385 protein-coding genes, 6 tRNA genes, 1 other RNA gene, 3 pseudogenes and 1 riboswitch (2 of these 396 only partly in view) are annotated in these 461373 nt (G+C 66.1%); of the genes and pseudogenes, 215 read left to right on the top strand and 180 right to left on the bottom strand.

What is annotated here, in order from left to right:
- The 4 genes in view from NCW75_09190 to NCW75_09175 are tightly spaced (at most 60 nt apart) and all read right to left on the bottom strand, a layout consistent with a single transcriptional unit that may run on beyond the window.
- On the bottom strand, positions 1-3165 hold the 5' portion of the coding sequence (locus NCW75_09190) for an amidohydrolase family protein (GenBank protein ID UYV11474.1). The gene continues 69 nt to the left of window position 1, outside the view; only the first 3165 of its 3234 coding nucleotides appear in the window; the start codon lies at positions 3163-3165; its stop codon lies off the left edge, out of view.
- Between the two features lie 60 nt (positions 3166-3225).
- Positions 3226-4617 (bottom strand): MFS transporter, encoded by a 1392-nt coding sequence (locus NCW75_09185; protein UYV11473.1) that lies wholly within the window; start codon positions 4615-4617, stop codon positions 3226-3228.
- A gap of 53 nt (positions 4618-4670) precedes the next feature.
- Positions 4671-5507, bottom strand: coding sequence for an alpha/beta fold hydrolase (locus NCW75_09180; protein ID UYV11472.1), 837 nt, complete (start codon positions 5505-5507; stop codon positions 4671-4673).
- Positions 5507-6943, bottom strand: coding sequence for a UDPGP type 1 family protein (locus NCW75_09175; GenBank protein UYV11471.1), 1437 nt, complete (start codon positions 6941-6943; stop codon positions 5507-5509). Before NCW75_09175 ends, NCW75_09180 begins: the two co-directional genes overlap by 1 nt.
- An 82-nt stretch (positions 6944-7025) precedes the next feature.
- Here NCW75_09175 and NCW75_09170 point away from each other — a divergent pair, with 82 nt between their 5' ends.
- From NCW75_09170 to NCW75_09130, 9 genes are all read left to right on the top strand, one after another.
- Positions 7026-7733, top strand: a complete 708-nt coding sequence (locus NCW75_09170; protein ID UYV11470.1) for a ribulose-phosphate 3-epimerase — start codon at positions 7026-7028, stop codon at positions 7731-7733.
- Positions 7734-7961: 228 nt separating this feature from the next.
- Entirely contained in the window at positions 7962-8570 is a 609-nt protein-coding gene (locus NCW75_09165) for a histidine phosphatase family protein (GenBank protein ID UYV11469.1), read from the top strand.
- Between the two features lie 82 nt (positions 8571-8652).
- Positions 8653-9507 carry an acetyl-CoA carboxylase, carboxyltransferase subunit beta gene (gene accD / locus NCW75_09160; GenBank protein ID UYV11468.1) on the top strand — a complete coding sequence of 285 codons (855 nt, stop codon included), beginning with the start codon at positions 8653-8655 and terminating at the stop codon, positions 9505-9507.
- Complete coding sequence (lnt, locus tag NCW75_09155; protein UYV11467.1) at positions 9504-11270, top strand: apolipoprotein N-acyltransferase; 1767 nt, start codon at positions 9504-9506, stop codon at positions 11268-11270. The genes accD and lnt overlap by 4 nt, the downstream gene beginning before the upstream one ends.
- 71 nt (positions 11271-11341) lie before the next feature.
- Positions 11342-12385: a HEAT repeat domain-containing protein gene (locus tag NCW75_09150; GenBank protein UYV11466.1), complete on the top strand. Its 1044-nt coding sequence runs from the start codon at positions 11342-11344 to the stop codon at positions 12383-12385.
- Between the two features lie 416 nt (positions 12386-12801).
- The gene (locus tag NCW75_09145; protein UYV11465.1) at positions 12802-13644 is read left to right on the top strand and encodes a hypothetical protein; all 843 of its coding nucleotides are present in this window, start codon (positions 12802-12804) and stop codon (positions 13642-13644) included.
- 26 nt (positions 13645-13670) lie between these two features.
- On the top strand, positions 13671-13880 hold the full coding sequence (locus tag NCW75_09140; protein ID UYV11464.1) for a hypothetical protein: 210 nt from the start codon (positions 13671-13673) through the stop codon (positions 13878-13880).
- Between the two features lie 124 nt (positions 13881-14004).
- Positions 14005-14078: transfer RNA gene (locus NCW75_09135), tRNA-Asp, on the top strand.
- A gap of 68 nt (positions 14079-14146) precedes the next feature.
- Positions 14147-14731 carry an exopolysaccharide biosynthesis protein gene (locus NCW75_09130; GenBank protein ID UYV11463.1) on the top strand — a complete coding sequence of 195 codons (585 nt, stop codon included), beginning with the start codon at positions 14147-14149 and terminating at the stop codon, positions 14729-14731.
- Here NCW75_09130 and aspS read toward each other — a convergent pair.
- From aspS to NCW75_09115, 3 genes are all read right to left on the bottom strand, one after another.
- Positions 14728-16593: an aspartate--tRNA ligase gene (gene aspS, locus NCW75_09125; protein UYV11462.1), complete on the bottom strand. Its 1866-nt coding sequence runs from the start codon at positions 16591-16593 to the stop codon at positions 14728-14730. The genes NCW75_09130 and aspS overlap by 4 nt on opposite strands.
- 501 nt (positions 16594-17094) lie before the next feature.
- Positions 17095-17379 carry a hypothetical protein gene (locus NCW75_09120; GenBank protein ID UYV11461.1) on the bottom strand — a complete coding sequence of 95 codons (285 nt, stop codon included), beginning with the start codon at positions 17377-17379 and terminating at the stop codon, positions 17095-17097.
- Between the two features lie 6 nt (positions 17380-17385).
- A complete protein-coding gene (locus NCW75_09115; GenBank protein ID UYV11460.1) occupies positions 17386-18384 on the bottom strand; it encodes a hypothetical protein in 999 nt (332 codons plus the stop codon).
- A 135-nt stretch (positions 18385-18519) separates the two neighbouring features.
- On the opposite strand from NCW75_09115, the gene NCW75_09110 reads away from it, so the two are divergent.
- From NCW75_09110 to NCW75_09100, 3 genes are all read left to right on the top strand, one after another.
- Positions 18520-19674, top strand: coding sequence for a cobalamin-dependent protein (locus tag NCW75_09110; GenBank protein UYV11459.1), 1155 nt, complete (start codon positions 18520-18522; stop codon positions 19672-19674).
- Between the two features lie 106 nt (positions 19675-19780).
- Positions 19781-21340, top strand: coding sequence for a CRTAC1 family protein (locus tag NCW75_09105; protein ID UYV11458.1), 1560 nt, complete (start codon positions 19781-19783; stop codon positions 21338-21340).
- Entirely contained in the window at positions 21341-21643 is a 303-nt protein-coding gene (locus NCW75_09100) for a DUF1294 domain-containing protein (GenBank protein ID UYV11457.1), read from the top strand.
- Here the strand turns inward: NCW75_09100 and NCW75_09095 are convergent.
- From NCW75_09095 to NCW75_09080, 4 genes are read right to left on the bottom strand one after another with little or no spacing between them, the layout of a single operon-like run.
- Entirely contained in the window at positions 21640-23319 is a 1680-nt protein-coding gene (locus tag NCW75_09095) for a TolC family protein (GenBank protein UYV11456.1), read from the bottom strand. The two genes, NCW75_09100 and NCW75_09095, sit on opposite strands and share 4 nt — an antisense overlap.
- Positions 23320-23342: 23 nt before the next feature.
- Entirely contained in the window at positions 23343-24584 is a 1242-nt protein-coding gene (locus NCW75_09090) for an ABC transporter permease (protein UYV11455.1), read from the bottom strand.
- Positions 24581-25390 (bottom strand): ABC transporter ATP-binding protein, encoded by an 810-nt coding sequence (locus NCW75_09085; protein UYV11454.1) that lies wholly within the window; start codon positions 25388-25390, stop codon positions 24581-24583. Before NCW75_09085 ends, NCW75_09090 begins: the two co-directional genes overlap by 4 nt.
- Complete coding sequence (locus NCW75_09080) at positions 25368-26678, bottom strand: efflux RND transporter periplasmic adaptor subunit (GenBank protein UYV11453.1); 1311 nt, start codon at positions 26676-26678, stop codon at positions 25368-25370. Before NCW75_09080 ends, NCW75_09085 begins: the two co-directional genes overlap by 23 nt.
- A 165-nt stretch (positions 26679-26843) precedes the next feature.
- Between NCW75_09080 and NCW75_09075 the strand changes: the two genes are divergently transcribed.
- The 7 genes from NCW75_09075 (at position 26844) to NCW75_09045 (ending at position 36745) form a co-directional block, all read left to right on the top strand.
- Positions 26844-27569 carry a hypothetical protein gene (locus tag NCW75_09075; protein ID UYV11452.1) on the top strand — a complete coding sequence of 242 codons (726 nt, stop codon included), beginning with the start codon at positions 26844-26846 and terminating at the stop codon, positions 27567-27569.
- A gap of 170 nt (positions 27570-27739) precedes the next feature.
- Positions 27740-28351 (top strand): superoxide dismutase, encoded by a 612-nt coding sequence (locus tag NCW75_09070; protein UYV11451.1) that lies wholly within the window; start codon positions 27740-27742, stop codon positions 28349-28351.
- 791 nt (positions 28352-29142) lie between these two features.
- A complete protein-coding gene (locus NCW75_09065) occupies positions 29143-30204 on the top strand; it encodes a sigma-70 family RNA polymerase sigma factor (GenBank protein UYV11450.1) in 1062 nt (353 codons plus the stop codon).
- 384 nt (positions 30205-30588) lie between these two features.
- Positions 30589-31776, top strand: a complete 1188-nt coding sequence (locus NCW75_09060) for a PilT/PilU family type 4a pilus ATPase (protein ID UYV11449.1) — start codon at positions 30589-30591, stop codon at positions 31774-31776.
- A 77-nt stretch (positions 31777-31853) separates the two neighbouring features.
- Positions 31854-33581 carry a Flp pilus assembly complex ATPase component TadA gene (tadA, locus tag NCW75_09055; protein ID UYV11448.1) on the top strand — a complete coding sequence of 576 codons (1728 nt, stop codon included), beginning with the start codon at positions 31854-31856 and terminating at the stop codon, positions 33579-33581.
- A gap of 26 nt (positions 33582-33607) precedes the next feature.
- Positions 33608-35428: a CvpA family protein gene (locus NCW75_09050; GenBank protein UYV11447.1), complete on the top strand. Its 1821-nt coding sequence runs from the start codon at positions 33608-33610 to the stop codon at positions 35426-35428.
- 90 nt (positions 35429-35518) lie between these two features.
- Positions 35519-36745, top strand: coding sequence for a hypothetical protein (locus NCW75_09045; protein ID UYV11446.1), 1227 nt, complete (start codon positions 35519-35521; stop codon positions 36743-36745).
- A gap of 20 nt (positions 36746-36765) precedes the next feature.
- On the opposite strand, the gene NCW75_09040 is transcribed toward NCW75_09045, so the two are convergent.
- The 4 genes from NCW75_09040 to NCW75_09025 are packed head-to-tail and all read right to left on the bottom strand — an operon-like array spanning position 36766 to position 38877.
- Positions 36766-37485: a hypothetical protein gene (locus NCW75_09040; protein ID UYV11445.1), complete on the bottom strand. Its 720-nt coding sequence runs from the start codon at positions 37483-37485 to the stop codon at positions 36766-36768.
- Complete coding sequence (locus tag NCW75_09035) at positions 37482-38528, bottom strand: ferric reductase-like transmembrane domain-containing protein (protein UYV11444.1); 1047 nt, start codon at positions 38526-38528, stop codon at positions 37482-37484. The genes NCW75_09040 and NCW75_09035 overlap by 4 nt, the downstream gene beginning before the upstream one ends.
- Positions 38525-38677, bottom strand: a complete 153-nt coding sequence (locus tag NCW75_09030) for a hypothetical protein (GenBank protein UYV11443.1) — start codon at positions 38675-38677, stop codon at positions 38525-38527. Before NCW75_09030 ends, NCW75_09035 begins: the two co-directional genes overlap by 4 nt.
- Positions 38674-38877 carry a hypothetical protein gene (locus NCW75_09025; GenBank protein ID UYV11442.1) on the bottom strand — a complete coding sequence of 68 codons (204 nt, stop codon included), beginning with the start codon at positions 38875-38877 and terminating at the stop codon, positions 38674-38676. Before NCW75_09025 ends, NCW75_09030 begins: the two co-directional genes overlap by 4 nt.
- A gap of 44 nt (positions 38878-38921) precedes the next feature.
- Here NCW75_09025 and NCW75_09020 point away from each other — a divergent pair, with 44 nt between their 5' ends.
- Positions 38922-40064 carry a N(4)-(beta-N-acetylglucosaminyl)-L-asparaginase gene (locus tag NCW75_09020; GenBank protein ID UYV11441.1) on the top strand — a complete coding sequence of 381 codons (1143 nt, stop codon included), beginning with the start codon at positions 38922-38924 and terminating at the stop codon, positions 40062-40064.
- 9 nt (positions 40065-40073) lie between these two features.
- Here NCW75_09020 and NCW75_09015 read toward each other — a convergent pair whose 3' ends face one another.
- The 3 genes from NCW75_09015 to hrpA form a co-directional block, all read right to left on the bottom strand.
- The gene (locus NCW75_09015) at positions 40074-40565 is read right to left on the bottom strand and encodes a hypothetical protein (GenBank protein ID UYV11440.1); all 492 of its coding nucleotides are present in this window, start codon (positions 40563-40565) and stop codon (positions 40074-40076) included.
- Between the two features lie 55 nt (positions 40566-40620).
- A complete protein-coding gene (locus NCW75_09010) occupies positions 40621-40983 on the bottom strand; it encodes a hypothetical protein (protein ID UYV11439.1) in 363 nt (120 codons plus the stop codon).
- Between the two features lie 162 nt (positions 40984-41145).
- On the bottom strand, positions 41146-45132 hold the full coding sequence (gene hrpA, locus NCW75_09005; GenBank protein UYV11438.1) for an ATP-dependent RNA helicase HrpA: 3987 nt from the start codon (positions 45130-45132) through the stop codon (positions 41146-41148).
- 166 nt (positions 45133-45298) lie between these two features.
- Between hrpA and NCW75_09000 the strand changes: the two genes are divergently transcribed.
- Positions 45299-46096 carry a hypothetical protein gene (locus NCW75_09000; GenBank protein ID UYV11437.1) on the top strand — a complete coding sequence of 266 codons (798 nt, stop codon included), beginning with the start codon at positions 45299-45301 and terminating at the stop codon, positions 46094-46096.
- Between the two features lie 25 nt (positions 46097-46121).
- On the opposite strand, the gene NCW75_08995 is transcribed toward NCW75_09000, so the two are convergent.
- On the bottom strand, positions 46122-47366 hold the full coding sequence (locus NCW75_08995; protein UYV11436.1) for a hypothetical protein: 1245 nt from the start codon (positions 47364-47366) through the stop codon (positions 46122-46124).
- 236 nt (positions 47367-47602) lie between these two features.
- Between NCW75_08995 and ffs the strand changes: the two genes are divergently transcribed.
- The 3 genes from ffs to NCW75_08980 all read left to right on the top strand — a co-directional run bounded on the left by ffs (position 47603) and on the right by NCW75_08980 (position 50144).
- Positions 47603-47702: signal recognition particle sRNA small type (gene ffs, locus NCW75_08990), an RNA gene on the top strand.
- A 574-nt stretch (positions 47703-48276) separates the two neighbouring features.
- Positions 48277-49971, top strand: coding sequence for an integrin alpha (locus tag NCW75_08985; GenBank protein UYV11435.1), 1695 nt, complete (start codon positions 48277-48279; stop codon positions 49969-49971).
- On the top strand, positions 49956-50144 hold the full coding sequence (locus NCW75_08980) for a hypothetical protein (GenBank protein ID UYV11434.1): 189 nt from the start codon (positions 49956-49958) through the stop codon (positions 50142-50144). Before NCW75_08985 ends, NCW75_08980 begins: the two co-directional genes overlap by 16 nt.
- Before the next feature lie 75 nt (positions 50145-50219).
- Here the strand turns inward: NCW75_08980 and NCW75_08975 are convergent, their stop codons facing one another.
- From NCW75_08975 to NCW75_08965, 3 genes are read right to left on the bottom strand one after another with little or no spacing between them, the layout of a single operon-like run.
- Complete coding sequence (locus NCW75_08975) at positions 50220-51206, bottom strand: hypothetical protein (GenBank protein ID UYV11433.1); 987 nt, start codon at positions 51204-51206, stop codon at positions 50220-50222.
- Positions 51207-51210: 4 nt separating this feature from the next.
- Positions 51211-51891, bottom strand: coding sequence for a YceI family protein (locus tag NCW75_08970; protein UYV11432.1), 681 nt, complete (start codon positions 51889-51891; stop codon positions 51211-51213).
- A 56-nt stretch (positions 51892-51947) separates the two neighbouring features.
- Positions 51948-52541, bottom strand: coding sequence for a thioredoxin family protein (locus tag NCW75_08965; GenBank protein ID UYV11431.1), 594 nt, complete (start codon positions 52539-52541; stop codon positions 51948-51950).
- A 355-nt stretch (positions 52542-52896) separates the two neighbouring features.
- On the opposite strand from NCW75_08965, the gene rpsB reads away from it, so the two are divergent.
- From rpsB to NCW75_08950, 3 genes are all read left to right on the top strand, one after another.
- The gene (rpsB, locus tag NCW75_08960) at positions 52897-53763 is read left to right on the top strand and encodes a 30S ribosomal protein S2 (protein ID UYV11430.1); all 867 of its coding nucleotides are present in this window, start codon (positions 52897-52899) and stop codon (positions 53761-53763) included.
- 95 nt (positions 53764-53858) lie between these two features.
- A complete protein-coding gene (gene tsf, locus NCW75_08955; GenBank protein UYV11429.1) occupies positions 53859-54671 on the top strand; it encodes a translation elongation factor Ts in 813 nt (270 codons plus the stop codon).
- Positions 54672-54699: 28 nt separating this feature from the next.
- Positions 54700-55284, top strand: a complete 585-nt coding sequence (locus NCW75_08950) for a hypothetical protein (protein ID UYV11428.1) — start codon at positions 54700-54702, stop codon at positions 55282-55284.
- Positions 55285-55290: 6 nt separating this feature from the next.
- Here the strand turns inward: NCW75_08950 and mnmG are convergent, their stop codons facing one another.
- Genes mnmG through NCW75_08935 form a run of 3 tightly spaced genes read right to left on the bottom strand, consistent with a single transcriptional unit; the run spans position 55291 to position 59380 of the window.
- Entirely contained in the window at positions 55291-57219 is a 1929-nt protein-coding gene (mnmG, locus tag NCW75_08945) for a tRNA uridine-5-carboxymethylaminomethyl(34) synthesis enzyme MnmG (protein UYV11427.1), read from the bottom strand.
- A gap of 20 nt (positions 57220-57239) precedes the next feature.
- Positions 57240-57920, bottom strand: coding sequence for a response regulator transcription factor (locus tag NCW75_08940; protein ID UYV11426.1), 681 nt, complete (start codon positions 57918-57920; stop codon positions 57240-57242).
- The gene (locus NCW75_08935; protein UYV11425.1) at positions 57917-59380 is read right to left on the bottom strand and encodes an ATP-binding protein; all 1464 of its coding nucleotides are present in this window, start codon (positions 59378-59380) and stop codon (positions 57917-57919) included. Before NCW75_08935 ends, NCW75_08940 begins: the two co-directional genes overlap by 4 nt.
- Positions 59381-59923: 543 nt before the next feature.
- Here NCW75_08935 and NCW75_08930 point away from each other — a divergent pair.
- Positions 59924-62137, top strand: coding sequence for a hypothetical protein (locus tag NCW75_08930; GenBank protein ID UYV11424.1), 2214 nt, complete (start codon positions 59924-59926; stop codon positions 62135-62137).
- A gap of 86 nt (positions 62138-62223) precedes the next feature.
- The gene (locus NCW75_08925) at positions 62224-62853 is read left to right on the top strand and encodes a hypothetical protein (GenBank protein ID UYV11423.1); all 630 of its coding nucleotides are present in this window, start codon (positions 62224-62226) and stop codon (positions 62851-62853) included.
- Between the two features lie 122 nt (positions 62854-62975).
- Here NCW75_08925 and NCW75_08920 read toward each other — a convergent pair whose 3' ends face one another.
- The 6 genes and pseudogenes from NCW75_08920 to crtI (NCW75_08895) form a co-directional block, all read right to left on the bottom strand.
- Positions 62976-66011: a VWA domain-containing protein gene (locus NCW75_08920; GenBank protein ID UYV11422.1), complete on the bottom strand. Its 3036-nt coding sequence runs from the start codon at positions 66009-66011 to the stop codon at positions 62976-62978.
- Complete coding sequence (locus tag NCW75_08915) at positions 66008-68248, bottom strand: hypothetical protein (GenBank protein ID UYV11421.1); 2241 nt, start codon at positions 68246-68248, stop codon at positions 66008-66010. Before NCW75_08915 ends, NCW75_08920 begins: the two co-directional genes overlap by 4 nt.
- 297 nt (positions 68249-68545) lie before the next feature.
- Entirely contained in the window at positions 68546-68773 is a 228-nt protein-coding gene (locus NCW75_08910) for a hypothetical protein (GenBank protein ID UYV11420.1), read from the bottom strand.
- Positions 68774-68887: 114 nt separating this feature from the next.
- Positions 68888-68959 (bottom strand) — tRNA-Gly (locus NCW75_08905).
- A 134-nt stretch (positions 68960-69093) separates the two neighbouring features.
- Positions 69094-70038: a squalene/phytoene synthase family protein gene (locus NCW75_08900; GenBank protein ID UYV11419.1), complete on the bottom strand. Its 945-nt coding sequence runs from the start codon at positions 70036-70038 to the stop codon at positions 69094-69096.
- Positions 70035-71579: pseudogene (gene crtI / locus NCW75_08895) on the bottom strand (phytoene desaturase family protein). The gene NCW75_08900 and the pseudogene crtI (NCW75_08895) overlap by 4 nt, the downstream one beginning before the upstream one ends.
- 240 nt (positions 71580-71819) lie before the next feature.
- On the opposite strand from crtI (NCW75_08895), the gene NCW75_08890 reads away from it, so the two are divergent.
- The 4 genes from NCW75_08890 to idi all read left to right on the top strand — a co-directional run bounded on the left by NCW75_08890 (position 71820) and on the right by idi (position 77111).
- Positions 71820-73013, top strand: a complete 1194-nt coding sequence (locus NCW75_08890) for an aldehyde dehydrogenase family protein (protein ID UYV11418.1) — start codon at positions 71820-71822, stop codon at positions 73011-73013.
- 17 nt (positions 73014-73030) lie between these two features.
- Positions 73031-74638 (top strand): phytoene desaturase family protein, encoded by a 1608-nt coding sequence (gene crtI, locus NCW75_08885; protein UYV11417.1) that lies wholly within the window; start codon positions 73031-73033, stop codon positions 74636-74638.
- Between the two features lie 119 nt (positions 74639-74757).
- A complete protein-coding gene (locus NCW75_08880; protein UYV11416.1) occupies positions 74758-75426 on the top strand; it encodes a hypothetical protein in 669 nt (222 codons plus the stop codon).
- On the top strand, positions 75423-77111 hold the full coding sequence (gene idi, locus NCW75_08875; protein UYV11415.1) for an isopentenyl-diphosphate Delta-isomerase: 1689 nt from the start codon (positions 75423-75425) through the stop codon (positions 77109-77111). The genes NCW75_08880 and idi overlap by 4 nt, the downstream gene beginning before the upstream one ends.
- Here idi and NCW75_08870 read toward each other — a convergent pair.
- From NCW75_08870 to NCW75_08860, 3 genes are all read right to left on the bottom strand, one after another.
- Entirely contained in the window at positions 77074-77829 is a 756-nt protein-coding gene (locus NCW75_08870; protein UYV11414.1) for a hypothetical protein, read from the bottom strand. The genes idi and NCW75_08870 overlap by 38 nt on opposite strands.
- Positions 77830-77989: 160 nt before the next feature.
- Positions 77990-79030: a Holliday junction branch migration DNA helicase RuvB gene (gene ruvB, locus NCW75_08865; protein UYV11413.1), complete on the bottom strand. Its 1041-nt coding sequence runs from the start codon at positions 79028-79030 to the stop codon at positions 77990-77992.
- Positions 79031-79078: 48 nt separating this feature from the next.
- On the bottom strand, positions 79079-80548 hold the full coding sequence (locus tag NCW75_08860; protein UYV11412.1) for a hypothetical protein: 1470 nt from the start codon (positions 80546-80548) through the stop codon (positions 79079-79081).
- Between the two features lie 241 nt (positions 80549-80789).
- On the opposite strand from NCW75_08860, the gene rpsJ reads away from it, so the two are divergent.
- The 29 genes from rpsJ to NCW75_08715 all read left to right on the top strand — a co-directional run bounded on the left by rpsJ (position 80790) and on the right by NCW75_08715 (position 99390).
- Positions 80790-81098, top strand: a complete 309-nt coding sequence (gene rpsJ, locus NCW75_08855) for a 30S ribosomal protein S10 (GenBank protein UYV11411.1) — start codon at positions 80790-80792, stop codon at positions 81096-81098.
- Positions 81099-81202: 104 nt separating this feature from the next.
- Positions 81203-81901 (top strand): 50S ribosomal protein L3, encoded by a 699-nt coding sequence (gene rplC / locus NCW75_08850; protein UYV11410.1) that lies wholly within the window; start codon positions 81203-81205, stop codon positions 81899-81901.
- A 281-nt stretch (positions 81902-82182) separates the two neighbouring features.
- Positions 82183-82881, top strand: a complete 699-nt coding sequence (rplD, locus tag NCW75_08845; GenBank protein ID UYV11409.1) for a 50S ribosomal protein L4 — start codon at positions 82183-82185, stop codon at positions 82879-82881.
- On the top strand, positions 82881-83159 hold the full coding sequence (gene rplW, locus NCW75_08840; protein ID UYV11408.1) for a 50S ribosomal protein L23: 279 nt from the start codon (positions 82881-82883) through the stop codon (positions 83157-83159). Before rplD ends, rplW begins: the two co-directional genes overlap by 1 nt.
- Before the next feature lie 87 nt (positions 83160-83246).
- Entirely contained in the window at positions 83247-84107 is an 861-nt protein-coding gene (rplB, locus tag NCW75_08835; protein ID UYV11407.1) for a 50S ribosomal protein L2, read from the top strand.
- A 45-nt stretch (positions 84108-84152) separates the two neighbouring features.
- Positions 84153-84437 carry a 30S ribosomal protein S19 gene (rpsS, locus tag NCW75_08830; protein ID UYV11406.1) on the top strand — a complete coding sequence of 95 codons (285 nt, stop codon included), beginning with the start codon at positions 84153-84155 and terminating at the stop codon, positions 84435-84437.
- A gap of 293 nt (positions 84438-84730) precedes the next feature.
- Complete coding sequence (rplV, locus tag NCW75_08825; protein ID UYV14187.1) at positions 84731-85066, top strand: 50S ribosomal protein L22; 336 nt, start codon at positions 84731-84733, stop codon at positions 85064-85066.
- On the top strand, positions 85066-85773 hold the full coding sequence (rpsC, locus tag NCW75_08820; GenBank protein ID UYV11405.1) for a 30S ribosomal protein S3: 708 nt from the start codon (positions 85066-85068) through the stop codon (positions 85771-85773). The genes rplV and rpsC overlap by 1 nt, the downstream gene beginning before the upstream one ends.
- Before the next feature lie 60 nt (positions 85774-85833).
- Positions 85834-86262, top strand: a complete 429-nt coding sequence (gene rplP, locus NCW75_08815; protein UYV11404.1) for a 50S ribosomal protein L16 — start codon at positions 85834-85836, stop codon at positions 86260-86262.
- Positions 86263-86333: 71 nt separating this feature from the next.
- A complete protein-coding gene (gene rpmC / locus NCW75_08810; protein ID UYV11403.1) occupies positions 86334-86537 on the top strand; it encodes a 50S ribosomal protein L29 in 204 nt (67 codons plus the stop codon).
- Positions 86538-86596: 59 nt separating this feature from the next.
- Positions 86597-86893 carry a 30S ribosomal protein S17 gene (gene rpsQ, locus NCW75_08805; GenBank protein UYV11402.1) on the top strand — a complete coding sequence of 99 codons (297 nt, stop codon included), beginning with the start codon at positions 86597-86599 and terminating at the stop codon, positions 86891-86893.
- 99 nt (positions 86894-86992) lie between these two features.
- Positions 86993-87379: a 50S ribosomal protein L14 gene (gene rplN, locus NCW75_08800; protein UYV11401.1), complete on the top strand. Its 387-nt coding sequence runs from the start codon at positions 86993-86995 to the stop codon at positions 87377-87379.
- On the top strand, positions 87379-87738 hold the full coding sequence (gene rplX, locus NCW75_08795) for a 50S ribosomal protein L24 (GenBank protein UYV11400.1): 360 nt from the start codon (positions 87379-87381) through the stop codon (positions 87736-87738). Before rplN ends, rplX begins: the two co-directional genes overlap by 1 nt.
- A gap of 74 nt (positions 87739-87812) precedes the next feature.
- Entirely contained in the window at positions 87813-88457 is a 645-nt protein-coding gene (gene rplE, locus NCW75_08790; protein UYV11399.1) for a 50S ribosomal protein L5, read from the top strand.
- Between the two features lie 50 nt (positions 88458-88507).
- Positions 88508-88693 (top strand): type Z 30S ribosomal protein S14, encoded by a 186-nt coding sequence (locus tag NCW75_08785; protein UYV11398.1) that lies wholly within the window; start codon positions 88508-88510, stop codon positions 88691-88693.
- A gap of 94 nt (positions 88694-88787) precedes the next feature.
- The gene (rpsH, locus tag NCW75_08780) at positions 88788-89186 is read left to right on the top strand and encodes a 30S ribosomal protein S8 (GenBank protein UYV11397.1); all 399 of its coding nucleotides are present in this window, start codon (positions 88788-88790) and stop codon (positions 89184-89186) included.
- 56 nt (positions 89187-89242) lie between these two features.
- Complete coding sequence (gene rplF / locus NCW75_08775; protein ID UYV11396.1) at positions 89243-89794, top strand: 50S ribosomal protein L6; 552 nt, start codon at positions 89243-89245, stop codon at positions 89792-89794.
- A 75-nt stretch (positions 89795-89869) separates the two neighbouring features.
- Positions 89870-90232 (top strand): 50S ribosomal protein L18, encoded by a 363-nt coding sequence (rplR, locus tag NCW75_08770; GenBank protein ID UYV11395.1) that lies wholly within the window; start codon positions 89870-89872, stop codon positions 90230-90232.
- Between the two features lie 58 nt (positions 90233-90290).
- Positions 90291-90893 carry a 30S ribosomal protein S5 gene (rpsE, locus tag NCW75_08765; protein ID UYV11394.1) on the top strand — a complete coding sequence of 201 codons (603 nt, stop codon included), beginning with the start codon at positions 90291-90293 and terminating at the stop codon, positions 90891-90893.
- Between the two features lie 49 nt (positions 90894-90942).
- Positions 90943-91527, top strand: a complete 585-nt coding sequence (gene rplO, locus NCW75_08760; GenBank protein ID UYV11393.1) for a 50S ribosomal protein L15 — start codon at positions 90943-90945, stop codon at positions 91525-91527.
- 78 nt (positions 91528-91605) lie between these two features.
- Positions 91606-93012, top strand: coding sequence for a preprotein translocase subunit SecY (secY, locus tag NCW75_08755; protein UYV11392.1), 1407 nt, complete (start codon positions 91606-91608; stop codon positions 93010-93012).
- Positions 93012-93794 carry a methionyl aminopeptidase gene (locus NCW75_08750; GenBank protein UYV11391.1) on the top strand — a complete coding sequence of 261 codons (783 nt, stop codon included), beginning with the start codon at positions 93012-93014 and terminating at the stop codon, positions 93792-93794. The genes secY and NCW75_08750 overlap by 1 nt, the downstream gene beginning before the upstream one ends.
- Before the next feature lie 92 nt (positions 93795-93886).
- Positions 93887-94003: a type B 50S ribosomal protein L36 gene (gene ykgO, locus NCW75_08745; protein ID UYV11390.1), complete on the top strand. Its 117-nt coding sequence runs from the start codon at positions 93887-93889 to the stop codon at positions 94001-94003.
- A gap of 38 nt (positions 94004-94041) precedes the next feature.
- Positions 94042-94419 (top strand): 30S ribosomal protein S13, encoded by a 378-nt coding sequence (gene rpsM, locus NCW75_08740; protein ID UYV11389.1) that lies wholly within the window; start codon positions 94042-94044, stop codon positions 94417-94419.
- Between the two features lie 125 nt (positions 94420-94544).
- Positions 94545-94922: a 30S ribosomal protein S11 gene (gene rpsK, locus NCW75_08735; GenBank protein ID UYV11388.1), complete on the top strand. Its 378-nt coding sequence runs from the start codon at positions 94545-94547 to the stop codon at positions 94920-94922.
- 201 nt (positions 94923-95123) lie between these two features.
- The gene (locus NCW75_08730; GenBank protein ID UYV11387.1) at positions 95124-96134 is read left to right on the top strand and encodes a DNA-directed RNA polymerase subunit alpha; all 1011 of its coding nucleotides are present in this window, start codon (positions 95124-95126) and stop codon (positions 96132-96134) included.
- 147 nt (positions 96135-96281) lie between these two features.
- The gene (gene rplQ / locus NCW75_08725) at positions 96282-96971 is read left to right on the top strand and encodes a 50S ribosomal protein L17 (GenBank protein ID UYV11386.1); all 690 of its coding nucleotides are present in this window, start codon (positions 96282-96284) and stop codon (positions 96969-96971) included.
- A 327-nt stretch (positions 96972-97298) separates the two neighbouring features.
- Positions 97299-98195: a DUF2806 domain-containing protein gene (locus NCW75_08720; protein ID UYV11385.1), complete on the top strand. Its 897-nt coding sequence runs from the start codon at positions 97299-97301 to the stop codon at positions 98193-98195.
- 511 nt (positions 98196-98706) lie between these two features.
- Positions 98707-99390: a hypothetical protein gene (locus NCW75_08715; GenBank protein ID UYV11384.1), complete on the top strand. Its 684-nt coding sequence runs from the start codon at positions 98707-98709 to the stop codon at positions 99388-99390.
- Between the two features lie 239 nt (positions 99391-99629).
- Here NCW75_08715 and folE2 read toward each other — a convergent pair whose 3' ends face one another.
- Positions 99630-100439, bottom strand: a complete 810-nt coding sequence (gene folE2 / locus NCW75_08710; GenBank protein UYV11383.1) for a GTP cyclohydrolase FolE2 — start codon at positions 100437-100439, stop codon at positions 99630-99632.
- Positions 100440-100493: 54 nt separating this feature from the next.
- Positions 100494-101345: a hypothetical protein gene (locus NCW75_08705; protein ID UYV11382.1), complete on the bottom strand. Its 852-nt coding sequence runs from the start codon at positions 101343-101345 to the stop codon at positions 100494-100496.
- A gap of 151 nt (positions 101346-101496) precedes the next feature.
- On the opposite strand from NCW75_08705, the gene NCW75_08700 reads away from it, so the two are divergent.
- Both NCW75_08700 and NCW75_08695 read left to right on the top strand, forming a co-directional pair.
- Complete coding sequence (locus NCW75_08700) at positions 101497-102474, top strand: hypothetical protein (GenBank protein ID UYV11381.1); 978 nt, start codon at positions 101497-101499, stop codon at positions 102472-102474.
- A 212-nt stretch (positions 102475-102686) separates the two neighbouring features.
- Positions 102687-104429 carry a hypothetical protein gene (locus tag NCW75_08695; protein ID UYV11380.1) on the top strand — a complete coding sequence of 581 codons (1743 nt, stop codon included), beginning with the start codon at positions 102687-102689 and terminating at the stop codon, positions 104427-104429.
- Positions 104430-104445: 16 nt separating this feature from the next.
- Here the strand turns inward: NCW75_08695 and NCW75_08690 are convergent, their stop codons facing one another.
- Positions 104446-105375 (bottom strand): hypothetical protein, encoded by a 930-nt coding sequence (locus NCW75_08690; GenBank protein UYV11379.1) that lies wholly within the window; start codon positions 105373-105375, stop codon positions 104446-104448.
- A 47-nt stretch (positions 105376-105422) separates the two neighbouring features.
- Entirely contained in the window at positions 105423-106880 is a 1458-nt protein-coding gene (locus NCW75_08685; protein UYV11378.1) for a hypothetical protein, read from the bottom strand.
- A gap of 214 nt (positions 106881-107094) precedes the next feature.
- On the opposite strand from NCW75_08685, the gene NCW75_08680 reads away from it, so the two are divergent.
- The 13 genes from NCW75_08680 to NCW75_08620 all read left to right on the top strand — a co-directional run bounded on the left by NCW75_08680 (position 107095) and on the right by NCW75_08620 (position 125268).
- On the top strand, positions 107095-108969 hold the full coding sequence (locus tag NCW75_08680; protein ID UYV11377.1) for an ABC transporter ATP-binding protein/permease: 1875 nt from the start codon (positions 107095-107097) through the stop codon (positions 108967-108969).
- Between the two features lie 100 nt (positions 108970-109069).
- A tRNA-Thr gene (locus NCW75_08675) sits at positions 109070-109141 on the top strand.
- 252 nt (positions 109142-109393) lie between these two features.
- Entirely contained in the window at positions 109394-110596 is a 1203-nt protein-coding gene (gene tuf, locus NCW75_08670) for an elongation factor Tu (protein ID UYV11376.1), read from the top strand.
- Between the two features lie 36 nt (positions 110597-110632).
- Positions 110633-110815 (top strand): 50S ribosomal protein L33, encoded by a 183-nt coding sequence (gene rpmG / locus NCW75_08665; GenBank protein UYV11375.1) that lies wholly within the window; start codon positions 110633-110635, stop codon positions 110813-110815.
- 223 nt (positions 110816-111038) lie between these two features.
- On the top strand, positions 111039-111239 hold the full coding sequence (locus NCW75_08660; GenBank protein UYV11374.1) for a hypothetical protein: 201 nt from the start codon (positions 111039-111041) through the stop codon (positions 111237-111239).
- A 23-nt stretch (positions 111240-111262) separates the two neighbouring features.
- Positions 111263-112441 carry an FAD-binding oxidoreductase gene (locus tag NCW75_08655; GenBank protein UYV11373.1) on the top strand — a complete coding sequence of 393 codons (1179 nt, stop codon included), beginning with the start codon at positions 111263-111265 and terminating at the stop codon, positions 112439-112441.
- Between the two features lie 138 nt (positions 112442-112579).
- Positions 112580-114745, top strand: a complete 2166-nt coding sequence (locus NCW75_08650) for a hypothetical protein (GenBank protein ID UYV11372.1) — start codon at positions 112580-112582, stop codon at positions 114743-114745.
- A 59-nt stretch (positions 114746-114804) separates the two neighbouring features.
- The gene (locus tag NCW75_08645) at positions 114805-116991 is read left to right on the top strand and encodes a hypothetical protein (protein ID UYV11371.1); all 2187 of its coding nucleotides are present in this window, start codon (positions 114805-114807) and stop codon (positions 116989-116991) included.
- Positions 116992-117016: 25 nt separating this feature from the next.
- Positions 117017-117706: an ATP-binding cassette domain-containing protein gene (locus NCW75_08640; GenBank protein ID UYV11370.1), complete on the top strand. Its 690-nt coding sequence runs from the start codon at positions 117017-117019 to the stop codon at positions 117704-117706.
- Complete coding sequence (locus NCW75_08635) at positions 117706-119004, top strand: ABC transporter permease (GenBank protein ID UYV11369.1); 1299 nt, start codon at positions 117706-117708, stop codon at positions 119002-119004. Before NCW75_08640 ends, NCW75_08635 begins: the two co-directional genes overlap by 1 nt.
- A gap of 10 nt (positions 119005-119014) precedes the next feature.
- A complete protein-coding gene (locus NCW75_08630; protein ID UYV11368.1) occupies positions 119015-120445 on the top strand; it encodes a serine protease in 1431 nt (476 codons plus the stop codon).
- Positions 120445-121635, top strand: coding sequence for an efflux RND transporter periplasmic adaptor subunit (locus NCW75_08625; protein ID UYV11367.1), 1191 nt, complete (start codon positions 120445-120447; stop codon positions 121633-121635). The genes NCW75_08630 and NCW75_08625 overlap by 1 nt, the downstream gene beginning before the upstream one ends.
- Before the next feature lie 3 nt (positions 121636-121638).
- A complete protein-coding gene (locus tag NCW75_08620) occupies positions 121639-125268 on the top strand; it encodes an efflux RND transporter permease subunit (GenBank protein UYV11366.1) in 3630 nt (1209 codons plus the stop codon).
- Between the two features lie 1097 nt (positions 125269-126365).
- Here the strand turns inward: NCW75_08620 and NCW75_08615 are convergent.
- Positions 126366-128246 carry a hypothetical protein gene (locus NCW75_08615; GenBank protein ID UYV11365.1) on the bottom strand — a complete coding sequence of 627 codons (1881 nt, stop codon included), beginning with the start codon at positions 128244-128246 and terminating at the stop codon, positions 126366-126368.
- A gap of 334 nt (positions 128247-128580) precedes the next feature.
- Between NCW75_08615 and NCW75_08610 the strand changes: the two genes are divergently transcribed.
- The 3 genes from NCW75_08610 to NCW75_08600 all read left to right on the top strand — a co-directional run bounded on the left by NCW75_08610 (position 128581) and on the right by NCW75_08600 (position 132141).
- Complete coding sequence (locus NCW75_08610) at positions 128581-129807, top strand: FG-GAP repeat protein (GenBank protein UYV11364.1); 1227 nt, start codon at positions 128581-128583, stop codon at positions 129805-129807.
- The gene (locus NCW75_08605) at positions 129798-131150 is read left to right on the top strand and encodes a hypothetical protein (protein UYV11363.1); all 1353 of its coding nucleotides are present in this window, start codon (positions 129798-129800) and stop codon (positions 131148-131150) included. The genes NCW75_08610 and NCW75_08605 overlap by 10 nt, the downstream gene beginning before the upstream one ends.
- Before the next feature lie 307 nt (positions 131151-131457).
- Positions 131458-132141: a hypothetical protein gene (locus NCW75_08600; protein ID UYV11362.1), complete on the top strand. Its 684-nt coding sequence runs from the start codon at positions 131458-131460 to the stop codon at positions 132139-132141.
- A 27-nt stretch (positions 132142-132168) separates the two neighbouring features.
- Here NCW75_08600 and NCW75_08595 read toward each other — a convergent pair whose 3' ends face one another.
- From NCW75_08595 to NCW75_08585, 3 genes are read right to left on the bottom strand one after another with little or no spacing between them, the layout of a single operon-like run.
- Entirely contained in the window at positions 132169-132714 is a 546-nt protein-coding gene (locus tag NCW75_08595; protein ID UYV11361.1) for a peptide chain release factor-like protein, read from the bottom strand.
- Positions 132711-133787, bottom strand: coding sequence for a tRNA (adenosine(37)-N6)-threonylcarbamoyltransferase complex transferase subunit TsaD (gene tsaD / locus NCW75_08590; GenBank protein ID UYV11360.1), 1077 nt, complete (start codon positions 133785-133787; stop codon positions 132711-132713). Before tsaD ends, NCW75_08595 begins: the two co-directional genes overlap by 4 nt.
- A 16-nt stretch (positions 133788-133803) precedes the next feature.
- Entirely contained in the window at positions 133804-135387 is a 1584-nt protein-coding gene (locus tag NCW75_08585; protein ID UYV11359.1) for a S41 family peptidase, read from the bottom strand.
- Positions 135388-135432: 45 nt separating this feature from the next.
- On the opposite strand from NCW75_08585, the gene hflX reads away from it, so the two are divergent.
- The 5 genes from hflX to NCW75_08560 all read left to right on the top strand — a co-directional run bounded on the left by hflX (position 135433) and on the right by NCW75_08560 (position 140807).
- Positions 135433-136821: a GTPase HflX gene (gene hflX, locus NCW75_08580; GenBank protein UYV11358.1), complete on the top strand. Its 1389-nt coding sequence runs from the start codon at positions 135433-135435 to the stop codon at positions 136819-136821.
- 83 nt (positions 136822-136904) lie between these two features.
- A riboswitch (cobalamin riboswitch) is annotated at positions 136905-137129 on the top strand.
- A 179-nt stretch (positions 137130-137308) separates the two neighbouring features.
- The gene (locus tag NCW75_08575) at positions 137309-138205 is read left to right on the top strand and encodes a hypothetical protein (GenBank protein UYV11357.1); all 897 of its coding nucleotides are present in this window, start codon (positions 137309-137311) and stop codon (positions 138203-138205) included.
- Positions 138198-139628 (top strand): PQQ-binding-like beta-propeller repeat protein, encoded by a 1431-nt coding sequence (locus NCW75_08570; GenBank protein ID UYV11356.1) that lies wholly within the window; start codon positions 138198-138200, stop codon positions 139626-139628. The genes NCW75_08575 and NCW75_08570 overlap by 8 nt, the downstream gene beginning before the upstream one ends.
- Complete coding sequence (locus NCW75_08565) at positions 139628-140461, top strand: DUF1559 domain-containing protein (protein ID UYV11355.1); 834 nt, start codon at positions 139628-139630, stop codon at positions 140459-140461. Before NCW75_08570 ends, NCW75_08565 begins: the two co-directional genes overlap by 1 nt.
- A 31-nt stretch (positions 140462-140492) precedes the next feature.
- Positions 140493-140807, top strand: coding sequence for a hypothetical protein (locus NCW75_08560; GenBank protein ID UYV11354.1), 315 nt, complete (start codon positions 140493-140495; stop codon positions 140805-140807).
- 190 nt (positions 140808-140997) lie between these two features.
- Here NCW75_08560 and ispH read toward each other — a convergent pair whose 3' ends face one another.
- Entirely contained in the window at positions 140998-142047 is a 1050-nt protein-coding gene (ispH, locus tag NCW75_08555; protein ID UYV11353.1) for a 4-hydroxy-3-methylbut-2-enyl diphosphate reductase, read from the bottom strand.
- A 249-nt stretch (positions 142048-142296) separates the two neighbouring features.
- Between ispH and NCW75_08550 the strand changes: the two genes are divergently transcribed.
- From NCW75_08550 to NCW75_08540, 3 genes are all read left to right on the top strand, one after another.
- Positions 142297-143382 (top strand): prepilin-type N-terminal cleavage/methylation domain-containing protein, encoded by a 1086-nt coding sequence (locus NCW75_08550; protein ID UYV11352.1) that lies wholly within the window; start codon positions 142297-142299, stop codon positions 143380-143382.
- A 39-nt stretch (positions 143383-143421) separates the two neighbouring features.
- Entirely contained in the window at positions 143422-143934 is a 513-nt protein-coding gene (locus NCW75_08545; GenBank protein ID UYV11351.1) for a hypothetical protein, read from the top strand.
- 84 nt (positions 143935-144018) lie between these two features.
- Complete coding sequence (locus tag NCW75_08540; protein ID UYV11350.1) at positions 144019-145449, top strand: M20/M25/M40 family metallo-hydrolase; 1431 nt, start codon at positions 144019-144021, stop codon at positions 145447-145449.
- Position 145450: 1 nt separating this feature from the next.
- Here the strand turns inward: NCW75_08540 and NCW75_08535 are convergent, their stop codons facing one another.
- Complete coding sequence (locus NCW75_08535; GenBank protein UYV11349.1) at positions 145451-145744, bottom strand: hypothetical protein; 294 nt, start codon at positions 145742-145744, stop codon at positions 145451-145453.
- On the opposite strand from NCW75_08535, the gene NCW75_08530 reads away from it, so the two are divergent.
- The 3 genes from NCW75_08530 (at position 145743) to NCW75_08520 (ending at position 150329) form a co-directional block, all read left to right on the top strand.
- Positions 145743-148244, top strand: coding sequence for a hypothetical protein (locus tag NCW75_08530; protein UYV11348.1), 2502 nt, complete (start codon positions 145743-145745; stop codon positions 148242-148244). The genes NCW75_08535 and NCW75_08530 overlap by 2 nt on opposite strands.
- A 46-nt stretch (positions 148245-148290) precedes the next feature.
- Positions 148291-149238 carry an ABC transporter ATP-binding protein gene (locus NCW75_08525; protein ID UYV11347.1) on the top strand — a complete coding sequence of 316 codons (948 nt, stop codon included), beginning with the start codon at positions 148291-148293 and terminating at the stop codon, positions 149236-149238.
- 65 nt (positions 149239-149303) lie between these two features.
- Positions 149304-150329, top strand: coding sequence for a hypothetical protein (locus NCW75_08520; GenBank protein UYV11346.1), 1026 nt, complete (start codon positions 149304-149306; stop codon positions 150327-150329).
- A 40-nt stretch (positions 150330-150369) separates the two neighbouring features.
- Here NCW75_08520 and NCW75_08515 read toward each other — a convergent pair whose 3' ends face one another.
- Positions 150370-151329, bottom strand: coding sequence for a hypothetical protein (locus NCW75_08515; GenBank protein UYV11345.1), 960 nt, complete (start codon positions 151327-151329; stop codon positions 150370-150372).
- Positions 151330-151533: 204 nt separating this feature from the next.
- Between NCW75_08515 and NCW75_08510 the strand changes: the two genes are divergently transcribed.
- A tRNA-Val gene (locus tag NCW75_08510) sits at positions 151534-151607 on the top strand.
- Positions 151608-151662: 55 nt separating this feature from the next.
- Here NCW75_08510 and NCW75_08505 read toward each other — a convergent pair.
- Positions 151663-152541: a TerC family protein gene (locus NCW75_08505; protein UYV11344.1), complete on the bottom strand. Its 879-nt coding sequence runs from the start codon at positions 152539-152541 to the stop codon at positions 151663-151665.
- Positions 152542-152674: 133 nt separating this feature from the next.
- On the opposite strand from NCW75_08505, the gene NCW75_08500 reads away from it, so the two are divergent.
- On the top strand, positions 152675-153523 hold the full coding sequence (locus NCW75_08500; protein ID UYV11343.1) for a hypothetical protein: 849 nt from the start codon (positions 152675-152677) through the stop codon (positions 153521-153523).
- Positions 153524-153526: 3 nt separating this feature from the next.
- Here the strand turns inward: NCW75_08500 and gap are convergent, their stop codons facing one another.
- A complete protein-coding gene (gene gap / locus NCW75_08495) occupies positions 153527-154558 on the bottom strand; it encodes a type I glyceraldehyde-3-phosphate dehydrogenase (GenBank protein UYV11342.1) in 1032 nt (343 codons plus the stop codon).
- Positions 154559-154734: 176 nt separating this feature from the next.
- Here gap and NCW75_08490 point away from each other — a divergent pair, with 176 nt between their 5' ends.
- Together NCW75_08490 and acs are read left to right on the top strand one after the other, a co-directional pair.
- Positions 154735-155529 carry a hypothetical protein gene (locus NCW75_08490; protein ID UYV11341.1) on the top strand — a complete coding sequence of 265 codons (795 nt, stop codon included), beginning with the start codon at positions 154735-154737 and terminating at the stop codon, positions 155527-155529.
- Positions 155530-155695: 166 nt separating this feature from the next.
- A complete protein-coding gene (gene acs, locus NCW75_08485; GenBank protein UYV11340.1) occupies positions 155696-157723 on the top strand; it encodes an acetate--CoA ligase in 2028 nt (675 codons plus the stop codon).
- 29 nt (positions 157724-157752) lie between these two features.
- On the opposite strand, the gene NCW75_08480 is transcribed toward acs, so the two are convergent.
- Positions 157753-158445 (bottom strand): formate/nitrite transporter family protein, encoded by a 693-nt coding sequence (locus NCW75_08480; GenBank protein ID UYV14186.1) that lies wholly within the window; start codon positions 158443-158445, stop codon positions 157753-157755.
- Between the two features lie 72 nt (positions 158446-158517).
- Between NCW75_08480 and NCW75_08475 the strand changes: the two genes are divergently transcribed.
- A complete protein-coding gene (locus NCW75_08475) occupies positions 158518-158694 on the top strand; it encodes a hypothetical protein (GenBank protein UYV11339.1) in 177 nt (58 codons plus the stop codon).
- 142 nt (positions 158695-158836) lie between these two features.
- On the top strand, positions 158837-159514 hold the full coding sequence (locus NCW75_08470; protein ID UYV11338.1) for an SDR family oxidoreductase: 678 nt from the start codon (positions 158837-158839) through the stop codon (positions 159512-159514).
- A gap of 7 nt (positions 159515-159521) precedes the next feature.
- On the opposite strand, the gene NCW75_08465 is transcribed toward NCW75_08470, so the two are convergent.
- The 8 genes from NCW75_08465 to NCW75_08430 all read right to left on the bottom strand — a co-directional run bounded on the left by NCW75_08465 (position 159522) and on the right by NCW75_08430 (position 167479).
- Positions 159522-159932 (bottom strand): VOC family protein, encoded by a 411-nt coding sequence (locus tag NCW75_08465; protein UYV11337.1) that lies wholly within the window; start codon positions 159930-159932, stop codon positions 159522-159524.
- 68 nt (positions 159933-160000) lie between these two features.
- Positions 160001-160717, bottom strand: a complete 717-nt coding sequence (locus NCW75_08460; GenBank protein UYV11336.1) for a hypothetical protein — start codon at positions 160715-160717, stop codon at positions 160001-160003.
- A gap of 317 nt (positions 160718-161034) precedes the next feature.
- The gene (locus NCW75_08455) at positions 161035-163710 is read right to left on the bottom strand and encodes a right-handed parallel beta-helix repeat-containing protein (GenBank protein UYV11335.1); all 2676 of its coding nucleotides are present in this window, start codon (positions 163708-163710) and stop codon (positions 161035-161037) included.
- Positions 163711-164249: 539 nt separating this feature from the next.
- Entirely contained in the window at positions 164250-165035 is a 786-nt protein-coding gene (locus NCW75_08450; GenBank protein ID UYV11334.1) for an SDR family oxidoreductase, read from the bottom strand.
- Positions 165022-165312, bottom strand: a complete 291-nt coding sequence (locus tag NCW75_08445; protein ID UYV11333.1) for a hypothetical protein — start codon at positions 165310-165312, stop codon at positions 165022-165024. The genes NCW75_08450 and NCW75_08445 overlap by 14 nt, the downstream gene beginning before the upstream one ends.
- A 107-nt stretch (positions 165313-165419) precedes the next feature.
- On the bottom strand, positions 165420-165968 hold the full coding sequence (locus NCW75_08440) for a hypothetical protein (GenBank protein UYV11332.1): 549 nt from the start codon (positions 165966-165968) through the stop codon (positions 165420-165422).
- Positions 165958-166560 (bottom strand): sigma-70 family RNA polymerase sigma factor, encoded by a 603-nt coding sequence (locus NCW75_08435; protein ID UYV11331.1) that lies wholly within the window; start codon positions 166558-166560, stop codon positions 165958-165960. The genes NCW75_08440 and NCW75_08435 overlap by 11 nt, the downstream gene beginning before the upstream one ends.
- A gap of 7 nt (positions 166561-166567) precedes the next feature.
- Positions 166568-167479 (bottom strand): hypothetical protein, encoded by a 912-nt coding sequence (locus NCW75_08430; protein UYV11330.1) that lies wholly within the window; start codon positions 167477-167479, stop codon positions 166568-166570.
- 278 nt (positions 167480-167757) lie between these two features.
- On the opposite strand from NCW75_08430, the gene prfB reads away from it, so the two are divergent.
- A complete protein-coding gene (prfB, locus tag NCW75_08425) occupies positions 167758-168744 on the top strand; it encodes a peptide chain release factor 2 (GenBank protein ID UYV11329.1) in 987 nt (328 codons plus the stop codon).
- 3 nt (positions 168745-168747) lie between these two features.
- Here the strand turns inward: prfB and rfbB are convergent, their stop codons facing one another.
- Genes rfbB through NCW75_08405 form a run of 4 tightly spaced genes read right to left on the bottom strand, consistent with a single transcriptional unit; the run spans position 168748 to position 171962 of the window.
- On the bottom strand, positions 168748-169806 hold the full coding sequence (gene rfbB / locus NCW75_08420; protein UYV11328.1) for a dTDP-glucose 4,6-dehydratase: 1059 nt from the start codon (positions 169804-169806) through the stop codon (positions 168748-168750).
- Positions 169799-170662 (bottom strand): dTDP-4-dehydrorhamnose reductase, encoded by an 864-nt coding sequence (gene rfbD / locus NCW75_08415; protein UYV11327.1) that lies wholly within the window; start codon positions 170660-170662, stop codon positions 169799-169801. The genes rfbB and rfbD overlap by 8 nt, the downstream gene beginning before the upstream one ends.
- Positions 170659-171195: a hypothetical protein gene (locus tag NCW75_08410; GenBank protein UYV11326.1), complete on the bottom strand. Its 537-nt coding sequence runs from the start codon at positions 171193-171195 to the stop codon at positions 170659-170661. Before NCW75_08410 ends, rfbD begins: the two co-directional genes overlap by 4 nt.
- Positions 171192-171962, bottom strand: a complete 771-nt coding sequence (locus NCW75_08405) for a sugar phosphate nucleotidyltransferase (protein UYV11325.1) — start codon at positions 171960-171962, stop codon at positions 171192-171194. The genes NCW75_08410 and NCW75_08405 overlap by 4 nt, the downstream gene beginning before the upstream one ends.
- 273 nt (positions 171963-172235) lie before the next feature.
- Here NCW75_08405 and NCW75_08400 point away from each other — a divergent pair, with 273 nt between their 5' ends.
- The 19 genes from NCW75_08400 (at position 172236) to NCW75_08310 (ending at position 196645) form a co-directional block, all read left to right on the top strand.
- Positions 172236-173993, top strand: a complete 1758-nt coding sequence (locus tag NCW75_08400; protein ID UYV11324.1) for an ABC transporter substrate-binding protein — start codon at positions 172236-172238, stop codon at positions 173991-173993.
- A gap of 35 nt (positions 173994-174028) precedes the next feature.
- Positions 174029-175618, top strand: coding sequence for an ABC transporter permease subunit (locus tag NCW75_08395; GenBank protein ID UYV11323.1), 1590 nt, complete (start codon positions 174029-174031; stop codon positions 175616-175618).
- 13 nt (positions 175619-175631) lie between these two features.
- Positions 175632-177071 (top strand): ABC transporter permease subunit, encoded by a 1440-nt coding sequence (locus NCW75_08390; GenBank protein ID UYV11322.1) that lies wholly within the window; start codon positions 175632-175634, stop codon positions 177069-177071.
- Between the two features lie 269 nt (positions 177072-177340).
- Entirely contained in the window at positions 177341-179923 is a 2583-nt protein-coding gene (locus NCW75_08385; protein UYV11321.1) for a hypothetical protein, read from the top strand.
- A 97-nt stretch (positions 179924-180020) separates the two neighbouring features.
- Entirely contained in the window at positions 180021-181820 is a 1800-nt protein-coding gene (locus NCW75_08380; protein ID UYV11320.1) for an SLC13 family permease, read from the top strand.
- 42 nt (positions 181821-181862) lie between these two features.
- A complete protein-coding gene (locus tag NCW75_08375; protein ID UYV11319.1) occupies positions 181863-182744 on the top strand; it encodes a sulfotransferase domain-containing protein in 882 nt (293 codons plus the stop codon).
- Positions 182745-182907: 163 nt separating this feature from the next.
- On the top strand, positions 182908-183957 hold the full coding sequence (locus NCW75_08370; GenBank protein ID UYV11318.1) for an NAD-dependent epimerase/dehydratase family protein: 1050 nt from the start codon (positions 182908-182910) through the stop codon (positions 183955-183957).
- A 5-nt stretch (positions 183958-183962) separates the two neighbouring features.
- Positions 183963-185027, top strand: a complete 1065-nt coding sequence (locus tag NCW75_08365; GenBank protein UYV11317.1) for a hypothetical protein — start codon at positions 183963-183965, stop codon at positions 185025-185027.
- A gap of 116 nt (positions 185028-185143) precedes the next feature.
- Positions 185144-186235, top strand: coding sequence for a hypothetical protein (locus NCW75_08360; protein ID UYV11316.1), 1092 nt, complete (start codon positions 185144-185146; stop codon positions 186233-186235).
- 37 nt (positions 186236-186272) lie between these two features.
- The gene (locus tag NCW75_08355) at positions 186273-187205 is read left to right on the top strand and encodes a class I SAM-dependent methyltransferase (protein UYV11315.1); all 933 of its coding nucleotides are present in this window, start codon (positions 186273-186275) and stop codon (positions 187203-187205) included.
- 9 nt (positions 187206-187214) lie between these two features.
- Entirely contained in the window at positions 187215-188504 is a 1290-nt protein-coding gene (locus NCW75_08350) for a glycosyltransferase family 4 protein (GenBank protein ID UYV11314.1), read from the top strand.
- 143 nt (positions 188505-188647) lie between these two features.
- Complete coding sequence (locus tag NCW75_08345; GenBank protein ID UYV11313.1) at positions 188648-190600, top strand: HAD-IIIC family phosphatase; 1953 nt, start codon at positions 188648-188650, stop codon at positions 190598-190600.
- 24 nt (positions 190601-190624) lie between these two features.
- Positions 190625-190855, top strand: a complete 231-nt coding sequence (locus tag NCW75_08340; GenBank protein UYV11312.1) for an acyl carrier protein — start codon at positions 190625-190627, stop codon at positions 190853-190855.
- A 92-nt stretch (positions 190856-190947) separates the two neighbouring features.
- A complete protein-coding gene (locus NCW75_08335; protein UYV11311.1) occupies positions 190948-191955 on the top strand; it encodes a hypothetical protein in 1008 nt (335 codons plus the stop codon).
- 8 nt (positions 191956-191963) lie between these two features.
- A complete protein-coding gene (locus NCW75_08330; protein ID UYV11310.1) occupies positions 191964-192893 on the top strand; it encodes a polysaccharide deacetylase family protein in 930 nt (309 codons plus the stop codon).
- Entirely contained in the window at positions 192890-193969 is a 1080-nt protein-coding gene (locus NCW75_08325) for a glycosyltransferase family 2 protein (protein ID UYV11309.1), read from the top strand. Before NCW75_08330 ends, NCW75_08325 begins: the two co-directional genes overlap by 4 nt.
- On the top strand, positions 193966-194583 hold the full coding sequence (locus NCW75_08320) for a hypothetical protein (protein UYV11308.1): 618 nt from the start codon (positions 193966-193968) through the stop codon (positions 194581-194583). Before NCW75_08325 ends, NCW75_08320 begins: the two co-directional genes overlap by 4 nt.
- Complete coding sequence (locus NCW75_08315; GenBank protein ID UYV11307.1) at positions 194580-195752, top strand: glycosyltransferase; 1173 nt, start codon at positions 194580-194582, stop codon at positions 195750-195752. The genes NCW75_08320 and NCW75_08315 overlap by 4 nt, the downstream gene beginning before the upstream one ends.
- Positions 195753-195763: 11 nt before the next feature.
- Complete coding sequence (locus tag NCW75_08310; GenBank protein ID UYV11306.1) at positions 195764-196645, top strand: sulfotransferase domain-containing protein; 882 nt, start codon at positions 195764-195766, stop codon at positions 196643-196645.
- Positions 196646-196652: 7 nt separating this feature from the next.
- Here NCW75_08310 and NCW75_08305 read toward each other — a convergent pair whose 3' ends face one another.
- Entirely contained in the window at positions 196653-197618 is a 966-nt protein-coding gene (locus NCW75_08305) for a hypothetical protein (protein ID UYV11305.1), read from the bottom strand.
- A 564-nt stretch (positions 197619-198182) separates the two neighbouring features.
- Between NCW75_08305 and NCW75_08300 the strand changes: the two genes are divergently transcribed.
- Positions 198183-199433 (top strand): hyaluronidase, encoded by a 1251-nt coding sequence (locus NCW75_08300; protein ID UYV11304.1) that lies wholly within the window; start codon positions 198183-198185, stop codon positions 199431-199433.
- Positions 199434-199781: 348 nt separating this feature from the next.
- On the opposite strand, the gene NCW75_08295 is transcribed toward NCW75_08300, so the two are convergent.
- Positions 199782-200834, bottom strand: coding sequence for a hypothetical protein (locus NCW75_08295; protein ID UYV11303.1), 1053 nt, complete (start codon positions 200832-200834; stop codon positions 199782-199784).
- A gap of 190 nt (positions 200835-201024) precedes the next feature.
- Between NCW75_08295 and NCW75_08290 the strand changes: the two genes are divergently transcribed.
- Positions 201025-202230: an Mrp/NBP35 family ATP-binding protein gene (locus NCW75_08290; protein ID UYV11302.1), complete on the top strand. Its 1206-nt coding sequence runs from the start codon at positions 201025-201027 to the stop codon at positions 202228-202230.
- 95 nt (positions 202231-202325) lie between these two features.
- Here the strand turns inward: NCW75_08290 and NCW75_08285 are convergent, their stop codons facing one another.
- From NCW75_08285 to NCW75_08270, 4 genes are all read right to left on the bottom strand, one after another.
- The gene (locus NCW75_08285) at positions 202326-203147 is read right to left on the bottom strand and encodes a hypothetical protein (protein UYV11301.1); all 822 of its coding nucleotides are present in this window, start codon (positions 203145-203147) and stop codon (positions 202326-202328) included.
- Between the two features lie 299 nt (positions 203148-203446).
- Positions 203447-204307 carry a hypothetical protein gene (locus NCW75_08280; protein ID UYV11300.1) on the bottom strand — a complete coding sequence of 287 codons (861 nt, stop codon included), beginning with the start codon at positions 204305-204307 and terminating at the stop codon, positions 203447-203449.
- 276 nt (positions 204308-204583) lie between these two features.
- Positions 204584-205321, bottom strand: coding sequence for a hypothetical protein (locus tag NCW75_08275; protein UYV11299.1), 738 nt, complete (start codon positions 205319-205321; stop codon positions 204584-204586).
- Between the two features lie 164 nt (positions 205322-205485).
- Positions 205486-207084, bottom strand: a complete 1599-nt coding sequence (locus tag NCW75_08270; GenBank protein ID UYV11298.1) for a hypothetical protein — start codon at positions 207082-207084, stop codon at positions 205486-205488.
- Between the two features lie 261 nt (positions 207085-207345).
- Here NCW75_08270 and NCW75_08265 point away from each other — a divergent pair, with 261 nt between their 5' ends.
- Genes NCW75_08265 through NCW75_08255 form a run of 3 tightly spaced genes read left to right on the top strand, consistent with a single transcriptional unit; the run spans position 207346 to position 210556 of the window.
- A complete protein-coding gene (locus NCW75_08265) occupies positions 207346-207939 on the top strand; it encodes an NAD(P)H-dependent oxidoreductase (protein UYV11297.1) in 594 nt (197 codons plus the stop codon).
- Positions 207940-207967: 28 nt separating this feature from the next.
- Entirely contained in the window at positions 207968-209305 is a 1338-nt protein-coding gene (locus NCW75_08260; GenBank protein UYV11296.1) for a hypothetical protein, read from the top strand.
- A 21-nt stretch (positions 209306-209326) separates the two neighbouring features.
- Positions 209327-210556 (top strand): NAD-dependent epimerase/dehydratase family protein, encoded by a 1230-nt coding sequence (locus tag NCW75_08255; protein ID UYV11295.1) that lies wholly within the window; start codon positions 209327-209329, stop codon positions 210554-210556.
- On the opposite strand, the gene NCW75_08250 is transcribed toward NCW75_08255, so the two are convergent.
- Complete coding sequence (locus NCW75_08250; protein ID UYV11294.1) at positions 210553-211710, bottom strand: cystathionine gamma-synthase; 1158 nt, start codon at positions 211708-211710, stop codon at positions 210553-210555. The two genes, NCW75_08255 and NCW75_08250, sit on opposite strands and share 4 nt — an antisense overlap.
- Before the next feature lie 196 nt (positions 211711-211906).
- Between NCW75_08250 and NCW75_08245 the strand changes: the two genes are divergently transcribed.
- Positions 211907-213754, top strand: coding sequence for a SulP family inorganic anion transporter (locus NCW75_08245; protein UYV11293.1), 1848 nt, complete (start codon positions 211907-211909; stop codon positions 213752-213754).
- A gap of 104 nt (positions 213755-213858) precedes the next feature.
- Here the strand turns inward: NCW75_08245 and NCW75_08240 are convergent, their stop codons facing one another.
- The 8 genes from NCW75_08240 to NCW75_08205 form a co-directional block, all read right to left on the bottom strand.
- Entirely contained in the window at positions 213859-214545 is a 687-nt protein-coding gene (locus NCW75_08240; GenBank protein UYV11292.1) for a hypothetical protein, read from the bottom strand.
- 567 nt (positions 214546-215112) lie between these two features.
- Complete coding sequence (locus NCW75_08235; GenBank protein UYV11291.1) at positions 215113-218454, bottom strand: KAP family NTPase; 3342 nt, start codon at positions 218452-218454, stop codon at positions 215113-215115.
- Between the two features lie 369 nt (positions 218455-218823).
- A complete protein-coding gene (locus NCW75_08230) occupies positions 218824-219399 on the bottom strand; it encodes a hypothetical protein (protein UYV11290.1) in 576 nt (191 codons plus the stop codon).
- 69 nt (positions 219400-219468) lie between these two features.
- Entirely contained in the window at positions 219469-220800 is a 1332-nt protein-coding gene (locus NCW75_08225; GenBank protein UYV11289.1) for a hypothetical protein, read from the bottom strand.
- Between the two features lie 96 nt (positions 220801-220896).
- Positions 220897-222405, bottom strand: coding sequence for a sulfotransferase (locus tag NCW75_08220; protein ID UYV11288.1), 1509 nt, complete (start codon positions 222403-222405; stop codon positions 220897-220899).
- A gap of 99 nt (positions 222406-222504) precedes the next feature.
- A complete protein-coding gene (locus NCW75_08215) occupies positions 222505-222981 on the bottom strand; it encodes a hypothetical protein (protein ID UYV11287.1) in 477 nt (158 codons plus the stop codon).
- A gap of 3 nt (positions 222982-222984) precedes the next feature.
- Positions 222985-223548, bottom strand: coding sequence for a hypothetical protein (locus NCW75_08210; protein UYV11286.1), 564 nt, complete (start codon positions 223546-223548; stop codon positions 222985-222987).
- 18 nt (positions 223549-223566) lie between these two features.
- A complete protein-coding gene (locus tag NCW75_08205) occupies positions 223567-224973 on the bottom strand; it encodes a pyridoxal-phosphate dependent enzyme (GenBank protein ID UYV11285.1) in 1407 nt (468 codons plus the stop codon).
- 208 nt (positions 224974-225181) lie between these two features.
- On the opposite strand from NCW75_08205, the gene NCW75_08200 reads away from it, so the two are divergent.
- The 3 genes from NCW75_08200 (at position 225182) to NCW75_08190 (ending at position 227426) form a co-directional block, all read left to right on the top strand.
- Positions 225182-225787, top strand: coding sequence for a hypothetical protein (locus NCW75_08200; protein UYV11284.1), 606 nt, complete (start codon positions 225182-225184; stop codon positions 225785-225787).
- A 416-nt stretch (positions 225788-226203) separates the two neighbouring features.
- Positions 226204-227226 carry a 1-phosphofructokinase family hexose kinase gene (locus NCW75_08195; protein ID UYV11283.1) on the top strand — a complete coding sequence of 341 codons (1023 nt, stop codon included), beginning with the start codon at positions 226204-226206 and terminating at the stop codon, positions 227224-227226.
- Positions 227223-227426, top strand: a complete 204-nt coding sequence (locus NCW75_08190; GenBank protein UYV11282.1) for a hypothetical protein — start codon at positions 227223-227225, stop codon at positions 227424-227426. The genes NCW75_08195 and NCW75_08190 overlap by 4 nt, the downstream gene beginning before the upstream one ends.
- On the opposite strand, the gene NCW75_08185 is transcribed toward NCW75_08190, so the two are convergent.
- The 6 genes from NCW75_08185 to NCW75_08160 all read right to left on the bottom strand — a co-directional run bounded on the left by NCW75_08185 (position 227423) and on the right by NCW75_08160 (position 235655).
- Positions 227423-228952: a carboxypeptidase M32 gene (locus NCW75_08185; protein UYV11281.1), complete on the bottom strand. Its 1530-nt coding sequence runs from the start codon at positions 228950-228952 to the stop codon at positions 227423-227425. The genes NCW75_08190 and NCW75_08185 overlap by 4 nt on opposite strands.
- A 38-nt stretch (positions 228953-228990) precedes the next feature.
- The gene (locus NCW75_08180) at positions 228991-230739 is read right to left on the bottom strand and encodes a M3 family oligoendopeptidase (protein UYV11280.1); all 1749 of its coding nucleotides are present in this window, start codon (positions 230737-230739) and stop codon (positions 228991-228993) included.
- Positions 230740-230924: 185 nt separating this feature from the next.
- On the bottom strand, positions 230925-232238 hold the full coding sequence (locus NCW75_08175) for a hypothetical protein (GenBank protein UYV11279.1): 1314 nt from the start codon (positions 232236-232238) through the stop codon (positions 230925-230927).
- Positions 232239-232265: 27 nt separating this feature from the next.
- Positions 232266-233423: a hypothetical protein gene (locus NCW75_08170; protein ID UYV11278.1), complete on the bottom strand. Its 1158-nt coding sequence runs from the start codon at positions 233421-233423 to the stop codon at positions 232266-232268.
- A 96-nt stretch (positions 233424-233519) separates the two neighbouring features.
- The gene (locus NCW75_08165; GenBank protein ID UYV11277.1) at positions 233520-234872 is read right to left on the bottom strand and encodes a CCA tRNA nucleotidyltransferase; all 1353 of its coding nucleotides are present in this window, start codon (positions 234870-234872) and stop codon (positions 233520-233522) included.
- A gap of 6 nt (positions 234873-234878) precedes the next feature.
- Positions 234879-235655, bottom strand: a complete 777-nt coding sequence (locus NCW75_08160; protein ID UYV11276.1) for a UvrB/UvrC motif-containing protein — start codon at positions 235653-235655, stop codon at positions 234879-234881.
- Positions 235656-235986: 331 nt separating this feature from the next.
- Between NCW75_08160 and NCW75_08155 the strand changes: the two genes are divergently transcribed.
- Entirely contained in the window at positions 235987-236946 is a 960-nt protein-coding gene (locus NCW75_08155) for a sigma-70 family RNA polymerase sigma factor (protein UYV11275.1), read from the top strand.
- A 105-nt stretch (positions 236947-237051) separates the two neighbouring features.
- Here NCW75_08155 and NCW75_08150 read toward each other — a convergent pair whose 3' ends face one another.
- Positions 237052-237384, bottom strand: coding sequence for a hypothetical protein (locus NCW75_08150; GenBank protein UYV11274.1), 333 nt, complete (start codon positions 237382-237384; stop codon positions 237052-237054).
- Positions 237385-237497: 113 nt separating this feature from the next.
- On the opposite strand from NCW75_08150, the gene rpsL reads away from it, so the two are divergent.
- The 3 genes from rpsL to NCW75_08135 all read left to right on the top strand — a co-directional run bounded on the left by rpsL (position 237498) and on the right by NCW75_08135 (position 239686).
- On the top strand, positions 237498-237869 hold the full coding sequence (gene rpsL / locus NCW75_08145; protein ID UYV11273.1) for a 30S ribosomal protein S12: 372 nt from the start codon (positions 237498-237500) through the stop codon (positions 237867-237869).
- Between the two features lie 136 nt (positions 237870-238005).
- Positions 238006-238497: a 30S ribosomal protein S7 gene (gene rpsG, locus NCW75_08140; protein UYV11272.1), complete on the top strand. Its 492-nt coding sequence runs from the start codon at positions 238006-238008 to the stop codon at positions 238495-238497.
- Between the two features lie 133 nt (positions 238498-238630).
- A complete protein-coding gene (locus NCW75_08135) occupies positions 238631-239686 on the top strand; it encodes a ThiF family adenylyltransferase (GenBank protein ID UYV11271.1) in 1056 nt (351 codons plus the stop codon).
- A 3-nt stretch (positions 239687-239689) separates the two neighbouring features.
- Here the strand turns inward: NCW75_08135 and NCW75_08130 are convergent, their stop codons facing one another.
- From NCW75_08130 to NCW75_08120, 3 genes are all read right to left on the bottom strand, one after another.
- Positions 239690-240436 carry an SDR family oxidoreductase gene (locus NCW75_08130; GenBank protein ID UYV11270.1) on the bottom strand — a complete coding sequence of 249 codons (747 nt, stop codon included), beginning with the start codon at positions 240434-240436 and terminating at the stop codon, positions 239690-239692.
- Between the two features lie 70 nt (positions 240437-240506).
- Positions 240507-241139: a hypothetical protein gene (locus tag NCW75_08125; protein UYV11269.1), complete on the bottom strand. Its 633-nt coding sequence runs from the start codon at positions 241137-241139 to the stop codon at positions 240507-240509.
- A gap of 14 nt (positions 241140-241153) precedes the next feature.
- Positions 241154-242293, bottom strand: a complete 1140-nt coding sequence (locus NCW75_08120) for a rhomboid family intramembrane serine protease (GenBank protein UYV11268.1) — start codon at positions 242291-242293, stop codon at positions 241154-241156.
- Positions 242294-242484: 191 nt separating this feature from the next.
- Here NCW75_08120 and NCW75_08115 point away from each other — a divergent pair, with 191 nt between their 5' ends.
- The 3 genes from NCW75_08115 (at position 242485) to NCW75_08105 (ending at position 245854) form a co-directional block, all read left to right on the top strand.
- Entirely contained in the window at positions 242485-243615 is a 1131-nt protein-coding gene (locus NCW75_08115; protein ID UYV11267.1) for a citrate synthase, read from the top strand.
- Positions 243616-243676: 61 nt separating this feature from the next.
- Positions 243677-245212, top strand: a complete 1536-nt coding sequence (locus NCW75_08110) for a hypothetical protein (GenBank protein UYV11266.1) — start codon at positions 243677-243679, stop codon at positions 245210-245212.
- 66 nt (positions 245213-245278) lie between these two features.
- The gene (locus NCW75_08105) at positions 245279-245854 is read left to right on the top strand and encodes a DUF5698 domain-containing protein (GenBank protein ID UYV11265.1); all 576 of its coding nucleotides are present in this window, start codon (positions 245279-245281) and stop codon (positions 245852-245854) included.
- 89 nt (positions 245855-245943) lie between these two features.
- Here the strand turns inward: NCW75_08105 and fahA are convergent, their stop codons facing one another.
- On the bottom strand, positions 245944-247374 hold the full coding sequence (gene fahA, locus NCW75_08100) for a fumarylacetoacetase (GenBank protein UYV11264.1): 1431 nt from the start codon (positions 247372-247374) through the stop codon (positions 245944-245946).
- 316 nt (positions 247375-247690) lie between these two features.
- Positions 247691-249364 (bottom strand): right-handed parallel beta-helix repeat-containing protein, encoded by a 1674-nt coding sequence (locus tag NCW75_08095; protein ID UYV11263.1) that lies wholly within the window; start codon positions 249362-249364, stop codon positions 247691-247693.
- A gap of 142 nt (positions 249365-249506) precedes the next feature.
- Here NCW75_08095 and NCW75_08090 point away from each other — a divergent pair, with 142 nt between their 5' ends.
- A complete protein-coding gene (locus NCW75_08090) occupies positions 249507-251402 on the top strand; it encodes a chloride channel protein (protein UYV11262.1) in 1896 nt (631 codons plus the stop codon).
- 66 nt (positions 251403-251468) lie between these two features.
- On the opposite strand, the gene NCW75_08085 is transcribed toward NCW75_08090, so the two are convergent.
- The 3 genes from NCW75_08085 to NCW75_08075 form a co-directional block, all read right to left on the bottom strand.
- Complete coding sequence (locus NCW75_08085) at positions 251469-251927, bottom strand: ester cyclase (protein ID UYV11261.1); 459 nt, start codon at positions 251925-251927, stop codon at positions 251469-251471.
- 187 nt (positions 251928-252114) lie between these two features.
- Positions 252115-253140 carry a hypothetical protein gene (locus tag NCW75_08080; GenBank protein UYV11260.1) on the bottom strand — a complete coding sequence of 342 codons (1026 nt, stop codon included), beginning with the start codon at positions 253138-253140 and terminating at the stop codon, positions 252115-252117.
- Positions 253141-253310: 170 nt separating this feature from the next.
- Positions 253311-255542: a glutamine synthetase III gene (locus NCW75_08075; protein UYV11259.1), complete on the bottom strand. Its 2232-nt coding sequence runs from the start codon at positions 255540-255542 to the stop codon at positions 253311-253313.
- Between the two features lie 291 nt (positions 255543-255833).
- Here NCW75_08075 and NCW75_08070 point away from each other — a divergent pair, with 291 nt between their 5' ends.
- Entirely contained in the window at positions 255834-256619 is a 786-nt protein-coding gene (locus NCW75_08070; GenBank protein ID UYV11258.1) for an exodeoxyribonuclease III, read from the top strand.
- A 121-nt stretch (positions 256620-256740) separates the two neighbouring features.
- Positions 256741-257415 (top strand): HAD hydrolase-like protein, encoded by a 675-nt coding sequence (locus NCW75_08065; protein ID UYV11257.1) that lies wholly within the window; start codon positions 256741-256743, stop codon positions 257413-257415.
- On the opposite strand, the gene NCW75_08060 is transcribed toward NCW75_08065, so the two are convergent.
- Positions 257412-257759 carry a translation initiation factor gene (locus tag NCW75_08060; protein ID UYV11256.1) on the bottom strand — a complete coding sequence of 116 codons (348 nt, stop codon included), beginning with the start codon at positions 257757-257759 and terminating at the stop codon, positions 257412-257414. The two genes, NCW75_08065 and NCW75_08060, sit on opposite strands and share 4 nt — an antisense overlap.
- Before the next feature lie 78 nt (positions 257760-257837).
- Between NCW75_08060 and NCW75_08055 the strand changes: the two genes are divergently transcribed.
- From NCW75_08055 to NCW75_08020, 8 genes are all read left to right on the top strand, one after another.
- Positions 257838-259196, top strand: a complete 1359-nt coding sequence (locus NCW75_08055; GenBank protein ID UYV11255.1) for a hypothetical protein — start codon at positions 257838-257840, stop codon at positions 259194-259196.
- A 364-nt stretch (positions 259197-259560) separates the two neighbouring features.
- Complete coding sequence (locus tag NCW75_08050) at positions 259561-262806, top strand: hypothetical protein (protein ID UYV11254.1); 3246 nt, start codon at positions 259561-259563, stop codon at positions 262804-262806.
- Positions 262807-262941: 135 nt separating this feature from the next.
- The gene (locus tag NCW75_08045) at positions 262942-263301 is read left to right on the top strand and encodes an STAS domain-containing protein (GenBank protein UYV11253.1); all 360 of its coding nucleotides are present in this window, start codon (positions 262942-262944) and stop codon (positions 263299-263301) included.
- Positions 263302-263329: 28 nt separating this feature from the next.
- Positions 263330-263773 carry an ATP-binding protein gene (locus NCW75_08040; GenBank protein UYV11252.1) on the top strand — a complete coding sequence of 148 codons (444 nt, stop codon included), beginning with the start codon at positions 263330-263332 and terminating at the stop codon, positions 263771-263773.
- Positions 263774-263972: 199 nt separating this feature from the next.
- Positions 263973-265211 (top strand): IscS subfamily cysteine desulfurase, encoded by a 1239-nt coding sequence (locus NCW75_08035; protein ID UYV11251.1) that lies wholly within the window; start codon positions 263973-263975, stop codon positions 265209-265211.
- Positions 265212-265251: 40 nt separating this feature from the next.
- Entirely contained in the window at positions 265252-265674 is a 423-nt protein-coding gene (iscU, locus tag NCW75_08030; GenBank protein ID UYV11250.1) for a Fe-S cluster assembly scaffold IscU, read from the top strand.
- Positions 265675-265791: 117 nt separating this feature from the next.
- Positions 265792-266163, top strand: coding sequence for an iron-sulfur cluster assembly accessory protein (locus tag NCW75_08025; protein UYV11249.1), 372 nt, complete (start codon positions 265792-265794; stop codon positions 266161-266163).
- A 186-nt stretch (positions 266164-266349) separates the two neighbouring features.
- Complete coding sequence (locus NCW75_08020) at positions 266350-266829, top strand: hypothetical protein (protein ID UYV11248.1); 480 nt, start codon at positions 266350-266352, stop codon at positions 266827-266829.
- Positions 266830-266833: 4 nt separating this feature from the next.
- Here NCW75_08020 and NCW75_08015 read toward each other — a convergent pair whose 3' ends face one another.
- Together NCW75_08015 and ald are read right to left on the bottom strand one after the other, a co-directional pair.
- Positions 266834-267253, bottom strand: coding sequence for a hypothetical protein (locus NCW75_08015; GenBank protein UYV11247.1), 420 nt, complete (start codon positions 267251-267253; stop codon positions 266834-266836).
- 69 nt (positions 267254-267322) lie between these two features.
- Positions 267323-268435, bottom strand: coding sequence for an alanine dehydrogenase (ald, locus tag NCW75_08010; GenBank protein UYV11246.1), 1113 nt, complete (start codon positions 268433-268435; stop codon positions 267323-267325).
- A gap of 341 nt (positions 268436-268776) precedes the next feature.
- Here ald and NCW75_08005 point away from each other — a divergent pair, with 341 nt between their 5' ends.
- From NCW75_08005 to NCW75_07995, 3 genes are all read left to right on the top strand, one after another.
- A complete protein-coding gene (locus tag NCW75_08005; protein ID UYV11245.1) occupies positions 268777-270393 on the top strand; it encodes a hypothetical protein in 1617 nt (538 codons plus the stop codon).
- A gap of 97 nt (positions 270394-270490) precedes the next feature.
- Positions 270491-271513, top strand: a complete 1023-nt coding sequence (locus NCW75_08000; protein UYV11244.1) for an FAD-dependent oxidoreductase — start codon at positions 270491-270493, stop codon at positions 271511-271513.
- A 3-nt stretch (positions 271514-271516) separates the two neighbouring features.
- Positions 271517-272203 (top strand): phytanoyl-CoA dioxygenase family protein, encoded by a 687-nt coding sequence (locus NCW75_07995; GenBank protein UYV11243.1) that lies wholly within the window; start codon positions 271517-271519, stop codon positions 272201-272203.
- Here the strand turns inward: NCW75_07995 and NCW75_07990 are convergent.
- Both NCW75_07990 and NCW75_07985 read right to left on the bottom strand, forming a co-directional pair.
- Positions 272182-273222 (bottom strand): hypothetical protein, encoded by a 1041-nt coding sequence (locus tag NCW75_07990; GenBank protein UYV11242.1) that lies wholly within the window; start codon positions 273220-273222, stop codon positions 272182-272184. The two genes, NCW75_07995 and NCW75_07990, sit on opposite strands and share 22 nt — an antisense overlap.
- A 36-nt stretch (positions 273223-273258) precedes the next feature.
- Positions 273259-275034: a response regulator gene (locus tag NCW75_07985; GenBank protein ID UYV11241.1), complete on the bottom strand. Its 1776-nt coding sequence runs from the start codon at positions 275032-275034 to the stop codon at positions 273259-273261.
- Positions 275035-275268: 234 nt separating this feature from the next.
- Here NCW75_07985 and NCW75_07980 point away from each other — a divergent pair, with 234 nt between their 5' ends.
- The 3 genes from NCW75_07980 to NCW75_07970 are packed head-to-tail and all read left to right on the top strand — an operon-like array spanning position 275269 to position 279085.
- Positions 275269-276249 (top strand): ABC transporter ATP-binding protein, encoded by a 981-nt coding sequence (locus tag NCW75_07980; GenBank protein UYV11240.1) that lies wholly within the window; start codon positions 275269-275271, stop codon positions 276247-276249.
- Positions 276246-276977, top strand: a complete 732-nt coding sequence (locus tag NCW75_07975) for an ABC transporter permease (GenBank protein UYV11239.1) — start codon at positions 276246-276248, stop codon at positions 276975-276977. The genes NCW75_07980 and NCW75_07975 overlap by 4 nt, the downstream gene beginning before the upstream one ends.
- On the top strand, positions 276974-279085 hold the full coding sequence (locus tag NCW75_07970; GenBank protein UYV11238.1) for a hypothetical protein: 2112 nt from the start codon (positions 276974-276976) through the stop codon (positions 279083-279085). The genes NCW75_07975 and NCW75_07970 overlap by 4 nt, the downstream gene beginning before the upstream one ends.
- On the opposite strand, the gene NCW75_07965 is transcribed toward NCW75_07970, so the two are convergent.
- The 6 genes from NCW75_07965 to coaE all read right to left on the bottom strand — a co-directional run bounded on the left by NCW75_07965 (position 279002) and on the right by coaE (position 286015).
- A complete protein-coding gene (locus NCW75_07965) occupies positions 279002-279559 on the bottom strand; it encodes a hypothetical protein (GenBank protein UYV11237.1) in 558 nt (185 codons plus the stop codon). The genes NCW75_07970 and NCW75_07965 overlap by 84 nt on opposite strands.
- Positions 279560-279608: 49 nt before the next feature.
- Positions 279609-280616 (bottom strand): hypothetical protein, encoded by a 1008-nt coding sequence (locus NCW75_07960; GenBank protein ID UYV11236.1) that lies wholly within the window; start codon positions 280614-280616, stop codon positions 279609-279611.
- On the bottom strand, positions 280613-283189 hold the full coding sequence (locus tag NCW75_07955; GenBank protein UYV11235.1) for a hypothetical protein: 2577 nt from the start codon (positions 283187-283189) through the stop codon (positions 280613-280615). Before NCW75_07955 ends, NCW75_07960 begins: the two co-directional genes overlap by 4 nt.
- A complete protein-coding gene (locus tag NCW75_07950) occupies positions 283186-283545 on the bottom strand; it encodes a hypothetical protein (GenBank protein ID UYV11234.1) in 360 nt (119 codons plus the stop codon). Before NCW75_07950 ends, NCW75_07955 begins: the two co-directional genes overlap by 4 nt.
- Before the next feature lie 35 nt (positions 283546-283580).
- A complete protein-coding gene (gene rho, locus NCW75_07945; GenBank protein ID UYV14185.1) occupies positions 283581-284837 on the bottom strand; it encodes a transcription termination factor Rho in 1257 nt (418 codons plus the stop codon).
- 560 nt (positions 284838-285397) lie between these two features.
- Positions 285398-286015 (bottom strand): dephospho-CoA kinase, encoded by a 618-nt coding sequence (gene coaE / locus NCW75_07940; protein ID UYV11233.1) that lies wholly within the window; start codon positions 286013-286015, stop codon positions 285398-285400.
- Between the two features lie 303 nt (positions 286016-286318).
- On the opposite strand from coaE, the gene NCW75_07935 reads away from it, so the two are divergent.
- Both NCW75_07935 and NCW75_07930 read left to right on the top strand, forming a co-directional pair.
- The gene (locus tag NCW75_07935) at positions 286319-286825 is read left to right on the top strand and encodes a hypothetical protein (protein UYV11232.1); all 507 of its coding nucleotides are present in this window, start codon (positions 286319-286321) and stop codon (positions 286823-286825) included.
- Positions 286826-286921: 96 nt separating this feature from the next.
- A complete protein-coding gene (locus tag NCW75_07930; GenBank protein ID UYV11231.1) occupies positions 286922-287398 on the top strand; it encodes a thioredoxin domain-containing protein in 477 nt (158 codons plus the stop codon).
- 400 nt (positions 287399-287798) lie between these two features.
- Here the strand turns inward: NCW75_07930 and NCW75_07925 are convergent, their stop codons facing one another.
- The gene (locus tag NCW75_07925; GenBank protein UYV11230.1) at positions 287799-288473 is read right to left on the bottom strand and encodes a hypothetical protein; all 675 of its coding nucleotides are present in this window, start codon (positions 288471-288473) and stop codon (positions 287799-287801) included.
- A gap of 699 nt (positions 288474-289172) precedes the next feature.
- On the opposite strand from NCW75_07925, the gene NCW75_07920 reads away from it, so the two are divergent.
- Positions 289173-289868 carry a hypothetical protein gene (locus NCW75_07920; GenBank protein UYV11229.1) on the top strand — a complete coding sequence of 232 codons (696 nt, stop codon included), beginning with the start codon at positions 289173-289175 and terminating at the stop codon, positions 289866-289868.
- Positions 289869-290366: 498 nt separating this feature from the next.
- Here the strand turns inward: NCW75_07920 and NCW75_07915 are convergent, their stop codons facing one another.
- The 7 genes from NCW75_07915 to NCW75_07885 all read right to left on the bottom strand — a co-directional run bounded on the left by NCW75_07915 (position 290367) and on the right by NCW75_07885 (position 300360).
- Entirely contained in the window at positions 290367-291935 is a 1569-nt protein-coding gene (locus NCW75_07915; GenBank protein UYV11228.1) for a 2-oxo acid dehydrogenase subunit E2, read from the bottom strand.
- 111 nt (positions 291936-292046) lie between these two features.
- A complete protein-coding gene (locus NCW75_07910) occupies positions 292047-293021 on the bottom strand; it encodes an alpha-ketoacid dehydrogenase subunit beta (GenBank protein UYV11227.1) in 975 nt (324 codons plus the stop codon).
- Positions 293022-293045: 24 nt separating this feature from the next.
- Positions 293046-294167, bottom strand: a complete 1122-nt coding sequence (gene pdhA / locus NCW75_07905; GenBank protein ID UYV11226.1) for a pyruvate dehydrogenase (acetyl-transferring) E1 component subunit alpha — start codon at positions 294165-294167, stop codon at positions 293046-293048.
- 185 nt (positions 294168-294352) lie between these two features.
- The gene (locus tag NCW75_07900; GenBank protein UYV11225.1) at positions 294353-296344 is read right to left on the bottom strand and encodes an acyl-CoA dehydrogenase family protein; all 1992 of its coding nucleotides are present in this window, start codon (positions 296342-296344) and stop codon (positions 294353-294355) included.
- A 257-nt stretch (positions 296345-296601) separates the two neighbouring features.
- Positions 296602-297600, bottom strand: coding sequence for an NHL repeat-containing protein (locus NCW75_07895; protein UYV11224.1), 999 nt, complete (start codon positions 297598-297600; stop codon positions 296602-296604).
- 426 nt (positions 297601-298026) lie between these two features.
- The gene (locus tag NCW75_07890) at positions 298027-298896 is read right to left on the bottom strand and encodes an enoyl-CoA hydratase-related protein (GenBank protein UYV11223.1); all 870 of its coding nucleotides are present in this window, start codon (positions 298894-298896) and stop codon (positions 298027-298029) included.
- Positions 298897-299478: 582 nt separating this feature from the next.
- Positions 299479-300360 carry an OmpA family protein gene (locus NCW75_07885; protein UYV11222.1) on the bottom strand — a complete coding sequence of 294 codons (882 nt, stop codon included), beginning with the start codon at positions 300358-300360 and terminating at the stop codon, positions 299479-299481.
- A 223-nt stretch (positions 300361-300583) separates the two neighbouring features.
- On the opposite strand from NCW75_07885, the gene NCW75_07880 reads away from it, so the two are divergent.
- The 3 genes from NCW75_07880 (at position 300584) to ccsA (ending at position 306147) form a co-directional block, all read left to right on the top strand.
- The gene (locus tag NCW75_07880) at positions 300584-301819 is read left to right on the top strand and encodes an amidohydrolase family protein (protein ID UYV11221.1); all 1236 of its coding nucleotides are present in this window, start codon (positions 300584-300586) and stop codon (positions 301817-301819) included.
- A gap of 75 nt (positions 301820-301894) precedes the next feature.
- Entirely contained in the window at positions 301895-304372 is a 2478-nt protein-coding gene (locus tag NCW75_07875) for a hypothetical protein (protein ID UYV11220.1), read from the top strand.
- Positions 304369-306147, top strand: a complete 1779-nt coding sequence (gene ccsA / locus NCW75_07870) for a cytochrome c biogenesis protein CcsA (GenBank protein UYV11219.1) — start codon at positions 304369-304371, stop codon at positions 306145-306147. Before NCW75_07875 ends, ccsA begins: the two co-directional genes overlap by 4 nt.
- A 663-nt stretch (positions 306148-306810) precedes the next feature.
- On the opposite strand, the gene NCW75_07865 is transcribed toward ccsA, so the two are convergent.
- The gene (locus tag NCW75_07865) at positions 306811-308643 is read right to left on the bottom strand and encodes a hypothetical protein (protein UYV11218.1); all 1833 of its coding nucleotides are present in this window, start codon (positions 308641-308643) and stop codon (positions 306811-306813) included.
- Between the two features lie 266 nt (positions 308644-308909).
- On the opposite strand from NCW75_07865, the gene NCW75_07860 reads away from it, so the two are divergent.
- Both NCW75_07860 and NCW75_07855 read left to right on the top strand, forming a co-directional pair.
- Positions 308910-310274: a hypothetical protein gene (locus NCW75_07860; protein ID UYV11217.1), complete on the top strand. Its 1365-nt coding sequence runs from the start codon at positions 308910-308912 to the stop codon at positions 310272-310274.
- 340 nt (positions 310275-310614) lie between these two features.
- A complete protein-coding gene (locus NCW75_07855) occupies positions 310615-311289 on the top strand; it encodes a hypothetical protein (protein ID UYV11216.1) in 675 nt (224 codons plus the stop codon).
- 109 nt (positions 311290-311398) lie between these two features.
- Here the strand turns inward: NCW75_07855 and NCW75_07850 are convergent, their stop codons facing one another.
- From NCW75_07850 to NCW75_07835, 4 genes are all read right to left on the bottom strand, one after another.
- Complete coding sequence (locus NCW75_07850; GenBank protein ID UYV11215.1) at positions 311399-311794, bottom strand: S26 family signal peptidase; 396 nt, start codon at positions 311792-311794, stop codon at positions 311399-311401.
- 121 nt (positions 311795-311915) lie between these two features.
- Positions 311916-312407: a ribose 5-phosphate isomerase B gene (rpiB, locus tag NCW75_07845; protein ID UYV11214.1), complete on the bottom strand. Its 492-nt coding sequence runs from the start codon at positions 312405-312407 to the stop codon at positions 311916-311918.
- Positions 312404-313522: a Sua5/YciO/YrdC/YwlC family protein gene (locus NCW75_07840; GenBank protein ID UYV11213.1), complete on the bottom strand. Its 1119-nt coding sequence runs from the start codon at positions 313520-313522 to the stop codon at positions 312404-312406. Before NCW75_07840 ends, rpiB begins: the two co-directional genes overlap by 4 nt.
- Before the next feature lie 80 nt (positions 313523-313602).
- Positions 313603-313686, bottom strand: a tRNA-Leu gene (locus tag NCW75_07835).
- 52 nt (positions 313687-313738) lie between these two features.
- Here NCW75_07835 and NCW75_07830 point away from each other — a divergent pair.
- Positions 313739-315715, top strand: a complete 1977-nt coding sequence (locus NCW75_07830; GenBank protein UYV11212.1) for a hypothetical protein — start codon at positions 313739-313741, stop codon at positions 315713-315715.
- Positions 315716-316243: 528 nt separating this feature from the next.
- Here the strand turns inward: NCW75_07830 and NCW75_07825 are convergent.
- Entirely contained in the window at positions 316244-316924 is a 681-nt protein-coding gene (locus tag NCW75_07825; protein UYV11211.1) for a hypothetical protein, read from the bottom strand.
- A gap of 341 nt (positions 316925-317265) precedes the next feature.
- Positions 317266-317424 carry a hypothetical protein gene (locus tag NCW75_07820; protein UYV11210.1) on the bottom strand — a complete coding sequence of 53 codons (159 nt, stop codon included), beginning with the start codon at positions 317422-317424 and terminating at the stop codon, positions 317266-317268.
- Between the two features lie 173 nt (positions 317425-317597).
- Between NCW75_07820 and NCW75_07815 the strand changes: the two genes are divergently transcribed.
- Positions 317598-318755, top strand: coding sequence for a formylglycine-generating enzyme family protein (locus NCW75_07815; GenBank protein UYV11209.1), 1158 nt, complete (start codon positions 317598-317600; stop codon positions 318753-318755).
- 309 nt (positions 318756-319064) lie between these two features.
- On the opposite strand, the gene gmk is transcribed toward NCW75_07815, so the two are convergent.
- The 4 genes from gmk to NCW75_07795 are packed head-to-tail and all read right to left on the bottom strand — an operon-like array spanning position 319065 to position 322544.
- Positions 319065-319706, bottom strand: coding sequence for a guanylate kinase (gene gmk / locus NCW75_07810; protein ID UYV11208.1), 642 nt, complete (start codon positions 319704-319706; stop codon positions 319065-319067).
- A gap of 24 nt (positions 319707-319730) precedes the next feature.
- Entirely contained in the window at positions 319731-320051 is a 321-nt protein-coding gene (gatC, locus tag NCW75_07805; protein UYV11207.1) for an Asp-tRNA(Asn)/Glu-tRNA(Gln) amidotransferase subunit GatC, read from the bottom strand.
- Positions 320051-321130, bottom strand: a complete 1080-nt coding sequence (locus tag NCW75_07800; protein ID UYV11206.1) for a lysophospholipid acyltransferase family protein — start codon at positions 321128-321130, stop codon at positions 320051-320053. The genes gatC and NCW75_07800 overlap by 1 nt, the downstream gene beginning before the upstream one ends.
- 40 nt (positions 321131-321170) lie before the next feature.
- Entirely contained in the window at positions 321171-322544 is a 1374-nt protein-coding gene (locus NCW75_07795) for a hypothetical protein (protein ID UYV11205.1), read from the bottom strand.
- A gap of 320 nt (positions 322545-322864) precedes the next feature.
- On the opposite strand from NCW75_07795, the gene NCW75_07790 reads away from it, so the two are divergent.
- Both NCW75_07790 and NCW75_07785 read left to right on the top strand, forming a co-directional pair.
- On the top strand, positions 322865-323917 hold the full coding sequence (locus NCW75_07790; GenBank protein UYV11204.1) for an EF-hand domain-containing protein: 1053 nt from the start codon (positions 322865-322867) through the stop codon (positions 323915-323917).
- Between the two features lie 100 nt (positions 323918-324017).
- Entirely contained in the window at positions 324018-324509 is a 492-nt protein-coding gene (locus NCW75_07785; GenBank protein ID UYV14182.1) for a DUF4190 domain-containing protein, read from the top strand.
- A 35-nt stretch (positions 324510-324544) separates the two neighbouring features.
- Here the strand turns inward: NCW75_07785 and NCW75_07780 are convergent, their stop codons facing one another.
- The 4 genes from NCW75_07780 to lipA all read right to left on the bottom strand — a co-directional run bounded on the left by NCW75_07780 (position 324545) and on the right by lipA (position 327805).
- The gene (locus NCW75_07780; GenBank protein ID UYV14181.1) at positions 324545-325669 is read right to left on the bottom strand and encodes a DMT family transporter; all 1125 of its coding nucleotides are present in this window, start codon (positions 325667-325669) and stop codon (positions 324545-324547) included.
- 9 nt (positions 325670-325678) lie between these two features.
- Positions 325679-326209: a hypothetical protein gene (locus NCW75_07775; protein ID UYV14180.1), complete on the bottom strand. Its 531-nt coding sequence runs from the start codon at positions 326207-326209 to the stop codon at positions 325679-325681.
- 75 nt (positions 326210-326284) lie between these two features.
- Complete coding sequence (locus NCW75_07770) at positions 326285-326707, bottom strand: hypothetical protein (protein ID UYV14179.1); 423 nt, start codon at positions 326705-326707, stop codon at positions 326285-326287.
- A gap of 9 nt (positions 326708-326716) precedes the next feature.
- A complete protein-coding gene (lipA, locus tag NCW75_07765; protein UYV14178.1) occupies positions 326717-327805 on the bottom strand; it encodes a lipoyl synthase in 1089 nt (362 codons plus the stop codon).
- Between the two features lie 271 nt (positions 327806-328076).
- Between lipA and NCW75_07760 the strand changes: the two genes are divergently transcribed.
- From NCW75_07760 to NCW75_07705, 12 genes are all read left to right on the top strand, one after another.
- Positions 328077-329594 (top strand): polysaccharide biosynthesis/export family protein, encoded by a 1518-nt coding sequence (locus tag NCW75_07760; GenBank protein UYV14177.1) that lies wholly within the window; start codon positions 328077-328079, stop codon positions 329592-329594.
- Between the two features lie 100 nt (positions 329595-329694).
- Positions 329695-330657: an exosortase/archaeosortase family protein gene (locus NCW75_07755; protein UYV14176.1), complete on the top strand. Its 963-nt coding sequence runs from the start codon at positions 329695-329697 to the stop codon at positions 330655-330657.
- A complete protein-coding gene (locus NCW75_07750) occupies positions 330654-331532 on the top strand; it encodes an EpsI family protein (GenBank protein ID UYV14175.1) in 879 nt (292 codons plus the stop codon). The genes NCW75_07755 and NCW75_07750 overlap by 4 nt, the downstream gene beginning before the upstream one ends.
- Positions 331533-331600: 68 nt before the next feature.
- On the top strand, positions 331601-336208 hold the full coding sequence (locus NCW75_07745; GenBank protein UYV14174.1) for a tetratricopeptide repeat protein: 4608 nt from the start codon (positions 331601-331603) through the stop codon (positions 336206-336208).
- A gap of 156 nt (positions 336209-336364) precedes the next feature.
- Positions 336365-338578 carry a hypothetical protein gene (locus NCW75_07740; protein UYV14173.1) on the top strand — a complete coding sequence of 738 codons (2214 nt, stop codon included), beginning with the start codon at positions 336365-336367 and terminating at the stop codon, positions 338576-338578.
- Positions 338579-338628: 50 nt separating this feature from the next.
- Complete coding sequence (locus NCW75_07735) at positions 338629-339645, top strand: NAD-dependent epimerase/dehydratase family protein (protein UYV14172.1); 1017 nt, start codon at positions 338629-338631, stop codon at positions 339643-339645.
- Positions 339642-340991, top strand: coding sequence for an undecaprenyl/decaprenyl-phosphate alpha-N-acetylglucosaminyl 1-phosphate transferase (locus tag NCW75_07730; GenBank protein ID UYV14171.1), 1350 nt, complete (start codon positions 339642-339644; stop codon positions 340989-340991). The genes NCW75_07735 and NCW75_07730 overlap by 4 nt, the downstream gene beginning before the upstream one ends.
- Positions 340992-341132: 141 nt before the next feature.
- Positions 341133-342065, top strand: a complete 933-nt coding sequence (locus NCW75_07725; GenBank protein ID UYV14184.1) for an AAA family ATPase — start codon at positions 341133-341135, stop codon at positions 342063-342065.
- The gene (locus NCW75_07720) at positions 342062-342457 is read left to right on the top strand and encodes a VanZ family protein (protein ID UYV14170.1); all 396 of its coding nucleotides are present in this window, start codon (positions 342062-342064) and stop codon (positions 342455-342457) included. The genes NCW75_07725 and NCW75_07720 overlap by 4 nt, the downstream gene beginning before the upstream one ends.
- Complete coding sequence (gene murJ / locus NCW75_07715) at positions 342454-344037, top strand: murein biosynthesis integral membrane protein MurJ (GenBank protein UYV14169.1); 1584 nt, start codon at positions 342454-342456, stop codon at positions 344035-344037. Before NCW75_07720 ends, murJ begins: the two co-directional genes overlap by 4 nt.
- Positions 344027-344851 (top strand): SDR family NAD(P)-dependent oxidoreductase, encoded by an 825-nt coding sequence (locus tag NCW75_07710; protein UYV14168.1) that lies wholly within the window; start codon positions 344027-344029, stop codon positions 344849-344851. The genes murJ and NCW75_07710 overlap by 11 nt, the downstream gene beginning before the upstream one ends.
- A 140-nt stretch (positions 344852-344991) precedes the next feature.
- Complete coding sequence (locus tag NCW75_07705) at positions 344992-345864, top strand: hypothetical protein (protein UYV14167.1); 873 nt, start codon at positions 344992-344994, stop codon at positions 345862-345864.
- A 98-nt stretch (positions 345865-345962) separates the two neighbouring features.
- Here NCW75_07705 and NCW75_07700 read toward each other — a convergent pair whose 3' ends face one another.
- Complete coding sequence (locus NCW75_07700; GenBank protein ID UYV14166.1) at positions 345963-348701, bottom strand: zinc-dependent metalloprotease; 2739 nt, start codon at positions 348699-348701, stop codon at positions 345963-345965.
- A 222-nt stretch (positions 348702-348923) separates the two neighbouring features.
- Positions 348924-350063, bottom strand: coding sequence for a UbiA family prenyltransferase (locus NCW75_07695; GenBank protein ID UYV14165.1), 1140 nt, complete (start codon positions 350061-350063; stop codon positions 348924-348926).
- Positions 350064-350176: 113 nt separating this feature from the next.
- Here NCW75_07695 and NCW75_07690 point away from each other — a divergent pair, with 113 nt between their 5' ends.
- The gene (locus NCW75_07690) at positions 350177-351694 is read left to right on the top strand and encodes a hypothetical protein (protein UYV14164.1); all 1518 of its coding nucleotides are present in this window, start codon (positions 350177-350179) and stop codon (positions 351692-351694) included.
- Here NCW75_07690 and NCW75_07685 read toward each other — a convergent pair.
- A complete protein-coding gene (locus NCW75_07685; GenBank protein UYV14163.1) occupies positions 351627-352745 on the bottom strand; it encodes a hypothetical protein in 1119 nt (372 codons plus the stop codon). The two genes, NCW75_07690 and NCW75_07685, sit on opposite strands and share 68 nt — an antisense overlap.
- Before the next feature lie 180 nt (positions 352746-352925).
- On the opposite strand from NCW75_07685, the gene NCW75_07680 reads away from it, so the two are divergent.
- Genes NCW75_07680 through NCW75_07670 form a run of 3 tightly spaced genes read left to right on the top strand, consistent with a single transcriptional unit; the run spans position 352926 to position 355469 of the window.
- The gene (locus NCW75_07680) at positions 352926-353906 is read left to right on the top strand and encodes a hypothetical protein (GenBank protein ID UYV14162.1); all 981 of its coding nucleotides are present in this window, start codon (positions 352926-352928) and stop codon (positions 353904-353906) included.
- The gene (locus tag NCW75_07675) at positions 353903-354793 is read left to right on the top strand and encodes a hypothetical protein (GenBank protein ID UYV14161.1); all 891 of its coding nucleotides are present in this window, start codon (positions 353903-353905) and stop codon (positions 354791-354793) included. The genes NCW75_07680 and NCW75_07675 overlap by 4 nt, the downstream gene beginning before the upstream one ends.
- A complete protein-coding gene (locus tag NCW75_07670) occupies positions 354786-355469 on the top strand; it encodes a hypothetical protein (GenBank protein UYV14160.1) in 684 nt (227 codons plus the stop codon). The genes NCW75_07675 and NCW75_07670 overlap by 8 nt, the downstream gene beginning before the upstream one ends.
- Positions 355470-355472: 3 nt before the next feature.
- On the opposite strand, the gene pyrE is transcribed toward NCW75_07670, so the two are convergent.
- Complete coding sequence (gene pyrE / locus NCW75_07665) at positions 355473-356057, bottom strand: orotate phosphoribosyltransferase (GenBank protein UYV14159.1); 585 nt, start codon at positions 356055-356057, stop codon at positions 355473-355475.
- 226 nt (positions 356058-356283) lie between these two features.
- On the opposite strand from pyrE, the gene NCW75_07660 reads away from it, so the two are divergent.
- The 4 genes from NCW75_07660 to NCW75_07645 all read left to right on the top strand — a co-directional run bounded on the left by NCW75_07660 (position 356284) and on the right by NCW75_07645 (position 361341).
- Positions 356284-358155 carry a hypothetical protein gene (locus NCW75_07660; GenBank protein ID UYV14158.1) on the top strand — a complete coding sequence of 624 codons (1872 nt, stop codon included), beginning with the start codon at positions 356284-356286 and terminating at the stop codon, positions 358153-358155.
- Positions 358156-358263: 108 nt separating this feature from the next.
- Positions 358264-359145: a hypothetical protein gene (locus NCW75_07655; GenBank protein UYV14157.1), complete on the top strand. Its 882-nt coding sequence runs from the start codon at positions 358264-358266 to the stop codon at positions 359143-359145.
- Between the two features lie 43 nt (positions 359146-359188).
- Entirely contained in the window at positions 359189-360784 is a 1596-nt protein-coding gene (gene metG / locus NCW75_07650; GenBank protein ID UYV14156.1) for a methionine--tRNA ligase, read from the top strand.
- A 14-nt stretch (positions 360785-360798) separates the two neighbouring features.
- Positions 360799-361341, top strand: coding sequence for a hypothetical protein (locus NCW75_07645; protein UYV14155.1), 543 nt, complete (start codon positions 360799-360801; stop codon positions 361339-361341).
- Between the two features lie 4 nt (positions 361342-361345).
- On the opposite strand, the gene NCW75_07640 is transcribed toward NCW75_07645, so the two are convergent.
- A complete protein-coding gene (locus NCW75_07640) occupies positions 361346-361849 on the bottom strand; it encodes a histidine phosphatase family protein (GenBank protein UYV14154.1) in 504 nt (167 codons plus the stop codon).
- A gap of 284 nt (positions 361850-362133) precedes the next feature.
- Here NCW75_07640 and NCW75_07635 point away from each other — a divergent pair, with 284 nt between their 5' ends.
- Complete coding sequence (locus NCW75_07635; protein UYV14153.1) at positions 362134-364227, top strand: hypothetical protein; 2094 nt, start codon at positions 362134-362136, stop codon at positions 364225-364227.
- A gap of 186 nt (positions 364228-364413) precedes the next feature.
- The gene (locus tag NCW75_07630; protein UYV14152.1) at positions 364414-365868 is read left to right on the top strand and encodes a PQQ-dependent sugar dehydrogenase; all 1455 of its coding nucleotides are present in this window, start codon (positions 364414-364416) and stop codon (positions 365866-365868) included.
- A gap of 6 nt (positions 365869-365874) precedes the next feature.
- Here the strand turns inward: NCW75_07630 and NCW75_07625 are convergent, their stop codons facing one another.
- The 5 genes from NCW75_07625 to NCW75_07605 all read right to left on the bottom strand — a co-directional run bounded on the left by NCW75_07625 (position 365875) and on the right by NCW75_07605 (position 372270).
- Positions 365875-367488, bottom strand: a complete 1614-nt coding sequence (locus NCW75_07625) for a hypothetical protein (protein ID UYV14151.1) — start codon at positions 367486-367488, stop codon at positions 365875-365877.
- A gap of 14 nt (positions 367489-367502) precedes the next feature.
- The gene (locus NCW75_07620; GenBank protein ID UYV14150.1) at positions 367503-368216 is read right to left on the bottom strand and encodes an MBL fold metallo-hydrolase; all 714 of its coding nucleotides are present in this window, start codon (positions 368214-368216) and stop codon (positions 367503-367505) included.
- 19 nt (positions 368217-368235) lie between these two features.
- Positions 368236-368790, bottom strand: a complete 555-nt coding sequence (locus NCW75_07615) for a hypothetical protein (protein UYV14149.1) — start codon at positions 368788-368790, stop codon at positions 368236-368238.
- Positions 368791-369041: 251 nt separating this feature from the next.
- Positions 369042-370241: a glycosyltransferase family 4 protein gene (locus NCW75_07610; GenBank protein ID UYV14148.1), complete on the bottom strand. Its 1200-nt coding sequence runs from the start codon at positions 370239-370241 to the stop codon at positions 369042-369044.
- Between the two features lie 634 nt (positions 370242-370875).
- Positions 370876-372270: an ATP phosphoribosyltransferase regulatory subunit gene (locus tag NCW75_07605; protein ID UYV14147.1), complete on the bottom strand. Its 1395-nt coding sequence runs from the start codon at positions 372268-372270 to the stop codon at positions 370876-370878.
- 169 nt (positions 372271-372439) lie between these two features.
- On the opposite strand from NCW75_07605, the gene NCW75_07600 reads away from it, so the two are divergent.
- Positions 372440-373015, top strand: coding sequence for a hypothetical protein (locus NCW75_07600; protein UYV14146.1), 576 nt, complete (start codon positions 372440-372442; stop codon positions 373013-373015).
- A 325-nt stretch (positions 373016-373340) separates the two neighbouring features.
- A complete protein-coding gene (locus tag NCW75_07595) occupies positions 373341-375104 on the top strand; it encodes a molybdopterin-dependent oxidoreductase (protein ID UYV14145.1) in 1764 nt (587 codons plus the stop codon).
- A 71-nt stretch (positions 375105-375175) separates the two neighbouring features.
- Here the strand turns inward: NCW75_07595 and nusG are convergent, their stop codons facing one another.
- From nusG to NCW75_07580, 3 genes are all read right to left on the bottom strand, one after another.
- Positions 375176-375958 carry a transcription termination/antitermination protein NusG gene (gene nusG / locus NCW75_07590; protein UYV14144.1) on the bottom strand — a complete coding sequence of 261 codons (783 nt, stop codon included), beginning with the start codon at positions 375956-375958 and terminating at the stop codon, positions 375176-375178.
- 155 nt (positions 375959-376113) lie between these two features.
- Positions 376114-376785, bottom strand: coding sequence for a preprotein translocase subunit SecE (gene secE / locus NCW75_07585; protein ID UYV14143.1), 672 nt, complete (start codon positions 376783-376785; stop codon positions 376114-376116).
- 46 nt (positions 376786-376831) lie between these two features.
- A tRNA-Trp gene (locus tag NCW75_07580) sits at positions 376832-376904 on the bottom strand.
- 133 nt (positions 376905-377037) lie between these two features.
- Here NCW75_07580 and NCW75_07575 point away from each other — a divergent pair.
- Complete coding sequence (locus tag NCW75_07575) at positions 377038-377829, top strand: ABC transporter ATP-binding protein (protein ID UYV14142.1); 792 nt, start codon at positions 377038-377040, stop codon at positions 377827-377829.
- On the opposite strand, the gene NCW75_07570 is transcribed toward NCW75_07575, so the two are convergent.
- The gene (locus NCW75_07570) at positions 377826-378737 is read right to left on the bottom strand and encodes a HEAT repeat domain-containing protein (GenBank protein ID UYV14141.1); all 912 of its coding nucleotides are present in this window, start codon (positions 378735-378737) and stop codon (positions 377826-377828) included. The genes NCW75_07575 and NCW75_07570 overlap by 4 nt on opposite strands.
- Before the next feature lie 134 nt (positions 378738-378871).
- Between NCW75_07570 and NCW75_07565 the strand changes: the two genes are divergently transcribed.
- The 4 genes from NCW75_07565 to NCW75_07550 all read left to right on the top strand — a co-directional run bounded on the left by NCW75_07565 (position 378872) and on the right by NCW75_07550 (position 382280).
- A complete protein-coding gene (locus NCW75_07565; GenBank protein ID UYV14140.1) occupies positions 378872-380023 on the top strand; it encodes an endonuclease/exonuclease/phosphatase family protein in 1152 nt (383 codons plus the stop codon).
- Between the two features lie 17 nt (positions 380024-380040).
- Positions 380041-380610, top strand: coding sequence for a hypothetical protein (locus tag NCW75_07560; protein UYV14139.1), 570 nt, complete (start codon positions 380041-380043; stop codon positions 380608-380610).
- A 199-nt stretch (positions 380611-380809) separates the two neighbouring features.
- Positions 380810-381493: a hypothetical protein gene (locus NCW75_07555; protein UYV14138.1), complete on the top strand. Its 684-nt coding sequence runs from the start codon at positions 380810-380812 to the stop codon at positions 381491-381493.
- Between the two features lie 322 nt (positions 381494-381815).
- Positions 381816-382280, top strand: a complete 465-nt coding sequence (locus tag NCW75_07550) for a transcriptional repressor (protein UYV14137.1) — start codon at positions 381816-381818, stop codon at positions 382278-382280.
- Positions 382281-382380: 100 nt separating this feature from the next.
- Here NCW75_07550 and NCW75_07545 read toward each other — a convergent pair whose 3' ends face one another.
- Entirely contained in the window at positions 382381-383304 is a 924-nt protein-coding gene (locus NCW75_07545) for an MBL fold metallo-hydrolase (protein UYV14136.1), read from the bottom strand.
- Between the two features lie 48 nt (positions 383305-383352).
- Between NCW75_07545 and cysS the strand changes: the two genes are divergently transcribed.
- Complete coding sequence (gene cysS, locus NCW75_07540; GenBank protein ID UYV14135.1) at positions 383353-384954, top strand: cysteine--tRNA ligase; 1602 nt, start codon at positions 383353-383355, stop codon at positions 384952-384954.
- A gap of 4 nt (positions 384955-384958) precedes the next feature.
- On the opposite strand, the gene NCW75_07535 is transcribed toward cysS, so the two are convergent.
- Genes NCW75_07535 through NCW75_07520 form a run of 4 tightly spaced genes read right to left on the bottom strand, consistent with a single transcriptional unit; the run spans position 384959 to position 390590 of the window.
- Positions 384959-387424: a tetratricopeptide repeat protein gene (locus NCW75_07535; GenBank protein ID UYV14134.1), complete on the bottom strand. Its 2466-nt coding sequence runs from the start codon at positions 387422-387424 to the stop codon at positions 384959-384961.
- Between the two features lie 21 nt (positions 387425-387445).
- Positions 387446-389125, bottom strand: coding sequence for an RDD family protein (locus tag NCW75_07530; protein ID UYV14133.1), 1680 nt, complete (start codon positions 389123-389125; stop codon positions 387446-387448).
- Positions 389122-390030: a hypothetical protein gene (locus tag NCW75_07525; protein ID UYV14132.1), complete on the bottom strand. Its 909-nt coding sequence runs from the start codon at positions 390028-390030 to the stop codon at positions 389122-389124. Before NCW75_07525 ends, NCW75_07530 begins: the two co-directional genes overlap by 4 nt.
- Positions 390027-390590 (bottom strand): hypothetical protein, encoded by a 564-nt coding sequence (locus NCW75_07520; GenBank protein UYV14131.1) that lies wholly within the window; start codon positions 390588-390590, stop codon positions 390027-390029. Before NCW75_07520 ends, NCW75_07525 begins: the two co-directional genes overlap by 4 nt.
- A gap of 424 nt (positions 390591-391014) precedes the next feature.
- Between NCW75_07520 and lpxI the strand changes: the two genes are divergently transcribed.
- Both lpxI and NCW75_07510 read left to right on the top strand, forming a co-directional pair.
- Positions 391015-391899, top strand: a complete 885-nt coding sequence (gene lpxI, locus NCW75_07515; protein ID UYV14130.1) for a UDP-2,3-diacylglucosamine diphosphatase LpxI — start codon at positions 391015-391017, stop codon at positions 391897-391899.
- 1 nt (position 391900) lies between these two features.
- Positions 391901-392539: a hypothetical protein gene (locus tag NCW75_07510; protein ID UYV14129.1), complete on the top strand. Its 639-nt coding sequence runs from the start codon at positions 391901-391903 to the stop codon at positions 392537-392539.
- Here NCW75_07510 and obgE read toward each other — a convergent pair.
- Both obgE and NCW75_07500 read right to left on the bottom strand, forming a co-directional pair.
- Positions 392509-393552 carry a GTPase ObgE gene (gene obgE / locus NCW75_07505; protein ID UYV14128.1) on the bottom strand — a complete coding sequence of 348 codons (1044 nt, stop codon included), beginning with the start codon at positions 393550-393552 and terminating at the stop codon, positions 392509-392511. The genes NCW75_07510 and obgE overlap by 31 nt on opposite strands.
- An 87-nt stretch (positions 393553-393639) precedes the next feature.
- Positions 393640-394083: a PilZ domain-containing protein gene (locus tag NCW75_07500; GenBank protein ID UYV14127.1), complete on the bottom strand. Its 444-nt coding sequence runs from the start codon at positions 394081-394083 to the stop codon at positions 393640-393642.
- A gap of 188 nt (positions 394084-394271) precedes the next feature.
- Between NCW75_07500 and NCW75_07495 the strand changes: the two genes are divergently transcribed.
- The gene (locus NCW75_07495; GenBank protein ID UYV14126.1) at positions 394272-395084 is read left to right on the top strand and encodes a hypothetical protein; all 813 of its coding nucleotides are present in this window, start codon (positions 394272-394274) and stop codon (positions 395082-395084) included.
- 78 nt (positions 395085-395162) lie between these two features.
- On the top strand, positions 395163-399386 hold the full coding sequence (locus NCW75_07490) for a hypothetical protein (GenBank protein UYV14125.1): 4224 nt from the start codon (positions 395163-395165) through the stop codon (positions 399384-399386).
- On the opposite strand, the gene NCW75_07485 is transcribed toward NCW75_07490, so the two are convergent.
- The 11 genes from NCW75_07485 to NCW75_07435 all read right to left on the bottom strand — a co-directional run bounded on the left by NCW75_07485 (position 399387) and on the right by NCW75_07435 (position 410404).
- Positions 399387-400085, bottom strand: a complete 699-nt coding sequence (locus NCW75_07485) for a hypothetical protein (protein UYV14124.1) — start codon at positions 400083-400085, stop codon at positions 399387-399389.
- Positions 400082-400471: a YbaB/EbfC family nucleoid-associated protein gene (locus NCW75_07480; GenBank protein UYV14123.1), complete on the bottom strand. Its 390-nt coding sequence runs from the start codon at positions 400469-400471 to the stop codon at positions 400082-400084. Before NCW75_07480 ends, NCW75_07485 begins: the two co-directional genes overlap by 4 nt.
- Positions 400472-400495: 24 nt before the next feature.
- Positions 400496-400855 (bottom strand): hypothetical protein, encoded by a 360-nt coding sequence (locus tag NCW75_07475; protein UYV14122.1) that lies wholly within the window; start codon positions 400853-400855, stop codon positions 400496-400498.
- A 285-nt stretch (positions 400856-401140) separates the two neighbouring features.
- Positions 401141-402277: a DNA polymerase III subunit gamma/tau gene (gene dnaX / locus NCW75_07470; GenBank protein ID UYV14121.1), complete on the bottom strand. Its 1137-nt coding sequence runs from the start codon at positions 402275-402277 to the stop codon at positions 401141-401143.
- 80 nt (positions 402278-402357) lie between these two features.
- Positions 402358-402999, bottom strand: coding sequence for a prepilin-type N-terminal cleavage/methylation domain-containing protein (locus NCW75_07465; GenBank protein ID UYV14120.1), 642 nt, complete (start codon positions 402997-402999; stop codon positions 402358-402360).
- Positions 402996-405905 carry a hypothetical protein gene (locus NCW75_07460; GenBank protein ID UYV14119.1) on the bottom strand — a complete coding sequence of 970 codons (2910 nt, stop codon included), beginning with the start codon at positions 405903-405905 and terminating at the stop codon, positions 402996-402998. The genes NCW75_07465 and NCW75_07460 overlap by 4 nt, the downstream gene beginning before the upstream one ends.
- 27 nt (positions 405906-405932) lie before the next feature.
- Positions 405933-406625: a prepilin-type N-terminal cleavage/methylation domain-containing protein gene (locus tag NCW75_07455; protein ID UYV14118.1), complete on the bottom strand. Its 693-nt coding sequence runs from the start codon at positions 406623-406625 to the stop codon at positions 405933-405935.
- A 71-nt stretch (positions 406626-406696) separates the two neighbouring features.
- Entirely contained in the window at positions 406697-407923 is a 1227-nt protein-coding gene (locus NCW75_07450; protein UYV14117.1) for a type II secretion system F family protein, read from the bottom strand.
- Positions 407924-407986: 63 nt separating this feature from the next.
- On the bottom strand, positions 407987-409084 hold the full coding sequence (locus NCW75_07445) for a PilT/PilU family type 4a pilus ATPase (GenBank protein UYV14116.1): 1098 nt from the start codon (positions 409082-409084) through the stop codon (positions 407987-407989).
- Positions 409085-409218: 134 nt separating this feature from the next.
- On the bottom strand, positions 409219-409677 hold the full coding sequence (gene rnhA, locus NCW75_07440) for a ribonuclease HI (protein ID UYV14115.1): 459 nt from the start codon (positions 409675-409677) through the stop codon (positions 409219-409221).
- 58 nt (positions 409678-409735) lie between these two features.
- A complete protein-coding gene (locus NCW75_07435; protein ID UYV14114.1) occupies positions 409736-410404 on the bottom strand; it encodes a hypothetical protein in 669 nt (222 codons plus the stop codon).
- A gap of 314 nt (positions 410405-410718) precedes the next feature.
- Between NCW75_07435 and NCW75_07430 the strand changes: the two genes are divergently transcribed.
- Positions 410719-413607 carry a phosphoribosylformylglycinamidine synthase subunit PurS gene (locus NCW75_07430; GenBank protein UYV14113.1) on the top strand — a complete coding sequence of 963 codons (2889 nt, stop codon included), beginning with the start codon at positions 410719-410721 and terminating at the stop codon, positions 413605-413607.
- 54 nt (positions 413608-413661) lie between these two features.
- Here NCW75_07430 and NCW75_07425 read toward each other — a convergent pair whose 3' ends face one another.
- Positions 413662-413928, bottom strand: coding sequence for a hypothetical protein (locus NCW75_07425; GenBank protein UYV14112.1), 267 nt, complete (start codon positions 413926-413928; stop codon positions 413662-413664).
- A gap of 699 nt (positions 413929-414627) precedes the next feature.
- Here NCW75_07425 and NCW75_07420 point away from each other — a divergent pair.
- Positions 414628-415242, top strand: a complete 615-nt coding sequence (locus tag NCW75_07420) for an XRE family transcriptional regulator (protein UYV14111.1) — start codon at positions 414628-414630, stop codon at positions 415240-415242.
- On the opposite strand, the gene NCW75_07415 is transcribed toward NCW75_07420, so the two are convergent.
- Genes NCW75_07415 through NCW75_07405 form a run of 3 tightly spaced genes read right to left on the bottom strand, consistent with a single transcriptional unit; the run spans position 415239 to position 417868 of the window.
- Positions 415239-416702: a sigma-54 dependent transcriptional regulator gene (locus NCW75_07415; GenBank protein ID UYV14110.1), complete on the bottom strand. Its 1464-nt coding sequence runs from the start codon at positions 416700-416702 to the stop codon at positions 415239-415241. The genes NCW75_07420 and NCW75_07415 overlap by 4 nt on opposite strands.
- 6 nt (positions 416703-416708) lie before the next feature.
- Positions 416709-417212 (bottom strand): crossover junction endodeoxyribonuclease RuvC, encoded by a 504-nt coding sequence (locus NCW75_07410; GenBank protein UYV14109.1) that lies wholly within the window; start codon positions 417210-417212, stop codon positions 416709-416711.
- Entirely contained in the window at positions 417209-417868 is a 660-nt protein-coding gene (locus NCW75_07405; protein UYV14108.1) for a riboflavin synthase, read from the bottom strand. Before NCW75_07405 ends, NCW75_07410 begins: the two co-directional genes overlap by 4 nt.
- A 243-nt stretch (positions 417869-418111) precedes the next feature.
- On the opposite strand from NCW75_07405, the gene NCW75_07400 reads away from it, so the two are divergent.
- From NCW75_07400 to NCW75_07390, 3 genes are all read left to right on the top strand, one after another.
- Positions 418112-419290 (top strand): PQQ-binding-like beta-propeller repeat protein, encoded by a 1179-nt coding sequence (locus tag NCW75_07400; protein UYV14107.1) that lies wholly within the window; start codon positions 418112-418114, stop codon positions 419288-419290.
- A gap of 48 nt (positions 419291-419338) precedes the next feature.
- On the top strand, positions 419339-420892 hold the full coding sequence (gene purH / locus NCW75_07395; protein UYV14106.1) for a bifunctional phosphoribosylaminoimidazolecarboxamide formyltransferase/IMP cyclohydrolase: 1554 nt from the start codon (positions 419339-419341) through the stop codon (positions 420890-420892).
- Between the two features lie 120 nt (positions 420893-421012).
- Positions 421013-421759 carry an HNH endonuclease gene (locus tag NCW75_07390; protein ID UYV14105.1) on the top strand — a complete coding sequence of 249 codons (747 nt, stop codon included), beginning with the start codon at positions 421013-421015 and terminating at the stop codon, positions 421757-421759.
- Between the two features lie 123 nt (positions 421760-421882).
- On the opposite strand, the gene NCW75_07385 is transcribed toward NCW75_07390, so the two are convergent.
- From NCW75_07385 to NCW75_07345, 9 genes and pseudogenes are all read right to left on the bottom strand, one after another.
- Complete coding sequence (locus NCW75_07385; protein UYV14104.1) at positions 421883-422698, bottom strand: Bax inhibitor-1/YccA family protein; 816 nt, start codon at positions 422696-422698, stop codon at positions 421883-421885.
- Between the two features lie 50 nt (positions 422699-422748).
- Positions 422749-423291 (bottom strand): hypothetical protein, encoded by a 543-nt coding sequence (locus tag NCW75_07380; protein ID UYV14103.1) that lies wholly within the window; start codon positions 423289-423291, stop codon positions 422749-422751.
- A gap of 30 nt (positions 423292-423321) precedes the next feature.
- Positions 423322-424923: an IMP dehydrogenase gene (guaB, locus tag NCW75_07375; GenBank protein ID UYV14102.1), complete on the bottom strand. Its 1602-nt coding sequence runs from the start codon at positions 424921-424923 to the stop codon at positions 423322-423324.
- 42 nt (positions 424924-424965) lie between these two features.
- A complete protein-coding gene (locus tag NCW75_07370; protein UYV14101.1) occupies positions 424966-425283 on the bottom strand; it encodes a hypothetical protein in 318 nt (105 codons plus the stop codon).
- 800 nt (positions 425284-426083) lie between these two features.
- A pseudogene (locus NCW75_07365) lies at positions 426084-426467 on the bottom strand (hypothetical protein).
- A gap of 1614 nt (positions 426468-428081) precedes the next feature.
- Positions 428082-429035, bottom strand: coding sequence for a hypothetical protein (locus tag NCW75_07360; GenBank protein UYV14100.1), 954 nt, complete (start codon positions 429033-429035; stop codon positions 428082-428084).
- A gap of 18 nt (positions 429036-429053) precedes the next feature.
- On the bottom strand, positions 429054-429554 hold the full coding sequence (gene ruvX / locus NCW75_07355) for a Holliday junction resolvase RuvX (protein UYV14099.1): 501 nt from the start codon (positions 429552-429554) through the stop codon (positions 429054-429056).
- Positions 429554-430699, bottom strand: a complete 1146-nt coding sequence (locus NCW75_07350; GenBank protein UYV14098.1) for a mannose-1-phosphate guanylyltransferase — start codon at positions 430697-430699, stop codon at positions 429554-429556. Before NCW75_07350 ends, ruvX begins: the two co-directional genes overlap by 1 nt.
- Positions 430700-430837: 138 nt before the next feature.
- Entirely contained in the window at positions 430838-431776 is a 939-nt protein-coding gene (locus NCW75_07345) for a hypothetical protein (GenBank protein ID UYV14097.1), read from the bottom strand.
- 55 nt (positions 431777-431831) lie between these two features.
- Between NCW75_07345 and NCW75_07340 the strand changes: the two genes are divergently transcribed.
- The gene (locus NCW75_07340) at positions 431832-432311 is read left to right on the top strand and encodes a carboxymuconolactone decarboxylase family protein (protein UYV14096.1); all 480 of its coding nucleotides are present in this window, start codon (positions 431832-431834) and stop codon (positions 432309-432311) included.
- Positions 432312-432325: 14 nt separating this feature from the next.
- Here NCW75_07340 and NCW75_07335 read toward each other — a convergent pair whose 3' ends face one another.
- Genes NCW75_07335 through NCW75_07325 form a run of 3 tightly spaced genes read right to left on the bottom strand, consistent with a single transcriptional unit; the run spans position 432326 to position 436165 of the window.
- Positions 432326-432886: a hypothetical protein gene (locus tag NCW75_07335; GenBank protein UYV14095.1), complete on the bottom strand. Its 561-nt coding sequence runs from the start codon at positions 432884-432886 to the stop codon at positions 432326-432328.
- Between the two features lie 12 nt (positions 432887-432898).
- Positions 432899-434620 (bottom strand): urocanate hydratase, encoded by a 1722-nt coding sequence (hutU, locus tag NCW75_07330; GenBank protein UYV14094.1) that lies wholly within the window; start codon positions 434618-434620, stop codon positions 432899-432901.
- A gap of 6 nt (positions 434621-434626) precedes the next feature.
- Entirely contained in the window at positions 434627-436165 is a 1539-nt protein-coding gene (locus NCW75_07325; protein UYV14093.1) for a histidine ammonia-lyase, read from the bottom strand.
- 100 nt (positions 436166-436265) lie between these two features.
- On the opposite strand from NCW75_07325, the gene NCW75_07320 reads away from it, so the two are divergent.
- The 3 genes from NCW75_07320 to NCW75_07310 all read left to right on the top strand — a co-directional run bounded on the left by NCW75_07320 (position 436266) and on the right by NCW75_07310 (position 441932).
- Positions 436266-439037, top strand: coding sequence for a DUF2339 domain-containing protein (locus tag NCW75_07320; GenBank protein ID UYV14092.1), 2772 nt, complete (start codon positions 436266-436268; stop codon positions 439035-439037).
- Between the two features lie 299 nt (positions 439038-439336).
- Positions 439337-441016, top strand: a complete 1680-nt coding sequence (locus NCW75_07315) for a hypothetical protein (protein ID UYV14091.1) — start codon at positions 439337-439339, stop codon at positions 441014-441016.
- A gap of 118 nt (positions 441017-441134) precedes the next feature.
- Positions 441135-441932, top strand: a complete 798-nt coding sequence (locus tag NCW75_07310) for an alpha/beta hydrolase (GenBank protein ID UYV14090.1) — start codon at positions 441135-441137, stop codon at positions 441930-441932.
- A 62-nt stretch (positions 441933-441994) separates the two neighbouring features.
- On the opposite strand, the gene NCW75_07305 is transcribed toward NCW75_07310, so the two are convergent.
- Positions 441995-442933: an NAD(+)/NADH kinase gene (locus tag NCW75_07305; protein UYV14089.1), complete on the bottom strand. Its 939-nt coding sequence runs from the start codon at positions 442931-442933 to the stop codon at positions 441995-441997.
- Positions 442934-442980: 47 nt separating this feature from the next.
- On the opposite strand from NCW75_07305, the gene NCW75_07300 reads away from it, so the two are divergent.
- Positions 442981-443370 carry a hypothetical protein gene (locus NCW75_07300; protein UYV14088.1) on the top strand — a complete coding sequence of 130 codons (390 nt, stop codon included), beginning with the start codon at positions 442981-442983 and terminating at the stop codon, positions 443368-443370.
- Here the strand turns inward: NCW75_07300 and NCW75_07295 are convergent.
- The 5 genes from NCW75_07295 to NCW75_07275 all read right to left on the bottom strand — a co-directional run bounded on the left by NCW75_07295 (position 443367) and on the right by NCW75_07275 (position 447379).
- Complete coding sequence (locus NCW75_07295) at positions 443367-443705, bottom strand: hypothetical protein (protein ID UYV14087.1); 339 nt, start codon at positions 443703-443705, stop codon at positions 443367-443369. The two genes, NCW75_07300 and NCW75_07295, sit on opposite strands and share 4 nt — an antisense overlap.
- Before the next feature lie 32 nt (positions 443706-443737).
- Positions 443738-443908 (bottom strand): YqaE/Pmp3 family membrane protein, encoded by a 171-nt coding sequence (locus NCW75_07290; GenBank protein ID UYV14086.1) that lies wholly within the window; start codon positions 443906-443908, stop codon positions 443738-443740.
- A 279-nt stretch (positions 443909-444187) separates the two neighbouring features.
- A complete protein-coding gene (locus tag NCW75_07285; GenBank protein UYV14085.1) occupies positions 444188-445648 on the bottom strand; it encodes a HAMP domain-containing histidine kinase in 1461 nt (486 codons plus the stop codon).
- A complete protein-coding gene (locus tag NCW75_07280) occupies positions 445629-446318 on the bottom strand; it encodes a response regulator transcription factor (protein ID UYV14084.1) in 690 nt (229 codons plus the stop codon). Before NCW75_07280 ends, NCW75_07285 begins: the two co-directional genes overlap by 20 nt.
- A gap of 59 nt (positions 446319-446377) precedes the next feature.
- Positions 446378-447379: a deoxyhypusine synthase family protein gene (locus NCW75_07275; protein UYV14083.1), complete on the bottom strand. Its 1002-nt coding sequence runs from the start codon at positions 447377-447379 to the stop codon at positions 446378-446380.
- A 604-nt stretch (positions 447380-447983) separates the two neighbouring features.
- Between NCW75_07275 and NCW75_07270 the strand changes: the two are divergent.
- Both NCW75_07270 and NCW75_07265 read left to right on the top strand, forming a co-directional pair.
- Positions 447984-448916: pseudogene (locus NCW75_07270) on the top strand (S8 family serine peptidase).
- Between the two features lie 248 nt (positions 448917-449164).
- On the top strand, positions 449165-449887 hold the full coding sequence (locus NCW75_07265) for a hypothetical protein (GenBank protein UYV14082.1): 723 nt from the start codon (positions 449165-449167) through the stop codon (positions 449885-449887).
- 23 nt (positions 449888-449910) lie between these two features.
- Here NCW75_07265 and NCW75_07260 read toward each other — a convergent pair whose 3' ends face one another.
- Positions 449911-451626, bottom strand: a complete 1716-nt coding sequence (locus tag NCW75_07260) for a pseudouridine synthase (GenBank protein UYV14081.1) — start codon at positions 451624-451626, stop codon at positions 449911-449913.
- Positions 451623-452372, bottom strand: coding sequence for a hypothetical protein (locus tag NCW75_07255; protein UYV14080.1), 750 nt, complete (start codon positions 452370-452372; stop codon positions 451623-451625). Before NCW75_07255 ends, NCW75_07260 begins: the two co-directional genes overlap by 4 nt.
- Before the next feature lie 202 nt (positions 452373-452574).
- On the opposite strand from NCW75_07255, the gene tadA (NCW75_07250) reads away from it, so the two are divergent.
- From tadA (NCW75_07250) to NCW75_07220, 7 genes are all read left to right on the top strand, one after another.
- Positions 452575-454296 (top strand): Flp pilus assembly complex ATPase component TadA, encoded by a 1722-nt coding sequence (gene tadA / locus NCW75_07250; protein UYV14079.1) that lies wholly within the window; start codon positions 452575-452577, stop codon positions 454294-454296.
- 55 nt (positions 454297-454351) lie between these two features.
- A complete protein-coding gene (locus tag NCW75_07245; GenBank protein ID UYV14078.1) occupies positions 454352-455506 on the top strand; it encodes a type IV pilus twitching motility protein PilT in 1155 nt (384 codons plus the stop codon).
- A 197-nt stretch (positions 455507-455703) separates the two neighbouring features.
- Positions 455704-457434 (top strand): Flp pilus assembly complex ATPase component TadA, encoded by a 1731-nt coding sequence (tadA, locus tag NCW75_07240; protein UYV14077.1) that lies wholly within the window; start codon positions 455704-455706, stop codon positions 457432-457434.
- Between the two features lie 74 nt (positions 457435-457508).
- Positions 457509-458789 (top strand): type II secretion system F family protein, encoded by a 1281-nt coding sequence (locus NCW75_07235; GenBank protein ID UYV14076.1) that lies wholly within the window; start codon positions 457509-457511, stop codon positions 458787-458789.
- 169 nt (positions 458790-458958) lie between these two features.
- Entirely contained in the window at positions 458959-459822 is an 864-nt protein-coding gene (locus NCW75_07230) for a prepilin-type N-terminal cleavage/methylation domain-containing protein (protein UYV14075.1), read from the top strand.
- A complete protein-coding gene (locus NCW75_07225; protein ID UYV14074.1) occupies positions 459819-460943 on the top strand; it encodes a prepilin-type N-terminal cleavage/methylation domain-containing protein in 1125 nt (374 codons plus the stop codon). Before NCW75_07230 ends, NCW75_07225 begins: the two co-directional genes overlap by 4 nt.
- Before the next feature lie 23 nt (positions 460944-460966).
- Positions 460967-461373, top strand: partial view of a hypothetical protein gene (locus tag NCW75_07220; GenBank protein UYV14073.1) — the start only. Its footprint extends 796 nt past the window's final position; only the first 407 of its 1203 coding nucleotides appear in the window; the start codon lies at positions 460967-460969; its stop codon lies off the right edge, out of view.

The following is a 461373-nucleotide window of genomic DNA, read 5'->3' as shown; positions in this document are numbered from 1 at the left end:
CGCGCCTGCGCCTTCCTGGCCGTCGTGCCCATAGAACCACGCGTACACACCGCGACGGCCTGGATCGTCGGCTTCCTCGGTGTCGTCACCCTCGTCAGTGTCTTCTGGGTCGTCCTTCTTCTCGGGCAGCTTGGCCTGCTCACGCATGAGCTTCTGGATCAGCCGCTCACGCTCGCTGGCGATGCGCTCGCGGTGGGCCCTGTCCCGTTCGAGACTGAAGTACTCGCGCCCATCCACGAACACCCGCTCGGCCCGGCTCATGGTCGACAGCGGATCACCGCTCCAGATCACGACGTCCGCATCCTTGCCCGCTTCCAATGAACCAACCCGTTCCTCGATCGCGAGCTGGATCGCCGGGTTGATCGTGACGAACTTGATGGCCTCTCCGGGAGTGAGCCCGCCGTACTTCACGGCCTTAGCCGCCTCCACGTTCATGCGACGTGCGAGTTCGTCGCTGTCGCTGTTGAAGCTCACGTTCACGCCCGCCTCGTGCAGGATCGGCCCGGCGTACGGGATCGCGTCCTGCACCTCCACCTTGTACGCCCACCAGTCGGTGAAGATGCTCGCGCCGATCGCGTTCTCCTTCACCGCCTCGGCCACCTTGTAGCACTCCAAGCCGTGCTGGAATGTGCCGATCTTGAAGCCGAACTCCTCGGCCACGCGGCACAGCATCAGGATCTCGTCCTGCCGGTAGCTGTGGCAGTGGATCAGCCGATCGCCGGCGAGGATCTCGGCCAGCGCCTCGAGCTCGGTGTCCGTGCGGCCGTTCTCGGTCTTCATGCCGTTGTCGGCATACTCCCTTGCGGCCACGAACCGATCGCGGATCAGCGTCTCCACGCCCATGCGCGTCTGCGGGTAGCGGCCGGTGAAGTTGCTGCCCCAGTTGCTCTGCTTCACGTTCTCGCCCAGGGCGAACTTGATGCCGGGCTTGGCACCCTCCAGGTGCATGTCGGTCGGATGCACCGCACCCCAGCGGACCTTCTGGATCACGTTCTGCCCGCCGATGGGGTTGGCCGAGCCGTGCAGCGTGTTGACCGTTGTCACCCCGCCGGCGAGCTGGCGGTACCAGTTCACCGGGTTGGGGTCGGTCGTGTCGCCCATGCGCACCTCGGCGGTCACGGCCTGCCCGCTCTCGTTGGTGCCCGCGGTCCAGGTGCCGGTGTGGCTGTGGGCATCGATCAAGCCCGGGGTCACGTGCTTGCCCCTGGCGTCGATCACCGTCGCGCCCCGGCGATTCGGCACCATCCCTTGCCCGATCGCATCGATCTTGCCGCCGCTGAACGCGATCCACCCATTCTCGATGATGCCACGATCGCTCGCCGTCCAGATCGTCGCGTTCGTGATGACCACGCCGCCCTGCTCGGGAATCTCGGCCACCGAGTACGCGCCAAACGGATACCCACCCAGATCTTCGGGCGGGAGCTGTTCGTCGTTGTCCTCGTTCTTCTTGTCGTCGTCGGCTTCTTCGGCCTCGTCACGTTCCAGGCGTTGGCCCGCAAACTCGAACGCCACGCCATCGGGCCGCGCACCCGCGCCGACGATCTCGTCGCCGCTCACCGTGCCGGTCAGCGTGAAGACACCCTCCATGCCGAACGGCTCGTGGTCGAACAGCACCGTCAGCGTGTCCAGTGACCGCTCCACCGTGGCCTTCGCGCTGGGCGGCTCCTCGCCCTCGGCAGCTCCTTCCGCCTCTTCACCCTCGGCCGGCTCGACCGCTTCGAAGGCCGGGTCGGTGATCGTGCCCTTGCCCTTGTCGTCGATGGTCAGGTCCAGCCGGAATTGCCCCGCCAGGGTCAGTTCCCACGTGCCCTCAAGGCTCTCGGCCTTCGGCTGGTTGATCTCGTACCGCTTGCCCTCGACCCACACGTCGAGGATCTTGCTCTTCTCGTCGAAGATCGGCTCGGTCGCCACGATGAGGTTGCCCAGCTTGTCGGGCTCGATCGTGCCGACATGGTCCGAGACGCCCAGCAACTCAGCCGGCCGCGTCGTGAGCGCCGCCAGCGCGTCACCTTCGCTCAGCCCGTGCTCGATCGCCTTGCGCAGCAGCTTATAGAAGCCCCCCCGCCCGCCGATGCCGCTCGGAACTTTGCTGCTGGTCAGCACGATGTCCAAGCCAGCCTCCTGCAACCGCCGTGGATTTGTCGGGGCCTGCTCCCACTCCATCAGCGTGTTCAGGTCGATCGCCTCGGTGTCGGCCAGCGACTTCACACGCGGGGCCTTGGGGAACCGCAGCGGCACGACCAGCGTCAGCTCGCCATCCTCGGCGTCTTGCTTGAACGCATCCAGCCGCTGATACTCGGTACCACTGCCCACGATCACAACGGATCGGTCGAACTCCCGCGCCATCGAGATGCCCCGCAGCGCCTCAAGCTCACCCGGCACATCGAACCACAATGCCACGTCACCGTCTTCGAGCGGGGTCAACGCGTTGGGCGTCGTGCCATCTTGATCCGCCTGCCACCGCGCATCGAGCAGTGTCTGCCGAACGAGCGCGATCGAGCCCATCTGGCTCGTCGGATAGGCTCGACTCCCCCAACCGCTGCTCTCGAAGGCGAGCACCTGCCCGACGTTGTCCCGCAGCACCATCGGCCGATGCCCGCTCGCGTCGCCCTCGGGCTCCGAGAGCGAGATCACCGCGTTCGACCCGCGAAGGATGCCGCTGCCCGGCGAGATGCCAACCGCACCGAAGCCCAGCTTTCGAAGCCCCTCACGCGAGCCCGAATCCAGCCACTCGGCATCCAACGCCGAACGCTGCGGCGTCACCAGCGAGCTCCAATGCACGCCCGGAGACCCTGGCGTGCCGGGCGACGGCGTGTCGACCTCGTAGTACGCCTCGACAAATCCCGGATACACGTGCAGCCCGCTCGCGTCGATGATCGCGAACCCCGCCGGCGGCTCGCCGCCCGCGCGATCCACCAGCGTGATCCGCCCATGCTCGATGTACACCGTGCCCTCGAACGCATCCTCGCCCGGCTTGGCATGGATCATGCCGCCAACGACCGCGAAGCGATCCGGCTGGGCATGCCTCGGACCATTGGGCCGGTCCGCGAGCGGCGAGTCGCTGGTGGACTGGCTGGAAGGCTGGGCCAGGGCCGAAGTGCCGGCCACCAGGGCCACGCCGACCAAAACCAAGCGACGAACGGCAGAACGCAGGGATCTGTTCATGCCGCCAGCATAGCAAGACGACCCACGCCAGGGTCTGCACGATTTCCCGACTAACGCCCGCTAACTCGTGCTTAGCGGTGCCACGGCCAACTCACGCGCAAGCCTCCGCTCTGCCTTCCGGGCTTGCCGAACACCCTTCGTCTCGCCCACCCGCAGCACCAGCAGCAGCCCGCCGGCGAAGAACCCCGCCAGCAGCAGCAGCGAGGCTGTCTCGCCCGCAAACCGGGCAACAGCCCCGAACCCCAGCACGCCAATCGCCCCGGCGAACTTGTACACCATGCCCCAGAGCCCGAAGAACTCCGCCGTCCGGTGGCTCGGCGTCAATCGGCCCACCATCGACCGCGAGGCCGTCCCGATGCCGCCCAGCCCGAAGCCCAGCCCGTTGCCCACCACCCACACGGGCCACTGCGGCCCGCCGTGCGGCCAGACGATGCTCATCGCCACCATCGCCAGGCAACTGGCCACCCACACGCCAAGGTACACCAGCACGGTCACCTTCGCGCCCACGCGATCCTGGAACGTGCTGGTCACCACTGCCGCGACACCTGCCGTCACCGTGAGCTGCGCCGTAAACGCCACCAGCAGCACGTCGGTAAACCCAAAATCGCCCGCGATGATCGCCGCGAACGCGATGAACGTCTGCACGCCGAACCCATATACCAGGAACGCGACCAGGAACTGCCGCAACTCGCCAAACTCCGCAGCCCCGGCCAGCGACTTCCGCACACGCCGTACCGCCTCGCGCAGCGGGTCGAGCGACTCGACCGCCGGCCGCTGGTCGCGCCGCAGGATCACCCCCGGCGCGATGATGCCCAGCAAGAACCACACGCCCGCGAACACGAAGAACACCCGCCAGTGGGCGGCGTCCTTGAGCCCGAACAGCAGCATGAGCGTGACGACGATAACCAGCAGCAGCAGCGCGCCGATATAGCCCATCGTCCAGCCGATGGCACTGACCCGCCCAATGGTCCGCCGACTCGACACGTCCGGTAGGAACGACGCCAAAAAGTTTTCGCCCACCTGATAGCAGATATTCGCCGGGATGTAAAGCGCCGCCGCCAGGATCACCATGCCCGGCCCGACAAACCCCAGCATGCACGTCAGCACGCCGCACGCGATGCCCGTGGACATCAGGATCAGCTTGCGTTTGCCGCGGATATCGCCCCACGCCCCGATGAACGGGCTGATCGCTACCACGACCAGCAGCGACGAGCCTTGCAAGATCGACCACACGAACTTGCCCTTGGCCTGGGCCGCTTCGACCTTGTCGTACGCGTCCTGCACGTCCTGCGATGCGTCGGCCTTGGCCAGCTTGTTGTCGTTGATGAGTTTGATCTGTTCCTCGACCGCCGGATCGAGCACCGGCTGCGGCACGACCACCCGCGTGACGTACAGGCTGAACAGCAGCGTGATGATCAGCAGCGTGAAGCTCTGGTTGGCGAAGTCAAACATGCCCCACGCCCACACCTCCCTGGGGTTGGGCAGGCCATGGAACGGATTAAGCCTCACTTGCCCGCGCCCACCAGGTGCGTCTTGAAGAAGTCGACCTGCATGTTCTTGGCCTCATGCGCGTGACGCCCGAACCCGAGATGCTCCTGCGGAGCGCCGGTTTCTGGCCACGTCACCAGTTCGATCATGCCCGGCCTGTCACCTCTGGCCTCGTAATGCTCAAGCAACCTCTCGATGAACTTCGCTTGCACCGAGAACGGCACCAATTCGTCCGCCTCGCTATGCATCGCCATCAACGGCAACGGCTCGAACCCATCCAGGTGCGCCATCGGGTCGATCGCTTCGACGGCTTCGCGTGCGTGGTCCACGGGCCAGCGATGCGGGCCACCGTCCTCTGGGAAGTACAACCCCTCAAGCCACCCAGTCGTCGCTTCGACCGCCGCGCACGAGAATCCGTGCGGCTCGCACAGCCGCCGCAGTGCCACCATGCCGCCCGCCGAGATGCCGCCGATGCCGAGGCGTTTGCCATCGAATACCGACGCATGCGGCCCCTGCAGCAGCGCCTCGATCGCAACATCCACCTCGGGCAGCGCCCGCGTGAGCACCTCCACCGTGCCGCTGGCGGTCTGGAGCGATTCGTCAGCCCGATCCCCATGCCCCGGCAGGTCGATCGCGCACACGGCTATGCCAGCCCGGATCAGCCGCAGGTACCGCCCCGAATCGATCTCCTTGCGGCTCGTCCGTCCGTGCATCCACAGCACCAGCGGCGCGGGCGTCTCCCAGTCGGGGTGTGCGATGAGCGCGGGTATAGCCCCCGCCAGCGTCTCGCGTTTCGTGCGCTCCTCGAGCGCGCTCGCCAGCTTCAGGGCGGCCCCGGGGTACGAGCCGGCCATCAGAGCACCACGCCCTGCCCGGCCTCGGGGGTCGCGGTGGGGGTGTACTCCAGACCGGCGACATCGGCCCAAGCCGCCGCGCCCGAGAGCTCGAGCGTGCAGCCCGCCGGCACCTTAAACCCGCGCTCTTGCAGCCACGCCTCGGCCCGCTGGCTCTGCATGTGCCGCGCGCTCTCAACGCTATCGACACCCGTCGGGTTCTTCGTGGGCGCAAACTCACGCTCGCGTGCGACGCGCAGCACCAGCGATTGGTCGGCAACCGGGATCGCATCGAACACAAACCGCTCCAGCTTGACGGCGTTGGGCTCGCCCGGCTCCATCAGCGTGCCCTTCATCACGTCCACATGCGGCACCTTCTTGAACGCCCGGTGGAACGGCAATGCCGCTTCGCCCGCTTCGTCGATCGATCGCAAGAACGCCACCGAGGCCGCATGGATCGCCACCGATCCGGCCTCGAATTTCAACTTCCCAGTGTCGTCCGTCGCGTTCGAGAGCGCCTCGGGCATGTCCGAATACTCGACCACCCGCGTCTTCCCATCGCACCGCGCGAACACGCCAACCTTCTCCGAGGCCGCCGCCTTCGCCACCATCTTGCTCGAGAACTGCCCCGAGCTGGCCGCGCCGCCCGCACCAGCGTGCGCGCCCAAAAACACGGGGTCCAATGGCGGCACCAGCGGGTTGTCGACCTGGAAGTAGCTCAGGTGCTCCACGCCCTCGCCCTCCAGGCGATCGAGCTCGCCGCTCTTCGACAACGCGCGAACGACGCCGCCATGCCCGTCCGGGTTCGTCGCCAGGTGCCCCTTACCCGCCAGCAGCAGGCGTCCCGTTTCCGGGCAGAAACTCGGCATCACCCCCTGCTGGAAGAACCGCAACTGCTCGCGATCGAGCCCAAGCCACTCCCGTTCCTCGAAGAACGCCAGAGTCTGCCCATGATTCTGCGGGCTGGTCATGATCAGCCACGGGATCGGCCGCCGCGCCCAATCGCCGGCGGCCCTGATCTGGTCGGCGAACACCTCGAACAGCGTCCGCCCGCTCGTCGGCCCGATCGGCAGCGTGCCCTTAGGGCCGTCGAACCCCAGCCGCGTGCCCTGCCCGCCGGCCACCGTGAGCGCGGCAACCTTGCCACCCTTGATCATCTCCAAGCCAGCATCCCGCGCAGCATCACCATCAATCGAGTGGTCGCCCGCCGTGCCTTTGACGCAGCACACCACCGGCGGCTCGAACTCGCCGTACGACTCGGCCGCGCCAGCCTTGCGGAACCGCTTAATGACGCTGGGGATCGTCGGCCAGTCGACCGCCGCCAACTCGCGCGCAAAGGAGGCCTTTTCCTGGGCAGACAGCGAATCGGCGAACGACAATAGATGCCCCTGCCCGGAGGCCTTGACGGCCGGCGCAATGTCATCGAGCGTGCCCACGGCGGCTTGGGAGGTCGTCATGAAGCTGGTCATCCTCTCTCGAAGGCGGTAAAACGAGTCAGCCCGCGATGGTAGAGCCCCGCGAGGGGTTTACGATCCCGCCATGCCAACCCAAGCCCAGTCGGAGACGGCCCTGACCAACCCCATCACCCATCCCGTTCGCCTGCCCCTGGTGGCCCCCTCCATCCTGGCGGCCAACTACGCGAAGCTCGGCGAGGAGTGCCGCAGCGCCCTTGATGCCGGCGGCGACCTTCTGCACTACGACGTGATGGACGGCCACCTCGTGCCCAATCTGGCCCTGGGCGTCGACATGCTGGCCTCGCTCAAGGCCGACCTGCCCGACGCCTTCTTCGACGTCCACCTCATGATCGAGCGGCCCGATCTCTTCGCGGAGCCCTTCGCCCAGGCCGGTGCCGGCCACCTGACCTTCCACATCGAGGCACTCGATGGCGACGATGCGAGGGCCCTGTTCGACAAGGTCCGAGGTTTGGGCATGTCCGTCGGCATCGCCATCGACGGCCCCACGCCCATCGAGAAGGCGGACGCCTTACTGCCCCATGTCGATCTGGTGCTGGTCATGGCCATCCGGGCCGGTTTCGCCGGCCAGGCCTTCGACCCCGCCGCCCTCGACAAGATCCGGCACGTCCGCCGGGTCGTGCCCGAGACCCGCATCGAGGTCGACGGCGGCGTGGGGCCCAGGCAAGCCCCAGATTTGCTCGAGGCCGGGGCGGACGTCCTCGCTGCGGCCTCGGCTGTGTTCAAGGTTTCCCCGAACGAGCGAGCGTCGGTGATCACCCGAATGCGTGGCTGAGTATGTGGCGAAATGGGCGGTCCATAGGGATCAAAACGGGACCACCGACGGTTATCCGGTCGTAGGTAGCGCTTTCCGCGATCAGGATTCGCCAGGAATGCGATGCTTTCATGCCGAGCCGGGCGTATTGACCCGGTACAGTTTGCGTTCCGGTTGTTGCGACCGGGACCAATCGGCGGGCGGGGAGGGCTGGTGCCCGATCCCGTCCACCGGCGTTGCGAGGAATGCATGGCTACGCCATCCGAAGTTGAACTGCTGCTGGTCCGGGGCTCCCGGACCGAGTGGGACGAGACCGCCCGCTTGGGCGGCGACTGCGACCTGCCCGCGTGCAAGGCCTGGGGCGAGGAACTCACCGCGGCCCTGCGGGATCACGACCTGTCCGCCATCACCGGAATCCTGACCAGCCCCGACGAGGCTTCGACCCAGACCGCCCATCACATCGGCAAGCTAGCCGACAAGAAGGTCCGCACCATCGACGACCTCCGCGAGATCGACCTTGGCCTCTGGGAAGGCCAGCGGATGGAGCAACTCGTCGAGCGGTTCCCCGCAGCCTTCAAGCAGTGGAAGGAAGACCCCACCTCGGTGGTCTCACCCGAGGGCGAGTCCTTCGCCGACGCCGAGACGCGGCTGCTGAACGCACTCGCGAAGGGGCTCGACAAGCTCAATGGCAAGGGCCGGCATGTGGCCGTGGTGCTCCGGCCGATGGCCTTTCACGTGCTCCGCAACCGCCTCCAGGGCCTGGACCTCGTCGACGGCTGGGACGCCGCGGCAGTGGGGCCCAAGCTCGTGCCCATGCGGGTGAGGCGCGACGAGATCGTGCCGGCCAAGGCCGTCTAATTGGCGGGCTCAGCGGCAGGCACCAGCAACGTCCGAAAACAAAAACTGAATCCCAGGGGTCCCGATGGCCAACAATCGGTCCATGGCAGCATCCACGACCGCCAAGTCACCGCGTAGCTGGTCGGACATCCGGCCCGAGCGACGCAGCCAGGTGCCCGAGGGCCTGTGGCTGCGCTGCCCCGGCTGCGAGCAGCTCATCTACCGCAAGCAGATGGAGGCCAACCTCCACGTTTGCCCTGAGTGCGGGCACCACTACCGCATCCAGGCGGGCGAGCGCATCAACCAGCTCGCCGACCAGGGCAGCTTCGAGGCGATGTTCGAGGACCTGCGCCCCGAAGACCCGTTGAAGTTCGAGGACCTCAAGCCCTATGCCGGCCGGTTGCAGGCCGAGCAGAAGCGCACGGGCCGCCCCGACGCGGTCGTCGCCGGGGTCGGTTTCATCAAGGGCCGCCAGGCGGTGCTGTGCTCGCTCGACCTGGGGTTCATGATGGGCTCGATGGGCAGCGTGGTGGGCGAGACCGTCACGCGGTCGATCGAGCTTGCCACCGAGCGCAAATTGCCGGTCATCGTCGTGAGCTGCTCGGGCGGGGCTCGCATGCAAGAGAGCACGCTGAGCCTGATGCAGATGGCCAAGAGCAGCGCCGCCCTGGCGCGCCATGACCGGGCCGGGGGGCTGTTCATCAGCGTGCTGGCCGATCCGACCACGGGCGGCGTGACCGCCTCGTTCGCGATGCTTGGCGACGTGATCGTGGCCGAGCCCAAGGCCCTGATCGGCTTCGCCGGCCCACGCGTGATTCGCCAGACGATCCGGCAGGAGCTGCCCGAGGGCTTCCAGCGGTCGGAGTTCTGCCTCGACCACGGGCTGATCGACAAGATCGTGCACCGCGCCGAACTGCGGAACGAACTCGCACGCCTCATCGATTACGCCGGCCTGTGAGTCCCCAGACCCGCAACGCGTCCCTGGTGCGCCCATCGAAGTGGTTGCACTGGGCCCTGTTCGGCGTGGCTGCCGGAATGGCGTACGCCATCCTGGGGTTGCTCGCGAGCGAGCCCATTGCGTGGTGGCCCCTGGCGCTGCTCGCGCCGGTTCCGCTCATGGCGATGGCCCTGTTCGTGTCGAGATCCGGCCGCCGGGCCGTGTGGCGCGCGGCGGCTGGGGCATGGGTCGGGTCGTTGCCCCTGTGGGTCATCACCCACGCCTGGATCTTCAAGGTCTCGCCCGTGGGCTTTTTCCCGGGCATGCTGCTGCAAGGCTCGTACGCCGGGCTGTTCGTGCTGCTCGCGGCCATCGCCGTCCGCGGGCGCGGCGGGCTGGCGGCTACGGCGTTCGCCCTCGCGATCACCTGGTCGTTCGTCGAGGTCTTCCGCGGCAGCGTCCTCTTCGGCGGGTACGCATGGCTGCTGATTGGCCACCCGCTGATCGATGCGCCATACGTGTTCAAGAGCGGCGCCGTGCTGGGGGCGTATGGCGTGGGATTGGCGATCGCGATGAGCGCCGCGGGGCTCGTGCTGCTCGCCCATTCACGGGACGACGTGTGGCGCAGGGGCGCGGTGGTCGTTGTTCCCTGGCTGGCGTTGGGCCTGCTCGGCCTGCTCGCGCCACCGGCCGGCCAGCCGACCGGCGCTCGCGCCGCCATCATCCAGACCAACGTGCCCCAGGACAACCGCCTGTCGTGGTCGATGGGCGACCAGGTGCGGCTCTACGAGACATTCGCCGGCATGACCGAAACGGCGCGCGGCACGGCGGACTTCGTGGTGTGGCCGGAAACCATGCTGCCCGGCCCGCCCATCAGCCCCCAGGCGCTCGAAGAGATGCGCCGGTTCGGGCTGGTGTACGCCACCGAGATCCCAGGGTTGGAACAACTACCCGCGACGATCTTCGCCGACGAGGCGGCCTTGCTGCAGCAGGACATTGGCGTGCCGATGATCGTCGGTGCCGCCGGCATTGATGGGCTGCGGCTCTCGAGCACGCCCGATGGCGAGGTGACCCAGGACCAGGCCGGGCTGTACAACAGCGCCCACCTCTTCGTCGGCGGCCAGCTCTCGGCCGTTCGGTACGACAAGCTGAAGCTCACCATCTTCGGCGAGGTGCTGCCGCTGGTATCGCGGTGGGAGTGGCTCGAAAGGCAACTGCTGGCAATCGGCGCGGGCGGCATGAGCTTTGATCTGGACGCGGGCAGGCGGCCGTTGTGGTTTGACGTGCCGCTGGTGGACGGCGGCGAGATCCGTGTGGGCACGCCCATCTGCTTCGAGGTGGCCTACGCCGGAGTGAGCCGCCGATTGGCGCGCGGCGGGGGCGATCGCGTTGATGCGCTGGTCAATCTCACCAACGACGGCTGGTTCTCGACGAGTGATTCCGGTCGGGCCATGCACCTCAAGCTCGCCCGCTGGCGGGCGCTCGAGAACGGGGTGCCCATCGTGCGGGCCGCCAACACCGGCATCTCGACCATCATCGATTCGCAAGGCCGCATCGCGACCACGCAGACGACCCACCCGGAAGGGCCGGGCGATCACGCGGTGACCACGGCCGGCCAGGAGTTCGCCACGCGTACGCCCCAGGTGGTCGTAGGGGACGTGCCGGGCCGGACGACCAAGGCCACGCCATTCTCGAGGCTGGGGCATCTGACGCCGTGGCTGGTGTTCTTTGCGGGGCTGGTGGTGCTGGTGCGGGGGTTGGGCTCGGGCCGGCGGCCGGCCTGACCGGGTGAACACCGGGTGTCTGGGGTCGTACGGTCGGGTCCGGAGCTCTGGATGCGAGCCTGCTCGAAGGGATGGTGAACGCGATGCGGCGGATAGGGACACTGGCGGCGTGCGTGTGTGTGGGGGTCTCGATCGGGCTGGCCTCGTGCTCGGGCGGTTCGAGATCGACGGTCGCAACGGGCCAGCCGGTCGACGCGATCGAGATCTCTCGCGCCCGCGAGCGGGCGATCGAGTCGCTCGAGGGCCTTGCCACCCATGCCGATCCGCAGATTAGGGCGAACGCGATCGAGGGGCTGCTGGAGGCCCCCGGCCGGGCGAGCGAGTGGCTCGCGCGTGGCATGGCCGACGCGGATCCGGGCGTGCGCGCCGTCGCGCTGATGGGCGTCGGCCGGGCCCATCGGGGCGAGCTGGCCTTGCAAGCCAAGCCGTTGCTGCGCGACCGTTCGCCTTGGGTGCGGCTGGGCGCGGCGTATGCGATGGCGGCCAACGGCGATCACAGCGGCTCCCACGAGATCGTTCGGGCGCTGCTGGAATCGGACAATCCCCGGCTGCGGGCACAGGCGGCGTTGGTGCTGGGCGAGTTGGGAAACCAGTCGGCACTGCCGCTCTTGCGTGAAGCCCTTGCCAGGCCGATGCCCATGGCCCCGCCCGGCCAGTTCAGGCTCATGAGCCTCCAGATGGGGGAGGCGATGGTCAAGCTGGGGGAACCCGACCAGATCCAGCCCATCCGGGCCGCCCTGTACCCGGCTCGGGCCGAGGATCTGGAAGCTACCGCCCTGGCGGCTCGCATTCTGGGCGAGGTCGGCGATCACGCTTCCGAGAACCAGCTCGCCCTGCTGACCGCCCGGCTGGATGGGCGGGGCAACATGATGCCGCCCGAGGTCAGGCTGTCGGCGGTGTACGCGATGGCCCAGCTCGGCCGCACCCAGGGCGATGCGTTCGCGCTGGCCTATGTCGACGATCCGATGCCGGCCGTCAGGGGGCTATCCGCGCTGGCCCTTGGGGAGATCGGAAAGGCCGAACACCTGGGCACCCTCGAAATGATGATGGGCGACCCCGACCCCTCGGTTCGTGTTCATGCCGCCGCCGCTGTTGTCCGGCTGACACGACCGTGATAACCTGTCCCCTTGCCGGGCGGATCATGGGATTGCCCTTGGGCTCTCGGCGGGGCAGGATCGAGCGAGTTGGCCTGTTCGGACGGAGCCGCAGGCAACCTATTGGACCCCAGGGGCGTATCGACGCCCACCCGGGGCCCGTCCGCGGGGGCTATGGCTGCCCGCTCGGGCCGCCCGCAGGGGTTTCTCGGTTGGTTTAGCGGGCTCTTGCCTTTGATGGTTTCGGAATCGAAGGTTTGAGAACATGAAGCGGCGGACCGGGGCGTGCCCGGCATGACGCGGGTCGGCAAGCGGTTGTACGAACGGAAACGGTCTCCGGGCCAGGGACGTAGCGAGCCAGCACCAGGTCGAAGCCACGAACCGGTATTCGACTCTCACACGGGCCTCCTTACGGCCAATACACGGGTTTTCACACGATGCACACGATTACGAAGTTCCTTGTCGTCCTGGCCGCGGCCGCGGGCATCGCGCTGTCCTCGCTCACCATCGCGTTTGCGGTGAACAACCGGAGCGTGCTGACCGACTATGCCGAGCTGAGGTCGGCCAACCAGGTGCTGCAGGCCAGCGCTCAGGAGTCGTCGGCCACCGCTCAGGCCGAGGCCGATCGCCTCCGCCGCGAGCAGGACGCCCTCCGCCAGCAGATCAGCGCCAGCGCCGCGGAGTTGCTCCGCTTGCAAGGCGAGACGGCCGAGCTTCGCCGCGACAAGCTCACCGCGACCCAGCTGGTGACCACGCTGCAGAACCAGATCTCGCAGAGCAACGAGACCACGCGCATGCTCACCGAGCTGAGCGATCGCTTCGCGGCCGAGGTCACCGAGCTTCGCTCGACCGAGCTGAACCTCCGCCAGAACGAGATCGATCTGCTCGATCGCATCGCCGACCTGCAGAGCAACAACGAGTCGCTGACCGCCACCGTCCGCGGATTGCGTGAGCAGATCGCCCGCATGGACGACGACCAGGGCGGCGAGACCGGGACCGGCAGCACCGACGTGACCGCGTTCGTCACCGGCCAGATCATGGAGACCGAGCGCGATGCCTCCGGTGTCACGCTGGCCCGTGTCGATCTGGGGTCGCAGGACGGTCTGACCCGCGGCAAGCGGCTCTTCGTCATCCGCAACGACGGCGGTACGCGCCGCCTCGTCGGTCACTTCAACGTGCGGTCGGCGGACCTGCAGTTTGCCGAGGGCGTCGTCGATACCCTGGGCCTCGAACTCACCCCCCGTCGCGGCGACATCGTCGTCTCGGACATCCGCCGATAAACCCGGGCTAGACAGGGAGCACTCTCATGAGTCAATACGGAATGCAGATGCCCGGCGGGCGTTCGTCCCGCGGCCCGAGTGTTGGATTGATCGATGCGCTGCTGCTTTTGTCTCTTGTGGCGATGGTTGCCGCCTGCGCGTACATGTGGCCCGCGACCGCGGCGGTGAGCCCGGATGGCAAGCCCTGGGTGATGCACGACGACGACCCCAACACGCCGATCAAGCTGCCCGAGTGATCGCTGGCGGCCGGGTTGGTCCGAGGATTGGATCGCCCTAGCATCTTGACCGCGAATCCGTGGCGGCTACGCTTGTCACGCTCGTGAGAGCCGCGGGAAGCCGCGACATCTTGTTGGAAAACTCGGGGCGGTAGCTCAATTGGTTAGAGCATCGGACTGTCGATCCGAAGGTTGCGAGTTCGAGTCTCGTCCGCCTCGCTTAGAACGCCCCCGAACGCTGCAAAGCGTACCGGGGGCGTTTGTCATGAGCCGATCGGGATAGCGCCATGCCCGAAGCACCGAAGAAGCTCACCGACCTCATCAACGACCTCGATGAGCAGATCGATGGCGATGCGTCGCTGGCCGTCAGCGACATCCTCGACGCCTTCGGCAGCCGTTCGTTCGGGCCCTTGCTGGCGTTGCCCGGGCTCATCGGCCTGACCCCGCTCGGGGCCGTGCCCGGCGCGCCCGCCATCATCGCCGCCTTTGTCATCCTGGTGGCCGGCCAGCACCTGTTCGGCCGCGACCATCCCTGGCTGCCGCAGAAGCTGACCGGGCGGTCGGTCTCGAAGGAAAGGTGGGACAAGGCTCGCGACAAGGCCAGGCCCTGGGCCCGCCGGGTGGACATCCTGCTCAAGCCCCGGTTGCGGTGGCTGACCGGATCGATCATGGAGCGGGTGATCAGCCTGGTTTCGATCGCCCTTGCGGTTTCGATGTTCCCGCTGGGGTTCATCCCCTTCGCCGTGGCGGCGCCCGCCGGGGCGATCCTGTTCTTCGGGTTGGCGCTGTCGGCGCGCGACGGCGTGGCCGTCGTGGTCGCGCTCCTGGCCACCGGCGGCACCGCGTACATGCTCTGGACGATGGTCCTCTAGGTCGGGTTGGCGCTCAGCTTCCTGGCCTCCACCGCCTTCGGGTCGGCATCGACGACCCGGATGTGCAGATCCTTCAACTGCGCGTCGTCCACGCCCGAGGGCGCCTCGGTCATCAAATCAGCCCCCGTCTGCGTCTTGGGGAAGGCGATGGCGTCGCGGATGTTCTCGGTGCCGGCCAGGTGCATGACCAACCTATCCAACCCGAACGCGACGCCGCCGTGGGGCGGGGCGCCGAAGCGCAGGGCGTCGAGCAGGAATCCGAACTTGGCCTTGGCCTCCTCGTCGTCGAGGCCCAGCAGCCCGAAGACCTTCTGCTGCACGTCGCGGCGGTGGATGCGGATGGAGCCGCCGCCGACCTCGCTGCCGTTGCAGACCATGTCGTACCCATCGCTGAGCACGCCCAGCAGGGTCTGCTTGTCCTCCGCCTTGGCACCCAGCAAGGTCTCGGCCTGGTCGGCGCGGGGCGCGGTGAAGGGGTGGTGCAGGGCGTAGTAGCGTTTCGTCTCGTCGTCGTACTCGAACATCGGGAAGTCGACGACCCAGAGGAACGCCCACTTGCCCTCGTCGATGAGCCCGAGGTCCTTCGCGACCTTCATGCGCAGCTCGCCGAGCGCCTTGGAGCACGTGTTGTAGCCGTCGGCGCCGAAGACGACCGAGTCGCCGGGCTCCAGGCCCATGCGGTCCTTGAGCTCGGCGGTGATCGGCTCGATGAAGCGGGCGATGCCGGTCTCGAAGCCGGTGGCGGTGACCTTGGTCACCGGCGCGCCGCCGGCCCCGAACTGCTTCACGAACTCGGCGTAGCCGTCGGTCAGCTTGCGGGTGAGCTTCTCGGCCCCGCCGGGAATGCGGAACGCTTTCACCACCCCGCCATCGCGCGTCGACGGATGGCCCGTGCCGGTGTTCTTGTCGAGCGCCTGCTGGAAGACCTTGAAGTCGGTCTTCGCCGCCAGGTCGCTGATGTCCACCAATTGCAGACCATATCTGAGATCGGGCCGGTCGCTGCCGTAGGTGTCCATCGCCTCCTGCCAGGTCATGCGCGGGAAGCCCGGCACCTCGACGCCCAGGACCTCCTTCCACAGCGTGCGGGCGAAGGCCTCCATCGTCTCGAGCACCTGCTCGCGATCGACGAAGGCCATCTCCAGATCGATCTGCGTGAACTCGGCCTGCCGGTCGGCCCGCGGGTCCTCGTCCCGGAAGCACCGGCAGATCTGCAGGTACCGGTCGGCCCCGGCGACCATCAGGATCTGCTTGAAGAGCTGCGGGCTCTGTGGGAGCGCGTAGAACTCGCCGGGCTGCTGGCGGCTGGGCACCAGGAAGTCGCGGGCGCCCTCGGGCGTCGACCGGCACAAATTGGGCGTCTCGACCTCGATGAACCCCAGCGCGTCGAAGAAGTCGCGGGTGATCTTGGTGACCTTGTGCCGCGTGCGCAGGATGTGCTGCATGCGTGGGCGGCGCAGGTCGAGGTAGCGGTAGCGCAGGCGGGTTTCTTCGCCTGGTAAATTGCTCTCGTCGCCGGGCTGGAAGGGCGGCGTGTCGGCCTTGGCCAGGACTTCCAGTTCTTCGACGACCAGCTCGATGGCGCCGGTGGGCAGCTTGGGGTTGGGCCCGCCCTCGCGCTCGCGGACGGCGCCCCTCACGGCGATCACGTCCTCGCCCCGCAGTTTATCCGCCGCCTCGACGATGCCCGCCGGGGCGTCTTCTTTATCAAACACGAGCTGCGTGAGCCCGGTGTGGTCGCGCAGGTCGATGAAGACCAGGCCCGTGCCGTGGTCGCGGTAGTTATTCACCCACCCGGCCAGGGTCGCGGGCGTGCCGGCGTGGTCGATCCGAAGCTCGCCGCAGGCGGCGGTGCGCTGAAGCATTGTCTGACTCCCTCGTTGGAATGCCCCGGCCGACGTGTCCTGATCCCCGGCTCGGGCGGCAACTGTAGGGATCGAACCAACGGGGCCCCGGCGCACGCCCGCTCGCTTCGCGGAGGGATCGAACGCGAAGCGAGCGGGGGCCTCGAAGGGGGAGGGGGAAAAGAGGCCCGAACGCGGAGGTCGCAGAGGGCCCGGAGGGGGAGGGCAGTGGGGGCGGTGGGGGTAGTTGGGGACGCGCCCGGGCGGCCCGATTGCCCCGCCGGATCGCCCGGGCGTGCGATCGGGCAGCCCGAGCGCGTGATTGGGGAGCCCGGCGGGGCGATCGGAGAGCCCGAGCGCGTGATCGGGGAGCCCGGCCACGCGATTATCCGGACCGGCGAAGCCGAGAAACGCCGCTCCGGGGCCGGTTTTCGCCCCGGCGGGCCGATCGAGGAGCCGAAGAGACCGATAATCTGGATTGGCGGCCCCGGCCCGGCCGCCTCACTCGAAGCCGAGTTCAGTTCAAACCTCGTCGATGGGGCGGTGCCGCTCGGCCTGGAGCCAGTACTCGATCGGGCCGCGGCGCTCGATGCCCCACTCGGGCAGGAGGGCGGCGGTCAGGCCGGGGCGGTGGCCCACGAAGCGCAGGGCTTCGCAGCGTTGGTCGTCCGAGCCCTCGATCGTGAAGGCGGGCGCCCGGCAGGCCTCGACCTGCTCGTCGCCGTGCATGGTCGCGAGCAGGCCCAGCGCCACGGTCGCCAGGCCGACGATGAAGATGCCCATGCCGAGCAGGCCCGCGAGGGTCATGGGGCCCTACCCGCCCGCCATCGCCGGCTTCGCCCGCGCCACGGGCTCCTTCGCCGCTGGCATGATCAGCGGCAGCGCGCTGGGCACCGTCTCGATCACCATCGCGCCCTGCGCGTCGCACGCCACGCGTTCGATCTCGCCGTCGATCTGGAGGGCTTCCATCGTCTCGGCGGCGGGATCGTGGTCGTGCATCGTGAGCTCGATCCGCGTGCCCTGGGCGTAGCGGGCCTGGGGGTGGCGCACGTGCAGCCCGAGCCGGGCCATGCCCGCCCAGCCCAGCAGGCTCGCCGTGTTGGACGCGGGCAGGAACAGGGCGTCGAGCAGGCCGTCGGTCCGGCTGGCCTTGCGAGCGAGGTCGAGCTTCAGCGGGTAGCGCGGGCCGACGGCGACGATGAGGCAGCCGCGGCGGTGGTCGGCCAGTGGCTGGCCGTCGACGGTCACGCTCAGGCGGCCGACCCTCGGCCGCAGGGCCCGGGTGACGGTGGGCACGACGTAGTCCAGCTTGCTGGTCGTGCCCACGCGGGCCCGGGCGACGCTGTGGAGCACGGCGGCGTCTGGGCCGGTCGTGAGCATGAGGGCGAACAGCGTCGGGTCGGCGCCGCTGGGATGATGGACCACGCCCAGGTCGCTCCGCACGGTGTGCGTGTTGTCGGCGAAGGCCTCGAGCGACGCCAAGACCGTGCTCACCCGGGGCTTGAGGCCCAGCTCCTTGGCAACCACGTTCTCGGTGCCCAGCGGCGCGATGAGCGTGGGCACGCCGCGGCCGTGCTTGGCCCGTGTGAGGGCCGTCAGGGCGTGATGGACGGTGCCGTCGCCGCCGATGATGACCACCGCGTCCAAGGCGTCTAAGGCACCGTCGCAGAGCGCGAGATCGAGCGGCAGGTCGATCAGGTCGAGCCACCCGAGCGGCTCGGCCCGGGCGCGGAGCCGCGACACGAAGTCGGGCCCCCGGCCCTTGCCCGAGAAGCGGTTGTGGACCAGGCCGACGCGCAGTGGAGCTGGCATAGCAGCCACGATAGGGCCCGGCGGCTGTGGCCCGCGACGCATACCCTGTCGATCTCCCCGGTGGCGGCGGGCCGATCGGGAGTTGTTCGTGCGGCCCACGCCCGCCAGGTCCTTGCGCACCCTCCAGGAGCTTCCATGGCCCAGCCACTCGGCGCTGCCACCACCGAATTCGAGAAGGCCGACCGCTGCGGCGAGCTCGACCACCGCCCCCGCGTGCTGCTGGGCAAGATGGGGCTGGACGGCCACGACCGCGGCGTGAAGGTCATCGCGCGCGCGATGCGCGATTCGGGCGTGCACGTGATCTACTCGGGGCTCTGGCAGACGCCCAAGAGCCTGGCCATCAGCGCCCGGGACGAGGACGTGGACGTCATCGCCGCCAGCATGATGAGCAATAGCCACATGACGCTGGGGCCCAACCTGCTCAAGGCGCTCGACGGCGTCGGACGCAAGGACGTACCCGTCCACATGGGCGGCATCCTTCCGCAGGAAGACCTGCCCGCCCTCAAGGAGGCCGGCATCGCCCGGTGCTTCACGACCGGCGTCGGGCTGATGGACATCGTGGACGCGGCGGCCTCGACGGTGGCGGCGTACCCGCAAGAAGTGCCCGGCGGGCACGCGACGGCCCAGCTCGCCCGCGATATCTCGCTGGCCCACCTCGAGCGGCCCGTGCGCAAGAACGCGGTTCGCCGCCGGCCCAAGCGCGTCATCGGTATCACGGGTTCCCCCGGTGCGGGCAAGAGCACGCTGGTGGCGCAGCTCGTGGCCGAGCACGCGCGTCGGGCCGAGGAGAACGCGAGCCTCGGCCGCTGCGCCGTCGTGGCGTTCGACCCGATGAGCCCGATCACCGGCGGCGCGTTGCTGGGCGATCGGCTGCGTGTGGACTTCAACCGGCTGGGCGAGGCGGCCTACTACCGCTCGTTGGCGATTCGGGGCGAGGACTACCACGCGCTCGAGGACGTGACCGACCTCATCGGTGGCGCGTGTGAGGGTAATGACGCGTACGACACGCTGTTCATCGAGACCGTCGGTGCCGGCCAGAACGAGACCCGCATCCGCGACCACGTCGACAAGACGATCGTCGTGCTGACCCCGGGCATGGGCGACGCCGTGCAGATGGACAAGGCGGGTATCCTGGAGATCGCCGACCTGTTCGTGTGCAACAAGGCCGATCACCCGGGCGAGAACGAGCTGGTGCGCGACCTGCGGGACATTGCAGGCCGTCGGCCGATCCTGGAGACCGTGGCGACCCACGGCCAGGGCATCGCCGAGTTGCTCGACGCGCTGGCGTGAGGCGGATCGAGCTCAAGCGGGCCTCTCCATATCCCGATAACCCCGAGTGTGCCTGGCAAAACGCTGGGCTGTTGGCGTGCGTATAGCCTCTGCGAGGAGGGAATCGATGATGAGCAAGGTCAGGATGTTGATCGGGGCTGCCGGCGCGGCGTGTGCTTCGGGTGCGGTCGCACAGGGCGTGCATTACGCCGATATGACCGACACCTGCGGCATCGACTTCACCCACCAGCAGGCCGCCTGGCCCGTGCCGCCGCTGTTCCCCGGGCAGAACGAGCGTTTCGGCGTGGGCGCTGCCATCGGCGACTTCGACAACGACGGGTTCTACGACGCCTACATTCCCAACTCAGCCGGCTTTGCCAACCACCTGTACCACAACAACGGCGATGGCACCTTTACCGAGGTGGGCGCGGCCGCGGGCGTGGATCACATCGACGGGTTCAGCAAGCAAGCGCTCTGGCTGGATCTCAACAACGACGGCTTCGACGACCTGGTCGTGTTCAACGACTCCTCGTTCTTCGACGACAGCTTCCCGACCAGCCGCGTGTATCGCAACGACGGTGACGGTACCTTCACCGACATGACCGCGGCCAGCGGGCTCGAGTACCACGAGGCGACCCACGGCGGCGCGACGGCAGGCGACATCGACGGCGACGGCGACCTGGACATCTTCATCGGCGGCTGGTACGAGGCCAGCACGCTCCTGTATCGCAACGACGGCAGCTTCCGGTTCACCGAGATTGCTCAGGACGTTGGCGGTTTCCCGCCGGACGAGCGCTTCCACTGGCAGCCGGTGATGCTCGACCTCAACGACGACGGGCTGCTGGACATCTATGCGGCGATCGATTTCCACGAGGACTACGCCCTGCGCAACAACGGCGACGGCACGTTCACCGATGTCAGCCACGCGTGGGGCCTCATCCACGTGGCCAACGACATGGGTGTGGCCGTGGGCGATGTCGACGGCAACGGCGCGCTGGACATGTACACGACCAACATGGGCTTCAGCCCCTTCAACACCAACGACGAGCCGGGGCCCAACGCGCTCTACATGAACGACGGCTCGGGCGTGTTCGAGCAACTGGCCACCGAAGGCGGTGTCGACAAGACGCACTTCAGTTGGGGCACGTGGCTGTGGGACGCGGACCTGGACGGCCACCTCGACCTCATGGCCGTTAACGGCTGGATCCAGCCCGAGTGGCACACGAGGGCGGTCTTCTTCCGGGGCCTTGGCGACGGGCGATTCCAGGACGCCGGCCTGGGCAGCGGGCTCGACCATCGCGGCGACACACGCGGCCTCGCACCGGTCGACCTCGACAACGACGGCGACGTCGACTTCATCCTGACCGACGTGTATGGCCCGGCCGTGGTGCTCCGCAACGATACCGATCGCTCCGGCAACGCCTGGCTCCGCGTCAAGGCCCAGGGCACCGTGAGCAATCGCAACGGCGTCGGCAGCAAGGTCTGGGTGACCGTGGGCGACAGGACGTGGCGGAGCGATATCTTCGTTGGCGGCAGCTTCTACAACGCCCCGCCGCTCGAGGCCCACTTCGGCCTCGGTGCGACCGCGACCATCGACGAGCTGCGTGTGCGCTTCCCCAGCGGCCGCGAGGTCGTGATGGAAGACGTCGACGCGAACCAGCTTCTCACGGTCGTCGAGCCGCGATAGGTGCCCGACAATCCGAGGCTGATCCTGCTCTTTGCCGCCCTCATGTGGTATCTCGTCGCGGGCGCTTCCGCTTGCCTGGTCTATGCCCGCGATAAGCGCGCCGCCCAGCGCGGCCATCACCGCTTTCCAGAAGCCAAGCTCCGCCGCATCGAACTGCTGGGTGGTGCGTTCGGGGCCGTTGTCGCTCAGAGAGTGCTTCGCCACAAGACGAGCAAGCCAGGCTTTCGCGCGTTAACGCTGCTCATCGCGGCGGTGCACGGGGCGATCCTGTGCGGCATCGGCTGGTGGGTGTTCGCGCGTTAGCGGATGTCCGCCTGGGGCCGGTAGCGGAAGCCGTCCAACTCCACCTTGGGCGCGTGCTCGATGTGCACCTTGGCCTGCCCGAGCAGCGTGCCCGTCGAGACGGCCAGGTTCACCTGCGCGAGCTGGTAGTCGACGATCGCCGAGAGCTCGCTGAGCTGGGCGTCGGCCAGGCGGGCGCTGGCGTCGAGCACGTCGGTGGAGGTCGTTCGGCCGACATTGAACTGGCGTTCCTCGGCCCGCAGTGTGCGCGTGGCCAGCCGGACACGCTCGCGGGCGGCGATGACACGCTGCCAGCTCGTGCCCATGTCGTCGAGCGCGTTGAGCACGTCCTGGCGGATGGTCTGCTCGCGGAGTTGCCGTGTCGCGATGCGCTGCAGGCGACTGAGCACGAGCTGGCGGAGTCGGGACACCGCGGCCTCGTTGCCGATGGGGATCGACGCGGTGAGCCCGATGCGCCAGTCCTCGAACTCGTTCTCGACGAGCACCTCGGTGGCCCCGCCGTGGTTGCCGCCCAGGCCGTTGATGCGATAGAGGGCGTCGAGGTTGAGCTCGGGCAACGCCTGGTTCTCGGCCAGGTCGATCCGCACGAGGTCCTGGGCGAGCTGCAGTTCGACTTCCAGGAGCTCCATGCGAGACGCCAGAGCGCTGTCGATGAGCGTGTCGCTGTTGGCCTCGTAGAGCGCCGGGTCGGGCACGCTGGCCAGGCCGATCGCCGCCTCGCTCTGCACAGGGAGCTCGGGCAGGTTGAGCAGCCGCTTCAGCTCCCGCTGCCGGGACGATGCGTTGTTCTGGGCGACGATGATCGCTTCGGCCCGGTCCGCCACACCGCTCTCGGCCCGGAGTACCTCGATCTCGGCGATGCGCTGGGCTTCCAGTTGGCGCTGGGCCCGCTCGAGCTGGGCGATCGCGAGGTCGCGCTGCTGGATGCGCACCTCGATCTCTTGGCGGGCCGAGTAGAGCTGCCAGTACGCGCGATCGACGGCCGCGAGCTGGGCGATGACCTCCAGCTTCGTGCGCGTCGCGGCCAGCGAGCGATCGAACGCGGCGATGCGGAGGGCCGACGTGGTCGCCCGCCGGCCGGCCCCGCGCAGCAGCGGCTGGCTCAGGCTGAACTCCAGATCCTGGGTGAAGGCGGGGTCGACCGTGGCGAAGGGGTTGTTGGTCTGATTCCGCGAGAACGGGGCCGAGATCGTGAAGTTGCCGCCCACGCGCGTGGGGATGATCAGCGATGGGTTGAGCGACTGGAACTCCTGCTGGGCGTCCTGGAGCGTGCTGAATGTTGGCGTGTCGGTCTGCTGGGCGACGGCCGAGACGCGGAACACCGCCTCGAACGCGGCCTCTTCCTCAGAGACGCGTTCTGCGGCGATGGTGGGGGAGATGAGCGAGACGCGAACGTCCAGGTTGTTCTCGAGCGCTGCCGCTCGGGCGGCCTCGATGGTCAGCGGGACGACGCCCGCGCCGGTGTCGATCACGACCGCCCGCGGCAGTTCTGGGGCTGGCTCCACGTCGCCGGCGATCACGGCGGTCCTTGGCAGCTCCAGCGGCTTGATGTGCTTGAGCCGGCCATTCCGTCCGAGCAACGCCTCGTCCGCCGGTGCGCGATCGAACGGCATCGCGCACCCGGCGACCAGCAGCAGCGGGAGGGCAATGGCAGCACGGCGATCCAGTCGGAACATCGAGAACTCCAGAAGTCTGCCATTCAGTCGTGACGCAACGCCACGATCGGGTCGAGCCGTGCGGCCTTGATGGCCGGGAACACACCAAAGACGACGCCGGTGATCGCGCAGAAGCCCACGGCCAGCACGATGGCCCACACGGGCATGTTGGCGTGTTCGAGCGGCGCGTCGGGGATCTGCTTGAGCAGCAGGATGATGCCCTGCCCGATGACAATGCCCACGGCGCCGCCCATGAGGCACAGCACGACGGCCTCGGTGAGGAACTGGATGAGCACGACCAGTGGCCGGGCGCCCACGGCCTTGCGCAACCCGATCTCGCGCGTTCGTTCGGAGACCGACACCAGCATGATGTTCATGATCCCGATGCCGCCCACGAGCAGGCTGATGCCCACGATGCCCGTCGCCCCGGCGATGAGCCCGGCCGAGAGTGATTTGAATTGCTCGACGTACTCTTGCGCGATCTCGATGTCGAAGGTCGCCTCGTCGTCGGGTTCCAGGCCGCGCATGGTTCGGAGCACGAAGTCGATCTCGGCGCGGGTCTCGTCGGCCAGCTCGGGGCTCTCCATGGTTGCCGTCGCATAGTTGAGCCAGCCGCTCGGGTTGAGGATCACCGCCGTCGAGAAGGGGACCAGGAACTCGGCGCGGCTGTCCCCGCCACCAAACATGCCGGATAAATCGAGCGTCTCGACCACGCCCACGATGAGGAACCGCCGACCGCCCACGAGGAGGAAGCTGCCCACGGGCGTCTTGGGCAGGTTCAATTCCTCGATCGCCTGCTCATTGACGAGGATCACGTAGCGCCGCTGCTCCTCGTCCACCCTGTTGAACGGCCGCCCCATGGTGACCTGCCGGTTCTCGACATCGTGCCACTGAGGCCGGATCCCGATGATGGGTGCCGAGTCGAGCACGACGTTCTCATAATCGACGCGGGCCGAGGCGCGCCACTGCGGGCTGATATTGGTGATCGACGGGGCATGCTCGAGGATGCCGTCGACCTCCTCGATCTTGAGCTGCACCTCACGCCAGGAGATCCTGCCCCTCCAGCTCTGCGGCAGGCTGCCGTCGATGAAGACCTTGTTGGTCCCGAATGTCTCGAACTCATTGAGCACGAAGCCCCGCAGGCCCTGGATTGCCGCGACCGTCGCGACGACGGCGGCCACGCCGATGACAATGCCCAGGGTTGTGAGCAGCGAGCGCACCTTGTTGGCCCAGATCTGGCCCAGGGCCAGCACGACGGTCTGCATGACCAAGCGGACAAGGATCATGCTGGAGCCCCTTCTTCGGTCGACACGTGGGCCCGCCGGGCGGCGGTGCTGGCGATGGATTGCAGATACGCCGTGTGCAGCGGGTCTTCGTCGGTGGGCATGTCGCTGAACACCTTCCCGTCGCGGAGCCGCACGATGCGATCGGCGTAGCCGGCGACCTCCTCCTCGTGCGTCACGATGACGATGGTTTGGCCCTCGTCGTGCAACTCGGTGAAGAGCCTGATAATCTCGGTCGTGGTGTGCGAGTCAAGGTTGCCGGTGGGCTCATCGGCGAGCAATATCGCCGGCTCGTTCACCAGCGCCCTGGCGACCGCGACACGCTGGCGTTGCCCGCCCGAGAGCTGGTTGGGCCGGTGCCTCATCCGGTCTCCCAGTCCGACCCGTCGCAGTGCCGACTTCGCACGCTTGCGCGCGCCAAACAGGTGCTTCTTGCTATAGATCATGGGGAGCATGACGTTCTGGATCGCCGACGCCCGGGGCAGCAGCTCGAAGGTCTGGAAGATAAACCCGATGCGCTCGTTGCGGACCTTGGCCAGCCGCGTGGGGCTCATCTTGCGTGTGGGGATGCCCGCCAGCTCGTACTCGCCGGCGCTCGGGCGGTCGAGGCAGCCCAGCATGTTCATGAGCGTGCTCTTGCCCGATCCGGAAGCGCCCATGATGGCAACAAACTCGCCCGCGTTGATCTGCAGGTCGACACCGTCGAGCGCGCGCACCCGCTCCATGCCCATCTTGTAGACCTTCTCGAGCCCCGAAACTCGGATGGCTGGCGCGTCGGCGCCAGCATCAGCCCGGCGTCTGCCCAGCATCGCCGGCTCCTTCGGCGGGTGCGTCGCCGGTGTTTTCGGTATCGTCGTCCGTGGTGTCGTCGGCCTCGACTTCGTTGCCGTCCTCGAGGTCGCGGAGCACACGGAACGGCCCGACGATGACCTGGGCGCCTTCCTCGATGCCTTCGAGGATGATCGTGTCGGTGAGGTCGCTCACGCCCGTGCGCACCGGGCGGGCCCGGGCCTTGCCACCCTCGAGCACATACACCACGCTGGTGAACGTGCGCAGGCGATCGACCAGGGGCGAGGTGCGAATGCCATCGGGTAGATTCTCCACGCGACGATCCAGCACGGCCTGGCTGGGCACCACGATCGCATCGCGCACGGTCTCGACGTGGACGTCGGCGTTCGATGTCAGCCCGGTCCGCAGCAAGTCGTCCTCGCTCTGCTCGAGCAGGATCTCGGCCTGCACGTAGCTCGTGCCGTCAGTAAAGACACGCCGCTGCAGCCCGACACGCTCGACCACGCCCTCGAAGACGCGATCACCGTACGACAGCAACCGCACGTCGGCCGATTGCCCCTCGCGCACCAAGCCCACGCTCGACTCGTCGATGCGGGCCTGCATGACCATCTTGCCCAGGTCGGCGATCTCCATGATCAGCGACCCTTGGTTATTGAACGTGCCAAGCACGGTCTCGCCCACTTCCATGGGCAGGTTGACGATGCGCCCGTTGATCGGGCTCACGATGACCGCGTTTTCGAGGTCGCGCTTGGCCGCCCGCACGTCGGCCCGGGCGGCCTCGATGCCCGCCTCGATCACCGACATGCTGCTCCGCGCCTGCAACGCTCGCGTGTTGGCCGCGTCGAACTCGGTCTTGGCGATGTCCTTGGTGTCCAGAAGTTCTTGCGCCCGCCCGAGTTCGAGTTGGGCGAGTTCCAACTCGGCCCGGGCGCCTTCCAGTTGTGACTCCTGCGACCGCACCCGAGACTCGGCCGCGTCCAGCCGGGCCTGCAGGTCGACCGAATCCAGCCGGCAGACCACGTCGCCCTCCCGCACGGCGTCTCCCTCGACGAACGGCAGCGCCATGATCCGGGCACTCACTTCCGCCGAGATTTGCACCATCTGTTTGGGCTCGATGGCCCCGGGGGCATTGATCGTCCGGCGGAGGTCGCTCAGGCGGGCGTCCTCCACGACCACCCGGGTCGTCTCAGCCTCTGGTGTGAATCGCTCACGGATGCCCTCGGGGCCGCCCATCTGCATCACGCCGATAGCCCCCCCGACACCCAGGGTTATCAGGACTATCGCGAGCACGATCAGGGTCTTGATCATCGATGTCTCCGAGGGTTGCACGCTATCGGGCGTGGTTGTAGGACTATTTTGGGATGTCGCACCCGCGGATTTCCCGTGAGGCCGCAATTTGGGATTGAAGTACCCGAGGGTTCGTCAGTACAATTAGCGTCCGTATCGTTTCAATCTCGAGAAGAGGGGTACATCATGATCCATCGTATCACAAGTGTTGTGGCGCTGGCTGGCGTGGCCGCCGCCGCCCAGGCCCAGTTCACCGCGTACGCCGACCGCGGCGCCTGGGAGGGCGACCCGCTGGTGGGCGGCGACTTCCTGACCGAAGACTTCGACAGCTTTGCTATCGATTCGCTCCAGCCTTCGCTGGGCGAGATTCCCTTTGATTTTGGTTCGTTGATCGTGGAAGGTATCGATGGCACGATCGGCTCTCCCGCTATCGATGGCGGCGAGTTCCAGGGCTCGATCTTCCCGGCAAGCGCCCACGTCGCATACGTGTTCACCTTCGATGATTCGGTCCAGGCTTTCGGCTGGGATACCTTCGGCGCCGCCACGGGTATCGGCATCGCCATCGAGACCACCGAGGGTGTCGTCGACGTCTTCGACCTGGGCCTGAGCGGCGACTTCTTCCTTGGCTTCACCAGCAGTGAGCCGATTACCGAGGTCCGCATCATCGCGGCGCCCAGCTACGGCGGCACTGCCGTTGGCGAGATATTTGACGCCGACAACTTGGTCTACGCCGGCGGCCAGCCCTGCCGGGCAGATTTCGATGGCGACGGCCAGCTCACCATCTTCGACTTCCTGGCCTTCCAGAACGCCTTCGACGCGGGCGACCTGCTGGCCGACTTCGATGGTGATGGCGCTCTCACCATCTTCGATTTCCTGGCCTTCCAGAACGAGTTCGACGCCGGCTGCGAGTAAGCCGTTCGACTCAACCAGCACTTTTCGAGAGCCCCCCGTGCGATACGGGGGGTTCTTTCGTTGGCGGGTGAGGACAATCGGCACGTCCCGCCCGCGAACACTCCGCACCCGGTATCATGCGGTGTTACGCCTCCGACACCAATTGGCCCGGAGATGAAGGAGAATTTACCATGGCATTCACACTGCCCGATCTGCCCTACGCCAAGGACGCCCTCGAGCCGCATATCGATGCGAAGACGATGGAGATCCACCACGGCAAGCACCACCAGGGCTATGTCGACAAGCTCAACGCTGCCCTCGAAGGCTCGCCGATGGCCAACAAGTCGGTCGAGGAGGTCCTCAAGAACATCAACGACGTGCCGCAAGATAAACGGCAGGCCGTAATCAACAACGGCGGCGGCCACGCCAACCACAGCCTGTTCTGGCAGGTCATGGGCCCCAAGGGCGGCGGGAGCCCCGACGGCGACCTGGCCAAGGCCATCGACGCCGACCTGGGCGGCATGGACAAGTTTAAGGACGATTTTGCCGCGGCCGCGGCCGGCCGCTTCGGCTCGGGCTGGGCCTGGCTGGTCGTCGATGGCGGCGGCAAGCTCCAGGTCACCAGCACGCCCAACCAGGACAGCCCGCTCATGGACGGCCACACCCCCATCCTGGGCGTCGACGTCTGGGAGCACGCGTACTACCTGAACTACCAGAACCGCCGCCCGGACTACGTGAAGTCGTGGTGGAACGTGGTAAATTGGGCCAAGGTGGCCGAGCTTTACGGCAAGGCCAAGGGCTGATCGCCCGGGCCTGCCGACCGGGGCCGGTCGAGTTCCGATTGGTAGGCCGCAGCCAGTAGCCAGAACAAGAGAGCCAGAATCGCGATCGGCGACAGGAGCACCCCTGTCACGATCGCGTTCTTTTTCCACCCATTTCGTCGGGACCGTTTGGCCATGGGCAATAGTAGGGAGCGGTCGTTGTTAGGGATAACCTATGGGGAAAACTGGATAATTTTGGATGGACAGGAGGGGCATTTGCCGTTATGTTGACGGCTGTGCTCGCGTGAGTCGTCGCAGGGATGGCGATGGATCGACTCGCTGACGAGGTTCGTGGGGTTCTTAGGGTTTACGCCATTCTGGCAATGTTGCCCCCTTGTCCGTTGGAAAGGGGAAACTTTTGTCTGGTGCGCGTCGTATGATGATTGTGCGTCTCCAAGGCAGGCGAGCCTACACGAAAGCAAAGGCCGCTGCCAGAGCCGAGGGCGACAAAGCCGAGGGATTCCCTGGGAGCCGATCCCGCGAAGATCCCCGGCGTCTTAGTCCACGGCGGCACGGAGGTCCGCGACGAGATTGGTGTGTTCGAGCTCCTCGTGGTGGGGAGAGTTTGGGCAGTGTCGGGTTGGTGCGGCCGCTCGGGTTTTGGTATCGCTCGGGCGAACAAGGTCGTACCACCAAGTGTTGGGTTATACGTGCGGGCCGGTGAGCCGGTCCGGGCGTCAGGCAGCATGGCGTGTGGCAAGGCAAGGCTCACCACGAGCCGCCACAGGGCCCCGAGCGATGCGGGCCACGCCGAGTGCGAAGGGAAGTGACCGATGAGGCAGAATCGAGGCCAGGGACCAAGCCCGCTTGAGCAGGCTCGCCGCCGGCAGCACGCCGGTATTGCGGGTCAGGGCACCGTGGCGCGCGGAGCGCGGCGCCGTCTGAGCCCCGACGATGAGCGGCTGCTGGACCAGATCATGGCCCAGGAGATGGACTACATCGACAGCCCGGCGTTCTACGAGGACGCCGCCGACACGAAGATCTACGACGAGGCTCCTGATGTTCAGAAGCCCGATACCGCGTGGTATCACCCAGTCATGGACGACCTGTCGGCCACCCGCACCCGGACCGTGAAGAGCAGCCAGCAGGTCATCCTGACGGCCGCCGAGGAAAAGGTGCTGTTCCACCAGTTCAACTACGCGCGACACCGGGTGTGGATGCTCCAGCAGGAAGTCTGGGAAAACCCGAATCGCAAGCCGAATCCCGAGCAGGCCGAGAAGATCCTGTGGTGGTATCGGCGTGCCGACCTGATCCGCGAGCAGATCGCCGAGACCAACCTCGCGCTGGTGCTGGCTATGGCCAAACGCACCCGCATGAGCGAGGTGGACTTTGCCGACCTGGTGAGCGAGGGCAACATGGCCCTGCTCCGTGCGGTTGACAAGTTCGACGCCGGTCGTGGGTACAAGTTCAGTACCTACGCCTGCCGGGCCATCCTGAAGGCCTTCAGCCGCCAGGGCATGAAGCTGAGCAAGTACCGCCAGCGCTTCCCGACCGATTTCGACCCCAAGCTCGAGAAGTCCAACTTCCTCGAGACCAAGCGGGCCGACTTCGAGCGTGACGCGGCCGAGGAGGTCAAGCGGATTGTCAATGACAACCGTGCCGAACTCACCGACGTGGAGCGCACCGTCATCGAGCACCGCTTCGGGCTCGAGAGCGGCGAGGAGAAGCCCATGACCCTTGAGCAGGTCGGGCAGATCATCGGCGTGACCAAGGAGCGTGTCCGCCAGATCCAGAACAAGGCCATGGAAAAGCTGCGTCTGGAACTGGAGGCCAACTTCCTTGGGCTGAGGCAAGAGGAAGAAGAGCAGGCCGAGGCCGAGGCCGCTCCGGCCTGATCTCAAGAACCAACCGACAGTGGGGGCCCGGAAGGGCCCCTTGTCATGCGCGGAAATCGAAATGCGGTGCTTGCGGAACCTGCGTCTGAGCGCCTACGAACAGGGCCCAAGCCTGGCCTGGGTCTTCTCGGACGATGTGCCACCGGAACAATTTTGTGGTGTATAAGCAAAGATTGGGCCATTGCTGGTAACGGTCGGGGGGGGCAACGGCGCTACATTTAGGGCTCGACCCTCCGCTTTCGGGCGGGTTCGGGCTGATCGGGTTTGGCTCGGTAGCGTGCGTCTGGGCCGGTGTTGAGGGCCGGCCTCGAACAGCCCCGGGTCGGGCCAATCGGATGATCCTCGGAATGCGTCGCCGCGAGCGGCGGCGGGAGTTGGCAGAGCATGAGCAGCGGAAACACGGCGGTCCACAGCGAAGAGTCGGCCACGGGGCACACCGCCCCGATTTCGGACTTCATGGGCGTGAAGCGGGATCCCCACGCCACCAGGCTGGGCGAGTTCCTGAAGACCTGTATCAAGTTCGGGGCATCGGACCTGATCATCAAGACCGACCAGCCCCCGAAGCTGCGTGTGCGTGGTGCCCTCAAGCCGCTGGACACGGCCCCCGTGACCAGCGCCGACTGGGTAGAGATCATCAAGGCCACCCTGGACGAGCAGCAACTCGAGGATCTGGCCCACTTCGGCAGCGTGGATTTCGCGTACGACTACGACGACAGCGCCCGTTTCCGCATGAACCTGTTCAAGGCCCGAGGCCGCATCTCGCTGGCGGCCCGCTTGATCACGAGCAACATCCTTCCCTTCGAGAAGTTGCACCTGCCCGAGGCGATGGGCAAGATCGCGTTGCAGCCCCAGGGCGTGGTGCTGCTGAGCGGTGTGACCGGGTCGGGCAAGTCGACGACGATCGCGTCAATGATCGATTATGTAAACCAGCGCAAACCGATCCACATCGTGACGATCGAGGATCCGATCGAGTACATCTTCAACGACAAGAAGGCGACGATTAACCAGCGCGAGATCGGCATCGACGTGCTGGACTTCAACATCGCGCTGAAGGCCCTGGTGCGTGAGAATCCCGACCTCGTGCTGATCGGTGAGATGCGCGATAAGTCGACCTTCGAGGCCGCGCTGAACGCGGCCGAGACGGGCCACCTTGTGTATGGGACCATCCACGCGTCGAGTACGACTCAAACGTTCAGTCGTATCTACGGCTTGTTTGAGACCGACGAGGTCGAGGGCATCCGCCGGATGCTCGCCTACCAGATGCGGGCGTTCGTGTACCAGAAGCTGCTGCCGACGCTGCACGAGCACATCCCGCGTATCCCGGCCATCGAGATCCTGATCAACGACACGGTCGTGCAGAAGCACATCCTCGAGGAACGCGAGGGCGAGCTTCGTGAGTACCTGAACTCCATCGAGGCCCAGCAGCAGGGCATGGTGGACTTCAACGCGTGGCTCGTGAAGCTGATCGAGGAAGAGTACATCCACCAGCGCATCGCGATGGAGAGCAGCCCCAACAAGGATGATCTCCAGATGCGCCTGAAGAAGTTTGGCGGCGCCTCGCAGAAGCGCTGAATTCGTTCGGAACGCCGCCGCGAGCCCGTTGGGCCTCGCAGCCGAATGGCCCTTGAGATGATAAAGGAACGCCACTCGTGGATCTGACCCAGCCCTTGCTCACCTCTACGCCCTCGGTCATGCTGGCCGAAGCGTTCGTGCTCGCTTCCTGGTGGAAGGCGATTCTCTTCGTGGCTATGTTCGCCGGTTGGGGATGGTTCGTCTCCAGCGTGGCGGACAAGCACGCGGCCCGGTTCTACCTCCCTCGTGAGAAGTGGAACATGGTGTACATGGCGACCGCGTTGCTGGCGATCGTGGTGATCGTGGTCAACCCGCTCTCGGGCATCGTGGCGTTCCTGGTCGCCTTTCCCGTTGTGGCGTTGCTGCTGGCAGTTCCGCCGCTCATGTACGTGCAGATGGCCAATAAGGACGAGCGGGTGCCCGAGGAGCACCACCTGACGATGAATATCGCCAGTTGGATGGAAGCACGCAAGACCGCGAAGGAAGCCAAGAAGTCCGCGCGTGTCCAGCTTGCCATCGTCAAGCCCGATGGCATTACGATGGAAGCGCCCGAAGACGGCACCGCCGAGATGATCGTGCGTGCGGCTGCCGAGAAGTTGTACATCGATGGTGTTGCCGGGCGGGCTCACAAGATCGAACTGCTCCCCGCCGGCGAGCAGGGCTACGCGGTTGCCCATACCGTGGATGGGCTCCGTACCGTGGTAGGCGAGCCGCTGGCGCCGCAGGACGCGATGCGGGTGATCGCGTTCTGGCAGACCGCCTCGGGCCTGGAGGCCGGCGAGCGCCGCCGCCAGGTGGGCGAGCCGGACGTATCCAAGGGCGGCGAGCGTCACCACTTGCGAGTGATCTCCAGCGGCGGCCAGCAGGGCCTCAAGCTTACGATCGTGGTTGACCCGTCCAAGTCGGTCCGCCGCAAGGGCGACAACCTTGGGCTGTTGCCGCAGCAACGCGAGGTGTTACAGAAACTCGTCGATGATGGCACGGGTGTTGTGCTGCTGGCGGCCCCCAAGGGCATGGGCCGCACGACGATGCTGTACACCTTGCTGAAGATGCACGACGCGTACACGTCGAACATCCAGAGCATCGAACTCGAGCAGCAGGACACACTCGAGGGTATCCGCCAGAACGTGTGGAGCCCGACGGGCAAGGGGCCCGACCATGCCACCCTGCTGCGGTCGATCCTGCGTCGCGACCCGAGCGTCGTGGGTGTGGCCGAGGTGGTCGACGAGGCGACGGCTCTGGAGTCGGCCAAGGGCGATCTTGACCACACGCGTGTGTACCTGTCGGTGCCCGCGGAGAACGCGTTGCAGGCGGTCGAGATGTACCGCCGGGCGCTGCACGACAATGGGTTGGCGGCCCAGGCACTGAAGGGTGTGGTCGCGGGCAAGCTGGTGCGGGCCCTGGCCGAATCCAGCCGCGAGGCCTACGTGCCGAGTCCGGACATGCTCAAGAAGCTGGGCCTGTCTCCCGACAAGGTCAAGACGCTGTACCGCCACCGCACGCACATCGAGGTCAACAAGAAGATGGTGCCCTGCCCCGAGAGCGGCGGCACCGGATTTGTCGGCCAGATCGGTGTGTTCGAGTTGTACACCATCGGTGCCGACGAGAAGGCCGCCATCGAGCAGGGTGACATGAACGCTCTGGCGACGGCCTTCCGCAAGCAGGGCGTGCCCAGCATCCAGCAGGCCGCCATCGTGCGTGCCGTCGAGGGCGCGACCAGCGTGGACGAGGTGATCCGCGTCACGGTGGGTTCGTCCAAGAGCAAGTCGACTTCGTCTCCCAAGCCTGCCACCGCCAGCACCTGAACGGGTCCGTACGCAAGGAGTTCTCGATGATATTTACAATCTTCGCTCTGGCCGGCGTTCTCATCTTTACCTGGGTGTGGGTCATCCGCGGCTTCTTCAGCGCCTTCTTGCACATGCTGTGCGTGCTTGCGGCTGGTGCGGTGGCCTTTGCCGTCTACGAGCCGATCACGATGCTGTTGCTCAGCCAGGCTCCCGATCGTGGCTTTGGCACCATCCTTCGCGACACTGCCCACGGCATCTCGCTTGGGATGTCCTTTGCGCTGTCGCTGGTCATCTTGCGGCTGGCTGTCGACAAAGCCGTGCCCAACAACCTCAAGTTCAACGACAACGTCGAGTACGTCGGCGCTGGCGTGTGCGGTCTGGCCACCGGCATCGTGACCGTTGGTTTTCTTCTCATGTCGCTTGGGATGATGCGGTTTGGCCCGGACAAGCCCGTCCAGGGGCTGGTCTTTACCGATGAGGGCGGCGGCGCTCGCGGTAGCGTGGTGCGCAATTCCTCACCGTTCCGGCCTTACGTCGACGAGTGGACCGCGAAGGCGTATTTGTGGATGTCGCGCGGGACGCTGGCGACGGGCGAGCCGCTCGCGAAGTGGCATCCAAACTTCCACGAGCAGGGTTCGGCCATGCGGACCACGTTCGCCGGGCAGTCTCGCAACTCCTCGAAGCCCGAGGAATTCAAGCTCATCCAGTGGTACGCGCTTGGCGACATCGAGCGCGGCGGTAGCATGGGCGAGTTGATGCGTGATCGCTGGCAGCCCGGCATTCCCCAGCGTGTGATCGGGCTTGATGGTGAGGAGATTACCAACGGGTATGTTGCCGGAGTCGTGCTCGAACTCGACGCGCAGGCGCGTGAACTCGGTGGTGGTGCGAAGATCGTTCTTGGCAACGCCCAGATCCGGATGGTGGCCGAGCAGGACGGTACGGGCTTCACCCGGGCCTTCCACCCATCGGCGGTCATCAGCCAGGCGGACGCCCAGGAGCCCACACTGGCACGCTTCCGCTTCGATGCCAAGGAATCGTTCATCGCCTCGGTGGGTGGCGGTGCGAAGGCGATCATGGCGTTCGAGTTTGCCCTGCCCCGCGCGTACCGGCCGATCGCGGTCTACGTGCGCGGTGCTCGCATCCAACTGGACAAGGAGCCGGACTCGACCTTCAGCACCACGACCGCCCGCGACGATGCCGTCACGACCCTTGAATACGGCGGTGTCGATCTTGCGGACATGGATTATTCGCAGGCTGTGGAACTGAGGACCATGAACGGTCGACAGGAATTGGAGCCTTCGGAGTACCACCTGTACCTCCAGGCCAATCTGCCCGGTCGCATGCTCATCAAGAAGGGCACCGAGCGCGGGCTCGAGGTGTTCAAGGGCGAGAACGATCGGTATTACACCATTGTGGGTGGTGTCGAGCAGTTTACTTCGGCCCAACTTCGTGGGCAGTTCATCGAGCCTTCGTTGCGTGTTGGTGCCTTCGCCGAGCCGCGGGATATCCGCATTGTGCAGGCCGATGTCGGGCGCGATTCGCCGCTGGCTCTCAACGGTTCTGTGTTCCAAAGCCTGAGCGGCAACCAGGCCCCCATGCTCGTCGATGAGCAAGGTCAGCTCTACCCGCCGGTGGGGTACATCTGCGTCGAGGATGCCAACTCGTACATCGGGTTTACGCCCGGCCAGCCGATCACCGACCTGAGCAAGCTGCCGTTTACGGTCAGCCAGAGCCGGGCCGAGCAGGACACGTATCTGATCTATCGCGTGAGCGGTGGCGTGAAGGTCGTGGCGATGGTCGCCGACGACAAGGTCATCGCGACGTGGGATCCGGAGCTCGACGTTCCTGTCAAGAACCGCCGCTAGATCACCGGCCCGCGGGCCGTTCATTCGAGGTCAGGTGTTGCCCGCCGGCGCTCTTTTGGGGCGTCGGCGGTTTGCTTGCTACCCTGCGGTATGGCTACTCCCGAATCTCCCACGCTGTCACCAGAGGCTCGCCGGACGCACCACCGCTGGCTCGGCGAGATCACGAGCCTTCCCACGGTTGCGGGCCGAGAGGGGCGCGTGGTCGCGTGGGTCACCGCGTGGGTGCGTGAACGGCCGGAGCTGACCCTGTCGGCCGACGAGCATGGCAATCTGACGATCCGTCGGACCGAGCCGTTCGCTCCGGGAGAGCCGGTGTACATCACCGCACACCTGGACCATCCCGGCTTCGCGGTTGAGGCGATCGAGGGTGGAACCGAGTTGGTGCTGGCGTTCCGTGGTGGCGTGATGGAAGACTACTTCAAGGGCGCGCGCGTGCAGGTGCATCCGGTGAGCGGTGATGCGCGGCTGGCGACCATCGTCGAGCGGATCGAGCCCGCGGAGGACGAGCAGGAGATGTTCAAGCGGTATCGTGCTCGCCTCGATGAGGGGCAGACGACCGACGGCCTGACAACGGAGGACATCGCCACCTGGCTGCTGCCCGAGTCGTCGATCACCGGCGGCATCTTGAGCGCCCCCGTGTGCGACGACCTGGCGGCGGCGGCGGCGGCTCTCTCGGCCTTTGACGAGTTGCTGAAGCTCAAGGCGGCTGGCGAGGCGGTGGGGCGTGACGTGCGGGTGTTCTTCACGCGGGCCGAGGAGATCGGCTTCGTGGGTGCGCTCGGCGCGTGCCGGAGCAAGACAATTCCCGAGAATGCGCCGGTGATCGCGCTGGAGAACAGCCGGGCGTTCGATGACTCGCCAATCGGTGGCGGGCCGATCGTTCGCGTGGGCGATCGGCTGACGGTGTTCACGCCGCGTCTGACCGCAGCCGTCGCAGCGCGGGCGGAGGCAGTCGCGGGCGGGCCGGCGTCGCCGACGGCCTCGCAGAAGCAGAGCGAGTTGCCAACGTGGCGCTGGCAGCGCAAGCTCATGGCCGGCGGCGCGTGCGAGGCGACGGTGTTCTGCGCCGCGGGATATGAGGCGACCTGCGTGTGCCTGCCGCTGGGCAACTACCACAACATGGCCGACCTGGCCGCCGTGCAGGCGGGCACGAACACGACGCCCCCGGCGATCGGCAGCGAGCAGATCGCGATCAGTGATTTCGATGGGCTGGTCGACCTGCTGATCGCCTGCGGCCAGGAACTGCAGCCGGGCGGGGGGATTGATGCGCGGCTAAAGAAGATCTGGGACGAGCGGGGGTTTGTGTTAGAGGAGTAGGCCAGTCGGGATCACGAGGCTCAGTGCGCTACGTTGGTGATCGCCATCCATAGCCAGCCATCGCGGGAGGTCAGGCGGCCCTCGATTTTCACCGGTTCGGCGATGAGGCCGTGGTATTGCTCGGGCATGGGCGAGCCGTCGGGGGCGGTGAGCAGGGCGTAGTGGTTCTTGCCGGTGTCGTCGGTCCAGGCGATCATGGGCGGGACGCCGCCGGCGACGCAGAGGATGGCGCAGGCCTTGTGGCCCTGGCCGTCGCCGGGCTTCATCGCGCCCAGATAGCACTTGGTGTCGAGGATCTCGGCGGCGATGGCGTGGGTGCCATGGTCGACCGGTGCGGCGCGGTTCGGGAGTGGTAGGCTGAGTTCGGTTGGCGGGCTGTCGACCTCGAGCACGCGCATGCCGTCGCGTTCGAGTATGTAGCCGGTGGCCTCGACGGTCTGCCCGGCCATCGAGAGGACGCTCTGAGGCGGGCCGCCCTTGCCCACGCCCATGAGGATGACGCCCGGCGAGCCGTCGGCGGGCAGCAGCATCGGGTACGGGTCGGCGACGATGATGCCGGTGAGGGTGGCGGTGTTGCTGGTGTCCCAGACGGCCGGGCCGGGATCGCGTTGGGCGAGCGCGGTGGCGGCGGCTGTGCCCGCGAGCAGACCGGCCAGTGCTCCAACCGCCGCGAGCACGAGCGTGAGCAGCGTGGCGGGCAGCGGGCGGTAGAGAACGTAGATGGGCTCGCGCTCGCTCATGTGTTGGTGCCCTCGGGGATCGTCACGGGCGTTGTCGGTGTGCCGGGCGCGTTGGCGCTGGGGTTGACCTCGACACGCCCGCCGCGGACGCGGAGTTCGTAGGTGGGGATCTTTTCGGTGAAGGGTGGGGGGCTCTGGCCGTTGTGGGTTTCGTACTGGTAGCCGTGCCAGGGACAAGTCGCGCAGCCGTCCATGATCTCGCCCTCGCCGAGCGGGCCGCCCTGGTGGGCGCAGACGTTGCTGAGGGCCGAGAGTGCCGCGCCGTCACGGAATATAGCGACGCGCTCGCCGTTGCCGAGGCACACCACGCGGGCTCGCTTGTCGGGGATGTCTGATGCATCGCCAATGTCGACCCAGCCGTCGTCGGCGGTGGTGGGGGTGGTCGCGTCGCGGCGCCGCTCGCGGATGCCAGCGGTCAGGTGCAGCGCGCCGAGCGTGACAGCGCCGAATGCGAGGAGTGCAGGATACAGGAGCGACTTCTCGTCCTTGAGCACGCCCATCACCACGTGCGCGATGACCAGCACGTAGGCGACGTACACGGTCATGTGCATCGCCTTCCACACGCGGTGGCCCAGGAAGGCGAGCCAGAAGTCGTGGCTGGTGGCGGCCATCATCAGCAGGATGAGCAGCGCGAGGAAGCCCAGAAACTCGAAGCCAACGCCGCCATCGGGGCGGACGAGCACGGCGAGGATGGGATTCTGCACGCCGAAACCGCCGTAGAAGCCGTAGACGATGAGGGCGTGCAAGCCAGCGACAAGGAACAACGTGACGCCCAAGTGCCGGCGGTTGGCCAGCAGGAAGGTCGTGCGAGGCCAGAGCCGGGCGATGGGGCCGATGGCCAGGACGACGTGCAGCAGCACGATGGCCAGCGTGCCCAGGGCGCGCAGGATGAGGATGGGTGGGGAGATGTCGTTGGGCGGTTGGTTGACGACGAAACTCACACCCACGAACACCGCGACGAACAGCACGCACAGCGAGCCGAGCACGAGGTCGTACCTGACCTTGTGGGGCATCCAGCTCACGGCGCGGTAGCGGGCACTCATGGCGTTGGTTCCGTGGTGCGCTCGTCGATATTCGGCCCGGTCGGTCGTGGGCCGCGGCGGAGCAGTGCGCCAAGCACGATGAGCGTCAGCGCAACAACCAGCACCAGCACCCAGATCACGACATGCAAGCGGCGTTGGGTGGGATTCATGATCGGCCCGCCTTTGCCCACCGGATAAGGACCAACGGCCACAGCACCATCACGCCTGGGATGGCGAGCAGACGGAAGCCCCAGGTGCCGTCGGCGGCGGCGGGGTCGAGCCGGTTGACGCCTCGCAGCACCATCGGGATGGCCACGAGCGTGCCGAGGGCACCGTATGCGAAGATTGCGGCGATGATCCCCACGGCCATGCCCGATGATACCCCCCGCCGCGGCAGCCGAGCTATGCTGCGCCATGGCACTTTCCCGACGCGACGTGCTCTCGGCCGGCCTTGCGACTTCCGTTGGCCTGGCTCTTTCACCTGCGGCCCTTGCTCGAGCAAGGCCTAGACCAATGCGAGGCGATGGGCACGCCGGCCCGGTGGCTATCGCGAGTGCGAACGGATTGCCGGCGACCGAGCGGGCGTACCGGCTTATCTCACAGGGCACCGACCCGGTCGACGCGATCGTGGCGGGAGTGACGATCGTCGAGAACGACGCCGATGATTTGAGCGTGGGGTATGGCGGGCTGCCGAACGAGGAGGGCGTGATCCAGCTCGACGCGTCGGTGATGCACGGGCCGACGCACAAGAGCGGGGCGGTGGCGTGCATCGAGGGCATCAAGAATCCGGCAGCCGTGGCGCTGCTGGTGCTCAAGCGCACCGATCACTGCCTCATCGTGGGCGAGGGCGCGAAGCGGTTCGCGCTGGCCAACGGGTTCAAGGAAGAGGACCTGATGACCGATCGCACGCGGCGGCTGTGGTTGCGGTGGAAGGGGAATCTGAACGACCGCGACGACTGGCTGGATGACGACCAGCTCGACTGGGACCCGCGCGATGAGAGGAACCGCGGGCGTGGGCCAATCGGCAAGAACGAGATTGGTGACGAGATGTCGCGGCTGGCCGCCGACCACGATGTGCAGTGGAAGGACGGCGTGCCGTACACGACGGGCACGATCAACTGCTGTGCGGTCGACGGCAAAGGCAACCTGGCCAGTTGCACGACGACCAGCGGACTGAGCTGGAAGATCCCCGGTCGCGTGGGCGACTCGCCGATCACCGGAGCGGGGATGTATTGCGACAACGAGGTCGGGGCCGCCGGTGCGACGGGGCGCGGCGAGGCGGTGATCCTGAACTGCGGCGGCTTCGCGATCGTGCGCGCGATGGAACGGGGATTGACGCCCACCGAGGCGTGCCTCGAAGTTGCCGGCGACATCGCCCGCCGCACGAAGGAGAAGCGGCTGCGCGGGGAAGATGGCCGCGTGAACTTCGACGTGAAGCTGTACGCCGTGCGGAAGGATGGGGCGTACGGGGCGGCATCGATCAGGCCCGGCGGGCGTTTTGCGATATGTGATGCCGCAGGGGCTCGGATCGAACAGTGCGATTCCGTATACGAGTAGCGTGCCCCCTCAGGGGGACACTACGAACATCAGCGTTGCGATGTACACGATCGGGCAGGCCGCGATGGGGCCAAAGGCCAGACACCAGAATCCTGCGGGAGTCCTGCGGCCGCGACGCTGTTGCCAGAGGCGAAGACCGAGCGTGGTGGCACCCAGCGGCCAGGCGGCAAACCAGAGCAGGAACGTGTAGAGCGCAAGAGCGCCGGCGACTTTCGCGACACGATCGAGCCCCGGGTACCGGCCCGAGGCGGAGGCAACCGTCTCGCTCGGGTCGATTCCATACATCCCGTAGGCAAGGACGGCGCACAGGAACGCGACCGGCAACGCGAGCCACACTGGAATCCACAGGCACACATAGATCCATGTGAGAATTTTGAGCTGGCGGTCAGGTGTACGCGTAGGATCGTTGCGATCACCCGGATCCATGCTACACTCGGGGCAGGCGTAGTCGTCCGGGATGCCGGACAGGTCGTACTGGCAGAACGGGCACCGCACGAACATGCTACATCGGGTGCTGCGCGGTTGTTCGCGCAACGGTTCTCAGAGCTGCTTTCGATCAGTCCGGAAAGATCATGAGATGCATCACAACCCAGATCACGCACGGTAACGCCAGCGGGAGTAGCAGCCAGAGCGACCACGGTGTGGTCCGCAGTTGCCGCTCGGTCCACTGGCCCCACGCGATGCATGCAAGCAAAAGGACCATGAACGGCCAGAGCAGCGCCGAGCCCATCAGGCCCAGCATCGTTAGGACCATCGTGATGTCGAGGATGGGGAATTCGCCGGTTTCAACATGCCTCCAGCCGGGACCGTTGGGCCACGACCACAGGAAGACCATGGCCGCGACGATGTTGATGGCGGCCGTCATCAGCGGCAGGCTCGCAACGAATGCGATGGCCCAGTAGGCCTGAAGCCATCCCATTCGAGACTAGCAACGCTTTCGTCTTAGTTGCAATCGGCTGGTGGCGTCGGTGCCGCACTCGGGGCAGGTGGCGCGGCGATCTAACCCGGTGAGCTGGTACCCGCAGCGCGGGCAGCGTGCCTGCCGAGCGAGCTTTCGCAGTCCGAGGCCCATGGGAAGATCTTACGCGACGGTGGCGAGTTCCGGCGCCACGCCCATTGCGTCTTCGAGCACGCGCCGCCAGAGGGCTTCGAGCTTGGCATCGCTGACGGGCACGGCGACGCCGAGTTCCTGGGCGTAGGTCGACACGCGGAGTTCCTCGCACATCCAGCGATACTCCGCAAGCGCGGGGCAGCGGTCCATGGCCTCCTGGGCGGCGTCGGCACCCAGTCCGAGTACGCGGCGGCGACGCTGCTCGTGGTGGGCGATGGCGGCCATCGCGCGGTGGTCGCGATCGATGGCGGTGCCGCGGAGCTTGTCGAGGCGGAGGCGGTTGGCGTCGAGATAACGCGGCAGGCGCGCGAGCCATTGCGGTGGCGTGCATGAGAGGAAGCCGGCCGGCGTGAGGGCATACACGTGCTCGGCGATGTCGGCTGCGGCGGGCTGTTGGGGCGGTGGTAGATTGCCCTCGGTGCGCGCGCGGAGGCGGACGGCACGGGCGAGGATCTCGTCGGCCAGTTTGACCGCTCGATCGGCGGCCTGGCCGAGGTCGCCGAGACCGTCCTCGATCGCCGCGTCCATTTCATCCTTCGTGCGAGGCAGGGGCTTGCCCTCCATGAACGCCATTTCGGCGACGAGGGCGAGCAGATCGTCCTTGAGTTGCGACGACGTGCCGAGCACGGCGTAGGTTGCGAGCAACCCGTCCATCGCGGGGAGCTTCTCGACCTGCTGCTTGAGGGTGCGGCGGGCGGCGAGCATCATCAGCCGGCGCACACCCCGACGGTTGACCGCTTCCGCGGCTTCGGGGCGCTCGAGCATCGCGGTTCGGACGCTCTCGCCCATATCGACGATGGCGGGATAGGCGACCACATGCACGCCGGGGCGGCGGATCTCGAGTTGTTCGGGGAGCTTGTCGAAGTCCCACGCGGTAATGTGCCGGCGATCTGGCCAGCGCCGGTCGGCCTTGAGAAGCGCGTCGCGCAGGCGACCCGACAGGCGAGCTTTCAAGCCCATCAGGTCTCGGCTCTCGGCAAGTTGCTGGCCCTTGCCATCGATGATTCGAATGTTGGGCCGCGTGTGCTCGGGCACCGGGGCCGATGCGAGCTCGTTCGCGTCGGTGTCGACGCCGGTGAGCTTCGAGACGTGCAACGCGAGCGCCTCGGCCAGCATGGGCGGGTCGGTGTCGTTCTTGGTTTCCGAGTGCGCTTCGGCGAACTCTTGGGCGACAACCTTCGCGTCAATATTACGACGCACGGCCTTGGGCAGGGCGCGGAGCATGGCCTGAGCACGTTCGGCGAGCAAGCCCGGCACCATCCAATCGAGGTCGCTCGTGCGCAGGCGGCCGAGGGCCTCGATAGGAACGTTGACCGTCACGCCGTCGTCGGCCTCGCCGGGCTCGAAGCGATACGTGAGCGGCAGTCGCGTGCCCGAGACTTCGGCCTTGTCGGGATACTTCTCTGGCGTGATGGCCGAGGCGTCGCTGAGCAGCAGGTCGCCGGTGGTCATCGCCAGGCGGCCGGGTTCTTCCTTCTCCATTTGCCGTCGCCAGGTCTCGAATCGCTCGGCGGTCCAGACGTCTTCGGGCAGGCGCTTCTCGTAGAACGCGAAGCGGCGTTGGATGTCGGCGACCAGGTCACGCCGACGGGCCTTGTCTTCGAGCGTGCGGAGATCGTCCTGGAGTTGCTTGTTGGCCTCGAGTGCGGGGGCGTCGGTCTTGAGCTGGCCGTCGACCAGGCCATGATGGATGAAGAGCTCGCGGGCCTCGGCGGGGTTTACACGGCCGTAGTCGACGCGGCGGCGGCCGATGATCTCCAAGCCGAACAGCGAGACACGCTCGAAGGCGTAGACCTTGCCCGCTCCGGCGCGGAAATGGGGGTTGTCGTAGGTGCGCTTGCACAGGTCGCCGGCGACCTGCTCGATCCATGTGGGCCGCACGCGTGCGCAGGTGCGGGCGAAGAGCTTGGTCGTGCGTACGAGCTCGGCCGACACGATCCAGTCGAGAGCCGGGGCGTCCTTGCGTTTGGCACCTTCGAGGATCGCGCTGCTGGGGTGGATGACGAAGCTCTGGCCGACGCCCTGAAACTCCTTCTTCTCGCCCTTCTTGCCGATGCTGCCGAGGAAGCCGGCCAGGATGGCCTTGTGGATCTCGCTGAACGTTGCGGGCTTGCTGTTCACGTGGTAGCCCATCTCGACCATCAGCCCGCGGAGCTGCTTCTGCGTGTCGATCCACTCGCGCATGCGCGTAAAGCTCAGCATCCGGCTCCGGCACAGGTTGCCCAGGCGGCCGGTGGTGATGTTCCGGCGTCCGCCGTGGGCGATCTCCCAGAGGTTCCAGTACGCCAGGAAGTCGCTCTCGGGGTGGTCGTACTCGGCGTGCAAGGCGTCGGCCTTGTCGCGCTGGTCGAAGGGACGCTCGCGCGGGTCTTGCACGCTCAGCGCGCTGGCGATGACCAGCACCTCGTTGAGGCAGTCTTCGCGCGCGGCGGCGATGAGGATGCGGCCGATGCGCGGATCGATGGGGAGCCTCGCTAGTTCACGCCCAATCTTCGTGAGCTTCTGCTCCTCGTCGATGGCGCTCAGTTCGCGGAGGGTCTGCAGCCCGTCCTGCACGGCCCGGCGATCGGGCCGCTCCAGCAGCGGGAAGTCCTCGATGTCGCCCAGCTTCAGGGCCTTCATCTGCAGGATCACGCCGGCCAGATTGGTGCGGACGATCTCCGGGTCGGTAAATCGCGGGCGGCTCTCGTAGCTGTTCTCGTCGTAGAGACGCACGCAGATGCCCGGGCCCACGCGGCCGCAGCGGCCCGCCCGCTGGTCGGCCGAGGCGCGGCTGATGTTCTCGATGGGCAGGCGCTGCACACGCGTGCGCGGGCTGTAGCGGTTGAGCCGCGCCAGCCCGGGGTCGACGACGAAGCGGATGCCCGGCACGGTGATGCTTGTTTCGGCAACATTGGTGGCCAGAACGATGCGGCGGCCCGCACCCGGGCGGAACACGCGGTTCTGCTCCTCGGCCGAGAGCCGCGAGTACAAGGGCAGCACGCTGCGATTCTGGTGGCGGCCCTTCTCCAAGTTCTTGGCGACCTCGCGGATCTCGCGCTCGCCGGGCAGGAACACGAGCACGTCGCCCTGGCCCTCGTGGCAGACATTATTTACCGCGTCGACAGTCGCGTTCACCAACTCGCGCGTGTCAGTGAGGTCGACGCCGGGTGGCTCGTAGCGCATCTCGACGGGGTAGGTACGGCCCGACACCTCAAGGATCGGCGCGTCGTCGAAGTGCCGGCTGAAGCGCTCGGGATCGATGGTTGCGCTGGTGACGATGATGCGCAGGTCGGGGCGGCGGGGCATCAGCCGCTTGAGGTAGCCCAGCAGGAAGTCGATGTTCAGGCTGCGCTCGTGCGCTTCGTCCACGATGATGGTGTCGTACTTGTCCAGCCAGCGGTCGCGCTGGGTCTCGGCCAGCAGCACGCCGTCGGTCATGACCTTGACGGCCGTGTCCTCGCCGTGGCGTTCGTCGAAGCGGACCTGATACCCCACGAGGCCCCCGAGTTCAACGCCCAATTCGTCGGCGATGCGTGCCGACACGCTTCGGGCCGCGATGCGCCGGGGCTGGGTGTGCCCGATGAGCCCACCCGCGCCGCGACCCAACCCAAGACAGATCTTGGGGAGCTGGGTGGTCTTGCCCGAGCCGGTCTCGCCGCAGACGACGACGACCTGGTTGTCGCGGACGGCTTCTTCGATCTCGGCTCGGGCGGCGAGCACCGGGAGGTCGAGGTCGAAGCTGGGCGTGGGCATGTTCGCTAACCGTTTGCTACGGCGTTCGGCGGACATCTCGATGCGATTGCGAATCTGCGCAAGCCGAGAATCGGCGTTGGCTCCGTGCTGGCCGTGCGAGAACTGGTCTCGGAGCGTGCGCAGCTCACGCCGAAGCCGTCGCCGATCGGCGAGCATGACACCATCGAGCTCACGCGATAGGCGTCGGGCTTGGTCCAGGATGTTCGTAGAGTGTCCGCCCATCAGGACGCGAATGGTAGATGGCTCACGCCCCGCCATGGCGAGTATTTCTTCACACTCTCCGAGCAAAATGTTCGTCGTCCAGGCGCGATAATCGGAGGCGGGGGAGCCGTGAGGTGGTTAGAGTTCTGCGTTCCGTTCCCTCGGACTCTCAGTGGAGGTACTCATCATGACCGTGACCATGGCTGTTCGGCTGGCCGCAGTCTCGCTTTTCGCGTCGTGCCAAACGCTTCTGGCTCAGGAACCCATCAACCCCGTGGATCGCGCGGCCTCGATCTCGGCGTTCGCGGATGGCGATCAGAGCGTCAGGTTCGAGCGCTTGTACCGCGTTTTCGAGAACGAAGTTATCCAGGGATCCCCGCCCGCGAGTGTGGCCCAGGCCAGCATCCTGGCCGGTCCGATGGGGGAGTTTGCTTTCGGTGTTTCGACTCGCCTCGAAGTGACCGCAACCGATGCCGGCCGTGCTACCGCGTTCTGCACCGATAGCCTCGTATTCGATGTCGTGGTCGAGACGCCCTTCAGCCTGTCTTCCCGTTATGACGCGGACACGCCCGTCGGGGCAGCCGCAACGGGCGGCACGGTGGGTGTGGCGGTCGAGGGAGAGGGCGTCATCACGCTCTCGGACGGTCGGGTTGTTTCTGCGGTTGAGCTGCGAGCTTCGGACCGGCCCGACGGCGCGGCTGTTGGCGGCAGGCTCTCGCCCGGGCGTTATCGCATGAGTGTCGAGTTTTCGGCCAACTCGGCCGCTGTCGGCGGCGACGCGATGACCGGTCTCAACGCCGAGGCCCTATTCACGACTTCGTGCCGGGTCGATCTGAACGCCGATGGGCGGGTCGATATCTTCGACTTCCTCCAGTACCAGACCCTGTTCGACGACCGGGATCCTCGCGCCGACTTTAACGGCGACGGCGTGTTCGATATCTTCGACTTCCTCGGCTACCTCGACGCGTTCGACGACCCTTGCTGAGGCCCGTGCTGAGACTGGGCTAGAGCTAGCGTCGCGGATTGCGGCCCGTCCGCGGCCGCGCGGGGGCTCGCGCTGGCGGGCTCGCGCGCAGTGTCGGTGGCTGGGCTTCGGGCGCGGTGTCGGCCTCGGAGACTTCCTCGTGCTGCCCGTTGGGCGCTGCCGGGGTTTCTGTACCTTCGGTCGATGCCGAACTCTCCTCGTTCGCCCTCGCGAAGACCAATCGTCCGGCCGAGGTTTGCAGGGTCGACCGCACGGTGAGCATCACCCGCTCGCCGATCATCGAGCCGCCGTCTTCGGCCACGATCATCGTGCCGTCGTCGAGGTAGCCCACGGCCTGGCCCTGCTGCTCTCCCGCGCGAAGCAGGTTCACCTCGATGCGCTCGCCCGGCATCACGGTCGATCGCATCGACTGGGCGATGGTGTGCAGGTTCAGCACGCGCACGCCGTGGATGTTGGCGGCCCGCTCGAGCCCGCTGTCGGTGGTGATGATCGTCGCGGGCGTGCGGCCGCCCATCTCGATGAGGGCCTGGTCGACCTCGGCGGCGTGCTGGGTGACGGCCTCGACGCTCACCTCGATGGCGCTCGAACGCTGCAAGCGGCGCACGGCATCGAGCCCGGCCCGGCCGCGGCTGCGCTTCATCTTGTCGTGGCTGTCGCTCAGGCGTTGCAATTCGTCGAGCACGAACTGCGCCACGATCAGCCGGCTCTGGAAGAGCCCCGTCTCGGCCATCGCCACCACGCGGCCGTCGATGAGTGCGCTGCTGTCCAGCAGCCAGGGCTGCGGCCCGCGGATCTGCCGGCTGAACTCGACGTAGGGGATGACCAAGCGCAGGTCGTCCTGGGTCTGCAGCACGGTGACGATGGCCAGGTACGCCAGGCCGATGCCCAGCAGGATCTTGCCCATGGCCATCAGCTCGCGCGCCTCGATGCCCCAGGCCTGGATGACCACGTCGATCACGGTCCACAAGATGAGCGTGGCCGCCGTGGCCAGCACGAGGCCCACGAAGATGCTCACGAGGGTGGCGATCTTCTTGCGCGGGGTCAAGAGGTCGATCGAGATCGCGACGGCCCCGATGATGGCGGCGCCGATCATGATCATCCACCAGTAGCTGGCGAGGTTGTCGCTCCCGCGCTCGGTGGGCAGCGGAGGGCGCAAGATGAACAGCGTGGCCACCGTCAGGAACAGCGCAAAAAAGCCCACCCGGACAATGGTGACCAGCAGGTGCCGCTGGCGATGCTGGCTCTCGATGGCGTCCAGGTTCGTCGGCATGGCGAGGCGTGGGCTCCGGGTGTGAAATCGGCGTTGGGGTCGGGGCGTTCCCCTTCCATCGACCATACGTCCCCCGGCGGCCCCGTGTTGCCCTCGGGCGGAGGGTCCGGTATCATCCGCCCCGCTCCGCGGAGGTTCTTGGCCCTGGTGCCGCCGGCCGACTACGGCCGCCCGACAGCACCCGGGCCCATACCCCCTACGGAGTAGCCCCCACGGAGTGGGGGCCCTTGGTTGGTGGCCGGGCCCGGTGCGTGGGTGGCCTCGCGAATCGGGTCAGGGCCTGACCGCAGCAGCCCTAAGCGGCGGTTGCCCGGCGCCGCCGGTGTCCTGGCCACCAACCGAGGGCCTCTGAAGGGGCCCTTTCCGGTTGGCTTATGGGTCGCCTCGCCGGCGGGGCCATGCGCGGGCTTCGCCCGACGCGGGTTGTGTCGATCGTGGGTTCCTGTTCCTTGGCCGCTCGGCGGAGCCGAGGACGGCTGCGCCAGAGCGTCGAGCGTTCGAGAACGCCCCAACAACACGAACCCAATGAACAAGGAGCCCGGCCAACGCCGAACCCCTCGCAGAACTTATCAACAAGAACGGGGCCAAACGCCCGGATAACGCGCCGTTTCGTCTCACGAAACGGGTGTCGAGCGCGATAAAACAGTTGCCTCGCGGCGCACGACAGCCCGTGCCCGCCACGCGGCAGCCGTCGCGGCTCGCGCCGCGGGTGCTTGCCGCCATGCCACGGGCGGGGCATGGCGGCAAGCACGGGCGCGGTCCCGCGTGGCGAGTGCGATCCCGAGGGCTGCGCGCGGGACGGATGGTGCAACAGGCGTGCCGCAGCGCCGATGCCGGGCGCTGCGCCTCAGACCAATGGCCTTGCATCGCCGGGGCGTTTGTGGTATTCTGGTTGAAGAAGGAGCCCGCGATGCCCACCAGCCCATCCGCGTCGATCCCGGTTCGCGTTCCCATCCTGCTGGCCGCCGCCGGGCTGGCCCTGGCCGCGGCCGGAGCGTTCGGGCAGGGCGACCCGCTGGGCGAGCCGTTCCCGGCGGTGCTGGAGTTGGCGGATCTGGACGGCCGGATCGGCTTCCGGCTCGACGGTGCCGGCGCCGAGGACCGCAGCGGCCGAGCGGTGGCGTTTGTGGGCGACGTCAACGGCGACGGCCTGGATGACCTGATCGTCGGTGCCGACTTGGCAGACGGCGGTCGATTCGATGCCGGATCCGCCTACGTCGTCCTCGGACGCGACGCGACAATGGGCTTCGGATTCCCGGCCATGATCCCACTGGCCGGCTTGGACGGATCGGATGGCTTCCGCCTGGACGGAGTTGTTCGGGACGATCGATGCGGGCGCACTGTGGCCTCGGCGGGCGACGTGAACGGCGATGGCGTCGCGGACATTTTTGTCTCGGCGTACCAGGCCGATCCCGGGGGGCTGAGTTCGGCCGGCTCGAGCTACGTCGTATTCGGACGCGATGCGGCGACGGGTGGGGCCTTCGCGGCGGCGATCGACCTGGAAGGGCTCGACGGGAGCACCGGCTTCCGCATCGACGGCGTGGCCAGGTGGGACGGCAGCGGCGATTCCATCGCTCGTGCCGGAGACGTCAACAACGACGGCATCGATGATCTGGTGATCGGCGCATCCCGTGCCGACCCGTCGCTCGTGGACACCGGCTCGACGTACGTCGTGTTCGGACGCGATGCGTCGTTGGGTGACGCGTTCCCGCCCGTCATGGCCCTGGATGAGCTCGACGGCTCGAACGGCTTCCGCCTGGACGGCGTTGGCTTGATGGACCTGAGCGGCGCCAGCGTCGCCTCGGCGGGGGATGTGAATGCCGATGGCATCGATGACGTGGTCATCGGCGCACCACACGCCTTCGCCGGTAGCCTCCAGTACGCCGGCAGGAGCTACGTTGTCTTCGGCCGCGACTCAGTATCGGGTCCGGCCTTCCCGGCAACCATTTCGCTGGCCAGCCTGAATGGGACCAACGGCTTCGAGGTCATCGGCGCCGTCGATCGGGGCTTCAGCGGGAAGGTGGTGGCTCCGGCCGGCGATGTCAACAACGATGGCGCGGACGACATCATCATCGGGGCCTACCGGACCAGCCCGGGCGGACGAGCGTTCGCCGGCTCGAGCTACGTCGTCTTCGGGCGGGACGTGACATCGAGCGGGGCGTTCCCGGCCGTGATCGAGCTCTCCGGGCTGGATGGACGCAGCGGGTTCCGGATCGACGGCGCTACCCCGGACGATCGGAGCGGGCGGGCCGTCGCGTCGGCCGGCGACGTGAATGGCGACGGGATCAGCGACGTAATCATCGGTGCCCCCTGGGCCAGCCCGGGGGGGGGCGCTCCCGCGCGGGCTCGAGTTACGTCGTGTTCGGTCGCGATGCGACACTTGGCCGCACGTTTCCGACCGTGCTCGATCTCGTTGATCTCGATGGGCGCAATGGCCTGCGGCTGGACGGCATCTCGGCGGAAGACTTCAGCGGCAGTGTTGTCGCGGGCGCGGGCGACATCAATGGCGACGGCGTCGATGACGTCCTCATTGGAGCCCTCTACGCCAATGCGGGAGGCCGAGAGGGTTCTGGTCAGAGCTATGTCGTCTTGGGACGAAGCTTAGTAATCTGCCCAGCCGACCTCGACGGCGACGGCGCCCTCACCATCTTCGACTTCCTCGCCTTCCAGAACCTCTTCGACCTGATGGACCCCGCCGCCGACTTCGACGGCGATGGCGACTTCACGATTTTCGATTTCCTGGCGTTCCAGAACGCGTTCGATCTGGGGTGCGGCTGATCGGCGCGGCCGGGCGTGGTTCCCAACGCGGACGCTCGGCCCTTCGCGTGGTGTCTGGGGCCCGCCTTCGTGCATTCAATAGCCGTAGTCGGCCGGCGAACCGCCCGAGTCGTCGCCCGCGGTGGCGGCCTGGTGCTGCACGAACGCCGCGGCCCCCACCGGCGCGCCCACGAGCGCGAGCGTGAGCAACGCGGGCGCCCACCAGCGTTTGAGCCTCGGCATGAAGAACGCGGCGACGCCCGAGCCGGCGGCCGCGAGCAGCAGGAGCACGACCGCGGGGGTCGTCAGGTTCGGCGAGCCCAGCGTCCGGCCCACCAGCAGCCACACGCCGATGGCCATGGCTACCAGCACGCCCACGCCGCGGAGCGCGACGCGGCCGCCGGGGTTGTCGAAGATGGCCAGCACGATCGCGGCCGATACGAGCACCGCCGGCACCACGCCGAACTGCCGGGCCGAAACGCTGCTCCCCGAATGGAAGATGGCCAAGGCGGCGGGGCCCAGCGCGATGGTGAGCGCGACGATGGGTAGGGGCCTGGCCAGCCTGCCCCGATCGCCGTCGCTCGCACGATCAAGAAGTGAATGGATCAGAAAGGCGGGCAGCCCGATCGCCAGCGCGTCGAGCGCGATGGCCAGCGGCAGGTTCCCGGTGGCCGGCAGCGGCTCGCGCACGCCGTAGCTGATGGCACCCGCACCAACAAGGCACACCGGCAACGCGAACCACCACCGCCGCGGCCCGGCCGCGATGATCGCCGCCGCGATGGCACCGAAGCCGACCATCGCGGGGGTTCGATTGTTGATGCCCAACGGCCACCAGCCCGGGTATGGCTCGAGCGTTCGCATCGAAAGGACGACGCCGGCCCCCGCGAGCAGCGTGGCGAGAAGCACGAGCCCGCGTTCGAGCCATCCGCTGGGGCACACGGGCTCGGGCTTGCCGGCCGGTGTGAGCGTGCTTGGACGGCGGCCGCGCCGAAGGGCGATAGCCAAACCCGCGAAGAAGAGGGCGAGCGTAGCGATCGCGCCCGGCAGCACGCCGCCGATCAGGGCTTCTCGTATGGGGATCATCTGCCTATTGCTCGATGCCTTCGATGAACACCGTCAGTTGCACCTCGTCGCCCAGCACGCCTTCCTCGACGTACTTGGTCATGCCGAAGTCGCTGCGCTTGAAGCTCAGCTTGGCCTCGAAGCCCGCGCGCTGGCCTCGGAACTCTCCTTCGCCCGTGGGTGTAACGGTTGCCGTCACGGGCAGGCTCTTGCCGAGCAGGGTGAGTTCGCCTTTGACGGTCATCGCGCCATTGCCGGCGGATTCTGCTCCGGTGGCCTTGAATGTGCACGTCGGGAATTGGCCCGAGTTGAAGAAGTCGACGCTGCGCAGGTGGTCGTCGCGGCTGTTGTTTCCCGTCGAGACCTTGGTGGTATCGATGGTCACGTCGATCGACGTGGCCGCGGGGTTGTTGGCATCGACAGTGATCGTGCCCGAGGTGCCGTGGAACATGCCGTAGAACGGCGCGGCCCCGGCGTGCATGATTCGGAAGACCACGCCCGAATGCACACCATCGATCTCGTAGTTCTTGGCGTCTTCCGAGACCGACGCAGCGGGCTCGGCGAGGAACGACACGGGGGTGATCGCGGCGTCCTGAATGGCTTGGTATGTGGCTGGGGTACCGGGCACGAGGGCGGACACCGCCCACGCGCCAGCGGCCCCCGCGACGACCAAGCCGCTCGCCGACAGAATCTTGTTGATCTTCATGTTTGGAATCCTTGTGGTTGAGTGTGACGGATCGGTGGATTCACGGAACCCGTGCTCTATCGGGCGTATTCCGGCTCGTTGCCGGGCTTCCATTTGATCGAGCAGCCGATGCTGGGCTTCTGGTTGGTCTCTATCTCCTGCCCGGTCATGACCGCCTCGATGGCCATCCGCAGGTCGCGACCGGTCACCGGCTCGTCGGTGCCCGGGCGGCTGTCGTCGAGCTGGCCTCGATATGCCAGCTCGAAGTTGGCGTCGAACACGTAGAAATCGGGCGTGCAGGCGGCCCGATACGCCTTGGCCACCGATTGGTCGGCGTCGTAGATGTACGGGAACTCAAAGCCGTGCTTCTTGGCGACCTCGGCCATCTTCTCGGGGGCGTCGTCGGGGTGGGTGTCCACGTCATTGGGCATGATGGCGACGAAGGCCACGCCCTTGCGGGTGCAGTCGTGCCCCAGGCGGGCCAGCTCGTCCATGATGTGCTTGACGAAGGGGCAGTGGTTGCAGATGAAGGCCACCACCAGCACCTTGGCGCCTTGGAAGCTCTCGAGGTCGATGACCGTGCCGGGGGCGCTGACGCCCGAGTAGTCCAGCAGGGAGAAGTTCGGTGCCGGTGAGCCCAGGGGCAGCATGGTCGATTCGACGGGGGGCATGGGTTGGTCTCCGGAGGGGCGTGGCGGGCGAGCCGGGTACGAACGGGCCGCTCGGGAGCATATGGCCCAACCCCGAGACGTCTATAGAAGGCAGGACGGCTTCGGGCCGATGGCTATACTTCGCCTCGGCACGGTGGTCCGAAGGTGCCGACGCGGGCAAACCCGAATCCAAGAGCCCCCTGTTCGTTCTGGGGAGTGTTGGTGGTTTGGGGGCCGGCGATTCTTGATTCTGGTGCGGCCAATTCCGGCCGCCCCCATAAGCGCCCTGGGCGGGGCATCTCGTTGGCGGCATGTGCCGCTGGCGGGGTTCGGGCCACGCTTCCCGCCGGTGTCGCTGCACGAAAGGCTCCCTCCAATGGCCGAGACAACCGAGAACTCCCTCGTCAAGGACCTCATCGAAGCGGGCATCCACTTCGGGCAGCGCAGCAGCGCCTGGAACCCGAAGATGAACCGCTACATCTACGACCGCCGCAACGGGCTGCACGTCATCGACATCAAGGAGACCGTCAAGGGCCTGCTGCTGGCCAAGCGGTTCCTTGCCAAGACGGTGTCCGAGGGCAAGGACGTGTGCTTCGTGGGCACCAAGCGCCAAGCCAAGGACATCCTGGAGGAGCGTGCCAAAGACGTGGGCATGCACTGCGTGACCGAGCGATGGCTCGGCGGCATGCTCACCAACTTCCGCACCATCCGCACGCGGCTGAAGCGGCTCGAAGAGCTCGAGGCGATCGAGCAGGACGACAACTTCGCCAGCTACTCCAAGAAGATGGAGAGCCAGCTCCGCCGCGAGATGACCAAGATCCGCCGCAACCTCGACGGCGTCCGCGCGATGGACAAGCTGCCGGGCGCCCTGATGGTCGTCGACGTGAAGCGCGAGATGACCGCCATCCGCGAGGCCCGCAAGTTGGGCATCCCCACGATCGCCCTGATCGACACCGACGGCGACCCCGACGTGGTCGACATCCCCATCCCTGGCAACGACGACAGCATGCGATCGATCGACGTGATCATCCGCGAGCTGTGCAAGGCCATCGCCGAGGGCAAGCAGGGCCGCGGCGTGAGCGAGGCGGCCACCGAGAAGGATGAGGCCGCTGGCGAGCAGCCCCGCCGCCGCAGCCGCCGGTCGCAGTACTCGGCCGACGCCCCCGCGCCGGCGCCCGAGGCAGCCCCAGCGCCAGCCGAAGGCAAGGCCGACCAGCCCGCCGCCGCGTCGTCCGAGAGCTAATTACCCGTCCAGGCCGCACGCGGCCCGACCGCCAACCACACGATTTTCACCGGCACCGACAAGGTGCTGGCCCAAAGAGCCGGAGAAGACAGAGCATGGCACAAGTCGAAGTCAGCGCCAAAGACGTCATGAAGCTGCGTCAAAAGACGGGCCTCTCCATGATGGAGTGCAAGAAGGCCCTCACCGAGGCCGGTGGCAGCCAGGAGGCCGCCGAGGAACTCCTGCGCAAGAAGCTCAAGGGCAAGATGGAGACCCGCACCGACCGCGCGGCGGGCGAGGGCCGCATCGGCATCGCCATCGACGGCGACAAGGCCGCCATCGTCGAACTGCGTTCCGAGACGGACTTCACCGCCAAGAACGAAAAGTTCGTGCAGATCATCAGCGACATCGCCGGTACCGTGAAGGACGAGCCCGCGGGAGACGTCGCGCTGCCAGAATCGGCTAGCGGCGACATCGACGAGATCCGCATCACCACGGGCGAGAACATCAGCTATGCCCGCGGCAAGGCCCTCAAGGGCGGCACGTTCGCCTCGTACGTCCACCATGACGGCAAGACCGGCGTGCTGCTGCAGGCCGAGGGCGACATCGATGCGTCCGTCCTCAAGGACATTTGCATGCACATCGTCGCCGCCGTGCCGGTGCCCCAGGGTGTGAACCCCGAGGACGTGCCCCAGGAACTGGTCGAAAAGGAGCGCAAGTTCCGCCTCGAGCAGGCCATGGAGAGCGGCAAGAACGCCGAGATCGCCGAGATGATGGTCGAGGGCGGCATGCGCAAGTTCTTCGAGACCATCGCTCTGGTCGAGCAGCCCTTTGTCAAGGACCCCAGCACCAAGATCAAGGACCTGATCGGCTCCAAGGGCAAGCTGGTCCACTTCGAGCGTTGGGTTGTCGGCGAGACCGCCGAGTAACTCGATCCCGTCCTAATATCCTGGCCTCATGGCCAACCATCCAACCGAGCAGTACACCATCCGGGCCAAGGTCTTCGACCTTGTCCCGCAGTTTTTTATTACCGACCACCAGGGCCAGATGGTCGGCTACTGCCGCCAGAAGCTCTTCAAGTTCAAGGAAGAGATCGTCGTCTTCACCGATCGATCCCGCGAGACCGAACTGCTGCGCATCAAGGCCCGCCAGGTCATTGACTTCGGGGCCACCTACGACATGAGACTGCCCAACGGCCAGTCGATCGGCTCGCTCCGCCGGAAGGGCCTCAAGAGCACGTTCGTTCGCGATGAGTACCTCGTGTTCGATGAGAGCGACACGCCGCTCGGCATGCTCCAGGAGGATTCGGTGTTCCGCGCCCTGTTGCGCCGGGGCATCGACGCCGCGGCCGCGTTCATGCCCCAGAAGTATCACCTGCGCGACACCGGTGGCCGGGAGATCGCGACCTTCCGGCAGCACTTCAACCCGTTCGTCTTCAAGCTGGGGATCGCGGTGCTCGACGACCACGAGCAACTCGACGACCTCATGCTCATCGGCATCGGCGTGCTCACCGCGGTGATCGAGGGCCGCCAGAAGAGCTAGCGGCGCTCAGCCCTGCCGCGACACCAACACGGTGAGCAGCGTGAGATCCGCCGGTGTGACTCCCTCGAGCCGTGAGGCCTGGCCAAACGTCGCGGGCCTGAAGCGATCGAGCGACTGGCGGGCCTCGGTTCGCAGGCTCGTCATCGTGAGATAGTCGACGTGCGTTGGGATGCGTTTTTGTTCCATCTCACGCTGCCGCTTCACGTCGCCCGCCTGGCGTTGGATGTAGGGCTCGTAACGGATCTCGGCCGACACCATCCGAAGCACGCGCGGGTCAAACGTGCGGTTCGCCTGGGTCGACACGTCACGTTGGAATTGGGCATCGTCGTATTGCGGCCAGCGCAGGGCGTGGGCCATCGGGTGCCCGTCAACCCTTGCCGATGCCACCGCCGCGCGCAACGCCTCAGTTTCCCGCTGGCGTTCGTTGAACGAATCGATCCGTTGCCTCCCGAGTTGCGTGGTCGAGAGCATTCCAAGCTCAGCGGCCCTGGGCGTGAGTCGCTCCGTGGCATTGTCGCTCCGCAGCAGCAACCGGTACTCCGCACGGCTGGTGAACATGCGGTAGGGTTCTACTGGCGTGCGCGTCACCAGGTCGTCCATCAGGACCCCGATGTAGGCCTCGTCGCGCCCAAGCACGAAGCTCGGCTCGCGGCCGGTTGCCAGCAGCGCCGCGTTCACGCCGGCGACCAGCCCCTGGGCCGCCGCTTCCTCGTAGCCGCTGGTGCCGTTGATCTGCCCCGCCAGGAAAAGCCCGTCGTAGCGTTTCGTGCGCCCGGTCGCCTCGATCTGGTGCGGTCGCACCATGTCGTACTCGACGGCGTACCCCCACTGATACACTTGAGCGTTCGCACACCCCGGCAAGGTGCGCACCACCACCTCCTGCACGTCGACGGGCAGGCTCGTGGCGATGCCGTTGCAATAGACCGAGTCGCACTCGAGGCTCTCGGGCTCGAGGAACACGGTGTGCGACGTGCGCTCCGCGAAACGATGCACCTTGTCCTCGATGCTCGGGCAATAACGCGGGCCCGCCGCGAGGTCTCCACGGAACATGGGCGCGCGGTGCAGATTCTGCCGCACGAACTCGTGGGCTTCGGGCGTGGTGCAGGTCTTCTTGCAAGGCGTTGGCGTGAGCACTGGGAATCGGGGCGCTCGAACATCATCAACAGACCAGCCCGGCCCATCGGAACCCGACAATGGCGTCAAAGCGCTGAATGGCTCGGGCATCTCGTCGGGCGGCTGATCTTCCAGGCGGTCCCACTCGATGGTCGACTTCTTGAGCCGCGGTGGCGTTCCCGTGCGGAGGCGGCCGAGCTCGAAGCCCAACCGTGTCAGCTCGGCGGAGATGCCAACGGCGGGCCCCTCGCCGTGTCGACCGCCGGCGGTCTTCTGTTCACCAGTGTGCATCAACCCGCGCATGAAGGTGCCGGTCGTGAGCACGACCGCGCTGGCGCGCAGCTCGCTGGGAAAGTCGTGGTTCTCGCCGGTGCCCGGGCCGAGTCGCACGCCCACAACACGGTCGCCATCCAGAACGAAGTTCTCGACGGCCGCCTCATAGATCACGATTTCGGGGCGGGAGGCGACCATCGACCGGATCGCCCGCGCGTACGCGTGCTTGTCGCTCTGGGTACGCGGGCCACGCACCGCCGGCCCGCGGCTGCGGTTGAGCAGCGCGAAATTGATGCCGGTGGCGTCGGCCGCCAGGCCCATGAGCCCGCCGAGGGCGTCGATCTCGTTGACCAGTTGGCCCTTGGCCAGCCCGCCGATGGCCGGGTTGCAACTCATTGCGCCGATGGTGTCGGCGCGCAGGGTCACCAGGGCCACCGATCGCTCGCGGCCCAACAGATTGGCGGCGGCCCACGCGGCCTCGACGCCCGCGTGCCCGCCGCCGATGACGACAACCGCGAATTCTGGAGTGTGATCGGGACGCTCGCTCATGGGCCCAAGTCTATGAGCGATCAGACCGTGCTGGTGTCCTGCTCGGCGCAATCGGTGGCCTCGGCCACGCCCACGGCGACGGCCATCTTGACCAGGCACGGCAGGGTCCGGGCCTTCATCTTGCTCATGACGCGCGAGCGGTGGACCTCGATGGTCTTCTCGCTCAGGCCCAGCTTGGCGGCCACCTGCTTATTGGCATAACCCGCGACGACGAGCTCCATGACCTCGCGCTCGCGCGGCGTCAGCTTCTCGAGGCGGGAGTGGATGCCCGCAACGCTGGCGGCCTTCTTGCGCCGGTCCTCGTCGACGTCGATCGCCCGGGCGATCTGCTCGAGCAGCTCCTGGTCGCGGAACGGCTTCTCGAGGAAGTCGATGGCGCCCCGCTTGAGCGCCTGAACGGCCATCGGCACGTCACCATGACCGCTGATCATGATGATGGGAAGTTCGACGCCGCGGCTCTTGAGCATGTCGAGCAACTCCATGCCGCTGGTGCCGGGCATGCGCACGTCGAGGACGAGGCAGCCGGGCTCGTCGCCCGAGAACTGCTCGAGGAACGCGTCGGCGTTGGCGAATGGCTCGACCTTCAGGCCGACCGATTCGATCAGCCAACGCATCGAGTCACGCATCGAAGGGTCGTCGTCGACTACGAATACCGTTGCGGCTTTCGTGGTGGTGGGGTCGTCGGTATGGACTTGGCTCATAGTGCGCCTCCTTGGCTCTTGGATCGGATGTTGGTGGGAGCGATCGTCCCGCTCCGGCACGCCGCGGACTCGTCGGACAGGCCCGCCGGCCGCTTGAGCGGCGGCAGTCTGAGCTCGAACACGGCGCCACCATCGGGCACGTTGCGGGCAGTTAAACGTCCGCCATGCACCTCGGCGATGGTCTTGCTGATGGATAGGCCGAGGCCCATCCCCTTCGTCTTGGTTGAGAAAAATGGCTCGAACAATCGATTCTCGACTCCATTGGGCAGCCCCCGCCCATTGTCGGCCACCGCCAGGCACACCATGCCCTCGCCATCGAGGAACGTGGTGACTTGCACCCGAGCCGGTGCGCAGCCGCACTCACGGACCGAATCACTGGCGTTGCGCACCAGATTGAGTGCGACCTGCTGGATCTGCACCTCATCGGCCCGCACTCGCGGAAGATCGCGTGCCAATTCGATACTGAGCCGCACCTTGCCACTCTCCGGCCCGGCTTTGAAGAATTGCATCGCTTTAGCGATCGTGTCGTTAAAGGAAATGGGTTGGTACTGGCACTTGTTATGCGAGGCAAACCCGCGCATCCGCTTGATAATTCCGCCGGCAAACTCCGCGAGTTCGGCGCACTCGCGTGCGGTCTTAATGAGTTGCTCGCGATCGATCGTGCCGGCTTCCAGGCGGCGGAGGCAACCGTTCATGTAGTTTGTGATCGCACCCAATGGCTGGTTTAATTCATGCGCGATGCCGCTGGCCAATTCGCCGAGCGAGCTCATCTGCCACTGGTGGGCCATCTCGTCGAGTTGCTCTCGATGCCGTTGCTCTGTACGCTTCGATTCGGTGAGCGACTCGTGCGAGACGACAGCGTAGCGGCGGCCTTCCCAATCGAATCCCGAGGCGCGCACCTGGAACCAACGCTGCTCGTCGGGGCTGTCGCACGGGTACTCCACGTATGTCGCCGACTGTTGTCCAGACAGCACCGAGCGGAGTCCAGACGCGATGGTGTGGGCTTCGGTCTCCGCCGTTCCCTCGGCACCATCACAGATGGCAAGGTAATTCGTGCCAACCCCGGCGTCTTCGCTTTCAAAGCCGTTGAGCCGGGCGAAGTCCCGCCACGCACGATTGACGGCAACGATGCGTCCCGAGGCGTCGAGCAGCGCCACCTCGGCCGACAACGCGTCGAGGGCTCGCACCAAGAGATCCATGGTGTCGGCCGCCGGCTGGATGTCGAGCAGGTTGAGTCCATAACCAACAGCTGGGTTCTGCCGGCGGACGATGAGGGCAAAGTGCCCATCGCCGGCGAGATGATCGGGAAGAACTTCAACGCTCTCTGCGGCACGAGAGCTGTTTGGCGAGCGATTGCTGGGTTGGGAGCGAAAACTCGTGTTGTTCTCGATCGCATCCCGGGCCCCCAACCGCGTCTGCTCATCCACTTGGAATATCTCGAGGGCGGCGTCGAGATCCATGTCATCATCAAGGGTGAGAGTGGGGAGGTCTCGACGGGCCGCTGCGTTGAGCCAGGTTAAGGTAGCTCTCCCGGAATCTGAACGAATACCGAACACGGCGTCGGTGTTTCCGGCCGACAGCCGCTCGAACGAGTCGCTCGCAGCGTTCACTGATGTTGACTCAAGTTGTCGGTTGTTCGTTGCCATTATGCTGTACTCGGAATCCTGACCCGATCATGCGTATTCAATCAGCACCCATTCGGCCCCGCTGGGGTTCTAGGGTTATCCCATATGATTAATAGTATCCCGTAAGGGTATTAATGTATTTTTATTCCCAGATTAATGTGCCCATCCTGCACTCCAGACGAGGGTAACGGAGCCCGCTCGTGCTTTGTACAAAGTGTGAGAGGGCGATGGATAGGCTGCGGGCTGTTTGGTCCCAGAACCTTTCCAATTCCTCAAAACCAACGTTTTTCCCTCCCATTTGGAGGGGTTGCTGGTACACTGAACGTGCGGATACGGTACTGAGAGATCCGAGAGCACCAATCACAGAGGAGAGCACCTATGCCGATGCAATTCCGTCGCGCGGCCATCTTGGCCGCAGCGGCTGGCCTGGTTTTCGCTGGAGCAGCGAACGCCCAGGGCACATGCCGAGCTGACCTTGACGGGGACGGCGAGTTGACCGTCTTCGACTTCCTTGAGTTCCAGAACCTGTTCGGCGCGGGCGACCTGCGGGCCGACTTCGACGGCAACGGCCGCCTGGACATTTTCGACTTCCTCGCGTTCCAGAACGAGTTCGTGCTGGGCTGCCCCTCGGGCGACGTCATCTCGGCCGAGCTGGCCGCCGAGTCGCTGAGCGAGTATCCCTTCGCTGACTACGTCAAGGCGTTCAGCGAGGGTCGTACGTTCACCGTCGCCATCGACCCGGGCGTGACCACTCCCCCCGCCGGTTCGGTCGACATTTATATCGTCGACCACAAGACGGCTGCCGAGTGGGACGCCGATCCGTCGCTGGTCGACGCTCGCGGCCTTCCCCAGCCGGGCACCTTCAGCGGTGGCCCCTCGACCGATGACAACAAGGTTGACATCGGCGGCGTGGCCTTCCTGAACGCCGACGCGGGCGAGAACCTCGGCGTGCCCTACGACGTCGTGATCGACGTCGACGGCAACGGTGAGTTGAGCGGCGGTGACATCATCGATGGTCTGGACGGCCCCGGAATGTGGCTGTTCAAGGACCTGACCACGCTGGGCCCGGCCGCCCGCACCCGCGTGGACACCTACACCGCGAGCTTCCCGGGCATCCCCGGGTCGCGCAACCAGCAGCGCCTGACCTACCCGAGCGACATCGCCAGCCGGACCGACGTGCCCGTGGTGATCATCGCTCACGGCAACGGCCAGGACTACCGCTGGTATGACTACATGCACGACCACTTCGCCAGCCATGGCTGGGTCGTCATGAGCCACCAGAACGACACCGTCCCCGGCATCGAGACGGCCAGCGAGACCATCCTGCGCCACACCGATTACTTCTGGGGCAACCTGGGCACCATCGCCGGCGGCGTGCTCAACGGCCGCCTGGACAAGAGCAACACCTCCTGGATCGGCCACAGCCGTGGTGGCGAAGGCGTCGCCCGCGCGTACGACAAGATCCTCGACGGTGCGTACAACCCGGTCAACTACGCCCTGAGCGACATCAACCTGGTGTCGAGCATCGCGCCGACCGACTTCCTGCTGACCAGCCGCTCGAACCCGCACGGTTCGAACCACCACCACATCGCCGGCTCGGGCGACGGCGACGTGAACGGCGGGCCGACCACGCCCATCGTGCAGTACTTTGCCATCTACGAGCGTGCGAACAACGACGTCGGTGACAACCAGCGCACCAACACGTATGTGCTGGGTGCTGATCACAACGACTTCAACTGCTGCGGCTTCAACGATTACACCGGTCCGGCCGCGTTGCAGATCGGTCGCGCCGAGGCGCAGCAGGTCGCCAAGATTGCCTGGCTCGTGCTGATCCAGGACGCGGTCCGTGGCAACGACGTTGCGATGGAGTTTGTCCAGCGCGAGAAGGAGTCGACCCGACCCCTGGGCGTTCGTGAGTCCACCAACGTGGTCAACGAGTACAAGGCGGCGTTCGACCTGTCGCAGAAGACCATCATCGATGACTTCCAGAGCCAGACGTCCTCGACGATCGCCAGCTCTGGCGCAACGGTGAGCTTCAATGTCGGCAGCTTGACCGAAGGACGCCTGGACGACAACAACACGTCGTTCACGGCCGTGGCCAGTGACCCGATGAACGGCATGACCCGCGCTGACAACAGCCAGGATCAGCACCGCGGCATCGTGTTCGATTACACCAGCGATCGCTTCCTCGAGTGGGACCTGCTGGGCACCGCTCAGTTCAGCGATTGGACGCAGTACGGCATCCTGAGCTTCCGTGCATGCCAGGGCACCCGTGACCCGGACACGATCGCTATTACCGCCAACCAGACCTTCACGGTCACCGTGCGCGACGGCGACGGCAACACCAGCTCGATCAACATCGGTGCCTACGGTGGCGCCGGCCTGAACGAGCCGTTCCCCCGCACGGGCGCTGGCTCGGGCGTGGGTTGGGCCAACGAGTTCGAGACGTACCGCATCAACATCCAGGACTTCCTGCGTGATGGCGTGACCCTCGACCTGACCAACATCGATGCCGTTCGCTTCGAGTTCGGGCCGTCCTTCGGCACGTCTCGCGGCCGTATTGGCTTCGATGACCTGGAGTTGCTCCGCTAATCACGTCGCATCGTGTCGGGTTTCACGCCGAGTCATGGCGTGAACGAAACTGAACCATCACCGATCAACATCGGAGTTTGAAGACCATGAAGTTTCTGAACACAACTCTCGCGGCGTCCGCCCTGGCTGCCGCCGTCGTCATCGCCGCTCCCCCGCAGGTGCCCGCCACTCCGGCGGCCGTGCAGGACATCGTCTTCGCCCAGCCCTTCACCCTTGACCGGGGTGAGGTCAGCACGTGGCGAGCCGAGCGTCCTGTCGTGGACAGCGGCTACATCCTCGTCCTGAAGGTCAACCCCGATCTGGTGTACCCGCGCCAGAGCGCCGAGCCCGTGCTCTACGTCGGTGACACCACCGCCGAGCGCATGAACGTCGGCTACCGCTCGGGCTATGTTGTCGCCGTCGTCGGCGCTGACATCACCGGCGAGAAGGCCATGGATCTGAGCAAGGTCAAGATCTGGTTCGGCACGCCCGAGCTGCCCGAGCGCGTCGATGCCAATCGCATCGCGCAGGAGTCGGCCCTGGCCGACGCCGCGGGCATCAAGGCGTTCGACGCCGACAAGATCAGCACCCTGCTGGCCCAGAACGAGACGCTGAGCGAGCAGACCAAGGCCGGCATCCTCGACGAGGTCGCCGCCCAGATCCGTCGCTTCAGCCCGCAGGAAGAAGAAGTTGCCGTCGCTCTCGACGCCAGCTCGGGTCAGGTCTCGGGCAACTAACGCCTGTTACTGCCCCGCGATCCCTGATCGTGGGACCCCATGATTCGTCTATCACGCCCCGTGGTCGAGAGGCCACGGGGCGTCTTTATTCGGCGTGTGCGAACCGTATAGGGCTCTGCTGGTCAGTCTTCGAAACGCTGGCGGGCCCGGCGTTTGGCGGCCAGCAACCCGCTCTCGTTCGATGTGTCATCGGTCGGCTTGGTTGCGGGGTCGACGTCGGGCTTGGCGGTGTCGTGCGGTTGCGGTGGGGGCGCGGCTTGGGTTGCCATCCTCTCGGCGCGGGCACGCAAGATGCGTTGCTGGGCTTCGTGGGCCGACCGCTGTGCATCCGACTCTGTCGCGGAGACGTCAACGTCGCCGCCTCGCGCTCGCCTGACGCGTTGGTCACCCTTCGCGCCGCCGCTCTCCCGGAGCGTGCCGACGGCGGTGGCCGCGCCCTTGCCCTGCTTGCCGAGTACGGCGGTTGCGCGGAGCCACTCGGCCCCGAAGGCGCTGCTGACCAGCCGGTCCCAGGCTACGCGTCGAGTGCCGATGTCGAGCACGAGCACGGCGAGCGCCCATGCCAACAACAGCCGCCACAGCGGGCTTCGGGCCTCGCTGGGGCCGATGTCCCCGCGATCGAACACCCGGCTCGCCTCTGCGAAGCTCAGCACCCGCCCGCCGGTTGCCCGGGCGATCGCTTCGAGCCGGTCCACATCCGAGGCCAGCATGCGATACTCCTGCCCACCCGAAACCGATACGCCGGCGAGCATCGGTGGCAGCCCCCGACCGTCGCGTGTCGGGCGCACCACCACGACATACGAGCCGGGGTCATCCGCGGTCGCGGTCGCTTCATAGGTCCCGGGGCCGACCTGCGTGAAGCTGGTTTCGACGCTCCGGCCCTGTGGGTCGTACACGGTTGCCAACGCGGAGATCGCGTCCCCGGTCGCGCCGGTGTCGTCGATGGCTTCGACCTCGAGCCGGATGCGACCGTCTTCCTGCTGCACACGCATCGTCAGGCCCGAGTCTTCGGTGCTCCGGCTCATAGAGCGGACCAACTGTCCCCAGAATTGCTCGTAGCCGGGCCAATCGATCCACCGCTTGGCCCATTGCTGGGAGTCGGAAGTGAACGCGGCGACCTGACCAACGCCGGCGTTCCAATGGGCGAGCAGCGGCTCGCCCTGGCGGGTGGCCATGGCCAGCGTGATGGTTGGTTCCTGCTTGGCGCGTGTGAGGTTGATTCCCGTGAGCGGTGGGGGTGTGGGCAGCCCGGCCGTGGCCGGTGATGGGGTCGGGAGCACAACTGGCGTGATGTCCCCTTCGCGTACCAGCGGCGTTCGGGTAACCTGTACCTCGCTCAGGAACACCTGGGGCAGCACGTTCGGGTTCACGACATTGTAGAACGTGCCGTCGGCGGCTTCGGCGACCTTCTTCATCGATTCGGTGTCGGCGCTGTCGCCCACGGCGATGGTGCTGATGGTGATGTCCTGCCCGCGAATCTGCTTTGCGAGGCTGGGGAGCACGTCGGCATCCATCGAGAGCCCGTCGGTGAGCACGATGATGTGGCGGCTCTTGGCGTCGACGCTGCCAAGCTGTTCGGCGGCCATTCGCAACGCCGGACCGACGCGCGTGCCGCCACCCGAGGGGATCGATCGGATCGTCTGGGCGGTCTTGCGCGGGTTGGCATTGGGCGCAATCGGCACGACCAGCCTGGTCGAGCTGTTGAATGAGATCACGCACACCTGGTCGGACGCGTGCAGGTTCAGCACGGCGATCGCCGCTGCCTCGTTGGCGATCTGCTGCTGCGACCTGGACGACCCGAGCACGCTGCGGTTCATGCTCCCGGAATTGTCGAGCACGATGGCGATGGCGACTTCGGGGGTTTGCACGAGCTGTGGCAGGTCGAGGTGGACCGGCAGGATGGGTTCGATCGGCGAGCCGCGCCAGCCGCCCGACCCAAAGGAGCGTTGCCCGCCCATCATGACCAGCCCGCCGCCGAGTTGGGTGACAAAACTCGCGATCGCTGCTTGCGCGTCGGTTGGTACCTCGTCGGCGCCGACGCCAGCCAGGATGATCAGGTCGTACGCTTCCAGTCCGACGAGATCGGTCGGCACCCCCAGCGGGGGGCGCTGCTCGATGGCCAGGTCCAATCCCTCAAGCGTGCTCGCCAGCGTGTCGCTCTCGGTGCTTCCGGGTCGGTGGACGATGAGCACCGAGCCGTCGCCGGGCGAGATCGTGAACGCCTCTCCGCTGTTGTTGGCGAGCGTGGTGTCGGCGACCAGCCCTTCCTGCTCTTCGGGCTCGAACACGGCCTCGAATCGGTGGATCCGTCCCTCGGGCAGCGGCACCTCGAACACCTCGGCGCTGCGGCCCGCGTCGAGCAGGACGCGCCGCTGCACGCCGATGTCCCGGCCGTCCATCAGCAACCGCAATGTCCCGGCCGCGGGCGATGTCGAGCGCAGCCCGATGCGGATGGGCACCGTGCTGCCTCGCGCGGCTCGCGGCGGCGCGTCAACGAACTCGACCAGGACCTCTCGCTGCACGCGGTAGTCGATCGCCACGGTGTCGATCGGGAGCCCGCCCCGGGCACCCTCGCCCAGCGCCCGAGCGCGTGCGAGTCGATCGGCCGCTTCGAGCGCGTTCCCGACCGTCTGGTTGCCATCGGAGATCAGCACGATCCGGCCGGCGGCATCGGGTGGGATCATCGCCGCCGCCGCGTTGAGCGCCGCGGCGATGTTCGTCCCACCATCGGGTAGTTCGGGCAACGCTCGGTCGGCGACCGGGCCGGCCGTTGGCGAGAACACGGGCAGCGGGTCGTCGGCAAAGGCGACCACGCCCAGCAGGTCTTCGCTGCCGCGGGCCTGGCCCGAGGCCTCGATGAATCGGCGCATCGCGAGTGTGGGCGCGCCTTCCTGGCCCTCGGCCGCGGGCCCGTATCGCAGCACCGATCCCGACACGTCGGCCACGACCACGACGGCCATGCGATCGCTCTGGCGGATGCCGCTGGCTCCTGCCAGTGCGAGCGCGAGGAGCGAGAACAGCACCACGCGAGCGATTGCGGCGCTCCCCCGCCGGGTCCGGCTCATCGTTCGGAAGGCAGCCAGGGCCATCACTCCAAGCGGGACCGCCGCGATGGCCACCATCAACCACCAGTGGTTGTCGAAGGCGATCTGCCTCACGAGCCATCACCACCCTGAGTGGGCTTTTCGCGGGCGAACTGCTCGGCGTACCGCTCAAAGACACGGCGGATGAACTCGCTGCGTCGCTGCGGGACACGCTCACGCTCGATGGCCTCTTGCGCTCCGCGCGCGGCTTGCCGCACGTCGTCGGAGACGGTGCGGCCCTGCCCGCCCGGTGCGTCACGGCCATCGCCGAACCACTCCGCGACGGTGCGCATGCCGTCCTGGCCGGCCCCGTCCTCTTGCGGGGGCAGGTCCATCAGCTCCCGCTGCCAGGGATCGGTCGATTGGGGCTGGTCGCCACTGGCCTCGCCCTCGCCCTCGCCGACGCCCTGTGGTGAGGGGTTGCCGTCCCCTTCGATCGAGGGCGATAAACCGGCGCCATCCTCGCCCTCGGGCTGGCCGCCTTGTTGCTGCTCGCGCAGCTGTTCGAGCAGGTCTTGCTGCTCTTGGGGGGACATGCGTTCGAACACTTCACGGGCCCGCTCGCGGAGTTCCTGGGCTTGCTCCTGCTGCCGCTGGGCGTCACCGGGGCGGTCGGCCAATTCGCGCAGCCGCTCGGCCAGGCCTTGTTCGCTGGTTTGCTCTTGCTGGCCCTGTTGTTCGCCGGGTTGTTCTGCGGATTGATCGCCGGGCCGCTCACCACCGGGCCGCTCGCTCTGCTCCTGGCCTTGCTCCCGGGTTTGCTCCTGGGTTTGATCTGCCCCCGGCTGGGGCTCTTTCCCTTGCTCCTGGCTTGGCTCCTCGCCCTGCTGTTGGCCTTGCTGTTGTCCTGGTTCTTGGCCCTGTTGCTCGCGCTGTTCTTGCCCGCTTTGCTCTTGTCCTGACTGCTCCTGCCCAGGCTGTTCTCCAGATTCGCCCTCGCGTTGCTCTTGCGGCTGGCCCCCACGCGACTGCTGATCTTGCTCCTGCTGTTGCTCTGGGCCGCGTTCGACCTCGTCGGCGGCCTCGCGCACCGACTCGCCCAACTCGCGCTGTTGTTCCTGGGCATCGCGTTGGGCCCGCTCGCGCTGCTGGGCCTCTCGTTCGCGGCGTTGTTCTTCGGGGTTGTCTTGGGCCCCGTTGTCCTGGGTTTCAGCCGACGCGGGATCGCTGGCGGGAGGCTCTTCTTGGTTCTGCTGCTCGCTCTGTTCGTCGCGAGTCTCGGTCTGTGATGGTGGAGGGATTTGCTGGTCTTGGTCTTCGGGTTGGGTTGATGCGCCCCCCGTGGGCTCGCCGGGCGTCGGTGGCTCTTGCTCGCCTTGTTCGGTTTGCTCGGCTTGTCCGGTTTGGGGTTGTGCTTCGGTGGGTGCTTGTGGATCGAGCTTCTCGGCCAGTTCGCGCAGCCGCTCCGCGGCCTCACGGCGTTCCTGCTCGCCGGCCTGTGGATCCTGCGATCGCTGCCTCAACTCCTCGGCCGCTTCCGCCGCACGTTCGAGGTCGCCGCGCTCCAACGCTTCGGCGAGTCGCTCGGCGGCGCCACGCAGCGAGTCCTCGTCCAGTTGTTCACGGTCACCGGTCGGGTCAAGGTTGGCGAGCGCATCACGCAGCGCCTCGTCGGCCAGTTCCCGCTCGCGGGCGGCTTCTTCGAGCGCCTCGGCCGCCTCGGTAGCCGCGGCCGTTGCCTCGGTCACGGCTTCTTCGGGCTTGCGCTGGCCCGCGGTTAGTTCTTCCTCGATCTCTCGCAAACGCTCGAGTTGTCGTTCGAGCCGCTCGTCCTGGTCTTGGCTTCCCTGGCCGTCCATTTCCGCGGTTTGCTGTTCGAGAGCGGTTGCCAGATCCTCGATGCCCTGTCGGGCACGCTCGGCCTGCTCTTCGTCGACCAGGGCAACGCTGGCCTCCTCGGTCGTTGGCTGGTATCCCCAGGGTGGGACGAACACCGCGGCGGTGCACGCGAGGGCCACGAGGGCCGGCCACACGAGCCACGCCCTGCCCAGCCGCACGGGCACGACCTCGGTGGGCTTGACATCCGGCGCGACCGACTCGGCTCGGGCGATGGCCAGCGCGGAAAAACCCGGGTCTTCGTCATCCGCCCTGCTGCTCAGCAGCAAGGCACTGACCAACACGTCCTTGAGTTTCGCGTGCCGATCCGCGGCTGCGGCTGCGGCTCGCAAGGAAGGCCGGCGTGAGAGGGCCCACCCCGCTGCCAGCACGCCCGCCGCCAGGGCGAGGGCGATGACGGCCCAGATGGCCCACGTCGCAGGCCCGAGCCCTCGCGCCGACAGCACCAAGACCAGACCCGCCGCCCCGGCACCCACCAGACATTTTCCCAATAGTGAGAGCGTGCCGGCCAATCGCCAGCGTCGAGCAATCGCGGATGCCAGCCGCCGCGTTCGCGGTGCTTCAGAACCGGGTTGTTGATCTGATGGGTTCATGGCCATGCCCTGGGCTTGGGCCCATACTCACGAAGAGCTATACGGCGGATCCCACCGCCAGGTGCGTCCGACGGTAACAACCCTATCGGGCCACGGACACCATGGCCGCCCAACGCAACACGGCCGGGCAAACCCGGCTCGATCGCTGGTTCTGAAGCAGCCGGCTCGAAGCCGCCTCGCTCAGTCGTCCTCGTCTTTTGGAGCGGCCCGCATCAGCTTCTCGCCCTGCTCGGGGGTCATCGAGCCCTCTGCGATGTAGGCCGCGATCTCGCGGCGGGTCTTCTCGCGGGCGACCGACTTGACGGTGCTGCCCAGGATGCTGAAGACGATGGCCACAATCGCGATCGTGCCGCCGACGATCCAGAACACCCCGCCGTTATCGATGATCTGCTCGATGATCGTTTCCATGCCGATAACCTCCAGCGGCGGCCCGAACCCGGACCCTGCCGGTCATGTTATTAGGGGGAGGTAACCATGGGTTTCAGCCCATTTCCGGGACAATTTTCCCATAGGTTGACTAAAAGCGGGTGAACGGGATCGAACCGTCGACATTCAGCTTGGGAAGCTGACGTTCTACCACTGAACTACACCCGCGAAACGCCGCAAGTCGTTGTGGCGCAATTATTTGCACCGCTTGTCGACTGGCAGGAAGAGGCTAAAGCATGCCGCTCCGGTTGTCTCTGCGTTTGATTCTAGCGAGTCTCTAGGCCAGCGTCGCGCCTTACTGGTCAACTGGGACCCGGTGTTGCCCTCACATGGGCCGCATTGGCGATCGGCTCGGCCACCGCGAGGGAGGCGAGCGGGGTCCCAGTCCGGACGCGATTCTGGATTGCCTCATTCAACTCTATGACGCGCTCTCTCGAAACTTTGGCACCGACCCCATCCTGTTCGACGGCACGCAGCGTTTGGTGGGCCAGGGCCGCGTTGAAGGTGTTGAATGCCACGATGCCAGGGTGTGCGGAGGCGCGTTCGAGAGTTTCGACGTACGCCGCGGCGGTCTCCAGGTCTTCGCGGGCCAGGGCAATGAGCTCGTTGCGATCGACGCACTTCGGTAGATAGCACCGGCCGGCGTGGAGATCGTCGTCAGCATCTCGGATGATGTTGACGAGTTGCAGGCCCTCGCCGAACGCCGCGGAACTGTTCTTCAGCGGTGCGCGTACGGCTGCGAGTTCTGGCTGGTAAGCGACGAACAGTGCCGAGCACATCTCTCCGACGATGCCCGCCACGATGTAGCAGTACCCTCGGAGATCATCAACCCCCGCTTCCGACAGATCACGGTCGAGGAATCGGGCCATGCCTCGGGCCGTTCTCGACAGGTGTTCGGCGATGATCTTCTGGTGGGCAGCGTCGAGACGACCATACTCGTCAAGCACCACACGGGTGTTGCTCAGAAGGGTGGCGTAGCCGCTGTCCTGGATGGGGGGCTGGTCGCTGAGCAGGTCGCCGATTGTCTCGGACAAGACATCGCTCGATGCCGCGAAGCGATCGGCGATTGCTCCGAGTGCCAAGGCACGCTCCTGGGTTGATCCCCGGAACTCATCCTCGACGGTGTCGGCGATTCGGAAGAGCAGATACGCCACGGTAACCGATCGCTGCAACTCCGCCGGCAGGAACGGGATCGACAGGGCGAACGTCCGGCTTGTTTGTCCAAGGAGTTCGTTGATGGGTTTCATACCGCAGTCTCCGCCAACGCTCGTTCGGTGGCCCGCCGTCCAGGCTGGGACCGGACACCGAGATCCTTGAGCACGAGATTCGAGGTAATCTGGGCCGAGAGGAAGATCACGGGCAGGCCCGAGCCCGGATGGGTGCCGCCGCCGACGAGCCAGGCTCCATCGGCGAACGGGACGCGATGCTGCGGTCGCTTGTGGAGCATCTGGTCGAGAGAGTGGGAGAGATTGAACGTGGCGCCGAAGTTGATGTTGTGGCTCGCCCAATCATCGGGTGTCAGGGTGCGTTCTTCGTGGATTCGATCGGTGAGATCGACGCCGAGCAGCGTACGCATGCGTTCGAGGAGCCGACCACGGCAGACAGGAGCCTCGGCCTTCCAATCAATCGCGGCTCGCGTGTTTGGTGTTGGCATAAGTATATAGAGCGAGCTATGGCCAGCCGGTGCGAGCGTCGGATCGGTGACGCTGGGGTTGCATACGTAGAAACTCGGGTCTTGGGTCAGTGACCCGCCGGTCCCTTCGCGGCGGCCGATGTCTTCCAGGTTGCCCCTGTAGTCCGGTGCCGTGCGGATGGTGTGGTGTGGAAGGTCGACGCTGCCCTCGACGCCCAGGTACATCATGTATGTCGAACACGAGTACTTCTTGCGGTCGAGCGAGGCATCGGTCGTCTTGCCGCGGATCGACTCGGGGAAGAGGTTCTTGAGAGCCCATGTCGCGTCAGCGTTGATCACCGCATGGTCGTAGTGCACGACGCGATCACCCAAGTCGAGGCCGGTGACGCGGCCGCGCTCGACGCGAACGCCGTCGACGGGCGTGTTGGTGCGGATGGTGCCGCCGAGTTCCGTGAAAACCTGCGCCAGGGCTTTCATGAGCGCGTGGCACCCACCGATGGGGTGCCAGACGCCGTACTCGTACTCGATGAAGGGCAGGATGGTGAACAGGCTGGGGCAGTCGTACGGGCTCATGCCCAGGTACTTGCTCTGGAAGCCGACGGCGATCTTGGATGCGGGGTGCTTGAAGTACTTCGAACTCAGCGAATCGACGGTCTCGGTTGGCTTCAAGACCGGCAAGACCCGGGCGGCGTCGGCCCGGATGAGGTCCCGGAACGAGCGGATTGGGCGGCGGAGGATCGGCTCGGCGGCGTTCAGCTTTCGGCGGTTGTGAACAACAAACGACTCGAAGGCCAGGCCGTCGTCCGGATGGAGGACGCCAAGTTGGGCCGCCATGCGCCCGGTGTCCTGCGTGGCGTCGATCGTGATGTCTGGGCCATCCTGCTGCCCGATCAAGAGCCGGTACATCGGATCGAGACGCCGCAGGTCAACGTAGTCGTTTAAATCTTTGCCGACGGCAGTGAAAATCTCCTGCAAGACGTACGGCATCAAGAAGAAAGTTGGGCCGAGGTCGAACGCGAAGTCGCCTGTCGTGACGCGTCCGGTGCGTCCGCCAATGTCGGGCTGGGACTCGTAGATCGTGACATCCAGGCCCTGCCCCGCGAGCAGGACGGCTGTGGCCAGACCGCCGGGGCCGGCACCAATGACGGCGATCTTTGGTGTTTTCATCGTTTAAGGTCCCTAGCGCTCAATCGTACGCTGCTCTCTTCGAGAGCGATTCTTTAAGTCTCGGCCACTAGAATCTGCCCGCTCGTGAACCACGACAGCTTCGAGAAGACGCCGTCACGATATGACATCGCCTGGATTCGGCGATGGAGGCGATCCATTGTCGGGGAAGTACCAAGACTCGTTCGGGAGTGTACGGAAGAACTCGACCGTCCAGGCTTCGAAGTCCTCATGTCGGACATCGTACCGCTGCTGGACGCCTGCGTGTGGCATGAGAGGCGGACAAAGCGCATCTTGAGAACCAAGCGTATCGGCCACGGTGGGGTCTGGCGTTTCGGACAACGCGTGACCGTCCGAAGGGCACCGCTCGGTCATGTCGCGATCATCGCAACCTGGAATTATCCGTATCAGCTCCTGGGCATCCAGCTTGTGCAGGCGATCGCCGCGGGAAACAACGTGACCGTCAAGCCCAGCGAGCGATCCCCTCGCTGCCAGCTCGCGCTGCTCGAACTCGCTCGGGATGCGGGGCTCGACGCGTCGCGGCTCGACTGGACCGACGCCACCCGCGAAGCGGGACGGGAAATGCTGGAGCGGGGCACGTTCGACCACGTTGTCTTTACCGGGTCGACGGCCATCGGGCGCGACATCGCCGGAGCGCTGGCCGGCTCGCTGACGCCAAGCACGCTGGAGCTCTCGGGCTCGGATTCGGCGATCGTGCTCGGCGATGCAGACGCCGGGCTTGCCGCCGACTCGATCTACTTCGCGTTGGCGCTCAACTCGGGACAGAGCTGCATGGCACCGAGGCGGGTGATCGTCGAGGATGGGGCGTACAAACAGTTCATCGACGCATTCACAAAGAAGTTCGAACAGCAGGCCCGGTGCCGGCTTGTTCGTGGCTCCGAAGCCCAGCATTGCAGATCGCTCGTCGAGCAGGGGCGAGCGATGGGGGCCGGGGTCGTTTCCAGCGACCTGGATTCAAGCACTGGATTCGCACCGACGGCGATCCTGGATTGTCCGGCCGATGCCGATGTTGCTTCGAGCGACCATTTTGGGCCCGCGATCGCGGTGCTGCGATCGGGGAGCCGTTCCGAGACGCTCTCGCTTGCCGGGCTCTCGAACAAGGCCCTGGCAACGTCGATCTTTACCAATTCACCGGCCGAAGCGCAGACAATCGCCCGGGAGATCGGCTCGGGATTTATCACGATCAACGATTGCATGGTCCCGACGGCCCACCCCGGTGCCAGCCTGGCGGGCCGGGGGCCCAGCGGCTGGGGGGTCTCCAGGGGAGAGCTAGGGTTGCTGGCAATGACAAGGCCCCAGTTCGTCTCTAAGACGAGCCGGAAGCTACGACTCCCCACCGAGGAGCCGAGCCAGCGGGTGCAGCGGAACATCGAGCGATTCGTGCGTTGGCGGTATAGCAGGTGAGTCGCAGGAGCGTGCCCATGGAAGGCGGGAGTAGTCCAAAACATGTGGTCGTTGTTGGTGGCGGGCTCGCGGGCCTTGCGGCAGCGGTCGAGCTCCGTGGGCGGGGTACGCAGGTCACCCTCGTCGAAGCCAACGACCACCTCGGCGGCAAGATGAACGTGCTCACCGAGAAGGGCTATACCTTCGACATGGGGCCCACGATCCTGACCCTGCCCGAGGTCCTCTGCGGCATCATCCGGCGCGCGGAGCGGCGGGTGCCCGACCTGATCGACCTCGTCCGCCTCGACCCGCAGTGGCGTTGCTTCTTCGAGGACGGGATCAGCATTGATTTATGCGAGAGCGTTGATGCCATGGCGCGCGAGCTCGAGGCCAAGGTCCCCGGAACTGGTGCCGGAGCCGGTTGGCGGAAGCTGATCGAGTACAGCCGCCGGATGAACCGGCTCAGCCGCAACGTGTTCTTCTACAAGGACGTCGGCGGCATCCGTGACGTGATGCGACAGTCGCCCGCGATGGACAAGCAGGTCATGGGCGACGCCCTGGCGATGCGGCTGCACTCGACGGTGGCCGCCACGATCCAGAAGCACCTGCGCGAGCCGCACGCGAGGCAGATCGCCGAGCACTTCTTGCAATATGTCGGGTCGAGCCCGTTCCTGGCACCGGCCATCCTCACGATGATCGCCTCGGCCCAGGTGGATCAGGGCTGCTGGTACGCCATGGGCGGCACGCGCAAGGTTGCGCAAACACTCGAACGGCTTGCGACGGATCTTGGTGTCGAGGTTCTTGTCGGGGTGTCCGTCGAGGAGATCCTCACCGAGGGTGGGCGAGCCACCGGCATCCGGCTGGCCGACGGAAGGACCATCGCGGCCGACGCCGTGGTCTCGAACTGCGACGTGCAGCGGACCTATCGCGACCTCATCAAGACCGACCAAGCCCGGAATGTGCAACACCAGATCGCTCGCACGCACACGCCCGCGTGCAGCGGCGTCGTGCTGTACCTTGGCCTCGACCGCCAGTACGAGCACCTCGCACACCACAACTTCCTCTTCAGCAAGGACTCCCACGAGGAGTTTGACGATATCTACACGCGGGGCGTGCCGGCCCGCGACCCGACGCTGTACATCGCCGCGCCATCGCGGACCGACCCCGACCAGGCCCCGCCCGGGGGCGAAGCGCTCTACATCCTCATCCACACTCCCTATCTGCGTCCGGGCCACGAGTGGAACGAGCCGGGCGGGATGCTCGAGCACTACCGGCCCGTGGTCATGGACAAACTGGCCCGCTTCCAGATGGAGGACATCCAGGAGCACATCGTCGTCGAACGCTCGCTCACTCCGACCGGCATCGAACGGATGTACAACGCCGAGGGTGGGGCGATCTACGGCCTGGCCTCGCACGGCCGGCTCGCGGGCGGGTTCAAGCCCCGCAATTCGTCGAAGATCCCGGGCTTGTTCCTGGCCGGCGGCAGCACCAACCCCGGGCCGGGTGTCCCCATGGTGCTGATGAGCGGCGTGACGGCGGCGAAGTCAGCAGCCGAGTTTCTTGGTTTGCCCGCGACCGACATCGAGGGCACGAGCCACGGGCCCACACCCGAAGAGGTCGCGGCACCGACGCCGGCCATGGCATGACCGCTCCCATCGCCCCAGCTCGTGCGTCGCCGCGCTTCGTGCGATTCTTCGGGAGCTACGCGTGCCGAATGTTGCGCAAGCGATTCGCAAGTGTCCATCTACAGCAAGAGAGCGAACGAGTGCTGCGCGATGCCGCCGCGCATCATGGCCCGCTGGTGGTCGCGTTCAACCACCCCAGCTGGTGGGATCCGATCATCGGCGTCGCCATCAAGCACATCTACATGCCCGACCGCCCGGCGATCGCGCCCATCGAGATGGCGATGTTCGATCGATTCCGGTTCATGCGAAAGCTCGGCATGTTCGGGATCGATACCGAGCACCCAGAGGCCTCCCAGGCCATGGTGCAGTACGTGCGCGAGTGCTACGAGCAAGACCCTCGCACCGCGCTCTTCATGACGCCCCAGGGCGGGTTCGCCGATGTCCGGACGCCCATCGTCGTACGCCCCGGCGCGGGCGCCGTCGCGTCGGGCATGGACGATGTCCGCGTGCTGGCGATCCTCTCGGAACTCGTGTTTTGGGAGGACAAGCGCCCCGAGCTCTTGCTGTTGGCTCGGGCGTGTTCCCAGCCCGCACGGCCAACCACCGCGGGCTGGACGCGAGCCATTCGCGACGGCATGCAGGGCGGTGCCGATCGTCTGGCGGAACTCGCGATCGCTCGCAGCGCCGAACCGTTCGTGCCCATCCTGGCGAGGAGCGGATCGGACGTGAACCCGGCCTATGACCTGTGGCAACGGCTACGGGGCCGGCGATCGCACGTTACGCCAAAGCAACGCGGGGCGCACCCATGACCGTGCTCGTGTGGTACCTGGCCTTGTGCGTTCTGGTCTCGCTGTTCACGTTCGCGCTGACCCTGCGCAACCTGCGGGCGTTCGGCCCGCCACCGGCAGCGGATGGCTCGGATGAAGCGCTCGTCAGCGTCTGCATTCCGTGCCGGAACGAGGCGCATAACGTCGAGGCGGTCGTCGAGTCCGTGCTCGCATCGCACCACGGGGCGCTCGAGGTGCTTGTCTACGACGACGACTCGACGGACGGCACCGGCGAGATCCTGGCCCGGCTTGTCGAGCGTTACGATCGCCTGAACGTTGTAGAGTCGCAGACGCTGCCGCCGGGATGGGTGGGCAAGCAGCACGCCTGCCACCGCTTGTCGCAGGTTGCCCGGGGCGAGTGGATGCTGTTCATCGATGCGGACGTGCGGCTCGAGCCCGACGCGATCGGCAGGGCTCTCGCGTTCGCCCGAACGTCGCAATCGTCGCTGGTGTCCACGTTCCCCCGCCAGATCACCGGCACGCTGGGCGAGGCGTTGGTCGTCCCGATGATGTTCTTCCTGCTGATCGGGTATCTGCCCTTCTCACGGATGCGCCGCACGCGCTCGCCGTCGGCCAGCGCCGCTTGTGGCCAGTTCCTGATGATCGAACGAGCCGCGTACGAGGCCTCCGGCGGGCATGCGGCGATCAAAGATTCCATGCACGACGGGGTCAAGCTCCCCCGCCTGTGTCGCAAGGCGGGATATGGGACTGATCTGTTCGATGGCACCCAATTGTGCCACGTTCGGATGTACGCGGGTTTCGCCCAGACCTGGCACGGGTTTGCGAAGAACGCGTTCGAGGGCCTCGGCTCACTCGGGCTGCTCACATTCTTGACAACGCTGCACGTGATGATCCACGTCGTGCCGTGGGTTGCCTTGCCATTGATCCTCATCACGGGTGGATCGGCTTTGGCGGTCACGCTTGCTGCTGGAGCCATCGTGCTGCAGGTAGCGCAGCGGCTCGTGCTTACTCGTCGATTCGATCACGCACCAGGCCTTGCGATGTTGCATCCGATCTCGGTCTGGATGCTTACGTTGATCCAGTGGCATTCTTATGTGCTGCACCGGGCGTCTGGACGGACTTGGAAGGGGCGCACGTTGTCGCAACCTGTTGAAGAGCAAGTCGTCCTCGTCGACGCCGACGATCGCGAACTAGGAACGATGGACAAGCAGGCCGCCCATCTCGACGGGGGCAGGCTCCATCGCGCGTTTTCCGTTTTTGTCTTCGATGACCAGGGCAGGGTCCTGCTGCAGAAGCGAGCGTCGGGGAAGTATCACTTCGGCGGGCTGTGGACCAATACCTGTTGCAGCCATCCAAGGCCCGGGGAAGCGCCCGTCGATGGAGCACGCCGGCGGCTGTACGAGGAGATGGGCATCAACATCCCGCTCGAGCCGCAGGGCTGGTTCGTGTACAAGGCACACGATGAGGCTAGCGGCCTGACCGAGCACGAACTCGATCACGTGTTTGTTGGGCATTTTTCGGGGGAGCCTGCTCTTAACGAGGATGAGGCCGAAGACTGGCGCTGGATCGAGCTATCTGAACTGCGTGAGTCGCTCGAACGTCAGCCAGGCCTGTATACGCCCTGGCTCCCGCTCGCGTTGGCACGAGTGTTCGAGGGCGGCGACTCGCTCACTCGTCTTCAATCATCTCTTGGGCCAGCACGCTGACACGCTTCTCGTTGTGCGCCGGGATGCCGAACACCCTGACGAGTTCGCGGCCCTCCTCGGCCACGACCCCGACACCATTGCGATTGATCGCGAACCAGGCTCGCTGGGTGAGCACGATGCGCGCGGGCCCGATGGCGAACGAGAGTTCTGACTCGACCACGAACGCCTCGTAGAGCCCCGCGGGCACCTCGACGAGCTGAATTCCGATGCCCCTGATGGTCGAAGTGCCCTCGCCCGATCCCGAGCTGAACAGATTGCCCTCAGATTGCACCCGGATCGGGCGGACAAACTCTTCTCCAGCGCTGAGCATGGCTGGCAGGAAGAGTGCTCTGGGCTCGAAGGTGCTCTCGATGTTGTTGGCCAGGTTCGAATCGATTAGCAGATCGCCGGTCTCGTCCAGGACGAGCACGGAGCGACCGGACGCCGCGGAGGTGGAACCGGTGGCCAGCACGATGGTCAGCGAGCCGTCCGCCGCGGGCGTGATCGATCGGAGCACCGTCTCTGGTTCATCGGATCCCGACGTGAACCTGAGAAAGCGGTCCGTCCGCGCACGATCGACCAAGAGCTGGCCCGCGTGCAGCGATCCAGACTCGTCCAACTCGCCAACCCTCAGCCCGCTGTCACGAGTGGTGAGTCTGATCGGGGAGCCTGTTTGGATCTCGTAGTACGCGATCGCTCGGTTGCGGCACGCGTGGATCGTGAGCGAAGTGCCGATCAAGGCAGCGCAGAATAGGAATCGTGCCGTTGTCCTACGGGGCCTTCGTAGCATTCGTGTCCTCGGGGCAATCACAATGTATCAAAGAGCAACTGTGCGATCGGGCGATGATCCCCGCCGGACCACCTACTAGTCCGCAGCCAGTCCACCCACGATGGCCCATTCAGTCGTCGAAGAGCGCGATGTCGTCGCGGCCCGGCCGCGGGGCGGTGGTTACCCCGACATGGTCCGCGCCCGCTTCGGTGAGCTCGCGTCCACGCCGGTGCCTGGCCACGAAACCTAATTTCAGGAGGAAGGGCTCGACCATATCCTCGAGCGTGCCCGAGTCCTCGTTCATGGTTGCCGCGAGGGCTTCGAGGCCGACGGGCCCGCCGCCGTAGGTCGTGCCGATGGTCCGCAGGTAGGTCCGATCGAGCTCGTCGAGGCCGAATGAGTCAACCCCCTCGAGGGCGAGCGCCTCGTCCACCGTGCCCGCCGTCGCGCGGCCGTCCGAACGCACCGACGAGAAGTCTCGAACGCGCCGCAGCAAACGGTTGGCGATACGCGGCGTGCCCCGGCTGCGTTTAGCGATGGCGTCGATGGCCGGTGCCTCGATCGCGAGTTCCAGCAGCCCGGCGCTGCGTTCCACGATCGAGGCCAGCTCGGCAACCTCGTAGAACCGAAGGTGGTGGATGAGCCCGAAGCGGCTGCGCAGCGGCGCGCTGAGCAGGCCCGCCCGCGTCGTGGCCCCAATGAGCGTGAACGGCTTGCACTTGATCTGCACGGTTCGAGCGTTCAGCCCCGCGTCGAGCGTCACGTCCACGCGGAAGTCTTCCATGGCGGGGTAGACGAACTCCTCGACCGCCGCCGGCGTGCGGTGGATCTCGTCGATGAACAGCACGTCACCCGCTTCGAGCCGCGTGAGCGCCGCGACCAGGTCGGTCCCACGTGAGAGCGCCGGCCCGCTGGTGACGTGCACCTTCGTGCCCATCTCGGCGGCGATGACGTGGGCCAGCGTCGTCTTCCCCAGGCCCGGCGGCCCGTGCAGCAGGACGTGATCCAGGGCCTCGCCGCGCCCCCGGGCGGCCTGCACCGCGATGGCCAGCCGCTCGAGCGTGTCGCGCTGGCCCACGTACTCGGCCAGCCGCTGCGGGCGTAAGGCCCAGCCGGCGTGCTCTTCGGCGGTGTCGGTAGCGGTGGGGGCGATCACCCGATCCAGGGCCATGGGGCGGTTCCTTCCGTAGAAGTTATAGGTTCGTTCGGAAGGCTGCGCTCACCTGGCGCTGGTGGGCAGGCCCTTTCGCCGCCACAGGTCGAGCAGATCGGCTCTCGTCGTGTGCGTCCATCGCGAATCGTCTCCCCGCTCGCTGCCCAGGAAATCGCCCTTGGCGTCGAAGAGCGAGATTGATTTGGCCTCATCGCCCAATTCCGTGCTCAGTTGCCAGGACGCCCGCCCCTGCTTGGCCTCGAGTTCGAATTGGCGGTACCGCACGTTGGTGTCGCCGCCCGCGTAGGCGTACACGCCGTACGCCGCCTCAGCTCCTCGGCCGATCAGCAACTGCGGCAGCAGGTAGAACTCCACCTGGTTGAGGTATCCGCGCGGCGGTACGGCCGGCTTGAGCGTGTTGGACGTGCTGCCCCTCCGGGCGATGTTCATCACCTTCCCGTCTCGCACGCCGAACTCGGTATTGACCACTGGCGGCTGGTCGCCCTGGCGGAAGGTCGTCGAGGCCGTCCACGCTTCGTGCAGGCGATCCGGTGTCATGAAGCAGATGATCCTGGTGTCGATCAGCGTCCACTGGTCGCGTCGCCATCGCTGGATCATGCGGCCATCCAGGCGCACGAGGTAGCCCTCGGCGTGGTCCTCCTCGCTCCAGCTTTCCTGGCTGCGTTCGGGGTCGATCTCGCCCCGCTGGCCCTTCCACGCTCGGATCCACCGGTACCCGCGCTCGGTGTCGTCCATCGTCAGCCCCGTGCCCGCCGGCTCGCTCAGCCGATCCCACCGGTCGTTCGCCTGGGCGAGGGCCCGCTCATAATCGGTCGCCGTCAGCGTCTCGAGCATCGCCTCGGTGGTTTCGATGGCAAAAGCCCGGGCAGCGGCGACCTTGGTGTTTCCAGAAAACTGGGCGCTGGCCAGCACCGAGAGGTACGCCAAGCGGGCTTCCCGCTCGTCCTCGGGCTCACAAAACAGGTCGAATCTCACCATCTGTCCCGCACCGGCGTCCACCAGCGTGTACATGCGGATGCGTTCGCGATCATCCTCGGGATACGCCACGTAGAACCGCGATGCCGGCCGTCCGGCCACGACCAGGCCGGTCTCACGCAGCAATACGCGGGCTCGGCTCTCGATGGCCTCGGTCCCGGCCCGATCGTCGCGGTAGCTGCCGAGCAGGTTTTCGAGGATCCGGTCGGTCAGGTGATCAACGGGCAGCTTGCCGCCCACCTGGGTCTGCACGTCGATGGCTTGCTGCTGGGGCGCCTGGATCATCATGAACCAGTGCCCGAGCATCGGGCTGATCTCTAAGGTCGGGACATCCCCACGATCGGCCCGGAAGCCGTTCGATTCTTCGGGGATCTGGACTTCCAGGCCCACCGGAGCGAGGACCAGCGGCTCCTCGGCCATGACCACGCTCGAGGCACCGCTGCCCTGGGCCCGAGCGGCATCGGCAGCCCCCAGCACCGCCCCGAGGGACAGTGCGGCGGCGGCAAAGGGAACAATCGCGGGAGTTTTCGTGGGCTTCATGTACCCCTCCGTGGGTCGATCTTGTGGGTCAATGTGCGAGCCGTAAGACAGGATAGGTCGGCGGCCCGGTTGTCCCGATCTTCACATTCCTTGCGTCCGGCGGTTGACGGGGGTTCGGATCGATCTATCCTTCTCTCCGCGCTTGTGGCGGGGGCTGCGGCCCCCAGGGCGTGGGTCAGTACCGGCCGGGCTCACCGGGCGGTTGACGCAGAACTTGGCAGGTCAGGAGGTTGGCGGGCCCATGCAAGGTGGTCGCATTCGAATTCGGATGGAAGCGTATGACCACATCGCCCTCGATGCTTCGGCTCGAGAGATCGTGGACCACGCCAAGCGGACCAACGCCCGAGTGGCCGGTCCGGTCCCTCTGCCGACGCGGATCGAGCGGTACACGGTCCTCCGTGGACCGTTCATCGACAAGAAGAGCCGCGAGCAGTTCGAGATCCGCACGCACAAGCGGATCATCGATATCCACGAGCCCAACGCCCGCACCGTCGAGGCGTTGAACCGGCTGGTGGTGCCCGCGGGCGTGTTCGTAAAGATCAAGGCCTGACCGCCCCTCTACTCGCTAGATAGACGGCGTCAGCACAACAGGAACGATTCGCTTCCTCTGGCCCGGGCAACCCCCGAGAGCCACGAAGCAAGGTGGAACAGAGCATGGCAGGCGGAAACGACAAACTGGGACTCATCGGTCGCAAGATCGGCATGACCCGCGTCTACCAGGACGGCGTATCGATCCCCGTGACGGCGATCGAGGTCGCTCCGGCGGTGGTCACCCAGGTCCGCTCGCCCGAGCGTGACGGCTACTCGGCCGTCCAGATCGGCGGCGAGGACGCCCGCCCGCGCCGCTCCACCTTCCAGATCATGGGCCACGACGCCAAGGCGGGCACGGGCCCCAAAGCCGTCCACGTCGAGTATCGCATGGACGAGGCCGAGGCGGGCGAGTTCGAGCTGGGCCAGACCCTCTCGGTCGAGCATTTCCAGAACGTCAAGTACGTTGACGTCGCAGGCACCAGCAAGGGCAAGGGCTTCGCCGGTACCATGAAGCGGCACAACTTCAAGGGCCTGCGCGCCACCCACGGCGTGGAGCGCAAGCACCGTTCGCCCGGTTCGATCGGCGGTCACGCGAACAACGCGGGTAAGGCCGGTCGGATCAAGAAGGGCAAGAAGATGAACGGCCAGATGGGCAACGTGCGCGTCACCGTTCGCAATCTCGATGTTGTTCGGGTCGAGCCGGAGCGTAACCTCCTGCTGGTCAAGGGCCCCGTGCCCGGGGCCAACGGCGGCGTGGTTCACATCCGCCCCTCGATCCGTTTGCGGCCCACCAAGGCCGCCGCCCAGAAGGCCGCTGGCTGACCGGGTAACGCAGTATGTAGGACGCCCTCTCGTCGAACAGTTCGGCGGTGGGGCGGCCCGGAGGGTCGCTCAGGCGAAACCACCGGGTCAGGACAAACAGGTTTGGGGTCCCTGCTTCTTCGGCGGGATCCCAGGAACAGACAGCCGAGTCTGATCCGAGTCCGCTCCCGCCAGGCGCGTCGCCTGGTGGGGAACAGATCCGAGAGGGTCTGAGCCCGATAGGGGCGGTCCGGTGCGGCAGGCGACCCGACAAGGTCGCACAGGCGTCAGGAGCGAGCACGATGGATGTGCCGGTCTACAACATGAAGGGCGATTCGGTCGGCTCGATGTCGATCGACGAGGCCATTCTCGGCGGGTCGCTGAACCCGCAACTGATCAAGCAGGCCTACGTCTGCTACCACGCCAATCTGCGCCAGGGCAGCGCCCGGACCAAGGGCCGCGGCGAGATCCACGGCTCAACCCGCAAGATCTACAAGCAGAAGGGCACCGGCCGCGCCCGCCACGGCAACAATAAGGCCCCCCAGTTCCGCAAGGGCGGCCATGCCCACGAGAAGCGTCGCACCCGCGTCGACTACCACATGTCGATGCCCAAGAAGATGCGTCGCAAGGCGAACCTCAACGCCCTGCTGGCCAAGCTCATCGACAACGAGGTCAAGATTGTCGACAGCGTCAAGTTCGACAAGCCCTCGACCAAGGGCATGAACAGCCTGCTGAGCGCCCTTGGCATCAACCGCACGGTGCTGCTGGCCCTCCCCGAGGGTGCCGTTGACGCCCGGCTGAGCGCCCGCAACATCGACGACATCAGCTTGTGCCGAAGCGATCAGCTCACGGCCTGGAACCTGCTCAACAACCGCTTTGTCATCATCGAGAAGGCCGAACTGGAGGCCTTCCTGGCCGGCCCGCACACGCAGACCGGCAAGGACGCCAAGACCGAACCGCGTGGCCGCCAGGCCGCAACTACCGACGGGGAGGCCGCCTGATGCACCCGAGCACCGTCATCAAGAAGCCCATCGTCACCGAGCGCAGCACGGCGACCATGGCCGACGACAACCGCTACACCTTCCTGGTCGACCGCCGGGCCGACAAGACGTCCATCAAGCACGCCGTCGAGACGCTCTACGGCGTCAGCGTGCTGGCGGTCACCACACAGCTGCGCAAGAGCCGCGAGCGTCGGCTGAAGTACGGCTACGTCCAGGCCCCACCGACCAAGAAGGCCATCGTGCGCCTGGCCGAGGGCCAGACCATCGACCTGTTCTGATTCGGGCGAGATTGATTCGGGTAAGCAAGATAGTTTCGAGCGAGTTTCTTCACGGGATTTGAGTCGCAGAGCTTCGGAGATTCATCAATGGCCATCCGCGTCTACAAACCAACCTCGCCCGGGCGTCGCAACGCCTCGGTCAACCTCCACGTCGAGGTCGACAAGAAGCGCCCCGAGAAGGCCCTGCTGAGCCCCTTGAACAAGAAGGGCGGCCGCAACCACACGGGCGTGATCACGGTGCGGGGTCGTGGCGGCGGCGCGAAGCGCATGTACCGCCAGATCGACTTCCGCCGCAAAGACCGCGACGGCATCGAGGGCAAGGTCATCGGCATCGAGTACGATCCCAACCGCTCGAGCCACATCGCCTTGGTCGAATACACCGACGGCGTCAAACGCTACGTCATCTGCCCCAAAGGCCTGAAGACGGGCATGACCGTCCTGACCTCGAGCGATTCGGCCATCGAGCCCAACGTGGGCAACTGCATGCCGCTGCGGTTCATCCCCTCGGGCATGGAAGTCCATTGCATCGAGCTGGCCGTGGGTAAGGGTGCCCAGATCTGCCGCTCGGCAGGGTCGTACGCCCGCCTGACCAACCGCGAGGGCAAGTACGCCACGCTGGTCCTGCCCTCGGGCGAGACCCGCCGCGTGAGCCTGGACTGCCGCGCCGTGGTGGGGGCCGTGGGCAACAGCGACCACCAGCGTCGCCGCCTGGGCAAGGCCGGCCTGACGCGCCACCTCGGCCGCCGGCCGATCACCCGCGGTGTGGCCAAGAGCCACCACGCCCACCCGCTGGGTGGTGGTGAGGGACGCAGTAAGGGCAACCGCACGCCGGTGAGCCCCAGCGGTGTGGACGCCAAGGGCGGCGGCACCCGCAACAAGAAGCAGTACAGCACCCAGCTGATCATCCGTCGCCGCCGCAGCAAGCGGTACGGGCAGCTGGCCAAATGATTCGAGTGATTCGCGGTGTCGCAAGCACGAGCAGGAGCGTGAAGCATGGGTCGTAGCCTCAAGAAGGGTCCGTACGTCGACGAGAAGCTGTACACGAAGGTGATGAAGCAGCAGGAGTCGGGCGAGCGCGAGCCCATCAAGACCTGGGCCCGCCGGTGCACGATCGTGCCCGAGTTCGTGGGCCACACGTTCCAGGTGCATAACGGCCGTGCATTCTTGGAGGTGTTCGTGACCGAGGACATGGTGGGCCACAAGCTCGGCGAGTTCTCGATGACGCGGACCTTCCGGGGTCACACGAACAAGAAGGAAGGCATCAAGTCGGGCAAGTAAGCCCAGCCTGAGCCAGAAGCAGGAATCAGACTCGTTTTGTCAGTGACAGGGATTCGGGAACGGACGACTTCGGAGATCTATCGGTGAGACTGCGTAGCGACCAACTCAAGAAGTTTGCCGACGAGGCCGGCGCCAAGGTCGAGGACCTGGCCGAGGCCGTCCGTCCGCTTGGCCTGCCCGGTGACAAAGCCGAGAGCGCGGTGCGCAACTGGCTGGCGGGGCGTCCGAGGCCCACGTGCAAGGCCGCCCACATCCAGGCCCTGGCCCGGGTGGTGAATGCCGAGCCGCGCGACATTGCCCGGTTCGTCAGCGAGGTGCGGTTCCACCGAGGCAGCACGCAGAAGGCGCGGCTGGTGGCCGACCTCATCCGCGGCAAGACCGTGGACGAGGCGCTCAACCTGCTGAACTTCAGCCAGAAGCGTGCCTCGGACAACATGTCCAAGGCCCTCAACGCGGCCATCGCCGACGCCGAGCTGGCCGACGCGGACGTCACCGAGTTGTTCGTGGTCGAGAGCCGCGTGGACGAGGGCCCGCACATCAAGCGGTTCCGCCCCAAGGATCGTGGCCGGGCCCATCCGATCATCAAGCAGACCAGCCACATCACCGTGGGTGTCCAGGAGCGAGCGTAATGGGACAAAAGATCCACCCCTTCGGCTTCCGATTGGGAGTCACCGAAGCCCACCGCAGCCGGTGGTACGCCCCCAAGGCCATCTACGGCGAATTGCTCGTTGAGGATCAGAAGATCCGCGAGTACCTCGACAAGCGCCTGAACCGCAACCCGGGCCGCCCCCACGCGGCGGTGGCCAGCGTCGAGATCGAGCGCACCCGCGAGGAGCTGGTCGTGCTCATCCGCACGGCCCGCCCGGGCGTGGTCATCGGCCCCAAGGGTGCCGAGGTCGAGCGCATGACCGAAGAGCTGATGCTCATGACCGGCCGCAAGGTGTCGATCAAGATCCTCGAGATCAAGAACCCCGACATGAGCGCCCAGTTGGTGGCCGCTAACGTGGCCGAGCAGCTCAGTCGTCGCTCCAGCTTCCGCCGCGTCGTGAAGATGCGTGCCGAGGGCGTGATGCAGAACGGCGCCAAGGGCGTGAAGATCCAGATCTCGGGCCGCCTGGGTGGTGCCGAGATGAGCCGCCGCCTGGACGTCCGCCTGGGCGCATTGCCCCTGTCGACGCTGCAGGCCAACATCGACTACGGCTTCGAGGAGGCCCGCACGACCGCGGGTCGCCTGGGCGTGAAGGTGTGGATCTACAAGGGCGAGTACGAGGCCCAGGACGAAGAGACGACCTCGAAGGCCGCCGGCGCACGCGTCGCCAGCCGGGGACGCAGGTAAGCGAGATCAGGAATCCGGCGCTTCCCTCCGTTGGGAAGGCCGTCAGGAAGGGTTTGAACGATGCCACCGTATAAGATCCCAAAGCGAGTGAAGTTCCGCAAGGAGTTCCGCCGCGTTCGCGATCGCAAGGCGACCAAGGGCAACTACGTGGCCTTCGGCGACTTTGGGCTGCAGGCTCTGGAAGGCTGCTGGCTCAAGAGCAACCAGATCGAGGCGGGGCGCATCGCGTCGACGCACTATCTCAAGCGTCAGGGCAAGCTGTTCATCCGCGTGTTTCCCGACAAGCCGGTGAGCAAGAAGCCCCTCGAGCAGCGCATGGGTAAGGGCAAGGCCGACGTGGATTACTGGGCGGCGCGGGTTCGCCCGGGCACCATGATCTACGAGCTGGCCGGCGTGCCCGAAGAGATGGCTCGCGAGGCGATGAAGCGCATGGCCATGAAGATGCCCATCCGCTGCCGATTCGTTAAGCGCCGGACAACGGTGGGTTAAAAGGGGCTTTCAAAGAAAGCACCACGGAACGAACAGTGGCCCGCCAGTGGGTGGGTGTTGGAGAAGGCGATATGACCGGCGAAGAAGTTCGCAAGCTCGACAACAACGAGATCCAGGCGGAACTCGTCCGCCTGCGCAAGCACCTGTTCCAGTTGCGCGTGCAGGCCTCCACCGAGAAGGTCGAGGACAACAGCGAGTTCTCCAAGACCCGCAAGGACATCGCCCGCCTGATGACCGAGCGGTCGTCCAGGCAGATCGCCAGGCAGGCCGGCTGAACGCCACGGGATTCCAGAGTCCGGTACGGACACACCGTCACAGAAGAGAACGAAAGCGTATGAGCGACAACACCGCCACCACGACACAGAGCACCACCGGTCAGAAGGCCAAGGGCGCCCGCACGGGCGAGGTGGCCACGGCCGACCGCGACAAGACCATCAAGGTCGTCGTGAGCTACGTGGCCAAGCACCCCAAGTACGGCAAGTACGTCCGCCGCCGCACGGTGCTCCACGCCCACGACGAGGGCAACCAGGCCCAGGTGGGCGACCGCGTCGAGGTGGTGCCGTGCAAGCCCATGAGCAAGACCAAGTCATGGACGCTGTCGCGGGTCCTCGAGAAGCACCAGGGCGACTGAGCCCGAACCGATCGGTCAGGGTCTGGCCTCGAACGCCCGACCGTCAAGAAGAAGTCTCGCACGCCCGTTCGTCACAGGGCACGTAGGAAGTAGCAAGCCATGCTTCAGCAAGAATCACGATGCGAAGTCGCGGACAACTCGGGGGCGAAGATCGCCTACGTCATCCGCGTCTACGGCAAGACCAGCGCGAGCGGTAACAACACCCGCCCCTGGGCCGGCGTGGGCGACCGCGTGCTGATCTCGGTCAAGAAGGCCCTGCCCGGTGCCGACATCAAGCCGGGGGACATGTCCAAGGCCGTGGTTGTGCGGACCGCCCGGAACACGCGCCGCGCCGATGGCTCGTACGTGAAGTTTGACAGCAACGCCGTGGTGCTGCTGAACGCCGACGGCAACCCCCGCGGCACGCGCATCTTTGGCCCTGTTGCCCGCGAGCTTCGCGAGAAGAACTACATGAAGATCGTTTCGCTCGCTCCGGAGGTGGTGTGATGGCCGCGCATATTCGCAAGGGTGATAACGTGATGGTGACCGCCGGCGACCACAAGGGCCGCACGGGCGAGGTGATGCGTATCGATGTCGCCAAGGATCGGGTCTACATCAAGGGCCTGAACCTGCGGACTCGCAACGTCAAGCCCACGCGCGTCAACCCCCAGGGCGGCCGCGTGACCAAGGAAGCCCCGTTCCACATGTCCAACGTCAGCCCCGTGGCCGACGGCAAGCCCACCCGCGTGCGGTTCACCGTGGGCGACGACGGCAAGAAGCAACGCATCGCGGTGCGGGGCGGCAAGGTCCTGGCCGTCGAGGCCCGGCGCAAGGGCGGAGAGTCGGCGAGCAAGGACACCCTCTGAGATCCAGATGGGTGCCCCGATGGGAAGCAGCACGGCGGCCTCAAACCGCACGGTTCGTTGGAAGGATTTGACCGATGGCTAAGAACAAGCCCGACAAAGACGATCCCGCCATCCAGGCGGCCGCCGCGAAGCGCGAGGGACCCCAACGACTGCGCCAGCAGTACATGGACCAGGCGCGCCCCGAGGTGACCAAGCAGTTCGGCGTGGCCAACCCCATGGCCATGCCGGTGCTCGATCGCATCGTGCTGAACGTGAACATGGGACGCTTCCTGGACGGCCCCAAGCTGCCGCCCAACATCCGCGCCACGGTCATCGACACGCTCACCCAGATCACCGGCCAGAAGCCCGTCGTGGTCAAGGCCAAGAAGAGCGTCTCGAACTTCAAGGTCCGCGAGGGCATGGAGACCGCGGCGATGGTCACCCTGCGGGGCGACCGGATGTGGGACTTCCTGGACCGGTTCATCAACCTAGCCACCCCCCGTATCAAGGACTTTCGCGGCCTCTCGGAGACCTCGTTCGACAAGGCGGGCAACTACTCGCTGGGCCTCAACGAGCAGGGCGTGTTCCCCGAGATCAACATGGCCAACGTGAACTTCACGCACGGCATGAACATCAACTTCGTCTTCCGCAACTCCGACAAGGCCAAGAGCCGAGCCGTGCTGGAGAGCCTGGGCATGCCGTTCCGCAAGCCCACGCCCCCCAAGAAGAAGGCGAGCTGAGAGAAGAAATACCAAGATGGCCGCCGGGCCGTCGGGAGTGAATCAGAAGTATGGCAACCAAGGCACAGGTCGCAAAGAGCAATAAGACACCCAAGTTCTCGACTCGGAAGGTTCGCCGTTGCGAGCTCACGGGCCGGTCTCGCGGGGTGTACCGCAAGTTTCGCATCAGCCGCATCATGCTGAGGAAGCTGGCCCACGAGGGCAAGATCCCCGGCATGCGCAAGGCCAGTTGGTGAATCGAGTCCAGAACGCAGGCTGATACGCCGCAGCAGACGGCGAGCAGGGAAGAAGGCTCGGGCCCAACGGCCCGGCAGGAGGTCATCGGAAACGATGTCAGTGAACGATCCGATCTCGGACATGCTCACGCGAATCCGCAATGGGTTGCGCAATCGCTCCCGTCGTGTGGACTGCCTGAACAGTAAGGTGTGCCGCGGTGTCGCCCAGGTCCTCCAGGACGAGGGCTACGTCGAAGGCTTCGAAGTCGTCGAGGATGGCCGCCAGGGCCTGCTCCGCGTGTCGTTGCGATACGGCGCCGCCGGCGAGCCCCTGATCGCCTCGCTCACCCGGGTGAGCAAGCCGGGCCGCCGCGTCTACAGCAGCGTCGAGAAGCTGCCCCGACCGCTGCAGGGCATGGGCATCGCCGTGGTGTCCACGAGCCGTGGCGTCATGAGCGATCGCAAGTGCCGCAACGAGCGCGTGGGCGGCGAATTGCTGGCGGTGGTGCAGTAAGAAGGCAAGTGCCAACGGCGGCCAGACGGCTGGCCGACCGAGGAGGTTGATTCGAAATGTCACGCATCGGCAAGAAGCCCATTTCCGTGCCCAAGGGCGTCAAGGTTGGCGTCAGCGGCCAGACCGTGCGCGTCGAGGGCTCCAAGGGCACGCTCTCCCATGACGTCCACCCCATGGTGAGCATCGCGTGGGATGAGGACGCCCAGACGCTGTCCTTCGCCGTGCCCGAGGGCAAGGAGGGCGACCGCCAGGCCAAGAGCCTCTGGGGCACCTCCCGCTCGATCGTCGAGAACAACATCGTGGGTGTCACCACCGGCTACACCAAGGTGCTCGAGGTCAACGGCGTGGGCTACACCGCCGCGGTCGAGGGCAACCGCCTGAAGCTGATCGTGGGCTTTGCCAACCCGATCTTCAAGGACATCCCCCAGGGCGTGGACGTGAAGGTCGAGAAGCAGAGCGTCACGGTCTCGGGCCACGACAAGCAGGCCGTGGGCCAGTTTGCCGCCGAGGTTCGCGCCGTTCGCAAGCCCGAGCCGTACAATGGCAAGGGCATCAAGTACAGCGACGAGACGATCATCCGCAAGGAGGGCAAGACCGCCGGCGCGTGATGCCGGCTGGTTCGTCTCCCGTGGGCCCTTTTTGGGCTCGAAAGTTGTCCCGGTTCTCTTTGAGGTTCTGACGCAATGGACAGGCAGAAAGCCAAGCAAACCCGCCGGACCCGCCGTCGCACCGGCATCCGCAAGCGTGTCTCGGGCACGGGCACCGTCCCACGCCTGTGCATCTATCGCTCGCTGCGGCACGTCTACGCCCAGGTGGTCAACGACCTGGACGGTACGACGCTGTGCGCCGCCTCGACGATGGACAAGGGCTACAGCGGCGACGGCACCGGGAACACCGAGGCCGCCAAGTCCGTTGGCAAGCTCATCGCCGAGCGGGCCAAGGCCAAGGGCATCGAGAAGGTGGTCTTCGACCGTGGCGGCTTCCGCTACCACGGCCGGGTCCGGGCGCTAGCCGACGCGGCTCGCGAGGGCGGATTGAAATTCTGACGCAATCCGGGCCGGCCCGCTCAAGGCCGACCCGCAGTTTTGGAAACGAGGGCTCTGAATGCCTGAGATGATCGACGAATCCGGACAGATCGAATCGACCACGGTCAACATCTATCGCACCGCCGCGACGGTGAAGGGTGGCCGCCGCTTCAGCTTTGGAGCGCTCGTGGTCGTGGGCGATCGCCAGGGCAAGGTGGGCTACGGCTACGCCAAGAGCACCGAGGTGCCGGTGGCCATCGAGAAGGCCCAGCGCAAGGCCCGCCGCGGCATGGTGAGCGTCAAGCGGCTGGGCACCACCGTGCCCCACGAGGTCGAGAGCAAGTTCTCGGCTTCCAAGATCCGCCTGATCCCCGCCACGCCGGGTACGGGCATCGTCGCGGGCGCCACCGTCCGCGCCGTGCTCGAGATGGCCGGCTACAACGATTGCATCACCAAGAGCCTGGGCTCGAGCAACAAGCTCAACGTGGTCAAGGCGACCATCGACGGCCTGGCCCGGCTGCGTCTGGTCTCCGACGTGGCCGAACGCCGCGGCGTGGAACTCGACGATTCGGTGATCGAGCAGCGTATCGAGCGTGCCCGCTCGCTCACCGGTGCGGGCATCGGCACGTCTTCGGAGACGGCCGAGGCCGCCACCGAAGGCGACCAGGACAACAGCAACTGATTGATCTCGAAGGGCCGACGCCACGGGCGGGCCACGGAGTATTGCAGCCATGATGATTCACGAGATCACCGCCCAAGCCGGACGCTACAAGCAGCGCAAGCGCGTCGGTCGCGGCCCCGCCAGCGGCGGCAAGCGCGCCGGTCGCGGCCAGAAGGGTGCCGGCAGCCGTCGCGGCCACTCGACCCTCCACCAGTTCGAGGGCGGGCAGATGCCCATGTTCCGCACGATGCCCAAGTTCGGCTTCACGAACGTCAAGTTCAAGACGCTGTTCTGGATCGTCAACATCAAGGACATCGTCGAGCACGAGGACTTCAAGAACGGCGGCACCGTCGACGCCGAGGCCCTCATCAAGGCCGGCCTCATCCGCGACACCAGTCGGGACGTCAAGATCCTGGGCAACGTGCCCGAGGGCGGCCTGAAGACCGAGCTCACGTTCAACGTCAGCCGAGTCAGCGGGCAGGCCCGCAAGCTGATCGAGGACGCTGGAGGCAGCGTGACCGAGACCGGCACACGCCGCGATCGCGTCCGTGGCATCGATCGCAACAGCGACGACAAGACCCCCAAGAACCTCACGAAGAAGCTGCGTCGCCCGAATCTCGAGCGTCGCCAGGCGGCGAACAGCAAGAAGAAGTAACGCCTCGGGCCGTCCCCTCTGGCCGGCCGCGCGGCCGGCTTCGGACGGGGCCGGCTGCCGAGTGTCGGCGGAGGATCGATGATCCAGGCCCTGTTCAACGTGTTCCGCATCCCCGAGCTGCGCACCAAGGTGCTCTTCACCCTGGGCATGCTCGCGGTCTATCGCATCGGGATGTGGATCCCGCTGCCGGGCGTCAACCAGTCCGCGTTGGCGTCGTATTTCCAGCTCCAGCAAGACGAAGGCGGTGCGGCCGGCCGCCTCATGAACTACGTCTCGGTGTTCAGCGGCGGGCAGATGTCCCAGTCGACCATCTTCGGCCTGGGCATCATGCCGTACATCTCGGCGGCCATCATCTTCCAGCTCCTGGGCTCGGTCGTCCCTGCCCTCAAGGCCCTGAAGGATGAGGGGCCCACGGGCCAGCAGAAGATCCAGGAATGGACCCGCTACGCCACCGTCGGCCTGTGCATCGTTCAGGCCATCGGCTGGTTGTACTACATCTCTCGCCAGCCCGGCGGCGGTGGAGAGATGATGGTCTACGCCCAATGGCGGGTCAGCCCGCTGTGGTGGGTCATGGGCGTCACGGTGCTCACCGCGGGCACGGTCTTCCTGATGTGGCTCGGCGAGCAGATCGACCGCTTTGGCATCGGCAACGGCATGTCCATGATCATCATGGGCGGCATCCTGGCCGGCATGCCCACGGCGGTCACCTGGGTGTACCAGAACTTCGATCCATCCAAGCCCGATGGCCTGAACTGGATGAGCGTGATCCTGCTGGTGGCGGGCTTCGTGGCCGTCGTTGCGGGCTCGGTGCTCATGACCGTCGCCCAGCGACGCATCCCGATCCAGCAAGCCAAGCACACGCGCGGCCGGCGCACCTACGGCGGGCAGCGCAGCTACCTGCCCCTGCGCGTGAACCACGGCGGCGTGATGCCCATCATCTTCGCCAGCTCGCTGATGATCTTCCCCTCGGTCATCTTCAGCGGCATCTCCGAGGCCACCCAGCAGCAGGGCGGCATCCTGTTCACGCTGTCCAACTGGTTCGGCGATGCGCTCAATTACGGCCAGTTCCCCTACATCATGTTGCACGTCATCATGGTGTACTTCTTCAGCTACTTCTGGATCACCATCCAGTTCAACCCCGAAGAGATCAGCAAGCAGATGCGCGACCACGGCTCGTTCATCCCCGGGCTGCGCCCCGGGCCGAGAACCGCCGAGTACCTCGAAGCGGTGATGGAACGCCTGACGTACGTCGGTGGTGCCTTCCTCGCGGTCATCGCGGTGCTGCCGATGCTGGTGAGCGTGGGCATGGGCGTCCCCTTCCACGTCACCCAGTTCCTGGGCGGCACGGGTTTGCTCATCGTTGTCGCGGTGATCCTGGACTTCGTCCAACGCATCGAGGCCAACCTGCTGATGCGCAACTACGCCGGGTTCCTCGGCGGGCAGGACGGCACGGGCAAGGGGCCCAAGCTCCGCGGGCCCAGGTAATGCCCCCGGCCGCGCGAAAGCTCCGCGGGCCGCAGCTCTACTCCGATTCCGATATCGCCGCGCTCTCGGGCGCGGCGTTTCTTGCGCGCTTGGTGCTCGACGAACTACTCGCCCAAGCTCGGTCGGGTGTTCTGCCGCTCGAACTGGCTTCGGTGTGCCTGGAGCGCATCGAGTTGGCTGGTGCCAAGCCCGTCATGGTCGATGTGATCGGCGACCAAGGCCAGCCATTTGGTCACGCCTGCGCGGTCAGCACCGACGACACCATCGCCCACGCCCTTCCCGACGAGCAGCCGCTCCGAACCGGCCAACTCGCCACCATCGACCTCATGCTCTCGCTCGACGGCTGGCATGCCGACGTGGCCGACACGGTCGTCGTCGGTGGTGGGGGGCATCCGCTGCTGGACGCCCTCGACGCCGTCTGGCAGGCCGGCCTGAAGGCCATCGCGCCCGGTGTGGCCTGGAGCGATGTTGCCGCCGCGATGGCCGGTGCCGCGGAGGCCCACGATGTAAGGCTTGTCCAAGGACTCGCCGGTCACGGCATCGGTCTGGCTCCCCATGAACTGCCTGCGCTGCCGCTTGTACCCAAGCCATCGGACCCGCCGGTGATTCTCAGGCCGGGCATGGTCTTTACGCTCGAGCCGGCCATCACCTCGGGGTCTGGCGGGACAGTCGATTCGGAGGATGGTTGGGCCATCCGAACGGCAGACGGATCGCCTGCGGTGGCCCGCGAAGCCATGATCGTCGTGGAAAACGAACAAACTCGCGTGCTCGGGGCTTCATGATTTGGTGACTCTGCGACCGCAGCGGGGTACAATCCCCTTCGCACCGGGCTGGGTCCGGGCGAGTGATAGTATTGACTTGAGCGAGGTGGCCGATGAAGGTGAAAGCAAGCGTCAAGAGGCGGTCGAAGGACTGCCAGATCGTCCGCCGTCGCGGCCGGGTCTACATCATCAACAAGAAGAACCCCCGCTTCAAGCAGCGCCAGGGCTGATTGTCGGCTGAATTGGCCAAGGGCCAGGGAGCACACACGTGCCGCGTATTGCAGGTATTGACATCCCCGATCGCAAGAAGATCTACTACGCCCTGCAGTACGTGCATGGCATCGGCCCGAAGTTCGCGATGGACGTGCTGGGCGAGGCCCAGATCGATCCCAACCGTCGCGCCAACGACCTGACCGAGCAGGAGGTCGCCCAGATCGGTGCGATCATCGACGGTAACTACATCGTCGAGGGTGCCCTGCGTCGCCAGGTCGGCCAGAACATCCAACGCCTTAAGGACACCCGGGCCTACCGCGGCGAGCGTCACCGCCGCGGCCTACCGAGCCGAGGCCAGCGCACGCGCTGCAACGCTCGCACCCGCAAGGGTCGCAAGAAGACCGTGGCCGGCAAGAAGGGCGTCAAGGGCTAAGCGGCGTGCGCCGCAGGCATTGGGGATCAGGCATCAGGCACTAGTTCAGAACCGACACCATTCGCGAGCTTCCAGCCCGGTCTTCACTGGGAACCCAAAGTGGAAGCAACTGGAGCGATGACTCGATGGCGAAGAAGACCAAGAAGATTCGGAAGAACGTCGTCCGTGGGATCATCCACGTCAAGGCGACCAACAACAACACGATGATCACCATCACCGATACCAACGGCGAGACCCTCGCCTGGGATTCGGCCGGCACCATCGGCTTCAAGGGCGCCCGCAAGGCCACGCCCTTCGCCGCCACCCGCGCGGGCGAGAGCGTGGGCCAGAAGGTCCGCAAGATGGGCATGAGCGAGGCCGAGGTCCGCATCCGCGGCACCGGCGGCGGGCGCGAGGCCGCCGTCAACGGCGTGGTCTCCACCGGCGTCCGCGTGACCGCCATCGAGGACCACACCCCCGTGCCCCACAACGGCTGCCGGCCCCCCAAGAAGCGTCGCGTCTAAGACCAATTCGCGTCGCGTCTAACGCCGCTTCGCCGACTCGAACTTCCGGCCGCGTTCCCTAACAGGATCGCGACCGCTTCCAAGGCCCTCGAACAGAAGGAACCACCCGGCCCATTGCTGGCGGCGCCGGTGAGCGTTCCGTGAATCGAGCAGGCTTGCCCCCGTTCCGGCACGTGCCGCCAGCACAAAAGAGGTAGACCTATGCGCGTTCGCTGGCGTGGCCTGGAACTCCCCAATCGCGTTGTCTCTGATCCCAAGTTCAACAACACCACCTTTGGTCGCTTCAGTGTCGAGCCCTTCGAGCGCGGCTTCGGCACGACCATCGGCAACAGCCTCCGCCGCATCCTGCTGAGCTCCATCGAGGGCGCGGCCGTCACCGCCGTCAAGATCAAGGGTGCCAGCCACGAGTTCGAGACGCTACCCGGCGTGCTCGAGGACGTGACCGATCTGGTCCTGAACATCAAGAATCTTGTCTTGAAGCTCGAGGGCGACGAGCCCCGCGTCATGCACCTGGCCGCCCAGGGCCCGGGCGAGGTGACCGCCGACCTCATCGAGGCCGACACCAACGTCACCATCGTTAACAAGGACCTGGTGCTCTGCACGCTCACCAGCGAGATCGACTTCGAGATGGAGCTGCACGTCTCCAAGGGCCGCGGCTACGTGCCCGCTAACGAGCACCTCGCCCGCCGCGACGAGCAGGACATCGGCCTGATCGCCGTCGACTCGATCTTCAGCCCCGTCCACCGCGTGCGCTACCACGTCGAGGACACCCGCGTCGGCCAGCGGACCAACTACGACAAGCTGTCCATGGACATCTGGACCGACGGCACGCTGACGCCCGAGATGGCCCTGGTCGAGGCCGGCAAGATCCTACGCAAGCACCTGAACCCCTTCGTCCAGTACTTCGAGCTGGGCCAGGAGCGTGTCAGCGAGGAGGCCGCCGCGGCCGCGGGCGTCGACGAGGGTCTCATCCGCAAGCTCAACCAGCCCATCAGCGAGCTCGAGCTCAGCGTCCGGGCCAGCAACTGCCTGGAGAGCGCCAAGCTCTACACCGTGGGCTCGGTCATCATGCAGACCGAGAGCGAGCTGCTCAAGCTCCGCAGCTTCGGCCGCACGAGCCTCCGCGAGGTCAAGAAGAAGCTCACCGAGATGGGCCTGGAGCTCGGCATGGACCTGCCCGAGGGCTACGCCCCAGAGGTGGTTCAGCTCTGAGCGCTCCGTAGAGCCCTCCGGGCTCACACTCGCTTTGTCCTGATGGGCAGGGTGGGCTAGAATCTCGACCCGTTCGGCAGCGGTGATCGCTCCCGTCGGCTGTTTGGTTCCCCCCGGGTCTTCCCGGCTCCGTGAAGGACTCCCGTCATGCGCCACCGTAAAGCAGGCTTCAAGCTCGGCCGCACCCGCACGCACCGCCAGGCGATGCTGCGCAACATGGCCGCCTCGCTCTTCGAGCATGGGCAGATCGTCACCAGCGTGCCCAAGGCCAAGGCCCTGCAGCCGATGGTCGAGAAGATCATCACCAAGGCCAAGAAGGGCGACCTCCACAGCCGCCGGCAGGTCATCGCCATCCTCGGCCGGGACCGCAAGGCCTTCGACTGGCTCTACACGCCCAAGAACGCCGACGAGGCCGCCAAGCAGCGCGTGGCCGACCAGCGCGAGCGCACCGAGAAGTTCTTCGACATCCCAAGCGACGACCAGGTCGAGCGCAACCGCTACGGCGAGCTTCGCAAGGCCCCCAAGCTGGTCCGCCACATCTTCGAGAACGTGGCCCCCCGCTTCGAGGACCGCCAGGGCGGTTACACCCGCATCGTCCGCATCGGCTACCACCGCCTGGGCGACGCCACCGAGATGTGCGTGATCCAGTTCGTCGGCGCCGAGGAGGGCCCCGAGATCGGCGGCAACCCCAGCCGCCGCCGCCGCCAGGCCGACAAGCGTTCGGCGTACAACGCGAAGCTCCGCAAGGAGCGTGGTGGGGACAAGGCCGCCGCGACGGCGACGGCCGAGCCGAAGTCCGAGGAGTCCGAGGGCTCGGGCGAGTCGTCCGAGTCCTGAAGGGACTCAGCTTCGCTGGAATGGAACGAGCCCACGTCGTTTTGGCGTGGGTTTTCTTTTGCCCGGATTTGGCAATGGGCAATAGGCAATGGGTCGGAGCCGGACTTCCTGACGAGCCGCTGGCGTGAGCCAGCGGACAGGACGCGCCGGAGTCTGTCGTGCTGTCTTGTCCGCTGGCTCACGCCAGCGGCTCGTAAAGAAAAGCGTGCCGCCTCCGACCCGCTCCCCCGCTCCCAGTGGGGGAGCTGCCGAGTCTCCGAAGCTGGGGGGGGTCCTCAAGCAGTTGTCGACGGCCGATGATCGTATATTGATGGCTAGCATCGAGCTATGAGTGACGACAACTCCATCTCAGCCGTCAACCTCAGCGGTCTGTCAAAGCCCATCAATACTTTGATTGAGAAGATCTCTGGTGCGATAGAAGGCGGATGCAAGCCTTGGCAGATCAAGAGGGTCGCCAAAGCCGAGGCCGCGGCGGAACTGATTCACGCAGAGAACGAGATTGCTATCTCGGAACTTGAACTACGCGCGATGCGACGGTTTGTTAGCGAAGAAGCCAAGAAGCAAGCGAACATGGAATCGATTGCAGAGAAAGCATTTCCAAAACTACAAGCGGACACGGACGCTAACAAGATGGATGACGATTGGGTGGTTAACTTCTTTGAGAAATGCAGAGTTGTCTCGAGTGAACAGATGCAAGAGCTGTGGGCCAAAATTCTTGCTGGTGAAGCAAACTCACCTGGTTCAGTGTCTAAACGGGCTATCAATCTTCTCAGTGACATGGACCAATCGGAAGCCGAGACCTTTCAAACGCTGTGCCGTTTTGCTGTGCTCATCGACGAAAATGTTGTTCCGTTTGTAGACGAAGACGAGGGCATCTACGAGAATACAGGCCTGTACTTCGAGGATTTGGCTCACTTGGATAGTATTGGTCTCTTGCACTACGACGCTTTTGCCGGTTTCAATCAAAGGAATGTGCCAGAATCATTTGTGCTAGAATACTTTGGGACTGTGATTCAGTGTACTTTGTACAGTTCTGACGATTACAAGTACGTCACATCAACTGATCACAAGCAGAGCATTCCTATTGGCTATGCTATATTCACAGCTCCTGCAATCGAGTTGATGAAATTCTGTACGCCGACGCCGGTCGATGGCTTTGTTGAGTACCTTGTACATCGATGGAAAAACCATTCGCCCGTTGTGGTGAACCCGGATCAGAAGTGAGATCAACCGTGAAGCTGCTCGGACTTTCGACTCAACCCTGCGGTACCTATCCAAACTCTTTGCGAAGCTCCTCAAGGCGCCCTCAAATAATTTGGAAGCCTTCCCAAGTAATCTCGAAGGCCCGCGAAACTCTTTCGAAGGCCTCCCAAACGATTTCGAAGGCCCGCGAAATTACTTCGAAGGTCTCTCAAACGGTTTCGAAGGCCCCTCAAACAGTTTCGAAGGCCTTCGAAATCATTTCGAACAAGGGTTATGCGGACGGCCGAAACGCGATTGTGCCGTGAAATGGCCGGTTTGTAGGGTCGTGGGCTTTGTTTGGGTGATCTGGCGGCCGTGCCGGTTGTGATGATTTTGACGAATTTTGGGAATCGGACCAAAGTCGGGTTCCAGGACCGCCGAAACCTGGAACAGCGGTGGCGATGGGTCGCCGCGTGCTCAGGCCAACGAAGGGGAACGCGACTCACCGAGTCCCCCGACCGCGGTGAAACCACGATTCGAAAGGAATCGAGTCATGTCGGTACTCCCGACGAAACGTTCTGAACTGATCCAGTTCTTCACCCAGCGCCTGTCCTCGTGGCAGGCTGATCCGACCGCGATAGGCCTCTCGGTTGAAGCCGTCACGGAGCTGGCTGGAAAAACAGCCAGTGCATCTTCGCTGTATCAGACGGCTTTAACGAGCCGCCAGAGCAGCAAGGATGCGACTTTAGAGTACTACACCGGCACCGATGAGCTCCGCGACCTCGGCGCCGCCCTCGTGGCGACGATCAAGGCCTACGCCGAGACCACCGGGGACCCGGGCGTGTACGCCACGGCCAGCATCCCCGAGCCCGCCGACCCCAGCCCCAGCGCACCGCCGGCCGTGCCGACGAACATCGAGTTGTCGATGCGCACCAGCGGCGCGGTGGACATCCGGTGGGAGGGCTCGGTGGCCCAGGGCACGTTCTATGAGGTCCAGCGCAGCCTCACCGACGGGGTGAGCTGGACCACAATCACGAGCGTGCCCGCCCGCGAGACGTTGGACGCCGGCGTGCCCAGCGGCACGCCCAGGGCCTACTACCGCATCCGCGGGGTGAAGGGCGCCGCCGGCGCCGGCAGCCCCGACCGCCAGCCGCGCTACAGCGCGTGGACGGCGCCGCAAGTTGTGTTCCTGGGCGTGCCGGGCAACCAGCAGGAGGGCGCGACCCTCGCGGCCTGAGTTGTGTTCTTCGAAATCTCCGAGTCCGGTGGCGGCCGGGGGCGATGCTCCCGGCCGTTGCCGTGCGCGGATCTTGCAACACTCCCCGAGCGCAGCGCCTTGCTTTGCTCTCTGCGCCCTTTGCGACCTCTGCGTTCAAGATCTTCAACGCAGAGGTCGCAAAGGGCGCAGAGGGGGGAGTTGGGGGTCACGTGAGGGCGTTTGTCCGCGTGCTCACGCCCGCGGCTCGGGAGAAGGGATCACCCCTTCCTCCGCTCCAGCTCCGCATACGCGTTATGGCTATGGATGCTCTCAAAGTTCTCACTACTGATCGCGTACCACCGCACGCGATCATCCGCGTCCAACGCGATCGCCAGATCCCGCACGATGTCCTCGACGAACTTTGGGTTATCGAAGGCGTGCTCGGTCACGTACTTCTCGTCGGGCCGCTTGAGCAGGGCGAAGACTTCCAGTGAACTGGCACCCTCGCAGATCTCGACCAGATCCTCGATCCACATGGCGCCGGTGAAGCGGACGCTGGCCTTGATCTCGCAGCGCTGGTTGTGGGCGCCGTAGGCGGAGATCTCCTTGCTGCACGGGCAGAGGCTCGTGGCGGGTGCGGCGACGGTCATCACGAAATCGTCGTCACCATTGGCGGTACACTCGAAGGTCACCTCGTAGTCCATCAGGCTCTCGATGCCGGTGACCGGGGCCTTCTTCTTCATAAAGTAGGTGAAGCTGGCCGAGATGTGGGCCTCCTGCGCGTTCAGCCGATCGCGGATGGCGCGCGCGATGCCGGGGAACATCTCGGGCGTCAGCGGCTCGCACGCGTGGGCCTCGAGCACCTCGATGAAGCGGCTCATGTGCGTGCCCTTCTGGGTGTGGGGCAGGGCGACGTACATGCCGACCTTAGCGATCGAGCCCTGCTCGCCGCCGTCGCGGGTCCGCAGCTTGATGGGGTACACCACCTCACGCACGCCCACGCGGTCGATGGCGATCTCACGCGGGTCGGCGCTCGACTGCATGTCGGGCATGGACGAGTTGGAGGGCGTGTCTGAGGTGGGGGTCATGGTCAAAGGGGAACCTCTCGGATCGGGCAAGTATGCCGGGAAAGAACGCGGCCCTTAGCTCTCGGCCCGCTTGACGATCGACGCCGCCCACGCCAGGCCAATCGGCGTGCCCAGCAGCGTGCCGGCGGCCCAGTCGAGCGGGGTCAATCGAACAATGCCGGGCAGCGCCTGGGCGTACGCGGCCGCGAGGGCGGTGTCGGTGGGCACGGTCGCCATGGCGTAGGCGGGGCCGGCGATGGCCAGCAGCGCCGCCGCCGCGAGCGCGCCCAGCGCGGGGGTCTTGAGATCGACCAGCTTGACGACCACCGCGATGGCGATTGCCGCCAGCGCCGCGGCGGCGATGACCTGGCCCTTGAGGTCGGTGACCGCGAGCACCCAGGCCGCGGCACCACCGGCCGCGACGGCGATCACGACCGCCGCCACCGACCGACCCGAGAAGCTGAGCGAGTGCTCGGTCTCCATCGCTTCGGCCGATTGGGGCGTGATGTGCTCGCCCGGCTGGGGCGTGTGCCGCTGGGCGGCCAGAGCAACGGCGATACCGATGCCCACCAGGCACACGGCGACCAGCACGCCCTCGACCACGAACGCACCCCAGGGACCATCGCCGGTCGACGAGACGGCCGAAGCGGTGCTGGCCGACATCCCGGCCATCCAGCACATGACGATGCCAGCGCACGTGAGCCCGGGCCGCAGCCCGCACCGCCAGGCCGCGAGAGCGCCGATGCCCGCAGCCAGGATCGAGCCGAGCATCAGGGATATCACACCGATGATCGGGCTGGTCGAGACCACGGCCGTGCCCGCCGAGCCATCGGGCCCATCGGTGAGGCCCATGAGCAGGCCCGCGACGGGGCCGATCAGGACCAGCGCCACGATGTAGAGGATCCAGCGGACGGTTGCGTCGATCATGGTCGCTCCGGTCGGCCCCACGCCCCGACCACGAAGCCGGTAGGGCGGAAACCGATGCCCAACAGACGATTGTTGCCGCCCCGGCGGCCACTTCGACCCCCGGCAGGCCAAGGATCGGAGCATCCAGATCGTTTGGAGGGGATCACCCACGATGACCAGCCGTCCGCCGGAGTACGACCAGAGCGACCGAACCGCCCACCCGTGGACGGTCGCCGAGCCCGGCTCGTGGACGGAACTGGCCGAATCGACCGCGTTCGTGTTCCGAGCGGGCGGGCTGGCCTTCCATCCCGTGACGATCGCGTTGGCGGGGTTGGCCGCTCTTGCCGCCTCGTGGACGCTGCCGATCTCGGCCGAAGAACTCCTGCCATGGATGGGCGTTCAGGGCTTCTGGGGCACCGTCTGGGCCTGGGCCAAGCTCACCTGGCTCGTCCTGATCGTGTGCGTGTGCGGCACCGCCATCGCCCGGACGATCGCAGCCCGTCCGACGCGGGCGGAGGTCTGGGGGCGTTTCCCGACGATGCTCGCGAGCTGCGGTCTGTGCGTATCGACCTACGTCTCCGCGCTGGTCGGCATCATGCTGGCCACCTGGCTCGCCATCGCGGTGGGGGGCTGGATTGGCGGCTCCTTCGGCGGCGGGCTGGCGACCCTTCTTGGTTTTGCGGCGATGCTGAGCGTGGCACTCGCAACGATCCTCCTGCTGCTGGCCATCCCGGCAATCGCCACCAACGACGCCGACGCCCCGGACGCCATCCAGCGAGCCGCCGCCAACCTGATCGCCCGGCCGGGCCTCACCTTGGCGCTGATCGCGATTGTCTCGGCCTCGCTGGGCCTACTGGCGTTCGCGGCGACCACTTTGTTCGGAGTGGCCTACGCCCACGCCTTGGACGGGTGGGACGACGCGCCCGATCTGGTGTGGCTCCCCAGCACCCTGGTGCTGTTCGTCGTGCTCGCCTTCGGATGGGCCGCCTACACGCAGGTCTTGCTCACCCTCCGAGAGGTCGTGGATCGCGAGGATCGCGCGAGCTGCTGGGATCCCAGGCCCCAGGCCGAGGCCATCCACCAGGCGGTCGAGGCACGCGCCACCGTCTCCCGCGGTGGGACTTCTCCAGACCCAGAACCTGAGATCTAACCAACCTTTCTGAACCGAGATAAGCCTCCCGCGTGCAGGCCCGGGCCAATCTTGGCCGATGGAAGTCGCGTGCCGGTCGCCGATCGGCCGCATTTCTTGTGGCGGCAAGGCCTTACGAGCGTGGCAATTCCGGGGTGCGGGCGTATGCTGACATGATGCCGAATGGGTCGACTTGGGGACGGGCGTCCCGTCTGCGATCGCGGGCGGGGTTGGTGCCAGCCGTGCTGGTCGTGTTGTGCTGCGCCCCAACCACCCACGCCGCCCTCCAGCCCGTTGGCGAATCCCGGGGCAAGAGCAACAGCGAAATCGCCACGCCCGCGTCCGATCCGATTGCCGTTCTGGCATCGGCCGCCGACGAACCGGCCCGCCTCCAGGCCGCGCGCGAGGTGCTCAAGCGGTTCGCGACCGATTCCGGCCTCTCGGTCGCCAGGTCCTGGTTCGCCGAGGAGCCCGCCGCTTCGCTCCGCTTGCTCGACGCGACAGCCGAGGAGCAGTCCGACGCCGAAGCGCTGGCCGGCGCGCTCGTGCGCACCCTCCGCGTCGATGGTGAGAACGGCGATGCCCGCTGGAGCTTCGATGGCATCTCGAGCGATGCCCGCTCGGCGTGCCAACGGATCCTCTCGCGTTCGCTCGAGCCCGCATCGTGCGAGGCCCTGATCGCCTGGCTCGAGGCCTCGACCAACGGCCAGCGGCGTGCGGTCGCGCAAGCACTCATGGCCATGACCGGCCGGGAAGACCTCGCCGCCTCACCCGAGGCCTGGCGTCAGTGGTTCGCGCGCCACCAGCACCTGCCGCCGCTGGCCTGGCGGACGATGCTGGCCGATGGCGTGCGCGCTCGCGCGGAGCGTTTGGCCGAGCGCGAGCGCGAACTGCTGGCCAGACTCACCGACTCTTCGCGCCGGCTGTACGCCGCTCTCCCAGCCTCCGAGCGTCCCGCGGTGCTCGCGTCCATGCTCGCCGACGCCGAGCCCGCCGTCCGTCTCCTCGCGACGGATTTGTTGCTCCGCGATCTCGAGCGTGGCGTGCTGCCGAGCCCCGAGGTTGCTGCGGCCCTCATCGCCTTGCTCGAGGATCCGCAGGCCCAGATTCGCCAGGCCGCCGCGGTGCTCGTTGATCGCATCGTGCCCGCGGGTTCGGCGCCTCGCCTGAGCGTTGCCCTGCGCAAGGAAACCGAGCCCGAGGTCGCCGCCGTCATGCTGCGCGCCTTCCGCCGCTCGCCAGACGCGGCGGCGATCGACGCTGTCCTGCGCTGGCTGGAACACGGCGAGCCCACGCGCACCGGTGCCATGCGCGCCGTGCAGAGCCTGGTGAACACCGGATTCACACCCACGCCCGACCAGACCGAGCGCATCCTGGCAATCGCCAACGCCGACGAATCCACGGCGTGGGTCCCGTCGGGTGTCGCCGTGCTCGCACAACTCGGCAAAGAGCAGGGGCGTACCACCGTGCGGTCGCTGTTGTTCTCAGATCGTGCCGAGATCCGGCGTGCCGCCGCGGACGCCCTGGCCGCCCTGCCCCAGCACGTCGAAGACCTGCTCGTCGCGGCAGAGGCCGACCCTGCTCTTCTGCAATACGCCGCCGATGCCATCGCCCGTCACAAGCCCTGGGCCCCGCTCCTTCGCCGTGTTGCGCTGCTCGAACTCAGCACGCCAACGGATGGAACGGCCCTTGAACCCCTGCCAATCACGAGCGCACTCGCACGCTTTATGCCCGTGGGCGAGCGGCTGGCAGCGGCACAAGAACTCGCCCGCCGCCCGCTCGCCGTGCGAGCCATCCTGGGCCAGCCGACACGGAAGATGTTCGTCGAGGGCCCCGCTGGCGATCGTGCATTCGCCCAGGCCCGCTCACTCCTTGGCCTGCCCGAGCCCAAGTCCGAGCCGACTCCAGAAACGGCCGCGCCTCCAGAATCGAGCCAGCCCGCCGAACAACCAGCCGAGATCCCGCCAGGCGGCTGAGCAGGTCCGGGTGCGGTCAACCCCTGGGCTTGAGCCCTTCGAGCGGCTGCACGAAGTGCATCGTGATGAGGACGTACGGCTGGCGGCCGTATCGATACACGGTCCCGCTCACTTCGAAGGCGACCTGGTCGCCATAGCGGTTGACCGATTGCTCCATCGCTCGCAGCGAGCTGTTCGGCAGCACCAACAGTGGCGACTCCAAACCCGCGCCGTCGGCGTCCTGGTCGAACCGCAGCGTCCACAGACCGCGCTGCCGTTCGAGCCGGACCCGGCGCCGGATCAGCCGATCACCCTCCTGGAACGCGTCGCGTTCGACCGCCTCACCCTGGGGCCGCGCCTCACCGTTGGTCGCCTCTCGTACCGCTGGGGGTGATACCACTGGGGCTTCCAATGAGCGAGCCCGCGTACGCCCCGACTCGAGTTCTTCGGCGATCTTCCGCAACTCCGGGTCGATCCGCGAGAGCGGATCGACGCCCTGCCCGTCCGCATCTTGCTCGGCATCGGCCGGTGCGACCACGGGCGCGGTGATGACCGCGTAGTTCGTCGGCAAGAGGTAGTTCACGCGGTCGTATACCGTCAGGGCACCGGTCAGCCGCACCGCGGGCGATTCGAGCTCGCCCACCGATTCCACCAGTCGTTCGAGCTGGCGGCACGGCAGCAGCACCATCGCCTTGGCCTGCCCGTCGTCGCCCATGAACACGAACGCCCACTCGCCGTAGGGTGTCCGCCGGATCAGCCCGGGCCGCTCGGGCAGCACCGTGCCCTCGATGGCCAGCATGCCCGTACCACCGGAGCCCGGCTCGTTCGCACCGAGGAGGAGCTTGCGGATGGCCTCGGGAAGCGCAGCGGTCTCTTCCGGTTCTGCATCCTCCTGCGCGCAGGTAGGGCTGGTCGTGAGGCCGGCCAGGAACACCAACATGACAACACTCGGGCGATGGCTGTTCATCACCCAAGCGTATCGGTCCCATGGCCCGCGAGCCTGAACCGGGCCGATCAGAACACCGCGATACCGACCAGATCCAGCACCGTGCCGGTTGGCACGCCATGGCTCGTGGCCGGCGACGCCCGATCGATCGGATCCCAGTGCTCGAGCATCGCCACCAGCGGCCCGGTGCTCTCGATGGAGATCGTGAAGGCCAGCCCGCCGATGGGCAGGCCGAACAGGTCGTCGATCCGCCCGTCCACGTCCTCGACCTCCAGCGAATCCAGGCTCTTGGTCTCGACGATCCGCGTGCCATCGGCGAAGGTGAAGGTGATGGTCACGTCCTGCGAGATGGCCGTCGGGTTGAATAGGTACACGTCCTCGGTGCGGATCTCATCGCTACGGAGCCGCTCGATGAGGCCCTGATCGAAGAACCACGACTCGCTCGCCCGCGTCTCGGGCTGGGTGAAGATCAGGTTGCTCCGCCGCTCGGTCACGACGCTGACCGAGATCGCCGCGTCCGCCTCGTACACGATCGAGAAGTCGTCGTCCCCGCCGTTGAAGCCGACATCCCGCAGCGACACGCTGGCCGTGTCATTGGCGCCGACCGTTGCAGTGAATGTCGCCGGGCCGCTGATGGGGCCGTCGTCACGCTGGATCGTCGTGAACCGGATCTCGACCGTCTCGTCCGAGGGGTTGGCAATGAAGAACGTGGTGTCCTCGTCGGGGCCGCCGCCACCGTCGAATTCGGCGCTCAGCAGCGCGCCGGCCGCGGCCAGCGTCCGGTTGGGCAGCTCGATGGTCGCCACGTCACGCTCCAGGGCGTACCGCGTGCCCGCGAGCACGAGCATGTTGTCACTGGTCACTCGCGCGGTAAACACGCCCCGTGGCAGGTTCTCCATCTGCTGCAGGTTCCAGCCGCCGCGCCGGTCGCTCAGCACGGTCTGCTGGAACACGAACGTGCGGCCGCGGTTGTCTTCCAACTCCAACCGCACGGTTGTGCTGTCGTCGCCGGTGTTGTGGAAGACGACGAAGTCGCGCGAGGCCGCGTCGTCGCGGCGCAGGCCGGTGATTACGAAGTCGTCATCGCCAACCTCGACGAAGTGCTGGGCAGTTTGGGCATCGAAGTCGCTGTGCCGCAGCAACGCGGTCATGTCGTCGTCGCTCGTGCGCAGCACCAAGCTGTAGGGCTCGTCGGCCCTTACCAGGCTCGCGCCGTCGCCCCACACGGCGACCGAATCGGTGTCGCCCGCGTTCAGCGTGCCCTGGGCGATGCGGGTGATCTCGTCGCCCGCGCCATCACGCTCGTAGTGCGCCCACAGCTCCCAGTCGGCGCTACCGCTGTCGTCGGCGTAGGCCAGTTCGACCACCTCCACCACGCTGGGGGCGCTAAAGCCCTCGGGCATGTACAGGGCGTGGTCGAGCCCGGTGGTGTGGCTCAGCAGCTTGCGGGGCTCCAAGGTGTCGAATTCGATCCCGCCAGATTCGCGGTGAGCCGGGCGGTCGGTCGGGTTGGGCTTCGAGAACATCAGCATCTCCTCCGGATTGGCCCCAAGTCACGGGGCGGTACCGATTGTGCATGCAAAGGCCGCGCCACCCTGTCGCTTCTTCGTCAGGGCCCCCTATCCCAGCGGCCAAGGCCCGTGGTGGCCCCTTCAGGGTGCCATGCGTGGCCAGCAGGAGCCTATTCGCACTAAACCCCAACATTGCTCCAGCGGTGGGGGTAGGCAATACTCCCAGCCCATGCCGGCCTTCTGGCGACTCGCCAAGCTCATGCTCATCTTCAAGGGGCGTATCGCCCTGGCGCTGCTGTGCGCCGTGCTCTCGGGCGGTAGCCTGGCGATCGGCCTCTTGACCTCCTCGCCCATCGTCGACGGCCTGTTCAAAGAGCAACAGGGCCTCCAGAAGCTGGCCCTCGACCACAACGCCAAGGGCTCCTGGCAGTTCCCAGCCTGGCTGGTCGACAGCCTGCCCCAGGATGCTTGGCCCAGCATCGTCTTCCTGGTCATCCTCATCGCCGTGCTGGCGGTGTTTGCCGGGGTGTTCCAGTTCACCCACTCGTTCCTGGCCCTCACCGTGGTGCATCGCACGGTCATGCGCGTCCGCCGGCAGGCGTTCCGGGCCCTGCTCTTTATGCCCCTGCTGGCCGCCCAGCGCGGTTCGAGCGACGGCCAGGCCGACGCTTCTGCCGGCAGCGTTGGTGGCAGCGATGCCGTCAGCCGCCTCATCGCCGACGCGGACCAGCTCGCCTACGGCTTCGAGGCCCTGCTCAGCAAGGCCGTCACGCAGGTCACCAAGGGCCTTGGTGCCCTCGTTTTCGCGTTCATCATCGACTGGAAGCTCTCGCTGCTGGCCCTGATCATCGCGCCGGCGGTCTGGGGCGTCATTCGCTACTTTGGGCGTCGCATCAAGAAGGCATCGAAGGCTGCCATGGGTCATCGCGCCCAATTGCTCAGCATCGCCACCGAGGCCGCCCAGGCCCTGCGGGTGGTCAAGGCCTACACCGCCGAACGCCGCGAGACCCACCGCTTCAGCCTGGCCAATCGCCGTGTGTACCACCAGATGCTCAAGGCCCGCACAGCCCGGGCCTTGTCCAAGCCGTTCGTCGAGGTGCTCACGGTCCTCATCCTGGTGGTCCTCGTGCTTGTGGCGTTCTGGGCGATTACCAACGGTCGCCTCGAAGTGCCCGATTTTGTGAAGGTCCTCGCCGGCCTGGCCTTGGGCGGTGCCGCCCTCAAGCCCCTCACCGGCCTGCTCAACGACATGCAGACCTCCGCCGGCGCGGCCGAACGCCTCGAAGAACTCCTCAACGCCAGCACCGAGCCCGGCCACGAGGCCGGGCTCGAACGCCTGCCACGCCACAGCCGGGTCATCGAACTCAAGAACGTCTCGGTCCGCTACCCCGGCGCGCGCACGCCGGCGGTCGACGGCGTCTCGCTCTCGATCGAGCACGGCGAGCGCGTCGCCATCGTCGGCCCCAACGGCTCGGGCAAGACCACGCTGCTCGGCTTGCTCTACCGCCTCTACGACCCCGAGCAAGGGGCGGTCCTCGTCGACGGCCACGACCTTACGAAGGTCTCGGTCCGCTCCCTGCGTAAGCAGATCGGCGTGGTGAGCCAGGAGACCGTGCTGTTCGAGGGCAGCGTGCGGGACAACGTCGCCTATGGCAAGCCCACCGCCTCCGATGCCGAGGTGCAGGCCGCCCTCGACCGGGCCCGCGCCACCGAGTTTGTCGAGCAGATGCCAGGGGGCATGAAGGCCGCCATCGCCGAGCGGGGTACCTCGCTCTCGGGCGGGCAGCGGCAGCGGCTGGCGATCGCCCGGTCGATCTTGCGAGATCCGGCCATCCTGATCCTCGACGAGGCCACCAGCATGATCGACGCGGGCTCGGAGGCCCGCATCAACGAGGCCATGGACGAATTCAGCCAGGGCCGCACCACCGTGGTGGTCGCCCACCGCCTGAGCACGGTCCGCCGGGCCGATCGCATCGTTGTCCTTGCGGCCGGCAAGATCGTCGACATCGGCACCCACGACCAGCTCATGGCCCGCTGCGAGTTGTACCAGGACCTGGCCCGCACCCAGCTCCTGGGCGGCGAAGACACCGAGAACGACCGGTAAACCGAAGTCCAGCCGGGTTGACGCCGATAGCCCACCGGGTACCATGTTGGCTCGCCGTTGGGTGAGCACTCTTCCCGCCCGTCGGGGGGAAGCCCTCGGTGCCGCTGTAGCTCAGTGGTAGAGCGCACCCTTGGTAAGGGTGAGGTCGTGAGTTCAAATCTCACCAGCGGCTTTGGCAGCCTTCCGTACCGGCCCTTTGGGCCCATCTGAAGGCCGCCGCGTCCGGCCCCACGTCGGGTCTAACGAGTCTATAGTTCCCTCCGCCGATTTGCGGCGGGTGACGGGCTCGGGCAGACCACCCGGGCAACATGCAGACATCGCCGGTTCCGCGTGGATTCCGGCTTTGATTCATCAGGAAACCGGTCGGCCAGACGCCCTTTCAGCGGGGCGGCCGACGCGAAGGCAATGCTGGAGGTAGACGGCGATGGCAAAAGAGGTCTTCGAGCGGACCAAGCCGCACGTAAACGTTGGCACGATCGGCCACATCGATCACGGCAAGAGCACCCTGACCGCCGCCATGGCGGCCAGGTCGGCCGTCAAGCGCGGTGGCAAGGCCAAGACCTATGCCGAAATCACCAAGGGTGGTACCGTCCGTGACGCGTCCAAGACCGTGACGATCCACTCGTCGCACGTCGAGTACGAGACCGACAACCGCCACTACGCGCACGTCGATTGCCCGGGCCACGCCGATTACGTGAAGAACATGATCACCGGTGCCGCCCAGATGGACGGCGCCATCCTCGTGGTCTCGGCCGCCGACGGCCCCATGCCCCAGACGCGTGAGCACGTGCTGCTCGCCCGCCAGGTGGGCGTGCCCTACATCGTCGTCGCCCTGAACAAGGTCGACCTCGTCGACGATCCCGAGCTCCTCGAGCTCGTCGAGATGGAAGTCCGCGACCTGCTGAGCAAGTACGACTTCCCCGGCGACGACACCCCGATCGTCCACATCACCGCCAAGGCTGCCATCGAAGCGCCCAACGACGACGCCGCCAACAAGGGCGTCGACGAGCTCTTCGATGCCCTGGACTCCTACATCCCCGAGCCGCCCCGCGAGTCGGACAAGCCCTTCCTGATGGCCGTCGAGGACGTGTTCAGCATCAAGGGCCGCGGTACCGTGGCTACCGGCCGCATCGAGCGTGGCGTCGTCAAGGTCGGCGATGCCGCCGAGGTTGTCGGCCTGCGTCCCGAGCCGCTCAAGACCACCATCACCGGTGTTGAGATGTTCAACAAGGAGATGACCGAGGGCATGGCCGGCGACAACTGCGGCATCCTGCTCCGCGGCGTCGAGAAGAAGGAAATCCAGCGCGGCCAGGTCATCGTGAAGCCCGGCAGCATCAACACCCACCGCAAGTTCAAGGGTGAGGTCTACGTGCTGACCAAGGAGGAGGGCGGCCGCCACACCCCGTTCTTCTCGGGCTACAAACCCCAGTTCTACATGCGGACCACCGACGTGACCGGCCAGGTCAACCTCGTCGGCGGGGCCGAGATGTGCATGCCCGGCGATAACGTCGAGGTCGAGGTCGACCTCGAGGGCAAGCCCGTTGCCATGGAAGCCGGCCTCCGGTTCGCCGTCCGCGAGGGTGGCCGCACCATCGGTTCGGGCGTCGTCACCGAGATCATCGAGTAAGCACCTTTTCCTGTACGCCCAAAGAGGACGTGACCCATGGCTAAGAAAAAGGGCGCTGCCCGCGAATACGTCTGGCTCCAGTGCAGCGAGACCGGCGACCTCAACTACCGCACCTCGGTCAACGTTCGTGGTGGGCTGCCCGAGGGCATGAAAGAGGGCATCAACAAGTACTGCCCCCGCCTGCGCAAGCACACGATCCACAAGATCAAGCGCAAGTAAGGCCCCCAAGCCCACAGGGCGACATCTCGAACCAATCCACCGCGGCGGGCCACACAGCCCGCCGCGGTGTCGTTTTGATGCCATTGTGATGCACGCGGTTCAGGTCCGAGCCGCATCTGGCCGATTCTCTCCTTATCGAGTCTTGAAACTCGATTCTCGATGAGGTACACTCTGCTTATCGCCCCCGGCATCGCTTGCTGGAGCACCACACTCGGAGACGCACATGCACGTTTGCTCGACCCACGGTTGCCACGCCTCGCACGCCCACGCCGGCTTCTGCGCCGACTGCATGGCCGTCCATGCCGGTGGCCTGTCGATCTCGGTGCCCGCCGTCCTTGTGGTGGCTCTGGGCATTGGCTTGCTGGCCTACGCCGGCCGCCGTCTGCTGCGTGCCTCGCGTGCCACCGGCCTCGCCGCCGCCTGAGGGCCGCCGCTGGCTGACGCCAGATGACCGTTCCCTACTGGCAGAGATCCTCCAAACCCCAGACCATCGACGTCGACGCCGCCGTGGTCGGTGCGGGTGTCTGCGGCCTGTCCGCGGCGCTCCACCTGATCCGCCGCGGCCTTTCTGTCGTCGTGCTCGAACGCCACGCGCCCGGCTCGGGCGCGAGCTCCCGCAACGCCGGCTACCTCATGCGTGGGCTCGCCGAGAACTACCGCTCAGCACGCGACACGCTGGGGATTGAGACCGCCCAGCACGTCTGGCGCTGGAGCGAGGAAAACCTCCGCGGGCTCCAGTCCGAGGGCATCTCGGAGCTGCCGTCTTACAAGCACACTCCGAGTTGTTTGCTCGCTCTCGACCAGAACGAGGCCGACGAGCTCATCGAATCGGCGTCGCTCCTGCAAGCCGACGGTTTCGGCGTGCTGTTGAGTGAATCGGGCACGGACAGCGCTTGGGCCAGCGGTCTGCCCATCACCGGGCTGGTGAATCCCGGGGACGCGACGGTCAACCCTGCCGAACTCGTGGGTCTGCTCGCGAGCAAGCTCGGCACGGCGGTTCTCGCCGGGCAGGAAACCCACGCCATCGAGCCCGCGAGCACGCACGATGGCCATTGTGTCGTGCGGACCGCCGGCGCGACCGTGCACGCCCGGCGTGTGCTGGTGTGTACCAACGCGTACGCCGGCTCGCTGCTGCCGAATCTCGCGCCGATTGTGAGGCCCAACCGCGGGCAGATGCTCGCCCTGACCGCCGAGGGCGCGCGCCTGGACTACGCCTATTACGCCAATCGCGGGCACGAGTACATCCGCCAGACGCCCGACGGCACGATCGTCGTGGGCGGCTGCCGGAATCGCTTCACGCAAAACGAGCAGACCCTCGACGACCAATCGACCCCGCCGGTGCAGGAGGCCATCGAGAGCTTCGCGCGCATGCTGCTCGATCGCCCGATCAAAGTTGTGGCGCGGTGGGCGGGCACGATGGGCTTCTCGCCCGACGGCATGCCCCTGGTCGGCCCGGTGAGCGAGGACGACTCGGTCTGGTACTGCGGCGGGTTTACGGGCCACGGGATGTCGCTGGCTTATCGGACAGCCGCGGGTGCTGTTGCCGCCATGCTCGACGGCTCGGACGCCGATCCGCTGGCTGCCTCGTTCGCCCTTGGGCGTGTGGGGGCTCTGGAACGGGCCTGACGCTGCTCGCGCGCCGCAATATGGCGGTTGTGGGCCACTTTTTCACCATTTTCCGTCGCGGTCGGCCCCCGAGTGCTGTAATCTGTGCATCTGGGGCGGCCTTCTTCCACATGCCGCCTCGTGTAGGGGAATCCTCCGATGCGTAGAACCGTGCTTGCTGCCCTGCTGTCCGTCGTTGGTCTCACTGTCACCGCCCAGGCCTGCCCGGCTGACCTCGACGGCGATGGTGACCTGACCATCTTCGACTTCCTCGAGTTCCAGAACCTGTTCAGCTCGGGCGATCCGCTGGCCGACTTCGACGGCGACGGCGACCTGACCATCTTCGACTTCCTGGCGTTCCAGAACGCCTTCGACGCGGGGTGCCCGGCCGATATCACCGGCCTCGACCTGGCCGGCCGTTCGCTGGCCGCGTTCCCGCATATCGAGATCGTCGACACGTTCGTGTTCGGCCAGACCGCCGCCGTCGCGTTGGATCCAACGAAGCATCCCGGCCTGATGGGTGTTCCCGTGGACGTCTACGTCGTGCCGGCGCGCACCGAGGCGGAGTGGGATGCCGACCCCATGCTCGTTGATGCCCGGTCGACCGGGGAGCAGTCCGTGACCTTCCCCGGCGGTTCTCTGTCGGCCAACGTGTTCTCGCTGAACGCGACCGCGTTGCTCTCACCGGCCGAGACCGATCCCCGCGTGGCCGCGGGCTACGACATCGTGATCGACGCCGATCGCGATGGGATGATGTCCGAGGGCGATCTGGTCGACGGCCTCGGCGACGCCACGGGCATGTGGTACGCCAAGGACCTCACCCGCCTTGGCCCATACGATCGCGCCGACCCGCTCGACTACGCCGTGAGCTGGCCCGGCCTGCCGTCGCACCGCGTGCGTGAGCTGCTGGTGTACCCCGATGATCCGAGCCTGACGGACATGCCGCTGGTGATCATCGCGCACGGCAACGGGCACGACTACCGCTGGTACGACTACGTGCAGCAGCACCTGGCCAGCCACGGCTACGTGGTCATGAGCCACCAGAACGACACGATCCCCGGCATCGAGGCTGCCAGCGACAGCATGCTGCGGCACGCCGACGCGTTCATCAGTGGATACGCCTCGTTTGCGCCCGAACTGGCCGGCCGGATCGACACGTCGCGCATCATGTGGATCGGCCACAGCCGCGGCGGCGAGGGCGTGGTGCGCGCCACGAGCAAGATCGTCGACGGCGTGTACGTGCCGCAGAGCTACGGGCTGAGCGACTTCAAGGTCACAAGCAGCATCGCGCCGACGGTGTGGCGCGCGACGCTCAGCCAGATTCACGATCAGAACTACCACCTGCTGTTCGGCGCGGCCGACGGCGACGTGTGCGGTTGCCCGCACCGCGACGACCGCCAGAGCTACCAGCTCTACGAGCGTGGCACGGGATCGAAGCAGGTGACCTACGTGCATGGCGCCGACCACAACGACTTCAACTGCTGCGGGTTCAACGACTTCACCGGGCCTCCCGGCACGGCGATCGGCCGGCCCGAGGGCCAGCGCATCGCCAATGCGGCGTGGCTCGCGCTGGCCGAGCGATACCTGAAGGACAACATGTGGGCTGACGAGTTCGTCTGGCGCCACCAGCGGTCGCTCCAGTCGCCCAGCATCGCCCAGAGCTCGACCATCATCCGCGAGCAGAACCCCGGCCCGGCCGCGGGATACGTGATCGATGACTACCAGAGCGCACCCTCGACGACGGCGGCCAGCAGCGGCGCGACCGTGGGCTTCGACGTGGCGAGCCTGACCGAGGGGCGGCTCGAAGACAACGACTCGGCGTTCTCGACCAGCGGCACCGACCCGATGAACGGCATGACGCGCGCCAGCGCGAGCGCCAGCGATGATTCGGCCGGCGTGGTGTTCCAATGGGATAATGCTGATGGGGCGTACGAGTTTGGCTTGCCCGCCGGGCAGCGTGACCTGACCGGTTATGGCTCCATTAGCATGCGCGTCGCCCAATCGACGCGGCATCCGCTCACGACGGCGTCCATGGCCGGGCTCTTCTTTACGATCGAACTGGTCGACGGCGACGGCAACGCCAGCGCGGTGTCGACCGGGACGTACGCGACGCTCGTGCGAGATCCGTACCAACGCACGAGCTACGGCTCGGGGGCGGGCTGGCAGAACGAGTTCGAGACCATCCGGCTGCGGCTGATCGACTTCACCCGCGATGGCAGCGCCCTGGACCTTGGCGATATCGAGACTGTCCGGTTGCGCTTCGGTCCGAGCCATGGCTCGGACGAGGGGCGCATCGGTTTGGACGACGTGCGGCTGCTGCCCTAAGCCGCGCACAACCACGAGAGAAACACACACGCGAGCTCGGGGGAGCAGAGGAGCAGATGATGCGGAACACGACACGAACCGGCGCGATGCTGGCCGTCGCGGCTGGGTTGGCTTTTGGATCGGCGGCGTACGCCCAGGCCGATTGCCCGGCCGACCTCGACGGTGACGGCTCGCTGACGGTCTTTGACTTTCTCGAATTCCAGAACCTGTTCTCCGCTGGAGATCTGAGGGCGGACTTCGACGGCAACGGCCGGCTGGATATCTTCGATTTCCTCGAGTTCCAGAACCAGTTCGTGATGGGGTGCCCCTCGGGCGACATCGTGAGCCTCCAACTCGCCGCGGTGGAACTCGGCGGGTTCCCGCACGCGGATTACGTGCGGACGTTCAGCACGGGCGAGGTCATCTCCGTCGCGATCGACCCCGCCCAGGCGAGCGTGCCCGGTGGGCCGGTTGACGTGTACCTGGTGGCCGACAAGTCAGCCGCGGAGTGGGACGCCGATCCAACCCTGGTGGACGCTCGCGGGCTGCCGCAGCCGGCGAGCTTTAGCGGCGGTGGATCGACAGCCGACAACATCGCGGCGATGGGTGGCACTGCCTTCTTGAACGCCGACGCAGGTGAGAGTATCGGCGTGCCGTACGATGTCGTGATCGATGTCGATGGCGATGGTGAGCTTGGGGCGGGCGACCTCATCGACGGGCTCGAGAGCGTCGGCTTCTGGCTCTTCAAGGACCTCACGACCCTTGGCCCGGTGGCTCGCACGCGTGTGTCGACGTACACCGCCACGTTCCCAGGCATCCCCAGTACGCGTGATCAGCAGCGGTTGACCTATCCCAGCGACATCGCCAGCCGGAGCGACGTGCCGGTGGTGATCATCAGCCACGGCAACGGGCAGCAGTATGTGTGGTACGACTACATGCACGATCACTTCGCCAGCCACGGCTGGGTGGTGATGAGCCACGAGAACAACACCGGCCCGGGCATCGAGACGGCCAGCGACACCACGCTGCGGCACACCGACTACTTCTTCGGGAACCTCGCGACCATTGCTGGTGGCGCGTTGAACGGGCGGCTCGATCAGAGCCGTACCGTGTGGATCGGCCACAGCCGCGGCGGCGAAGGCGTGGCCCGGGCGTACGACCGCATCGTGACGGGCAGCTACACCCCGGTGAACTATTCGCTGGACGACATCCTTGTGGTATCGAGCATCGCGCCGACCGACTTCGGCATCCGTGCGTTGCCGGGTGATTCCAATTTCCACCTGGTCTACGGCTCGTCTGACGGCGACGTGCGCGGCAGCGTGGCGGGTGGCAGCAAGCCGTTCGCAATCTATGAGCGCGGCACGGGCGACAAGCAGGTGACGTACATCCAGGGCGCCGACCACAACGATTTCAACTGCTGCGGGTTCAACGATTTCAGCGGGCCTCCGGGCACGGAGATCGGCCGGCCCGAGGTGCAGCGCGTGGCGCTCATTGATTGGTTGGCGTTGATCCAGCACTACGTGCGCGGCAACGAGCCGGCCCGCGACGTGCTGGAGCGGCAGTGGGAGAGCCTGGATTATCCGGCAATCTCAGACTCGACGGTCGTGGACAACGAGTATCGCCCCGCGCGTGGCGGTGCTGATTTCGTGGTCGATGATTTCCAGAGCCAGAGCTCGACGACGCTGGCCAGCAGCGGCGCGTCGATCTCGGTGGGGGTGTCGGGCGTGTTCGAGGGCCTGATGCGAGACCTTGACAGCTCGTATACGTGGGTTCCCTCGCAACCGATGAACGGCATGAGCCGCGCGCGACCCGGTTCGCCCGACAACACCAACGGCGTGACGTTCGCTTGGAACGGTTCGCCGGCCTCGTTCGTGTACAACCTCCTTCCGATCCATCGTGACGTGAGCGGGTTCGTGTCACTGAGCTTCCGGGCGTGCCAGATCAGCCGCGCTCCCGAAACGGCCGCCCAGCTTGGTGATCTGGACTTCACCGTGACGCTGGTGGACGGCTCGGGCGGCAGTAGCTCGATCAATATCGGCGCGTACGGCGGCGGTGTCGAGGAGCCCTACCAGCGCACGGGTACCGGCACGGGAGCGGGGTGGTCGAACGAGTTCGAGACCATCACGATCAACCTTGGGGACTTCCTGCGTGATGGCACGAGCCTGGACCTGAGCGACGTCGAGCAGGTGCGCTTCGAGTTCGGGCCGGGCTCGGGATCGTCGCAGGGGCGGATCGGCCTTGACGACGTCGAGTTCCGGGTCGAGTAATTTGGTTGGTGCGTACGCTTGGCCCATGGCCGTAGCGTTGCGTATTGAAGATTTGAGCTTTCGCTACGACCGGGGGGCGGTGGACGCCCCGCCGGTCGTTCGCGTTGGTCACTTCGAGCTAGCTCGCGGCGAGGTGGCACTGCTGCGGGGGCATTCGGGTAGCGGCAAGACGACGCTGCTGGGGCTTGTTGCGGGGCTGCTCGAGCCGACGCTGGGGCGGGTTGAGATCGCCGGGCAGGACTTGCACGCGCTGCGTGGGGGCGCGAGGGATCGTTTTCGGGGGCGGCACCTTGGGTTGGTGTTCCAGACGTTCAATCTGCTGCACGGCTTCAGCGCGATGGAGAACGTGCTGGCGGGGATGATGTTCTCGGAGATCCCGCGCAGTGAGCATAACGGGCGGGCGAGGATGTTGCTGGAGCGATTGGGCATCGAGCGTATGGATGCGCGGCCTGAAGAGTTGAGCGTGGGGCAGCAGCAACGGGTGGCCGTCGCGCGAGCGGTTGCTGCCAAACCCGCGCTCGTATTGGCTGACGAGCCAACGGCGAGCCTGGACCCCGAGAACGCCGACGTGGCGATCGAACTCATCAAGGGCGCGTGCGTCGAGGCCGGGGCAGCGCTGCTGTGCGTGAGCCATGATCCGGCGGCCTCTAAGCACTTCGAGCGGGTTGAGGATCTGGAAACGCTGGCGGAACCTGCGATCGTGGAGCGTGGCTGATGGCGCTCAGCGGGACTCGGGTGGTGCTGCGGTCGCTGCTGGCGCGGCGGTTCCAGACGGTGACGACGACGATCACCGTGGCGATCGCGGTAGGCCTGCTGCTCACGATCTTGAGCATGCGCAACGCGACGCGGGAGACGCTCGAGCGCGGCGCGGGCAACATGCACCTGGTGGTGTCGGCCGAGCCCTCGGCGCTCGTGAGCGTGCTCAACTCGGTGTTCCACGCGGGCACGCCCAGCCGGGCGATGACGTGGTTGCAGGTGCAGCAGTTGCAACGCGACCCGCGGGTGGCGTACGCGCTGCCGATCCAGCAGGGGGACTCGTTCGAGGACTATCCGGTGACGGCCGTCGAGCCGAGGTTCTTTGAGCAATTCAGCCCCGATGCGGGGTACGACCCCGAACGCGATGGCGAGGACGGTCGCTGGAGTGTTGCGAACGGGCGGGCGATCGAGGGCCGATTCGAGGCGGTCCTAGGAGCGCGCGTGGCGCAGGAAACCGGGCTCGGAATCGGAGATGAACTGTTCCTGACGTGCGGGCTTGCCGGCGGTGGGTTCGTGCATGGCGGGTTCAGCTACACCATTGTTGGTGTTCTGGAGTTGAGCGGCACGCCGCACGATCGCGTGGTGTTTGCCGATCTTGCGTCGGGGTGGGTCATCCATGCGCAGGATAAGCGGGATCGGCAAGCGGGGGGCGAGGCCGACCGCGTGACCGAGGGCGACCTGTCGGCGGCGGATCGGTTGGTTACCGGTGTGTACGTGCGCGGTGTCGTTCGTGAAGGGCGACAGGCGTCGGCGGCGGTGGCCGACCTAGCCAGCGACTTGCGGCGGAATCCGTCGCTGATGGTGGCGTCGCCCGCGAGCGAGATCGATGCGCTCTTCCGGATCGTGAGCCGGGTGGATCGGCTGCTGATCGCGATGGCGTTCGTGGTGCTGGTCTCCGGGGCGGTGTCGATCATGCTGGCGCTGTACACGGCGGGGCAGATGCGGCGGCGGGAGGTTGCAACGTTCCGCGTGCTGGGGGCCAGCCGGGGGCGGCTGGTGCTGTGGGTGCTGGCCGAGGCGGTAATGCTGGGAGCCGCCGGGGCGGTGGTTGGTGTGGTGATGAGCGTGCTCGGCGGGCTGGCGGTGTCTTGGGGGCTCAAGGCTCAACTCGGGCTCGTGGTCGAGCCGGCGGTTTCCCCGGTGGCGTTCGGGGTGGTCGGTATGGCGGCCGTCGTGCTGGCGGCGCTGGCGGGGGTGGCCCCGGCGGTGCTGGCGTATCGGACCCCCGTTGCGGCCCACCTCCGGCCCCTGGGCTAGCCTTGCACTCATGATAGATGCGATAAATCAACGAAAGGTGCCGCCTGTGGTCTTCATTGGGGGCGTTGTAGCGCTCGTAGTGTGCGTGGTTGCCGGCGTGGCGGTGTTCGAGGCCAACTCGGGCGGTGCGTCCGGTGGCACGGCGCCCCTGCCCGAGGCCGTGGTGCCAGTGTCGCGTGTGGAGGCCGGGACCGAGACCGGTTCCATCCGCGATCAGGTCGCGCAGGCGGCCCAGCACCAGGACATCGGGCTGCTGGCGATGGCGCCGTTGTACAGCCCGGCGGTGGTTGGGGTCGAGCTCTTCGCTGTCGATGCCCAAGAACCGGCATCGACGGCAACAGGGTTCTTTGTCGGGCCGGGCCGCCTGGCGGTGCCTCGATCGGCGGTCGAGGGCGCGGTGCGCGGTGAGGTCGTGCTCGACATCGGTCGGCGCTTCGACGTGCAGCGGATTGTCGCCGACGTGCCGCAGGTCGATCTGGTGCTGTTGCAGGTGGACTTGCCAAGCGAGCTGATGCGCGGGTTGCAGGTGGCGGTCTTGGAGCCCTTTCCCGAGGAAACGCTGCTGATGATCGGTGCCGCTGCCGAGCCGGGTGAGGAGGACCCAGGGCATCCCGTGGCCGTGCTCGAAGTCTCTCGCGTGCGGGTGGTCGAGCAGGTTGTCAGGATTGTGATGGCTTCGCCGCTGCCCGAGTCGGTGCTGGGATCGCCCTTGTTGACCGATCAGGGCAAGCTTGCTGGCTATGTCGGCCGGGACGCGCAGGGCGAGCAATTGGTGTACGGTGCCGAGCGATTGCTGCGACTCGAACCGTTGCCCGGGCTGACACTGGCCGAGTGGACCGGTGGCACGAGCGTGGAATCGACCCGGCCGCCGCCCGAGACCGAGGACTTGTGGGCCGAGATCCGGGCGTTGCCAAGGCCCGAAGGGTTCGAGACGGCACCGCTTGAGTTCCAAGGCTTTGACGTGAGGCCGGCGAAGATCGAGAAGGTCGACGGGGACCTGCGATTGGATGACCGCTTCACGGTGACGGGCTCGGGTACCAAAGCCGATCCGTACGTGTTGCCTTGGACGCTGATGATGTCGGCGAGCGAGACGTTCAACCCCGCACGCGCCAAATTGGTGCTGCCCGAGCGGGTGACGATGTTTGACGGCCGGTGGGTGCGCTTCGAGGGCAATCTGGCGATCCCCTTCGCCGAGCGTTTTGTCAGCGAGTTGCTCCTGATGCAGCATCCGTGGGACGGGTGCTGTCTGGGTGTGCCGCCGACGCCGTATGATGCGATAGAGATCGCGTTGGCGGCCCCGATCGAGAGCCGCCCCCAGTTTGGGGTACTCACCGGGAAGCTCAAGGTGGATCCGTTCGTTCGTGGGAAGTGGTTGTATGGCATGTACCTGATGGAAGAGGCGGGGCTCTCGAGATCGGCGGAGGCCCTGGAGGACAACTGATGCGAGCGAATATGGCCGTCCTTGGGGCGGCTTTCGGGGCGGTGGTCCTGATGCCATTGGTGGCCCTGGCCCAAGCCCCGGCGACGAGCGTGCGGATCGATGAAGCCCGGAGCGAGCCGCTGGAGACGTGGCGCGAATCGACCGGGCAGATCCGGGCGGCGCGACGGTCGGTACTTGCTGCCGAAGAAGAAGGCCTGGTAGCCGAGGTCGTCGTGCGCGAGGGCGACAAGGTCGAGGCCGGCCAGGTGATCGCAAGGCTGGACGACACGCGCGCCGCGCTTGAGCTTCGTCGTGCAGAAGCCGTGCTGCTCAGCGCCCGGGCGTCGGTGGCCGAGCGCGAGGCGCTGGTTGAGAATGCCCGGCGGGATCTCGAGCGCGTGCAGCAGACCTACGACCGCGGCGGGGGGAACGAGCGCGAGATCGATCAGGCCCGCACCGACCTGCAAGCCGCCGAGGCGCGGCTTGAGGCGGCCCGGGCCGATGTCGTGCTCAACGAGGTTTTGGTTGATCTCGCCAAGACGCGGCTCGAGGACATGGTTGTGAAGGCGCCGTTCACGGGGCGGATCGTGCGACGCAACGCCGAGGCGGGGCAGTGGCTGGGCGGCGGCGACCCCGTGGCGGAGATCGTGTCGCTCAAGACCGTCGAGGCGTGGATCGACGTGCCCGAGCGATTGGTGGCGAGGCTCTCGCAAGAGGGCAGCCAGGTCCGCGTGCGCATCCCGGCGACGGGCGACGAGGTCGAGGCGTCGAGCTTCACGATCGTGCCCGATGCCGATCCGAGGAGCCGATTGTTCCCGGTGCGCATCGTGCTCGAGAATGCCGAGGAGCGGTTTCGTCCGGGCATGAGCGCGATGGGTCTGACGCCGACTGGCGTGACCGAGCCGATGCTGACCGTGCATAAGGACGCGATGCTGCGCGACGACGCGGGCGAGTTCGTGTACTTCGCGGTGCCCGGGCAGGACGGGGGCTTTGCCGCCGCGCCGGCGCGTGTGACGCGGATGTTCGCGGCGGGCGATCGCGTGGCGATCCGGGCCGGCGCGTTGCCGCCCGGAGCGATGGTGGTCGTTGAGGGGAACGAGCGGATGTTCCCGATGCAGCCGTTGAACATCTTGAATCTTCCCGAGGACGACTCGCAGGGGCAACGTGCTGGTGGCGCCGATGATGGTGGTTCGCCGGCCGGAGGGGCTTGATCCGTGGACTTGGTGCGACTTGCGATCCAGCGCCCGGTGGGCGTTGTGGTGGCCGTACTGATCGTGGTGATGTTCGGGCTGATCGGTGTCGGTGCCATCCCGATCCAGCTCACGCCCACGGTCGATCGGCCGATCATCACGGTGACAACGAACTGGCCGGGCCGCAGCCCGCAGGAGGTGGTCGACGAGATCACCAAGGAGCAGGAGGAGCGGCTCAAGAACGTGTCGAATCTCAAGTCGATGCGTTCGCTGAGCAGCGAGGGGTCGGCGTCGATCACGCTCGAATACTACATCGGCTCGGACATCGACCGCGCGTCGCAGGAGGTGTCGGACGCGCTGCGGCAGGTTCCCGAGTACCCCGATGAGGTCGACGAACCGAACATCGCCGATACCAGCGGCGGGCCCGAGAACGCGATCGCGTGGATCATCCTGGACATCGATCCGGACTATCTCGACGAGTTCGAGGACTTCGACATTTCCACGTTGTTCGATCAGGTAGATCGCGAGATCCGGCCGTTCCTGGAGCGCGTTGGCGGGGTGGCCGAGGTCAACGTGTACGGCGGGCGCGAGCGCGAGGTGCGTGTGCTGCTCGACCCCTCCGCGATGGCATTGCGCGGGCTGAACCATGTGGACGTTTTCGACGCCTTGCGCGGCGAGAACCGCAACGTGTCGGCCGGGACGATCGCCGAGGGCAAGCGTGATTACCGCGTGCGCGTCGTCGGGCAGTTCAGCGAGCCCGAGCAGGTGCTGGGCACGATCGTGGCGTACCGCGACGGCAAGCCGGTGTACCTCCGCGACATCGGGACTGTGGAGCTGAGCTACCAGAAGTCGCGCGGCTTCGTGCGTTCGCTGGGCCAGCCGTGCCTGGCGATCAATGTCTTGCGCCAGACCGACGCCAACGTCGTGGAGGTCATGGCTGGCGTCAATGAGCAGATCGAGCAGGTGCGGCTGGACATCCTGCCCAACCTGGACGATCGGGTGGGCCCGCACCTGCGCCTGCGGCAGGTGTACGACGAGACGACGTACATCAGCTCGGCGATCGACCTGGTGCTGCAGAACCTCTGGATCGGCGGCATCCTGGCGGGCGTGGTGCTGCTCGTGTTCCTGCGCAGCGTGCCGGCGACGCTGGTGATCGCGCTGGCGATCCCGATCTCGGTCATCGGCACGTTCCTGGTGCTGCTGGGCCTGGGACGGACGCTGAACGTGATCTCGCTGGCCGGGCTCGCGTTCGCGGTGGGCATGGTGGTCGACAACGCCATCGTCGTGCTCGAGAACATCGACCGCCACCGGGCGATGGGCAAGACGCCCGCGACGGCCGCGTACGACGGCGCCAAGGAGGTCTGGGGCGCGGTGCTCGCGTCGACGCTGACGACGGCCGTGGTGTTCATCCCGATCCTGACGATCCAGGAAGAGGCCGGGCAGTTGTTCCGCGACATCTCGCTGGCCATCGTGGGCGCGGTGTCGCTGTCGCTCATCGTGTCGCTGACGGTGATCCCGTCGGCCAGCGCGAGCTGGCTGGGCGAGGTGCGTGAACCCAAATCGGGATTCGGCCGCGCGGTTCGCAGCCTGGGTGGGCTGGCGACACTGGGCACGATGCTCTGCGAGACCTTCGGCAGGGTTATCCGGTGGATGATGGGCTCGTGGCGTGGGTTCACGCTTCGCCCGCTTGCGATCGTCGTGCTGACGGCCGCGAGCCTGCTGTTGTCGTGGGTGCTGATGCCACCGCTGGACTACCTGCCCGCGGGCAACCGGAACCTCGTGTTTGGGGGCCTGTTGTTGCCTCCCGGCCAGAGCGTCGAGGCGCGCACCGAGCTGGCCGAGCGGATGGAAGCGATGGTGGGGCCGTACACGCTGCAAGAGCTGGGCGAGGACGGCAAGCTGTCGGACCTGCCCAAGATCCCCTACGGCTACGCGCCCGATCCGGAGACCGGCGAGATGCCGGCGTACGAGCCGGTGGCGATCGAGAACTTCTTCATCGGCGCGTTCGGCACGCAGATGTTCGCCGGCGCCACGAGCGCCGACGAGCGCGTCGTGATCCCCATCGGGCAGGTGCTGACCAACACGTTCAACCAGCTCAACGGCGACATCTTCGGCGGCGCGAGCCAGGCGTCGCTGTTCGGCATGGGCGCGACCGGCGGCGGCACGATCGATATCGAGATCAGCGGGCCCAACCTCGAGAAGGTCAAGGCCGTGGCCGGCCAGGTGTTCGGCACGGCCGCGGGCATATACGGGTACGGGCGTGTCCAGCCCAACCCAGCGAACTTCAGCCTCGGGCAGCCCGAGATGCGGGCCGAGGTGAACTCGGTCGGGCGCGACCTGGGCCTGACCACCGAGGGCGTGGGGCTGGCGGTGCGCGGGCTGTTCGACGGCGTGTTCGTGGGCGACTACCAGCTCGACGGCGAGCAGGTCGACCTGGTCATGCTGCCCCTCGGCGGGCGGCTGGAGTACATCGAGAAGATGCTGAGCGTCCCCATCGCCACGCCGGCCGGGCCGGTGGTGCCGGTGGACAGCGTGGTGGACATCACCCGCAGCATCGCGCCCCAGGAGATCAGCCGCGTCGAGGAACTGCCCAGCGTGACCATCAACGTGCGGCCGCCCGAGGGCGAGCCCGTGGGCGAGGTGATCGCGAAGATCCGCAACGAGATCATCGCGCCCCTGCGCGAGAGCGGGCAGATCGATTCGACCATGCGTATCCGGATGGAGGGCACCGCCGCCAAGCTCGACGAGGTGCAGGTGGCGATGTTCGGCATGAGCGCCGATGGACCGAGGACCGCCGGCGGGGCGGGATCGAGGGTGCTGTGGGCGGCCGGCGGCGTTGCCCAGTTTGGCGGGTTGGCCCTCGCGATCGTGACACTCGTGATCTCGATACGGCGGAACCAGCCGTGGTACGCCTACGGCGCGGTGGGGCTCGTGCTCCTTGGCGGCATCTTCCTGCTGCTGTTCGGCGGTTTGGCGGCGAGCCCCGCGCTCCTGACGGCTCGGTTCGTGTGGGCGCTGGCCGTGGTGTACTTGCTGATGTGCGCCCTGTTCGAGAGCTTCTTATATCCCCTGGTCATCATGTTCACGGTGCCCCTGGCGATCGTCGGCGGGTTCGCGGCGCTGGCGTGGGTGCACGCCGTGTCGGCGGCCGACCCGACGATCGCGCCGCAGAACCTGGACGTGCTGACGATCCTGGGCTTCGTGATCCTGGTTGGCATCGTGGTGAACAACTCCATCCTGATCGTGCACCAGAGCCTGGGGTTCATGGATCGAAACCCGATGGAGGACGCCAGCGCCGATGTTGGCGAGGCCCACGAGGCGATCGCCAGGGCCACGACCACGCGCATCCGCCCGATCTTCATGGGCACGCTGACCAGCGTGGGCGGCATGCTGCCGCTCGTCCTCTTCCCCGGGGCGGGCTCGGAGATGTACCGCGGGCTGGGCTCGGTGGTCGTGGGTGGGCTGCTGGTGAGCACGTTCTTCACGCTGCTGCTCACGCCGCTCTTGTTCAGCCTGGTCATCGACATGCGCGTGGCGGCCAAGCGCGCGCTGACGCGGCGGAGCGATGCGGCGAGCGCGCCTGCGCCCCCGGAGCGGCGGCAGGCGCGCGACGAAGCCGTGATCGGCGACGGGGTGGCCCAGCCGGCGGTGTGATGGGGCGGGGTTTCTTTTGTCGCTTCGCCAGCGGGGCCGCGCCCTTTCGGGCTTGTTCGTCTTGTCGCCTCGCCAGCGGGGCCGCGCCCTTTCGGGCTTGTTCGTCTTGTCGCTTCGCCAGCGAAGCCGCGCCCTTTCGGGCTTGTTCGTCTTGTCGCCTCGCCGGCGGGGCCGCGCCCTGCACTCCACGAGCCCCTCGCGTGAGAGGCTCTTGCATCAACGCCGACTCGACAGTGCAATCCCGGGCGCCTTTCCCCTTGCTCTGAGCCCTCTGTGCCCTCCGCGTTCAAGATCTTCAACGCGGAGGTCTCGGAGGTCACAGAGGGAGGCGTGTGGGGCTCCGGTTTGCGAGCGTCAACGGGCTTCTGAGGGCGAGTTTGGTGCAAGAGCCTCGCGAGCGAGGGGGCCCACGCCCGAGAACGGGCACGCCTCGATGCGCCCCGCCGCCGCTGGCAACGCCCCGACCGGCCCATCGGCCGCCGGGGCCGGAACGATCCCCCTTCCGGATGGGGCTATCCGCGCCGGGGATGGAGCACCCGTCGCCCCGGACGGGACCTTCCTGGCTATGGACGGAGCGATCGACGCGGGGGATGGAGTTTTCCTTGCGCCGGATGGAGCAATCGGCGCAAGGGATGGAGCAATCCCCGCGAGGGAAACTCCATCCGGGGGGCCGAAACCGCCCCGGCGGGCCGCGAGAGCGGTTCCTCTATCCGGACCTGCTCCGCAGGGGGCTTTGCTCCGCGGAGGGCTTTGCTCCGCGGGGGGTACTCCGTACGGGGTTCTGTCGTTCCCACTCCACGAGCCCCCGCCGTGAGGCGGGGTGGCCACTCCGTGGGGGGCTTATCCCTCCTTCCGAGCCGCGAGCGTGAGCCCACTCCGTGGGGGGGGCTTCCCCCCCGTCCGAGCCGCGCGGCGTGTGTTACGCGGCCTTCTTCCTGTTCGCCTCGCCGGCGGGGCCCTGCGCCGGGACATGCGCTCGAAGACGAGCGGATGCCCCGTCGCGGCACGGTGAACGCGGGGCCGCGGAGGGCTCGGAGGGGCATGAGAAAAGGCCCGCGTTGGCGGGCCCGTGGGGTGATTCGAGATGTCCGATCCGCCTACGGCCCGGTCGCCTTGTCGTACTCGTCGGCGTAGATCGCCGCGTCGGTGGCGTCGGTCGTGCCGTCGGTGTTCATGTCCACCCGGCGGGCGCCGGTGGAGTAGAGGCTGTTGAACATGGCCATGTCGTAGAGATCAGTGCCGCCGTCGAAGTTCAGGTTCGAGTTGCCGCAGTTGAACACGCTCTGGAACAGCCACACGTCGCGTTTGTCGTTGATGGTGATGTCGTTCTGATGCACCAGCGTGTGCGTCGACCAGAACGCGCACCCTGTCACAGGGTCGGCCTGCATGTCGGCGAAGTCGGCCCAGCGGGCGCCGTCATACTCGTTGAGCGGCCCTGCTTGGACAGTGGTCTCGCTGCCGGACACGATGGCGGTGTAACTGCTGTTGAGCGTGGCCCGACGGACCTCGGGCCAGACCGTCGTGCTCGAATACGTGTACTCGATGTAGGCCACACCCTGCTCGGTCACGCCGATGACCGGGTGGTAGCGTTCGCCGGCGGTATCCAGGCGGCCGGTAGTCTCAACGGTTGGCTTCCAGGCTGTCGAGGGCGTGGAACCCGAAACAGGATCGACCGACCGGAAGTTCGCGAGGTCGGGATCGATCACGTACCACTGGATGATCCACTGGTTGAGGGCCACATCCGACGAATCGACCGGGCGCACGTGATGGACGGCGAAGATGCGCCAGTCGTTGTTGTTGATCTTCACCAGCACGGCGCTGGGGAAGAATGTGGTGGCGGCGGCCGCGGCGGGACGAAATCCGGAATCGGGTGTCATCGGTTGGTACGTCCCGCCGCCGAGGATTGATCCCCCGCGAAACTCGTAGGCGTTGGCGAAGTTCATATCGTCTATCTCGAGAACGGTGGTCGAGCCGGTCTCGAACTTGACGCGCTGGGAGTACTCCCAGCGCGGGCTCTCCGGTGAGGGCGGCGAGTCGTTGAACCACAGCCCGGCGAGACGGATCGAATCCGTGGGGTCACCGATCTCGCCAGCAGGATTCAGGCTGAGGATGAACTGGGCATTGTCCACCTGCTCGAAGGGTTCCTGGACGGTGTAATGCCGCTGATGGTTGTCGGGCACCGGCCGAAGATCAGGATTGCGAAGGAACACCATGTCGCCAGATGACGGCTTGTCACCATCGAGGATCGAGAGCGGGTTGCTTGTCGTGCCGTGAGTGGTTGGGATGATGGCGATGGCGTTGAAGTTGCCTCCGCCGATCAAGGCGTTGCCATTCATCGTCACATAAGCGGCCTGCTCGTCGACCGCGAAGTGCGGCTTGTCGAGCAGCCCCAGGCCCGCGCCCCCAAACGGATCATGTAGTCCTTGCACGTTGCGGTATTTGGTCATCGTGTCCTGTAAGTTGAAGATTGGCCGGGCACCACTCGTGCCCGTGTAGTACCACCAGTCCTCGGCGTCGAATGTGTCGAGCGTGTCCGAGCCCGTCATCGCTTTCGAGACGGCGATGTGCAGCGGCGAGATGTCGTTCTGGCCGGAGCCGGTCGCGGTGTTTTCTTCGCTGTAGAGCATCCAGAGGCGGCCGGATTGTGGGTGGTAGACCGTCTGCGGATCGAAGAACCGGCTGGGGCCCATCGTGGTCAGCGGATCGGCGCGGGTGAACGGCCACGGGTTGGGGTTGGTGCCGCCCACCTGCCGTGAGTTAAGCAGCGATCCGTTCCGGCTGAACAGGGACACACGCATGTTGGAGGTCGTCAGCACGGCCTGGGCGTTGACGCTCACGCCCGCGTCGGTACTGTTCGCGCCGAACGGATCGTCGTCATAGGTCGTGTAGGCGACGGTCTGGACCTGGGCCAGGGCGGTCGAGAGGCCCAAGCCAGCGACGAGGGCGATGCACGAAACGGTCGAACGGGACAGCGCCATGGTGCGCTCCTTTGGGGTTCGGGGATACCGATCCGGGAACGGCCGCGCACACAGGCCACAGTGCGTCAAGCTACCCAATTGTGATCCGCTTCGCAAGCCCATTTTTGTTTGAGAGCATGGAATTCACGATGTGTTTGGGGGGGGGGTCGGGTGTTGAAGCCAATATTCACTTGCATCCTGGTGTCGGATCGGTCACAATGGAGCAATGCACACCCAATACACCGCTGCCACGACTGCCCTTCTCATGTTGGCGGCAAACACGCAAGGCCAGTGCCCCCCCCAGCGCCTGACTTCGCCGTCGGACCTTGCGGCAGACTTTGGTGCTGCCGTTCAAATGAACGATCGCCACCTGCTGGTCGGGGATGCCACCGACTATACGCTTTGCGGCGATCCGTTCTGCCCAAACGGCTACGCCTACGCCTACGAGCGTGACGCCGACGGAGAGTGGGTGTTCACCCAGCGCATTGAGCCGAGCGACCTGGGCTGGAACTATGGCTTCGGCCGGGCCATCGCTTTGGATGGCGACCGGGCCATCATCACCCGCACGTTCGGCCCGGACTGTGGCGGCGTGCCCTACCTCTTTGAGTACGACGGCGAGCGATGGGTCGAAACGGGCCAGCTATGCCCGCCCCCGCTCAGCGGCGTCGACGGCTCCGGAGTAGAGCTTCGGGGGAACATGGCCGTTGTCCGGACCCTGAGCGGTGTGCTCGTGTACCAGCAGGATCCCGAGGATTGGACGCTCACCCACACACTCTTCAATCCCGACGGGACCGGAGAAGCATCTTCTTTCGGCATCGACTTCGACTTCAACGATGACTGGCTCGTCATTGGCGCGTCTTACGAGCGGATCACCGCGATCTTCGGCGGCGCGGCCTACGTCTACCGACGCCTGCCCGACGGCGAACTAGAACTGGCCCAGAAGCTTGTGGCGCCGGATATCCTCACGGGCCCGCAGTTCGGTAACTCGGTCGCCCTCGAAGGCGACACGCTCATCATCGGCGGCAACATCTCGGATAGGAGCTTTGTCGAACAGGGTGCCTTGTATGTGCATCGGTTGGTCGACGGCCAGTGGGTTCTCGAACAAGAGCTCACCCATTCCGATCCGGCGGCACGCGACCGCTTTGGCGTGAGCCTCGCCCTCGACGGTGATCTGCTACTGGTGGGCGCTGGCAGCAAGCCCACCCCGCTAACGATCGGCGCTGCATACCTGTTCCGTCGAGGTGGCGATGGCCATTGGCGAGAGGTCGGCCCGGTGCTGCCCGATGAGCCGGCGTACCAGTACGGCTTCTGGCTTGCGCTGGCCGACGGCATGGCGGCCATCGGTGCCCGCGACACGGTGGTCGCCGGTGAATTCACAGGCTCGGTCGACATCTTCGACATCTCCTGCTTCCTCTGCGCTCCCGACCTCGACGCCGACGGCGCGCTCACCATCTTCGACTTCCTGCTCTTCTTCAACCTCTTCCAGGATGGCGACTCCATCGCAGACTTCGACGGCGATGGCGAGCTGACCATCTTCGACTTCCTGGCGTTCCAGACGGCGTTCGATGCGGGGTGCGAGTGAGACTCATCGCCACCATCCTCGCCCTGCTGGGGATCGCGGTAACCACGCCGGCCCAGTGCCCGCCCCAGCGGCTGACCTCGCCCTCGGATTTTGCGGCAGACTTTGGCCAGCGCCTGGCGATGAACGACCGGCATCTCCTGGTGGCAGATGGTACAGATTACACGCAATGCGGCGATCCGTTCTGCGCAAACGGATATGCCTACGCGTACCAGCGCGACGCCGACGGTGAGTGGGTGTTCACGCAACGGATCGAACCGGCTGGGCTCGGCTGGTCCTGGGGCTTTGGTCGCGCGATCGCCCTCGACGGTGATCGGGCCCTCATCACACGCGCGCTCGGCCTGGACTGCAACATGGTGTTCGAGTTCCAGTTCGATGGCGAGCGGTGGGTCGAGGTCGGGCCGATCTGCGTGCCGCCGCTTACCGGCGTGACCGGGTCGGGCGTCCTGCTGCGCGATGGCGTCGCCATCGTGCAGACGATAAGCGGTGTGCTGGTGTATCGGGAGATCGATGGCGACTGGATCTTCGTGGAGCAGTTGGCCAATCCCAGCGGCACATCCGTGTCGTCGGCGTTCGGCGTCTCGTTCGATCTCAACGACGACTGGCTGGTCATCGGTGCGAGTACGGAGCGATTCACCGCTCCTTTTGGCGGAGCCGCCTATGCCTACCGACGATTGCCCGGCGGCGAACTTGAGCTTCCGCAGAAACTTGTAGCGCCGGACATCCTCAATGGACCGCAGTTCGGCATTGCGCTCGCGCTCGATGGCGACACGCTCGTTGTCGGAGGCCACATCTCCGATCGCCAGTTCGACGAGCAGGGCGCGGTCTATGTGTATCGCCTGGTTGATGGTATCTGGGAGCTGGAGCAAGAGCTGACCCATGCCGAACCGGCACTGCGCGACCGCTTCGGCGTGGGCCTTGCGCTCGAAGGCGACACGCTCCTCGTCGGGGCATCGAGCGGCGATTCACCCACCAGCGACGGGACGGTCTACCTGTTCCGACGCGGCGCTGATGGGCTCTGGCGGGAGACCGCCGCCCTCGTCCCGGAGTTGCAGGCATGGCGGTACGGCTTTCGAACACAACTCGTCGGCAACCTCGCAGCCGTCGGTGCCCGAGACTCGCTTGTCGGTGGCGTTCCGACCGGCTCGGTCGATGTCTTCGACCTCTCCTGCTACCTCTGCCCCCCCGACCTCGACGCCGATGGCACCCTCACCATCTTCGACTTCCTCACATTCCTCAACCTCTTCCAGGACGGCGACCCCCAAGCCGACTTCGACGGCGACGGCGAGCTCACGATCTTCGACTTCCTGGCGTTCCAGAACGAGTTCGACGCGGGGTGTGAGTAGGAGAAGAGGGCACGGCAATGGGCAATAGGCAATTGGGAAGAAGAAGATAAGAACGAAGGCCGCGTGGTGACCCACGCGGCTCGGCAAGAGCGGCGACCCATAAGAACGCACCGCCCAGCCCCTCCGGGCCGTTCTCGCCCGTTCCCGGACCCGACATCCTACTTTTCGCCACAACCATCACGATCCGACTGGATCACCCCCGCGGACCACTCGATACACCAGGCATGGGCGGCACGACCGGCGGCGAGCCGGGGCACGGCCCGAGCGAACCTGGCCGCGAGTCGGCCGCATGAACCGGAGCATCGCGATGGCACGAGTCCCAGACACCGATCAGGCCTTCCTCGACTACGCACGCCTGCACGCCGACGTGTGGGCCGGGGGCCAGGGCAGCCCGCCGGTAATCGGGCTCACACCCACGCAGATCGCCGACACCGACGCGGCCACCACCGCGGCCGAGGCGGCGTACACGGCCGCGCTCAACGCCCGCAGCGCCTCCAAGGCGGCCACCGTCGCCAAGCTCAACGCCTTCGCGACGCTCGAAGCCATCCTCGGTGCCGACATCGACACCATCGACGCCTTCGCCAAGGCGACCAGCGACCCCGACGTCTACAGCCTGGCCCAGATCGACCCGCCCAAGACCCCCAGCGAACGCCCCGCGCCGCCGCAGCCCGTCCTCGAGACCCCCGAGCACCTGAGCGGCGGCATCATCCGCGTGGCCTTCCGCGTCACCAGCGGCGGCGGCGCGCAATACCAGGTCGAGCGGCGCGACACGCCCCTGGGCGGCACGCCCGGGCCGTGGACCCGCCAGAACACCGTCACCGAGAAGTTCTACGACGACCAGGCCGTCCCCTTCGGCCTGCTCGAGACCCAGTACCGCGTGCGGGCCCAGATCAGCAGCGGCCCGGCCAGCGAGTGGAGCGAGCCGGCGACCTTCAGCTTCGGCACCCAGGGCAGCAGCGGCGGGCCGATGGCCGCCGCCGACGCGGCCTGATCCGAGCCCACCGCCAGCTTAGACGACTCATGGATGCAGCGGACGGAGCTTGCGCTCCGTCCGCTGCTCGTTCATCTCGGCCAGCGCCGCCGGGTGCTTGGCGATCAGTCGGACGAGCTGGGTCGCGCTGATGCCCAGGCGCGTGGCGGCCCTCCTGACATCCATGCGCGCGGCCCAGAGCATGTCCATCGCCTCGGCCAGCATCGTGGGAAAGTCGCGGTGGCTGGGGTTGACGGCCACCTTGCCGCCGCGTGTGCGCTGGATCCACAGGTCGCTGCGGACGTCGCCGTCGGGCACGGGCAGGCGGACGTGCGTGGCCAGGGCGAGGCGCAGGCGGCGTAGGGCCATGCGCTCGTTGTCCTTGGGGCTGCGGCGCTCGGCGGCCTGGGCGCTTAGGCCGGTGGGGGTGTGCGTGAGCGTGACGGCGGTCTCGACCTTGTTGCGGTGCTGGCCGCCGGGCCCGCCCACGCGGCCGCGGTCGAGCGTGCAGTGGGTCAGGATGTCGGCGTCGGCCTCGCCGGCGGGGTGGAGCGGGCGGGTGACGCGTGCGGGTTGGTCGAAAGGGTCGGTCATAGCGCTGTGAAGGCGGGGATGTCGCTCGAGGGGTGGGCCCGCAACGTAAGATCGTCGTGCAGGCCGGCCATGAGGCGGCGGCCGCCGAGCGCGGCGATCATGGCGGCGTTGTCGAGGCAGTATTCCATCTTGGGCAGTCGGAGTTCCAAGTTCCGTTCGTCGGCCAGTGACGTGAGTTCCTTGCGTAATCGGCTGTTGGCCGTGACCCCGCCGCCGGCGAGGATGCTCCTGCACTCGATGCCGCTGTCGGCGAGCGCTTCGAGGGCGCGACCCATCTTGAGCATGATGGCGTGGCACGCGGCACGCTGGAAGCTGGCGGCGAGGTCACGCACGCGCTCTTCGGTGAGCGGTGGCGGTGGTGGCGGCCCGGGCCGGCCCTTGCGCACGGGCACGCCCTTGACGGCGTAGAGCATGGCCGTCTTCAGGCCGCTGAAGGAGAAGTCGAGCGAGCCGTCTTCGAGCTTGCTCACTGGGAGCTGGACGGCGTGGGCATCGGCCGTGGGATCTTGGGCGAGGGCGTCGAGGCGTGGGCCACCGGGGTACTGCAGGCCCAGGATGGTGGCGGCCTTGTCGTAGGCCTCGCCCACGGCGTCGTCGCGCGTGGAGCCGAGGCGCTGGGCCTCGATGAGGCTGGGCATGTGGTACATCGCGGTGTGCCCGCCGCTGACGACCAGGCCGAGCGCGGGCATGGGCGGGTCGGCTTCGGTGTCGAGCGTGCCGGCAACGAGGTGGGCCTGCACATGGTCGACGCCCATGAGCGGGACGTCCAGCGCGAGGGCCGCGGCCTTGGCGGCGCTCACGCCCACGAGAAGGCTGCCGATGAGCCCCGGGCGATGGCCGACGGCGATGGCGTCGATGTCCTTGAGCGACACGCCCGCGTCGGCGACGGCCCTGCGCATGACGGGGATGATGCGTTCGACGTGGGCGCGCCCCGCGATCTCGGGCACGACGCCGCCGTAGCCCTCGTGCAGTTCGGTCTGGGTGGCGATGGCGTTGCTGAGCACGGTGCGGCCGTCCCGCACGATGGCGCAGGCCGTCTCGTCGCACGAGGTCTCGAAGCCGAGCGTCAGCATGGAGAAGCCCAGCGCATCAGGAATCACTTGGGATGGGCGGTTCGATTTCGGACTCGAGCTCGCGGATCTCGTCGAGCATGCGGGTCCGCTCGGCGTCCATGCGCTCGATGGTGCGTTCGAGTTGCTCGATGCGCAGAGCGCGTTCGCCGGTGATGGGGTCGCCGCCCACGCGGGGCCAGTCGCCCGAGGCGAGTACGCCAGCGAGGGCTTGATGCGCCGCGGCGAGTTGGGGGTCGTTGATTGCTGCCAACAGGGCATCGGCCGATTCCCATGTTCCGGCGGGGATGTCGCCGTTTCCGTCCTCACCACCAACGGTGTCGAGCCTCGCGAACAGTTCGGTCAGACGGAGGTCGTCTCCGTCGCCGAGCGCGACGTGCATGCCCGGGCTCGGGTCCACGCCCCACTCGCTGGATCCGGGCACGCGTTGGAGGTTGCGGCCGCTGGGCAGCAGGTAGTGGGCCTCGGTGAGCTTCAGCGTGCCGCCGTCGGGCAGGCCGTAGACGGTTTGGACGCTCGCCTTGCCGAAGGTTCGCGTGCCGAGCGCTTTGGCATTGTCCAATTGCTCGACCATCGCGCCCGCGACAATCTCCGAACCCGAGGCGCTCACGCCGTCGATGAGCACGACGATGGGGCCCTCGAAGGCCACGCCCTCCGCGGCGTCGAGGGTGGCCGAGTCTCCCGCGCGGTTCTCGGTGCGCACGACCGGGCCGCCGGGGATGAACAGGTCGGCCACGCCCACGGCCTCGCCGATGATGCCGCCGGGGTTGGATCGCAGATCGAGGACGAGCGCGTCCATGCCACCCAGTTGTTCCTTGGCGCGCTCGATGGCCTCGAACGTATGTATCGCCGAGCCGCCGACGAACTGGGTAATGCGGATGTAGCCGATGCCCAGCTCCGAGTCGAGCGCGTGGTTCCAGGTTCCCTCGGTGTCCAGGCGCCGAAGCCCCTTGACCGATTCGGCCCGGATGTCGCCGCGGACGATCTCGAAGTCGATCTCTTCGCCGTCGCGCTCGATGGTGAGCGCGACGCTGCCGCCCTTGGGTCCGGCGATCAGCGTTGTGACCTCCTCGGTGTCGAGTTCACGGGTGTCGACGCCGTCGACGGCGACAATTCGATCGCCCGGCATGACACCCGCGCGGGCGGCGGGTGTGCCGGCCATGGGCGTGGTGACGGTCACGAGCCCGTCGCGGCGTTGCACTTGCACGCCGATGCCGACGAAGTCTGACCCCATGACCATGCGGTTGAATTGTTCGGCGACGGCGGGGGGCACGTAGATGCTGTTGGGGTCGCCCAGATGGTTCAGCATGCCCGCGATGGCGGCCTGGCCCAACTCGTCGGCGTCGGTCTCCTGGACGTACTCGTCCTGGATGATCTGGAGGACCGCGGCGGCCTGGGCGAAGCGGCCGAGGCCCAGCAGCCGCTCACGCAGCACCAGCAACGAGGCCGAGACGGCTACCAGCAGGGCGACGACCAGCAGGAAGCGGCCCGGGCCCCAGAGCGGCCCGCCCGACTTGGTGTCGTCGGGCTTCTCTTTCGCAACTATCGCCATGCGGCGGCCCCGCTGGCCTTGTCGGTGCTCGTAGACTTCATGCACCGTCACGATACGCCCGCCGCCAGCCCACCGCCAGACAGAATCCGAGCCCGCATGCCTCCAAGCAAAGAACGAACCTCCATCGAAGTCCGCGCCGAGCGTGCGGTGCTGGCCGCCGCGCGATTGCCCGAGTCGACCTACGACCCGGCCGACCCGTTCGGCGAGCTTCGCGCCCTGGCCGAGCAGGCTGGTGCGGTCGTCGTGGGCGAGCTCGAGCAGCGGATGCAGCGACCGCAATCGGGAACGTACTTAGGCAAGGGCAAGGTTGAGGAGCTGAAGGACCTGTGCGAGGCGCTCGGCGCAACCACGATCATCTTCGATCACGACCTGAGCCCCGCGCAGATCTCGGCCATCGAGCGGACCACCGAACGCAAGGTGCTCGATCGTTCGGAGTTGATCCTGGACATCTTCGCCAGTCGCGCGACGACGCACGAGGCCAAGCTGCAGGTCGAACTGGCCCAGTTGGAGTACACCTACCCGCGCCTGCGCGCGATGTGGGACCACCTGGAGCGCATTGTCGGCAGCGGAGGAATCGGCGGCGTCGGCACGCGCGGGCCGGGCGAGCAGCAGCTGGAGATCGACCGCCGATTGGTGCAGCGGCGCAGGCTCGAACTGGAGCGAGAACTGGAGCGCGTGCAGGGCCGCAAGCGCCGTGCGGTCCGCCAGCGTAATGCCGAGCGGTTCACCGTGGGGTTGGTGGGCTATACCAACGCCGGCAAGAGCACGTTGTTCAATACGCTCACCGAGGGCGGGGCCTACGCCGACGATCGCGTGTTCGCCACGCTCATGACGCGCACCCGCGCGTGGGACCTGGGCGGCGGGCTGGAGATCATGCTGAGCGATACGGTCGGCTTCGTGCGCGATCTGCCCCACCGGCTGATCGCGTCGTTCCGGGCCACGCTCGAAGAAGCGACGCACGCGGACGTGCTGATCGTCGTGCTGGACGTGGCCGACCCCGCGTGCGAGTTGCAGTACCAGACCGTCATGAAGACGCTCGACGATCTCGATGTTGAGACCGCCAAGGCCGAAGAGGGCGAGAGCTGGTCGCCGCCCGCGCGTGTGATCGTGCTGAACAAGATCGATCGCTTGCAGGATAACCGCGAACTGCTCGTGTGGCAGCAGCGGTTGCCCGACGCGATCGCGTTATGCTCGCTACCTCCGAAAGAAGGCCAGGACCGTCCGGGCCAGGAGAAGCTGGCGCGACGCATCCAGCGGCTGGCCGAGGGCGACGTGCGCAATCTAACGCTGCGCGTGGAGCTGAGTAATCCCAAAGCGATCAACCTGATCGAGACGCAGGCCACGGTCCATGATCGCGAGTATGAGGACGGCACGCTGGTGGTGAAGGCCGAGATGAGCGATCGGCTGCTCAGGCAGTTGCGGTCGCTGGGCGTGGATACGCCCGAACTTGGCCAGGTCCAGCGGGCGGGGTGGAAGGGCGTTTAAGACCACCCGCCTACCCGATCACCCCCTTCCAAGCCCCCTGCGATCTTCGGGTTCATCACTCTTGATCCCTTCCGAAAACCGGAGTAGGCTCATGGGCTAGTGGTTCTCCCACCATCGGGTGGGAGTGAAAAGGGAAGTGTGGTGTAAAGCCACCGCGGACGCGCCGCCGTAACGGGCATGTTCCGACCTCGGCCCCCAGAAGCTATCTGGGGAGCACGCCACTGCGGGGAGTTTTTGACTCCTTCGCGGGAAGGCCGCCGAGACTCGGGCCCGGAGCCGGAAGACCTGCCACGAGCCTGCGTTGTCGCCCTCGCGAATGGGGTGGCACGGTGCGAGCCCGTGTGCCCCGGGCGTGTGCGCAGCCGTGCTACGGATACCCAAGCGAGAAGCGATCTATGGACCCACCCCTTTTGGGTGAACAGTCCGGGGCCGTCCCGCGCGAATCGGGACGCACGCCGGTGACAAGCCGGCACGGAAGGGGTGCGCGATGCGCACGGTTGCTTTGTCTGTTGTTCTGTCCATTTCCGCCGTTGCGAGTGCCCAGGGCCTACTCGACCCGTGGGCAGCCGAGGTGGTCGAGTACACGCCAGGTGCCGACGTGCCGATCGGGTTTGATGACCCCTCGGGCGCTCTTGGTAAGCCAACGCGGTACACGGGCGTGGGCTCGTTCCCCGGCGTTGTCACGCCGTTCAACCCGCCGTTCCTGTCCAGCGAGGTCGTCACCATCGGCGCGGGTGGGAGTTTGACGCTGCGCTTGGGCACGCCCGCGTTCGACGCGGCGTTCAACCCATTCGGCATCGACCTGATCCTCTTCCACAACGGCGGCTACATCGACTCGGCCTTCCCCGCGGGCGTCGTGGGCGGCACGTTCTTCGACGGGGGCTCGATCGAGGTCTCGCAGGATGGCGTCGAGTTTTTTGCCGTTGCGGCCGCCGCCGAAGATCATTATCCGACGCTTGGCTATCTCGACCTGGCAACCCCCTTCACCGAGGAGCGCGGCGATGTCCCGAGCGACTTTCGGCTGCCTGTGAATCCCGGTTTCGACCCGGACGGTGCGAACTGGGATGAGCTGCTTGCGGCGTACAACGGCTCGGGTGGCGGCGTTGGCATCGACATCGGCGCGGCCGGGCTGCTGGAGGCCAACTTCGTGCGCATCACGGCCGGCGACGGACAGTCGCCCGACATCGATGCGCTGGCGGTCGTGCGTTCGTTGTGCGAGGCCGATGTCGATGGCAACGGCGAGGTCGACGTGTTCGACTTCCTCGCGTTCCAGAGCCTGTTCGCCACTGGCGACGGCCGGGCTGACTTCGATGAGAATGGCTCGCTCGATATCTTCGACTACCTGACCTTCACCAACCTGTTCGTGGACGGCTGCGATGCGTAGTGCTGCCGTCATTCTCGTGACCGCGATGCGGGCGATCGCGCAGGACGCCTGGACGCACGCCGCCGCCACGCCCCATCGCGTGTCGATTGCCGATACTGCGGTACTTCCTGAGCTCAGCACGGAGGCATGGCTTTACGACGCCGGCGGCGTATTCGAAGCGATCCCGCAGGTGTCGCCGGTGATCTCGAGTGACGGCGTGGTCGTGGTGCTGGGCTTGCTGGATGGGCACGCCAACGCGATCGCGCTCGAAGCTGGCACCGGCGAAGAACTGTGGCGTGCCCCGGTTGATGCTCCGGTGCTGCTCTCGTGGTCGAGCCCGGCCCTCGAAGGCGTGCGTGGTGGCGGATTCGTCATCGTCACCACGGGCTCTTCGGCTGTGGCACTCGACCTGGGCAACGGCGCAGAACTGTGGCGAGCTGCGCTGGGCCAGCCGGTGGTCAACGCGTCGCCGGCTATCGACGCCGACAATGGTGTCGTACGGTTGACCACGTACGATCCGTTCGGCGGCGGGGCAAGGCTGCTGATGCTCGACGCGGCCGATGGCGAGGTGATCGACGAGGTGACGATCGGGTCGGCATCCGGTGCCACGCCCGCCGTGGACGGCCCGCGCGTGTTCGTGGCGCTGGCCGACGGCTCGATCAAGGCCTTCGAGCACGACACCGAGGCGTGGACGGCCAGCAACCCGATCGGCTTCTTCGGCGGGATCGCGTACGAGGGCGGCTCGCTGTTCGCGGCCAGCTACGCCTTCAGCGGTGGGCGCGACAATAGCAACATGGTCAAGCTCGACGCGGCGACCGGCGACGAGTTGTGGGCGATCGCCTGCGAGCGCACCGATGCCACGCCGATTCCACTGGGCGATGGCCGGGTTGTGCTGTCCGCGGGACTGGAGGGGTTCGGTTCGCTGCCCACGATCCAGCTCTTCAACGATCGGGCCACTACCGCCGAGCGGGTTTGGGACCTGGCCACGGAGACCTGGGACGACCTCAACGCCGATGGCCGCATCGATCCCGGCGAGTATCTCGCGCTGGGTGGCTGGGACCACCAGCCCGCGGCGATCCGCACACCCGATGGGGTCGCGCTGCTCGTGGGCGCGCCCGACGGCGGGCTCGCACTCGTTGATCTCGACGCCCACCCGGCCGGCGCCGAGTTCGTTCACGCGCGGACGGACCTCGGAGGAGGTTCGCCCGCGATCGCCCAGGGTATCGCGGTCAGCATGTGGGGCGACCATGTCGTGGCCTTCGCTCTCGACCCGACTTGCTTCGCCGATTTTGATGGCGACGGCTCGCTGACGATCTTCGATTTCCTGGCGTTCCAGAACGCGTTCGATGCCGGCGATCTTGCGGCGGACTGTGATGGCGACGGGACACCGACGATCTTCGATTTCCTGTGCTTCCAGAACGCCTTCGACGCGGGGTGTGCTTGATGGCCCGCCGCGCGTTCACGCTCATTGAGGTGCTGGTGATCACCGCAATCGTGGGCACGCTCGTCGGCGTGTTACTGCCGGCGCTCTCGGGCGCGCGCGACGCGGCCCGTGGGGCGGTGTGCTCGAGCAACGTGCGCCAGTTCGGCGTCGCATGGACGATGTACGCCGGCGACCATGACGGGCTGGCGATGCCGCTGGCGTATACCGACCCAGCCGACACCGGTGGGGGCGACAGCGTCTACTGGTGGGGTGCCGACGGGTCGGCCAGCGGCTCGCTCGATCATTCTCGCGGGTTGTTGTCGTCCTATCTCGACGCCAAGCCGGGAGAGATCGGCCCGTTCGCCTGCCCCGCGCAACGGCCGGGCACGTACGCCCACCAGGGTGCGACCCAAGCCCCAACCAGCACCTACGGCTACAACGGTTATTACCTCAGCCCCGCGTACACGCCCGGCTGGTCGTACGAGATTGGCCACCGGCCGCACCAGCGGCTGAGCGGCATCGCCGATCCGGCGAGCCTGCTCGTGTTTGCCGACACGCTCATCAGCCGCGGGCCCATGGTCCTGCCCGCCAGCAACGCCCTGCTCGATCCGCCGATGCTCTACGCGGGGGCGGGGCCAGATGGTGCCCGCTGGCGACGCAACGGCTTTCCCACCACCTGCTTTCGGCACGGCGGGCTGGGGGCTGGAGCCAGTTGCATGGCCGTCCACGCCGACGGCAGCGCACGAGGCTATCGGGCCGAGGCGGGCTGGCTCACGCAGCCGGCGCGGGGGATCGGATCGGTCGGCATCCACAATGGCCCTCGCTATATACCCGACTGGCGGGTATGGAGGTGAGAAACCGCTCGCGGCCGGCCGATAGTGTGTCGTGAGTATGGGCCAAGAGACCGCCAAACCCGCCACCATCGCCGACCTCGACGCGTCCACGTCGCGGGTTCGCGTCGAGCGGTGCGTGTGCTACGACCAGCCCTTTGAGAAGCTGCTGAAGATGGCCCGCGAGGAGGGCCTGACCCAGGACCAACTCAGCGAACGCACCGGCTGCTGCACGGGCTGCGGCATGTGCAAGCCCTACGTACGCGTCGTGCTGAGCACGGGTCGCACGAGCATCCCGCTGATGAATGGGAAGGCGCTCAAGGCGATCGCGGACGAGGCCGAGGCGGTAGAAGACAAAGGCACTGGCTGAGGCCTGAACACCGGCTGTTGCAGGGGCCGTCTGGAACACCTCAAAACCAAAAATGACGGGCGATCCGTCGCATTGATGTGCATGCGGCAGCTGCTCGGGCCAGTGAGATTGGTACCGGCGACGGTCATGTCCTGTCCTTCATGTGCCGGATGGCCACCGAATCTCCGGATCCTCAAATCGGCCCGTCCAGTTACGCGATGCCTCCGGGCGCGCTGATGGTCAGCGCAACACTGCCGTATTCCGACTCGGTGACCTCCGGCTTGGTCACGCGAATCGCCCGGCTCTTGGGGTCGATGCCCCGCTCGCGCATCATTTGCTTGAGGCCGGCGGGGGGCGCGAAGTAGACGTCTTCTTCGAACACGTCGCAGGCGTGGATCTCGCCGCCGTAGCGTTCCAGCAGCGTCCGGCAGACCTCAGACACAAGGTCCTCGGGCGCGCTCGCGCCGGCGGTGATCAGAACCGTGTCATCGGGTGACGCGAACCACGCGTGGTCGATGTGGCTCGCGTCGTCGATGAGCTTGCCGGGCGTGCCGGCGGTCGCGCTGATCTCGGTCAGGCGTTTGCTGTTGCTGCTGTTGGTCGAGCCCACGACCAGCGTGAGATCGCACGTGGGCGCGAGCGTGCGCACGGCGTGCTGGCGGTTGGTGGTGGCGTAGCAGATGTCCTCGCTGGGCGGGGCCTTGATGTCGGGAAAGGCCGCCTTGAGCGCGTCGATGATGACGGCCGCGTCGTCGGTGCTCAGCGTGGTCTGGGTCAGGTAGACCAACTTGGTAGGGTCTTCGATGCGGAGGTGGGGGATGTCCTCAGGCATCTCGACGACCTGGGTGGCGCCCGGGGCCTCGCCGCTGGTGCCGATGATCTCCTGGTGGTTCTTGTGGCCCACGAGCAGGATCTGGTAGCCCAGGCGGGCATACCGGATAGCCTCGTTGTGGACCTTGGTGACCAGCGGGCACGTGGCGTCGATAACCCGCAGGCCGCGATCGAGGGCCTTCTGGCGGACCCGCGGGGGGATGCCGTGGGCGCTGAAGACCACGATGGCGCCGTCGGGCACCAGATCGACGTCCTCGATGAATCGGACACCCCGGGCCTTGAAGCGACCCACGACGTGGGTGTTGTGGACGATGTCGTGGTAGACGTAGACGGGCTGGCCCGGGCACAGGTCGAGCACCTGGTCGACGACGTCGATGGCCATGCTGACGCCCGCGCAGAAGCCACGGGGGTTCGGGAGGATGAGCTTCACGAGTCATGATAGGTTGGCGGCGATTGGAGGGTTCGTGAGATATGGCCGCCCAATGGCCCCAGCATGGGCGTGGCGAGGCACTCGTGGCGCGATAAGCGACAGGATGTCGGTTAGCAAAGCGCTAAGAACCCCTAGAACCCCAATCCAGCCCCCTCCGGGGCCGAAGTCGGTGGCGATGGGAGCTAGACTTGGGCCTCTCAATACGAGACCCATGGATGTAAGATGGCCGAGTTCCGGAGGGATAAGGGCATGCTTCGAAGGCAAGGCGGGCGGTCGGGCTTCACACTGATTGAGCTGCTGGTGGTCATCGCCATCATCGCGTTGCTCATCGGCATTCTGCTGCCCGCGCTGGGCCAGGCCCGCGGCGTGGCGCGGCAGGTGAAGGGCGCGAGCAACCTGCGTTCGATCGTCCAGAGCATCAATGTCTACGCCAACGAGTACAAGGACGCCATCGTCGGCAGCCCCGACACGAGCGGCTACGACGCCAGCTTCGGCATCTACAACGGCATCGCCATGCAGACCTGGGACTGGATGGGCCCGCTGGCGCACATGAACGGCCGCAATGGGCCCGGCGAGGGGGTCCGCATCGAGGGGCGCACGCGCGAGGGCGAGCAGTACCGCTCCGAGCGGTTCGATTGGTACCGCCAAAACGTGGACGAGTACATCTGCCCGGCAAACCGATTCCAGTCCACGCCGTTCGGAGGTTCCTCGCTCTGGACCACCGGTCGGATGATCGGCTACAACATGAGCACGCAGTTCACGACGACCACCAAGCCGCCGCGCGAGGGCGGCACGTCGCCGCGGTTGAACGATCGCGGGAACTACAAGCCGTACATCTACAACGTTGGCACGCTGTTCCAGAAGGTCGCCGTGTTCGAGGGACACCGGTACGCCTCCGGACGCACCAAGCCCGACTTCGATTATGCGATCGGCGAGCGCGACGGCAGTGGCGGCTGGTACGGCGGCGCGTTCGGGGGCACGGGCGCGTGGTTCAACGAGAACCGCGAGCTCGATCGCTCGGCTGCACCCGGTGAGAGTGGGAGGCGTCTGCATGTGCGGGATCCGAATACGTATCCCGACCTGCGCCGCGTTGCCTTCCGGCATGGCACGCAGACCGACCCAGAGCGTGTGGCCGCCACGCAGGTGCTGGGGCATCTGGCGTTCTTCGACGGCCACGTGAAGCTTATGACCGACGGCGAGGCCACCAACCCCGACTTCTGGTTCCCCACCGGCACGAAGGTCGGCGACCCCACCAGCTTCTGGGAGTACGCGAAAGAAAAGTGGCCCAGCAAGGCGCAGGACGTGTCGCGCCGGAATCCCTACATTGTGCCCTGATCCGGTCCGTTCGAGATCACGGGATTGCGTGGAGCAGCGATGGTGCAGGCCCAATCAGAGAATCTCGGCAGCCTGATCGACGATTTTGATCGCCAGCAGCCGAACTCCGCTAAGCGAGGCGATGACGGCGGATCGGGCGGGCTCCCGCCGAAGAACGTCATCCTGGCCGTGGTCATCCTCGGATGCCTCATCGGCGTTGCGGTGATCGCGGCGCGCTCGCTGCAAAGCGAGGTGGGCTCGCTGGAGCGGTGGACGCAGGAGATCACGCTGATCGACGTGGAGACCGGCGAGGTGTTCGAGGACTACCGCCTGGCTGAGGACGTGGGGTTCCCCGTCCGTAACCCGAACACCGATGCTGATACGCTCATGCCGGCAGAGGCGTGCCACTGGACCAGCGACGGCGAGGCGAAGTGGGATCCGACCTGGGTGTACGTGCCCGCCGGCGGCTCGGCGACCTGCCCCGATTGCGGTCGGCAGGTGGTGGGCCACAACCCCGCTCCGCCGGACGACCTCATGCTCGAAGCCCTCGACCGAGAGGAAGCCGGGGGCTGATTCGGGGCGGCTGCTCAAGAAGTCCGGGGTCGAGGCTGCAACGATGCCCCTTCGACGGCGTACAAATGCCGCGTAGGAGCATGCATGATCGACCAGGTTCTCCAGAAGCTCGAGCAGACCGAACCGCAGGCCGTCGATCGGCTGTGCGAGTGGCTCCGCATCGCCAGCATCAGCGCCGACCCCGAGTTCGCCTACCAATGCAAAGACGCGGCCCGCTGGGCGGCCGAGCGGCTGGAAGAGGCCGGGCTGACCGCCCGCGTGCTGCCCACGGGCACCAAGGACGAGCCGGGGCACCCGTGCGTGCTGGCCAAGACGCCCAACGCCGACAGCGGCACCGGGCCTCATGTTTTGTTTTATGGCCACTACGACGTGCAGCCGCCCGACCCGCTGGACCTGTGGGAGAGCGGGCCGTTCGACCCGGTGGTGAAGAAGGCCGACGCGAAGACGCCGGCCGATCACATCGTGGCGCGCGGGGCGAGCGACGACAAGGGCCAGGTGGCGATGTACCTCGAAGCGCTGCGCGCGTGGAAGGAAGAGAGCGGCGAAGCCGCCGGCGGGCTGCGCGTGACGGTGCTGCTCGAGGGGGAAGAAGAATCGGGTTCGGAGAACCTCGAGAAGTTCCTGAAGGAGTATGAGGGCGAGCTCAAGGGCTGCGACTTCTGCCTCATTAGCGACACCGGGATGATCTCGCGAACCAGGCCGGCCATTACCTACGGCGTTCGCGGGCTGGCGTACACGCAGATCCGCCTGCACGGGCCCGACAAGGACGTGCACAGCGGCTTCTGGGGCGGGCGCATGCCCAACCCGCTGAACGAGCTATCCAAGGTGCTCGCGCAGATGTGGGACGAGAACCGCCATGTGACGATCGACGGGTTTTACGACGATCTCATCGAGGCGACCGACGAGGAGCGGGCCCAGTGGGCGTCGCTCAACATCGACATCCCCGACATGCTCAGCCATATCGGGCTCTCGCCCGAGGCCGACATCGGCGAGGCCGGGTTCACCAGCATCGAGCGTGAGTGGTCGCGGCCGACGGCCGAGATCAACGGCATGTGGGGCGGGTACATGGGCGCGGGTGCCAAGACGGTGATCCCCGCGTACGCGACGGCCAAGGTGAGTTTTCGTCTGGTGGCGAACCAGGACCCCGACGACATCGTCAAGAAGTTCTTCACGTGGTTGGAAGACAAGACCCCGCCGGGCTGCCGGTGGGAGCTGGAAGACATGCACGGCGGGCACCCGTCGAGCGTAGACCCGACCTCGAAGTGGCTTGCCAAGGCCCGTCAGGCGATGGAGCAATCGACCGGCATGGAAGTGGCGCTCATCAAGACCGGCGGCTCGATCCCCGTCGCGGGCATGCTCAAGGACAGCCTGGGGCTCGACACTGTGTTTATGGGCTTCGGGCTCGACGACGACCGGGTGCACTCGCCCAATGAGAAGTTCGAGCTGCCGTGCTTCCGCATGGGAGCGCGGTCGCACGCGGTGCTGATCGATCTGCTCCGGGGTGGCGGGGCGTGAGTCAGGCCGCCATGCGTTCGGGCTGGGCGGGCTCGTCCTCGTCGACGGGGATGGCCTGGATGGCCTCTTCGTCGTCGACTACGTCGACCTCGATGATCTCGCCCTCGTCTGGCTCGATCATGCCGCGTTCGATCAGCAACTGGCGCTGCTGGGCGCGTAGCGCCTTGACGCGTGCTTCGAGTTCGATGAAGCTAACCCCATGGCGGATGGCGGCGGCCATGGACAGCAGCATGGCACCGATGCCCAGGGCGGCGATGCCCACCAGCACGAACCCGGCCTCGCTAGGGACGTTCATGGAATTGGTATCGGTTGTTCTCGGGCCCATCTTAACCCCGATTCGCTCGGGCCTGATTGGTGTCGTTCTTGCCGTTGGGCTGCTCGCGGGCCCCGCGGTGCTGGCCCAGGATGCCGACCCCGATGATCCCGCGGCGGCCCTTGGCATCGGGCAGGGTGAGGTGGCGATCGACGCGGTCGAATTCGGGCTCGGCGACGTCGTTCGTCCGGGCTCGTGGACCGGGCTGCGGCTGGCGATCACCGACCGGGGCGTGAGGCAGCGTGAGTTGCTGGTGCGGATCGAGGTCAAGGACGCCGACGGGGACACCACCGAATACGAGCGCGGGCTCGCGTCGAACCCGGGCCAGCGGCAGGAGATCTGGACGTACCTGCGCATGCCGTTCCGTTTCAGGACGGGCGACCGCCTGCTGGCGCGGGTGTACGAGGCCGAGCAGACCGACACCGCCTCGCCCCGGGCGGGGAGGATGGTGGGCGAGGCGTACCTGAGCCCGAGAGGATTGGTCAGCGCCGAAACGGGGATGATCGGGGTTGTCGGCTCGCGTACCGCCGGGCTCACGGCGTACGGCGATGGGCAGGACAAGCCCTACGACACGCGGCTGCACGAGCCGATAGCTGTCGCCACGCGGCTGAACCCGGCGACCATGCCCGACGCGTGGGCGGGGCTAAGCCAGTACGACGTGTTCGTGTGGACGCAGGACGAGCCCGTGACGCTGGGGGCCGAGCGGGCCGACACGCTGCGGCGGTGGGTCAAGCAGGGCGGTCACTTGGTGGTCGTGATGCCCCAGGTCGGGAGCACGTGGCTGTCGGGCGAACTGAACAACCCGCTGTTCGACATCATGCCCCGCGTGACGGCCACGCGCGACGCCGATTATCCGACCGGGCCGATCCGCCCGCTGCTGACGCTACGCAACGACATCGTGCTGCCCAACACCATCGTCGCGCACACGTTCGAGCCTCGCGCCGATGCCGACGACGAGGACGCGTTCGTGGTGCTGAGCGACCCGCAGGATCGCGCGATCGTGGTGCGACGGCAGGTCGGGCTCGGGCAGGTCTCGCTGGTGGGCATCGACGTGGGCGACGACTCGTTATTGCGCGTGGGCGTGCCATCGGCGGGCAGCTTCTGGCACCGCGTGCTGGGGCGTCGCGGGGATCTGCGGCCCTGGAGCATGCGCGGCCCGGCCGGCGGTGTGCAGCTCAGGCCGCCCGACCGCAAGGTGCGCCACTACGACCACGCCATCGATGCGGCCATCGCACAGACGGGCAGCCCGGCGGCTGGCGTGCTATTGGGCTTCGTGGTGTTCATCACGTACTGGCTCATCGCCGGTCCGGTGGGCTTCGCGGTGCTCAAGAAGACCGGCCGGGCCAAGCACGCGTGGGTAGCCTTCGTGGGCGTGACGGCGGTGTTCACCGGCATCGCCTGGGGCGGCGCGGTGCTGCTCAGCCCCGCGTCGATCCGCGGCGCGCACCTCACGGTGATCGATCACGTGTACGGGCAGACCGAGCAGCGCACGCGCACCTGGGCCGGGCTCATCGTGCCGTGGTATGGGCAGGCGACCGTGCGCGTGGGCGACGAGGACGCGGGCTCGACCATCGCGACGATGAGCCCGTGGATGAGCCCGGAGATCAACGCGACCGTCGGCACGTTCCCCGACAACCGCGGCTACCCCGTGCTGGCGGCCCGGCCGAGCGGCATGAGCTTCCCCGTGCGTTCGACGATGAAGGAGCTGAGCGTGCAGTGGGCCGGGCCCATCGTGTGGGGCATGCCCACGCCGGTGGACGCGAACGGTGCGCCCGGCGTGCTGCGGGCAACGCCACGCCCGACTGGCATCCCCGCGTCGCAACGTACGAGTGAGGCCACCGGATGGCTGCTGCACGACCTGCCCGGCAACCTGCACGACGTGGTCATCATCGTGAACCACGGCATGTACGACGTGCGGCCGGGCGTGGACCCGAATCGCCCGATCATGAACGCGTCGGCGTTCGGGCTGAACAGCGTTTGGCCATCGGGAACCATGTTGGATCTGGCCGCGAATACGAGCTATCTTGGAACTTACGATCCATCGCTGCGCAAGCTTCTCGACGGCCGTGGCGTGCCGCAGCTCAACACGTTTTCAACGAGCGACGACTTGCCCGGTGACGCTAGCAGCGTGAGCGAGCAGCTCGTCATCGCCAGCTTTATTAACCAGATCGGCGCGCCACCGACCAGCCGGACCGGGGCCCAGGGCCAGTACGGTGCGGCCACGCGACGGGTGCTGCACGGCATGGACATGAGCGTGTGGATGACGCGGCCTTGCATCATCGTGCTAGGGCACATGGGCGTGGGCAACGCCGAGCGTGGTGCGCCTTGTCCGACGCCCATAACCATCGAGGGCCGAGACCCGAACCTGCGCGGGCGGACGTTCGTGCGCTGGGTGTACCCGCTGGATGGCCAGCCGCCCGAGATCCTGGCGACGCCCGATCCGGATGCTGCCGACGAGGACGAAGAGGGCCCGGGCTTCTAACCGCCGGCCGAGGAGCCCCGGCAAGGGGCGAGCAAGGGAGTGTCGCGTGCCGATCATCGAGACCATCAACCTGACCAAACGTTACGGCGAACTCGTCGCGCTGGACAATCTCAATCTGGCGATCGACGAGGGCGATTGCTTCGGCTTCATCGGCCCCAATGGCGCGGGCAAGACGACGACCATCAAGGTGCTGGCCACGCTGCTGAAGCCGAGCAGCGGGCAGGCCCAGGTGGCCGGGCACACCATCGGCTACCAGAACCGGATGATCCGACCGCTCATCGGCTACGTGCCCGACTTCATGGGCGCGTACGAGGACATGGTCGTCACCGAGTACCTCGAGTTCTTCGCGGCGGCGTATGACATCCACGGCAAGCAACGCAAGACCGTCGTGAGCGACGTGCTCGAGCTGACCGACCTGACGTACAAGGCGACCGCCGAGGTGAACAGCCTGAGCCGCGGCATGCAGCAGCGGCTGAGCGTGGCGCGGGTGTTGCTGCACGACCCGAAGGTGCTGCTGATGGACGAACCCGCATCGGGCCTCGACCCGCGGGCTCGCATCGAGATCAGGGAGCTCTTGAAGGAACTCAAGCGGATGGGCAAGACCATCCTGATCTCGAGCCACATTTTGCACGAGCTGGCCGAGCTGTGCAACGTCGTTGGCATCATCGAGCGCGGCAAGCTGCTCTACACCGGCACCGTCCGCGAGGCGCTGAACCGGGCGAGGGTGGGCCACGTGCTGCATTTGCAGGTGGTCGAGCGTTCGCCCGACGCGGCCGAGGTGCTGGCCAAGCTGCCCGGCGTGAAGAAGGCCGACCTGGTCGACGGCGACGACGGCGTGGAGATCCACCTCACGCTCGACCAGGAGGGCTCGGTGGCCATCGCCGACGTGCCCAGCATCCTCATCAACCACGGGTTCCGTCTGAAGCACTTCACCGAAGAAGCGGTGAACCTGGAGACGGCGTTCATGCGGTTGACGAAGGGGTTGGTGCAATAGGTTCTAGGCACCGGAAGCGGTTGAGAATTCGGTTGGCCGATGACTGTCCCAAGGGAGATGAGTGAATGGCGGTCTACCCTCAGGTCCGGCTCGACGCGTGTTTGGGCGAGGGCTCGCAAGTCTTCGCGAACCGGCCGTGGCTTGATGACCACATCCTCTGCATTGTGGATGGTGACGAGCAGGGCTGGAGATATCTTACCGACGTAGACCTGCAAGAACATGGCGGTTTCGATGCAGCCATGGTGCAGGCTCGACAGAATCTTGCCGAAATCGCACAGCGGCCGGGCGTTGTGCAAGCGTTCAGGGGTCCGGCCGGTCAGGTAACGCTCATTGTCATAGAGGGCACGGCGTTTGTTTCCGGATTATTCGTCGAGCCAAGTTTTGTCACGTTTTGCCAAACGCATCTTGGTGATGAGTTCGGCTTGTGCGTCCCAGCCGTTGACGAGTTGGTTGCCTTTCGGCTGCCGGACACCAATAACACGGCCGCAACATCGCTCGAACGCTTTATGGTTGCTGAACATCCCGTGTCTCCGCACATATATACATCTGATGGCGATCAATCTTTCCGTGTGCGCATGCGACGAGACTACGACTCGAAGCGCCTCGCAATCACCAACACCAAGGTTCTAATTTCGCCAACGGGATCTATTGCTGAGAGGAAGCCCGATACGGCCTGGTGGGAGGGGCAGCGGAGTGAACCCTTGACGGTCGAGGTCGTGGCGCAACTTGAGGTGTGGCGTAACGCGGGCACGGCGCTAATCCGCCAATATGGCACCGCGCCAGACGGGCAACTCTCGCCGCCGGTGCTCGATGCGACGCTTGAGGCGTGGCGCAAAGACAGTAGTGCCCAGCGATGCGACGCGGTCACTCTCACAACCGGTCTCGGCACCCTGCTTGGCAATTTCTATTGTGGTCTGCTGCCTGGCGAGTGGGTCATGCACTACGACGACGCCGGCCCCGCCCCTGCGGTTAGAGCTCAATCTGGCACTGTCGCTTCGCCCATCGACTCGATCACCAAGCGACTCGATGCGCCTGCGGGGTCCATCACAGAACTGTGTCGCAAGATCCTTGAAGCAGAGAAAGCGTCATAGCGAAAAGGGGCAACCTGATGCTCTTCTGCTTGGTCCAAGCCTACTTCCGCCCTGCATACTCCGGCAAAAACTCCTTCGTGTACCACTGCCGCCACTTGGGCACGTCCCAGCCCAGGTAGCTCGTGTCGCGGCCGCTCAGGTCGCTGGTGAGGCGGACCAGGGCGTCGTGGACCTCGACGCGGTAGGTGACCACGACGGCGTCCATCACGCGGAGCACCACGCCCTCGGTCACGACGCTCAGGGTCGGGTCGAACGCGACGGCGCTGTCGCCGACCACTGGTTCGAGGTCGCTCACGAAGGCCTGCTGCTGGCCGATGAGGATGTACGCCAGGCTGCCGCCGCCCGAGCCGTTGCCCCGGCCGACGACCTGGCTGGCGATCATGGCGGGGATGGCGTCGGCCATCTTGAGCGTGGCGGCCAGGCCCGCGGCGTTGGCCACGTGCGGGTCGTGGGCGCGGCGGAGCCCATCGGCGACGACGCTCTTGACGGCGCGCGGCGCATCCTTCCCGTCGAGTGTGTCGGCCAGCGTGTCGGTGGCCATCGCGCGGCGGCGCGCGTGGCTGTCGAAGACGGCCGTCCACGCGACGGTCGCCAGCGCCTCGGGAGTTTCCAGCGAGGCCAGGTGGTCGATGATGAACTCGACCACGTCGTCGCCCGCCCGGCTGAAGATCTCGATCATCGACTCGAAGATGGCCGGGTCGTTGTACGCCTTGAGTTTCTCGAAACCGGCGGCGCGCAGGTCTTGGGCCCGTGGGTTGCGGAAGTAGCGGTGGCGGATGCGGCGCAGCTCGACCTCGAGGTGCTCGCGGCGGAGGTGGTGGGCCTTGAGGGCGTCCTTGAGTTCTTCTTGGGTCTCCAGTTCCTGCCCGATGGCGGCCGGGTCGTCGACCGTGGGCAGCGACGACGGCGCGGGCGTGGCCGGGGCGTCCTGGGCGAGGGATGCTGCGGGCAGCGTGCCAACGAGCGTGAGAGCGAGCAGGGCCGAACGGGTGGGGCGCATGGTGGCCTCCTGTGTGCCCGGGCGGTTGGGGGGGGAGGGGCCCGGGGCTGGGCCGCTGGCTGGCGGGGGCCGACCCGGCCGCCTCGGTGGCGGGGGGTGGCTTCGTGGCGACCTGAAGATTGTACGGGCTGTCGCCTGATGGGTTGCGGGCCGATATACTCCGGGCCCTCCTGGCTGCCAGGCGCGGTAGGGGGGCGACCATGCGGGCGATTAGCGCAGTTGGCTAGCGCGCCTCGTTGACATCGAGGAGGTCACAGGTTCAAGTCCTGTATCGCCCACTTGTTCGGACGAAGGACGGGTCCCTCTGGGGCCCGTCTTTCTCATTGGTCCTGGTTATGAGGCTGAATCGCCCTCGGGCGGCGTGGGCGTCGCGCCCGCGCCCTTGGCGCCCAGCTTGCGCCGGTGCCCCGCCTTCATGTTCACGATCTCGACGATCAGCGCGAAGGCCATCGCGAAGTAGATGTAGCCCCTGGGCAGGTGCTGGCCTGCGCCCTCGGCCACCAGCAAGACGCCGATGAGCACCAGGAACGCCAAGGCGAGCGTCTTCATCGTCGGGTGCTTCTGCACGAAGCGGGCGATCGGCCCGGCGAAGGCGATCATCACGGCGATGGAGATGACCACCGCGGTCGCCATGATCCAGTAGTTGCTGGTCATGCCCACGGCGGTGATGACCGAGTCGAGCGAGAATACCAGGTCGAGCATGAGGATCTGGAACAGGACCGCGCCGAAGCTGGCGGCCGCCTTGCCCATGCCCGGGCGGGCGTCGGGGTCGTCCTTGTGGGCCCCGCCGTCCTCGACCATGTGGTGGATCTCCATCGTCGCCTTGGCGATGAGGAACAGCCCGCCGCCCAGCAAAATGAGGCTCTTGCCCGACAGCGGGATGTCGACCCAGGGGATCGTGTAGAACGGCTCGTTGAGCTGGATGATGAGGAACGCGAGAGCCAGGAGGATCAGCCGCATCACCATCGCCAGCAGCAGCCCGATGGTGCGGGCCCTGGCCTGCTTCTCCTTGGGCAACCGGTTGGCCAGGATGGCGATGAACACCACGTTGTCGATGCCCAGGACGATCTCGAGGGTCGTCAGCGTGAGCAGGGCGATGAGCCCCGCGGCGGTGAAGAAGCCAACATGCTCGGGCGATGGCGCGACGGCGTCGTCGGCCAGGAAGGCGAGCATGGGCGTGATGGTTTCAAGGCATGCGAGGCATTCGATCATGGGGTGAGTTTAGCCGGTATCCGTCAAAAACGAGCCCCTCGCGCGAGCGAGGGGCTCGTTCATCTCCTGGATGAACGCACACCCACACCGCCCTATCGTGCCAGCGGGAGACAAACGCCGCGGGAGGTGCTCGATGCGAACCTGGCAAGCGATGATCGTGGCAGCGTTGGGCCTGGGCCTTGCGGGGTGCCAGAACAATGCACCCGATTGGGGCGCCGACATGAGCGGCCCGTCGCGGACCCTGGCCGCCCTTGAGACGATGGATCCAGACGCCCGGGCCGTGGCTCAACGCGTGGTCGCATTCGTGGGTGGTGCCGCGGCGCTCGACAACGTCCGCACGCTGGAGGTCCGCTTCGAGGGCCAGAGCGATGGCAATCCGCTCGTATTCCATCTCGCGTGGTCGCGCTCGGGTGCCGCGTGGTACGGCATGCGGATGGGGCCCACCGAAGGGCGATCGGGCACCCAGGGTGACAGGTATTGGCGAGAGTGGGAAGGTCAGGAAGTCGAGATGTTCGAGGTCGACCCGGACATGGAGTACGGCCGGAACGAGATGGTCGATCAGGTCGTCGACTTCGCGTCGTTCCCGCTGACGGTCATCAATCCGACGCACAGCCACTTCGAGAACCGAAACCCGCTCGAGTCACGCGGCCAGGGCGAATTCAAGAGCACGCAAGCGGACGTGCTCTCGCCCAAAGGGGAACCAGATCCGGGAGAGCCGCCGCTGGCACAGTACTACTACGACCCGCAGACCGGTCGCCCCATCGGCATCACGCAGGGCCCGCCCAGCGAGCCCGTCTACATGGCCTTCAGCGACTGGCGCGAGGTCGAGGGCGGCAAGGGCCTGAAGATGTTCCACCGCGTCACCGTCGACGGCTTCTGGCTGGGCGACGCGGTGTTCGACCTCAAAGCCAAGTTCGTTCGCGTCAACACGCTCAAGGAAGCCGGCTTCGCGCCGCCGGCCGACGCGGTGCTGCAGCAGTAACGCCTACTCCCGGCTCATCACATACCGCGCCATATCAACACATCGATTCGCGTACCCCGCCTCGTTGTCGTACCAGCTCACGACTTTGAAGAACTTGTCGTTCAATTCGATGCCGGCCTCGGCGTCGTAGATGCTGCTGTGCGGGTCGCCGATGAAGTCGCTCGACACCACCGGCTCCTCGGTGTAGCCCAGCACGCCCTGCATGGGCCCGCTCGCCGCGGCCTTCATGGCTTCGTTGATGGCCTTCAGGCTGGTGGACTTGCTGGTCTTAAAAGTAAGATCGACGCAACTCACATCGGCCGTTGGCACGCGGAAGCTCATGCCCGTCAGCTTGCCCTTGAGCTGGGGCAGGCACAGCGTGACCGCCTTGGCCGCCCCGGTGCTGGCGGGGATGATGTTCATGTAGCCATTCCGCCCGCCACGCAGGTCCTTCTTGCTCGGGCCGTCCTGGGTGGGCTGGGTCGCGGTGACGGCGTGGATGGTGGCCATGAGCCCCTCGGCCAGCCCGAAGTTGTCGTCGATGACCTTCGAGATCGGCGCGAGGCAGTTGGTCGTGCAGCTTGCGTTGGACACCACCTTGTGCTTACTCGGGTCGTACTGCTCGTGGTTCACCTTGTAGCACAGCGTGGGCACCGTGTCGGTGGTCTTGGTCGGGGCGCTGATGATGACGCGCTTCGCGCCGCCCCCATCGATGTGCTTCTGCGCATCTGGTCCGGCCGTGAAGAAACCGGTGCTCTCGATGACGACGTCAACGCCCAGGTCGCCCCACTTCAGGTTGGCCGGGTCGCGCTCCTCGAACACATTGGTCTGCTCGCCGTTGACGGTGAAGCCCGCGTCGTTCACCTGCACGTCGGCCAGTTCGCCGCCGATGCGGAAGCGGCCGTGCATCGTGTCGTGCTTGAGCAGGTACGCCAGATTATCGGCGGGCACCAGGTCGTTGACGCCCACGACGGTCACGTCGGGGCTCTGGGCCGCGATGCGATAGACGAGGCGGCCGATGCGTCCAAAACCGTTGATGCCCAAGCGGATGGCCATAGCGTGAAAGTCTCCCAAAAAGAGTGCCGCGGCCCAGTTTTAGCCGCCAGCCCGTGCAACCCAGAAACGAGCGGCATGGTAGGGGGGTATGTGTGGGGGTGGGTTGCTATACCGGCCACTGCTATGCTCGGGCAGGCAGTGGGGTGGCCCCCGCAGCGATCAGGGGGACCCAATTCATGACAGCCGAGAAGATCTGCATCATCTGCGGGGACGACTGCGCCGCACGCCCGCGCCTGAAGGACTCCAAGGGGCAGTACGCGTGCCAGGCCTGCGTCGAAGCCAAGAAGCGCTCCAAGCAAGCACCGACGCCCAAACCGCCGACGGCTCCGGTGGCCGTTGCCCAGGACGATGCCCCGGCCGCCGGTGCCGACATCGGCTTCAGCATGGACGACTACCTCGGCGACGCCCAGGCCCCCGAATCGAGTTCGACCTCCCACTGCCCCAACTGTGGCAGCCCGAAGGCGGCCGGGACCGTCGTGTGCATGCAATGCGGGTTCGACTCGGCCTCGGGCAAGGCGATGAGCACGAAGGTGCGCAAGGCCAAGCCGCAGAAGGATCGCCGGGCGCCGCGCCTTTCGCGCGGGGCCGTGTTCCTGATCGTCATCGCGGCGATGCTCGTCCTGCTTCCGGGGTTGGCGTTCGCGTCGAAAGAGGCGGCGATGCCCGCCCTCCTGTTAGGCGTCATCTGGTACTTCGTGGCGTACTTCATGATGGTCAGTTCGGCCTTCTACGACGAGGATAAGTTCTGGGGCTGGCTGGGGATCTTGTTCTGGATCCCCATCGCCGGGACTTTTTGCTGGCTGGCGTTCGTGTTGTACTACTGCACCATCGGCGGCCAACGGGGTACCTGGAAGTTGAACTTCTGGGCTGCCGTCTTGGCCACAATCGCCGTCGCCGCCGTCATCGGAACGATCCACCCGAGCCTGATCGAGGACGTCTCGTCCTCCAGCACCCTGACCGATCCACCTTGACCGACCCGCCCTGACCGAATCACGAACGCCGACAACGGGGCTGAGGCGTAAGCAGCGTCATCTTGTCTGCCTACGCGCCCCGATCCCCTCTCATCCTTTCTCCGTGCCTCTGTGCTTCTGTGGTGATCCGCTCTTCTCTCCTTCCCAGACGGCCATATCCTCGATCATGGCCAATCCCGACACCAACCAGGACATCCAGAGCAGCCTGCACGAGGACCGCCTCTTCCCGCCGCCCACGGCCGAGACGCTGGGCCACCACGGGGCCGCCGCCTGGCACGTGGGCTCGATGGCCGCCTACGAGGCCGAGCACCGCCGGTCGGTGCAAGACCCCAACGACTACTGGCGCGAGGTCGCGTCCCGCCTGCGCTGGTCGGCCCCGTTCAAGCACGTGCTCACCGGCGGCTTCCCCGAGCCCAAGTGGTTCGAGGGCGGCACGCTCAACGCATGCGACAACTGCGTCGACCGATTCGTCGACGAGGGCCACGGCGACGAGACGGCCATCATCTGGGAGGGCGAGCCGGTCGATGGTGGTGCCCCCGAGATCCGCCGCCTGACCTACCGCGACCTGCAAGAGCAGACCGCCCGCCTGGGCAACGCCCTCAAGAAGCAGGGCGCACACAAGGGCGACGTCATCACCATCTACATGGGCATGGTGCCCGAGCTCGCCATCGCCATGCTCGCCTGCGCCCGCATCGGCTGCCCGCACTCGGTCATCTTCGGCGGGTTCAGCAGCCAGGCTATCGCCGACCGCGTGACCGACGCCAAGAGCAAGATCATCCTCACCTGCGATGGCGGCTGGCGTCGTGGCAAGGTCGTGCCGCTGAAGGACAACGTCGACCAGGCTATCCAGAAGATGGGCGACGCCAGCCCGGTGACTTCGGTATTCGTCTTGCGCCGCTGCCACAACGAGGTCGCCGTGCATCATGGTCGCGACCACGACTGGGAAACGATGGTCGAGGCCGAGAGCCCCAAGTGCCAGTGCGAGCCGATGGATAGCGAGGACATGCTGTTCCTGCTGTATACCAGCGGCTCGACGGGCAAGCCCAAGGGCATCGTCCACACCACCGCGGGCTACCTGCTCTACACGGCCCACACCGCCCGGCAGGTCTTCAACCTCACCCCCGACGCCCACCAGGTCTACTGGTGTACCGCCGACTGCGGCTGGATCACCGGGCACAGTTACATCGTGTACGGCATCCTGCCCAATCGCGTGCCCACGCTCATGTACGAGGGTGCGCCGAACGAGCCGGCCGAAGACCGCTTCTGGGACGTCGTGCACCGCCACAAGGTCACGCACTTCTACACCGCGCCCACCGCCATCCGCGCGTTCATGAAGTGGGGCGACGAGCACCCCGCTAAACACGACCTGAACTCGCTGCAGGTGCTCGGCACCGTGGGCGAGCCCATCAACCCCGCCGCGTGGATGTGGTACCGCGAGAAGATCGGCAGCGGCAAGTGCCCGATCGTGGACACCTACTGGCAGACCGAGACCGGCGGCCACGTGATCACGCCCCTGCCCGGCGCGACGCCCACGCCCCCCGGCTCATGCACGCGCCCGTTCTTTGGCGTTGATGCCGCGGTCACCAAGCCCGACGGCACCGAGTGCGAGGCCGACCACGGCGGGCTCATGGTCATCCGCAAGCCCTGGCCCGGCATGCTCCGGGGCGTCTACGGCGACCGCGACCGCTTCATCGAGACGTACTTCTCGACGGTCAAGATCAACGGCGAGCCCGTCTACACCGCCGGCGACGGCGCGCGGCGCGATAAGGACGGCAACTTCTGGATCATGGGCCGCATCGACGACGTCATCAATGTCTCGGGTCATCGTTTGGGAACCATGGAAGTCGAGAGCGCGCTGGTGAGCCACGACGCGGTCGTCGAGGCGGCGGTTGTGGGTGTGCCCCACGAGATCAAGGGCACCGGCATCGCCGCGTTCGTCACGCTCGCGGGCGGCGTCGAGCCCAGCGACGATCTGAAGAAGCAACTGGGTGCGCACGTGGCCGACGCCATCGGTGCCATCGCCCGCCCCGACCAGGTGCGCTTCGCCGAGGCCCTGCCCAAGACCCGCAGCGGCAAGATCATGCGCCGGCTGCTCCGCGCGATCGCCGCGGGTGAGGAAGACACCGGCCAGGACACGTCCACGCTCGAAGACTTCACCGTGCTGGCGAAGCTGCGCGAGAGCGAGGAGGGGTAGCTCGGTCGGCCACGGCAGAGGTCCTTCGATCAGGACTCGTCCTTGCGCGTGTGCCGGATCGAGCCGTAGTTCAGCAGGGCAACGAAGATCGAGCCACCGAAGAGGTTGCCGGTGATGGCGGCACCGAGTGCGATGGCTACAGGGCCGGCGGGCAGGTCGGCACCGGTGAAGCGGGCCACCAACAGCTCGGCCGTGCCGGCGATCGAGTGGTGCAGCCCGCCCAGGCCGATGAGGAAGGTGACCAAGTAGATCAGCAGCACTGAGGCGGAGCCCGCCGGCGTAGCCAGCACCAGCCATCCGCCCAGGGCCATCAGCCACCCAGCCAGCACGGCGCTCGCCAGTATGGCCCAGAGATCGGGCTCGATGAAGTGCTCGGCGAGCGTCGCGTACCCGTCTGCCGCGCCCACCACTTCTTCGGCCGCGGCCAGCAGCGCCGCGCCAAGCAGGCAGCCCAGCATGTTGCCCAGCCACACCGTGCCCCAGAGGCGACCCAGGGACCGAGCCGGCAGCCGGCGGTCGAGCACGGGATACACCGCGAGCGCGGTGTGCTCGGTGAACAGTTGCGTGCCGCTCATGAGGCACAGCACGAAGCCCAACGGGTACACCGACGCCACCAGCACCCGGCGAACCATGTCATGGGCGATCGGTTCGACGGCGACCGACATCGAGCCGACCGCCAGGGCGGTAAAGGCCATCGTGCCGCCAGCGCCGATCGAGGACAGGAGCAGCGACAGCCAGCGCCGGTCGTTCTGTTCGACGCCCTCCTCGATGGCCAGTTGTAGCGTGTCGTCGGGATGACGCAGGGCGATGTCGGTGCGCTTCAGAATGACAGGCTGATACGCCTCGTCCTCGGTGTCGCGCTCGTTCTGGCGATCGGTGGTCTCGGCATCCGGCCGCCCGCGTGCCCGCCCGATCGTTTCCTGGTTTTCGGGTTCGTGGGAATGTTCGATGCCGCACCTCCGACGAAATAAAAGGCGCTGTCGCGACGCCAGGACCTATCCGGACCGCATACCCGCATGAAAAAAAATTTCGTATCCGCCCCGGCGGTCCCTCGGCGCTACGACCCCAACAAGGCTGGGGCGCTCGGGCCCCTCCACACGAAGGAGCCAGACCATGCGAGCGTTAATCATCGGGGCGAATGGGGACACCGGTTTCAAGGTCGTCCAGCAACTGAAGGGCTCGGATCACACGCCGGTGGCGATGATCCGCAAAGAAGACCAGAAGGCCCGCTTCGCCGACATCGGCGTCGAGACGGTGATGGGCGACCTGCTGCACCCCATCGACGACGCGCTGGAGGCCGGCGGGGGCTGCGACGCCGTGGTCTTCGCGGCGGGATCGGGCGGCAAGACGGGTGAGGACATGACCGTGCTCATCGATCACCTCGGGCCCATCCGTTCGGCCGTCGCGGCGCTCAATGCCGGTGCCAAGCGCTTCGTGCTGCTCAGCGGGCTGAACACCGATCGCGACGCCACCGACGATCCCATCCCGCACTGGCGCCGCGCCAAGGGCCGGGCCGATGACTTCGTGCGCACCATGCCCGACGCGCTGGGCAAGGGCCTGGATTACACGATCGTGTGCCCGGGCGCGCTGCATGACGACGACGACGGGCCCACCGGCGTCGAGCTCATCGCGCCAGACGGTAAGGGCCACGCCAAACCGTCCACCAGCCGCGCGAACACCGCGGCCGTGCTGGCCGCGTGCCTGGACCAGCCCGCGTCGGTGGGCCAGACCATCGGCGTGATCGACGGCGGCACCGACGCGGCCGCCGCGCTTGCCGCGTGGCGCGCGTAGTCGGGCGTTAGCCCGCCGGCGTCTGGTAGATCATGACCAGATTCCCGCACGTGTCGTCGAGCGTGGCCATCACCGTCCCGGCCATCTCGGCGGGCTCGCCCTTGAACTCGACGCCCAGGCCTTTCAAGCGCTCGTACTCGGTCCGGCAGTCGTCGACCTCGAAGGCGGTGATGGGGATGCCCTCGGCGACGAGCGCTGCTTTGTAGGTCTTGGTCGCCGGGTGCTCGCCGGCGGGCTCGAGCATCAGCTCGGTGCCATCGGGATCGTCGGGCGAGACGACCGTGAGGAAGCGGTGGTTCTTGTCTTCTGGGCCACCCATCGCGATGTCCTGCTTCTTCACGAAGCCCAGCTTCTCGGTATAGAACGCCAGGGCGTGGGCCTGGTCGGACACGGGCACGCTCTCGAGCTTGATACGCATATGAAAAACTCCCCAGCGCGGGCAAACGGTCGCGCGGGGGAGTCTACGGCCTCGGGCGTCGTTTCGACTCAGCCGGCGGCCCTGTGGTCCCCGGCGGTCACCGGCACGATGCTGCCGGCAGTGATCGGGCTCTCGGGGCTGCCCTGGCTGCCGAAGTTGAAGCCCACCTCGTTGCTCCACGGGCTGGCCATGCCGGTGCTCAGCTGGGCCCGCACGCGGTACTCGACCTTCAAGAGGCCCACGGGCACGCCCTGGTCCTCGAAGGTCTTGTCGGCCAGCACGCCCACGACCGTCCACGCGCCGGTGGTGCCGCCCAGGGCGGTGTCGCGGCGCTGGAGCTGGTACTGGGCCCCGCCGCCGCTGACGACGGTGAAGGTGCCGCGGATGAAGCCGCTGCCGGTCTGGAGCAGCTCGCCGAAGACCGGGGCCGGCGGCGCGGTGCGCTCGCTGGGCTCCTTGGGCGCGGGGATCTGGGCGAGCACCCAGACGTTGGGGTCCTTGGTGGCCTTGGCGAAGGCGTCGATGGTGTCGATGTCGCCGCCGATGACCGCCTGCAGGGCCGCCATGGCGTTGTCCTTGGCCTCGGTGGCCGCCTTGGATGCGTCACGCGCCGCCAGGACCGCGGCGTAGGCCGCCTCGGCGGCGTCGGTCGCATCGCTCGTCTCTTGCAACTGGAGCGACGACAACCCGATCGCGGGGGGCCCGGCCTGTCCGCCGCTCCAGATGGTGTAGTGCTGGCGGGCGAAGGCGATGTAGGCCTGTTCGGTCGTGGGGGTCCGTGACATCTCGATGCTCCCAGAGGCGGTCAATGGCTCGCGAACTGGCCACCGGCCCCGTGCCGATTGTGCCGTCCGTATGGCATGTATCGAGTGGATGGGAGGGGGGCTTGAGTCCGCTTGTGTCATTTTCGAAGAAGAGAGTATTCCGGCCGTCCGGAAACTGTTTCAATGGCCTAACAGGTCGTGCTGAGGGCGCCCGAGCTGTTCAATGGATCGCCGAACGAGCACGTACTCGCAATGTCAGTGTTCACAAAGCATGCAACACCCATTGGCACGCGATCTGCGTGCCAATGGGTGCGAGGTGTTGCTGACGCTGATAAGGCTTAGGGATCTGGCGGTGTGCGATCGAGTGCCGGTGGATTGGTTGGGTGGATGAGGTCTAAGTACGTAGTGTAAAGGTGCGCCTGGTCGGACGTCGACGGTCCAGCACCATCAACAATCAATGACGCCGCCGGTGATCGAGCCGCTGGATCGTGGAGAAGAGAATCATAGGTAATCCTGGTGAAGGTCAGGTCGAATGGAATATACGGAGTACATTGGTCATACCCGTTGCCGCAATCAAAGGTGGCAAGAACTGGCAACCAGCCGGGAGGGTTGTCGCAACGGGGGTGGGAGAACATAGACGCGGCGTCGCAGGTGGTAACATAGCAAGACCTGCATTTGAGCTCCGGTTTGATAAGATTTGTATAGTTATTACTCCACATATTGTCTTGCGGGCATGTAACTGTGGTATTCATGTTAAACGGGATGACATAACCCCACACGCAGTTATCGGCGATGGTCCATCCCGACTGGCCCGGTCCCTGGGAGACTCCAGGATCGGCAAACATGCTGTTTCCATCGGTGTAGAGGCCTCTCTTCGTCGTGGTGGTCCAGGGTGGATCCTGAAACACGACGTTTTCGCTAACCTCGCTGTCGTCCCCGTCTCGCATCATGACGATGCCAGCCATGTCGTCCATCAACTGGGCCGGGTTGCGTACGATGTTATAGCGGACCATAACACCACGAGTCTGCGGCCTCGCTTTGCTGTCACTGGTCTGATTCCCGAGAAAGACACCATCGGCGGGAAGCTCGTTCATGTAGTTGTAGTCGACGAATCCTCCATCGTCGGCGCCAACAGGGTCCATTGGGTGATACCGAGCGGTCCATCCGATGTGGATGGCCGGGCTCGACAAGTACGTTTGCCCAATCTCATAGATGTAGTTCGACGTGATCGTGAAGTCATCCGGCACGACCTGGATGCCCTCAGTCATCCACCGATGCGTAGCACGGTTCAGCCTGACCACAATAACACCCGATGCGCCCGTATCGAAGACCTCATTGCCTGAAACCGTGTGGCCACTGCCGTTCTCGATGATGACGCCTGCACCACCCAAGTGGGCGAGTCGCGATCGACGGACGACGCAGTCCTCGCCGTTGACGATCCGGACTGCGGCTCCGTGCGTGATCCGGACATCATCGTCTTCGACAAGTGGATCGGCCGACTGGGGAGAGTGTCCCTGGAAGAACTTCAAGGCCCGGCCGCGGTCAAACCATCCGAGTCGTGGGTAATCGAGACGTAGGTCGAGGTCGACGGGAATGGTGGGATCAGAACTGAGTCCGTCAACCTCAAACTTCCGATACTTCGGTGTGCCCTCACCACTGCGCTCGTAGGTGTCGGTTGGGCCACCGCCTGGCATCGCCTCCCGGACTGGAACGAACTGGCCGTTGTGAATCTGGTCATAACCGACTGGTCTCGGTAGCTCCTGTCGTGTGTGCGCGAAGTTCAGGCCCTCGAACTCGACGTGCGAACAGTTGACCAACTTGAACAACTCTCGTGCGTACGCAACAATGATCTTCGTGTCAGGCGTCTCAGGGCAGCTGGGACACGGATCCGTGCCGACGTAACCGGGCCCATGGGGCACTCGGTCGTCGGGCAGGACGATCCAGAGAAAGTTGTCGTTCCATGCCGGCGCCGCGGTGCCGGGTGGGTTGAAGAACCACTCGAACGGCTCGTCCATGAACTCGTGCGCGTTCTCCAGATACACCTGCGTGAGACTGCGACAACTCATCGAGTCCGCCTCGATGACGTACTCAGCCTGCATCTCCGGCACGCCAAGCATGTCGTGCAGGCGAACCCGGGTCTGGCCGGGCATGGGTGTCTCCGGATCGGGTGTTCCGGGAATAAACTCCCGCACGTACTGGCGGTGCGAGATCCACGCGCCGCTGTTGCGCATGACAACCTCGGTGCCCCGCATCTCGTCATAAGCGCGAGGCGTGGTCGATGCGATGGGAAAGACGTGATTTATATCGATGGTATAAGTGTTCGACAATTTGTCATCATCATCCACTTGTGGACCCATCTCCACAATGGTGTAGTTCGCCGTCTCCACGTCGGCAAATCCGTCGGTCGATGGCGAGTCGACGACATCCGGCTCGCGAGCCCGGACGGCCCGGGTGTTGTCGACGTACAGGTCCCGAGGGACATATTCGTCCTTGAAATCTACGGGCCCCCACGGCAGTTCCTGCGTCCACCAGCGGGTCGAAGAGACCCCGGGCGGCTTCTGGGTGGTCCAGTCGGTCAGCTCGACCCCGCCGCTGATGAGCACGGGCTCGTACGTCGCGCCGCCGTCGGTCGTGTACGCGCTGTAGATGATCGGAAAGCCCGGCGCTCCGCTATCTTGGTTGTCGAACTCGAGCGCGACCGGCAGCGGAACGCTTCCGGCGGTAAGGTCTAACTCTGGCGCGTACGTGCCGGCTCTGATGTACACCTTGATGTAGTAGTCGAGCGCATTGAGATCGCCGCAGTTGGCGCGCATGTCGAAGACGAGCTGCTTGGCGGTCGCGATGTCCTTGACCGGCAGATCGATCCGGTCGCGGTGAACATACCACGGGCCCGCCGCGCCCGTCGCATCGTCGTCTACGTAGAAGACCACGGTGCTGCCGGGCTGGGGACACTGCAGGTTCTCGGTGGTCTCGGCCGGTGCCGCAAAGACCGCAAGCAGAATTGGCGTTGACACGGCCAAGATTCGTATGGCTCTCATCTTGTGATCTCCATTACACGTTTCGGTTTGAGTTGCCGCTCTATGTTGACATAAAACACCGGATCCACTGCCCCAGATTACCCAGTGTAACGTATGGATCTGGATATAGGAATAAGTGTTTGCCCTTATTGAAGCGTCCTGCTTCATGCATAGCTTTGGCACTGCACGGATGGGTGTGTGTCAGCTTCTCATCCCACGTCCGATAGAGAAACCGGCCTGGCGCCCCCAAGAAGAGTTCCTGGCGTGCCAGGAGCTCTTCCGGACGCGTCAGGAACTCCTCCCGACGCGCCGAGAGCTCCTCCCGGCGGGCCCCGAAGACCTTCCGGCGGGCCGGGCGTTCCTGCGAGTGGACCCCGAACCGCTCCCGGCACGCCCGGAGCCGCTCCGTGGACGCTCGCGGCCACGCCGTGTACGCCATCGGCCACCCCCGGCGTGCCGGTTGTGTTCGGCCGCACGGTGGGGCCGCGAGCTCACGCTCGCGGCTCGGTTCAGAATCCCATTGCCCATTGCCGCTTCTAAGCGAGCCACCGCCCCCCATCAAGCCGCACAATCTCGCCGTTCACGTACGTGTGGTCGAGGGCGAGGGCGGCGACGAGTTTTGCGGCGTCTTGGGGTGTGCCGGCGCGTTGGAGGGGGACGCGCCGCAGGTAGGCCTCTTGCGACGCGGCATCGGACTCGTAGCCCGACTCGGGCCAGGCGACGACGCCGGGGGCGACGGCGTTGGCACGTGCGCCCGGTTTTCCGTCTTGGGGGGCCAGCTCGCGGGCGAGGGTCCGGACGAGTTCGGCCAGCGCGGCCTTCGACATGCTGTAGGCGCTGAAGCGCTTACGCGGGCGGCCGAGCGCGTGGATGTCGGCCATGGCGACGACGGCGCCGCCGCCGGGCATGGTCGAGGTTGTCAGCATCGGCGCGAGGGCGGCGGTGATGAGCAGGGGGCTGGCGGCGTTGATGGCGTAGAGGTCTCGGACGTGCTTCCAGTCCAACTCATCGAGCGGCGTGGGGTGGTAGGCCGAGGCGTTGTGGACGAGCACGTCCAGGCGGCCGGCTTCGCGAGCGGCTTCGAGGCACGTGCGCGCGGCGGCGTCTGGGTCGGCAAGGTCACACGCGACCGCCCACGTGCGCACGCCGTTCTCCTCGCGCAGGGAACGCGCGTGCGCGTCGGCCTCGTCCTTGCTCGTGTTGTACGTGATGATGGTGTCGAGCCCGCGCTTCGCGAGTTCTTCGGCGATGGCCGCGCCCACGCGCTTGGCGCCGCCGGTGACGAGCGCGACGGGTGTGGGGGGGCGGTCACTCGTCGTCATCGCCGTCCCCGTCTCCGTCCAGGATGTCGCTGGCGCTCGGGGCGGCGGGGGCGCGCTTGCCGGCCTCGGCCCAGGCGTCGACGTGCGGGGTCCTGGTCGGCACCTTGCCCCGGCTCGTACGCCGCAGGCTGGTGACCACCAGCAGCCCAACCACCAGCACGATGGCGGCGATGGCCAGGCCCAGCAGGGCGACCCAGCCGCGGGCGAGCTGCGCGTTGCCGCTTCCCGGGGCGGTCTGGACGGCCTGGGCCAGGAGTTGGGCGAGCGTGTCGGGCACGCCCGACGGTATCACCGTGCGGGCCGGGGGATGGCAATTGGCGATTGGCAATGGGAAGATGGAGAGGGAAGGTTCGCGTGGCTTGGATCCGGCCCAATGCCCAATGCCTATTGCCAATCGCCCATTGCCACGGCGTGGCGAGCCAGCACCCACGCCGGTTCGATCGCCGGAGCCCGGCTGCTGGGCCCGTCCGCAGGCTCCCGATCGTGGTACACCAGCGTCACGCGGCCCTCGACCCGGATGAGCCCCGCGGGCGTGCCCGCCTCGCGCAGCAGGGCCAGGGCCTCTCGATCGCCGATGCGCTCGACGGGCACCGGCGTGCTCACGCGCTGGACCCTCGTTGCGGGCCCGCTGACCCGTGAGATGCCCGTGATGTCGGGCGCGGCCTCGAGCGATTCGGCGAGGCCGGCCGAGGTGGCGACACGCTGGATGGCGACGCCCGTGGGCGCGGGTGCGTCGTCGTGGGCGATCGGGCCCTCGGGGTGGATCGGCGTGGGCGCAAGCGTGACGGCCAGCACCGTCGCGCCGGCGGCCAGCGCGACCATGACCACGGCGTGGCGGCGGGCGCGGCGTCGCGCCCCGCGCTGGGCGACGGCCTCCTGCCCGAGTCGCAAGATATCGGCCTTACGTTCATGGATGGTTGGATCAGGCGTCATTGGAATCTCCCTTCCCCGGAGCGGCTCCCCCCGAATTCCCATTGGATAGGTTTGCCACCCCTCGGCGCACCAGTCCATGCACGGCGTGGCGGCTGAGGCTCATGGCCCGGCCGACGGCCGACAGCGGCAGCCCGCCACCGATGTGCAGACGCACGGCGTGCCACTGGCGGTCGTCGAGCTGGGTTTGCAAGCGGTCGAGCAGATCTTGCAGGCGCTCACCGTGCTCGGTCGCGTTCGTCGTCGTGTCGCGTGGCATGGATTCGCGCTTCGCACGGGCGGTGTCCGAGCGGATGCGATCGACCGCGCTGCTAGCGATGGCCGTTCGAAGCCACGTGCGGCACGCGCCCCACGAGTCGATCGCTGGCAGCCTCTTCGCAGCCCGGAGATACGCGTCCTGCACCGCGTCGAGGCAGAAGCTCTCGTCCTTTCCCGTGAGACGATGGGCGTCGGCCACGGCGTTGTCGAATGTCGCTTCGTAGAACACGGCGAATGCCTCCTGATCGCCCCTCGCGAGGCGCGCGGTGATGGCCCGGGCGTCGGGGAGTCGAGCGCCCGGGCCGGTCACCTTCTCTCTCGGGGCCTCGGGCGGCACGGCGGGCTCAGTCGCGGTCCTCGCCGTCCCCGTCGCGTCGGCGGTCGAGTTCGCCCTGCAGGTTGATGATGTGGGTCTGAAGCTCCGCGATGGTTTGCTGGAGCTCGAGCACGCGGCCACGCAAGCCGTCGGCCGAACGCACACGCGTGACCAGTTCGTCGACGCTGCGCGTGCCCGTCATCTGGTAGATGGTCTCCGCCTCTGACTTCGAATCGCTGCGTTGGCGGGCATGCTGGGAGCGTTCCAAGTTCATCAGCGTGAGCTCGATCACGCTTCCCTGGTCGGGTGTGACGCGGGCGAAGATCAGCCCGGTCTCCTCGTGGTAGCGGATCTTGGTCTCGTCGTCGGGACCCTCGATGGCCAGGGCCGCCTGGATGGCGCTGAGCACGTCGTCGGCGGACATGGCGCCGCTGCCGGTGGTGAGCTCGGTGATGGAGTGAACGGCGGTGTGGAGCTCTGCAGCAGGCACGATGGCTCCGCTTCTGTGCGTGCGCATCTGTTGCTGCTGTCTGGCATCATAGACCTCGATCGAGTACACCGGAGCGCCGTTCCCGGCAATGCGGCCGATATCCAACGCGATCGAGCGGCGGTCTTCGCCGAGCATGGGCGTGACCTTCATCAACTCCGAAACACTCCGCAGGGCCGTGTAGGTATCGACCTGCTGCAGGGTGATGGGGGCCACCGGCAGGCTCGCAGCCTCGGGGCTGAACACGATGTTCATCGGGTTGTCGCTAGCGGCTTTGCGCAGGGCCTTCACGAATGATTCCAACGATCCACCGCCAAACTCGAGTTTGACGATGATCGGATCCCGGTTGAGGACGCGCGGGCTGCCCGGATCTTCCTGGGCGATCGAGGGCGCGGCGACGGCCAGAACGGCCAGGGCCACTGTGGCGGCTCTCAGAACGGTCGTGATTCGCATGGGGTTCTCCTGTGGCTTTGGTTCGGGACTCTTGTGTCTCCCACAAGGATGAACGGAGCCAACTCCCCCGCGCGGCGCGGACGAAACAGATTTTTCGGCCCGGCCCGCTACCATCACCCTCACCGAATCCAGACATGCCATTATTCCAGGACCAAGCCCCATGCACTTTGACGCCCACCAGCCGGTCATCGATGACCTCGAGGCGCGGATCTTGACCATCCGCGACTCTCTTTAACTACGACAGCAAGCACGAACAGCTCACCCAGCTCGAAACCCAGATGGGCGAGCCCAGCTTCTGGGACGACCCCGACGCCGCCCAGAAGACCGTGGGCGAGTTGAAGGTCATTAAGGCCCAGCTCGGCCCGCTCGACAAGGTCGTTGAGGCCTTCGAGGAGGCGCAGGTCGCCTACGAGATGGCCCGCGAGGGCGAGGACAAGGAACTGCTGGCCGAGGCCGACCAGGCGCTCTTTGACCTCCAGACCAACATGGACAAGGTCGAGATGCAGAGCCTGCTGAGCGGCAAGCACGACCACCGCAACGCCTACTTCACCATCCACGCCGGCGACGGCGGCACCGAGGCCAACGACTGGGCCGAGATGCTCTTCCGCATGTACCTCTACTACTTCGAGAACATGGGCTGGAAGGTTGAGGAGGTGTCTAAGGGCTTCGGTGTCGAGACCGGCATCGACCACATCACCCTGCACATCAAGGGTGCGTTCGCGTTCGGCTACCTCAACTGCGAGCGCGGCACGCACCGCCTGGCCCGCGTGAGCCCCTTCAACGCCCAGGGCAAGCGGCAGACCAGCTTCGCGACCGTTGACGTCACGCCCGAGTTCGAGGACATGGACGTGCAGATCCCCGAGAAGGACCTGGACATCACGTTCTTCGCGCGCTCCAGCGGGCCCGGCGGGCAGAACGTGAACAAGGTCGCCAGCGCCTGCCGTATCGTGCATAAGCCCACGGGCATCATGTTCGTGGCGAGCACGCACCGCGAGCAGCCGCAGAACAAGCACCAGGCCCTCACGCTGCTGCAGGCCAAGCTCGAGCAGATCGAAGAAGAGAAGCGCAGCGCCGAGATCAAGGAAGCCGCTGGCGGCGACCTCAACCGCGGCTGGGGCACACAGATCCGCAGCTACGTGCTCTACGACAACCGCGTGAAGGACCACCGCACCAACGTCGAGGGCAACCCCACGGATGTGCTCAACGGCAAGATCGAGAAGTTCATCGACGCCGAACTCCAGCGGCGGCGTTCGGAGAAGGGCTAAGGGCTATCGGGCGGTCGCGCCGTACATCTTCTCGTAGTAGTCGCGATACGCCCCGCTGCGCACGCGCTGCCACCATTCGGTATTGTCCTGGTACCAGCGGATGGTGTCTTCCAGGCCGTTGGGCCAGGCGCTGCGCGTGGGCTCCCAGCCCAGTTCATTGCGCATCTTGCTGGCATCGATGGCGTAGCGACGGTCGTGGCCCAGCCGGTCGGCCACGGGGCGGATCATGTCTTTGCCCTGGCCCATGACGTCAAGGATGGCGTGCGTGAGTTCCAGATTGCTGCGCTCGTTGTTGCCGCCGATGTTGTAGACCTCGCCCACGCGGCCGCCTTCCAAGACGGAGAGGATGGCCTCGCAGTGGTCGACCACATGCAGCCAGTCGCGCACGTTCTTGCCATCGCCATACAGCGGCACCTGCTCGCCCTGCATCAGGTTGGTCACAAACAGCGGGATGACCTTCTCGGGGAACTGGTAGGGCCCGTAGTTGTTGCTGCACCGCGTGACGAGCACGTCCATGCCGAAGGTGCGGTGGAAGGCCATCGCGAGCATGTCGGCGGCGGCTTTCGAAGCCGAGTACGGGCTCGATGGATCGAGCGGCGTGGTCTCGGTGAAGAGTTCCTCGGGCTTGTCGATGGGAAGCGAGCCGTACACCTCGTCGGTGCCGACTTGCAAGAAGCGGCCGGCCTTGCCCTCGTCGCCCCAGGTATTGCGACACGCCTGCAGCAGCACCTGCGCGCCCAGCACGTTGCTGGTGATGAAGGGCGAGGCGTCCTGGATCGAGCGATCGACGTGGCTCTCGGCGGCGAAATTCACGACGCCGTCGCACTCGGCCAGCAGCCCGGCTACCAGTTCGCCGTCGGCGATGTCGCCCTTGACGAACGTGTAATTCGGGTTGTCTTCGATGCCCGTGAGATTTTCGAGGTTGCCCGAATACGTCAGCACATCGAGATTTGTGATGCGCACTTCAGGCCGGGCTTCGAGCAGATAACGCACGAAGTTCGATCCAATAAAGCCACAGCCACCCGTCACGAGCAAGTGCTTGAACGTTCTCGTCTCAGGCATTGGTGATCCCTTCCGGCACGCGACGCAGCACGTCGGCCAGGTTGTCCTTCCAGTGGGGCATCGGGCCCAGCTCGGCCTCGGTCTTGCTGATGTCCAGCACGCTGTACGCCGGGCGCTTGGCGGGGCGTGGGAATTCGTCGCTCGTGCAGGGTTCGATGTCTGCCGTTGCGCCGGTAAGGCGCTTGATTTCCTGAGCGAACTCGTACCAGGTGCATTCGCCGCCATCGGTGGCGTGCCAGTGGCCGCGATTCTCGTTCAGCGCAAGATCGATCGCGCAGCGTGCCAGGTGCTCGGCAGATGTTGGTCGGCCACGTTGATCGTCGACGACTGAGAGCGAGGGCTTTTCGGCTAGCAGCTTGCGCATGGTGAGCACGAAGTTCTTGCCCCAGGGCGCGTACAGCCAACTCGTACGCAGGTGCAGCCAGCGATCCTCGTTGGCGGCTTCCATTGCTTCCTCGCCCACAGCCTTGGACCGGCCGTAAGCGTTCACGGGTGAGCGAGTGTGGTCAACCGGATAGGGCTCAACGCCTGAACCGTCGAAAACATAGTCCGAGCCGAAGGTGACCAGCAATTCGGCCTTGCCCGCCCCAAGAATTTGCTCGATCGCGTGGCCGTTGGCCCTTGTTGCCTCGGGTTCGTGCGCTTCGGTACCGTCCACATCGGTCCACGCCGCACAGTTGAACAGGACATCACACGGCTGCATACTGGCAATCGTGTCGGGCTCTGCCAGATCGATCTCATCGCGCGAGAGCGTGGTGAACTGGATCTCTCGGGCCGAGAGTTCGGCCATCAGCGCACGGCCAAGCATGCCGGTGCCACCAAGCACAAGAACCGATTTGCCAGCGAACTCGCTCATCCGTGCTGCACGCCCCACGGGAACGCCTCGACCGCGTCATGCCCCATGCGGAACTCGTCGGGCGTACTCGGGTCGTACTGGTGTGTCACGTAGTACAACAACCCCGCCGGCTCGTGGCCCACGGTCGCGCAGCCGTGCCACAGCGGTGGGGGGATGATCACCACCCCCGGCCGGCGTTCGCCGACGACGGCCATCCAGCGGCGGCCGTCGCTCTCGCGGAAGATCCCGGTCTTGACGTGCCCGTTGATGCACAGCCAGAAGTCGGTCTGCTTGGTGTGGCGGTGCCAGGCCTTGATGACGCTGGGGTACATGACCGAGTAGTTGATCTGGCCGGCCGGCCCCAGCACGCCCTGCATCAGGTTCATGACCGACCAGCCGCGGTCGTCGGCGAAGATCGACGCGGGGATCAGCAGCGGCTCGAGCTCCTCCTTGGCCATCTCGAACGCTTCGGCCGGCGAGAGCTGGACCGTGCGGATGGGCTCGGGCTTGCGCGCTTCGGCGGCGGTGGGCATGTCCGTCACGGCGCTGCTCATGCGTGGGCTCCTGCGGCTGCTGGCATCTGGGTGTGGTTGGCTCCACCCTCCCGCACCATGGTCGAGGCGCGGTGCAGGCTCTCGAACGTGCCCGCGTCGGTCCACCAGCCCTCGAGCGTGTCGTACGTCAGGTCGCCACGCTTCAGGTAGTAGTTGTTCACGTCGGTGATCTCGAGCTCACCACGGGCGCTGGGCTCGAGGCCCTCGCACATGTCGAACACGTCCGAGTCGTAGAAGTAGATGCCCGTCACCGCGCTATTGCTGGGCGGGTCCTGCGGCTTCTCGATGATCTCGGCGATCTTCGCATCGGGTCCATCGCCGTCGAAGCGCACCACACCAAATCGCTCGGGGTCGTCCACGGTCTTGAGCAGCAGTTTGGCGCCGCTCTTCTGCGTGAAGAACTCGCCGGCGGCCTTCTTGAGGTTGCCCTCGATGATGTTGTCGCCCAGCACGACGCAGATCTTCTCGCCGTCGGCGAAGTCCTTGGCCAGGCGGAGCGCGTCGGCGATGCCGCCCTCGCCCTCCTGGTAGGCGTACGCCAGCCGCTTCACGCCCAGGTCCTGCCCGTTCTTAAGAAGCTTGAGGAAGTCGCCCGCGTGCTCGCCGCCGGTGACGATGAGGATCTCGCTGATGCCAGCATTCATGAGGCACTCGATGGGGTAATAGATCATGGGCCGATCGAACACCGGTAATAGGTGTTTGTTCGTAACCAATGTCAGCGGCCGTAGCCGTGTGCCGAGCCCGCCTGCCAGTATTACGCCCTTCACAGCCCACCTCCTGGGGTTGGTCCCACCCCGTTATCGACCAATGGGTAGGCCAACTCGCGTCGGCCCGGGTGGGGAAATGTTCCATGCCGCCCGGGTCCCCTCTCGACGGTATTGTTGCCCAGGGACCAGCGCGAACCTGTTTGCGACCAAGAAGTTGGCGCAGACGGGGCGACCCGGTACCCTGCATCCTCAGGGATATGGATCAAGCCCAGGTGGGCCCGACCGAAAAGGAGGCCAGCGGTGACTGCAAACAGATATCGAACAATTTTGGCGATGGCTCTGGCCACCCTGGCCGTGCTGGCCAGCCTGGCTCCGGCCCAGGAGACCGTACTCCGCCTGCCGATGCGCACCGTGGGCCCAAACACGCTCGACCCCGCCCAAGGCTCGACAACCTACGACAACATGGCCTGCACGCAGGTATACGAGACGCTGCTGCAGCCCAAGTACACCAATCCCAATGAGATCGAGCCGCTGCTGCTGGCCGAGATGCCCACCAGCTACACCGACGACCAGGGCCGTAAGGTCTGGAAGTTCAAGCTTCGCGAGGACGCGAAGTTCCACGACAACGAGTGCTTCCCCAATGGCAAGGGCCGGGCGGTCAAGAGCGACGACTTCTTCTACTCGCTGAAGCGTCTGGCCGACCAGCGTGCGAGCGAGGGCAAGAACTGGTGGCTGCTGGCCGACACCATCGTGGGCTTCGATGAGTACAAGGCCCGCCAGGACCAGGCCCCGCAGTTCGACTATGACGCGCCCGTGGAGGGCTTCCGGAAGCTCAGCGACACCGAGTTCGAGGTCGTGCTCAAGGAGCCCATCTACCGCTTCATCTGGGTGCTCCAGATGTTCCAGACCTCCATCGTGCCGCGTGAGGCGGTCGAGTACTACAACGCCAACGGCGAGAACGCCTTCTCGGCCAATCCCGTGGGCACCGGCCCGTTCATGTTCCGCGAGTGGCGTCCCAAGCAGTCCTTCACCGTCGTCAAGAACCCCAACTACCGCGAAGCCTACTACCCCAGCGAGGGCTGGTCGTCGGCCGACATCGAACGCGGCTTGGACAAGGCCGCCGGCCAACGCATCCCGATGGTCGATCGCCTCGAGTTCTCGATGTACGTCGAGGACAACCCGCTGTGGCTCGACTTCGAGAACGGCAAGCTCGGCTTCATCGAGCTGCCCTTCGACTTCTTCGAGAAGGCCTTCAATCCCCGCACCAAGCGCATGGATCGCGGCCTGCGTCGCAACGGCGTTGAGTACGTTGTCGAGCCGCAGCTCGACTTCATCTTCCGCACGTTCAACATGGAAGACGAGCTGGTCGGCGGGTACACCCCCGAGAAGATCGCCCTGCGGCGCGCCATCAGCCTGGCGGCCGACCTCAACGAGATCAACGAGTCCTACTACGCCGGGCTATGCACCATCTACGACGGTCCGATCCCCCCTGGCCTGGACGCCCACCCCGAGGGCCACCGGGTCGAAGAGAGCTGGATGGGGCCGAACCTGGAAGCCGCACGCGAGCAGCTCGCGCTGGCCGGCTATCCCAACGGAGAGGGTTTGCCGCCCATCGAGTACGTCACCAGCCGCGGCGGCAAGAACAAGGAAATGACCGACATGCTGGTCCGCCAGCTCGCCGAGGTCGGCGTCCGCCTCGAACCCGTGCTGGTCGACTTCCCAGACCTGATCGCGCGTGTCAACCGCCGCGAGGTGCCGTTCTTTGGCTTCGCCTGGGCCAGCGACTACCCCGACGCCGAGAATAACCTGGCGCTCTTCTACTCGCCCAACGCCGCGCCGGGCAGCAACCACGGCAACTACAACCGCCCCGAGTTCGATGAGATGTACGAGACGGCCCGTCTCATGGAGCCTGGCCCCGAGCGGACCGCGCTGTACACGAAGATGCGTGACATGATCATCGCCGACGCGCCGTACGTCGGTGCCCTGGCGCGCAACCGTTACTTCATGATCAACGACCACATGGAAAACGCCAAGCCCACGCAGCGATTCTGGTCGTGGTTCAAGTACTGCGACACCAACCAGACCCGCTGAGCCGGTCACCAGTCACGAAAGGCGGCTAAACCGGCATGTGGGCGTACGTCCTCCGACGCATCTTGTACAACATCCCCGTGTACATGGGGGTGATCCTCTTCCTGATGATTCTGCTGCGCCTCACCGATCCGGTGACGGCGTATCTGGGCAAGTATCCGACGTACGACCAGTACAGCACCAAACGCACCGACTTCGGGCTCGACAAGCCGCTGCTGGGTGACTGGCAGATCGGCGGACGCACCTGGCAGGTGCGCGAGGGCGGCGTCGGTGGTGATTACCTCGAGAAGGGCCGTGGCACGGGCAAGGGCTACGTCCAGTGGACCTTCGACCTGCCCGCCGGCACGTACAAGGTGCAGACAACCTGGCCCTCGATCGAGGACGAGGAAGGAAACCCTGAATCCGTCGGCGAGGCCGGGCTTGTGTGGGTCCGCCTGATCGAGGGCGACATCGCGCTGCGAACGGTCTCGATGGACCAGACCCGCCCGGCGCGGTCCGTCGAGATCGACGGCGTGGGCTGGAACGACCTGGGCAGCGTCGACCTATCCAAGGGCGAATCGTTCACCGTCCGCGTTCTCGATGATTCGAGCAAGGGTGCGGTGATCGACGCGATCCGCGTCGAGCCGGTGCGTGTGAACGAGGGCGAGTTGCCAGAGCCGTTCGTGGTCGACGCCGACCCCGACCTGGCCAACGTCGAGGTCGTCGACGATCCGTGGACGATCGGGCAGTTCGGCCGCAGCCTCTGGGATAACCAGTATTTTGCGGCGCTGAAACGGATCGTGACGCTGCGTTTCGATCAGAAGAGCTGGTCGGTCGAGAGCCAGAGTGTCGGCGAAATCATCTCGACATCGATCGTACCGAGCTTGTCGGTCACGCTGCCGGTGCTCATCCTCACCACGCTCATTTCCACAAGTCTGGGCCTGCTCGCGTCATTCAATCGCGGCCGGCCGCTCGATCGCGGCGTGATGTTCCTTGCCGTGCTGGGCATGAGCATCAGCTATCTGGTGTACGTTATCGTGGGTCAATATTTTGGGGCCCAATGGCCCAGGCTCGCATTCGATCTGGAGATTTTCGCCGTCTCGGGGTACGAACCCGTGCTGCCATTGTGGTCGGACGTGCAGATGCAATTGCAGGACAAGGGCATCGAGAACCCCGGCTTCTTCCGCACGCTGTGGGGTTGGATCGCCGGCGTGCCCAAGGCATTGAGCGGCTGGCCGTATTACTGCCTGCTGCCCGTAATCATCGGCGTCATCGTGGCGATGGGCTATGACACACGCTTCTACCGTGCCGTGATGGTCGAAGAGTGCAACAAGGATTACATCCGCACCGCACGCGCCAAGGGTGCCAGCAACCGGCGGGTGATGTACCGCCACATGCTGCGAAACGCGCTCATCCCCATCATCACCCGGGTGATGATCTCACTGCCGTTCATCATCATGGGCTCGCTGCTTGTCGAGATCTACTTCCGTATCCCGGGCATGGGCCAGCAGTTATTTACGGCTATCACGAACAAGGATTTTCCAGTCGTCGAGGCCATCACGGCCCTGCTCGCGGCCATCTTCATCTTCACCATTATCCTCACCGACGTGCTGTACGCCGTCGTCGATCCACGGGTGACACTCAAGTGAGAGGGGCTGCACGTTGAGCGGATCACTGTTGGATCGCAAGATCGAGGGCGAGCTGGCCCAGGGCAAGCAGGGGTGGTTCAAGGCCTTCCGCCGCTCGCGCGCGTTCCGCACCTTCGTGCGCGATCGTGCGGCCGTCGTCGCCCTTGGTGTTATCTCTGTCTACATCTCCATCGCCGTGCTCATCATCGGCGCGCAGCTGGTTAACGCCATCTCGGGCGACCGCCTGGCCGACACGTTCATCGTCAAGGAGCTCTCGATGGCCCGGGCGACCGAGCGTGTCGGGCCCGACAGCCTGCCGGGGTTCTTCGAGCAGGCAGATGCGGACACGCGGCTCCAGCACGCCGACTACATGCTCTCACAGGTCGAGCGCGAGCTCGATCGTGAAGATCCCGAAGCCGCCTTGCGCGACGTCAACTTTGCCGAGTTACGAGTGGTCGATGCCCCGATCGAAGAGATCGATACGCTTGTCATGGCCGCGTACGACCAGTTAGACGAGGTCGACATTATCTACGAGGACTACGAGAACCTCCTGGATGACTTGGCCGACGCTCGGGAGGAAGTTCGTACCGCAGTCAGCGAAGCAGATGCGCAGGCTGCACAACAGCGTATCGATACACTGAAGCAGGATACTGACGAAGCATACACGGAATTGCTCACCGCTCTCGACGTGCTCGACGAGCGTGTTGATGCTGTGCTGCCCGATCCTGCTGGCTTCGGTGGGTTCATGTACAACATGCGTCTCTTGCTGGGCACCGACTCGCAGGGCCGGTCCATCATGTGGCGCGCGGTCTACTCCATCCGGGTGGCCACGCAGGTCGGCCTGGTGTCGGCGATCATCGCGGTTGTGGTGGGGGCGTTCCTCGGCGCGATGGCCGGCTTCTTCGGCGGCTGGGTCGACCACGCCATCGTCTGGCTCTACTCGACGCTCTCGAGCGTCCCCTACATCGTGCTGCTCACGGTCGTGGCATTCGTCTTCGGTTCCATGGAAGTCACGGTGCCGTTCACCGACGGCGTGAAGGTCCACCAGACCCTCATCCCGATGTACGTGGCCTTCGGCGTCACATTCTGGATCGCCCCGTGCCGGCAGATCCGCGGCGAGGCGCTCAAGATCCGCTCGCTCGATTACGTGCAGAGCGCCACGGCGCTGGGAGCGGGCCGGTTCTACATCATGCGCAAGCACATCATCCCCAACGTGCTCTTCCTGGTGTTCATCAACTTCTCGCTCATCTTCATCGGTGCCATCAAGAGCGAGGTCATCCTCAGCTTCCTGGGCATCGGCGTGCAGGGCCAGCCGAGTTGGGGCGTGATGATCAGCGAGTCGCGCGGCGAGGTACTCAAGCAGTTCTTCTGGCAGATCGGCTCGGCCACCGCGTTCATGTTCGGCTTGGTGCTGGCCTTCAACGTCTTCAGCGACGCGCTGCAAGACGCGTTCGATCCCAAGCACGCCCGCTAGGGCAGCCGGGCCACACCCCATCAAACACAAAACCCACGGATGGCATTCGTGGGCAGAGCTGCACGCGTTGGCGCACAAAAAAAACACGATGTCCGGCAGCAACCAGGCATCGTGTTTAGGAGGAGAGAGACAAGACATTTCAAATATGCGCTCATTTTTGTGGCACGCCAGCCATTTGTGAAAGAAAATGTGTTGGGGGCAGGGCCGTGCAAGTCGCAACGGCCAGGGAGAGGGGCCGCATGTCCAATTCGAGGGTTATCAGGTATAGCATGGCATTGATTGCCGTATTATGTACGGTATATTCTGCCGATGCAGGGGTGAGAATCAGCCATCCGACCGCCAGGATCAAGATCGCGCCCGAGACCCTCCCCGACGCGCTCGCACGCGGCCAGTGGTCGATCTTGGTCTGGATCTATGCGCCCGAGGCGGTCACCGAACCGAGTTCACTGATCTCGATCGGTGGTCGCCTCATGGTGGAGGTCGATGTTCATGGTTTGTCAGTCAAGGCCCGGCACGCCCACCAAGGGGCCGTTTTAAGGATCGATAGCCCGCTCCGTGGGGGCCGATGGCACCTCCTCGCAATCTCCATGGATCATCGCGGCGATACCGCCCGGGCGTGGCTCGCCACCCAGCCCGATGGCTCGGCCGAGGGCGACATCCCGTCCGATTCGTGTCGTCTCGAACCCGTTGGTAGCGGCCGGTCGCTGATGCGTGCGGCCAGGCCCGCAGGTGATCCGGCCGTTGGTCCGAGCATGCCCGTCGGGCCCGTTTCTCTCTCTCGCGCGACGCCTGTGGTACATGATACTGAATTCCTGCCAGACACCGCAGGCCTGGTGATCGGCTCATTGCATCCCGATGTGCCGGCAGCCATGCTGCAGTACGAAGCCCTGGTCATTCGTGATCATCCGCTCAACGGCGTTGATCTCGATGCAGTTTGGCGCAGCCGAGACTATTACGGCCCGTACCGACTCGATACCCAAGTTGACGGTGGGTTGATGAACGGTTGGCGTGGTGGGCAGTTGCTGGCCTTCCATGGGATGTGTTCGAGGCCCAACGGCCCGGGTGGCGAACTAGCGAAGGCGTCCTGGCCGGGTGCCGAGGTCAACACCAGCAACATCTTCATGCTGACGCAGCCCACGCTCGTCGATCCGAGGTTTAGTTTTGCGTTCCGTGCCGTGTTGCCGGTGGAGCAGGCCAGTGGCGCGGTGCATCGCAGCCGTCTCGAGCCCGGCCTCGGGGGCTTCTTCCAGATTGAGTCAGCACCCTTCGATGCACCCACCGAGCCGATCGGCGAGCTTGGGCCTATGGCTCGCATGCTGGCAACCGAGCCCAGCGGTCTCGTCCGCGTGATGGTGAGCGCGAACAGCCGGGGCACGCGGGGCTCCCTCACGCCGCAGCCTTGGCCAGAGAATTTCGCGCACGGGTTTGTCCAAACGCTATTACCTCAGACCGCGGGCGTGCTGATGCGTCCCTCGACGCTGCTCGACGCGCGCGGGGGGTGGTTTGGCCTGGATACCGGCTTAACCAGTCCCCTGACGGTGCTGGTCCGGTCATTCCACTCTCGCACCGACGGTTGGGCCGACTTTACCCGCTTTGGGTCTGGTACGCTGCCGAGCGTCAGCCGCGGCCCCGGACCGGTGTCCAATATCTCTCCGGGCGGTGAGTACCACCTGCGGTGCGGTCCGGTCTCCGACAGCCTGTTGGTCGCCGATGCTCCGCTTGTCGTTCGGTCAACGCTGTTGGCCTTCCCCGGTTCGAGCGAACTCCAGTGGTATCCCGAGCGGGGCGTGATGCAGGATGGTGAGGGAATCGTGCTCGGCGATGTCGAACATCTCGCCCTTGATACGACTCGGGTGGTCCGGGAACTCAGCGGCGATGATATCTTCCTTAGCGATACCGAGTTGACTTTGAACGATCGGGTCGACGTACGGGTAGGCGACGCCGTCGTCATCACGAGCGGTCCGGGGCGTGGCGCTGTCTCGGTTGTCGTGGGCGTTATCGCTGGCATCGAAACGACGACCGCGCAATTCTCTCATCCCTTCGGCGTACGCCCCGAGGCGGGCGCGGATATGCGTATTGGCCCGTGGCGATTCGTATCGGTCGAGCATCGCTTCGACGCGGTTCCAGAGTCTGACGACCAGAATTGGCGCGGCCAGGTCCTCAGGGCGGCCGCCGACGACAACATGGGCGTCATGGTGTGCGGCATCAGCGCCTGGCGCCCGGACGTGGACGGCTACATCTTCGGCACCGCCGGCCAAGGCGGTCAGGGCTACACCCCACAACTGGAAAACTCGTTCCCCGGGGCACCCGCGGCCTGGGCCCGAGAGACTCAAGCCGATGTCTGGATCCAGGGCATCGCGGGCCAGAGCTCGATGCCGGCCACGATGCTTGACTATCTCGACGCGCTCCGAGATGGCCTCGGCGCGGACGCCGAGATCATCTGGGCATCCGACGCGGTACATGCCCATTCATCGCACGAACGATGGCACAATTTCCTCCGGGATCAGGCAGATGCAGCAGGCGTGCCCGCCGTTTTTGCGGTCGGCCATCCGCGGGTTGGGACATACTTCGAACAAGCTGCCAGTGGGATGCGCACGGACGACGCGCACTTCTCGAGCTTTGGCAATCGCGTGATCGCCGAAGCCTGGCTCGATCAACTCCGGATTCTTGCCGGGGATGATCAATGCGACACGGCCGACTACAACCAGGACGGCTCGATCAACGTCTTTGATCTCATCTCGTTCCAGGTCGATTGGGAGGCCAGTGACCCCCGGGCCGACCTCGACGGCGACGGCCGATTCTCGATCATTGACTATCTCCTGCTCCTTACCGCAATGGACCGTTGCGTCTGAACATGGTCCGCCCCTCTGGCATATATGCTTACCCCCAGCCATGTGCCGATGATGCCCCCGGGTATTACGGCCGGCGTTGGTGGGAGTACATGGGTCCATGGGCATCGAAGCGGTCATCGTGCTGGGCGTTATCGGGGCCGTGCTGGCCGCGCTCATGCTCACGCGCATCGCCGCAGACGCGATCCTGGTCTCGGCCCTCACGCTCCTGCTCGTGGTCCCGGTGCCAAAGAGCGGTGGCATCACGCTGGGCGTCCTGACACCAAAAGAGGCCATCGGCGGATTCGCCAGCACCGGCTTGGCGACCGTGGCCGTCCTCTTCGTGGTCGTCACGGGCCTGAAAGAGACCGGCGGCATCGATTGGATCTCGACCCGCTTGCTCGGCCGGCCCCGGACCCTGCGCTCGGGCATGGTCCGTATGGCCGCCCCAGTCGCGGGCATGAGCGCCTTCCTGAACAACACGCCCGTCGTGGCCCTCATGATCCCGGCAGTCGGCGATTGGTGCAAACGCACCGGCCTGTCGCCGTCGAAGGTCATGATCCCCCTTAGCTACGCCGCGATCTTGGGCGGCACGTGCTCGCTCATCGGCACGAGTACCAACCTGGTCGTCGCGGGCATGGTCATGGACCAGACCGAACTTGACGACATCGGTATGTTCGACATCACCTGGATCGGCGTGCCCTGCGTCGTGGTGGGGCTGACGTTCCTGCTGTTGCTTGGGCCGAAGCTGCTGCCCAACCGTGGCTCGCCAGCGAGCGTCATGGCCGACCCGCGAGAATACACCCTCGAGATGATCGTGCCCGAGGGCAGCGCCCTGGCGGGCAAGACCGTCGAGGCCGCGGGCCTGCGAAACCTGCCGGGATGCTTCCTGGTCGAGGTCGAGCGCGAGGGCGGCGTGATGGCGGCGGTGGGGCCCGACTCGGTGCTGCGAGCGGGCGATCGTCTCGTCTTTGCCGGTGTTGTCGAGGCCATCAAGGACCTGCAAGCCCTGCGAGGCCTGACGCCCGCGACCGATCAGGTGTTCAAGCTCGACTCGCCCCGGTATCGGCGACGCTTGTTCGAGGCCGTAGTCTCGCGCACGAGCCCCGCGGCCGGCCGCACGATCCGCGAGGGACGGTTCCGCAATACCTATGACGCCGTAGTCATCGCCGTAGCACGCGAGGGTGAGCGACTCAAGGGCAAGCTCGGCGACATCGAACTCAAGCCGGGCGACACCGTGCTGCTCGAAGCCGACCCTGGGTTTGCCGAGCGGCATCGCAACTCCCGCGACTTCCTGCTGGTGAGCGCGCTCGAAGATTCCACACCCCGCCGTCACGCGCGGGCACCGCTGGCGATCGTGTTCCTGGCGGGCATGGTCGCGCTCGCGGCTCTGGGTGTGCTCGAGATGCTGGCGGCCGCGCTGCTGGCAGCGGGTCTTATGGTGTTCTCGCGATGCTGCACCATCACCGAGGCGCGCCGCAGCATCGATTGGTCGGTGCTCATCGTGATCGGGGCCGCACTCGGCTTGGGCGAGGCACTGCGGGTCTCGGGAGCCTCGTCGGATATCGCCCTTGCCATCTTGAATGTTGTGGGCACGCATCCCTGGTTGGTGCTGATCGCGATCTACGTCATCACGAGCCTGGCGACCGAGGTCATCACCAATAACGCGGCCGTGGTGCTGGTGTTTCCCATCGCGGTCGATGCCGTGAATCGCCTTGACGTGAGCCTGATGCCCTTTGTCATCGCCATCATGATCGGTGGGTCGGCGAGTTTCGCCACGCCGCTGGGATACCAGACCAACCTGATGGTCTACGGCCCGGGCGGCTACCGCTTCGCCGACTTCCTCCGCATTGGCGTACCGATGAACATAATTATCGGAATTACGACCGTAGTGCTAACGCCCCTGATTTTTCCGTTCTGAGAGAGCTGCGCCACCACCCTTGCTTTGTGCTAGGCTCGATCTATGGCAAGCCAGCCCGGCCACATCGCCGACGCGGGAGCAAACCTGATCCCATCGGGCGTCAAGCCGGTGGTGGTTGCCTCGCACCGCCGTTCTGGCACGCATCTCATGCTCGACCTGCTCCGCCGACACTTTGCGGCTTGCCGGCCGCCTTTCCGGTTTGGTGTGAATCCTCATCGCTATTTGTACTTCGTACTCGATCGCCTGCGCCCATCGCATCCCCATCACGCCGATGTAGAGGCCTGCCTCCGCGTGATGCGGACGATGGAGATGCCCACGCTCAAGACGCACAACACGCCCGATTTTCCGGACATCCCCGCTGAGAACGCGAAGTTGTGCCACGAGGCCCTGAGTGATGGCGTCGTGCTCTACTGCGTGCGTGATGTGCGGGCCGTACTGGCGAGCCTGCAGGCGTTTGATGCGAGTAACAACCCCAAAGCGAGGGTCTCGTTATCGAACTACATCCGACAAGAAGTTGACGGCAAGTCGCGGCCCCAAATCTGGGCCGAGCACGTCCTTTCCTGGCTCGATCACGACCCGGCACCCAACATGATCCGCTTCGAGGACGTGATGGCCGAGCCCAAGGCCATGGTCGAGAAACTGGCGGGGCTGCTCGGCAAGGAGCCGTTGTTGGTCGATCCAGTACTTCCGCCGAAGATGCGGCATCGCCGCCAGCGGTGGCTGGCGATGGTGACAGGTGTGCCAGCGAGCACAAACATTATAGGACGCAAACGTGCCGCCGAGTTGCTCGACTGGCGCACGGGCTACACCGCCGATGACATCGAGTTTCTCGAAGAGCACACCGGGGACCTGATGCGGCGGCTGGGCTACCTCCAGGGCGAAGATTGGTCGCTGAGCGCCCAGAGACACCCTTCGGGTGGGTGAACACAGCCGTGCCCTACAGCGAAGCAGTGTCGGCGGCTGGGGTCACGCTGGCTGGGTTGCCGGCCCCGAGCGCTATACCATCACCCCTCGCCCGCGGCACGGCCTGACGCGGTGGGCACTTCACGGATGGATCGACACGGTGCAGGCCCAATGAGGAGCGGACATGGCGGGCGACTTGGTTGTTGTTGCGGGCGGTGGTGGTTTCATCGGTGGTCACCTGGCGGCGGACCTGATGCGTCAGGGTTTCCGCGTGCGTTCGGTCGATCGCAAGCCGCTGGACGAGTGGTACCAGGTCCATAACGACGCCGAGAACCTCGTGGCCGACCTGAACGGCATCGATGCGTGCCGGCAGGCGTGCCAGGGTGCCGATCAGGTCTACCAGCTTGCCGCCGACATGGGCGGCATGGGCTTCATCGAGACGCACAAGGCCGAATGCATGCTCAGCGTGCTCATCAACACCCACATGCTGATGGCTGCCAAGGACGCGGGCATCAAAAAATTCTTTTACAGCTCCTCGGCGTGCGTCTACAACGGCGACAAGCAGACCGACGAGGACGTCGTCGCTCTGAAGGAAGAGGACGCGTACCCCGCCCTGCCCGAGGATGGCTACGGGTGGGAGAAGCTGTTCAGCGAGCGCATGTGTCGCCACTTCCGCGAGGACTTCGGCATGTACGCCCGTGTGGCCCGCTACCACAACGTGTACGGCCCCTTCGGCACCTGGGAAGGCGGCCGCGAGAAGGCGCCCGCCGCGATGTGCCGCAAGGTGATCGAGGCCAAGCTCAGCGGTGACCACGGCATCGAGATCTGGGGCGACGGCAAGCAGACCCGCTCGTTCATGTACATCGATGACTGCGTCGAGGGCAGCCAGCGCATCCTCAACTCCGACTGCATCGAGCCGCTCAACCTGGGCAGCAACGAGCTGGTCACGATCAACGGCCTGGTCGACATCGTCGAGGACATCGCCGGCATCAAGTTGGATCGGAAGTACAATCTGGATGCGCCCAAGGGCGTCAACGGACGCAACAGCGATAATGACATGATCGAGCGTGAGATCGGCTGGTCGCCTTCCATCCGCCTCCGTGATGGCATGGAGCGGACCTACAAGTGGATCTACGACGAGCACATGAAGAAGTACCAGGGCAAGGTGCCCCAACGCGAAGCCGCACCCAAGGGTGCCCACGTGGGCAAGCAGCCCGCTGGCACCGCTCGATAGGCGATGTGAGGATCACAGTGATGGAATTCAGAGCGGCAACGAGCATCCTGCTGGTCGTCTTCGCGTGGTCTATGTCCGCCGTTGCTGCTCAAACCCGGGGGATCGACGCGCAAGAGGCCCCAGGGGCACAAGCGGACATCGCGACCCCATCGCACGACGAAGTGGCGGCTCGGGCCATCAAAGCGCTCGGTGGCCAGGACGCGATTGACCGTATCCAGAGCGTGTACATGAAGATTGCTATGTCGGCCCCCGATCCCAAGGGCACCCGCGAAATCTTCTGGTCGCGCGACAATGGGCTCGTCGTGAAGCTCAGTATCCAAGGCTTCGAAGCTGAGCAAGGCATTGTCGGCTCGACTGGATGGCAGCTCGACCCGTCGGGGCGCACCGCCTTGCTACCCGAGGCAGTTCTAAAGGAATCTCGCCGGAGCACCACGCAGTACCTCTTTGCACTTGGTATTGAGAAGTTCGCCGACTTCGGGTACACACGGCTCGACGCAGACCACGAGGTGGCCGGCCAGATCAATGGCAAGCCCACCCACAAGTTGGTGTACGGAGACGGGAAGAGCGGGCAGACGACGATCCACCACGACGCCGAGTCCGGGTTGCCGATCGCCATCGAGCACGTCCGAACACGAGATTCATTGACGGTCACGACCACATTCGATGGCTGGGAAGAGATTGATGGCGTGCTATTTTTTCGCAGCGGGATCGTCAACGCGAAGCCGCCCGAAGGCGAGCTGCCGCCACCAACGAAACTCGATTTTGAAACGATCGAAGTGAATCGGGTCGATCCTGACCGATTTGCGTTGCCCGAAGAAGTGAAAGCACTCCTGACAAACCAGGATCAAGATCTCGAGGTTGAGGGCGAAATCGCGTTCGAAGATCTTTCCCCCGAATCTCAGAAAGAAGCGACCGAGCGTATCGAAGCATTAAAGGCTGAGGGGCCAGAGAGCGTCAGGGCATTCATCGAGCAGAACATGCCGATGGTTGATGAATTGGCCGATGGCCCACAGAAAGACATGCTCCGGTACATCCTCCAAGAGCTCCGTAAGGAGATCCAGGGAGGCTGACGCTCCACAGGATCGCGACAGCACCGAAATTAACGCGGCGCCAAGTACGTGTGCCGTTCAAGACTCAGACCCGAGTTTCAATACACACACATCTTGCCTTGAGGGAGACTGCTTCCATGTCCAAGAAGATCACAAGCAACATGTCGCGGGCACGCTGGGCCGGCCCGGTTACCGCGGGTCTCATGCTGGCTCTTGCCGGCGCTCCAGTATTTGCCCAGAACAACAACGGTAACTCGGAAACCAAGCCCGCCACGCAGGCCAGCCAGGAAGGGTTGCCCAGTGTCGATAAGCTCGCCGAAATGACCGTGGAGGCCGTTGGCGGTCGCGAAAACATTGAGAAGGTCAAGACGCTCCACACGGTGATGAGCATGAGCGTGCAGGGCATGGCGATCACTGTTGAAAGCAAGTGGTCCCGTGATGGTGGCCGTTTCACCAAGAGCGGGAGCCCATTCAGCAATGAAATGAGAGGCACTGATGGCACAACAGCATGGATGAAGGTTGGCCAGGGCAGCTACATGCTTATCGATGGTGCCCAGGCCGAGCAACTCCATGATCAGGCCTCGCTGCACATCGAGATGCTGAACCCGAAGAAGCTCAGCGATCGCATGGAGAGCTCAGAGGTCGTTGCCCGGGAAGAATTCAACGGTCGCATGTGCTACAAGGTGCGATTCGATTCCGAGGATACCGAGGGTGAGCGCCACGTGTTCTTCGATGCAAGCAACGGCATGCCGATGGGCATGTCCGAGACCGAGCAGACCCCGATGGGCAAGCAGTCGGCGAAGTTCACTCTTGGCGACTGGAAGACGATCGATGGCGTGAAGTTCTTTCACACGATGACGATCGAAACCCCGCAGCTTCCCGACGGTTCGGCAGAGATGAAGTTGACCACCCTCGAGGTGAACACGCTCGACAAGGACACCTTCGCCCTGCCCGCGGAAGTGAAGGAACTCGTCGCCAATGCCGATAAACCCGCCGAGGAGGATACGGGGGGGAACGAGGTTGCGAGCGGTGACGAGATCAAGCTCGAGGACCTGCCCGAGGCGTACCGCGAGCGGACCAAGATGATGCTCGAGCAGGTGAAGCAGGCCGGCAAGGAGTCCATCGAGGTTGCCCTGCAGCAGTACGAGCAGGTGCTGCCCAATATCCCCGAGGGGAACGACAAGCTCACGCTCCAGTACATCATCCAGGAGTTGAAGAAGGTCAAGTGACTCGTAGCCGGGTGGAATGGAAGCTGAAGGAGCGGGCATGATCGGACGTATCAAGGCGGCCCTGCCCGCTCTTCTCGTGAAATTCAATAAGCTGTCACAGCGCTTTGGCGTCACGGTGCTGCCCAACCATTTCTATTCCGAGATTCCCGACTTCAACGAGTTAGCCCGGACCACCGGATGGCGCAAGCCGATGTCGATGCACGGCATCGACTCTGCGGCCGAGGCGACCCAACTCGCGACGCTGGCCTCGTGGATAGCTGCGGGCAAGGCGGCTGGTGACGTGGTTGGCGTGCACGATCGTGCGTGCGAGGCCAACGGCGAAGGCGGGTTCGGGCCCATGGAGGCCCAGGCCCTCTACGCGTTTGTTGCACGCGAAAAGCCCGCGAAGATCGTGCAGGTCGGCTGCGGTGTTTCGACGGCCATCATCCTTGAGGCCGCTAGGGATGTGGGTTACAAGCCCGAACTGGTCTGCGTCGAGCCGTACCCGACCGACGTGCTCAAGCGGTTCGCGAGCGAGGGCAAGCTGACGCTCCACAGCGCGAAGGCCCAGGACGTGCCCTCCGACGAGCTCGCCGCGATGGCCGATGGTGGGTTCCTGTTCGTCGATTCCACCCACACGCTCCGGCCGGGCAGCGAGGTCATCGTGCTGGTCAGCGAGATCCTGCCTCGGCTCTCTGCCGGAACGTGGGCGCACTTCCACGATATCTACTTTCCGTACGATTACGGCCCGGCATTGCTGGACGAGGGCGTATTCCAGTTCCGAGAAAATACGCTGCTGTATAGCTATCTCGTGGACAACGCCCGGTGGCGGATCGAGGTGTGCATGTCCATGCTGCACCACATGCAGCGCGAAGGGTTGGCTGGCACGCTCACGGGCTACGAGCCCATGCCAATGACCGAAGGCCTCCGCGCGGGCGAGGGACACTTCCCGGCCTCGATCTACATCCGAGCTGTTGGCGAGCCGATATAAGTGTCAACGATGCCGACCGACAAGCCCGCCATCATCATGATCAGCCAGGTGTACGTGCCCGATCCGGCGAGCGTGGGCCAGCACATGCACGACGCGGCCGCCGAACTCGTCCGACGCGGCTGGCGGGTCGTTGTGTATGCCTCGGCAGGTGGGTACGAGGACTCGTCGGTTCGGTACCCGAAGCGTGAAGTGCTCGACGGCGTCGAAGTCAGGCGCCTCGGGCTCTCGAGCTTTGGCAAGAAGGCCTTGCCCATCCGCGTGCTGGCGGGCGTGCTGTTCTTGATCCAGGCGATCGCCCGGGGGATGTTCGTCAAGAACACCAAGGGCGTGTTCGTGAGCACCAGCCCGCCGTTCACGGGCGCGTTCGGCACACTGCTGGCCAAGCTCAAGCGGGCCGCGCTGTTTTTCTGGGTGATGGACCTGAATCCCGATCAGCTCATCCAGATCGGTGCCATCGGCCCGAAGCACCCGGCGGCGATCATCTTTGATGCGGGCAACCGTATCACGCTCCGACGGAGCGATGGCGTCGTCGCGCTCGATCGCTTCATGGCCGAGCGGGTGAATCGGAAGGTTGACGTGGGCGATCGGATGGCCATCCTGCCGCCGTGGCCGCACGAGGACCACGTCGAACCGGTGGAACACGCCGACAACGACTTCCGCAAGCAGCACGGCTTGGATGGCAAGTTCGTGGTCATGTACTCGGGCAACCACGGCATGACCACACCCGTGACCACCGTGCTCGACGCGGCCCTGAAGCTGCAGCACCGCGACGACCTCGTGTTCATGTTCATCGGTGGTGGCGTGGGCAAGGCCGATGTCCGCCGCGTGATCGAAGAGCACAGCCCCACGAACATCATCGACCTGCCCTACCAGCCGTTCGATCGCTTGCGATTCTCGCTCTCGGCGGCCGACCTGCACGTCGTGACCATGGTCGATCCCGCGGTGGGCTGCATCCATCCGTGCAAGGTGTATGGTGCGATGGCGGTGGGGCGGCCCATCCTGTTCGTCGGACCGCGGCCGAGCCACGTGACCGACCTGCTCGACGGGCAGGACGTGGGCTGGCACGCGGCACAGGGCGACGGTGACGCGTGCGCCGAACAGATCGAGGCCATCACGGCCCTAGCACCCGAGCGGCTGCGGGAGATGGGCGACAAGGCCCGCGCCTACGTCGACGAGCGGTACACCCAGGCCCGGCTGCTCGGCGAGTTCTGCGACGTTGTGGAACGATCGATCCAGCGCAGGCATCCGGCCGTCGAGGCCTCTCCGCCCACGGCCCAGGCTTCCCAAACTCGGACCTGAATCTGGCCGATCCTTTCCCATGCCGCGGCCGTAGATAGGCCGGCTGCTGGGGGTTGTCGTGGGCCTCGGCATATAGTCTAACAGGCCGCTTTGCGCCGTTTGTTTGGTTGATAGCAGGGTATTTGACGACTCGGAGAGCGCCGTTGGGTCAGGAGGGTTCAAGCCAGATCGATCCGCCATCGCGCGACGCCGTGGATGCCGCGATCGGTGCCGCGCTGGCCGTTGCCGATGAGGCCTCCCGCCTGGCCGAATCCCGCCGGGCGGCCCACATGCTGGCCGCCCACTGGCGGGCCGCCCCGTCGAGCGCGGCTTGGATCGCCGGTCGGTTCCAGAAGCTCGCGCCAGCGCTCGCGGCTCCGACCTGCGACCTGCTCGTGCTCCGCAGCTTCACCCTCGAGCCCGTGGTCCCCCTCGCGCGTGCGTGCATGGCCGAGTACGGCGTCGACCTGCGCGTTCGCTTGGGCGAGTTCAACGCTTGGACGCAGGAGCTCCTGTCGCCCGCCTCGGCGGTGTACCAGGACCCCAGCCCGGACGCCATCGTGCTCGCCGTGCAGACCAGGGACACTTCCCCGGCGTTGTGGTTCGAGTCGGCAACGCTCGATGGATCGGCCTTGGCCGACGAGGCGGACCGCGTCGCCGAGGCGATCCTCGGCCCGCTGCGCGCCCTTCGGGAGCGAAGCCAGGCCCACGTGATCGTGCACGCCTTAGAGAAGCCCGCGGCGCCAGCTACCGGAATTCTTGAATCGTCGGGCGGCCAGGCTGTGACCCAATCGGCGGCGATCGATCGCGTCAACGCGAAGCTGCGCGAAGCCGCCGCCTCGATGCCGGGCGTGTACGTGCTCGATTACGACGGCCTGATCGCCCGATTCGGCCGTGATCGCTGGTACGACGAGGACAAATTCCTGACCGTGCGCCTGCCGATGGTCGCCGAGGCCCTGCTGCCGCTGGCCCGGGAGTGGTCGAAGCATCTCTTGCCCGCGCTGGGCCGCCAGGCAAAGTGCCTGGTGCTCGATCTGGACAACACGCTGTGGGGCGGGGTTGTGGGCGAGGACGGCCCGACAGGCATCCGTCTGGGTGTCGAGCACCCCGGTGCCCACTACATGGCGATCCAACGCGCCGCCCTCGACCTCTACCACCGCGGCATCCTGCTCGCCCTGTGCAGCAAGAACAACCCGGACGACGCGATGGAGGTGATCGAGAAGCACCCACACATGGTGCTCGGGCCCGAGCACTTCGCGGCCGTGCGCGTCAACTGGACCGACAAGGCCCAGAACCTCCGCGAGATCGCGGCCGATCTCAATATCGGCGTCGATTCGCTGGTGTTTCTCGACGACAACCCCGTTGAACGCGAGCTCGTGCGCAGCCTGACCCCCGAAGCCACCGTGCTCGAACCCGCGAGCGACCACCCACGCGACATGCTCGCGGCGGTACGCAACTGCCCGCTCTTCGAACGCCTCGCGCTCAGCGGCGACGATCGCAAGCGCGGCCAGATGTACGCCCAGCAGCGCCAGCGGGCCGAACTCGAGAGCAGCGCCGGCTCACTCGCGGACTACCTCCGATCGCTGGAGATGGAAGCCGACGTCGGCTTGCTGGATGCCTCAAGCGATGGGGCGATCATCGAACGCGTGGCCCAGCTTACCCAGAAAACCAATCAACTGAACACGACCACCAAGCGGTACACGGTCCAGCAGATTCGGTCGATGGCCGGCGATCCCGCTTGGCGCATCTACTGGGTAGGCGTGCGCGACCGCTTCGGCGACAACGGCATCGTGGGTGTCATGATCGCCAATACGAACAGCAAGGCATGGGAACTCGACAGCTTCCTCATGTCGTGCCGTGTCATCGGTCGAACCGTCGAGACGTGCATGCTCGCCACGCTCGCCGAGCACGCTCGTCAGGCCGGGGCGCCGGCGCTGCGGGGATGGTTCCTGCCGACGAAGAAGAATCCACCGGCCGAGGCGATCTACCGTGAGCACGGATTTGCCGAACTCGAGCGTACCGACGAGGGCGTGCTCTGGGGTTTGGATATCGTTGCCGATGCACCCGAGCAGCCACAGTGGATCACCCGTCAAGTCTTCCTGCCCACGCCCGCTTGAATCCCTCTTCACGGAGCCCAGCGCATGCCCGAATCGGTGTTAGACACGACCTGCGAGATCATCGGCGACGCTCTGGGCCTGCCGCCGGTGCCGCAAGACGCCTCTCCCGAATCGATCGAATCGTGGGACAGCATCGCCCATCTGAACATCGTGATGGCCCTCGAGGGCGCGTTCGGCGTGACGTTCGATCCCGACGAGATCCCCGAACTGGTTTCGCCGTCCGCGATCGCCCAACGCGTGGAGGCCAAGCGCTGACCACCACGGCCGCCCGGACCAACCTGCGCCGCGCGACGGCCGATGATCTATCCGGTATCGCCGGCCTGCTGTCGCAGCGTGATGGTTGCGAATTGAGTGTACACCATGTCGACCGGGCGTTGTGCGGGCTCGATGAGCAGCACGCTGCGATGTGGCTTGCCACGGTCGAGGACCAACCCGCCGCAAGCACAGCGATGTATCTGCGTTCGCTCCGGGTTCCCGATCGGGATGAGCCGCTGCAGATTGGCTACTGGGCGCACCTGTTCGTGCTGCCCGAGCATCGCAAGCTGATGCTCTATCCCCAGCTCGTGTTCACGATGCGCAAGGCGATGGCCGAACTCGGCATCGAGGCGATCCTGACCGCGATGCGACGGCCCGAGGTGACCAAGGGCCACCTCAAGCTGGGGTTCAAGGTCGTTTGTTCGTGGCCGGTGCTCGTCAAGCCGCTCAAGCCGTTCGCCTTACTGGGCAAACACAAGGGCATCAGGCTCGCGTCTGCCGTCGCTCCGATCGGAGACGGGCTTTGGCGTGCCGGTCAATCGATGCTGGTTCGCAGAGGCGATCCGGGCCTGACCGTGGAGTCTTTCGACGCCGAGCGTGTACGAGGCGAATCGCGAATGCTGCAGGAGATCTGCACGCTGCTCGCAGATTCGGCGCACGATCGTGCCGCGACGATTTGGAAATCCAACCTCCTGGAGGCCCGGCTCGGTGGTGGGGTGGACGGCGAGCCCTACTCGGTGCTCATGGTCCGTCGCGATGCCAAACTAGAGGGCGTGGCGATCTGCCGCCTGGCCACGCGAGGCAACGACATTCGCACCGGCGTGATCCTCGAATTGGCAGCCGATGAAGAAAACAATAGTGCTCTGCGTACTCTCGCAATCGCCTGCGAGCGTGAGCTTGCCGATAGGGGCGCCGAGGCCATGCTCTGGCTCGACGGGGCGGGCCGGCAGACGTCCGACATGCTGCGGGGTATCGGCTACCGAACCGCTGCCGACGAGACGTACCGCCTCATCGCTTTTACCCAGGCGGACGCCGAGCCCGTGCTCCCCAGCGATGCGGACGCGTGGCGGTTCACTTTTCTTGATCATGACGCGTTCTGAGTTATTCCATGCCTAGGTCCACCGAAATCACGCACGCCATGTCCTTCGATATCGAGGACTGGTTCCACATCGTGCAGGTGCAAGGGCTCGAAGCCGAGCACTGGGACGACCTGACCAAGCAGCAAACGCTGGTCGAGCGGTACACCGACCAGATCCTGCAAACCTGCGCGGATGCGGACACCCGGGCCACGTTCTTCGTGCTGGGATGGGTCGCCGAGCGGTACCCGGCGCTCATTAGGCGCATCGCCGAGGCGGGCCACGAGCTGGCCAGCCACGGGCATATGCACGACCCCGTGGGCGAGCTGGGCCGCGATCGATTTGCTGAGGATCTCGAGCGATCAATCGACGCCATCGGCGAGGCCAGCGGTGTCCGTGTCCGGGGCTATCGGGCACCATCGTTCTCGATCGTGCCCGGCTGCGAGTGGGCGTTCGACGTGCTCGCCGACGCGGGCATCCAGTGGGATTCGAGCCTGTTCCCCGCACCGCGAGGCCACGGCGGATATCCGTGCCCGCGCGAGCCGCACCTGGTGACCGCGCCCAATGGTGCCAAGATCCGAGAATTACCGGTGTCGGTGTGGTCGCCCCTGCCAGCCATATCGTTGCGCATGGGATTCTCGGGCGGTGGTTACCTGCGGCTGCTGCCGTACTCGCAACTCAAGGCTGCGATCACCAGCGAGGCGAAGAACGGCCGACCCACGGTTGCGTACCTGCATCCGCGCGACTTCGCGACCGATTGCCCGCGTTGGCCCATGCCACCGCACCGGCGGTTCAAGTGCTACGTTGGGTTGGGCTCGACCCAACGCAAGCTCGAACGGTTGTTGGCCGATAATGCATGGGAACCCTGCAATTCGGTCTTGTCCCGATTTCTTGGCTCTGCCGTGCAGGACGAGCCGGGCATCGCAGAATCCAAAACCCCCAGCCAGACCGCCGCACCATGACGACCGTCGTAACGACGCAACCCAAAACACCGGCTAAGGCCGAGCATCCGCACCAAGCCGATGCCGTGCCGATGCCATTGCGTGACGGCCTGGAGCTCCACCGCACCGAGCTGACGCAGCTGCCGCCCGTCGAGGGCTACCCGGCACCGGGCAGCGTCCCGGTCGCCGTGCTGGTGCCCGTGAAGAACGAGCAGATCAACATCGCCTCGTGCCTCCGCCGCCTCGCGTGGGCCGAGCAGGTCGCGGTGATCGACAGCCAATCGACCGATGACACGATCGCGCTCTCCCAAGCGAGCGACGCGGAGGTCTACCAATTCGAGTACGACCGCTCGACCGGCTGGCCCAAGAAGAAGAATTGGGCGCTCGAGCACGTCCCCTGGCGGCACGAATGGGTCCTGATCGTGGATGCCGATGAGCACATCACCCCCGAACTGGCCAAAGAGATCGAGGATATTGTCACCGGTAAGAACAAGTCCGAGGGCAATGCCAGCGGCGATGGCTATTGGCTGAACCGCAAGTTCATGTTCCTGGGGCGATGGCTCAAGGGTGGAGGGTGGTATCCGAGCTGGAACCTGCGCCTGTTCAAGCATCGCATCGGTCGCTACGAACGCATCGGCGACTTGGGAGACACCGGTTCGGGTGACAACGAGGTACACGAGCACCCCGTGCTGCTCACGGGCGAGGCGGGGTACCTGGAGCACGATATGCTGCACTACGCGTATCGTGACCTGAGTACCTGGATCGAGAAGCACAACCGCTATACGACCTGGGAGGCCCACGCCTGGGGGGCCCACGCCCGAGGGGTGATGGACACCAGTGGTGTGAAGGCAAAACTCTTCGGCACCACGATCGAACGGCATCGCTGGCTCAAGAAGCACACCCGGAATCTGCCCGCAAGGCCGCTGCTCCGGTTTTGTTTTGATTACTTCATTCGTCGTGGGATACGCGATGGCTATCCCGGCCTGGTGATGGCCACCAACATGGCCTGGTACGAGTTCATGTCGGTCGCCAAACGGCGCGAGATGGAGATCATCAAGAAATTGGACCAGAAGTACAGCGGGGGGCCGCCGGCATGACCGAACAACAAACACACATGCGCGCCCGTGACTACGTCGACGAGGGTGCCGATCTAAACAACCGGAGCAAGAGCCCCTATTCGCTCAAGGCCAAGGTCGCGCGGGTGCTGTGGGGTATCGTTCAGGCCACGCTCTTCAGATGCTCGTTCCATAATTGGTACCGGCTTCGCAGAGAGTTGCTCACGCTGTTTGGCGCCAAGATCCACCCGAGCGTGCGTTTACGCCGAACCGTGCATATCGAGATCCCCTGGAACCTCACGATCGGCGAGGGCAGCTCCGTCGGCGATCACGCCATCCTGTATTGCCTCGGCCCGGTCACGGTGGGCAAGGGCGTGGTGATCAGCCAGAACGCGCACCTGTGCGCGGGTTCGCACGATTACACGCTCCGGGCGCTCCCGCTCCTGCGCCCCCCCGTCATCATCGAGGACGAGGTCTGGATCGCCGCCGACGCGTTCGTCGGGCCGGCGGTACGGGTCGGTGAGGGCGTGATTCTCAGCTCGCGTGGTTGCACGATGAAGGACCTCGAACCGTGGTCGATCTACGCCGGCAACCCGGCCGTGCTCATCAAACCCCGGCCCCCATTCCGCGACGAACCCGTGTCGAGCGACGCATGAGCGGGCTCCGCGTCGTCCATGCCATCGGCGACCTCGACCCCGCTGGCGGCGGTCCGCCGGTCGTCGCCGCATGCCTGGCCGCGGCCCAGGCCCACCTCGGCTGCGACGTCACCATCTTGTCGTACCGCACACCCGAGGGCGGCCCGCGAGGCGACGCCCTGATGGCCGAGACGCCGCACGGCGACCTCGTGAACCTCGTCTCGATCGAGTCGCCAGGCCGGTACGAGCGGCTCACGGGAAGTGGGGCGGCAAGGGCGTTCGCCCACCTCGCCGACGACGGCGTCGACGTCCTCCACACGCACGGCATGTGGGAGCCCATGATGCCCGCATGTTGCGCGGTCGCCCGGAAGCGTGGCAGTGCCTACGTCGTCACCCCGCACGGCATGCTCGATCCCTACACGCTCTCGGTGAAGCCCACCAAGAAGCGCATCGCTCTGGCGACCACGCACAAGGCGTTCTTGCGCAAGGCCTCGTTCGTCCACATGCTCAATGCCGACGAGGCCACGCTCGCCGAGCCCGTGCTCCACGGGGCACCAACGCGGGTCATACCCAACGGCATCTTCCTCGAAGAACTCGAGCACAGGCCCCCGGCCGGCACGTTCCGGTCCAAGCATCCCGAATTGGCCGAACGGCCATATATTTTGTTCCTTTCGAGGCTGGCGCACAAGAAGGGCCTGGACTACCTCGCGGACGCGTTCGCGCAATTCCACCAGCGGATGCCCGATGTTGATCTCGTCGTCGCGGGTCCAGACGGCGGCGAACAGGCACCCTTCGAGGCCAGCATCGCGAAGCACGGCGTCGGCCATCGCGTGCACGTCGTTGGCCCGCTCTACGGTGCCGACAAGCTCGCGGCTCTTGGTGATGCCGCCGTCTTCTGCCTGCCCAGCCGACAGGAGGGCTTCTCGATCGCGATCACCGAAGCGCTCGCGATGGGCATCCCGGTCGTGGTGACCCGGGCGTGCCACTACCCCGAGATCACCGAAGTCGGGGCGGGCATCGAGACCGACCTCGACGCTGGCGATGTCGCCGATGGCCTGGAGCGCGTGCTGTCGGATCGGGATGCGGCCAGCCAGATGGGGCAGGCCGGAAGGGCACTCGTCCGCGAGCGATTCACGTGGCCCAGCGTGGCACGCCTTACCATCGAGTGCTACAAAGACGTCCTGTCCTGAGCGAGACACCGATGCTTCCAACGTTCCTCATCATTGGTGCTCAGAAGAGCGGCACCACCACGCTCTACCGCGACCTGCTGACGCAGCCGGGTGTGTACTTTCCTTTCCACAAGGAGCCGACCGCTCTGGCGCACGATAAGGTACTGACGCCCGAAGGGCTGGCAGAGTACGAGAGCCTCTTTGCCAATGCCAAGGCGACCGATGCTCGCGGCGATGCGTCGACGGGCTACGCCAAGATTCCACGATTCACGAATGTCCCCGAGCGAGCCCACAAGGTGCTCGGCCCCGACATCACGCTCCTCTACATCTTGCGCGAGCCGGTGAGCCGGATCGTGAGCCATCATCACCATGAGATCACGAACAAGCCCGGTCCTGCCACGGTCGACGAGTTCATCGATGCCGACCATACGGCGATCCCCTTCAGTCGATACGCCTTCCAGGCAAAGGCATGGCTCGAGTACTATCCGGTTGGCCGCCTGAACGTGCTGCTCTTGGAAGAATACGTGAAGGACCGCCGGGCCGCAATCCAGCTGCTCGCGCCGAAGCTCGGTTTTGCGTCCGAGCCAGACAGGGTCGACCCACAATCGAAGTTCAACACGGCCCGGGGGCGCTCTTCGGACCGCGGTCTAGCGATGCGTATCCGCCGGACTCGGCCCTACCAACGGCTGCGACCGATGCTGCCCGTCGCAACGCGCGACCGACTACGCCGGATGCTCACTCCCAAGGCTCCGCCCCCTCCGCCCCCGCCGTCTGAAGCTTGCGTCGACAGGCTTCTGGGCGAACTCGAAGATGACCAGCGCGAGCTGGCCGACATCCTTGGACGGCCATACCCACTGTGGGATCCGGACGGGGTTCGTGACCGCTACGAGAAGCTGAGGCTGGCGTCCCAGTGACGAGGCTTCACGCCGGCTGCATCTGACGCCGGGCGAGAATGGCCGCCATGCCCGGGTTATTGCGCCGGAATCGCATCAACTCGCTCGCCCACGTCAGGAACAACACCGAGAGCAAAAGGTGCAGGAACCCCCAGGTGTTCGTGCCCAGGTAGATCATGTGGTTGACCATGCCCTGTGCGTACACCATGGCCATGAACGCGGCCAATGTGCTGATGAGCAGTGGGTCGACATCCATGAGCGTTCGATATCGCCAAACATAGAATGTGGCACCGAGGCTGATCGCCGCGAGCACGAGGTACGGTCCGGCCAGCGCAAGGCCTCCAATGTAGGCTTGCTTGAGATACGCGTTGTGTGCGTGAAAGCCCAGGCTTTCATCGGCTTCGGCTTGCAACCCACTGGTACCCAAGAGGCCGGTGAGCGGGCGCTGCGAGATAGACTCTCGGATGTACTCCACAGCTTGCGAGCCCCGGGCCGATTCGAGCGATTTGTATCGGGCAAAGGGGTTGCTGTCCACACGGCTGAGCACGACCGCGATCCCTACGAGAAGGATGCCAATCATTGGGACGGCGAGCACCGGTTTGCGGAGCATCGTCAAGCCAAGCGGAACACACACGCCCATGATGGTGATGATCACCGATCGACTGCCCGAGAGCAACGCCATGCCGGAGGCCGCGGCGGCTGTTCCGGTCCACACCAGCCGCATCGGGATGACCCGGTCGCGTAGGGCAAGATACAACGTGAAGCCAACGGTCATGGTAAACACCATGCCGATTTGCAACGATGACGCACCATACGGCTCGAAACGGGAGTGGCCGCTGTGCGTCCATCTGCCCAGGACGATGGCGCTCATCAGGATTGGCGTGTTAATCACGAACCCGATCGCGAGGTACTTGAGGAGCCGGACCAGCGACGCAGCGTCGACGACCGTCTTGGCGACCTCAAGCACCGCGAAGACCATGCAGATCCACTGCACGGCTCGGAGCAAAGGGAACAGATTGTCCTCTGTAGTGATCAGAAATATCGGGCCAACCAAAGCGAGCGGCACATACGCATAGCACATTATGGAAAGCTTGCGTTTGGGTCCCGGAGACAAGAACGCCGCAGCGGCAACCGCCAAGAGCATGGCAAAGCCCAAGGCCTTGGCCCCCAGGGCCGGAGCCCCCAAGAGGGGTAGCCGACCGACCATCAGAAACGGCGGCATGATGATGAGAGCGGCCGGCAGCCTCAACCGTGCAGGGCACAGCAAGAAAACTAGCCCGATAATGACCGGTGCCAGTATCAGCACCGGCAACGGGATGACATCGGTGTACTGCTCGAAGCTGAACAAAAACCTATCTCCGTCGCCGTACTCCGGCCCGCTGAATCACTTATCTCCCCTAACGCCATCGCCGGCCATCGGGTTCGGGCCCCCCGCAACGCACAGGCCCTACGTTCCTTTCGGCTCGCCAGACTCGTGACTTGTTCCACTTCGGCCCGAGCCCGGTGGCAGCCGATCCCAAACCGGCGGGCATCGTACCGTGTTGGTGCAGCAACACGATTGCGATACCTTGGTCATGGCCCGGGAGGCACGAATTTGATCGGAAAACGTTTGGCATTGACTCCCGCCTGTGTGTTGCGGTGCGCTCTTGCTGCGTCGGTTGGGCTGGCAACACTCGCGATCGCCAGCGCGTCCGGTCCTGTCGTCACGCTCAATGGGAAGGCGAAGGCCCCCCTTGCCGCAGGCGAGTCTCCAGACTTCCAGTTCCGCCTTGCGGCGTTCGCCACCGACAGCGTTGACGATCAATACGGCGGCATCGATCCGGTGCACAACACGGACCTCACTGGCACTCCGTACAACCAAGAGGTCATCGATATTCCCGGGTGGAAGCTCGGGCGGTACCGTCGCCAGGGGCCACACCTGATTGCAATGCAGACTCCGAACCTCAGCTTGCACTTGACCAGGCTGGAAGAGCACGTTCCCCAACTCGTGCCAATTGATTTCACTGGGGTTGTCGTGATCGACTACGAACCCTGGTGGGCACTCTGGGAGAGAACGAACAACAAGCCATCAAGTGAAGAGTTCGATGCCCTCGACAGCGACTACAAGGACGATTGGCGCGATTATGTACGTTCGCAGCGGGCCTATCTGCTCGACGGCTTGAGCCCAGAGTGGGAAGAGCACGTGTACAAGCGGACGTATGAGGCGTTCGTCCGCACATTCCTTCTCGCGACATACTACAAGTGCAAGCAACTCAGGCCGCGAGCACAGTGGGGTTTTTACAACTACCCACAGGTGATCATCAACAGCGATCTCACCGCGAGCGGCGTGAAGGGCTACGGCGATCTTTCTCACGAGGCCAGTCGATTGAACGACGACATCCAGTGGTTCTTCGATGCCGTCGATTTTGTGGTCCCCCGCATCTATCCCGCGCTGAGGGTTCCCGAGCAGTGGCCGCCAGTGGAGCGACAACCTGGTGAGATCAGTCCAACGGTCCACGAAGCCTGGCTCAGTTCGATGGTTCGTGAGAGTGTTCGCCTTGCAAAAGGCAAGCCCGTGTACCCTATCCACTCCCCGGTTTTCTATACCGCACACGCGTTCAAGCAGGAACCGGTCAGCCGCTACCAGCACGAAGAGGTTTACCGTATCCTCGCCGAAAACGGGGCCGCCGGTGTCATCATCTGGCACGGCGTGGGCGACCGTGAGGGCGTGGACGCCTGGCACCAATTATGGGAAAACGAGCTCAAACCTGCCGGCATCAACGCCGACCGGGCGATCAACGGCCCGGGTGCTGGATCACCAGGGTCGTGACCTGGGGGCGTGACGACTGACCGATATCCAAACAAAAACTAAAAGCGGGGTACCATCGTTTGACGGCACCCCGCTGGAGGAGAGAGAGAGATATCTAATACTAACCTGTTTATCGGGCTGATTCACCAGTCTTCTATCGCATCTTTCTAGTTTGCTAGGGTAAACAGGCACTAAACGACAGAGAGTTCCGATCGTATTTTGTTCGCATGCAAACTAACTGCGCTCAGTCGCTATGCCATTTTCATGCCTGCCAGGCCGGTTTTCTGGAACACGTCCGGCGATCGCAGAATTGCAAAGACCACCCAAACTGGGTGGTCTTGTGTTTGTCAAGGTAGAAATTTATTTTTGCTACTGAGGGCGACGCCGCGGCGATTCACGCTCTTCGCTCTGCAAGAGCCGCCGCACCAGTTGCGTGCGTTGTTCGGGAGACATCTCGATTGCCCGGGCGATGACCGCTTCGCGTCGCTCGGCCGGTATCGATTCCAAACGCTCGGTCATCCGCTGTCGCACGTCTTGGGGGAGTTGAGAGAACCACTGTCGCAATTCCGTCGCACTCTTGTCGGTGTCTGCGACTCCCCCTTGGCCGCTTCGTTCGGGCCGTTGGGGGCGCCGGTCATCCATCTCTTCGAACCGAGCCCCGATCTCGCGGCGGTAGCGTTCACGCATCTGGCCCATGCGCGACTCTGCGGCTTGCGCCCTTGACGCCTCGATCGCTTTTCCGACATGGGCCTGCTGGGCCGCGCTCAACTCGGCCCAGATGCGCGTTTGCAAACCGGCCAATGCGCGCGCCCCACCACCCCGTGAGGTGTTGCGATCACCACGCTTGCGTGCCTCTTGCTGGCCCTCTCCCAGCTTGGGGCGTTGCTGCCGGTCGCTCTGGCGCCGGTCCATCGAGCGTTCATCGGCACGGGGGCGATCCGATTGTGGACGATCGATCTGCGGTCGATTCCGGTCCTGCCGGCGATCGGATTCTGGCTCTCGGCCGTCCGTGGGGCGAACTACGGCATCACGTTGCTGGCCGGAGCGCTGGTCACGATGGGTACGAAACTCTCGCTCGAACGCGCGCACATGCGTGGAGATGCGCTCGCGCTGCTCGGGCGAGAGTCGGATAGCCAGTGGGGCATCCTCTGACATCAATTCGCCGAGGGCCTTGCGAAACACCTGCGGTGGTACCGGCTGTGCGGTCCTACGGGTTGCGGTGTCGGTGCCGGCCGAGAATCCCGACTCGGTGCCGGGCACACGTTGCTCTCGAACACGGGGACCGGATAGCGTGGGACGCTCGGCTTGCTGGGCTTCGCGAGTCGGCCGCTTGCCTTCTTGGGCGATCGTCGGTGTGGCCAGCGTGGCCAGTCCGGCGACCGCGATCAGCATGAAGGGAGCCTTGAGTCGGCGATTCGTCATTCGGTGCCTCCTTGGTTGATCGCCCGGTCGAGATTAGTGATGGCCTCGGGGCATGGTACCGTTGGTTGCGCTGCCAGCCTCGGCCGGCGACACCCGGTGAACGCTCGACCTGCGGGACCGATTGCATCTCTGGTTCTACGATTCCAAGATCGAACCGTCCGCTACTGCTGGGCCACCGAGCCGAGGAATTATGCCGATATCCGAAGAACAGGTCCGTCGCTGGTTATCCGCTGTATCACCCGCCGGCGAAGAAGCCGACCTTGTGTCGGCCCGCCGGCTCGAGTGGGTTTCACTGCTCGAAGACGGTCTGTCCATCAAGCTCCACCTACCCGATATCGCGTCCGATGCGCGCGCGATGGAGGCGGTGGCCGGGGCGTGCCTCGAAGCGGTGCGGCAGGGTGCCGTACGCGCCGGCGAGCGTGTACGAGCAATGCGTGTGCAATTCGTCGATCGTGATGGTGAAGTCATCCGCGAGACCGCCTTTGCGGCGTCGCCCAAGGGGGCGCTCCGTCCCGCTGGCGAGTCGCCATCGGCCAGGCCGGCCCAGCCCGAGACGAAGCCAGAAGCAGAGCCAGCGTCCACGCTCGCGAACGTGGGCCACACCATCGCGGTGGGGGCCGGCAAGGGTGGCGTGGGCAAGAGCACGGTGGCCGTAAATATCGCCGTGGGATTGGCGCGTCGTGGCAAGGCGGTGGGTTTGCTGGACGGCGACATCTACGGACCCAGCCTTCCGACATTGATGGGTCTCGGGGCGATGGAGCCGAACGTCCTCGATGGTCGGTTCCAGCCGTTCATGACTCATGGGGTGAAGTCCATGACCGTCGGGAAGCTGGTTGAATCGGATAAGCCGCTCATCTGGCGTGGTCCGATGGCCCATGGCGCGTTCAAGCAACTCACCGAAAAGACGGACTGGGGGGAGCTCGATCAACTGGTGATCGACCTGCCGCCGGGCACCGGTGATGTGCCCCTCACGATGGCCCAGAATCTGTCACTTGCGGGTGCCGTGATCGTGTGTACGCCCCAGCGTGTGGCCCAGGACGATGCCGTCCGCGCCATCAAGATGTTCGAGCAACTCGGCATCGACATCCTGGGTGTGGTCGAAAACATGAGTGTATTCGTGGCGCCCGATGGTTCCGAATATGACATCTTCGGCTGCGGTGGGGCCCAGCAGATGGCCCAAAGGTTGGGTCTGCCCTTCCTGGGAGCCCTACCGATGACCATGGACTTGCGTGCCAATAGCGATGCCGGGGAGCCGACCGCGAACTTCGAGGGCGACAGCGTACCCGCGCAGCGTCTGAGGAAGGCCATGGATGGGCTGCTCAACAACCTGGAAAGCCAACTCGCGTTGGCTTCGGTGCGGCAGGCGAAGTCCACTCCGACGTTGACGATCACGTAGCATGGATATCGGATAGCTGAGGCACAAATTGACAACCCCCGCGACTCGCATCGCGGGGGTTGTTGTTCGATCTCAATCGAAGCTAGCAGCGCGGATTACGGGCAGCCGGCATCGAACTGGTTCTGGAACTCGAGGAAGTCGAAGATGGTGAGCACGCCGTCACCGTCGAAGTCGGCTTCGAGGTCGCCGGCATCGAAGAGGTTCTGGAAGGCCAGGAAGTCGAAGATGGTCAGGACGCCGTCACCATCGATGTCGGCGGGGCAGCCGCCGCCGCCACCAACTTCGCCTTCGGCGATGATGATGAAGTGGGCGTCCGGGAAGCCGAAGTCGGCGACGTCGGCCGGATCGACGATGCCGCAACCGATGGGCGAAGCAACGTAGCTGGGGGCGGTCTGGCCGAAGCTGTTACCACCGATGAAGAAGACGTCGCCGAACTGGCCGCCGGCCAGGGTCAGGAAGTCTTCGGAAACGACCTCGACCATCAGGGCGCTGCCGGCGTCGACGCTGCCGTCGACGTCCATGGTGACGACCTCGAGGGCGCGGTCACCGCTGGTCATGCTGGCGCTGCCAACGAGGGTGGCGCCGGCCAGGGGCGGGCTGCCCGCGGGCACCTGGTACAGGTTGACGGTGATCTCGGACTCGATCAGCGTCGGCATGAGCAGGTTCTCGACGCCGAACTCAACGGTCGAAACCGTGAAGCCCTCGGTGACGCCGAAGTCGGCCAGGGTGAACGAGCGCGACCACTGGTTGTCGGTGGTCGTCTGCGGGCCAGCGGTGCCAGCCGGAGCAGCGCAAGCGATGCCGGCACCGGCCGTCACGAGGAACTCCTCGAGGTTGTGCGAGAGGCGAGTCTGGGCGCTGGCAGCGGTGGCCAGGCCAGCAACGGCGATCGTGGCGAAAGCAAACTTCTTCTGCATGGTATTCCTCCCCAGGGATAACACTAACAAAGTTCTGACAGAACTGAGGCGAACTGCCTCGGGAAATACGCCCGACAACTGCAGGCGCTCAGCATAATGTACTCCAAAACCAAGCAAAATGAAAGCAAATCTGGACAGATTCCTGCTAAAAAATCGTCCTATAACCACATATACTAGCCGGATCATGCAAATTGGGGGTTATTGCCCGCAGGATTTCCATAGTCGGCCGCTCGTTATCCGCATGGATCAGTACCCGGATTTCGATATCCAAATCCCAACTACCGATCAAGTGAAGGAAATCAGCAGCCCAGGTCGAACTCGTTCTGGAAGGCCAGGAAATCGAAGATCGTCAGGGCGCCATCGCCGTCGAAGTCGGCTGTCAGGTCGCCGGCATCGAACAGGTTCTGGAACTGGAGGAAATCGAAGATGGTCAGGCTGCCATCGCCGTCGAGGTCGGCCCGGCAGCCGGTGCCGCCATCGCCCTCAGCGGTGATAAACAGCTTGGGCCCCTCACGGCCCTCAAAGGGCTCCTGGCCGCGGTAGGTGGCCGAGACGTTGGGGTCCATGTCATCGACGAAGACCAGGGTGAGCAGATCCTCATTTTCGATATCGGACTTGACGCCGTCGATCAATTCGAGGGCCTCGCTGCCTCCGCCCGGGCCGCCGGCTTGGTCGTAGCGGTCGATGGTGCCCGAAGCTTCTTGAAAGAAGAGGTAATTCAGGAATGGGTCCGGGTCGCCCAATTCGAGCTGGGGCGCGCCCAGATCAAAGAAAGGGAAGAACAAGCCGCTCGCATCGGTCTTGATGTCGGCCGTGTCGTCGGTTGCGTAGTAGACAGCAACGAATCCATCAGCGGTGAAGCCGGCGTTGTCCTGGGTCAATTCCAGGGCGAGGCCCGTGACCTCCCAGCCGCCAGGGAAGAGGGTGTCAAATTCGGCGCGAACGGCCGAGAGATCCCAGCGGGCCACGCCGTATGAGTCGAAGGAGCCCCCGCCGCTGGTCGTGCCCTGGATGTTGAAGAAACGATCGCCGCCCGAGCCCCCGCGTGGACCGTCTGGACGGATGGTCCCGGTTTCGGTGGCTACGGCCGAGAGGGTCTCTTGGGCCAGGGCAGTCGTGGCGAAGGTCACGCCGCAGAGCGCAATGAGGGTACGGTTCATGTCAGTATCTCCCTAGTTCGTCCGATGGGTCTGGCTGGGCTGGGGCATGGGCCACTTCAGAGGCGCATCTTGTCTCCCGGAGCCATTCGAGGCGGAATGCTATATGGGATAGGTGCTCGATTGGTTGGAGGCGTATTAGGAGTTGTTGAATTCCGTGGCGGATTCTGCCTGTTTTCGGGCGTCAAACTGGGCAATGTGCGCATCAATACACGAAAGCAGCCGCTGGTCCTACGCCAGCGGCCGGTCGGTCTTGCACGTGATTTCGATCGCTTTGGCTTACTCGCAGCCGGCGTCGAACTCGTTCTGGAAGGCGAGGAAGTCGAAGATGGTGAGGTCACCGTCGCCGTCGAAGTCGGCCACTGGATCGCCCGCGTCGAAGAGGTTCTGGTACGCGAGGAAGTCGAAGATGGTCAGCTCACCGTCGCCGTCGAGATCGGCGCGGCAGCCCGTGTCGGGGTTGCCCTCGATGACGATGCCAACGGTGGCACCGGTGCCGCCGGGTTGCCACTCGCCCGTGGCAAAGTGGGTGGTCGAGGTGTAGCCGGTGACGCCGGTTGCCCAGTTCCACACGGGGTTCTCTGCCGCGCCGTAGTCGCTCTCGGCGACGATCCAGTACGCCTGGCCCGCGTTGAGCACGGTGTCGCCCGAGGCGATCGCGGTGTCGAGTTGCGGATCCCAACCGATGGCGGTGATGAGCAGATCCATCGCCTCAAGCTCTTCGCCCGAGGGGATGAACGCGTCACCAACGGCCTGGTCGGTCTGGACGGTGACCCGTACCGGTCGGTCGAGCGGATTCGCGAAGTCGTTGCTCATGAACCAGGCCGACACGCTGGTGAGGCGGTAGTCCTCGTCGGGCACGAATCTGACAGCCACGGACTGCTGGGTGAAGACGTCGAAGCCGATGAGGCCGAAGGGGCTGCCGAAGGGGTCGTTGGTCTCGAAGATGACGTCGGCACTGGCGATGGGAGCCACGGCGGCGAGGGCCAGCGTCGCGAGGGTGACGAAACGGGGCATATCGGTTCTCCTTGGACTGGGGAAGGTTGGGTTGGGAGGGTTCCCCTGGTCGAGCGCACTGTTCGCGTGCCGGATCGGGAGGGTTCCGAATGGGGTACGCCCGGGCGTGCCGGTCTCGTGGCACGCCCGGGCGTGGGTATGGGAAGGGGTACTGGGCGGTTTGGTTACGGGCAGCCGGCCCCAAACAGGTTCGAGAACGCGAGGAAGTCGAAGATGTCAAGCACGCCGTTGCCGTCGAGGTCGGCCTCGCAGCCGGCGTTCACCGAGACCATGTCGCTGGCGGCGTTGCCGCTGGGGGCGACGCAGCCGACGCGTGCTTTATCGCCTGCGCGGAGGCGGAGCGTGTAGGCGCAGCGGTCGATCTTGGTGGTGTCCCAGATGGCGATCGTGTCGCCGGCGGGGATGTTCCCGGTGCCGCTGGCGATGTGGGTCCAGCCTCGGCTGCTTCCACCGGTGTACTCGAGCACCCACGAGGCGATGTTCGTATCGAACACCTCTCCCTTGACGTCGACGAGGCCGTTGACCCACTCGCAGGGCAAGACCGAGGTGATCTCGGCGATTGGCGCGGTGTTATCGACCTCGTAGATGTTCGTGGTGTTGGCCGCGCGGCCGCAGACGTCGGACACGCGGACGCGGACCTCGTACTTGCCGTCGGCGACGGTCCGGGTGTCCCAGTTGGCGAACGGGTCGTTCGTCACGCTCCGGGTGTAGACCGGGGTGGTTCCGTCGACGGGCAGGAACGGGCCGCCGGTGGTGGGGCGGTAGTCGACGGTGTAGCTGGTGAAGCACGAGCCGCCGACGCTGCCGTCAAGGCAGATGGTGCCGCCGATGATGGTGTCGGTCTCTGGCGTGCGGATGACGGCGGGGTTGGCCGCGGTGTCGAGGCGGACCTCGATGGCGGCGCTGGCGGTCAGGCCAACCTGATTGATCGCCTCGACCAGGATGATGTAGTCGCCGCCGGGCAGGCCCGTGGTGTTCCACGTGGTCAGGCTGCTCGCCGAGCAGCGCTCGGAGCTGGAGCCGCCGATGAACATCCAGCCCGTGCCGCCGGCGTCGCCCGAGCGACGTGCGCGGACGGTATACACAAGGTCGCTCTCAGGGTCGCAGGCCAACCCCCGGATGTCGACCATGCCCGGGCAGACGCACGACTCGGGGCTGGGACTGGTAATGCTGACGTTTGGGGGTGTGGTGTCGATGACCGGCGCGGCCACGACGATGGTGGTGCTGCGGCCGTCTTCGAGGATGAGGGTCATCCGGCCACCGGTGGTGGTGAACTGGTCGGCGTCGGTCTTGGCAAAGAAGTGCTTCGAGGACTGGCCGCCAAAGACCGGGGCGAACGCGAAGCTATAGTCGAGGTTGTCGCCGTCGCCGCTGCGTAAGCAGTTCGTTGGTGCGGCGGTGCCCACGCCCGACGGATCGTAATCTACGTCGGTGAAGAACCCGGCCATGCCCTCGCGGACGACCCGGATGATGCCTGCGCCCGAACTGCCACCCACGTCCCGGATGCGCGGCTGGAACGCCAGCGTGCCATCGGCTCGGCGGACGACACGGTCCTGGACGAATCCGGTTCGGGTGAGGCCGAACCGATCGATGATCGTGAACGGCACGAGCGTGTCGCGGACGACCGTGCCCGGCGAGAAATCACCCGACAGTGAGACCGAGCCGCCCGGTGCGAGCGGCACGGCTAACGCCTGGCCGGCGATACTCGCCAGTGCGAGAGCGGCGAGCGGGGCGAACAATGACCTGGATCGAGTCAACAGCATGGCGTGTACTCCTTGTGTGGCAACCTGGGGAAGTGCCTGTGTGCAAAGAGCGGGAGCCGGGTCGTACTCTCACGCGGAATTTGAGAATTATTCGGGTCGGGGTCTCGTAGATGGTCGAGGATGTTCCGTATTGCGTGCGGCCAGAGGGGCGCTTCCCAACTCGCGGGGTTTGGCCTCGCACCCGCCTCGTTGCAATCGACTTTGCCTATGCTGCCGCTTCTTAAGATTGGATCGAGATGATACCTGCGAGGGAGACTACCGATGACCGAAACAACCCCCAAGATCCTCGTCTTCGCCGGCAGCTTGCGAACCGACTCGTGGAACCACAAACTCGCGGTCGCCGCGTCGAAGGGAGCCGAGGCGGCCGGGGCGGTGGTGACCGTCATCCGGCTGCGCGAGTTCCAGTTACCGCTGTATGACCAGGAAATCGAGGACCACCAGGGCCTGCCGGAGAACTGCCTGAAGCTCAAGGAACTCTTCAAGGCGCACCACGGCCTGCTCATCGGCTGCCCGGAATACAACAGTTCCATCAGTGGCGTGCTGAAGAACACGATCGACTGGGTCAGTCGTCCGAGCGATGGCGAGACGCCGCTGGAGTGTTTTGAGCGCAAGATCGTGGGGCTGACCGCCGCGTCGCCCGGCGGGCTTGGTGGTATCCGGGGTTTGCCGGTCGAGCGGATGTTGCTTGGGCACATCAAGGCGATCGTGCTGCCCGATCAGTACGCTCTGGCGAGCTGCCACGAGGCGTTCGACGATGAGGGCAACCTCAAGAACGACAAGCAGCGGCAGATGGCCGAGGGCGTGGGCAAGGCGGTGGCGGATGTCGCGGCGAAGGTGGGAAAAGTGACGGCCTGAGAGTCACTGCGCATCCCCGATAGCCACGATGATCCGACGCACGGTCGAGCGAGTGGTCGCGTTCGAGGCTGGGGAGTTCGCTCCGGCCGTGCTGTCGGCGTTGTACTTCTATTGCCTGCTGTTTGGCTATTTCATGCTGCGGCCGCTCCGAGACACGATGGGCTTGGAGGGCGGGGTCGACTCGCTCCGGCTGTTGTTTCTGGGCACGCTGGCTGTCATGATCCTGGCCAATCTTGCCTTTGCGGCCGTGGCGTCGAGGGTCGCGCGACGGGTGTTCGTGCCGTTGGTCTACGGCTTCGGGGTGGCGTGCCTGTTGTGCTTCCTGGTCGCGTTCCTCATGCTCGGGCCGGGCGGGTCGGAGGTCGTTGGCAGGGTCTTTTATGTCTGGCTCAGCGTGTTTAACCTGATGGCCACGGCCGTGTTCTGGGGCTTCATGGCCGATATCTTTACGCGCGAGCAGGGCAAGCGGCTCTTCGGTTTCATCGCGGTGGGGGGGACGGCCGGGGCCATTAGCGGTTCGGCCTGGACGGCGGGGTTTGCCAAGGCCTTGGGAGACGTTGGCCTGTTTGCAGGCGCGTCTGCGCTCATCCTGGCCGCGGGCGTGCTAGCGGTGGTGCTCGATCGTGTGGCGAGCCGGCGCTCCATGGGTTCGAGCGATCGCGCGCTGGCGGATGGCCCCTCATTGGGCGGGACGAGTTGGCAGGGCGTGATCGCTGTGATTCGGTCGCCGTACTTATTGGCGATCGCCGCGACGGTCGGGCTCTTTGCGATCGCCTCGACGCTGCTGTACTTCGAGAAGAACAGGATCATCGAGGCCTACACCGGCGATGCGGCCGTTCGTACGCAACTCTTTGCCGTCATCGAACTGGGCGGGCAGATCCTCACGATCCTGCTCCAGGTGTTCATTACGGGCCGCCTCATGCGCCGTGTCGGTGTTGGGTGGCTGCTCGCGATCGTGCCCGCGGTCACCATTGCCGGTTTCGTTGCGCTGGCCTTGGCGCCATTCGTGCTCGTCGTCGGGATGTTCGAGGGTGTGCGTCGCGCATCGCACTATGCGCTCAGCAAGCCCGCCCGCGAGACGCTGTTTACTGTCGTTCCCAGAGCCGACAAGTACAAGGCCAAGGGCCTGATCGACACGTTCGTGTATCGCGGCGGTGATAGCGTGGGCGCGTTGGCCGACATGGCGCTCGCGGGCATTGGGCTCGTCGCCGCGTGGCTGGCCGTGCCGGTTGGTGCCGCCTCGCTCGGGATCGCGATCTGGCTAGGCCGTCAGGAGTCGAGCACCACTGTTCAGCACTTGCCGATCGAAGACCTTCCAACCCCCGGCTCTGGGCCGCTAGCATCGCCCGCGAGCCCGCAACCGTAAGTTTAGAATGAGGACCGTACCATGAACCAGACCCGGAGAGACTTCATGAAGACCGCCTCGGCCACCAGTGCCGCCGCGCTGCTCGGGCTCGGGCCGTGGAGCCAGCACACGTTTGCCGGGATGCGGGCGGCCAAGGGCCTCAAGATCCTGTTCCTGGGTGGCACGGGCATGCTCGGGCCGCACGTGGTCCGTATCCTGGTCGATCGCGGCCACGAGGTCACGCTGTTCAACCGCGGCAACCGCGACGAGATGTTTCCCGATCTGGAGTTCATCCAGGGCAACCGCATCATCGATGTCGAGCCGGGGCTGAAGCCCTTGCAAGACGAGATCGACACCGGCCGCACGTGGGACGCCGTCATTGATACCGCCAGCGTGCACACCTGGGTCGAGAACAGCGCGAAGCTACTCCAGGAAGCGACCAAGCATTACACGTACATCTCGTCGCTGTCGGTGTACGCCGACAACGGCAAGGTCGGGCTCGACGAGAACGACACCGTCGCGGCGATGCCCGACGACGTGGCCGATGAGATCACCACACCGCAGTACAACATGATGTACTACGGCGCGGTGAAGGCTCGGAGCGAGGCGGCCGCCCGCAAGTACTTCCCGGGCAAGGCTCTCATCCATCGCCCGGGCCTGCTCGTGGGCCCGCGAGACTTCACGCACCGCTTCACCTATTGGCCCGCCCGCGTGCGCCGGGGTGGTGAGGTGCTCGCGCCGGGCGAGCCTGATCACAAGATCCAGTTCATCGACGTGCGAGACCTGGCGGCCTTCATGGTGCTGGGCATCGAGAAATCGCTCACGGGCACGTACAACGTCAATGGCCCGGTCGGCGGCGGCATGACTATCGGCAAGCTGCTGGACGCCTGCAAGAAGACCACCGGCAGTGACGCGACGTTCACCTGGGCCGGCGCCGACTGGCTGACGGTTCAGGGTGTGAACGCCTGGGCCCAGATGCCGGTATGGATCCCACCGGCCGAGGGCATGGCCGGCTTCCACACACGGGACCTCTCGAAGGCGGCCAAGGCCGGGCTCACGACGCGGCCGCTAGAGACGACCATTGCCGACACGCTCACGTGGCTCGACGAGGAGTACATGCCCATGTGGAAGGAGGCGATGGCCGACCGCGGCACGCCCGACGCCGAGTTCGACTTCGGCGGCAGCCGCCCCGGCATTACACGCGAACGCGAGGCCGAGTTGCTCGAGTTGTGGAAGGCCCGTGACAAGGGCGAGACCAACAAGGGGCGTTAGCCGATCGCCCGGTCGAGGTCCGCGATCAGGTCGCCGACATCCTCGATGCCCACACTCAGACGCACGAGGTTGTCGGCGATGCCCAGCTTGGCGCGCTGGTCGGCCGGCACGCTGGCGTGCGTCATGATGCCCGGGTGCTCGATCAGGCTCTCGACCCCGCCCAGGCTCTCGGCCAGGGCGAAGATCTTGACTGTCTCGAGCATTTTCTTGCTCTCGGCCACGCCGCCCTTGAGGTAGATCGTGAGCATGCCGCCGAAGCCGCGCATCTGCTTCTTGGCGATGGCGTGCTGCGGGTGGCTCTCGAGGCCCGGGTAGATCACCCGCTCGACCTTGGCGTGGCTCTCCAAGTGGCGGGCAACCTTGGCGGCGTTGTCACAGTGGCGGTCCATCCGCACGTGCAGGGTCTTGGTCGATCGCAGGAACAGGAAGCACTCCTGGATGCCCGGCACCGCGCCCTCGGAGAGCTGGAGGAACTTGAGCTTCTTGTGGATCTCGTCGTCGTTGACGATGAGCGCCCCGCCGATGGCGTCGCTGTGCCCGCCGATGTACTTGGTCAGCGAGTGGCACACGATGTCGGCCCCGAGCGCGAGAGGGTTCTGCAAGTACGGGCTGCAGAATGTGTTGTCGACGCACACCATCGCGCCGGCGGCCTTGCCCATTTCGGCCAGCACGGCGATGTCGACGATCTTGAGCGTCGGATTCGTGGGCGTCTCGATCCAGATGAGCTTCGTATTCTTGCGGATCGCGCCCTTGGCCGCGTCGTGGTCGGTCATGTCGACCAGCGTGATCTCGATGCCGAGCTGGGCGAAAACCTTGTGGAACAGCCGATTGGTCCCGCCATATACGTCATCGCAGAGCACCACATGGTCGCCGGTTTTGAGAAGGTGCAGCACGGCACCCGTCGCCGCCACACCACTCGAGTACACCAGCCCATGCTTGCCGCCTTCCAATGAAGCCAGGTTCGCCTCGAGAGCTGTACGTGTCGGGTTGGCCGCCCGGCTGTAGTCGTACTCGCCGATGATCTCCCCGGGCGATTTCTGCACGAAGGTCGAGGTCTGGTAGATGGGCATGCAGATGGCCCCGGTGCTGGGGTCGGGGCTCTGGCCGGCGTGGATGGCCTTGGTGCCGAAGCGGGCGGAGTCGTCGATGTGCATGGAAGGGCCTCGATTGCGTTGGCGCGTGCGCGGGGGTCGTGGGCGAGAGCCGGAGGGTAGGGGCCGCAGCGAGATCGGGCCTCCGCCTATGATCGCCGCTCGCCGCGGGCCGATCGGCCCGTGCGTCACGCAACTCAATTTCCAGCCGACGATGCGCGCGGTGCCGCCGCCGCGCTGTGTCCTTGTTTGAGGCCCCATGCCACCGAAGCCAGAGATCACCATCCGCCTACCCGGGTTCGCCAACGGCAAGCCCCGCGTGTTCGACCTGCGATCGACCCTGAGCGGTTCCCCGAAGGCCGAGGTCCTTGCCGGCCTCACGGTCGCGCTGGCCCTGGTTCCCGAGTCGGTCGCCTTCGCGTTCGTCGCGGGCGTGCCGCCATTGGTCGGCTTGTACGCCGCGTTCATCGTTTGCTTGCTGACCGCCATCTTCGGCGGGCGGCCGGGCATGATCTCGGGCGCCACCGGCGCGATGGCTGTCGTCGTGGTTGCGCTGGTGGCGGATCACGGCATCGGCTACCTCTTCCCCGCGGTCGTGTTGTGCGGGTTGATCCAGGTCGCCGCGGGCTTACTCAGGCTCGGCAAGTTCATCCGCATCGTGCCCCACCCGGTGATGCTGGGGTTCGTCAACGGCCTGGCGATCGTGATCCTGCTCGCGCAGGCCGACAGCTTCAAGACGCTCACCGCGGATGGCGCGATGGCGTTCCTCCAGGGCACCCGCCTGTGGCTCATGATCGGCCTCGTGGCCGCGACGGTGGGCATCATCGCATTCCTGCCCAGGCTCACCCGCGCCGTTCCGGCGTCGCTGGTGGCCATCATCACGATCTCCATCGCCGCGATCGCCATCAACGCCGTGAGTCCGGGCACGGCCACCGAGCGCCCCGTGCGCACGGTGGGGGATCTTGTGCTCGACAACACCAAGGCCGCCGCCGTGCGCCAGGCCCAATCTACTAAGGATACCGCTGCGCTCGCCGCCGCCTCGGCCGAGCTGCCCGAGCGCGTGCGCGACTCGGTCGTCGTGACCAACGAGACCCACGCTCCTCTGGCCCCGCTGACGAGCAAAGAAACCACTGCCGCCCTGGCCTCGGTCGACGAATCGGGGGCCGGCATCTCGGGCGGCCTGCCGCGGCCCGCGTGGCTGGACTTCGATCTGCCGCCGTTCACGTTCGAGACCTTGCTCATTATCTTGCCCTTTTCTGTTATTCTCGCCGGCGTCGGGCTCATCGAGAGCCTGATGACCATGACGCTCGTCGACGAGCTCACGCAGACCCGCGGCAATGGCAACCGCGAGTGCCTGGGGCAGGGCGTGGCGAATATTGCTTGCGGCTTCTTCGGCGGCATGGGCGGCTGCGCGATGATCGGCCAGAGCCTGATCAACGTGAAGGCGGGAGGCCGCCGCCGGCTCTCGGGCATCACCGCCGCGCTCAGCCTGCTGGCGTTCATCCTGTTCCTGGCCCCGCTCATCGAGGCCGTGCCCATCGCCGCGCTCGTGGGTGTTATGTTGATGGTCGTCGTGGGCACGTTCGAGTGGACGACCTTACAAACCTGGCGCAAGATCCCGAAAGCGGAAGTCCTGGTCATGCTCGTCGTCGCGGGCTACACGGTCTTCATGCACGACCTGGCGACGGCGGTCCTTCTGGGCGTCATCATCTCGGCCCTCATCTTCGCGTGGAACAAGAGCAAGCACTTCTACGCCGACCTGCAGTTGAATGAGCAAGGCAGCCGGATCTACCAGCTCCACGGCGGCCTGTTCTTCGGCAGCGTGTCGAGGTTTCGGGAACTCTTCGACCCGGCGAACGACCCCGACGACGTAGTCATCGACTTCTACTTCAGCCGCGTGTACGACCAGAGCGGCCTCGAGGCCATCAACGCCCTGGCCGAGCGGTACACGGCCCTGGGCAAGCGGCTGCACCTGCGGCACCTGAGCGAGGACTGCCGGCGCTTGCTCGACAAGGCCGGCGACCTGGTCGAGGTCAACATCAGCGAGGACCCGCACTACCACGTGGCGACGGATCGGACGACGTGGCACGACGATCCGGCGCGGTAGGCCCCGATTGCAATCCGTGCGACACAACAGATAACCCGCCCGAGCCCCATGAGAGCTCGGACGGGTTCCACGACACCTTCTGGTTGCCGTTCTCGGCCTCTTGCTTACGCGGCCTTCTCGCCGGTTCCCGTGCCGCCGGCCTTGATCTGCAGCTGCCCGTTGCCGCCGCTGGCGAAGGGCACGTAGATGTTCTCGCAGGTGGCGCTGGAGAGCTCGCCCCGCTTGGCGGTAATGTTGTACACCGCGCTGGCGGTCCCGGCCTCGATCCCGGTGTCAACAAAACTCTTGGTGCCTGTCGAGCCCACGAGCGTGAAGCCCGATTGGCCATTGAGCTGGCGGCGGACCTCGAAGAAGGTGCCGGTGTGGCTCTGGGCGTTGTCGGCCTTGAAGGCGAGCACCACGTTGCCGTTGTTGTCGATGCTGGCGTCGATGTCGTAGGGCATGCCGGGCGCGGGGGCCGGGGTCGGGTCGGCCGGCGCGGGGATCTGGGCGATCGTGTACACGCTGGGGTCGCCGGTCGCCTTGGCGTAGGCCTTGATGGTGGCCAGGTTGCCCGCGCCGAAGCTGCGCAGCGCCTTGGCGGCGTCGTTGGCGGCGGCGGTCGCCGCTTCCTTCTCGGCGTCCTTGGCGGCCTGCGTCGACACGGCGTCCTGGGCGCTCGTGAGCAGTCCTTCAAGCGTCGTGATCGATTCCACGCTGAGGCCGATGGCCGCGGCGTTGTCGGCCCACACGGGCACGTGGGTGGCATAGAAGCTGATCATCGCGTCCTTGGAATCGGGAACGATCGGCATGGCTGCATCTCCCTGGGTGGCCCGCGTCGGGGCGTGTTCGCTTGCGGCCGAGGGCGACGGTGCCCGCGTGGCCGTTGCATTTTGCATCGGCGCGGCCGCATCGAAACTTTCGTTCGCCGATCAAGAAAATGCAACATGCGAACGCGATCGCGGCTCTCGGTCCGGGAGGGCGGTCTTTATCGGAAAGATAACATCGCGTTGCGACGCGATCGTGCGCTGAGCGGGTGCGGAGGCTGCCGGGTGTGGGGAGGGATCGGCGGTGGCGGGCGGGTGTGTTGAGAAGGACGCCGCCGGGGTGGCCGCTGGCAATGGGCCATTGGCAATGGGCCATGGGGGAGAGGGGGAGGAATGCCGGAAAATGGCCGGAAACCGGCGATCTGTGCCCGCGTGGAGCTTCTTACTCCCTCCCCAGCCCCCGGCGGGGCCGCTCCGCGGGGGCTCTCGATCAGTGCCGAGGTCTTCCGAGGCGGAGGGGGGCTTTGCCAGTTGCAATGGGCGATTGGCGCGGTAAGCTCGCAGAGACATGGGGGAGTCGAGAAACGACGATCGGCTAGAGAATTTGTTGGCTTACCCCGCCCCTTGATCTTTGTCCGCTGCCTCGAGCACCTCTGTCCAAGCCTCGGCTTCGCTGCCTGTTGCGGCCTCGACCATCCGTGTTGCCAATGCGTGAACTTCACGTGTCGAGCCCGTGGTGTTCACGATTGCAAGTGCCACCGATGCTGAATTCGGCAACTCCGGCCGCCGGAGTATGACCTCGGAGAGACGACGAGGCTTACTGCTGTCCTCGGGCTCCAGGGCTTTCAAGACCGCTCGACGCACGACACGGAGATGGTTGTCGTTGGTTGCGTATTTGTGCCAGTTGGCGATAAACTCTTCAGGTGTAAAAACTTGCCGTACTCGATCCGGCGTCATGCCCACGACGATTGCATCAAGCAGGTTCAGGCCGTCTTGGCCATCGATGCGCCTTTGGATGAACTTTCGAAGCGCAACCAATGGAGCTTGTATGATATAGTCGACATACTTGCTGATGCTTGTGGTCTCATCCACGAGAGTGGTCAGTTCGCGTTTGTTGGGCAGTTGGCTAGTTCGTTGCCGAACTGAGAAATCAAGGCTCCTTACAGCGCCCAAGCCGAGAACAATTGCGCCAACCGCGCCGTGTGCGTTCTGGTTGAACACTGCAATTAATCTTTCGTACAACAAGCCACTGTCACACAGGCTCACCATCATTGTGCGAAAGTGCTTGATGCCGTCGTTGATTTCGTTCGTGTATGGTACATCAGTGTAGAGTTCATCAAGGCAGTCGCATCGCAGTAATGCCAAGGCCGAAGAGATTGCGTCCGCATCTTTACCGGTAGAGTCTTTGAGATATTTGGCGATGTCTTTCGCTACCGCATCCCATGCGACACCAAGCTTCGGAGCGTGCATTGCAACGCAGGTGGCCCGGCTCAAATCTTGGAGTGAAACCTCCTTGTTTTGTGTGGGGTATAGCGATTCCTGAGTGTCCTTTGGCGAAGCGCTCCAGAGGCGTTTCCACCATGAGGTGGTGTCTGGCCAGTTGCCGTAAAGCGTATTGAGACATGAGACGAACCCCAAGCGTTCTTTCGGAACTTGGATCTCAGTAAGCGACGGTATGCCATCAATCGTTAGGTAGTTGTACTTAAGCTCGGGCTGGATGGTGGACCAAAGCGAGCCCCATGCATCGCCAAGGTGACGCCCAGCCTCCGCCGTACTTGTGTTTTGTGCTAGTTGTTGGATCTGCATGGCGAGGACTTGGATGGTCTTACGCCGTGGGCAAAGTTGTACGGCCTGATTACACAAGTCTTGAGAATCGGCGCGAAGAGTCCACCCCGTTGCGTTTGTGATGAGGAGTTCAACGAGATCAGCGATCGACTCTCTGCTGTGTGTGGGATGTGCTATGCTGAGGGCGGCGAGGCTAGTGATAGCAGTGGTGACGACGGGTATGCCGTTGGAGACAATCGATGATGCGATGGTGTTCTGTGATTGATGTAGTGTGGCCCAAAACAACGCGTCGTCATCGGGTGAGTGAAACTCGAGGTCTTGTCTCGACACAAGGGAATGAACGATACGGCCTGCCATCAAGAACTCATCCGCGTCTGAGCGACTCCACGTGTTCAATACAAGGCAAGCGAGCATCTGCTGGCGATCGGAAGTGAGCCAGCCCATCGGCAACTCCCGGATCGAATGCATCTCTTGGTTCAGAAGCTTGCTTCGAATTACCTCGCTGGTATAGCCCTCTCTCCGGAGGAGTTCGTATGCGGCCAGGGATTCAATGGAGAACTCCATGTCCGCTGGCATCGGCCACCTGGGTGCGAACGTCAGCCTTGGGGCGTGCTGCAGTTGTCGGGCGCGCAGGTCGTTGGCAAAGAGTTTGATCTGCCTGAGAGTTGGCGGACGTCCCCACAAGATCGTCAGGTGGGTAAACAGGCGTTCGATCTCACTAAGCGCCTTTGGCGTGCCCATGATTCCAAGCGAGTGGCAAAGCGCCAGGCGAAGCTGCTCTTGCCATTGAAGAACGCGAAGGGGTGGGACATCCAGTCGCACTGCAAAGGTCTTATCAAGAAACGAGCTATCTCTGCCAGAGCCTCGCGTGCCAGTATCGTCGGCGTGCTGGCTGTCGATCGGCCAGAGCGTCTCCATGTGTGTTCGGTCGTACGGGACCAGTAGCCATACTTGTTTGACCAGCGCACGCTGTGATTCATCTAATAACGTTGAAGGCGAGTCCAGTTCCAGAAACGCACGGAGTGTCCTCCAGACGGCGAGGGCTTCCTGGGCTTCGAGTCGGTCCAGGTTGTCTAGCACGAGGACGAGTCGACGGTGTGGATGCTGTGTCTCTGTTTCGGTCTTTGTCCCGATGCATCGTTTGAGCAAAGTGACGAATCTGGACTCAAATTCCTCGACGCCGAGCGATCGACTGCCACGGATCTCAGTCTCGACCTCGTGCGGCTGGCGCCGCAGCAGGTGTTCAACGAACGAAGGCCGTTGGATGCCGCGGGCAATTTCAATCCCCGAACGCCAAGGCGGGTACTTCTGCTTAGACCGTGTGGGATCCCAGGACGAGGTGTCGCGGAGCCACAGTTGAGTCGCACCGGCCAGTGCGAGCGTCCCGGATGCAATGACCCAAACCCAAGCGAGCGTAAGGTGGCCGTGTGTGGCGAGCACAAAGGTGCCAAAAGCGAGCATAGAGAGCCCCGCAACAACCTCAAGTGTCGGACAGATCATCCAATGCTGTTTTGGATCCGTGAGCATTAAGAAAAAGGAAGCGATGGACCGTTGTACCCATGCCGCCGCTACGACGACGATGATCGCTACCAGCAACCAATATGCGGGAGCTTGCTTGAGAAGCGCCCGGACGTCGTCCACGGAGCGAACCCCGGCAACACGATCGCTGAGCAGCAATGGCACGATGACGAAAACAATCGCGATTAGCAGCAGGTCGCGTGCTCTGAAGAGCGCCCGCTCCGTTCGTTTCTCGATATGCAACTTGCCGCGAAGCTGATCAAAGACCCGTTCGGCCTTCCGATGGGCGGTGCGCTTGAGCCACCGCTTCTTTCGCAGCGCCCTGGCGAGACCGCTCAGGAACGCGACTCGCAATGGATCGCCCTCGTGCTTCCACGCATCGAACGTGTAGACCAAGACCGAGTCGCCGCACTTCTCTTGAAGGAGATTGACGATCGTTGACTTGCCAGAGCCCCACGAGCCTTCCAACGCGATGGCCTTGCCGCCGTTCTTCCCCTTAACAATGTCGGCAATCGCTCTTGCGACGCGATCATGCCCGCCACCGGCCAGGTCCACATCGGAGGGCTCGTCATCCAACAGTTCGACCACCGGCACGACGGGAGTGGTCTCCCCTACCGGATCCGCTTCGCCGTTCTGCTGTTGTTCAGTCATACGGGAGAACTCTACCCAATCTCCCGGCATCGGGCCTGTCAGGTCTGCCCTCTTGGAGCGTGAATGCGTTGAGCCCCGCGCAATCCCCCCTCACGGCCTCCCAGCCCCGATCCGCCCCCCATTCCCGGACCCCGCCCGCCCATCGGCGGCCACCATCGGTCCCACGGCGGTCACTCCCGTTCCCACGGCGGCCGCCGCCGTTCCCGCGATGGCCGCTCCCGTTCCCACGCGGGCCACGCTCGTGTCCATGAGGATGGCCGCCGTTCCGACCCCGATGGCCCCCGTTCCCACCAGGGCCGCCGCCGCTCCCGCGATGGTCGTGGTCGGTCGGGCGATGCCCGCCGCCGGCCCCGCGCCGGTGGCCGGGGCTCACTCCGGGGGTTCGGCTCCCGCGCTCGCCGCGCTCAGCGTCGCGCACTCGGGGCAGATCGCCAGCGGCCCGGCCGTCGCGGGCACCGAACTCATGTCGTACCCGCAGCCCGGGCAGCCCCCCTCGTTACCGATCTTCCAGGCGGCTTCGCACTTCGGGCAGGGCGTCAGGCCGTCGGCATCCCGACCCGCACCCAGCATCCACGCGCCGCACGCGGGGCACTGGCCGCGTGCGGCCAGCAGGGCCGCGCTCGCGGCGCGTCCGTCGGACGCCCATCTCGATCGGGCAGAGCGCCGCACGATGGCGGACGCAACGAACGCCCCGAGGATGCTCGCGATCGCCGGGCCCATGACGATCCGGAACGCGAACCACCCCATGCCGCCCGCGGCGAACATGGCCAGCTTGGCCAGGGCGGACATCTGGATCACGGCCGCGAGCCACAGCCAGAAGGCGATCCGGAGCTTGCGGAGCGTGTCCGCGTCGAGGGGAACATCGGCCCGGCGGAACGGGAGCATCGCCGGCGCATCACGCAGGTCGGGGATGATCCCACACCGCGCGATACGGTGGTCCAACATCGATTGGAGATCCGGCGGTCGGTCGGCCATCCCCGACCATTGCCCGCTCGGGCTGGGACGCGGCAGCACTCAGGGGCAGCCCATCACGAACGCGTTCTGGTACTCGAGGAAGTCCAGGATCGTCAGGTCGCCGTCGCCGTCCAGGTCGGCACGGGCGTCGCCGGTGGCGAAGAGGTTGCTGAACTCCAGGAAATCGAAGATGTTGAGCGCGCCGTCGCACGTCAGGTCGGCCGGACAGGGATTCACGCAGATGCCCATCGGGTTATTCAGGGCGCTTTGCAGGTTCGAGAACGTGATGGCCGTGCCGCCGTTGGCGCCGCCGCCGGCCGAGCAGCCGCCGTGGGTGTGGATGCCGATGGCCTGGCCGCTGGCCTCGTCGATGACCGGTGACCCGCTGTTGCCGCTCGACGTGTCCATCGCGTAGCGCAAGCGGGACCCGTCGAACTCTACGAAGGGGCCCGTGTGCGTTTTTTGGGCGCGGAACCACGTCGGATCGACCGAAGCGCCCGTGACGCCGTGGCCGGTGACGCGGATGTCCTGCCCGGTGACCGGCGGGATGGCGGTCGCGAGATCGAACGCGTCGCCCTGGGCCTCGTGGGGCCGCATCCCCGTGTTGGGGTTGGCGAACGCGCCGGCGTAGTACCAGTCCTGGCCCAGGCCGCTGGCTTGCTCCTGCGTGCTGCTCGCGTCGATGGCGTACTGGTGGTCCGGATGGGGCATCACCGGCACGCCGCCGGGCGTCGACAGCGGGTTGTTGAAGTGGACCTGCACGAAGTTGCAATGCCCGGCCGCCAGCACGCACCTCATGCAGTCGCTGATGATCCAGGCCGTGCAGTTGGCGCTGCCGCTGGCGCTCCAGCCACGCGCGACGCGCGGGTCGCTGGAGAGCTGGCGGTCGTCGGTATCGCCGCAGATCGAGTCGGGTTCGCCCGGCGACGCGATCGGCTGGAACGAGCCGGGCTGCACGAGCACGCGATCGATCGTGATGGCGCTCACGTTGGCGTCGGGAACGCTCAGCACCTCGACCCGCACGGCGTCGCCGTTGAAGAAGGCTGACATGTTCCGCCATTGCTCGACGTGCGTCGACTCAAGCCGCTGCACGGCCCCGTCCCTGAGCGACGTAAGCCGGATGATGGTGGGGGGCGTGCCCGCCGGGGCCCCGCCAAGGTCGACCGACCCGAAGTCCACCCGCATCCACGCGGCCCCGGGCACCGAGACGGTGTGCTCGTAGATCGTGACGCGGCCCAGGTCGTCGGCGATGGGCGCCGCGGGGTCGTCGCCCACGATCGGCCCGCTCGACACGCCCACCGGCACGAACACCGGGTCGATGGGGTCGGCCAGCGTGATCGAGGCGGTCAGGGCGGCGCAGGCGAGGACGGCAAGGGGCGTGGTGGGACGCATCGGGATCTCCTCTCGGGGTCGATCGGTTCCTCGGACTCGGCTATTCTCGCCGAAACCGGACCCCGATGCAAGGCGATTTTCGCGGCTCGGCCGGACTTATGGGTATTCTGGGAACTCGATGTCGGCAAACTGCTCGGCGTAATTCGCGTGCCGGCCGGCCGAACTCGTGTAGAGCGGCCGGTTCACCTGGTCGTAGCTCAGCGTGCGGAGGGTGCGCTTGGTCTTGTAGAACTCGCGGCAGGCGTCGTCCCACGGCAATCCAAGGAACTCGATGACACGCGGCAACTGCGTCTGCGGATCGGCGACCAGATCCTCGTAGCGCACCTCGAGGATCGGCACGCCCAGCGTCTCCTTCCAATGCGCCATCAATCGCTCGGATTGCTCATACGCCTTGGCGACCCAGTCGAGCCTGGTCGTCCACGGCATCGCGTCGTTGTTGAACGCGCCCATGTAGCACGAGATCGCCACGTCGCGCGGGTCTCGGCGGATGTGGATGATGCGCGTCCTGGGGAACAGCCGCGCGATGAGCCCCGCGATGCGCGTGTTGCCGATGGCCTTGTTGGCGATGCGCTCGGCACCCGGGGCCATCTTCGTGATCTCACGCACGTAGTCGTCGGCGGCCCGGTTCCACTTGAAGCGGTTCAGGCTTCCGAACTGTTTGCCCTCGGGCGCATCGGGCTTGTACGCCGCCATGGCCTGTGCGAAGAACCGCTCCAGCGTGTCGAGCTCGCCCACGCCCGCGCCCTGGGGGTGCGAGTGGATGATCTGGTCCAGCAAGCTCGTGCCCGAGCGCGGCATGCCCGCGATGAACACCGGCACCTCGCTCTCGCACGAGCTCTCTGGGAAGCCGGCCATGTTCTCCTTCGACCACATCTCGATGATCGCGGCGGTCTGTTGTTCGTACGCGTCGGGGTCAAACGGTTTCGTCTCGAGTTCGTTGCCCTGGGTTGCCGCGTCGAACGCATCCGAATACCGACCCGCACGATCCAACGCCTTGGCCCGCAGGTGCCACGCGGCGCTGCGCAGCTCGTGGGGCGTGTCGACCGCCCCGCTGAGTTCATCGATGATCTCGATCGCCCCGTCGTAGTCCTTGTCCTGCACGCGCAGCTTGGCCTGCTCGTATCGCAGGTGGGGGGGCACTGGCTGGTTCTTCGCGTCCAACTCGGCCGCCATCGCGTCGACGACTTCCCTCGCCTCCTCCGTCCGCCCCGCTTCTTCAAGACATCCCGCGCGATGGATCCGCAGCGGCACGTCGCCCGGCACGAGTTCGAGCGCCTGGTCGCATAAATCCAACGCCAGCTCGGTATTCGCCGCCCGCCGCTCGAGCCGGCTGAGCACCGCGAACGCCCCGGCGTTTGGCCCCTGCCCGAGCGCCTTACGCCCGTGGTGGCGGACCTGCTCGACATCGCCCGTCCGCTCGGCGATGGCCGCCAGGAAGAGGTGCAGCTGCGCATCGCCGGGCATCTTCTTGAGCCCCGCCATCGCCAGCTTGTGCGCCTCGGCGAGCTGCCCGCCCTCGAACGCCCGCTGCACCGGGTCGACCACCTTGCGCCGCCGCTGGACCTGCTGGGGCGAAAGCCGCATCTTTGTATAGCCACTGCTCATCGCGGGGATGGTATGGGCTGCTTACGTGTCGGACCCCAGGTTTCGGAGCATTCCGGGCACGTGGTCACACCCTCGATAGTTGCCGGCACGCCCCGCAGGTCATACTCGCACCGCGGGCACTCCACCGGCACGCCCACCTTCCAGGCCGAAGAGCACTTGGGGCAGGTCGTGAACCCGTCGGCCTCGGCAATCGCCCCGCCGATGTCGGTCTCGCACACGGGGCACACGCCCCCGGACGCGATGATCCTCGCGCTCATCCGCCGCCCCCGGCGTCGCCAATGCAAGGAACGCGAGCACTCCGATTGTCCACGCTGGGACCAACGCGGTCATGAGAACAGCCGTGAACGGCACGCCGTGCTTCTTCATGACGGCGTGGTCCCACATCCACATGAACGCAAACGCGACGAGCAAGCACACCACGCACGCGATCGTGTACGACCGCTGCAACCGCTCAGTTGCCGCACCGACCTTGACACGGCCTCTCTTCCACGGCCACATCGGCAGCTTGTGCAGCCGTTCGACCACCTGTACGCGTCGGCCACGTTCGTCTTCGATGATGGGGTTTCGCGATGCCATCACTCAGAGTCGTTCCTTGGAGGACCACTCCCACGAACACTCGGGGCACACCATCACGCCCCGTTCGTCGTGCGGCGTCCCGATCATGTCATACCCACAATTCCCACACGCGGCGATCGCCCCAACATGCCAGGCACCGGAGCACGCGGGGCATGTTGCGAGGCCATTGTGCCCAGGCTTAACGCCGGCGATGCCGTAGCCGCAGCTCGGGCACGTACCGTCGGCGGCCATCGCTCTGGCGGCGAACTGGCGACCCGGGCCAGTCCAGATCCAGTGGTGGATCTGATTGAGCACGAGCCACAGACCGACGCACACGAGCATCATGGCCATCAAGATCAATGCCCCGGTCCGGTTCTGGACCGCGACGGCGATCAACGCGCACAAGACGGCGAGGCCAAGGCCAATGAGCCCGATCAACCCCTCGCACACCATCCAGCGCCGCACGCTCGGGCTCAGGATGCGAGCACTCGGGATGTTCCAAGGCCAGCGTGGTGCGGAGGACAACTCGGGCACGACCGGAACTCGCCGCCCGTTCTCATCGTCCACCTTGGCGCTGGTGATGGCCATCGCGGCGTCTCCGACAATTCAGACTCCAGCCGGCTGCATCCCGCTGGCCACACTACTCCCACCCGCCTTCGCCAGATGCTCGATCAGGTCGATCTCGCTCAGCACGCCCACGATCTTGCCCTCGCTCACCACGATGGCCGCCTGCTGCTCGCCGAACACGCCGTAGAGCTCTTCCACCCTGGCCGAGGGGCTCAGCAGCCCGCCGATCTGGGTCTCGATGGTGCGCACGGGCGAGTCGATGTTGACCTCGTCGCGTTGCAGCCCGCGCAGGATGTCGATCTCGTGGACCATGCCCAGCGGCTTGCCATCGTCGTCGGTCAGGGGCACCTGGCTGATGCCGTGGCGGCGCATCAGGTCGATCACCTCGCGCAGCGGCCGGTCCTGGTTCGCGGTGATGACGGTGGTCGATTCGTCGATGAGGTCGCCCACGACCCCCAGCCCGCGCGGCTTCTCGAGCATCCCGTGCATCTTCATCCAATCGTCCTTGAGGTACTTGGTGATGTAGCGGCCGGCCGAGTCGGGGCAGATGGCGATGACGGTCTTGCCCGCACCAAGCCGCTTGGCCACCTCGATGGCGATGTGCGCCATGCCGCCCGATGACCCGCCGCAATACAAACCCTCCTCGCGGATCAACCGACGCGCCATCGTGAAGCACTCGTAGTCGCTCACCTGGTGCATCTCGTCGACGACCGATGGGTCGAACGCCCGGCAGATGATGTCCTCGCCCAGGCCCTCGACCTTGTACACGTACGGCGTGCTAGGCTCGCCCGTCTTGAACATGCTGTAATGCACGCTGCCCAGCGGGTCGACGCCCACGATCAGCGTCTTGGCGTTCTGCTTCTTGAAGTACCGCCCGATGCCCGAGATCGTGCCGCCCGTGCCGGTGCCCACGACGATCGCGTCGACCTGCCCGCCATCGGTTTGTTCGTAGAGCTCGGGCCCCGTGCTCGTCTCGTGGGCCTCGATATTCCACTGGCTGTGGTACTGGTCCATGTAGAACGCCCCGGGCGTATCGGCGGCGACCTTCTTGGCGCGATTCACGTAGTGCTCTGGGCTGTCGCCGGGAACGTCGGTGGGCGTGATGATGACCTCGGCCCCGAACGCCCGCAGCGCGTCGATCTTCTCCTGGCTCATCTTGTCGGGCATGGTGAACACCGCGTGATACCCGCGCGCCGCCGCGGCCATCGCCGCCCCGGCCCCGGTGTTGCCGCTGGTGTTCTCGACGATGGTCCCGCCCGGCTTGAGCAGTCCCTCCTCCTCGGCCCGGCGGATGATGTGCCAGGCCATGCGGTCCTTGATCGACCCCGCCGGGTTCATGAACTCGCACTTGGCGTACACCGTCGCCGCGCCGGGGGGCACGACAGTATTGAGCCTCACGAGGGGGGTGCTGCCGATGGCGTCGAGGATGGTGTCGTAGGCGTGCATGTCGTTATTCCCACTAGACTTCGATTCGGGTGTGAGCCGGGCTTCCGTGCCAGGCCCGGATGCTGACCGGGGTCACACCCACAGGGTAGGGGAACCGGGCCCGGGCGTGTTGCGGAGAGTCACCTGATGGGGGTGGTGGGTTTCACCCCGGGGCTCTCGTCCCCGATGCCGCCACCGTGGGGTTCGCGATACCAGGGGAGAAACGTATATGGGCCCGCGAGTGATCGGTCTCTTCGTCGGAGGGTTCCTGGCCGCGACGGCTACGGCCCAGGTCATCCCCGATGTCGGTATCGTGATGACGGCGGACAATCCCGAACTGCGGCCAGGCGAAAGCACCTTGGTCACGCTCTCTGCGGCCTGGCTCGGCGCATCCACGCGGACCTACGACATCGCCGTGGTCGAGACGAACCTAGTGAGTTCGGCCGGCAGCATGGGCCTGAGCGACCCGATGCTCATCGACGGCATGGCGGGCCCGGGCACGATGGCCGGCGAGATCTCACCCACCGGCGTCGACGGCATCCTCGCCGGCAAGCTCAACTGGCCCTTCCCGATCTTCCCGCCACCGCCCTACCCGCTCCCCTTCTGGCAGGCCACCTACACCGCCCCAGCGGACGTCGCGGCTCCCTTCGACGTCGAACTCTCGACGCTCACCACCCGTTTCGACGCCTACATCGAGATGAGCAGTTCCGAGACCGTGTCGCTGATCGACGAGATCGTCGAGGGCCGCGCCACCATCCGCGTCGTCCCCGCGCCCGCCGGAACAATGGTGTTGGGCCTCGCCGTCTTCGGATTCGGCCGCCCTCGCCGCCGCTGAAGTCTCCGGGAGTTGAGGCAAGCTACCGGGGTTCATTCCCAACTACTCAACATGGCCGAGACGCCCAGCTTCAATAAGGCACTCGGGTGGACCGTCATACCCATCGCCCTTGGGTATGCAGGAATGGTCGTATTGGCAATGTTCGTCGAGCAATCTGGCAAGATGGAGATGCAGTCCGTCATGTGGGTGTTCTTGCCGGCGACGCTGTTCGCGTTTCTCGCCGGTCTGGCCGTGTTCCTTCCCGCGATCATCGCCGGCCCCGACCGCGGCCGCCAATTCGGCCTGTGGGTGGCCCACGTAACCCTCTCGATACTCGTGAGCATCGTCATGATGGTCATCAGCGTGACCGTCGTGCTGTTAGTGGGTAGGCAGCCAGCGCCTCGCCCTCGGCCCCGAATCTGCCGATACCATCCCCCATGTCCACCCCCCCTTCCGACACCCCCGCCCGCATCTTCACCCTCACCCTCAACCCATGCATCGACATGGGCGTCCAGGTCGACACCGTCGAGCCCGAGCACAAGCTCCGCTGCGGCCAGCCCAAGCGCGAGCCCGGCGGCGGGGGGCTCAACGTCACCCGGGCCATCGCCGAGCTGGGAGGCAAGTCGACGGCCGTGTTCCCCGCGGGCGGCAAGGTGGGCGACCTGCTGAAATTCCTGGTGGGCCTCTATTGCACCGGTAAGTTGTGCGACCAGCGGGGCGTGCCCGTGATGGCACCCACGCGCGAGAACGTCATCGTCAACGAGACCAGCACCGGCAACCAGTTCCGCTTCAACATGCCCGGGGCCGAGCTGAGCGACGACGAGGCCGAGGCGTGCCTGGCCGCGCTCGTCGACGGCGTTGGGAGTGTGGAAGGCGGGGGGCTCGCGGTCATCAGCGGCAGCCTGCCCCCGGGCGTCGAGCCACCCTTCGTGCGCACCATCATCGACAGGGTGCGCGCTGTCGGCGGGCGCGTCGTCGTTGATAGTTCTGGACCCGCGCTCCGAGAGGCCCTGGGCGCGGGCGTGTGCATGGTCAAACCGAATCGTCGCGAGCTGGCCGACACGATTGGAAACATGAACCCCGACGAGTCCGATCCCGCCGTCGTGGGCGCCGCCGCCATCGAACTGGCCCAAACGCACAACATCACCTACGTGCTGGTTAGCATGGGCGGCGACGGTGCCGTCTTGGCTATGAAGGACGGCTACGCCTTCTGCCAAGCCCCGAAGGTCGACGTGCATAGCGCCACCGGCGCGGGCGACAGCATGGTCGCCGCCGCGGTCCTGGCCATCGAACGCGGCAGTTTACCGGAAGAGATCCTGCGTGACGGTGTCGCCGCCGGAGCCGCCGCCGCCATCACCCCGGGCACGGAACTCTTGAAATGCCCCGACTTCGAGCGTCTCCGCGACTCGATGCCCCTGCCCAGGATGGTGCGTTCCACCCCCGCGAAGGCCAAGGCATGACCGGAGACAAGCACAAGCCGGGACTCATGCGATCACTGGGATCGTTCGTGGGCGAGATCGTCAAGGCGGTCAAGACCGATCCCGACAAGTACGATCGAGATCGAGCGCCAAGAGAGCTGTCCGACGACGACGAGGTCATCCTCCGCCGCACGACAACGACGATCGACGAGGTCCGCGTGCGCAAGGACAAGCTGGGTTAGATCTTGTAGACCTCGCGGAGCTTCCCGCCAAGATACTCCATCAGCGGCTGCGATTCCAACGGCCGTCCCGTCACCTTCTCGCACAGCTCGCCCGCCCCATACCGACGGCCGTGCGCGTGGACGTTCTCGTTCAGCCATTGCTTGAGCCGCCCAAAGTCGCCCTTGGCGAAGTCGTTGTCGAGCCCGGGCACCTGCTGGCTGATCGTCTGCCAGAGCTGGGCCGCGTACAGGTTGCCCAGCGTGTACGTCGGGAAATAGCCGAACAGCCCGAAGCTCCAATGGACGTCCTGCAGGCACCCGTTCGTGTCGTCGGGCACGTCGAGCCCGAGCATGTCCTTGAATCGTTCGTTCCAAGCGCCCGGCAGGTCGTTCACCGACAGGTCCCCCGAGATCAACGCCCGCTCGATGCCGAAACGCAGCATCACGTGCAGGTTGTACGTGCCCTCGTCTGCCTCGACGCGGATGTACGTCGGCCGCACGATGTTGACCGCGCGGTACACCTCTTCCTGGTCGAACTTGCCAAGCTCGGCGAACTGGTCGCACGCCTCTTGGTAGATCCATTTCCAGAACGGCCGGCTGCGCCCGACCATGTTCTCCCACATGCGGCTCTGGCTCTCGTGGATGCCCAGCGAGATGTCGTCGGCCAACGGCGTGCCGAAACTCTGGATGGCCTCGCCGCCCGGGCCTTCGTGCGTGCCGCTCTTGGGCAGCCCCTGCTCGTACATGCCGTGCCCGGCTTCGTGCATAGTGCCGTACAGCGCACCGGGGAAGTACTCTTCGTCGTAGCGCGTGGTCAGCCGCGTGTCGCCCGGGGCGAGCCCCTCGCAGAAGGGGTGCGTCGTGATGTCTAGCCGGCCCGCGTTGAGATCGAAGCCGATGGCCTTGAGCACGTGCAACCCGAGCGCGTGCTGGCGATCGCTCGGCGCATGGATCTTCGTCGGCGCATCATTGGGCGCCTTGCCCGAGTCCTGCAACTCCTTCACCAGCGCCGAGAGCTGCTCGCCCAGCGGCGTGAATACCGTCTCGACTTCCTTGGCCGTTGCGTTGTGCTCGTACTCATCCAGCAACGCGTCGTACAACTCGCCGCCTTCCGCGTAGCCGAACGCCTTGGCCTTCTCCCGCGAGAGTTCGACCATGCTGCTCAAGAGCGGCGCAAAAGACTTGAAGTCGTTGTTCTTGCGTGCTTCTTTCCACAGATCCTGGGCCTTGCTGCCCGTGCGAGCCAGTTCTTCGACCAGCGGCTTATCCAGCTTCATCTGCTTGTCGTAGTCTCGTCGGAATTCCCGCACGCACGCCCACTGCTGGGCATCAAGATCCTCGTCCTCACAACCGGCGATCAGGTTGCCAAGTTCTTCCGACGTGCCGCGTTCGTGCATCATGCCCGCCATGAGCGCCATCTGCTCGGCCCGCGCATCACCGCCACCACGCGGCATGTAGGTCTCCTGGTCCCACCCCAGCAGGGCCGCGATGGATTTGAGCGTGGCACCCCGGCGCCCGTAGGCGCACAATTCGGCGTACTTCGACATGCGTCGTCTTCCTTTCAGAATCTCGTAGGATGAATAGGTTACTCGGGCAGCTTTGCCAGCTCCGCTTCGACACGTTCGGCAAGACGAGCGATCGTCTCGACCGAGAAATCAAGCTTGATGCCCGCCGCCTCGAACAATTCGGGTAGCGGCCGCGAGCCGCCGAGCGACAACGCGTGCAGGTACGCATCGATCGCGACCGCTTCGCCCTCGTCGAGCGAGCGCATCCAGAGCTGGAGAGAGCCGAGCTGGGCGATGCCGTACTCGATGTAATAGAACGGGTGGCTGAACAGGTGCAACTGGCGCTGCCACTGCGTCTCACGCTCGCGCTGCAGGCCGTCCCACGACACTTCGCTGCCAAATCGGTCGTCCAGCTCGAGCCACTGCTCCGTGCGCTGCTCGTGCGTGTGCTCTGGATTGCTATAGATAAAGTGCTGGAACGCGTCGATCGTCGCGATCCACGCCAGCATCGAGATGCTGCCCTCGAGCTGCTCACGCATGGCCCGGGCATGATTGGCCTTGTCGCTGTAGAAGCCGTTGGGCCCGCCCCAGTGCGGCATGCTGAGCAGTTCCATCGACATGCTCGCCACCTCGGCGAACTCGATCGGGCTATGCCGGTAGTGCAGCAGCGGCTCGTCGTTGCACATCATGCTGTGGAACGCATGGCCTGCCTCGTGCACCATCGTCTCCACGTCGCGATGCAGCCCCGCGGCATTCATGAAGATGAACGGCTCGCGCACGCGATCACGCATGTATTGGTACCCGCCCGGGCCCTTGCCCTTGCGGCTGTCCAGGTCCATGAGCGCACCGTCGGCAGGCCCGTTGCTGTTGCTGCCGTCGCCCAGGGTGGCGAACATCTTTGCCAGCCTGGGGTCGATCGCCTCGAACGCGGCCTTCGACTTGGCCACCATGTCCACGCCGCCCTTGAACGGCTTGAGCGGGTCGCGTCCCAACGGATCAACGGCCAGATCCCATGGCCGCAGCGGATCAACGCCCATCTTCTCACGACGCTGCGCGTCGAGCTTACGCTTGAACGGCACGACGACCTTCTCCACGGCGTCATGGAAGTCCTTGCAATCCGCCGGTGTGTAATCGAACCGGTGCATCGCGGCGAACGAGTAGCCCACGAAGTCCTTGTGCCCGGCGTTCTGGGCCATCTGGTGGCGAAGCTCGATCAGCCGGTCGTAGATGCCGTTGATCTTGGTCGCATCCTGGAGCCGCCGGTCGGCGATGCCGCGCCACGCCTTCTCGCGGACGTCCCGATCGGTCTCCTGGAGATACACCCCCATCTGCGGCAGCGTCTTCTCTTCCCCATCGAACTCGACGGTCATCGCGCCCACCGTCTCGGTGTACGTCTGCTCGACCTTGTCGACCTCGGTCTGGATCGGCACGTTCTCGTCGCGGAACAGCTCCACGTCGGCCTTCACGTCGCGGGCCAGCACCTCGTACCGCTCGCCGCCCAGGCCGAACTTCTCGGCCAACTCCACCTGCCGCTGGTCGAGCTGAAAGCCAGCGGGCTTGAGCTTTGGCGCAACGTTCTCCAGGAAGTTCGTGTAGGCCTTCCGCTTCTCATCGCTCGCGGTATCGCACGTCATCGCGATATACAGGTTTGCCTGCGCCTCACTGCACGCGGCCTCGAGCTCGCTACGGTCGACCAGCCATTGCTCGAGTTCGGCCTTGCCAGCGACCTCGCGGTCAGCCAGCTCGTCGAACAGTGGGCGCAGGTTGTCCCAGTTCGTGGCGTCGATGTCTTCGGGCACCAGGCCGGTCGGAGTGGCGGCGGTAGTCATGGCAGGGGCCTCCTTGGTCTGCGTCTTCAAGGCGCCGCCGGGAGGGCCTTCCTACCGGCGGTGAGGGGCATGGTAGACCGCCAACCAATTCGGCTTGCTTTGATCCACCAAAGAACACGGGGCCGCCCCTTCGCAGAGACGGCCCCGATCTGGATCGGACGAGATGTCGGCCGGTGTCCGGCGGCTTATTTGGCCAGATCTCGCAACAACTGCTCCTGCTCACGCACCCACTTGCGGAAGTCCTCTTCCGACGAGTTCAGGATGAACAGTGCAAGGTTCGGGTTGTTATCAACCATGCGGACGATCGAGTTCAGGCTGCGCCGGGCGAAGCCGATGAACTTGCCGCGGTTTTCCGGCTGGGCCCCCTGAGCGAGCGCGATCGAGACGTTGTAGCCGTCGAAGTACTCGTTGATGCTCTGCTCGTCCCGGGCGGTCTGATCGCGGAAGCGGCGTAGGTGCTTGTCGGCCTTGCTCACGGGCCACGGGCTGCCCTTGACCTCTTCGCCAACCCACTCAACCTCGGTGAGTCCCATGGCCGTCGCGAGCTCGTCAAGCGTGTCGGCAATACCCGTCGCGAAACCGATCTTGGTCGCCGTCTCGCTGGTCATGCACAGCACACGCTCGGGCTTGTTGACGACCACCTCGCCCTCGGTGTTCTGGTACATGGCCGTCACGCGGCCGTTGTCGTCCAGGTCGACCGACAGCGGCTCCATGATCTGCATGGCCCGCATGATGCGCGGGTCGTGCCCCCCACGCTCGCTAATGAGTTCCATCAGGTAGAGCACCTCTTCGAGGTCCCGACCAGCCACGGCCGTCAGGTTGCCGAACCAGCCGGTCGACGCCCCATACGCGCCGCGACGCATGAAGTATTGCTCGGGTAGCGCGTGCGGTGTCATCGCCGCAGCCGAGATGGCGTAGTCGATCCATGCGACCGTGCGGAACTTCGGCTTGTACTCGTTCTCGAGCAGATCGCTGATCCGCTTGATCTCAAGGATGGCACCACCGCCAGAGTTGACACGAAGCACGACGATGTCGACGTTCTCTTCTTCGAGCATCGGGATGCACTCGCGGAGCGAGGCTGCGGTCAGATACGTTCCCACCATGTCCTTGCCGCTGTCGGCATCGCCGAAGCTCAGGACCGCGGCCCGGGGAGCACCGGCCGAAACGGCTCGTTTCTCGGGCTTGGGAGCCATCGACTCCGCCTCACCGGGCGTTGGATCGGTAACCGTCGGGCTGGAAGGCGCTTCCTCGCTCTCGGTGTTGACATCGCGTTCGATACGCAACACGTCCGAGGACGAATAAAACTGGGTCTGGCCGTCGGCGGTCTTCACCCACACCGAGCCGTTCAATTCACGGGCGATCTCGCCCTCGACGACACGGCCGTCGTTGAGGGTCACGCGGTCAATCGCGATGGCGAAGTGCGTGCACACCAGGACGGCAATAACGCAGGCCACGCCGCGGGCCAGCCTGGCAATTGTGTTTTGGGTAGTCTTCATCATGGTCATTCTCCACTGGGGCCCGGGCGCTTAGCGCTCGTCGGCCAATTGCTCGAGCTCCAGACGCTGGAGGCGGATGCGGAAGTCGGCGATCAACTGGGCGGCGTTGCGGAAGTTACGGAACACGTCGATGTGGTACGGAACGATGGCTTCCTCGTACCGCTCGAGCAGCCCGATCATCTGCTGCAGCTTGGCGCGTTGCTGGCCGCGGGCTCGGCGACGCTCGTTCCAGTCGCCTTCGACCTCGATGTCATTCCAATCACGCCACAGGCGACCAAGCGATTCCTCGGTCCGCTTGATGCTCTTGGACCAGTCGTCCATGATCTTCTCGCCCTTGCCAACCATCTCGTAGTTGCGGGCGATGCCAAGCTCGAACAGCAGATCGTCCATGTTCTCGACCGTGCCCTTGGACACGTCCAGGACTTGCGCAACATCGGCCTTGAGCGTCAGCCAGTTCACGCCCTCGCCGCGAGCGAGTGCCTGGATGGAATCGCCGTTGCCATCGACCAAGGCATCGTTGGTCAGCAGGAATTCGTCGGTTGCTCGCGGTTCGCGCTCGAGATATACCGGGCGGCCACCCTCGAGGCGATACGACAACTCGTAGTCGCCGCGAGTCAACGCTTCGATCAGCTTGGGCTCGTACCCATTCTGGATGGCGATGCCCTGGGCGGTCGTCAGGCGGAGGGCCACTTGCTTCTCGATCACCACACGGTCGCCGGTGGTGAACTGCACGAAGATGCCGCGAATGCCGCCGATGCGGCCTTCGGGGTGGAAATACATGGTTTCGGCCAAGAACGGGATGAACGCCGCCCCGCCCATGGCCTGCTTCACCCAGAAGACGACCTTGGGTTCCTTGTCCCAGACCAGCATCTTCTCTTGGAAGAGTGGGGCCATCGCCTTGGTCCGGAAGAACTGATCGAATCCGCCGATGACGTCCTCATCAAGATCGCTCTTGAGCGGATCACCGTACTGGTGCCAGTCCGTATCTACGGTGATGATGATGTAGTCGGCCTTCTCCTGGCGGGCGTCCTCGAGGGCTTCGGCGATGGGCGTCTCGGAGACGTCCTTGCCGAACCAGCCATCGAGCGTGAACGTGTACACCCGGGCGGGCTCTTGCTGGGCCACCGCCGGGCTGGCGACAAAGGCCAGTGCCAGCATCGCGGCCAGACCACCGACCAAACCAGTCATCGCGTGGCGTAGGCGGCCGACCCGACCCCGCCTTCCCCTGTCGTAAACGTTCATGCGTTCGAGCCTCCATCTGCGCGGCCCCCGAGGCGGCTTGCCTCAGCCGGGGCCGATCCGGTTCTCGTTTGGGTCGGCACCATCGGTGCGGGCCGATCCTTCTTGTTCGACGCTCAGCCTAGCCAGATGTTCCAGCAATGCCGCGCGATCGGCCACCTCTCCCCCCAATTGGAGATTGTAGAGGTCTTCCAATATCCGAGCAAAAACCGGACTTGGCTGCCATCCCAGGTCCAGCAGGTCGCTCCCCGACACCCATCGGTCCGGAGCGAGCCCGCCCGGTTCGGCTGCCAAGGCGGAAACCCGGCTGGCGATCTCCCGGGCAAGATCCGGAGATTCGGCGTCCACGATCCCAAGAGCGAGCTCGAATCCCGCCGAGGCCGCGAGCCGTTTCTGCCCGGCTTTGTCCAATCCGACAAACTCTTCGAGGATGGACAGCCTGCGGTTCAGGCAGTGAGTGATCGCCGCATGTTCTTCGTTGCTCAAGCACAACGCCGCCCGCACTTGCGCAGCCAAGGAGGGGACTTCCGCACCCACCAGCCCATGACCACGATCCAGCATCCAGGCAGCTAACGCAGCAGTGAAATCGGCGTCGCCGGGCAGATGCGACAAGCGGGGATGCCCCAGGCCGGCTCCGCGAGGCTCCTGCTCGAATGCTGGCGCATCGAGCCCCAGCATCTCGGTAAGACTCGCTGCCTTCGTCCGGGTCGGGTGGCCCAGCATCTGCCGCATCTCGCCGCCGATGCGTTCGCGGCTGATGCCCACGAGTTGTCCGGCTCGTTCCGCGATCGCGTGCGCGGTGTCCGGCTCGATCTCAAATCCCAATCGCGCGGCGAATCGCACGGCTCGCAATGCCCGAAGGTGGTCTTCCGCAAGACGGCGGTGGGGGGGGCCGACCGCGCGGAGCACACCTGCCTTCAAGTCCGCCAGCCCGCCCACAAGATCGATCACGCGCCCGTGAACGGGTTGTCCGTTGGGCCGGAGCGTCCAGTCGCCGCGGTCGGCGAGTGGATCAAGGAACAACGCGTTGATCGTAAAATCGCGTCGTTCGGCGTCCGACTGCGGCGTGCTGAACGTGACCGTGTCGGGCCGACGGCTGTCCGAGTACGAGCCATCGCTGCGGAAGGTCGCAACCTCGGTCCACACGCCCAGCCTGCGCACCTGCACCACGCCAAACTTCGCACCGACAAGCCGAGCGCCGCGGAACAGGGCCGCCAACCGATCGGGCGTGGCATCCGTGGCCACGTCGTAGTCGCCCGGTGTGAGGCCCAGCAACTCGTCACGCACACAGCCGCCGGCGAAGCACGCCTCGTGCCCCTGCCCGCGCAAATGGGTCACGACCGCCATTGCGGCCTGGCGCGCCAACGGAGTGGTGTGATCTTGATCCCAGTCGGCCATGTCAGGTCAGGCCTTCGGTGGCCGGTCTCGCAACGACTTGATCTCGTCGCGCAGGATAGCCGCGAGCTCGTAGTTTTCGGCTTCGAGCGCTCGCTCGAGGCGAGACTCCAACTCGGCCGACTGGCTCGGCATGAGCTTGGGGTGGATCGCCTCGCGCATGCCAACGAGCGTGCGCCGCTCGGCCGACGCTTCGAACGCCTCTGGTTCCCCCGTTTCGGCGAACGCCTGCTGCAACCCATCCAGCCCCTCGTCGATCATCGCGACGGCGGCCTTGGTCTCGTTCGAGCGGATCATCTGCCCGGCCAGAGCGCGGGTGCGCACGGTGATAATGAACGGCCGGTAGTGGATCATCGACCGCTGATCGCTGTCCTCACGCGCGTGCTTCTGGAGGAACTCGATCAGCCGCAGGTTCCGCCCCGTGTCGCGGATGACCCCATCGAAGTCGTTGAGCACAAGCAGAGCCACGTAGCGGTGGTAGTACTGGGCGGCCTCCTCACGCAGCAGCTTGCAGTCGTCGGGCGAAAGCTCGAACTCGCCCGAGCCCTCCCCCTCCTCGGCCATCATCTCGGTGTCGTCGACCAAGCTCTCGTAGTATTCGAGCAGACTCCGATAACCATGCGGCGATCGCCCGTCGGGCCGGCCGTCCACGTACATCTGTAGCAGCCCTAAGTCCAGCCGTACCTGGAGCAAAGGCTCGCCGTCGTCCCCCTGGATCAGGCGGATGTTCGGCCGAGTGCGGTCGAAGGGCCAGTCTTCCAGTATGTCCGATATATCGCGGTTCATGGAAATTTTTGGAGTTTCGTGGCTCATTTGCTCTTGCGTGGGGCCCCTGGGTCCGTGTAGCATAGTGCCTGAGGAAGTCTCACCCGCGTTCGCTGATGTCGTAAACCCGCGCCACTTTGAGGAGAGAGGCAAGCTGGGCTTCGGCACAGGCGGATTATTTTCGCCTGTTGGGTGAATCCAACCTCGTCGGAGTCCGTACGTCCGCTCGGAGTCGAGCCACTTGCGCGAAGGCTCGATGAATCCGTTGCGGCTGGCGGACGAATACGTGGTAGGAGGACGGTGTGCTCCAGGTTGTATTTCGTGGGGGCACATCGCGAAAGGTGGGATGCAGATGAGTGCAATGGCCGGTAATCAGAGTTTGGGTTCGGGGGTCCGCTCCGAGCTCCAACTGTACTTAGACGAAATCAAACGAACGCCGCTGCTCACGGCTGAGGAGGAGCGCGAGCTGGGTTATCGGATCCAGCGCCAGAGCTGCCCCGAGGCACGCGAGCGCATGATCCGGGCCAACCTTCGGCTGGTCGTGGCGATCGCCAAGAACTTTGCCAACCGCGGCCTGGTCCTCTCGGACCTGATCGAGGAGGGCAACATCGGGCTGATGCGCGCTGTCGAGGGTTTCGACCCAGACCAGGGCGCCCGCTTCAGCACGTACGCCTCGTGGTGGATCAAGCAGGCCATCAAGCGTGCCCTGATCAACGCCTCGCGGCCGATCCACGTTCCGGCCTACATGGTCGAGCTGATCTCCCGCATGCGTCAGGTCTCCCGTGATCTCGAGGGCGAGACGGGCTTTGCCCCCTCCATCGAGCAGGTCGCCGACGCCATGGAATTGCCCGTCAAGAAGGTCCGCGCCATCCGCCGCGCCATCCGGGCCACCCGCGCCCAGACCCAATCGGTCACCGGCGACGAGAACACGCCCGGCCTTTCGGACGTGGTCGCCGACGATCGCTACGGCCCGCCGGCCGAGACGCCGCTCCAGGCCGACGAGATGGCCACGCTCCGCCGTCTGATGGAGACCATCGACGATCGGGAGGCGGCCATCCTGAACGCCCGCTTCGGCCTCGACGGCCGCGACCCGCTGACCCTGAAGCAGGTCGCCGAGCGTGTTGGTCTCAGCCGCGAGCGTGTGCGTCAGATCGTCGACGAGGCGATCACGCGGCTGAACTCGCAGCTCACCGACGAGCGGCCAAGCAGGTTCTTCCGCGAGAACCGCACCCGCACCGGCGAGGCCGTAAGCCCCGAGCGTGCCCGTGCCCGCGCGATGGCCGCCGCCGCTCGCTCCCGCAGCGCCGGCTGAGGCGGGACCATCCATGACCAAACAAGGCCCGGGCGCGAGCCCGGGCGTTTTTTGTGGGTGCTTGACGGCAGAAGAGCCCAGGTGTGCGCCAGAGGGCCTCGTTTACTAGTGCTTGACGCCCTCGACGCGCCCGGGATCGGTGTACTTGCCCACTGCTTGTGAGAGGTCGACGCCGGCGATGTTGGCCAGCGTGCTCAGCCAGGCAAGCACGTCGGCGAACTCTTCTTCGAGGTTGTCGAGCTGGGCCTGGCTCGGGTTTCGGTCGGGAGCGCAGTCCTGAAGGGCGGTGGCCAGCTCGCCCACCTCCTCGATGAGCCACATGAAGGTGCCCGGCACGCCCCTGGCGCTGTCGGTGGCGTGGTAGCGGTCGCGGATGAGACGCTGGAAGTCCCGCAGGCTGATATCCGGAGCGTGGCTGGGAGTCTGGCTGCTGGTCATGCGTCCACGGTAGACCGGAGATGGCCTTGGGCGCTATACTCGTGGCCCTGTCGAGAGGTCTCGGCGGGTGTTTCATGTGGATCAAAGACCCTTAGCAGGATACTGGCGCGCCTATGCCGACGATCAATCAACTCTGCCGCAAGCCCCGCCGGACGCCCAAGGTGAAGTCCAAGGTGCGTGACATCGAGGGCTGCCCCCAGCGTCGCGGCGTGTGCCTGAGCGTGAAGACGATGACGCCCAAGAAGCCCAACTCGGCGCTTCGCAAGGTGGCCCGTGTTCGCCTGAGCAACGGCCGCGAGGTCACGGCCTACATCGGTGGCGAGGGCCACAACCTCCAGGAACACTCCATCGTGCTCGTGCGCGGCGGACGCGTGCCCGACCTGCCCGGCGTGCGCTACCACGTCGTGCGCGGTGCGCAGGACAGCCTGGGTGTCGACGGTCGCAAGCAGGGCCGCTCGAAGTACGGCACCAAGAAGGGCAAGTAAGCAACCCGGGCACTGGGCGTCGTGCCGAAGTGCCTTTTCTGATTTCATGGCAAGTAATCCCGTCTGCACTCTGTGCATGGCGGGGTGAACAACGGTCGGCCCCGAACGGTCGACGGATGAGCCAAAGGAGATTCGCATGGCCGGTCGGATTACCGCTTCCGAGGACCAACTGCGTCCCGATCCCCGTTACAACGACATCACCCTGGCGAAGTTCATCAACTGCGTGATGCGCGATGGCAAGAAGACCCGCGCCACCAGGGTCATCTACGACGCGATGGACCTGATCGACGCCCGCCTGAAGAAGGAGAGCAACCCGGACGCCCCCGAGGACGCCCTGACGCTCTTTCTGATGGCCATCGATAACGTCAAGCCCTACGTCGAGGTGCGCTCGAAGCGCATCGGTGGTGCCAACTACCAGGTGCCCCAGCCCGTGAAGGGCCGCCGCCAGCAGAGCCTCGCGTTCCGCTGGATCATTACGAGCGCTCGGGGTGAGAAGGGCCGCCCGATGGCCGGCCGCATCGCCGACGAGCTCTACAACGCCGCCCGCGGCGAGGGCAAGGCGATGACCACTCGCGATCAGGTCCACCGCATGGCCGACGCGAACAAGGCGTTCGCTCACTTCGCGTAAGGCGAGCCAGAGTCGATTGCACAACCAACGAGCCCCTCGCGCGAGCGAGGGGTTTTGCGTGTATCAGCATCCATTCCCCTCGCTCGCGCGAGGGGCTCGTATTTCGTATTGTGCGATCGCGTAGCCTTTCTTTATGGATATGCCGGTCGATCGCTACCACCGCCAGAAGCTGCTGCCAGAGATCGGTGACGCCGGGCAGGTGCGGTTGGCTGGTTGCTCGGTGCTCATCGTTGGATGCGGTGCGCTCGGGTGTGCGCAGGCTGATCTGCTCGTGCGAGCGGGCGTCGGGCACATTCGTATCGTCGATCGTGACGTGGTCGAGCCCACGAACCTGCAACGACAGACGTTGTACGCCGAGGCCGATGTTGGGAACGCCAAGGCCATCGCCGCCGCAGCGCGGCTGCGCGCGATCAATTCGACCATCACGATCGAACCGGTCACTGCTGACGTGACAAGCGAGAACGCCGAACGGCTGGCGGAGGAGTGCGATGCCATCCTCGACGGTACCGACAACTTCGAGACGAGGTTCCTGCTCAACGACGTGTCGGTGAAGCTGGGCGTGCCCTACGTCTACGGCGGGGTGATCGCCAGCCGAGGAATGGCGGCGACGTTCGTGCCGGGGAATGGCGATCACTCGACGCCTTGCTTGCGGTGCGTGCTGCCCGAGCCGCCGCCCTCGGGCAGCGTGCCGACGTGCGACACCGCGGGCGTACTCGGACCCTCGGTCGCGATCGTGGCCGCCCAGCAGGCCGCCGACGCGATGAAGGTGCTGCTGGGCAGGCTCGACCTGCTGAGCGGCACGATGCTCGATTTCGATCTGTTCAAGAGCACGCGTCGTCGGCTGCGGCTGGTAGACCTTGCGGGTGATCGCTCGGCGTGTCGGTGTTGCGGGCGTGGTCTGTTCGACTACCTGGATGGCTCGTCGGGCAGCGAAGCCGTGGCACTGTGCGGGCGAGGCGCGGTGCAGGTCACGCCCTCGAACCAAGCGGTCGTGGCGCTAGGTGGGCTTGCGGAGCGCCTCGCCGCCCACGGCCCATGCAAGCGCGTTGGCCCGTTGCTGAAGGCCGAAACGAGTCAGGGCAACAAGCGATACGGCCTGACGATCTTCCCCGACGGCCGCGCGATCATCTCGGGGACTGAAGACCCTGCCGAAGCGCGGTCGATCTACGCGCGGCTCATCGGGGCGTAGGGCTCAGGCCTCGGCCATCTCGGCCTCCACGACGTTCTGGGCGAAGCTCTGGTAGGCGTCGCCAATCTGCTTGGCCATACTGTCGGGCCAGATGTGAAACTCCCCGGTCTTGAACGCCTTGAGGATCGCGTTGGCGACCAGGCTTGGCGGCTCGGCCACGTCGTCGAGGCCGGCCTGGCTGCCCATGTCGGTGGCGATGGGGCCCGGGTGTACGCTGAACACGGCGGTGCCCTGCTCGCCGAGCTGCGCCCGCAGCGCCTGGGTGATGGCGTACGAGGCGGCCTTTGAGGCGCAGTACGTGGCCATGTCGGGGAACGTCTTGACCGATACGACCGAGTTGAGCTGCACGAGGGCGCCGCCGCCGTTGGCCTTGAGCACCGGGGCGAACGCTCGGGCAATGCGCATGAGCCCGTACACATTGCTGTTCATCTCGAACTCGATCGAGTCGATCGCGTCGTCGTCCAGGGCGCTGGACGTGCGGAGCACGCCGGCGTTGGCGATGACGATCTGCGTATCCGACGCGGTGCCCGCGGCGGCCTTGATGCTCGCTTCGTCGGTCAGGTCAAATCTGATGGCCTCGACTTGATCGCCGTATTTGTCGATGAGCGGTTGGGCGCTCTCGGGCTTGCGCACGGCGGCGTAGACCTTGGATACCCCGTTCTCGAGGAGGGTCTCTGTGATGGCCTTGCCGATGCCGCGATTGGCGCCGGTGACCAGGGCAACCTTGCCGTTGATGTCGATGGTGCTCATGGCGGTCTCCAGTGGGGGTGTTGGGAACAGGTGAGCCGTGCGAATGCCGGCACAACCGCCGAGTATTCCCTCAACGCGCCACATCGGCGGAGCGAACGGCCTGGCAGAACGCGCGGCACTTGCTGGCCTCCTTCACGCCCGGTCCGGCCTCAACGCCTGCTGAAACGCTGACGCCCCAGGGCTTCGTTGCCTTCACGATGCCTTCGACGTTCTCGGGTGTGAGCCCACCGGCAAGGAGAACCCGCGCTGGAGTAAGGGCAATCGCCCGAGCAACTTTCGGAGCGAGCGCGTCCCAATCGGCCTCGGCGGGAGCCTCGACCAGAATGGCGCACACTTCCTCGATGCCGTGCCAGTGCCGCAGGTCGGCGTCGAGGTTCGCCGGGTCCAGCTTGATGGACTTGATGGCGTCCGGGCCGATGCGACGGACGAGGTTGTCCTTCTCGTGGCCGTGGAGTTGGGTGTAGGGGGCGGGGCAGATCGCCTCGGCGTCGAGGAAGTCGTCGAGCGTCGGGTCGGCATAGACGGCCACCGCGGTGGTGAAGGGCGGCAGGGAGGACAGGATGTCGGCCGCCAGATGCGGGTCGACGTGGCAGCGGGCATCGGGGCGGAAGTCCAGGCCGATGGCGTCGGCACCGGCGTCGGCGGCCAGCTCGGCGGTCTTGATATCGCCCACGCCACAGATCTTGATGCGGGTTCGTGGCATCGGCGTGCCTCCTTCTAGAGCGCGTCCAGGTCGGCTTGGGCCAGCTCGCGCAGCTGGGGATCGCGCAGTTCGAGCAACGCCTGGCGCAGCAGATCCTTGGCGCGGCCCGCGTCGTCCAGGTGATCGGCCAGCACTCGGGCTAGCAGCACGCGGACCATGGGGGCCTCGTCGTCGTCGCCCTCGGCCTTCAGGAAGCCCTCGTACGCCCGGGCGGCCAGCTCGTGCTGCTTGCGTTGGTACAGCGTGTTGGCCAGGTCGAGTTGCACGTCACGGGAAAGCCTCGACTCGGCATTCTCGTGGTTCTCGATCAGGCGGCGGTACATGGTGGCGGCCGAGCCGGGGCGGCGGTCCTTCAGCGCGTTCTCGATGCCACGGCGCAGCTCGGCGGCGGCGTCGGCGGGGGATGGAGGCTTCTCTCGGCGCGGGGGCTTGGCGGCCATGGGTTGGTCGAGCCCGGCGCTGCGGACCGCGCTGCGGATCTGGTTGCGCCGCCGCTTCTGGTTGATGACCATGAACAGGTCGTACGGCTCGCGCGGCACCACCCGGAAGGCAAGCAGGGTGAACGCGATCGCGAAGCCGTAGGCGTATCCGCCGAAGTGAGCCCACACGGCAACGCCCATACCGCCGCGGGCCCAGGTGAGGACGTCCCAACTGATGGCCAGCGCGATGAACACCCACGCCGGCCACAGTGTCACGCCCACGAACAGCAGCAACAGCACCCTGACGTTGGCCCGCGGGAACATCACCAGGTACGCCCCCGTGCAGCACGCGACGGCGCCGGACGCGCCCACGACGGCGTGCTCGCTGAAGAGCGCGTGCGCTCCACCGGTAGCCACCGCCCCGACCAGGTAGAACGCTGAGAAGCCGATGCGGCCGAAGCGGTCCTCGACGGCCTGGGCAAAGACCCAGAGGAAGACCATGTTGCCCAGCAGGTGCAGGGGGCTGCCGTGGAGGAAGGCGTATGTCACCCAGGTCCACCAGCCGCTGACCCCGGGGACGAGGACCGCGTTCCAGACGATCGCCGCGACCGGGCTGAGTGGGTCCTTCGTCAGGGCGGATTGGACCATATATGCCACGACGTTCAGCGCCAGCAGCGCATAGGTCACCACCGGGGTTCGGCGGAGCGGTCGGTCGGTGCCCAGGGGGATCAGCACGGCCGATGGTACCGCAATCAGCCGCCGCAGGCCCCGGCAGCGGGGGTTGGGTGTGAAAGGCTCGTCAGGGGCCCTCGCCCGGCCCTCGCCCGGCCCTCCCCGGACCACCAGCCCGACTAGACTGCGACCCAAAACTACCCCCGCGAGCCGATCGGCCCGCCCATTTTGCACCAGCAGGAGGATCGCAGAAGATGCCCGAGTTCAGCAAAGGCCTGGAAGGCGTTGTCGCCGCCGAGACCGAAATGTCCTTCATCGACGGGCAGCAGGGGGTGTTGGAGTACGTCGGCATCGCTATCGGCGACCTGGCCAGTTCCTCGACCTTCGAGGAGACGGTCTATCTGCTTTGGAACAAGAAGCTGCCCACCCAGGCCGAGCTCGACGCCTTCACCAAGGGCCTTCGGGCCAACTACGACCCGCCCGAGGGCGTGCTGGAGATGGTCAAGGGCATGCCCAAGGACGCCCAGCCGATGCACGTGCTGCGGACGCTGGTGAGCGCCCTGGCGCTCTTCGACGCCAATCCGAACGCCAACGACGTGCCCAGCGCTCGGGAGAAGTCGCTGCGGATCCTGGCCGCCACGCCCGCGATCGTCGCCGCGTTCGACCGCCACCGCCGCGGCGAGGCGTTCGTGCCCGCGGATAAGTCCCTGGGCTTCAGCGAGAACTTCATGTACATGCTCAATGGCGAGAAGCCCACCGCCGCGATGGCGAGGGCCTTCGACATCTGCATGATCACCCACGCCGACCACGGGCTCAACAACTCGACCTTCACCGCCCGCGTGGTCATCTCGACGCTGAGCGACCTGTACAGCGCGATGTCGGCGGCCATCGGTAGCCTCCGCGGCCCGCTGCACGGCGGCGCCAACGAGGGCGTGATGGTCATGCTCAACGAGCTGAAGTCCACTGATGAGGCCGAGACCTACGTCACGAACAAGCTCAAGAACAAAGACAAGATCATGGGCTTCGGCCATCGCGTCTACAAGTCCAAGGACCCCCGCGCCAGCGAGCTCCAGACCCTGGCCAAGCAACTGGCCGAAGACACGGGCAACATGGACCTGTACGAGAAGAGCCACGCCATCGAGGTGGTCATGGAGCGTGAGGTCGCCAGCAAGGGCATCTACCCCAACGTCGATTTCTACAGCGCCACCACGTACCACTGCATCGGCCTCAAGCTCGACCTGTTCACCCCCATGTTCGCCCTCAGCCGCCTGGCGGGCTGGGCCGGCCACGTCATCGAGCAGCTCGAGGACAACCGTCTGTACCGGCCGACGACGAACTACGTCGGGCCGCACAAGGTGGCATACACGCCGATCGAGAAGCGGTAAGGGCTTCCCAATTCGTCGATAACGAGCCCCTCGCGCGGTGCGCGGGGTCATATCATCGTCCATGAAGTACCTTGCCCTTCTCGTCGCGATGATCCTGTCTTCCCATGCCGGGCTCGCCCAGGAGCCCGAACCCCAAGAGCCCACCCCCAAGGCCACCTTCCAGCGCTACCCCGACGCCCCCAGCGTCACGCGCCACAGCGTCGAGATCAACGGCCAGACGATCCACTACGAGGCCACCGCCGACACGATCACCCTCGTCAACGAAAAGGACGAGCCGACAGCCAGCCTGTTCTACATGGCTTATCGCAAGATTGACGGCGGGGCGGACAGCGCACAGTTCCCCGACGCCGCCGAGCGCCCCATCACCTTCAGCTTCAACGGCGGCCCGGGCTCCAGCAGCGTCTGGCTGCACCTGGGCATCTTCGGCCCCATGCGCGTTGCGTACGCCGACGAGGTGGGCAACCCGGGCCCCCCGCCCTACAGCGTGATTCCCAACGCCCATAGCCTGCTCGACAAGAGCGACTTCGTGTTCATCGATCCGGTGTCGACCGGATTCTCGCGGGCCGAGGGCGAGACCAGCGAGAAGCAGTTCCACGGGCTCGAGAGCGACCTGGACTCGGTCGCCGACTTCATCCGCATGTACCTCACCCGCGAGCAGCGGTGGAGGAGCACGAAGATCATCGCCGGCGAGAGCTATGGTACCACGCGGGCGGCGGGCCTCATCCAGCGGCTGCACTCGCGCCACGGCATCGCCACGTCCGGCGTCATCCTCGTCAGCCCGGTGCTCGAGTTCCAGACCATCCGCTTCGGCGAGGGCAACGACCTGCCCTTCGTGATGTTCCTGCCCAGCTACGCCGCGACGGCCCACTACCACGAGGCCCTGCCCCAGAAGTGGCAGGAGCGGCCCGTCGAGGACGTGATCGCCGAGGCCCGGCGGTTCGCCCTGGACGATTACCTGCCCGCCCTGCTCCGCGGCGCGAGCCTCGACGAAGCCGAACGGAACCGCGTACGAACCACCATGTCCGAGCTCACGGGCCTCAGCCCGCAGTACCTCGAAGACGCCGACCTCCGCGTTAGCCTGCCCCGCTTTGCCAAGGAACTGCTCCGGCATCGTGGCAAGACGGTCGGCCGCCTCGACGCCCGCTTTAAGGGCATCGATGGCGACCATGTCGGTGACAGTTACTCGTACGACTCGTCGTACGAGGCTATCCGCAGCAATTACACCGAGGCCCTGAACGCATACGTGCGGGGCGAACTCGAGTACGAGAGCGACCTGCCCTACGAGATCCTCACCGGCGTGTGGCCCTGGGACTACGGCGGGGCCGGTCGAGACCGCTACGTCAGCGTGGCCGACCGGCTGCGTGATGCCATGCACCGCCAGCCGCACACGCGGGTGTTCGTGGCGATGGGCCACCACGACCTGGCCACGCCCTTCTTCGCGGCCGAGACGACCCTGAACCGCATGAAGCTCGACCCCGAGTACCGCGACCGAATCGACCTGGGCTACTACCCGGCCGGGCACATGATGTATGTGCACCAGCCCTCGCTCGAGCAGCTCAAGGCCGACCTGGATGAGTTCTACGACAGCCTGCCCTAGCTAGGCAAGTCGCTTGATCGCGGGCATGGATGATGGGAAGATTCGGGCTTCCCGGAGACCCCACCCATGCCCGAATGGTACGTCCTGCTGCTTATCTTCAGCGCCCGCCTGCTCGACGTGCCCATCGGCACGGTCCGCATGATCATGGTGATGAACGGGCACCGCTACGCGTCGGCCATCCTGGGCTTCTTCGAGGTCATGATCTGGATGGTGGCCGTGGGCAAAGCCATCCAGCACATCGACAGCGTCGTCGCCCTGGTCGCCTACGGCGCGGGCTTCGCCGTGGGCACGCTCATCGGCATGGAGATCGAGCAACGCCTTGCCATTGGCTGGCGTGTGATCCGGGTCATCAACCCACGCCCCGAATTGCTTCTGGCCGAACGCCTGCGGCGCAAGGGCTATCACACCACCCGCGTCGACGGCGAGGGCGGCGGTGGCGGCTTCACGCGCGAGGGCCCGGTCGAGATGGTCTTCCTGGCCGTGCGGCGGAAGATCGTGCCCGATGTCATGGAAAAGGTCGCGCGTATCGCTCCGGACGCGATCGTGTCGGTCGAGCGGGCCGAGAAGGTCTCGGGGTTCGCTGGCGTGCCAAGCGTGCGGGCGGCGGAGAAGCCATGGCGGTTTGGGCAGCTGCGTAAATAACGAGCCCCTTGCGCGAGCGAGGGGAATAGACGCTCGAACATCCATTCCCCTCGCTCGCGCAAGGGGCTCGTGAAGTGCAAGACGCGCTCTTACACGCTCCTCGCCGGCGTGATGATCCCCCGGCACTCGCCGAAGCCGATGCGGCGGAAGCCCTCGCGTTCGCAGTAGCCCTTGATGATGACTTCGTCGCCGTCGGCCAGGAACTTGCGTTCTTCGCCGGTGGGCAGGGTGATGGGCGTGCGGTCGGTGCCCGGCACGAGCATGGGGGGATTGGCGAAGGCGTCGCCGTTCCAGGTGAGTTCCAAGAGGCAGCCGCGGCTGTTGCGCGTCTTACCCGAGACTGTTCCCGACGCGAGCAGGTCGCCGGGCTGCATGTTGCAGCCGTTGGAGCTGTGGTGGGTGAGCATCTGGGCGAGGGTCCAGTACATGTCCTTGAAGTTGCCGCTACTCAGCTTGATGGGGTCCATGTTCTTGGCTCGCATCTGCTCGCTGGCGAGGTACACCTCGAGCGTGATATCAAAACCACCCGCGGTGCTGTTGCTCTCGCTCGAAAGATACGGCAGCGGCGACGGATCGCCCGCGTCCCTCTCGAAGGCGGGCACGCGGAACGGCGCGAGCGCCTCCATCGTCACGATGTAGGGGCTCACCGTCGTCGCGAAGCTCTTGGCCAGGAACGGGCCCAGCGGCTGGTACTCCCACTTCTGCAGGTCGCGGGCCGACCAGTCGTTGACCAGGCACAGGCCGAGCATGTGCTGCTCGGCGTCGGCGATGTCGATCGTCTCGCCCAGCTCGTTGCCTCGCCCGACGACCACGCCCATCTCCAATTCGTAGTCGAGCAGCTTACAAGGCCCGAAGCTTGGGCTGCCGCCGTCCTCGGCGGGCGCCTGCTGGCCGACGGGCCGACGCACCTCGGTGCCGCTGGGCACGATGCTCGACGCCCGGCCGTGGTAGCCGATGGGGATGTGCTTGTAGTTGGGCAGGATGGGGTTGTCGGGCCGGAACATGCTGCCGACGCTGGTGGCGTGGTAGAGCGAGGCGTAGAAGTCGGTGTAGTCGTGGATGGTCGCCGGAGGATCGAACTCGCACTCCTTTACGTCGTGCAGGTGCGATTCGAGCTTCTTGCGGGTCTCGGCGTCGATCGATGTGCCGAGGATCTCTTGGACGCGCTTGCGAATCCTGCGACCGAATGGTCCCGACCACTCGGCGAAGAGCTGCGATTCGTTCTCGCCGTCGTAGATCTCCGCTTCGGCTTGCCCGCCCGAGTCCGAGTGGATTGCGACCTGATTGGCGACCTCCGACAAGTCGAGAATGCTGTCTCCGATCCTGACGCCAAGATGGTCGCACAGGCCCCACTCGCCGGGCGGTGCGAAGCGGCACAGCGGCAGATTCTGGATCGGAAAGTCCGTCCCCGGGTCGTTGGCGCTCTCGACCCAGCTCTCCAGCTTGGGGTTGTGGGTCTCGTCGATGGGGTAGTGGGGGTAGTGGGGGTTGGTGGGGGGCGTGTTGGTCGGGCTGGCCATGGATCCTCCGGCGGGGCTCGGGACGGGTGGGGGGCAGTGTAGAGCCGGGGGCCCGGGTGTCTCGCCCGGGCCCCCGGTGGTCGTGTCCGGGGCCCCGGTGGCCATGTCCGGGGCCCCGGTGGCCATGACCGGGCCCCCGGTGGTCGTGTCCGGGGCCCCGGTGGTCGTGTCCGGGGCCCCGGTGGTCACGTCCGGGGCCCCGGTGGTCATGTCCGGGCAGGCCGGCGGTCGTGTCCGGCCCGGGCTGGGAGCCCGTGGGGGCCGATTTGCCTTCTAGAACCCGATCATCGCTGGCGGCCGTGTCCGATTGGTCCGATCACTCGCAGCCCGCGTCGAAGGCGTTCTGGAACACGAGGAAGTCGAAGATGGTCAGCTCGCCATCACCGTCCAGGTCGGCCCGAAACTCGCCCGCGTCGAACGCGTTCTGGAACGCGAGGAAGTCGAAGAGGGTGAGCTGGCCGTCGCCGTCGAAGTCGGCCAGGCACGGGGTGGCGGCCAGCTCGTAGGCCCCCATGTCGGGGATCGGCGCGGGCCCGGCGCCGGTGTCGGGCGTGGCCGGGTCGTCCGCCTGGCGCGGCCCGCCGTCGAGGTCCAGCGGCAGAGGCTCAAAGAAGACGCCGTCGCCGTCCAGGTCGAACGCGTCGCCGGGGATCAGGGCGACCGCGCCCGCGTCCACGCCCGGCGAGCCGCTGGCGAGCCGCAGGCCGTCGGCGTAGGCGGGCTCGGCGTCGATGTTGCCCTCGCCGGGCAGCCCGCCGGTGACGTTGCTGTAGAGCGCGTCGATGACCGCCGCGTCGATGTCGCCGCGGACGATGGCGTTGCGCAGGGCCAGCGATCCGCCGTCGCCGACCGCGACGTCGCCGCCCTGGCAGTCGGAGGTGTTGCCCGTGATGGTGGCGTGGGCCAGTTCGGCCGCCGCGCCGATGAACAGCCCGCCGCCGGCGGCGAAGGACTCCCAGACCGGGTCGTCGCACGGCAGGTCGATGGCCACGGCGTTGCCGGTGACCGCCAGGTTGGCCGCCGTGAGCGGGCCGGTGGCCAGCAGCCCGCCGCCGGTTGAGCCCCACTCGCTCGTGGCGGTGTTGCCCTCGATGGTCACGCCGACCAGGGCGGCGCTGGTGCGGGCGGCGATGCCCCCGCCCGCGGCGCTGGCGAAGTCATCGCCCGACCCACTGGCCTCGTTGCCGCGGACGACGCCGCCGATGATGGCCAGCGTGCCGCCGCGCACCTCGAGCGCCCCGCCACCGACGAAGACCCCGCGGACGCGGTTGCCCACCAGCGTGCAGCCGGTCAGCGTGACGATCGCGTCCTGGGCGTGGATCGCCCCGCCGGTGCCCGAGAGGTTCGCCGAGACCGAGTTGTCCTCGAACCGGCTGTCGAGAATCGTGAGCGCCCCGCCGTCGATGTGGATGGCCCCGCCCCGGGCGTCGCCCGTGCCCGCGCAGCCGGGGTGCGCGGCGCCGTTGCCGGTGAACGTGCTGGCGGTGACTACCAGCGAGCCGCCGCCGTGCACCGCGATCGCGCCGCCCAGGCGGGTCTGGCACCCGAACTCGTCGCCCGTGCGATTGCCATCGAACACGCAGCGCTCGACGGTGAGGTCGGCCCCTTCGACGAGGATGGCCCCGCCCACGTCGCCCCAGAAGCGGTTGAAGGTGACGTCCTCGATCGTGACCGACGCGTTGATGGTGAACGCCCGATCGGTCGGAAACGGGAACATGCCCTCGGGCCCGCGCAGCACGACGGCGCTCGCGTCGCCCGAGGCCGAGCGGATGGTGATGGGCACGCCAATGGTGATGTTGCGGTCGGCGGTGGTCTCGTACACACCGTCCAGCAGCACGACCTCGTCGCCCGCGCTGGCGGCCGCGACAGCCGCGGCGATATCGCGATAGTCCGGACTGGGCACGATGAGCTCGTCGGCGGCCGCGCCGCCCGCGACGGCGAACGCGCCCACGACGCCCACCACAAATCGAGTCTGGCTCAATTGCTGCATGATGTGTTCCCCTCAAGGTCGGGCTTCGGGCCCACGAGGCCCCCTCACCCGACCGGGGAGGCTAGCGGACCCCGGGGCTCGCCACGCAGCGGGACCGCTCGGCACGAATCCGACCCGAGAACCCGCTATATTGACGGTTCCCATGGCCGACCCCAAGCAGAGCATTGCCGCGATCCTCACCAAGCGGCTGAGGCTGCGCAAGGAGTGGTACGTCGTGTGCCTCGGGGCCGTGGTGGGCACGCTCACGGGCCTGGGAACCCTGGGCTTCGCGTGGACCCTGCACTACGCCGAGGCCCAGGTCCGCCATTCCCAGATCGCCATGCCCCTGTGGCTGTTGTTTGTTTGGCCCGTCATCGGCCTGACGCTCACGGGCATCCTCGTTCGGCTGTTCGCCGGCGACGCCAAGGGCCACGGCGTGCCGCAGGTCATGCGGGCCCTGATCGAGAAGGGCGGGCACATCCCCGCCAGGGTTGGCCTGACCAAGGTCGCCGCCAGCATCGCCACGGTTGCCAGCGGCGGGTCGGCCGGTACCGAAGGCCCCATCGTGCAGATCGGGGCGACGGCCGGCTCGGTCGTGGGCCAGCGCATCGGCGTCGACCGCGAGCAGATGATGACGCTCGTGGGCTGCGGCGCGGCGGCGGGCATCGCGGCCATCTTCAACGCGCCCATCGCCGGCGTCTTCTTCGCCCTCGAGATCCTCCTTCGCGACTTCTCGCTCAAGACGTTCACGCCCATCGTGGTGTCGGCCGTGTTCGCGGCGGCCGTCACGCACATGGCCCAGGGGCAGAACGAAGCGATCTTCACCGTCCGGGCCCTGGGCGACCTGAACTTCACCGCGCTCGAGTTTCCCAATTACATCGTGCTGGGGCTCTTGTGCGGCCTGCTGGCCATCGGCTTCAACCGAGCTTTGCACGCCTGCGAGGATCTGTACGCCCGCCTGAAGCTGCACTGGTTCGTCGCGCCCATCACCGGTGCCCTGGTGCTGGGTGCGATGGGCATCGGCTGGATCCTGATGGTGCGGGCCGCGGGTGGAGATGCTTCCAGCGAGGCCACCGACATCCCCAGCTTCTTCGGTAACGGCTACGAGACCATCCGCTGGCTGCTCGACCCGGGCAGCTATCAGACAGCCGTGGTCGCGGCCGATGCCGTGGCGCATGGTGACGCCGGAGGGCACGGTGCCCACGGGTCGGCGGCGTTGCCACTCGCTGTATGGCTTATCGCGTTGCTCGTGCTGTTCAAGGGTGCGGCGACCAGCGTGACGCTCGCCAGCGGCGGCTCGGGCGGCGTGTTCGCGCCCAGCCTGTTCATCGGCGCCGCCGGCGGCGCGGCCCTGGGCGTCGCGCTCGACCGCATCGGCTTGTTGCCCGAGCAGAGCAGCCCGGCGGCCTACGCGCTCGTGGGCATGGCCGCCGTCGTGGCGGGTAGCACGCACGGTCCGTTGACGGCGATCCTGATGCTCTTTGAGTTGACGCGAGACCCCTACGTGCTGCTGCCGATCATGCTGGCGGCCGTGGTCGCCACGCTCATGAGCCAGGCCATCGACCGGGACAACATCTACACGCACCCGCTCCGCCGTGCGGGCCTGCGCATCGGCCGCACGGGCGACCTGGCCATCCTCCGCAAGATCGCGGTGACCAGCGTGCCGGTCATCCCGCTGCCGGGCGAGCCGGTGTATGCCAGTGATCCGCTCAGCAAGCTCATCACCCTGCACGCCCACAGCCGAGTGCCCGACTTTGTGGTGGTCGACGCCCAGGGTGACGCCATCGGCATGGTGACCGGCAAGGACATGCGCACGGCCCTGATCGACCGCGAGGCCATCCCGCTGTTGCTCGTTGCCGAGCTCATGCGCGACGACCTGCCGGCGGTGCTCACCAGCGACACGCTCGACGTAGTTCTGGAGCGCTTCGAGGACGACGACATTGCCAGCCTGCCGCTGCTGGGCCCGCCAAACCTGACCGGCCACCGCCGGCCGCTGGGGTTGATTACCAGGGCCGCCGTGCTGGAACGCTACCGTCGGGCGCTCGAGGAAGAGCTCTAGCCATCGGGAAGCGCATCGAAAAACCCACGTCTTGCAACGTGGGCTCGTTCTCCCTCTCCCGCGTTCTCAGCAGTCCATCGCGTAATGGAACCGGCTCTCGACGATCTTGCCATCCTTGACCTTGTAGAGGCAGGCCTCCTTCATGTCCATGCGCTGCCCGGCCATTGGGCCGACCTTAGGCGTGCAGTCGATGCGCATGAAGCAGGCGAACTCGTCGCCCAGTGGGTACGGGCCGGTGACCTCTCCGCCGTGGATCTCGTGGTTCTCGAAGAACCAATCGGAACTTTCGAGCAGTTGGGCTTTGTCGGTGGTGCCCGTGCAGTGGGCCTTCTTGGCATCGTCGGGCAACTGGTCGTAACCAGGCATGTCGGTCGGGCTCATCGCCTCAACGACGTTGACGGTGTCGGCGTAGAGCTCCTCGATGGCCTTGCGGTTCTCGCCCTGCTGGCAGAGCTCGACAAGCCGCTTGCCCACCTTCAGGGTCTCGGCGGTCTTGCTCGGGTCGACGGTGCTGTTGGCGCTCATGGTCCTTCTCCTGAATTGGCCCGGCCACCACGGGCGGGCGTGTGGGGTGGGTGCGGGTTTCTCCGGTGCCCGCTGCGGAATGCTACCCCGATGGACCGACCAAGTCGAACGTATGTTTGGATTTTACAAGGATAAACGGCCGCCCACGAATGAGCGGCCGTTTGAGGCTGTTCCGGGCCGGTTGGGACTAATCGCAGCCGGCGTCGAAGGCGTTCTGGAAGCACAGGAAGTCGAATATCGTGAGGCTGCCGTCTTCGTCGCAGTCGGCCAGCAGGTCGCCGCCATCGAACGCGTTCTGGAAGGCCAGGAAGTCGAAGATGGTTAACTGGCCGTCCTCGTCGAAGTCGGGGTAGCAGCCTTCGATCTCACCGAGAAGGAGGATGAACTGGCCGTTGCCGTCGAGCACGTTCGTCGTCGCGCCCGAGACCGGGTCGCTCACGTTGACGCCGTCGCCGTTGGTCCACAGGATGTTCCCATCGCCGAGTTCCCGGCCGGCTCGTGCGCCGGAGTCCGCCGTGCCCGCGACAACGTCAAGGAGCCCGCCGCCGGAGTCGATCTCCCAAACGCCCGAGGGCGAGCTGAACGCGCCCACGAGCACGGTGCCCGCACTGGTCTCGCTCATCTGTTGGAGGAAGTTCAGGCTTCCCGAGGGCAGGAACGTGCCGAGGAACGCGCCGGTGTCGTCCACGCGATCGATGCGGGAATCGCCGCTAAAGCTGAGCAGATTCTCGCCGTTGTAGGGCAGCGCGAACCAGGGATCGGCGTCGACTGGGATGTTGCCCACGATGCTGGCCGTGCTGGGATCGATGCGGACGAAAGCATCGCCCGGTGCGTCGTTGTTGGTGCCCGAGTTGGCCACCCAGACCTCGTCGCCGATGACCATGACGCCGCGGATATTGTCGAGCCCGCCGCCGGGCACCTGCCCGCCGATGGAATCGATGAAGTCGCCGTCGAGCGTGAAGCGGTCGATGCGATCGCGGATCTGGTCGCTCACCCAGATCTCATCGCCGACCTGAGCGATGCCCTTCGGTGTGCCGGCGTCAAGGGGCACAAGATCGATAAACACGGGGTCGACCAGGCTGCCATCGGATGGATCGAAAGCTGCGATGGTGTCGTTTCCGGAATCCGCCACCAGCAGTAACGCGTCCTGGGCCATGCACGCTGCGGACATCGCTGATGCAGCCAAGCCCACCACGAGAATTCGAGTCTCCATAATCTCGGCCTCCAAAAATTAGTTCGGATTGGGGTCAACCCACTAGATTAACCGAATTCGCCGACAAGCACAAGGCCATTTTGCTGGTCAATTCGTGCCAAGAAGACAGAGCATGAAATGGCCCGGACGCTTGCCCGGGCCACGAGACTTAATCAGGGGTGTGCGCCGAATCAGGCCTGCATGACCAGCAACTCGTTGTAGTCGGCTACCGGCCACAGGTCCTTGGCCACGACCTTCTCGATCGCGTCTACCTGAGTGCGGACCGCCTCGATCGTAGGGATGAGGTGCTTCTCGGTGTGGTCGGCCGCGTCAAGGGGATACTCGGGCTCGCCGCCTTCGAGCACCGAGTCGAGGGCCGTGAGGTTCCGCCGGAGTTCGCCTACCAAGCCCGCCAGTTCCTCGAGCGCCGTGCGGTTCTCCGCAGGGTCGATGTCGGCGGCCATGAGCGAGGCGACCGCACTGCCGATTTCGGTGAGCTGGCGGAGCGCCGCGGGAAGCACGAGCGTCTTGGTCATGTTGCGTAGCGTTAGGCCCTCGATGCGCACCTGCGTGGCGTACTTCTCGGCGAAGATGTTCGCCCGGCTCTGGGTTTCCAGCGGGCTGAGCACGTCCAGGCTGTTGAAGAGCGTGCGGTTCTTGTCATTGGTCAGGGCTCGAAACGCCTTGGCCGACGATCGGATGTGCGGCAGGCCGCGTTTTTCGGCTTCTTCCACCCACTGCTCGGAGTAGTTGTCGCCGTTGAAGATCACCCGCTTGTGCTCGGTCGACACACGCTGGATGATCGAGCTGAGAGCCTCTTGCGTGTCCTCGGCCTTCTCGAGCTCGTCGGCAAAACTCGCGAGCGCCTCGGCCACGATCGTGTTGAGCACCGTGACCGGGAAGGCGACCGCCGCCGAAGAGCCGACGGCGCGGAACTCGAACTTGTTGCCAGTAAAAGCGAACGGGCTGGTGCGGTTGCGGTCGCCCGCATCGCGCACGAACTCGGGGAGCGTCTGCGCTCCCAGGTCCATCGTGGAGCCCTGGCGTGAGCTGCTGGCCGTGCCGCCACTCGCAAACTGCTCGATCAGGTCGGTGAGCATGTCACCGAGGAAGATGCTAATAATCGATGGTGGAGCCTCGTTAGCGCCCAATCGGTGGTTGTTGCCCGCACTCGAAATGCTCGCGCGGAGCAGGTCGGCGTGCAGGTCGACGGCGCGGATGACCGCCACCAGGAACGCGTGGAACGTGCGGTTGGTGTGCGGCTCGCTCTTGGGGCTCAGCAGGTTGCGGCCCGTGTCGGTCGAGAGCGACCAATTCACGTGCTTGCCGCTGCCGTTGATGCCCGCGAAGGGCTTCTCATGCAGCGTACACAAAAATCCATGTCGGGGAGCCACGCGGCGGAGCGTCTCCATCACCAGCATCTGGTGGTCGCACGCGACATTGGCCGGCTCGAAGTGGGCGGCTAGTTCGAACTGCCCGGGGGCCACCTCGTTGTGCCGCGTGGCGATGGGCACGCCCTTGCGATTCAGGATGAGCTCGACCTCGCTCATGAAGCTGAGCACACGCTCGGGGATCGAGCCGAAGTAATGGTCGTCGAGCTTCTGGCCCTTGATGGGCGTGTCACCGAAGACCGTGCGGCCGCAGATGGTCAGGTCTTCACGCGTCTCGGCAAGACGGGCGTCGACCAGGAAGTACTCCTGCTCGGCCCCGACAGTAGAAAACACGCGCGTCGCGCCATCGGTCTCGCCAAGCGCGGTGAGCACGCGCATGGCCTGCGTGTTGATCGCGTCCATCGATCGCAGCAGCGGCGTCTTCTTGTCCAGCGCCTCGCCCGTCCAACTCACGAAAGCGGTGGGGATGCACAGCGTAACCGTGTCGCCGTACCGGCTCAGGAACACCGGGCTGGTCGCGTCCCAGGCGGTGTAGCCGCGGGCCTCGAAGGTGGTGCGCAGGCCGCCGCTGGGGAAGCTCGAGGCGTCGGGTTCGCCCTGCACCAGCGCCTGGCCGGTGAACTCGCTGATGGCCCCGCCGTGCCCATCGGGCTTGACGAACGTGTCGTGCTTCTCGGCGGTCAGCCCCGTGAGCGGCTGGAACCAGTGGGTGTAGTGCGTCGCACCGTTGGCCACCGCCCAGTCCTTGATGGCCACCGCAACAGCGTCGGCGATGCCCGCGTCGAGCGATTCGCCATGGCGGATGGTCTGCTGGAGCTTGCGGTACGTCTCGGCGGGCAGCCTTCGCCGCATCTGGGCGTCGGTGAAGACGTCCTTAGCAAAGGACTCCTCGGCCATGGCCCAGCCGGCCTCTGGCGCGTGCTGGCCTTCGGGTTGGTTGTTCTGGTTCTGGCGGGCCTGCTGCCCGGCTCGGGCCGAGCCTCCATGGTTCGTTGAGGCGGGTTCCTGCTCCATGGTCATTCCGTTGCGCACGGCGAGTGCATCCTTCCGGTTTTTTGGGACGGGCCGATTCGGTCGGCCAATACCCCAAGGGCGCTCGGGCCTTGCCGGCGTACGTGCCGGCTCGTGACCCAAGCAAGTTCCAGTATCAATCACATCGGACAGGAAAGGTCTATGCGCCCCGATTCCCGGGGCCAAGCCCATCGGACATAAAAACCGTCTAATACCCGTACAAATCTCACCCCACGGCCCCGATCCGCCACATGGGCAGACTTAGGCGAACCATGATATGCCCGATCTCAACTTCCACCTAGCATCGGCCACATGCGCGTCATCACCTGGAACGTCAACTCCGTGAAGGTCCGCCAGGAACGCCTCGCCGGCGTCCTCGAACGCCACGAGCCCGACGTGGTCTGCCTCCAGGAACTCAAGAGCCCCGAGCTGCCCGGCCCGGTCGCCGACGACCTCGAACGCCTGGGCTACCACGCGGCGGTGTATGGCCAGAAGACCTATAACGGCGTGGCAATTCTGTCGAAAACCCAACCCACAGAGGTGGTCCGGGGCTTCGAGGGCGACAACGGCCCCGAGGACGACCACGCCCGCCTCATCTCGGCCATGGTCGCCGGCGTCCGCGTCTACAGCGCGTACTTCCCCAACGGCGGCGAGGTCGGCAGCGACAAGTTTGTCTACAAGCTCGCCTGGATGCAACGCCTCCGCGCCCTGCTCGACGCGCGGCACAAGAACAGCGAGCCGATCATCCTGGCCGGCGACATGAACGTGGCCCCCTTCGATTCCGACGTCGCCAAGCTGGAGAAGTGGGAGGGCACCACCCACTGCGTGCCCGAGGCCCGCGACGGCCTCAAGCACGTCGAAGGCTTCGGCTTCGTCGACACCCACCACGCCAGGCACCCCGAGGGCAACATCTATAGCTGGTGGGACTACCGCCAGCTCGCCTTCCCCAAGGGCGACGGCCTGCGCATCGACATCATCTACGCGACCAAGGATCTGGCGGGCACCTGCATCGACGCCCGCATCGACCGCGACGAGCGCAAGGGCAAGCAGCCCAGCGACCACGCCCCGGTGATTGCCGATTTCGAGTGGCCGGCATGAAGGAGTGGCAATTGGCAATGGGCAATAGGCAATCGGGTTCGCCTGCGGCGAAGGCTTCGCTCCTCGCGTCCGTTCCATCTTGCCAATTGCCAACTGCCAATCGCAAATTGCTATCCCCGCCATGATGACCACCTTCCTGCTCGACATCTCCGGCACCGTCGTCCGCTCGGGCGGCTTCGAGGCGGTCTTCCATCGCGTCTACTGCGAGTTGCTCAACGTCGAGGTGGGCGCCGACGAGATCCGCGTGAACACCGGTCGCAAGAAGGCCCACCTCTTCGCCGAGGTGCTTGATGCCCACGCGCCAGATCGCGTGGATGAGCCCGGCCTGATCGACCGCATGACCGACGCCTTCGACGCGTTCATGCTCCAGGCCATCAAGCAGCACCCACCCCCCGTGCTCGACGGCGTGCGCGAGGCGATGGAGCTGCTCGCGTCCAAGGACATCACCGTCGGCTACGTCACGGGCTTCGCCCGCCAGCCCGCCGAGCGGTTGCTAGAGGTCTCAAAGCTGGATTCCGCCGTGCTGGTGGGGAGCGACGAGGTCGAGCACGGCCGCCCCGCCCCCGACCTCATCCACGAGGCGATGCGCCGGCTAGGCCTGGCCGACCCGTCAGCGCTCGCCTATGCCGGCGATACACCCGTCGATATCCAGAGCGGGTTGGCAGCGGGATGCGGCAGGGTCTTTGGCCTCACCTGCGGCGCGCACGACCGAGCCGAGCTCGAATCGGCTGCGCGCGGCACACCGGCCACAGTGCTGGATTCGCTCCTGGAAGCCGTCCACGACGCGACCGCCTAGCCGCCGGCCGCCTTGGCCTTGTACCCCGCGGCCTTCAACCGCTCGACGACGGCCTCGCGATGGTCGCCCTGCAGCACGATCTCCACGCCTTGGGGCGTGTCGCCCAAGCCACCGCCAGTACCCATGGCCGTGCGCAGGTCTTTCAGCAAGGCCTTGGCGTCGTCCTTCGGCAGCCCCAGCTCGCCGACGATCGTGTTCCACTTGCCCCGCCGCTTCTCGCGCCGCACGCGCGGGCTGGTGGCCCTGGGGTCAACCTTCGGGCACGCGCAGCCATCGACCGCCTTGCCGCACCGCTCGCACGTCACGGGTTGCTCGAGCGCGGTGCCATCGAAGAGTCCGGCCATGGGGGAGGGTAGTGAGGGAAGGGAATTGGCAATTGCCACGCCAGCCGGTGCGCGGCCGGTTCCCCCTACCATCCCCCAATGCACCGATGCCTGCTCAACCCCGCCCTCGAACGTGTCCGGGTCAACGGCTTTGCCTTCCCCCTGGGTGTCTACCCCGTCGAGCCCATCGCGCCCAAGAGCGGCTACACCGCCGACTTCGAGCCCGCCGACGGCGACGAGGAGTGGGAGGAGTGGCCCGACCGCTACGTCTACGAGGTCCTGGTCTCGGCCGAGCGGCTCAAGCCCCTGTGCTCGGCCCTGCTGAGCCTGCTGCCCGGGCGGGTGTACCCAATCCTGGACGTGCTTGGCAACGACGCGTTCCGGGAGATCGACCCCTACATCGCCTACGAACTGGTGGGCGTCGAGTCGCTCTACGACGGCATCCGCTGGTACGAGCCCTTCCTCTTTGAAGATGGATTATGCGGCTTCGGCGCCATGAGCGAGGAGCCATTCATGTACTTCTTCCTCGACGAGCACAAGGTGCTGACCGTCCGCGTCGAGACCAATGAAAAGGAACGGGTCGATCGGCTGCTGACCGCCTTTGAGCTGCCCAACCTGGGCAGCGGGGCGGAGAACGGGACAGGCGGCGGGCGTGCCCGCAAGCCCGACGGGCGGCCGCCCCAAGCCAAACAGGTCGAGGTGATGGCGGCCGACGCGGTCAGCCACGAGCACCGCAGCGTGCTGCTGACCCCCGACGATCGCCCCGAGTTGCCCGGCCCCGAGGAGGTCTCCGAAGCGCTGGTCGACCTGTGGGGCATGACGCTCAATATCGATGTGGAGCGGAACCTGGACGACGATGGCCGGGATCTGGGTGTCACCGGCTGGCGCTGCTTGATCCGTGTCGAGCCGCAGCCGGCGGATGAAGAGCCCGCGCAGATCAAGGAAACAAGGCCCGAATCAAAACCTGAAACGAGGCCCGAGACCGAGCGCGAGTCCGTTGTGGAGCCAAAGAAGAACGACGCCCGTCCACGCGACCGCTACGCCGAGGCCGTGCTCGCCGCTGGTTGCTGGCGTGAGGCCGAGGATCTGGCGCTCCAGGCTGTCGCGAAGCTGCCCGGCGGGCCCAGCGGCGTGTCGCTGACCGACGAGTTCGGACCGCGTTTGATCTCCGCGGACCGCCTCTGGCGCCACGAATTGGTAACCATTCTCGCGGGGAGCACGACGCCGACAGCATCGCAGCCGGCGTCCACGCCCGGCCGGCCCGAGTCCCACGCTGCGCGAGCACAGGAGCCGCCGGCCTCACCCGTGCTCATCACGCCACCGGCCAATCCCCCAGCAAATCCCGACGATTTTGACGATCCCCATCCTCCCGAGCCCCCCGAAATCGCGAAGCTCCTCGACGAAGCGCTCAGCAATGATGCGCCCGGGCGGATCCTCGGCAGCCGATGGCTCGAATAGCCCGCCACCAGATCCACGGATCGGCCAGATTCGAGATGGCCAGAACACGGAAATGGTCGGTTGCTCTGGCAGGGGGTGGTGATTATCCTCCCCCCGCTCGGTTCCGAGCCATTTTGGCCCCGATCGTGCATCCCGCGGCGCGTGCCTCGGGTATCAAGTAGAAGACCCACCCCGCCCCGGGCCGCCGCTCGGGGCCGATGCCGGCTCGAACAACTCCCGACCCCATCCTTCCTTGGAGGATCGGTGCCCGGCAGTTGCCAATGATGGCCCACGAGCTACGAGCCGCGCATATGCGTACACGTCCCCACACCGACCCCAGCCCCCGCGCCCACACCCGTCCTGACGCACAACTTTGGAGCTTGGCATGAGCACCAGCCGCACCCCCCGTCGTCTCCTCGCCCTGGCCCTGGCCACCTCGCTGGCCACCTCGTTCACGGCGATGGCCAACGACACGAGCTTTGAGACCCTGGCCCAGGCCCGGACCCAGGCCGACCAGTTGATGGCCCAGGGCCAGTTCGTGCGGGCCCAGGCCACGCTGATGGAGGCCCTGAGCGACGCGACGGGCAACAGCGACGAGCGTGCCGAGGCGTTGGTGGCCCTCCAGAACATCCGCCGCAAGATGGCCGGTGCCGATCGCCAGGAGATCGCCCTGCAGCAGGCCGACATGGCCATCAGCGAGGGCAAGCTGGCCTTCGCCGCCACCCGCGTCGGTGCCGTGCTCGAGTCGGCCGACGAGGGCTCGGCCCTGTGGACCCGCGCGACCCAGGCCCAGGCCGAAATCGCCCGCCGCCAGCAGGCCCTGCGCCCGATGGTGGAAGACGCGCTGGCCCAGGCCGGTGACGATCTGGACGCGGGCCGCTATGCCCAGGCCAAGGCCCAACTCTCGGTGGTGCGCCGCGCGGGGCTCGAACTCGACCGCAAGCAGGGCGACAAGCTCACCCGCATGGAACTCCGCGTCGCCGACGCCGAGCGCCAGGCCGGCACGACCTTTGACGCCAAGGCCACCGCCGCCGCGGGCGTGCAGGCCGGCGTCGTCCGCGGCCGCCAGGACGGCCAGCCGGGCGATCCGGGAGCGCTCTGGCGCGAGGCCCTCGAGCAGGAGACCCGGGCCAACCTTTCCCAGGCCGATGCCGCGTTCGAGGCCGGCCGCCTGGCCGAGGCTCGCCGCCTGTACGTTCTGGTGCGTGCCAACCAAGACCGCCTGACCCCCGAGGAGCGTGAGCACGTCGCCACCCGCATCGACGAGATCGACGTGCGGTTGTCCGGTGCTCCCAGCGGCCAGCCCGGGCAAGAGCTGGGCCGGGACTTGGACATCATCCGCCAGAACGCTCTGGCCCAGTTCAACGTGGGTGTCCGTGAGGTCGAGCGGCAACTCGGCCAGGGCAACCTGAGGGCGGCCCGTGCCCAGGTCTCGCGCACGAAATTCGACTTCCAGCGCAACCGCGACGTGTTTAGCCAGCCCGAGTTCGAGGGCAAGATCAACGAGCTCGAGAATCTTGAAGCCCGTATCGATCGGGCGGAACTCGAACGAGGGGAGGCCACCGCCGATCAGATCGCCGAGGCCGCCCGGAGGGCCACCGAAGAGCGGGCCCAATCCGAAAGGAACGAGCGCGAGCGCACGATCAGCCTCCTTCTCGACCAGGCTCGCGAGTTCCAGTTCAACATGCGGTACCGCGAGGCGCTCGACACCATCGAGCAGCTCCTGCTGATCGACCCGATTAACCCGTCGGGCCTGCTGCTCAAGAACGCCTACGAGAACATCCTGATTTATGTCGAGTACAACCAGATCAGGAAGGAACGCGACAAGAAGCTGACCGGGCTTCGTGTCGAGGCCGAGCGGGCCCTGATCCCCGACCTGAACATCGTGAACTATCCCGAGAACTGGCCGGCCATCAGCCAGAGCCGCGACGCCCAGGCCGAGTTCGTCGATTCCGCCGCGAACCGCCGCGTGCTGGCCCAACTCGAGTCCAGCCGCGTCCAGATGGACCTCCAGAACAACCCCCTCGAGAACGCCCTGGCGTACATCGCCAACCAGGCCGAGGTCGACATGGACATCGATTGGGAGGCCCTCGATACCAAGAGCATCGACCGCAACACGCCGGTCACCCTCCGCCTGGCGGGCAGCGTCAACGCGATCACGGCCATCGAACGCCTGCTGGACAAGGTCAGCTTCGACGAATTCAGCAAGGCTGATTGGGCCATCGTCGACGGCTTGCTGACGATCTCGACGGCCGAGAAGCTGGTCAATGAGACCGATGTGGGCATGTACGACATCAACGACCTGCTGCACGAGATCCCCGACTATCCGGATGTTCCCGAGATCGACCTCCAGCAAGCCCTGCAGAGCAGCCAGGGTGGCGGCGGCCAGAGCCCCTTCCAGGACCAGGGCAACAACGAGCTCGAGGAGACCCCCCTTGAGGACCGCATCAACGAGATCATCGATATCGTCGAGAACAACATCGACGACGACCAGGGCTTCATCGAGGGCACTTGGTCCATCACGCCCTTCCGCGGCGTGCTGATCGTGCGCGCCACGCCCCGGGCCCACCGCCAGATCGGCGGCCTGCTCGACCAGCTCCGCGCCCAGCAGGCCCTCCAGCTCAACGTCGAAACGCGATTCCTGCTGGTCAACCAGGACTACTTCGAGCAGATCGGCTTCGATCTGGACATCTACTTCAACGCCAAGGCCGACCAGTTCCAGACCCTGGCAGGCAACGATCCGACCGTGCTGCCCAGCGACCTGTTCGACTTCGCGGGCCCCAACGGCCGCCGCCGCACCGTCGTCGGTGGTGGCAACGCCGCCCAGCAGGTCACCCAGCCCGTCAACGCACCGACCAACACCAGCGTCATCGGTGCCGGCCAGAACTCGCTGGGCCTCGCCGGCGCTCTGGCACCCACCGAGGGCCTGGCTAGCACCATCCTCGGTGCCGCTCCGGCCCTGGGCGTTGCGGGCCAGTTCCTTGATGACGTGCAGGTCGACTTCCTGGTGCGGGCCACGCAGGCCGACCGCCGATCGACCCAGCTCACCGCGCCCCGCCTGACCCTGACCAACGGCCAGCTCGCCAACATCTACGTGGCGACCCAGGTCGCGTACGTGGGCGATCTCGAGCCGGTGGTCAGCGACAGCGCCGTCGGCTTCGACCCCACGGTCGAAGTCGCGACCGAGGGCGTGACCCTGCTCGTCCGCGGCACGATCTCCAGCGATCGCCGCTACGTGACCATTAACGTCGATGCGGGTCTGGCCCAGATCGACGGGTTCGCCAGCGAGCAGGTCACGGCGGTGGCCGGCGGCACGCTGGTGAGCTCCGCCGACACCCAGTCGTTCATCCAGCTCCCGACCGTGACGGTTACCCGCGTCCGCACGACGGTCACCGTGCCCGATGAGGGCACCCTGCTGCTGGGCGGCCAGCGCCTGGTGAGCGAGTTCGAGGTTGAGACGGGCGTGCCGCTGCTGAGCAAGCTGCCCGTGCTGAACCGCTTCTTCACCAACCGCATCCAGAGCAAGGAAGAGCAGACCCTGCTCATCCTCATGAAGCCCACCGTGCTCATCCAGAGCGAGCAGGAAGCCCGCAACTTCCCGGCCATGGGCGGCGGGCTGGGCTTCAACTAAGCCTCAAACACGGCTGAGGGCCCCCGAACCACCAGAAACGCCCGCCCCGGGACAGCCCGGGGCGGGCGTTGTTGCTACGCTTGCGCCCCGGCGTGTCGACGGCTCGACCCGCCCAGCCCACTCGGAGAGCCCAGCATGCCTGCCGAAGAGACACGTTTGCGCATCACCAACCAGGACGGGGTGACGCGGGTTGAGTTCCTCGACCGCAATATCCTCGACGAGGCCAGCATCCAACGCATCGGCGAAGAGATCACCGAGATCATCGACGCCGCCAGCGAACCGAAGATGCTCATCAGCTTCACGAACGTGGACCACATGTCCTCGGCCGCCCTGGGCACCCTGATCACCATCCACCACAAGATCCGCAATCGATCGGGCGAGCTCCGCTTGGCCGACATCGATCCGCAGATCCAGGAGGTGTTCAGCATCACCAAGCTCGACCGCATCTTCACGATCCACGAGGATTCCGAGAGCGCGATGAAGAGCTTCGGCTGATCGACCCCTTCCTTCCAGGGCAGACCGGATGGCACAGCGAGACGAGCAAGCCAGCGTGAGCGACTCGGCCAGGATCACCAACGATCGGCAGCGCATCGACCAGCTCTGGCTGGCGATCGAGGCGGCGATGCAGGACCAGGGCTATCCGAAGGCTTCGATGTTCGCCGTCCGCCTCGCGCTCGAAGAGGCCATGACCAACGCCTTCCGCCATGGCCTCAAAGACCTGCCCGACGACACGCCCATCACCGTCGATTACGGCATCGATGCGCAGCGCGTCCGCATCGCCGTCGAGGATCCGGGGCCGGGCTTCGATCCGACCGACGTGCCCGACCCCACTTCGGAAGAGAATCTCACCCGACCGGGTGGCCGGGGCATCTTGCTCATCCGCTCGTACATGACGCGAGCAGACTTCAAGAACCATGGCAGGCGGCTCGAGATGGTCTACGATCGACCTCCCGAGGCCGAAAATTGAGACGCGGACTCATCGGGATTTCCCGATTGACTCCAATCTCTCTTGCGACCGCAGCCGAGTACCACTAAACTAGAACGGTTCTAAACGGATGGCCAAGCGGGCCTTCCGATGCCGATGACGAGGGCACCCGAGCCTACCCTGACGGGTAGCGAACGCTCGACCGCCCAAGCCTCGGTCCATTCCGCCATACGGAGACACCATGGCCGTTGACCTCCCAATCTATCTCGATAACGCCGCCACGACTCGCACCGACCCGCGGGTGGTCGAGGCGATGCTGCCCTACTTCACCGAGACCTTCGGCAACCCGGGCAGCCGCAACCACAGCTTCGGCTGGGCGTCGGAGAAGGGCATCGATACCGCCCGCCAGCAGGTGGCCGACCTGATCGGCGCCGACCGTAAGGAGGTCATCTTCACCAGTGGGGCGACCGAGAGCAACAACCTGGCCATCAAGGGTGCGGCCAGCATGTACGCCAAGGGCCCGGCCGGGACCGAGAATCGCGGCCACATCATCACGGCCCAGCACGAGCACAAGGCCGTGCTCGACCCGTGCAAGCGGTTGCAGAAGGAAGGCTTCGACGTCACCTACCTCGCGCCTGGTAAGGACGGCTTGATCACCGCCAAGATGATCGAGGAGGCCATGCGTGAGGACACCATCCTGGTGACCATCATGTGGGCCAACAACGAGCTTGGCACCATCAACGAGATCCCCGAGATCGGCAAGCTCTGCCACGATCGCGGCGCGGTGCTCCACACCGACGCGACGCAGTGGGTCGGCAAGATGCCCACGGATGTCACCAAGGACAACGTCGATCTGCTCAGCATGAGCGGCCACAAGATCTACGGGCCCAACGGGGTGGGCGCGTTGTACGTCCGCCGCCGCAAGCCCCGCATCCGCCTGACGGCGTTGCAGGAGGGCGGTGGGCAGGAGCGCGGATTCCGCTCGGGAACGCTCAACGTGCCGGGCATCGTTGGGCTGGGCAAGGCCTGCGAGCTCTGCGCCGCCGAGATGGACGACGAGCGTGAACGCCTGCTGGCCCTGCGCCAGAAGATCGAGAGCTCGATCACGAGCCAACTCGACACCGTGCAGGTCAACGGCCACGCCGACAAGCGGCTGCCCAACATGACCAACATCTCCTTCGGCTTCGTCGAGGGCGAGAGCATGATGATGGCCATCAAGGAGATCGCGGTGAGCAGCGGTTCAGCCTGCACGAGCGCCAGCCTCGAGCCCAGCTACGTGCTCAAGTCCCTTGGCATCGGCGATGACCTAGCCCACAGCTCGCTGCGGATCAGCATGGGCCGATACACCACCGAAGCACAGGTCGACTACGCGATCGAGAAGATCGTGGCGGCTGTCAAGAAGCTGCGAGATCTGAGCCCGCTGTACGACATGCACAACGAGGGCATCGACATCACCAAGATCGAGTGGCAGGCGCACTAGACAGAATTTGACGCGGCTCAGCCGCGATAGGAGTCCAGCAATGGCATATGGCGACAAGGTCATCGATCACTACGAGAACCCACGGAACGTGGGCAGCTTTGGCACGCAGAAAGAGATCAAGGCCAACAAGGACGTTGGAGTTGGCCTCGTTGGCGCACCGGAGTGCGGCGACGTCATGCAACTCCAGATCAAGGTCGACGAGTCGGGCAAGATCGAGGACGCCAAGTTCAAGTGCTTCGGCTGTGGCTCGGCCATCGCCAGCAGCAGCCTGGCCACCGAGTGGCTCAAGGGCAAGAGCTTGGACGAGGGGCTGACCATCAAGAACACCCAGATTGTCGAGGAGCTCAGTCTTCCGCCGGTCAAGATCCACTGCTCGGTGCTGGCCGAAGATGCCATCCGGGCGGCCATCGAGGATTACAAGACCAAGAACGGGATCCAGTCCGAGGCCGCTCACGCCCATTAGGCGGTGTTCTCGGGTGAAGAGGGGACTTCCCCGCCCATTCATTGAACAGAACTTGCCAGTGGGCCGTTATACAGTTAGAGCGTCCGAATTCTGGCCCTCAGCATCGCAGGAGCATCCATGACAGCCACTTCCGCCAATCCCAGCCAGGCCGACACCAACGCCGTCAGCATCACCGAGAAGGCCGCCAGCGAGATCCTGCGGATCGTGCAGGAGCAGGAGTTGGACGCCAGCAAGGTTCACCTGCGCGTGGGCGTCAAGGGTGGGGGCTGCTCGGGATTCAACTACATCCTGGACCTTACCGAGGCCGTCCGCGACACCGACGAGGTCATGGAGATGCACGGCATCAAGGTGGTGTGCGACCCCAAGAGCCTGCTCTACCTCCACGGTACCGTGGTCGACTTCAAGGACGAGATCATGAGCCGCGGGTTCGTCTTCCAGAACCCCAACGCCAGTGCTACCTGTGGGTGTGGCTCTAGTTTCTCGGCTTGATTCGGGGCTGAACAGGGGATTTCTCCGATAAATCGACCGCCGCAACGCGAAGTCCTGTTGCACCGTACCCGCCCTTGCGGGTATTCTTGTCGGTGGGCTCCAGAATCCCGATTGGGGTGCCGATGCATAGGCACGGGGCCCGGCCGCCACTGATGGCCGATCGATCTTTTTGGGGAAGGATTCTCAATGGCCTCACAGAGCGCGACGCCGCTTGAAACCACGCAGGGCTACGCGACGCCCACGGTCACGCAATTCAGCGTGTTCCTCGACAACCGGGTCGGCCGGCTGCACGAGCTCGTGGCCGCCTTCGACGAGTCGGCCGCCAAGATCTGCGCTCTGAGCGTCCACGAGGCGTCCGACTACGCCGTGGTGCGGATCATCGCCAACCGGGCGTCCATCGCGTCGAGGATCCTGAAAGAGCAGCGGCTGCCCTACGGCGAGAAGGAAGTGCTCGTGGTCGAGCTGAGCGAGGGTCACAGCCTCGAGAGCCTGTGCCTGTCGCTGCTGGGTGCCGAGTTGAACATCCACTTCGCCTACCCGCTCATGAGCCTGCCCACGGGCACGGCCACCATCGCGCTGTCGGTGGACGACATGACGCTGGCGGGGCAGATCCTGCGGCGGAAGTGCTTCCGGCTGTTTGGTGAGGCGGATCTGCCGGCGGCGTGAGGTGTCAGTCGCCGCTCGTGTCTTCGTCAAGTGTGTAGACCTTCTTTGCCTGGTACGAGCGGTCCGCGTGTCGCCACTGGCGGACGACGTCGGCCTTGGTGTATGGCGTGCCGCACTCGGGGCAGCAACCCTCGGCGGGCAAGCTGCGCAAGTCGTACAGGCAGTGGAGGCACGCCTGACCGTGGCACGTCCGCACACGCCGTAGGTCTCGCTGCCACAACGCTATGGGAAGGATCAGTCCGCCAAAGAACAGCAGCACGCTGATCGGCCCCACCACGGCGAGCGTCATGGGACGGCCGAAGACTATGCTCGCGGCGAATCCACCCCAGATGCTGAGCATGGCCAGGCCGACACCAAGTATGCCCCAGATCGCGTGCCGGCGAGATGCGCTCGGCGGTGGGGGTGAATTCTGGTCTCCTGGCATGACGTTGCAGCGTACGCGCACGAAAAGCCCGGGCTTGCGCCCGGGCCTCATTTGGTTCTTTGTGCTTGGTCAGGCGGTGGCGACTTCCAGGTCGTGGGCCTCGGCGACGGGGCGGTTGAGCAGGCGGCCGTCGTCGCAGTTGATGGCCATGGCGAAGCCGGCGTCGCGGGCGGCGATCTCGTGGGGGCCGACCTTGGCCAGGCGGCGGGCCCAGGGGATGGTCGCGTTGTTGAGCGCGTGGGTGCTCGTGCGGGCGACGGCACCCGGCATGTTGCCCACGCAGTAGTGGACCACGCCGTCGATGATGTAGGTCGGCTGGCCGTGTGTGGTCACGCGGCTGGTCTCGACGCAGCCGCCCTGATCGATGGAGACGTCGACGATGACAGCGCCCTCGGGCATGATCTTGAGGTCTTCACGGGTGACGAGGTTGGGGGCCTTGGCACCCGGCAGCAGCACAGCACCGATGACCAGGTCGGCCCAGCGGAGGTACTTGCGGATGGCGTGCGGATCGCTGTATATGGTCGTGACGTTGTCGTCCATTACGTCCTCGAGGTAGCGCATGCGGTCGAGGTCAATGTCCATGATGATGACGTCAGCGCCCATGCCGCTGGCGATCTTGGCGGCGTTGGTGCCCACCACGCCACCGCCGAGCACCAGCACCTTGCCCGGCTCGACGCCCGGCACGCCGCCGAGCAGCACGCCGCGCCCCTGCTGGGGTCGCTCGAGGTACTTGGCGCCCTCCTGGGTGGCCATGCGGCCGGCGATCTCGCTCATGGGGGTCAGCAGCGGGAGGGTGGGTCTGCCGCTCAGGCCCGGTGCCTCGAGGGTTTCGTAGGCGACCGCGCAGATCTTTTGGTCAAGGCAGGCCAGCGTGAGGTCGCGATCGGCGGCGAAGTGGAAGTAGGTGAACACCACCTGGTTGGCTCGCATGTGCGGCCATTCGATGGGCTGTGGCTCCTTGACCTTGACGATCATGTCGGCCTGGGCCCACACGTCGTCGGCGGTCTTGGCGATGCTTGCGCCGACGTTCTCGAAGGCCGAATCCTCGAAGCCGATGCCCAGGCCCGAGCCGGACTGGACCACGACGCTGTGGCCGTCACGGATCAGCAGATCGACGCCCACGGGCATCAGGCCAACGCGGTACTCATCGGGTTTGACCTCTGTGGGAACGCCAACGATCATGCTCGGGAACTCCTGTCGATTCTGGGCTGCCCTGAATGTTCGTGGCGGCCTGGCCGGGGGTTGTGCGGGCCGCCAGCGTGGCCCGATTGGCCGCGCGGAGCGCATCGAGAATGCTATGCCCCGGGCGGGTGCTGCGGTCCGGTTCTGGCCTGGTGTTCGGCGGCGAGATCGGCTGGGATGCCCCTGCCCGGGGTTTTGGCTAGTATCCGCCCCTGGCGGGTTTGCGGGACGCGTTTCGATGTAGCGCCCGGTCCGGTCGGGGTATAGAGCCCCCTCGACGCCCCTGGACTGATTGATGGTTTGGGGTGTTGGTTTCTCGACGCTTCCGGAGGCAGTCCCGCATGTGCTTCAAGCTTGCTCGCAGGTTCAACATCCGACCCGCCGCCCTGCTGGCGGTCGCGTTGGCCTTCTTCGTTCCCGCTTCGGCCTTGGCGCAGGGTGAGAACTACATCTCCCGGGTCAACGCCTCATCGAGGGCCATACCCAACGACCAGCGGGCCGACCTCGTGCTCTTCCCGGCGATGGTGGGCATGGCCGAGCCGCCAGCGGTGGTGAGCCTGCTCGAAGATGGTCGCCCGACCGACGCCATGCTGCTCGGCCCGGGCCTGCAAGGCTGGGACGGCGCCGCCGCGTGGGCAGCCGCCGACAGCCAGCAGGCGGTGGTCACCGCGCTCGACGAGATCACGGAGGAGGCCTCATTCCTCGGCTCGATGGTGATGGCCCAGCCCTACGGCATCGACGGTGTGCCCGTTGACCTGATCCGCGCAGGGCTGTACACCGAACTTGGTGACCCGCCGACGCTGACCACTGCCGACTTCCGGTACCTTCCAAAGCTGACCAACGTGTCCATTCTGGCGCACGTCGAGGCCAGCCGGCGGCTGAGCGAGGGTGACCCGGCCGGGGCGCTCGATGTTCTGATCGACCTGATGCACCTGGGTCGGATGATGGCCAACCGCGAGTTTTTTGAAGAGGTCGCGTGGGGCTATCGCACGATGATCGACGCGGCGATCCGCGTCCGTGACGTTGCGTACGTGGATTATACGTCGAATGACCAGGTGCTCGACTACGACCAGCTCATGCAAGCGATCAACAGGCTGGATCTGGGCCGCCGCGGATTCTTGATGATCGATCGGCTGCGGTTGCCCGAGGGCGATCACATTGGTGGCGAGCAGATCCTTTCGCGGATCTTCGACGGCCGGGGGCGACCAACCGATCGTTTCGCGCCAACCATGAGTGCGCTGACCACCAGCGATCGACCGCTGCGTCGCTTTAGCGAGGCCGGGCTCTGGAACCAGGTGCAGAACGTCCACGGCGACGGCCTGCAAACCCGAGGCACGCTCTCGGATGTCTTCAACGATTGGTCGCAGTTGTGGACGCAGAGCGATTTCGCTCCGGGCCACAAGCTCGTGCGTGAGTACGACCGGCTGAACCCCATCACCGAGGGCGTCGTGATGGCGATCATGCCCGAGATGACCGGGTTGTTCAACGATCGTCGGATCCTGAGGACCGAGATCGGCGGCACGCGATCGGCTCTTGGCGTCATGGCGTACAGGGCCCGCCTGCGCACGCTGCCGGTGAGCCTGTCGAGCCTGCAACCCCAGATCTTGCCCGAGCGTGAGATCGATCCGTTCGGACCGGTTCGCGATGTGCAGAACCGGCCACTGGTCAGCCCGTTCCAGTATCTGGTACCCAAGCGCGACCTGCCGATCGATCCGCGTGTGGGTCCCCAGCCGCTGCCGATCGACGTGATCATGCTCAACCAGCGCAACTTCGGCATCGCGATCGGTCTGGATGACGAGGAATTCGTGATCTGGTCCACCGGGCCGGATTCGGACGACGACACCGCCAGCCGAGTGCGCGAGAACACGCGGCAGTTGTTCGATGGCGATTACCTGATCTGGCCGCCGGTGATCTCGCTCTACCGCGAGTTCCTCCAGACCGAGGGCGTCCTGCGCTGATCCTGATCGCGTCCATGGCTTCCGCGGGGCTGGGGAACATCCCGGCCCTGTTGCCAGTTTGTCTTGGACCACACCCCTGCAACAGCCGAGGAACAGCATGAGCGAGAACGGTCAGGATTCAACAATCGAGAAGCTGGTCATCATCGGGTCGGGCCCCGCCGGGTGGACGGCCGCGCTGTACGCCTCTCGGGCGCAGCTCGACCCGCTCTGCGTGATCGGTGTGCCCAAGCAGGACCCCGGGCCCGTCTTGCCGGGCGGCCAGCTCATGCTGACGACCGACGTGGAGAATTACCCCGGCTTCCCCGATGGCATCGCCGGCCCGGAGATGATGACGCTGTTCCAGAAGCAGGCCGAGCGTTTTGGCGCTCGGGTGATGAACGACGACGTCAAGACGGTGCAATTCAACAAGGATTACACGCAGCCACACACCATGACGACAGCAAGCGGCAAGACCATCCGAGCCCACGCGGTGATCATCGCCACGGGCGCGACCGCCAACTGGCTGGGCCTGGACAACGAGATCCGCTTGGCCACGTCCGGCGGGGGTGTCTCGGCGTGTGCGGTGTGCGACGGCGCTCTGCCCATGTTCCGTGACAACCCGGTGGCGGTGGTCGGCGGCGGGGACACGGCCATGGAAGAGGGCCACCACCTGAGCAAGTTCGCGTCGAAGGTCTACATCATCCACCGCCGCGATGAGCTGCGCGCCAGCAAGGTGATGCAGGAACGCACACTCGGCAAGGGCAACGTCGAGATGGTGTGGAACAGCACCGTGGTCGACGTGCTCGACAAGAAGGACGAGGCCTCGGGTGCCGACGTCATCCGCGCGGTCGTGCTCGAAGACACCGTGACCAACGAGCGTCGCGAGCTCGAAGTCAGCGGCATGTTCGTGGCCATCGGCCATACGCCGGCGACCAAGTTCCTCCGCGACAGCGGGCTCGAGTTCGACCAGGCCGGCTACATCGACCTCAAGAAGCGCAGCGGCGTGACCAACATCCCCGGCGTGTTCGCCGCGGGCGACGTGGCGGATGCCAAGTACCGCCAGGCCGTGACGGCCGCGGGCATGGGCTGCCAGGCGGCGCTCGACGCCGAGCATTGGCTGGGTGAGCACGCGCTGGTGTGAGCGATGGCCGAGCATGCGATCGGTTGTTGGGTCGAGCGTGGTGTGGTAAGGCCCGAAGTGGTCGACCGCTTGGGGCAGACCTGCCCCGTGGTTCCCAAAGCCGGCATCCGAGAGCCCTTCGCGACTTGGTCAGATGCGAACCTGTTGCTGCAACCCGCACGCTCGATCGCTTCTGAGGTTTTCGAGACCTCGGCTCGTTTGACGCGAGCCATCCTTTTCGACAAACTGCCGGGACGAAACTGGCATCTCGAAGTGCACCAGGACCTGACCATCGGTGTGGCCGATCGGATCGAAGCCGCTGGCTTCGGGCCCTGGTCGCGCAAGCATGGCGTATGGCACTGTGAGGCCCCGGCAGACTTGTTGAGCCGTATGTTGACGGTTCGTGTACACCTAGACGATGCGGATGAAGAGAACGGCTGCCTCTTGGTCGCGCCGATGCCAGCGGGCCGCACGTTCGCGAAGCTCTCGCCCGAAGAACTCCGGGCGTGCGCCGAACGAGTGGTACCCGTACCCGCCGAGGCCGGCGAGGCGGTTGTCATGAACCCGCTGGTGCCCCACGCCTCGGGCCGAAACACCACCGACCGCCACCGCCGCGTGCTGCACATGGAGTTCGCGGCCGGGGATCCTGGTGGCGGGCTGCGGTGGCGTGACGAGGCCGAGATCCTGGGTCAGTCTTCGTCGATGTCGTAGGGATCCGTGCCATCATGCCGCTCGATGTTGTGGCTCCTGGGCACGGGGATGTCCTTCGGGATGCCGCGGCGTCCGGCTCGTGTTGAGGGGTTGGGATTGTCGAGGGCGTCCAGACGCTCTTCGAGTTTCTCTTCGGCGGCGGTGGCGCGATCGCGCTCGATGACGGCGCGGCGGCCCGAGACCACGCTCTTGTGCTTCGTGTTCTGGACGGCCCAGTTGGCCTCTTTCGCGAGTGAAATGAGGCTCAAGCACAGCATCACCACGCCGATCAGCATGCAGATAACGAACACGATGATGAGAACGCCAAAGATCGGTAACACCATGGCCATCACGGGCGTCAGCAGCAGTCCCAGACCGCCCACGGCCAGCAACCACGCCACCGTCTGGAGCCGGCGTTCGGCGTCCTCGTCGCCCATCCATCCGGCGAGTGATGCGAGTTGCACGCACACGGGGATGAAGCCCAGGACCGCGATCGTGTCGAAGATGTACACCCCGGCGATGAGCAGGCCCTCCACAACGCTCAGTTTCGGCACGAGCAGCAGGGCGTAGATGATCGCGGCGACGATGTGGCACGCCTGTGTGCCCACGCTGGCCCAACGCCAGCGCGGATCATCGAAGGTGTCCAGTTGCTTTGCCTCGAACCGATCGGGTTTGGGTTTGGTCACCAGCCACAGGGCGCCGACCCAGCCACAGATCGCCAGGAATTCGAGGCCGAGCGTGACATAGTTCTCCGCGATGGCCAGCACGACGGTGAAGAAGATATATCCAAAGAACCCAAGCGCCGCGAGCCACAGCGTCTTGCTCAGGTGATTGACGTAGGCGATCGGTGCCCGCGAGACACCCGTGCCGCGTTTCTTTTCGTAGGTGATTCGAGCGTTCGAGGTGCCGCACTCGGGGCACACCGTCGCCTGGGGCAGGCCCGTCAGATCATAATTGCACTTGACGCAGCGAGACCCGTCCTCGAAACTGCCCTGTGGGGTCGGGCTTTGGCCCAGTTCTCGTGGGTCGATGGGGCTCATGCCCGATGATATGGGGCTCGGACCATTCGGTTGCGATCAGACGGTCTGCGGGTTGGCGGGGTCTTTGGCGTCGGCCTGCGCCCGCTTCTCGGCTTGTTTTTCGTCCTTTTTTTCAAGGGCCGAGCGGATTTCTTCGAGCAGGCGCTCGACCTGGAAGGGCTTGAAGAGCACGCATTGGAGGCCCTCTTGCGACGCCCGCACGATGCTGTGGCTCGGGTCGTAGCCGAAGCCGGTCATGAGGATCACCGGCACGTCGGGCAGCGTGCGACGGGCGGCCGAGAAGACCTCGTACCCGTTGCGGTCGGGCATCTTGATGTCGCTGATGACCAAGTCAAAGCCCTCGCCGGCTGCGGCGGAGGCCCGCACGGCCTCGATGGCGGCGGCACCGTTGTCGCGGACTTCGACCGTGGCGCCGCGGTTGCGGAGCACGTCGGCGATCACGCGGCGGACGGCCGGCTCATCGTCGGCCACCAGCACCCGGCGGCCCTGGATGAGCGGCTCGCTCTCGGTTGAGCTCATCGCACGCTCGACACCCAGCAGGGCTCGGGGGCCCTCGGCCACGCGGCGCATGCGGTCGCGGATGGAGTCGACGTCGCCGGCGATCCGCGCCAGGCGGGCGCCCAGGTTGGGGTCGGCGTCGGTCGCGTCGCGCATCTGCTCGACGATCTCGGCGATGTCGTCCAGCGGCTCGCGCAGCTCGCCCTGCATCCGGCCCGAGACCGTCGCGTTGGTCTCGCAGCGTTCGACCACCAGCAGGTCGAGCACTCGAAGGGCCATCGCGAGGTGGCGGGCGAAGTGCTCGGCGAAGCGGCGGTCTTCCTCGTTGAACGCGCCGGGCTTGAGCGATTCGACGTCGAGCACGCCGATGACGCGGTCGTGCAGCCGTAGGGGGATGACCATGGCGCTGCTGGCGCCCTGCAGGCAGGGCAGGAAACGCGAGTCGTGGGCGGCGTCGTTCGAGACCTCGCTCACGCCCGTGGAGGCGACGAAGCCCGCGATGCCGTTGCCCTGTCGCGAGGGGTACAGGTCGAGTTCGGCGGCCTCGGGGCTCAGCCCCTCGGAGATGACCAGCTCGAGCTTGCCGGACTTTTCGTTTACCAGGCGGATGGCGAAGTGGTCGAAGTTCAGTAGCTTGTGGGCCGTCTCGATGATCCGGCTCTCGAGCACGCTCAGCCGTTCCATCGCGTTCTTCGAGCGGACGAATTCCGGGTCGATCGAGACCAGATCACGGCCGGCCTGCTCGATGGCGGTCATCTTGCGATCCATGCGTCGGGCTTCCGACACGTCGCGGATGACGGCGACCAGCCGGGTGTCGGCCACGCTCGCGCCCTCGCCCTGGGCCAGGGAGATGACGACCTCGTACCAGTTGTCCGAGTCTTCATCGCCGATCTCGACGTTTCGGGTGGTGCAGCGGCCGCGGCGGTCGCGTTGCTCGAGCAGCCAGGCCAGGCTGTCGCGGGCGGCACCCTTCACGCGTTCGCCCACGACGGGGTCGAGCGTGCGGAAGAAGGCGTTGGCCCAGACGATCGAGCCGTTCGCACCCAGCAGGCAGACGCCCTCATTGACGGCGTCGAGGAGCGCGTAGGCTCGGTCCATCTCGCTGAATTCGGGCTCGCTCGACGCCTGGTGGCTGTCGCTGGCGTTGATGACCACAACGGTGGCGCCCGACGAGCGGAGTTCGTCGGCTTTGGCGTCGGCACGCTCGGGCGTGCAGCAGGCGATCCGGGCGACTTGCCCGGCCTGCTGGCGAAGCTCGGAAGCTTCAGCCTCCGAAGTGCCGACAATCAGGATGGTGTACGCTGGATCACCCATTCCGAACCTGCCCCAGGACGCCCCCGCCACGAACTGTAGCGGGCGGGTTGGCGTGGAATGCCCATGCCAGCCCAGAGAGATCGCCCCTCACCAACTCCAAGGATCGGCATATCAAGACGACTTGTTTCATCCGAACGGATAAACCATTCACAACGAAGATTCCATCCCGGCCGTCCCATCCGGCCTTTTGAGTCCCGATCGACCCTCCGATTCCCGCCTATCTCGCTCCCACCCATGATCGAAGCCCGAAACCTCCAGAAGAGCTACGGCCGGGTCCACGCCCTCAGCGGCGTGAGCTTCGACGTGCCCCCGGGCCGCGTCACCGGGCTTCTGGGAGCCAATGGTGCCGGTAAGAGCACCACAATCCGAATCATCACCGGCTATACGGCTCCCGACGCCGGTTGGGTCCGTGTTGGGGGTGTCCAGGCTTCCCGCGATCCGATCAGGGTTCGCCAGCACATCGGTTATCTGCCCGAATCGGCCCCGACCTACGGCGAGATGCCGGTCGAAGCCCTGCTGAGTTTTCGGGCCTCGCTCCATGGAATGCGTGGCAAGGCGCGCAAGAGCGCGGTCGACAAGGCCATCGACGCCTGTGTGCTCCAGTCGGTCCGGCGGCGTCGGGTCGGCCAGCTCAGCAAGGGCTACAAGCAGCGGGTGGGCCTGGCGACGGCCATCCTGCACGACCCGCCGGTGCTCGTGCTCGACGAGCCCTCCAACGGTCTCGACCCGGGGCAGATCACCGAGACACGCTCGCTCATCCGGCGATTGGCCGAGGGGCGGACGGTGCTGGTGAGCAGCCACATCCTGCCCGAGATCGAGCGGACGTGCGACCGGGTGGTGATCCTGGCGCGCGGGCGGCTGTGCGCCCAGGGGCCGCTCGACGAGTTGCTGGCCCGGGGCGAGCACGAGCTGGTGTGCGAGGCAAGGTTCCCGACCGAGCAATCGGCCACCGAAGCGGCGCGCGCGGTGGGGGCGGTCGAGGGTGTCGGTGCGGTGCTGCCGCGTGAGATGGACGACGGTGTGGTGCGGTGGCGCGTGGGGTTCGATCCGGCGGACATCGGTGAAGCTGAGTTGCGAAGGGTGCTCGGTGCGAAGCTGGCGGCGGCGGGGGCCGAAGTGCGGTTGCTCGAGCGCGAGAAGGCCTCGCTGGAAACGCTGTTCCTCAAGCTCATGGAACACGGGCCTGACGCGGCCCCGGCCGGGAGCGCGGCGTGAGAGTACTAAAAACGACCTGGGCCATCGCGATGCGCGAGTTCGTGGCGCTCTTCCGCGTGCCGGTGGGCTGGCTGGTGCTCGCGCTGTACGCCGGGCTGTGGGGCGGGATGTTCGTGCAGTTCGTGCTGGTGCCCGGGGCGCCCGCGACGATGCGGCCGCTGTTCGCCACGGCGGCCTGGCTGATGCTGCCCATCGCACCGGCGATCTCGATGCGGCTGGTGAGCGATGAGCTGCGGACGGGCAGCTACGAGCTTCTGGCGACCTCGCCGGTGAGCGAGTTGTCGCTGGCGCTGGGCAAGTTCGTGGGCGCGGGGCTTTTCCTGCTGGCGCTGCTGGCCTGCACCCTGCCGCTGGTGGGGGTGCTGCTGGTCTTCAGCGATCCGATGCCCGACCCCGGGCCCATGCTGGCGGGGTACCTGAGCGTCACGCTGCTGGGGCTGCTGTTCCTGTCGGTCGGGCTGCTGGCGTCGAGCCTGACGGCAAGCCAGACGCTGAGTTTTCTTGGCGCGATGCTCGCGCTGTTCGTGTGGCTGCTGGCGACGACCACCGGCCGCTCGCGCGCACCCGAGGCGGTGGCCGACGTGCTGGCGGCCCTCGCGATTACCGATCGGCTGGAGGGGTTTGCCAAGGGCGTGATCGACACGGGCGACGTGGGCTTCTTCGTGGTGCTCACCGGCTGGTTCGTGCTGGCGGCCTCGATGTGCCTGGGCGTGCGGAGGTGGCTGTGAAGCGCAAGCCTTCCCAGAAGGGCCCGTGGCTGCGCCGCGTGTCGGTCGCGTGGCTGGCCGGCACGTTCCTGGTGGCCAACGCCGTATCGGCGGTGTTCCTGATCGCATTGGCCGACCGGCACAGCGTGCGGTTCGACGTGACGGCCACCGGCGAGCACCGGCTCGCGCCCCAGACGCGGCGGTTGATCGAGGCGGTCGAGCCGGGGGCGGGCTTCGAATTGGTCGTGGCGGCGGATGTCACTCGCGTTGATCCGCGGGCGTGGCAGGCGTTGCTCGATGTCGGGAGCGAATTGGAAGCCGCCGGCGCGATGACGGTGACGGCTTTGGAGGGTGAATCTGCCCGCGGCGGTCTGGAAGCCCTCGGCCAGCGGCTGGCGGCGCGCGAGGCGGGGGAGATGCAGGCCCAAGCACAGGCCTTGCTCCGTGCGGCGGCCGAGCTGGCGCGCGCGGCCGAGGTGATCGACGACGCGGTGGTGCCGAACCTCACCGCCACGGCAGCGGCCGCTGGTGATGGCCAGCAGCAGATCCGAGCGATCATGCAACGGCGGGCACAGACCGCCCCGGGATTGGCCCAGGATCTGCGTAGCGCGGCTGGCGAAGTGCAGAGCCAGCTCCAATCGGCCATCATGCCGGGCGTGAATGTGCCTGCGCTCGATCGGGCTCGGTCTGCGATTGCCGCGCCCGCGAGGGGCGCGGCGGGGGAGCTATCGATCCTCGCCGACGAGGCGCAGGCGATCGCACGGAATCCGAGCTATCCCGAGCCGCTCCGCCGAGCGATCATGGAACTCGCCCAAGCCGCAGGCCCGGCGCGCGACCTGTGCGCATCCGCGGCGGATACCGCCGAGCGAATGGAAACCCTCGATGTCGTGCGTGTGTTGCGGGCGGTGGGGGATGCGGCCGCCGCGGTGCTCGTGGGGCCCGACAACGCGGTGGCCATCGACGCGCAAACCCTGTTGCCCCCGCCCGGCGTGCTGCGGCCCGAAGCGGCGACGGCGCCCTCGCTGCGTGGGCGGGTCGAGGGGCTGGTCGCCACGGCGATGCTGACGGCGATCGACCCACGCCGGCCGATCGTGATCGTGGCCCACGCCGAGGATGCCCGGTTCATCGAGCGGCCGGGTGCGCTGGGCGTGGCCATTGGGCACCTTCGGCAGCAAGGTATCGACGTGATCGAGTGGCCCTTGATGCTCGAACCCGACCCGCCCGGGCTGGTCCGGCTCGACCCGGCGGGGGCGAGGCCGGTGATCCACCTGGTGCTGAATACGAACACGAGCGTGCGCTCGCCCGACCCGCTGGCCCCCAGGCCCGACGAGCGCGTGGCGAAGCTGGGTGAGTTGGTCCAGCGGTTGGTCGACGCGGGCCAGCCGCTGATGGTAAATTTGACGCCGAGCGAGGTGGTCGTCGGCGGTGGTGTTGATGCCACGGCCGCGCCGCTGGCGGTATTCGGGCTCGAGACCAAATCGGGCTTGTCACTCGTGAGCAAGCCGACACAGAGCGAGGTGGTCGAGCATGACATGCTCGTGCGTGGGTCGGGGGGCGAGCACGCGTTGCAAGGCGCGTTGACCGGCTTGCTGATGTACGCGCCGTGGGCGGTGCCGATCGAGCACGCGGGCGATGCCCAAGCGTGGCCCTTGCTGGTGGTGGACGATGAGCAGGCTTGGGGCGAGACGCGTTGGTCGGGGTATCGTCGCGTGCCCCGTGCCGAGCGGCCGCTGGTGTCGAATCCGCCCGTACGCGATGCCGAGGGTGACGACGCTGATGGGCCCTGGACGATCGCCTGGGCCGCCCAGCGCGAGGTTGGCGGTGGTGCGGGCCGCGTGGTGGTGGTGGGCAGCAACGACTGGCTGGCCGACGAGATCGTGAGCTCGGGCCAGAGTCTCGACGGGCGCATGGTGGGCAGCTATCCCGGGAATCTGGCGCTGCTCGACGCGTCGGTGCTGTGGCTCTCGGGGCGTGACGAGTTCATCGCGCCCACGGTCAGCTCGTCGAGCGTGGCGATGATCGGGCAGATCGATAGCGGTATGTTGTCAGCCTTGCGGTGGGGCCTGGTGCTGGGCGTGCCGGTCGTGATCCTGTTGATCGGCGGCGGCTGGCGTGTGCTCCGACGCTGAGAGATCCTTCGACAAACTCGTGTGGCCCAGCACGTCGGCCATATCGCGTGGGGCGCGAGCGGGGCCGGCGGGGATGGGTGCGGACACCAGTGAACGAGCGCGACGCTCGGCGGCGTAGGCGACTTCCGCGGTCATGGGAACACCGCACTCGGGGCAGACGTCGGCAAAGCCCGGCACGCCCGTGAGGTCGTAGCCGCACTTCTCGCAGCACCACGGCCCCCGGGCTTGCGGGATGCACGCGACGAAGAAGCCCACCGAGCCGACGAGCAGCAGGTAGCTCCACAGCAGGGTCTGGAGCACGGGCAGGTAGATGTCCTGGCGGGTCCAGGCGTCGAGCAGCGTGTGGAACTGGATGACCACCAGCACGCCGACGAGCCCGCCCCCGACCCACGCGAACGCACGCCAGTTGTGGCGCCAGCGGATGGCACCATACCAGACGAGGACGGCATAGAAGACGAAAAGCAGCATAAGCATTCAATGATAAACGGCGCGTGGCGCGTGCCGGGGGCGGCTAGGGAAGGTCTCAAGTAACTCCCGAAGGGGGTGCCTGGGTTCTCTGAAAGCGTCGCAGGCGGCGGAGGATGATGCCAAGGCACAGCAGGCCCAGCGGGACGGCGACCAGCACCTCGACGAAGCGGTTGAGCACGTCGGCGGTCAGGCCCTGCGAGAGGTTGGCGTCGGCACCGCCCAGCATGGCGGCGGGCATGCCGGCGGCAAGTGCTCCGATAAGCCACTCGCGGATACCCAAGCCATTGCCAGCGATGGGGATGAGCATGGCGATCTGGCTGGCGACGGCCAGCACAAGGGCGGCGGGGAGCTCGATCGAGGAGCCGACGATCGCGAATGCCAGCGCGTAGCGGCCGGCCCAGACGGCCATGTCGAGCACGCGCAGGGCACCGGCGGCGCAGTAGCGAGCGGTGAGTGGGCGGCTGCTCCAGAGCACCGCCGAGCCGAGTGCGCCGGCGATCATCGGGATGGCGATGAGCAAGGCCCACGCGAGGCCCGCATCGACGCTCCGCAAGAGCACCGCGCCGAGCAGGAGCACGCCGCTGCAGATCGCGGTGATGACGGTGCCCTCGATCAGCGTCTGCCCGGTGTGGCGGATGGTGATGCCGTTGACGGCCTTGTGGTAGGCGATACGGCCAACCATGCCTGGGCGCATGGGCAGGTAGTTCAGCAGCCAGGCCATGCCGATGAGGCCGAGGGTCTCGGCGAACCCGAGCCGACCGAAGCGCGAGAGCAGGAACCAGATGGACGCCGAGATGCTCAGCCAGTTGAGCAACGGCATCACGAGGAACAGCAGGACGAACCACCAGGGGTGGGTGCCCAGCGCGTCGATCGACTTGCGCACGGCGTCGGGGTCTTGCTTCAGGGCGGCGGCGATGGCCAGGAACACGAGTACCGTGCCGGCGACGAAGCCGCCCAGCCGGAACCACCTGGTCTGCCGCCAGCGGTTGGCCTTGGTGGCCAGCGTGCGCACGCGGCCGGCGTTCGACCGCCTCGGTCTGCGCTGGCGCGCCTGGGGCGTCATGGCGTGGGCGGGCCCGCCGGAGCAACGGCTGGCGTCTGGCCCGCGGACTGCGCCTGGGGCGGGCCGAAGCCCTGGAAGTTTGCGTAGCTTCTGCCGTTGCGTTGCAGCCGGGCTTGCAAGAGCGAAGCGAGTTCGCGAACGCGGGCGTCGTCGTGCTCGGCGGCGCGAGCGAAGGCCGGATCTTCGGGGTCGGTAGCACGGGTAAACAGGGCGGTGCCCAGCGCCACGGGGCCCGCTGCGGTGTCGAGCACGATGCGATCGAACGGCTCTACCGCTCGGCTGACCCTCGTGTTTGGGAGTGCGATCATGAGGCACACCTGGACCAACTCGGACGACTCGGTCAGCCGCTGCCCCGCGGCGTTCATGATCGGCACGAAGGGCGCGGGATCGCGACCTTGCGGTGGGGCATCCGGGCCGATGAGGCCGGCCTTGAGCGCGCTGGCGATCGTGGTGAGGACCGCGGGATCGTCGGCCAGCAGGCGGGTAATGATGCGCCCGCCTTCGAAACGGATCTCGGGCAACGGGCGGCGCACGATCAGGCCGGTCTCGGCGCTCAGGCACATGGGGCCGGGCAGATACCCAGCGCGCTGCGTGTAAATGAACCCTTGCAACGCACGCCAGCGGGTGCGGGTGGTGCGCGTGCCGGCGGCTTCAAGGTACCAGCCCGCGAGCCCGGCACCGGCCCACACGTCGATCTCCAGGCGCTCGCGTGGCATGAGCCGCAGGCGGGTGTCGACGCTGCTGACCTCGGGGATGGCCACCGGGGTCAGGCGGTCGAGGTCGGCGTCGAGCACGGGTGAGAGCAGGATGCGGCTGTTGATGGGGGCGCTGGGGCCCACAGCGAGGGGAATGGGCGAGTTGTTGCGCAGGGTCAATCGCAGGCGGGTGATCGTGGTGACATGCTCTTCCGGCCCGACGGCACGCACGGAGAACTCCATGAAGTTCTCGGGCTTCTCGACGATCCGATCGAGCCAGGCGGGGATCGCACGCGCCGTGGCGGTGAGGCCGCTGGCCTCGGGGAAGGGCGAGCCTACGCCGAGGTCGAGCAGCCTCTGGTGGGCCCAGGCGCCCCACATGCTGGTGGGGTCTTCGCGAGCGAAGCTGCGGAGCAGTGGCAGGGCGTCGGCGATGCGGCCGTGGACGAGCAACGCGTGGGCGTACGCCAGCGGAGCCATGGGGGCGGTCCGCTCATCCACGCGGCGTTTGAGGTCGGCCAATCGTTCTTCTGCTTCGGGCGTGCCGACGGCATCGATGGTGCTGAGGAGCGCGACGACGAGGCCGAGTTGCTCCCGCGCCGGGTCGATGATCTCAATATCAACTTCGCCCAGTATGGCCTCGTCGGCCATGGCTCGCTCCATGGCCTCGTTCGCTTGGCGGACGTCGGCGCGGACGAGTTCGTGTTGGACCCCGGCCAGCACCATCGCCAGCGCGGTCTCGGCGCGCACCCGGGTGGCGAGCAGGGCTACCTGCCGGGCTTGGTCCCGATCGCCCTGGGTGTTGAGCATCATCTGCTGCAAGCGCTGGGCCGTCGATCCTCGTAGATCTTCGGACGCCCGGCTGGCCGCGGTGGGATTGCCCTCGGCTTCGGCCAGGAGCATGCGGAGCAGGGCCGCCTCGGGCGGCGGAAGGATGTCGCTGGGCTGCTGCGTGCCCTCGGTGTTCTCCCCACGCTGCGCCATGAGGTTGAGCATCTGCTCGAGGCGGGCGCGTTCCTGGAGCACGGGTAGCTCGAGTTCATCGGCCAGGCCGCCCGGACCCTCGACCAGCCAGTTCAAGCGCACCCGTCGGAGGAGGGATTCCTGCTGCGGGACCTGTCGCGCTCTGATGAGCAGCGACGCCGAGTGATCGTGGAATCGCAACGCCTGCTCAAAGGCGCCGCCCTTGGCCAGGTGGTCCGAGATCTGGCCGTGCACGTTGGGATCGACCGGGTCGGCCAGTAGGAGGTTGGCGAGCAGCTCCATGCGGCCGATGGGCTCGCCGCCGGCCTGGCTGAAGTAGGCCAGCGCGAGGGCGGCGGCTTGCTTATTGGTCGAGTCGAGTTCGGTCGCGGTGGCGAGGAGATCGACGAAGCGGCGCTCGTCGCCGGTCTCGCGTGCGAGGAGCGATGCGTCGAGGGCCAGGCGGCTGCGAACCGCTGGGGAGATGCTCTGGGCCCCGACCATCCGGTCATAGGCCGACAGGCGATCCTCGACGGTGTGGATCTTTTCGATACCCGCGGCGATGATGCGGAGCAGGGCGACATCGTCGGCCGGATCGATCTTGATCAGCTCGCGCGTGAGTTCGAGGGCGCGGGCGTCCAGGCCGGCCGACCACGCGGCCTCGATCTGGCGGCGGAGCAGGATGGGTTCGTCGGGCGCGTAGGTGCGGGCCAGGTCGAAGGCGAGCATCGCGATGCGGTAGTCGTCCTCACTGGGATCGTTCTGCATGCGCAGGTCGAGCAGGGCGACGCGCCCCAGCCCGAAGGCGGCGTAGTCGTCCAGCGGCTCGGGCTTGGGCTGCGCGTGCGCGCGCGAGGCGAGGCCGGCCAACGCGGCCAGCACGAGACAAACAGCCAGCCGGTACGAACGCGTCAAGAACCACCTCCAAACCACTCCGGCCCGAACCACAGGGCCAACCCCGTGGCCAGCCCACCGATGCAGAACACGGCCACCAGCGCGACCTCGAGTACCCAGCCGATCGTCCGCCCGGCCTTGGGGAACAATCGGTCGGCCACGAGGAACATGAACACGAAGGTGCCCATGGCCACGGCCGTCCAGCCGCCCAGGGCGGCTGGTACCGAGAACATCGGCCATCTGGGCCCCGCACTGAACACCAACCAGAGCCCGGCCACGACCAGCGCCCCCGCCCACACGGTGGCCACCAGGGCCAGCGCGGCGGTGCTGAGACGCGTGTTGTTGAGTACGGGGTTGGGGTGGTTGGGTTCGGGCATAACGTGGCCCTTGGCGCTGATCGGGCGGGAGACGTTTAACCCAACTGCATCGTCATCAAGAATTCCGCGTTCGTCTTGGTCTTCTTGAGCCGGTTGAGGATCAGCTCCATGCCCTCGACGACGTTCATGTCGCTCAAGACCTTGCGGAGCTTGTAGGTCAGCTCGAGTTCCTTGGGGTCGAGCAGGAGTTCCTCGCGACGGGTGCCGCTGGCGCCGACGTCGATTGCGGGCCAGACGCGCTTCTCGACGAGCTTGCGGTCGAGGTGCAGTTCGCTGTTGCCCGTGCCCTTGAACTCCTCGAAGATGACCTCGTCCATGCGGCTGCCTGTGTCGACGAGCGCGGTGCCGATGATGGTCAGGCTGCCGCCGTTCTCGATGGCACGGGCGGCGCCGAAGAACTTCTTGGGGCGTTGCAGGGCGTTGGCGTCGATGCCGCCGGACATGATCTTGCCGCTGTGGGGCTGCTCGGCGTTGTACGCGCGGGCCATGCGGGTGATCGAGTCGAGCAGGATGACAACGTCGTCGCCGAACTCGACCATGCGCTTGGCCTTCTCGATGACCATGTCGCACACCTGCACGTGGCGGGTGGCCGGCTCGTCGAAGGTGCTGGCGACCACCTCGACGTCGGGGCTGGTGTTGCGGCGGAAGTCGGTGACCTCCTCGGGCCGCTCGTCGACCAGCAGGACGATGATCTTGACCTTGGGGTGGTTGGCGGTGATGGCCTGGGTCATCTTCTGCATCAGCACCGTCTTGCCCGTGCGCGGCGGGGCGACGATGAGGGCACGCTGGCCCTTGCCCAGCGGGGCCACCAGGTCCATGATGCGCGTCTCGATGACGCTGGCGTCGGTCTCCAGGTGGAATCGCTCCTCGGGGTGCAGGGGCGTGAGGTCTTCGTAGAGCTTGAGCTTGTGGGCGGCGGCGGGCTCACGGCCGTTGACCTCGTCGACGCGGAGCAGCGCGAAGTAGCGTTCGCTCTCGCGCGGCGGGCGGATCAGCCCGCGGACGATCATGCCCTTGCGCAGGCCGAAGCGGCGGATCTGGCTCGGGCTCACGTAGATGTCATCCGGACCGGGCAGGTAGCTCTGCTCGGCGCTCCGCAGGAAGCCGAAGCCGTCGGACATGATCTCGAGGGTGCCGTCGCCCACGAGCAGGCCCTGGCTGGCGGCGCGGAGCTTGAGGAGCTTGAAGATGAGGTCTTGTTTCGTAAGGCCGTCGTAGTCCTCGAGGCCGTCCTTCTTGGCGAGCTTCTTGAGCTTATCGAGCTCCATCTTCTGGAGGTCGCTGATGCTCAGGGCTTCCTTGAGGGCCTTGGGGTCGGCCTTGGCGGCGATCTTCTCGATCTCGGCGGCTTCGCGTTCGAGCTCGTCGTCGCTGGGAAGGCCGTGCTCGAAGTTGCTGCTCCCGCCTGGCCCCTTGCGTTTGCGGCGTTTGCGGCGGGTGCCGCCGCCGCCACCGTCGTTGTTGTCCCGGCGGCTGCCGCCCTCGCGGGGGCGCCGCCGCTCGCCGCTCTCGCGCTCGGGGCGGTCGGGGGTGTCGGCGGTCGCCGTCGACGTGCTCTTCTCGCGGTCTTCACGCTTTTCGGCCGGCGGGGTCTTCGCCATGGCATCCTCGCAGGATTGAAGGGTGGGGACGGGGATCGGATCGGGGCTGGCAGCAGGCGGCGAATGCCACCCTCCAGCCCGAATCATCAACCAATCGATGGGCCCGAACACCGGGCTTGGGGACGGTCCGGGACGCGACGCGTGCCAGAAGGATCATCCGGATTGGCGGGGGAAAGGTCGCCACGAGTCGCGTGGCTGATGGGACGATAGCCACCGCCAACGGCCCGGGCAAATTGGGGCATTTGAGGGCCCTATTCGCAGCTCTGGGCGTGCTCGATGGCCTCCAGGGCCGACATGACCTGGGCCCGCAGGGCGGCCAGGTCGCCGTCGTTCGAGACCACGGCGTCGCTGCGCTCCCGCTTCTGGTTTAGGGGCATTTGGGCGGCCTCGCGGCGGTCAAGTTCGGCCTCGCTCCAGCCCCGGCCCTCGACCACCCGCCCCAGCCTGATGTCTCGGGGCGTGTCCACGAAGATCACCGCGTCGCACTCGGCGTCGACGCCGGCCTCGAACAGCAGCGGGGCGTCGATGACCACGCCCGCGGCGTTCTTTGCTCGCGCAGCCCCGATCAACTCGGCGCGTTCCTCGTGCAGCCGGGGGTGGACGATGCCTTCGAGCGCCTTGCGTTTGGCGTCATCGCCGAAGACCGCGTCGGCGATGGCCCTGCGATCGGGTTTGCCTTCGGCGTCGAGCATGTTCTCGCCGAAGGCTTGCACCAGTTGCTTGATCACATCGGGCCGTTCGAGGACGGCCCGCGCCCCGGCGTCCGAGTCGCTGACAACGAAGCCCAGCTCGCCCAGGATGGCCGCCACGGCGCTCTTGCCGCTGCCGACGCCGCCGGCCAAGCCGAGGATAAGAAAGCTGCTTGCCATGGGGAATACTTGACCGGCCGGCGTGGCTGGGGATGATTCTTCCCCGCCCTTTCTTGTGGCGGGCCCGAAAGGAACCGTGCGATGCTGGCGCTCTATCCATCACGACTTGCCATGGGCCGCGGCCCGGTGGCCATCGTGCGCGCCGCGAGTTGGCACGTGTTTGCCGATATCAAGGCCTACCTGGCCGTCGATTTCGCCGCCGGCTGAGTTCGGTCCCCCTTCCCTCAAACCAGTCCGTCTTTTCATCCGTGTGATGCCGCGCGCCGAGCTCCCGAGCGAGGCCGTGCGGCCGGAGTGTGCATTATGAGCCGAGAGCAAGACCAAGTGCAAGAACAGCGAACCCGAGTCCTCCCCTTCTCCAGCGTCCACCAGCGTGCCGGCGTCAGCCGGCGGCTGGCACCCGAGGACGTCGAGCCGGGTCAGTACGTGACCGTGCTGGTGCGGCACCAGCGGTTCTGGCGCTTCGACTGCGAGCGCGAGGAGCCGGTGAGCCACGGCATCACCAGCCTGCCCGAGCAGGACGACGACGGCGACCAGGAGGCCGGCGGCCGGGCCGGCGCGCCGATGCGTGTGCTGGCGGTCAGCCTGCCGTTCGTGGTTGCGCGGGCCATCGGCGTGAAGCGGCCGGACGCCGATGCCGAGGACTCGTCGCCCCGCCGGGCCCGGACGCTCGACCTGCGTCAGGTCGAGCTGGCCGAGGTCGGCCGCGACTACGCCCGGGCGTTCGCGTCCGCCAGCCGTCCCCGCCCATCGAGCGGGGACGCCGGCGAGGGCCAGGGGCCCGCCCCGCCGGGCGCGAAGACTTCGTGAAACCCCGCGCCGGGAATAAAGGCCGGGCCACGCACCCTCTACCCTGGGGACGCGCGGCCCGGCCGCTTTCATAACCTATCAATAGGAGCAACGACCATGACCCCCACACGCCCAACCCCCCGCACCCTCGCCGCCACCCTCCTGCTCGCCGCCGCCCTTGGCCTCGGGGCGTGCTCGTCCACGGGCACCACCGAGATGATGACCAGCGCCGACCAGCGTCAGTTGGAAGCCGCCGCCGGAGGCGCGTCGGTCGTCGCCGTGGCCATGACCGCCGACTGGTGCGGCCCGTGCAAGACGCTCGAGCCCAAGTTCAACGAGGCCATGACCTCGCTGCCCTACAACAGCGTCCGCGTCATCCGCGCCGACTACACCGACCGCGGCAACCCCGAGGCCCGCGCCACCCTGCGCGACGCCGGCCTGGACAGCCTCGAGCGGTCCAATGGCGGAACCACCGCCGTCATCTACCTGCTCGACGCCGACACGGGCGCCGTCCTGGGCGACATCCGCGGCGCCAGCCTGAGCGCCGGCGAGATCCGCGAACGCCTGAACGACGCCATCGCCGCCGCCAGCTAGCCCACTCCGTGGGGGGCCACTCCGTGGAGGGGTTTTGGATGGTCGCGGTTCGTAACCGCTCGGGACATTGATCACGCCGGCGTCCTCCGTATCGGGGACGCCGGCGTTTTTTTCTGTCACAATCCGCAACCCCGGCAACCAGACCCGGTAGCACCACCGGCGACGTCGCCGTGCCCGTTTCGGGCGTGCAGAAATCGATATATAGGAATGCTCTTGGGAAGCGGCTCTCCCTCCGCGCCGGGTCGGGCAGGACCCGGCGCGAGGGCGGCTGCCCCACCCACTCCGTGGGGGGGGTGGGGGTCGAAATGGGCAAATCGGCAATTAAGAAAATGGGCAGACCAAGAGATGGCACGCCCCTCTTCATCTGCCCATCTGCCCATGTGCTGATCTGCCGATGTGCTTACGCCGCGTCGCTCTGCGCGCCGCCGCCGATCTGGGCCGCGGCCTGCTGCCCGTTGCCGACGCCGAGCTGCACGTTCTTCTCGGGGCCGAAGACCAGCTTGTCGGTCTGCTGGGCGTCGATGGCGTAGGTCACCCGGTCGGTGCCGAAGGGCAGCGCCTCGTCGGTGAACGCCTTGTCGGTGACCGTCGCGACGACCGTGAAGTTGGTTTCGCTGGTCAGGCGCCGCTTGACGATGTAGAACGTCCCGCGCGGCCCCTTGCCCTTCCACGTCAGCCGCACGCGGCCCTGGTCGAGCAGCTCGGCCTTGATGTCGCTCGGCACGTCCGGGGCGGGTGTTTCCCCGGGCGGGTCCTTGGGGCTCATCTGCGCGAGGACGTACACCTGCGGGTCGTTGTTGATGGCCGCGTGGGTCTTGACCTTCAAGATAAGGTCGCGGGCCCAGTTCATCGCCGCGTCGGCCTTGTCGTACCAGTTCAGCGTGCTCGCTTTCGAGGCCTGGCGGGCGGTGTCCGCCTCCGTGCGGGCGGTCTCGGCCGATCCGGCCAGGGTCACCAGCGCCGTGACTTCCGTCGGATCGAGCCCGATCGCCGCGGCGTTGTCGCCCCATGGTTCCAGGTGCGCGTTGATCCAGTCCAGTGCGGGCCCGCGTTCGGCGGGCAAGTTCGTACCCATGTCGATGCTCCGATTGGGTTGGTCCGGGGCCCGACCAACCCGGCCGACGCCCGCGAGTCTGATTGGCCCCCGGTCACGCGCCCGGGGCCGAGAAGTGGATCGACGGTCTGGCGCGGTGACTTTGGTCCGAGTTTGGAGTTCTTTGAAAGTTTTTCGCAAGGTATGATCGGCCAGGAAGTTCCATTCGAGATCCTTCCGGCGCCGCGGTCCGCCACGCCGCGAAGCCCACCCCCCGAACCGGGGGGCCGGGCGGTCGCCGGCGTGCCCCGAGTGTCCGATACCCGTGCGCAAGAACGAGTCCTGCGCCCATGGATGCTCCACCTGCGCCCATGGACGGCGTTCCTGCGCCCCTGGATGGAGCACCTGCGCCCCTGGATGCTCCACCTGCGCCTCTCGGAAGAGCTCCTGCGTCCCTGGAAGGAGTTTCTGCGCCCATGGAATGGCCATCCGCGCACCAGGACCACACTCTGACGAGCCCCTCGCGCGAGCGAGGGGAATGGATGCTCGCACGCCCATTCCCCTCGCTCGCGCGAGGGGCTCGTTGGGGCGGTGCTTCGCGCTCTTCGCGACCTTCGCGTTCAATCTCTTCGAGCACCCCGGCGCGTGCTGGCATCGCACCGCTTTGGCCTGAGGCCGCGTGCGCACGCCCGCGGCTCGGACGGAGCGGCGCACGGCCTTCGCGGCCCGCTACCGTCCCCCATGCGCACCCGCCGCGACCCGAATCCGCCGCGACCCCCACGCATGCTCACGGTGCGCCTGGTTGTGGTTGCGCTGATGGTGGGGGTGGTGCTGGCAGTGGGGAGCGCGGTGGTGGCTTCGGTCGTTTGGCATTCCTCTCCGCTTGCGGTCCGATCCCCCGACTTCTCCGCTGTGTTCCTGTGCGACGGGCAGGCCATCATCATGCAGCGGCACGACTATGTCGGTGTGAACACATGGTCGACTGCGACCACGCCAAGGCTGGATGACGAGACGCTGCGGTACTTTGTTGAGATGGGGAGTGCGAGGGCTGTCGACGCCGCCCCCCGTCCACGGGACATCCGGACCCCGCTCGACGGACGGAGAGGCTCGACAATCAGCTATCGATTTGGCTGGCCGATGCGTGCGGCCCACCACAACGGCAGGAATGCGTCGGGTTCACACGCGAGCCAGTGGAAGGGCGGCTACTCCGTCACCGCGTTCGGCCGCGACTGGACCATTCCCACCCTCCCCCTCTGGCCCGGCCTGCTGGGCAACACGCTGTTCTACGCGTTGCTCGTGCTGACGCCCCTGGCCCTGCTGCGCTGGCGCAAGCTCCGCCGCCGCGTGAAGTGTGGGTTGTGCGCGGCGTGCGGGTACGAGCTGGGCGAGGGGATTGGTGCGTGCCCCGAGTGCGGGCTGGCGAAACGCGCGTCCTGACGAGCCCCTCGCGCGAGCGAGGGGGCACGGGTGTTCGTGGGGGTGCTCTGGCGGGTCACGAACGTTCGACGCTCTGGCGGAGCCGAAGACGGCTGCGCCAGAGCTGCCCCAAGTTAGATTGTTTTGGAGCGGTCGCTGCGCTCCCTTGACGGGCTACCGCCGGGGCCGCAGAAGCGGCCGCGCCGGGGCATGCGCCCTGCGCCCGAAGACGGGCTGGGGCGGATGCCCCGGCGCGAAGTGCCTTGTGCGAACATGCGCCGTTGGCTCTTGACGCCGAAGCATCCGCCAAGCCGGTCTTCCGGCGCCGGCGCATGCGGGAGGCGCGGCCGCTGAGCGGCCCGGCCGGTAGGCCGCAAGCGAGCAAAGCGAGCGCCCAAAAGCACCCCCGTTGGTCGAGCGCTGGCGCAGCCGTCTTCGGCTCCGCCGAGCGTCGAACGTGCAACACGCACCAAAGCACCACACGAGCGTGCAAAACCCACCAAAGCACCACGCGCGGCGTCAGCCGATCGACCCCGGCTCCTGCAACAGCTTCACGATCTCCGCCAAACACAGCGCCGCCGTCGCGCCGTCGACGACGCGGTGGTCGCAAGCCAGGCTCAGGGGCATCTTCTTGCCGACGACGGCCTGCCCGTCACGCACGACCACGGCGTCGTAGACCTTGCCGACGGCGAGGATGCCCACTTCAGGAGCATTGATCACCGGCGTGGCGAACATGCCCGCATGGCTGCCGACGTTGCTGATGGTGAAGGTGGAGCCGGAGAGGTCTTCGCGGGCGGCGCTGCGGGTGCGGGCGCCGTTGGCGGCGTTGGCGATGGCATCGCTCATGCTGGGCACGTCGAGCTGGTCGGCGCCCTTGATGACTGGCACCATGAGCCCCGCGTCGGTGTCGGTGGCGATGCCCAGGTGGCAGGCGTGGTGCTCGACGATCTCCTGGCTATCGCCCGAGCCCTCGACGCGGGCGTTGAGCGCGCCGAAGCGGCCACCGGCGCGCGGCGCGATCGCCTTGCACACCGCCGCGGCGACGAAGGGGAGGAAGCTGAGCTTGGTGCCTTGCTCGGCGAGCTGCCGGCGGAGGCCGTCCAGGTCGGTCACGTCGGCCTCGTCCATCACGGTGAAGTGCACGGCGGTGTCGACGCTCTCGCGCAGCTTGCTGGCGATGGTCCGGCGCACGCCGCGGAAGGCGGTGCTGGAATCGCCGCTGCTGGCCTTGCTCTGCTGGGCCGGATCGGGAATCGGCCGTGCGCTCGCGGGCACGTAACCGGGAGCCATCGGCACGCCGCCACCGCCCATGCCGCCCATCATGCCGTAGGGCATCATCATGGGCACGGGCACCATCATCATGGGCATGCCCATCGGCATCTGGCCCTGCATCTGGGGCATGCCGTAGCCCATCGGTTGCTGCTGGTATTGCGGCTGTTGTTGGTACTGCGGCTGCTGTTGTTGCGGCTGCTGGGGGCGCGGCATGGGCTTGCGCGTCGTGCCGGCGTTCTGGTTGCTTGACGGCGCGGCGGCGGGCTTCTTGGTCGCACCGCCCGAGTCGGTGAAGGCCTTGAGGTCCTTCTCGAGCACGCGGCCGCCGATGCCGGTGCCCGGCACGGCGTTGATGTCGATGCCCGCCTCGCGTGCCTTGCGACGCACGGCCGGGGTGGCCAGGGCCTTGCCCTCCTGGCGTGTCAGGCCGGGCGTGTCGGCGCTCATCTTGCCGACGACGGTGCCATCATCCTCGCGCGCGGCCGGGGCATCGGGAGCAGCCGCGGCGTGGTCGGTCCGGCTGGGCTTGTCGTTGGACGACTTAGCGCCGGCGGCGCTCCCGCCCTCGTAGCTCACGAAGGGCTCGCCCACTTTCATCACGTCGCCGTCCTTGCCGTGCAGGGTCTTGATGGTCCCGGCGCGTGGCGAGGGGATCTCGGTGAGGGCCTTGTCGGTCTCGACCTCGGCGAGCGACTGCTGCTCCTCGACGGTGTCGCCTTCCTTGACCAGCCACTTGATGACCTCGGCCTCCTGGAGGCCCTCGCCGATGTCGGGCAGGAGGAAGATGTTGGGATCGCTTGAAACTTTGCCGGCCATGGTGGTCCTCGGAAGATGGGAATTGGCAATTGGCGATGGGCAATGGGCAATTGGGTTTGAGCAAATCGGGCTTCAGGCAATTGCCAACTGCCAACCCCCAATTGCCACTCTTCAGTACGCCAGCACCTGCTCGATCGCCTCCTTGATGCGGGGCGCCTCGGGCAGGTAGTGGTTTTCGAGCTTGTAATACGGCATGACGGTGTCGAAGCCGGTCACGCGTTGGACGGGGGCCTCCAGGTGCAGGAAGCACTTCTCCTGCAGGATGGTCGCGATCTCGGCGCCCATGCCGGCCGTGCGCGGTGCCTCGTGGGCGATGACGCAGCGGCCGGTCTTCATGACGCTCTCGACGATCGTGTCCTCGTCCATCGGGTAGATGGTCCGCATGTCGATCAGTTCGACGCTGACGTCCTCGGGCAGCTCGTCGAGGGCGGCGAGCGCCTGGAACACGGTGGCACCCCAGGTGATGACGGTGACGTCGTCGCCCTCGCTGACGATCTTGGCCTTGCCGATCTCGACGGTGTAGTCGTCCTCGGGCACTTGTTCTTTGTAGCTGCGGTACACGCGCTTGGGCTCGAAGAACATCACCGGATCGGGGTCGCGGATGGCGGCCAGCAGCAGCCCCTTGGCGTCGTAGGGCGTGCTTGGCATGACGACCTTGAGGCCGACGTGGTGGCTGTAGATCGCCTCGGGGCTGTCGCTGTGCAACTCGGGCGCGTGGATGCCGCCGCCCACGGGCACACGAACCGTCAACGGCACGGTCACGGCTCCACGCGTGCGGGTGCGCATGCGCCCGGCATGGTGGACGATCTGGTCGTACGCCGGCCCGAGAAAACCCTCGAACTGGATCTCGGGCACTGGCCGCATGCCGTTGATCGCAAGGCCGATGGAGGTGCCCAGGATGCCCGATTCCGCGAGGGGCGTGTCGACGACGCGGTCCTCGCCGAAGCGCTTCTGGAGGCCGTCGGTCACGCGGAAGACGCCGCCGTTGAGGCCGACGTCTTCGCCCAGGACCATGACGCGATCGTCGCGCTCCATTTCCTGGGCGAGGGCGAGGTTGATGGCTTGGACGAGGTTGAGTTCAGCCATGGTCGTGAGTTCCTTCGTAGTCTCTTAGTGCGCCATGCGAGCGTTTAGCCCGGCCTGCTCGGGGTTCTGGCCCAGCGACGTCGTCCGCATCGTGTCACGCTGCACGCGGATGCTCTCGGGCAACTCCTCGAACGTGTAGTCGAAGATGTCGTCCACGTCGGGCTTGGGCATCTCCTCGGCGGTCTTAACGACCTCTTGCACTATGGCCTTGGCCTTGGCTTCCAGCGCTTCCTGCTGCTCGTCGCTCCACAGGTCCTTGTTCTCGAGGTACTTCCGCAGGCGGATGAGGGGGTCCTTGGCCTTCCACGCGTCGAGTTCGGCGCTGTCGCGGTAGCGGCTGGCGTCGTCGGCGGTGGTGTGATCGGCTAGGCGGTAGGTCACCGCCTCGATGAACGATGGACCCTCGCCCTTGCGGGCGCGATCGTGGGCTTCCTTGGTCGCCAGATACATCGCGAAGAGGTCGTTGCCGTCGACCTGGATGGTCGGGATGCCGTAGCCGAGCGCCTTCTGCGCGAAGGTCTCCGACGCGGTCTGCTTCTCGCGCGGCACGCTGATGGCCCAGGAATTGTTCTGGCAGATGAAGATGCACGGCACGCCCAGCACGCCGGCAAAGTTGGCCGCCTCGTGGAAGTCGCCCTCGCTGGTCGCCCCGTCGCCGAAGTAGGTCAGCGCGACGCTGTCCTCCTTGCGGATCTTGGCGGCCCAGGCGATGCCCACCGCGTGCAGCATGTGCGTGCCGATGGGCACGCTCAGCGGCGTGATCTTCACGCCCTCGGGGATCTTGCTGCCGCGCTCGTCGCCCATCCAGTAGTTGAGCACGTAGTGCATGGGCAGGCCGTGCATGAACAGGGCGGCGTTCTCGCGATAGGCCGAGACGAGCCAATCTTGGCCCTTTCGTGCAGCGAGTGCCGAGCCAATCGCCGCGGCCTCCTGGCCCTTGTTCTGGGGGAACGTGCCCATGCGACCCGACCGCTGGAGCTTGAAGGCCACCTCGTCGTACTGACGGCAGATGGTCATGTGCTCGTACGACTGCTGCACCTGCTCGTCGCTGAGCAGGTCCTTGCCGAGCTTGCTATCGAGCTTCCCGTTCTCATCGAGGATGCTCAGGTGCTCGATCTGGGTCTTGTAGGCGACCTTGCGGGGCATGGGTCGGCTCCTGTTCTCATTGGCTCACGCCGGGCGCGAGGGATTCATGACTGACTGGGGCGCACGATAGCCGTCGGCCCCTTGGTTTGACTGGACCAAAGGGGTCGGCACGAGTCTCGACTCGGCCGCTGGCTATCGGGGGAGCCCCCGGGGGAGCATCATAGGGACGCGGACGGTGCGACGGGTTAGTGAGACGCCCCAGCGTGGGCCTCGAGGCCGATCTTCTGGGCGGCGTTGTCGCCAGGGAACTGCTTGATAGCGTCCTGATTCGGCGTGCGGCCGTCGCCCTTCTGGTCGGTCGGGGTGCGTTCGGGGATGATGAACAGGTCGGCCGGCAGGGTCGAGTTGTGGGCCATCGCCGCGTCGGCCGCCGCGAACAGCGTGTCGTCCGCGTTCTCGTACAGCTCGCGCCAGTTGGCCTGGATCCACTGCTCGGCCAGATCGAAGAAGTGCATCGCCGCGGCCTTGTTGCGGTCCATCTCTGGGCCGGTCTTGCCGTCGCGGATGTCTTGGTCGAGCCGGCTCAGCGTGCAGCCGAAGGCGTGCAGGTAGATGGCGTTGAGGGCCAGGCGGCTCTGGGGCACCTGGCGGCTGACCAGTTCGGCGTCGTACCGCTTGCTGGTCATCTTGAACTGGTGGCTGTGCTCGCGGATGAGCTTGGCCAGGCGGTCGGCCTGGGGCTTCAGGCTCGCGTGGACCTTCGTGATGCTCGGGGCCTTGGGGCGGATGCCCAGGAAGACCTGCGCGCCCAGCGGCACGGCGGCCTTCAGGGTCTTGGGCTGCATGAGGTTGGGGATGATGCGGCCGAGATTCTGGCCGAAGCCCTCTTCCTTGTCCCAGTCGACCTTGAGCTTGATGCCCAGCATGGCCTCGCCCAACTGCTTGCCGCCGTAGCCGAAGATGAACGACCACATGAGGTCGTTAGAACCCTCGACGATGATGTTGATGCGGCTGTCGCGGAAGATGCGCTCGACCTCGTTCTCGGTCATGTAGCTCTCGCCGCCCATGATCTGGACGGCGCTGTTGACCGTGCGCCAGCCCATCTCCGAGCAGAAGACCTTGCACATGGCCGTCTCGACCATGATGTCCTCGTCGTGGCGGTCGAGCATGCCGGTGGTCATGTACAGCATCGAGTCCATGGCGTACGTCAGCGCGCTCATGTGGGCGATGTGCTGCTTGACCAGATCCTTGTCGGCCAGCGGCGCGTTGAACTGGTAGCGCGTCTGCGCCCACCGGATGCCCTGGTCCATGGCTCGCTTCGCGCCACCGAGCATGCCCGCGCTGAGCGTGCAGCGTCCGTAGTTCAGACACGTCAACGCCACGTTCAGGCCGCGGCCCTCCTTATGGAGGAGGTTCTCTTTGGGCACCTTCACGTCCTTAAAGCGGATGCGGGCCTGCCAGGTGCCGCGGATGCCGCACTTGCTGCGGTTCTTCTGGAAGATGTCGATGCCCGGCATGTCGGGGTGGCACACCAGGGCGGTGACCTTGTCCTTGCCGTCGATGTTCTGCTTGCACATGACGGTGAACAGACCGGAAATGGCACCGGACGTGGCCCACTTCTTCTCGCCGTTCAGGATGTAGTGCTCACCGTCCTCGCTCAGCTCGCAGCGCGTCTCCTGGCCGCCCGCGTCGCAACCGACGTTGGGTTCGCTCAGGCAGAAGGCGCTGAGCCACTCCTGTGCCAGCTTGGGCAGCCAGCGTTGTTTTTGTTCGTCGGTGCCAAACAGCATCACGGCCTTGCACCCGATGCTCTGGTGCGCGCTCACGAGCACGGCGGTGCTGCCGCAGTACTTGCCGATGGTCTCGAGGATGCGGTTGTAGCTGGTGATGCCCATGCCCAGCCCGCCAAACTCCTTGGGGATGGTCATGCCCAGGACGCCCAGCTCGAACAGCCGGTCGATGGTCTCGCGTGGGATCTCCTGCTCCTGGTCGATCTGGATGCTGGGGTGCTCGTTCTTGAGGTAGTCCTCGACCTTGGCCACCAGCGCGTCGCACTCGGCCTTCTCGCCCCCGGGCTGCTGCGGATAGGGCAGCATGAGGTCTTCGCGGAAGCGGCCCCAGAAGAGGTTCTTGGCCACGCCCATCGATTCGGGTTCGGCACCAAGCAACTCCTCGGCCTCCTCCAGCATCTTGCGGTCGGCTTCGGAGACGCCCTTCATGTTCTTCAGGTCGGCCATGGCGTTGAGATCCTCCGGGGTGGGGTGGTGAGTCGCGTGGGGTCGTCGGCCCGAGCGGCGGGCGTGGCAATTGGCAATGGGCAATTGGAAGGAGCGGAGCGGGGAAGCGTCCCCCTTCCGGACAATTGCCAAATTCCCATATGGCCAATTGCCACTCTTCCAACCGCATTATTGAAGCCAAAGGGCCCCCGGGCGAGCGTCCGGGGTGTTGTTTCGGAAGGTGGCCGTGCGGCGGGGGGAAGCCCGGGGCACCGGTCCTACGGGCACCCCGCGTCGAACGCGTTCTGGAACGCCAGGAAGTCGAAGATTGTCAGCGAGCCGTCGCCGTCGAAGTCGGCCTCGCAGGGCTCTGGCACGAACAGCAGCGACGCGGGGAAGCCGTCTATGCCACCGGCCGTACCGGTGAGGAAAACGCCCAGGTAGGCTCCGTCCTGCGCGAACCGCAGGACGCCGCCGTCCCTGCCGTTGTAGGACACGAATACCGTGCCGTCGGGGGCCAGCTCGATGTCTTGCGGCTGGTCCAGCGGCGTCGTGCTCGCGGCCACGAACACGGACACCTCGCCCTCGGGATCGATCTCCAGGATGGCGTCGCTCGCGTACGAGCACACCAGCACGCGACCATCGGGCAGCAGCGCGAGGTCGGTCGGCTGGTCCAGCCCCAACTCGCCGCTCTCGACGGCGACCTCGAGGAACGCGCCCGTCTGGCCGTCGTAGCGCAGCACCGAGTCGTTCTGGAAGCTGGAGACCAGCAGCGATCCGTTGGCGGCGAACACCAGGCCCTTGTGCGGCACGTCCAGCCCGCCCGAGCGCGGCGCGACGAAGGCGCCCATCGCCGCGCCGGTGCCGCCCTCGAAGCGCAGGACGCGGTCGTTGGCGCGGCTGCTGACCAGCAGGTCGCCATCGGGCGTGAACACAATGCCGATGGGGCCCTCCAGTCCGCCGAAGCCCGGCGCGACGAACTCGCCAAGATACTCGCCGGTGCCCGCGTCGTAGCGCAGCACGCTGTCGGTGATCTGCGAGGCGACGTAGAGCAGGCCGTCGGGGCCCAGCACCATCGTGCGCGTGTTGGCCAGCGGGCTGAGGCCCGCCGCCACGAAGTGGTCGATCACCCGGCCATCGGGCCAGCCGAAGCGGACGATGCGGTCGCCCGCGTAGTCGCCCACCAAGAGGTGCTGGGTTTGGCCGTGGGCCGGGGCGCCGGCGGCGGCCAGGCCGAGGGCGGCGGTCAGGACTGGGATGGTCAGAGTCCGGGGCATGGCGATGGTCCTCCGGCGGCCAGCATACCCGAAGCCGCCCCGGCGTGCAAGGCGATCTCGGGCGGCGGCGGCGGGGGCGCGATCACGCACCGGGTGCCCCGAGCCCCGATCGCGGTGCCGGGATCGGGGATCTGGGAGCAAAGATCGGAGATCCGAGGGCCGGGATCCGTGATCTGTGCCCTGAGATCCGGGATTTGTGCCCTGAGATCCGAGATCTGTGCCCTCGGATTCGAGATTTGTGCCCTGAGATCCGAGATTTGTGCCCTCGGATCCGAGATTTGTGCCCTCAAATCCGAGATCTGTGGGCACAAATATGAAATCGGCGCTGTCTTATCGGGTTCATCACCCCCGCTGAGAGCCCGCCAGGACCGAAAGCCCGATCAAGATGCGATCAGGCGGCGGGCGGGGTTGGGGCGGGCGTGATGCTCACTTCGACCGGGCGAAGAACGCCTCGATCGCCGCCCTGCCCGCGTCCTCGTGTCGCAACCGCACAAGGTGGTCCCGTTCGCATTGCAGCGCGGCTTGCCAGCCCTTCTCCAATCCAACACCCACCGCGTCGGCAACCGCCTTCGCCGGGCCGGTGTCGCCGAGTTCTGGGGATACGGCGTCCAGCGCCTCACGGACCGGCTGGGCGTCGCGGCCGATCCACTTGTGCGGCGCCCCGTTTCGCGTTGGCGCGGGGCCCTGGCCGCGGATCCAGTCGGCGGCGAGTTGCCTGAGCCCGGAAGCGTCCTGGGCGATCAGGTCGAACAGCCCCGCGTCGGCGGCCTCGGGGTAGGGCAGGGGCGTGCCCGACGCCGTCTTCTCGATGGCCACGCCGGGGGTGATGCGGGCGGGCAGCAGGTTGGTGCCGCCCCAGCCGGGGCAGATGCTCAGGCCGGCCTCTGGCAGGCCCACGGGATACGGCTTCGCGCCAGGCGCGCCGATGAGCCCGTCGCAGTGCATGGCCAGTTCCAGCCCGCCGCCCAGCGCGGCCCCGTTGATCGCCGCGGCCGTCCACACGGGCATCTGGTGCAGGCGGGCGAAGACCGAGGCCCCGAACTCGAGGTACGCGTGCAGGTCGGCGTCGCTCAGGTCGCGGACGGCCTTGAGGTCGGCCCCGGCCACGAACACCTTCTCCGAAGCGCTGGCGAGGACCACGCCGGCGACGCCGTCGAGGTCGAGGCTGGCCAGCGTGGCGCCCAGGGCCTCCAGCAGCGGGCGGTCGAGCACGACGACGGGAGAGTCCTGCTTGAGCTCGACGATGAGGACGGGGGTGCCGCGGTCGTCGGTGTGGACGGGGAGTGGGGTGGTCATGGGTAGGGTCTCCTAGGTGTCGTTGGCCGAGTCTACGCCTGGCATCTCCACTCGCTGTAGATCGCTGGCGCGAACCCATTCGCCGAGCCTGGGAACACTCCACGCTCGCGGAAGCCGGCCAAAGAAGCCCCATACTTGCCAACTCGTATCTCGCTGGTCCGAAGGTCGAGAAAGCAGACCCCACGGCGGAGGGTCGGGGAACCAAGCCCAGAGTCCATACGTGAGCACGAGATCTTCGCCCTCGAAGGAGCAATAGCACTCGGCGTCAAAGTCTGAAAACTTGCTTCGTTGCATCCCGAAGAGCGACTCTCCGCTAGGCCACTCGTCACGAACGCTGCGCCATACGAGTGTTTTTCGTGCTCGTTCCTCAAACCCTCTTCGCTGTTCGGCCTTGATGTCACGGGCGGCGTTGTATGGGATTGGCTCCCAGATGTTCCAGAAGTTTTCGTCGGTTGGCATGCGTCATTCTTGTCCATATGCGCTGCATAGACCGTGATCTGTCTGCGAATCACCACCACCGCTCATCGCACGAAAAAGCCCGGGCTTGCGCCCGGGCCTCGTTCGGATCGGATCGCTCGCCGCTTACTTATCGATGATCGGGCCACGGCTGCCGCGGGCGTCGTCGATGTCGGCCTCGATGCCTGTGCTGGGGACGGACGTGAAGCCGGTGGTGCCGGGGGCCGTGCTCGGGCGGATAAAGATCTCCACGCGGCGGTTCTGCGGCGTGTTGCCGTTGCTGGTGTTGGGCACCATCGGGCGGTGCTCGCCCCAACCGCTGGCCTGGATCTGGTTGGCCGGCAGGCCCATCGTCACCAGCTCACGCCGCACCGAGATGGCGCGGTGGGCGGCCAGGTGCATGTTGGTGGGGTGACGCTCGCGGGTGCGCGAGCTGATGGGCTGGCTGTCGGTATGGCCGACGATGTCCAGCTCGTAGCCGCGGGCCTCGGGGGCTTTCAGGATCTCCGCGAGGTCGGTCAGGCTCTGGCGGCCGTCGGCCGTCACGGCGTCCTGGCCGCTGGCGAAGGTCAGGTCGCTGCTGAACCGCAGCATGCCGCGGTCGGGGTCGTACACGATGCGGCCGGCGTACTTGCGGGCCAGCTCGCGTAGGGCCTGGTCGGTGCGGCGGTCGAGGCCCATCAGTGAGACCTCGCTGACCTGGTCGCCCAGGGCGAGCAGGCGGCGTTCCATCTCGCTCAGGTCGCCCTGCGCGCCAGCGAGTGCGGCATTGGCCTGCTGGGCGGCGGCCTCGGCCTGCTGACGCAGGCGGCGTTCGTTCTCGAGCTGGCCGGCGTAGCTGCCGTGCTCCTGCTCGAACTGGGCGAGCTGGTCGCGCAGCATGCGGTTGTCGCGTTCGGCCGCGTCGAAGCGGCTCTGGCTGACGCAGCCGCCGAGGGTGGTGGTGATCAGGCCGCCCAGGGCAAAGAGCATGAGCGGACGGGTGTTCTTCAATAAGCTGCGGGTCATCTGGATCCTCCGTGCTGGCCCGTGTCTCTGCCCGGTGTTAGGGGGAGTGGGGCCCGGTCCTTCCTGGGCGAATTCATTCGGTGGGCGCCCGGCGCCCCTCGTACTATCGGAGTGCGTGGACACACCCCATCACACAACTGGAGAGCCGGATTCCTCCGCCGGCCCCGCCGAGACTAGAGCGTCAGAATATGCCGCGCTGGGCGCTCCCAGCCGAGTTTTCTCGGTGCGATGCGCAGGTTTTGCCGATGCCCGCGGCTCGCTCCCGACAAGCGACAGCCTGCTGGTGCAAACGACAGGCTCGCGATCACGGCGCGTGCTGGCCATCGGTTCGGCGGACGAAGTGCGAACGCACCCGGCCTGGGCCCACGCCACCCACCACGACCTGCCGGGCTACGTCGTCGCCCCGGCCCTCGTCAACGCCCACACCCACCTGGACCTGACGCACATCGGCCCCCAGCCGTTTGGTGAGGGCGGCTTCTCGGCGTGGATCGACATGGTGCGATCGGGGCGGTTGATTGAGGATGACGCTATCGCAAAGAGCACGCGCCAGGGCGTGGCCATGCTGCACAAAGGCGGAACCGTGGCGGTGGGGGACATCGTGGGCACGGTCAACGGTGCGCCCTCACTCGCCCCGGTCCGGGTGCTCGACGAGGCGGGCGTGCTCGGCACGGCGTTCCTCGAGTTTTTCGCACTCTCAGAAGATGGCTCGCCGGGCGTCGATCGGGCGCTCGCGCGGGCGAGTGAGTTCCAGCCCGAGACCATCGGCCTGGGCCTCCAGCCCCACGCGCCATACTCGGCCTCGCCACGCGCCTATCAGCGGGCCCGCGAGCGGGGTTTGCCGGTCTGCACCCACCTGGCCGAGAGCATGGCCGAGCGGCAGGTGGTAGCCGACGGTGCCGGGCCAATGCGGGACATGCTGGCCGGCTGGGGGTTGTGGACCGACGGCGTGGCGGGCCTGTTCGGGCAGGGGTACTCCCCCGTGCGGCACCTGATCGACTACCTGGAGCAGATGCTGGTCGTCCACCTGAACGACCTGGGCGACCCCGACATCGAGTTGCTGGCCAAGGCGGGATCCCGCGTGGCGTATTGCCCGCGATCCTCGGCGTATTTTGGTGCGGACAGGGTTTTTGGCCCGCACCGCTACCGCGACCTGCTGGTCGCCGGTGTGCCGGTGGCCCTGGGGACCGACTCGGTCATCAACCTGCCGACCGAGAGCGTCGAGACTCGCGGCATCTGCGTGCTCGACGAGGCCCGGCTGCTGCTGGAGCGCGACGGCACCGACCCCGACTTGCTGCTGGAGATGCTCTACACCCACGGCCCGGCGGCGGTGGGGCTGCCGGTGGGGGCGTTCCGGATTGGGGCCGGCACCGAACTTGCCGGCCTGATCGCGGTCGAGGCGGGCGACGCCGACCCGGCTCTGGGCCTGCTGGCCTCGGTGGGGCCCATTTCGTTCCTGTAATGGTAGATATTTTCCGGTTGTGCAAGAACCAATCCGGCGGCGGATCGCTACACTTGCCCAACCGCCGGAGACGCGATGAGCCGAAAGTGGCAGCAGGCCAAACGATGGGACGACGAGCACCTGACCGGGCCGCTGCTGCCCCTGAAGTGGGTGCTGCGTTTGCTCAGCAGCGTGCTCTTTGGGGTCGGGATGCTTGTGGTCGTGGCCCTCTACGGCGCACTGGCGAGCCTGCCGGTTGGGCTGCTCGTCACTGGCCTGACGTGGGGCGTGTACGGCCTCTCGCTCATCGCGGCTATCGCGCTCGTCGCAGCACCGGCGGTTGTGGTCGTCGGCAAGCTCACGCGCGGCAGCGAGCGCGGTTGGCGGTTCTTCTTCGTGTTCGCATCGCTCTTAGTCGGCGCGACGGTTGCAACGCTGGGTTGGTATGAGCTTGCTTGGCCCGCGCTGCGGTACGAGCCCGCGACCGGCGAGGGCTTCCGCCTGCTGGGCTCGATCGCCGACGAGTACGCCGATGTCACCGTCCGCCGCCTGCCCGCGTTCGAGATGACCGAGCTCGAGTTCTACTCCTGGTGGCCGCTGCGTGTCGTGCTCGTGCTGTTTGTGCTGACCATGATCGTCAGCACCGTGCGGCGGATCGCCTTCAACCTGCCCAACCTGGGCGTGCTGACAGTGCATACCGGCATCATCACGCTCGGGCTAGGCAGCATCTACTACGGCTCGATGAAGCTCGAGGGCGACGTGCTGCTGCTGGCCGGCCCGACGGGCGCGAGCGGCATGCCGGGCGAGGGCCCGCCGCAAGCGGGCTTCTATGACCGCGGCCAGGTCGCGCTCTGGGTCAGCCAGGGACGCGGCTGGGACCAACGCCTGCTCGACGGCGTGCCACGCTACAACGCGTACAACCTGCGTGCTGGCCTGGACGAGAGCGCGCTCGAGACGGCCGAGATCATCCGCCCACTCAAAGACGTTGAACGCACGCTTGATCGCCCTGTCCCGCCTGCGGTGTCGACGATTGGTGATGTCGATATCAGCTACCGCATCGTGGGCTACGCGCCCTACGCCGAGCAGCGCGCCGACTGGACGCCCGCGACGCCGCCAATCGTTGAGCAACCAACGCCATTGCACTTCGTCGAGTTCTTCAGCGCCGTGACGCCGCAGGGCGAGATGGTGCCCAGCGATCGACCGATGCTGCGGTTCTACTTCGTGCCAAGTCGCCCGCGGCTGCGCGTGTCGCAGTTGCCGTTTATGACCATCGAGTACCGCCAGAACATCGACGAGGCGAGCTGGCGTGAGGCGACCGCGCCGGCACCCAGCGATGCGAGGCACGCACTCGCGATCACCCTGCCGGGAGAAAACGTGCCGACGGTGGTTCCCGTGGCCGCGGGCCAGAGCTTCGAGTGGGGTGGGTTGTCGTTCGAGGTTGAGCAGTTGCTGCCCGAGCCGCCGTTCCCTATCATCACCGAGGGCTACGAGGACGCGACCAGCAGCGTGGCGATCGTGAACATCACCAGCGGTGACAACGCCATCACGCGATGGGTGTACAACGCGTTCCCCGAGATCAGCCAGGACCTGAGGGACGGCGAGCAGGCCGACGGCCGGCCGAACCGCGAGGCCGCCGACGAATCGCTGGTGCGCGTGCGATACCTCGACCTGACGCGCATGCACGTGGTGTTCGACGATCGCGGCGACCGCACACGCGTGGCCATCCGCCAGCCGGGCAATGTTGTTCGCACGATCGACGACGCTGGCGTGGGCGACCGCTTCGAGATCGTGCAAGGGCTCGACCTCAAACGCAGCGGCTCGTGGGCCCACGCCGTCGAGACCAAACGCCCCGTCCCCGTGCCGCCGGCCGACCGTGAGGGCGAGTTCATCGGCACGCACGACCGCGCGATGCTCGCGGTCGAGGTGAGCCAGGGCGACTGGAAGCGCACCGTCTGGCTGCCCTTCATGAAGTACCTGAACATCGGCCAGGCCGACGCGACGCGCGTCGAACTGCCCGACGGCCGCAGCGTGCGTCTCGCGTTCGCGCGGGCCCGCCGGGCGCTGCCTGGGTTCCAGATCCGCATGACCGACTTCGAGATGGTCGCCTACGACCACCGCGGTGCCCCGCGCGACTACCGCTCGACCATCCGCGTCGAGCCGAGTGGCCAGGAGCTGTGGTTCGAGCCCTACACCCGCAAGACGCAGCTCAACGCACCGCTCCGTGCTCCATTCGTGTGGAGCGACGAGCGATCGCTGCCGGCCAACGTCGCCGGCTTCGTGGGTTCGCGTCTCGACCCCGCCCAGTTCAAGTTCGCCCAGGCCGGCTGGGACGCCCAGGGCTGGGAGCGCACACAGGCGATGGCCGACCAGGGGCTCGTCCCCGGGCCGTACGCCCAGTTCACGATCCTGCACGTGGGCAACAACCCGGGCATCCACGTCATCGCGCTCGGTGGCGTGCTCATGGGCATCGGCACGCCGTGGGCGTTCTACGTGAAGCCTTGGATGCTCAAGCGTCGCAAGGAGAAGCTCGCGGCCCGGCACTCGCCCGGTTCAAAGAAGTTGGAGGCGGCATGATGCGTTCATGGTTCACGATCGCGGCCGTGTTGTTGCTGGCCACATCGGCCCTCGCCCAGCTCGAACCCGCGGGCAACCAGCACCCCGAGGCGCAGGTCGCCGTCGACGACCACGGCCACAGCGCGCCCTTTGGTGAGCCGCGGCTGCTGAGCCAGACGCCCGAGCAGAAGGCCGCCTTCGCCGCCGCGATCGACCTCTCTCCGCTCCGCGCCACCGCCGTCTTCCACAACGGCCGTGTCAAGATCCTCGACACGCTCGCACGCGAGATGCTGCGCACGATCACCGGCCGCGAGCGGTTCGAGGACCTCGTGCTCGCCGACGGTGCCACGCTGAGCAGCGAGGCCGAGCGCTACGCCGCCGCCGACCCCGAACGCTTCGACAAAGAGAAGTTCGACGCCCTCTTCGTGCTGCTCGACCTCTCGATCGACCCGGCCCACTACGCCGATCGCCCGCTGATCGCCATCGACTACCTGCCGGTGCGCGAGTATTACCTCGAAGCGGCGTTCCAGGGCGATCAGGACCGGCAAGACCTCTGGCTGCGCATGACTCGCGTCAGCCCGATCATGGTCGAGACGCTCAGCCAGCCGATCTTCGACCGCTACGGCCACCTCGAGCCCGTTCGTCGATCGATCGGCCGGGTCGACAACGCCCTGCGCGTGGCTGCTGGCGCGGGGGCCACGCTGCGTGTTGTCGCCCCCGAAACGAACGCCCAGCAGTGGGTCCACGTCGAGGATCTTCCAGATGGGCATCCCGCCCGCGCCGCGGCGGTCGAGCTCGGCCGCGCCTGGCGCGCCCTCGACGCCGACGCCGCCAACGCCTCGATCGCGACCTTTGCCCAGCAGCTCGCGGCGATCAACCCAGAGACCCACCCCGCCGGCCGGGCCCGCGTCGAGCTGATGTACAACAACGGCCGCTTCTTCGATCTGGGCATGTGGGCCTACGGCCTGAGCTTCCTGGCGCTCATCCTGGCGTTCGGCACGGGCCGCAAGTGGCTGATCGGCTTGGGCGTCGGCCTGCTCGCGGGCGCGCTGATGCTCCACGCCAGTGGCTTCGTGCTGCGGTGCGTGATCTCGGAGCGCTTCGCGATCCAGAACCAGTTCGAGTCGATGGTGGGCCTGAGCCTCTTCGCCGCCGTCGTCGCGACCGGGCTCATGCTGCTGAAGCGCCAGTGGCTCTTCGGCGCCGCCGCCGCGGGCGTTGGGTTTCTCGTGCTCATCGCCGCGACGCAGACGGCCATGCCCGGCCAGACCATCGGCCGCGAGGCGGCGATCCTGAACACGAGTGTTCTATTAAAATACCACGTGACGACCGTGCTGGTTAGCTACGGCCTCATCACCGTCGGCTTCCTGTGCAGCGTGTTCTACTTGTTAGTTTCATTAATGAGCAAACGCCAGGGGGCGCGCGAGGCCGCTTCGGTTGCGCTGCGTGATCCAAGCGAAACCGGCCAGCCGCGCACGCTCGCGCGAACACTCGACGACCTCGACAAGGCCCAGATGACCGTCCTCCAGCTCGCCTTCTGGACGCTCGGCGTGGGCATCCTGCTGGGCGCCTGGTGGGCCGACCACTCGTGGGGCCGCTGGTGGGCGTGGGACCCCAAGGAAACCTGGGCCCTCATCACCTGGATCGTCTACCTCATCGTCATCCACGTGCGGCTCATCATGGGCCGCGGCAAGGCCCTGCTCACCGCCTGGCTCAGCGTCGCGGGGTTCGTGATCATGCTGTGGACGTACTTCGGGGTGAACTTACTTCTGGCGGGGCTGCACGCCTACGCATGAAGGCGCTTCGCTTGGTCGGGCGGAGCCCTCCCGGCGCGAGTGTGTAGGGGTTGGAAGTAGGGGTAGGGTGAAGTGTTCGTAGTTGGAGAAGGAAGAGGGGTTCGTCCTACGCCCTCCCCCGCTCCCAGCGGGGGAGGTGGCCGAGGTCTTCCGAGGTCGGAGGGGGGCTTCCCATCGTCCAACCATCAGATCGGATCGATCGGACCCGGTTTCCCATCGCCCGAGAATCATCTTCCATCGATCCGAAATGCCATCCGCTCGATCGGAAACGATTCCCCCTCGATCCGGATCGATTCCCCATCGCCCGGAAACGATTTCCCCTCGATCCGGAATGGTTTCCCATCGATCGGAAACGATTTCCCATCGATGGAAAATCGTTTCCGAGGGGCCGGATCGGCCGCCAGACGCCGTGAGAGCGATTTTCGTTACCGGTCCCGCTCCGCGGGGCGTGGGCGGGGTGCCTCCCTCCTTCCGCGCTGCGTGTGTACGCGGCCTTCTTCTTGGTCGCCTCGCCGGCGGGGCCCTGCGCCGGGACAGGCGCTCGAAGACGAGCGGATGCCCCTTCGCGGCATGGTGAACGCGGAGGTCGCGGAGGGCTCGGAGGGGCATGAGAACGGGCCCGCTGTAGCGGGCCCGTGGGGTGAATCAAGATATCCGAACCGCTTACGGCCCGGTCGCCTTGTCGTACTCGTTGAGATAGATCGCCGCGTCGGTCGCGTCCGTCGTACCGTCGGTGTTCATGTCCACCCGGCGGGCACCGGTGGAGTAGTAGTTGTTGAACATCGCCAGGTCGTAGAGGTCGGTGCCGCCCTCACCGTTGAGCTCGGGGCTCTGGCAGTTCAGCGGGAGGAAGAACAGCCAGGCGTTGCGCTCGTCGGCGTCCTTCACCAGCGTGTGGACCGACCAGAAGCCGCAGAACAGCGGGTCGGCCTGCATGTCGGCGTAGTCGGCCCAGAAGTTGGTTCCCGTGAAGGGGGCCGCCGGGCCGGCCTGCACGGTGATCTCCACGCCCGGGGCCGTGTAAGTGTTGTTGAGCACCACCTGGCGGATCTGCGGGTAGGTGCTGGTGTCCGAATACGTGTACTGGATGTGCGCCTGGCCCTGGGGCGTCACGCCGATCGTCGGGTGATAGCGGTCACCGGTGCCCGCGTCCAGCCGTCCGCTGGCGACAACGACCGGGTTCCACGGCGTCGTGGTGCGGAAGTTTGTCAGGTCCGGGTCGATCACGTACCACTGGACCACGTAACGATTGGCAGGCGCATCGGTCATCAGCGACGTGTCGCTCGGGGTAGCGTGGTGGGCGGCAAAGATGCGGGGGTTGTTGTTCGCATCACGCACGAGCACCGCCGAGGTATAGAAGGCGCTGGTGACGCCATCAAGTTCGTTCATCATCGGCAACTGCGGGTTGTAGCTGCCACTGTCAAAGAATCGCAGCGCGTTGGCCGTCACGGGGTTGGGGTTCAGGGCCATGTCGTCCAGGGCCGTCTGGCCGACGTTCAACCGCTGCTCGAACTTCCATCGCTCGTTCTCGGGCGTGGTGCCGGGCGCGTCGTCGTACCAGAGCCCGGCGAGCCGGATCCCAGTGTTCAGCCCGCTCTCCACGGGATGACTCGCAAAGAACTGGGCGTTGGCGAACTGCTCGAATGGCTCCTGCACGGCGTAGGACTCGATGGAGTTGTCAGGTACGAACGTCTCTGTAGCCGTACTCGCTAGCCGGCTTCGCCACAGCATGATGATGTCACTCTCGTCTGGTCGATCGCCGTTTAAGAGTGAGCCGTTGGAGTGTTCCAGCGGGATAATGGCAACCGTGCCAAAAGTCTGGCCAAATAGGATTTCGGGTCGGCTGTAAGGCGTGAGGTAGATTGCCCGTTCGTCGATGGCCATGGCGGGGAGGTCAGCCAGCGTTGCCAAGGGATTATGACCCTGATTAATGCGGAACGGGGTGACCCGCGGATCCGTTTGCGGATCGATCGGAGTGCCAAGATTGAGCGCGTCGCCGTCAGTGCCGGATGCGCCAATACCGGTGAAGAAGTGCCAGTCATCGCTGTTGAAAGAGTTAAGTCCACCTGCAGGAATGGCTTGGGAGACCGCCAGGTGGATCCGGGCCAACTCGCCGCTGCCTCCTGGGAAGCGGATGTTGTCCTCGACGTACATCATCCACAGGCGATCGTTCGCCTTGTCGTACTCCACGCGCGGGTCGAAGAAGCGGCCGAAGGGCACGTCTACCTTCTTGAACGGGAAGGTGGCGTCCTCGACGCCGAAGTCGGCCAGCGGCTGGCCGCCCGTGCGGGCGAAGAGCCGCAGCCGCATGTTGCTGGTAACGACGACCGCCTCGGCGTTGACGCCCACGCCGCCGTCGACCGGGCGCGAGCCCAGGTCCCGCGGATCGCTGGGGTCGATGCTCTGGGTGCTGAAGGCGGGCTGCTTCACCTGCTGCTGGGCGATTGCCAAGCCGGCGGTGAGGGCGAGGCAAGAAACCGCAAGGCGTGTGTGCACTGGTGTGCTCCTGGTATGGGGTGCGAACGACCACAACTAATATCCTCGATGGCCGGGCAGAGTCAAGCGGGAAACGAACCCGGAACACGAGATGGTGTCTGATCTCACCCGGCGCACGGCGGACGTACGCCCCCCGTGCGGAGTCCGTGTGGGAGTACAGAGAAATTTGTGTTGAGTCGGCCACGCGATAACCAAAATTCTCTTGCAATCGGTCAACAGAATCGCCATACTTATGGGTGACGACACACTTCCAAGGAGCCCTTCCGATGCGATCCGTCCCTGCCTTACTCGCTCTCTCGATCCTCGTCTTGCCCGCGGTCGGACAATCACCCTGCGAGCCCCAGCGACTCCAGCCGCCGGCCTTCGCTCGATATGGAGAGTTCGGCTACCGCGTGGAAATGAACCAGCGGCATCTGCTGATCGCCGACTGGCGGGGCGGGGCTGCCTGCGTGCCGCCCGGGTCGTGCGTGCATGGCGAGGTGAACGCGTACGAGCGTGACTCGTTTACAGGACTGTGGATCCACCGCCAGACCATCACCCTCGCCAGCATCGAGCCGGGCGACTTCTTTGGCTTCGACATGGATCTTGACGGCGACCGCCTGCTGGTGGGTGCCATCGGGAGTGACCTAGCGGGTGCCAATCTTGGCGCGGCCTTCGTGTTCGACTTCGACGGCGACCGCTGGGTCGAGACCGGCACGCTGCTGCCGGTGCGCGACGTGCAAGGGTTCGGTCAGTTCGTCGCCCTGAGCGGCGACTGGGCGATGGTCGAGCAGTTCAACTTGGTCGAGCTGTACGAGTTGGCCGGGGGATCCTGGGTCCACCGCCAGACGATTGTGCCCGAGGAGCCCGGCGTCGCCCTGGACTTCGGCACCGTGGTGGCCATGGATGGCGAGTGGCTTATGATCGGGGCCGCCCAGGATCGCGGCGAGGTAATCCAGGGCGGTGCTGTGTACGTCTACCGCCTCGGACCGGATGGCCTAGTCACCCCATACCAGACGCTACGGCCGGTCACTCCGGATCGCATCCAGTACCACTTCGGTCAAGCATTAGCTATCGAGGGTGGCACGCTCGCCGTAGGTGCGCCAGCGGATGCTCGTGGAGCGGTCCATATCTATAATCTCGTTGGCGGCAGGTGGGAGCTGGCAACGCGTCTAGCTTTCGAGGGTGCGGATACTCTGACTAACCTCGGCTGGAGCGTCGACCTTTCGGGTGACACCCTTGTCGCTGGCGCAACCGAAGAAGGTACTCCACTCTCCGGCGGTGCCGGCCATGTGTACCGACGAGGCGGCGGCGACGTGTGGCGTGAGATATATGTGGCCAAGCCACCGTTTCCGTCCTCTGGCTTCGGCTTCGGCTCGGGCACCGACGGCCGCTACGCGGTGTTTGGTGCTGACGACGAGCCACGCGGCTCGGAGACCGACCCCGTGGGCGCGGCCCACATCTATGACCTCGGCTGCCTGCTGTGCGCTCCCGACCTCGACGCCGACGGCACCCTCACCATCTTCGACTTCCTGACCTTCCTGAACCTCTTCCAGGACGGCGACCCCATCGCCGACTTCGACGGCGACGGCGAGCTGACCATCTTCGACTTCCTGGCGTTCCAGACGGCGTTCGATGCGGGGTGCTCGTAAGAGAAGAGGGCAATTGGCATTGGGCAATAGGCAATTGGGAAGAAGAAGATAAGAAAGAGGTCCGCGTGGTCACCCACGCGGCTCGGTCGGAGCACCCCACTTCCTGCTCATCTTCCCTCTGTGCCTCCGTGCCTCTGTGGTGATCCCCTCTTTCCGGCCTGCGAGGCCGCGTTCCAGGAAATCTTCCCGATTCCCTCGATACCCGCTCAAGCCGCCCCCACACAACCCCGATGAACCCTCCAGAACGCCGCGAGTCCGGATGGTCCGGACCCTCGCGGCGAAACGCGAACGCGTGCCATGCCTCTCGCAGGGACGGCCCGCCAGACATGGAGTGGTCACAATGCCACGAGTCCCCGAAAAGGACAGCGAACTCATCACCTGGGCCTCCGAACGCATCACCGCCTGGGCCGGCCAGGGCTCGCCGCCGGACATCGGCGTCGATGCCGCCCAGGTCGCCGAAGCGGCCGGAAAGCTGGCATCGCTCGAGGCGGCCATGGACGAGGTGGTCAATATCCGCGCCCTGTCGACCGCGGCCACGAGCACCAAGGACAACGCCGCCGCCGACCTGCGCACCAACCTGGGCGGGCTCATCGGCATCATCGAGGGCTATGCCAAGAGCACCGGCGACCCCGACGTGTACAACCGCGCCCTGATCCCCGCGCCCAAGCCCGCCAGCCCGCGCAGCGAGGCGGCTACGCCCACCGAGGCGCTGGCCGATGGCCTGCCCGACGGCTCGGTCGAGTTCAGCTTCAAGGTTGCCGCCGGCTCGGGCGCGAGCTTCGAGGTCCAGCGCCGCATCACGCCCCTCGACGGCATCGACGGCGGCTGGCAGCCGCTGACCACGACAGGCGAGAAGAAGTACCTCGACCTGGCCGTGCCGATCGGTCAACGCCGCGTCGAGTACCGCGCCCGGGTCGTGCTGAGCAACAACGTCAAGGGCGACTGGAGCACGCCCGCGCCCTTCGACTTCGGCAGCGCCGGCAGCCAGGGCGGGCCGGTGAGCGTGGCGGCCTGACGCCGCATACACGATCGGTTGGGATCCGGGCAATGCCGGGGTGGGACGCGAGCCCTGCCCCGGTTGCTCGTTTGAGAATGACGCGAGGCCAGCTGACAAAGCGCAACGACTAGCGAGTGCTGAGGACGACGCGGCCAATGACAGCAGATTCGTCGATCATGATCTGACCGGTGCCGTTACGGTTGATGGTGAGTTCGCCGGTCGCCGTGTCAAACGCGTCGACGCGGCCGAGCCAGGCCGCACCGGTTGTGTGGCGATAGGCGATGATCTGGCCGGGTTGGAAGTCGCCGGCCAGCTTGTACACCAGCACGCGTCCGTCCTGTGGGATCTCCGGCTCCATCGAGGCCACCGGCACGACGAACACCTCGGCCACCGTGGTGCGCACGCCGATGGTGAGTAACACCGCGGCGGCAAGACCGATGCCGGTGCGTTTGAGACGGCGGTGCCAACTGCGCGGTGATGCGATGGGTGCTGTATCGCTCGACGTGGTCTGCTTGAAAGTCATGGTGTGGCCCCCCTGTCGCCCGTGCGATGGGCGAGTACTACGAGTTATCGACTTGTAATACGGGAGAGCCCAAGCCGGGTTCGGCGCATCGGGACGACGCGTTGTTCTCGGGCCAGGTTTCCTACGCCGTCACCGATTCTCCGCTCACCGATGCCGGGTCCTCGCCCCGCTCGATCGCGTGGATCTTGGCGACCCGCCGCGCGTGGCGGCCGCCCTCGAACTCGGCGGTCATCCAGGCCTCGACCACGCGCTCGATCAGCCGCTGTCCCAGCATGTCGGCCGAGAGGCACAGCACATTGGCGTCGTTGTGGCTCTTGGCCATCTGGGCGGTGAACTCGTCATGGACGAGGGCCGCCCGCACGCCGTGGACCTTGTTGGCGGCGATGCACATGCCGATGCCCGAGCCGCAGAGCAGCACGCCCTTGTCGGCCTTGCCGCTGGCGACCGAGGAGCCCACCTGGTGGGCCCGCTCGGGATAGTCGCACGATTGGGGAGCATCCGAGGGTTCTCCCCCATTGAGCACGGTTACTTCGTGCCCCATGGCCTCCAGGGCCCGTCCCAGGCTGCGTGCGGCGTCGTGGCCGCGGTGGTCGGCTCCAATAGATATCTTCATAGTCCGAGTTCCTCAAGGCGCCGCTCGATCGTCCCCACGAAGCGGCGGGCCAGTTCATCATAGAGGGTCTGCGGGCCGCCGATCGGATCGTCGACGTCGCCGTCCGGATCGAGGGTGCGGACCTTGCTCTTCTGGCTGGCCGGCAGCATGGCCCGGGCCGCCTCGGCGTGACTGGAGGTCATGGCAAAAATCACATCCGCCTTGTCGAGCAATTCGGGGCTCGCCGGCTGGCTGCGGTGCTCGACAAGGTGGGCACCCACGGCCTCGCTGGCCAGCACGGCCTCGGGGGTCGCCCGGGCCCCGTCCATAGCCGCCACGCCCGCCGAGACGGCGATGGCCCGGTGGGAATGCCCGCGACGCTCGAGCAGGCTGGTGGCGATGGCCTCGGCCATCGGGCTGCGGCAGGTGTTGCCCGTGCACACGAACACGATCAGGGTTGCCAGCCGCTCGGTGACTTGCTCTGCGGTCAATGCGCCCTCCGATCGAATAGACCAATCGCCGTCGGGGAAGATGTCCAACACGGTGCTGTGCGTCTCGTAGCGCGTTGGGCCCTCGTCCTGTACGACAGCGAACCCGGCCTTCTCCAGACCCTTTGGGCATGCACCCGGAGTCGGCGTTCCCTCGCCGGTGTCGACCGTTTCGGCTGATGCGCCGACGACCGGCCCGCCCGCGCGCTGCAGCGCCATGGCGGTCCAGGTGTCGTCGGGCACGCGCACCGAGAGGGCGTGCGCATCGTCGCCTTTCGAGTCGGCGACGCCGGGCAGCACGCCGATAGCCTTGATGAGTTCTTCGAGCCCGCCTCCATGCAGACGCAGCGTGATCGGCCCGGGCCACACGCGCCGCATGGCCCGGCGCAGCGCGGGCGTGATCTCGATGTGCGCGTTCTCGTGGGCCTCGAGCACGGCCTCCACGCTCGGCGCGTGCCAGGCCAGCGTGCCCCAGTCGCCCGAGCGCCGGGGCAACGCACGCACGCGATCGACCGCGTCCTGCATGTCGCCCCGGGCGAACACGCCGTAGACCGTCTCGGTGCGCAGGGCGGCCAGCTCGCCCTTGTCCAAGGCGGCGGCGGCATCTCGGGCGGCGTCGATGCGGGTTGAGGAGGTGTTTGGGCTCACGATGCGATCCTCGCGGGATAGGGGCGGACGTTCTGCGGCGGGCCGATCGGCCCCTCGTAGGGACACGATCGGCTCGCCAATGCGGGCGACAGGAATCGAACCTGCACGGCCTTTCGGCCACGGGAACCTAAATCCCGCGCGTCTGCCAGTTCCGCCACGCCCGCGGGTTCTGGGATCCGAGCCCGATGATACGGGCCCGGCGCGTAGTGTTGTTCGATGCCACGCCTGACGACTATCGTGCTGCTCTGGCTCGGCCTGGCCGCGTCCTCGTTCGCCCAGGACGATGCCCGGGACGACGCCCAAACCCAGCGCCAGCGGTTCGAGGAGTTGCTGCCCGCCCAGAAGCTCGGGGCCCGCGTGCGAGCGGTCGACCGGGCGGTGGGGGTGTCCCCGGTGGTCGTGATCGTGCCCGACGAGCGTTCGTTCGTGGGTGCCATCGCCCGCTGGACCACCACCGTCCGCTTCCCCGTACTGCTCGACGACGGCTCGCCGGAGTCCCGCGAGGCGATCGCCCGCTTCGTGCGCGCCTTCGAGCCCCAGCGTGTCGTGCAATGGCAGAGCGAAGACGGCGACGAGCCCTGGAACGGCCGCCAGCGGCGCGAGGCGGTCGAGGCCGCCATGCTCAGCGCATGGGGCGTGGAGCTGGCCGAAGAGCAGCAACCCATGCCCGCCCTGATCGCGCACTGGCGCGGGCTCGGCGCGCCACCCCCGGGCGTGGTCGTTGTTGGCGAGGGCGACAGCGCCTGGCCCGCCGCGCTGACGCTGGCCACCGCGCGCATGCAACCCATCGTCTGGCTCAGCGCACCGGGCAACATCAACCAGACCATCTCCAGCGCCGACGCCGACGCGTTCTGTTCCACCCTCGAGAGTTCCCTCACGGCGCTCGGCCTCGAGTGGAACGCGCTCGGCGACGAGATCGACGCGGTCACCCTGTGCATGAACGCCCCCGCGCGGCACACGAGCGAGCAGCACGGCACCACCGCGTTCACCGCACGCGTCGGCCGCTCGGGTTCGGCGTCCAGGGCCGCCCCGCGATGGGCGTGGGCCGGGCACCTCTTTGGCACCCCTTCGATCACCGCCACCAACGCCATGGCCTCGGTCTTCCTGACCGGCCGGAGCGCGTGGCTGTTCGAGACCTATCCGAACGATCCCCCGTGGTCGAGCTACGCGTTGGCCCCCGCCGCGGACATCTACCGCCAGATCGGCCTCGACGTCGAGATCAACGAGCCCCACGCGCGGGGCCTGACGAACTTCCTGTCCCTCGCGAGCGAGCCCGTCGACGCCGGCCTGCTCGCGATGAACACCAAGGGCCGCATGTCCGAGTTCGCCCTGGCCCCTGGCATGGCCGCCGGGCGCGACGTGCCCATCCTGAGCGCGCCCGCGGTCGTGGCCATCGTCCACTCCTTCAGCGCCCAGCGGCCCGGCGTGCGCACCAGCGTCGCCGGCGAGTGGCTCGCGCGCGGGGCGTTCGCGTACCTGGGCTCGGTCGACGAGCCGGGGCTGCAGAGCTTCGTGCCCCAGCCGACCTTCGCCGTGCGGCTGGGCTCGCTGTTCCCCTGGGGCGCCGCCGGGCGCGAGGACGGCCTGCTCGAGAACCGCAAGCTCGCGACTTTCGGCGACCCGCTCTGGATGCTCGATCCCCAGCCGCGCCAACGCGCCGGCACGCCGCCGCCGTTCGAGGGCGCCCCGCCGCTGGAAGCGCTCGCGCAGGACGCGATCGAGGCGGGTGATCTTGGCAAGGCCGCGTGGCTGCTGCGCATGGCCGGCCGTAACGAAACAGTAGTCGACCTCGCGATGGCCACGCTGCGCGACGAGCCGGGCAAGGTCGATGCCCCGATGGCCGAGGCGGCGCTGCACGCCCTGTTCGAGGCCGGCGAGCGCCGCGCCGTCGCGGCCATGTTCGCTCGGCTTCCCGACTCTCGGCAGAGCGACGTGCGCGTGGAGGACCTCGCCTGGCACGCCCTGCGTCCCTTGCTCCGAGACCCCGAGACCGCCGCCACCATGGCCCGCCTGCTCAGCCCCCACGTCCGCCCGCAAAAGCTCGCCGAGGATTCAGGGGAGCTGGCCGAGGCGCTCGCGAGCGTCGGCGAGACGAACGAGGCGCGGACCTTGCTGCGCAACGCCCTCAGCCGGGCCCGCAACGACAAGGAACGCAACACGATCGAGGCGGCGTTGGTGAATATTGGGCCGTGAGGTTGTGGGGATCGGGCGTGCTTGGCGTTTGGCCGCTCGGCGGAGCCGAAGACGGCTGCGCCTCCGCTCGATTCTGTTGGGTTGTTCTTGAGCGCTCCCTTCGGTCGCTTGCGGCCTAACGGCCGGGCCGCTCAGCGGCCGCGCCTCTCGCATGCGCTCTTCGCTCGAAGACTCGCTCGGCGGATGCTTCGGCGTTAAGAGCCCATTGAGCAAGTAAAGCACAAGGCACTTGGCGACGGGGCATCCGCACCAGCCGGTCTTCCGGCGCAGGGCGCATGTCCCGGCGCGGCGGCCCTCGGCCGCCCGGGCGTTAGCCCGCAAGCGAGCAACGCGAGCGCCCAAGAACAACCAACTTCACGCAGCTCTGGCGCAGCGGTCTTCCGCTCCGCCAGAGCGTCGAACGAATGGACACTCCCAAAAGCACAACCCCAAACCCCCGCGACCGCACGGTCGCAGCGCCAGCCCCTACCACAAAAAAGAAGACCCGGGCATGCGCCCGGGCCCCATTCGGGTGCCGATCGCGATCGCTCACCCCGCGAGCTTCGTGCCGATCGTGTCCTCGCCGAACACGATCGACTGGTTGCCCGCGCCGAAGCGGATCGTCGCCCCGCCCGCGTCGCCGTCCTTGGTGGACGTCTGGGCGGTGACGCGGTAGGTCACCTCGGCCGTGCCGGCGGGGATGCCCGCGTCGGTGAATTCGCGGCCCTTGGCGGTGGTCACGAAGTTGAAGGGCGTCTGCGGCCCGTCCTGCCGCTCGACCTTGTAGGTCACCCCGCTCACGCCGCTTGGGTTCTCGCAGTCGAAGCGCACGCGCAGCTCGCCGCTGAACAGGAGCTCGGTGCGGAACTGCGTGGGCGTGCCGGGCGCGGGCGACGGCGCGGGGTCGGCCGGGGGCGGGATGCTCGCGGCGCTGTACACCGTGCCGGGCGTGTCGCTGGCCTTGGCGAAGGCGCGGATGGTCGAGACGGCCTGGCGGGTCAGCTCGAGCAGCGACCGGGCCTGGTCGTGGTAGACCACCGTCGCGTCCTTGGAGTCCAGCCTCGCCTGGAACGCCGAATCCATGGATCCCTGGGCGATGGCGAGCTGGGTCGACAGCGCGGTGGTGGTCGGCTCGTCTAACCCGATGGACCCACCCTGGGCGGTCCAGGCGTCGATGCGGTCGGTGAGCCAGTCGATGGTCTGGGGATACTTGTCGGGCACGGTGCTCATGACGCACCCCCGTTGCACGAAGTTATGATGGACGGGCAAAGGCCGCAGCCCGATGCTCCGGGCGCGGCCAACGATGAAAGAAAACCTGCGAACATAACAATGCTCTCCAAGCCGGGTCGCGCGCGGGCCGCGCCCCACGTTGTGATCGGCCGCGGCCGACAACCGGCCGAGCCGAATCTTCCATCGAGCGTCCTGAAACCTTACTTTGGTCCGATTCGGTCACCACACAAAAAAAGTCGTACTGCCCTGATTGCCCCCCTCGGAACCGGGGGCTCAAAGGGCTGGGCCACGAACAGAAGTTCTGTTTGGCGTCTGCGAGGCAAAACCTGCCCCAGAGCTCGTCAGGGCCGACCGGAGCGCAGCAATTGCGCCGCGGAAACAATGTCGGTGCCCGCTGAAACAATGTCCGTGCCTGCGGAAACGATCTCGGTGCCCGCTGAGTTGGACTCGGTGCCTGCCGAGATCATCTCAGGGCCTGCCGAAACGATGTCGGTGCCCACTGAAATCAATCCGATGCCCGCTGGGATCAATCCACGGCCCGCTCGGTTGGCCTCGGGGCCCCGCTGAGTTCCAATGCCGAGCTGGGCGGCAAGGGCGGACGAACCCGGGATTCCGGGCAATCCGGGTCACATTGGCCGATGCTCGGGCACACGCAATCCGACAGGGAGGCTACATGCCGTCAACGACCCGTTCCGCGTTCACCACCCGCACGCTCGCCCTGGCCCTCGCGGCCGCCCCCGCCCTTTCCCAAACCATTCCCCCCGACTACGGCCACGACTTCGTGACCATCGGGGCCCCGGGCAACCGGGGGGTGCTGCCGTCTGAGGCACCCGACTGGAACTTTGATCGCTTCGGCACCTATGGCGGCGTCGACTACGAGTACCGCATCACGCGGACCGAGGTGACCAACGACCAGTACATCAGGTTCGCACAGTCGTACCTTCGGGCCGGCGGCGCTACGACGGGGGGCACCCTCATCGGCCATGGCATCAGGGTCGTCGGGTTCGATCCGGATGGCGTCGCCATCCTCGATTTTCTGTCCCCCGGGTCGCAGCACGCCCCGGCCATCATGTCGTGGCGGTACGCGGCCCGCTACACCAACTGGTTGCACAACGGGCAGGGCACGGACCTCGAAGACTTCAACAGCGGCGTGTACGACGCGAGCACGTTCCGCACCGATCCCGTGACCGGGGCCTTCCTCGATCAACCGGAGCGTTCGCCAGACGCCAAGTACTTCCTGCCCACCCTCGACGAGTGGACCAAGGCGGTGCACTACGACCCGGACCGCTACGGCGATGGGCAGGAGGGCTACTGGTACCATCCGGGCGGCAGCGATGATTTCCTCGTCAGCGGCCCGCCGGGCACGCCCGGGGCCGAGACAAGCGGCGGCGAGTCGGGGCCGCCAGGGCTCTTGTGGTATCCGGTGGGCTCGTACCCCGATACCACAACACCGTGGGGGTTGCTCGATGCATCGGGGGGCGTCGAGGAGATGCTTGAGACCGCTGTCAATCCCAGCACATCCGCCATGCGTCGCCTCTTGGCGGGTTCAGGAACAGTTCCGGACCCTACATACCAGGTTGCTGATCGACTGGACAGCTTTGGCAGCGTCTCGCTGCCAGGTCTGGCAAGAGGATTTCGTGTCGCATCGGTCGTGACGGCGCCGTGCCCGCCTGACCTGGACGGCGACGGCGAGCTGACCATCTTCGACTTCCTCGCCTTCCAGACCCTCTTCGACGCCATGGACCCCGCCGTCGACTTCGACGGCGACGGCGCGTTCACGATCCTCGACTTCCTGGCGTTCCAGAACGCGTTCGACGCGGGCTGCGCGTAGGCGATCGCACATCCCAAACGAGCCGCTGGCGTGCGCCGGCGGACAGGACGCGCGGACGGCTGCCGTGCTGCCTTGTCCGCTGGCGCACGCCAGCGGCTCGTTGAAGGAAACCTCCGCGTCCTCTGCGACCTCCGCGTTCAATTCTCTTCTTGCGTCCATTCCCCTCGCTCGCGCGAGGGGCTCGTTGGGTCTTGCTTCGAGCCCTTCGCGGCCTTCGCGTTCAACGCTCTTGCTCCGGGCGTTGGTCCGCGTGCTCACGCACGCGGCTCGGAAGGAGACATCCCTCCCCGTCTTCCCAATGCCCAATGCCTAATCCCCATTGCCTTCCCGCCTCGTCGCCGCCCTGGCATTGGTCACCAACGCGATCGCCTGCGCGATCGACGCTTCCAGGTCCTTGTTCACCAGGAAGTGCTCGTACACCCCGCTGGCCCGAGCGGCGGCGATCTCGCGCTTGGCCTCGGCGAAGCGTTTCTGGATGGCCGACTCGCCCTCACGCTTGCGGGAGCGCAGGCGGTCGAGCAGCTCGTCCTCGCTGGGCGGCAGCACGAACAGGGTGAGGGCCTCGGGCATCTTCGCCTTGATCTGCCGGGCGCCCTCGACGTCGATGTCGCAGATGACCACGCGGCCGCGCCGGAGCTGCTCGTCGACCCAGGCTTGTGGCGTCCCGTAGAGCCGGCCGAAGACCTCGGCCCACTCGAGGAACTCGTCGCGTTCGATCATCGCGCGGAACCCCGGCTCATCGACGAAGTGGTAGTCCACGCCCTCGACGTCGGCGCCCGTCTGGGCCCGCGTGGTGGCCGAGACGCTGAAGAGCGCGTCGGGGATGGCGCGGTCGACGGCCCGCGCGATGGTGGTCTTGCCCACGCCGCTAGGCCCGCTCATGACGACGAGGAGCCCGTCGTCGGTGTCGGTCGGCAGGCGGTGCTTGGTGTTCGGGTTGGAATCAGCCATGACGCTGGCAGTGTAGCGGCCGGCTCAGGAATCGCTCTGCCCGCCACCCCCACCGAGCACCTTCGGCACGCGGATGAACGGCCCGTCCATCGAGGGCGCGATGCCTTCGAGCGCCTCGCGCGGCAGCTCGCCGCCGGGAACATCCTCGGCCAGCGTCGCCTCCAGGTCCGCCGCATGGGAGAGCGGCTCGACGTTGGTGAGGTCGAGTTGCTCGAGCCCCTTCGCGTGGTCGAGGATCGACGCCAGCTCGGCGGCCAGCGGCGCGAGGTCGCTCTGGGCCACCCCGAGGCGGGCCAGGCGGGCAATCTTGCGGACGTCGACGGGTGGTGGTGCGTCGGGGCTCATCAGATCATGCCGCCTTCCCTCAATATCGCCCGGTCCCGCTCGCTGCGGTCCTCGATCCTCGCCGCCTCGTCCTCGGTCATCCACGGCAGCAGCCGCAGGTGCTCGCGGAGCTTGTCGGGGAATGGCTTGTCCAGGCGCTCGTGGCGGGGGCGGCTCTTCCAGATGCGGTACATCCAGAGGTACTGCTCGGGCACCTCGCGCACCGCCGTCTCGAGCGCGCGGCGGTATCGGGCGGTGAGGTAGAACACCGGGTCGGGGTGCTGCGACCACTCCTCGGGGCCGAACGTGTCGTGGATGGCGAAGCGGTAGTGCGTGTCGCCGTCGGGGCTCGGCACGCGGTGGGCGGCCCCGCAGATGATCGTCGCGTTGAACTTCAGGGCCAGCAGGCCGATGGACTTATAGCTGCTGGCCAGGCGGCCGAAGTAGGGCACGAACACGCCGCGGTCGCCCGCGTTCTGGTCGGCCACGAAGCCCGGGCACGCCCCCTGCTCCATCAGCTTGGGCAGCTGGTGCATGGCCCCGAACTTGTCGACCATGATCACGCCCGGGCGGCTGCGCTCGCGGCGGATCCAGTTGTCCAGCGGCTCGAACTCCATGGGCCGGTAGATCGCGTGCATCGGGATGCCGAGCAGGGCGGCGGTGGTGGCCAGCACCTCCCAGTTGCCGCAGTGGCCGGTCATCAGGATGCAGGGGCGCCCCGAGACGATCGCATTGAGCCCCTTCTCGACGCCGCGGAACTCCACGTGCCTCAGCACGCTATCGGTGCTCATCGTGCGCGGGCTGCGGGCGATCTCGGCCCCGAGCAGGAGCAGGTGCTGGTATGCCTCGATGGCCAGCTGGTCGACCCGCTCCGGACCGGCCTCCGGGAAGGCCACCCGCAGGTGCCCGCGGGCCCGTTCCAGCCGCTTGCTGTTCTTGGAACGGGTGGCGTAATAGCACCCCGCCGCGCGAACGAAGGACTGCGTGATGGGCCATGTTGGTGCGGCGAGCGCCCCCACACCAATGCGAACGCCTGCCATCCCACCGAGCACGATGGGGGTTGGCAGGCCTCGATTGGGCTTGTGTTTCTTGCCGGGCACGGCTGGTTATAGCGCGCCCGGGTGGGCCGTTGGAGGGGCGTTAGCGGATGTCGCCGTAGGGCTTACCGATGAGCGTGTAGAACCGGTTCTGGTTCAGCACGGGCACGCCGGCCGCAACGGCGCTATCGAACAGCTCGTCGTAGCGTTCCACGCGTGTCAGGGCTTCCTGGTACTGGAGGATCATCTGCTCGGTGGCCGTGATATCCGGCTCGGGCGGGAGCGTGGGGCGGGTGCCCAGCACGAGGAAGTCAACATCGCCCGAGAGCGTGTCGACGATGGTGCCGTTCCAGCCGCGGATGGACGACTCGATGGCGCGGGTCTCGCCGAAGCTCTCCACGCCATCGCCATCGGCATCAAAGAAGCCGTAGACCACGAACTTGTACACCTTGTTGGGGTCGTACACGGCGTTGGCGACGACGTCGCCCTGGAGCAGCGGGCGGCCCGAGACCGAGCCGTTGATCCGGGCGATCGAGCGATCGTCGAACACACGGATGACCTCGAGGTTGGCCTTGCCGCGGGGGTAGGCGCCGCTCGCGTCGGGGCGGATCTCGCCCTCATCGCTGTAGACCGCGAAGGTCATGCCCCGCCGCACCTTGTGCTGGGCGCCGCGGTTGATGGTGACCTGGCGGTCGCTCTCGTTGACCTGCACGATCACGCCGTCGACGAGCGATTCCTCGGGACGGGGACGCACGCCGGTGGAGCGGCCCTGGCCGCGGAGCTCGCGGACCTGATCCTCGGCGGTTCGCAGGTCGGTGCGCGCCTGGTCAAGCTGGTTGCCCAGGATCGAGACGCGGTCGTCGGCGCGGTCGCGGATGTCCGACACGCGGCTGTCCATGCTCAGGCGGGCCTGGCCGTACTCGCTGCGGAGGCTCTCGACCTCGTCCTGATAGTTGGCGACCTCGGCGCTCAGGCTGGCGACGGTGTCGCGGAAGCCCTCCTCGATCGAGGCCACGCGGGCGGTCTCGTTGGCGGCGTCTTCCTGGGCGCGAGCCCTCGCGGCGTTGGCCTGGGCCAGTTGCGCTTCGAGGTTCTCCTTTTCGCGGACCGCGTCGCGGGCCACCTGGAGCAGGGCGCCGCCGTCGGCACCGGGAACGCTGTCGAGCTTCGTGTTGAGCTGGGCGAGCGAATCCTGGCCAACGCCGGTCACGCGTTGCATGATTTCGCGGCGGCTGTCAACCAGATAGCCCACCAGGCTCTTACGCTCGGCGCTGGCCTGGGCCACCAACTGGCGGACTTGGTCCTGCGACCGCTCGGCGGGCTCGATGAACTCGGCGGTCGCCTGCTCCATGTTGTTCACGTCCCGCTTGGCCGCCTCGGCCTGGAAGTAGAACACCACGGTGAGCACGAACAGCACCACCACGAGGATGCTCGAAACCGCGGCGAAGATCGCCATTCCTCCACCACGTCCGGCCATCGGGGGCCCCCTTCTGCACTATCCAAGGGTTACTGGTACGGAACCAAACCGAAACCGACTCTCGGGCGAATCTGCCCAGCCGGGAAAACCATACGAAGGTCTCATACGCCCGCTCGGGCCTACCTGTTGCCCGAACCTGGGTGCCAAGTGTGGGCCAGCATAGGGTCCCGGTCAAGCCCGGGCCGCCTCCGGGCCCTTCCCCAGCCCTCCTTGTTACGCTTTTTCCGCGTTCCAGGGCCACTTCCAATTGGGTCTGGGCCTCGCAATCGAGCCCAGCGCTGGTACATTGTCGGGGCCCAAACACACCCAGGAAGCCTCGCATGACCCCCACGTACCGTTTCGCTCCCGCCATCGCATGTCTCTTCGCTCCCGCTCTCGCGGCCGCCCAGAGCTACGACCTCGTCCTGACCGACGCCAGCGGGCTGGATGGCACCATCGCCGTCGGCGTCGAGACCGACGGCTCGCTGATCGGCGATTGGGATCCCGACACCAACCCCGACGGCACCCGCACCAAGCCCGGCCTGTTCGGCAGCTTCGGGCCAACCGAGAACGTGCCCGTGCCGGCGACGGCGGGGCTGTCGATCGGCGACGACCTCTCGGCCGTGAGCGGCGGCGCCTTCTCGCTGAGCCTCGACCCCGACGCGGACGCGATGTCGATTGCTGGTGCGATGATCGATCTGCTGGGTGGGTCGCCCCTCTCCCTGCCCGCCGAGATCAGCCTCCAGTTCGACACCTTCCGGACCCGGGCACCCGATTCCACGTTCATCGGTGGTTTTCCGTTGACGTTCCCGCTGGGCGAGTTGGCCCTGACCGAACTGGTGTTTGCCCAGACCGACCTGGCCGACGGAGTACTGATGGCCACCGCACCCGGCGAGTTCACGTTCATGATCGCCATCCCCGGCACGCTGACCGGTGAGGTTGACGCCATGGGCGCCCCCGTCGCCTTGCCGCCCACGCCGTTCGCACTGCCGCTCACCGGCACGATCACCGTCGACGCTGGTGCCGCAACGCTGATCTCCGCAGCCATGCTCGATCAGGAAACGCTCCAGGAGCCAATGACCGAATTGCCCGGCATCCCGCTCCCCTTGCCCACCATCTTGCCGCCCGGGTCGACAGCGAACGTCGTGCTCAATCTCACGCTCGAGTCGATTGCGCTCGACGTGATGGCCGACCTGACGCTTGTCGCTGAGGGGCCCGAATCGGGCTGCCCGGCCGACTGCGACGGCGATGGGTCGTTGAGCTTGTTCGACTTCCTCTGCTTCCAGAACCTGTTCGCGGCGGGCGATCCGCTGGCCGACTGCGACGGCGACGGCTCGCTGAGCCTGTTCGACTTCCTGTGCTTCCAGAACGCCTTCGCCGCTGGCTGCGAGTAACCAACATCCGGCCCACTGACATTGTCACCGCCGGTTTCCGAATACCCTGGGCGGGGGTTGCCCCCAAGGATTGCCACGAACCAGCAGGGGGACCGACTCCATGGCCGACTACTACTACACCGATGCCAGCCGCCAGCCCGCGGGCCCCGTGCCCCTCGAGCAACTCAAGGGCATGTTCGAGAAGGGCGAACTCGCCAATGGGGCTCTGGCAGCCGAGGTCGGGGCGACCGAGTGGGAGCCCGTCGCAGCGATGTTCGGCCAGCCCGCCACGGGTGGTGTGGGCTACTCGACCCCGCCAGTGGTGCCCACTGGCAACATTGGCCGGCCCGAAGACGAGTTCGAGCCGCTCGCCGGTTGGGCCTTTGGTTTGGGGTTGGCGTCCTGGTTCTGCCTGAGCGTTCTGGCCGCGATCCCCGGAGTGATCCTGGGCCACATGGCGCTCGGCAAGATGAAGCGCACCGGCAACACCAACTCGTCGGCGAAGGTGCTGGCCATCATCGGCCTCATCGCCAGCTACCTGCACCTCGGGCTGGCGCTGGTCTACTTCGGGGTGGTCTTGATCGCCGTTGTCTTCGCAATGGCCAATCCCTGAGGATTTCGCAGATCGACATGACAGGGTGCGGCCGGCTATCGCTCGGCGCGATCCTCACTCGCCATCGACGCCGCGGCGACGTGATCGGCCGGCAGTTCTTCCGGGCGGGGTTCGGTGGTCGTGGTCTTGCGCCAGGCGGCGAACAGCGGCGGCTTGCCACGCTGCGCCCGATGCTGGCTCCACAGCATCGAGCCCGCACCGCATACGGCGATCGCGCCGGCGACCCACTGCCCGCCGGTGAGCAACTCCTTGAACAGCATCAGGCTCGCGATGCTCACCACGAACGGCTGGAGCTGGATCACCCCGCTGGCGACCGCGACGCCCAGGCGGTTGATCGACATGTAGTACGCCACGTGCCCCAACGCGATGCCGATGACGCTGCTGGCCAGCAGCAGCCAGAAGCCTAGCACGGTCAGGTTGCCCGCCCCCTCGTGCCACGCGGTGGGCAGCGCGGTCAGGCCATACGAAGTACCGAGCCCGAGCATCAGGCCCACCATCGCCAGGGCGGTGTACTGGCTGATGGCCGCGAACGCCAGGATCGAGTTTACCCCGACCATGAACTTGCGCACGCTCAGGGCATAACACGCGAAGAGCGCACCCGCCGCGATGGACAGTGCAACACCAAGCGTGCGCGCCAAAGCGGGGTCGTCGGCCAGCACGCCGCTAGCCTCGCTCGCGGTTGAGGGTATTTCAGGGGCGAACAGGATCGTCGCGCTCGTTCCGACGATCACCAGCACCACGCCCAACAGGAACAGCGGCCGGCGAATCACGACCCGCTCGCTGGCGAACAGCAGCGCGGCCCCGATGGTTACGAACACGATGTGGGCCCGCAGCGCGAACGTCAGCATGCCCGGGTCGAGCATGTAGTGCGCCCAGGTGAAGCACACCTGGCCCACGATGTTGAAGGCCGTTGGCACCAGCGCCGCGACGAACAAGCCCTTGGGTAGCTTGCGCCGCGCCGCGGCCACCAGCAGCACCGGCAGCCAGATGAGTGCCGCGAAGCCGTACCGCCAGCCGTTGCTGGTCCAGCCGTCGATGTCCTCGGCGAAGTACCGCAGGAACAGCGGCACGCTCGACCACCCCAGCAGGGTGAAGACGACCAGAATGACCCCGCCAAGCTGGCTCGGCGGGGCTTCAGAACTCGTTGGAACACCGCTCACGCGCGGCACTCAGGACGCATCGTCGGGCTCAACGGGCTTGGGCTTCGGCTTGCGTGCCGGCGGCTTGGGACGGGCCAGGATCATCGCCACGAAGGTCTGGAGGCTGACCGCCGCGATCGCCACGAGCGTGCCGCTGAGGTAGCCCTTGTCGTGGTCGGGGTACTCAGGGTGCTCCTCGAAGTATTTTTCCTTTGCCTCGGGCGTGCCGACAGCCCCGGCCTCGACGTGCAGCGCCCAGGCTTCCTGGCCCGCGCGGTAGGCCTTGCTCGACTCGTGGGTGACATAGGCCCGCTGGCCGACGCCGATGGCCACCAGCAGCGGGATCACGATGCCCAGGTGGATGCCGATCATCCCGATGGTCCGCTTCTTGTAGATCATCAGGCTCATCACCACGCACGCCAGGCTGGCGGCCGCGATGATGATCGGCACGATCAGGGCCGTCTTGGCGCTGGCACCCTCCGGGGCGTCGGTGTAGGCCAGCACGCCCAGGGCGACCACGAGAACGGCGTAGAGCATGAGGATGGCGACGGCTTTGTACATGGAGGGAGGGTAGGGGCGAGGGCCTGCCAAGTCGGCTATTTCGAGAGTCTAACGCGCCAGAATCGGGGAGTGGAACTAAATATCTGGCCCGTCCCCCTCGGCCGACTCAACCTTTATTCCAAGATCAAACACATCCCTGAGTTCATGCCCCATCCAATGAGCGGCTGCCATAACGTGATGCGGGGCATGCACGAGAACCGAATTGGTCGTGGCTTCGATCTCTTCATTGGTAAAACGTTCGGGGAATAGCATCACTGCGATCAGGAATGCCGCATCTTCTCGCCAATCTACCAAATGGAACGCTGTTGCCCAGGCGGCTTGGTCGCCAAGCCGTTTGGCAAGGGCACGCTTGAGTGGTTCTCGAACCGATTCGTCGCTGTCGGCTGTTCGGAAGTCAAGCAGTTCCGCTCGCTCGCCAAAGTGCTCAGCGAAAATCTCTTTCGTTTTGCGTTTCGCACTACGGCGGAGCTTCACTTCAGGAAAATCGTTGCTGTCCATGATTGGCTGCTACGAACCGACCCGCCGCGCCCGCTCCGCCTCAATCGTGCTCAGCACGTCCGCCTGATGGTCCGCGTGGTAGCTCGAGCGCACCAGCGGGCCGCTCTCGATGACCTTGAAGCCGCGCTTGAGGCCCTCCTCCTTGTACATCGCGAAGGTGTCCGGGTGGACCCAGCGGTCAATGGGCAGGTGGTTGCGGGTGGGCTGGAGGTACTGGCCGATGGTCAGGATGTCGCAGGCGTCCTCGGTGCCGTCGGGGCCCCTGGCCGTGCTGCCCGCCTGGACCTCATCCATCAGGGCGAGCACTTCCTCGTCCTTCTCGCCGATGCCCACCATGATGCCGGTCTTGGCGACGCCGCCCTGCTCCTTCACGCGGCGGAGCAACTCGAGCGAGCGGTCGAACTTGGCGCTGGGCCGCACGGCCGGGTACATCCGGCGGACGCACTCGAGGTTGTGGTTGATGATGTGGGGCCTGGCATCGATGACCATCTGGAGCGCCCCCCAGTTGCCCTCGAAGTCGGGGATCAGCACTTCCAGGCTCATGCCCGGGCAGGCTTCGCGGCCGCGCATGATGGTCTCGGCCCAGATGCCCGCGCCGCCGTCGGGCAGCTCGTCGCGGTTCACGCTGGTGATGACCACGTGCTTCAGCTTGGCCTGCTCGTGCATTAGCCGCAGGCTCTCGGCCACGCGCCTGGGCTCGTCCTTGTCGAGGGTGGGGGGGCGTCCGGTCTTGACGTTGCAGAAGCCGCAGGCCCGGGTGCAGGTGTCGCCCAAGATCATGATGGTGGCCACGCCCCGGGCCCAGCACTCGCCCATGTTGGGGCAGCCGGCCTCCTGGCACACCGTGAAGAGGCCATGCTCGTCCATGATGGCCTTGACCTTCTCGTAGCCCGGTCCGCCGGGCAGCTTGGCCTTGAGCCAGCTGGGCTTGCGCTTGTTGGCCAGGTGCTGGGGCCCCTCGTTGTTGAGGACCTGAGCGGTCAGGCTGAGCAGCGGCTTGTCGACACGACGTAAAGGATTACCCCCTGCCGGGCGGGCGTGCCGGGGCGTGGTCGCGGTGGTCTTGGGCTGGGCATCGATGTTTGGAGCGAGCGACATTCCCAAAGGATAGGTAAATGCGGGGGACGAATTTAGCGGTTCTCGGGTGTTCCGACTCAGACAGTCGCCCCGACGTGACGATGCAGGAATGATGCCGACCCCGGGCGAACACCCGATGGGCGGTGGAGTATGGCATCAGACCGGGCTTTTGGGCCTTCGGGCCGCTTTTGAGTGCTGGCCTGATAACAATCGAGACCTTCGGCCGAGCCAGGGTTGGCTCAGGCCAGATTTTGAGACATCGTTCTCGCAAAGGGCAAGGGGTGCGTTCCCGATGACCGACACGACACGATCGACAACCAGCGGCTCCTACGGATCGGTAAGCCGCCGCCTGCTGACCCCCGCCCTGCTGCTGGGTGCGACCCTGCTGGGCGGGTGTGGCATGCACAGCTGGTTCAACCAGAGCGTGGTGGGCCGCTGGGAGGTCACGCCGACCACCGCGCCCATCCTCGACCGCATCTCGGCCATCGAGGGGCCCGACGACGAATTCGTCCAGTACAGCGAGGTCACGCCCGACGACCTGGTGCCCCGCCCGTGGGAGTACCGCGTCGGGCCGGGCGACTTCCTCCAGATCATCGTGTTTGACCTGCGACCCGGCGGGCAGCCGGGCGAGTTCCAGACCGTGGTCGACACACGTGGTATGGTCTACCTCGAAGAGGTGGGCGAGGTCCAGGTGGCGGGCTTGACCGCCGACGGCATCCGCGAGGCGGTTTCGGACGCGGTGCTCTCGCTGGTCACCCGTCCGAACGTGCTGGTGCGTGTGCTCGACCGCCGCCAGGCCACGTACACCATGGTCGGCGGCATCGCCCCGGGCTCGTACCCGATCCCCAAGGCCGACTGGTTCCTACTCGACGCCCTGGCCGGCGGCGGCTGGATCCGCGAGAGCGTGGAGGACATCTACATCATCCGGCAGATCCCGTTGTCCGACCGGCGTCGCCCGGACCTGAGCGGGGGCCAGCCCCGCGGACAAGACGGCGGCACACAACCCCCACCAACGGGCGAAGAACTCATCGGGGACATCGATTGGCTGCTCGAGGGCGACGAAGGCGCTCGCCCAGGCGCGTTCGAGGTCACTCAGGACGGTTCGCAGGAACAACCCCAGGATCCGGCCATCGACCTCATCGATGAGTCATCGGATCGCGTCCAGCCCTCGCAAGACACGCAGGGGCTCGGCGACGACGCCACCTGGATGTACCTCGACGGCGAGTGGGTCCGGGTGAATCCCGGAATGGCTCCAACCCGTCGGCAGCAGGCCCAGCCGGGCCGTGGCGTGCTCGCCGGCGACCTGTCCACCGGCCAGCTCGTGACCCAGCGCATTATCCGCGTGCCAGCACAGAAGCTCATCAAGGGGGACATGCGCTACAACGTGGTTATCGAGCCCGGCGACATCATCCGAGTGCCGGCCCGTACCGACGGCTTGTACTTCGTAGCCGGATTCGTCAACCGCCCGGGTGGCTTCTCGCTGGCCAACCGGCTGACGCTCATGCGAGCCATCGACCAGGCTGGCGGCGTGAACCAGTTGGGTGTGCCCGAACGGATCGAACTCGTCCGGATGCTCGACGACGACCGCCAGGCCATCATCCAGCTCGACCTGCGGGCCATCAACCGCGGCCTTGAGCCGGACATTTATCTGAAGGCTAACGACCGCATCAACGTGGGATCGTCCGTCTGGACGTACCCACTGACGATTATCCGAAATGGCTTCCGGGCGACCTACGGCTTCGGGTTCCTGCTCGATCGGAACTTCGGTAACGACGTGTTCGGCCCGCCGCCCACGGATCGCCGCTTCTAGACTTTTCTCCCTCGTGTTCGGGGGAAATTCGCAGAACTCGCCCCGGGCCCGGGCGTAGCAGCACGGCGGGCCCGATGGCCCCAGAGGGGAGTTTTGTCGCGTGAGCGTGGCGTCGGCATCGCAGAGCATGGCCCATGGCAACGCCGCTTCGGACGCGGTCGGGTCGTTGCGCTGGCAGGGGGTTGCCCTGCTGGGTGTCGTCGCGCTTGCGGCCTTCGCGTGGTTGTTCCGCGAGTGGTTCGTCGTCCAGAGTGTCATCAGTTCCAAGAACTTGGATGACTGGGGCCACGCCTTTGCCGTCCCCCTCATCGCCGGCTACCTGCTCTACCAGCGGCGTGAGCGGCTGCTCAATGCTCAGATCAAGCCGTTCTGGCCCGGGCTGTTGCCGCTGCTGCTTGGCATCGCGTGTTATGTGTTCTTTATCGTGGGTGTGCCCACGCACATGCTCCAGGGCTTCGCGCTGGTGCTGGCGGTCTTCGGCTTCGTGCTGCTCGTCTTCGGGCCGCAGGTCATCCGCGTGGCGATCATGCCCATCGCGTTCCTGCTGTTTGCCGTCACGATCTCCGAGCGGGTGATGATCGCGATCACCTTCCAGCTCCAACTGATCGCCTCGCAGGGCGGTTACGTGCTGCTGACGATCTTCGGCTATCCCTTCGGCGTCGAGTCGATGGTCGAGGGCAACATCATCAGCGTGATGGACGATGCCGGCAACACGAACCAGCTCAACGTAGCCGAGGCGTGCAGCGGGATGCGCATGGTCGTGGCGTTCATCGCGTTGGGAGCGGCCGTCGCGCTCACGCAGTGCCGCCACTGGTGGCAGCGCGTCGCGGTGCTCCTGCTCTCGCTGCCGGTCGCGATCGGTCTGAACGTCGTGCGAGTGGCGGTATTAGGCTTCCTGACCGCGTTGGTCGATCCCGATCTCGCGTCGGGTGAGGCCCACATGCTGATTGGCACCCTGCTGCTGGTGCCGGGGCTGGCGATCTTCCTGTTGCTGGTCTGGATCCTCAACCGTGTCGTGAGCGACGAGCCAACCAAGGACACGGCCAAGGCGGTATCGGCATGAGTGGACAGGATACCAAGATCATGGGGCTGCCCCGCGGCATGGTGATCGCCGCGGCGGTCGCTGTTGTGTTGTTGGCAACCTCCGGCGCGGTGCTGGGCATCTCGATCCGTGCGCTCGATCTCTATCTCCAGAAGAGCCCGATCTATCCGAGCACGGGCTTGGTCATGCGAGACGTGCCTTCCGAGTCGGAGGATTGGATCCAGGTCGGGCCCGATCGCTTCGAGGACAGCGACACCGAGAAGACCCTGGGCACCACCAACTACGTCACCCGCACCTACCAGGAGAAGAATCCTGCCGATGGTGGGGTGCCGCGCAGCATCGACATCCACTTGGCGTATTACACCGGCTCGATCGACACTGTTCCCCACATCCCCGAGCGATGCTTCGTGGGCGGGGGCATGCAGATCGGTGCCGGCACACGCGTGGTCGACCTGCCGCTGGATGACAGCCGGTGGCTTCCCATGCGAGACGCTCCCGAGGTGATGGAGGGCCGTGCGCACACCGTTACGCTGGCACGCGGCAGCTACTCCAATCGCCCCGGCCAGAGGGTTTTGCTGCCCCTGGATCCGCGGGACATGCAAGTCCGCGTGACGGAGTTTTCCGTGCCGGGTCGGCCGAGCCTGTACGCGGGCTACTTCTTCATCGTGAATGGCGAGCACCGCTCGAGCGCCGAGGGTGTTCGTTTGCTCGCGTTCGATCTGAAGACCGATTACGCGTACTACTTGAAAGTGCAATTCAACAGCCAGCGCGTCGAGTCGCCCGAAGAGCTTGCCGAGATCGCTTCGGCCCTGCTCGACGACTTGCTCGGTGAGCTCATGCTGTGCGTTCCGGATTGGGCCGAGGTGAGTACCGGGAACTGGCCCGAAGAAGGGTAACGAGTGAACCCGCGGCGCGGGGTTGGTCGTGGGAGTGCCCCTTTGGGTACGACGATACGGAGGCAGATATGGCGGCTCGTGTGAATGTCCGGTTCGTTGCGATCTTGTGCACCGTCGTGGGTGTCGTGTTCGTCGGCATGGCCGGTGCGGCGTACTTCATCGTCAAGAAGTCGGCTTCGGACCATTACGACGCCGCTCTGGCCTATGCGCAGGCCGGCAACCAAGAGGAAGCAGAAAAGTCCTTTGCCAAGGCCGTCAACAAGGAACGCACCAACGTCATCTATCTCGCGGCTTGGATCGATTCCATCGAAGAGTTGACGCCCGAGACGCGGACGAAGTACTCGGACATGTATTGGAAGAACTATGTCCCGGCCCTGCGGCAGCTCGCCGTGGCCAAGCGCACCGATGTCGAGGCGTGGGAGAAGTACCTCCAGACCCAATACGAGCAGCGCAACGTGTTCGGCGCTTCGGGGCGTTCGGGCTGGCAGCAGATGTTGTCGGATACCAACTCGGCGTTGGAGTACTTCCTGGCTTCTCCCGAGGCGGACAACGACCAGGCCCAGTGGCACCGCTTGCGTCGATATCGCGCCCTGAGCAACCTCAACATGAGGCTCGGCAGTGGGCAGGCCGACCAGGACTTCCGCGAGAAGACGGTGCTCGACTTCGAAGCCGCCATGCGCGTGGACCCGAGCGATGCCGAATCGGCCGTTGGCTTGTACGAGTGGCTGATGGCCGAGGCCAACGAGGCCGAGGGCGGTCGGACAGATCCGCAGGTCTACCTCGAGCAGGCTCGCGACGTGCTGGATGGATTCCTGGCCGACAATCCCAACCATCCGCGGGCGCTGATCGCCAGGCTCTACTACGACCTGCAGGTGGAGGCCCGGCCGATACGCGAGCTGCGTTCGCAGTCGGATCGTGTCCGAGCCAACATCGCGTTAGCGGAAGCGTTCGCGCCGCGCGTGAGCGCCATCGTCGATCGCGTACTCCAGCAGAGCCCGCCCGAACAGTTCAACGTCGAGGTAGTCCAGCTTGTCAATCGCCTCGAACGGCTGACGTCTCCGGCGTCGGACATCCCGCTCACCGATCGCATGATCGAGGCAACACGCCGGGCGAGCGAGGGTAACCCGGGGCGTCTCGCGCAGCTCGAATTCTTCGATGCAGTGTTCTCGGCGGAGAGCAACGATCACGAGCGCGCGATTCCTGCTTTTGAGGCCGTGATGGATTCGCCGCAGGTTGCCGTGAGCCTCGACGGCATCATCCTGACCTTATTGCGTGGGCAGGCCGTCTTGCGCCGGGTGCAGAGCGCCATTGACCTGGCCAATCAGGCCGAGGACGACCAGAAAGAAGCGGCGCGGCAGCGCGTGGCCGAGTATCGCGCGGATGTCGACGAGTATTGGCCGGAGGGCACGCCTTCGGTGATGCTGCTCGACGCACGCATCGCGTACATGAAGGGCGAATTGGCCGAAGCTCAGCGGCTGGCCGTGACGTACCAGCGTGAAGCGAACACCGAAGACGAGCAGGTCCACTTCCTGCTCAGCGCGATCTATATGGATCGCAACCAGATCGGTGAGGCCGTCGAGGAGCTCAAGAAGTTTGTCGAGATCAACCCCAATGTGCCCAGAGCATGGTTGCAGCTGAGCGCCCTCCAGGATCGCATCGGTGATCAGGACGAGGCCCGCACGTCCATCGATCGAGCCCTCCAGCTTGCGCCAGACAATGAGGAAATCCAGCGACAACACCGTCGCTTCTCGGAGAGGGACGGCACGATCCAGGCCGAGGACCCCATTCGTCAGATCCTGATCCAGGTCGACCGCTTGCTCGACACGACCGGCGGCGTCTCGCCGAAGTACGAGCAGGCGATCGGTATCGTGCGTCTGGCCATGGCACGCCACGGCGATGATGTCCGGTTGTACAACGCCCTCGGCACGCTCTTGGGTTTGCAGCAAAAGTTCGATGAGGCGACCGAGACCATCGATGAGGGGCTGGCAAAATTCCCCGACAGCCAGTTGCTCCAAACGCTCCGCACGCGGATTCGATTTATGGCCGACGGCGAGATCCCTGAGGGCACGCCCCCGATCCAGCGACAGATGTTGCTGTATCGCCAGGCGATGCGCGGCGGTGATACCGAGGCCGCGCAGCGTGCGCTCGACGAGGCCATCCGCATCGATCCAGATTACTCGCAGGTCATCCAGGTCCAGATCACGCGCGCCATCGAAGCAGAGGACTTCGATCGAGCGCGTCGCCTGGTTGATCGCGCGACCGAGCTCAACAGCGATCAAGCCGGCGGACGCATCCTGCGAACCGATCTACTCGAGGCCGAGGGTCGCCCCGACGAGGCGCTGGCGATGATCAACGCGGTCATCTCCGATGGCCTGACGAGCGTCCCGGTGTTATACCGGCGGGCCAGGATCTATCGTGGCCTGGGGCGTGCCGAGGATGCCGTTGCCGACTACCAGGAGATCCTGCGTCGTCAGCCCGACAGCCTGAACAACATCCGCGAGGTGATCGCCGCCCTGATTGCATTGCGGCGTGACAATCTGGCCCTTGAAATCGCCCGCCGCTCGCAGCGGATTGCCGGTGCCGATCCTGCCTTCCTCGACCTGTGGCTCTCGCTCGAGGCCCGGTTGGGTGATTCAACAGCGGCGATGCTCCGGCGTGAAGATGTCCGGGCGAACCAGCCCGATAACCGGCAGAACAACCTCGCGCTCGCGAGCGTGTACGTCCGCTTGGGCGAATGGCCCAAGGCTCGGGCGGTGATCGACGAGCTGCGCGCTCAAGGGGATGACATCCAACTTGTTATGCTCGACGCGAGTTGGCATGCCGAGCAGGGTGAAATGGGGCGTGCGATCGCGACGTTCGAGCAATATCGTGCCCAGCGGCAGGCCGCCGGCACGCTCGACGTTCGCGATGTGCTGAGTTATGCCAACTTCCTGCAAAGCCGGGGGCAGTCCAAGGGTTCCATCGCGATGCTCCGCGAGTCGCTCCCGCTGGATGACGCCGAGCGGCAACCCATACGCCGCCGCCTCGCGTTGTTGCTGCTCTCGGCCGGCCGTGCCGATGAGGCCGTCGCGGAGATCGATGCGTTGATCGCATCGGGGCTCGATACCGATGGCATGTTGCAATTGGCTCGTGTCGAGGCGTATATCCGCGGGGGTGAGCTGGACAACGCTCAGGAAGCTCTCGACGCGCTTGACGCTACCGCCAAGGCCTCCGAAGCGGCGGGCATCTTGCGTTGTGACCTGGCGTTGCGCCGCGACGATCGCACGGCGGCATTGGATGCCTTGAGCGATACGCTGGCCGCCCACCCGAATTCGGCGCGTGCGTACGTGCGCCGCGCCGAGATCATCTGGACCCAACTGCAGCAAAGCGATGATATCAGCGCCGCCGAACGAGCCCAATTGAGGCGAGATGCGAGCGAGGACCTCAAGGAAGCCATCCGGCAGACTCCGGGCAACTGGGAGGCCTTCCGGCTCCAAGGGATCATGGCAATGGATGCCGGTCGGTATGACGACGCGGTTGCCGCGATCGCCAAGACTATCGAGTTGAACCCAGCGCAGTCGAGCCTTCGTGATCGATTGGTTCGCAAGCTCATCGATGAGGGCGACACGCCCCGGGCCATGACCATCATCGACTCCGCAATCGAAGCGAACCCGGCCGATGTGGACCTGCGAGTCCATATGGCCCGGCTTCTGGCCGACAAGGGCCGATCGACCGAGTCGATCCGCATGTTCGAAGCGGCGCTGGCCCAGCGCCGCAATCCCGAGATCGCGGCCCAGTTCGTCGAGTTCCTGCTCGGCCTCGGCACGGCCGAGTCGCGCGCGAAGGCGCGGCAGGTGCTCAGCGACCCGAACCTGAACGTCGCCGATACGTGGCAGCTCCAGTTGATGTCCGCGGGCTTGTCGATGGCCGAGAATAATCGTGCTCGTGCCATCGCGCAGGCGCGACAGTCTTTCGAGATGGTGCGTAATGACACATCGGGTGTTGTGCGATGGTTCAACGCTCTGCCACCGCTGATCGATGACCACAAGACACGTATGGACATCGTGCTCCAATTGGGTGCCGAGCGCACTCCGCAGCGCGTGGGCGAGATCATGCTCGCGTCGCTGATGCTCCAGGACCCCTCGACCGAGCCGCAGGGGCTCAGCGAGCTCCGCCGTCTGGCGGCCGATAGCGATCGCGTCGTGGCCTTCCGGGCGGGACAGTTGCTGGGTGACACGTTGTACTCGAACCAGGATTATTCTGGCGCGGTCGAGGCGTGGAGCGGGGTGATCGACATCGACCCCGAGGCGGCCCAGAGCCTGAACAATCTGGCCTACGTGCTGGCGACCGAGATGGGCCAGTGCGAGCAGGCCATCCCGATGGCGCTCAAGGCGATCGAGGTGGGCGGTGTGGCCCCAGCGATCGCCTACAGCACACTCACGGTTGCGTACATCGAGTGCAACCAGCTCGACTCGGCACAACAAGCCGCCGAAGACCTGAGCAGTGCGGCTCGTGGCACGCCCGAAGAGACCCTCGCCGTCCTCCGGCAGGGCGAGGTCGACCTCGCCCTGGGGCGCATCGAGCAGGCCCGCGGCCGGCTCAACGAAGCCCGCAAGCTCCTCGAGTCTTGGGGTGGGCGGGCCGAGGCGTATCGATCGATCCTGGAAGAGTTTGGGGCCGCCTTGGACGGCCGGTGATTCGGTTCGGATTCTCGGACCTCGGATGAGAAGGACGGGGCCCGGTTGAGAGAGGGAATGGCCCGAGTTCGGCTCCCAAGGCGAACACGGGAGCGCAGACGGCCGACGTAAGCATGGGCTCGGACTTTTTCCGGATCCCTATGACGTGAGAACAGCATGACGATCGCATCTACATCCACCAATGGCTCCCTGAACGGCTCGCACGGCTCGCCTCCGAGTGGAGGATCCCAAGTCGGGACGAAGGCGGCCTCGAGCGTCGACCCGCTGCGCGTGCTCCGCAAGTACAAGTTCGCGTTCGTGATCGCGGCCATTATCGGCGGTGTGCTTGGCGCGGGAGCGCACTTCGCGCTGGCCGAGTTCTTGCCCAAGTGGAGCACTCCGGTCATCTACAAGTGCTATCCGCCCCAGACGCGGCCGAACCCAGAGCAGACAAACATCGACAGCGACGAGTTTGAGCGGTTCATGGCGACCGAATCGGCGATGATGGTGTCCGAGAACGTGCTGCGCCAGGCCGTCGAGAATCCCCGTCTCATGAACGAAGCGCCGAAGTGGATCGATCGGCACACCACCGGCGGTGTCATTGATGTTGGCCAGGCCGTCATCGAACTCGAAGAACAGGTTGGCGCCCGCGTGATGGCCGGCACGGATCTGATCCGCATGACGGTGAACTGGCGCGACCGCAACGAGGTGGCCGCGATCGCCGAGGTGCTCAAGGAGGCCTACATCCAGGACCTCCGCCGGCGCGGTTCGCGGTCGACCACCGAGCGTCGCGAGGCGATCGAGCAGGCCATCCGCGGGTTGGAAGCCGACTTCTCTCAGGCCGACCGGCGGCGGGCCGAGATCGTGACCTCGCGCAAGATGGACCAGCTGGACATTAACCAGAGCCAGGAACGGGCTGAGATGATGATCGTGCTGGGTTCGATGCAGGAAATCGGGCTCCAGCTCGAGGCCATTCTTGCCCAGAAAGCCGAGATGGAGGCCCAGCTCCGCAACCCCGGTGGGCTGCAGTTCAACGACACGCTGCGGGCCCAGGTCGAGCTCCAGCCGCTCATCCAAAACCTGCGCTCGCAGGTGGTGTTCCTCCAGGCCCAGCGTTCGACCGAGCGCGAGCGTCTGGCCGAGGACAACCCGGTGATCCGCCGCATCGACGACCAGATCGCCGCACTCGAGCGTGGCCTCGAGCAAGAGCGCCAGAAGCTGCTGGGTGAGGTGTTCCAGACCCAGCTCGACCAACTCCGTCTTGGCGAGCAGCAGTTGCGTGCCCAGATGGCGAGCCTGGTGGAGCGTCGCGGCACGCTTGGCCTGCGCTTGCAGGAACTCGTGTACGCCGAGACCGAGCTGAACGACATCGCGATGCGAATGACCCAGATCCTCGAACTGCAGCAAGAGTTCGAGACTGACCTCCGAATGATCGAAGCGACCAGCCAGCTCGCGACCGCGTCGCGCGTCGACGTGATCCAGCCGCCTCGCGTGCCAACCGTGATGAGCTTCCCGAAGCTCATCATCCTTGTGCCCGCGGGCGTGATCGCCGTGGTCGGCCTCGTGGCCGGTGGCGCTTATCTCCTTGAGATGATCGACCAGCGTGTGAAGAGCCCGGCCGACATTGCCGCGCTGCCCAGTGTTCGCATTCTCGGCATGGTGCCGCACGCGAGTGAGGATCCCGCTCGCATCGATACGCCTGAGCGTGTGTTCGCAGAGCAGCCACTCACGGCCATGAGCGAGAGCTACCGGCACGTGCGTGGCGCGGTCCTCAAGCGCATGAAGGCGGGCGGGTTCAAGACCCTTCTGGTGGTACCCGCCATGCCCGGTTCGGGCGCGACGGCGGTGGCCAGTAATGTGGCCGAGTCGCTGGCGGCCGCAGAGAACCGCGTGATCCTGATCGATGCGAACATCCGCCGGCCCCGCCTGCACGAGGTGTTCGGGTTGCCCATGGGGCCGGGCGTGGGTGAGGTCCTCGCGGGCGCACCACTGTCCGAGGTCGCTCAAGCGACGGGCAACCCCAACCTGCGCGTGATCACCTCGGGAGAGCCCAGCGACCGCAAGCTCGAAGCGCTCGCCACGGGCGCGATCGCCAAGCTCATCAATCAGGCCGCGACCGAGGCCGACTTCGTCATCCTCGACGTTGCCCCAGCCACGGTGTCGGGCGATGCCCAGTCGCTGGCCCAGGTGGTCGACGCGTCGATGCTGGTGGCCAAGGCCTTCGGCGAGACCCGGGGCCAGATCGGCCGCCTCTCGCGTGAGCTCGACGAGCAGCCCGCCCGCTACCTGGGGGTGCTGGTCAACGCCGCTCGCAGCGCGAGCGGTGGATACCTTCGTGACAACCTCCGGGCTGGCCACAGCTACACCGCCAAGGCGAAGGCCAAGGGCTGAGTTCGGTCGCCCGGCCGCGTAGGCTCGGGTGGTGGAGGAGAGGTCCGGCCTTGCGTGAAGGTGCTGCCAACCCGACGGGACGAACTCGCCGGGTGCTGGTCACCGGCGGCGCGGGCTTCATCGGCTCGCACTTGGTGGAACGGCTGCTGTCGCGCGGTGATTCTGTGGTCGTGGTCGACGATCTGTCCACCGGTATCCGCACGAATCTGCCCGAATCCCATAGCCGCCTGGCCTTTAGGCATGCCGATCTCCGGGATTGGCTGCACGGGCCGGCTGGCGACTCGGGCGAGTTCGACGAGATCTACCACATGGCCGCCGCGGTGGGCGTCGAACTGGTGATTGCCGACCCGATCGGTAGCATCGAGACCAATACCGAGCAGACGAGCGCCTTGCTGCGATACGCTGCACGTGGCAAGGCTGGTGCGCCAGCCGTGCTCATTGCCAGCAGTTCTGAGGTGTATGGCAAGAGCGAGCGGGTGCCATTCCACGAGGACGACGACGTGGTGTATGGGCCCACGACCGCGACCCGCTGGTCGTACGCGTGCTCGAAGGCGCTCGACGAGTACCTCGCGCTCGCGCACCATCGCAACAGCGGGCTGGGCGTGGTTGTGGCACGGTTGTTCAACACCGTGGGCCCCCGTCAGGTTGGTCGGTACGGGATGGTGCTCCCGAGGTTCGTGAGCGCGGCTCTGTCGGGCGAGCCCCTCCGCGTCTTCGGCGACGGTGAGCAGGTCCGATGCTTCTGCGATGTTCGTGACGTGTCACGGGCGCTCGTTGATCTGGTCGGAACGGCCAAAGCCCACGGCCGCATCTACAACGTGGGCAGCGAACAGGCCATCAGCATCTTTGAGCTGGCACGCACGGTCGTGGAAGTGCTCGGATCGGCATCGGATATCGAACTGGTGCCCTACGACAAGGCCTACGGCCCTGGGTTCGAGGATCTGCGGCGTCGCGAGCCCCACCTGGCACGCTTGCGGCAGGCCATCGACTTCGAGCCCGAGCATGAACTGAATTCGACCATCCTTGCCGTGGCCGAAGCCATGGGCTCGGCGGGGGTGTCGCGATGAGCGAACTCCTGGCCATGGCGATGCATGGGATGCCACCACTCGGCGATGCTCCCATCGAGGAAGCCGTCGAAGCCGCGGATGGGTTGGCCACAACCGGGCTGGCGATCTTCCATCGCTATATCTGGGTGTTCGTGGCGGCCTTCGTGATCACGATCGTGGCGACGCCGATCGTTCGTAAGATCGCATTGAGATCTGGAATTATCGACCGCCCGAGCGATCCGCGCAAGGTCCACCGCATCCCGGTGGCGTACCTGGGTGGGCTCGCGGTGTTCCTCGGCATCATGGGCGGCACGCTGGTGAGCTACCTGGCCACGGCCTGGGGCGATCTGGGCGTGGTCTATCCCAGCGAGCACCTGGTCGATGGCGATTACCACGGCGTCGTGCCCATCAGTGTGCTGCTCGGCATGACGGTGATCGTGATCGTTGGATTGCTCGATGACGCCGTTGGCATCCGGCCCGGCCTGAAGATCAGCGGCCAGCTCGTGGCCGCGGCGGCGCTGGCCATCGAAAACGTGGGCGTGAAGGTCGCTCAAGGCGTGCTGCGCCCGGTGGGTGAAATCCTCGTGCGTCTTGATCTCGTCGCCAATAGCGACCTGATCTTCTACGTCCCCATCCCGGGGCTTGAGGTGCCGCTCGAACTCAACGTCGTGTACTGGTCCGGCGCGATCGTGATCGCGGTGTTCGTCATTGGTGCGTGCAACGCGGCCAACCTCATCGACGGGCTCGACGGCCTGCTCACCGGCACAACAACCATCACCGTCATCGGGCTGACCATCCTGGCGCTCTCGCTCATGGTTATCGACCAGGGCCCGCGCGACGCCCAGCGTCTCGTGCTGTGCCTGGCGGTGCTGGGCGCGTGCATGGGCTTCCTGCCCCACAACTTCAACCCGGCGTCGATCTTTTTGGGCGATTGCGGCTCGATGCTGCTGGGCTATTGCACCATCGTCATCATCCTGACGCTGGGAGACATGGGCCAGACCCACCTGGTGCTGGCCGGGCTCATGATGTTCGCCGTGCCGATCATCGACAGCGTGCTGGCGATCGTGCGGCGGCGGATGAGCGGCAAGAGCGTCACCGAGGCCGACGACCAGCACCTGCACCACATGCTCAAGCGGGGCCTGGGCGTGAAGGGAGCCGTGCTGGCGTTGTACGGCATCACGGCCTGCTTCACGGCCCTGGGGCTGGCCATGAGCCTCAGCCGCGCCCGCGTGGTCTACGGCCTGGCGCTTATTGTCGTGTGCTACGTGGGCGTGACGGCCATCAAGGTCAGCCGGCGGCAGTCGATCGAGAGCGAGGCCTCGTTGGCTATCGACACCGCGAAGCGGCCCAAGCGGTCGGCGTCCTGAGTCGTCCGAATTCGGGCCAGACAGGCGGCATCCGGGCGATAGAATCGCGCGATGGATAGCGATCCGCAAAGCCCAACCCCAGATCAATCGCCAGTCGTGCCCGATTCCGGACCATCCGGTCGGCCCAAGGTCTTCGCCCTGATGAACCAGAAGGGTGGGGTTGGCAAGTCGACCACGGCCGTAAATCTCGCGGCCGCACTCGCGCGGCTGGGCAAGCGGGTGCTGCTGGTCGATCTCGATCCCCAGGCCCACGCCACGCTGCACCTGGGTGTGGCGGTCGATGGCGACGACCGGCCGGCCACCGTGTACGACGCCCTGCTCGAGCCCAAGTCCGTTGGTATCACCCCCGCGGGTGAGAACCTGTGGCTGCTGCCCAGCGAGACCGACCTTGCCGGTGTCGAGACCGAACTGGCCCAGGCCGATGGGCGGCATCATCGCCTCCGGCTGGCCATCGATGCCGCCTGCGATGCTCAGCCTATCGACGTTGTGCTCGTCGATTGCCCGCCCAGCCTGGGCCTGCTCACCCTCAACGGGCTTGCGGCTGCGGACGAGGTCGTCATCCCGATGCAAGCCCACTTCCTGGCGCTCCACGGCGTGGGCAAGTTGCTGGAGACCGTGCGGCTGGTCGCCCAGCAGGTCCGTCCCCAGCTGAAAGTCGCCGGCGTGGTGCTGTGCATGTACGACCAGCAGGCCAGCCACACGCAAGAGGTCGTGGGCGACATGGAGGCGTTCTTCGCCGAGGGCCGAGAGCGTGACGTGCCCTGGAAGCGGGCCCGCGTGCTGTGGCCACCGATTCGGAGGAACATCAAGCTGGCCGAAGCCCCGAGCTTCGGTCAGTCGATCTTCGATTATGCGCCCCAGGCCGCCGGCGCTCGCGACTACGCGGCGCTGGCCAAGCACTTCGTGGCGTTGATCGATCCGGCGTCTCCCGCGATGATGCCCGCACCGGCCAAGCCACCACCCGCCGATGCCACCGATGTGGCCGATGCGGGCAAAGAAGAGCAGGCCCAGACCCCCGAGCCCGAGACCCCCGAGATCGTCACCCCGCCCAGCCAGCAGCAGCACGCGTCGTGATCGGACGCCACCGGCTGCTGCTCCGCGTCGTGTTTGTCGCGTACGCGGTGGTGCTGTTCGTGGCGACACACAAGCCCGGCGTCGACGTCAATGTGGTGCCCGGCTGGCGGCTGGACCTGCTGATCCATATGGCGGCCTTCGGGCTATGGACGTTCTTGCTCGGGCTCACGGGCTTCGCCGGCGATGCGCGGCGGCTGGGCGACCTGCTGGTGCTCATAACGGTGGGGATGGGCTATGCCGTTGCCGATGAATCCTCCCAGGCCTTGCCGATATTCGAGCGGGTGTTCGATCTGACCGACATGGTGGCGAATGCAGCCGGCGCGATCCTCGCGTCGCTCTTGGTGTTCTTTACTCTGAGAATGTTCGATCATCCAGAGGCACCCCAGCCATGAGCGGGGCTCTCTCTCGCGCGTTCCGCGTGATCTCTTCGCTCACGCTGCTTTCGCGCGTGCTGGGGCTCGTGCGCGACGTCGTGACCGCCCGGCTCTTCGGCGATACCGCCGTTGGCTCGGCCTTCGCGGCGGCCTTCGCGGTTCCCAATACATTCCGCCGCCTATTCGGCGAAGGAGCACTCGCAGCGGCGTTCGTGCCCGAGTATGCCTCCTTGGTCGAGCAAGACCCGAGGGCCGCGGACCGATTCGCGACCTTCACGGTGGCCTTGTTGGGCTTGGTGACCGCCGGGCTTGCCGTACTGGGCGAACTCGGCCTCTGGCTTGCGCTATCGATGGCCGAGCCGGGCGGGGTGCGGCATTTCTCGATCCTGCTGGTGATGATCGCGCTGCCATTCATGCCACTCATCTGCATCGCGGCGATGCTCGCGGGCGTGCTCCAGACGCACGGCCGCTTCGGCCCGCCCGCGGCCCAGCCCATCGTGCTCAACCTGTGCGTGCTCGGTGCGGCAGGTGTGCACGCGATGCGTCAGAACGCGAGCGTGGAGTCGGCGGCCATGCTGCTGTGCGCGGCCGTAGTGCTGTCGGGCGTGTTCCAGGTGGTGTGGAGTCTCTGGGCGCTGCGGTCGCACGTGAAGTGGACGCGTGTGATCGCGGGCGTTGGGCAGAGCGTTCGGAACCTGGTGCGGCGGTGGGCCGGCGCGATCATCGGGCTGGGGACGCTCCAGGCCAGCGCCCTGCTCGACGTCGTGCTCGCGATGTGGCCGATCTGGTTCGGCGCGACCATGTTCGGCTTCGCGTACCCGCTCGACAAGCAATCCAACGCGATCCTCTTTTACGCGCAGCGGCTGTACCAGTTCCCACTCGGCGTGTTTGGTGTTGCCGTGGCGACGGCGGCGTTCCCATTGCTCAGCCGGCTCGCCGGGCAGCGTGAAGGATTCCAGGCGGCGCTCGTTGATGCGCTCTCGCTCTCGGTTGCCATCGCACTGCCGGCCAGCGTTGGCTTGATGCTGGTGTCGGGCGACCTGACCCACACGCTCTTTGGGGGCGGAAGCGGCTTCAGCGAGGGCGGCGCCCAGCGGGCCGCGGTGGTCCTGATCGGCTACGCCTCGTGCGTGTGGGCCTACGCCTGCAACCAGTTGCTCACGCGGGCGTTCTACGCGATGGGCGACACACGCACCCCGGCGTTCATCTCGCTGTTCGCTCTCGGTGTCAATCTGGTGCTGAACCTCTCGCTCATCTGGCTGCTCCGCGAGGCCGGGTTGGCCTGGGCGACCGCCACCGCCGCGGGCATGCAGACGGTTATCCTTTTGGTTGTGCTGGCACGGAAGCACAGCGTGGATGTTGTTGGCAAGACGTGGCGGCGTGGGTGGAAGGTCGTGCCATCGGTCATGATCATGGCTATCGCGGTGGGCGCGGTGCTGCTGTTGTGGCCATCGCCGGATGCGTGGGCAGAACGCGCCGCGCGACTGGCGGTCTGCGTCACGGTTGGTGGGCTGGCTTATGCTTCGGCCGCGTGGGCCATGGGATATCGTGAGTTGGCACGCGTGCTACACCGCGGGGGGGCATCGGATGGCGATTGATCTGACCGGCAAGCCCATCGCCATCACCGGAGCCAGCAGCGGCATCGGCAAGGCGACCGCCCTGGCCTGCGCCCGAGCGGGCATGCCGGTCGCCCTGTGCGCACGCCGCGTGAACAAACTCGAAGACGTTGCCAGAGAAATCGAGCAAACCGCCGGCACCGCGATCGCTGTTCAAACAGACGTCACGAGCATCGACCAATGCCGGGCGTTCATCGAGAAGGCCGAGGCCGAACTCGGCCCGCTTTACGCCGTCTTCGCCAATGCCGGCTTTGGTTTCGAGCGCCCCATCCACGAGACGACCGACGACCAAATGCGCGAGATCTTCGAGGCCAACTTCTTCGGCACGCTCAACACCATCCATCCGGCCGTCGAGCGGTTCGTCGAGCGACGGGCGGGCCACGTGCTGATCTGCTCGAGCAGCATCGGTAAGATGGCCATCCCCGGCTACGGCGCGTACTGCGCCACCAAGGCCGCCCAGTGGCACGTCGGCCGGGCGATGCGGCACGAGCTCAAGTCGCTGGGCATCCACGTCTCGACCGTCCACCCCATCGGCACGCGCACGGAATTTTCCCAAGGGGTCCAGCGTCGAAGCGGCGGCAGCGACATCGTGTCGAACACGCCCAAGGCGTTCATCCAGCCGCCCGAGCGTGTAGCCCGGGCCGTCGTGGCGTGCCTCAACAAGCCCAAGACCGAGGTCTGGACGAGCCTGCCAAGCCGGCTGGGGCTGGGGGCGCTCAGCACGTTCCCGAGGCTGGCCGACGCCGCATTCGACCGCTTCGCCCGAAAGCAGGCGCCGATCAACCGCCGCGGTTGATATCTCTATACCACCCAAAATGGCCTTGCGTATTGGGTCGATTCCTGGTATCTTGGAGGGCAGCTCGGGGACTATTTCGTGAGAATACCCTGGCGCAGAAAACGCAGACGCCGATCTCGCGGCGTTCAAGGAGGTATTTCATGTACAAGCAAGTGATCAGCATCGCAGCACTCGTGGGGCTGGCCGGGACGGCCTTGGCCCAGGACGTGGCCATCGTCGCGGCGGCGGGCAGCGCTGGCGCTTCGGGCGTCGAGACGGTCCTCCAGGATAGCGGGGCGTTCGACAGTGTGACCAACATCGACCTCCAGTCGACCACGCCCACGCTGGCCGAGCTCGAGGCCTTCGACTCAGTCATCGTGTGGACCAACTTGACGCCGACTGATCCTGTTGCCTTCGGCGATAACCTCGCCGACTACGTCGACGGCGGCGGCGGTGTCGTCGTGGCCGTGTTTGCCAACAGCAGCACGACCACCGACCGCGATATTTCGGGCCGCTGGCGCGGCAACCCGGACTACGAAGTCATCGTCCCGCGCTCAGGCAACCAGTCGGGCCCCGCCTCGCTGGGTGCCATCCTCGATCCGAGCCATCCCATCATGGATGGTGTGGCCAGCTTCTTCGGTGGCACGTCGAGCTTCCGCCCGAACGTGACCGATCTGAACCCCGGTGCGACGGCGATCGCCGAGTGGGACGACGGCCGTGTGCTCGTGGCTATTGGGGCGAATCCTAATCGTGTCGATCTGGGCTTTTACCCGCCTCCCAGCACGGTCTCGGCCAGCTTCTGGGACATCGGCACCGATGGCGATCTGATGCTCGTGCAATCGCTGCTGTTCGCCGCTGGCGGTGGGTGTCGGGCCGACCTCGATGGCGATGGCTCGCTCACCATCTTCGACTTCCTCGCGTTCCAAAACCTGTTTGACTCCGGCGACCCGCTCGCGGACTTTGACGGCGATGGCGACCTGACCATCTTCGACTTCCTGGCATTCCAGAACGAGTTTGACGCCGGCTGCGAGTAAGCCGGGTTCCCCAGGCTCGTAGACCGTGAGCGAAAAACGGCCCCGCTGCGAAGCGGGGCCGTTCGTTTGTATGAACTCAGTGTCCGAAGATCAGGCGATCAGCGGGTCTGGGTGTACTGGGCCTCGAGGGCGCGGCCGATGCGGTCGCTCGCGTCCATGAGGTGGGCCTTGGTGTAGGTGTCCATCGAGCTCTTGCCCTTCTTCACCGCGCCGTCGATCTCCTGGCGGAGCTCGCGGAGCTGGAGGTTGGCCACGTTGGCCAGGGCCGCGCCCGACGCGCCGGGGAAGCCCCGGTTGGTCAGGCTGATCAGGCGATCGATGTGCTGGCCTTGCAGGCCGCGACGAAGCGAGCTGATCATGGGCTTGCGATCGCTGTAGTCGCCGCTGCCGCCCTCCTTCAGCTCCTTCCAGGCCGCGTCCTTCACGGTCTTCATGATCTCGGCCAGCGTGATGAAGTCTTCGTCACCATCGACGTGCATCTCGTTGTTGAACACGCGGTCGAGCGTGGTCGGGTTGAGCACCATCGTCATAGCCGACGACTGGATGCCGCGGATGCGGTCGTGGATGGGGAAGGCAGGCTCCTCGAACATGGAACCCATGCCGCCGCCGTCGTACCACTTGTCCACGGTCATCTTGCTGAGCAACTCGGGCGTCAAGCCGTAGGCATCGTCATAGAACGTGTTGTTGATGACGAAGTTGAGCGCCTTGCGCTGCTGGTCGGCGGGCACCGGGGTCAAGGGAGCCATATCGCCCGGGTCGCCCTTCTTGGCGCGGCTCTGGAACGTGCCGCCGATCCAGTTGGCCATCATGCTGACCGAGTTGATGTGCTGGCCCAGGGTGATGTTGTACCCGCGGCGGGCGCGGGCCCAGCTGTCGCCATCCTTGACGAAGTTGTCGAGGATCTGGCTGCGAAGCTCGCGGGCCAGACGCATCTGGTTCTCGGCGTAATCCAACGGATCAGCCGAGAGGTCGTAGCGCCGGGCCAGGGGGTCGGGGCCCCACGTGTCCTCGTCGGTTGCGTACGCCAGGTTGGGATCTTCAACCTTCTTGAGTACCTCGTCGAGGTTGCCGTCGGTGTAGCCGTACTCGATGGCCCACTTGTCGTAGGCACCAATGTCGATGACCTCGTAGTTGCCCTGGATCTCACCGGACTCCATGTTGATGTTGATGGGGTTGTAGTCCATCACGGTCGTGGAGAACGGGTGCTTGTCCTTGACTTCTTCGGAGTTGATCTCGTCCATGGTGAACACGGCCGAGCCCTTGAAGTTGTGGCGAAGGCCCAGGGTGTGGCCAACCTCGTGGGCAACCAGGTGCGCGAGCGCCGGACCGACGAACCACTCGGGCACGCCGTCGAGCATGTCGACGCCTTCCTTGGCCTCGGTCTCGAATAGCCCCAGGACCTCGCCGCTCAGGCGGGCGACGTCCATGTTCATGGCCTTGAGGTGGGCCATGTTGCAGGCACCGGTGACCTGATAGGCGGCGACGGCGTCCGAGATGGAGCCATCCTGGGCCTCACGGGCCATCATGGCCGGGTGGCCGCCGTATGGCAGCGGGCCGCGGGCCTCGCGCTGGGCGATGATGTACTCACGCTGCTCAGGAGCGGCCATCTGCACCCGAGGATCCCACTGGGGGTTCTCGTCCAGCCAGGCGAGCGTCTCGGGGCCGAAGCCCTCGATGGCCACCTGCGGCAGCAGGTCGTTGTATTGGAACCAGTACGCGCGGATCCAGCCGTCGGTCAGCACGACGTCGGCGTCGAGGATCTCGCCGGTCTTGGGGTTCACGCGGCTTGGGCCGATGGCCGTGCCGATGCCGTTGGTCAGCCAGCGGATGAAGTTGTAGCGGACGTCCTCGGGGTCCTTCTCCATGTTGGCACCCGTGGTGGCGTCCTGGTACACGACCTCGATGGCGCCGACGATGCCGACCTCCTCGAAGGCCTTGTTCCAGTACTCAACACCCTCACGCACCCAGCGGCGGTACTTCACCGGCACCTGATGGTCGATGTAGTACACGATGGCCTGCTTGGGCGGGCTCTTGCTCAGGCTCGGGTCGGCCTTCTCAAGGTTCCAGCGGTTGACGTACCGCGTCCACATCTGCGAGCCGTCCATCTCGGAGAAGTCGCGATAGCTGGTGGTGAAGAAGCCCACGCGCTCGTCGGCCTCGCGGGGCTTGTAGCCCGGGGTGCCCTTGATGTTGCTGATGGAGTAGTGGTAGATGGCAAACCGGCCGCTCGCGTCGGGAGCCTCGATGGCGATCTCGACGTTCTCGGGGAAGGCCTTGGCCGTCTTGATGGTCGCCAGTCGCGAGTTCAGGCGTGCGGCGCGGCCGCCGAAGAACGTGCCCGCGTTGTTGACCAGGAGCTGGTCAAGGTCGATCACAGGCTGGCCGTTGGGGCCCTTGGCAACGATCGGAACCTCGAGCAGCACGCGATCGGTGAAAATACGATCGATGCCCTTCTCGACACCCTTGTCGCCGCCCGCGCGGACCTCGGTCTGCGGCTGGATCAGCGCGAGGCGCTTGTCATACTTCTTCCAATAGGCGTAAAGATCGCCCGACTGCAGGCCGGCGAAGATGTCGCCCGAGCCCATCGTCATGGCAAAGAAGTGCTTCTGCCGCTCGAAGCCGCGGGGCAGCTCGGCCAGCAACTGGCCGTCCTTCTCGCGCTTCCAGATGTTAAAGAAGCTCTTGCCATCGGCGGTGGTGACCACCTGCTCGTAGCCCTCGCTCACCTTCTCGAATGCCGGCAGATCGCCTTTGTCTTGGCCGTAGGCCTGACCGGCAACGGCAAGAAGCGCAGCCGCGACACCAACGATGCCTTTTCCGCTCATCGTGTTCCTCATGATCCTTGTACTCCGTGTGTGAAGGCTTCCGCGGTGGCCGGTGCCAGGGGCGGGACGCCCCCGGGCCAGTGGCCTGCCAATCCCCTGTGGCGGCCCGAAGGCCGGCCGGGGGTTCTACGTCCGTGTTCTTGATCCTATGGGGGACGCGCCGGGGCGGCCCATCTTGCTCTCGTGAGGGCCCAATCGGGCGGTTTCTTGGTCGTAGGGCCAATGCGACAAACGTCAGCCCACAGGGCGACCGCCCAGTTGGACGGCCGAGAACCTCTCAGGTTCCTCATCGGCCATCGAGTAATCGGACTCTTGCATCGAGTCGGTTATTCCGGGCGGGCTATCCGGATGGGGCCGTTCCGCCGGACCGGCCCAGAGCACCAGGACCGCGGTCAGAGTGCCAAACACGAGGGCAGCAAGCTGGAAATCCCTATCTCTGGTCGCCAGTTCCGTCGGGTCGTCGTAGTCACCCCGCTCAAGCAAGATGATGCAACGCAGCACCGCGAATGTGGCCGGGAGCATGGTCAGCCAGAGCAGGTTCATGCCCAGGCGGGGGGAATCACCCATGCCCAGCGAGCGGCCTCCGAAGATCCACACAAATCTGGACTCGTTGTCCTGGACGTACCCGGCGTAGGTCAGCAGCATCGCCACGGCGGTCACGACCACCATCATGCGGAGGAGCTCGTCGGTGTAGACGCCCTGGACGGCTCGGGCCGCGGTGGCATCGCCGCCGAGGGTCCGGCGCTCGCCAAGCCGCTTACCGAAGGCCAGGAACATGGCCAGGAAGAGCGTGACGTTGAGCAGCCAGGTGCTCGGGGTGATGCCAACGGCCGCACAGCCGCCCAGCACGCGCAGGACGAACCCTAAGGCGAGGCTCAGGACGTCGAGCACGGGCACGCCCTTGAGCTTGAGGCTATAGGTAGTGACGTTGAGGATGTACAGCGCCAGCAACCCGCCAAGGGCCAGGGCGTTGGTCGATCCCAGGATGGGGCCCAATGCCGCAACACAGGCCGCGGCGGCTATCCAGAGAGAGATCGCGTAGAGGCGGGCGGTGCTCGCGGTGATGCGGCCCGAGGCGATGGGGCGGCGCCGCTTGCGGGGGTGCAGGCGGTCGGCTTCGGTATCGCGGAGGTCGTTGACCACGTAACAACCACTCGAGGCCAGGGCGAAGGCGGCCATGGCGAGCACGACGCCCCAGATTTCGTCGATGGCGGTCGCACCGCCGAAGAACGGGCCGACCGCGACGAACACCGACTTGGCCCATTGCTTGGGCCGCGCCAAACGGAGCAATGCTGTCCATAGCGGCTCACGCCGGACGCCAGCCGTGCCGATGCTATCGGAACTGGTATTGGCGTGGTCGGGGGCTTCGGTCATGTTTTCTCACGCGGGCTCATCGGCGGCCTTGTGGGACCAGATCGGCCTCGGGCGGCCCCTAGCGTAACAATCGGGCTTTGGGGCCGGTAAGTCCAACCCCCAAGCCGTTCTGCGTGGCCTGGACTCGGAGAGTTCGCATCACCGAAACCGAGCCCAATCCCGAGCACATCACTGGTGCATTTCAGGCCCGCCATTTTTGGATGGCGATGGTGCTGCCGGTGTTGTATGGGCTCCTGCTCTCGCCCATCGCCGCACTGAATGTCCGCTACGCCGGTGGTCGGGCAACCTTCGATCAGGTGTTGTTCCACGAGCACACCATCGACGCGATGGTGCCAACGTGGCCGGTCTTTCACCTGACGTATCCCGATCACTTCATCGCCATGACGCCCGGCTTCCATTGGGTGCTTGCGGGGGTGGTCCGGCTGACCGGAATGGGCGATCCGGGACTCAGGCTCGTTGCGTTGGCTTTGAGTGTCGCGATCTTCGCGGGCCTCGGGTTCTTGCTGGGCAGGCGGTGCGGGGCGGTGCTCGGCTCGGTGCTGGTCGCGCCGATCATGGCCTCGGTCTACGTCACCAACTCGAGTGCCTGGATGCTGGCCGACAATGCGGGGTGGATGTGGGTGTACTTGCTCGCGCTTGCCGCGTTGCTGTGCCCACCCAGGGGCATGTGGGCGATTGTCTTGGGTGCGGGCTTGTTGCTCGCGGTATGGACCAGGCAGAACCTGCTGTACCTTGCTGCCCCACTCTGGGTGGCGGCCTGGTTGAGAGAAGTACCCAGCGACCCGGCGTGCGGCAAGCCGTGGGTGGGGGTATCAGGGCGCACCAGGAACCTCGCACCAATGGCACTCGCCACGCTCCCGGCCATCGCGTCGTTGGTGTACCTGTACCGTGTGTGGGGTGGTTTGGTGCCCCCCGAGTTCCAGGGCCAGTACGATGGCGCCAATCCCTCGAATCTCGCATTGCAACTCGTGATGCTTGGCGGGCTGTCGGTGTTCTTTCTGCCCGCAATGCTGGGTGTCGGTGAGGAAGGCTGGCGTGGCCGATGCAAGGGCACGCTCCGTCGCGCGATGCCTTGGATGATCGCGAGTGGCGTAGTTGCGGCTCTTGTTGTCGCACTGGTGCCCACGACGCCCGCCCCCAAGGCCGGCCGGGCGGGCCTGGTGTGGAGCGCGGCCGACAAGCTCAACGTGCTCGGGCCGATTGGCGAGTGCAACCCGCTGATCGTGGTCGTGGCGGCCGTGGGTGCGGGCTTGCTCGTCGTGATCCTCGCGTGCGTTCGGGCGCGGGAGCGTTGGATACTTGGGAGCTTGTTCGCTGGATTCGGCATCGCACAAGGGGCGAGCTCTGAGGTCTGGCAGCGGTACCACGAGCCGTTCGCGTTGCTCTTTCTGGCGATAGCAACAACGGTCGCCGTGAGTAGCCGTGGGGCGACCCCGAGGCGCACATCCAAGGCCCAACTCGTTCCAATCGTGGTGCTCGCAGTCGGCATGGCTGCCACCACGGCCGCGGTGCTCTGGCAGCGTGAGATCAGCCATTGGCGGCAGGGGAAGAACCAGACGCCAGTCAGTTCGCTGCTGCCCGAACCGCCGGCGGAGTCCCCGGCGACGCTTGATCCGACTTTGCCCGAGTGATGATCAACTCCTGAGCGCGGTGCGTGCCGACGCCCAGGTCGAGCATGCGGTAGGCGGTCGCGCGCCATCCATCGGGGCGGACGAAGGCCTGATCGAGCCCGAGGAAGGGGATGGTCTTGCGGTCGCGTTTGCCGTCGAACACGAAGCGAGGCCAGCCGTAATCCGGACCGATGCCGGCTTGGGTGTGAGCGCTGACCATGCCCGGAAGCAGAGCCGAGATGGCGTTCGACCCCCGGCCGGTGTTGAAGTCTCCGATGACAACGTCGGCGTCGGGGAAGCCGGTGTGGCGTTCCCGTTGCAGGGGGCCGGCCGCGGTGGGCGTGAAGGTCCAATGCGTGGATTTGGCGATCGCGTCCAGAGAGGGCTCGACGTACGCCATGCGCCCACGCTTGGGGTCGCTCGGCCAGTCGAAACCCCAGATCACGATCGGGCCCGAATCAAGATCGACCTGCGCGAACATCGCGGTGCCATGGTCGAGCAGGCCCGGCTCGGGCGTCTTGGCATCGAGGCCCAGCGAGGCCCAGCCCGAGGCGGAGATGGGCTCTCCACTGATGAAGACGAACCGCCCGCCACGGCGCACGTGATCGCGCGTGTCCGATGGGGCGATAGCCTCGGGCGCGAGCATCCGCACGATGTCGGACCAGTCCAGCCTGAGCGGTGGGTTGGCCAGCACGACCACAGCCGGCGAACCGCGGCGGATCGCGAAGGGGTCGGACTCTCGCAGGAAGGCGTGCAGCGCCTCGTCGGTGGCCTCGGTCGCGTTCCAGTGGTACACCCGCAGGGTGGTGGGGCCCGGCGTGCGGAACAGGGCGTTCTGCAGGTGCCAGTGTGCCAACGCGACGTGCAGCAAGGCCATGGCGGCAACGACGAGCGGGCCCAGCCGCGCCCACCAACAGCCCCTGCCCGGTGGTTCCAGCAGCGTGATGGTGATCGCGAGCAGCCAGATGGCCAGCAGCCAGGCCTCGGGGGGCGTCCAGAACAGCCATTGGCTCCAATAGTGGTGGTCGGTGAAGATCCGGCCCGCCAGGAATGCCAGGACGAGGGCGAACAAGGCCAGACGGAACCCCCATGCCAGGGCCACACGGCACCGGCGACGCCAGCGCCGTGGCCCCGATTGAGCCTGTGGCTTGGATGGTGGTGGGGGTTCGGTCATGGGCGCTGGCGAGGAAATTCTGTGCTCAGGCCATCGGCCTTGCGAGCGCTCGGGCTGCACAGGCCGATAGGGTTTCTGATGGTGCGAGGTGTGCTGGCTCTGGTCATGGTTGGATGGTGTCTGCTGCTGGGTTGCGGCGAGTCGCCCACGCCGGCGGCCGGTGCCCCGGTGCCGGTTGGTACAACGCCCGGGGCCCGGGGATCGATCGATGCGGATCTCGTCGAGGCTATTGCCCAGGCGAGCTACCAGACCAGCCCGCCGGGCCACCCGACGCTGGAGTGGGCGGAGCTGGCGCCGAAGATCGAGGCCGCCCGGCACCAGATCGGCGAATTGCCCGGGGTCGTCAAGCCCGCAGCCGCCGCCGATCCGTTGGCCGAGCGGGTGACTTCAGCCCAGATCCGCGCGTTGGCAGGGGCGCGGGGACGCGCGATGGTCCTGCGTGCCGAGTCCGCCAGGTTGCTGGCCGCCGGGTATCCCAATGCAGCGGCGTCCGAACTGGAGAACCTGCTGGAATTGGCACAGGAGCTGTCGGCGTGGGGCCTGCCCTCGGCGGCGGAGGCCTCGGCCCAGATGATCGAGCGTGCGCTCGACGCGATGGATCAACCCGACGCCGCCCCAATGACGATCGCGCTGGCGACCGCGAGCAAGACCGGGCTCCGCGAAGCATTCGAGGGATTGGATACCAACGACCCGGCCGGCCGGATGCGTGCGATGACCGAAACTACCGCGGCGCGTGTCGAAGCGTTGCGATCGCGGTTGCGCGGTGCGGATGGTCCATCCGCGGTCCGGGCCGTGGCCGGGCGGTACGTTCCCGGTGCGGCGCTCGGGACAGCCGAGGGCATCGACCGCGTGACACGGGAGGCCTTCGCGTTCTCGCGTGCCCTGGCCGATGGATGGGAGAAGCCGTCGCGTTCGGCCATCACGCTGCGATTGCGCCAGCGGCAGGCCGAGGACTCGACGGGCGTACTCAAGGTGTTGCTTGGCGAGGCTCCCGACTCGTGCGATGATGATGCGCGGCTGCGGGAGCGGATTGCTGGGGCGATCGAGGGCCTGCGATGAGGTGGGCCGTTGTCTTGGTATTGGTTGTCGTAGTCGCCGGCGCGATGGGCAAGCGTCAAGATGTCTCGGCACAGCACGAGGACGTGTTTGCCTATGTTCGCCCGCTCGGGATCGATTTCGTAGGGCGGGTCGAAATGGAGCGGAGCGTGGCCCGCGTGGCTGGTGACGAGGGTGATGCCGAGCGGTGGGCGGTGACGCTCGCGCTCCTGCTGGAGATCTCGCGCGGTGCGGGTGAGCCGCCGAGCCGGGCGGTGGTCCTCGATGCGGTGCTGGAAGAACTGGTGCGGGCCAGAGCGAGGGGGCTGATCGAGGGTGTGCCGCCCGACCGGAAGCGGTCGTTGCACGCCGCGCTGGCGGGATTCGATGCGGACGATCCGGTAGGCATGCGTCGGTACACACGCCAACTGGCACAGCGCCGGCTCGATGTGATCACCACGGAGGTGCTGGGCACCGATGACCCCAACGCGGCGCTCGATGGGTTGCTGGCCGCCCATGGCTGGCGTGCGACCGGCCATGATGGCCCGCTCGGCCGCCAGCGCGTTCGGGACCGCGCCGACTACAGGGCGATCGATCGGCACGACGTGGCCGGGCTTCAAGGCATGGCCCGGCGACACATGCTCTTGCCACCCACCGAAGGGCTGGCGGGCGTGCCCCATGAAGAACTCGACCGCAAGTGGCAGCGGGCCCGCAACCTGTCGGGGCACATCGATCGGCGCTGGACCCACCAGGACGGGCCGCGGATCCATGATTTTGTACTCGACCTTGCACTGAAAGACAACACCGGGATCGTGCGGTTGGTTCACGCCGACACGCAGCTGCTGGCCCAGGCCGACCGGCTGCGGCGCTGGCGCTTGCGCGAGGCGGTCTGGAGGCTTGGCGGTGGATGAGCGCCCCGCGACGGCGCACGTCAGCCTCTGGGCATTGATCGGCGCGATGGCCTTCGGGCTCTTCGCGCTCGCGCCGCTGGTCCTCTGGGGCTTGTTCTTCCCGCCCGTTCTGGTCCTGGCCCCCGTCGCCGCGGCCGGCGTGTTGTTCGCGATGGTGCGCGCGGCCAAGCGGGACAAGGGCATCGCGGCCACACGCATCGGCGTTCGGGGGCGGCGGTTCTCGGAGCTGGTGCGGCCGACCGGTCTGGCCTGCCCGCGTTGCTCATACGACCTGGCCGGTGCCGACGGCGACCGCTGCCCCGAGTGCGGCGAGGATCTCGAACTGATCGTTCGCACCCAGGTCCACTACGAGTTTACCGAGTCAAACGTCGGGCCGGGCATCAGCGAGCGGGATATGCGCGGCCTCACCGCGCCGACGGCGAAAGTACTCGGCTACGGCATCATGCTGCCCGCCTTGGTGGCACCGGCCGCGATCATCGCATTCAAGGCTACGAAAACGAATTCCCCGGCCCTCTTTTCGGTCGCCGGCTTGCTCTACGTGGCCTACTCGGCCTGGCGCTGGTGGCGACGCCGGTTCGAGGACGATCTGCCCCGGCAACGGAGTGACGCGGTGCTCGGGCTGGGATTGGTCGCCTTCCTGGTAGTCATGTTCTCGCTGACCGATCTGGCGTATTGACGCCTACTCGGTCACGCCCAGGTCGGCCTTGGTGAAGATCGCGTGGAACGGCACGCCCGTGGCCTCGATGGCCTCGCGGGCGCCCTCTTGCCGGTCGATCGTGGTGATGACGCCCGCGACCGTCGCCCCGGCCTCGCGCAGGGTGTTCACGGCTTCCACCGACTGGCCGCCGCTGGTGGTAACGTCCTCGAAGAACACGACCGCATCACCGGGATTCAGTTCGCCTTCGAGCTGCTTGGCGGTGCCGTAGTCCTTCTTGGCGTTGCGAATGAAGATCGAGGGCAGGCCGAGTCGCAGGGCGCAGGCCGTCACCAGCGGGATGCCGCCAAGCTCGGCTCCTGCCAGACGCTGGGCCTTGCCGGCGTGGGGTTCGAGGAGCACTTTGGCTCGCTCGGCCAGCAGGTCGGCCACGGGTCCGAGAAGTTCTGGCCTCGTGCTGAATTTGTACTTGTCGAGGTAGTACGAGCTCGTCCGACCCGACCGCAGCGTGAACGTGCCGCGGAGCAGGCAGGCTTCGGCCACGCGGGCGGCTAGGTCGTTCGAGGCCTGGGCGGGGGTCGGACGGGCTGGGGCGTGTGGCGACTCCATGTGGGCACGATAGGGGAACAGTCCGCTTGACCGCCGGGAGGGTTGAGCCGACGTAATGGCTGGTACACGTTTGGCTATTTACCAAGACCGGCCGGTTGGTCGGGGCGGTAGGGGTGGCAATGATGTGGAGCCGGCAGGCCGGGCACTCTCGGCAACCCACCGGAAGCTCCAGGGGCAGAGTTCCCGCCAGCCGGGCAGCGAGAGACTGATTGAGGAGACATCGGGGATGAAGAATCGGGAGAATGCTAAAGATGGTTTGAGGCTCCGGATGTTCGTGGGGGCGCTCGCTGGCGCGGCGTTGGCTGTGGGATCGCCGGCCGCACTCGGCCAGAACTCACCCGGTAACCAGCCTGCTCAGGAGAGCGATCCGTTCGCGCCCGCGCCTCCCAAGGCTCGTGAACTGCCGAGCATCCTTGAACGCAACGCCGAGGGCGAGGTGATCTGGATCGAGGGCGATCCGGCTCGTAAGGCCATCATGGTTATGGACCTACCGGCCGCCCAGCGTCGCGTGCTCGAACGCATCATGGCCGAGCGCGACGACCAGTTGCTCAGGGCCGCGGTGCCGAACACGGACAAGATCGTGAGATCGCTTGAGGCCTGGCGGAACGGCGAGGAGGTCGAGTACGACGCTTTCGGTCGCCACGTGATGGCTTCGCTGGGTGACTTCGGGCGGCGTGGTGCGTTCGTCGTTGATGCCGAGGTTCGCAAGAACGTCACGCGTGGTATCTACACAGATCTGAATGACGTGGTCCGCCAATACAACCTGGCACGGGTCACCGAAGAGCGTGAAGTCTTGCTGGCCGAAGCGGAGGGGACCGAGGTCTCCGAGGTCATGCTTCGTGATTCCACCATCTTGCAGCGATTCCAGCAACGCGACGTGATCGCCGATGCGGCCCGCATGCTCAAGAAGCGTTATGGCGGCGACGAGGCGCTCATCCAGGCCCACCCGGAACTCGCCGACACCGTCAAGAGCGACGGCTACTGGGCGGCGATGTCCGAGCTCACCGATGCGCAGCTTTCCGCCTTCGTGTTCGACCACACCCAGCTCGAAGTGCGTTTCCCCAGCCCCGAAGGCGAGGAAGCACTCACCGCCCTGGCTCGGCAGGAGCAGGAAGAGACCCAGGAGGCGGGGCCGCAGGCGAATAATGGCAATGCCGGCAATGGCAACGCGGGACCGCGGAAGCAACAGATCACCGCGCAGGGCGACGTGCAGGCCGATGCCGAGGGCAAGTTTAACTACACCGATGAGGACCTCGAAAACCTCCGCGTTCCCAAGGGGGAAGGTCCCGGCATCATGCGGCGCGGCGACGATGGCGAGGCGATCCGGCTCCAGGGTGCCAGCTATGCCGAGGCCTACGAACTGATGCTGGCCGAAGGCATGCTCTCGGAGGACGATGTCAAGGAACTCGAGGTCCTGATTGAGGACCGCGCTCGCGTGTTTGATGAGCAGGCGCTGCGGCTGTACGAGTTATTGGTTGAAGCTGCCAAGCATGGTCCGGTCGAAGAGGGCCCGCTTGCCCAGGCGGTCCTCAACGCGGAGTGGTCGTATTCGAGCCTGATGTACGGCGCCTGGCTGAACGAGAAGCTGCCCGCGCCATCCACGTTCCATAACGATGTTCGGATCCGCGAGGCGATGGAATGGGACTCGCTGGTCGAGATGGCGCGCATCGCCAACGAGTACGACGCCGCCCACATCTTCGATGCCCGCATTGAACTGCTCAAGATGGTGCGTGATGACGAGACCATGAACGACCCAGATGTCGCGCTGCCGGGCAACATCAAGCGCCCATGGCGGCTCCAGCAGATCATCCGCGACGCGAAGGCCAGCTACGCCCGCCAGCTGCGGGTGACCGATCCCGACTTCCGTGGCGCGCTGGCCGAACTCGACCTCGAGGATGAGGCGGCCGAGGCGATCAAGGACGTGGTGGCCGCCGATGGCCCGATGACCGCGGCCGAGTTCTGGGAGGTGGCCGTCAAGCTGCCCCTCGAGGCCCATCGCGAGCTCATCGAGAAGCGGACTGGCTACGAGGCCCCCGAGCCGGGGTACTTCGAGGACAAGACGCCCGTTCCGACGACCGGGGCTCCGCCGGAGGGCTGAATCACACCGACGCGACCGGCGCTAAGAATGTCCGGCGCAGGTTTCGCTGGGGACACGTCTCGCTGGGGACATGTTGGAGTCATCTCGCTCGGCGAGAAGGGGAGTTCGATGAAGCGGAGTATCTTGAGTTTGTCGGTCGGGATGTTGGTGCTGGGTGTGGGCATGCCGGCGTTTGGCCAATTGGCGCCGCCCCCGGGGGGGCAGCAAGCCCAGCAGCCCGCGTTTGAGAAGATTTATACCGTTGACGACGACGGTGCGCCGATTGCGCCGGACACGTGGCTCGATATCGCCGCCCTGACGGCGAACCCCACGCTCTCGGTCGACCAGCGCGAGAGCATCGAAGAAGGCGTCCGCGCGTGGCTGGCCGACATCCAGAATCTGGTGATCGAGAACCCCGATCTGGCGCTCGAGGCCGCCAAGGGTCTGTTCGAGACCATCGACATCGAGGAGCGCGCCGGCTTGGCGTACGCCTCGGAGGTCATGAAGGCGCTGGGCTCGACGACCAAGCTGTCGTCGTACCTGACCACCGAGGGCGTGCTGACTAACGAGCAGGGCGAGACGAACCGCCAGATCGTTCAGGACTACGCCCGGGCTCGTAGCGAGCACGTCGCGCAGGGCATCATGGCCGAGGCCGCCGAGGACCAGCAGCGCCAGATGCAACTGCTCATGGCCCGTACGACCATGACCAGCCTGACCGATGACGCCCTGCGGATGTTCCGTTCGGTGGCCGTCCGCGGCGCGCCCAACGCCCGGGCAGCGGTCGAAGCGGCCGGCCTGGACGCTTCGGCCTATTCCAGCGAATTGGCAGCCGTCCAGCAGGCCAGTAGCGATGAGGCGAGGATTGACGCCATGATCGCACTCATGGACTCGATGGAGGATATGGACCTTTTCAAGTTCTCCAAGGCCCTGGGCGAGAAGCTGCCGCCGATCAAGCTGCCCGAGATGGCAAGGGTCGGCACCGCCAAGGCGCCAGAGCCCGACGATGGCTGAGAGCGGATGAGAGCCGGCGCGGCGCGAGCCATACACTTGCGCCATGCCGACCTTCTACGTCACCACGCCCATCTACTACGTCAACGACCGTCCGCACATCGGCCACTGCTACACCACGCTGCTGGCCGATGTCGTGGCGCGCTTCCATCGCCTTGATGGCGACGACGTGCTCATGCTCACCGGCACCGACGAGCACGCCGAGAAGGTGATCGATCGTGCCAAGGAAGCCGGTGTGGACGTCCAGGAATGGGCCGATCGCAATGCCCAGGCCTTCCGAGATGCGTTCGAGTTCATGGAACTCTCGCAGGACGATTTCGTCCGAACGAGCGAGGACCGGCACAAGACGCGGGCCAGCGCGTACATCCAGAAGCTGGTCGACAGCGGCGACATCTACCTGGGAGATTACGTCGGTTGGTACGACCCGGGGCAGGAGGAGTATGTCACCGAGTCGGTCGCCAAGGCCCACGACTACAAGGGCCCGGTGAGTGGCAAGCCGCTCGAGAAACGCACTGAGCAGAACTACTTCTTCAAGCTCTCGGCCTATGAAGATCGGCTGAGCGAATACCTGGACGCCCACCCGAGGTTCGTCCAGCCCGAGGCCCGCCGCAACGAGGTACTGGGCCGAATGAGGCAGGGGCTTCAAGACGTTCCGGTGAGCCGGGCGGTGAAGGACGACGGCGCCGAGGATTGGGGCATCCGCATGCCCAACGACCCCGGCCACCGCGTGTACGTGTGGATCGAGGCGCTGTGCAACTACCTGACCGTGGTCGACACGCCCGAGCGGCGGCACTACTGGCCCGCGTCGATGCACCTGCTGGCCAAGGACATCCTGTGGTTCCACGCGGTGGTGTGGCCGGCAATGCTGATGGCCATGGACGAGCCGCTGCCTGGCTGCGTGTACGCCCACGCGTACTTCGTGGCCGAAGGTCGCAAGATGTCCAAGAGCATGGGCAACTTCATCGAAATCGACCAGCTCCGCGCGTACGGCGATCGCTACTCGGTCGACGCGGTGCGGTGGTATCTGGCCACGCAGGGTCCGCTCGGCGCAACCGACGCCGACTTCGCGCACGCGAACTTCGTGGACATCTACAACGCCGAACTGGCCAACGGCCTGGGCAACTGCGCCAGCCGCGTGGTGAACATGATCCATAAGTACTTCGGCGGAAAGGTGCCCGACGCTCGCGACGCCACGGTCCACGCGGGCATCGATTGGCCAACCTTGACCACGGGCCACGTGCAGACCGCACGCGACTACTTCGGATTGGTCGATCTCCACGGCGCGGGGCATCAGGGCTTGGCGATCGTGACGGCCATCGACGGGTATATCAACAACACCGAGCCGTTCCGCCTGGCCAAAAAGGTCGGCGGGCCCGACGATCCGCAGTATGCCGATCTCGCGCTCATCTTGTACAATTGCGCCGAGGCGTTACGGATCGCTGCGGTGCTCATGCTGCCATTCATGCCCCAAAAGGCCAAGGCCGTGCTCGACATGCTCGGGGCGGGCACCCCGGGCAATGGCGAACTGGATGCCCATTCGGCGTGGCGTGGCGAGCACGGGCTCAAGCCCGGTACGCCCGTCATCAAGGGCCAGGGGTTGTTCATGCGGGCCGATACCGAAGAGGCCGCCCCCCAGGCTTGAGGAACGAGGTTCGCGTGCGCAAAGGCCCCCCATTCCGATTCCGATCGGCCATGCACGCCGTGGCGGCACGGGATTATCTGGTGCAGAACGGCGTACCCGCGCAGGTAGTGGGGGGCAACACCGACGCGTCCGTATTTTCGTTTCGCAACAGCGGTACGTACGAGGTCGTGCTGGCGACCGATGCCGATGCCAAATTGGCGTCCTACTTGCTCGAGCAATGGGGGAAAGACCCGGTCGAACTCGATGGCGAACTCGACGATCAGGCGTTGCCCGACCTCAGCGTCCTCGCCCCTGCGATGGCCCCATCGTGTCCGAATTGCTCAACAACCCTCCCACTGGACGCCTCGCTGGAGGCGTGCCCGAGTTGTAGCGAGCCGGTCGATGTTGCGGGTCTCATCGTCGGCGAGCACGGCCCCGAGGCGCTCGACGTGTGCTATGAAGCCTCACCGTCTTCCGATGAGCTGATGAGCATGGGCGCGCCCGAGAAATTATGCACGGCGTGCGGCGGACCCATCGGAGAACGCGGCGCATGCGGATGGTGCGGGCGGCGGCGATAGCCACTCACGACGCGAGGGCGGGCTCGTAGCGGTGGAGGTCGATCAGCCTGCACTCGCCCGGCGTGATCTCCTGGTCGGCATGGATGGTGGCCATCTGCCCCGTGCGCAGCGCGGGCCCGGGCAGATGCACGCCCGCGCTCGGTCCGTGCAGCAAGATTGAAACCACCGCCGTCACCGTGGGGTTGTGCCCGACGAGCAACACCGGCGCGCCATCCGCATGGCTCGCGATCGCGGCGATCGCCGCGCCGGCGGGGCATGTGGGGAGCAGGTCGTCGAGCGTGGTGATCGAGAGTCCCAACTCGTCGGCGATGGCTCGCGCTGTCTGCTGGGTGCGGACGGCCGGGCTCGCTAATAGCCGCCTCGGCTGCAGGCCCGGCTGTGTGCCGCTCAGCAGACCAGCAAGATATCGGGCCTGGAGCCGCCCCTCACGCGTGAGCGGACGGTCGACATCGAGCCCGGTCACGGACTGCGACTCTGCCTCGGCATGGCGACAGACCTGGACTTGCATGGCATGAACCCCTCACGGCCAGCCTCCTCGCAGACCTCTACCTCCATACCTTCGTCGAAATCTCGCCCGAACGCAATACCAAACTCTACCCAAATCGAAGATAAATTGTCGTTTCTATGCGGGAAGTCCGGTGCTGCTAGGGAAGTTTGGCCGCGAATGGGGTTGCATACGGCGCGGTTTTGTGGGAACATGGATAAGAGAGCGGCCACCGCCGCCAGGGGAGACGAGAAATGTTTGAGAACGGATTCGCACGAAAGCCGGCCTGTTCGGCTGCCGCTATCGGAATGCTGATCGCACGCGCCGGGTTCGCGGGCCCGGGTGTGGCCGAGCACGCGGTGCTGGTGGTCGACCCGAGCTCGCCCGAGGCGATGCGGGCGGCCAACGAGTACATCGCCGCGCGAGGTCTGCCCGAGACGGCGGTTCTGTATATGACGCCCGAAGCGGCGGACTTCACCGCCTTCCGTGACGACAACCTCGAAGCCCTGTTCGGCGAGATCGCCGCGCGCGGCATCGCGGACCGCGCCGATTATGTCATCGTCGCGCCGCCCTCGCAATACCGCATGGGTGCATCCACGACCGTCGCCGATGGATGCGCACCGGTCAACAACTTTGGCATCTCGAGCGGGTACACGATGGCGTTCTACGCCGATGAGGTTCTGGCAGGCGGCCTTGGCGTCACGAGACCGCAGCCGTTCGGCCGGCCCGCCGGCGAGCCCCGGGCGTTCGACAGCGAGATCGAGTACGCGGCGGGCAACCCCAGCACGTCGTCGCTGGCGCGCCAGTCGTACATCGGCGCGGTGCTGGGCTGGACTGGCGAGCGTGGCAACACCATCGACGAGGTGGTGGACATGATCGCCCGCTCGGTCGCCGCGGACGGCGCTTCCCCCGGCGGCTCGGGCGACACGTACTACTTCATGAACACGACCGATGCGGCCCGCAACGTGCGCCAGCCCCAGTATGCCGGGGTGATTGCCGCGCTCACCAGCAAGGGCACGAGCGCCGTGCAGCAGGACGGCGTGGTGCCCACCGGGGGCGTGACCGCCGCGGGCATCATGACCGGCGTGGCGAACCCGCCGATCGACGCTGGCGATTTTGGCTTCGGGCCCGCTGCCTTCGCCGACCACCTGACGAGCTTTGCCGGCCACTTCGGTACGGGAAGCCAGACGAAGATGAGCCGCTGGATCGCCAAGGGTGCGGTGGGCAGCTCGGGCACGGTCGAGGAACCTTGCAATTACACGGGCAAGTTCCCCCACGCGCGATTCCATTACTTCTACGACCAGGGTGCGACGATGGGCGAGGCCTACCTTCGCAGCATCGGGTTCGTGCCCTTCCAAGTGCAGTTCATCGGCGACCCGCTCGCGCGGCCGTTCACGTACATCCCCGACGTATCGATCGTGGGCCTTGGCTCGACGGTTTCCGGCGTCGAGAGTTTCAGTGTCATGGGCACGACGGCCAAGCCCGGCGCGAGCGTCGATCGCTTTGTGCTGATGGCCAACGGCGTGACCGTCGCTGAGACGGGCGCGACCGGGCAATTCCAGCTCGACACGACCCTGCTGCCCGACGGCGTGAACGAGGTCCGTGTCATCGGCTACGACGACACACTGCTCGAATCGCGCGGCAGCGCGACGACGATGGTGACCGTAGACAACCAGGGACGCCTCCCCAGCCTGACCCCGAGCGTGACCGCCGGTGAGCTTCGCACTCGAGTGACCTTCAACCTCAACGCCCCGACCGCGACCGAAGTGCGATTGGTTCGCGCCGGTGCGGTGCTGGCGGCGATCAATAGTTCAGCGGGTGGCGTGGACCTCTTTGGAACCAACCTCGGCGAAGGCCCGAGCACCGTGTGGGCGGAGGCGACGTACGCGGATGGGCGTGTGGCCCGTTCCGACCGCCACACGATTACGATCAGCGAGGGCACACCCGGCGCAGCTGTCGCGCCATCGGCGCACGATTACACGCGCGTGATCGAGCAGGGGCAGAGCGTGCTCGTCTCGTTGCCCGCCACGGTTCGGGATGACCCGGCCAGCGTGTCGTACGAGATCATCGGCGCGCCCTCGGGCGATGCCGACCTGCTCTGGCACGACGGCAGGGCGTTCGCGCTGGTGAGCATGGATGGTGCCGCGACCGCCGGCGACACGTTGACGTTCCGGGTGACCGGAACCGCGGGGTCGGATACCGGCGTGGTCACGCTCGCCCTGCCGGCGACCACGGGGTGCCGGGCCGACCTGGACGGCGATGGCTCGCTGACGATCTTCGACTTCCTGGCGTTCCAGAACGCGTTCGATGCGGGTGATCCCGTTGCGGACTTCGATGGCGATGGCTCGCTGACGATCTTCGACTTCCTGGCGTTCCAGAACGAGTTTGATGCGGGATGCTGATCGGCGTTCGTTTGCGCAATCGTGGCCGATAGCGCGCTAAACGCAAAAAATTGCCGGTCGGGGTGGCGTGGAGTGCAACGCGACCGCTCGCAAGTGCTTTAGGGTCTCTTGCGGAGCCACCAAAACACGCGGCCTCGTCACCGATCCCGGTGATCGTGGGAGCCGCCCCGAGAAGGAGATACACAGATGCAAAGCACGACAGCGAAGATGTTGCGGGCCCCGGTCCTACTGGCCGCGGCCGGCCTGATCGCGAGCACCAGCCAAGCCCAGGTCGATGTTCGGACCGAGGTCTTCTTAACTGGCCTCGACCAGCCGACGGCGCTCGTCCACGCCCCAGGCGACCACGGGCGTGTGTTCGTGACCGAGAAGCGCGGCCGCATCCGCGTGGTGCGCGACGGGCAGTTGCTGCCCACGCCGTTCCTCGATATCGATGGGCTGATCTCTAGCTTCGGCGAGCGCGGATTGCTGGGCATCGCGATGAGCCCCGAGTTCGACAGTGACGGCTGGGTCTTCGTGCATTACTCGAACAACGCGGGTGATACCGTGATCGCCCGCTACACCGTGTCGGATACGAACCCCGACATGGCCGATCCTGACAGCGGGGTCATCATCCTGACGCAGGACCAGCCGTTCAGCAATCACAACGGTGGTTGGATTGATTTCGGGCCCAACGATGATCACCTCTATATCGCGCTCGGCGATGGCGGCAGCGGGGGCGATCCCCAGGGCAATGGCCAGCGCCTGACGACCCTGCTCGGCAAGACCCTCCGCATCGACGTGCTGGGCCCGCCCGACCCGGGCATGCAATATGCCATCCCCGCGGACAACCCCTTCGTAGGCACCGGCAACAGGGAAGAGATCTGGGCCTACGGCCTGCGGAATCACTATCGTAACGACTTCGATCCGGCCAATGGTGATATGTACATCGCCGACGTGGGCCAGGGCGCACGCGAAGAGGTCAACTACCAACCCGGTGATAGCGCCGGTGGCGAGAACTACGGCTGGAAGTGCCGCGAGGGTGATCTGTGCTTCTCGACATCTCTGCCCTGTCCGTCGAGTTGCGATCCCTCGCCGTTTGTCGAACCAGTGATGATCTACGACCACTCGGTGTTGGGTGGTTGTTCCATTACCGGGGGACAGGTGTACCGCGGCTGCCAGATCGACGAACTCGCGGGAACATATTTCTACGCCGACTACTGCTCCAACCGGGTGTGGTCGATTCGCATGGTCGATGGCGACGTGACCGAGTTCACCGAGCGAACGTCGCAGTTTGGCGGCTTGAGCAGCATCATCAGCTTTGGTCGTGATGCGTATGGCGAGTTGTACGTCCTCAGCCAGGGCGGCACGATCCGCAAGGTCATGCCGGTGGACCCCATCGATGACTGCGATGGCGATCTGGTGTCGGACGCCTGCGAGATCGCGGTGGGTGCCGAAGCCGACGTGAACGGCGATGGCATTCCCGACAGTTGCCAGTGCCTGGCCGATCTCGACGGGGACGGGGAGCTGACCTTGTTCGACTTCCTCGAGTTCCAGAACTTATTCGATGCTGGCGATCCGGCCGCCGACTTCGACGGCGATGGTTCGCTCACCTTGTTCGATTTCCTGGCATTCCAGAACGCGTTCGTCGCCGGCTGCCCGTAAGCCGCCTTACGTCGATTGGAGTTGGCCGCTGGCTTGGTTGAGCACTTCGGCAGCGATCTGCTCGGGGTTGTAGCCGGCGGGCATGTGTACGAGAGGGACCGAGGCTTGTCTTGCAAAGTCTCGGGCCCTGTCGGCGTGCTCGTGCCCGGTGAGCTTGATGATGATGACGACAAGTCGAGTGCTCGGGCCGGAGATGGGTGCACGCATCGGCTCGGCCGACCCGTGTTCGGTAAGCTGGGGCCATTCCACGCCGTCGAGTTCGAACGCGTCGATCATGCGTTCGATGGCGTCGCGCCGCGGCTCTCCACCGATGACGACGATCCGCCCGCCGCCGAAGAGCTTACGAACTTGGAGCACGTCGTCGCTCCAGGTGCGACCCTGGGGCGTGTCTTCGTCGGTCGGCTTCTTTTGAGGCTTCGAGTCTGCCGCGTTCTGGGCTGCGGCGGCGACCAGTCGGTCGTGAGCCTCGACGCCAGCGGGGAAGGCTTCCGGCAGGGCGATGGCCGCGAGTTCCCGGATCATGCCATCGATCCCTTGCGGATCGAGCGCGATGAGGGCGCCGATCGCCTCGTTTACCTTCTGGCAATCGTGATCGGGCGGCTCTTCATCGTAGGGGGAGTCGGCTGCGTCCCGGATCTTTTGGGCGTGGTAGAGCGCCTTCTTCAGCAGGCGTTCGGCCCTCTCTCGGCGGGCCCGTTGATCTTTTAACCGCGAGAGCATCTCACGCGCGAGTTCTCGCGCCGCGGGTGCATCAACCTCTGGATCGGCGGGATCGCTGAGTTGCATGTGGTTTCGCACGTGGTAGCGGTGCTCGGCCGTCACGAGCTTCAACCATTGGTGCACCTCGTTCTGGTCGATGTCGGGTTGGGTGAGCCAGGTGTGCTCCAGGGACACTCGCAGAGCGCTGCTCGTCGTCGAGAGCAGTTGCAACGCCTCACGCACGGCATCTTCGTCGGGCCAGTAGTCGATGGGCTCGATCGCGTGGCACAAATCGGCCGTATCGGCTACAGCTTCGTAACACCGAGCGATCAATTCAAGCTGCTCATCGCTTGTGGGTAGCCCCTTGCGGAAGAACATCCAGAGGAAGCAATCTGGGATCGTCTTGGCTTGAGCGATGAGGTCGTTCATCACCTGGCGAGACTCGAACTCCTCAGGTGTGTCACGCTCCTGGTTCTGACGCAAGATCTGGTGCCTGCACGACGTCGCCTTGACCCGGCATCGGGTCGAGATGCGTTCGAGATCGATCGATCGGGCTCGGGCCGTGCGCTCGAGGTAGTCTTCTTCTTCGTCGTGGCGGAACGGTCCGACCATCGCCGCCTCGCGCGCAGCCCCGATGGTGTGCGATGGACCGGTAACGGGGATGTCGACGCGGGCGTTGCCGATCTGCAGCGGCACGATCGCACTCGGACCAACGATCGCGGGAGGAGCCGGGCCAGAAGGAGCCTGCGGCGCGGGTGCTTCCGGGGGAGATTCTTCGGCCCGCTCCAACTGCTCGAGTCGCTGGAGTGTCAGCGTGGCCAGGTGCCTGGCAAGATCGCGAAGCGCAGGAGACGCCTCCAGTTGCTCGTCGAGGAAACGCTGGATCAACTCCGCTAACGAATCAGATTTTGGCTGGCTCACGCTTGACGATAGGTTCAGAATGGCCGCTTGGTCGGATTTATGACCATGCCATCTCGGCCACAGATGAGAAGATCGGCAACCTCGATAGCTTCGGCAAAAGAAGACTTCGCTTGTTCGACATCCGCGGAATCGTCGAGCACCCGGCCAGCGGCTAGGTGTTCCCCGTCAGGAATGGCATCAGAACAAATCAGAAGTGTGTGGCTTGGCGCGGCTACCAGAAGCCCGGAGAGGCCGGGAGTCGTGCCGGGGAGCGGGAACAGGTCCACCCGCTCGGCCAGCCGGTCCGGAGCCGCCTTGCAATTGCGTAGTTGTGCCACCCGCTCGCGTAGATCGTCCAGTGGGTTTGGACCATCGTGGTCGATGTCGCCGTTCGGGCCCAGATCCCCGCTTTGCATGGCCCGGCGGAGCATCTCGCCCAGCAGCATGCCGACAGCCTCGCGCTCGGCCTCGTGGATCCACCATCGGGCGTGATCGAACAGTCGTAGCCCCCGAGTCATATCGGGCTTGAAGCACGTCAAAAAGACATCGGTGATGGCTGTGGGGCGGATGCCCGCCCGCTCGTGCAGCCGGGCAGCCAGGGCGACTTCGGGCAGGCCCGGGTCGACCAGGATCCGCTTGTCGCCCGCGCTGATGAGCACCGTGGTCGCGTGGCCCGTCCGGACGGGCGAGGTCTCGTGCCAGAGCGGGTTGGCCGGAAGGGTGCCGAGGCTGATGATGCGCAGGTCCATGTGCCGCGAGGGTATGGCTCTAGCGTGCTTCGAGGCGGCTGAAGGTCACCGTGACGGTTCCTTCGCTGATCGGCGAGTCGTGGTCCATGCGACGGATCAGCAACGTGGCCTGATCGAGCCACACGGTTGCGGGGCCCTGCCCGACCAGTTCGAGTTCGAGCATGATGGTGGGCCGGCCGTTCACGCTGGTGACGCCCACGATGCGGGCGGTGTCGAAGTCGTTCGCTGGGCCCCAGTTCTCGCCCGCAAGGATGCGCGGCACGTTGGTCGTGAACCGGGTCATGATGTTCTGGAACGGGACGATCGCGGCTTCCAGCGTGGGAGCCTGGCCATAGGTGCCAGATCGCACGGTCTCGAAGCGTTGGCCCGCCTTGCGTACCTCGAAGTTGGGGAGCTGCGAGCCTGCCGAGCCGTTGACGATGAATTCGAACGCGCCATCACGCTCATAGATCGTGCGAAAACCGTACTCGTGGCGTCGGCTTGGCCGCACGATGATGATGGACCCTTCGTCGAGGTAGTGCTCTGCCTCGCCATAGGCCATGGCCGAGCGAACCAGCAATTCGATCGCGTCCATCGAACCGGTGTACGGGGTCGAGCCGGTGCCACCGCCTCCAGGGCCGGTCCCGCCGGTTGGAGATTCCGCCGGGCTTTCTGGAGGAGTCGAGGGAGGGGCAGCCGGTGGCGCTGGGGGTGGCGCCATGATGGGAGGGGGTATGAAGTCCGAGCCGCCACTCGAGCACCCTCCGGCTATGGCAACAGCCGCGAGGCCCAGGACCCAGCCAGCGAAATGGGGATGCATGGAGAATCGGCGGTGCATTGGAGAGGCTATCGGTCGTTCGCAGTCCGGTCAGGTTCCCGCAGGTCGCGGGCCGACAGGGCCTGACGATACACGTGCTCGAGACCGGCGACCATGGCCGCCGCGCTGAACTCCCTGCCGGCGACCTCCCTGCCTGCCGCCGCCAGGGCCATTCGTTCATCGGGCTTTGCCGCAAGGTGCCGGACGGCTTCGCCCAGGGCCACCCTGTCGCCGGTGGGGATGAGCCAGCCGGTCCGTTTATGACGGCAGATCTCGGGCGTGCCGTCGCAGTCGTACGCCACCGGGCACACGCCGGCGAGGAGTGCCTGGGTCACCGTGCGGGGCAACCCCTCCCGATAACTCGGGTGGGCCAGCACGTCCATGGCGCGAAGCATGGCTGGGACATCCGCCGGCGGGACCAGTCCTGAGAACACCACACGCCCGGCAAGCCCCATTGATTCGATGCGCTGCTCCAGACGCTGTCGCAGGTATCCATCGCCCACCCACAACAACCTCCAGTGGTTGTTGGTCTTCAGGTCTTCACCCAACGCGTCGAGCAGATCGTCGTGCCCCTTGTCCTCGGCCAGTCGTGCGACCGTGCCCACGACGAGCTCGTGCGGCTCGATGCCCAACCGCTCGCGCACCTCGTCACGGGTCGGGTGGCTGGCGAGATACGGCTCGATATCAACCCCGCTGCGCACCGTGGTGTATAACGCCGGTCGACCAATCCCCCGCTCGAGAAACTGCCGCGTCATCGAGTCCGCCACGCTCACGATCGCGTCGCACCGCCTCGCCGCAATCCGCTCGGCCACGGTGTAGATCGCGTTCGATACGGCCTTGCCCGGAAGGAACGGCGGCCCGTGGATCGTGTGGACCACCGCCGGCTTGCACTTGGCCTTCCATGCCGCCAGCCGGCCCAGTATGCCCGCTTTGGATGAGTGCGTATGAACAACGTCGGGCTTGATCGAATCGATCAGGCCCTTGAGTTCGCGGTACGCCCGCACGTCAGCGACCGGCCGAACCGGCCTGATCATGTGCGGCACCTCATGTGTTTCAATGCCGCCTAACGCCCTCACCCGATCCAGCATCGACCCCTCGGGCCCATAAATCGGCCCATACGCCAGATGCACCTCGTGCCCGAGCCCAGCCTGTCCCTCGCACGACAGGATCGTGTTCTCCTGGCTGCCGCCGAGGATGAGGCGTGTGGAGATGTGGAGGATGCGGGTCATGATGGCTCGTCCGAGCCGCGTGCGTGAGCACGCGGACCAACGCCCGATGATTCCTGACCATCCGTTCGCCCCAGCCCAACCGAACCGCGACCATAAGTTCGCGGACCCTCTTGGAACTCCAAGACATACTCACACGCCCGCGCCACCGAGTCGGTGTCCCACAGATATCGCGTGCTCCCATGCCGGGTCCAAGGCTGCTGGCCCGGATCGATGGCCTCGCCCGCTCGCAGAGCCCGCGTTGCCCAGGCTTTCATCTGTTGCATTACCCGCTCGGGTGTGTATCCGGGGCTCTCGACAACGACATGCACGTGATTCGATCGAACATTGACAGCGAGCAGTCTCCAGTCGCGATGCTCACAGAGCGATCCGATGGCAAGACGAACCTCTGTTCTCGCGTTCGCGTCGAGCAGAAGAGGTTCATGCTGGCTGGCTGTTCGCAACGCCGTTTCTCGCGGCGCATTTTCGGCAAGGTATGGGTGGCCCGGCAGATTGTGTTCACGATCCACGGATCCTCGCCGATCACCGGCAAGCCAGCTTCCTCGGGTCGTCCAGGTCAAGAAGTAGGCGATAGGTTCGGCCATGGTTCTCGTGCGTTGGTCCGCGTGCTCACGCACGCGGCTCGGTTCAGGACGGTTCAGAAACCCAATCTCGACGCGATCGCCGTGCCGACGTACGCGTTGCTCGCCGGATCGACGCTGAAGTCGCCCCGGTCATGCACGAGTTCTTCGCGCTTATCCAGGTCCTTCACCTGCACCTTGTCGGCCCCATGCAGCACGACCGCGAACCGCGCGTGCTGCTTTTCGGCGTCGGTCAGCAGCTTCTTCAGGTTCCGCGTCGTCTTGTACGTCCGCCGCGCGTGCATCGGTCGCGCGGCGTACCGATCCGCCGCCCACGGCTTGCCCTCAAATCCCTCACGCTCCACACCCCGCCGCAAGTTCGCCAGCAACGGCTCCACCAGCGCGTCCTCGTCCTCCGACCCCGCCACCACGAACGCCTCGGGCCGCAGGCTTGCGCCCGGCCGGCTCAGGGCATCCAAGAGTTCCGCCCCCCCGGGCATCAACCCCTTGTCATCCAGCAACAACCCCAGCACGACATCGCCCATGCCAAACCCGACCGCCGGCGTGGGCGGCCCGCCGAACAGCTCGATCAGGTTGTCATACCGCCCACCCCCCGCGATCGCCCGCTCGCCCTCGGCGATGACCTCGAACACGGTGCCGGTGTAGTAGGCGAGGCCGCGGGCAATGCTCATATCAGTGTAATGTCTGATTACCGAACCTCGGTCGTTCAATCGCTCGCAGAACTCCATTACGTCAACAGCAATGTGGCCGGCATCACCAGCTTCGTAGACTTTATCAAGGAGTTCTAAATCTTGTCGCTGTGACGAATCAGCGTGTTCCCCGAGTTGTCCGAGGATCCACTCCAATCGACTCAAGTCGAGCCCAATTGCCCCAGCCATGGCATCTGCCGCTTCAACTGAGAGTTTTGGGAGTGAGTCAACAAGTTGAATGGCCACGTTCATTGCCTCACTGGAAACACCCGACATCCGAAGCGATTGCTCCAAGGCGTACCGATGACTGACATGAACGTCAAGAACTGGAGAACGCAAACCCATGTGCCCAAGACACATGGTCATGACTGAAATGGTTTCAGCATCGTTGGCCCAGAACTCGTCCGTCTGGGGTTCTCCCCCCAACACATCCACATTCCACTGCAAAAACTCCCGCAACCTTCCCCGCTGCGGCTTCTCCGCCCGGAAGTACGGCCCGATGCTGAACCACTTCGTCGGGCTGGGCAGGCTGGCGGCCCTGGCGGCGTACATCCGGGCCAGGGTGGGGGTGAACTCGGGCCGCATCGCGTAGTTGTCCTCGCCCCCCTCGCGGCGGAAGCGGAAGAGCTCACTCACGATGCCCTCGCCGCTCTTGCGGGTGTAGAGGTCGAGCATCTCAAAGGTCGGGCCGTTGATCTCCTCGAAGCCGTGGCGGATGGCCGTGTCCCGCCAGAGGCGTGTGATGTATTGCTGCCGGGCCATTTGGTCCGGATAAAGATCGCGCGTACCCTTCGGGGACGGGACCGGGCTCGAGTTGGGCTTGGTCATCGTGAGGGGCTTCCTGAGGCTACAGGCAGGGGCCAGGCGTACCCGGGGGTCCGGGTCCAGCCGCTTGTGATTCAGCATAGTGCAAAGGACAGGAGAAATAGCAATGCGTGCGATTCAGACTCTTGCGTTGGCTTCGATCGTTGGTACCGGTGCGATGCTTGGCGGCTGCGCCGCCACCGGCCTTACCGAAGAGGCGTATGCCATCACCAAGGCCGAGTGCCAGGCCACCATCACCCACCTCTCGAAGACCGAGCCCGAGTTTGACGGCTTGGTCCAGAGCAGCCACGCGTGGGCCGTCTTCCCCGGCGAGTTCAACGGCCTGTGGTCGCTGATCGGCGCGGGCGGCAGCGATGGCCTGGTGTACGACAAGGCCGGTGAGGTTCTCGGCTACAGCCGCCACGCCCGGATCAACATCGGGCTTGGCTACTGGGGCGAGTATGCCGACTTCGTGATCTTCTTCCCCGACGAGGCCTCCCTTGAGAGCTTCCAGAGCGGCGGCTGGTCGCTCGGCGGCGAGGTTGCCGCCGGTATCTTGGGCCTGGGTGCCAGCGGCATGGCCTCGTTCACCGAGAACACGACCTTCGTGAGCGACCCCCGCGCCTCGGGTGGCATTGGTGCGTTCTTCACGATCGACAACTTCAGCTACAACGACATCGACACCGCGTTGGACAGCAACTGATCGGTTCTCGATCGGAGTACTTGTCAAACACCAAACGCCCCGGCTCGCGAGAGCCGGGGCGTTCTTGTTCCCCATCGAGAGAGGGGGCCAGGTCGCAAGCACGAATCTGACCCCCGGGGAGGATTTTGTATACTGGCGGCTTGTTCGAGTGGCACGCCGTCGGCAACTTGTACCCAGCCGATCGGTCGGGGTTGCAGGTACTACTGGCATCCGTATTTGGGCCATGCCAGGGCCTGCCCGCGGCTACCATGCGGCCCGAACCGGCCCCTGCCACAGCACGGCTGCTGGGCCTGCCCAAAGCCCCTTCACGGAAGACCCGCCGCCCATGCCCAGCATCACCATCAACGGCAGCACCGTCGACTTCGAGCCCGGGCAGACCATCCTCCAGGTGGCCAACGCCCACGATGTCGAGATCCCCTTCTATTGCTATCACGACGCCCTGAGCCGGCCGGCCCAATGCCGCATCTGCCTGGGCGAGATCTGGGCCCCCAACCCCCGCAACGAGAACAAGCTCGAGCCGCAGGCCGGCGGCAAGCTCCAGCCCACCTGCACCACGCAGGCCGGCGACGGCATGGTCGTCTACACCGATAGCCCCAAGGCGGTCGCCAACCAGAAGGCCGTCATGGAGTACCTGCTCATCAACCACCCGCTGGATTGCCCGGTGTGCGACCAGAGCGGTGAGTGCTTCCTGCAAGACTACAGCTACGAGTACGGCCGCGGCGTGTCGAGATTCCAGGAGCAGAAGGTCAAGCAGGCCAAGAAGGACCTGGGCCCGCACGTCTGGCTCTACGCCGACCGCTGCATTATGTGTACCCGCTGCGTGCGGTTCGACAAGGAGATCGCCGGCGCGGGCGAGCTGATGATCGGCGGTCGCGGCAATCGCAGCGAGATCGACGTCTTCCCCGGCAAGGCCCTGGACAACGAACTCTCCGGCAACGTCGTCGACCTGTGCCCCGTGGGCGCGCTGCTCGACAAGGACTTCCTCTTCGCCCAGCGCGTGTGGTTCCTCAAGAAGACTTCCAGCATCGACGGCATCACCGCCAGCGGCGACAACATCTCCATCGAGCACAACGAGGGCAAGGTCTACCGCGTCAAGCCGCGCGAGAACCAGAAGGTCAACAAGTTCTGGATCACCGACGAGGTCCGCTACGGCTGGAAGTTCATCCACCGCAGCGACCGGCTGACCGAGCCCAAGTCGCGCCGCTACGGCGCATTGGTCGAGGCAGAGTGGCCCCGCGCGTATCGTGCCGCCCTCGACGGCATCCAGGCCGCGACCGACAAGGGCGGCAAGCTCGCCATCCTGGTCAGCCCCATGCTGCCCTGCGAGGAGGCCTACACCTTAGCTACCCTGGCCAAGAGCCTCGACGACAACGCCATCTTCGCCGTCGGCCCCGTGCCCACCAAGGGCGAAGACAAGGCCTTCCCGCCCACCAAGAGCGTCGATGACGACGACGCCTTCGTCATGGTCGCCGAGAAGGCCCCCAACGCCCGCGGCGTGCGTCGTGTACTCAAGGCCGTTTGCGGCAGCGATCCCGTCGAGTTCCACGATTTTCTGGACGCGATCAAGAACGCCGGCGCGCTCATCCTGACCGGCAATTACCCCAGCGACTGGGCACCCGCCGAGCTGGCCGACGCCGCGAGCGATCGCTTTACCGTGCTCATCGACACCCTGCCCACCCGCTTGGTCGACGCCAGCGACGTGGTGCTGCCCGGCGCGACCTGGGCCGAGAAGGCCGGCACGTTCGAGAACCACCGCGGCCTGCTCCAAGCCTTCGACGCCGCCATCCCGCCCATGGCCCGCACCGAGGGCCAGATCGCCCACGACCTGCTGGCCGCGAGCGGCGTCGACGGCTACATCGCCGCCAAGCCCGAGTCGAACTTCCGCCGCCCCGACGTGGCCGTGGTCGACGACGGGCCGGGCCAGGTGCCCCAGGCCACCGAGGTCGAGCTGCCCCGCGGCCTGCTCTTCACCGCCGCCTACGTGCGCACCCAGATGGCCGAAGCGGGATTGCCGGAATTTGCGAGCGACGTATCGTTGCCGCCCAAGGCTGCCAACAAGGGTGGGGATATGCGCGTCGTCGAGCTCTAACTCTCCACATCTTCGACCAACAAAAAAAGCCGCGCTCAAAGGCGCGGCTCTTCGTGTCTCTAGAGCGTCGCTCAGCTCTCGTCGGCCTTGCCCAGCTTCCACTCCTCGATCTCGATGGGCGCCTGCCGACCAAAGATTGTCACCAGCACGCGGACAAGGCCCTTGTCGGGCAGCAACTCGTCGACGCTTCCCTCGTAGCCCTCGAACGGGCCCTCCTTGATCGTCACGTGCTCGCCCTTTACGAAGTTCATGCGAACCTCGGGCTCTTCCTCGGGGGCGCGGCTGCTGAGCTGGATCTTCTCGATCTCGTGCAACTCCAGCGGCGTCGGCCGCGGCGTGCCCACGAAGTCGCCCACGCCTGTGGTCTCCTTGATCAGGAAGAACACGTCCTGGGGGATGCGGCCGTCGTCCTCGAGCTTCATCTCGACGAACACGTAGCCGGGGTAGAGCTTGGTCTCGCTGATCTTCACCTTGCCGTTCTTGAACGTGCGGCTCTTTTCGGTGGGCACCAGGATGCGGCCGACGAACTCGGTCTTGTGCTCGATCTGGACCTTGCGGAGCAGCGTGTCGCGGACCGAGCTCTCCTTGTTGGAAGCAACCCGAAGTGCGAACCAGCTCATGCCCGGCTGGACGATGGGCTCATCGCTTTCCGTACCAGCCTTCTCGGCCTCGGCAGGCTGCTCCGGAGCGGGGGGCGAGGCCTCGGGCGTGCTGTCGGCCGTCGCTTCGGGCTTGGCCTCGACCGAGGACGCCTCCGCCGCCGCCTCGGCGGGCACGGGCGTGGTGGGGGCGTCGGCTTCGGTTGCGGGGGGGGTGCTCGCGTCGGCCTGGGTCGTCTGCTCGCCTTCGATCATCGCGCTTTGCTCCAAAATTAGAACACGCAAAAAAAAGACAGCGGCCGCAGACACGCTGCACAGCGGTCCACGGCCGATCCGAGGAATCGTATCCCAAAAGAGCCGGCAGTCCAGCCCCTCAGGGCGATGGCCACGGCACGGGGTGCCGGTCGTGCTTAGATGTCGATCACGTGGATGGCCCGAAAGAACGCGGCGAAGACGGTGTCGAACCCGAACAGGTAGAGGCCCAGCAGCGCCGACGCCCCGATCACCACCCAGGTGGAATTCAGGATGTCCTTGCGCGTCGACCAGTTGACCTTCTTCATCTCGCCGTCGGTGGCGATCAGGAAGTCCACCGACGCCTTCTTCATCGCCACGAAGTACACGATGACGACCGCCCCGAGCAACACCGCCAGCACGACCATGCCACCCTGGACGTAGATCCGCTCGACAATCGGCAGCCCGCGCACGCCGCCGGAAATCGAGGCGACCTGCCCGCTCTGGGCTCGCAGGGCTCCGACCTGCGACCGGATCGTGCCCTCCTCGAGCTGGGGGTCCACCATCGTGATCGTGCCGCCATCACTGCCGGTTGCGACGGTTTCCACGGTGGCGCTGCCCACGACGGGCCGCTCGCCGATGGTCGCCTCACCCAGAAGCTCGACCTGCTGGCCCGGATCGAAGTCGACGACGCTGCCGTAGGTGGTGATCCAGGCCCGGTCGGGCAGCGGGATGAGCAGGGCCTGCCCATACAGCCACACCGCCGCGGCCAGCACCAGCACGCCCGCGAACACCGCCGTCATCACCCGGGTCCAGTACCCCTGCCCGGGCTTGTAGATCGCAACTGCCATCTTTTCTCCGAATCCGCCCCACAAACCGGGGCCACATACCTGCGAACACGCCAGGAGGGACTCGAACCCCCAACCTGCGGATTTGGAATCCGCTGCTCTACCAATTGAGCCACTGGCGTCCGGGATATCACCCTGGCGGCAGCCAAACTCCCGCCGGGCCTACATGATTGGCGCACTCCTATCGACAAGAAAGCCCGCGCACGCCCGTTCTGCACCCCAACCGCCCGGCTTGCGGCCGGTTAGAGTACCTCGATGACCCAACCGCCCACAGCCGAGCCCGCCTCCAACCTCGCCAAATCTGGGGATGTCCCCAATCCCTACGCCGGCCGGCCGACCGTTGCCGAGCTCAAGGGCGTGCAGAAGGTCTATTACAAGCCCGATGGCTCGGTGATGGTCAAGGCCCTCCGAGGCGTCGACATCACCGTCCACCAGGGCGAGTACGTCGCCATCATGGGGGCCTCCGGCTCGGGCAAGAGCACGCTGATGAACATCCTGGGCTGCCTCGACCAGCCCACCGAGGGCCAGTACCTCCTGGCCGGCAAGGACATCAACGAAATGGACGACGAGGGGCTCAGCCAGTTCCGAGGCCGCACTATCGGCTTTGTCTTCCAGGCCTTCAACCTCATCCCCCAGCTCACCGTCGAGGACAACGTGGCCGTCCCCCTCTTCTACCAGGGCGTCGAGGCCAGCGAACGCCGCGAGCGGGCGATCGAGAAGCTGGGCCTGGTCGGCTTGGGCGACCGCCTGGGCCACCGCCCGAGAGAACTCTCCGGCGGCCAGCAACAACGCGTCGCCATCGCCCGCTCCCTCGTCGCCGAGCCGAGAGTGCTCATGGCCGACGAGCCCACAGGCAACCTCGACTCGAGCACCGGCGAGGAAATCCTCACCCTCTTCGAGAAGCTGCACAGCGAGGGCATGAGCATCCTCATGGTCACCCACGACGACTCGGTCGCCGACCGCTGCGAGCGGATCATCCGCCTGAAGGACGGCGTGGTGGAGTGGGACCGGCGGCTTCGGACGCGGGCGGCGGGCATAGTCGACTAGGTCCGAGCGGGTGCCGCTCCGTGACGGGACTTCAGTATCTTGGAGATGCTGGCACCGTTCGCCAGACCCGGGTCGACATACGGGCGATGCGCGACGGAGTGCAACCAGATTGGCTCAGCAGCGCTGGGCGTCGCGGGAAGCGGGTTGATGCCGTCGGGGAAGGGTTCTGGCCGCTTCGCAGCCAGTGTGGCGAGCATCTCGGGCCCGATCCGATCGTGTAGCTTCTTTGAGTGCCATGTATGGCTCAGGCCGGCGCCAGACCGAACCGTTCGCAGGCAGAGTTCCACCTGGTCTTCGTCGTGGGCGCAGGCGGAAACGTGCCAACCCTTGTCGCATGTATGGTACATCGTGTTCATGAACGCTCGGGTAGCGTCATCCTGCTCGACCTGAAGAGCGCGCCGTAGAGCAGGGAGTGTGCTCCTGGCTTCGCAACCGCTCACACACCGCGCCGCCATGAACCGCACTCTGCTGGATCGATCCGCGAGCGCGCTCGTAATCAAGGCCGCGTTCAATCCGGCTGGCAGCCTGGTACTGAGGGATCCCAGCGCCGATCGTCGAGCGTACCAGATGCGACACCGAGAACGCCAGACGATGGACTGCTGCGCGATATTGAACTGTGCGGCCAGGAAGTTGAGCATGTCCGTCCCCGGGTCGCTCACATACGTCCTTCTCGAAGCCGCACACCAAAGGACGGCCGCAAGTGCCCGAGGCGTCGCATGGTCTTCGATCACCATCTGGTACGTCGCGGCGTACGCCTCAACGACCGGTGGAGTCAGTTCCGGATCGTCGTCGTGACGCCATCTGGGCTTCACGCGCTCGTCCTGCGACACCGGCCTCAACCCATCCACCCGCTCCCCAAACGCCGCGACCGCCCCGGCAAACGCCCGGCTTGTCGCTGCGTCAGGCATCCAAGATTGATCGTTCACTGATTCGACCATGGCCGATGCTACCAACTCGGCACCGTGATGTTCCGCATACCTGTCCGCTACGCCCGTCGGCTGGTTACGGAGCCCCTCGATCTCAGGGATACACTCCAGACCCCATGCTGCTCACCCTTCGCATCCTGCTCGCGGTGCTCGCCTCGGCCTTGTGCGTGTGCACGCTGATGCCGCTCATCCGGACCACCCAGTGGTGGGTTCGGGGCTTCGACTTCCCGCGGGTCCAGATCGTCGTGATTATGGTCGTGGTGCTGCTTGCCCAGGTCGGTCTGGGCGTTCTCGCGTACCGCCAGAGCGGTGGTCCTGCGCCGTCGCTCGCGAGCCTGGTCTCGCGAGCCATCATCCCCACGCTGCTGGTCATCGCCCTGGGGTGGCAGGTCTTCCGCATCTTTCCCTACACACCGCTCGCGCCGGTCCAGATGGAACGTTCACGCGATCCATCGAACGAGGAGTCCATCCGCCTGCTTATCTTCAACGTGCGCTACGACAGCCGCGAGAGCCTCGCCTTGCTGCGATTGATCGACGAGAAACGGCCCGACGTCGTGCTGCTGGCCGAGCCCACGCACTGGTGGAAAGACCAACTCGAAGCGCTCCAAGACGAGTACCCCCACACGGTCCTCCAGCCGCAAGAGAACCACTACGGCATGCTCTTGTACTCCCGGCTGGAACTCATCAACCCACGGGTCCGGTTCCTCGTCGAGGATGAGGTGCCATCGATTGATACCGAGATCCGCCTGCGCTCGGGCGAGACCCTCTCATTCCGGGGGCTGCACCCCAAGCCCCCGGGCCTGAAGCGACCGAGCGAGACCGAGCGAGAAGACAGCGGCCAGCGCGACGCCGAGCTGATCACCGTCGCCAAGGAGATCAAGCAAGCCCGCGATGCTGGGCGCGACACGCCCACCATCGTCGCGGGCGACTTCAACGACGTGGCCTGGTCGCACACCACCAGGCTCTTCCGGCGCGTCAGCGGGCTGCTCGATCCACGCATCGGCCGCGGGCTGTACAACTCGTTTAGCGCCGAGAGCCGCGTGTACCGCTTCCCGATCGACCACGTCTTCGCGTCCGAGCACTTCCGGCTGATGGGCATGGAGGTGCTCCCGGGCATCGGTTCCGACCACCACCCGGTGATCGTGACGCTGTCCCTCGAGCCCTCCGCCCCGGCCACGCAAGCCAAGCCCGATCCGCAAGGCGACGACCTCGAAGAGGCCGAAGAGACGATCGAGAATGGCAAGGAGGAAGCCCGTCAGGGGTCGTAGCAGCTACCCTTTGCATCATGCCTGCCCGCTTCTGGGTCCATTGCTTGCCCCTCGCTCTTGCGTCCCTCACCATTCCCGCCGCGTTCGGCTTCTACTTCTACGGCTCCTTCCGTGCCTGGACCTTCATGCCCGAGCCCCGGGGCGTGCCAAGCGCGATCCTCGTGCTCGCGATTGTGCCGGGCATCTTCGCCGGGCTGTGGCTGTGGTGCATTGTGGAACTCTGCCGAGCCAGCCATGCCTCGCTGCTCCGCCGACGCGCTCGTCGTGGTCGCTGCTGGCGATGCAACTACTCCCAACAGGGCGTCACCGCGGCCCGCTGCTGCGAGTGCGGCGAACATCCGTCGGCCCCTCCCGCCTACCGCCCAATCTCGGCACACACGATCGCGATGGTTGGTGGCTTGGCACTGGTCGCCATAATGCCCGGTGCCCTGCTTGCCGAATGGCACATCACCGCCGAGGACCAACGCTTCATCGCCCACGTCCAATCCATGAACGGCCAGCACAACGCCTACCGCGATCGGGCTTGGCCCTACCAGGGCTTCGGCCTCGTCTACCTGCCCGGCCACGGCTTTTCCATCAACGACTGAGCCCGACCCCAAGGGCGACGACATGGAGTAGGCCTAGCAGACGATCGAGGAGGGCACGCAGAAGGTGCGGGAGGAAGAGCGGCGAGAGGGCGAGCCCGCTCCGTCCGAGCCGCGAGCGTAAGCTCGCGGACCCCTGCCGTTGCACGCGAAGGTCCCGCAAAGATCGAAGGCGTGCGTTGCGCGCGGGCACGGGGGCAAGATGGCAGCCGCACACGAGACGACGTACGAGGGCTGGATCGAGTACGCCTTCACCAGGGGCTACGCCGAATTCATGCACCCCCAAGCCGGGCCCCGAGGAGCGAATCCGTACCTGGAGCCCGAGCCCGCCACCGTCGCCCGGTACATGCACCGCTTCTGCGGCGAGCCGCCGGAGCTTGAAACGATGTTCAGCGATGACCAGATCGGCGATGGCGTCTGGTTTCTCTTCGGCGTGGGCTCGGGCTCGTGGGAGGACATCCGCTTTAGTGGAATCGATCCGGCCATGCAGGCCCGATGCGTCGCGTCGGTGGCCAACCTGTACACGCGGTGCTTCGACCGCTTGTGCTGCGGGCATGGCACCGATCCCGACCAGAACTTCGTGGACGACCTGCACCTCGATGGCGCGGTCTACATGATCTGGGACATGGACCAGCTCCAGTACCTGGTGCATCCGATCGGCGAGTTGCCCCACCTGGCCGAGCCGGGCCTGAAGGTGCTCGAGACGATCCTGCACACCTGCCGCACCTCGACCTGCCTGCACAGCGCCCTGCACGGCCTTGGCCACCTGCACGGCGAGTTGACACCCCGCATCCGGACGATCATCGATGGTTTCCTCCATGCCCGGACGCCGCCGCCCCACTTGGTCGAGTACGCCCGGGCCGCGCGGAGCGGCCGCGTGCTCTAAGACGACGAATCCTCGGGTTCGCCCCCCTTCTCGGACCACCGCCCGAACGGCTCGGGAGCGGTCCCCGATGGCCCGGAAGCGGTCCCCGGTCGTTCGGGAGCGGTCCCGAGCCACCCAGGAGCGGTCCCCGATCGTTCGGAAGCGGTCACGAGCGACCGATGAGCGGTCATGAGCGACCGATGAGCCGTCATGAATGACCGATGACCGGTCGTCGGTGACCGACGACCGGTCGGATGTCGCTCCGCCGCCGGTGCGATAACTGCTTGCGGCGTCTCGCCCCCCCTCGCCCACGTTCGGCCGCCATCCCTAGCATCTCTCCAAGATGTCGGACCCCACGAACAACCAGGGCCCACCCACGCACGCCGACCACCGCGCCCTCTTCGCCGCCCATGGCCTGCGCTGCACCCGCCAGCGGCAGGTCGTCTACGCCGCCCTGGCCGGCACACGCGAGCACCCCACGGCCGAGGCGATCTATGACGCCGTCAAGGCTACCCCGGAGGCTGGCGATGGCACGATCTCGCTAGCGACCGTCTACAACACGCTTGAGACCCTGACCCAGCGCGGCCTGTGCCGCAAGCTGGCGACGCCGGGCGGTCCTACCCGCTTCGACGCCATCACCGACGAGCACGCCCACGTCCAGGCCCCCGACGGCTCGCTGGTGGACCTGCCCGACGACCTGAGCCGCCGCGTCATGGCCGGCGTCCGCGACCCAGCGTTGATCGACGAGATCGAGCAGCGGCTGGGTGTCAAGGTGGGGCGGATCAGCATCCATCTGGCGGCGGAGTAACACAGAAGCGTTGAACGCAGAGGTCGCGGAGATCCTAGAGGGTGCGGCCTGGCGATCGCTTCTGTTCCTACCCCTCGGCGACCTCTGCGTTAGGTCTCTTCTACTCCCGCCACCCCAGCGCCCACTCCCCCTCGCTCCGCTCCTCCGCCCGCGTCCGCGGTAGCACCAGCCCATCCCACGCCAGCCGGATGCCGCCCGGCAGCGCCCGATCCACCGGCTCGTGCCGAACCTCGTGGTTCATGTGGATGAACCACGTCTCCTGGGCACCGATCTTCTCCGCCGCCGCCACGGCCTCGTCGATCGAGAAGTGCGTGGGGTGCCGCCGTGGTCGGAGTGCCCCAAGCACCAGCGTCCGCAGCCCTCCGAGCAGCGGCCAACTCTCGGGCGGGATGCCCGAGACGTCGGTGCAATACGCCAGCGGCAGCAACTCGTCGATCCCGGTGCGCCCGGCCACGGTGGAGTGGGCCGCTTCGACACGAAACCCCAGCACCGGCAGCCTGCCATGCAGCAACGGGATGGGCGTGATCTTCAGGCCGAACATCTCCTCGGGCACCAGCGGCAGCAGGCGGTGAGGGATAACCGATGCCACATAGCTCGGCTGCACGTTGCTCTTGGCGTCGAAGATGTGCCCATACACCCGCCGCAGGAAGTCCAGCGTGTGGTCGTTGCCGTAGATGTCCACCGGCCCTTCCATCAGCGTGTTGAACCGTCGCAGCTCGTCGAGCCCCCAGGTGTGGTCGACGTGGTTGTGCGTAAACAGCAGCGCGTCGACACGCTCGAGCCCGGACCTGAGCGCCTGCTGACGCAGGTCTGGCCCCGCGTCGAACAGGATGGTCCGCTCCTCGCCCCGGTCATCGCCAAACCGCAGCGCCGCCGAGCACCGCAGCCGGTTGTCCTTGGGATCGCCGCTGGTGCAGGTGAGGCACGAGCAGCCGATCACCGGCACGCCGCTGGACACGCCCGTGCCCAGGAACTCGAACGAAACCTGCCGATGCCTGGGTTGTTGCTGCTTCGGCTCACTCACGAGCCAGCGTACGCCGCAAACACCCACCCGTTCGTTCTATGATCGCCCATGCCCAAGAGCCTGCACCTGTACAACACCCTCACGAAGCGCGTCGAGCCCTTCCGCGCCACCAACCCGGGCGAGGTCACCTTCTACTCCTGCGGCCCGACGGTCTACGACGACGCCCACATCGGCAACTTCCGGGCCTTCCTCATCGCCGACCTACTCCGCCGCTGGCTCGAGAGCCCGCTGTGCACCATCCAGGACGCCAAGGGCAACGAGCACGCGGGCCCGCGAACGGTTCGCCACGCCATGAACATCACCGACGTCGGCCACATGACCGACGATGATCAGGCCGACGGCGGGGGCGAGGACAAGATGGACGCCGCCCGCACGCGGCTGCTCGAAGCCAAGAAGGCCGGCAAGCTGCCCGCCGGTGCCTTCATCGACCCCGCCGACCCCTACGCCATCGCGACCTTCTACGCCGATCGCTTCATCGAAGACGCGGGCAAGCTCGGGCTCAAAGTCGCCGGCGAGCCCGAGATGATGCCCCGCGCCACCGCCTACGTGCCCAAGATGATCGAACTCATCGAGCGACTCATCGAACGCGACTGCGCTTATGCCACTGGCGAGCAAGGCAGCCGCGCCGTCTACTTCAGCGTCAACGCCTTCAACTCCTATGGCTCGCTCAGCGGCAACACCCTCGACGCCCTCCGTTCGGGGGCGGGCGGCCGCATCAACGACGCCAACCAGCAGACCAAACGCCACCCCGCCGACTTCCTGCTGTGGAAGGAAGACGCGACCCACCTCATGAAATGGGACAGCCCCTGGGGCGCCGGCTACCCCGGCTGGCACGTCGAGTGCTCGGCCATGGCCTACGAGGTCCTCGCCAAGGCCGCTTTTCCCGATGGAAACGTGCCGAACGGCCAACCCCTCATCGACCTGCACACCGGCGGCGAGGACAACATCTTCCCCCACCACGAGTGCGAGATCGCCCAGAGCTGCTGCGCCTTCAACGCCGAACCAAACGACGCCCCCTTCGCCCGCCACTGGCTGCACACACGATTCCTGCTCGTCGACGGCCAGAAGATGAGCAAGAGCAAGGGCAACTTCTTCACCGCCCGAGACCTCTTCGCCAAGGGCGTCGAGCCCGCGGCGCTGCGTCTGGCACTTACACGTACACACTATCGCACGAACGCGGACTTCACCGAGCAATTGCTTAAGGACAGCCAGCGGATGATCGAGCGGTGGCGAAGGGTGCAAACTTCGAGTTCGGTGGGCGAAGCCAATGCAGCGTCCACGCTTGCACGCGACGAGTTCGTCGATGCGATGCACGACGACATGAACATCGCTGCCGCCGTCGCCGCGATCAACTCGATGGTGGGGGAGCTGAGCGAGCCAACCAAGGCCGACGCCGACATCCTGATGCAACTCGACGCCGTTCTTGGCGTGCTCTCCCTCGAACGCCCCGAGTCTGCCGACACCACCATCGGCCTCTTCGCTCCGGGACTTACCCCCGACCCCGCGGTCATCGAAAAACTCGAGCAACGCAAGGCCGCCCGAGCCAGCAAGGACTTCGCCGCCTCCGACGCGATCCGTGACGAACTGGCAGCAATGGGTTACGCCATCAAGGACGTCGCTGGCGGCAAGGTCGAGGTCACGAGAGCCTGAGAACTCAGCCGCCCGCGGTCGCGAGCCGCTCGCTGGCCTGGAACCAGCGCTGCCAATCATCGCGCGTCATCGGCAGGCTCGAATCATCCCATACCGTGTCGGGGAAGCTCTGGTACAACCGCTGCGCCCGCTCGTTGGCCGCCCGCGCCAGCGCCATCTCGCCCTGTTGCAATCGGGCGCTCACGATCTGGATCAGCGGCACGAGCGCCGCCGGGTCGTTCGAGTACTTGGCGTGCGCCGCGGCATAGTGCTTCACGGCCAGCTCGTAGTCTTCAAGGTCATACGCGCACGCGCCCAGGAAGAAGTACGCGCTCCGGAGCGCCTCGCGTTCCGAAGCCGACGGATCACGAATCTGCTCCAGCCCATCGCGTGCGTACTCAAATTGTTCGATCGCCGTTCGGAGCCGATCTTTGCGCATGCGTTGCAGCTCGCGGCGTTCACTGCCGGGCATGGCCTGTGTGAGCGCGGTGCCGATGCGTTCACCTTCGAGGCGGAACGCATCGGCCAGCCTGAATCGGATCTGTTGCTCCTTGCGTTCGCCCTCGTAGCGAGCCAGGGCTTCGCGCAGCCGTTCGATGGCCTGCACGTACTGGCCGCTTCGATAGTGCAGCGTGCCGAGTTCCACCAGAGCCGTGCGGTATTCCTCGCTCGTGGGGCCCACCAACCCACCAGAGAGCACACGTTCGAGCAACGACATCGCCTCGCGGTCGTTGTCCGGATTGGCATCGGACAGCAACGTCTCGGCCAGTGGCACGTACGATCGCAGCGCGAACGGCCCGACACCCTTGCCCGTGTCCGGGTTGTTGGCGTCTTCGATGATCGATCGGAACGCCTCCTCCGCGGCCGAGTGCCGGTTGCGGGCCTGGTAGATGCGACCAAGCCGGTACCTTGCCTCGGCCCGCATCGGGCTCTCGCTGATCGCCGTGACGAACGTGGTGAGCTTCTGCTCGGCCAGATCGAGATCGCCCGCCCGATCAAAACTCACCGCGCTGCGCCACGTGCTGCGCTCGAACGCTTCCTCATCGAGGGTCAGCAGGTCGGCGTGCAGGGCGTAATACCCGCCGGCCGAGCGAAGGTGCATGCGCACTTCCTCGCGCGTGGCCGCATCGAGCAGGATCCGATCGGCGTGGCCATCCACCTGGCCGCCGGCCGCTTCGATCAGCTCGTCGGCCATCGCGGCATTCGCGTCGGCCAGGGCCAGCACCAGCGCCGCCGAACGCTCGCCGTCGCTCACCTGCTCGGCCAAGCGAGCGTACCGGAGCGCCTCGGCAATCTGCCCCGCCGCGGTCTGGTTCTGGTGCTGCATCAGCAGCGCGTTTTCCAAGACGGCCGCATCGATGCCACCGCCCGGCCCGCTGTCGTGCAATTCGGCGATCGCCTCCTGGAAGAGGTCCATCGCGAGGTCGGGCTCGTCTTCGGCCGCGTAGACCTCGGCCAGCCCAAGCCGGGCCGCCTGCGCCGATGGTGCCCACCCGAGCTCACGAAGCACACGCTGGTACCGATCGCGCGCGTCCATCGGATTGCCGGACAATTCGTCAAGCCGCCCGAGCAGCACCATCGCTTGCCCGCGTTCGGTTGACTGTGACTCGGCCAGCTTCTCACCAAGCTCGAGCGATGCGCGGGCCGATTCAAGATCGCCAACTTCGATCTCCGCCGCCCCCATCTCGATGCTGAGCGCCGCCCGTCGCTCGGGTGACGCCTGGGCCCATTGCGGGTACGACCGGAGCAGACGGTCGACCACGCCCCCATAGTCGCCCGTCGCGGCCAGCACGCGGGCGCGGTGGAGTTCCGCCCACGCCCGGTCGTTGATGCCCAGCGTCGGGTCCGAAACGAATCGTGTCACGAAGTCGATGAGCTGCTCGCGGCCGCCCGGCGTGTTCACGTCGGGTTGGGCGATGGCCATGCGGTACAGCTCGTGCCGCTTTGGCCGTTCTGTCGCCGGCATCGCGTCGGCCCGCGCGAGCGCGGGCTCGATCTCGCCCAGCCCGAGGTACGCCAGACCGAGGAAGAACGCGTCCTGCGGACGGAGCGCGGCTCCTTGCCGCTCGGCCTCGCGATACTCCGACACGATGTTCCGGTCGTTGGCTTCCTGGCGCACGGCGAGTTCGGCCTGCCCCATCGCGAGCGCTCGCGCGCGCAGGGTGTGGAACCGCCGCCGGTGCTCGGGCGTGAACGACGGTCGATCCAGCAGTGGGCCCAGCTTGTCATTGAGCACATCCAAGGCCTCGACGTACCGCCGGGCCTCGATCCGTCGCTCGGCCCCGGCCATCAGGGCGTCGTAGTCGGGCATGGGCCGATGCAGGGCGGTGACAGCGAGGCCGATAACCAGCACGGCCACCGAAATGCCGAGAGTCGGCACCTGCCAGATCTCACGCCACGGCGTCACCGCCGGGTCCTGGCCCGGGGCATCCTTGGATTCGGTAGCTTCAGGGCTCTCGTCGGCCGCCACAACGCCTCCGCGATGGGGCACGCAATCGGCATGCCCTGATCGCTATCGGTCGTCCGGCCCCTGATCTTGATCGGAATGTCCACGACCCTCCACCGGGACGGCCTCGCCGATCACCCCAAGCCCGGCCATCGTGTCGCCACGGTGTCGCAGAGCGGGGCTCGTGGCGCCCGCGAACGCGACCAGCGGCAGCAGCCATTTCACGGCGTTGCGGGCCAGCGAGGCCCCGATGCCCGGCTTGCGGGGCGGGACAACGGCCCCGTCGACCGAACCCGATCGCGACACGAAGAGCCCGAAGATGAGCTTGCCCGGCGTGCGGCCGGTTGCGGCCTCAAGCACCGATCCGGCGACGAAACCGAAGGCCAGGGCCATGATCAGCGGGGCAAAATCGAGCACGTCGGCACCGATGCGCATCGCCAGCCAGCCCTCGGGCAGCAGTTTCGCCAGCTCGCCGCCTAGCAACAACGCGAGCAATCCGTCGGCCACCGATGCCATCAGCCTCGGCATGGCTGGTGCCAGCATCGTCCCGGGCGGGGCCACGAAGGGGGTGTTCTCGCCGGTCGTCCGCACGATGAACAGCAGCAGCGTGGCGCTCACAAGAATCATGAGGACCAGTAGGATACGGATATCACTCGGCGAGACCGGCCCATCGAAGACGGCTGGCCCCCGGTACAACGTGCGTCCCGTGTCGAGCGAGAACTCGTCGATGACCAGCTTCGTTGCCGCGCGCCCCTCGGCACCCTCGGCATCATCGCCCAAGCGCACGATCAGCCCGCGCCGAGATGCGGGAAGGAGCGCGACGCCGCCCTTGGGTGCCGAGTAGATCGTCTTGGCCTGGGAGCCGACCACGTCGACGATGTGGATCTGCGAGTACCCCTGCAACGCAAGCACGATCCTCGCTCCAATAGCCACCGGACCGGCAGCCACACGGGCCCCTTCTCCAACGCTCGCGATGCTGATCGTCTCCAGCGTCCATTCCAGGATTGCTGGGGCCGTCTCTTCGTCCTCGGTCTGGGTACCCGGTGACAGGATCTCATCGGGATCGATCAGCTCGAATCCGCCGGATCGTGGCTCGGCCTCTGGCAGGGACGCACGCCAGGTGTACACCAATCCGCCGGCAACCGTGGCAACACACACCGTCCGATCGGCCAAGACGCCGATCACCGATGGCGACGGCTCGCCGACGAGTACCGGCCCATCGGCCCACGTCCAGGTGCCCCGATCGAGCCACGCGATCTGGGTCGGCCCGCCACTCGGTGTGACGAGCACCACCGGGCCCCAAGGCCCCGCGGCCATCGAGATGACCTTGCCCTTGGTTGCGAGATACGCGGCCGACGCCAGGCGACCGCCGGTCCCGGTGAACCACGTGCCATCGATGGCACCACGCTGGACGGCGGCGGTCAGGAACCCGTAGCCCGCGCGATTGCCCGAGCCGGCGAAGGCCATCCACACACGCCCGCGCGTTGCCGCGATGGCGGCCGGCTGGCGTTCGAGCGAATCGACGATGCGCACCTCGCCGTCCCTTGCCCCGCCCCGCCCGAAACGCGGCGGGATGTGCCACAAGCCCCAGCCGCTCGAAACCGTGGATGGCGTGACGGCCCAGGCGTGCTCATCGCCACGCTTGCCATCGGCGTATGCGCCCGTGGCTAGTTGGGCGCGAGCCGCGACCGCGACCAGCAGCCAGGTGGCGAGCGCGGCGAACCATCGGGTGCTCGGGCGGTTCATCGTCGCTCCACCGGCCGCGCGTGCATCACGTCGAGGTCGCGCTTCAGCCGCACGCCGTAGCGCGAGAGCGAATCACCCAGATCGAACGCCCGCTCATCGGGCCGCCGCTTGCTCGATTGTGCGCCAAGAAACCGGATGCGTACCCGGGCGTCGAGCTCGGGCACGTCGATCAGCACCCGCTCGGGGATGCTCACGTCGGGCAACTCGCGATCCACGCGATCGGTAAACAGTGTTCCGCCCCGCAACATGTCGGCCGTCAGCACGGGCGGCAGCCTGGGATCGCGTTTGAGCACCACCCGCACGGGCTCTAGTGTGTCGGGCTCGAGTGTGTACTCGACCACGCCCCAACGGGCCGGCGCCGTGAGCACGATGTTGCCACCCCTGGGGGACAGCTTCAGCGGCTGCTCGGGGTCCATCGGTTCGCCGGGAACGCTCGAGAACCCCAGCAGCAGCAGCAGGTCGAGCGGATGCACCGGCACGCCCAGGCCCGCCAGGCGATCGGGATCGGCCTTGGCGTGCGTGCCGATCGAGGCGATCGGATCGTCGGCCAGCAGGTCCATGTACCAATAGAACCGCTCGTTGGCACCAAGGGCGGCGACGTCAACGCCGATCTTGCGCATGCTCAGGGCGATGTGATCGGGCTGGACGATGTGCAGGTCGCCTTCGAGCTGGTCGACCTCGTCCTCACCTTCCTTGCCGATGTACCAGACGGTCGTGGTGGTCGCCGCCCAGAACCGCTCAAGCCGCTGGGCCCGCTGGTTCATCGCGGCGGCAACCTCCTCGTAGGTGTACGCCGAGAGGTCGATCGAACCCACGGGGAGCGGGCTTGGCTCGGGCTTTGAAGCACAATTGCAACCAGTCGCGCAGAACACGACCAGCAACACCAACCCAAGGGCCCGCCTCATGACGCGTCTCCCGTGACTTGGCTCTCATTTTCCGGTTCGGGTTCGCCCAACAGCAATACCGCCACGCGTTCCATCGCCTGCTCGAGTTGGTCCTCGTCCAGTCCCGGATCGGCCACCTCGATCGGTGTATCGTCGATGTACCCACCCGTCGCCGTCACCCGGCGCACACGCAACTGGCCCTTGCGCTGCCCCTCGAACCGCAAGCGACGCCGGCGGACCAGCATCCACGCCAGCACGTACCGGAGCTCGACGGCCTGGTCGTCCTGCGGCTCGGCGATCTGATCGAACAACGCGACCAGGTCCTCGTCGTCCACAGGCCGGTCGTTGGCCTTGTCCTTGGGCGCGGGCATCACGCCCCGCCAGACCGCAACGGTCTCGCATTCGGTTGTGGGTCGCCAGCCGTCGCTCCATGCCGCCTCGGCCACGTCCAACCGGCTCGAACCCTCGCCCGGATCCATCAGCAGCACCGAGACGATGCGATCGCCAGGCTCCAGGGGTTCTCCCGAGCGGGCGCAGGTTTCGTTGGGTCGACCGATGGTGATGCCGGGGAGGTTTGCCACAAGCGACTTTACGCGACGGCCGGGGTGGCGTCGGCCTTGCAAGGGAGCATCATCGGCAACTGGCATCAAACAGGCGGGTGCTCGTACCACCGGGGCCTACGGGGAAGCGGCAGACCATGCTGCAACGCGGGCAGCGCGCCGTGTAACAGGGGGCGTCCGGGGCGCGATACACCCGCACGTAGGCCCCGGCACACGTGAACCGGACACCAATCCATGGACGGGGTGTGCGGGTGGTCTGGTCGCCGGAGTTGGCGGTTGCCGATGAATAGTGGTTCGGATTCACGGACTATGCATCGGCCCGGTTCGAGCGTGGAATTGAACGGACCAGCAATTGTTCGGTTATTGATTGGAATCACGCGGCCACTACGAAGATTGCGCAATAATCACCGACCGCCGAGCCGGTTCCATGCTGGGAGAATCCCGAGTGCCCCGTCCGTTGGTCATCCTGCCCGATCCGCCCACCCCGCCGACGGCCATCGGTCTCATCGCGGGTGCCGGCCGCCTGCCGATCATCGTGGCCGAGGGATTGCGCGATATCGGCCACCGCATCCACGGCATCGGTCTGGCGAACATGTACGAGCCCGACCTGCCGGAGATGTGCGAGAGCTTCCACGAGGTGGGGCTGTTCCGAGTCGGCGGCTGGGGCAAGGCCCTGGCCAGGCGGAACGTGCGCCACGCCATCATGGTGGGCAAGGTCGACAAGGCCAAGCTCATGCACGACCCGCTCCGCATGGTGCGCAACGTGCCCGACATGCGCACGCTCATCGCCTGGCACCAGAAGCTGCGGCATGATCGACGCTCCTACGCCGTGCTCGGCGCGATCGCCGATGAACTCGAACGCTGCGGCGTGCAACTGCTCGACTCGACGACCTCGATCCCCCAGGAACTCGCCGACGCCGGCGTCATGACCACCCGCCAGCCCACGACCGCCCAGCAGGCCGACGTTGATTTCGTGTGGCCCCAGTTGGTCGATCTGATGCGTCTGGACATCGGCCAGGCCGTCGCGGTCCGCGAGCGTGACATCATCGCCGTCGAAGCCGTCGAGGGCACCGACCGCATGATCGAACGCGCCGGCATGCTCTGCCGGGCCAAGGGCTGGACGCTGTGCAAGGGCGCGCGATGCGGGCACGACCGCCGGAGCGACGTGCCGACCATCGGCGTGATGACCATCGAGCGCATGCACGACGCCGGCGCGGGCTGCCTCGCGCTGGCCGCGGGTGACGTCATCATGATCGACAAGGAAGACGTCATCGCCGAGGCCGACCGCCGGGGCATCGCCATCATCGGTGTGCCCGTGGGCGCGGCCTGACATGATCCCTCCACCAGCCGACGCGGCCAACGCGACACCAATGGGTGTGTCGCGGGTCGTTTCACGCGGGTTGTATAAGCTCCAGCACGCGTTGCACGTGTTCGAGATCGACGCCGGGGGCTTGGCTTGCGCCGATCTGGGCGCGAGCGTGGGGGGGTTCAGCCAGTGCCTGCTCGCGTGCGGCGCGAGGCGTATCGTCGCGGTCGATACGGCCAAGGGCATCCTGGACTACGCCGTCAGGCGGGACGATCGCGTGCGCACCATCGAGCGTGCGAACGCCTTGCACCTCAAGCCGGCCGAGCGCGTCGACCTCGTCGTGATGGACCTGGGCTGGACGCCCCAGCGTCTCGCACTGCCAGCAGCGGCCCGGTGGCTCGGAGATGGCGGTCGCATCGTGAGCCTCATTAAGCCACATTATGAGAGCGGCGAGCATCTCACCAGCGAGGGCGAGGCGGAACGAATCGTGCAGGAAACGGTGGCGGCGGTGGCGCCGCTCGGCTTCGTGTGCAATGGCCTGACCAGGTCGCCCATTGCGGGCTCACGCCGCAAGGGCAAGAGCGCCAAGGCAGGCACCGGCAACGTCGAGTGGCTCGGGCTGTTTGAGGTGGCTCAAGCCGGAGACGCCGACCAGCCCGGCTGAGTATGGCCGGCCGGATGCACGAGCTTCCACGCCGCTTCGAGGAGTTCACGTAGGCCCTGGCGAGCGGCGCCGCTGATGATGAAGACCTTGGTATCGTCCGCGAGGTCGAGCGCACGGCGCACGTCGGCGACGGTGTCGGCCAGTTCCTGATCGTCCACGAACAGGTCGGCCTTGTTGAGCGCGATCAGCTCGGGCTTTTCGAGTAGGGCGGGCGTGTACTGGCCGAGCTCCGCACGGATGCTCTTGTAGTTCGAGGCCGCGTCGCCGTTGTCGGGCACCATGTCCAGCACGTGGATGAGCACCCTCGTGCGCTCGACATGCCGCAGGAACTCGTGCCCAAGCCCCGCGCCGCCCGCGGCACCCTCGATGAGCCCGGGGATGTCGGCGATCACCAGCCGGCGACTGGCGTCGAGCTCGGCGATGCCAAGCTGCGGGCTGAGGGTGGTGAACGGGTAGTTGGCCACCTTCGGCGCGGCGGCGGTGGTTGAGGCCAGCAGCGTGCTCTTGCCCGCGTTGGGCAGGCCGACGAGGCCAACCTCGGCGATCAGCTTCAGTTCGAGCCTGATGCGACGCTTCTCACCGGGCTCGCCCTTGGTCGCCTGCCGCGGGGTCTGGTTCGTCGCGCTCTTGAACTTCTCGTTGCCCAGCCCGCCCTTGCCGCCGTGGGCCCCGATGATCCGGTCGCCCGGGGCCAGGTCCCACAGCAGCTCGCCCGTGTTGTCGTCGTAGATCAGCGTGCCCGGTGGCAGCGGGAGTTCGATGTCGTCGGCACCCGCGCCGTATCGCTGGGATCCCTCGCCCGGCCGGCCGCCCTTGGCCCGCCAATCGTGCTTGCCCCGATAGTCCAATAACGTGCCAACGTTCTCGTCAGCCACCAGGATGACACTCCCGCCGTCGCCGCCATCGCCGCCGTCGGGGCCGCCCTTGGGCAGGCCCTTGCCCCGCTTGAACGAGACGCAGCCATCGCCCCCCTTGCCGGCGTAGATCGAGATAGTGGCGCGGTCGGCAAACATGAGAGGGGATGGTACGCGAGACCTTGGGCGTGCAACAAAAAGCCCGGGCTCGCGCCCGGGCCTCGCAGGGGGAGATGAGTGCTCGTTTTATGCCGCTCGCGCCATCGTCTGCGCGAGTGCCTGCTTCAGCCGGTCCTTGTCACCAGCCCGGCAGAACATGTTGAACACCGCCGCCATGCGGGCAGGGCCAAACTCGTCGTCGTCGATCCACACCACCGTGGCGAACGCGAAGATTGCTCTGCCGGGGCCCAGGTCGCGCCCCGGGCCCACGTGGGGCGAACGACCAAAGCCCATCGGGCCGGGCAACTCGATGCGAAAAGCCAGCCGCGTGCCGGGCTCGAACGGCCGATCGAGCTCGAACTGGAGCCCGCCTTCGCTCACGTCGTAGGCGTGGCCCTCGAAGCGGAACTCGTCGCTATCGAGCGTGCGTACCGCGATCGGGCTGTACATCGGCGGCACGCTGAAACGCGGATGCTGCCGCCGCTCGCGGAGGGGGATCGGGCCACGGTCGTGATTCACGGTTTCGAGCATCGGGATACTCCCATGTCTGGGGTCGGATAAGCCTCTGGTTCGTGTAATCGGGCCAGGGTTTGGCGGGCTTGAAGGGTTGTGCGGGCCAACTCCAAAGAATTTTCATACGCTGGGGGTACTTCCCGGTGCGGCACGACGGCTATCGGCCCCTCGAACCCACCACCGAGGGGCGCTGTACGATCGCAGAGATGGGTGACGGCCACCAAGGCAAGCCAGCCTGGGACGACCAGTACACGCTGCTGTGCGAGCGGTGCGGCTATGTCGTCGACGGGCTGCCAGAGGAAGGCGTGTGCCCCGAATGTGGGCGAGAGATCGAGAAGAGCCTGCCGAGCAACCGTCCCGGCACGCCCTGGCAGCAACACCCGAGCATCAGAAGCATGCTCGCGACATCGTGGACGACGGTATGGCACCCGGTACGGACGCTGGATACGCTGGCCGCCACACCACCCAGGTTCCGGGCTCTAGTGATTCTTGCCGCACTGCCCTTCGGACAGTTGATGGGCATTGCCCTGCTCCTGGTCTTCCAGATCGAGCGGCCGCAGCCCAACGGTGGGTCGGTCGCGTGGACTCCGGGCAGCGCTCCAGGCGCGTTCGCGCTGGGCGTGCTCCTGGGCGTCGTGCTGACACCAATCGCCGCCGTCGTGCTTGCCGGGCTGACCTGGATCGAAGCGCGCGGCTTGGTCATCTTCGGTGCGCAGCGCGGCGGGCGTGTATACCCCGAACTGGCCCACAGCATCGTTCGTCATGGCGCGGCCGGCTGGTTGGTGTCGGGAATCGGTGCGATCATGATGCTGCCGATGGTCTGGTCGCTCGAACTCGAAGCCAGTTGGCCGGCACCCTCTCCGAACGGCGATTCACCTCAGATCTGGACAATCGTCTTGGCGACGGCGGGGTTTAGCATCATGGTGTTGGGCTTCCTCGGCTTCGAGCTCTTCGCCTGGCTCGGCCTGCGACGCTGCAAGTTCGCCAACCGACCCAAGCCCAGCACCGAAATGCCATAAACCAGCGTATGAAGGGGAGTTCACGCCCTTCGCGGCCACCGCGTGCCGGCTCTACGCTTGGCGTGGAGGGAAGCCCTGATGCCCGAGGCTCGCGTGCGTCGTAAATTCCGAAGGGTCCGCCGCGTAGCGATCGCGCTGGCCGTGGGCGTCGTGGTTCTCTTCGTCGTCGTCGCCGTGGCTGGCCCGAGCATCGCCAGCGCGGTAGCTCCAGCGATCGCCAGCCGGCTGGGGCTGCCCGGTCGCGTCGAGGTCGAGGCCGTCTCGCTCTCGTGGCGTGGCGACCTCTCGGTCGGGCGCGCCGCGATCTACGACCCGCAAGGCCAACACGTCGCCAGCGTCTCGGTCCACACGGCCGGCGGCCTGCTCGGGTTGCTCGACGGCCGCGTCGACAGCGACATCGTCGTCGATGGATGGGCCACCGTCGAGATCAACGAAGACGGCACCACGAATATCGAGCGGGCGTTCGGCCTCGAGCGTGGTGCCGAAGCCGACGCCCTGGACGATGCCGAGCACATGGGCTTCGCCGGCGAGTTGCCCTTCGCGCGGGTGGTCTTCGACGGGCTCGACCTCTCGGTCACTAGGGTCGGATCACCCACGCTGGCCATCGCCGGGCTGTCGGGTGAGGCCGAAGCCGAGGGGCAGCGTGTCATGGCCAAGGCAAACGGCTCGCTCACCATGCCCGCCCAGCACCCCAAGGCAAGGCGCGAGATCGAAGAAGCCCCCGCGCACGGCACGTTCGACCTGAACACCGATATCGGCCTTCAAGACTTTTCGGGCACCGCTTCGGCCAAGATCAAGAGCCTTACACCCGAAGCCGCCGCCGCACTTGGCGCATTAAGCGGCGACGACACCGTCGCCCGCGCGGCGACCGTGGCCGCGCGCGGAGGCTTGGGGCTCGAACTCGACGCGACGCTGGCCTCGGCCATGCCCACCGAGGCCCGGGTCAAGATCAACTCGCAGACGGTCAACGCCAACCTCGCGCTCGAAACCCGCGATGGCGCGGTCCGGCTCGAATCGCCCGGCACGGTCGAGATCGACACCGCGGCATTCCTGGCCGAAGACGTGATCCGCCAGCGCGTGATGCCAGGCGAAGGCGTCAAGGTCACCCAAGCGGGCCGGCTCACCCTGAACCTCGAACGCCTGAGCGTGCCGATGGAGGGAAACACGCCCAAGCTCCAACAAGCCGAAGCGACGATGCGTGTGCAGGCCGGCCGAACCCTGCTGACCGTGCCCGGGCCCGATGGCCAGCCGGTCGAGGTTCGCATGAACACCCTCGAAGCCTCGGCTGTCGTCGACGCTGGTGCTCCATTGGTGATCAGTGCCCTGGCCAAAGCCGGCGTGCGCGGCCAGCCCGATGGCCAAGTCAAGATCGACGCCTCGGTCGACCTCAGCGCGATCCCCGACATGACCGCCGGCGACCAGACGCCCGGCGTGAGCGCATTCGCACGGCTGGCTCCGAGCCTGAGTGTCTCGCTCGACGGAGTCCCGACCCTTGCCGCCAAGCCCTGGCTCGCGACGCTCGATGCGATGGGCCTGGACGTGCCCCGCATCGTGGGCCCCAACATCGACGCCACGCTCGTGTGGGCACGCGGGGCGGCAGGGGCCGCCGACCTCGTCCTCAACATCAACGCACCGCATGTGCAGGCTGTCGCTGGCGCGACGTGGACCAGCGAGGCCATCACGCTCACCACGCCCGCTACGCTCAACATCGACCGGCCCAACGCCATCGCCGCCCCCTGGCTCCCCGAGGGCTGGCTTATGGAAAACGGCCAGGGCGTGCAAGCGACCGTGCCCGAACTCCGGCTGCCGATGGCAGGTTTCAAGCCCGACCTCAAGGCCGCGACAGCCCGCGCGACCCTGCGCGCCGATGGTGCCAAGCTGCATTCGCCCACCGCCCCGACACTGGGCGTGGAAGTTCTGGAGCTGCGCCTCGCCACGAGCGGCAGCCAGACCACCGTGGAGTTGACCTCCAAACCAACCATCAACGGTAAGGTCGCCACCCTCGACGCGAACCTGAACACCGCCGGCCTCGGCGCGTTGCTCGACGTGACGCCAGAGCGTCCCCCAGCCATCCTCGGTACGGTCGACTTCTCGGCGCCCTCGCAACTCGCCGGTGCGTTTGGGATGGACTTTGCGGGCAGGCCGCTGCAGCAGTGGGTTGCCGACGCGATCGGGCCGGGCGCAAACGCTAGACTGAAACTCATAGAACCAACCGAAGACCGATTGCTTGCCGGCACGCTCGCGGTTGACGCCCAGCACACGAAGCTGAACGCCGAGGGGCTCGGTCTGACGCGCACCGGTTTCTCTATGAGCGACGCGACGCTGCGTGCCACGCCGAGCAAAGCACTCTGGGATGGGCTCGCGTCCCTGCTGAAACTTGACGGTTCGACGCTGGCCGCCACAGCATCGATCGTGGTGGAATTTGGCCCGGCGGCCCTCCCCATCGGTGGGGGAGCGGATCTCTCGGCTGGTCTTGCCGACACCTCCGTGCGCCTGACCTCGCAGGACCTGATCAGGATCAATGATGTGCCTACGGGCCAACCCGACGAATCCGGCCAACGCGACCGTGTCGACATATCACTCACCACGTTCGAGGGCAATCTGAATTCTGTTGGCCGCGCCATGGCCGGCGGCTCGAACGTGCGGGGCTCCCTCAACGCTGTACTCGAATCGCCCGGCCAAGGGCAGATTGCTTCGCTTTCCTCATCGCTGCAATCGGGCGAACGCGGTGCCGTTCGGGCGCAGGTTGTTGTCGACGAACTGAACATGGAACTCTCGGGCGCGCTGGCTGGGTTGGGAGGCGGCGCGGCCACGGCGATCCAGGGGGCACTTGGTGCCGATGGCCGCGTGGAGTTGCTGGCTTCCGCCCGCGCGACACCCGAGGGTGCGATGCCTTGGACGCTCGAGACCGCCTCGCTTGGCGTTCAGACACCCCGGCTGGCCACAGCCCAGCCGATCGAGGCGGAGTTCACGCGCGACTCGATCACGCTGGCCAAGCCCGTGATGCTGACCTGGACGCCCGACGCGATGTGGCTGGAGTCGGCGATCGGGGCGCAGGTGGCCTCCGTGGAGCCGTTCGAGATCACGCTGGAGCGTCTCGCGGTTGGCAACCCGCTCGCCGGTGAGGTCGCGCTGCTCGACCCCACCCTCGTGTCCATCGATGCGTCCGTGAACGGCCAGGGGGCGACTATCGCCATCAAGGACCGCCCGAGCATCGAGCTCGACGCCGTCACGGGCCGCGTGCGGCGTGTCGGGCAGAGCACCTACAGCGTGACCAGCCGGGCGGCGACGGCCGGAGGCGGCTCGCTCGAACTGAACGGGCTGATCAACAAGCCCACCGACGTGCAAGGCCGGCTGAGCCTTGAAACCGCCGAGGTCCGTGGCACACTGAAGGGCGATGATGTGCCCGTGGCCTTGGCCGACGCGATGTCGAACACCGATGGCCTGCTCGCCGACAGCCTGGGCGAAGTCGTCGATCTTGACGCGGAGATCCAGCATGGGAAGCTGATCCCCGGCCAACCACCCCAGGCCGACCTCCGCTTCAGCGTGCGCGGGCCACGTGCCGACGCGTCGGGCTACGGACGGCTGGCCAACCACGTGATCTCGATGCCCGAATCGCAGACCCTGCTCACCGTCCACGAGGTGAAGCCCGAGATCGCCGAGCGCTTCAGCCAGATCATCCCCGAGCTGCTCCGCGTCGAGAAGCGGCCCGAAGATGGGCCGGCGGTTATTCGCACCGAGGGGCTCTCGATCCCGACCAATGGTGATTGGGTCAAGGGCCAGGGGAAGATGACCATCTCGCTTGGCACGGCTCGGTTCAAGACCAGCAGCGTGCTCGCGAGTGTGCTGAAAGCCACCGGCCAACGCGACAAGGGCTCGCTCGGCCGGCGGGTCGACCCGATCCACATCACCATGGTCGATGGGGTGATCAACTACGAGCCATTTGACCTGCCGATCGGTGACCTCACGCTGCATTCCGAGGGCTCGGTCGACCTGCCGGCCAACTCCATGGACGTCCTCGTGTGGATCCCAATGGCCGCACTATCCGACGAGGCAGCGGGCAGGTTCAACACCGGCCTGGGAAGCGCAATTGGTCGCTCGGTTCCCGGCTTCGGATCAGCGACGACGGTTCCGTGGCGGGTGAGCGGCCAGCTCAACAGTCCCAGCATCCGCCCGGCCCCGCGGGTGCTCATCGAACGCCGAGGGAGCAAACTGCTCGGCCCGATCTTGCGCCCGGGCGAATCGCTCCAGGACCTCCTGAGCATCCCCCGCAAGCGCGAGCAGCCCGGTGGTGGGGGCTGATTATCGAGCCCAATCAAGAAACCGAGCGACGGCCAGCGTCGGCTCGATCACCCCACCCGGGGCAGATCCAAGAAAGCCCGGGACTCGCTCAACGGCAACCCACCGCGCCTCTGCGCACTCCCAGGCGTGCTCGCCGGCGCTCGACAGCGCCGGTGCAGGCCCCCCAATCGTTGCACGCACGATGATGTCAACGCTGCGCGCGGCCCGATCGACGACCGACGCCACCACCCGAGCATCTTGCAACGGGCTCGTGACACCAACCTCCTCCGCAAGCTCGGCGCGAAGCGTGCGCATCACGCCGTTAAGGTCAAGCACCGACGGCGACTCGGGCACATGCAAACCACCGGCAGGGGCAAACTCCCACATTCCCGGGTAGCTCCGCGTCGAGGTGCCGCGTCGGGCGAGCAGCACGCAAGGCTCGCCGTCACGCGTCGACTCGATCACGCCCGTCACGCTCAGGATCTCGGTCGGACGTTCCGGCCTCGGGCACACGACATGGGCGAAGCGATCGGGCGAGGCGTGAATCACCCCAGCCGAAGCGTCGATCGAGTCGACCGCCAGGATCTCCCCGTCGAACAAGCGCGGGTTGCCCGCGCAGGCCTTCGCCCATTCGAGTTCAACGCGTGGATCGAGCGCGGGCCGCGAACCACATACTTCAATCCGCAGCGGGGCCCGCAGTGGAACGAGCGAAACGCTCACAGCCCCAGGGCCGACGAGAACGGCCCGCCGAGCTGCGAGCTCAGCTCCTCGGGAAGCCCGAGCTCTTTGGCTTCTTCGGCGATCGTCTCTCGTGCGACGGCCTGGGCCTTGGCCATCGCGTCGTTGGTCGCCTGCGCGATCAGGTCCTGGGCCAGTAGCCGGCTCGCCTCATCGGCAGAGAACGCCGAGGCCATCGCCGGCTCGATGTGGACGCTCACGACCTTCATCGCGCCGCTCATCGTCACGACGATCGCGCCCTCGCCGGCCGTGCCCTGCACGCGCGCCGAATCCAACCGATCCTTCACGCGCGCGGCGGCGTCGGTCAGCTTCTGGCGATCCTTCATCAGGCTCGTGATGGCGCCGAGCGCGCGCATCTGATCAAACATCCGTGGCCTCCCGTGACAACCGCCTTACGGGCTACCGTCGGCGTACGCGCGGGCTGGCTCCACGATATTGTGCGAGACCGCCCGACCGCCGCGGACGACAACCTCGACCACCAGCGTGTTCTTCGAGCTCACGTGCGACATGTCGAACCGGTACCGCCCTTCGCCCATGTCCTGGGGAGAATCGTGGTTCAGCTTGGTCTTGACGCCCTCGAGATCGAGTCCCTCCGACGCCATCTCGCCGTGGTCGAACCACTCCTGGATGTCGGCCTCGTTCATCGCGCCGCTGCCCTTCTGGCTGATGAAGTACCACGCGCCGAGGCCGCACGCGACGACAACCAGCAGGAGGACGATGTTCTTGATCAGGCCGGATTTTTTCTGGGTCATGGGAGGGCTCCGCGGGTACAAGCGAGACGTGAACGAAACACCGATGTTGCAGAGGTTAGACCCCGTCCGGACCCCGCGATTCCTCGGGCGCAAACAGCTCCCGGGCCTTGCGAACAAGGGCATGGTCATGCAAGGCCGGGCCCGTGGGCACCGATTCGGGATCGGGTTGCGGGCGTGGCTGCGGCTTGGGCTCGACCTCAATAGGGGTAGAGGCAGGGGCAGATCGAGTTGCGGGCGGTGTTGGTTGGGGTGCCAGCGGGGGGCTTGGTGGAGCGGCCGCCGGCCTCAGGCTTTTCCCCGCGACATCTCCGGGACCCGGCTTGCACCACCGCCCGAGGCAAGGGCCGTCAGGTCGGCGAATCGTTCGGCCATCGCCAGCCGCACCAGCGCCGCATCGAACATCGCTCGTGGTGCCGGGCTCTCCCGGCACACCCGCTGGGCGGTCTCGCAGAGCGCGATCATGTGCGAGAGCGCTGGGGCATCGAAGTTGCCCGCCCGTTGGGTCTCGCTCTGCCTGGCGGCATCGGACAACTCAACAAGCGTTGTTTCCGGGCCACACACACCGAGAATCATCAGATCCCGGAGCCGATTCGCCAGCGTCTCGAGCGCCAGTTCGGGTCCGATGCCCAGACCGAGCAACTCGTCCCCGGCCTCCAGAGCCTGCCGAGTATCACTCGACGCGATCGCATCGATCACCTTGCCAATCAATTCACGATCGGGCAAGCCCAGCAACTCTTCCAGCCGTGCCAGGGTGAGTTTCTTGTCCCCAGCCGCCATCAGCCGATCGAGGAGGCTGAGCGCATCGCGCATTGATCCCGCGCCCAGACGTGCCACGGCGGCCAACAGGTCATCGTCCGCCTGCACGCCCTCCTTCTCGCTGACTTCTCGCAGGTGGTCGGCGATGCGGTTGGCCGAGATCATCCGGAAGTCGAACCGCTGGCACCGGCTCTGGATGGTGGGGGGAACCTTGTTCGCCTCGGTCGTGCACAGGATGAACTTGACGTGGTCGGGCGGCTCTTCCATCGTCTTCAGGAGGGTGTTGAACGCCTCCTTGGTCAGCATGTGGACCTCGTCGATGATGTAGACCTTGAGCTTGCCCCGCAGCGGCATGTACCCCGCGTTGGCGATCAACTCCCGCGCGTTGTCAACGCCCCGGTTGCTTGCCGCGTCGATCTCGATGACGTCGCTGTCCTGCCCGGCCATGATGGCGGCGTCGGTGTCCTCTGTGCCCCCGGCCAGGGCCTTGGCAAAGATCCGGGCCATCGAGGTCTTGCCCACCCCCCGCGTGCCGCAGAACAGGTACGCGTGCCCCACACGCCCCTGCTCGATCGCCTTGGCCAGGGTGCGCGCGACCGCCTCCTGACCCACGACGGTCTCAAAATCCTGACTCCGATAGCGGCGGGCGAGGGCGGTGTAGGCCATGCGGGCAGGGTAGGAGCATTGCCATGACACAAAAAGGCCCGGGCGGAACCCGGGCCAATTTCGAGCCGCTCGCGTGGTCCCTATCGATCCCTGAGCCGCCGCGGAGACGCGCTCGCCACCAGCCGCAGGCTGGGCGTGTCCCAGTTCGTGTCCAGCCCGGCGTCGCCGATGTCGCTGGCCTCAACGGTCAGGTCCATCGTCGCCCGGCGCAGCTGGGGGCCAATGTCGTATTCGAGCGTGAACGTGGCGTCCAGCACGCCGCGCAGCAGCGGCCTCGTCTCGCTCGACGTCAGGATACCATCGGTAAACTCGTCGAGCGTGAGCATCAGGCGCTGCGAGCCATCGGTCGCATCGGGATCGAGCTCGGCAAAGATCCGGGTCACCTCACGGAAGTTCGTCGCCTCGTCCTCGGCCGACAGGAACTCGATGGTGTTGGTGAACATCGGGTTCTGCGTCTGATCGAGCACGTCGATGGGATAGGGCGCAAACTCGCGACCCGTCCGGATCATCGTGAGCACACGATGCGTCACGATGCGCGTCACGACGTGCGTCGAGGCGGTTTCGCTCGTCTGCTGGTAGCTCTTAAAGCTGGTATCGAGCGCCGCGAGTGAGGCCGTCAGCAGCGCGGCGCTAATCGCCAGGGCCACCATCATCTCAATCAGGCTGAAGCCGCCAGCGGCAGCGGCATGCAATTGTCGAGGCGAACGAGTGCGATGCTTCACGGGCGACCCTCCTGGTACGAGCCGCGCTGCAACTGGAGCTGCACGGGCAGCATGATGCCGTCGGGCAGCGTCATGTCCGGGTTAAACTTCAGGTACACACGGCCGTACCCATAAAACGGCACCGGAACGGCACCATCAGGTGGGGTCTGGTCGTGTGCCACGTCGGCCAGGCCGTCACCGTCGGTGTCGTAGCCCACGATCTTCTGCATGCGCAGCTCGCCGGTCACCGGATCGACCGCCATCGCTTCGGGTAGCGTCGACGGGTCCAGAGATTCCGAATCACCGTCGTCGGGCCCGAAGTACCCAAGCGTCGTGTTGAACATCGCGGGGTTACCCACGGGCACGCCAAACTGATCGACCAGCGGCGCGACGCCCGGCTGGGGCTTGAACGTCATCAGCAGAGCGCCATCGATCGACGCGTTCCCGCGGATGTCCATGACGCCCGCCACAATCACGCCGCCGAGCTGCACGTCCTGCGTGGGCGGGCTGTTGAACGTGCCCAGGTCGACCGAATACCCCGGCAGCATCATGCTGGACAGGTCGATCAATTCCTCATCGTCACTATCGGGGCGATACCGCTCGTCCGATTGCTTGTCGGGATCCGGGTGCTCGCGCAAGAAGCGAGTCGCGCCCGTGTATTGCAGCTTGTTCCGCGTGGGTGTGTACTGCAAGGGCGTGTCCGAAACGATCGAGCCGATGAACATGCAGTCGTGGAAGCGGATGTTGTTGGAGATCAGCTTGGTGTCGGTCACCCGGCGGCCGCCGATCACGATCGGTTCGAGCAGGTCGTCGAAGTTCACCGGGCGCGAGTTCTTCAGGAAGTCCGCTTTGTCCAGCGCTTGCGTGAACGGGTTCTGCGGGATGAAGAACCCCTGCGCCGGGGGCAAGGCCGTGGCCGGCAGCACATCATCGGGGTACTCGGTCGGGTCGAGCACCGCCACGCGTGGCGCATCGGGCTGCGGGCGTCCCAAGCCGCTGTCGTAGCTCATCTTGCCGTATAGTTCCCAGTTCAGATGCTCATTGTTCGATTCGGTCCGGACATACGTGATGCCCACGAACGTGCAGTTGATGAATAGCGCGTTCAATCCCGGATCCAGCACGGCGTCCTTGAACGTCATGTTGATAAACACGGGGCGGTAGTACCAGTCGGTGAAGTTCGGGCTATTAAACGGCGACTTCTCGAAATACGCCGTGGCCCAGTTATCCGGCCGACCATCACCATCCAGGTCGGGATCAAGACGATGGAACTGGGGTGCGTCCGGGTCGGTACCGGTCTCCACATACACCAAGAGTTCGGCGATTGTGCCCAGGCCAAGGTTTTGCGCTGCCTGGAGTAAGAACGGATCACCGTTGGCTGTGCCCACGATGATCTGATCCTTGGCCTTGGTAAACCGGTCGGTCGTCAGCTCGGGCAGGCTGTCTTCGGTGGCGCCGAAGGTCATCGCCGCGTCCTCGTCCGGATCGATCGGGCCCTGCAGCCGCTCCTCGACCGGTCCCTGGAAGCTCTCCCAGTCGCTCCGGTTCGCACGGAAGGAAAGCGTGCCATCGACCTTGCGGTACAAGTCGCGGCCATCGATGAACCCATCGCGATAGCCCAACACCTGATCCGCGAACAAACCCGAGTACGGGTCGACGTCTTGCAGCGGCTCATCGCCGGGCTGCCAGACACCATCGCCGTTGATGTCCACGAATCCATGCACGCCGTTGCGGTTGCGGTCGGGCTTCGCGCTGTCAATCAGCAGCGCGAGCGAATCGTCGACCGATCGCCCCGAGCCATCGATGAATTCCGCGGTGGCAAACTCGCCAGGCGTACCAGCACGCAATGCGTCGGAGAGCGCCACACGGCCATCGCCGTTGGTGTCGTAGAACTTCAAGAACAGATCGAACTCATCGATGTACCCGTCGTTGTTGACATCCAGCGCGCTCTCGTCGGCGGTGCCATCCCCGTCCAGATCAAGGCCCGCGCCCTGGCCCTCGTCGGGGTGCCCCACGCGCATCCGGTTGTCGTTGTCGATGTCCCACCGCGAGATGTTCACGTTCAGCGCATCGAGCTTCTCGTCCAGATCGGGGTGCAAGTGGCGGAAGTCCGAACGCATCAGCATCGGGTCACCGAAGTTGTAGGTCATGTCGGTAAAGGTCGAGCCTAAGTCGCCATCGATCATGACGTTCTTGCCGATCATAATCTTGTTGGGCGAGATCACCGTGTGCTCCACACGTTTGGCCATGCGGAAGTCTTTGCTGATCGTCCGCGTCAGTGGCACACCGCCGCGCATGTGGTCGAAGTCGAAGCCCGTCACGATGATGCGGATATCCGTGCCATTGGCCAGCGGGGCATAGGTAATCTGGTATGCCTGTCCACGCGGGTCCGCGTCAGGGTCCTGCGGTACAAGGCCAACCGCGGGCGTGTACAGCCAGTTGTCCTCGGCGAACAGGGTAAGGTCTACGTCGATAGGAGCCGCTCCCAAGATCGGAGCCACGATCCCGTCGATGTTCACCGTGTTCTGATCGTCATCGTGGATGATCGCCAAACCGTTCGCGACACCCGTGGGCACGTCACCGCTGGGCAACGCACGCACAACCGTGTCTACGTCGGCCGGAATGGCCCCGATCCACATCTGCTCGCCCAGGGTCTGGTCGATCCGGCCGCGGTCGATCACGAAGCGGGTCACGGCCTCATCCAGGCGTCCCTCGGCGATGGACAATCCCGTCTCGGCGGAACTCATCGCTCGGCTCACGTGCAGGTGCGCTGCGGCGGTCCTCAGGTTGCCCTGGCTCACGACGGCCATCGCCGCGGCCAGAGACCCAAACAGGATCAGGAACATCATCGACAACACCGACACCACACCACGGCGGCGCGGGCCGAGGCGTCGGCGTCCTGAGCGGGCGGTCGTTCGGGTTGGCTTCATCATTACTTCCTTCCGGCGTGATCCCATTCAGGGCACGATCCACACCACACGGGTGACTTCCACCGGCGCGGTTACGAACGGCCCCTCGTAGGTCACGGTCACTTCGACCTTCAGCGGGAACTCATCGATGGCGATGCCCGCCGAAGCACCAACCGGTGCCTCGACGAAATCGGGCGTGAGTTCGAGCGTCGGGTCGGTCGGGTGGACCTTCACCACCCGCACCGTCTGCGTCCAGCCCTGCATGGGGACCGGGTTGCCGTCGGGGTCGAGCATGACCGAGCCGTCGGCGAAGATTTCGGGAATGACCAGGCCAAACGCGTCGAGCGGCCCGGGCAGGTCATCATCATCAGCGAAGCCCGGCGTGCCATTGAAGGCGAAGCTCAGGCCATCGAAGTCGTCCAGGTCGTCGAAGTCCTCAACCAGCGTTTCGCCGGGTTCGGGGCCCCAGCCCTCGACGTCACCACCAACGATGCGAAGCCCGGTCACCGGATCGTGCCGGGGCAAGGCTAACGTGTACTCACGGATCTCCCCGCCCAGGAAGGTGGCCGTCGCCGCGTGCGTCGACCACTGGTTGCTGCGCATGAAGGCCTGGTGCGCCTCGACGATGGCGACGACACCAACACCGATGATTACCGTGGCCAGGGCCGTCTCGATGAGCGTGAAGCCACGAGCGCGACGGCGACGGAGACTCCGACCGGGTTGGCTGAGGCCACGAACCACGAGACACCTCCAATACAAGGGTGGGGCCCGCGGGCCCCCTCCAAGGTCAACCTTCCATTCCAAAGGCCCGATCAGTTCACGATCTGGCTCATCCGGAAGATGGGCAGGATGATGGCCATAGCGATGAAGCCGACGATGCCGCCCATAACAATGATCATGATCGGCTCGATCAGGCTCGTCACGGCCTTGATCTGGTCCTTGAGCTGCTTCGCGTAATAGACCGAGACCTCGTCGAGCACCTCACCGAGCTTACCCGATTCCTCACCGGCAGAAATCATCTGCACGACGGCCCGGGGCAGCAGGGTGGTCTTGCTCAGCGGCAGGCTGATCTTCTTACCCTGCTTCACCGACATGTACACGTTGCGCCACATCGCCTTGTACAGGCGGTTGCCAGAGATGTCGCCGGTGATCGCCAGCGTGTCCAGCATCGGCACGCCCGCGTTGATGAGCTGCCCCTTGGTGTGCAGGCTGCGGCTGATGTACAGCGAGCGGAACATGTTCTTGAACACCGGGAGCGTCAGCTTCATGCGGTCGACCAGCAGGCCGCCGGGCTCGGTCTTGATGGCCAGGAAGCCCGCAACGCCCAGACCGAACAGGCCCGCGACCAGATAAGGCCACTGGACCTGCAAGAACTCGCTGAGGCCCATCAGGAACTTGGTCGACGCGGGCAGCGCGTCTTCCTTGCCCTCGAACACCGCCTTGAACTTGGGAAGAACGAACGTCAGCAGGAACACCGTCACGGCGACGGCCATCGTTCCGATAATGCCGGGGTAGATCGACGCCCCAACGACCATCTTTCGGGTCTCGATCTGCTGGCCGATGTAGCCCGCGATGCGATCGAGCATCTGGCTGAACGAGCCGGCCATCTCCGAAGCCCGGACCATGTTCACATAAAGCGGCCCGAAGAGCTTCGGGTGCCGGGCGAGCGCTTCCGAGAAGCTCTTGCCGCTCTCCACGTCCGTCCGGAGCTGGTTGATGACCTTGCGGAAGCCGCGGTGCTGGGTCTGGTCCTCGATGCCCTCGAGAGATGCACGCAGGTTGATGCCCGCACGAACCATGACCGCAAGTTGCGTCGTGAACTCGAGCACGTGCTTCTGGTTGGGCTTGCCCGAGTTCAGGTCGGCCAGCTTGGCCATGATGGCTTTCCGCTGGGCACCCCCGCCCACCGGGTTTACCGCAAGGATGTGCAATCCCTGATTGCGCAGCACCGTGGCGGCGGTCTGCACGGTATCGGCCGACAGCACGCCGACCTGGATCTGCCCGCCGGGGCCCTTGACCTGGTAGCGATAGTTCGGCATGACGGCTCACATCCCTCGGGGCATCATGCCCCCTAGCACCCAACGAATCAGGCAAGACCCAGATCAGGCAACGAGTTGGCGTTCCAGCTTGTCCGGGAAGGCCGCCTGTGCGACGGCGTCTTCCTTGGAGATAATCCCGTTGAAGTACAGCTCGGCGATCGAAGCATCCAGGCTCGACATCCCGATCGCACGGTTCGTCTCGATCACGTTGGGGATCTCGAACGTCCGGTTCTCACGAATCAGGTTCCGAACCGCTGGCGTGCACAGCAGCGTCTCCACCGCCGGCACCATGCCCGGCTCATCGATCCGGCTGAACAGCGTCTGGCTCACCACCGCCTGCAGCGTGTTGGCAAGCATCGAGCGGATCTGGTTCTGCTGCCCGGCCGGGTACATATCGATGATGCGCTCCACCGTCTGGCTCGCGTTCACCGTGTGCAACGTGCTGAGCACCAAGTGGCCCGTCTCGGCCGCACTAATAGCCAGTGCCGTCGTCTCAAGGTCACGCATCTCGCCCACCAGCACGATGTCTGGGTCCTGACGCAAGGCGTGCTTCAGGCCGCTCGAGAACGTCGGCATGTCGAGGCCGAGCTCGCGCTGCTCGATGAGGCAGTGGTCGCTCTCGAAGGTGTATTCCACCGGATCCTCGAGCGTGATGATGTGCTTGCGATACCGCTCGTTCATCGCCTGGATCATCGCCGCCAGCGTTGTCGACTTGCCAGAACCAGTATCCCCGGTCACCAGCACAAGCCCGCGAGGCAGATAGGTCAGCCGGGCGATCACTTCCGGGAGCGTCAGCGCGCTCAGCGGCGGCACCTTGGTCTTGATGGCACGCAAGCACAGCCCGACCTGGCCGCGCTGCAAGTGGGCGTTCACGCGGTAGCGGCTCAGCCCATCGACCTCGTACGAGAAGTCCGAGTCCTTCTGTCGGTCGAACGTCGTCACGGCCTCGGGCGGGGCCATCTCTTCCAGGATCGCCCGCCCGGACTCCTGCGAGATCACCGGGAAGTCCATTGGCGTCATCACCTGGTTCACGCGCATCACGGGCGGCTGCCCGGAAACGAGGTGGATGTCCGAAGCGTTGGCCTTGTGAGCCACCTTGAGTACGTCGTGCAGGTTCACGCGCAAATCCCCCTCGTCGGGCGCCCTGGAGCCCGCGTCCATCGCAGGCCTCCAACGCTCACCATCGTCGCGATCCGCGCACCACTGTCGCAACCACGCCCCTAGGCACGGCAAGAAACGCCGGTTGTAACGGCGCTCCCCTCTCACAAAGTCCCATCATGTCCCGATTCAAGCTGTTATCGCCCCGCCTCGTCCCTCGCCGCGACCGCTAACCGGTCGGCCCGCTCGTTCTCGGGGTGGTCGTTGTGCCCTCGCACCCAGTGGAAGCTCAGCGTGTGCTCGCCCATCAACTCATCCAGCCGCATCCACAGATCCTGGTTCTTCACCGGCTGCTTGCTGGCCGTCTTCCAGCCGCGCTTCTTCCACGCCGCCATCCACTCCTTGAGCCCCTTGAGCACATACTGCGAGTCCGAGTACAGCTCCACCCGCGTCGGCCTGCCCAACGCTTCCAGCCCCCGGATCACCGCCATCAGCTCCATCCGGTTATTGGTCGTGGGCTTCTCCCCGCCGTTGGCTTCCTTCTCCGAGCCCGACCCCGGATGCTTCAGGATGTACGCCCACCCCCCGGGCCCGGGGTTCCCAGAGCACGCCCCATCCGTGTACAACTCAACCAACGGCAAGGAATCTTCGGCCATCGCCCATCCTAACCGCGTGGACGCAGCCGGTGGATGGACGATGGCCAGCCGAGCTGGATTAGCAGCCAGCGTCGAAGGCGTTCTGGAAGGCGAGGAAGTCGAAGAGCGTCAACTCGCCGTCCCCGTCGAAGTCGGCCTCGGGGCTCCGAGTGTCGAATAGGTTCTGAAACGCCAGAAAATCGAACAACGTCAGCTCGCCGTCGCCGTCGATGTCAGGCCGGCATGGTGCCGCGGCCGCAACCGCGACCACGCCGTACATCAGGTCGTCATCTAGGTCGCCGGTCGTGTTCTCAAAGAATGAGACACTCGTCTCCCCCGAAGTCATCAAGTCCATCCGATAAATTGAGTACGTCCAGTCGTCGTCGCCCTCGTCGAGCACCAGGTTGTCTCCGGTATCCACATAGTCGGCCAGCAACCACCCAGGGACACTCGCCTGATCCGTGTGAAGCACATAGATCGTCGCCGGTCCGCGCACCGTCGCGACGAGCTCGATATCGTCGTCGTCCTTGTCGTCCGCATCGGTGCGGATGTAGTCGCCGCCCATCAGATACCCCGGCACGCGGGTCCAATCCCCGCTCTGCGAGTCGAACGCCGGTGCTCCCTCGCGCATGCCGTCATCCACGATGAAGTAGTCGCCACCCTCTAGCACGCGCAACCCGGTCAATGGGTCGGCAATGCTGGAAGCGGCCGCCGCGCACACGGTAAGTCCTGCGATTCGTCCGAGCATGTTCATGTGTAAACCTCCTGTGGTGAGCACGAGTTGTAGCGCACGATGTGAAACCCATCCATCGCATGAAGAGCCGCTTCATGAAGCTCGACTCATCGGTGTCCCCTGAGGAATCTGCTTCGTATCGCCGCTGCCGCGCGCAACAATCCGGCGCTCCGAGCGAATCCGCTTGATGCCCCGGGCCGCCGTCGTAATCTGCTCCCATGAAGCACTCCAGCCGCACGCCCACGCCCCCCAAGCCGAACGCCCGACTGGTCGCACGAGAAGCCGCCCTCTCCCGGCGATCCGGCACCCCGAGCCATACCATCGCCCCTATGCCAATACACCGCCTCGAAGTCAGGCCCAAGCGCGACGCCGGAGACCCCAAGGCCACCCGCCTCATGCGGGAGGCCGCCGCCCTTGGCTACACGCTCCAGGCCGCCCGCACCGCCAAGGTTTACCTGCTCGAGGGCGATCTCACCGATCAGCAGCGCGACGCCATCGCCAGGGCCCTCCTGGTCAACCCAGTCACCGAGTCCCTGGCCAACGAGAACGGGCATACCGGCGTTACGCTGGAAGTCCACCCCCTCCCCGGCGTCATGGACCCCGCCGCCCAGTCCGTCGAAGAAGCCATCGCCGAGCTGCTCGGCGTCCAGGTCCAGGCCTCCACCGGCACCCGCTACGACCTCGAGGGCCTGGCAGCCGAAGACGCCAAGGCCCTGGCCGCCCGCCTGCTCTTCAACCCCGTGGTCCAGGCCCTCCACGACCAGCCCTTCCACCCCAACGCCCTGCCCCACGGTACGCCCTACCAGTTCAAGCCCATCACCGTCGAGATCGCAAGCCTCGACGACGCAGGCCTCGAACGCCTGAGCCGCGAGGGGCACCTCTTCCTGAGCCTGGGCGAGATGTGCGCCATCCAGCAGCACTACCAGACCCTCGGCCGCGAGCCCACCGATATCGAGCTCGAGACCCTTGCTCAGACCTGGAGCGAGCACTGCGTCCACAAGACCCTCAAGAGCGACTACCACTACCGCGCCGAATCCCCCTCCGATCCGAGCCGCGTGCGTGAGCACGCGGACCCTCTGCGATGGGAAAACCGGCCCGGAGTCACCATCCACGCCGACGGCTCGATCACCATCGCCAACCTCCTCAAGAACACCGTCGCCGCCGCCACGCACGAACTCATCGCCGACGGCATCGACTGGACGCTCTCGATCTTCCACGACAACTCGGGCGTGGTCGCCTTCGACGACGACTACGGCGTGTGCATCAAGGTCGAGACCCACAACCACCCGAGCGCGCTCGAGCCCTACGGCGGTGCCGCTACCGGCATCGGCGGCTGCATCCGCGACATCATCGGCACCGGCCTGGCCGCCAAGCCCATCGCCAACACCGACGTCTTCTGTGTTGCACCGCCCGACACCACCGACGTCCCTGCGGGCTGCATCCACCCCAAGCGTGTGCTCCGCGAGGTCGTCGCCGGCGTGCGCGACTACGGCAACCGCATGGGCATCCCCACGCTCAACGGCGCGGTCGAATTCGACCCGCGATACATCGGCAACCCGCTGGTCTTCGCCGGCAGCATCGGCCTGATCCCGCGAGACAAGATCGACGGCGATGCCCAGCCGGGCGACCGCATCATCGCGCTGGGTGGGCGCACGGGGAGGGACGGCATCCACGGCGCGACCTTCTCCAGTGCGGAATTGAGCGACACCCACGCTGACGAGTTCAGCCACGCCGTCCAGATCGGCAACCCGATCGAGGAGAAGAAGGTACTCGACGCCATCCTCCGCGCGCGCGACGAGGGCAATCGCCCGCTCTTCAGCGCCATCACCGACTGCGGCGCGGGCGGCTTCAGCAGCGCCATCGGCGAGATGGGCGAGAAGCTCGGGGCCGACGTCCAGCTCGATCAGGCCCCCCTCAAGTACGCCGGCCTGACCTACACCGAGATCTGGATCAGCGAGGCCCAGGAACGCATGGTGATGGCCGTGCCCGAGAAGAATCTCGCGGCACTGCAAGCAATCTGCGACGAGGAAGGCGTCGAACTGGCCAACCTCGGCCACTTCGGCACGCCCGACGCCGAACTGATCCTGCGCTACGGCGACAACGAGGTCGGCCGCCTCGCGATGGAATTCGTCCACGGCGGCATCCCGCGCGAGACCCTGCCGGCTACCTGGTCGCCAATGCAGCCCAAGGCCAAGCCCAGTAGCGATCCCAACGTTGGTGACGCGCTGCTGAAGCTGCTCGCGCATCCGTCGATCGCCAGCAAGCACTGGATCGTGCGGCAATACGACCACGAGGTGCAGGGCAACACGGTGCTCAAGCCGCTGGTTGGCCCGCCCGCCGAGGATGGCGCGAGCAGGGGGCCGGGCGATGCGTCGGTGATCGAGCCGGTGCCCGGCACGGGGCGCGGCGTGGCGATCGGGTGCGGGTTGCAGACGCGCGTGGGCGATCCGGCCATCGGCGGCGATCCGTACCTCATGGCGCTCGCCGCCATCGACGAGTGCGTGCGCAATCTGGTGTGCGTGGGGGCCGACCCCAGCCGCATCGCCATCCTCGACAACTTCTGCTGGCCGGGCGTGAAGGACGCCGAGAGCCTGGGTCACCTGGTGCGCGCGGCGATCGGCTGCTACGACGGGGCCAAGGCCTACCGCACGCCATTTGTGAGCGGCAAGGACTCGCTCAACAACCAGTTCCGCACCGACGACGGCACGACCATCCGCATCCCGCCCACGCTGCTGATCACGGGGCTGGGTATCGTGCACGATATCGAAAAATGCGTGACGAGTGATGCGAAGCAACCGGGCAACACGATCGTGCTGGTCGACGGCTCGGCCGACTGGCAGAAGCTCGCGCACGGCCCCAAGGCGGCGGCGGGCGTGGCGCGGGCCATCGAGCAGGGCATGGTGCGCAGCGCGCACGACGTGAGTGATGGTGGCGTGCTGGTGGCGCTGGCCGAGATGCTGATCGCCGGTAGCAAGCCCCAGTCGCCGATTGGCGCTGGAGTGCACGGGCTTGGCGGGCTCGATCCGTTCGAGGAACTGCCCTGCCGGTACCTGCTTGAGGTGGCCGCGGGTGAGGTCGAGCGGTTGTCGGCGTTGCTGGATGGGGTGTCGTGCGAGGCGATTGCGGTGCTGGATGAGTCTGGCATGCTGCAAGTCGATGGCTCGTCGCTGGATGTCGAGGAAATGGCGCGCGCGTGGCGTGCGCCCTTGGACTGGTGAGCGCATGAGAGAGCCCGGGCTTGCGCCCGGGCTTCGTTGGGATGCTCATGGTTTCTAGAAGATCATGGGGCCGCTGGAGCGTTCGGAGGCGCTGGTGCGGCCTTCGATGATCCGGCGTTCGCGCTCGGTGAGCACGCCCGGCTGTCCCACGATGCCTAGCCGAGCGTTGGCGGCGAGCATGAACCGTTTGAACAGCCTGAATAGACCCACGAAACGAACGAGCTTCCACAGCCCCTTGGTGATCGAGAACACGCCCAGCGCCGTGCCGAGCACGGAGAGGACGGACGAAGGGTTCTCGGCGACGCGTTGCAACGACAGCATGGCTGTACTCCTGGAAACCGCGGGCGCGTACGCCGGCGGTGGTATGGCGGCCGTTGCACCGCGCACCATGCGCGGAGCAAGAGCCTGGATCGGATTTGGTGGATGCCGACGCGGCGTCAGACGCGGCGACGGCAGTGCAGCACGCTCATGGCGCGTTGTGGCGCGCCCGGGCGGCGATGGGGGATGTGGCGTGGGGCCGGACGAGCCGGCGCGGTGCTACGCGTCTTGACGCGGATCGCAGGGGATAAGCGTCGAGAGACCGAGCACCATGGAATTCAGGTTGGTCGTGATCATCGTCGCTCCCCTTTCTACCCGGGCCATTCCTGATGGCCAGCGGGTGATTCTCTAAGGGCGAACGCTATCGGCGAATTCGAGCGGGTCAATCCAGTGGGGCGAATAAAAACGCGCAAAGAAAAAGCCCCGGCGAATGGCCGGGGCTGGAGAAGGGTTAGCGCCTGGCTCGTGCGGGCTCAAGCGGTGATGGCCAGCATTGCCATCACGACGACGGCGATGGCGAGGCCGCTAATGGCCCAGCGGGTGGCGACGTTGAGGCTGTAGGCGGTGCTGGCGGGGGCTGCGATGATGTTCTTCATGGTGAACGCTCCTTGACTAGATTGCCTAGAAACGGGCATCTACAGTTCTCTATAGTGTAACAATCATACTATCGTCTGTCAAGCGTTCGCAATAGAGAATTGTTCCATGGCACAAAAAATACAGGCAGAGCCGGTCGAGCCGGCGGCGTCGGAGATCGGTGGGTCGATCCGGGCCAAGCGGGAGCAGCAGGGCCTGACGCAGGCCGAACTGGCCCGCCGCAGCGGCGTGAGCAAGGGCATGCTGTGCGACGTGGAGGCCGACCGGAAGAACCCGACGATCCGGCTGCTGGGGCAAATCGCCCTTGGGCTGGGCTGCGGCATCTCGGACTTACTGGACCTGGAAGACCGCCCGGTGATGACCATCGACCGTGCCAAGGACCAGCGGGTGCTGGTCGATCCTGAGAACAAGATGGAGCGGCGGATCCTGAGCCGCGAGATGGTGAAGCACGGCGTGGAGGTGCTGCACTACACGTATCCGGTGGGCAGCGATTGCGAGGGCTTCCCGCCGCACCCGCCGGGGAGTTTCGAGACGGCGTATGTGCTGGACGGGCACGTGCGGCTGCTGGTGGGTGACCAGCCGATCGAGTTGAAGACGGGGGACGCGGCGACGTATCGGGCTGACTTGGAGCACTCGACGATTAACCTGGGGAAGAAGGCGGCGAAGATTTTGTATGTGACGCATATCCCGCGGCGCGAGATGGCCAAGGCCGCGAAGAGCTAGCGCAAACCGTACTCGCGGAGCTTGCGGTAGAGGGTGCGTTCGCCGATGCCCAGGAGCTTGGCGGCTTGTTCGCGGTTGCCGCCGGTGAGGCGGAGAGTTTCGCGGATGGCTCGCTTTTCGATCTGTTCGAGGCTGGTGCCGGCCAGGGTGCCCGAGGCGGCGCCGGCTTCGCCCTCGTCCTCGCCCGCGCGGACTTCGGGGGGGATGTGGCGGGTTTCGAGGCGTGGGGACGCGTCGTCGGCGGCTTCGCCGATGGCGGTGACGACCATGTTCTGGATGACGTTGAGGAGCTGGCGGACGTTGCCGGGCCAGTCGTAGGCGGTCAGGCGCATGAGGGCGGCGTCGGTGATCTCGGGTGTGGGCTGCTTCATCTCGTCGGCGAAGCGGGCGGCGGCGTGCTGGGCGATGCGGGGGATGTCCTCGCGGCGCTCGCGCAGGGGCGGGACGTGGACCGAGGCACCGTTGATGCGGAAGTAGAGGTCCTCGCGGAAGGTGCCCTCGGCGATCATCTTGCGCAGATCCTTGTTGGTGGCGCTGACGAAGCGGGCGTCGGTCTTGCGGGGGTCGTTGCTGCCCAGGCGGACGACCTCGCCGGTTTCGAGAACGCGCAGGAGCTTGGCCTGCATGCTCAGGGGCATGTCGCCGATCTCGTCGAGGAAGAGGGTGCCGTTGTGGGCGTACTCGAAGACGCCCTCGCGGTCTTTTTCGGCCCCGGTGAAGGCGCCGCGGACGTGGCCGAAGAGCTGGTCTTCGAGGAGGCTCTCGCTCTGGCCCGCGCAGTTGAAAGCGACGAAGCGTTTGGAGCTGCGCGGGCTGTTGGCGTGGACGGCGCTGGCGATGAGTTCCTTGCCGGTGCCGCTCTCTCCGGTGATGAGAACGGCGATGTTGGATGGGGCGACGGTGCGGACGGTCTTGATGATGCGGCGCATGGGCTCGCTGCCGGCGATGAGGCCCTCGAAGCCGTCGTGCTGGACGAGGTCGCCGAGCGAGCCGGACTCCTGGCGGAGGAGGACGGCCTCGGCGGCTCGGTTGATGAGGCTGCGGAAGATGGCCAGGTCGAGGGGCTTCTCGATGAAGTCGTAGGCGCCCTCCTTGAAGGCGTTGCGGGCTGTTGAGACGTCGCCGTGGGCGGTGACCATGACGGTCTCGGCGTCTGGCTGGAGGGCCCGGGCGGCGCGGAGGACGAGGAGGCCGGCATCGCCGCCGCCTGAGGAAACGGTCTCCCCTTCGTGCGCGGGCTGGCCGGCGGAGGTTGGCATGCGAAGGTCGGTGACAACGACGTCGAAGGCGCCGCCCTTGAGTTCGTCCATGGCGTGCTGGACCGAGCCGACGATGGTGCAGACGTGGCCGGGCTTGCGGAGGGCCTCGGCCATGGTTTCGGCGTGGTCGGGCTCGTCCTCGACGATAAGGACCTGGGCTGCCGGGGTGGTGGTTTCCGGGTTGTTCTCGGCGGTAGCCATTGGGCGTCAGGGTAGTGGGGCGGCCTGGGCGTGTCGCAGGAGGCCACCGGCGGCGATGGCGATGGCGTCGGCGACGTCGGCGGGGGTTGGCGGAGCGGGCAGGTTGTAGCGGGCCTGGACGGCGAGGCGCATCTGGTCCTTCGTTGCTCGGCCGTAGCCGGTCATGGAGCGTTTGACGACGGCGGGGGCGAGTTCGAGGATTGGCAGGCCGGCGCGTTTGGCGGTCAGCAGGATGACACCCCGGGCGTGGCCCATGCTGATGGCGGTGGCGGGGAAGGCCTTGTGGGCGAAGACGGCCTCGACGCAGGCGGCATCGGGGCTGAGGCGCTCGATGAGGTCTCGCAGGTCGGCTTCGAGCTCGACCAGGCGGATGGCCAGGCCGTTGGGGGTGGCGTCGCCGCGCTTCAGGCGGAGGACGCCGGCCTCGTCGAGGGCGTCTCGGCCGTCGCGCATGGCGACGCAGGCGTATCCGGTGAGGCGGAGGCCGGGATCGAGGCCGAGGACTCTCATGGGGAGGCTTTCGGCTGGATCGGGCTGGTGTCCGCACGATCCGCGTAGTGGGTTTGCCAGTGGATGAGGGCCTTGACCATGCAGTCGCACTCGAGGTTCACGCCGTCGCCGGGCTCGAGGGTGCCCAATGTGGTGCGGGCGAGGGTGTCGGGGATGAGGGCGACCTCGAACCAGTTCTCGGGGACGGAGAGCTCGGCGATAGTGAGCGAGACGCCGGCGACGCAGATGGAACCGCGAGGCGTGATGTTGGGCATCAGGTGGACTGGCGGCGAGATGCGGATGCGCCATTGGGGCTTCTGGACCACTGCGGCGATGGTCGCGACGCCGTCGACGTGGCCCTGCACCAGATGGCCGCCCAGGAGGGTGGTGGGGGTGCAGGAGCGTTCGAGGTGGACGGGGGTGCCCGGTTCGAGGGTGCCCAGGGTCGTGTTAGCCAGGGTCTGGTGGGTGGCGTCGAAGGAGAGTGCCAGGCCATCGGGGCCGGGCTGGCAGTCGACGAGGCTGAGGCAGCAGCCGTCGATGTTGATGGATTCGCCCGGTGTGGGCCCGGGGTTGGTGAGCAGGGCCTGCGGGGCGGCAACAACGAGGCGTCGGCCGGCGTCGTTCGGCGAGGATTGCGAGATTTGGCCAACGCTGTGGATGAGACCGGTGTACATGGGGTGCCGAGCCTTTCGATGGGCCTGCGAAACCGCTGGGGTCCGGCTGACGAAAGCCGGGTAACTTGCGGCGAAGCGGCCGAAGCGGCCGAAGGGGCCCACTGGGCCCTTGACCCCCTGCCGCGGGGGCCGGATACTGTGCGGCAGACAACAGGGGGCGCACGGGCCCGGTGCCGCCTTCCAGCAACCGTACGGGCCGAATCTCACCCTTGGAGCCTTCCACGGATGCGTACTTCCATTGATATGCCTGCCCCCCGTCCGTTTCGCCGTGCCCGCCGGTTGCTGGGCCGTTCGGCGTCCGGGCTAGCCCTGCTGGCGTTGGTTGCCGGTGGGTGCGCCAACACGGGCAGGATTGGTCCCCCGATATCGACCAACGCCCAGGAGGCCTCAGCCAGCTTTGACAGTGCCGAGTTGCGATCGATCGGTTACAGCCGGGGATGGCGGGCGTATCCGATCGTGACGCGCGGCCAGCGCGTTGAAAACGTGAAGGCCTACGACGACATTGTGCTCCTGCTCGAAGGTGGGTCAACGCTCAACTGCGTCGATACCATCGACGGCGACCCCCGCTGGCACATCCAACTGGATACGCCCATCACGCCCTTCCTGGGCATCGAGCGACAGGGCAACCTGATCTTCGTGAACTCGTCGTCGGAGTTGTACGTGGTCGATGTGCTCTCGGGAGAGCTGCGAGCTCGTCAGACCCTGCCCCTGGTCGTGACGACCGGGCCCGTGCGGCACAATGGCCAGCTCATGTTTGGTTGTGCCGATGGCCAGGTGTTCAGCTACCTGCCGACCCAGCAGATCAAGCTATGGGGCAACCAGCTCAACCATCCGATCGCGATGGACGCGGTGATGGTCGATGGCATCGTCGCGTTTGTGAGTACCGGCGGGGACGTGCTGTTCCTCGACCCTTCACGCGGCGCGCCGATCATGCGTGCGGGCAATGGCCAGCGGTTCAACGCCCTGTTCGACGGCCCGAGCGCGATGCCCGTGGCGGCCCCAGGCATGTTACTCGTGCCCAGCGAGGATCAATCGCTGTGGGCGTTCACGCCGGCGAGCTCGCGCAACCTGTGGCGCGTGCAGACCCCCGAGCCGATCACCGGCACTCCGGCGACCTTCGGTGATCATGTGTTCATCGACCTGCCCGAGTACGGCTTCTCGGCCGTGAACCTGGGCACGGGCGAGATCGCGTGGTCGCTGGAGGATGTTGGCGGCGAGCTGGTGGCGGTGCGTGACGGGTTGCTGGTGGTGTTCGACGCCGACGCAGAGGTCATCACCCAGATCGACGCGCCGACGGGGGACGTGTTCGGTCGTGTACCGGTGGGTGGGGTCTCGCGCGTGGAGACGGCCGACTTGGTCGACTCGCCGATCTATCTCATCACCGATCGCGGCCTGGTTGCCCGCTTCAACCCCGACGCGTAAGCCGCCTTGGACACTTCTCTTCGACCGATCCGCCGTGCCCTGATCTCGGTGAGCGACAAGGCCGGCGTGGCCGAGTTCGCCCGTGCCCTTTCGGGGCACGGGGTTGAGCTGATCTCCACCGGTGGTACGGCCGCGATGTTGCGTGAGGCCGGGCTGCCCGTGCGCGACGTGAGCGAGCTGACCGGCTTTCCCGAGATGCTCGACGGCCGCGTTAAGACGCTGCACCCGCTCGTGCATGGCGGCATCCTGGGTGTCGAAGAGCTGCCAGAACACACCAGCGCGATGGCCGAGCACGGGATCGTGCCGATCGACCTGGTGTGCATCGACCTGTATCCCTTCGAGAAGACGATCGCCAAGCCGGGCGTGACGCTCGCGGAGGCGATCGAGCAGATCGATATCGGCGGGCCGGCCATGGTGCGGTCGGCGGCGAAGAACCACGACCGGGTCGCCATCGTGACGGGCCCGGGGCAGTACGCCTCGGTCCTCGCGGACCTTGAGAGCCAGGGCGGGACAACCGGCACGCTTCGTGCGCGGCTCGCGGCGGCGGCGTTTGCACGCACGAGCGCGTACGACGCGATGATCGCGGGCTATCTCGGTGCGGCCACCGGTGCGGGCGGCGGAATGCCCGAGACGCTCACGCTGCGGCTGGAACGCTCGGGCGAGCTGCGGTATGGCGAGAACCCGCACCAGCCCGCGGCGGTGTATCGGGACCGGGGATACGCCGGGCCGACGGTCGTGGGTGTCGAGCCCCTGCACGGCAAGGCGCTGAGCTACAACAACCTTGCCGACGCGAGCGCGGCGTTGGAACTCGCCCTGGACCTGGCCCGCACAACTGGCACCGTGGGCGCGACGGTGATGAAGCACGCCAACCCGTGCGGGGCGGCCAATGCTCCGACGGCCGAAGCCGCGGTCGACCTGGCGCTCGCCGGCGACCCGGTTGCGGCGTTCGGCGGCATCGTGGCGTGCTCGCACACGATCAACATAGCGGCGGCCGAGCGATTGAGCGCGAAGGAGTTGTTCTTAGAGGTCATCGTCGCGCCGGCGTTCGATGGCGACGCGCTCGAGCGGCTGCGATCGCGCTGGAAGACGACGCGTCTGCTCGCCGTGGGCGACATGCCACAGCCCGAGGCCGCGGGCATGATGGTGCGAACGCTGCCGGGCGGGGCGCTCGCGCAGCGCATCGACGCGGTGCGGGCCGATCCAGAATCCTGGACACTCGCGGCGGGCCCCAGGCCGACCGACGAGACCATGTCGGGGTGCGCGGCGCTGGTGTGCGTGAGCCGTGCGTTGACGAGTAACGCCGTGGCGGTCGGTGGTGTTGTCGATGGTGGTGCGGCGTTGTACGGAGCGGGCGCTGGGCAGATGGACCGGCTGACGAGCTGCCGCCTCGCCGTGCAAAAAGCGGGCGAGCGAGCGAAGGGCGCCATCGCCGCCAGCGACGGGTTCTTCCCGTTCGCCGATGGGCCGCAGATCTTGATTGATGCCGGCGTGAAGACGATCGTGCAGCCGGGCGGCTCGAAGCGCGATGGCGAGACGGTTGAGCTATGCGAGCGCGAGGGCGTGAGCCTGCTTCTGACGGGCGTGCGGCACTTCCGGCATTAGCGGACGGGTGGGGGGCGGATGCCACCCGCGTGTTCGGATCGTGTAAATACCGCGTCTGCCCGTGTGGACAAGCCGGGCCCGCTTGCCGACAATTCATTCGCAGAGGCGGGATTGTCGAGGATGCGCCCTTCCAGACCCAACTCGCGCCCGAACGGCGACGCGCACCAGGCGTCGCGGGGGGGTTCCGCTCGCTCGAAGAAGGGCCGGTCGGCCGAGTCCCATACCAGCCAGATCCGCGCGATCCGGGCGTGCTCGCTGGACGTGCCGGTGCTGCTGCTGAACAAGCACTACGCGGCCCTGCGGGTCATCACGGCCCGGCGTGCGTTCACGCTGCTGTGCAAGGAACTGGCCGAGGTCGTCCACGTCGAGGGTGAGGCGACGGCGGCGACGTTCAGCAATTATGACTTTGCGCAGTGGGTCGAGGTGTCGGCGCTGCAGCACGAGATGGAGCCGGCGGCCCACGACTGGGTGCGCACGGTGCGGCTCTCGATCGCGGTGCCGCGGGTCATCCGGCTGCTGGGCTACGACCGGCTCCCCCGGGTGCAGGTGCGGCTGAGCCGGCGGACGATCTTCGAGCGCGACGGGCACCAGTGCCAATATTGCAAGCGGTACTTCCGCGGTGGCGACCTGTCGCTCGACCACGTGATGCCGCGGGCGCGCGGGGGCGGCGATAGCTGGGAGAACCTGGTGGCCGCGTGCATCCGTTGTAATGCGGCCAAGGGTGATCGCACGCCGAGCGAGGCGGGTATGCCGCTCGCTCGCGCACCCAAGCGGCCCGCGCCGGATTCCGTACTGCACGGGTGGCGTGACCGGCGTGGCGGTGAGCGGTATGAGGCGTGGGGGATGTTCTTGCCCAAGGGTCGATGAGAGGGCGGGTGCCTTTCGTACGAGCCCACGTCGTGAGACGTGGGTTTCTTGTTGGTTCGGGCGCATAAAGAAACCCACGTCTCACGACGTGGGCTCGTAAGGAGTCTTGTGTTGTTGGATTGGCTATTCCCCGCCGCGGAGCATGGCGAGCAGGCGGAGGATGCTGACGTAGAGCCAGACGATGGTGACCAGCAGGGCGAAGCCGGCGTACCACTCCATCCACTTTGGGGCCTTGTTGGCCACGCCGTCCTCGACGATCTTGAAGTCGATGATGAGGTTGAAGGCGGCGATGCCAACGATGGCGGCGCTGATGGCGATGCTGAGCGGGCCGCCGTCCCAGCTGACCAGGGGCTTGTTGAGGAAGACTCCCAGCAGGATGTTGGCTAGCGCGAAGAGTAACACGCCGCCGGTGGCCACGATGATCATGCGCATGACCAGGGGCGTGGCGCGGATGATGCGCGTGGCGTACAGCGCGAGCATCACGGCGGTGATGGCGAATGTCAGGCCCGCGGCCTGCGCGATCAGGCTCGTGTCGAGTTGGGCCATGGCCCCGCCGCCACCCCCCGATGCGGCGGCTTGCCGATCGGCGGCGATGCTGGCCCACAGGAACGAAGCGCCGGCGACGAAGGCACCCTCGGCGATGGCATACACCGGTGCGAGGAAGGGCGAGAGCCGGGGCTTGAAGATAATGACGAGCGCCAGAACGAGGCCGACAACGGCACCGCCGATGAGCAGCCCAAGCCACGCGTCCGCGGCGAACGACCAGAGGAGGCCGGCGGTGCCGACGGTCAAGCCCAGCAGGATCGCGGTGTTGGTGACGGCGCCCTGGTAGGTCATGACCTTGGGGGCGGCCATGTCGCGGGCCCAGTCGCCGCTGCCCGCGGGGTTGAGGTACTGGTCGACCTTCTGGATGGCGGGGTTGCCGGTGGATTGGATCATGGGGGGCTCCGTGCAATCGGGGGTGGCAGAGACTCTGGGAATAGTAGGTCTCAGCGCGTGCCGTGCAGCACGACTGCGGGCATCGGCCCGCTCCCCGGCACCACGTTGAACATGCGCATGACGAAGGCCTCGCGGTCGCGAGTGTCGAGTTCGATCTGCCAGCCCCAGTCGGGCTGGCCGTCGCCGGCGGGGTAGGTGCCGTAGAGGTGGACCACGCCCTCGCGCTGGAAGCCATGGAGCGTCAGGCCCTCGGCGGCGTGGAAGTCGTCTTTCCAGTCGCAGCGGAGGGCCTCAGGCTGGCCGGACAGCTCAATAAGTCCCTTGTAGTTCTTGTCGTTGCGCGCCCAGGTGTATTGGACGGTCTTGGCGGCGACATCAAGGGTGCCGTCGGAGCGGTCGGGCTTGTCGGGGTCGAAGATCCACAGGCGGTTGGGGCCGGTCCACTCGCCCTGGTGGGTGGCCGGCAGGGCGACCTCGTGGCGGGGTTGTGGGGGCTGGGCACCATCACCGTCTTGTTGGGAGCCGAAGCCGAGGGCACCTCCGATCGCGAGAGCGCCTAGGGCGGCCAGGATCATTGCGGCGGTCGGCGTCATGGTCTGCTCCTCGGTTGTCGGCGTGGCGCGTCAGTGCCCCTCGCCGCGTCCCTCGATGGTGTAATTGGGGCTTTCCTTCGTGATTCTAATGTCGTGGGGGTGGCTCTCGACCATGCTGGCGGCTGTCACGCGGCAGAAGCGGGCGTCGCGTTTGAAGTCTTCGATGGTGGGGCAGCCGGTGTAGCCCATGGCGGCGCGGAGGCCGCCGACGAGCTGGTAGACGAACTCGGCCAAGGGGCCGCGGTAAGGGACGAGGCCCTCGACGCCCTCGGGGACGAACTTCTGCTTGGGGCGGCCCGACTGGTCGTACTTGTCGGCTTGGCCGTAGCGGTCGGCGCTGCCGCGGTTCATGGCGCCCTCGGAGCCCATGCCGCGGTAACTCTTGTAGCGGCGACCGCCGGAGATGACGAGCTCGCCCGGGCTCTCGTCAAGGCCGGCCAGCAGGCCGCCGAGCATGACGGTGCTGGCGCCGGCGGCGATGGCCTTTGCAATGTCGCCCGACATGCGGATGCCGCCGTCGGCGATGACAGGCACCGGATCGCTCGGGTTGGCCTCGGCAACGCCACGCAACCCCTCGAAGATCGCCGACACCTGGGGAACGCCCACTCCGGTGACGACGCGGGTGGTGCAGATGCTGCCCGGGCCGATGCCGACCTTGACGGCGTCGGCACCGGCGTGGGCGAGGTCTCGCGCTCCGTCGGCGGTGGCGACGTTGCCGGCGATGACCTGGATGTCGTAGTCGGCCTTGACCTTCTTGACGGTCTCGAGGACGTTCTTGCTGTGGCCGTGGGCGGTATCGACGACGATGACGTCGACGCCGGCCTCGATGAGTGCGGCGACGCGGTCGTATTGCAGCACGCCGACGGCCGCGCCGCAGAGCAGGCGGCCTTTGTCGTCGGTGCTGGCGTCGGGGTAGCGGCTGAGCCGTTCGATGTCACGCATCGTGACCAGGCCGGCCAAGTGGTTGTCGCCCTCGACGAGGATGAGCTTCTCGACCTTATTCTGGTTGAGGATACCCTCGGCCTCTTGCAGCGTGGTGCCGGCGGGGGCGGTGACCAGCGGGTCGCTGGTCATGACCTGCGAGACGGGGGTGGACAGGTCCTCGACGAACTTGAGGTCTCGGCGGGTGAGGATGCCGAGGATCTTGCCCTTACTGCGGAGGTCCTTCGAGCCGTCTTCGGTGATGGGGAAGCCCGAGACGTGGAATTGAGCCATCAGCTCGCGGGCGCGGCCGACGGTGTCGGCGGGGCCCAGGGTGATGGGGTCGGTGATGACGCCGTTGGCCGAGCGTTTGACCTGGGTGACCTGGCGGGCCTGCTCTTCGACGGAGAGGTTCTTGTGGATAATGCCGATGCCGCCCTCGTGGGCCAGGGCGATGGCCAGTGGGGCCTCGGTGACGGTGTCCATAGGGGCGCTGACGATGGGCACGCGGATGCGGATGCCCCGGGTCAGGCGGCTTGAGGTGTCGGCCTGGGCGGGCAATACCTCGCTGGCTCGGGGGAGCAGGAGGACGTCGTCGTAGGTGATGCCGTCCAGGACAACCTTCTCGGCCGGCCCGATGGGGGCGGTCGAGGTGCTGGCGGTGGGCTGGGAGGGGGCGGACGCGGGAGGTGGTATCGTGTGCGTGGCCATGCACATGGTTGGTCCGAAGCCTCGGTCCGTCAAGCGCCGGTGTCAGGCGCTGGCGGCCTTGCGGGCCTTGTCTTTGCCACCGGCCCAGTCGCAGAACCCGCTGGACCGGGCGAAGTCGCGGAGCTCGTGCCAGGGGCGGCTACCACGCAGGATCCGCTCGGCGTCCTCGGAGGTGATCGAGCCCTCGGCCACGTAGGCGGCGATCTCGCGGGTAGTCATCTCCTTCTGCCGGTCCTTGAGGATGGCGGTCAGGAAGATCATGAAAAACATGATGCTCAGGAACGCCACCCCGCCCACAATGGCGACCAGGGCGATAAACGACGGGTCGAAGCCGGTCACCATGGGGTTCGCGTCTTGCACGGTGATTCCTTTCGATTCGGGCGAGTGGAGGGACAGTCCGGCCGATTGTTTGGGAAGCCGGGCCATCGGATTTCAGTGGTATAGCAAATCGTAGGAACGGGGGATGGGCGGATGGGGCTCTAGCGGTTGAGCCGCTGGTCCATGGCGTCCAGGCGTTGCTGGTGGATGTCGCGGTCGGGCTCGATGATGGTGAGGGCCTCGACGTGGTCGCGAGCGAGGGTGAACTCGCCGGCCCGCCAGGCGATGGTGGCGGCCAGCTCGCGGGTGGCGGCGTCGAAGGGCTCGATGTTGACGGCGCGTTGGGACTTGGCAAGGGCCTTGGTGGCTTCGTCGCGGGCCATGTACAGGCGGGCAAGCTCGGCGGCGTAGGCGCCGGTGTACTGGGCCCGGGCGTCGAGGTGCTCAAGGTAGCCCAGGGTTGTGTCGTCGGCGGGATCGATGCCGTCCTCACGGGCGAGCAGGACGAGCATGCGGCGGGGCTCGTCGGCGACGGGGACGGCGTTGGCCCAGCGGGTGAGCAGGGGGGCTATCTCGGGGGTGGGTCGGCCGTTGCTGGCTTCGAGGCGGTCGCGGGCGAGCTTCTCGATGAGCTGGGGGTGATCGGGGTAGGTGTCAAGGAGTGCGCCAAGGTCGGGGGCGTCGGTGTTGCCCTCGTCCTGGTACTGCTGGGCGAGTTGCTCGATGGTCGGCACCCCGGCGGAGGGGAGCAGGCCCCAGCCACGGGCCTGGTCGGCGGCCCAGGTGAGGAAGTCGGCTTCCAGGTCGTCTTGGTCTATGCTCAGCACGCTGGTGAAGGCCTCGCGCTGGGTTTCGCCGGCGGCGTAGGCGTCCATGAGTTCGAGCGGGGCTTGGGAGCCGAAGCGTTCGACGATGTACTCGTAGAGCCAGGCGGACTGGGCGTAGGCGAGGCTGCGGTCGCCGGGCTTTCTCGGGCGGATGAAGCCGAGGCTCAGTTCGTCGAGCGGGAAGAGCTGGTCGGTCTCGAGCGCGACGGTGAGCGAGCGGGCGCGGTTCTCGTCCCACGGGCCGTCTTCGAGGAACACGGCCTGCGCTTCGGTGAACCAGTGGGGCACGCGGTTCTTTGTCCGACTCAGACCAACCGTGTGGACGTACTCGTGCTGGAGCACGCGAGGCCAGTCGTAGCCGCGATGGGTGCTGCCGGCGTTGGGTCGTGGGGTCTCCATCGCGATGGCCGGGCCCGTGCTGGCGGCGATGGTAAAGATGTCGGGCATGCCGGTGATGCGCACGGCGAACCAGGCGTGGCTTGGCATGAGGTCGATGACGGTCTTGCGGTCGGGCTCGTGGGCCAGGCCGTTGTTGTCGGGGCCGGCGACGCGGGCGTGGATGCGCTCCATGATGGGGGCCACCTCGTTGGCGAGGATGGCGTCGGGGCCACTGCGATAGCGGATGGTGAAGTGGTCGGTCTCGACGCGCTCGTAGGTTGCCAGTTCGGTGGCCAGGCGCAGCGTGTTCTTGGCGCGTACGTTGAAGGGGTCAAGCTGGGTGGCGCGCTCGAGGGCGGCGATGGAGGTTTCGTCCTCGGCTGCCTGCATGGCGAGCAGGCCCAATTCGATCCACGGCTCGGGCCACGCGGGCTGGCGCTTGGTGGCCTCGGTCAGGTGTGCCATGGCGGGGGCGTACTGGCGCCAGTCGGCGAGTTGGACGCCGGCCTCGTAGTGGCCCAGGGCGGTGCCCGGAGAGAGTTGTTCGAGGGTGGCGAGGATTTCCTGCTCGGCCTCGGTGGCGCGATAGACCGCGGCGATGGCGGCCCCCAATGCGAGCGCCTCACGCATGGTGGGGTGCTCGTCGAGGAGTTCGTCCAGCGTTTCGCCTGCCAGGCGGGGTTCCTTCTGGCGGAGCAGGGCCTTGGCGCGGATGAGGGTGGCGTAGGGCGAGGTTGCGCCGGGGCGCATGCGGTCGGTCAGGCGGTCGAGCTCGATGGCAACGGCCTCGGCGGCGTCGAAGTTGAAGCCGCGGACGTGGGCCTCGCCCAAGGCGCGCCAGGCCTCGGCGCTGCCGGGGTTGAGCGCGAGGGTTTCGAGGAGCGCCTCGCGGGCCTGGGGGCGGTTGTCGCGCGCGTCGAGGAGTTTGGCTTCGGCGAGGCGGGCGGGCCAGTAGAGGCGGTCGAGATCATCACGCACGGTGGCCAAGAGCTGGACCATGAGTTCATAGTCGCCCGCGCCCTGTTCGACGCCCACGGTGCGGGCTCGGATGATGAGGATACGCACGCCCTCGGTGAGCGTTTCGGCGTCGTTGGATTGGAGACGCGCGAGGCGCGCGGTCGCGGTGTCGGTGGAGGCGCGGACGGCGTCGAGGTCGCCCAGGAGCTCGTGGGCTTGGGCGCTCAATCGCAGCGCTCGCATCGTGTCGTTGCCCTCGATGAGGTCGAGCGCTTCGCGGATGTCGCCGCGGAGGATCATGGCTTCGGCCCGGTCGAGGGGGCTTGCCTCCGGATCGTCGAGCGCGGGGTTGGCCAGGTCGCCGGCGAGCAGCGCGGCCCGTGCGGCGACGGCGGTTTCGGCCAGGTCGGTCTCGGTCCACTGGCCGTGGAAGACGCGGAGTTCGAGCCGCTCCTGCTCGGTCAGGTAGCTCGCCCCGATGGCGCGCTCGACGACCGGGGAGAGGGTGATGCCCTCGTCTTGCTGGGGGCCCTGCGCGAACGTGGCACCCGCGGCGGCCAGGAGGCCGGCGGCGGTGCTTACGAGCTTGTGGGTCGGGAATCGCATTCTGGTGCCAACGCTCTCCAATCCATGGTTCTTCGCCATTTCGGGGGCGTCGGCTCCGGGAATTGTTCGTTTCTACGGGGCGTCCCGGGGGTCTGTGCCGGTTGTCCGCTCGACCGGGGGCGGCGGCAAGGGGGTCTCGTTGACGGTCCAGCCCTTAGGCGGGGTGATGGTGAGCAGGTCCTCGCGGGCGGGGCCATTGACCTGGAGCGGGTGCATGAGCTGGACGATCGAGACGTCGTTGGAATTGGCGTCGACCGTGCGCGACATCCGGGGCAGCAGGCGGCCGGAGCTATCGGGTTTGTACCAGAGGCGGATCTCGGAGAAGCGGGCTTCCCCGCCGCGTTGCTTGGGGATGAGCAGGAGCTGGACCGAGCCGCTGGCGAAGGACACGAGGCCGTTGGCGAAGTCCACCTCGTTGCGGTCGAAGGGGTCTTCGGGGTCGAGGTTGGGATCGGGTTCGAGGCTCTCGGTCTGGGGCACGAGCCGCACGGTGTAGCGGCGGAGGATGTCGTCCTTCTGCTGGCCGATGGGCAGCGGCGGGAACGGTCCGTCGCCGAGCTCGAAGGGGTCGATAGTCTCACCCTGGGGGACGATCTCTCGCTTGTTGATCTGCATCTGGGCGTGGATGACGTCCCAGAGCCAGCGGCCGTCGAACGCGATGGTCTGCAGGGCGTCCGGCCCGTCGCTGTAGCGATCGCCGCGCAAGGCATCAACAAAGTGGACGGCGAAGCGCCGGCGGGGGGTGCCGTCCTTAGCGGCGTCGGAGGCGAACGCGATGTCACCCGTGCGGCGGGTACGGAAATAGCCAATATCCTTAATCGTCGTGTACATGATGCCCGAGGAGAAGGTCCGCAGCTCATCGTCGGCGTCTTCGAGGGCGGTGAGCACTTGTTCGGCGTTGTCGAACTCCACCGATTGGGCCGCGGCGGGCGGCGGCGTGGACTGTTCGGCTTGCTGCGAGCAGGCGATGGGGGCGCCGGCCAGCAGCAGGAACATGGTCAGTTTCGCGATGGCGTCCGTGCGCATGGGTCGGTCTCCTTGGGGCTATCCGTCTTCATTGTTGGGATGCGCGTCGTCGTCGTTGCCTTCGGCGGGCAGGGTGTTGAGGAACGCCTGGAGGAGTGCGGCGGCGGCGATGGAGTCGCGACGTCTCTTTTTTTGGAGGTGGGTCAACCCTGACCCGCCCATGGCCCAATCGGCTTGCTTGCTCGTCAGACGCTCGTCGGCCAGGTGGACGGGCTTGCCGAAGTGTTTGGCGAGGCGGTCGGCGAAGGCGCGGGCGAGCTCGCTGCGTTGGCTCTCCTGGCCGTCGAGGTGCAGGGGAAGCCCGACGACCAGTTCGAGGCTTGGGCTGGAGGCGTAGTCGCGGTCGATGGCACGCTCGATCGCGTCGATGAGCTTCTGGCCGCCCTCGTGCTCGATGGGGACCTCGAGCGTCTTCCACGGGGCGGCGACGCGGGTGTGGGTATCGCCGACGGCCAGGCCCGTGCGGCGATCGCCCAGGTCGATGGCGATGTAGCGGGTGATGCGTGGGGTGAAGGCCATCAAAGGAGCGGGTTGGGCAGTGCGGCGTGGAGGTCCTTGAGAGACTCGGCCTTGGCGGCGGGCATGATGAGGGTGGCGCCCTTGGTGTGGACGACGACTAAGTCCTCGCAGCCGAGCAGCGCGATGCTGTGGCCCTGCTCGTTGTTGACGATGAGGTTGCCCTTGCTGTCGTGCGCGATGGCGTTGGTGCCTTCGGCGATGCCCGCCACGCGGTTGTTCGCGTCGTCACTGGCCACTGTTCCGGCGTAGCTCGCCCACGAGCCGACGTCGAGCCAGGAGACGTCCATGCGCAGGGTGGCGACGTCGATGGGGCCACCGATGGCGTTCTTGGCCGCGTGCGAGGTCGCCGGCTCCATGATGGCGTAGTCGACGCTCTTCTTTTCGAGCTCGGGGTAGACGCGGTGCAGGACGGCGCTGCGATCGGGCGTGTCCCAGGCCCGGGCGATCTCGGTGAGGCCGTCGTACGAGGCGGGCAAGAAGCTCTTCAGGCAATCCAAGAAGGTCGACGCCTTCCACACGAACATGCCGCTGTTCCAGCCGTAGACGCCCTCGGCCAGGTACGCCTTGGCCGTACCCTCGTCGGGTTTCTCGACGAACTTTTCGACCTGGAACCCAAGCCCGTTGGTGCCGTCGATGGCTTCGCCGCGCCTGACGTAGCCGTAGCCGGTGGCGGGGTGCGTGGGCTCGATGGCGAAGGTCACGAGCGTGCGCGGGTGTTGTTCGACGAGCTCGAATCCCTGGCGCACGATGCTCTGGAAGTGATCGACCGGCTCGATGACGTGGTCGGCGGTCATGACGCAGAAGGCGGCCTCGGGATCCTTGCTGGCTAGCACGGCGGCGGTGAGGCCGACGGCGTTCACGGTGTCGCGGCCGACGGGCTCGCCGAGGATCTGGCCCTTCCCGAGTTGGGGCAGCACCCCAGCGACGGCATCCGAGTATCGCTCGAGCGTGCAGACGAGCAGGTTTTCTTGGGGTACCAGGCCGTCGAGGCGGCCGGCGGAGACCTCGATCAGGCTGCGCGGCGAGTCGCGTCCGGGCTCCATCAGGAAACGCAGGAGCTGCTTGGGGCGTTCCTTGCGGCTCATGGGCCACAGGCGGGTGCCCGAGCCGCCGGCCATGACCATCGCGTAGCGGTGTTCGTCCATCGGGCCAGCGTAGGGGGCGGGCATTGGGCTTTCCGACCCAATCCCTCCCCCCTCTGCGCCCTCCGCGACCTCGGCGTTCAAGAGTTTTAACACAGAGATCGCGGAGGGCGCAGAGGGGGGAGGAAGGGAAGATGGTGTTCAGAGCGACAGGGCGAGGGATACGAGCTCGGACGCTTCGATGTCTTTCTCGCCGCGTTTCTGCCGCGCGATGGTGACCTTGCGCGACGCCTCGGCGGGCTGCTCGCCCAGGGCGACGAGCGCGCGGACGGCGTCCTCGGCCTGGGGGTCGGTGGGCTTGGCCTCGATCCTGACGCCGGCTTCCATCTCTTCGATGGCCAGCTTGTCGCGGAAGGCGGGGCCGAGTTCGTCGACGAGCGTCTTGGCCAGCTTCGCCCCGATCTCGGGCAGGCGCTTCAAGCCGACCTCGTCGCCGCGGGCGATCATGGCGGCGACTTCACTGGGTGGTTCCGCCAAGGCGCGCAACGCCTTGCGGTGGCCCAGGCCGCGAATCTGGGTCATGGCCTCGTAGACCTCCTTGTCGGCGGCGGTGGCGAAGCCCATGAGGCGCGGGATGAAGGTGGCGCCCTGGTTGGGGCTCTCGAGGACGTGGACGGTGGCCAGGGTGGCCTGGTCGCCGACTTTGCCGAGCTTCTTTTGCCCCGATGGGAGGTCGCCCGAGAGGTAGGGAGGGAGGAGAACCTCGTAGGCGACGCCGCCGGCTGTGGCGAGGGTGACCTTGCCGGGTTCGAGGGCGGTGATGGTGCCGGTGAGGGTGGCGATCATGGTGTCGGGGCGCTCCGCTCGGGAGGGCCGCCGCGTGGCGGCCGGGGTTGGTTCTCGGTCGGAGGATATCCGGGCGGCGGCGGCCATCGTGCCCACGATGGCCGTGTTCGAGTCCACGATGGTGGCCGCCGTGCCCACGACGGCCGTGTTCGTGTCCACGATGGCGACCGCCGTGGGCACGATGGCCGTGTTCGTGTCTACGAAGATGACCCCCGTGGTCACGATGGCCGCCGCCGCGTCCGCGTTTCTGACCACCAGCAGGGCCCGGGCGGCCCCGGGGCGGCCGCCGGCCACGCTCGGTACGCTATGGGACCGTCGCTTCGGACCAGCGGCGGCCAAGGAGACCACGATGAGCGCACCGACCGAGAACCCCGCGACCGCTGGCCACACCGCCCGCGCCCGCTTCGACTCCGCCGCCCCCGGGGGCTACAAGCGGCTGGCCGCCGTCAGCCAGTGGCTCGCCGATGGCGGCGTCGATCCGACGCTGCTGCACCTCATCGACATGCGCGTCAGCCAGCTCAACGGGTGCGCCTACTGCCTGGACATGCACGCGCAGGAAGCCCGTGAGGCCGGCGAGACCCAGCAGCGGCTGGACGTGCTGGCGGGCTGGGACGAGACGGGCCTGTTCACCGAGGCCGAGAAGGCGGTGCTGGCGTGGGCCGAGGCGTTGACGCGGGTTGGCGAGAAGCGGGCGCCGCAGGCGTTGTACGACACGCTGGCCGAGTATTATGACGAGCGGGAGATTGCGGGTATTACGCTGGCGATTGCGATGATGAATGCTTGGAATCGATTGGCGGTTGGGTTGGGCAAGGAGCCGGAGGGACGCTGATACAGGAGGAGCAATCACTTCGAGTGATCGAAGCGGACTTGGGGCGCATAGCCCGTGGGTTCGAATGTGCTCGCCTCGCCGTCCCAGTCGCCGTGCCAGGCGCTCCAGTGGCCGTGCTCGATGGAGCCCCACAGGGGCCACCACCCGAAGGCCGAGCGAGTGGTCCACTCGTGGGGCTGCTTGGTGAAGAGCATCGGCCGCCCATCGTGTTCGCGCAGGGCCAGGCCGAAGCCCTCCAGGTGGTTCCCCCGGTGGAAGACCATCACGGGCTCGCTGTCGTGGAAGGCAAAGAGGGAGAAGGCCCAGCACGAGGCGCCTTCCGTTCTGAACCGTTCCAGGTCGTAGGCGGTGTCGTCGATCTTGCCCTTGACGACATAGAGCCGCAGCAACTCGGGGTTCGAGTCGCCGTTGAGCTCGATGAAGAACTCGCTGAGGTCGTACCACTCCCCCGGCGGGCCGTGCACCGCGGCTACTGCGGCGGGGGATGGCAGCGGGCCGAGGCTGGGTGCGGCACACGCGATCAAGAACACTCCGGGCACGAATGAGAGCACGAAAAGAAGTCGACCGAGCGTCATGGCACGAGTCCCCTACTCGGCCATCGGGATGTCGACATGCAGGTCCGAAGCGCACTTCTTCGCGTCGTCGTAGCCCGCGTCGGCGTGGCGGAAGACGCCCATCATGGGGTCATTGGTCAGGACACGCTCCAATCGAGAAGCCGCCTCGGCGGTGCCGTCGGCGACGATGACCTGGCCGGCGTGCTGGCTGAAGCCGATGCCGACGCCGCCGCCGTGGTGGAAGCTGGTCCAGCTCGCGCCGCTGGCGGTGTTGACGGCGAAGTTGAGGATGGCCCAGTCGCTCACGGCGTCGGAGCCGTCCTTCATGGCCTCGGTCTCGCGGTTGGGGCTGGCGACGCTGCCGCAGTCGAGGTGGTCTCGGCCGATGACGATGGGGGCGGCGGCAGTGCCGCTTTGTACCAGGTCATTGAAGATCAAGCCCGCCTTCGCGCGCTCGCCCAGGCCCAGCCAGCAGATGCGGGCCGGCAAACCCTGCCAGCCGAAGCGTGGAGCGCACTCATCGAAAGCCCCGGCCCGGAGGGCCTCGGGGTTGGCGTGGCAGCCGAGGATCCAGTCGTGCAGGCGGTCGTTGTACTCGCCATGGCCGCGGGGGAAGGCGTCGAGGATGGCCTTGTCGGTGGCGTAGATGTCCTTGGGATCACCCGAGAGCGCGACCCAGCGGAAGGGGCCGCGGCCCAGACAGAACTGCGGGCGGATGAACGCGGGGACGAAGCCGGGGAAATCGAAGGCGTTCTGCACGCCGGTGTCCTTGGCGCGCTGGCGGATGTTGTTGCCGTAGTCGAAGGTGATGGCGCCGCGCTTCTGGAGCTCGAGCATGGCCCGGACGTGGCGGGCCATGCTGGCGAGGCTGAGCTTCTGGTAGGCGTTGGGGTCGTCTTGCCTTGCTTGCTTGGCCTGGTCGAACGTGTACTCGACGGGCGTGTAGCCCTCGAGGGGGTCGTGGGCGCTGGTCTGGTCGGTCAGGGCGTCGACGGTCTCGTTGCGCTCGATGAGGCGTTCGAGGAGCTCGATGGCGTTGCACTCGACGCCGATGCTGCGGGCGGTGCCGGCCTTCTTGTATTCGAGGGCCTTGTCGATGGCGGTGTCGATGCCCTCGATGATCTCGTCGAGGTACTTGTCGTGCTCGCGCTTCTTGAGGCGTGTGATATCGACGTCGGCGATGAGGCAGACGCCGCCGTTAAGAGTGACGCTGAGGGGCTGCGCGCCGCCCATGCCGCCACAGCCGGCCGTGACGCAGAGCTTGCCCTCCAGGCTGCCGCCAAAGTGGTCGCGAGCGCATTGCGCGAGGGTCTCGTAGGTGCCTTGGAGGATGCCCTGGGTGCCGATGTAGATCCACGAGCCGGCGGTCATCTGGCCGAACATCATGAGGCCGGCCTTTTCGAGCTCGTCGAAGTGGTCCTGGGTGGCCCAGTGGGGGACGAGGTTGCTGTTGGCGATGAGGACGCGGGGGGCGTCGGTGTGTGTGCGGACGACGCCAACAGGCTTGCCGGATTGCACCAACAACGTCTCGTCGGCCTCGAGGCGCTTGAGCGTGGCGATGATGGCCTCGTAGCTGGGCCAGTCTCTCGCGGCCCGGCCGCGGCCGCCGTAGACCACGAGGTCCTCGGGCCGCTCGGCGACCTCGGGGTCGAGGTTGTTCATGAGCATGCGCATGGCGGCCTCGGCCTGCCAGGTCTTGCACGAGAGGGTGGTGCCGCGGGGGGCGCGGATTACCGAGGGGGTCGTGGTCGTCATCGTTGATTATTCGCCGCCAGCGGGGCTGGGCGCGAAGTCTTGGATATCCCCAAAGGCGTTGCTTCGGATCAGAGCCGTGACCGCCTCGATGGCCGGGGCCGGGCTGCGGTCGGCGGCGAAGGGTGGGACGACCTCGCGAACCCTTCGGATCGCCTCTTCGACGGCGGGGCCGGACCTGAGGGGGCGGTGGAACTCCACGCCCTCGGCCGCGCAGATGATCTCGATGGCCACGACCATTTCCGTGAGTTCCAGGGATCGTGCCGCTTTGGAAGCCGCTCGCGGCCCGAAGCTGTTGTAGTCCTCGATGCCCGCGCTGGTTGGCAGGTTGATGACGCTGGCGGGGCTGGCCAGGCCCGCGATCTCGTTGACCAGAGCCGCGGATGTGTACTGGGCGATCATCAGGCCGCTGTGCAGGCCCGGGCCGTGGCTGAGGTAGGGCAAGAGGTGGGTCTCGGGATCGCTCGCCGCGAGGATGGCGAAGACGCGGCGCTCGGAGATGCCGGCGATGTGCGTGATAGCGATGGCCAGGGTGTCGAGGGGCAGGGCAATGGGCATGCCGTGGAAGTTGCCGGCGCTGACAACCTCGAGCGTGCCGCCATTCTCGAACAACAGCGGGTTGTCGGTGACAGCACCCAGCTCGCGGATCGTCGCCTCGTAAACATAATTCGCCGCGTCATTGGCAGCCCCGAGTACGTAGGGGGCGCAGCGGAACGAGTAGGGGTCTTGCACCCGGGGGTCATCGGTGCGGTGGCTGGGGAGAATCTCGCTGCCCTTGAGAAGCAGTTGCAGATTCGCGGCCTCGGTTCCAGTTCTCGTGTTGTTCCGGGCCGCGTGGACCCTGGGATCAAGATACGAGTCGCTCGCGCGGAACGCGTCGATCGACATGGCGTTGGCGATGATCGCCGCGTTCCACAGGCGGTCGTAGTCATCGAGAATGAGCGCGGCACACGCCGCCATCAGGTGCGTGCCGTTGATGAGGGCCAGGCCTTCTTTGGCCTCCAGCGTCAGTGGCTCGATGCCAGCATCTTGCGGCGTGCGGCCCTCCATCGTCGGCGCTTCGCCCATCATCGCCAGCACGGCGTGCGCAAGCGGCGCGAGGTCGCCCGACGCGCCGACAGATCCTAAGCTGGGCACCACGGGTGTCACCCCGGCGTTGAGCCACGCGATGATCGTCTCGACAACGACGGGCCGCACGCCCGAGTGGCCGCGCGAGAGCGAGGCGGCAAGGAGCAGCATCATGGCGCGAACGATGTCTTCGGCCAGCGGCTCGCCGACGCCGGCGGCGTGGCTGCGGATGAGGTTGGCCTGGAGCTCGCGGAGCTTTTCCGAGTCGATCCGCGTGCGGGCGAGCGAGCCGAAGCCGGTGTTAATGCCGTAGTAGGCGTTGCCGTCGGTGGTCAGGGCCTCGAGCTTGGCCCGCATGGCGTTCAGGCGTTGGGTGACCTTGGCATCAAGGGCGATCTTGCCCCCATCTCGTGCAACCGAGACGACTTGGGCGATGGTCAGGGGCGAGCCGTCGAGGGTGAGGGGGTGGTCGGTAGGCATGGGGGCGATTCTTGGCCCGCCGGCGGCTTGGGCCGGGCGAGGAAGGGCGGGAATCGCCATCGGTGGACACCCGTAAAAGTAAAGTATATACTAACTATCGATGGGGGGCGAGCCACAGAACGACCCGCGGCGGGAGCTTGGGGAGATCCGGGCCCAGGTGCGGTCGCTCCAGCAGAGGCTGGACGCGCTCGAGGCGAGACTCACCGCGCCCGAGGCTGAGCCCGACGAGCAACCAGCTGGGCAGCCCGAGGGATCCGAGCCCGTGGGCCCCGTGGCCGAGCCGTCGGCACCCACGAGCCATCTCGAAGCGTTGAAGGATCGCAAGATGGCGGCGGCGTCCGGTCGGCCGCCGCCGCCGCCCCTTGTTGAGACCAACGAGGTAGATACCAACGAGCCCGAGTTCGAACCCCCGAGTTCGCCGGTCTGGCGAAAGCGGAGTTGGTCGGAACTCGAGTGGTTGATCGGCGCCAAGGGCATCGTGCTCGCCGGTGTGCTGATCCTGGTTATCGCCGCGGGGTTGTTCCTGAAGGAGGCCTGGGACCGGGGCTGGGTCGATCAGGTGCCCGGCTGGGTGCGGTGCGTGCTGGGTGCGGCCTTTGGGGTCGCGCTCGTTGGTGCAGGAGAAGTGCTGCGACGCAAGATCAACGACCTCGCCTCGACCGGCGTGAGCGCGGCGGGGCTGGCGATCGTGTTCGGGTCCATCCTCGCGGCGGCCCGGTTGTACGAGTTGCTGCCGATGCCCGCTGCGTTCGTGCTGCTGGCGTTGACCTCGCTTTCTGGTGTGGCGCTCGGCGCGTTGTCGTCGCGCGTTTTACTGGCGGGGCTGTCGCTGATCGGCGCGTTCGTCGTGCCTCTGGTGGTTCACTCCGATGCGCCGTCGTACGTCGCGCTGCCGGCGTACTTGCTATCGCTGCTCGCGATGGGTCTGGTGCTGGCGGGGTGGAAGGGCAGCGGGTTCGCGTCGATCCGGCGCATCGCGTGGTGGGGCACGGCCTTGCTCGGCACGCTGTGGGGCGTGAGCATGCGCGACCATAGCGTGGCGTCGCCGGTGGTGTTCGCGTCGCTGGTGTGGGCGATGACGGTCGCCGAGCTTGTGGTTTCGGCCCGGTTCTTCTCGCGGCTGCGCCCGAGCCATCGATGGCCCGAAGACGCGAAGGCGGGCTTCATCCGGAGCGAGCCGGGCGAGGCGATCACGTTCGATATCGGGTCGCTCCTCCGGCCCGAGGCCCGCTGGATCAACTCGGTGTTCGGTGCGACGGTGTGGGCCGTGGTGCTGATGATCTACGTGGTCCACGACCACGCGCCGGACTTGGTGTGGATCGTGCCCGCGGCCATGACGATCGCATCGCTGGTTGTCGCCCTGGCGTGCGCGCCCGAGGGGTATCGGCTGTGGACGCGATCATCGACGGCGCGATCCGCATTGGCCACGGCGCTCACGATTGATGCCGCGGCGTTGCTGGCGCTCACGATCGCGACCGGGCTGGGCGGGGCTACCGAGGTCATCGCGTGGGTGTTCGTGGGCCTGGCGGCCATTGTTTTCGGCGTGCGGATGCGGTTCCACGCGGCGAGCGTGCTGGGGCTGCTGTTCGTCGGCTTCGGGCTGGGCCGGTTGGTGACGTACGACTTGGCGTGGGCGTTCTACCAGCTCAATGAAAGCACGCTCGCGACGGTTTCGTTCCTGGGCCTGCACTTCTCGGAGTGGTCGGGCCAGTTGCTCATCGTCACCGCGACGCTGGTGGCGGCGGCCGCGCTGCTGCGGCGTTCACCGTATCGCCAGGCGGTGGCCGTCACGGCCATCGGCGCGGGCGCGCTCTCGCTCATCGGGCCGGGCAGCGATCCGCTCTCGATCGGTGCGGCGTGGGCGGTGCTCGCGGTGGCGTTGGCGTACTTCTCGATCATGGTTCGCCGCGTGGACGTTCGGATCGCCTCGCTCGTACTCCTCGTGCTTGGAACGGTGGGTGTGCATGCCGCGGCGTCCACCTCCTTCTTCGAATCGCGTCCGCCCCCGACCTCGGTCCTGATCTCGTGGACCAACGCGTCTTGGGCGTTGCTGGTCGTCGGCGCGACGTGGGCGGCGATGAGCGCGTTGCGCGGCACTCCGCCGGTGGCCCGGATGATCGGTGCGGCGGCGGCGTACGTGTCGCTGGCAGCGATGCTGCTCGGGGACGGCACGCCGATGGCGACACTGCTGGTGTGCTGGTCGGTGTTGCTCGTGGCCGTGGTCGGGCTGGCATTCGCGTCGGCGCTGCGTGCGTGGCTGCTGCCGCAGTTGAGCGCCGCGATCGGCCTGGTGCTGGCGGCGACGTGGATCGGCCACCGCGCGATGACCGATTGGGAAGACATCGCCGCGCCGCCGCTCCTGCACGAGGCGATGGTGTCAGGTGGCCTCATCATCGCGGCGCTGGGCGTGACGGGCTGGCTGGTCGGGCGTGCCAGGCACGTGGAGGGCGTGCCGTGGGATCAGCCCGAGGCCAACCGGGCCCTGCGGCTGGCGGCGTACACCGGTGCGGGCGTGCTGGCGTTCGCGGCGAGTTCTTCGGAGGTCGTGCGAGCGGTGGATTACCTCAACATCGGTGGCGAAGCCGCCCCCGACGCGGCGCTCTCGGTGTGGTGGAGCCTGTTCGCCGTCGCCACGATCGCGCTGGGCGTGCGCATACGTGTTGCTGGCGTACGGTGGGCCGGCCTGGCGCTGCTGGGGTTGACGGCGGCCAAGGTGCTGGCGGTCGACATGGCCTCGCTCGAGGGATTGACGCGGATCTTCGGTTCGACGGTGGTGGGGCTGATCCTGCTTGGGGCGGGCGTTGGGTACGCGTGGCTGATGGGGAAGTCCGTGGCCGGCGATACGCCCGATGAGCTGTCCCGCCCGGGATGAATGGCAAGAATACGTCAATGACTGAGGATCAGCCCGGACCAAAGGCGGCCTTTGACCTTCCCCATGAGGGCTCGTCGGCGTCCGACGCCGACTATGTCTGGTACGCCTGCTACGGCTCGAATATGAATCTCGAACGGTTCATGTGTTACCTGCGCGGCGGTACGCCCGCAGGCGCCTCTCACGAGCACCCGCCTTGTGTGGACACCAGTCCGCCTACGGAGAGCCGCCCCATCCAGTTGCCGTATCCGCTTAGTTTCGCGCACCAGGCCGATACCTGGCAAGGCGGAGGGGTTTGCTTCTTGGCACTCCCCGAAGTGATGCGCACCGGTGGATTCGAGACGACCAGCGGACGCATGCGAGAGGTGTATCCCGATGGGTACCCGATTACACGGCGAGCCCTCGCGCGGATGTATCGCATCACGCGGCAACAATTTGCCTGCGTGCTGCGAGGGGAAAACTCCATTTCCGGGGTCGACATCGATCCCGCGAACGCGCTGGGCGACCGACGCGGGCCGCTCCACAAGAACGGCGTGGTCGACTTGTCCGACGGGGCGCTGTACAACCTTTGCCTCTTCCTCGGCAGCAACCCGCAATCGGGGAACGAGCCGATCTATACATTCACCGGATCGCCCGAGTCGGTCGACCCGGCCTTCAAGCCGCCCAGCGAGCCTTACCTGTGTACGGTGATCGCCGGGTTGCTCGAGACCTACGGCGAGCATCTCGGCGATCTTGAGCTTGCTGCTTATTTGAGTGATGCTCTTTGTACTGGGATCGATCCAACGCACAAGCCGGTTTCGGGTCCGGACGCGGACGTGCTCGGACTCATCCAGGCGGCGCGAGCTCGGAATGGCCCGCCGGCACCGAGCGGCCACTACGCCGTCGTTGAGCGGACGCGCGACCGGTCCGGATCTCGGCGTGAGTTTATCGCGTGCTTACGCCGGCACCCCGCACTGGCCGGGGTCGATCCGATCGGCCTTGAAGAGGGTGATCTGTTCGTCACGTCTCGCTCGGTCATTGATCGTGTGCACCTGGACCTTCGCGAGGACGGGAGTCCGCGTCGCTACCTATTCGTGCCCGCATCGCCGAAAGAAGACGGTGGGAGCCGACCCTCGCCGGTCGCGCGTTTGCGTGTCCCGGCGGTGTTGCTGGGCGAGCGGGCGATCGATCCGTCCGTGCCGTCCGAGGAAGTCGGCCCCCCGAGGCTCCGGGGTTGCCCGGTGGCCGCTCATGCGTTAGCGCTCGATGAGAAGATCCGCGTAGGCCTCGGCGTCAACACCGGAGACGTGGTGGGTTTCGCCCCAGAGCTTGGCGCGCGACCCGAGTACGCCCCACGCGGTGCCCGCCATGAGCGTCAGGCCGGCGGGCCGCCGGTCGCGAGGCTCGCACGACGGATGGCCACGTGGCTGGGCGGCCGGTTGGAATGGGCGGTGGGTTCGCAACCCGTGCTCATGCGCGTCGATTTTGCCACGCCCGTGGACATGGAAATCGGCCTGTGCCGTATGGCCAGAGAGGTGTTCGATGTCATTGGCGTCGGCCCGGGCGACCACATCAAGGTTGTCAGTGCGGACGGCGTCCGCGTGGGGCTGCGAGCCGTGGAGATGACCGATGCCCAGGCCCGCCGGCGGAAGGTGCAGCAGGAGCGCATGCCCCAGTGGTTCCTGGCCCACCTGCTGCGCCCCGACATGCGGCGCGTGCGGCGGATGTCCACCGACTCGGAATTACCGGTGATCTACCTTGACCTCGACGCCCGGCAGCGGCTGAGAATCGACACCGGTGAAGTGGTCCGCGTGGTGCGTGATCCGCTCCGCAACCTGGGTCTGCGAGTCTACATCGTGGTCGTCCCCTCGGTGCTCGTTCTGGCGCGGGCGTTGATTTCCGAGTCTGGCCCCGACTGGACAACGCCGGTCGCCATCGCGGCAGTGCTCATTGCCACGCTCTTTGTGTTGTGGCTGGAGCTTCGGCTGAAGATCTCAAGGTGATTGGTCCCGCAGCGGGCTGGGTGGCATCGACTCGTGCGTGGGCGGAATAGACCGGGCGGCCGTGAGGCTAGTCTGGCCCAGTCAGAATCAAGCCCCGGAAGACGCGGAGAGCCACGCCATGCCCACCACCAGCCTCACCATCGATTGCTCGAGCGGACACGCGCTGGCCGCCAAGCTCGATGAGCCCGAAGGTGATGCCCTCGGCTACGCCGTCTTCGCCCACTGCTTCACCTGCTCGAAGGATTCCATCGCCGCCGCGCGCATCGGGCGTGCCCTGGCGTTTCGTGGTATCGGCGTGCTGCGGATCGACTTCACGGGCCTGGGCGACAGCGGCGGCGAGTTCGGCGAGTCGACGTTCTCGGGGAACCTCGGCGACCTGCGGGCCGCGTGCGCGTGGCTGCGAGAGAACCGCGGCCCGCCCGGCCTGCTCATCGGGCACAGTTTGGGCGGTGCGGCGGTGCTGGCGCTCGGCGGGAGTGATGCTCAGGGCGAACCGCGTGACCCCCTCGCGGGCGTGCGCGCGGTCGCGACGATCGGCGCGCCGGCCGACCCCCAGCACGTCACCGCGCTCTTCGGGAGCCAGCTGGACACGATCCGCAGAGAAGGGTCGGCCGAGGTGTCGATCGGCGGGCGGCCGTTCCGCGTTGAAGCGGGGCTGGTTGACGACCTGAGCGCCCAAGACCCCAAGGCGAACATCGAGAACCTGTCACGCCTGGGCCGGGCCCTGATGATCTTCCACTCGCCGGTGGACACGATCGTCGGCATCGACAACGCCGCGACCATCTACGGCTGGGCCCGCCACCCCAAGAGCTTCGTGAGCCTGGATAAGGCCGACCACCTGCTGACCAAGAAGGCCGACGCCGAGCTGGTCGCCGGTGTGTTGGCGGCGTGGGCCGGGCATGCCGTGCAGGGCTAACGGGGCACTCGGTGCAGGGGCAACCCACCATGGTGGGCCGCCAAGAATGACCCCGAGCGATGTCACCCGCCCGGCGTGCTGGCCCAGCGCAGCTTGTGGATCAGCGTCTGCCAGTAGCTCCGCTCGGGGTTGACGACCAGACGCAGCGGCCGCTCGCCGACGGTGATGCGCACGGTGTCACCCATTTCCAGCGGGATCGTGTGCTGGCCGTCGACCACGGCGCAGGTGCCGGCGCTCGGGTCGTGGCCCTCGGCGCGGTTGACGCGGTGGGCGACGACCTCGATGCAACTCGACCCGGGCACGACGATGGGGCGGAAGCTCAGCGAGTGGGCGGCGATCGGCGTCACGACCATCGCGGCGAGCGTGGGTTCGAGGATCGGGCCGCCGGCGGCCGAGTTGTACGCCGTGCTGCCGGTGGGGGTGGCGATGATCAGGCCGTCGCCCGCGACGCGAGGGGCGCTCTCCGTGGGCGCGCCGTCGATCTGCAGGCCCAATTCGATCATGCGGAACGGCGCGCCGTTACAGATCGCCACGTCGTTGATGGCGGCCTGACGCCCAATCTCGGTGCCATCACGGAGCACGCGAGCGTCCAGGGCGGCCACCTCGCGGATCGTCGAGTGGCCGGTGAGCAATCGAGTCGCATGCCGGTGGAAGGCCCCGGCGTCGAATTCGGCCAGGAACCCGAGCTTGCCGAAGTTGATGCCCAGCACGGGCACGCCGGCCTCGAGCGCGTGGCGGGCCAGGCCCAGGATCGTCCCGTCGCCGCCCAGCACGATGGCCAGATCGGCGTCATCACCCAGGCACCGACCTCCGTCGGAGCAATCGAACTCGCCGACCAGCGTGGCGTGAGCCTCGATGTCGCGGCGGACGGCCTTGGCGGCGTCGACGGCCTCGGGCTTGCCGGTGTTGACCACCAGGGCGACACGAGTCAGGGCGTTCCGGGCTGGCGATGGGGTGGATGCGTCGGAAGAAGAAGAGGCCGGGGCCGTATCGCGTGGCATGGACGATCATATGGGCGACAATCGTGGCAGCGTTCGTAGAATGGCCCATGCACCGCCAAGGCGCCAATCCGATGGACATGCAGCCGTCCGACTTCATCTGCGACTACACGGGCCGGACGTGGGACGGCAGCTTCCCGTTGGTCGAGGGCCACCAGGGCAGCCTGATCTGCGGCGATGCCCTGACGATCGCGTTCACCGAGGTCGTGCTGCTGCAACAGAGCTCGATGCCCGAAGGGGCGACCTGCACCATGTGCCTGGAGCAGCGCGACGAGCCCGGCTGGCAGAGCCCCGTGCCCACGGGTGATCGGGGCGATGGGGCGGTCATATGCCGGCGGTGCATCCGGCAGAGCTCGACGCGGCTGGAGAAGGATGCCGACTGGGGCTGGCGCAAGCCGGTGCTCGACAACGGCAACGCCGCCGATCAACCACAGGCCTAGATGTTCTCGCGCTCCTTCATCCGCGAGAGGGACGCCCAGAGAACGGGATTGATGAGCATCAGCAGCACGGCGAGCACGCCACAGATAAGCCCGATCCACGGGTTCACGAAGATCGCCAACAGCACGGAAACGATCGCCACGACGAGGAATGAGCCGGTGAGGATCCTGCCGATCGTGCGGCGGTCGGTCTTCGGATCTGCCGGGATGCCCTCGGGTGAGACCTCGGCGATGCGCCGGGCGTCTGGGTCGGCCGTGGGTGGCGGCTGGGCGTGGGCTTCGTCTTGCGAATGCTCTGGCTGGCGTTCCGCATCGGGAGGATTGGCTTGCGTAGTCACAAATGGAATCCTTGTCTGGGCTCGTGTCAGGATCAGGCGGGTGCCTTGTCGGTCGCGACCAGCCACAGCGCGTGGATCATGCCCGGAAGCCCGAACATGAGAGTGAGCAGGATGTTCAACCAGAAGTGCAGGCCCAAGCCAACCTGAAGGAATGCGGCGACGGGAGGGAGGAAGATGGCCAGGATAATCTTGACAACGATCACTTTGGGCTGCTCCTATCTGTGTGGGCCGGGTGCCGGCCCGTGGTGTGCTTGAGTTGGTCACCCAGCACGGACACTAGCATTGCGAGAAACGAAAGTACGCTGGCGATGAACACAATGTCGACCAGCGGTGGACTCGAAGGACCTGGCGCGATGACGGCGATGTAACCAGATCCGACCGCTGCGGCCAAGAGGATCGGAATGCAGACACATCGGATCATGCCAGCACATTCGGCTGTAGCATTGACAACGTCCTGAAGATCAGGTGAAAGCGGTTTCATTTTAGCTTGTCTGGGAAATGTTCAGGTCTGGTATCCTCAGCCGGAGCGAGAACTCGCAGCCCTGGTTGAGGTTGCGAACGCGGACCTCGCCATCGTGCAACTCGGCAATGCCGTGGGCGATCTGGAGGCCGAGCCCGGTGCCTCGGCCGAGTTGCCTCTCGCTGTTGCCTTGTGTAAACGGTTCGAAGAGGTGCTCGAGCACCTCGGGCGGCACGCCCGGGCCGTAGTCACGCACCCGGAAGATGACGCGCTTGCCGCGCACCCCGCAGGAGATCTTGATGGCCAGGTCGCGCGGAGAGAATCGGATGGCGTTGCGGACAAGGTTTCCCAGGGCGGTCGTGAGAAGGTCGAGGTTGCCTTCGACCTGCAGGTCTGCTTCATCCTGGTAAAGGATGGGTTCGAGTCTGACCGAGTACTGGCGGGCCATGGCGTGGCAATGCCCCACGGTTTCCATGAGTACGTCGTTGGCGGCGTGACGCTGGGCTTGGACCGTGCTCTTGCCTTGCCGGATGCGTGTGAGCAATAAGAAGCTCTCAACCATGCGGCCGAGGCGATCCATCTCCTCGACGGTGTTGTGTGCGAAGCCGCGCCAGTCCTCGTCGCTGGGCGTACCTGCTAAGAGCACCTCTCCCTCGGTGCGCACCACGGCGATGGGTGTCTTGATCTCATGCGAGATATTGGCCAGAAACCGAGCTTGGGCGTCGTAGCCGGCCGAGATGCGGCGCATCGCGAGGCCCAACTCTTCTTGGAGCGATTCGAGTTCCGGCGACTTGTCGGCAATCTGCAACGATCCACCAACATTCTCAGCAGAGAGTTCTTCTGCGAAGTGCTGGACTTGTCGTATGGGACGGACGGCCAAGCCAGCGACATACCACGCCGAAACGCCCGAAGCAACGATGCCTGCTGGCAAGAGCACAACGAGCGCCATCGTGATGGTCCGCAGGGGAGCGTTGGCCTCTTCCATCGGCACTGCCAGGATGTAGCGTTTGCCTTCCCCAAGCGGTTGGGCCGCAAAAAAAAAGCCGTCCGCGCGGCCCGAGGACTGCTGTCCGGCCAGACCGAACTGCCCGGAACGGACCGCTTGTCGGAGCTGGTCGAAGGTCTCGGGTGCGAACGGGCCGGCGATGTTGATCCGGTCGTCGTCATTGGTGTCGATCGCGGCGACGCGGCCGAACCAACGCAACTGCGGGCTCTCTAACGCGATGTCGGTGGCGGTCTGACCGGGTTCGGCGGAGGCGATCTCGCCGGTGATGTCTTGCGCGGCCTCGACAAGGCGTTGCTCGTCGCGGCCTTGGATGCTATCGCGTTGGTAGAGGATGATGATTAGGGACAGCGTGACCTGCACGACGCTAAAGATCGCGACAACCCAGGTGGTGATGCGCAGTCGCAAGGGGATGCGGCTGATCACCGCGTTTGTGCGACGGGCAGCGGCCGGGGCTTGCTCAGACGCCCGACTGGGCATTGATCACTCCGAATCGGTAGCCGGCACCCTTGATGGTGTGGATGAGCTGGGTGCTGAAGCCGCGATCGAGCTTGCGACGGAGGGCCGAAACGTAGACGTCGATGACGTTACTCGAAGGTTCGAAGTTCATGTCCCAGACCTTCTCACCGATCTGGATGCGGCTGAGAACTCGGTTTTGATTGCGCATGAGATACTCTAACAACGCAAACTCTTTGTTCGAGAGCTCGATGTGGACATCGCCGCGTGTGGCCTCGCGTGTGTACAGATCGAGTTCGAGGCCCTCACACCGCAGCACGCGGCTCTCGCTGGCCTCGCCCCTTCTCAGGATGGCACGGATGCGCGCCAGGAGTTCCTCGAACTGGAAAGGCTTGGTGATGTAATCGTCGGCACCGGCGTCCAACCCATCGACCTTTTCCTCGATCGCGGATAACGCCGTCAACATGATGACAGGGGTGGCGATCTTGCGACGCCTCAGGTTTCGGCAGACCTCGATGCCGTCACGGTCGGGCAGCATCAAGTCGAGCAGGACGAGGTCGTAATTGTCGCTCGAGGCGAGTTCCTCGCCCTCGTAGCCCGTGTGCGAGACGTCGACGGCGAACCCGTGCTCGGTCAGCCCCTTTTGTACGGCCAGCGCCATCTTGGGGTTGTCTTCGACAATCAGGATTCGCATTTGGGCCCTCCTACCGGACGCGGGTAGTGTAGCTCCAGTGTGGGCCACCCGCGTGCGGACTACCAGCCCAGCACCCAACCAAAAATCAGCGGAACCACGATGGTTGCGTCGCTCTCGATCATGAATTTTGGTTCACCCGCGCCAAGCTTCCCCCACGTGATCTTCTCGTTGGGCACCGCACCGCTGTAGCCGCCGTAGCTGGTCGTGGCATCGGACACCTGGCAGAAGTAGCTCCACCGCGGCACACGCTTGCCAGCGTCGGCCTCGTCACGGTAGATGTCGTGGTTGATCGTCGGAACGACACAGATCGGGAAGTCGCCGGCGATGCCCCCGCCCACCTGGAAGAAGCCCGGGCCTTTGGCCTTGCCCCGAGCGGTCCGCTCGTACCACTCGATGAGCGAGGCCATGTAGCTCGTGCCGCCGAGCACGGTGTCGAGCGAGTAGCCGCCTCGCGCAGCGTTGGCCACGAACATGTTGCCCAGCGTGCTGTCTTCCCAGCCGGGCACGAACAGCGGCAAATCCTTCTCGGCCGCGGCGAGCAGCCAACTGTCCTTGGTGTCGATCTGATAGCCACCTTCGAGATCACCACTCAGCAGCAGGTCGTAGAGATATCGATGCGGCAAGGCGCGATCGCCCCTCGCGCTGGCGGCCTTCCATCGCTTGATCAGGTGGGCCTCGATCTTCTGCATCGCCGCTTCTTCGGGGATGCACACGTCGGTCACGCGTGGAAAGCCGCCCTCGTCGAGCGCGACTTCGTCGGCTTCGGATAGCGCACGCCAGTCGTCGATATGGTGGTAATGGTCGTGGGCGACCAGGTTGAACACGTCCTCTTCCAGGTTGGCTCCCGTGCAACTGATGGCATGGACCTTGCTCTGGCGGATCATCTCGGCCAGCGACCGGCCGATCTGGGCGGTGCTCATGGCCCCGGCAAGCGTCATGAACATGGGGGTGCCGGCGGCTAGATTCGCCTCGTAGGCCCGGGCGGCACGGACGGCCACGCCGGCGTTGAAGTGCTTGTAGTGGCGTTCCATGAAGTCGCGCAGGGGCGTGGTGGTGGTCATCGCGGGCCGGTCCTCGTGTGGTTGGAGCGGGAATCTGGGGCAGTTCGTAGGCCGGTTGGGTCCGGAAAGTCCTGCATCGGCTGGCTTCCGGGCGGCAAGGCACTGTAACGCGCCCCTGGTGGGAGCGCGTACAAGGATGAGGATGCCGCGAGGCGGGCCCGCGGGGAGGTGGGCTCGCTCGTGGCATCCATTTTTTGGGGCTGGAATTTTCACCGGCTGGCAACGAGAAGGGAATTCAATGATGCGAACTGTACTGGCTTGCGGCGTGGTGCTGGCTCTTTCGGGTGTCGTCCTTGCTGGTGACGCCCGGGGCGTGCCCGAGGGCTTCGTGCCGTTTACCGGCCGGGTTGACGCCCCGGACGTGATGGGTGGTTTCCGCAGCGACGTCGTGACCATCCGCTTGGCCCAGGGCGTTGGTGATGGCATCGTTCTGCCCGGCGTCGCAACCCTGACCCCGACATTTGCCGAGGCTCCGCGAGACGCGGCCCTGGCCGAGAAGCACGCGCTGACGCGGCTCTATACCGCCACGCTGATGCCGGGCGTTGATGCCCAGGCGGCCATTGCTCTGCTATCCGTAACCGATGGCGTCGAGCGCGTCGAACTCATGGGCATCGGCGGCGTGCTGAGCGTGACACCCGACGATCCCGATTTCGGCCAGCAGTACGGCTTGCTCAACACGGGCCAGACGATCGCCGGTATCGCGGGCACGCCCGGTGCCGACGTCAACGCGACCGAGGCGTGGACGATCACTACGGGTGATCCCGACACGGTCATCGCCATCGTCGACACCGGTGTGAGCCAGAGCCATCCCGACCTTCAGACCAATGTGCTGCCGGGCTACAGCCCGCTAGGCGCGAGCTGGGACGACGACATCTTCATCAGCCACGGCACCCACTGCGCCGGCATCGCCAGCGCCGACACCGACAACGGCACGGGCATCGCCGGCGTGGGCTGGGATTGCTCGATCCTGCCGGTCAAGGTCCTGGGCTTCCTGGGCACGGGCACCGAGGCCGATATCGCCGCGGGCATTGTGTGGGCCGCCGACAATGGTGCCGATGTCATCAGCCTGAGCCTGGGATCGCCCGACTTTGGTGCGGTGCTCGAGAACGCCGTGAACTACGCGGCCGATCTGGACGTGGTGCTCGTGGCCGCCACGGGCAACACCGCCGGCGTCCCGATCTTTGCGCCCGCCAAGTTCGACGCAACCATCGCCGTCGGTGCCAGCGACAACCGCGACACCATCGCCAGCTTTACGACCACCGGCCCCGAGATGACCGTGACCGCCCCGGGCGTGGACGTGTGGAGCACCTGGGACACGCTTGCCCTCTTCGGCCCGACCGATGGCTACGCCCTCCAGAGCGGCACGTCGATGGCCACCCCGCACGTGGCCGGTGTCGTCGGGCTCATGCTGAGCGTGAACCCCGACCTCACCCGCTTGGAAGTCCAGGATATCCTGGAGACTACCTCGGTCGATCTAGGCACACCGGGCTTCGACCCAACCTACGGCTACGGCCGCGTGGACGCGTTCGAGGCGGTTGTCGCGGCCGGTGGAGCTGGTTGCGCGGCTGACTTTGATGGCGATGGCGAATTGACGCTGTTCGACTTCCTGGCGTACCAGAACGCCTTCGACATGGGCGACCCGAGCGCCGATCTGGACGGGGACGGCAGCCTGACGCTGTTCGACTTCCTCGCCTTCCAGAACGCGTTTGACGCTGGGTGTTAGCCTGAGCAGCTCGCCACGGGTGTCGTGTGGCACTCGTGGCGAGTTGTTGTGGGGGATCAGACATGTTCACGCGATCGAGACTTGCGGTTTTTCTTGCCGGATCGATTGCCTCGACGACGCTCGCCACGCCGTTCAACGATCTGGCCGATTTCATCGCTGCGGCGTCGGATCTGCAGTTGGTTGACTTCGACACCTTGCCGGACGGTTCGCCCACCGTAGTCGGCGAACTCGGTTCGCTATACGCCGACTACGGGTTGGACTTCCCGCCGGGGAATTTCATCACGGACACGGTGATCGTGACGGTCTCACCGCCCCACTCGTGGGACAACGACACCAGGGTGGGCCAAGACATCTTCTTCGATGTGAACGTCACAGGGGGCGGGGTCCGAGCGTTCGGCGTCCACAACATCCGATTCGGCTCGTTTCCGAATGGTGCTGTCTTGCGCGCCTTCGATGCCTCGGGGGACGAGATCGAATTGGTCATGTCCGACGGTGATTTCGAGACCCTCGATTTCTTTGGCGTCACCACGGACGCGGACATCGCACGCGTTACCATCACCGTCGTAAACCCGATGGGTTGGGGCCTCGACGATCTCTATGTTGGTGTTGGGGCCGCGTGTCGGGCCGACATCGACGGCGACGGTAGCCTTACCATCTTCGACTTTCTGGCCTTCCAGAACGCATTCGACGCCGGCGACCCGCTCGCCGATTTCGATGGCGATGGCGTGCTGACCATTTTTGATTTTCTGGCGTTCCAGAACGAGTTCGATGCTGGGTGCGGGTGAAACTATTTGAGTGGTAGGCGTGGCTATGTGCCCCGTGCCAGCCGTGCCCGCCATGCCAGAAACAGTGGGATCTCGCGGCGGGCGCGGTTCTCTTCGTCGGCGCGGGGTCCCGGCTCGCTCGTGCGCTGGCTGGGCCACTCTTCGATCGCTTCGATCGCGAATCCGCACCGCGAGAGCGCGGCGGCATAGGCCTGCAGCGGGCGATGGTGGGTGACGGTGGTGATCGGCTTACGGCCTCGGGCCGCAGCGCCGGGGTTCATCACGATGGGGTGCGCGTAGGGCGTCAGATAACCATCGACGCGGCGGAACTGCCGTTGCGTTCGTTTCGGAGCGCGGCCGGCGGTTTCACGCTGGTCGGCTTCCTCGTCCCATTGCCACGCGGTCTGTCCGGGGGCGCGAAAGGCCGGGTGGAGCACCACTGCCACGAATCGGCCGCCGGGCTTAAGCAGATCCGCAGCGCCCCGGAACACCGCTTCGATCGTGTCGATATTCATGAGTGCCATGATACAACTCACGGCGTCAAACTCGGGTTCGAGCCCGAGCGCCTCGAGCCGGCGCGCGTCGCCGGTGGTGTAGCGTTCGTTCTTTCCGGCACGCTGCGTGGCCGACTCGATGAGCTTGGGTGAGGCGTCGATACCCGTGACACGCACCCCCAGCTGCGCCGCCGCACGTGCCAGCACGCCCTCGCCGCAGGCGACGTCCAGGAGCTGCTCGCCATCGCGCAGGTCGAGCAATCGCAGCGCCCCGGGGATGATGACCGCCGAGTGGTGATCGCTGTGGCCCTCGCCCACGAGCTTGTCGTACCACGCGGCCACGTGGTTCCAACCCCGGGCGGTGGTCTGCTGGGGTTGGGCGTTCAGGGTCGGGGCCGCAGGTTCCTTCGCCGCTTCGCGGCTCTCATCGGTGGCCTTCTCGCCCACCAGCGTAAAGAACCGCGGCGGGGGTGGGGCCTCGAACGCCAGCTTCTGGCCCGTGCCCGGATGGTGCAGCGTGAGCTTGCTCGCGTGCAGGCAGAGCCGCTGGTTCTTGTTCTTCTTGCCGGCGCCCTTTCCGCCCGATGGCTCGGGTTCCGGGCCATAGAGCCGATCGCCCAGGATGGGATGCCCCGCGTGCGCAAGCTGGACGCGGAGCTGGTGCCGGCGGCCGGTCTCAAGTCGCAGCGCCACCATCGCGCGGCCCTTGCCCCGCGCGACGACGCGTGCGTGCGTGACGGCGTTGCGTCCGCCATGGGTCTGGTGCGGCGGGGCGACCATGACCTTCCGCAATTCCGGTCCGTCGAGCAATTGGTCGGCCAGCGTGTGCTCGCCCTTCCAGGATGGCACGCCATGGACGATCGCCGTGTATTCGCGTTCGACCCGGTGGGCGCGGAGGTCTTCCTTGAGCCAGCCGTAGGTCTCGGGCGTGGTGGCGAAGAGCACGAGCCCGCTGGCGTCCTTGTCCAGGCGATGCACCACCCACACGCGTGCGTCGGGCCGGGTGTTCTTGAGCCAGCGTTTGACGTGCGAGTGGGCCGTATCGCGGTTGGGGTCCTTGTCGGCGGTAACGACTCCCGCGGGCTTGTCGACCACCACGATGCCGTCGTGCTCCCCCAGGATGGTGGGGCGGGCCAGGGGCGTCCTGGCCTTGGAGATCGTCCCACGCACATGCTGGCGGGGGCGGAACTCCACGTGCTGGGACGGGTCCGACCGCGCGGGCTTCTTGGCGGGCTTGCCGGTTGGCTTTCTGGGTGCGGGGCTCACGGGGCGTTTCCTCGGGCCGACGCCCACAGGCCGAGCGCCACATCGACAAGGCGGCTGGCAAATTCGGTTTTGCTGAGTGGGCCGGGGATCACCGGCGGCGATCCATCGGCAAAGAGGATTGTGGCGTCGATGCCGCCCGAGTCCATCGTGGCCAGCGGGTTGAGGACGATCGCCCGGCATCCCTTCCGGGCCATCTTGGCCTTCGCCCGTTCGTGATCGCCAGCATTCTCTTCGAGCGCGAAGCCGACGGCGATCGCGCCGGGGCGGAGCCTGCCGGTGGCCAGGGCAAGCAGGTCCGGCACCGGCTCGAGGGTGATGGTCAGGGCATCGCCGGTCCGAGGCAACTTACCCGGGTGGGGGCTGGCCGGGCGGTAGTCCGCGACGGCGGCGGCCATGATCAGCAGGTCACAGCCGGCGGCTTCTCTTAATAAGAGGGCCTGGAGATCATGGGACGATCGGAACCGCAGGACCCGTTCGGGCGAATCTGGTGCTTGCTCGGGGTCGGCGTTCGCTGGCCCCGTTCGGGTATTGGTCAGTTTCTCGGTGGCGATCCCGCCCGGTCCCATCAGCATCGTGGTGCGACAATCCCGCGCTCTGGCCGCGTCTGCCAGGGCCACACCCAAACTGCCCGATGAACGGTTCGCGATGTAACGGACGGCGTCGATAGGCTCGTGCGTGGGTCCGGCGACGATGAGCACCGAAGCGGGAGACGAATCCGGCGTGTCACCTGAAGGATGGATCGGCATGGGGGCTCAGCGGAGGCTCGGTGTGGGCGCGAGAGCGAACGGTAGGTCCGGCTTTGGTTGGGATGGCGCAAAGTCTTGCCGCGCCGCCCCTGAGGCTCCTTGCGGGCGTACGCTGTCACTGACTGCCGCGGGAGCTCGAGGTTCTCGCGGGGCTATCGCAGACTTCACACCTTGATGATCGAGATCGGGGCAGATCGGCGTTATGGCACGAAATCGTAAGAAACTCGGTGAGATCCTGGTGGCCGATGGCGTGGTCAGCCAGGAAGACATGGACAAAGCCCTTGGCATCGCCAAGGGCTCACGCCGCCGCATCGGCCAAGCGCTCGTCGAGGCGGGCTTTGCCACCGACGAGCAGGTCGCCAAGGCCCTGGCCGACCAGTACGGCGTGCCGTATGTCAACCCCAACGAGGCGGAAACCAAGAGCACCGTCCAACTCGAGCTGATCCCCAAGGAGATCGTCCGCAAGCACATGGTGCTGCCGGTCTCAAAGGACGGCGGCCGCCTCAAGCTGATCGTTTCGGATCCCATGGATCTGGAACTCCAGGACATGCTGCGGTTCCGGTTGAACCTCGAGATCGACCCGCTGCTGGCCTCCAAGACCGCCATCCGAACCTTCCTCGACGGTGGGGCAGAAAACGGGCAGGCCGCCCCCGCGGCCCCCGCGCAAGAGGGCAAGCCCGGAGAGAAGGGGCTGGTTACCGCCTCGATCGACCGCTCGGTCGATCGCTCGGTCGATAAGTCCATCGATGTTGCGTCCGAGGACGCGCCGATCGTCAAGCTGGTCAACCGCATCCTGAGCGAGGCCGTCCGGATGCGGGCCAGTGATGTCCATATCGAGCCAATGAACGACCGGGTGCGGCTGCGGTACCGGATCGACGGCGTGTGCATCGAGCGCGACAACCTGCCCAAGCGCATGCAGAACTCCTTGCTCAGCCGCGTGAAGCTGAGCGCGGGCATGAACATCGCCGAGAAGCGCGTCCCTCAGGATGGCCGCATCAAACTGCCCGTCGACGAGACCGACATCGATTTTCGTGTGTCGGCCTGCCCAACGTACCACGGAGAGAGCGTCGTGCTGCGTATCCTGCGGCCAGACGCGGTGCGCATCGGCCTGGTGAACCTGGGCTTCGAGCAGGACAACCTGGACGTCTTCAATAAGATTATTCGCCGGCCCAACGGCATCTTCCTGGTGACCGGGCCCACCGGTTCGGGCAAGACGACCACGCTGTACTCGGCGCTCGACGTGCTCAACCGCCCCGATCGCAAGATCATCACGGCGGAAGACCCAGTGGAGTACAACTTCGAGGGCATCAACCAGTGCCAGGTGCGCGAGTCGATTGGGCTGTCGTTCCCGGCGATCCTTCGGAGCATGCTGCGTCAAGCGCCCAACATCATCCTTGTGGGTGAGATTCGCGATAAGGAAGTGGGCGAGATCGCCATCCAGGCCGCCCTGACGGGCCACCTGGTGTTTAGCACGTTGCACACCAACGACGCCCCGAGCGCGATCACGCGCCTTATCGACATGGGCATCAAGCCCTTCCTCGTGGCCAGCTCGATCCAGGCGGTCATGGCCCAGCGCCTCATCCGCATGCTGCACCAGCCCAGCAAGGTACTCGATGACGAGCCCGATCCGAAGTTCCTGCATCTGTGCGGCATCAAGCCGGGTGAGTGGGAAGGCAAGGTCTATAAGCCAGGCAGTGCGCCCGACGTGCCCACCGGCTACAAGGGCCGCAAGGCCATCTTCGAGATGATGATCATGAACAGCGATATCCGCGAGATGGCTTTCCGAAAAGCGCCCGTGGCCGAGCTGCGTGTCGCGGCCCTGAAGAGTGGCATGAAGACCCTGACCGAGGATGGCAAACGCAAGATCCTGAAGGGGCTGACGACCCCCGCCGAGGTCGCCCGCGTGACCCAGACCGCAGACTGAACCCATCGCGAGTCGGACCGGTATGGACGGCTCGCCTGTTTCGAGGAGTGCATCGATGGCGTCATACGACGAAGACTCAGGTTCGGCCCCGACGGGTGGGGCCACCGTCCAGATCGACCGTTTGCTCGACACCGTGGTCCGCACGGGCGCGAGCGACCTGCATCTGACCGTGGGCCGCAAGCCCACCGTCCGCTTGCACGGTGGCCTCAAGAATCTCGAGACCAAGGTGCTCGACTCGGACGACATGGTCTCGCTCATGAAGTCGATTACGCCCGAACGGAACCAGCAAGAAATCAACGAGATGGGCGGTACCGACTTCGGCTTCGGCTACGGCGATGCGGCCCGCTTTCGTGTGTCGATCTTCAAGCAGCGCGGCGATCTCGCTTTGGTGCTCCGCCTCATCCCGAACGAGCTGCTGACATTCGAGCAGATCGGCCTGCCCGAGGCGGTCCGCGACCTCAGCCGCCGCCCCCGTGGCCTGTTCCTGGTGACCGGGCCCACCGGCTCGGGCAAGACCACCAGCCTCGCGACGGTGCTGGACTACATCAACACCTACTACGACCGCCACATCGTGACGATGGAAGACCCCATCGAGTACTTCCACTACCACAAGAAGAGCGTGGTCAACCAGCGTGAGGTGGGCAACGACGTGCCCAGCTTCGCCGAGGCCCTCCGCCGCGTGCTCCGCTCCGACCCGGACGTGATCCTGGTGGGCGAGATGCGTGACCTTGAGACCATCGAGGCGGCCATCCGGGCCGCCGAAACCGGTCACTTGGTGTTCGGCACCTTGCACACCACCGGTGCCGCCAAGACGATCGACCGCGTGGTCGACGCCTTCCCCGTCAGCCAGCAAAACCAGATCCGCGTGCAGCTCTCGACTGCCCTCATCGCGGTGCTCAGCCAGGCCCTGCTGAAGAGGGTCGATAAGCCGGGCCGGATCGCGGCCTACGAGTTCCTGCTGGTGACTCCCGCGATCGCCAACCTGATCCGCGAGGGCAAGACCTTCCGCATCGATTCCTCGATCCAGACCGGTGCCAAGTTCGGCATGCAGCTCCTCGATGACCACCTGTGGAGCCTGTACACCAAGGGCATCATCAGCGCCGAGGAGATGGTTGATAAGGGCAAGGATCCTGGTGCGCTTCGTGATCGAGTCCATCAGGCCGGCAAGACGATCGGTCGTCCCGAGCTCGATGAGGATGACGTGGATTGATTGCTCTTGCCAATCGATAGTAAGTAATTGTTTGGATATTGGCCCTTTCAAGCGATTGAAATGGCCAATTATCTATCTGTCTAATATTGTTTTGTCCCGAGAATCAGTAAACTTCCTGGCATCATCTTGGCGTGATGGGCGAAGATATAGGTATGCCCGTTCGTGAGGGTTGTCGGGGCTCCCAAGGACACATTGGCATGGCCACAACGAATCCAGAAGAGCTGAAGGGTCGCAAGATCGGCCGCGTGCTCACGAAGATGGGCAAGGTGTCCCGCGAACAGGTCCACGAGGCTCTGACGATCCAGCGGACCCGCAAGAAGAAGATTGGCGAAGTCCTGGTCGAGCTCGAGTACTGCACCGAGGCCGACGTGCAAGCCGCTCTGGCCGGGCAGGCCGGCATGGCCTTTGTCGATCTGGAGGGCAAGGAAATCTCGGACGCGGCGATCGAGGCCGTCCCGGCCGAGAGCGCCCGGGCGTACGGGATTGTACCGATTGAATTCAACCAGACCGCGAAGCGGCTGACCATCGCGATGAAGAGCGCGAACAACTTCCGCGCGGTCGATGACCTGCGGTTGCTGCTGGGGTTGACGGTCGAGGCGGTGGTGACCGACCCCGACCAGATCGATGCCCGGCTGGCCAAGCACTACGCCAAGAGCGAGTCGGTGGTCGACGTGGTCAGCAATCTGGCCAAGGACAGCAAGTTCGACGCCCTGGCCGGTCACAGCTCGGACTCGATCGACCTGGACGCGATCGCCTCGGCGGCGAGCGACAACCAGGTGGTCAAGCTGCTCAACCTGGTGCTGCTGCAGGCCATCAAGGACAAGGCCAGCGACGTCCACTTCGAGCCGTTTGAGCACGAGTTCAAGATGCGATACCGCATCGATGGCGTGCTGTACGAGATGGTGCCGCCACCCAAGCACCTCGGGCCGGCTATTACCAGCCGCATCAAGGTCATGGCCAACCTGGACATTGCCGAGCGTCGTCTTCCTCAGGACGGTCGCATCGAGCTCCAGGTCGGCGGCAAGCCCGTCGACCTGCGTATCGCCGTGCTGCCGACCATGCACGGCGAGAGCGTGGTGATGCGTATTCTCGACCGCTCGAATGTTGAGTTGAACCTCGAACGCATCGGCTTCCGCGAGGATGACTTAGTCCGGTTCCGCGCTCTCATCGAGAAGCCCAACGGCATTGTAATGGTGACCGGGCCCACCGGCTCGGGTAAGACCACCACGCTGTACGCGGCTCTGGCCGAGCTGAACCGCATCGAAACCAAGATCCTCACGAGCGAGGATCCCGTGGAATACGATATCGACGGGCTCTGCCAGGTGCAGGTGAACGACGACGTGGGCCTGACCTTTGCCAAGGCGCTGCGCAGCTTCCTGCGTCAGGATCCTGACGTGATCCTGGTGGGCGAGATCCGCGACCTCGAGACCGCGCAGATCGCGGTGCAGGCGTCGCTGACGGGCCACTTGGTGCTGAGCACGCTGCACACCAACGACGCTCCGAGCTCGATCGTGCGCCTGGTCGACCTCGGGCTCGAGCCCTTCCTGCTGACGGCAACCATCGAGGGCATCGTGGCCCAGCGCCTGGTGCGCAAGATCGCGCCGTCGGCCCGCGAGGCGTACGAGCCCGGCGAGGAAGAGCTTATGGAACTCGGGCTCAGGACTTCGGATGTTGCGGGCAAGACGTTCTACCGCCCGCGCAGCGATGCCGAGTACGGCGGATACAAGGGCCGAATGGCGCTGTTCGAGATCATGACGATGGACGACACGATCCGCGACATGGTCATGCGGGAAGAGAGCCTGAGCCTGGTCCGCGAGCATGCTCGCAGCCGGGGGATGCGTTCGCTCCGTGAGAGCGGGCTGCTGGCGATCTACGAGGGCCAGACCTCCATCGACGAGGTGGTCCGTGAGACACTGGTGGAAGAGTAAGTCGAGGGGCGCGAGCCGGTTTGTAGCACGAATTTGCCGCGGCATGATTGATCGCGGAGCAGGAGTCCGAAGGCATGGCCACGTTTACGTATGAGGCTCGCGACGCCCAGGGAAAGATGCGCAAGGGCACCCTTGAGGCCTCGACCGACGAGGAAGCGATCGGTCGGCTGAAGAGCCAGAGCTTGTACCCCACCGCGGTGCGCGAGCAGAAGGTCAAGAAGACCGATGCGGCGGAGGGGCCGGCGGTCAAGAAGAAGCGCGGTGGCGGGATCGTGCTTTTCGGCAAGGTCAAGAAGAAGCAACTCACGCAGTTCACGCGTCAGTTGTCGACCCTGCAGGACGCCGGCCTCCCGCTGCTTCGGAGCCTCCAGATTCTGGAAGGCCAGGCCAAGCCCGGCCCGCTCAAGAACGTGCTCATCGACCTGACCGATGAGGTGCAGGGCGGCTCGAGCCTGTCCGAGGCGATGGCCCAGCATCCCAAGGCGTTCGATCGACTGTTCGTCAAGATGATCGCCGCCGGCGAGGTCGGCGGCGTGCTGGACATCATCCTCCAGCGTCTTGCCGAGTTCATGGAGAAGGGCCAGCGGCTCAAGCGGCAGATCCGCGGTGCGTTGGTCTATCCGCTGGTGGTCGTGTTCGTGGCCATCGTCATCCTCGTGATGATCATGGTGGTCATCATCCCGCAGTTCCAGAAGATCTTCGAGGACTTCGGCGTCGAGCTGCCCTGGCTGACCATCTGGCTGACCGACACGAGCATGTGGATGGCCGGCCGCAACCCGGGCCAGGTCGTTCCGGGTGCCGTGATCTTCGTCGGCACGGTTATCGCGATTCCCTTCGTCTGGAAGCTGGTCCGCCTGGCTAAGCCGGGCCGGGCGCTGACCGACCGGATGGTGCTGTGGACGCCGGTGATCGGCAACGTGAGCCGCAAGTCGACGGTGGCCAAGTTCACGCGTACATTGGGCACGCTGATCTCCGCCGGTGTGCCGATCCTCGAGGCCATCCGCATCACGGCCGACACGTCGGGCAACGCCGTCTTCGAGAAGGCGCTGCTGCGGGTGCACGACGCGGTGCGCGAGGGCGAGAGCTTCGCCGTGCCGCTGCGAGAGAGCAAGACGTGCGAGCCCATCGTGGTGAACATGGTGGACGTGGGCGAAGAGACCGGTGAATTGGATGTGATGCTGATGAAGGTCGCCGACAACTACGACGAGGAGGTCGATGTTGCGGTGAAGGCGGCCCTGTCCCTGCTCGAGCCGATCATGGTCGTGGTCATCGGCGGGATGGTGGGCGTCATCGTGATCGCGATGTTCCTGCCGATGGTGGCGATGATCGAATCGCTCAACGGCGGGGGCTTGTAGGGTCTGTTCGGGGCTACGTGCCGGCGCGGGGCGGCTTGGGGAGGGCGCCTTCGCGTCGGCACGCCCCGGCGGTTTTGGGGGAGTGGGGCTCCATCGGGCCGAACCGATTGGGTCCATTCGATAGCTCGGCCGCGTTCGATCGCGGCCAGGGGAAGGAAACGAGCCAGCCATGGCATCACAGACCCGGACAGCTCAGGCGTCTTCGCGATCGGGCTTTACGATCATCGAGCTTGCCGTCTCGATCCTGGTGATCGCGATCCTCATCGGCCTGCTGCTGGTGGGGCTCAACAAGATGTCACGCACGGCCCAGAGCGGGGCCGAGCGGGCCAACGTCATCGCGATGCGCATCGCCGTCGAGTCGTTCAAGAACGACTTCGGGTTCGCGCCACCGCTGGTCAACGACGGCTTGACGTACCCCTCGGGCACGCCGACGACCGTGCCCATCGGTGCGAGCAGCGTGAACGTGTACCGCACCGATGTTCCGTCCGACGTTGAATTCTTGCAGGGCCGTGTCTCGGGCATGGAGGACATGCGCTTCAGCGTGTACAGCCTGCCGTATTACCTGATTGGCGTGCTCGACGCCGACATCGATGGCAAGGATGGGTCGGGCTTCCGCGAGCCGTCTCGGGACGGCACGTTCCGGCAGGCCGGCGGGAAGCTGATGGATCCCTTGTTCGACGCCGCCGGCGATTCCGATCGCCTGGTCGAGGTTGATCGGACCGAGGGACGCTACGAGCTGCGAGATCGCAACGGTGTGGCGTACCGGTATTACCGCTGGTTGCCGATCGACTCGGCGAGCGCGTCGGATGTGACCGACCTCCGCCGGGTGCCGAATCTGCTGGGCGATCCTGCCGAGAACATCGCGCTGCGTGATGCCGAGTACGCCATCGTGGCGGCCGGCCCCAACCGGGTGTTTGGCCAGCTCACGACCGAAGAACGCAGCACGCTCGAAGCCGAACTCGGCCGCGGCAAGACCGATGCGCAGCTCGAATCCGAGGGGCGCGCGGACAACATCATGGAGGTGGGGCGATGAGGGCGCGTACGAGAGGCACAAGGCCCCGCTGCGGCGCGGGCTTCACGCTGGTCGAGCTGATCCTGGTGATCGTGATCATCCTGATCCTGGCGGCGATCGCGATCCCCGCGTACGCGTCGCTGACCTACAGCAGCAACCAGAGCGGGTCGAGCAACGCCGTGCAGGCGGCGCTCCAGAGCGCCCGTGATGCCGCGGTGCGGGCTGGTTCGGGGCGTGATGCCGCGGTGGTGTTCCTGCTCGGCGACGACGGGCGCGTGCGCATCATCGTCGCCCAGGTCGCGGGGACCATCGTCGATCGTGTCGCCGGCAATGACGTCCAGCGCGACATCCTGGTGCCGGCGCCGGGCGTCGAGGTGTTCGTGTTGCCCCGCAACTGGGTTGTGCGTGGGTACGCCCGTTCCACGGCGTTGTCGTCTCCGGGCGGCGCACTGCCGGACAACATCGGTTGGTACGAGGATACGTACAGTACCACCGATCGCAATCTTGGCCAGTGGGTCTTCCCAGAGACGGCGTTTTACGACGATTCATCCGGCGACAACGGTGACAAGCGGCAGTCGTTCATGGTCCGCTTCGAGGGCGGGACGGGGCGGTACCTGAGTTCGGCGACGAGCAAGGCGTTGTATCTCGATCCTGCGCCCGCGCTTGGATTCCGCGAGACGGGCGGCGTCTGGAACACATATCGAGTGGATCGCGAGGAAGACCTCGGCCGTTTCGTGCGTCGTGTGTTGTCGCTGCCCAACTCGACCTTGTCGCTGGCCGACAAACGCCAGTTGCTGGGTGACGAAGCGACCGACACCGTGCTCGTCGGGCCGGTGGCCCAGCTGGCGGTGTACAACGAGAAGCGGCTGGCCAACGCCATCGGTGCCGATGGCCTGAACCGTGCGACCGACACGCTCTACAAGCCGGTGGCCGGCTCGGTGACCGGGCCCGAGTATGACAACGGGATCTTTGGATCGCTTACCGATGCGGAGATCAATCTCCGTATTGGCCTGTGGATGCGCGCGAGCAACCTGCAGGCGGGCGCGTTGCCGGCCCAGGAGACGTCCGACGCGCGGATCTTCCTGGTCTCGCGCTATCTCGGCCAGCCGGTCGAGGCACCACGCCTGGCGGAGGGGAGCTGAGGATGGGGCGCACGACCGCAAACTTGTATCAACGACGAAGCCGGTACCAGCGCCGACGCGTACGGGCGCTCGCGGCCTTCACGCTGATCGAGGTGCTGATGTCGATCTTCGTGCTGGCCCTGGGCCTGCTCGGGCTCGGCGCGATCATCCCGGGCATCATCCGCGAGCAGCGGGTGGCCTCGGATCGCACGCTGGGCATCGTGGTGGCCAACGACGCGCAGGCGTACATCAGCTCGAGGGCCGACCTCGGGCGGCTGGGTCTTCCGGCGTCGGGTGCTGGCGGCACGGGGCTCGGCACGACCGCCGGTCGCAGCTACGGCCTTGGAGTTTGGCTGCGTGACGACCAGTGGTCGCGCACGTACACGTGGGACACGAACTCGATCGATGCCAACGACTACGACGACACCGGCAATGTGATCATCGGTAGCCG

Source organism: Phycisphaera sp., assembly GCA_025916675.1.
GTDB lineage: Bacteria > Planctomycetota > Phycisphaerae > Phycisphaerales > UBA1924 > JAHCJI01.
Note: the sequence above shows the minus strand (reverse complement) of the source record. Positions and strands in the feature narration are given on the sequence as shown.

Bases quoted from the DNA above. Each gene is read 5' to 3' on its own strand.
- NCW75_07595 (UYV14145.1), top strand. From the start codon at position 373,341: ATGCCCAGCATCACCATCAACGGCAGCACCGTCGACTTCGAGCCCGGG.
- NCW75_08020 (UYV11248.1), top strand. From the start codon at position 266,350: ATGGCCTCACAGAGCGCGACGCCGCTTGAAACCACGCAGGGCTACGCG.
- NCW75_09170 (UYV11470.1), top strand. From the start codon at position 7,026: ATGCCAACCCAAGCCCAGTCGGAGACGGCCCTGACCAACCCCATCACC.
- ald (UYV11246.1), bottom strand. From the start codon at position 268,435: ATGATCGTTGGCGTTCCCACAGAGGTCAAACCCGATGAGTACCGCGTT.
- accD (UYV11468.1), top strand. From the start codon at position 8,653: ATGGCAGCATCCACGACCGCCAAGTCACCGCGTAGCTGGTCGGACATC.
- NCW75_07630 (UYV14152.1), top strand. From the start codon at position 364,414: ATGCAAAGCACGACAGCGAAGATGTTGCGGGCCCCGGTCCTACTGGCC.
- NCW75_08595 (UYV11361.1), bottom strand. From the start codon at position 132,714: ATGACCGACCCTTTCGACCAACCCGCACGCGTCACCCGCCCGCTCCAC.
- rpsL (UYV11273.1), top strand. From the start codon at position 237,498: ATGCCGACGATCAATCAACTCTGCCGCAAGCCCCGCCGGACGCCCAAG.
- rpsG (UYV11272.1), top strand. From the start codon at position 238,006: ATGGCCGGTCGGATTACCGCTTCCGAGGACCAACTGCGTCCCGATCCC.
- NCW75_07675 (UYV14161.1), top strand. From the start codon at position 353,903: ATGAGGTGGGCCGTTGTCTTGGTATTGGTTGTCGTAGTCGCCGGCGCG.
- NCW75_08645 (UYV11371.1), top strand. From the start codon at position 114,805: ATGCGGAACACGACACGAACCGGCGCGATGCTGGCCGTCGCGGCTGGG.
- NCW75_08215 (UYV11287.1), bottom strand. From the start codon at position 222,981: ATGGCATCGCGAAACCCCATCATCGAAGACGAACGTGGCCGACGCGTA.
- NCW75_09025 (UYV11442.1), bottom strand. From the start codon at position 38,877: ATGGCCGTGGGGATCATCGCCGCAATCTTCGCATACGGTGCCCTCGGC.
- NCW75_08460 (UYV11336.1), bottom strand. From the start codon at position 160,717: ATGTCACGGACCCCCACGACCGAACAGGCCTACATCGCCTTCGCCCGC.
- NCW75_07525 (UYV14132.1), bottom strand. From the start codon at position 390,030: ATGAGGCGGGCCCTTGGGTTGGTGTTGCTGGTCGTGTTCTGCGCGACT.
- dnaX (UYV14121.1), bottom strand. From the start codon at position 402,277: ATGGCCTACACCGCCCTCGCCCGCCGCTATCGGAGTCAGGATTTTGAG.
- NCW75_08015 (UYV11247.1), bottom strand. From the start codon at position 267,253: ATGCCAGGAGACCAGAATTCACCCCCACCGCCGAGCGCATCTCGCCGG.
- NCW75_08035 (UYV11251.1), top strand. From the start codon at position 263,973: ATGGCCGTTGACCTCCCAATCTATCTCGATAACGCCGCCACGACTCGC.
- NCW75_08055 (UYV11255.1), top strand. From the start codon at position 257,838: ATGCACCGATGCCTGCTCAACCCCGCCCTCGAACGTGTCCGGGTCAAC.
- NCW75_08965 (UYV11431.1), bottom strand. From the start codon at position 52,541: ATGCCCCCCGTCGAATCGACCATGCTGCCCCTGGGCTCACCGGCACCG.
- NCW75_08110 (UYV11266.1), top strand. From the start codon at position 243,677: ATGAAGTACCTTGCCCTTCTCGTCGCGATGATCCTGTCTTCCCATGCC.
- hflX (UYV11358.1), top strand. From the start codon at position 135,433: ATGCCTCCAAGCAAAGAACGAACCTCCATCGAAGTCCGCGCCGAGCGT.
- NCW75_07965 (UYV11237.1), bottom strand. From the start codon at position 279,559: ATGCTTATGCTGCTTTTCGTCTTCTATGCCGTCCTCGTCTGGTATGGT.
- NCW75_07785 (UYV14182.1), top strand. From the start codon at position 324,018: ATGGCCGACTACTACTACACCGATGCCAGCCGCCAGCCCGCGGGCCCC.
- NCW75_07795 (UYV11205.1), bottom strand. From the start codon at position 322,544: ATGGCCGGACGTGGTGGAGGAATGGCGATCTTCGCCGCGGTTTCGAGC.
- NCW75_08730 (UYV11387.1), top strand. From the start codon at position 95,124: ATGCGCGTTCGCTGGCGTGGCCTGGAACTCCCCAATCGCGTTGTCTCT.
- tsf (UYV11429.1), top strand. From the start codon at position 53,859: ATGGCACAAGTCGAAGTCAGCGCCAAAGACGTCATGAAGCTGCGTCAA.
- NCW75_08705 (UYV11382.1), bottom strand. From the start codon at position 101,345: ATGATCGACGCAACCGTCCGCTGGATCCTCTACATCGTGGCGCTGGTC.
- NCW75_07915 (UYV11228.1), bottom strand. From the start codon at position 291,935: ATGGCCGGCAAAGTTTCAAGCGATCCCAACATCTTCCTCCTGCCCGAC.
- NCW75_08630 (UYV11368.1), top strand. From the start codon at position 119,015: ATGATAGATGCGATAAATCAACGAAAGGTGCCGCCTGTGGTCTTCATT.
- rplQ (UYV11386.1), top strand. From the start codon at position 96,282: ATGCGCCACCGTAAAGCAGGCTTCAAGCTCGGCCGCACCCGCACGCAC.
- NCW75_07430 (UYV14113.1), top strand. From the start codon at position 410,719: ATGCCAATACACCGCCTCGAAGTCAGGCCCAAGCGCGACGCCGGAGAC.
- NCW75_07360 (UYV14100.1), bottom strand. From the start codon at position 429,035: ATGCGCACGGACGCCATCGCGAAACTGACCATGTTCCTGCTGCTGGCC.
- NCW75_08130 (UYV11270.1), bottom strand. From the start codon at position 240,436: ATGAGCACCATCGACATCAACGGCAAGGTTGCCCTGGTCACCGGCGCC.
- NCW75_08490 (UYV11341.1), top strand. From the start codon at position 154,735: ATGACAGCCGAGAAGATCTGCATCATCTGCGGGGACGACTGCGCCGCA.
- NCW75_07775 (UYV14180.1), bottom strand. From the start codon at position 326,209: ATGTACAAAGCCGTCGCCATCCTCATGCTCTACGCCGTTCTCGTGGTC.
- NCW75_08320 (UYV11308.1), top strand. From the start codon at position 193,966: ATGACCGAACAACAAACACACATGCGCGCCCGTGACTACGTCGACGAG.
- NCW75_07410 (UYV14109.1), bottom strand. From the start codon at position 417,212: ATGAGAGTCCTCGGCCTCGATCCCGGCCTCCGCCTCACCGGATACGCC.
- NCW75_07560 (UYV14139.1), top strand. From the start codon at position 380,041: ATGCCTGCCCGCTTCTGGGTCCATTGCTTGCCCCTCGCTCTTGCGTCC.
- NCW75_07500 (UYV14127.1), bottom strand. From the start codon at position 394,083: ATGCTCGAAACCGTGAATCACGACCGTGGCCCGATCCCCCTCCGCGAG.
- NCW75_07490 (UYV14125.1), top strand. From the start codon at position 395,163: ATGCCCGAGGCTCGCGTGCGTCGTAAATTCCGAAGGGTCCGCCGCGTA.
- metG (UYV14156.1), top strand. From the start codon at position 359,189: ATGCCGACCTTCTACGTCACCACGCCCATCTACTACGTCAACGACCGT.
- NCW75_07895 (UYV11224.1), bottom strand. From the start codon at position 297,600: ATGCCCCGGACTCTGACCATCCCAGTCCTGACCGCCGCCCTCGGCCTG.
- NCW75_08565 (UYV11355.1), top strand. From the start codon at position 139,628: ATGGCCCGCCGCGCGTTCACGCTCATTGAGGTGCTGGTGATCACCGCA.
- ruvB (UYV11413.1), bottom strand. From the start codon at position 79,030: ATGGCCCTGGATCGGGTGATCGCCCCCACCGCTACCGACACCGCCGAA.
- ccsA (UYV11219.1), top strand. From the start codon at position 304,369: ATGATGCGTTCATGGTTCACGATCGCGGCCGTGTTGTTGCTGGCCACA.
- NCW75_07400 (UYV14107.1), top strand. From the start codon at position 418,112: ATGCCTGCCCCCCGTCCGTTTCGCCGTGCCCGCCGGTTGCTGGGCCGT.
- NCW75_08660 (UYV11374.1), top strand. From the start codon at position 111,039: ATGCACGTTTGCTCGACCCACGGTTGCCACGCCTCGCACGCCCACGCC.
- NCW75_08170 (UYV11278.1), bottom strand. From the start codon at position 233,423: ATGACTGGTTTGGTCGGTGGTCTGGCCGCGATGCTGGCACTGGCCTTT.
- gatC (UYV11207.1), bottom strand. From the start codon at position 320,051: ATGAGCCCCGACGCACCACCACCCGTCGACGTCCGCAAGATTGCCCGC.
- NCW75_09130 (UYV11463.1), top strand. From the start codon at position 14,147: ATGCCCGAAGCACCGAAGAAGCTCACCGACCTCATCAACGACCTCGAT.
- rpmC (UYV11403.1), top strand. From the start codon at position 86,334: ATGACCGGCGAAGAAGTTCGCAAGCTCGACAACAACGAGATCCAGGCG.
- NCW75_09115 (UYV11460.1), bottom strand. From the start codon at position 18,384: ATGCCAGCTCCACTGCGCGTCGGCCTGGTCCACAACCGCTTCTCGGGC.
- rplN (UYV11401.1), top strand. From the start codon at position 86,993: ATGCTTCAGCAAGAATCACGATGCGAAGTCGCGGACAACTCGGGGGCG.
- NCW75_07460 (UYV14119.1), bottom strand. From the start codon at position 405,905: ATGAAGCCAACCCGAACGACCGCCCGCTCAGGACGCCGACGCCTCGGC.
- NCW75_08260 (UYV11296.1), top strand. From the start codon at position 207,968: ATGATCCGACGCACGGTCGAGCGAGTGGTCGCGTTCGAGGCTGGGGAG.
- NCW75_07875 (UYV11220.1), top strand. From the start codon at position 301,895: ATGAGCCGAAAGTGGCAGCAGGCCAAACGATGGGACGACGAGCACCTG.
- NCW75_09075 (UYV11452.1), top strand. From the start codon at position 26,844: ATGATCCATCGTATCACAAGTGTTGTGGCGCTGGCTGGCGTGGCCGCC.
- rplO (UYV11393.1), top strand. From the start codon at position 90,943: ATGATGATTCACGAGATCACCGCCCAAGCCGGACGCTACAAGCAGCGC.
- NCW75_09045 (UYV11446.1), top strand. From the start codon at position 35,519: ATGGCTACTCCCGAATCTCCCACGCTGTCACCAGAGGCTCGCCGGACG.
- NCW75_07855 (UYV11216.1), top strand. From the start codon at position 310,615: ATGCCACGAGTCCCCGAAAAGGACAGCGAACTCATCACCTGGGCCTCC.
- NCW75_09185 (UYV11473.1), bottom strand. From the start codon at position 4,617: ATGTTTGACTTCGCCAACCAGAGCTTCACGCTGCTGATCATCACGCTG.
- pyrE (UYV14159.1), bottom strand. From the start codon at position 356,057: ATGGAGTCGCCACACGCCCCAGCCCGTCCGACCCCCGCCCAGGCCTCG.
- NCW75_08125 (UYV11269.1), bottom strand. From the start codon at position 241,139: ATGCCACGAACCCGCATCAAGATCTGTGGCGTGGGCGATATCAAGACC.
- NCW75_08085 (UYV11261.1), bottom strand. From the start codon at position 251,927: ATGAGCGCCAACAGCACCGTCGACCCGAGCAAGACCGCCGAGACCCTG.
- NCW75_07405 (UYV14108.1), bottom strand. From the start codon at position 417,868: ATGTACACCGGTCTCATCCACAGCGTTGGCCAAATCTCGCAATCCTCG.
- NCW75_08550 (UYV11352.1), top strand. From the start codon at position 142,297: ATGCTTCGAAGGCAAGGCGGGCGGTCGGGCTTCACACTGATTGAGCTG.
- NCW75_09095 (UYV11456.1), bottom strand. From the start codon at position 23,319: ATGTTCCGACTGGATCGCCGTGCTGCCATTGCCCTCCCGCTGCTGCTG.
- NCW75_08270 (UYV11298.1), bottom strand. From the start codon at position 207,084: ATGCTGTTGACTCGATCCAGGTCATTGTTCGCCCCGCTCGCCGCTCTC.
- NCW75_09105 (UYV11458.1), top strand. From the start codon at position 19,781: ATGATGAGCAAGGTCAGGATGTTGATCGGGGCTGCCGGCGCGGCGTGT.
- NCW75_08195 (UYV11283.1), top strand. From the start codon at position 226,204: ATGTCCACCCCCCCTTCCGACACCCCCGCCCGCATCTTCACCCTCACC.
- NCW75_08530 (UYV11348.1), top strand. From the start codon at position 145,743: ATGGAATTGGTATCGGTTGTTCTCGGGCCCATCTTAACCCCGATTCGC.
- NCW75_08070 (UYV11258.1), top strand. From the start codon at position 255,834: ATGCGCGTCATCACCTGGAACGTCAACTCCGTGAAGGTCCGCCAGGAA.
- NCW75_07325 (UYV14093.1), bottom strand. From the start codon at position 436,165: ATGCCTACCGACCACCCCCTCACCCTCGACGGCTCGCCCCTGACCATC.
- rplD (UYV11409.1), top strand. From the start codon at position 82,183: ATGGATGTGCCGGTCTACAACATGAAGGGCGATTCGGTCGGCTCGATG.
- NCW75_09040 (UYV11445.1), bottom strand. From the start codon at position 37,485: ATGAGCGAGCGCGAGCCCATCTACGTTCTCTACCGCCCGCTGCCCGCC.
- NCW75_07280 (UYV14084.1), bottom strand. From the start codon at position 446,318: ATGCGAATCCTGATTGTCGAAGACAACCCCAAGATGGCGCTGGCCGTA.
- NCW75_07335 (UYV14095.1), bottom strand. From the start codon at position 432,886: ATGACGCTCGGTCGACTTCTTTTCGTGCTCTCATTCGTGCCCGGAGTG.
- NCW75_07925 (UYV11230.1), bottom strand. From the start codon at position 288,473: ATGGGTACGAACTTGCCCGCCGAACGCGGGCCCGCACTGGACTGGATC.
- NCW75_08410 (UYV11326.1), bottom strand. From the start codon at position 171,195: ATGAGCAGCGCCGTGACGGACATGCCCACCGCCGCCGAAGCGCGCAAG.
- NCW75_08250 (UYV11294.1), bottom strand. From the start codon at position 211,710: ATGCACATCGACGACTCCGCCCGCTTCGGCACCAAGGCCATCCACGCC.
- NCW75_07435 (UYV14114.1), bottom strand. From the start codon at position 410,404: ATGCTCGGACGAATCGCAGGACTTACCGTGTGCGCGGCGGCCGCTTCC.
- NCW75_07495 (UYV14126.1), top strand. From the start codon at position 394,272: ATGGGTGACGGCCACCAAGGCAAGCCAGCCTGGGACGACCAGTACACG.
- NCW75_07980 (UYV11240.1), top strand. From the start codon at position 275,269: ATGATCGAAGCCCGAAACCTCCAGAAGAGCTACGGCCGGGTCCACGCC.
- NCW75_08235 (UYV11291.1), bottom strand. From the start codon at position 218,454: ATGACTGAACAACAGCAGAACGGCGAAGCGGATCCGGTAGGGGAGACC.
- rpsE (UYV11394.1), top strand. From the start codon at position 90,291: ATGCCTGAGATGATCGACGAATCCGGACAGATCGAATCGACCACGGTC.
- NCW75_08430 (UYV11330.1), bottom strand. From the start codon at position 167,479: ATGCGAATCACGACCGTTCTGAGAGCCGCCACAGTGGCCCTGGCCGTT.
- NCW75_08360 (UYV11316.1), top strand. From the start codon at position 185,144: ATGTCCAAGAAGATCACAAGCAACATGTCGCGGGCACGCTGGGCCGGC.
- NCW75_08330 (UYV11310.1), top strand. From the start codon at position 191,964: ATGCCTAGGTCCACCGAAATCACGCACGCCATGTCCTTCGATATCGAG.
- NCW75_07230 (UYV14075.1), top strand. From the start codon at position 458,959: ATGGCATCACAGACCCGGACAGCTCAGGCGTCTTCGCGATCGGGCTTT.
- iscU (UYV11250.1), top strand. From the start codon at position 265,252: ATGGCATATGGCGACAAGGTCATCGATCACTACGAGAACCCACGGAAC.
- NCW75_08175 (UYV11279.1), bottom strand. From the start codon at position 232,238: ATGATGAAGACTACCCAAAACACAATTGCCAGGCTGGCCCGCGGCGTG.
- hutU (UYV14094.1), bottom strand. From the start codon at position 434,620: ATGACGACCACGACCCCCTCGGTAATCCGCGCCCCCCGCGGCACCACC.
- aspS (UYV11462.1), bottom strand. From the start codon at position 16,593: ATGCTTCAGCGCACCGCCGCCTGCGGCGAGCTTCGGATCGACCACGCC.
- NCW75_08160 (UYV11276.1), bottom strand. From the start codon at position 235,655: ATGAACCGCGATATATCGGACATACTGGAAGACTGGCCCTTCGACCGC.
- guaB (UYV14102.1), bottom strand. From the start codon at position 424,923: ATGGCCACGCACACGATACCACCTCCCGCGTCCGCCCCCTCCCAGCCC.
- NCW75_08265 (UYV11297.1), top strand. From the start codon at position 207,346: ATGACCGAAACAACCCCCAAGATCCTCGTCTTCGCCGGCAGCTTGCGA.
- NCW75_08995 (UYV11436.1), bottom strand. From the start codon at position 47,366: ATGCCGACGAACCTGGACGCCATCGAGAGCCAGCATCGCCAGCGGCAC.
- NCW75_07275 (UYV14083.1), bottom strand. From the start codon at position 447,379: ATGACCACCACCACGCCCCTGCGCGACTTCATGGAACGCCACTACAAG.
- NCW75_07530 (UYV14133.1), bottom strand. From the start codon at position 389,125: ATGAACCGCCCGAGCACCCGATGGTTCGCCGCGCTCGCCACCTGGCTG.
- cysS (UYV14135.1), top strand. From the start codon at position 383,353: ATGCCCAAGAGCCTGCACCTGTACAACACCCTCACGAAGCGCGTCGAG.
- NCW75_08970 (UYV11432.1), bottom strand. From the start codon at position 51,891: ATGAAGATCAACAAGATTCTGTCGGCGAGCGGCTTGGTCGTCGCGGGG.
- NCW75_07890 (UYV11223.1), bottom strand. From the start codon at position 298,896: ATGACCACCCCACTCCCCGTCCACACCGACGACCGCGGCACCCCCGTC.
- NCW75_09010 (UYV11439.1), bottom strand. From the start codon at position 40,983: ATGGGATGGCTTCAGGCCTACTGGGCCATCGCATTCGTTGCGAGCCTG.
- NCW75_08045 (UYV11253.1), top strand. From the start codon at position 262,942: ATGCCTGCCGAAGAGACACGTTTGCGCATCACCAACCAGGACGGGGTG.
- NCW75_08910 (UYV11420.1), bottom strand. From the start codon at position 68,773: ATGGAAACGATCATCGAGCAGATCATCGATAACGGCGGGGTGTTCTGG.
- NCW75_08285 (UYV11301.1), bottom strand. From the start codon at position 203,147: ATGCAGAAGAAGTTTGCTTTCGCCACGATCGCCGTTGCTGGCCTGGCC.
- NCW75_08750 (UYV11391.1), top strand. From the start codon at position 93,012: ATGCCCCCGGCCGCGCGAAAGCTCCGCGGGCCGCAGCTCTACTCCGAT.
- rplF (UYV11396.1), top strand. From the start codon at position 89,243: ATGTCACGCATCGGCAAGAAGCCCATTTCCGTGCCCAAGGGCGTCAAG.
- rplE (UYV11399.1), top strand. From the start codon at position 87,813: ATGGCTAAGAACAAGCCCGACAAAGACGATCCCGCCATCCAGGCGGCC.
- NCW75_08280 (UYV11300.1), bottom strand. From the start codon at position 204,307: ATGAACCGTACCCTCATTGCGCTCTGCGGCGTGACCTTCGCCACGACT.
- NCW75_07745 (UYV14174.1), top strand. From the start codon at position 331,601: ATGGCGGCTCGTGTGAATGTCCGGTTCGTTGCGATCTTGTGCACCGTC.
- NCW75_07790 (UYV11204.1), top strand. From the start codon at position 322,865: ATGACCCCCACGTACCGTTTCGCTCCCGCCATCGCATGTCTCTTCGCT.
- NCW75_09110 (UYV11459.1), top strand. From the start codon at position 18,520: ATGGCCCAGCCACTCGGCGCTGCCACCACCGAATTCGAGAAGGCCGAC.
- NCW75_07985 (UYV11241.1), bottom strand. From the start codon at position 275,034: ATGGGTGATCCAGCGTACACCATCCTGATTGTCGGCACTTCGGAGGCT.
- NCW75_08505 (UYV11344.1), bottom strand. From the start codon at position 152,541: ATGATCGAATGCCTCGCATGCCTTGAAACCATCACGCCCATGCTCGCC.
- NCW75_07340 (UYV14096.1), top strand. From the start codon at position 431,832: ATGAGCGCACCGACCGAGAACCCCGCGACCGCTGGCCACACCGCCCGC.
- NCW75_08025 (UYV11249.1), top strand. From the start codon at position 265,792: ATGACAGCCACTTCCGCCAATCCCAGCCAGGCCGACACCAACGCCGTC.
- NCW75_09120 (UYV11461.1), bottom strand. From the start codon at position 17,379: ATGACCCTCGCGGGCCTGCTCGGCATGGGCATCTTCATCGTCGGCCTG.
- NCW75_07555 (UYV14138.1), top strand. From the start codon at position 380,810: ATGGCAGCCGCACACGAGACGACGTACGAGGGCTGGATCGAGTACGCC.
- NCW75_08570 (UYV11356.1), top strand. From the start codon at position 138,198: ATGCGTAGTGCTGCCGTCATTCTCGTGACCGCGATGCGGGCGATCGCG.
- NCW75_07390 (UYV14105.1), top strand. From the start codon at position 421,013: ATGCGCCCTTCCAGACCCAACTCGCGCCCGAACGGCGACGCGCACCAG.
- nusG (UYV14144.1), bottom strand. From the start codon at position 375,958: ATGATCGAAGGCGAGCAGACGACCCAGGCCGACGCGAGCACCCCCCCC.
- rfbB (UYV11328.1), bottom strand. From the start codon at position 169,806: ATGCCTGAGACGAGAACGTTCAAGCACTTGCTCGTGACGGGTGGCTGT.
- NCW75_07815 (UYV11209.1), top strand. From the start codon at position 317,598: ATGCCGTCAACGACCCGTTCCGCGTTCACCACCCGCACGCTCGCCCTG.
- NCW75_07760 (UYV14177.1), top strand. From the start codon at position 328,077: ATGACCGACACGACACGATCGACAACCAGCGGCTCCTACGGATCGGTA.
- NCW75_09035 (UYV11444.1), bottom strand. From the start codon at position 38,528: ATGAGTGCCCGCTACCGCGCCGTGAGCTGGATGCCCCACAAGGTCAGG.
- rplP (UYV11404.1), top strand. From the start codon at position 85,834: ATGCCACCGTATAAGATCCCAAAGCGAGTGAAGTTCCGCAAGGAGTTC.
- NCW75_07770 (UYV14179.1), bottom strand. From the start codon at position 326,707: ATGGACAGCAACGATTTTCCTGAAGTGAAGCTCCGCCGTAGTGCGAAA.
- NCW75_08355 (UYV11315.1), top strand. From the start codon at position 186,273: ATGATCGGACGTATCAAGGCGGCCCTGCCCGCTCTTCTCGTGAAATTC.
- NCW75_08385 (UYV11321.1), top strand. From the start codon at position 177,341: ATGGCATTGATTGCCGTATTATGTACGGTATATTCTGCCGATGCAGGG.
- NCW75_09165 (UYV11469.1), top strand. From the start codon at position 7,962: ATGGCTACGCCATCCGAAGTTGAACTGCTGCTGGTCCGGGGCTCCCGG.
- tadA (UYV14077.1), top strand. From the start codon at position 455,704: ATGGCCACAACGAATCCAGAAGAGCTGAAGGGTCGCAAGATCGGCCGC.
- NCW75_08935 (UYV11425.1), bottom strand. From the start codon at position 59,380: ATGGATCTCGACGCCGCCCTCGAGATATTCCAAGTGGATGAGCAGACG.
- NCW75_08350 (UYV11314.1), top strand. From the start codon at position 187,215: ATGCCGACCGACAAGCCCGCCATCATCATGATCAGCCAGGTGTACGTG.
- NCW75_07620 (UYV14150.1), bottom strand. From the start codon at position 368,216: ATGGACCTGCGCATCATCAGCCTCGGCACCCTTCCGGCCAACCCGCTC.
- secY (UYV11392.1), top strand. From the start codon at position 91,606: ATGATCCAGGCCCTGTTCAACGTGTTCCGCATCCCCGAGCTGCGCACC.
- NCW75_08065 (UYV11257.1), top strand. From the start codon at position 256,741: ATGATGACCACCTTCCTGCTCGACATCTCCGGCACCGTCGTCCGCTCG.
- NCW75_07960 (UYV11236.1), bottom strand. From the start codon at position 280,616: ATGACGCCCCAGGCGCGCCAGCGCAGACCGAGGCGGTCGAACGCCGGC.
- NCW75_07610 (UYV14148.1), bottom strand. From the start codon at position 370,241: ATGACCCGCATCCTCCACATCTCCACACGCCTCATCCTCGGCGGCAGC.
- NCW75_07640 (UYV14154.1), bottom strand. From the start codon at position 361,849: ATGCAAGTCCAGGTCTGTCGCCATGCCGAGGCAGAGTCGCAGTCCGTG.
- NCW75_07680 (UYV14162.1), top strand. From the start codon at position 352,926: ATGGTGCGAGGTGTGCTGGCTCTGGTCATGGTTGGATGGTGTCTGCTG.
- NCW75_08135 (UYV11271.1), top strand. From the start codon at position 238,631: ATGGATATGCCGGTCGATCGCTACCACCGCCAGAAGCTGCTGCCAGAG.
- NCW75_09145 (UYV11465.1), top strand. From the start codon at position 12,802: ATGCACACGATTACGAAGTTCCTTGTCGTCCTGGCCGCGGCCGCGGGC.
- NCW75_09070 (UYV11451.1), top strand. From the start codon at position 27,740: ATGGCATTCACACTGCCCGATCTGCCCTACGCCAAGGACGCCCTCGAG.
- NCW75_07825 (UYV11211.1), bottom strand. From the start codon at position 316,924: ATGAGCACCGTGCCCGACAAGTATCCCCAGACCATCGACTGGCTCACC.
- NCW75_08475 (UYV11339.1), top strand. From the start codon at position 158,518: ATGACGCAGGGCGATGTCGGTGCGCTTCAGAATGACAGGCTGATACGC.
- NCW75_07380 (UYV14103.1), bottom strand. From the start codon at position 423,291: ATGACGCCGACCGCCGCAATGATCCTGGCCGCCCTAGGCGCTCTCGCG.
- NCW75_09175 (UYV11471.1), bottom strand. From the start codon at position 6,943: ATGACGACCTCCCAAGCCGCCGTGGGCACGCTCGATGACATTGCGCCG.
- NCW75_09090 (UYV11455.1), bottom strand. From the start codon at position 24,584: ATGATCCTTGTCCGCTTGGTCATGCAGACCGTCGTGCTGGCCCTGGGC.
- NCW75_08340 (UYV11312.1), top strand. From the start codon at position 190,625: ATGCCCGAATCGGTGTTAGACACGACCTGCGAGATCATCGGCGACGCT.
- NCW75_07740 (UYV14173.1), top strand. From the start codon at position 336,365: ATGACGATCGCATCTACATCCACCAATGGCTCCCTGAACGGCTCGCAC.
- rplX (UYV11400.1), top strand. From the start codon at position 87,379: ATGGCCGCGCATATTCGCAAGGGTGATAACGTGATGGTGACCGCCGGC.
- NCW75_09020 (UYV11441.1), top strand. From the start codon at position 38,922: ATGGCACTTTCCCGACGCGACGTGCTCTCGGCCGGCCTTGCGACTTCC.
- ruvX (UYV14099.1), bottom strand. From the start codon at position 429,554: ATGGCCTTCACCCCACGCATCACCCGCTACATCGCCATCGACCTGGGC.
- rpsC (UYV11405.1), top strand. From the start codon at position 85,066: ATGGGACAAAAGATCCACCCCTTCGGCTTCCGATTGGGAGTCACCGAA.
- NCW75_08700 (UYV11381.1), top strand. From the start codon at position 101,497: ATGACCAGCCGTCCGCCGGAGTACGACCAGAGCGACCGAACCGCCCAC.
- NCW75_08370 (UYV11318.1), top strand. From the start codon at position 182,908: ATGGCGGGCGACTTGGTTGTTGTTGCGGGCGGTGGTGGTTTCATCGGT.
- NCW75_08395 (UYV11323.1), top strand. From the start codon at position 174,029: ATGTGGGCGTACGTCCTCCGACGCATCTTGTACAACATCCCCGTGTAC.
- NCW75_07350 (UYV14098.1), bottom strand. From the start codon at position 430,699: ATGGACGAACACCGCTACGCGATGGTCATGGCCGGCGGCTCGGGCACC.
- NCW75_07570 (UYV14141.1), bottom strand. From the start codon at position 378,737: ATGCCTGACGCAGCGACAAGCCGGGCGTTTGCCGGGGCGGTCGCGGCG.
- NCW75_08255 (UYV11295.1), top strand. From the start codon at position 209,327: ATGAACCAGACCCGGAGAGACTTCATGAAGACCGCCTCGGCCACCAGT.
- NCW75_07885 (UYV11222.1), bottom strand. From the start codon at position 300,360: ATGACCCGCAGCTTATTGAAGAACACCCGTCCGCTCATGCTCTTTGCC.
- NCW75_08940 (UYV11426.1), bottom strand. From the start codon at position 57,920: ATGAGCCAAGTCCATACCGACGACCCCACCACCACGAAAGCCGCAACG.
- NCW75_08155 (UYV11275.1), top strand. From the start codon at position 235,987: ATGAGTGCAATGGCCGGTAATCAGAGTTTGGGTTCGGGGGTCCGCTCC.
- NCW75_09150 (UYV11466.1), top strand. From the start codon at position 11,342: ATGGTGAACGCGATGCGGCGGATAGGGACACTGGCGGCGTGCGTGTGT.
- NCW75_07385 (UYV14104.1), bottom strand. From the start codon at position 422,698: ATGATCCAATCCACCGGCAACCCCGCCATCCAGAAGGTCGACCAGTAC.
- rplB (UYV11407.1), top strand. From the start codon at position 83,247: ATGGCCATCCGCGTCTACAAACCAACCTCGCCCGGGCGTCGCAACGCC.
- NCW75_08440 (UYV11332.1), bottom strand. From the start codon at position 165,968: ATGACGCCTGATCCAACCATCCATGAACGTAAGGCCGATATCTTGCGA.
- rpiB (UYV11214.1), bottom strand. From the start codon at position 312,407: ATGAAGATATCTATTGGAGCCGACCACCGCGGCCACGACGCCGCACGC.
- NCW75_08540 (UYV11350.1), top strand. From the start codon at position 144,019: ATGATCGACCAGGTTCTCCAGAAGCTCGAGCAGACCGAACCGCAGGCC.
- NCW75_08515 (UYV11345.1), bottom strand. From the start codon at position 151,329: ATGCGCCCCACCCGTTCGGCCCTGCTCGCTCTCACGCTCGTTGGCACG.
- NCW75_07910 (UYV11227.1), bottom strand. From the start codon at position 293,021: ATGGCTGAACTCAACCTCGTCCAAGCCATCAACCTCGCCCTCGCCCAG.
- NCW75_07655 (UYV14157.1), top strand. From the start codon at position 358,264: ATGAAGCGGAGTATCTTGAGTTTGTCGGTCGGGATGTTGGTGCTGGGT.
- NCW75_07510 (UYV14129.1), top strand. From the start codon at position 391,901: ATGATCCCTCCACCAGCCGACGCGGCCAACGCGACACCAATGGGTGTG.
- NCW75_09000 (UYV11437.1), top strand. From the start codon at position 45,299: ATGACCGTGACCATGGCTGTTCGGCTGGCCGCAGTCTCGCTTTTCGCG.
- NCW75_09140 (UYV11464.1), top strand. From the start codon at position 13,671: ATGAGTCAATACGGAATGCAGATGCCCGGCGGGCGTTCGTCCCGCGGC.
- NCW75_07415 (UYV14110.1), bottom strand. From the start codon at position 416,702: ATGGCTACCGCCGAGAACAACCCGGAAACCACCACCCCGGCAGCCCAG.
- NCW75_07320 (UYV14092.1), top strand. From the start codon at position 436,266: ATGGGGGGCGAGCCACAGAACGACCCGCGGCGGGAGCTTGGGGAGATC.
- NCW75_07635 (UYV14153.1), top strand. From the start codon at position 362,134: ATGCTGATCGCACGCGCCGGGTTCGCGGGCCCGGGTGTGGCCGAGCAC.
- NCW75_08535 (UYV11349.1), bottom strand. From the start codon at position 145,744: ATGAACGTCCCTAGCGAGGCCGGGTTCGTGCTGGTGGGCATCGCCGCC.
- NCW75_07450 (UYV14117.1), bottom strand. From the start codon at position 407,923: ATGCCGAACTATCGCTACCAGGTCAAGGGCCCCGGCGGGCAGATCCAG.
- NCW75_07245 (UYV14078.1), top strand. From the start codon at position 454,352: ATGGCGTCATACGACGAAGACTCAGGTTCGGCCCCGACGGGTGGGGCC.
- rpmG (UYV11375.1), top strand. From the start codon at position 110,633: ATGGCTAAGAAAAAGGGCGCTGCCCGCGAATACGTCTGGCTCCAGTGC.
- ykgO (UYV11390.1), top strand. From the start codon at position 93,887: ATGAAGGTGAAAGCAAGCGTCAAGAGGCGGTCGAAGGACTGCCAGATC.
- NCW75_08520 (UYV11346.1), top strand. From the start codon at position 149,304: ATGGCGGTCTACCCTCAGGTCCGGCTCGACGCGTGTTTGGGCGAGGGC.
- coaE (UYV11233.1), bottom strand. From the start codon at position 286,015: ATGGCAAGCAGCTTTCTTATCCTCGGCTTGGCCGGCGGCGTCGGCAGC.
- NCW75_08095 (UYV11263.1), bottom strand. From the start codon at position 249,364: ATGCAGCAATTGAGCCAGACTCGATTTGTGGTGGGCGTCGTGGGCGCG.
- NCW75_08925 (UYV11423.1), top strand. From the start codon at position 62,224: ATGAAGTTTCTGAACACAACTCTCGCGGCGTCCGCCCTGGCTGCCGCC.
- NCW75_07700 (UYV14166.1), bottom strand. From the start codon at position 348,701: ATGAGGAACACGATGAGCGGAAAAGGCATCGTTGGTGTCGCGGCTGCG.
- NCW75_08720 (UYV11385.1), top strand. From the start codon at position 97,299: ATGAGTGACGACAACTCCATCTCAGCCGTCAACCTCAGCGGTCTGTCA.
- NCW75_08310 (UYV11306.1), top strand. From the start codon at position 195,764: ATGCTTCCAACGTTCCTCATCATTGGTGCTCAGAAGAGCGGCACCACC.
- NCW75_08040 (UYV11252.1), top strand. From the start codon at position 263,330: ATGGCACAGCGAGACGAGCAAGCCAGCGTGAGCGACTCGGCCAGGATC.
- NCW75_07860 (UYV11217.1), top strand. From the start codon at position 308,910: ATGCGATCCGTCCCTGCCTTACTCGCTCTCTCGATCCTCGTCTTGCCC.
- NCW75_08230 (UYV11290.1), bottom strand. From the start codon at position 219,399: ATGTTGGACCACCGTATCGCGCGGTGTGGGATCATCCCCGACCTGCGT.
- rplR (UYV11395.1), top strand. From the start codon at position 89,870: ATGGACAGGCAGAAAGCCAAGCAAACCCGCCGGACCCGCCGTCGCACC.
- NCW75_07750 (UYV14175.1), top strand. From the start codon at position 330,654: ATGAGTGGACAGGATACCAAGATCATGGGGCTGCCCCGCGGCATGGTG.
- NCW75_08190 (UYV11282.1), top strand. From the start codon at position 227,223: ATGACCGGAGACAAGCACAAGCCGGGACTCATGCGATCACTGGGATCG.
- mnmG (UYV11427.1), bottom strand. From the start codon at position 57,219: ATGAGCGAGCGTCCCGATCACACTCCAGAATTCGCGGTTGTCGTCATC.
- gap (UYV11342.1), bottom strand. From the start codon at position 154,558: ATGGCCATCCGCTTGGGCATCAACGGTTTTGGACGCATCGGCCGCCTC.
- NCW75_08930 (UYV11424.1), top strand. From the start codon at position 59,924: ATGCCGATGCAATTCCGTCGCGCGGCCATCTTGGCCGCAGCGGCTGGC.
- NCW75_07990 (UYV11242.1), bottom strand. From the start codon at position 273,222: ATGAGCCCCATCGACCCACGAGAACTGGGCCAAAGCCCGACCCCACAG.
- NCW75_09080 (UYV11453.1), bottom strand. From the start codon at position 26,678: ATGATCAAGACCCTGATCGTGCTCGCGATAGTCCTGATAACCCTGGGT.
- NCW75_08655 (UYV11373.1), top strand. From the start codon at position 111,263: ATGACCGTTCCCTACTGGCAGAGATCCTCCAAACCCCAGACCATCGAC.
- tadA (UYV14079.1), top strand. From the start codon at position 452,575: ATGGCACGAAATCGTAAGAAACTCGGTGAGATCCTGGTGGCCGATGGC.
- NCW75_08060 (UYV11256.1), bottom strand. From the start codon at position 257,759: ATGGCCGGACTCTTCGATGGCACCGCGCTCGAGCAACCCGTGACGTGC.
- NCW75_08600 (UYV11362.1), top strand. From the start codon at position 131,458: ATGGCACGAGTCCCAGACACCGATCAGGCCTTCCTCGACTACGCACGC.
- NCW75_07550 (UYV14137.1), top strand. From the start codon at position 381,816: ATGTCGGACCCCACGAACAACCAGGGCCCACCCACGCACGCCGACCAC.
- NCW75_08115 (UYV11267.1), top strand. From the start codon at position 242,485: ATGCCCGAGTTCAGCAAAGGCCTGGAAGGCGTTGTCGCCGCCGAGACC.
- NCW75_08245 (UYV11293.1), top strand. From the start codon at position 211,907: ATGCCACCGAAGCCAGAGATCACCATCCGCCTACCCGGGTTCGCCAAC.
- prfB (UYV11329.1), top strand. From the start codon at position 167,758: ATGGGCGAGCCCAGCTTCTGGGACGACCCCGACGCCGCCCAGAAGACC.
- NCW75_08185 (UYV11281.1), bottom strand. From the start codon at position 228,952: ATGTCGAAGTACGCCGAATTGTGCGCCTACGGGCGCCGGGGTGCCACG.
- NCW75_08635 (UYV11369.1), top strand. From the start codon at position 117,706: ATGGCGCTCAGCGGGACTCGGGTGGTGCTGCGGTCGCTGCTGGCGCGG.
- rnhA (UYV14115.1), bottom strand. From the start codon at position 409,677: ATGGCCGAAGATTCCTTGCCGTTGGTTGAGTTGTACACGGATGGGGCG.
- lipA (UYV14178.1), bottom strand. From the start codon at position 327,805: ATGTCGCTCGCTCCAAACATCGATGCCCAGCCCAAGACCACCGCGACC.
- gmk (UYV11208.1), bottom strand. From the start codon at position 319,706: ATGGCTGATTCCAACCCGAACACCAAGCACCGCCTGCCGACCGACACC.
- crtI (UYV11417.1), top strand. From the start codon at position 73,031: ATGGAAGGCGGGAGTAGTCCAAAACATGTGGTCGTTGTTGGTGGCGGG.
- NCW75_08220 (UYV11288.1), bottom strand. From the start codon at position 222,405: ATGAGCAGTGGCTATACAAAGATGCGGCTTTCGCCCCAGCAGGTCCAG.
- NCW75_08685 (UYV11378.1), bottom strand. From the start codon at position 106,880: ATGTTCTCGAAGCCCAACCCGACCGACCGCCCGGCTCACCGCGAATCT.
- NCW75_08860 (UYV11412.1), bottom strand. From the start codon at position 80,548: ATGAAGCCCACGAAAACTCCCGCGATTGTTCCCTTTGCCGCCGCCGCA.
- NCW75_08500 (UYV11343.1), top strand. From the start codon at position 152,675: ATGCGAACCTGGCAAGCGATGATCGTGGCAGCGTTGGGCCTGGGCCTT.
- NCW75_09180 (UYV11472.1), bottom strand. From the start codon at position 5,507: ATGGCCGGCTCGTACCCCGGGGCCGCCCTGAAGCTGGCGAGCGCGCTC.
- NCW75_07730 (UYV14171.1), top strand. From the start codon at position 339,642: ATGAGCGAACTCCTGGCCATGGCGATGCATGGGATGCCACCACTCGGC.
- murJ (UYV14169.1), top strand. From the start codon at position 342,454: ATGAGCGGGGCTCTCTCTCGCGCGTTCCGCGTGATCTCTTCGCTCACG.
- rpsJ (UYV11411.1), top strand. From the start codon at position 80,790: ATGCAAGGTGGTCGCATTCGAATTCGGATGGAAGCGTATGACCACATC.
- NCW75_08165 (UYV11277.1), bottom strand. From the start codon at position 234,872: ATGGCCGACTGGGATCAAGATCACACCACTCCGTTGGCGCGCCAGGCC.
- NCW75_08465 (UYV11337.1), bottom strand. From the start codon at position 159,932: ATGCGTATCAAGCTCGAGAGCGTGCCCGTGTCCGACCAGGCCCACGCC.
- NCW75_08000 (UYV11244.1), top strand. From the start codon at position 270,491: ATGAGCGAGAACGGTCAGGATTCAACAATCGAGAAGCTGGTCATCATC.
- NCW75_09015 (UYV11440.1), bottom strand. From the start codon at position 40,565: ATGTTCGTGCGGTGCCCGTTCTGCCAGTACGACCTGTCCGGCATCCCG.
- rplW (UYV11408.1), top strand. From the start codon at position 82,881: ATGCACCCGAGCACCGTCATCAAGAAGCCCATCGTCACCGAGCGCAGC.
- NCW75_08625 (UYV11367.1), top strand. From the start codon at position 120,445: ATGCGAGCGAATATGGCCGTCCTTGGGGCGGCTTTCGGGGCGGTGGTC.
- NCW75_07235 (UYV14076.1), top strand. From the start codon at position 457,509: ATGGCCACGTTTACGTATGAGGCTCGCGACGCCCAGGGAAAGATGCGC.
- NCW75_07995 (UYV11243.1), top strand. From the start codon at position 271,517: ATGGCCGAGCATGCGATCGGTTGTTGGGTCGAGCGTGGTGTGGTAAGG.
- acs (UYV11340.1), top strand. From the start codon at position 155,696: ATGGCCAATCCCGACACCAACCAGGACATCCAGAGCAGCCTGCACGAG.
- NCW75_08200 (UYV11284.1), top strand. From the start codon at position 225,182: ATGGGCCCGCGAGTGATCGGTCTCTTCGTCGGAGGGTTCCTGGCCGCG.
- NCW75_08225 (UYV11289.1), bottom strand. From the start codon at position 220,800: ATGCGTCCCACCACGCCCCTTGCCGTCCTCGCCTGCGCCGCCCTGACC.
- obgE (UYV14128.1), bottom strand. From the start codon at position 393,552: ATGTTTGCCGACCGCGCCACTATCTCGATCTACGCCGGCAAGGGGGGC.
- NCW75_07605 (UYV14147.1), bottom strand. From the start codon at position 372,270: ATGGCCCGGCAGCAATACATCACACGCCTCTGGCGGGACACGGCCATC.
- NCW75_08610 (UYV11364.1), top strand. From the start codon at position 128,581: ATGAACGATCGCCACCTGCTGGTCGGGGATGCCACCGACTATACGCTT.
- NCW75_08180 (UYV11280.1), bottom strand. From the start codon at position 230,739: ATGACTACCGCCGCCACTCCGACCGGCCTGGTGCCCGAAGACATCGAC.
- NCW75_08325 (UYV11309.1), top strand. From the start codon at position 192,890: ATGACGACCGTCGTAACGACGCAACCCAAAACACCGGCTAAGGCCGAG.
- NCW75_09085 (UYV11454.1), bottom strand. From the start codon at position 25,390: ATGCTGGGCAGACGCCGGGCTGATGCTGGCGCCGACGCGCCAGCCATC.
- rpsB (UYV11430.1), top strand. From the start codon at position 52,897: ATGGCCGAGACAACCGAGAACTCCCTCGTCAAGGACCTCATCGAAGCG.
- NCW75_07920 (UYV11229.1), top strand. From the start codon at position 289,173: ATGCGCACCCGCCGCGACCCGAATCCGCCGCGACCCCCACGCATGCTC.
- NCW75_07900 (UYV11225.1), bottom strand. From the start codon at position 296,344: ATGGCCGACCTGAAGAACATGAAGGGCGTCTCCGAAGCCGACCGCAAG.
- NCW75_07575 (UYV14142.1), top strand. From the start codon at position 377,038: ATGACCCAACCGCCCACAGCCGAGCCCGCCTCCAACCTCGCCAAATCT.
- NCW75_07935 (UYV11232.1), top strand. From the start codon at position 286,319: ATGAGCCGAGAGCAAGACCAAGTGCAAGAACAGCGAACCCGAGTCCTC.
- folE2 (UYV11383.1), bottom strand. From the start codon at position 100,439: ATGACCCCCACCTCAGACACGCCCTCCAACTCGTCCATGCCCGACATG.
- NCW75_07475 (UYV14122.1), bottom strand. From the start codon at position 400,855: ATGACCCAGAAAAAATCCGGCCTGATCAAGAACATCGTCCTCCTGCTG.
- NCW75_08650 (UYV11372.1), top strand. From the start codon at position 112,580: ATGCGTAGAACCGTGCTTGCTGCCCTGCTGTCCGTCGTTGGTCTCACT.
- NCW75_08080 (UYV11260.1), bottom strand. From the start codon at position 253,140: ATGGAGACTCGAATTCTCGTGGTGGGCTTGGCTGCATCAGCGATGTCC.
- NCW75_08050 (UYV11254.1), top strand. From the start codon at position 259,561: ATGAGCACCAGCCGCACCCCCCGTCGTCTCCTCGCCCTGGCCCTGGCC.
- NCW75_08680 (UYV11377.1), top strand. From the start codon at position 107,095: ATGCCGGCCTTCTGGCGACTCGCCAAGCTCATGCTCATCTTCAAGGGG.
- rpsK (UYV11388.1), top strand. From the start codon at position 94,545: ATGGCGAAGAAGACCAAGAAGATTCGGAAGAACGTCGTCCGTGGGATC.
- NCW75_08715 (UYV11384.1), top strand. From the start codon at position 98,707: ATGTCGGTACTCCCGACGAAACGTTCTGAACTGATCCAGTTCTTCACC.
- NCW75_07480 (UYV14123.1), bottom strand. From the start codon at position 400,471: ATGTTTGATCAGATGCGCGCGCTCGGCGCCATCACGAGCCTGATGAAG.
- NCW75_08295 (UYV11303.1), bottom strand. From the start codon at position 200,834: ATGACGAATCGCCGACTCAAGGCTCCCTTCATGCTGATCGCGGTCGCC.
- NCW75_07565 (UYV14140.1), top strand. From the start codon at position 378,872: ATGCTGCTCACCCTTCGCATCCTGCTCGCGGTGCTCGCCTCGGCCTTG.
- NCW75_07265 (UYV14082.1), top strand. From the start codon at position 449,165: ATGTTCACGCGATCGAGACTTGCGGTTTTTCTTGCCGGATCGATTGCC.
- NCW75_07615 (UYV14149.1), bottom strand. From the start codon at position 368,790: ATGGACGCGATCGAATTGCTGGTTCGCTCGGCCATGGCCTATGGCGAG.
- tsaD (UYV11360.1), bottom strand. From the start codon at position 133,787: ATGCTGACGCTCGGCTTCGAGACCTCGTGCGACGAGACGGCCTGCGCC.
- NCW75_08400 (UYV11324.1), top strand. From the start codon at position 172,236: ATGGCTCTGGCCACCCTGGCCGTGCTGGCCAGCCTGGCTCCGGCCCAG.
- NCW75_09030 (UYV11443.1), bottom strand. From the start codon at position 38,677: ATGAATCCCACCCAACGCCGCTTGCATGTCGTGATCTGGGTGCTGGTG.
- hrpA (UYV11438.1), bottom strand. From the start codon at position 45,132: ATGGGCGGACACTCTACGAACATCCTGGACCAAGCCCGACGCCTATCG.
- NCW75_07225 (UYV14074.1), top strand. From the start codon at position 459,819: ATGAGGGCGCGTACGAGAGGCACAAGGCCCCGCTGCGGCGCGGGCTTC.
- NCW75_08315 (UYV11307.1), top strand. From the start codon at position 194,580: ATGAGCGGGCTCCGCGTCGTCCATGCCATCGGCGACCTCGACCCCGCT.
- NCW75_07420 (UYV14111.1), top strand. From the start codon at position 414,628: ATGGCACAAAAAATACAGGCAGAGCCGGTCGAGCCGGCGGCGTCGGAG.
- NCW75_08890 (UYV11418.1), top strand. From the start codon at position 71,820: ATGTCGGACATCGTACCGCTGCTGGACGCCTGCGTGTGGCATGAGAGG.
- NCW75_07930 (UYV11231.1), top strand. From the start codon at position 286,922: ATGACCCCCACACGCCCAACCCCCCGCACCCTCGCCGCCACCCTCCTG.
- NCW75_07300 (UYV14088.1), top strand. From the start codon at position 442,981: ATGCACCGCCAAGGCGCCAATCCGATGGACATGCAGCCGTCCGACTTC.
- NCW75_07305 (UYV14089.1), bottom strand. From the start codon at position 442,933: ATGCCACGCGATACGGCCCCGGCCTCTTCTTCTTCCGACGCATCCACC.
- NCW75_08375 (UYV11319.1), top strand. From the start codon at position 181,863: ATGGCAAGCCAGCCCGGCCACATCGCCGACGCGGGAGCAAACCTGATC.
- NCW75_08450 (UYV11334.1), bottom strand. From the start codon at position 165,035: ATGACGACGAGTGACCGCCCCCCCACACCCGTCGCGCTCGTCACCGGC.
- NCW75_07600 (UYV14146.1), top strand. From the start codon at position 372,440: ATGCGTGCGATTCAGACTCTTGCGTTGGCTTCGATCGTTGGTACCGGT.
- NCW75_08470 (UYV11338.1), top strand. From the start codon at position 158,837: ATGCGAGCGTTAATCATCGGGGCGAATGGGGACACCGGTTTCAAGGTC.
- NCW75_07950 (UYV11234.1), bottom strand. From the start codon at position 283,545: ATGCCCGAACCCAACCACCCCAACCCCGTACTCAACAACACGCGTCTC.
- NCW75_08090 (UYV11262.1), top strand. From the start codon at position 249,507: ATGGCCGACCCCAAGCAGAGCATTGCCGCGATCCTCACCAAGCGGCTG.
- NCW75_08975 (UYV11433.1), bottom strand. From the start codon at position 51,206: ATGATCCCCATACGAGAAGCCCTGATCGGCGGCGTGCTGCCGGGCGCG.
- NCW75_09060 (UYV11449.1), top strand. From the start codon at position 30,589: ATGAGCAGCGGAAACACGGCGGTCCACAGCGAAGAGTCGGCCACGGGG.
- fahA (UYV11264.1), bottom strand. From the start codon at position 247,374: ATGGCCAGCCCGACCAACACGCCCCCCACCAACCCCCACTACCCCCAC.
- NCW75_07850 (UYV11215.1), bottom strand. From the start codon at position 311,794: ATGACTTTCAAGCAGACCACGTCGAGCGATACAGCACCCATCGCATCA.
- NCW75_08275 (UYV11299.1), bottom strand. From the start codon at position 205,321: ATGCCCCGTTTCGTCACCCTCGCGACGCTGGCCCTCGCCGCCGTGGCT.
- NCW75_07255 (UYV14080.1), bottom strand. From the start codon at position 452,372: ATGCCGATCCATCCTTCAGGTGACACGCCGGATTCGTCTCCCGCTTCG.
- NCW75_08950 (UYV11428.1), top strand. From the start codon at position 54,700: ATGGCCAACCATCCAACCGAGCAGTACACCATCCGGGCCAAGGTCTTC.
- NCW75_07445 (UYV14116.1), bottom strand. From the start codon at position 409,084: ATGGACGCGGGCTCCAGGGCGCCCGACGAGGGGGATTTGCGCGTGAAC.
- NCW75_08105 (UYV11265.1), top strand. From the start codon at position 245,279: ATGCCCGAATGGTACGTCCTGCTGCTTATCTTCAGCGCCCGCCTGCTC.
- NCW75_07710 (UYV14168.1), top strand. From the start codon at position 344,027: ATGGCGATTGATCTGACCGGCAAGCCCATCGCCATCACCGGAGCCAGC.
- idi (UYV11415.1), top strand. From the start codon at position 75,423: ATGACCGTGCTCGTGTGGTACCTGGCCTTGTGCGTTCTGGTCTCGCTG.
- NCW75_07660 (UYV14158.1), top strand. From the start codon at position 356,284: ATGAAGAATCGGGAGAATGCTAAAGATGGTTTGAGGCTCCGGATGTTC.
- NCW75_09050 (UYV11447.1), top strand. From the start codon at position 33,608: ATGATATTTACAATCTTCGCTCTGGCCGGCGTTCTCATCTTTACCTGG.
- NCW75_08985 (UYV11435.1), top strand. From the start codon at position 48,277: ATGCCCACCAGCCCATCCGCGTCGATCCCGGTTCGCGTTCCCATCCTG.
- NCW75_07725 (UYV14184.1), top strand. From the start codon at position 341,133: ATGAACCAGAAGGGTGGGGTTGGCAAGTCGACCACGGCCGTAAATCTC.
- secE (UYV14143.1), bottom strand. From the start codon at position 376,785: ATGGCAGTTGCGATCTACAAGCCCGGGCAGGGGTACTGGACCCGGGTG.
- rfbD (UYV11327.1), bottom strand. From the start codon at position 170,662: ATGAGCGAGTTCGCTGGCAAATCGGTTCTTGTGCTTGGTGGCACCGGC.
- NCW75_07695 (UYV14165.1), bottom strand. From the start codon at position 350,063: ATGACCGAAGCCCCCGACCACGCCAATACCAGTTCCGATAGCATCGGC.
- NCW75_08545 (UYV11351.1), top strand. From the start codon at position 143,422: ATGGTGCAGGCCCAATCAGAGAATCTCGGCAGCCTGATCGACGATTTT.
- rpsQ (UYV11402.1), top strand. From the start codon at position 86,597: ATGAGCGACAACACCGCCACCACGACACAGAGCACCACCGGTCAGAAG.
- NCW75_08205 (UYV11285.1), bottom strand. From the start codon at position 224,973: ATGCACGCCTACGACACCATCCTCGACGCCATCGGCAGCACCCCCCTC.
- NCW75_07310 (UYV14090.1), top strand. From the start codon at position 441,135: ATGCCCACCACCAGCCTCACCATCGATTGCTCGAGCGGACACGCGCTG.
- NCW75_08785 (UYV11398.1), top strand. From the start codon at position 88,508: ATGGCAACCAAGGCACAGGTCGCAAAGAGCAATAAGACACCCAAGTTC.
- NCW75_08575 (UYV11357.1), top strand. From the start codon at position 137,309: ATGCGCACGGTTGCTTTGTCTGTTGTTCTGTCCATTTCCGCCGTTGCG.
- NCW75_07285 (UYV14085.1), bottom strand. From the start codon at position 445,648: ATGCCCAGTCGGGCGTCTGAGCAAGCCCCGGCCGCTGCCCGTCGCACA.
- NCW75_08380 (UYV11320.1), top strand. From the start codon at position 180,021: ATGGGCATCGAAGCGGTCATCGTGCTGGGCGTTATCGGGGCCGTGCTG.
- NCW75_07705 (UYV14167.1), top strand. From the start codon at position 344,992: ATGTACAAGCAAGTGATCAGCATCGCAGCACTCGTGGGGCTGGCCGGG.
- NCW75_09065 (UYV11450.1), top strand. From the start codon at position 29,143: ATGAGGCAGAATCGAGGCCAGGGACCAAGCCCGCTTGAGCAGGCTCGC.
- NCW75_08640 (UYV11370.1), top strand. From the start codon at position 117,017: ATGGCCGTAGCGTTGCGTATTGAAGATTTGAGCTTTCGCTACGACCGG.
- pdhA (UYV11226.1), bottom strand. From the start codon at position 294,167: ATGCCCCGCAAGGTCGCCTACAAGACCCAGATCGAGCACCTGAGCATC.
- NCW75_08210 (UYV11286.1), bottom strand. From the start codon at position 223,548: ATGGCCATCACCAGCGCCAAGGTGGACGATGAGAACGGGCGGCGAGTT.
- NCW75_08290 (UYV11302.1), top strand. From the start codon at position 201,025: ATGCCGATATCCGAAGAACAGGTCCGTCGCTGGTTATCCGCTGTATCA.
- NCW75_07425 (UYV14112.1), bottom strand. From the start codon at position 413,928: ATGCTGTCGTTGCAACGCGTCGCCGAGAACCCTTCGTCCGTCCTCTCC.
- NCW75_08690 (UYV11379.1), bottom strand. From the start codon at position 105,375: ATGAACAGCCATCGCCCGAGTGTTGTCATGTTGGTGTTCCTGGCCGGC.
- NCW75_08900 (UYV11419.1), bottom strand. From the start codon at position 70,038: ATGAAACCCATCAACGAACTCCTTGGACAAACAAGCCGGACGTTCGCC.
- NCW75_08240 (UYV11292.1), bottom strand. From the start codon at position 214,545: ATGCCGATCGTTCCCGATTCCAAGGACGCGATGATCAGCTTCTATGCC.
- rplC (UYV11410.1), top strand. From the start codon at position 81,203: ATGGCAGGCGGAAACGACAAACTGGGACTCATCGGTCGCAAGATCGGC.
- NCW75_08150 (UYV11274.1), bottom strand. From the start codon at position 237,384: ATGACCAGCAGCCAGACTCCCAGCCACGCTCCGGATATCAGCCTGCGG.
- tuf (UYV11376.1), top strand. From the start codon at position 109,394: ATGGCAAAAGAGGTCTTCGAGCGGACCAAGCCGCACGTAAACGTTGGC.
- rpsS (UYV11406.1), top strand. From the start codon at position 84,153: ATGGGTCGTAGCCTCAAGAAGGGTCCGTACGTCGACGAGAAGCTGTAC.
- rpsH (UYV11397.1), top strand. From the start codon at position 88,788: ATGTCAGTGAACGATCCGATCTCGGACATGCTCACGCGAATCCGCAAT.
- NCW75_07830 (UYV11212.1), top strand. From the start codon at position 313,739: ATGCCACGCCTGACGACTATCGTGCTGCTCTGGCTCGGCCTGGCCGCG.
- NCW75_08005 (UYV11245.1), top strand. From the start codon at position 268,777: ATGTGCTTCAAGCTTGCTCGCAGGTTCAACATCCGACCCGCCGCCCTG.
- NCW75_08615 (UYV11365.1), bottom strand. From the start codon at position 128,246: ATGGCGCTGTCCCGTTCGACCGTTTCGTGCATCGCCCTCGTCGCTGGC.